The organism is Arthrobacter sp. TJ-266, from assembly GCF_058269115.1.
The window spans coordinates 1-461,373 of sequence record NZ_JBZCNC010000004.1 but is presented as its reverse complement, the minus strand read 5'-3'; the positions used below and the strand labels follow the sequence as shown (position 1 = coordinate 461,373).

At 68.4% G+C, this 461,373-nt stretch carries 386 protein-coding genes, 2 tRNA genes, 3 pseudogenes and 2 riboswitches (1 of these 393 only partly in view); of the genes and pseudogenes, 208 read left to right on the top strand and 183 right to left on the bottom strand.

Features of this window, described 5'->3' with window-relative positions:
• Both ftsW and AC4D12_RS13775 read right to left on the bottom strand, forming a co-directional pair.
• A protein-coding gene (gene ftsW, locus AC4D12_RS13780) for a putative lipid II flippase FtsW (RefSeq protein ID WP_490950502.1) crosses the window boundary here: on the bottom strand, nt 1–655 show its 5' portion. Its footprint begins 608 nt before the window's first position; 655 of the gene's 1,263 nt are visible here — the first part of the coding sequence; the start codon lies at nt 653–655; its stop codon lies off the left edge, out of view.
• Between the two features lie 176 nt (nt 656–831).
• The gene (locus AC4D12_RS13775; protein ID WP_490950501.1) at nt 832–1,293 is read right to left on the bottom strand and encodes a hypothetical protein; all 462 of its coding nucleotides are present in this window, start codon (nt 1,291–1,293) and stop codon (nt 832–834) included.
• A 480-nt stretch (nt 1,294–1,773) separates the two neighbouring features.
• On the opposite strand from AC4D12_RS13775, the gene AC4D12_RS13770 reads away from it, so the two are divergent.
• Complete coding sequence (locus AC4D12_RS13770; protein ID WP_490950500.1) at nt 1,774–2,712, top strand: GAF domain-containing protein; 939 nt, start codon at nt 1,774–1,776, stop codon at nt 2,710–2,712.
• Between the two features lie 36 nt (nt 2,713–2,748).
• Here AC4D12_RS13770 and AC4D12_RS13765 read toward each other — a convergent pair whose 3' ends face one another.
• Both AC4D12_RS13765 and AC4D12_RS13760 read right to left on the bottom strand, forming a co-directional pair.
• The gene (locus tag AC4D12_RS13765) at nt 2,749–3,462 is read right to left on the bottom strand and encodes a GAF and ANTAR domain-containing protein (protein WP_490950499.1); all 714 of its coding nucleotides are present in this window, start codon (nt 3,460–3,462) and stop codon (nt 2,749–2,751) included.
• A gap of 176 nt (nt 3,463–3,638) precedes the next feature.
• Entirely contained in the window at nt 3,639–5,540 is a 1,902-nt protein-coding gene (locus tag AC4D12_RS13760) for a pectate lyase-like domain-containing protein (RefSeq protein WP_490950498.1), read from the bottom strand.
• Between the two features lie 119 nt (nt 5,541–5,659).
• On the opposite strand from AC4D12_RS13760, the gene cds1 reads away from it, so the two are divergent.
• Together cds1 and AC4D12_RS13750 are read left to right on the top strand one after the other, a co-directional pair.
• On the top strand, nt 5,660–6,775 hold the full coding sequence (gene cds1 / locus AC4D12_RS13755) for an L-cysteine desulfhydrase Cds1 (RefSeq protein WP_490950497.1): 1,116 nt from the start codon (nt 5,660–5,662) through the stop codon (nt 6,773–6,775).
• Between the two features lie 121 nt (nt 6,776–6,896).
• Nucleotides 6,897–7,211, top strand: a complete 315-nt coding sequence (locus tag AC4D12_RS13750) for a DUF6457 domain-containing protein (protein ID WP_490950496.1) — start codon at nt 6,897–6,899, stop codon at nt 7,209–7,211.
• Between the two features lie 50 nt (nt 7,212–7,261).
• Here the strand turns inward: AC4D12_RS13750 and AC4D12_RS13745 are convergent, their stop codons facing one another.
• Together AC4D12_RS13745 and AC4D12_RS13740 are read right to left on the bottom strand one after the other, a co-directional pair.
• A complete protein-coding gene (locus tag AC4D12_RS13745; protein WP_490950495.1) occupies nt 7,262–8,542 on the bottom strand; it encodes an MFS transporter in 1,281 nt (426 codons plus the stop codon).
• A gap of 146 nt (nt 8,543–8,688) precedes the next feature.
• Nucleotides 8,689–11,109 carry an FdhF/YdeP family oxidoreductase gene (locus AC4D12_RS13740; RefSeq protein ID WP_490950494.1) on the bottom strand — a complete coding sequence of 807 codons (2,421 nt, stop codon included), beginning with the start codon at nt 11,107–11,109 and terminating at the stop codon, nt 8,689–8,691.
• 235 nt (nt 11,110–11,344) lie between these two features.
• Here AC4D12_RS13740 and AC4D12_RS13735 point away from each other — a divergent pair, with 235 nt between their 5' ends.
• The 9 genes from AC4D12_RS13735 (at nt 11,345) to AC4D12_RS13695 (ending at nt 23,027) form a co-directional block, all read left to right on the top strand.
• On the top strand, nt 11,345–11,893 hold the full coding sequence (locus tag AC4D12_RS13735) for a MarR family winged helix-turn-helix transcriptional regulator (protein WP_490950493.1): 549 nt from the start codon (nt 11,345–11,347) through the stop codon (nt 11,891–11,893).
• A 122-nt stretch (nt 11,894–12,015) separates the two neighbouring features.
• Nucleotides 12,016–13,884 (top strand): MFS transporter, encoded by a 1,869-nt coding sequence (locus AC4D12_RS13730; RefSeq protein WP_490950658.1) that lies wholly within the window; start codon nt 12,016–12,018, stop codon nt 13,882–13,884.
• A gap of 201 nt (nt 13,885–14,085) precedes the next feature.
• Nucleotides 14,086–15,102: a LacI family DNA-binding transcriptional regulator gene (locus tag AC4D12_RS13725; protein WP_490950492.1), complete on the top strand. Its 1,017-nt coding sequence runs from the start codon at nt 14,086–14,088 to the stop codon at nt 15,100–15,102.
• 113 nt (nt 15,103–15,215) lie between these two features.
• Entirely contained in the window at nt 15,216–16,523 is a 1,308-nt protein-coding gene (locus tag AC4D12_RS13720) for an ABC transporter substrate-binding protein (protein ID WP_490950491.1), read from the top strand.
• A 94-nt stretch (nt 16,524–16,617) separates the two neighbouring features.
• A complete protein-coding gene (locus AC4D12_RS13715) occupies nt 16,618–17,577 on the top strand; it encodes a carbohydrate ABC transporter permease (protein ID WP_490950490.1) in 960 nt (319 codons plus the stop codon).
• Nucleotides 17,577–18,494: a carbohydrate ABC transporter permease gene (locus tag AC4D12_RS13710; protein ID WP_490950489.1), complete on the top strand. Its 918-nt coding sequence runs from the start codon at nt 17,577–17,579 to the stop codon at nt 18,492–18,494. Before AC4D12_RS13715 ends, AC4D12_RS13710 begins: the two co-directional genes overlap by 1 nt.
• A gap of 2 nt (nt 18,495–18,496) precedes the next feature.
• Entirely contained in the window at nt 18,497–20,848 is a 2,352-nt protein-coding gene (gene yicI, locus AC4D12_RS13705) for an alpha-xylosidase (RefSeq protein WP_490950488.1), read from the top strand.
• Entirely contained in the window at nt 20,845–21,579 is a 735-nt protein-coding gene (locus AC4D12_RS13700) for a glutamine amidotransferase (protein ID WP_490950487.1), read from the top strand. Before yicI ends, AC4D12_RS13700 begins: the two co-directional genes overlap by 4 nt.
• Nucleotides 21,580–21,812: 233 nt before the next feature.
• Nucleotides 21,813–23,027 carry an NAD(P)/FAD-dependent oxidoreductase gene (locus AC4D12_RS13695; RefSeq protein WP_490950486.1) on the top strand — a complete coding sequence of 405 codons (1,215 nt, stop codon included), beginning with the start codon at nt 21,813–21,815 and terminating at the stop codon, nt 23,025–23,027.
• 16 nt (nt 23,028–23,043) lie between these two features.
• Here the strand turns inward: AC4D12_RS13695 and AC4D12_RS13690 are convergent, their stop codons facing one another.
• A complete protein-coding gene (locus AC4D12_RS13690) occupies nt 23,044–23,700 on the bottom strand; it encodes an effector binding domain-containing protein (protein ID WP_490950657.1) in 657 nt (218 codons plus the stop codon).
• Between the two features lie 402 nt (nt 23,701–24,102).
• Here AC4D12_RS13690 and AC4D12_RS13685 point away from each other — a divergent pair, with 402 nt between their 5' ends.
• From AC4D12_RS13685 to AC4D12_RS13675, 3 genes are read left to right on the top strand one after another with little or no spacing between them, the layout of a single operon-like run.
• Nucleotides 24,103–25,341, top strand: a complete 1,239-nt coding sequence (locus AC4D12_RS13685; protein WP_490950485.1) for a glycerophosphodiester phosphodiesterase family protein — start codon at nt 24,103–24,105, stop codon at nt 25,339–25,341.
• Nucleotides 25,342–25,388: 47 nt separating this feature from the next.
• Nucleotides 25,389–26,390, top strand: coding sequence for an acetamidase/formamidase family protein (locus tag AC4D12_RS13680; RefSeq protein ID WP_490950484.1), 1,002 nt, complete (start codon nt 25,389–25,391; stop codon nt 26,388–26,390).
• A gap of 57 nt (nt 26,391–26,447) precedes the next feature.
• The gene (locus AC4D12_RS13675; protein ID WP_490950483.1) at nt 26,448–27,209 is read left to right on the top strand and encodes an SDR family NAD(P)-dependent oxidoreductase; all 762 of its coding nucleotides are present in this window, start codon (nt 26,448–26,450) and stop codon (nt 27,207–27,209) included.
• 81 nt (nt 27,210–27,290) lie between these two features.
• On the opposite strand, the gene AC4D12_RS13670 is transcribed toward AC4D12_RS13675, so the two are convergent.
• Nucleotides 27,291–28,124, bottom strand: coding sequence for an alpha/beta fold hydrolase (locus tag AC4D12_RS13670; RefSeq protein ID WP_490950482.1), 834 nt, complete (start codon nt 28,122–28,124; stop codon nt 27,291–27,293).
• Between the two features lie 96 nt (nt 28,125–28,220).
• Here AC4D12_RS13670 and AC4D12_RS13665 point away from each other — a divergent pair, with 96 nt between their 5' ends.
• A complete protein-coding gene (locus AC4D12_RS13665; RefSeq protein WP_490950481.1) occupies nt 28,221–28,799 on the top strand; it encodes a TetR/AcrR family transcriptional regulator in 579 nt (192 codons plus the stop codon).
• Nucleotides 28,800–28,910: 111 nt separating this feature from the next.
• On the opposite strand, the gene AC4D12_RS13660 is transcribed toward AC4D12_RS13665, so the two are convergent.
• Complete coding sequence (locus AC4D12_RS13660; protein ID WP_490950480.1) at nt 28,911–29,216, bottom strand: GNAT family N-acetyltransferase; 306 nt, start codon at nt 29,214–29,216, stop codon at nt 28,911–28,913.
• 33 nt (nt 29,217–29,249) lie between these two features.
• The gene (locus tag AC4D12_RS13655; protein WP_490950479.1) at nt 29,250–29,648 is read right to left on the bottom strand and encodes a SpoIIAA family protein; all 399 of its coding nucleotides are present in this window, start codon (nt 29,646–29,648) and stop codon (nt 29,250–29,252) included.
• 128 nt (nt 29,649–29,776) lie between these two features.
• On the opposite strand from AC4D12_RS13655, the gene AC4D12_RS13650 reads away from it, so the two are divergent.
• The 6 genes from AC4D12_RS13650 to AC4D12_RS13625 all read left to right on the top strand — a co-directional run bounded on the left by AC4D12_RS13650 (nt 29,777) and on the right by AC4D12_RS13625 (nt 35,835).
• Complete coding sequence (locus AC4D12_RS13650; protein ID WP_490950478.1) at nt 29,777–30,535, top strand: SDR family NAD(P)-dependent oxidoreductase; 759 nt, start codon at nt 29,777–29,779, stop codon at nt 30,533–30,535.
• 96 nt (nt 30,536–30,631) lie between these two features.
• Nucleotides 30,632–30,743: riboswitch (SAM riboswitch) on the top strand.
• Nucleotides 30,744–30,779: 36 nt separating this feature from the next.
• Nucleotides 30,780–32,168, top strand: a complete 1,389-nt coding sequence (locus AC4D12_RS13645; RefSeq protein WP_490950477.1) for an LLM class flavin-dependent oxidoreductase — start codon at nt 30,780–30,782, stop codon at nt 32,166–32,168.
• Nucleotides 32,169–32,306: 138 nt separating this feature from the next.
• Nucleotides 32,307–33,347, top strand: a complete 1,041-nt coding sequence (locus AC4D12_RS13640; protein WP_490950476.1) for a methionine ABC transporter ATP-binding protein — start codon at nt 32,307–32,309, stop codon at nt 33,345–33,347.
• Nucleotides 33,344–34,048 carry a methionine ABC transporter permease gene (locus AC4D12_RS13635; RefSeq protein ID WP_490950475.1) on the top strand — a complete coding sequence of 235 codons (705 nt, stop codon included), beginning with the start codon at nt 33,344–33,346 and terminating at the stop codon, nt 34,046–34,048. Before AC4D12_RS13640 ends, AC4D12_RS13635 begins: the two co-directional genes overlap by 4 nt.
• Before the next feature lie 80 nt (nt 34,049–34,128).
• The gene (locus AC4D12_RS13630; protein WP_490950474.1) at nt 34,129–35,079 is read left to right on the top strand and encodes a MetQ/NlpA family ABC transporter substrate-binding protein; all 951 of its coding nucleotides are present in this window, start codon (nt 34,129–34,131) and stop codon (nt 35,077–35,079) included.
• Between the two features lie 102 nt (nt 35,080–35,181).
• Nucleotides 35,182–35,835, top strand: a complete 654-nt coding sequence (locus AC4D12_RS13625) for an SDR family oxidoreductase (RefSeq protein WP_490950473.1) — start codon at nt 35,182–35,184, stop codon at nt 35,833–35,835.
• 52 nt (nt 35,836–35,887) lie between these two features.
• On the opposite strand, the gene AC4D12_RS13620 is transcribed toward AC4D12_RS13625, so the two are convergent.
• Together AC4D12_RS13620 and AC4D12_RS13615 are read right to left on the bottom strand one after the other, a co-directional pair.
• Nucleotides 35,888–36,430, bottom strand: coding sequence for a heme-degrading domain-containing protein (locus AC4D12_RS13620; RefSeq protein ID WP_490950472.1), 543 nt, complete (start codon nt 36,428–36,430; stop codon nt 35,888–35,890).
• A 79-nt stretch (nt 36,431–36,509) separates the two neighbouring features.
• Entirely contained in the window at nt 36,510–37,499 is a 990-nt protein-coding gene (locus AC4D12_RS13615; RefSeq protein ID WP_490950471.1) for a matrixin family metalloprotease, read from the bottom strand.
• A 198-nt stretch (nt 37,500–37,697) separates the two neighbouring features.
• Here AC4D12_RS13615 and AC4D12_RS13610 point away from each other — a divergent pair, with 198 nt between their 5' ends.
• Nucleotides 37,698–39,218, top strand: coding sequence for a GntP family permease (locus AC4D12_RS13610; protein WP_490950470.1), 1,521 nt, complete (start codon nt 37,698–37,700; stop codon nt 39,216–39,218).
• Nucleotides 39,219–39,342: 124 nt separating this feature from the next.
• Here AC4D12_RS13610 and AC4D12_RS13605 read toward each other — a convergent pair whose 3' ends face one another.
• Nucleotides 39,343–40,248 carry a pullulanase X25 domain-containing protein gene (locus AC4D12_RS13605; RefSeq protein WP_490950469.1) on the bottom strand — a complete coding sequence of 302 codons (906 nt, stop codon included), beginning with the start codon at nt 40,246–40,248 and terminating at the stop codon, nt 39,343–39,345.
• 170 nt (nt 40,249–40,418) lie between these two features.
• Here AC4D12_RS13605 and AC4D12_RS13600 point away from each other — a divergent pair, with 170 nt between their 5' ends.
• The 3 genes from AC4D12_RS13600 (at nt 40,419) to yiaA (ending at nt 45,152) form a co-directional block, all read left to right on the top strand.
• Entirely contained in the window at nt 40,419–40,838 is a 420-nt protein-coding gene (locus tag AC4D12_RS13600) for a DoxX family protein (protein WP_490950468.1), read from the top strand.
• Nucleotides 40,839–40,937: 99 nt separating this feature from the next.
• The gene (locus AC4D12_RS13595; protein ID WP_490950467.1) at nt 40,938–44,510 is read left to right on the top strand and encodes a choice-of-anchor I family protein; all 3,573 of its coding nucleotides are present in this window, start codon (nt 40,938–40,940) and stop codon (nt 44,508–44,510) included.
• 114 nt (nt 44,511–44,624) lie between these two features.
• On the top strand, nt 44,625–45,152 hold the full coding sequence (gene yiaA, locus AC4D12_RS13590) for an inner membrane protein YiaA (protein ID WP_490950466.1): 528 nt from the start codon (nt 44,625–44,627) through the stop codon (nt 45,150–45,152).
• Nucleotides 45,153–45,450: 298 nt separating this feature from the next.
• Here the strand turns inward: yiaA and AC4D12_RS13585 are convergent, their stop codons facing one another.
• The 3 genes from AC4D12_RS13585 to AC4D12_RS13575 form a co-directional block, all read right to left on the bottom strand.
• Nucleotides 45,451–46,473, bottom strand: coding sequence for a restriction endonuclease (locus AC4D12_RS13585; protein WP_490950465.1), 1,023 nt, complete (start codon nt 46,471–46,473; stop codon nt 45,451–45,453).
• A gap of 128 nt (nt 46,474–46,601) precedes the next feature.
• On the bottom strand, nt 46,602–46,925 hold the full coding sequence (locus AC4D12_RS13580; protein WP_490950464.1) for an NIPSNAP family protein: 324 nt from the start codon (nt 46,923–46,925) through the stop codon (nt 46,602–46,604).
• A 61-nt stretch (nt 46,926–46,986) separates the two neighbouring features.
• Nucleotides 46,987–48,543, bottom strand: coding sequence for a sulfatase-like hydrolase/transferase (locus AC4D12_RS13575; RefSeq protein WP_490950463.1), 1,557 nt, complete (start codon nt 48,541–48,543; stop codon nt 46,987–46,989).
• Between the two features lie 288 nt (nt 48,544–48,831).
• Here AC4D12_RS13575 and AC4D12_RS13570 point away from each other — a divergent pair, with 288 nt between their 5' ends.
• Nucleotides 48,832–50,466 carry an alkaline phosphatase D family protein gene (locus AC4D12_RS13570; RefSeq protein WP_490950462.1) on the top strand — a complete coding sequence of 545 codons (1,635 nt, stop codon included), beginning with the start codon at nt 48,832–48,834 and terminating at the stop codon, nt 50,464–50,466.
• Nucleotides 50,467–50,650: 184 nt separating this feature from the next.
• Nucleotides 50,651–51,535, top strand: coding sequence for an NAD-dependent epimerase/dehydratase family protein (locus AC4D12_RS13565; protein ID WP_490950461.1), 885 nt, complete (start codon nt 50,651–50,653; stop codon nt 51,533–51,535).
• A 45-nt stretch (nt 51,536–51,580) separates the two neighbouring features.
• Here the strand turns inward: AC4D12_RS13565 and AC4D12_RS13560 are convergent, their stop codons facing one another.
• The gene (locus AC4D12_RS13560; protein WP_490950460.1) at nt 51,581–51,715 is read right to left on the bottom strand and encodes a hypothetical protein; all 135 of its coding nucleotides are present in this window, start codon (nt 51,713–51,715) and stop codon (nt 51,581–51,583) included.
• A 146-nt stretch (nt 51,716–51,861) separates the two neighbouring features.
• Here AC4D12_RS13560 and AC4D12_RS13555 point away from each other — a divergent pair, with 146 nt between their 5' ends.
• The 3 genes from AC4D12_RS13555 to AC4D12_RS13545 are packed head-to-tail and all read left to right on the top strand — an operon-like array spanning nt 51,862 to nt 53,845.
• Nucleotides 51,862–52,002 (top strand): hypothetical protein, encoded by a 141-nt coding sequence (locus AC4D12_RS13555; RefSeq protein WP_490950459.1) that lies wholly within the window; start codon nt 51,862–51,864, stop codon nt 52,000–52,002.
• The gene (locus AC4D12_RS13550; RefSeq protein WP_490950458.1) at nt 51,999–52,811 is read left to right on the top strand and encodes a glycosyltransferase; all 813 of its coding nucleotides are present in this window, start codon (nt 51,999–52,001) and stop codon (nt 52,809–52,811) included. The genes AC4D12_RS13555 and AC4D12_RS13550 overlap by 4 nt, the downstream gene beginning before the upstream one ends.
• On the top strand, nt 52,808–53,845 hold the full coding sequence (locus tag AC4D12_RS13545) for a glycosyltransferase (RefSeq protein ID WP_490950457.1): 1,038 nt from the start codon (nt 52,808–52,810) through the stop codon (nt 53,843–53,845). The genes AC4D12_RS13550 and AC4D12_RS13545 overlap by 4 nt, the downstream gene beginning before the upstream one ends.
• A 32-nt stretch (nt 53,846–53,877) precedes the next feature.
• Here AC4D12_RS13545 and AC4D12_RS13540 read toward each other — a convergent pair whose 3' ends face one another.
• The gene (locus tag AC4D12_RS13540) at nt 53,878–54,792 is read right to left on the bottom strand and encodes a 2-hydroxyacid dehydrogenase (protein ID WP_490950456.1); all 915 of its coding nucleotides are present in this window, start codon (nt 54,790–54,792) and stop codon (nt 53,878–53,880) included.
• Between the two features lie 168 nt (nt 54,793–54,960).
• On the opposite strand from AC4D12_RS13540, the gene AC4D12_RS13535 reads away from it, so the two are divergent.
• The 4 genes from AC4D12_RS13535 to AC4D12_RS13520 all read left to right on the top strand — a co-directional run bounded on the left by AC4D12_RS13535 (nt 54,961) and on the right by AC4D12_RS13520 (nt 57,992).
• Nucleotides 54,961–56,343, top strand: a complete 1,383-nt coding sequence (locus AC4D12_RS13535; RefSeq protein ID WP_490950455.1) for a D-arabinono-1,4-lactone oxidase — start codon at nt 54,961–54,963, stop codon at nt 56,341–56,343.
• Between the two features lie 48 nt (nt 56,344–56,391).
• Nucleotides 56,392–57,234: a glycosyltransferase family 8 protein gene (locus AC4D12_RS13530; protein ID WP_490950454.1), complete on the top strand. Its 843-nt coding sequence runs from the start codon at nt 56,392–56,394 to the stop codon at nt 57,232–57,234.
• A gap of 130 nt (nt 57,235–57,364) precedes the next feature.
• Nucleotides 57,365–57,595 (top strand): FitA-like ribbon-helix-helix domain-containing protein, encoded by a 231-nt coding sequence (locus tag AC4D12_RS13525; protein WP_490950453.1) that lies wholly within the window; start codon nt 57,365–57,367, stop codon nt 57,593–57,595.
• A complete protein-coding gene (locus AC4D12_RS13520; protein WP_490950452.1) occupies nt 57,582–57,992 on the top strand; it encodes a type II toxin-antitoxin system VapC family toxin in 411 nt (136 codons plus the stop codon). Before AC4D12_RS13525 ends, AC4D12_RS13520 begins: the two co-directional genes overlap by 14 nt.
• Before the next feature lie 195 nt (nt 57,993–58,187).
• Here the strand turns inward: AC4D12_RS13520 and AC4D12_RS13515 are convergent, their stop codons facing one another.
• From AC4D12_RS13515 to AC4D12_RS13505, 3 genes are read right to left on the bottom strand one after another with little or no spacing between them, the layout of a single operon-like run.
• Nucleotides 58,188–58,850, bottom strand: coding sequence for a GntR family transcriptional regulator (locus AC4D12_RS13515; protein WP_490950451.1), 663 nt, complete (start codon nt 58,848–58,850; stop codon nt 58,188–58,190).
• On the bottom strand, nt 58,847–59,797 hold the full coding sequence (locus tag AC4D12_RS13510; RefSeq protein ID WP_490950450.1) for a hydroxymethylglutaryl-CoA lyase: 951 nt from the start codon (nt 59,795–59,797) through the stop codon (nt 58,847–58,849). Before AC4D12_RS13510 ends, AC4D12_RS13515 begins: the two co-directional genes overlap by 4 nt.
• Complete coding sequence (locus AC4D12_RS13505) at nt 59,794–61,071, bottom strand: CaiB/BaiF CoA transferase family protein (RefSeq protein ID WP_490950449.1); 1,278 nt, start codon at nt 61,069–61,071, stop codon at nt 59,794–59,796. Before AC4D12_RS13505 ends, AC4D12_RS13510 begins: the two co-directional genes overlap by 4 nt.
• Nucleotides 61,072–61,381: 310 nt before the next feature.
• On the opposite strand from AC4D12_RS13505, the gene AC4D12_RS13500 reads away from it, so the two are divergent.
• The 9 genes from AC4D12_RS13500 to AC4D12_RS13460 all read left to right on the top strand — a co-directional run bounded on the left by AC4D12_RS13500 (nt 61,382) and on the right by AC4D12_RS13460 (nt 78,813).
• Nucleotides 61,382–63,487, top strand: coding sequence for a hydantoinase/oxoprolinase family protein (locus AC4D12_RS13500; protein ID WP_490950448.1), 2,106 nt, complete (start codon nt 61,382–61,384; stop codon nt 63,485–63,487).
• 3 nt (nt 63,488–63,490) lie between these two features.
• Nucleotides 63,491–65,365 (top strand): hydantoinase B/oxoprolinase family protein, encoded by a 1,875-nt coding sequence (locus AC4D12_RS13495; RefSeq protein ID WP_490950447.1) that lies wholly within the window; start codon nt 63,491–63,493, stop codon nt 65,363–65,365.
• Entirely contained in the window at nt 65,362–66,000 is a 639-nt protein-coding gene (locus AC4D12_RS13490; RefSeq protein ID WP_490950446.1) for an isochorismatase family protein, read from the top strand. Before AC4D12_RS13495 ends, AC4D12_RS13490 begins: the two co-directional genes overlap by 4 nt.
• A 104-nt stretch (nt 66,001–66,104) precedes the next feature.
• Entirely contained in the window at nt 66,105–67,022 is a 918-nt protein-coding gene (locus tag AC4D12_RS13485; protein ID WP_490950445.1) for a nuclease-related domain-containing protein, read from the top strand.
• 720 nt (nt 67,023–67,742) lie between these two features.
• Nucleotides 67,743–71,015, top strand: a complete 3,273-nt coding sequence (locus AC4D12_RS13480) for a helicase-related protein (protein WP_490950444.1) — start codon at nt 67,743–67,745, stop codon at nt 71,013–71,015.
• A complete protein-coding gene (locus AC4D12_RS13475; RefSeq protein ID WP_490950443.1) occupies nt 71,008–71,688 on the top strand; it encodes a DUF4391 domain-containing protein in 681 nt (226 codons plus the stop codon). Before AC4D12_RS13480 ends, AC4D12_RS13475 begins: the two co-directional genes overlap by 8 nt.
• Nucleotides 71,689–71,690: 2 nt before the next feature.
• On the top strand, nt 71,691–73,664 hold the full coding sequence (locus tag AC4D12_RS13470) for a site-specific DNA-methyltransferase (protein WP_490950442.1): 1,974 nt from the start codon (nt 71,691–71,693) through the stop codon (nt 73,662–73,664).
• A 4-nt stretch (nt 73,665–73,668) separates the two neighbouring features.
• Nucleotides 73,669–76,752: a type III restriction-modification system endonuclease gene (locus AC4D12_RS13465; protein WP_490950441.1), complete on the top strand. Its 3,084-nt coding sequence runs from the start codon at nt 73,669–73,671 to the stop codon at nt 76,750–76,752.
• A gap of 84 nt (nt 76,753–76,836) precedes the next feature.
• On the top strand, nt 76,837–78,813 hold the full coding sequence (locus AC4D12_RS13460) for a DUF262 domain-containing protein (protein ID WP_490950440.1): 1,977 nt from the start codon (nt 76,837–76,839) through the stop codon (nt 78,811–78,813).
• Between the two features lie 42 nt (nt 78,814–78,855).
• Here the strand turns inward: AC4D12_RS13460 and AC4D12_RS13455 are convergent, their stop codons facing one another.
• Nucleotides 78,856–80,874, bottom strand: coding sequence for an ATP-binding protein (locus AC4D12_RS13455; RefSeq protein ID WP_490950439.1), 2,019 nt, complete (start codon nt 80,872–80,874; stop codon nt 78,856–78,858).
• 986 nt (nt 80,875–81,860) lie between these two features.
• Here AC4D12_RS13455 and AC4D12_RS13450 point away from each other — a divergent pair.
• On the top strand, nt 81,861–82,028 hold the full coding sequence (locus AC4D12_RS13450; protein ID WP_490950438.1) for a LuxR C-terminal-related transcriptional regulator: 168 nt from the start codon (nt 81,861–81,863) through the stop codon (nt 82,026–82,028).
• Between the two features lie 266 nt (nt 82,029–82,294).
• Here AC4D12_RS13450 and AC4D12_RS13445 read toward each other — a convergent pair whose 3' ends face one another.
• Nucleotides 82,295–82,927, bottom strand: coding sequence for a helicase associated domain-containing protein (locus tag AC4D12_RS13445; RefSeq protein ID WP_490950437.1), 633 nt, complete (start codon nt 82,925–82,927; stop codon nt 82,295–82,297).
• A gap of 6 nt (nt 82,928–82,933) precedes the next feature.
• Entirely contained in the window at nt 82,934–83,167 is a 234-nt protein-coding gene (locus tag AC4D12_RS13440) for a helix-turn-helix domain-containing protein (protein ID WP_490950436.1), read from the bottom strand.
• A 583-nt stretch (nt 83,168–83,750) separates the two neighbouring features.
• On the opposite strand from AC4D12_RS13440, the gene AC4D12_RS13435 reads away from it, so the two are divergent.
• A complete protein-coding gene (locus AC4D12_RS13435) occupies nt 83,751–86,900 on the top strand; it encodes a DEAD/DEAH box helicase (RefSeq protein ID WP_490950435.1) in 3,150 nt (1,049 codons plus the stop codon).
• 80 nt (nt 86,901–86,980) lie between these two features.
• Here AC4D12_RS13435 and AC4D12_RS13430 read toward each other — a convergent pair whose 3' ends face one another.
• A complete protein-coding gene (locus tag AC4D12_RS13430; RefSeq protein WP_490950434.1) occupies nt 86,981–88,210 on the bottom strand; it encodes a ScoMcrA-related endonuclease in 1,230 nt (409 codons plus the stop codon).
• A gap of 473 nt (nt 88,211–88,683) precedes the next feature.
• Here AC4D12_RS13430 and AC4D12_RS13425 point away from each other — a divergent pair, with 473 nt between their 5' ends.
• The 3 genes from AC4D12_RS13425 to AC4D12_RS13415 all read left to right on the top strand — a co-directional run bounded on the left by AC4D12_RS13425 (nt 88,684) and on the right by AC4D12_RS13415 (nt 91,496).
• Nucleotides 88,684–89,073, top strand: a complete 390-nt coding sequence (locus tag AC4D12_RS13425) for a DUF8548 family protein (RefSeq protein WP_490950433.1) — start codon at nt 88,684–88,686, stop codon at nt 89,071–89,073.
• A gap of 73 nt (nt 89,074–89,146) precedes the next feature.
• A complete protein-coding gene (locus AC4D12_RS13420) occupies nt 89,147–90,979 on the top strand; it encodes a hybrid sensor histidine kinase/response regulator (RefSeq protein ID WP_490950432.1) in 1,833 nt (610 codons plus the stop codon).
• A 37-nt stretch (nt 90,980–91,016) separates the two neighbouring features.
• A complete protein-coding gene (locus AC4D12_RS13415; protein WP_490950431.1) occupies nt 91,017–91,496 on the top strand; it encodes an SRPBCC family protein in 480 nt (159 codons plus the stop codon).
• Nucleotides 91,497–91,539: 43 nt separating this feature from the next.
• Here the strand turns inward: AC4D12_RS13415 and AC4D12_RS13410 are convergent, their stop codons facing one another.
• Complete coding sequence (locus AC4D12_RS13410) at nt 91,540–91,959, bottom strand: GlcG/HbpS family heme-binding protein (protein WP_148600577.1); 420 nt, start codon at nt 91,957–91,959, stop codon at nt 91,540–91,542.
• Nucleotides 91,960–92,152: 193 nt separating this feature from the next.
• On the opposite strand from AC4D12_RS13410, the gene AC4D12_RS13405 reads away from it, so the two are divergent.
• From AC4D12_RS13405 to dhaK, 4 genes are read left to right on the top strand one after another with little or no spacing between them, the layout of a single operon-like run.
• Complete coding sequence (locus AC4D12_RS13405; RefSeq protein WP_490950430.1) at nt 92,153–93,016, top strand: class II fructose-bisphosphate aldolase; 864 nt, start codon at nt 92,153–92,155, stop codon at nt 93,014–93,016.
• Nucleotides 93,017–93,018: 2 nt separating this feature from the next.
• Complete coding sequence (locus tag AC4D12_RS13400; protein WP_490950429.1) at nt 93,019–93,831, top strand: HAD-IA family hydrolase; 813 nt, start codon at nt 93,019–93,021, stop codon at nt 93,829–93,831.
• Nucleotides 93,828–94,460 carry a dihydroxyacetone kinase subunit DhaL gene (dhaL, locus tag AC4D12_RS13395; protein WP_490950428.1) on the top strand — a complete coding sequence of 211 codons (633 nt, stop codon included), beginning with the start codon at nt 93,828–93,830 and terminating at the stop codon, nt 94,458–94,460. The genes AC4D12_RS13400 and dhaL overlap by 4 nt, the downstream gene beginning before the upstream one ends.
• A gap of 43 nt (nt 94,461–94,503) precedes the next feature.
• Nucleotides 94,504–95,499, top strand: coding sequence for a dihydroxyacetone kinase subunit DhaK (gene dhaK, locus AC4D12_RS13390; protein WP_490950427.1), 996 nt, complete (start codon nt 94,504–94,506; stop codon nt 95,497–95,499).
• Nucleotides 95,500–95,583: 84 nt separating this feature from the next.
• On the opposite strand, the gene AC4D12_RS13385 is transcribed toward dhaK, so the two are convergent.
• Both AC4D12_RS13385 and AC4D12_RS13380 read right to left on the bottom strand, forming a co-directional pair.
• Entirely contained in the window at nt 95,584–96,219 is a 636-nt protein-coding gene (locus tag AC4D12_RS13385) for a nuclease-related domain-containing protein (protein WP_490950426.1), read from the bottom strand.
• Nucleotides 96,220–96,261: 42 nt separating this feature from the next.
• The gene (locus AC4D12_RS13380) at nt 96,262–97,053 is read right to left on the bottom strand and encodes an alpha/beta fold hydrolase (protein WP_490950425.1); all 792 of its coding nucleotides are present in this window, start codon (nt 97,051–97,053) and stop codon (nt 96,262–96,264) included.
• Nucleotides 97,054–97,558: 505 nt separating this feature from the next.
• Here AC4D12_RS13380 and AC4D12_RS13375 point away from each other — a divergent pair.
• Complete coding sequence (locus tag AC4D12_RS13375; protein ID WP_490950424.1) at nt 97,559–98,203, top strand: hypothetical protein; 645 nt, start codon at nt 97,559–97,561, stop codon at nt 98,201–98,203.
• A gap of 76 nt (nt 98,204–98,279) precedes the next feature.
• Here the strand turns inward: AC4D12_RS13375 and AC4D12_RS13370 are convergent, their stop codons facing one another.
• Nucleotides 98,280–98,855: a DUF4230 domain-containing protein gene (locus AC4D12_RS13370; protein ID WP_490950423.1), complete on the bottom strand. Its 576-nt coding sequence runs from the start codon at nt 98,853–98,855 to the stop codon at nt 98,280–98,282.
• 313 nt (nt 98,856–99,168) lie between these two features.
• Here AC4D12_RS13370 and AC4D12_RS13365 point away from each other — a divergent pair, with 313 nt between their 5' ends.
• Nucleotides 99,169–100,269 carry a type I restriction endonuclease gene (locus AC4D12_RS13365; protein ID WP_490950422.1) on the top strand — a complete coding sequence of 367 codons (1,101 nt, stop codon included), beginning with the start codon at nt 99,169–99,171 and terminating at the stop codon, nt 100,267–100,269.
• Here the strand turns inward: AC4D12_RS13365 and AC4D12_RS13360 are convergent.
• From AC4D12_RS13360 to AC4D12_RS13340, 5 genes are all read right to left on the bottom strand, one after another.
• Nucleotides 100,244–101,527 (bottom strand): hypothetical protein, encoded by a 1,284-nt coding sequence (locus AC4D12_RS13360; RefSeq protein WP_490950421.1) that lies wholly within the window; start codon nt 101,525–101,527, stop codon nt 100,244–100,246. The two genes, AC4D12_RS13365 and AC4D12_RS13360, sit on opposite strands and share 26 nt — an antisense overlap.
• A 349-nt stretch (nt 101,528–101,876) precedes the next feature.
• Entirely contained in the window at nt 101,877–102,644 is a 768-nt protein-coding gene (locus tag AC4D12_RS13355) for a VldE C-terminal domain-containing protein (RefSeq protein WP_490950420.1), read from the bottom strand.
• A gap of 133 nt (nt 102,645–102,777) precedes the next feature.
• A complete protein-coding gene (locus AC4D12_RS13350) occupies nt 102,778–103,506 on the bottom strand; it encodes an ion transporter (RefSeq protein WP_490950419.1) in 729 nt (242 codons plus the stop codon).
• A gap of 6 nt (nt 103,507–103,512) precedes the next feature.
• Nucleotides 103,513–104,037 carry a DUF421 domain-containing protein gene (locus tag AC4D12_RS13345; protein WP_490950418.1) on the bottom strand — a complete coding sequence of 175 codons (525 nt, stop codon included), beginning with the start codon at nt 104,035–104,037 and terminating at the stop codon, nt 103,513–103,515.
• 271 nt (nt 104,038–104,308) lie between these two features.
• Nucleotides 104,309–104,833: a hypothetical protein gene (locus AC4D12_RS13340; protein ID WP_490950417.1), complete on the bottom strand. Its 525-nt coding sequence runs from the start codon at nt 104,831–104,833 to the stop codon at nt 104,309–104,311.
• Here AC4D12_RS13340 and AC4D12_RS13335 point away from each other — a divergent pair.
• Entirely contained in the window at nt 104,820–105,797 is a 978-nt protein-coding gene (locus AC4D12_RS13335; RefSeq protein WP_490950416.1) for an excalibur calcium-binding domain-containing protein, read from the top strand. The two genes, AC4D12_RS13340 and AC4D12_RS13335, sit on opposite strands and share 14 nt — an antisense overlap.
• A 754-nt stretch (nt 105,798–106,551) precedes the next feature.
• Here AC4D12_RS13335 and AC4D12_RS13330 read toward each other — a convergent pair.
• The 3 genes from AC4D12_RS13330 to AC4D12_RS13320 all read right to left on the bottom strand — a co-directional run bounded on the left by AC4D12_RS13330 (nt 106,552) and on the right by AC4D12_RS13320 (nt 109,944).
• Nucleotides 106,552–107,454 carry an aldo/keto reductase gene (locus AC4D12_RS13330; protein WP_490950415.1) on the bottom strand — a complete coding sequence of 301 codons (903 nt, stop codon included), beginning with the start codon at nt 107,452–107,454 and terminating at the stop codon, nt 106,552–106,554.
• A gap of 106 nt (nt 107,455–107,560) precedes the next feature.
• Nucleotides 107,561–108,451, bottom strand: a complete 891-nt coding sequence (tolA, locus tag AC4D12_RS13325) for a cell envelope integrity protein TolA (protein ID WP_490950414.1) — start codon at nt 108,449–108,451, stop codon at nt 107,561–107,563.
• Between the two features lie 365 nt (nt 108,452–108,816).
• Nucleotides 108,817–109,944: a hypothetical protein gene (locus AC4D12_RS13320; protein WP_490950413.1), complete on the bottom strand. Its 1,128-nt coding sequence runs from the start codon at nt 109,942–109,944 to the stop codon at nt 108,817–108,819.
• A gap of 150 nt (nt 109,945–110,094) precedes the next feature.
• Here AC4D12_RS13320 and AC4D12_RS13315 point away from each other — a divergent pair, with 150 nt between their 5' ends.
• The 3 genes from AC4D12_RS13315 (at nt 110,095) to AC4D12_RS13305 (ending at nt 113,530) form a co-directional block, all read left to right on the top strand.
• Entirely contained in the window at nt 110,095–111,330 is a 1,236-nt protein-coding gene (locus AC4D12_RS13315) for an amidohydrolase (protein ID WP_490950656.1), read from the top strand.
• Nucleotides 111,327–112,736, top strand: a complete 1,410-nt coding sequence (locus AC4D12_RS13310) for an amidase (protein WP_490950412.1) — start codon at nt 111,327–111,329, stop codon at nt 112,734–112,736. Before AC4D12_RS13315 ends, AC4D12_RS13310 begins: the two co-directional genes overlap by 4 nt.
• Nucleotides 112,737–112,822: 86 nt before the next feature.
• A complete protein-coding gene (locus tag AC4D12_RS13305; RefSeq protein ID WP_490950411.1) occupies nt 112,823–113,530 on the top strand; it encodes an 8-oxoguanine DNA glycosylase OGG fold protein in 708 nt (235 codons plus the stop codon).
• A gap of 61 nt (nt 113,531–113,591) precedes the next feature.
• Here AC4D12_RS13305 and AC4D12_RS13300 read toward each other — a convergent pair whose 3' ends face one another.
• The 8 genes from AC4D12_RS13300 to AC4D12_RS13265 all read right to left on the bottom strand — a co-directional run bounded on the left by AC4D12_RS13300 (nt 113,592) and on the right by AC4D12_RS13265 (nt 120,360).
• Nucleotides 113,592–113,960, bottom strand: a complete 369-nt coding sequence (locus tag AC4D12_RS13300) for a PH domain-containing protein (protein WP_490950410.1) — start codon at nt 113,958–113,960, stop codon at nt 113,592–113,594.
• Nucleotides 113,957–115,135, bottom strand: coding sequence for a nuclease-related domain-containing protein (locus AC4D12_RS13295; RefSeq protein WP_490950409.1), 1,179 nt, complete (start codon nt 115,133–115,135; stop codon nt 113,957–113,959). The genes AC4D12_RS13300 and AC4D12_RS13295 overlap by 4 nt, the downstream gene beginning before the upstream one ends.
• Before the next feature lie 24 nt (nt 115,136–115,159).
• Nucleotides 115,160–116,020, bottom strand: coding sequence for a nuclease-related domain-containing protein (locus AC4D12_RS13290; RefSeq protein WP_490950408.1), 861 nt, complete (start codon nt 116,018–116,020; stop codon nt 115,160–115,162).
• 171 nt (nt 116,021–116,191) lie between these two features.
• A complete protein-coding gene (locus AC4D12_RS13285; RefSeq protein ID WP_490950407.1) occupies nt 116,192–116,773 on the bottom strand; it encodes a TetR family transcriptional regulator in 582 nt (193 codons plus the stop codon).
• 98 nt (nt 116,774–116,871) lie between these two features.
• Nucleotides 116,872–117,735 carry an ABC transporter permease gene (locus tag AC4D12_RS13280; protein WP_490950406.1) on the bottom strand — a complete coding sequence of 288 codons (864 nt, stop codon included), beginning with the start codon at nt 117,733–117,735 and terminating at the stop codon, nt 116,872–116,874.
• A complete protein-coding gene (locus AC4D12_RS13275; RefSeq protein ID WP_490950405.1) occupies nt 117,722–118,669 on the bottom strand; it encodes an ABC transporter ATP-binding protein in 948 nt (315 codons plus the stop codon). Before AC4D12_RS13275 ends, AC4D12_RS13280 begins: the two co-directional genes overlap by 14 nt.
• Before the next feature lie 46 nt (nt 118,670–118,715).
• Nucleotides 118,716–119,924 (bottom strand): LolA family protein, encoded by a 1,209-nt coding sequence (locus AC4D12_RS13270; protein WP_490950404.1) that lies wholly within the window; start codon nt 119,922–119,924, stop codon nt 118,716–118,718.
• A gap of 175 nt (nt 119,925–120,099) precedes the next feature.
• Nucleotides 120,100–120,360: a GlsB/YeaQ/YmgE family stress response membrane protein gene (locus AC4D12_RS13265; RefSeq protein ID WP_490950403.1), complete on the bottom strand. Its 261-nt coding sequence runs from the start codon at nt 120,358–120,360 to the stop codon at nt 120,100–120,102.
• Nucleotides 120,361–120,584: 224 nt separating this feature from the next.
• Here AC4D12_RS13265 and AC4D12_RS13260 point away from each other — a divergent pair, with 224 nt between their 5' ends.
• The gene (locus AC4D12_RS13260; protein WP_490950402.1) at nt 120,585–120,992 is read left to right on the top strand and encodes a PGPGW domain-containing protein; all 408 of its coding nucleotides are present in this window, start codon (nt 120,585–120,587) and stop codon (nt 120,990–120,992) included.
• A 34-nt stretch (nt 120,993–121,026) separates the two neighbouring features.
• Here AC4D12_RS13260 and AC4D12_RS13255 read toward each other — a convergent pair whose 3' ends face one another.
• The 14 genes from AC4D12_RS13255 to AC4D12_RS13190 form a co-directional block, all read right to left on the bottom strand.
• On the bottom strand, nt 121,027–122,253 hold the full coding sequence (locus tag AC4D12_RS13255; protein ID WP_490950401.1) for a helix-turn-helix domain-containing protein: 1,227 nt from the start codon (nt 122,251–122,253) through the stop codon (nt 121,027–121,029).
• A 164-nt stretch (nt 122,254–122,417) separates the two neighbouring features.
• Nucleotides 122,418–123,116, bottom strand: a complete 699-nt coding sequence (locus AC4D12_RS13250) for a glycosyltransferase family 2 protein (RefSeq protein ID WP_490950400.1) — start codon at nt 123,114–123,116, stop codon at nt 122,418–122,420.
• Complete coding sequence (locus tag AC4D12_RS13245; RefSeq protein ID WP_490950399.1) at nt 123,116–124,483, bottom strand: PIG-L family deacetylase; 1,368 nt, start codon at nt 124,481–124,483, stop codon at nt 123,116–123,118. The genes AC4D12_RS13250 and AC4D12_RS13245 overlap by 1 nt, the downstream gene beginning before the upstream one ends.
• The gene (locus tag AC4D12_RS13240; protein WP_490950398.1) at nt 124,480–125,442 is read right to left on the bottom strand and encodes an acyl-CoA dehydrogenase family protein; all 963 of its coding nucleotides are present in this window, start codon (nt 125,440–125,442) and stop codon (nt 124,480–124,482) included. The genes AC4D12_RS13245 and AC4D12_RS13240 overlap by 4 nt, the downstream gene beginning before the upstream one ends.
• A gap of 189 nt (nt 125,443–125,631) precedes the next feature.
• Nucleotides 125,632–126,081: a hypothetical protein gene (locus tag AC4D12_RS13235; RefSeq protein WP_490950397.1), complete on the bottom strand. Its 450-nt coding sequence runs from the start codon at nt 126,079–126,081 to the stop codon at nt 125,632–125,634.
• A gap of 123 nt (nt 126,082–126,204) precedes the next feature.
• Nucleotides 126,205–127,050 (bottom strand): NAD(P)-dependent oxidoreductase, encoded by an 846-nt coding sequence (locus AC4D12_RS13230; protein ID WP_490950396.1) that lies wholly within the window; start codon nt 127,048–127,050, stop codon nt 126,205–126,207.
• Between the two features lie 34 nt (nt 127,051–127,084).
• Nucleotides 127,085–127,750 (bottom strand): SDR family NAD(P)-dependent oxidoreductase, encoded by a 666-nt coding sequence (locus tag AC4D12_RS13225; protein ID WP_490950395.1) that lies wholly within the window; start codon nt 127,748–127,750, stop codon nt 127,085–127,087.
• A 97-nt stretch (nt 127,751–127,847) separates the two neighbouring features.
• A complete protein-coding gene (locus AC4D12_RS13220) occupies nt 127,848–128,759 on the bottom strand; it encodes a 2-hydroxy-3-oxopropionate reductase (protein ID WP_490950394.1) in 912 nt (303 codons plus the stop codon).
• Nucleotides 128,756–129,430, bottom strand: a complete 675-nt coding sequence (locus AC4D12_RS13215; RefSeq protein WP_490950393.1) for a bifunctional 4-hydroxy-2-oxoglutarate aldolase/2-dehydro-3-deoxy-phosphogluconate aldolase — start codon at nt 129,428–129,430, stop codon at nt 128,756–128,758. The genes AC4D12_RS13220 and AC4D12_RS13215 overlap by 4 nt, the downstream gene beginning before the upstream one ends.
• Complete coding sequence (locus AC4D12_RS13210; protein WP_490950392.1) at nt 129,427–130,701, bottom strand: hypothetical protein; 1,275 nt, start codon at nt 130,699–130,701, stop codon at nt 129,427–129,429. The genes AC4D12_RS13215 and AC4D12_RS13210 overlap by 4 nt, the downstream gene beginning before the upstream one ends.
• Nucleotides 130,701–131,981, bottom strand: a complete 1,281-nt coding sequence (locus tag AC4D12_RS13205) for an enolase C-terminal domain-like protein (RefSeq protein WP_490950391.1) — start codon at nt 131,979–131,981, stop codon at nt 130,701–130,703. The genes AC4D12_RS13210 and AC4D12_RS13205 overlap by 1 nt, the downstream gene beginning before the upstream one ends.
• Nucleotides 131,982–131,983: 2 nt before the next feature.
• Nucleotides 131,984–132,868 carry a carbohydrate ABC transporter permease gene (locus AC4D12_RS13200; RefSeq protein WP_490950390.1) on the bottom strand — a complete coding sequence of 295 codons (885 nt, stop codon included), beginning with the start codon at nt 132,866–132,868 and terminating at the stop codon, nt 131,984–131,986.
• The gene (locus AC4D12_RS13195; protein ID WP_490950389.1) at nt 132,865–133,836 is read right to left on the bottom strand and encodes a carbohydrate ABC transporter permease; all 972 of its coding nucleotides are present in this window, start codon (nt 133,834–133,836) and stop codon (nt 132,865–132,867) included. Before AC4D12_RS13195 ends, AC4D12_RS13200 begins: the two co-directional genes overlap by 4 nt.
• A complete protein-coding gene (locus AC4D12_RS13190; protein ID WP_490950388.1) occupies nt 133,833–135,188 on the bottom strand; it encodes an ABC transporter substrate-binding protein in 1,356 nt (451 codons plus the stop codon). Before AC4D12_RS13190 ends, AC4D12_RS13195 begins: the two co-directional genes overlap by 4 nt.
• A gap of 121 nt (nt 135,189–135,309) precedes the next feature.
• Between AC4D12_RS13190 and AC4D12_RS13185 the strand changes: the two genes are divergently transcribed.
• The 5 genes from AC4D12_RS13185 to AC4D12_RS13165 all read left to right on the top strand — a co-directional run bounded on the left by AC4D12_RS13185 (nt 135,310) and on the right by AC4D12_RS13165 (nt 141,229).
• Nucleotides 135,310–136,098, top strand: a complete 789-nt coding sequence (locus AC4D12_RS13185; RefSeq protein ID WP_490950387.1) for an NAD-dependent epimerase/dehydratase family protein — start codon at nt 135,310–135,312, stop codon at nt 136,096–136,098.
• A 5-nt stretch (nt 136,099–136,103) separates the two neighbouring features.
• Nucleotides 136,104–136,901, top strand: coding sequence for an IclR family transcriptional regulator (locus AC4D12_RS13180; protein WP_490950386.1), 798 nt, complete (start codon nt 136,104–136,106; stop codon nt 136,899–136,901).
• Entirely contained in the window at nt 136,898–138,490 is a 1,593-nt protein-coding gene (locus AC4D12_RS13175) for a GH39 family glycosyl hydrolase (RefSeq protein WP_490950385.1), read from the top strand. The genes AC4D12_RS13180 and AC4D12_RS13175 overlap by 4 nt, the downstream gene beginning before the upstream one ends.
• 268 nt (nt 138,491–138,758) lie before the next feature.
• Nucleotides 138,759–140,396, top strand: a complete 1,638-nt coding sequence (locus AC4D12_RS13170) for a glycoside hydrolase family 13 protein (RefSeq protein WP_490950655.1) — start codon at nt 138,759–138,761, stop codon at nt 140,394–140,396.
• 209 nt (nt 140,397–140,605) lie between these two features.
• Nucleotides 140,606–141,229 (top strand): DnaJ family domain-containing protein, encoded by a 624-nt coding sequence (locus AC4D12_RS13165; RefSeq protein WP_490950654.1) that lies wholly within the window; start codon nt 140,606–140,608, stop codon nt 141,227–141,229.
• Here AC4D12_RS13165 and opgC read toward each other — a convergent pair.
• Together opgC and AC4D12_RS13155 are read right to left on the bottom strand one after the other, a co-directional pair.
• The gene (gene opgC, locus AC4D12_RS13160; RefSeq protein WP_490950384.1) at nt 141,226–143,775 is read right to left on the bottom strand and encodes an OpgC domain-containing protein; all 2,550 of its coding nucleotides are present in this window, start codon (nt 143,773–143,775) and stop codon (nt 141,226–141,228) included. The two genes, AC4D12_RS13165 and opgC, sit on opposite strands and share 4 nt — an antisense overlap.
• Nucleotides 143,776–143,825: 50 nt before the next feature.
• Complete coding sequence (locus AC4D12_RS13155) at nt 143,826–145,853, bottom strand: glycosyltransferase (protein WP_490950653.1); 2,028 nt, start codon at nt 145,851–145,853, stop codon at nt 143,826–143,828.
• Between the two features lie 325 nt (nt 145,854–146,178).
• A riboswitch (cyclic di-GMP riboswitch) is annotated at nt 146,179–146,253 on the top strand.
• Nucleotides 146,254–146,269: 16 nt separating this feature from the next.
• Between AC4D12_RS13155 and AC4D12_RS13150 the strand changes: the two genes are divergently transcribed.
• Nucleotides 146,270–147,562 carry a LamG domain-containing protein gene (locus AC4D12_RS13150; RefSeq protein WP_490950383.1) on the top strand — a complete coding sequence of 431 codons (1,293 nt, stop codon included), beginning with the start codon at nt 146,270–146,272 and terminating at the stop codon, nt 147,560–147,562.
• A 103-nt stretch (nt 147,563–147,665) separates the two neighbouring features.
• Here AC4D12_RS13150 and AC4D12_RS13145 read toward each other — a convergent pair whose 3' ends face one another.
• The 4 genes from AC4D12_RS13145 to AC4D12_RS13130 all read right to left on the bottom strand — a co-directional run bounded on the left by AC4D12_RS13145 (nt 147,666) and on the right by AC4D12_RS13130 (nt 151,422).
• Nucleotides 147,666–148,154, bottom strand: coding sequence for a DUF1643 domain-containing protein (locus AC4D12_RS13145; protein WP_490950382.1), 489 nt, complete (start codon nt 148,152–148,154; stop codon nt 147,666–147,668).
• Nucleotides 148,155–148,271: 117 nt separating this feature from the next.
• Nucleotides 148,272–149,021, bottom strand: a complete 750-nt coding sequence (locus AC4D12_RS13140; RefSeq protein ID WP_490950381.1) for an NADPH-dependent F420 reductase — start codon at nt 149,019–149,021, stop codon at nt 148,272–148,274.
• A 47-nt stretch (nt 149,022–149,068) separates the two neighbouring features.
• Entirely contained in the window at nt 149,069–149,836 is a 768-nt protein-coding gene (locus AC4D12_RS13135) for a response regulator (protein ID WP_490950380.1), read from the bottom strand.
• The gene (locus AC4D12_RS13130) at nt 149,833–151,422 is read right to left on the bottom strand and encodes an ATP-binding protein (protein WP_490950379.1); all 1,590 of its coding nucleotides are present in this window, start codon (nt 151,420–151,422) and stop codon (nt 149,833–149,835) included. The genes AC4D12_RS13135 and AC4D12_RS13130 overlap by 4 nt, the downstream gene beginning before the upstream one ends.
• A 192-nt stretch (nt 151,423–151,614) precedes the next feature.
• Between AC4D12_RS13130 and AC4D12_RS13125 the strand changes: the two genes are divergently transcribed.
• Genes AC4D12_RS13125 through AC4D12_RS13110 form a run of 4 tightly spaced genes read left to right on the top strand, consistent with a single transcriptional unit; the run spans nt 151,615 to nt 155,166 of the window.
• A complete protein-coding gene (locus AC4D12_RS13125) occupies nt 151,615–152,622 on the top strand; it encodes a Bug family tripartite tricarboxylate transporter substrate binding protein (protein WP_490950378.1) in 1,008 nt (335 codons plus the stop codon).
• A 3-nt stretch (nt 152,623–152,625) separates the two neighbouring features.
• A complete protein-coding gene (locus AC4D12_RS13120; RefSeq protein WP_490950377.1) occupies nt 152,626–153,168 on the top strand; it encodes a tripartite tricarboxylate transporter TctB family protein in 543 nt (180 codons plus the stop codon).
• A complete protein-coding gene (locus AC4D12_RS13115; RefSeq protein WP_490950376.1) occupies nt 153,161–154,774 on the top strand; it encodes a tripartite tricarboxylate transporter permease in 1,614 nt (537 codons plus the stop codon). Before AC4D12_RS13120 ends, AC4D12_RS13115 begins: the two co-directional genes overlap by 8 nt.
• Complete coding sequence (locus tag AC4D12_RS13110; RefSeq protein WP_490950375.1) at nt 154,771–155,166, top strand: universal stress protein; 396 nt, start codon at nt 154,771–154,773, stop codon at nt 155,164–155,166. Before AC4D12_RS13115 ends, AC4D12_RS13110 begins: the two co-directional genes overlap by 4 nt.
• A 187-nt stretch (nt 155,167–155,353) precedes the next feature.
• On the opposite strand, the gene AC4D12_RS13105 is transcribed toward AC4D12_RS13110, so the two are convergent.
• The 9 genes from AC4D12_RS13105 to AC4D12_RS13065 all read right to left on the bottom strand — a co-directional run bounded on the left by AC4D12_RS13105 (nt 155,354) and on the right by AC4D12_RS13065 (nt 163,163).
• The gene (locus AC4D12_RS13105; RefSeq protein WP_490950374.1) at nt 155,354–156,571 is read right to left on the bottom strand and encodes a glycerate kinase; all 1,218 of its coding nucleotides are present in this window, start codon (nt 156,569–156,571) and stop codon (nt 155,354–155,356) included.
• Between the two features lie 74 nt (nt 156,572–156,645).
• Entirely contained in the window at nt 156,646–158,172 is a 1,527-nt protein-coding gene (locus AC4D12_RS13100; protein WP_490950373.1) for an SLC13 family permease, read from the bottom strand.
• Nucleotides 158,169–158,513, bottom strand: a complete 345-nt coding sequence (locus tag AC4D12_RS13095) for a response regulator transcription factor (protein ID WP_490950372.1) — start codon at nt 158,511–158,513, stop codon at nt 158,169–158,171. Before AC4D12_RS13095 ends, AC4D12_RS13100 begins: the two co-directional genes overlap by 4 nt.
• Nucleotides 158,510–160,276 carry a sensor histidine kinase gene (locus AC4D12_RS13090; protein ID WP_490950371.1) on the bottom strand — a complete coding sequence of 589 codons (1,767 nt, stop codon included), beginning with the start codon at nt 160,274–160,276 and terminating at the stop codon, nt 158,510–158,512. The genes AC4D12_RS13095 and AC4D12_RS13090 overlap by 4 nt, the downstream gene beginning before the upstream one ends.
• A gap of 216 nt (nt 160,277–160,492) precedes the next feature.
• On the bottom strand, nt 160,493–160,750 hold the full coding sequence (locus tag AC4D12_RS13085; RefSeq protein ID WP_490950370.1) for a hypothetical protein: 258 nt from the start codon (nt 160,748–160,750) through the stop codon (nt 160,493–160,495).
• Between the two features lie 136 nt (nt 160,751–160,886).
• A complete protein-coding gene (locus tag AC4D12_RS13080; protein WP_490950369.1) occupies nt 160,887–161,522 on the bottom strand; it encodes a DUF3060 domain-containing protein in 636 nt (211 codons plus the stop codon).
• Between the two features lie 111 nt (nt 161,523–161,633).
• Entirely contained in the window at nt 161,634–162,050 is a 417-nt protein-coding gene (locus AC4D12_RS13075; protein WP_490950368.1) for a VOC family protein, read from the bottom strand.
• 58 nt (nt 162,051–162,108) lie between these two features.
• Nucleotides 162,109–162,885, bottom strand: coding sequence for a sigma factor-like helix-turn-helix DNA-binding protein (locus AC4D12_RS13070; protein WP_490950367.1), 777 nt, complete (start codon nt 162,883–162,885; stop codon nt 162,109–162,111).
• Complete coding sequence (locus tag AC4D12_RS13065; protein ID WP_490950366.1) at nt 162,882–163,163, bottom strand: hypothetical protein; 282 nt, start codon at nt 163,161–163,163, stop codon at nt 162,882–162,884. Before AC4D12_RS13065 ends, AC4D12_RS13070 begins: the two co-directional genes overlap by 4 nt.
• Before the next feature lie 394 nt (nt 163,164–163,557).
• Here AC4D12_RS13065 and AC4D12_RS13060 point away from each other — a divergent pair, with 394 nt between their 5' ends.
• Complete coding sequence (locus tag AC4D12_RS13060) at nt 163,558–164,472, top strand: alpha/beta hydrolase family protein (RefSeq protein ID WP_490950365.1); 915 nt, start codon at nt 163,558–163,560, stop codon at nt 164,470–164,472.
• A gap of 143 nt (nt 164,473–164,615) precedes the next feature.
• Here AC4D12_RS13060 and AC4D12_RS13055 read toward each other — a convergent pair whose 3' ends face one another.
• Nucleotides 164,616–165,632 carry a hypothetical protein gene (locus AC4D12_RS13055; protein WP_490950364.1) on the bottom strand — a complete coding sequence of 339 codons (1,017 nt, stop codon included), beginning with the start codon at nt 165,630–165,632 and terminating at the stop codon, nt 164,616–164,618.
• Nucleotides 165,629–166,372, bottom strand: coding sequence for a DUF429 domain-containing protein (locus AC4D12_RS13050; RefSeq protein ID WP_490950363.1), 744 nt, complete (start codon nt 166,370–166,372; stop codon nt 165,629–165,631). Before AC4D12_RS13050 ends, AC4D12_RS13055 begins: the two co-directional genes overlap by 4 nt.
• Before the next feature lie 112 nt (nt 166,373–166,484).
• On the opposite strand from AC4D12_RS13050, the gene AC4D12_RS13045 reads away from it, so the two are divergent.
• Complete coding sequence (locus tag AC4D12_RS13045) at nt 166,485–167,231, top strand: hemerythrin domain-containing protein (RefSeq protein ID WP_490950362.1); 747 nt, start codon at nt 166,485–166,487, stop codon at nt 167,229–167,231.
• 120 nt (nt 167,232–167,351) lie between these two features.
• Nucleotides 167,352–167,507 (top strand): hypothetical protein, encoded by a 156-nt coding sequence (locus AC4D12_RS13040; protein WP_490950361.1) that lies wholly within the window; start codon nt 167,352–167,354, stop codon nt 167,505–167,507.
• Between the two features lie 110 nt (nt 167,508–167,617).
• On the opposite strand, the gene AC4D12_RS13035 is transcribed toward AC4D12_RS13040, so the two are convergent.
• Together AC4D12_RS13035 and AC4D12_RS13030 are read right to left on the bottom strand one after the other, a co-directional pair.
• Nucleotides 167,618–167,749, bottom strand: coding sequence for a hypothetical protein (locus AC4D12_RS13035; protein WP_490950360.1), 132 nt, complete (start codon nt 167,747–167,749; stop codon nt 167,618–167,620).
• Nucleotides 167,750–167,794: 45 nt separating this feature from the next.
• Complete coding sequence (locus tag AC4D12_RS13030; RefSeq protein ID WP_490950359.1) at nt 167,795–168,253, bottom strand: hypothetical protein; 459 nt, start codon at nt 168,251–168,253, stop codon at nt 167,795–167,797.
• Nucleotides 168,254–168,321: 68 nt separating this feature from the next.
• Between AC4D12_RS13030 and AC4D12_RS13025 the strand changes: the two genes are divergently transcribed.
• Nucleotides 168,322–169,134, top strand: a complete 813-nt coding sequence (locus AC4D12_RS13025; RefSeq protein ID WP_490950358.1) for an SDR family oxidoreductase — start codon at nt 168,322–168,324, stop codon at nt 169,132–169,134.
• Between the two features lie 21 nt (nt 169,135–169,155).
• Here the strand turns inward: AC4D12_RS13025 and AC4D12_RS13020 are convergent, their stop codons facing one another.
• The 6 genes from AC4D12_RS13020 to AC4D12_RS12995 form a co-directional block, all read right to left on the bottom strand.
• Complete coding sequence (locus tag AC4D12_RS13020; protein WP_490950357.1) at nt 169,156–170,010, bottom strand: carbohydrate ABC transporter permease; 855 nt, start codon at nt 170,008–170,010, stop codon at nt 169,156–169,158.
• On the bottom strand, nt 170,011–171,003 hold the full coding sequence (locus AC4D12_RS13015) for a carbohydrate ABC transporter permease (RefSeq protein WP_490950356.1): 993 nt from the start codon (nt 171,001–171,003) through the stop codon (nt 170,011–170,013).
• Entirely contained in the window at nt 171,003–172,316 is a 1,314-nt protein-coding gene (locus tag AC4D12_RS13010) for an ABC transporter substrate-binding protein (RefSeq protein ID WP_490950355.1), read from the bottom strand. The genes AC4D12_RS13015 and AC4D12_RS13010 overlap by 1 nt, the downstream gene beginning before the upstream one ends.
• Nucleotides 172,317–172,378: 62 nt before the next feature.
• Nucleotides 172,379–174,088 carry an amidohydrolase gene (locus AC4D12_RS13005; RefSeq protein WP_490950354.1) on the bottom strand — a complete coding sequence of 570 codons (1,710 nt, stop codon included), beginning with the start codon at nt 174,086–174,088 and terminating at the stop codon, nt 172,379–172,381.
• Nucleotides 174,078–174,638 (bottom strand): GNAT family N-acetyltransferase, encoded by a 561-nt coding sequence (locus tag AC4D12_RS13000; RefSeq protein ID WP_490950353.1) that lies wholly within the window; start codon nt 174,636–174,638, stop codon nt 174,078–174,080. Before AC4D12_RS13000 ends, AC4D12_RS13005 begins: the two co-directional genes overlap by 11 nt.
• An 8-nt stretch (nt 174,639–174,646) precedes the next feature.
• Entirely contained in the window at nt 174,647–175,621 is a 975-nt protein-coding gene (locus tag AC4D12_RS12995; RefSeq protein WP_490950352.1) for an aldo/keto reductase, read from the bottom strand.
• Between the two features lie 78 nt (nt 175,622–175,699).
• Between AC4D12_RS12995 and AC4D12_RS12990 the strand changes: the two genes are divergently transcribed.
• Both AC4D12_RS12990 and AC4D12_RS12985 read left to right on the top strand, forming a co-directional pair.
• The gene (locus AC4D12_RS12990) at nt 175,700–177,004 is read left to right on the top strand and encodes an AI-2E family transporter (RefSeq protein WP_490950351.1); all 1,305 of its coding nucleotides are present in this window, start codon (nt 175,700–175,702) and stop codon (nt 177,002–177,004) included.
• Nucleotides 176,997–177,968 (top strand): D-2-hydroxyacid dehydrogenase, encoded by a 972-nt coding sequence (locus AC4D12_RS12985; protein WP_490950350.1) that lies wholly within the window; start codon nt 176,997–176,999, stop codon nt 177,966–177,968. Before AC4D12_RS12990 ends, AC4D12_RS12985 begins: the two co-directional genes overlap by 8 nt.
• A 56-nt stretch (nt 177,969–178,024) precedes the next feature.
• Here AC4D12_RS12985 and AC4D12_RS12980 read toward each other — a convergent pair whose 3' ends face one another.
• Nucleotides 178,025–178,975, bottom strand: coding sequence for an NAD-dependent epimerase/dehydratase family protein (locus tag AC4D12_RS12980; protein WP_490950349.1), 951 nt, complete (start codon nt 178,973–178,975; stop codon nt 178,025–178,027).
• 142 nt (nt 178,976–179,117) lie between these two features.
• Here AC4D12_RS12980 and AC4D12_RS12975 point away from each other — a divergent pair, with 142 nt between their 5' ends.
• Both AC4D12_RS12975 and AC4D12_RS12970 read left to right on the top strand, forming a co-directional pair.
• Entirely contained in the window at nt 179,118–179,810 is a 693-nt protein-coding gene (locus AC4D12_RS12975) for a TetR/AcrR family transcriptional regulator (protein WP_490950348.1), read from the top strand.
• A gap of 75 nt (nt 179,811–179,885) precedes the next feature.
• The gene (locus tag AC4D12_RS12970) at nt 179,886–181,139 is read left to right on the top strand and encodes a glycosyltransferase 87 family protein (RefSeq protein WP_490950347.1); all 1,254 of its coding nucleotides are present in this window, start codon (nt 179,886–179,888) and stop codon (nt 181,137–181,139) included.
• Here AC4D12_RS12970 and AC4D12_RS12965 read toward each other — a convergent pair.
• Together AC4D12_RS12965 and glsA are read right to left on the bottom strand one after the other, a co-directional pair.
• A complete protein-coding gene (locus tag AC4D12_RS12965; protein WP_490950346.1) occupies nt 181,126–181,971 on the bottom strand; it encodes an SDR family oxidoreductase in 846 nt (281 codons plus the stop codon). The genes AC4D12_RS12970 and AC4D12_RS12965 overlap by 14 nt on opposite strands.
• Before the next feature lie 136 nt (nt 181,972–182,107).
• A complete protein-coding gene (glsA, locus tag AC4D12_RS12960) occupies nt 182,108–183,922 on the bottom strand; it encodes a glutaminase A (protein WP_490950345.1) in 1,815 nt (604 codons plus the stop codon).
• Nucleotides 183,923–184,629: 707 nt separating this feature from the next.
• On the opposite strand from glsA, the gene AC4D12_RS12955 reads away from it, so the two are divergent.
• Together AC4D12_RS12955 and AC4D12_RS12950 are read left to right on the top strand one after the other, a co-directional pair.
• Nucleotides 184,630–184,809, top strand: coding sequence for a hypothetical protein (locus AC4D12_RS12955; RefSeq protein ID WP_490950344.1), 180 nt, complete (start codon nt 184,630–184,632; stop codon nt 184,807–184,809).
• Between the two features lie 30 nt (nt 184,810–184,839).
• Entirely contained in the window at nt 184,840–185,028 is a 189-nt protein-coding gene (locus AC4D12_RS12950; RefSeq protein ID WP_490950343.1) for a hypothetical protein, read from the top strand.
• A 46-nt stretch (nt 185,029–185,074) separates the two neighbouring features.
• Here the strand turns inward: AC4D12_RS12950 and AC4D12_RS12945 are convergent, their stop codons facing one another.
• Both AC4D12_RS12945 and AC4D12_RS12940 read right to left on the bottom strand, forming a co-directional pair.
• Entirely contained in the window at nt 185,075–185,668 is a 594-nt protein-coding gene (locus AC4D12_RS12945) for a hypothetical protein (protein WP_490950342.1), read from the bottom strand.
• 67 nt (nt 185,669–185,735) lie between these two features.
• Nucleotides 185,736–187,187, bottom strand: a complete 1,452-nt coding sequence (locus AC4D12_RS12940) for an APC family permease (protein ID WP_490950341.1) — start codon at nt 187,185–187,187, stop codon at nt 185,736–185,738.
• A 103-nt stretch (nt 187,188–187,290) separates the two neighbouring features.
• Between AC4D12_RS12940 and AC4D12_RS12935 the strand changes: the two genes are divergently transcribed.
• On the top strand, nt 187,291–188,016 hold the full coding sequence (locus AC4D12_RS12935) for a pentapeptide repeat-containing protein (RefSeq protein ID WP_490950340.1): 726 nt from the start codon (nt 187,291–187,293) through the stop codon (nt 188,014–188,016).
• Nucleotides 188,017–188,038: 22 nt separating this feature from the next.
• Here AC4D12_RS12935 and AC4D12_RS12930 read toward each other — a convergent pair whose 3' ends face one another.
• The 4 genes from AC4D12_RS12930 to AC4D12_RS12915 all read right to left on the bottom strand — a co-directional run bounded on the left by AC4D12_RS12930 (nt 188,039) and on the right by AC4D12_RS12915 (nt 191,936).
• On the bottom strand, nt 188,039–188,773 hold the full coding sequence (locus AC4D12_RS12930) for an EAL domain-containing protein (protein WP_490950339.1): 735 nt from the start codon (nt 188,771–188,773) through the stop codon (nt 188,039–188,041).
• A gap of 136 nt (nt 188,774–188,909) precedes the next feature.
• Complete coding sequence (locus AC4D12_RS12925; protein WP_490950338.1) at nt 188,910–189,599, bottom strand: LmeA family phospholipid-binding protein; 690 nt, start codon at nt 189,597–189,599, stop codon at nt 188,910–188,912.
• A gap of 8 nt (nt 189,600–189,607) precedes the next feature.
• On the bottom strand, nt 189,608–191,200 hold the full coding sequence (locus AC4D12_RS12920; RefSeq protein WP_490950337.1) for a CPBP family intramembrane glutamic endopeptidase: 1,593 nt from the start codon (nt 191,198–191,200) through the stop codon (nt 189,608–189,610).
• Between the two features lie 4 nt (nt 191,201–191,204).
• Nucleotides 191,205–191,936, bottom strand: a complete 732-nt coding sequence (locus AC4D12_RS12915) for a YoaK family protein (protein WP_490950336.1) — start codon at nt 191,934–191,936, stop codon at nt 191,205–191,207.
• A gap of 127 nt (nt 191,937–192,063) precedes the next feature.
• Here AC4D12_RS12915 and AC4D12_RS12910 point away from each other — a divergent pair, with 127 nt between their 5' ends.
• Genes AC4D12_RS12910 through AC4D12_RS12885 form a run of 6 tightly spaced genes read left to right on the top strand, consistent with a single transcriptional unit; the run spans nt 192,064 to nt 199,788 of the window.
• Nucleotides 192,064–193,755, top strand: a complete 1,692-nt coding sequence (locus AC4D12_RS12910) for an ABC transporter substrate-binding protein (RefSeq protein WP_490950335.1) — start codon at nt 192,064–192,066, stop codon at nt 193,753–193,755.
• Nucleotide 193,756: 1 nt separating this feature from the next.
• Entirely contained in the window at nt 193,757–194,710 is a 954-nt protein-coding gene (locus tag AC4D12_RS12905) for an ABC transporter permease (RefSeq protein ID WP_490950334.1), read from the top strand.
• A complete protein-coding gene (locus AC4D12_RS12900) occupies nt 194,710–195,615 on the top strand; it encodes an ABC transporter permease (protein ID WP_490950333.1) in 906 nt (301 codons plus the stop codon). The genes AC4D12_RS12905 and AC4D12_RS12900 overlap by 1 nt, the downstream gene beginning before the upstream one ends.
• 7 nt (nt 195,616–195,622) lie before the next feature.
• On the top strand, nt 195,623–197,443 hold the full coding sequence (locus tag AC4D12_RS12895) for a gamma-glutamyltransferase family protein (protein ID WP_490950332.1): 1,821 nt from the start codon (nt 195,623–195,625) through the stop codon (nt 197,441–197,443).
• Nucleotides 197,427–199,085 (top strand): dipeptide ABC transporter ATP-binding protein, encoded by a 1,659-nt coding sequence (locus AC4D12_RS12890; RefSeq protein ID WP_490950331.1) that lies wholly within the window; start codon nt 197,427–197,429, stop codon nt 199,083–199,085. The genes AC4D12_RS12895 and AC4D12_RS12890 overlap by 17 nt, the downstream gene beginning before the upstream one ends.
• Nucleotides 199,075–199,788, top strand: coding sequence for a GntR family transcriptional regulator (locus AC4D12_RS12885; protein ID WP_490950330.1), 714 nt, complete (start codon nt 199,075–199,077; stop codon nt 199,786–199,788). The genes AC4D12_RS12890 and AC4D12_RS12885 overlap by 11 nt, the downstream gene beginning before the upstream one ends.
• Before the next feature lie 26 nt (nt 199,789–199,814).
• Here AC4D12_RS12885 and AC4D12_RS12880 read toward each other — a convergent pair whose 3' ends face one another.
• From AC4D12_RS12880 to AC4D12_RS12850, 7 genes are all read right to left on the bottom strand, one after another.
• Complete coding sequence (locus tag AC4D12_RS12880; protein ID WP_490950329.1) at nt 199,815–201,071, bottom strand: phospholipase D-like domain-containing protein; 1,257 nt, start codon at nt 201,069–201,071, stop codon at nt 199,815–199,817.
• An 80-nt stretch (nt 201,072–201,151) separates the two neighbouring features.
• A complete protein-coding gene (locus AC4D12_RS12875) occupies nt 201,152–201,895 on the bottom strand; it encodes an MBL fold metallo-hydrolase (protein WP_490950328.1) in 744 nt (247 codons plus the stop codon).
• Between the two features lie 198 nt (nt 201,896–202,093).
• Nucleotides 202,094–202,849, bottom strand: coding sequence for an SOS response-associated peptidase (locus tag AC4D12_RS12870; RefSeq protein ID WP_490950327.1), 756 nt, complete (start codon nt 202,847–202,849; stop codon nt 202,094–202,096).
• Nucleotides 202,850–202,883: 34 nt separating this feature from the next.
• Entirely contained in the window at nt 202,884–203,294 is a 411-nt protein-coding gene (locus AC4D12_RS12865) for a hypothetical protein (RefSeq protein ID WP_490950326.1), read from the bottom strand.
• A gap of 66 nt (nt 203,295–203,360) precedes the next feature.
• A complete protein-coding gene (locus tag AC4D12_RS12860) occupies nt 203,361–203,729 on the bottom strand; it encodes a hypothetical protein (protein WP_490950325.1) in 369 nt (122 codons plus the stop codon).
• On the bottom strand, nt 203,726–204,391 hold the full coding sequence (locus AC4D12_RS12855) for an Asp23/Gls24 family envelope stress response protein (protein ID WP_490950324.1): 666 nt from the start codon (nt 204,389–204,391) through the stop codon (nt 203,726–203,728). The genes AC4D12_RS12860 and AC4D12_RS12855 overlap by 4 nt, the downstream gene beginning before the upstream one ends.
• The gene (locus AC4D12_RS12850; RefSeq protein WP_490950323.1) at nt 204,388–204,963 is read right to left on the bottom strand and encodes an RNA polymerase sigma factor; all 576 of its coding nucleotides are present in this window, start codon (nt 204,961–204,963) and stop codon (nt 204,388–204,390) included. The genes AC4D12_RS12855 and AC4D12_RS12850 overlap by 4 nt, the downstream gene beginning before the upstream one ends.
• Nucleotides 204,964–205,208: 245 nt before the next feature.
• On the opposite strand from AC4D12_RS12850, the gene AC4D12_RS12845 reads away from it, so the two are divergent.
• Entirely contained in the window at nt 205,209–206,072 is an 864-nt protein-coding gene (locus AC4D12_RS12845) for a phosphodiesterase (protein ID WP_490950322.1), read from the top strand.
• A gap of 102 nt (nt 206,073–206,174) precedes the next feature.
• Here the strand turns inward: AC4D12_RS12845 and AC4D12_RS12840 are convergent, their stop codons facing one another.
• Nucleotides 206,175–206,975, bottom strand: coding sequence for an MSMEG_6728 family protein (locus AC4D12_RS12840; RefSeq protein WP_490950321.1), 801 nt, complete (start codon nt 206,973–206,975; stop codon nt 206,175–206,177).
• Nucleotides 206,976–207,154: 179 nt separating this feature from the next.
• Between AC4D12_RS12840 and AC4D12_RS12835 the strand changes: the two genes are divergently transcribed.
• Nucleotides 207,155–207,322, top strand: a complete 168-nt coding sequence (locus tag AC4D12_RS12835; RefSeq protein WP_490950320.1) for a hypothetical protein — start codon at nt 207,155–207,157, stop codon at nt 207,320–207,322.
• Between the two features lie 22 nt (nt 207,323–207,344).
• Here AC4D12_RS12835 and AC4D12_RS12830 read toward each other — a convergent pair whose 3' ends face one another.
• The 4 genes from AC4D12_RS12830 to AC4D12_RS12815 form a co-directional block, all read right to left on the bottom strand.
• Entirely contained in the window at nt 207,345–208,760 is a 1,416-nt protein-coding gene (locus tag AC4D12_RS12830) for a stealth family protein (protein ID WP_490950652.1), read from the bottom strand.
• 308 nt (nt 208,761–209,068) lie between these two features.
• Nucleotides 209,069–210,232 (bottom strand): glycosyltransferase family 4 protein, encoded by a 1,164-nt coding sequence (locus tag AC4D12_RS12825; protein WP_490950319.1) that lies wholly within the window; start codon nt 210,230–210,232, stop codon nt 209,069–209,071.
• A gap of 92 nt (nt 210,233–210,324) precedes the next feature.
• Complete coding sequence (locus AC4D12_RS12820) at nt 210,325–211,230, bottom strand: potassium channel family protein (RefSeq protein WP_490950318.1); 906 nt, start codon at nt 211,228–211,230, stop codon at nt 210,325–210,327.
• Between the two features lie 96 nt (nt 211,231–211,326).
• The gene (locus tag AC4D12_RS12815; RefSeq protein WP_490950317.1) at nt 211,327–211,962 is read right to left on the bottom strand and encodes a DUF1684 domain-containing protein; all 636 of its coding nucleotides are present in this window, start codon (nt 211,960–211,962) and stop codon (nt 211,327–211,329) included.
• 89 nt (nt 211,963–212,051) lie between these two features.
• Between AC4D12_RS12815 and AC4D12_RS12810 the strand changes: the two genes are divergently transcribed.
• Entirely contained in the window at nt 212,052–212,804 is a 753-nt protein-coding gene (locus tag AC4D12_RS12810; RefSeq protein WP_490950316.1) for a TSUP family transporter, read from the top strand.
• Nucleotides 212,805–212,889: 85 nt separating this feature from the next.
• On the top strand, nt 212,890–214,149 hold the full coding sequence (locus tag AC4D12_RS12805) for a cell division protein PerM (protein WP_490950315.1): 1,260 nt from the start codon (nt 212,890–212,892) through the stop codon (nt 214,147–214,149).
• A gap of 81 nt (nt 214,150–214,230) precedes the next feature.
• Here AC4D12_RS12805 and AC4D12_RS12800 read toward each other — a convergent pair whose 3' ends face one another.
• The gene (locus AC4D12_RS12800) at nt 214,231–214,659 is read right to left on the bottom strand and encodes a hypothetical protein (RefSeq protein WP_490950314.1); all 429 of its coding nucleotides are present in this window, start codon (nt 214,657–214,659) and stop codon (nt 214,231–214,233) included.
• Between the two features lie 93 nt (nt 214,660–214,752).
• On the opposite strand from AC4D12_RS12800, the gene purN reads away from it, so the two are divergent.
• Nucleotides 214,753–215,337, top strand: coding sequence for a phosphoribosylglycinamide formyltransferase (gene purN, locus AC4D12_RS12795; protein WP_490950313.1), 585 nt, complete (start codon nt 214,753–214,755; stop codon nt 215,335–215,337).
• Complete coding sequence (corA, locus tag AC4D12_RS12790) at nt 215,334–216,350, top strand: magnesium/cobalt transporter CorA (RefSeq protein ID WP_490950312.1); 1,017 nt, start codon at nt 215,334–215,336, stop codon at nt 216,348–216,350. The genes purN and corA overlap by 4 nt, the downstream gene beginning before the upstream one ends.
• A 70-nt stretch (nt 216,351–216,420) precedes the next feature.
• Here the strand turns inward: corA and AC4D12_RS12785 are convergent, their stop codons facing one another.
• A complete protein-coding gene (locus AC4D12_RS12785) occupies nt 216,421–216,585 on the bottom strand; it encodes a hypothetical protein (RefSeq protein WP_490950311.1) in 165 nt (54 codons plus the stop codon).
• A gap of 150 nt (nt 216,586–216,735) precedes the next feature.
• Between AC4D12_RS12785 and AC4D12_RS12780 the strand changes: the two genes are divergently transcribed.
• Nucleotides 216,736–217,338 (top strand): DUF6318 family protein, encoded by a 603-nt coding sequence (locus AC4D12_RS12780; RefSeq protein ID WP_490950310.1) that lies wholly within the window; start codon nt 216,736–216,738, stop codon nt 217,336–217,338.
• Nucleotides 217,339–217,462: 124 nt separating this feature from the next.
• Here the strand turns inward: AC4D12_RS12780 and AC4D12_RS12775 are convergent, their stop codons facing one another.
• Nucleotides 217,463–218,815, bottom strand: a complete 1,353-nt coding sequence (locus AC4D12_RS12775; protein ID WP_490950309.1) for an MFS transporter — start codon at nt 218,813–218,815, stop codon at nt 217,463–217,465.
• Between the two features lie 134 nt (nt 218,816–218,949).
• Nucleotides 218,950–219,555, bottom strand: a complete 606-nt coding sequence (locus AC4D12_RS12770) for a DUF6434 domain-containing protein (RefSeq protein WP_490950308.1) — start codon at nt 219,553–219,555, stop codon at nt 218,950–218,952.
• Nucleotides 219,556–219,669: 114 nt separating this feature from the next.
• Here AC4D12_RS12770 and purH point away from each other — a divergent pair, with 114 nt between their 5' ends.
• The 4 genes from purH to AC4D12_RS12750 all read left to right on the top strand — a co-directional run bounded on the left by purH (nt 219,670) and on the right by AC4D12_RS12750 (nt 226,986).
• Nucleotides 219,670–221,274, top strand: coding sequence for a bifunctional phosphoribosylaminoimidazolecarboxamide formyltransferase/IMP cyclohydrolase (gene purH, locus AC4D12_RS12765; protein WP_490950307.1), 1,605 nt, complete (start codon nt 219,670–219,672; stop codon nt 221,272–221,274).
• Between the two features lie 136 nt (nt 221,275–221,410).
• Nucleotides 221,411–223,633 carry an NADP-dependent isocitrate dehydrogenase gene (locus tag AC4D12_RS12760; RefSeq protein ID WP_490950306.1) on the top strand — a complete coding sequence of 741 codons (2,223 nt, stop codon included), beginning with the start codon at nt 221,411–221,413 and terminating at the stop codon, nt 223,631–223,633.
• A gap of 131 nt (nt 223,634–223,764) precedes the next feature.
• On the top strand, nt 223,765–224,835 hold the full coding sequence (locus AC4D12_RS12755) for a hypothetical protein (protein WP_490950305.1): 1,071 nt from the start codon (nt 223,765–223,767) through the stop codon (nt 224,833–224,835).
• Between the two features lie 84 nt (nt 224,836–224,919).
• On the top strand, nt 224,920–226,986 hold the full coding sequence (locus AC4D12_RS12750; RefSeq protein WP_490950304.1) for a hypothetical protein: 2,067 nt from the start codon (nt 224,920–224,922) through the stop codon (nt 226,984–226,986).
• A 115-nt stretch (nt 226,987–227,101) separates the two neighbouring features.
• Here the strand turns inward: AC4D12_RS12750 and AC4D12_RS12745 are convergent, their stop codons facing one another.
• From AC4D12_RS12745 to AC4D12_RS12700, 10 genes are all read right to left on the bottom strand, one after another.
• On the bottom strand, nt 227,102–228,181 hold the full coding sequence (locus AC4D12_RS12745) for a Gfo/Idh/MocA family protein (RefSeq protein ID WP_490950303.1): 1,080 nt from the start codon (nt 228,179–228,181) through the stop codon (nt 227,102–227,104).
• Between the two features lie 4 nt (nt 228,182–228,185).
• Entirely contained in the window at nt 228,186–229,436 is a 1,251-nt protein-coding gene (locus tag AC4D12_RS12740; RefSeq protein WP_490950302.1) for an MFS transporter, read from the bottom strand.
• On the bottom strand, nt 229,433–230,026 hold the full coding sequence (locus AC4D12_RS12735) for a helix-turn-helix domain-containing protein (protein ID WP_490950301.1): 594 nt from the start codon (nt 230,024–230,026) through the stop codon (nt 229,433–229,435). Before AC4D12_RS12735 ends, AC4D12_RS12740 begins: the two co-directional genes overlap by 4 nt.
• Before the next feature lie 110 nt (nt 230,027–230,136).
• Nucleotides 230,137–231,240: a substrate-binding domain-containing protein gene (locus AC4D12_RS12730; RefSeq protein ID WP_490950300.1), complete on the bottom strand. Its 1,104-nt coding sequence runs from the start codon at nt 231,238–231,240 to the stop codon at nt 230,137–230,139.
• 76 nt (nt 231,241–231,316) lie between these two features.
• Nucleotides 231,317–232,621, bottom strand: coding sequence for a multiple monosaccharide ABC transporter permease (gene mmsB / locus AC4D12_RS12725; protein WP_490950299.1), 1,305 nt, complete (start codon nt 232,619–232,621; stop codon nt 231,317–231,319).
• 24 nt (nt 232,622–232,645) lie between these two features.
• Nucleotides 232,646–234,160 carry a multiple monosaccharide ABC transporter ATP-binding protein gene (gene mmsA / locus AC4D12_RS12720; protein ID WP_490950651.1) on the bottom strand — a complete coding sequence of 505 codons (1,515 nt, stop codon included), beginning with the start codon at nt 234,158–234,160 and terminating at the stop codon, nt 232,646–232,648.
• A 149-nt stretch (nt 234,161–234,309) separates the two neighbouring features.
• Nucleotides 234,310–235,494: an ROK family transcriptional regulator gene (locus AC4D12_RS12715; protein ID WP_490950298.1), complete on the bottom strand. Its 1,185-nt coding sequence runs from the start codon at nt 235,492–235,494 to the stop codon at nt 234,310–234,312.
• Between the two features lie 67 nt (nt 235,495–235,561).
• Complete coding sequence (locus AC4D12_RS12710) at nt 235,562–236,080, bottom strand: gamma carbonic anhydrase family protein (protein ID WP_490950297.1); 519 nt, start codon at nt 236,078–236,080, stop codon at nt 235,562–235,564.
• A gap of 57 nt (nt 236,081–236,137) precedes the next feature.
• Complete coding sequence (gene purU, locus AC4D12_RS12705; protein WP_490950296.1) at nt 236,138–237,004, bottom strand: formyltetrahydrofolate deformylase; 867 nt, start codon at nt 237,002–237,004, stop codon at nt 236,138–236,140.
• Nucleotides 237,005–238,147 (bottom strand): FAD-dependent oxidoreductase, encoded by a 1,143-nt coding sequence (locus AC4D12_RS12700; protein WP_490950295.1) that lies wholly within the window; start codon nt 238,145–238,147, stop codon nt 237,005–237,007.
• 358 nt (nt 238,148–238,505) lie between these two features.
• Here AC4D12_RS12700 and glyA point away from each other — a divergent pair, with 358 nt between their 5' ends.
• Genes glyA through AC4D12_RS12670 form a run of 6 tightly spaced genes read left to right on the top strand, consistent with a single transcriptional unit; the run spans nt 238,506 to nt 243,577 of the window.
• A complete protein-coding gene (glyA, locus tag AC4D12_RS12695) occupies nt 238,506–239,828 on the top strand; it encodes a serine hydroxymethyltransferase (protein WP_490950294.1) in 1,323 nt (440 codons plus the stop codon).
• Nucleotides 239,822–240,004 carry a hypothetical protein gene (locus AC4D12_RS12690; RefSeq protein WP_490950293.1) on the top strand — a complete coding sequence of 61 codons (183 nt, stop codon included), beginning with the start codon at nt 239,822–239,824 and terminating at the stop codon, nt 240,002–240,004. Before glyA ends, AC4D12_RS12690 begins: the two co-directional genes overlap by 7 nt.
• Nucleotides 239,979–240,869, top strand: coding sequence for a bifunctional methylenetetrahydrofolate dehydrogenase/methenyltetrahydrofolate cyclohydrolase (locus AC4D12_RS12685; RefSeq protein WP_490950292.1), 891 nt, complete (start codon nt 239,979–239,981; stop codon nt 240,867–240,869). The genes AC4D12_RS12690 and AC4D12_RS12685 overlap by 26 nt, the downstream gene beginning before the upstream one ends.
• Nucleotides 240,870–240,916: 47 nt before the next feature.
• Entirely contained in the window at nt 240,917–241,858 is a 942-nt protein-coding gene (locus tag AC4D12_RS12680) for an ABC transporter ATP-binding protein (protein WP_490950291.1), read from the top strand.
• Nucleotides 241,851–242,747 carry an ABC transporter permease gene (locus AC4D12_RS12675; protein WP_490950290.1) on the top strand — a complete coding sequence of 299 codons (897 nt, stop codon included), beginning with the start codon at nt 241,851–241,853 and terminating at the stop codon, nt 242,745–242,747. The genes AC4D12_RS12680 and AC4D12_RS12675 overlap by 8 nt, the downstream gene beginning before the upstream one ends.
• The gene (locus tag AC4D12_RS12670) at nt 242,744–243,577 is read left to right on the top strand and encodes an ABC transporter permease (protein WP_490950289.1); all 834 of its coding nucleotides are present in this window, start codon (nt 242,744–242,746) and stop codon (nt 243,575–243,577) included. The genes AC4D12_RS12675 and AC4D12_RS12670 overlap by 4 nt, the downstream gene beginning before the upstream one ends.
• Nucleotides 243,578–243,843: 266 nt before the next feature.
• Here the strand turns inward: AC4D12_RS12670 and AC4D12_RS12665 are convergent, their stop codons facing one another.
• Together AC4D12_RS12665 and AC4D12_RS12660 are read right to left on the bottom strand one after the other, a co-directional pair.
• Complete coding sequence (locus AC4D12_RS12665) at nt 243,844–244,533, bottom strand: class F sortase (RefSeq protein WP_490950288.1); 690 nt, start codon at nt 244,531–244,533, stop codon at nt 243,844–243,846.
• A 15-nt stretch (nt 244,534–244,548) separates the two neighbouring features.
• A complete protein-coding gene (locus AC4D12_RS12660) occupies nt 244,549–245,337 on the bottom strand; it encodes a GVDTG sorting domain-containing protein (protein ID WP_490950287.1) in 789 nt (262 codons plus the stop codon).
• 172 nt (nt 245,338–245,509) lie between these two features.
• On the opposite strand from AC4D12_RS12660, the gene AC4D12_RS12655 reads away from it, so the two are divergent.
• The 5 genes from AC4D12_RS12655 (at nt 245,510) to AC4D12_RS12635 (ending at nt 249,607) form a co-directional block, all read left to right on the top strand.
• Entirely contained in the window at nt 245,510–245,992 is a 483-nt protein-coding gene (locus AC4D12_RS12655; protein ID WP_490950286.1) for a hypothetical protein, read from the top strand.
• Between the two features lie 48 nt (nt 245,993–246,040).
• A complete protein-coding gene (locus tag AC4D12_RS12650; protein ID WP_490950285.1) occupies nt 246,041–246,898 on the top strand; it encodes an exodeoxyribonuclease III in 858 nt (285 codons plus the stop codon).
• Complete coding sequence (trpS, locus tag AC4D12_RS12645; RefSeq protein WP_490950284.1) at nt 246,895–247,962, top strand: tryptophan--tRNA ligase; 1,068 nt, start codon at nt 246,895–246,897, stop codon at nt 247,960–247,962. Before AC4D12_RS12650 ends, trpS begins: the two co-directional genes overlap by 4 nt.
• Nucleotides 247,963–248,031: 69 nt before the next feature.
• Nucleotides 248,032–248,556, top strand: a complete 525-nt coding sequence (locus AC4D12_RS12640) for a 2'-5' RNA ligase family protein (protein WP_490950283.1) — start codon at nt 248,032–248,034, stop codon at nt 248,554–248,556.
• On the top strand, nt 248,519–249,607 hold the full coding sequence (locus tag AC4D12_RS12635; RefSeq protein WP_490950282.1) for a YihY/virulence factor BrkB family protein: 1,089 nt from the start codon (nt 248,519–248,521) through the stop codon (nt 249,605–249,607). Before AC4D12_RS12640 ends, AC4D12_RS12635 begins: the two co-directional genes overlap by 38 nt.
• A gap of 135 nt (nt 249,608–249,742) precedes the next feature.
• Here AC4D12_RS12635 and AC4D12_RS12630 read toward each other — a convergent pair whose 3' ends face one another.
• The 4 genes from AC4D12_RS12630 to sdhC all read right to left on the bottom strand — a co-directional run bounded on the left by AC4D12_RS12630 (nt 249,743) and on the right by sdhC (nt 253,279).
• On the bottom strand, nt 249,743–250,531 hold the full coding sequence (locus tag AC4D12_RS12630) for a succinate dehydrogenase iron-sulfur subunit (RefSeq protein ID WP_490950281.1): 789 nt from the start codon (nt 250,529–250,531) through the stop codon (nt 249,743–249,745).
• Nucleotides 250,531–252,309, bottom strand: coding sequence for a succinate dehydrogenase flavoprotein subunit (sdhA, locus tag AC4D12_RS12625; RefSeq protein ID WP_490950280.1), 1,779 nt, complete (start codon nt 252,307–252,309; stop codon nt 250,531–250,533). Before sdhA ends, AC4D12_RS12630 begins: the two co-directional genes overlap by 1 nt.
• Before the next feature lie 100 nt (nt 252,310–252,409).
• Complete coding sequence (locus tag AC4D12_RS12620) at nt 252,410–252,877, bottom strand: succinate dehydrogenase hydrophobic membrane anchor subunit (RefSeq protein ID WP_490950279.1); 468 nt, start codon at nt 252,875–252,877, stop codon at nt 252,410–252,412.
• Between the two features lie 6 nt (nt 252,878–252,883).
• Entirely contained in the window at nt 252,884–253,279 is a 396-nt protein-coding gene (gene sdhC / locus AC4D12_RS12615; RefSeq protein ID WP_490950278.1) for a succinate dehydrogenase, cytochrome b556 subunit, read from the bottom strand.
• Between the two features lie 387 nt (nt 253,280–253,666).
• Here sdhC and AC4D12_RS12610 point away from each other — a divergent pair, with 387 nt between their 5' ends.
• The 19 genes and pseudogenes from AC4D12_RS12610 (at nt 253,667) to AC4D12_RS12520 (ending at nt 275,853) form a co-directional block, all read left to right on the top strand.
• Nucleotides 253,667–254,764: a mannose-1-phosphate guanylyltransferase gene (locus AC4D12_RS12610; RefSeq protein WP_490950650.1), complete on the top strand. Its 1,098-nt coding sequence runs from the start codon at nt 253,667–253,669 to the stop codon at nt 254,762–254,764.
• Nucleotides 254,765–254,804: 40 nt separating this feature from the next.
• Complete coding sequence (locus tag AC4D12_RS12605; RefSeq protein ID WP_490950277.1) at nt 254,805–256,010, top strand: amidohydrolase; 1,206 nt, start codon at nt 254,805–254,807, stop codon at nt 256,008–256,010.
• A gap of 249 nt (nt 256,011–256,259) precedes the next feature.
• Nucleotides 256,260–257,375 carry a BMP family lipoprotein gene (locus AC4D12_RS12600; protein WP_490950276.1) on the top strand — a complete coding sequence of 372 codons (1,116 nt, stop codon included), beginning with the start codon at nt 256,260–256,262 and terminating at the stop codon, nt 257,373–257,375.
• A 172-nt stretch (nt 257,376–257,547) separates the two neighbouring features.
• Nucleotides 257,548–259,092 (top strand): ABC transporter ATP-binding protein, encoded by a 1,545-nt coding sequence (locus tag AC4D12_RS12595; RefSeq protein WP_490950275.1) that lies wholly within the window; start codon nt 257,548–257,550, stop codon nt 259,090–259,092.
• Nucleotides 259,089–260,492 carry an ABC transporter permease gene (locus AC4D12_RS12590; protein WP_490950274.1) on the top strand — a complete coding sequence of 468 codons (1,404 nt, stop codon included), beginning with the start codon at nt 259,089–259,091 and terminating at the stop codon, nt 260,490–260,492. The genes AC4D12_RS12595 and AC4D12_RS12590 overlap by 4 nt, the downstream gene beginning before the upstream one ends.
• Nucleotides 260,489–261,790, top strand: a complete 1,302-nt coding sequence (locus tag AC4D12_RS12585; RefSeq protein ID WP_490950273.1) for an ABC transporter permease — start codon at nt 260,489–260,491, stop codon at nt 261,788–261,790. The genes AC4D12_RS12590 and AC4D12_RS12585 overlap by 4 nt, the downstream gene beginning before the upstream one ends.
• Before the next feature lie 9 nt (nt 261,791–261,799).
• Nucleotides 261,800–262,195, top strand: a complete 396-nt coding sequence (locus AC4D12_RS12580; protein ID WP_490950272.1) for a cytidine deaminase — start codon at nt 261,800–261,802, stop codon at nt 262,193–262,195.
• A 97-nt stretch (nt 262,196–262,292) separates the two neighbouring features.
• Nucleotides 262,293–263,579 (top strand): thymidine phosphorylase, encoded by a 1,287-nt coding sequence (locus AC4D12_RS12575; RefSeq protein ID WP_490950271.1) that lies wholly within the window; start codon nt 262,293–262,295, stop codon nt 263,577–263,579.
• Nucleotides 263,580–263,893: 314 nt separating this feature from the next.
• Nucleotides 263,894–264,643, top strand: coding sequence for a DedA family protein (locus tag AC4D12_RS12570; protein WP_490950270.1), 750 nt, complete (start codon nt 263,894–263,896; stop codon nt 264,641–264,643).
• 38 nt (nt 264,644–264,681) lie between these two features.
• Nucleotides 264,682–265,827: an adenosine deaminase gene (locus AC4D12_RS12565; RefSeq protein WP_490950269.1), complete on the top strand. Its 1,146-nt coding sequence runs from the start codon at nt 264,682–264,684 to the stop codon at nt 265,825–265,827.
• A gap of 17 nt (nt 265,828–265,844) precedes the next feature.
• Nucleotides 265,845–266,651 (top strand): MazG nucleotide pyrophosphohydrolase domain-containing protein, encoded by an 807-nt coding sequence (locus AC4D12_RS12560; RefSeq protein WP_490950268.1) that lies wholly within the window; start codon nt 265,845–265,847, stop codon nt 266,649–266,651.
• 205 nt (nt 266,652–266,856) lie between these two features.
• The gene (gene eno, locus AC4D12_RS12555) at nt 266,857–268,137 is read left to right on the top strand and encodes a phosphopyruvate hydratase (protein ID WP_490950267.1); all 1,281 of its coding nucleotides are present in this window, start codon (nt 266,857–266,859) and stop codon (nt 268,135–268,137) included.
• A gap of 120 nt (nt 268,138–268,257) precedes the next feature.
• On the top strand, nt 268,258–269,211 hold the full coding sequence (locus AC4D12_RS12550) for an FtsB family cell division protein (RefSeq protein WP_490950266.1): 954 nt from the start codon (nt 268,258–268,260) through the stop codon (nt 269,209–269,211).
• Nucleotides 269,171–269,791 (top strand): annotated as a pseudogene (locus AC4D12_RS12545) (DUF501 domain-containing protein); the annotation flags it as partial. The gene AC4D12_RS12550 and the pseudogene AC4D12_RS12545, both read left to right, overlap by 41 nt.
• Nucleotides 269,792–270,115: 324 nt before the next feature.
• Entirely contained in the window at nt 270,116–271,063 is a 948-nt protein-coding gene (locus AC4D12_RS12540) for a Ppx/GppA phosphatase family protein (protein ID WP_490950649.1), read from the top strand.
• 16 nt (nt 271,064–271,079) lie between these two features.
• Nucleotides 271,080–272,552, top strand: a complete 1,473-nt coding sequence (locus AC4D12_RS12535) for a S8 family serine peptidase (RefSeq protein WP_490950265.1) — start codon at nt 271,080–271,082, stop codon at nt 272,550–272,552.
• Between the two features lie 66 nt (nt 272,553–272,618).
• A complete protein-coding gene (locus AC4D12_RS12530; RefSeq protein WP_490950264.1) occupies nt 272,619–274,058 on the top strand; it encodes an NAD(P)/FAD-dependent oxidoreductase in 1,440 nt (479 codons plus the stop codon).
• Between the two features lie 97 nt (nt 274,059–274,155).
• A tRNA-Leu gene (locus tag AC4D12_RS12525) sits at nt 274,156–274,228 on the top strand.
• 227 nt (nt 274,229–274,455) lie between these two features.
• A complete protein-coding gene (locus AC4D12_RS12520) occupies nt 274,456–275,853 on the top strand; it encodes an ABC transporter substrate-binding protein (RefSeq protein WP_490950263.1) in 1,398 nt (465 codons plus the stop codon).
• A gap of 244 nt (nt 275,854–276,097) precedes the next feature.
• On the opposite strand, the gene AC4D12_RS12515 is transcribed toward AC4D12_RS12520, so the two are convergent.
• From AC4D12_RS12515 to AC4D12_RS12495, 5 genes are all read right to left on the bottom strand, one after another.
• Nucleotides 276,098–276,808, bottom strand: a complete 711-nt coding sequence (locus AC4D12_RS12515; RefSeq protein WP_490950262.1) for a hypothetical protein — start codon at nt 276,806–276,808, stop codon at nt 276,098–276,100.
• A gap of 148 nt (nt 276,809–276,956) precedes the next feature.
• Nucleotides 276,957–277,697 (bottom strand): ABC transporter ATP-binding protein, encoded by a 741-nt coding sequence (locus AC4D12_RS12510; RefSeq protein ID WP_490950261.1) that lies wholly within the window; start codon nt 277,695–277,697, stop codon nt 276,957–276,959.
• Nucleotides 277,697–278,842, bottom strand: a complete 1,146-nt coding sequence (locus AC4D12_RS12505) for an ABC transporter ATP-binding protein (RefSeq protein WP_490950260.1) — start codon at nt 278,840–278,842, stop codon at nt 277,697–277,699. Before AC4D12_RS12505 ends, AC4D12_RS12510 begins: the two co-directional genes overlap by 1 nt.
• Nucleotides 278,839–279,819 (bottom strand): branched-chain amino acid ABC transporter permease, encoded by a 981-nt coding sequence (locus AC4D12_RS12500; RefSeq protein WP_490950259.1) that lies wholly within the window; start codon nt 279,817–279,819, stop codon nt 278,839–278,841. Before AC4D12_RS12500 ends, AC4D12_RS12505 begins: the two co-directional genes overlap by 4 nt.
• A 9-nt stretch (nt 279,820–279,828) precedes the next feature.
• Nucleotides 279,829–281,232 carry a branched-chain amino acid ABC transporter permease gene (locus AC4D12_RS12495; protein WP_490950258.1) on the bottom strand — a complete coding sequence of 468 codons (1,404 nt, stop codon included), beginning with the start codon at nt 281,230–281,232 and terminating at the stop codon, nt 279,829–279,831.
• 314 nt (nt 281,233–281,546) lie between these two features.
• Between AC4D12_RS12495 and AC4D12_RS12490 the strand changes: the two genes are divergently transcribed.
• Complete coding sequence (locus tag AC4D12_RS12490) at nt 281,547–282,428, top strand: Bax inhibitor-1/YccA family protein (RefSeq protein ID WP_490950257.1); 882 nt, start codon at nt 281,547–281,549, stop codon at nt 282,426–282,428.
• 164 nt (nt 282,429–282,592) lie between these two features.
• On the opposite strand, the gene galK is transcribed toward AC4D12_RS12490, so the two are convergent.
• Genes galK through AC4D12_RS12475 form a run of 3 tightly spaced genes read right to left on the bottom strand, consistent with a single transcriptional unit; the run spans nt 282,593 to nt 285,668 of the window.
• Complete coding sequence (gene galK / locus AC4D12_RS12485) at nt 282,593–283,750, bottom strand: galactokinase (RefSeq protein ID WP_490950256.1); 1,158 nt, start codon at nt 283,748–283,750, stop codon at nt 282,593–282,595.
• On the bottom strand, nt 283,747–284,871 hold the full coding sequence (galT, locus tag AC4D12_RS12480; RefSeq protein ID WP_490950255.1) for a galactose-1-phosphate uridylyltransferase: 1,125 nt from the start codon (nt 284,869–284,871) through the stop codon (nt 283,747–283,749). Before galT ends, galK begins: the two co-directional genes overlap by 4 nt.
• A complete protein-coding gene (locus AC4D12_RS12475; RefSeq protein WP_490950254.1) occupies nt 284,868–285,668 on the bottom strand; it encodes a DeoR/GlpR family DNA-binding transcription regulator in 801 nt (266 codons plus the stop codon). The genes galT and AC4D12_RS12475 overlap by 4 nt, the downstream gene beginning before the upstream one ends.
• A 93-nt stretch (nt 285,669–285,761) precedes the next feature.
• Here AC4D12_RS12475 and AC4D12_RS12470 point away from each other — a divergent pair, with 93 nt between their 5' ends.
• The 4 genes from AC4D12_RS12470 to AC4D12_RS12455 are packed head-to-tail and all read left to right on the top strand — an operon-like array spanning nt 285,762 to nt 289,961.
• Nucleotides 285,762–286,679, top strand: a complete 918-nt coding sequence (locus AC4D12_RS12470; RefSeq protein WP_490950253.1) for an aldose 1-epimerase family protein — start codon at nt 285,762–285,764, stop codon at nt 286,677–286,679.
• 34 nt (nt 286,680–286,713) lie between these two features.
• Nucleotides 286,714–288,048, top strand: coding sequence for an AI-2E family transporter (locus AC4D12_RS12465; protein WP_490950252.1), 1,335 nt, complete (start codon nt 286,714–286,716; stop codon nt 288,046–288,048).
• Between the two features lie 11 nt (nt 288,049–288,059).
• The gene (ilvA, locus tag AC4D12_RS12460; protein WP_490950648.1) at nt 288,060–289,352 is read left to right on the top strand and encodes a threonine ammonia-lyase; all 1,293 of its coding nucleotides are present in this window, start codon (nt 288,060–288,062) and stop codon (nt 289,350–289,352) included.
• 3 nt (nt 289,353–289,355) lie between these two features.
• A complete protein-coding gene (locus AC4D12_RS12455; protein WP_490950251.1) occupies nt 289,356–289,961 on the top strand; it encodes a rhomboid family intramembrane serine protease in 606 nt (201 codons plus the stop codon).
• Nucleotides 289,962–289,967: 6 nt separating this feature from the next.
• Here AC4D12_RS12455 and greA read toward each other — a convergent pair whose 3' ends face one another.
• Complete coding sequence (gene greA, locus AC4D12_RS12450) at nt 289,968–290,462, bottom strand: transcription elongation factor GreA (RefSeq protein WP_490950250.1); 495 nt, start codon at nt 290,460–290,462, stop codon at nt 289,968–289,970.
• A gap of 198 nt (nt 290,463–290,660) precedes the next feature.
• Nucleotides 290,661–291,026, bottom strand: coding sequence for a DUF4307 domain-containing protein (locus tag AC4D12_RS12445; protein ID WP_490950249.1), 366 nt, complete (start codon nt 291,024–291,026; stop codon nt 290,661–290,663).
• Nucleotides 291,027–291,175: 149 nt separating this feature from the next.
• Between AC4D12_RS12445 and mca the strand changes: the two genes are divergently transcribed.
• Both mca and AC4D12_RS12435 read left to right on the top strand, forming a co-directional pair.
• Nucleotides 291,176–292,096, top strand: a complete 921-nt coding sequence (mca, locus tag AC4D12_RS12440) for a mycothiol conjugate amidase Mca (RefSeq protein WP_490950248.1) — start codon at nt 291,176–291,178, stop codon at nt 292,094–292,096.
• A gap of 188 nt (nt 292,097–292,284) precedes the next feature.
• Complete coding sequence (locus AC4D12_RS12435; RefSeq protein WP_490950247.1) at nt 292,285–292,677, top strand: hypothetical protein; 393 nt, start codon at nt 292,285–292,287, stop codon at nt 292,675–292,677.
• 99 nt (nt 292,678–292,776) lie between these two features.
• Here the strand turns inward: AC4D12_RS12435 and trhA are convergent, their stop codons facing one another.
• A complete protein-coding gene (gene trhA / locus AC4D12_RS12430; protein ID WP_490950246.1) occupies nt 292,777–293,529 on the bottom strand; it encodes a PAQR family membrane homeostasis protein TrhA in 753 nt (250 codons plus the stop codon).
• Nucleotides 293,530–293,718: 189 nt separating this feature from the next.
• Between trhA and AC4D12_RS12425 the strand changes: the two genes are divergently transcribed.
• From AC4D12_RS12425 to AC4D12_RS12410, 4 genes are all read left to right on the top strand, one after another.
• On the top strand, nt 293,719–294,486 hold the full coding sequence (locus tag AC4D12_RS12425) for an isoprenyl transferase (RefSeq protein WP_490950245.1): 768 nt from the start codon (nt 293,719–293,721) through the stop codon (nt 294,484–294,486).
• 335 nt (nt 294,487–294,821) lie between these two features.
• Nucleotides 294,822–296,093: an RNA 5'-3' helicase PhoH2 gene (gene phoH2 / locus AC4D12_RS12420; protein ID WP_490950647.1), complete on the top strand. Its 1,272-nt coding sequence runs from the start codon at nt 294,822–294,824 to the stop codon at nt 296,091–296,093.
• 132 nt (nt 296,094–296,225) lie between these two features.
• Nucleotides 296,226–296,732 (top strand): prepilin peptidase, encoded by a 507-nt coding sequence (locus AC4D12_RS12415; RefSeq protein ID WP_490950244.1) that lies wholly within the window; start codon nt 296,226–296,228, stop codon nt 296,730–296,732.
• 5 nt (nt 296,733–296,737) lie between these two features.
• The gene (locus AC4D12_RS12410) at nt 296,738–297,208 is read left to right on the top strand and encodes an NUDIX hydrolase (RefSeq protein WP_490950243.1); all 471 of its coding nucleotides are present in this window, start codon (nt 296,738–296,740) and stop codon (nt 297,206–297,208) included.
• Between the two features lie 14 nt (nt 297,209–297,222).
• Here AC4D12_RS12410 and AC4D12_RS12405 read toward each other — a convergent pair whose 3' ends face one another.
• The 5 genes from AC4D12_RS12405 to AC4D12_RS12385 form a co-directional block, all read right to left on the bottom strand.
• Complete coding sequence (locus AC4D12_RS12405; RefSeq protein ID WP_490950242.1) at nt 297,223–298,914, bottom strand: MDR family MFS transporter; 1,692 nt, start codon at nt 298,912–298,914, stop codon at nt 297,223–297,225.
• Nucleotides 298,911–299,567, bottom strand: a complete 657-nt coding sequence (locus AC4D12_RS12400) for a TetR/AcrR family transcriptional regulator (protein WP_490950241.1) — start codon at nt 299,565–299,567, stop codon at nt 298,911–298,913. Before AC4D12_RS12400 ends, AC4D12_RS12405 begins: the two co-directional genes overlap by 4 nt.
• Before the next feature lie 93 nt (nt 299,568–299,660).
• Nucleotides 299,661–301,142, bottom strand: coding sequence for a class II fumarate hydratase (locus AC4D12_RS12395; RefSeq protein ID WP_490950240.1), 1,482 nt, complete (start codon nt 301,140–301,142; stop codon nt 299,661–299,663).
• Between the two features lie 81 nt (nt 301,143–301,223).
• A complete protein-coding gene (locus tag AC4D12_RS12390; RefSeq protein WP_490950239.1) occupies nt 301,224–301,838 on the bottom strand; it encodes a carbonic anhydrase in 615 nt (204 codons plus the stop codon).
• A 37-nt stretch (nt 301,839–301,875) separates the two neighbouring features.
• Complete coding sequence (locus AC4D12_RS12385) at nt 301,876–302,553, bottom strand: DUF4245 domain-containing protein (RefSeq protein WP_490950238.1); 678 nt, start codon at nt 302,551–302,553, stop codon at nt 301,876–301,878.
• Nucleotides 302,554–302,796: 243 nt separating this feature from the next.
• Here AC4D12_RS12385 and glpX point away from each other — a divergent pair, with 243 nt between their 5' ends.
• Both glpX and AC4D12_RS12375 read left to right on the top strand, forming a co-directional pair.
• A complete protein-coding gene (glpX, locus tag AC4D12_RS12380) occupies nt 302,797–303,822 on the top strand; it encodes a class II fructose-bisphosphatase (protein ID WP_490950646.1) in 1,026 nt (341 codons plus the stop codon).
• A gap of 38 nt (nt 303,823–303,860) precedes the next feature.
• A complete protein-coding gene (locus AC4D12_RS12375; protein WP_490950237.1) occupies nt 303,861–304,895 on the top strand; it encodes a lipid II:glycine glycyltransferase FemX in 1,035 nt (344 codons plus the stop codon).
• Between the two features lie 63 nt (nt 304,896–304,958).
• Here AC4D12_RS12375 and manA read toward each other — a convergent pair whose 3' ends face one another.
• From manA to AC4D12_RS12355, 4 genes are all read right to left on the bottom strand, one after another.
• On the bottom strand, nt 304,959–306,323 hold the full coding sequence (gene manA / locus AC4D12_RS12370; protein ID WP_490950236.1) for a mannose-6-phosphate isomerase, class I: 1,365 nt from the start codon (nt 306,321–306,323) through the stop codon (nt 304,959–304,961).
• An 88-nt stretch (nt 306,324–306,411) separates the two neighbouring features.
• A complete protein-coding gene (locus AC4D12_RS12365; protein WP_490950645.1) occupies nt 306,412–308,010 on the bottom strand; it encodes an LCP family protein in 1,599 nt (532 codons plus the stop codon).
• Nucleotides 308,010–308,513, bottom strand: coding sequence for a 5-(carboxyamino)imidazole ribonucleotide mutase (purE, locus tag AC4D12_RS12360; RefSeq protein WP_490950235.1), 504 nt, complete (start codon nt 308,511–308,513; stop codon nt 308,010–308,012). Before purE ends, AC4D12_RS12365 begins: the two co-directional genes overlap by 1 nt.
• 49 nt (nt 308,514–308,562) lie before the next feature.
• The gene (locus tag AC4D12_RS12355; RefSeq protein WP_490950234.1) at nt 308,563–309,738 is read right to left on the bottom strand and encodes a 5-(carboxyamino)imidazole ribonucleotide synthase; all 1,176 of its coding nucleotides are present in this window, start codon (nt 309,736–309,738) and stop codon (nt 308,563–308,565) included.
• A gap of 269 nt (nt 309,739–310,007) precedes the next feature.
• Here AC4D12_RS12355 and AC4D12_RS12350 point away from each other — a divergent pair, with 269 nt between their 5' ends.
• Nucleotides 310,008–310,607 carry a GtrA family protein gene (locus AC4D12_RS12350; protein WP_490950644.1) on the top strand — a complete coding sequence of 200 codons (600 nt, stop codon included), beginning with the start codon at nt 310,008–310,010 and terminating at the stop codon, nt 310,605–310,607.
• Here the strand turns inward: AC4D12_RS12350 and AC4D12_RS12345 are convergent.
• On the bottom strand, nt 310,582–311,406 hold the full coding sequence (locus AC4D12_RS12345) for a TIGR03089 family protein (RefSeq protein ID WP_490950233.1): 825 nt from the start codon (nt 311,404–311,406) through the stop codon (nt 310,582–310,584). The genes AC4D12_RS12350 and AC4D12_RS12345 overlap by 26 nt on opposite strands.
• 276 nt (nt 311,407–311,682) lie before the next feature.
• On the opposite strand from AC4D12_RS12345, the gene AC4D12_RS12340 reads away from it, so the two are divergent.
• From AC4D12_RS12340 to AC4D12_RS12330, 3 genes are read left to right on the top strand one after another with little or no spacing between them, the layout of a single operon-like run.
• Nucleotides 311,683–312,273 (top strand): WhiB family transcriptional regulator, encoded by a 591-nt coding sequence (locus tag AC4D12_RS12340; protein ID WP_490950232.1) that lies wholly within the window; start codon nt 311,683–311,685, stop codon nt 312,271–312,273.
• Nucleotides 312,270–315,755 (top strand): glycosyltransferase, encoded by a 3,486-nt coding sequence (locus AC4D12_RS12335; protein ID WP_490950643.1) that lies wholly within the window; start codon nt 312,270–312,272, stop codon nt 315,753–315,755. The genes AC4D12_RS12340 and AC4D12_RS12335 overlap by 4 nt, the downstream gene beginning before the upstream one ends.
• The gene (locus tag AC4D12_RS12330) at nt 315,755–317,689 is read left to right on the top strand and encodes a DUF5719 family protein (RefSeq protein ID WP_490950231.1); all 1,935 of its coding nucleotides are present in this window, start codon (nt 315,755–315,757) and stop codon (nt 317,687–317,689) included. Before AC4D12_RS12335 ends, AC4D12_RS12330 begins: the two co-directional genes overlap by 1 nt.
• Before the next feature lie 104 nt (nt 317,690–317,793).
• Here AC4D12_RS12330 and AC4D12_RS12325 read toward each other — a convergent pair whose 3' ends face one another.
• A complete protein-coding gene (locus AC4D12_RS12325; protein ID WP_490950230.1) occupies nt 317,794–318,288 on the bottom strand; it encodes a metallopeptidase family protein in 495 nt (164 codons plus the stop codon).
• A 122-nt stretch (nt 318,289–318,410) separates the two neighbouring features.
• On the opposite strand from AC4D12_RS12325, the gene AC4D12_RS12320 reads away from it, so the two are divergent.
• The 4 genes from AC4D12_RS12320 (at nt 318,411) to AC4D12_RS12305 (ending at nt 322,136) form a co-directional block, all read left to right on the top strand.
• Entirely contained in the window at nt 318,411–318,797 is a 387-nt protein-coding gene (locus AC4D12_RS12320; protein WP_490950229.1) for a DUF3499 domain-containing protein, read from the top strand.
• Nucleotides 318,798–318,910: 113 nt separating this feature from the next.
• Nucleotides 318,911–319,105 carry a Trm112 family protein gene (locus AC4D12_RS12315; RefSeq protein ID WP_490950228.1) on the top strand — a complete coding sequence of 65 codons (195 nt, stop codon included), beginning with the start codon at nt 318,911–318,913 and terminating at the stop codon, nt 319,103–319,105.
• Between the two features lie 64 nt (nt 319,106–319,169).
• Nucleotides 319,170–320,669, top strand: a complete 1,500-nt coding sequence (gene ahcY / locus AC4D12_RS12310; RefSeq protein WP_490950227.1) for an adenosylhomocysteinase — start codon at nt 319,170–319,172, stop codon at nt 320,667–320,669.
• A 171-nt stretch (nt 320,670–320,840) separates the two neighbouring features.
• Complete coding sequence (locus AC4D12_RS12305) at nt 320,841–322,136, top strand: L,D-transpeptidase (protein ID WP_490950226.1); 1,296 nt, start codon at nt 320,841–320,843, stop codon at nt 322,134–322,136.
• 13 nt (nt 322,137–322,149) lie between these two features.
• Here AC4D12_RS12305 and AC4D12_RS12300 read toward each other — a convergent pair whose 3' ends face one another.
• Complete coding sequence (locus AC4D12_RS12300) at nt 322,150–322,950, bottom strand: RDD family protein (protein ID WP_490950225.1); 801 nt, start codon at nt 322,948–322,950, stop codon at nt 322,150–322,152.
• A gap of 160 nt (nt 322,951–323,110) precedes the next feature.
• Between AC4D12_RS12300 and AC4D12_RS12295 the strand changes: the two genes are divergently transcribed.
• Nucleotides 323,111–324,103: a stage II sporulation protein M gene (locus AC4D12_RS12295; RefSeq protein ID WP_490950224.1), complete on the top strand. Its 993-nt coding sequence runs from the start codon at nt 323,111–323,113 to the stop codon at nt 324,101–324,103.
• A gap of 102 nt (nt 324,104–324,205) precedes the next feature.
• Nucleotides 324,206–325,609 (top strand): TIGR01906 family membrane protein, encoded by a 1,404-nt coding sequence (locus AC4D12_RS12290; RefSeq protein ID WP_490950223.1) that lies wholly within the window; start codon nt 324,206–324,208, stop codon nt 325,607–325,609.
• A 78-nt stretch (nt 325,610–325,687) separates the two neighbouring features.
• Here the strand turns inward: AC4D12_RS12290 and AC4D12_RS12285 are convergent, their stop codons facing one another.
• Together AC4D12_RS12285 and AC4D12_RS12280 are read right to left on the bottom strand one after the other, a co-directional pair.
• Nucleotides 325,688–327,586 (bottom strand): AMP-dependent synthetase/ligase, encoded by a 1,899-nt coding sequence (locus AC4D12_RS12285; protein WP_490950222.1) that lies wholly within the window; start codon nt 327,584–327,586, stop codon nt 325,688–325,690.
• Between the two features lie 85 nt (nt 327,587–327,671).
• Nucleotides 327,672–329,303, bottom strand: a complete 1,632-nt coding sequence (locus AC4D12_RS12280) for a dolichyl-phosphate-mannose--protein mannosyltransferase (protein ID WP_490950221.1) — start codon at nt 329,301–329,303, stop codon at nt 327,672–327,674.
• A 301-nt stretch (nt 329,304–329,604) separates the two neighbouring features.
• Between AC4D12_RS12280 and rsmI the strand changes: the two genes are divergently transcribed.
• Nucleotides 329,605–330,474, top strand: coding sequence for a 16S rRNA (cytidine(1402)-2'-O)-methyltransferase (gene rsmI, locus AC4D12_RS12275; RefSeq protein WP_490950642.1), 870 nt, complete (start codon nt 329,605–329,607; stop codon nt 330,472–330,474).
• Between the two features lie 208 nt (nt 330,475–330,682).
• Nucleotides 330,683–332,164 (top strand): NAD-dependent succinate-semialdehyde dehydrogenase, encoded by a 1,482-nt coding sequence (locus tag AC4D12_RS12270; protein ID WP_490950220.1) that lies wholly within the window; start codon nt 330,683–330,685, stop codon nt 332,162–332,164.
• 130 nt (nt 332,165–332,294) lie between these two features.
• Here the strand turns inward: AC4D12_RS12270 and AC4D12_RS12265 are convergent, their stop codons facing one another.
• From AC4D12_RS12265 to AC4D12_RS12255, 3 genes are read right to left on the bottom strand one after another with little or no spacing between them, the layout of a single operon-like run.
• Nucleotides 332,295–334,814: a transglutaminase TgpA family protein gene (locus AC4D12_RS12265; RefSeq protein WP_490950219.1), complete on the bottom strand. Its 2,520-nt coding sequence runs from the start codon at nt 334,812–334,814 to the stop codon at nt 332,295–332,297.
• Nucleotides 334,811–336,361: a DUF58 domain-containing protein gene (locus tag AC4D12_RS12260; protein WP_490950218.1), complete on the bottom strand. Its 1,551-nt coding sequence runs from the start codon at nt 336,359–336,361 to the stop codon at nt 334,811–334,813. Before AC4D12_RS12260 ends, AC4D12_RS12265 begins: the two co-directional genes overlap by 4 nt.
• 51 nt (nt 336,362–336,412) lie before the next feature.
• Nucleotides 336,413–337,453: an AAA family ATPase gene (locus AC4D12_RS12255; protein ID WP_490950217.1), complete on the bottom strand. Its 1,041-nt coding sequence runs from the start codon at nt 337,451–337,453 to the stop codon at nt 336,413–336,415.
• Nucleotides 337,454–337,627: 174 nt separating this feature from the next.
• Between AC4D12_RS12255 and AC4D12_RS12250 the strand changes: the two genes are divergently transcribed.
• From AC4D12_RS12250 to AC4D12_RS12215, 8 genes are all read left to right on the top strand, one after another.
• The gene (locus tag AC4D12_RS12250; protein WP_490950216.1) at nt 337,628–338,593 is read left to right on the top strand and encodes a TatD family hydrolase; all 966 of its coding nucleotides are present in this window, start codon (nt 337,628–337,630) and stop codon (nt 338,591–338,593) included.
• 453 nt (nt 338,594–339,046) lie between these two features.
• Entirely contained in the window at nt 339,047–339,973 is a 927-nt protein-coding gene (gene rsmA / locus AC4D12_RS12245; RefSeq protein WP_490950215.1) for a 16S rRNA (adenine(1518)-N(6)/adenine(1519)-N(6))-dimethyltransferase RsmA, read from the top strand.
• Between the two features lie 46 nt (nt 339,974–340,019).
• Nucleotides 340,020–340,976: a 4-(cytidine 5'-diphospho)-2-C-methyl-D-erythritol kinase gene (locus AC4D12_RS12240; RefSeq protein WP_490950214.1), complete on the top strand. Its 957-nt coding sequence runs from the start codon at nt 340,020–340,022 to the stop codon at nt 340,974–340,976.
• Between the two features lie 68 nt (nt 340,977–341,044).
• A complete protein-coding gene (locus AC4D12_RS12235) occupies nt 341,045–342,871 on the top strand; it encodes an ATP-binding cassette domain-containing protein (protein ID WP_490950213.1) in 1,827 nt (608 codons plus the stop codon).
• 597 nt (nt 342,872–343,468) lie between these two features.
• On the top strand, nt 343,469–344,848 hold the full coding sequence (locus tag AC4D12_RS12230; protein ID WP_490950212.1) for a glycosyltransferase: 1,380 nt from the start codon (nt 343,469–343,471) through the stop codon (nt 344,846–344,848).
• Nucleotides 344,845–346,689: a right-handed parallel beta-helix repeat-containing protein gene (locus AC4D12_RS12225; protein WP_490950211.1), complete on the top strand. Its 1,845-nt coding sequence runs from the start codon at nt 344,845–344,847 to the stop codon at nt 346,687–346,689. Before AC4D12_RS12230 ends, AC4D12_RS12225 begins: the two co-directional genes overlap by 4 nt.
• Nucleotides 346,686–347,765 carry a right-handed parallel beta-helix repeat-containing protein gene (locus AC4D12_RS12220; protein ID WP_490950210.1) on the top strand — a complete coding sequence of 360 codons (1,080 nt, stop codon included), beginning with the start codon at nt 346,686–346,688 and terminating at the stop codon, nt 347,763–347,765. Before AC4D12_RS12225 ends, AC4D12_RS12220 begins: the two co-directional genes overlap by 4 nt.
• Nucleotides 347,766–347,886: 121 nt before the next feature.
• Nucleotides 347,887–349,308, top strand: coding sequence for a UDP-glucose dehydrogenase family protein (locus AC4D12_RS12215; protein WP_490950209.1), 1,422 nt, complete (start codon nt 347,887–347,889; stop codon nt 349,306–349,308).
• A gap of 134 nt (nt 349,309–349,442) precedes the next feature.
• On the opposite strand, the gene AC4D12_RS12210 is transcribed toward AC4D12_RS12215, so the two are convergent.
• The gene (locus AC4D12_RS12210) at nt 349,443–350,771 is read right to left on the bottom strand and encodes a right-handed parallel beta-helix repeat-containing protein (RefSeq protein ID WP_490950208.1); all 1,329 of its coding nucleotides are present in this window, start codon (nt 350,769–350,771) and stop codon (nt 349,443–349,445) included.
• A gap of 262 nt (nt 350,772–351,033) precedes the next feature.
• Here AC4D12_RS12210 and AC4D12_RS12205 point away from each other — a divergent pair.
• From AC4D12_RS12205 to AC4D12_RS12185, 5 genes are all read left to right on the top strand, one after another.
• Nucleotides 351,034–351,105 (top strand) — tRNA-Gln (locus tag AC4D12_RS12205).
• A gap of 75 nt (nt 351,106–351,180) precedes the next feature.
• A complete protein-coding gene (glmU, locus tag AC4D12_RS12200; RefSeq protein WP_490950641.1) occupies nt 351,181–352,695 on the top strand; it encodes a bifunctional UDP-N-acetylglucosamine diphosphorylase/glucosamine-1-phosphate N-acetyltransferase GlmU in 1,515 nt (504 codons plus the stop codon).
• Complete coding sequence (locus tag AC4D12_RS12195; protein ID WP_490950207.1) at nt 352,692–353,672, top strand: ribose-phosphate diphosphokinase; 981 nt, start codon at nt 352,692–352,694, stop codon at nt 353,670–353,672. Before glmU ends, AC4D12_RS12195 begins: the two co-directional genes overlap by 4 nt.
• A gap of 284 nt (nt 353,673–353,956) precedes the next feature.
• Entirely contained in the window at nt 353,957–356,611 is a 2,655-nt protein-coding gene (locus tag AC4D12_RS12190) for a helix-turn-helix transcriptional regulator (RefSeq protein WP_490950206.1), read from the top strand.
• Nucleotides 356,611–359,274 carry a LuxR C-terminal-related transcriptional regulator gene (locus tag AC4D12_RS12185; protein WP_490950205.1) on the top strand — a complete coding sequence of 888 codons (2,664 nt, stop codon included), beginning with the start codon at nt 356,611–356,613 and terminating at the stop codon, nt 359,272–359,274. Before AC4D12_RS12190 ends, AC4D12_RS12185 begins: the two co-directional genes overlap by 1 nt.
• A gap of 492 nt (nt 359,275–359,766) precedes the next feature.
• Here AC4D12_RS12185 and AC4D12_RS12180 read toward each other — a convergent pair whose 3' ends face one another.
• The 7 genes from AC4D12_RS12180 to gmd all read right to left on the bottom strand — a co-directional run bounded on the left by AC4D12_RS12180 (nt 359,767) and on the right by gmd (nt 368,604).
• Nucleotides 359,767–360,291, bottom strand: coding sequence for an LPXTG cell wall anchor domain-containing protein (locus AC4D12_RS12180; protein WP_490950204.1), 525 nt, complete (start codon nt 360,289–360,291; stop codon nt 359,767–359,769).
• Between the two features lie 362 nt (nt 360,292–360,653).
• Nucleotides 360,654–361,283 carry an LPXTG cell wall anchor domain-containing protein gene (locus tag AC4D12_RS12175; protein WP_490950203.1) on the bottom strand — a complete coding sequence of 210 codons (630 nt, stop codon included), beginning with the start codon at nt 361,281–361,283 and terminating at the stop codon, nt 360,654–360,656.
• A gap of 261 nt (nt 361,284–361,544) precedes the next feature.
• On the bottom strand, nt 361,545–363,449 hold the full coding sequence (locus AC4D12_RS12170; RefSeq protein ID WP_490950202.1) for a DUF4012 domain-containing protein: 1,905 nt from the start codon (nt 363,447–363,449) through the stop codon (nt 361,545–361,547).
• A gap of 47 nt (nt 363,450–363,496) precedes the next feature.
• On the bottom strand, nt 363,497–364,978 hold the full coding sequence (locus AC4D12_RS12165; protein WP_490950201.1) for a sugar transferase: 1,482 nt from the start codon (nt 364,976–364,978) through the stop codon (nt 363,497–363,499).
• A 14-nt stretch (nt 364,979–364,992) separates the two neighbouring features.
• Nucleotides 364,993–366,507, bottom strand: a complete 1,515-nt coding sequence (locus tag AC4D12_RS12160; RefSeq protein ID WP_490950200.1) for a tyrosine-protein kinase domain-containing protein — start codon at nt 366,505–366,507, stop codon at nt 364,993–364,995.
• A gap of 101 nt (nt 366,508–366,608) precedes the next feature.
• Nucleotides 366,609–367,574, bottom strand: a complete 966-nt coding sequence (locus tag AC4D12_RS12155; protein WP_490950199.1) for a GDP-L-fucose synthase family protein — start codon at nt 367,572–367,574, stop codon at nt 366,609–366,611.
• A 1-nt stretch (nt 367,575) separates the two neighbouring features.
• Nucleotides 367,576–368,604 carry a GDP-mannose 4,6-dehydratase gene (gene gmd / locus AC4D12_RS12150; protein ID WP_490950198.1) on the bottom strand — a complete coding sequence of 343 codons (1,029 nt, stop codon included), beginning with the start codon at nt 368,602–368,604 and terminating at the stop codon, nt 367,576–367,578.
• A 224-nt stretch (nt 368,605–368,828) separates the two neighbouring features.
• Between gmd and AC4D12_RS12145 the strand changes: the two genes are divergently transcribed.
• The 8 genes from AC4D12_RS12145 (at nt 368,829) to AC4D12_RS12110 (ending at nt 377,736) form a co-directional block, all read left to right on the top strand.
• On the top strand, nt 368,829–369,944 hold the full coding sequence (locus AC4D12_RS12145) for a glycosyltransferase (RefSeq protein WP_490950197.1): 1,116 nt from the start codon (nt 368,829–368,831) through the stop codon (nt 369,942–369,944).
• A 103-nt stretch (nt 369,945–370,047) separates the two neighbouring features.
• Nucleotides 370,048–371,067, top strand: coding sequence for a glycosyltransferase family protein (locus AC4D12_RS12140; protein WP_490950196.1), 1,020 nt, complete (start codon nt 370,048–370,050; stop codon nt 371,065–371,067).
• On the top strand, nt 371,064–371,894 hold the full coding sequence (locus AC4D12_RS12135; RefSeq protein WP_490950195.1) for a glycosyltransferase: 831 nt from the start codon (nt 371,064–371,066) through the stop codon (nt 371,892–371,894). Before AC4D12_RS12140 ends, AC4D12_RS12135 begins: the two co-directional genes overlap by 4 nt.
• Nucleotides 371,891–373,012: a glycosyltransferase gene (locus AC4D12_RS12130; RefSeq protein WP_490950194.1), complete on the top strand. Its 1,122-nt coding sequence runs from the start codon at nt 371,891–371,893 to the stop codon at nt 373,010–373,012. Before AC4D12_RS12135 ends, AC4D12_RS12130 begins: the two co-directional genes overlap by 4 nt.
• A complete protein-coding gene (locus AC4D12_RS12125; RefSeq protein ID WP_490950193.1) occupies nt 373,009–374,202 on the top strand; it encodes an MATE family efflux transporter in 1,194 nt (397 codons plus the stop codon). Before AC4D12_RS12130 ends, AC4D12_RS12125 begins: the two co-directional genes overlap by 4 nt.
• Nucleotides 374,203–374,395: 193 nt before the next feature.
• Nucleotides 374,396–375,418 carry an acyltransferase family protein gene (locus AC4D12_RS12120; RefSeq protein WP_490950192.1) on the top strand — a complete coding sequence of 341 codons (1,023 nt, stop codon included), beginning with the start codon at nt 374,396–374,398 and terminating at the stop codon, nt 375,416–375,418.
• A 264-nt stretch (nt 375,419–375,682) separates the two neighbouring features.
• Nucleotides 375,683–377,029 carry a hypothetical protein gene (locus AC4D12_RS12115; RefSeq protein WP_490950191.1) on the top strand — a complete coding sequence of 449 codons (1,347 nt, stop codon included), beginning with the start codon at nt 375,683–375,685 and terminating at the stop codon, nt 377,027–377,029.
• Nucleotides 377,029–377,736, top strand: a complete 708-nt coding sequence (locus AC4D12_RS12110; RefSeq protein WP_490950190.1) for a hypothetical protein — start codon at nt 377,029–377,031, stop codon at nt 377,734–377,736. Before AC4D12_RS12115 ends, AC4D12_RS12110 begins: the two co-directional genes overlap by 1 nt.
• Nucleotides 377,737–377,773: 37 nt before the next feature.
• Here AC4D12_RS12110 and AC4D12_RS12105 read toward each other — a convergent pair whose 3' ends face one another.
• The 5 genes and pseudogenes from AC4D12_RS12105 to AC4D12_RS12085 form a co-directional block, all read right to left on the bottom strand.
• A complete protein-coding gene (locus AC4D12_RS12105) occupies nt 377,774–378,349 on the bottom strand; it encodes an arsenate reductase/protein-tyrosine-phosphatase family protein (protein WP_490950189.1) in 576 nt (191 codons plus the stop codon).
• A 3-nt stretch (nt 378,350–378,352) separates the two neighbouring features.
• Nucleotides 378,353–379,666: a UDP-glucose dehydrogenase family protein gene (locus tag AC4D12_RS12100; protein WP_490950188.1), complete on the bottom strand. Its 1,314-nt coding sequence runs from the start codon at nt 379,664–379,666 to the stop codon at nt 378,353–378,355.
• 106 nt (nt 379,667–379,772) lie between these two features.
• A complete protein-coding gene (locus AC4D12_RS12095; RefSeq protein WP_490950640.1) occupies nt 379,773–380,162 on the bottom strand; it encodes a VanZ family protein in 390 nt (129 codons plus the stop codon).
• Nucleotides 380,163–380,337: 175 nt separating this feature from the next.
• Nucleotides 380,338–382,170: an acyltransferase family protein gene (locus AC4D12_RS12090; RefSeq protein ID WP_490950187.1), complete on the bottom strand. Its 1,833-nt coding sequence runs from the start codon at nt 382,168–382,170 to the stop codon at nt 380,338–380,340.
• Nucleotides 382,151–382,492 (bottom strand): annotated as a pseudogene (locus AC4D12_RS12085) (acyltransferase family protein); the annotation flags it as partial. The pseudogene AC4D12_RS12085 and the gene AC4D12_RS12090, both read right to left, overlap by 20 nt.
• Nucleotides 382,493–382,766: 274 nt before the next feature.
• Here AC4D12_RS12085 and AC4D12_RS12080 point away from each other — a divergent pair.
• From AC4D12_RS12080 to AC4D12_RS12020, 13 genes are all read left to right on the top strand, one after another.
• Nucleotides 382,767–383,417: a 50S ribosomal protein L25/general stress protein Ctc gene (locus AC4D12_RS12080; protein WP_490950186.1), complete on the top strand. Its 651-nt coding sequence runs from the start codon at nt 382,767–382,769 to the stop codon at nt 383,415–383,417.
• Between the two features lie 12 nt (nt 383,418–383,429).
• A complete protein-coding gene (gene pth / locus AC4D12_RS12075; protein WP_490950185.1) occupies nt 383,430–384,014 on the top strand; it encodes an aminoacyl-tRNA hydrolase in 585 nt (194 codons plus the stop codon).
• Nucleotides 384,015–384,199: 185 nt separating this feature from the next.
• Nucleotides 384,200–386,836, top strand: a complete 2,637-nt coding sequence (locus AC4D12_RS12070) for a helix-turn-helix transcriptional regulator (protein WP_490950184.1) — start codon at nt 384,200–384,202, stop codon at nt 386,834–386,836.
• Entirely contained in the window at nt 386,833–389,526 is a 2,694-nt protein-coding gene (locus tag AC4D12_RS12065; protein ID WP_490950183.1) for a helix-turn-helix transcriptional regulator, read from the top strand. The genes AC4D12_RS12070 and AC4D12_RS12065 overlap by 4 nt, the downstream gene beginning before the upstream one ends.
• Nucleotides 389,527–389,989: 463 nt before the next feature.
• Nucleotides 389,990–391,480, top strand: a complete 1,491-nt coding sequence (locus AC4D12_RS12060; protein ID WP_490950182.1) for a sugar transferase — start codon at nt 389,990–389,992, stop codon at nt 391,478–391,480.
• Between the two features lie 61 nt (nt 391,481–391,541).
• Nucleotides 391,542–392,012 (top strand): FAD synthase family protein, encoded by a 471-nt coding sequence (locus AC4D12_RS12055; RefSeq protein ID WP_490950181.1) that lies wholly within the window; start codon nt 391,542–391,544, stop codon nt 392,010–392,012.
• Nucleotides 392,009–392,779: a WecB/TagA/CpsF family glycosyltransferase gene (locus tag AC4D12_RS12050; protein ID WP_490950180.1), complete on the top strand. Its 771-nt coding sequence runs from the start codon at nt 392,009–392,011 to the stop codon at nt 392,777–392,779. Before AC4D12_RS12055 ends, AC4D12_RS12050 begins: the two co-directional genes overlap by 4 nt.
• On the top strand, nt 392,698–394,101 hold the full coding sequence (locus AC4D12_RS12045) for a hypothetical protein (protein WP_490950179.1): 1,404 nt from the start codon (nt 392,698–392,700) through the stop codon (nt 394,099–394,101). Before AC4D12_RS12050 ends, AC4D12_RS12045 begins: the two co-directional genes overlap by 82 nt.
• A 14-nt stretch (nt 394,102–394,115) precedes the next feature.
• Nucleotides 394,116–395,681, top strand: a complete 1,566-nt coding sequence (locus AC4D12_RS12040) for a Wzz/FepE/Etk N-terminal domain-containing protein (protein WP_490950178.1) — start codon at nt 394,116–394,118, stop codon at nt 395,679–395,681.
• Nucleotides 395,678–396,991, top strand: a complete 1,314-nt coding sequence (locus AC4D12_RS12035; protein WP_490950177.1) for an O-antigen ligase family protein — start codon at nt 395,678–395,680, stop codon at nt 396,989–396,991. Before AC4D12_RS12040 ends, AC4D12_RS12035 begins: the two co-directional genes overlap by 4 nt.
• Nucleotides 396,992–397,101: 110 nt before the next feature.
• Complete coding sequence (locus AC4D12_RS12030) at nt 397,102–400,587, top strand: PKD domain-containing protein (protein ID WP_490950176.1); 3,486 nt, start codon at nt 397,102–397,104, stop codon at nt 400,585–400,587.
• Nucleotides 400,587–401,876 carry a glycosyltransferase gene (locus tag AC4D12_RS12025; protein ID WP_490950175.1) on the top strand — a complete coding sequence of 430 codons (1,290 nt, stop codon included), beginning with the start codon at nt 400,587–400,589 and terminating at the stop codon, nt 401,874–401,876. The genes AC4D12_RS12030 and AC4D12_RS12025 overlap by 1 nt, the downstream gene beginning before the upstream one ends.
• Entirely contained in the window at nt 401,873–403,360 is a 1,488-nt protein-coding gene (locus tag AC4D12_RS12020) for a glycerophosphodiester phosphodiesterase (protein ID WP_490950174.1), read from the top strand. Before AC4D12_RS12025 ends, AC4D12_RS12020 begins: the two co-directional genes overlap by 4 nt.
• On the opposite strand, the gene AC4D12_RS12015 is transcribed toward AC4D12_RS12020, so the two are convergent.
• Nucleotides 403,357–404,505 carry a glycosyltransferase family 4 protein gene (locus tag AC4D12_RS12015; RefSeq protein WP_490950639.1) on the bottom strand — a complete coding sequence of 383 codons (1,149 nt, stop codon included), beginning with the start codon at nt 404,503–404,505 and terminating at the stop codon, nt 403,357–403,359. The two genes, AC4D12_RS12020 and AC4D12_RS12015, sit on opposite strands and share 4 nt — an antisense overlap.
• Before the next feature lie 354 nt (nt 404,506–404,859).
• Here AC4D12_RS12015 and AC4D12_RS12010 point away from each other — a divergent pair, with 354 nt between their 5' ends.
• The 4 genes from AC4D12_RS12010 (at nt 404,860) to sufU (ending at nt 409,539) form a co-directional block, all read left to right on the top strand.
• Nucleotides 404,860–406,866: a right-handed parallel beta-helix repeat-containing protein gene (locus AC4D12_RS12010; protein ID WP_490950173.1), complete on the top strand. Its 2,007-nt coding sequence runs from the start codon at nt 404,860–404,862 to the stop codon at nt 406,864–406,866.
• A 34-nt stretch (nt 406,867–406,900) separates the two neighbouring features.
• Nucleotides 406,901–407,644 carry a CDP-alcohol phosphatidyltransferase family protein gene (locus AC4D12_RS12005; protein ID WP_490950172.1) on the top strand — a complete coding sequence of 248 codons (744 nt, stop codon included), beginning with the start codon at nt 406,901–406,903 and terminating at the stop codon, nt 407,642–407,644.
• Nucleotides 407,645–407,757: 113 nt separating this feature from the next.
• Nucleotides 407,758–409,086: an aminotransferase class V-fold PLP-dependent enzyme gene (locus AC4D12_RS12000; RefSeq protein ID WP_490950171.1), complete on the top strand. Its 1,329-nt coding sequence runs from the start codon at nt 407,758–407,760 to the stop codon at nt 409,084–409,086.
• Entirely contained in the window at nt 409,087–409,539 is a 453-nt protein-coding gene (sufU, locus tag AC4D12_RS11995; RefSeq protein ID WP_490950170.1) for a Fe-S cluster assembly sulfur transfer protein SufU, read from the top strand.
• A 114-nt stretch (nt 409,540–409,653) separates the two neighbouring features.
• On the opposite strand, the gene AC4D12_RS11990 is transcribed toward sufU, so the two are convergent.
• From AC4D12_RS11990 to AC4D12_RS11980, 3 genes are all read right to left on the bottom strand, one after another.
• The gene (locus AC4D12_RS11990; RefSeq protein WP_490950169.1) at nt 409,654–411,246 is read right to left on the bottom strand and encodes a sensor histidine kinase; all 1,593 of its coding nucleotides are present in this window, start codon (nt 411,244–411,246) and stop codon (nt 409,654–409,656) included.
• A 97-nt stretch (nt 411,247–411,343) separates the two neighbouring features.
• Entirely contained in the window at nt 411,344–411,565 is a 222-nt protein-coding gene (locus AC4D12_RS11985; RefSeq protein ID WP_490950168.1) for an SCO4848 family membrane protein, read from the bottom strand.
• A gap of 79 nt (nt 411,566–411,644) precedes the next feature.
• Nucleotides 411,645–412,142 (bottom strand): DUF2505 domain-containing protein, encoded by a 498-nt coding sequence (locus AC4D12_RS11980; RefSeq protein ID WP_490950167.1) that lies wholly within the window; start codon nt 412,140–412,142, stop codon nt 411,645–411,647.
• Nucleotides 412,143–412,460: 318 nt separating this feature from the next.
• On the opposite strand from AC4D12_RS11980, the gene mfd reads away from it, so the two are divergent.
• The gene (gene mfd / locus AC4D12_RS11975) at nt 412,461–416,063 is read left to right on the top strand and encodes a transcription-repair coupling factor (RefSeq protein WP_490950166.1); all 3,603 of its coding nucleotides are present in this window, start codon (nt 412,461–412,463) and stop codon (nt 416,061–416,063) included.
• 103 nt (nt 416,064–416,166) lie between these two features.
• Here mfd and AC4D12_RS11970 read toward each other — a convergent pair whose 3' ends face one another.
• From AC4D12_RS11970 to AC4D12_RS11955, 4 genes are all read right to left on the bottom strand, one after another.
• Nucleotides 416,167–416,496, bottom strand: a complete 330-nt coding sequence (locus AC4D12_RS11970; RefSeq protein ID WP_490950165.1) for a hypothetical protein — start codon at nt 416,494–416,496, stop codon at nt 416,167–416,169.
• Nucleotides 416,497–416,553: 57 nt separating this feature from the next.
• The gene (deoC, locus tag AC4D12_RS11965; RefSeq protein ID WP_490950164.1) at nt 416,554–417,234 is read right to left on the bottom strand and encodes a deoxyribose-phosphate aldolase; all 681 of its coding nucleotides are present in this window, start codon (nt 417,232–417,234) and stop codon (nt 416,554–416,556) included.
• Between the two features lie 98 nt (nt 417,235–417,332).
• Nucleotides 417,333–419,096 (bottom strand): phospho-sugar mutase, encoded by a 1,764-nt coding sequence (locus AC4D12_RS11960; RefSeq protein WP_490950163.1) that lies wholly within the window; start codon nt 419,094–419,096, stop codon nt 417,333–417,335.
• 97 nt (nt 419,097–419,193) lie between these two features.
• Nucleotides 419,194–419,994, bottom strand: a complete 801-nt coding sequence (locus AC4D12_RS11955) for a purine-nucleoside phosphorylase (protein WP_490950162.1) — start codon at nt 419,992–419,994, stop codon at nt 419,194–419,196.
• Nucleotides 419,995–420,093: 99 nt separating this feature from the next.
• On the opposite strand from AC4D12_RS11955, the gene AC4D12_RS11950 reads away from it, so the two are divergent.
• Nucleotides 420,094–421,494, top strand: coding sequence for an NAD(P)H-quinone dehydrogenase (locus AC4D12_RS11950; protein ID WP_490950161.1), 1,401 nt, complete (start codon nt 420,094–420,096; stop codon nt 421,492–421,494).
• Nucleotides 421,495–421,738: 244 nt separating this feature from the next.
• Nucleotides 421,739–423,151: an MFS transporter gene (locus AC4D12_RS11945; protein WP_490950160.1), complete on the top strand. Its 1,413-nt coding sequence runs from the start codon at nt 421,739–421,741 to the stop codon at nt 423,149–423,151.
• 150 nt (nt 423,152–423,301) lie between these two features.
• Here AC4D12_RS11945 and AC4D12_RS11940 read toward each other — a convergent pair whose 3' ends face one another.
• From AC4D12_RS11940 to AC4D12_RS11920, 5 genes are all read right to left on the bottom strand, one after another.
• On the bottom strand, nt 423,302–425,161 hold the full coding sequence (locus AC4D12_RS11940; RefSeq protein ID WP_490950159.1) for an acetyl/propionyl/methylcrotonyl-CoA carboxylase subunit alpha: 1,860 nt from the start codon (nt 425,159–425,161) through the stop codon (nt 423,302–423,304).
• A 108-nt stretch (nt 425,162–425,269) separates the two neighbouring features.
• Nucleotides 425,270–425,902, bottom strand: a complete 633-nt coding sequence (locus AC4D12_RS11935) for a Maf family protein (RefSeq protein WP_490950158.1) — start codon at nt 425,900–425,902, stop codon at nt 425,270–425,272.
• Between the two features lie 94 nt (nt 425,903–425,996).
• Nucleotides 425,997–426,557: an AMIN-like domain-containing (lipo)protein gene (locus tag AC4D12_RS11930; protein WP_490950157.1), complete on the bottom strand. Its 561-nt coding sequence runs from the start codon at nt 426,555–426,557 to the stop codon at nt 425,997–425,999.
• A 203-nt stretch (nt 426,558–426,760) separates the two neighbouring features.
• A complete protein-coding gene (locus AC4D12_RS11925) occupies nt 426,761–428,185 on the bottom strand; it encodes a dicarboxylate/amino acid:cation symporter (protein WP_490950156.1) in 1,425 nt (474 codons plus the stop codon).
• A 176-nt stretch (nt 428,186–428,361) separates the two neighbouring features.
• Nucleotides 428,362–430,071: a DUF885 domain-containing protein gene (locus tag AC4D12_RS11920; protein WP_490950155.1), complete on the bottom strand. Its 1,710-nt coding sequence runs from the start codon at nt 430,069–430,071 to the stop codon at nt 428,362–428,364.
• Nucleotides 430,072–430,412: 341 nt separating this feature from the next.
• On the opposite strand from AC4D12_RS11920, the gene AC4D12_RS11915 reads away from it, so the two are divergent.
• Both AC4D12_RS11915 and AC4D12_RS11910 read left to right on the top strand, forming a co-directional pair.
• Nucleotides 430,413–431,087, top strand: a complete 675-nt coding sequence (locus tag AC4D12_RS11915; protein WP_490950154.1) for a DUF6318 family protein — start codon at nt 430,413–430,415, stop codon at nt 431,085–431,087.
• A complete protein-coding gene (locus AC4D12_RS11910; RefSeq protein ID WP_490950153.1) occupies nt 431,084–432,079 on the top strand; it encodes a hypothetical protein in 996 nt (331 codons plus the stop codon). Before AC4D12_RS11915 ends, AC4D12_RS11910 begins: the two co-directional genes overlap by 4 nt.
• A 253-nt stretch (nt 432,080–432,332) precedes the next feature.
• Here the strand turns inward: AC4D12_RS11910 and AC4D12_RS11905 are convergent, their stop codons facing one another.
• The 3 genes from AC4D12_RS11905 to AC4D12_RS11895 all read right to left on the bottom strand — a co-directional run bounded on the left by AC4D12_RS11905 (nt 432,333) and on the right by AC4D12_RS11895 (nt 436,251).
• Nucleotides 432,333–433,631, bottom strand: coding sequence for an HNH endonuclease (locus tag AC4D12_RS11905; RefSeq protein ID WP_490950152.1), 1,299 nt, complete (start codon nt 433,629–433,631; stop codon nt 432,333–432,335).
• Between the two features lie 479 nt (nt 433,632–434,110).
• Nucleotides 434,111–434,479, bottom strand: coding sequence for an acyl-CoA carboxylase subunit epsilon (locus AC4D12_RS11900; RefSeq protein WP_490950151.1), 369 nt, complete (start codon nt 434,477–434,479; stop codon nt 434,111–434,113).
• A gap of 188 nt (nt 434,480–434,667) precedes the next feature.
• A complete protein-coding gene (locus tag AC4D12_RS11895) occupies nt 434,668–436,251 on the bottom strand; it encodes an acyl-CoA carboxylase subunit beta (protein ID WP_490950638.1) in 1,584 nt (527 codons plus the stop codon).
• Between the two features lie 247 nt (nt 436,252–436,498).
• Between AC4D12_RS11895 and AC4D12_RS11890 the strand changes: the two genes are divergently transcribed.
• Nucleotides 436,499–437,356: an SDR family oxidoreductase gene (locus tag AC4D12_RS11890; RefSeq protein ID WP_490950150.1), complete on the top strand. Its 858-nt coding sequence runs from the start codon at nt 436,499–436,501 to the stop codon at nt 437,354–437,356.
• On the opposite strand, the gene AC4D12_RS11885 is transcribed toward AC4D12_RS11890, so the two are convergent.
• On the bottom strand, nt 437,305–437,520 hold the full coding sequence (locus AC4D12_RS11885; RefSeq protein ID WP_490950149.1) for a hypothetical protein: 216 nt from the start codon (nt 437,518–437,520) through the stop codon (nt 437,305–437,307). The two genes, AC4D12_RS11890 and AC4D12_RS11885, sit on opposite strands and share 52 nt — an antisense overlap.
• 48 nt (nt 437,521–437,568) lie before the next feature.
• Here AC4D12_RS11885 and AC4D12_RS11880 point away from each other — a divergent pair, with 48 nt between their 5' ends.
• From AC4D12_RS11880 to AC4D12_RS11830, 11 genes and pseudogenes are all read left to right on the top strand, one after another.
• On the top strand, nt 437,569–438,450 hold the full coding sequence (locus AC4D12_RS11880) for a biotin--[acetyl-CoA-carboxylase] ligase (protein WP_490950148.1): 882 nt from the start codon (nt 437,569–437,571) through the stop codon (nt 438,448–438,450).
• A 2-nt stretch (nt 438,451–438,452) separates the two neighbouring features.
• On the top strand, nt 438,453–439,064 hold the full coding sequence (locus AC4D12_RS11875; protein WP_490950147.1) for a PH domain-containing protein: 612 nt from the start codon (nt 438,453–438,455) through the stop codon (nt 439,062–439,064).
• Complete coding sequence (locus AC4D12_RS11870; RefSeq protein WP_490950146.1) at nt 439,061–440,431, top strand: adenylate/guanylate cyclase domain-containing protein; 1,371 nt, start codon at nt 439,061–439,063, stop codon at nt 440,429–440,431. The genes AC4D12_RS11875 and AC4D12_RS11870 overlap by 4 nt, the downstream gene beginning before the upstream one ends.
• Nucleotides 440,432–440,631: 200 nt before the next feature.
• Complete coding sequence (locus tag AC4D12_RS11865; RefSeq protein WP_490950145.1) at nt 440,632–446,748, top strand: Ig-like domain-containing protein; 6,117 nt, start codon at nt 440,632–440,634, stop codon at nt 446,746–446,748.
• Nucleotides 446,749–446,934: 186 nt separating this feature from the next.
• The gene (locus AC4D12_RS11860) at nt 446,935–452,970 is read left to right on the top strand and encodes an Ig-like domain-containing protein (RefSeq protein ID WP_490950144.1); all 6,036 of its coding nucleotides are present in this window, start codon (nt 446,935–446,937) and stop codon (nt 452,968–452,970) included.
• Nucleotides 452,971–453,040: 70 nt separating this feature from the next.
• Nucleotides 453,041–454,012 carry an AAA family ATPase gene (locus AC4D12_RS11855; RefSeq protein ID WP_490950143.1) on the top strand — a complete coding sequence of 324 codons (972 nt, stop codon included), beginning with the start codon at nt 453,041–453,043 and terminating at the stop codon, nt 454,010–454,012.
• Between the two features lie 89 nt (nt 454,013–454,101).
• A complete protein-coding gene (locus tag AC4D12_RS11850) occupies nt 454,102–455,502 on the top strand; it encodes a DUF58 domain-containing protein (RefSeq protein ID WP_490950142.1) in 1,401 nt (466 codons plus the stop codon).
• Nucleotides 455,499–457,928: a transglutaminaseTgpA domain-containing protein gene (locus tag AC4D12_RS11845; protein ID WP_490950141.1), complete on the top strand. Its 2,430-nt coding sequence runs from the start codon at nt 455,499–455,501 to the stop codon at nt 457,926–457,928. Before AC4D12_RS11850 ends, AC4D12_RS11845 begins: the two co-directional genes overlap by 4 nt.
• Nucleotides 457,925–459,469 carry an RDD family protein gene (locus tag AC4D12_RS11840; RefSeq protein WP_490950140.1) on the top strand — a complete coding sequence of 515 codons (1,545 nt, stop codon included), beginning with the start codon at nt 457,925–457,927 and terminating at the stop codon, nt 459,467–459,469. The genes AC4D12_RS11845 and AC4D12_RS11840 overlap by 4 nt, the downstream gene beginning before the upstream one ends.
• Before the next feature lie 14 nt (nt 459,470–459,483).
• Nucleotides 459,484–460,491, top strand: coding sequence for a PP2C family protein-serine/threonine phosphatase (locus tag AC4D12_RS11835; RefSeq protein ID WP_490950637.1), 1,008 nt, complete (start codon nt 459,484–459,486; stop codon nt 460,489–460,491).
• Nucleotides 460,488–461,373 (top strand): annotated as a pseudogene (locus tag AC4D12_RS11830) (hypothetical protein); the annotation flags it as partial. The gene AC4D12_RS11835 and the pseudogene AC4D12_RS11830, both read left to right, overlap by 4 nt.

Below are 461,373 nucleotides of genomic sequence, written 5' to 3'. Positions count from 1 at the left end.
GCTTGATGCTGGCGCCGGCGAAGAAGAACAGTCCGGCGATGATGAGCCCCAGGATCATGGCGGTGCCGAGATCCTTGCCCGCGATGACGAGGCAGACGGCGACGGCGGCGACGGGCACCACCGGGACGAACATGTGGCTCGCCTGGTCGAGGAGCCTGGCTTTCCTCGCGAGGATCGCGCCGCCCCAGATGATGATGCTGAGTTTCAGGAATTCCGAGGGCTGCGCAGTGAACGAGCCGATCTTGATCCAGTTGAGGTTGCCCTGCACCTCGTGCCCGATGGGGCTGAATACGAGCAGTGCGAGTGCGAACGAGCCGAGAAGGATGAGCCAGGACAGCTTCCGGTAGGCCCTGAACGGGATGACGGCGCAGATGGCGAGCGCGATGCTGCCCAGACCCACCCACATCAGCTGCTTGATGAAGTAGTCGTACGGGGACTTCCCGGAGGCGACGAGTTCGACGGAGGACGCCGAGAGCACCATCATCAGGCCGATCGCGACCAGGGCGTAGGTCGTGGTGATGAGCAGGTTCCGGGCGTTGCGGTTCGAGTTCGGACCCTCGGCGGTTACGCGCTTCCAGGACGGGTGCGGACCGCGTGGCGTGGAGCCCGCGACGGCAGGAGTTCTCGGGCGTGACGTGCCGATGATGGATGTCATGGGGTCCTCAGTGCTGCTTCCGCAGGATGCGGGCGGTGCGGGTGCGGGTGCGGGTGGAAGGGAAGGACTGCAAGTGTCACCCGGTGGTGCGCGAAGTTGCGGTCACCCGATTCGGCGGCGAGTCGTGGGCGGGCGGTGTGCCGCGCGCGACACGCCGCGTCAGCCGCGCCGCTCCGCTAGCGTGCGGGGACGTGGATGCACTCGACGGTCTGCTCGTCGGGGTCCGCGGGGTCCGCGGAGTACTCGGTCACGGTTCCGTCCTCCGCGCGTGTACCGGCGAGCGTGAGCGACATGCCGTTCTTCGTCCTACCCGACGTGTAGACGTAGCTCGTGCCCGCAGGGAGGGGACACAATTCGTCCGCGCGCGGGCTGAACATGACCCCGTGGGCGGCGAGCTGGTTCTGGTCCTCGCAGGACTCGATGAAGCCGTCGGGTCTCAGTAATCCGATCTCGATGAACTCAGTGGGCGACGTCGTGAGGCCGTAGCGGTTGTAGCCCGGCGGGATCTTGACCGCTTCATCATCGGTGGCCGCAGCGGCGGCGACGCACGCTCGACCCGGATCGGCGGTCACCTGATCCGCCCCTCGCACCGGTTCCGCTGCTGCGGGGAGCGAGGCCTGGACCAGCAGAAGTGCCACGGCCGCGCCCACGCAGACCACCACGTGCGGACGCCGAGATGGCGTGACCGGAGTCCTGGATGCGGTCAGCGTCAACGGTGACCCGGGCTCACAGTGGTCCGCGTGTTCCTCGTCAGTACTGATTGGCCGACGATGTTCGTTTCGTTGGGTTCTTGCGACAGGACTCTCCGTCCCGCCCTTCCCCGCGCTGCAGGCGGGCGGATGGCGCCACGTCACTCACCCACATGCTGTCGCCGAAGCCGTCGTCGCCTCAGTCAGCGACGCGGAGCCCACGACGCACTTCGAGCACCAGCGGTTACTACGTCGAGGTCGCTCCCCGGCTCGCGGCGGCACGAATCCCACCCGAGGGGTTGGCTCAGTTCGGCTGGTGCTCCCTTCTGGCAAGTCACCCTCTCCCGTCCCCTGAGCGGCCGAGAAGTACAGGCTGGGGGTCGAGGACCGGTGTTGGCACGTCGGAGCAGCTGAAGTTGGTAGCCTCGAATGATAAGCCAGCTGAGTTATGGGGGCAGGAGTCGGTCGGTGGCCTCACAATGCCAGTCGAACGGCTCGGGCAGGATCGTCGAAATGAAGGTTCACGTCATGAGTTCACAACCGCAGGTCCAGCAGTTCAGGGAGGCCCTCTCGGACAGTGGATTGTCGTTACAACGTGTCTGGGTCACGTACTACGCCCTGGGTGGTGCTGTGTCACAGTTCGAGCTCGAGGCGTACCTGGGTGGATTGCTGGCGCTCGAGGACAGGGAATGCGACATCCTCGCGGAGGCGACGAACGAGCTCCTCGGCGACAGCGGGGAGAAGATTCCGGTGAGTGCGTCGTCGGATGGCTCGTTGCCGGACGCGCCGGGCTCCCGACACGAGCTCGGCGCCGCCGGTGCGTTCCTGCTCACCGCCAGGGAACAGGAACTGGAACGCCTGCACGCGGTGACCCGCTCCGGTCTGCTGGACACCGAGCATGAGGAGCGATTCGATGCGATCACGCAGGAAGCCAAGGACTATTTCGACGTGAGCTCCTCGATCGTCGCCCTGATCGATGACCGGCGGCAGTTCCTGAAGTCCGTCATCGGACCGGTGCAGCAGAACATGCCGCGAGAGATTTCATTCTGCAACGCGACGATCCGCAACGCCGGCCCGCTGATCGTGCTCGACGCCCTCGAGGATGAACGGTTCAAGGACAACCCTCTGGTGGTGGGGGAGCCCTACATACGCTTCTACGCCGGTTACCCGCTCCGCGGACCCGGCGGGTGGACGATCGGCACGCTCTGCGTGATCGACCAGCAGCCACGGGAGTATTCGACGAGCGACGACGCGAAACTGCGTGTCCTCGCCCGTCGCGCCGAGGATCAGTTCGTCGGCCCTCGTCTCCTCGCCGATGCAGACGACGACGCACACGCCGGTCAGAGTGGGCCGCTCGACCAGCGGTAGGAAGCCGTCGGGGACAACTGGTCTCCTGGAAAGCGGTCAGGACGTGAAGTGGGTGGTCGAGGTGGCGCCACTCGCCCGCACGACGATGTCCTGTGCAAGGTGCCGAAGCTTGACGTTGCGGGCATTCGAGGCGCGCTTGAGGATGACGGAGGCTTCTTCCTGGGTGCACCTGTTCTGGGCGACGATGATCCCGATCGCCATGTCGATGCTGGTCCGTGATTCCATGGCCGAGCGCATGTGGTGCGCCAGGTCCTGGCTCTGCGTGAGCCGTAACCGCAACTCGATCGAGGTGCTCGCCTGTTCCGCGAACACCGCCGCGACGTGTTGCCGGTCCGGGGAGAAGAACGCCACCGGCCGGGCATAGAAGTTCAGTGCGGCGGAGCCCCCCGCGCCGATCATCAGGGGAACGCTGAGGATGGAGGCGAATCCCCGGGACGCCGGCACGCCGAAGAACGGTGGATGCCGCGGATCCCCGGTGTCGTCGGCGACCTGCGGCTCGGACGCGCTGAGGGCATGGGGAGCGGGACCTTCACCCAGGGCATGCAGGGCAGCGAGGACCCCGTACATCTCCGTGACGACCGGCGATGCGCTGCAGAACAGGGCTTGCCCGTCCGTGTGACGGAGCATCAGCCCACAGGCGACGCGCTCCTCATCGCTGAGGAGCTCCGCGCCGACACGGGTGAGGTGTTCGAGGAAGACGACGATGTTGTCCTCAGGGGGCGTTGCGTCCCGGACGTCGATCACCTGCACTGCGTCATGGTCTGCATACGTTGAAGAGTACGCACACGTGGCCTCGCTACCACAGCGGCGTGCAGGGCTGATCATGGCGATGGGTGGGACGAGGCGCCGGGAAGCCGATGTTCGCCCCACCCATCACGCGTGCATCAGCGGCCGAGACGCCATCCCACCCGCCGCCGGCACCCGCGCTAGGGGTAGCGCACCAGGTAGCTCGGAATGCCCGTGTTCGCGTTGCTGACGGGCGCCCCGGTGTCGTTCACCACGTGATCGATGGTCCCCGCGCCGAGATTGACGGTCAGCACATGGTTCAGCACGACTCCCGGGGTGTCCGGTACCTCGAAACCGCGGGTGGCGCGGATGGTCGGGTCCACGTTCGTGAAGATGTACGAGCCGCCGCCCCACAGGGTGTGCTGCTCGACATCGTCCGCCACCTTGTAGCCGGCCCATCCCAGCACGCCGTCGTGCTGCCACGCCGCCTGGTTCGGCGGGTCGTAGGGGAGCTCGTTCTGGTAGAGGACGGTGCGGCCGCGCTCGCCGTTCCAGATGGTGTTGTACTCCTGGTAGTGCTCCACGAAGAGGCCTGTCGCGGTGACGTCGTCGCCGTTGATGATCACGCCGTTGCGCCCCGTGCTGACGTCCCAGCCGAACGCACCTTCGTTGCCGTGATCCGCGCGCCACACCCAGATGTGGTCGATCAGTACGTTGTCGCTGTTGACCTCGAGGCTGGTGTCGGCCTTGCCGACGTGCGGGCCCCCGATACGGAAGTAGACGTCGCTGAGGGTGGTGGGGTTGGCGGCGTCGTTCTTCTTCGCCCCGTTGGTGCCGTTCTTCGTGCCGATCTGCAGGAGGACCGGCGAGTTGACCGTGCCGCCGTCGATCGTGACGCCGGCGATCACCACGCCCGGTACGTCCGCGACGCGCATCGGGACGGCGCCGTTCACGGCGGTCAGCGTCGCGTGGCCGATCCCGAGCACCACGGTGTCGGCGCGCTTCACCCTGATGGTGTCCGCGATGTCGTAGACGCCCGGTGTCAGCAGGAGGTTCTTGCCGCGCGCCAGGGCGTTGTTGATGGCCTGGACGGAATCGCCGGGACGGGCTACGAAGAACTCGGACAGCGGGATGGTGCGCCCTGCGGTGAGGCCCTCGACCCAGGAGATGCCGCGCGAGTTCGTCTCGGCCGCGGGCACGCGCACGCTGTACGCGCCGTTGGTGTCCGCGAAGAGGTAGGGCTTCTCGCGGCTGACCGGGGTCTCGTCCAGTGTGGTGTACGGGGGAACGGGGAAGCCCTCGTCCGTCGGCGCTCCCACGGTGCCCGAGAACACCTGGTTCCAGACGCCGTTGGACCAGCTGCCGATCTCACTGTTGCGGGTGAGCCACTGCTGCTGGGACCCGTTGACGACGTCGCCCGCCTTCGAGTCCGCGAGGTACCCGCCGCTGGCGAACTGCGGGCCGGCGGTGCAGTAGTCCATGAGGGAGAGCGTGCCGCCCGTGACGTTCACGCGGCGGAGCGAGACGGCCTGCGAGACGGCCCAGAAGTTCGCCGTGGCCCGGCAGCCGTCCTGGCCCGCGCCGTTGACCTCGAGCGTTAGGTTGGAGAGCGTGCGCCAGAAGTTGTTGAGGGCGATGCAGTTGGCCGTGCCGTTGTCCTCGAGGCACCGGTTGTAGACCTCGATCTTGCCGTTGATCACCACGTCCGAGGGTGAGGCGCCGAGCCCTGCCACCTCCGTGTAGTAGCCCACCTTGAACTGCAGCGGCTCGGCATCCGTGCCGTACGTTCCCGGGAGGAACAAGAGAGCGTCGCGCCGGGTACCCATCTCGTCGTCGATCTGCCGGGCATTGACCGCGTCCACCGTCGCCTGGATCTCGGCCACGGGCATGCTCGGGTCGAAGACGGTGACGTTCGGGCCGAAATCCGGCGAGGACGACGGCGGTGCCTTCTTCGCGGGTGCGGCCACCGCCGTCTGGGTGACGATCGGTGCGGAGGGTGCTGCAGTGGCCGCTGCTCCGGAGCCCGTTGCGAGGAGCATCGATGCTCCGAGCAGGGCCGCCAGCCGCGTGCCGCGTGTCCGGATGAAAGGGGAGTTGGTCATGCTGGGTGGTTCCTCTCCGTCGAGGTGCCCTGGAGACAGGACGAGGAAATCGTGTCACCCCGGTGTGGCGTAGTACACCCCCGACGGCGACCTCCACCGCCCGCTTGTAGTCTGACGCGGTGACGAGGTTCATCCCTACAGACAGATCGTGGTCCGACGACGCCGTGCGGCGCATCGAGGCGGACGGCAACCGGTCGGCCGACACCCACCTGTTCGCCGTCCCCCTTCCGAAGCACTGGGGGGTCCAGGTGTACCTCAAGGACGAGTCGACGCACCGCACCGGGAGCCTCAAGCACCGCCTGGCGCGGTCGCTGTTCCTCTTCGGGCTGGTCAACGGCTGGATCACGGAGGGAACCACGATCGTCGAGGCGTCCAGCGGCTCCACGGCCGTCTCCGAGGCCTACTTCGCCCAGCTGCTCGGGCTGCCGTTCATCGCCGTCATGACCGCGACCACCAGTCGCGAGAAGATCGCGCTGATCGAGCAGTACGGTGGCACCTGCAGGTTCGTGGAGCACGCGTCGGACGTCTACGCCGCCGCGGAGGAGGTCGCCCGGCAGACAGGCGGCCACTACATGGATCAGTTCACCTTCGCCGAACGCGCCACGGACTGGCGTGGCAACAACAACATCGCCGAGTCGATCTTCGAGCAGCTCGCCCTCGAGCCGCATCCGGTCCCGGCGTGGATCGTCGTCGGTGCCGGCACGGGCGGCACCAGTGCGACCATCGGCCGGTACCTCCGCTATCACCGGCACCCGACGCGCCTCGCCGTCGTCGACCCGGAAGGGTCCGCCTTCTTCCCGGCCTGGGCCGAGCCCGGCTCGAGCCCGACGGGGCGCCCCTCGCGCATCGAGGGCATCGGCAGGCCGCGGCTGGAGCCGAGCTTCGTGCCGTCCGTCATCGACGCCATGATCCGGGTGCCGGACTCCGCGTCCGTCGCCGCGAGCCGGCATCTGCGCACGCTGACAGGTTTGCACGCGGGGCCGTCGACGGGCACGAATCTCTGGGGCGTCTGGCAACTCGTGGCCGATCTCGTGGCCGACGGCCGCACGGGGAGCATCGTCTCGCTCATGTGTGATTCCGGGGACAGGTACGGGGCCACGTACGGGGACGACGCCTGGCTCGCACGGCAGGGACTCGACCCTCAGGCGCCCACGGCCGTGCTGGAGGAGTTCTTCGCCACGGGAACCTGGCCGGTCCAGGACGAACGGTCCGCCGAGGTCGCTCGGGGCCACTGATCGGTCGCCGGCCCAGGAGTCAAGGGCGTGGCCGCCGGTCGATGGCCCTTGAGAGCCGTCGCAGCGCGGTGCTATTGCTGGGGAAGCACCACGCATACCGGCCCACCCACGAGGAGACACCATGGCAACGCCCGACGACGAAGAGCGCACCCTCAGTGAATGGAGCCGCACCCTGGCGCAGGCCCTGCAGATCCTGGATCTCGAGGTGGACCATCCGCGGCTCGTGGAGGTCGCCGAGCGCTCCTCGCATCATCTCTCCCCGCACGCCGGCGTGATCAGCGCCTTCATGGTGGGCTACGCGGCCGGCACGGTCACCACGGACGGACGCGAGGAGACGAGCGCCGCCGTGGAGAAGGCCGCGAAGACCGTGCTCACCATCATCGCGAAGGACGAGCAGACGCAGGAGGAGAAGGGCTGGACAGGTTCGGCCCAGTAGCGGCGGCCGACTAGCGGCGGCCTATTAGCGACGGCCGACGACAGGCACGCTCAGACGCCGACCGGCGTCCGTTCCCGCAACCGCGCCACAGTCCACACGAGCACCGCGGCGACGGGCACTGCCACGAGCAGTCCGAGCCCCGAGTAGCCGAGGAGCACCAGCGCGGGCCCGGCGAGCGCGCCGCCCGAGGCGCCCGCCAGGTTCATCACGAGGTCCGAGGAGCCCTGCGCGGCAGCGCGCTCGTGCACGGCGACGACGCCCGCGAGCAGCGCCGACGCCGAGACGATGCACGCCGACCATCCGAGCCCGAGCAGGATCAGGCTCACGGTGACCCACGTCTGCGACTCGGCTCCGCGCCACGCGACGAGCAGGGCGGTGAGCAGCAGCACCTGACCGCAGAGGATGCCGCGCACGGCGCCCGCGCGGTCGGCGAGCCAGCCGAAGAGGGGGGAGAGCGCGTACATCCCGGCGATGTGCAGGCTGATGGTGAGCCCGACGATCGAGAGGGTGGCCCCGTGATCGTGCAGGTGGACGGGCGTCATCGACATGAGGGACACCATGGCCGCATGGCTGACCGCGATGGTGACGACGGCGAAGCACGCTCCCGGTGTGCGGGCGAGGACCGCGAGACCGTGGCGTCGGGCCGGGCGGGAACCGGCGCCGTCGGACGGGGAGGCAGGGGAGGCCGGCGCGGCGTCGTCCTGGGCGCGGAGGGCGGTCAGCAGGGGGTCGGGGCGCAGTGCCAGCCGGTAGACGAGTGCTGCGGCGGTCTGCGCGGCCGCCGTGAACACGAAACCACCGCTCAGGGGCGGGATGCCGAGCACGACGGCGACCGCCTGGCCCGGCTCGAAGAGGTTGGGTCCCAGCACGGCCCCGATGGTCGTGGACCAGACGACGACGGACAGGCTGCGTCCGCGGGTGGATTCCGTCGCGAGGTCGGTCGCGGCGAAGCGCGCCTGCAGGCCGGTGGCAGCGCCTGCGCCCAGGAGGACGAGCGCCACGAGCAGCAGGGGGAACAGGGACAGCGTTGCCGCGGTGATCGCCAGCAGGGCACCGAGGCAGGCGATGGCCGAGCCGGTGGCCAGCGCGACCCCACGGCCTCGGAGTTGTGCGAGCTGCGCGAGCGGCACGGCCGCGGCGGCGGCACCGAGCGTGGCCATGGTCGCAGCCATCCCCGACCACGCGCTCGATCCCGAGGTCTCCGCTGCGAGCAGCGCCCCGAGGCTGAGGGTGGCGCCCGCGCCGATACCGCCGAGGATCTGCGCGACGACCAGCACCCGAACCACGCGGCGCTGATGGAGAGCCCGCTCGTCCTGCTGCTGCCCGATCATGCCCTGCTCCCGTCCGTCGAACGTGAGCAGTCTATCGACGACGCATCCGTGACCAGTGGCGCGGTATGGGCGGCCGCGCGTATCAACGCGACGCAGCCTGGTGCCGGAGGCGTCCGCTACCCGCGGTCACCTCCGGCGTCGGCGGATCAGGCGTTCGCTGCCTCCGCGACCTTTGCCGGCGTCGTCCCGCTTCCCGGGAAGCCGTCCGGCTCCGTGTCCGGCACGGGCGCGGGAGCCACGGCCGAGGAGTCATGACTGGCCGGCGCCGTGTGGAGACTCGGCTCGAACCGGACGATGACCTGCTTCGACGTGGGGGTGTTGCTTCCCTGCGCCACGTGGGTGAGGGGGATCAGCACGTTGGCCTCGGGATAGTACGACGCCGCGCAGCCACGGGCCGTGGGGTACGTGACCACGCGGTAGGCACGGAGCACTCGCTGCACCCCGTCGTCGTGCACTCCGTGGATGTCCACGTTCTGGCCGTCCTCCAGGCCCAGCTCGGCGATGTCCTCGGGGTTGATGAACACCACGTGGCGGCCCTTCTTGATCCCGCGGTAGCGGTCGTTGTTGCCGTAGATGGTGGTGTTCCACTGGTCGTGCGAACGGAGGGTCTGCAGGATCAGCGTCCCCTCCGGCCGCTCGAGGTACTCGAGGTCGTTGACCGTGAGCACCGCTTTACCCGTGGGGGTGTTGAACGTACGGGAGTCGCGCGGGCCGTTGGGGAGGATGAACCCGCCCTTGCGGCGGATCTTCACGTTGTAGTCCTCGCAGCCCTCGACCACGCGGGAGATGTGGTCGCGCACGAGGTCGTAGTCCTTCTCGAACCCTGCCCAGTCGGCGTTGATCCTGCCGTCGATGGTCGCCATGGCAAGCCGCGAGATGATGGCCGGCTCCGAGAGGAGGTTGTCCGACACCGGCTCCACGGTGCCCGATGACGCGTGGACGGCACACACGGTGTCCTCGACCGAGACGAACTGCTCGCCCGTGGCCTGGCGGTCGATCTCCGTGCGGCCCTTGCAGGGCAGGATCAACGCCTCCTCGCCCGTGATGAGGTGCGAGCGGTTGAGCTTGATGGAGATCTGGACCGTCATGTCGGTGTTCTGGAAGGCCTTCTCGGCGATCTGGGTGTCCGAGACGGCGGAGACGAGGTTACCGCCGAGCGCCACGAGCACCTTCACCTTGCCGTCGCGCATGCGGCGGACCGACTCGACGACGTCGGCCCCGTGCTCCCGCGGCGGCTCGAAGTTGAATTCGCGGCCGAGGGCGTCCATGAAGGTGGGCGGCATCTGCTCCCAGATGCCCATCGTGCGGTCACCCTGCACGTTGCTGTGCCCACGGATGGGGGAGGCGCCGGCGCCCTTCTTGCCGATGTTGCCGCGCAGCAGCAGGAGGTTGATCATCTCCTTGATGGTGGCCACGCCCTTCTTCTGCTGCGTGATGCCCATGGCCCAGGTGATGATGACCTTGTCGGCGGCGATGTAACGGGCGGCGAGCTCGTCGATCTCCACGGAGGTCAGACCCGTGGCCTCGAGGACCGTGGCTTCGTCCAGCTTCAGCAGGTAGTTCCGGAGTTCGTCCAGGCCCTCGCAGTGCTCCTCGAGGAACGCGTGGTCCAGCACCTTGCCCGGGTTCTCCTCCTCGGCCTCGAACACGCGCTTGGACACAGCCTGCAGCAGTGCCATGTCGCCGCCGGAACGCACCTGCAGGTACTGGTCCGAGATCTCGGTGCCCTTACCGGCCACGCCCTTGACCTTCTGCGGGTTCTTGTAGCGCTTGAGGCCGGCTTCCGGCAGCGGGTTGACGGCGACGATCTGTCCGCCGTTCTCCTTGCACGCCTCCAGCTCGGTCAGCATGCGCGGGTGGTTGGTGCCGGGGTTCTGGCCCATCACGATGATGAGGTCGGCGTCCGCGAAGTCGTCGAACGTGACGGTCGCCTTACCGATACCGATGGTTTGTCCCATGCCCCAGCCCGATGACTCGTGGCACATGTTGGAGCAGTCGGGCAGGTTGTTGGTGCCGTAGCCGCGGGCGAACAGCTGGTACATGAACGCAGCCTCGTTGGACGTGCGGCCGCTCGTGTAGAAGGCGGCTTCGTCGGGGGAGTCGAGGCTCTTCAGCTTGTTGCCGATCATGGTGAATGCTTCGTCCCAGCTCACCGGCCGGTAGTGATCCTCCCCCGCAGGCTTGTGCAGCGGTTCCGTAAGGCGGCCCTGCATGCCCAACCAGAACTCGGAGCGCTCGCGGAGCTCGGTGAGGGAGTTCTCGGCCCAGAAGTCGGTGGGGATGATGACCGGCGCGGCCTCCCACGTCACGGCCTTCGCCCCGTTCTCGCAGAACTCGAACGCCTTTCGCTTGCTCGGGTCCGGCCAGGCGCAGCTCGGGCAGTCGAACCCGTCCTTCTGGTTCATCTTCAGGACGGTCTTCAGCGTCCGCTCGAGTCCCATGTGCTCGATCGCGGGCTTCATGGAGTGGTACACGCCGGGTAGGCCTGCCGCCCACTCCTTCGGGCCCTTGCCGACCTCGAGATCGGACTCGGTGACTTCCTCCACCTTCGGTTCCTTGCGTGCCATGGCGACAGTCCTCCTCCGCGGCCCGCGAGCGGGCGCATTCCGTGCGGGTAGGGAACCCGCGCTCTGTATCAGGCGTAACAGTCCGCGCGCGACGACGGCAAGGGGTGCCGCCGTCGGCTTACCTCCTTGACGTGGACGGAGGACCGTTTGTTTAGTTGACCTAACGAAATGTCAGGAGTATCGTTACTTAGAGCAACGAACTGGTAGGACGTTCGTGACGGTCAGGGGAGTCGGGATGTCGGTAGCGCAGCACACAGCGGCGGAACTGGTGCACAGCATCTTCGATCTGCAGCGCGCACTGCGCGGGGTCACCGCAGCCGGCATGAAGAACGCCGACCTGGGGCCCGCCCACACGGGCGTGCTCTTCTTCATCGGCGAGGGGAGCCCCATGAGGGCCTCCGCGCTCGCCGCCCGGCTCGGTATCGGCGCGTCCGCACTCAGCCGCCAGCTCGCCGACCTCGAGCAGGCCGGCTTCGTGGACCGGGCAACCGATCCGCTGGACGGCCGGGCGAGCCTGCTCTCCCTCTCACCGAGGGGGGAGCGCTACCTCGCCGAGACCTACGAGCGACGCGCGGCGACCCTGCGCGAGATCCTCTCCGATTGGACGGAGAACGAGGCCTACGTGGCGTCGTCGTCCGTGCAGCACCTGGCCGCGGCGCTCCGCTCGGCCGCGCACGACGCCGGCGCCCCCGGCGCGAGCAGCACCCGCACCACCCAGGACACGGGCAACGACGGCCGTCACCACCAGGACATCCCGTCCCAGACCACGAAGGAAGACCGCTGATGGCCACGCACTCGACGGACGTAGCGGCGTCCGCACGCCCCTCCACCCAAGCCTCCGCACCCTCCGCACCCTCCGCACCCTCCGCAGCGCATCACGCGGGACCGAAGGGCAACGACGAGCCGATGAACCACCGGCAGATCCTGCAGGCCCTCACGGGACTGCTCGCGGGGCTCTTCACCGCGATCCTCAGCAGCACCATCGTGGCGAACGCGCTGCCCACCATCATGAGCGATCTCAACGGGTCCCAGACGGACTTCGCGTGGGTCATCACCGCCGCGCTGCTCGCCAACGCCGCCACCACCCCCATCTGGGGCAAGTTCGCCGACCTGTTCGACAAGAAGGTGCTGGTGCAGGTCAGCATCGTCATCTTCGTCGCGGGCTCCGTGCTCGCGGGGTTCGCGCAGAACATCCCGCTGCTGCTCACCGCCCGCGTCATCCAGGGTGTCGCCATGGGCGGGCTGACCGCCCTCGCGATGGCGATCATCGGGACCATCATCGCCCCGCGTGAGCGCGGCCGGTACTCGGGCTACCTCGGTGGCGTCATGGCCGTCGCGACCGCGGGCGGCCCGTTACTCGGCGGCTTCATCGTCGACTCGCCGCTCGGCTGGCGCTGGACGTTCTTCGTCTGCGTGCCGCTCGCCGTCGTCGCGCTGGTGCTGCTGCAGCTCACCCTGAAGCTCCCCGACACCCGCCGCAAGGCCCGCATCGACTGGCTGGGCGCGCTCCTGCTCACCGCGGGCGTGAGTCTGCTGCTCATCTGGGTCTCCTTCGCGGGCAAGGAGGGCTACTACGCGTGGTTCTCCCGCGAGAGCGCCCTCATGGTGGGCGGCAGCGTGATCCTCCTCGCGCTCCTCCTCGTGGTCGAGGCCAAGGCGCCGGAGCCCATGATTCCGCTGACCCTCATCACCGAGCGCACCACCGCCCTCGCGATCGTCGCCTCGATCGGCGTCGGGATCGCGCTCTTCGCCTCCTCCAGCTACCTCGGCCAGTACTACCAGGTGGCCCGCGGGGCCACGCCCACGGAGGCAGGTCTGCTGACCCTGCCGATGATCGCGGGCAATCTGCTCGGCTCCATCGGCGCCGGTCAGCTCGTGACCCGCTTCGGCAAGTGGAAGCGGTACCTCATCGCCGGTGCGCTGTTCCTCATCGCGGGCCTCGGCCTGGCCGGGACCATCGACCACCTCACGGACCTCCGGCTCGTCGGCGTGTACACCTTCCTGTTCGGCATGGGCCTCGGCCTCCTGCTGCAGAACCTCGTGCTCGCCGTGCAGAACACCGTGGCGGTCAAGGACATCGGCTCGGCCAGTGCGTCCGTGGCCTTCTTCCGCTCGCTCGGCGGTGCCGCCGGCGTCGCCGTCCTGGGTGCCCTGCTCGGCTCGCAGGTGGCCACCAAGACCACCGAGGGCCTCACCGCCGCGGGCATCCCGTCCTCGGGAGGCGCCGCAGGAGGGTCCCTGGATCTCGTTGACCTCCCCGCACCGATCGCGGACATCGTCCGGGCCGCCTACGGCGACAGCACGGCGCTGATCTTCCTCGTCTGCGCCGCCATCGCACTGGTCAGCCTCGTCTGCATCCTCTTCATCAAGGAGACCCCGCTGCGGACCACGGTGGACATGGCCCCGGCTGCTCCCGCGGGACCTGCCGCGTCGATGTCCCCGGCGGCGACGTCCGCCCCTGTCGGTCTTCTCGCCGGCGGGAAGACCGGCGAGAAGACCGGCGGGACGACGTCCGCGTCCGGCGACGAGAAGGTGCACACGGGCGCACGACGTGCTGCGCGCGACGCCGAGCAGGCCGCCCGGCTCGAGGCGAAGGCCCTCGTCACCGACGACGGCGACCGCCGCGCGCGTGACGCGTCCGACGTCGTCGTCCGGCAGCCCTCGCACGGCCGCCACAGTGCCGGGCCCGTCGAGATCCTGCAGGGCGATCTCGAGCGTGCGGCCGAGGAGCTGGCCGACCTCGACCTGCTGGACCGCGCGGGCTCGCGCGGGTAACCCGGATCGAACGGAAAGGGAGGGACGCCATGGCGTCCCTCCCTTTTCGTGTCCGGGTCGTCGGTAGGGGGTCGCGACGACGCTTCAGGAATTGCCTCTTGTCCGCCGCGAGAATGTGACGTAGCGTACAGGCAGCCGGTCGTCGAAACGTTTAGACGATTAGATCCGGTCCCCGTCCTTCCCGCAGACATCGGAGTCAGCATGGCCAACATCCACGACGTGGCGCGCGTCGCAGGAGTGTCCATCAGCACCGTCTCCTATGCCCTCAGTGGCAAGCGGCCCATCGGCGAGCAGACACGCCTGCGGATCGACCAGGCCGTACGGGAACTCGACTACATGCCGAATGCGGCGGGCCGCATGCTCGCCGGCACCCGGACCCGGATCTTCGCGCTCACCGCTCCCCTGAGGAGTGACACCTACGCACCGGCCCACATGGCTTTCGTCCTCGCGGTCGCCACCGCTGCCCGCGCGCACGACTACGACGTCCTCCTGCTGACCGAGAACGAGGCCACCGAGGGTCTCCGCCGGGTCTCCTCGAGTCGCCTCGTCGACGGCATCATCGTCCTGGACGTCTCGGTCGACGACGAGCGTGCCGATCTCGTGCGGTCGCTCGGCGTGCCCGCGGTCCTGATCGGTGTGCCCGGCGACGCCGAGGGCCTCGTCTGCGTGGACCTCGACTTCGAGGCTGCCGCAGCGATGGCCGTGGACCGCCTCGTCGACGCGGGGCACACGTCGCTCGCGCTCCTCGGACACCCCCAGGCGGTCTACGAGCGTGGCTCGAACTTCCCCATGCGGTTCCGCGACGGCTTCCTGGCCCGGGCCTCGGAGCGCGGCGTCCGCGCGCTGTTCACCGTGGTCGAGAAGGACGCCTCCCAGGTCCGTGGGGCGCTCTTCGGGGTGCTCGATGCCGACCAGGCTCCCACGGGACTGGTGATCCACGCCGAGGAGGGCGTGCACAAGGGCGTCCTCGAGGCGATCGCCGGGCGCGCCCTCTCGATCCCGGGCGATCTCTCGGTCGTCGCCGGAGTGCCCACGTTCGACACCTCGGTGTTCACCCCGCCCCTCGACGTGATTCCGCTGATCCCGGCGGATTCCTGTGTCCGAGCCGTCGATCTCGCTGTGCAGCAGCTCGACGGCACCGTTGAACCGCGCGTCGAACTCGTCGCGCCGAGATACCGCGACCACGGCTCGGTCGCGGCACCCAGCCCGGGCAGCTAGCGCCGGGACCCTGTCCACCCACCAGTTCCACCTCGACGAGGGCCGGCATCGCCCGCCGTCGAAACGTTTCGATCAGAGTCGGCGATCAGCCGACCACTACAAGGGAGTAGGCCATGAAGAGAAGCAGAATGATCATCGGCGCAGCACTGACGGCAGCAGCGCTCGCCCTGTCCGGTTGCTCCGGCTCGGGCTCCGGTTCGGAGGGCTCCGCGGAAGGCGACGGGCAGACCCTCAAGCTGTGGCACTTCGAGAGCGAGACGAGCGCCATGGGGATCGCCTGGGAGGAGGCCATCAGGATCTTCGAGGAGGAGACGGGCGCCACCGTCGAGTTCGAGGAGCGCAGCTTCGAGCAGATCCGGTCCACGGCGAGCCAGGTGCTGAACTCGGACGAGGCCCCGGACCTCCTCGAGTACAACAAGGGCAATGCGACGGCCGGGCTGCTCTCCAGCCAGGGCCTGCTCAGCAACCTCGACGAGGCCGTGGAGGAGTACGGCTGGGACGAGAAGCTGGCGCCGTCGCTGCAGACCACCGCGAAGTACGACGAGCGCGGCATCATGGGCTCCGGCAGCTGGTTCGGCATACCGAACTACGGCGAGTTCGTGGAGGTCTACTACAACCAGGACATGTTCACCGCGGCAGGGCTCGAGGTCCCGACCACCCTCGACGAGTTCGAGGACGTGATGCAGGCGTTCACGGACCAGGGCATCACGCCCATGGCCCAATCCGCAGCGGAGTACCCGCTGGGGCAGCTCTGGTACCAGCTCGCGCTGACCCAGGCGGACCGCGAATGGGTCGAGGACTACCAGCTGTACACGAACCCGGTGGACTGGCAGGGCGAGGAGGTCTCCTACGCCACCGAGACCGTCAAGGAGTGGACGGACAAGGGCTTCATCTCCACCAACGCCACGGGCTCGACGGCGGAGGACGCCGGCACCGCCTTCATCAACGGGACGAACCCGATCTTCTTCTCGGGTAGCTGGTGGCACAACCGCTTCACCACCGAGGCCACCGGCTTCGAGTGGGGCACGTTCCTCTTCCCCGAGGCCGAACTGGCACCGGGATCCGCGGGCAACATGTGGGCCGTACCGGAGAACGCGGCCAACAAGGAGCTCGCCTACGAGTTCATCGACATCACCATGCGCCCGGATATCCAGAACCTGATCGGCAACAACGGCGGCGTCCCCGTCGCGGCGGACCCGGCGGACATCACGGACGAGAAGAGCTCCGAGCTGATCGCCAACTTCAACGCCCTCACCGAGAAGGACGGCATCGCCTTCTACCCGGACTGGCCCACCCCCACGTTCTACGACGAGCTGAACGCCGGTCTCCAGGAGCTCCTGAACGGGACCACGTCCCCCGAGGAGTTCCAGGAGCAGGTCGGCGAGCAGTACCAGAGCGGCGTCGACGACATCGTCGGCTGACGGCCGAACCCCCACCCCTGATCGTGCCGCCAGGCCAGTCCCGGCCCGGCGGCACGACCGACCCCCGACCACCACGTCTGGAAGGTGCACGCCCATGGCGATCGCAACCCGGTCGAAGGAGCGCGTCCGGCGCTCCGCCCCCACCAGCCTCATCCCCGGCTCGAGCAGCACGTCCTTCTGGTTCTACCTGCTGCCCGGGCTCGCACTGCTCACGCTCATCATCGTGGTCCCCCTCCTGTGGAACGTCTACCTGACGTTCACCTCCTACCGCGGCATCCGGCCGCCGGAGTTCATCGGCCTCGAGAACTGGGTGGAGCTGGCCGGCGACACCACGTTCTGGACCTCGTTCCGCAACTCCGTCGCCATGATCATCGCGATGGTGGTGGTCCCCACCGTGCTGGGCCTCGTCCTCGCCGCGATGCTCTTCGACCTCATCGGCCGGAAGTTCGGCGGCCGTGTGGCCAGCTTCCTCCGCGCCACCTACTACCTGCCGCAGATCCTGCCGGGCGTCATCGCGGCGATCGTGATCGGCTGGATCCTCCGGCCCGAGAACGGTGCGCTCAACCAAGTGCTCGCCGGCGTGGGGCTCGGCGGCCTGCAGGGCAACTGGCTCGGCAGCCCGGAGACCGCCCTGCCGAGCATCATGGTGATCATGGTCTGGGTGCAGCTCGGCTACCCCGTGGTCATCTTCATGGCGGCCCTGCAGCGCGTGGACCCCGAGCTCTACGAGGCCGCCGAGCTCGACGGCGCCAACTGGTTCCAGCGCTTCCGCGCCATCACCGTGAGCATCATCCGGCCCGAGATCTTCGTGGTCACGCTCACCTGCGCCATCGCGGCGCTGAAGGTCTTCGGACCCATCTACGCGCTGACCGGCGGTGGCCCGGGGACTTCGACGATCGTCCCCGCCTACTACGCCTACAGCGAGTTCTTCCAGTCCCAGCAGGTGGGCTACGGCGCCACGATCGCCACCGCGCTGACGGTGGTCATCGCCGTCGTCAGCATCATCTTCGTCCTCGTGCAGACGAGGCTCGAACGCAGTGAGGAGGCACGCTGATGGCCATCACCGACAGCCCTGCCGGCACCCCCGCCGGTACGATCACCCGGGACGCACTACAGGCCCCGCGGCCACGACGTGGCGGAGGCCGCGCGCGGAAGACGCCGGGGGACTGGGTGATCCTCGCGATCGCCGCCCTGATCGGGCTGCTCATCGCCGTCCCCTTCCTGCTGATCCTCGCCAACTCGTTCAAGTCACCCGCGGACTACGCCACCGGCGGGCCGCTCTCGCTGCCGTCCTCGCTGTACTTCGACGGCATCACGGCCTTCTGGGAGCGCGTCGACTTCCCGCGGAAGCTCTGGAACAGCTTCTTCATCAGTACCGTGGTGGCCGTCCTGGCGGTCGGTATCTCGATGTTCAACGCCTTCGCGCTCGGCATCGGGCGCGTCCGCGGCCGGACCTGGCTGGTGCTGCTGATCCTGCTCGCGAACATGCTGCCGCAGGAGGTGCTCCTCTACCCGCTCTACTTCATGTTCCGCGAGGTGGGCCTCTACGACAGCCAGTGGGCCGTGATCATCATCTTCACGGTCATCCAGAGTGCGTTCGGCACCTATCTGCTCGCCTCGGTGTACGGCACGTTCCCCAGGGAACTGCTGGAGGCGGCGTCGCTCGACGGCGCGAGCCGCTGGCAGATCCTCTGGCGCGTGATCTTCCCGATCTCCCGGCCCACGCTGAGCGTGCTGCTCATCTTCTTCTTCATCTGGACCTGGAACGAGTTCCTGATCCCGCTGACGTTCCTCGTGGGCAATGACAACCAGACCGTACCCGTGGCCATCACCGTCCTGCAGGGCGACCGCCTCATGGACGTCACCACCACGAGCGCCTCCGCCCTCCTCGGGCTCCTTCCCACGCTCATCTTCTTCCTCATCTTCCAGCGCACCCTCACCCGGGGCATCACAGCAGGAGCAGTCAAGTAACCATGAAATTCACCGACGGATTCTGGCATGTCCGCCCCGGCGTCGATGCGCAGTACGCGCAGGAGGCCTACGACGTCGAGGCGGTGGGCGGCCGGCTCACGGTCTCCGCGCCGACGAAGGTCATCGAGCGGCGCGGCGACACCTTGAACCGGGCCCTGCTGACCGTCACCCTGAGCAGCCCGCTCGACGGCGTGATCGGCGTCCGCATCGAGAACCACCGCGGGGACACCCCGCACCGCGGCTTCGACCTGGTGGGCGCGGAGGAGGGCAGCGGCACCGCCTCGGCGGACGACGACGGCGGCATCCTCACGGCCGGTCCGCTCACCGCGCGCATCACCCGGGGAGCGCCGTGGAACCTCACCTTCGAGACCGACGGACGGGTGCTCACCTCGAGCGGCCACAAGTCGATCGGCCGGATGGACCTCGCGCCGGACGCACCGGTCACCACTGAACCCGCCGGGGTGGCGGGCGTGACGGCCAGCGGGCGCGCGCCGTCGTCGTCGTACCTGCACGCGCAGCTCTCGCTGGGTGTCGGCGAACTCGTGTACGGGCTGGGCGAGCGCTTCGGCCCGTTCGTGAAGAACGGCCAGACCGTGGACATCTGGAACGCCGACGGCGGCACGTCGAGCGAGCAGTCCTACAAGAACATCCCGTTCTACCTGACCAACCGCGGCTACGGAGTCTTCGTGAACCACCCGGAGCACGTCTCCTTCGAGGTGGGATCCGAGGCCGTGGAGCGCGTCCAGTTCTCGGTGCCCGGGCAGATCCTCGAGTACTTCGTGATCCAGGGCGCCACCCCGGCAGAGATCCTGGAGCGCTACACGCGCCTCACAGGCCGGCCCGCCCGGGTACCGGCGTGGTCCTACGGCCTGTGGCTCTCCACGAGCTTCACCACCGACTACGACGAGCAGACCGTCACGCACTTCGTGGACGGCATGGCCGAGCGGGAGCTGCCCCTGAGCGTCTTCCACTTCGACTGCTTCTGGATGCGCGAGTTCAACTGGACGGACTTCGAGTGGGACGCCCGGGTGTTCCCCGATCCCGAGGGCATGCTCGCACGGCTGCACGACCGCGGGCTGCGCGTGAGCGCCTGGCTCAACCCGTACATCGGGCAGCGCTCCAGCCTCTTCGACGAGGCCGCCCGGGCGGGCTACCTGGTGCGCCGCGAGGACGGGACGGTGTGGCAGTGGGACCTGTGGCAGGCGGGCATGGGGCTCGTGGACTTCACCAACCCGGACGCCACCGCCTGGTTCCAGGGCAAGGTCCGCACGCTGCTCCACCAGGGCGTCGACGCCATCAAGACGGACTTCGGCGAGCGCATCCCGCTGGGCGTTCAGTGGCACGACGGCACCCCGCCCGAGACGATGCACAACCTCTACCCCCAGCTCTACAACCGGGCGGTGTTCGACGTACTCGAGGAGGTCCGCGGCCCGGGTGAGGCGGTGCTGTTCGCCCGGTCGGCGACCGCAGGCGGGCAGCAGATGCCCGTGCACTGGGGCGGGGACAACTCCTCCTCCTTCGAGTCCATGGCGGAGACCCTGCGCGGCGGGCTCTCGCTCGCGCTGAGCGGCTTCGGGTACTGGAGCCACGACATCGGCGGCTTCGAGGGCTCACCCGACCCCGCCGTGTTCAAGCGCTGGCTGGCCTTCGGGCTGCTCTCGAGCCACTCGCGCCTGCACGGCTCCACCAACTACCGCGTCCCATGGGCCTTCGACACCGGCGACGAGCCCGCGGGCCAGAGTGCCGTGGACGTCACGCGGACCTTCACGCGGCTCAAACTGTCCCTCATGCCGTACCTGTACTCCGTGGGCCTGGAGGCGCACACGAGGGGTACACCGTTCATGCGGCCCATGCAGCTCGCGTTCCCGGGTGATCCCGCCGTCGCGCACCTGGACCGCCAGTACATGCTGGGCCCGGATCTCCTGGTGGCCCCCGTGTTCTCGGCCGGCGGCGAGGTGGAGTACTACCTGCCCGCCGGTACGTGGACGCAGCTGCTCACGGGAGAGGTGGTCACCGGGGGAGCGTGGCGGCGTGAGGTGCACGGCTTCGACTCCCTGCCGGTGTGGGTGCGGGAAGGTGCGGTGCTGGTGACCGGCAACCGCTCCGACCGCCCCGACTACGACTACCTCGAGGACCCCCTCGTCACCGTCTACCCGGGCACGGCCGACGGCGCTGTGGTGACCGTGACCGCGCCCGACGGGTCCTCGGGGGAGTTCCGGGTATCCGGAGCGGGCGGAGACTACCGGGTCACCGGCCCGGACGGCGCGAGGTTCCGGGCCCGCGCGGCCGGCGGCACCGAGGTGGCGGCCGACGGCGGGGCGGCGGTCCTGGAGGCCAGTAGCATCGAGGGGTGAAACCCTTCCTGCTGCTGGCCACGCGAGCCGAGGACGCCGCGGCCGACGCCGAGTACAGGAGCTTCCTCCGCTTCGGCGGTCTGGCCGAGTCGGAACTGCGGCGGGTCCGGCTCGAGGCCGGGCCGCTCCCGGAGATCGATCTCGCGGACTACTCGGGGATCTTCCTCGGCGGGAGCCCCTTCAACGCCTCCGATCCCGAGGAGTCCAAGAGCGCCGTGCAGCTCCGCGTCGAGGGCGAACTCGGGGCGCTGCTGGACCGCGTGGTACCCGAGGACGTCCCGTTCCTCGGCGCCTGCTACGGTGTCGGCACCCTCGGCCGGCACCAGGGTGCCGTGGTGGACAGCACGTACGCGGAGTCCATCGGCGCCGTCGAGGTGACCGTGACCGACGACGGCGCGGCGGACCCGCTGCTGGCGGGGCTGCCGTCGTCGTTCCCCGCGTTCGTGGGACACAAGGAGGCGTGCGCGGCGCTCCCGCCGGGTGCCGTGCTCCTCGCCTCCTCCGCCACGTGCCCGGTGCAGATGTTCCGGGTCGGCGAGAACGTCTACGCCACGCAGTTCCACCCGGAGCTCGACGTCGAGGCGCTCGTGGGGCGCATCGACACCTACCGGCACGCCGGCTACTTCCCGCCGGAGCAGGCCGAGGAGTACATGGCGAGGGCGCGGGCCCTGGCGGTGGACCAGCCGGCGCGGATCCTCGGCGCGTTCGTCCGGCGCTACGCCCGCTCCTGAACCGTCGGCGTGCGCACGAAGACGCCCGCGCCTTCTGAGGCTGACCCGCTGCACACTGTCCTGCCCGTCCGCCTCCCCCGCGGAGCAGCGCCCACTGTCGGCACCGAGCGGTACTGTCGAGGAATCGGCAGGGCATCGCACGTAGCGCAGGGCAACGCACAGCGGAAGAGGTAGCGGTCATCGAATCGAGCGCCAGCACGAGCACCAGATCGGCGGGCCGCACCGTCCCGGTGGTGCCCGCACCGGGCGAGAAACGGCACCACCGCATCCTCATCATCGGCGGGGGCAACGCGGGCGTCTCGCTCGCCGGGCGCCTGAAGCGGTACCGGATGAAGGACGTCGCGGTCATCGAGCCACGCGAACGCCACTACTACCAGCCGCTCTTCTCGCATATCGCCGGCGGAACCGCCGATGCGCTGGAGGCGGTCCGCCTGCAGTCCGAGGTGATGCCGAAGGGGGTCACCTGGATCAGGGACAAGGCCACGGACGTCAGCACCGAGACCAGGACGGTGCTGCTCGCCTCCGGCTCGGCCGTCACCTACGACCACCTGGTCATCTGCCCGGGCATCCAGAACGACTGGAATGCGATCCCGGGCCTCAAGGACGCCATGGAGGGCCCGTTCGGTGCCTCAAACTACGAGTTCGAACTCGCGCCGAAGGCGTGGAAACTCCTGCGGGCGGTCACCGGCGGCACCGTGGTCTTCACCCAGCCCCCCGGGCCGGCATCGTGCGACGGCGCTGCCCAGAAGCCCATGTACCTGGCATGCGACTACTGGCGGCGCCAGGGCGTCCTCGAGGACATCCGGGTGGTGCTCGTGGTGGCCACACCCACCATCTTCGGGATGGAGATCGTCGACGAGGAACTGGGACGGAAGATCGACGAGTACGGCATCGAGGTCCGCTACAGCACCGAACTCGCCTCCGTGGATCCCACGGGCCGTTCGGTGCGCCTGACCAACACCGTCACCGGGGCTTCCGAGACCCTCGGGTACGACGTGCTGCACGTGGTCCCGCCGCAGTCCGCGCCCGAATGGCTGAAGACCACCGACCTGCCCGCTCCCGGGAACATCGGCGGGTTCGTGGAGGTGGATCCCGTGATCCTGCGCCACCCGCGTTTCCCGGAGATCTGGTCGCTCGGTGACGCCGCCTCCACGCTCAACTCGAAGTCGGGCGCTGCGCTGCGGATGCAGACGAAGGTGCTCGCGAAGAACATCCGGGCCGTGCTCAAAGGCAAGAAGCCCACGGCCGAGTACAACCACTACTCGGCGTGCCCCTTCGTGGTCACCCGGAACACCGTGGTGTTCTCCGAGTTCGACGACAAGTACTCGCCCATGCCCACTGTGCCCGGCTGGAACAACCTCGCCCGCGAGCGCCGCCTGACCTTCGTGGCCGAGCGGATCCTGCTGCCCAAGGTCTACTGGAACCTGATCCTCAAGGGCAGGGCCTGAGCCCGGCCCCTTCATCTCAGGCCGGTTCGATCGGGATCCACAGTTGCCCGCGGCCGCTCGACCCGCCGAGGTCGGGCTGCACGCTCAGCAGCTGCGGGCCGGGCGCCCAGCGGTAGGGGTTCGCCGGGAACCACTCCGCCGCGGCGTCCGCCCACATCTGCTGGAGCGCCTGCGGGAAAGCGCCCTCGGTCTCGAACACCACCCACGTCCCGGCGGGTACGGGCAACCGCTCGAAACCCTCCCGAGCAGGTTGCGTCGTGGCGACGGCGTGCCAGTAGTCCAGGGCGGTGCCCTCCGTGGAGGGGTCCTCGAGATTGTCCGTGACGGCGAGCAGGCCGGCGGGCTCGGTGTCGACGAGTTCCGCGAGGACGGCGTCGACGCCCTCGTCCAGGCTGCGTTCGAACTCCTCGATCGCGGGGTTGTGGCCCTCGTGGACGAGTGCCACGCGTGTTCGGAGGCCCACCAGCGCGAACTCCTCCTTCGTGACGATCCGGTGCTTCATGGTCGATCTCCCTTCGATGCGTAGATGGAACCTCAGGTGCGGTTGTGAGTGGAGTGCGGCGCCGGGAAGGCGCGCGTCGGAGGGCGTCAGCCCGTGCATGGCCTTGAACGCTCGGGTGAACGCCTCGGCCGATCCGTATCCGTAGCGGACGGCCACCTCGAGGACGGGCATCCCGTCCACGATCTCCGCGGTGGCGACCGTCAGGCGCCGCCGGCGGATGTACTCGCCAGAGGGGCAGGCCCGCGAGGGACGCGAACATGCGGCGGAAGTGGTACTCGGACGTGAGCGCCGTCCGGGCGAGCGCGCCGACGTCCACCGGCGCCGTGAGGTCTTCCTCGATGAGTTCGATCGCGCGGTTCCAGAGTTCCACGGGCACCGCCTCCTTTCCCTCCCCACGCTACGAGGCCGCTGGCGTCCGCGCCCGATGATCGGTGCCCGGAAGTGTCAGGTGGGCGGTTCTCCTTCACCGGGCGTTCACGCACCGTTGCTCAGCGCGTCGGGTTCGGGCTGTTGCATGAGGGGTGCGCCGCGTTGCACCGGATCCGGCGTGAGGCCACCGACCGAAGGAACTCCATGCCGCACCGCATCGTCCGTCCCGTCGCCCGCGCAGCCGCGATCGCCGTCGGGCTCTCGTTCCTCGCCGTCCCGGCGCAGGCCGCCCGCGTGGCCGACGTGCCGACGGCGCACCCGGCGAAGCGCCAGGTCGGGGCACCCCTCCTCGTGGGCCACCGCGGCGCCGGCGGCACTGCTCCGGAGAACACCGTCGCCGCGTTCCGGGACGGCCGGGCGTCCGGAGCGGAGTTCATCGAGATCGACGTGCAGCTCAGCGCGGATGGCGTGCCGTTCCTCTTCCACGACGACACCCCGGCCCGCACCACCGACGTGGAGGAGGTCTTCCCCGAGCGCGCGAACGATCCCATCACCTCCTTCACCTGGGCCGAGCTCCAGCAGCTCGACGCCGGCTCCTCCTTCGACGCGCGCTTCGTCGGCGAGCGCATCCCGCACCTCGACGACGCCGTGAAGGCCGCCACCCGCACCACCGGCGTGTACATCGAGATCAAGAGCCCGCGGAACTCACCCGGGATCGAGCAGCTCGTCGCGGACGAACTCACCGGAAACCCGGCCTGGCAGAAGCTCGTGGCGGTGGACAAGGTGCAGGTCATCGGGTTCGATGCCGCCTCCAACCGCCGCTTCGCCGAGCTCGCACCCGAGGTGCCCCTCCAGCAGCTCATCGGCGCCGTCCCCTCGGCCGCGGTCCTCGCCGAGTTGGCCACCTACGTCGACTCCATCGGGGCGAACTACCGCGGCCTCACCGCCGCCGACGTCGCGCGCGTCCAGGCGGCCGGGCTCGTCATGAGCGTGTACACCGTCAATTCCCCGGAGGCCGTGCAGGCCGTCGTCGACCTCGGGGTGGACGCCGTGACCACGGACTTCCCGATCCAGATCGGCCGCTTCCTCCGCGGACTGCCCGTGTTCCCCGGCGCCGCCGTGGAGATCAGCGAGGCCATCAATAACCCGGCGGGCGACGACGTCCTGCCGGACGGCGGAGAGTACGTCACGCTGCGCAACACGTCGGCGTCGGCCGTGGACGTGAGTGGCTGGTTCCTCCGCGACGCCGCCAACAACGTGCTGAGCGTCGGCGAGGGGTACGTGCTGCAGCCGGGAGCCGAGCTGAAGGTCCACACCGGCCCGGGCACCAACACCGCAACCTCGTACTTCAATGGGTACACGGCGTCGATCCTCAACAACACCGGCGATTCCGTGGGGCTGTGGACGGCCGAGCTGCGTCTCGTGGACGTCCTCGCCAACTGACGCGGACGGCCCTTGTCGGGTCCGGAGGCTGCCCGTAGCATCCGGTCATGGAGATCATCGAGTACCACCCGCGGCCCGATCAGCTCGTCTACACCTTCGGCGGGAGCGCACCCGTCATGACGGTGCGCCCCGGTACGGCGCTGAAGCTGTGGTCCGAGGACGCCTTCAACAACGCGCTGACCTCGGTGGACGACGTCTCGGGCGAGAAGGTGGACCTCAACTTCGTGAACCCGCAGACCGGGCCGTTCTACGTGGAGGGCGCGGAGCCGGGGGACACCCTCGCCCTGCACGTCGTCGATCTCACGCCCGCGCGGTCCTACGGGGCGTCGGCGACCATCCCCTTCTTCGGCGGGCTCACGAGCACCGACCGCACGGCCACGCTGCAGGACCCGCTGCCGGACATCACCTGGATCTACCACGTGGACACCGAGCGCCGCACCGTGGGGTTCCAGTCACGCCACGGCGATTTCGAGGTGGCGCTGCCGCTCGAGCCGATGCTCGGGACCGTGGGTGTGGCCCCGCCCGGGGGAGAGGTGCGCTCGAGCCTCGTGCCCGAGCGGTTCGGCGGCAACATGGACGCGCCGGACGTCAAGGCGGGCACCACGGTGTACCTCGGTGTGAACGTGGAGGGCGCGCTGTTCTCGATCGGCGACGGCCACTACCGGCAGGGTGAGGGCGAGGCGTGCGGCACGGCGGTCGAAGGGGCCATGCACTCGACCATCATCGTGGACCTCATCAAGGGCGGAGCCCCGGCATGGCCGCGGCTGGAGACCGACTACCACTGGATGGCCGTGGGCTCGTCCCGGCCCATGGAGGACTCCTGGCGGATCGGCCAGGTGGAGATGGTGCGCTGGTTCGGCGACCTCTTCGGACTGCACCACCTCGACGCCTACCAGCTGCTCACGCAGACGGCACTGGCGCCGATCGCCAACGCCGTGGACGCCAACTACAGCGTGGTGGTCAAGGCGCCCAAGGCGCTGTTCCCGGCGGCCGACGCCTACGGCGGGCTCCACGCGCACCTGCGCCGCGAGGCCGCGGCCCTCCGCTGACCCGACCCCTGATCCGCCTGCTCACCCGCCCGGCCACCCCCTTCCGAAAGGCACACCATGGACCTGCACCTGGACGGCATCACCGCCGTCGTCACCGGCGGTACGAAGGGTATCGGCCGCGCCATCGTCGAGTCCTTCGCGGCGGAGGGCGCGCATGTCGCGTTCTGCGCGCGCAACGCAGCGGAGGTCGCGGCGACGGAGCAGGCGTTCGCGTCGTCGTCGGGCCGGGTCTCCGGGTACGTGCTCGACGTCGGTGACGGCGCGGCGGTCGCTGCCTGGGTGGAGGCCGTGGCGGCGGACTTCGGCCGGATCGACGCCGTGGTGAGCAACGTGAGCGCGCTCGCCATCGAGGACACCGAGGAGAACTGGGAGGCGAGCCTGCGCGTGGACCTCCTCGGTACGGTGCGCCTGGTGAAGGCGTCGCTGCCGCACCTGGCGAACAGTCCGACGCCGTCGATCACCGCGATCTCGAGCGTCTCCGGACGCGAGGTGGACTTCGCGTCCGGTCCCTACGGCACCGTGAAGTCCGCGCTGATCGGGTACATGGCCGGGCTCGCGTTCCAGCTCGCGGGCCAGGGCATCCGCGCGAACACCGTGTCGCCGGGCAACACGTACCACGAGGGCGGGGTGTGGCAGGGCATCGAGAGCGGCAACCCGGACCTGTTCGCCACGGCCCTCGGGCTCAACCCCACAGGCCGCCTGGGTACCCCGCAGGAGGTGGCGGACGCCGTCGTGTTCCTCGCCAGCCCGCGCTCCAGCCGGACCACCGGTGCCAACCTGCTGATCGACGGCGCACTCACGCGCGGCATCCAGTTCTGACGTCCACGCACGGCACACGCGTGTGACGTGACCACGACGCGAGGGGCGCCGGACGAACCGGCGCCCCTCCCGCTCGTGCGGCTACTTCGCGAGGAAGGGGAGCAGGATCTCGTTGATCTCGGCGCCGTGCGTCCACAGCATGCCGTGCGGTGCGCCCTCGATCTCGACGTACTCCGCGGCAGGCAGGTGCTTGGTGAACTCGCGGCCCGTGGAGTCGATGGGCAGGATGCGGTCCTCGGTGCCGTGGGCGATCAGGGTGGGCACGGTGATCTTGGCGATGTCGGCGCGGAAGTCGGTCAGCCAGGAATCGACGACGGCGAAGGAGGCGTACCAGGACGAGCCCGCTGCCACGTTCCAGGCCCCCCGGAGTGCTTCCTCGCTGAGGCGGTTGCCGAGGTAGACGTCGGTGTTGAAGAAGTCCTTGTAGAAGTTCGTGAACCAGGCGTAGCGGTCCTCCATGGCGGCCGAACGGATGCCGTCGAACACCGTCGAGGGCACGCCGGCGGCGTTGTCATCGGTCTGCAGGAGGAACGGTTCGAGCGAGGCGAGGAAGACGGCCTTGGCGACGCGGGCCTCTCCGTAGGTGCCGATGTAGCGGCCCACCTCACCCGTGCCCATGGAGAATCCGACGAGGACGGCGTCCGTGAGGTCGAGGGTCTCGAGGACCGTGTTGAGGTCAGCGGCGAAGGTGTCGTAGTCGTAGCCGGTGGTCGGCTTGCTGGATTGCCCGAAGCCGCGGCGGTCGTAGGTGATGACACGGTAGCCGGCGGTGAGGAGGGCTGCGGTCTGCTTCTCCCAGGAGCCGCCGTCGAGCGGGTAGCCGTGGATGAGGACGACCGGCTGACCGGTGCCGTGGTCCTCGTAGTAGAGGTGGAGATCCGTGCTGTTCTCGGTGCCGACCTTGATGAAACCCATGACGTGCGTCCTTTCCTCGAGCGGTGAGAACGGTCGTTCTCTCCTGCTGATCACAGAGTATAGAACGATCCTTCTCAAAACAAGTAGAATGGCTGGATGATTTCCGACGACGTGCGATCACGCATCATCGCGAGCGCCGATGAGCTCTACAACGCCCGAGGCATCCAGTCCGTGGGCATGGACGAGCTGCGCACGGCGGCCGGTGTCTCGCTCAAGCGGCTGTACCAGGAGTTCCCCTCGAAGAGCAGCATCGTGATGGCCGTCCTCGAGCGGTGGCACGCGTCCTGGACGGACGGGCTGGACGCCAGGGTCCGCCGCGCGTCCACCCCACGGGACCGGCTCCTGGCGATCTTCGACTACCTGGCCGAGTGGTTCGGCCAGGACTCGTTCCGTGGGTGCGGCTTCATCAACAGCTTCGCGGAACTGGGCGCCGTGAGCCCGGACGTCGCCGAGTACGCGCGGAAGCACAAGGAGTCCTTCCAGCGGTACGTCGGTGAGCTCGCGCAGGAGGCAGGGGCGCCGTCGCACCTGGCTCCGCAGCTGTCCATCCTCGCGGAGGGAGCGCAGACGACGGCGGCGATCGCCGGCACCGCGAGCGCGGCGGACCACGCGCGTCAGGCGGCCGAGGTGCTGATCGATGCGGCCCTGCCGGCGGGCGGACGCAGCTCGGCCTGATCCCGAGCGCGCGCGGTGTTGTCGGATCGACGCGGCTCGGCCTGATCAGTAACGCGGGCGGCGCCGACGGACAGGTTCCGCTCCGTAGGGGGCCGCGGAGGTTCGTCCGGCTCAGGCGGAGCGGTCGGTGAGGTCCTGGTATTCGGGATGGTCGTCGATGAACGCGGCCACGAACTCGCAGCGGGGCACCACCGTGAGGTTCTGCGATCGGGCGTCGTCGAGCGCGTGCCGGATCAGGACGCTGCCGATGCCTCTGCCCTCGAGGTCCTCGTCGACGACCGTGTGCGTGAAGACGATCGTGTCACCCGAGCGCTCGTAGGCGGCGATGCCCGCGGGGTTGCCGTCGAGCATAGCGACGTAGCGGGTCTTCGCGCCGTCGTCGCTGACGGAGATGTCGTCCTTCGTGTGCTCACTCATGGTCCCGACTCTGGCATCGACGAGCGCCGGTGGTCAACGCGCCGATTCCTGACCGGCAGGGGACTCGTGGTGGGTGGCGACGGCATCCCGACCGGGGGCATCGACGAGCCAGCTCAGGGCATCGGCCTCGGAGGAGAAGTACCGGGATGTCGTGGGGGAGCGGTGCGCGAAGCCGGACATCACCTCGTCCACGGCATCCTCGCCGACGATGGCCACGCGGCTGAAGCCGGTGTACGAACTCATGCCCACCCGTGCCTCCGGGGTGATGCCCGTGATCCCGTGCATGTGGACGAGGAGGGGCAGCGCCGTGGGGCCGTGGTGCTCGGCGAGGGCGCGGGCGGCAGCGACGGCGACGGGGTGGGTGACCTCCACTCCGCGTCGCCACCGCAGACGGAGGAAGCCCCTCTCGAGGTGGGTTGTGAACGGTTCCATGACATCCTTCGGCACGCGGAGGGGCAAGTGGTGAGCCAGCCTAGCAAGGGTGACTCCCACAATGGCGGGAGTATCCACAGGTGCACAGGGCCGACGTCTGGAGCCGTGCAGGTTGTAGCGTCAGGAGCATGACGCTGAGCATCCTGGTCACCGGCGCGAGTCGCGGCATCGGCGCCGGCATCGCCGTCGAACTCGCAGGCCGCGGGCACCGCCTGGGCGTGCACGCGGGCCGGGACGTCGACGCCGCGGAGTCGGTTCGCGCAGGTCTTCCCGGGGAGGGCCACGCCGTCGTCGTCGGTGATGTGGCCGATCCGGAGGCATGCGCGCGCATCGTGACGGACGCCGTCGGGGCACTTGGCGGGGTCGACGTGCTCGTCAACAACGCAGGGGTCTTCACCGCCCATCCGCTCGATTCCACCTCCTACGAGGAGTGGCAGCGTGCTTGGCAGCGCACGCTCGCCGTCAACCTGACCGGCCCGGCGAACCTCGCGTGGCTCGTCGCGCGCCATCTGATCGAACGCCCGCAGGGGCCCGACGGCGGCCGACTCGTCGCCGTCGGTTCGCGCGGCGCCTACCGGGGCGAGCCGACCACGCCCGCGTACGGCGCGAGCAAGGCGGCACTGCACTCCATGACGCAGTCGCTCGCGGTGGCACTGGCGCCGCACGGCATCCTCTCGGCCGCCGTGGCGCCCGGCTTCGTGGAGACCGCCATGGGCCGCACCGTGCTCGACGGCCCCGCGGGCGACGCCGTGCGCGCCCAGAGCGCCTTCAACCGGGTCGCGACGGCGGAGGAGGTGGCGCAGGCGGTGGCCTGGCTCGCCACCGATGCGCCGGTCTGGGTCAGCGGCACCGTGATCGACGTGAACGGCGCCTCCTACCTGCGGTGACCGCTGGTGACCCCGTCGCCGGAGCGGAGGTTCGTGACGCACTGTGACCCGGGAGGGTGGACGTCCGCGGAACACCCGGCCTAGGCTCGGACCCAGAATCACGAGTTCCAACGCAAAACCCTGGTTCGTTGGACGGCAACCCTCTCGCTGTAGCGGGGTGCCCCAGGTGAGGATTCGGTCCGGCTGAGCTGCCGGGCAAGTACGGCGCTCCCTCCACGGCAGTGCCTCGACACGAGGATTCTTCATGCCCGCTCCCGCACGGCACATCCGTTTCAACGCCTTCGACATGAACTGCGTGGGCCACCAGTCGCCCGGGCTGTGGCGGCACCCCGAGGACCAGTCCTGGCGCTACAAGGACCTGCGGTACTGGGCCGATCTCGCGCAGACGCTCGAGAAGGGTCTGTTCGACGGCATCTTCATCGCGGACGTCCTCGGCACGTACGACGTCTACGGCGGCTCCAACGAGGCGACGCTCCGGCAGGGCACGCAGACGCCCGTCAACGATCCGTTCCTGCTCGTCTCCGCCATGGCGCTCGTGACCGACCACCTCGGCTTCGGTGTCACGGCCGGCACGGCCTACGAGCACCCGTACCCCTTCGCCCGTCGCCTCTCCACCCTGGACCACCTCACCAACGGGCGGGTGGGCTGGAACGTCGTCACGGGCTACCTGCCCTCGGCCGCCCGCAACATGGGCAACGAGGACCAGCTCGAGCACGACGAGCGTTACGACCACGCCGACGAGTACCTCGAGGTCCTCTACAAGCTCCTCGAAGGTTCCTGGGAGGACGACGCCGTGGTCCGCGACCGCGCCACCGGCGTCTTCACCGACCCCGCCAAGGTCCACGACATCGGGCACGACGGCACCTACTTCACCGTTCCCGGCATCCATCTGAGTGAGCCCTCCCCGCAGCGGACCCCGGTGATCTACCAGGCCGGAGCCTCGCCCCGCGGTGTCCGTTTCGCGGCCGGAAACGCAGAAGCCGTGTTCGTCGGCGCGCCGACGAAGGCCATCCTCAAGGACTCCGTGTCCCGTATCCGGGACGCGGTGGAGGCCGCCGGGCGGGATCGCTATGCGGTGCGGATCTACACGATGCTCACGATCATCACCGACGAGACCGAGGAGAAGGCCCGGGCGAAGCACGCCGACTACCAGCAGTACGTCAGCTACGAGGGCGCCCTCGTCCTGCTGTCCGGCTGGCTCGGGATCGATCTCAGCATCTACGACCCCGACGAGCCACTCGGCAACGTCGAGTCGAACGCCATCCAGTCCGCCGTTGCGAACTTCCAGAAGGTGAACGACGACGGCGCCCCGTGGACGGTCCGCGACATCGCGGAATGGGCGGGGATCGGAGGGCTCGGACCGCGGATCGTCGGCTCCGGCGCCCAGGTGGCCAATGAGCTCCAGGCGTGGGTCGACGAGACCGACGTCGATGGATTCAACCTCGCCTACGCCATCACACCCGGCTCCTTCGAGGACGTCATCACGCACGTGATCCCCGAGCTGCAAAGGCGCGGCGCCTATCCCACGGGGTACGCCGAGGGGACACTGCGTCAAAAGCTGTTCGGTAAGGGCGACCGCCTGCCCGAGGACCACCGCGGAGCGCGGTACCGCCTCCAGACCGTCCGCCCCTGACGCATCCCTGACGCGTCCCTGACGCGCTCATGAACCGACGTCCGGCGCCGTCGTCCTGCGTCAACCTCCGGCACTGATTCCCGGTTCCGCCGTCCAGCGCCGTTCTATCGATCCACTCCGCCCTTTCCGAGGAACCCCATGATCTCTCTACGACACCTGACCAAGACCTATGGCCACGGCGGCACCGCCGTCACCGTTCTCGACCGACTCGATTTCGAGGTGCCCACCGGGCGCATCGCGGCCGTCGTCGGGCCGAGCGGTGCGGGCAAGAGCACCCTCGCCCAGTGCATCAACCTGCTGGAGCGTCCCACCTCGGGGTCCGTGGTGGTGAACGGCGAGGACCTGTCCGGCCTGCCCGAGAAACACCTCCGCGAGGCACGGCGCCGCATCGGCACCGTCTTCCAGTCCTCGAGTCTGCTGAGCCGGCGCACGGCCGCCGAGAACGTCGCCCTGCCCCTCGATTTCCTCGGCGTGACACCGCAGGAGACGGCGGCCCGTGTGCACGAGTTGCTGGACCGCGTGGGGCTCGCCGACAAAGCCGGGTACTACCCGTTCCAGCTCTCGGGCGGCCAGGCGCAGCGGGTCGGGATCGCACGCGCGCTCGCCCTGCGACCCAGCATCCTGCTCGCCGACGAAGCCACGTCGGGGTTGGACCCGGACACCACACGCTCCGTCGTCGGGCTCCTCCGAGAACTCCGGGACGATCTCGAGCTGACGGTCGTCCTCATCACCCACGAGATGGACACGGTGCGTCAGGTCGCGGACACCGTGGCGCGGCTCGATCACGGGCGGATCGTGGAGCAGGGCTGCCTGGTGGACCTGCTGACCTCGCACGAATCCCGGCTCGGGAGGTCGTTGCAGCCCCGCCGCGGACACGCCGGTGCCGAGAGCGGAACCCGCGCATGGTTCGTCACCTACGACTCCACCTCCGTACCCGGCGACTGGATCCAGCGCGTCACGGCAGAGCTCGGGGTCGCCGTCCACCTGCTCGGTGCAGCCGTCGAGACGGTGCACGGGGTCAACACCGGCAGCGCCACCCTGGGCATCGGGACGGACGACGACGCCCGCGTGGCAGCAGCGCTCGCCCGGTGCGGCCTGAGCGGCACGCCGGATCTCCGGAGGGTGCCCGCCGGCGCCACCGAGCGAGTCCTCACCGGGGCCGTCGGGAGCGTGGCATGAGCGCCCTCGTGCTGCCCCGCGCGGACGTGGCCATCGGGGACCTCCCCGCGCTGCTGGCCCCCGCTTACGGGGAGACCGTCGCGATGGTCGGCATCGTCATGGCCGTCGTCGTCGTCCTCGGCACCCCACTGGGGGTACTGCTCCACAACTTCGCGCCGGGCGGACTCCACGAACGTCCGGCGGTGCATACCGCGCTCAGCTGGATCATCAGCATCGGCCGGTCACTGCCCTTCCTCATCCTGATGGCGGCGATCGTGCCGTTCACACGCTTCGTCACGGGGACCAACATCGGTATCGCCGCTGCCGTGGTGCCGATGTCACTGGCGGGTATCGCCTTCTTCTCGCGGATCGTCGAGAACGCCCTGCGGTCCGTCCCGCCGTCCGTCATCCAGGTGGCCCGCGCCTCGGGAGGCTCGACCTTCCAGGTCATGCGGACCGCGCAGTTCAGCGAGGCCGTGCCCGCGGTGATCGGCGGTCTCACCATCCAGGTGATCGCGATGATCGAGTACTCGGCCATCGCCGGCACGATCGGCGCCGGGGGCATCGGGTACGTCGCCGTGACCTACGGCTACCAGCGCTTCGACAACACGGTGATGCTCGCGACGATCGTCATCCTCGTCGTCACGGTGGCACTCGTCCAGGTGACCGGCGATCGGCTCGTCCGCCACACCACCCCTCAGCAACGCCTGCAGCGGGCCTGACACCGGTCCCGTCCCTCGCACACCTCTTTCCCCTCCCTCCCGACACCGCGTCCTTCGGCGTGCCCAGAAAGGCCTTCATCATGACCGAGAACACTTCGTCCAACACTCCCGCCACGACCCCTTCCGACACCCCCGTCGCACCGGTTCCCGCGGCCGGTCACGGCTTCACGCTCCGACGGCGGCGCCGGGCGCCGTGGATCGCGGGAGGAGCCGTTGCCGTGCTCGCCGCGGGCGCCTTCATCGCCGTCCCGCTCCTGAATCCTGCGGAATCCGCGGCCGAGACGGAGGGCGCCACCCTCCTCGTGGCCACGGCCGAGGGCAACCATGCGGAGCAGGCGCTCATCGAGTTCATCGACCGAGAGGTGGCACCGGAGTACGGCATCGACATCGAGTTCCGAGGACTCAGCGACAGCAACACGATCAACCGCGCCGTGAGTGAGGGAGAGGTCGCAGCCACGATCTACCAGCACGAACTGTGGCTCGGGCAGGTCCTCGAAGCGAACCCGGACTTCCGCGAGACCGCCGTGGCACCGGTGTTCCGTTGGGGTTTCGGCATCTGGTCGGACAAGTACACGAGCGTGGACCAGATCCCCGACGGCGGCACCATCTCGCTGTACTCGGATCCCGCCAACGAGGCCCAGGGGCTCTGGCTGCTTGAGCGTGCCGGCCTCATCACCCTGAAGGACGGTGTGGACAAATGGACGGCCACGCAGGAGGATATCGAGTCCAACCCGAAGAACCTCTCCTTCACGCTGCTCGACTTCGGGGCGCAGTCGCGTGCTCTGCCGGACCTCGACGCAGCCGTCGGATACACCGAGTACTACACCGCGGCCAAGGTTCCGCTCGAACAGCAGATCTTCGCTCCCGCGGCGCCGGACGAGTTCGCCTCGCAGTTGACCGTCGGCACCGACTACCTCGACACGGACAACATCAGGAAGCTCACCGAGGCCTTCGCCGACCCGGCAGTGCAGGAGTTCCTCCGCACCGATCCGGCGGTCAAGGACCTGCTGCTGCCCATCGACGCGTCGTAGCAGGCCTCCGCCAGCGGCTGAACCCACTGCGGGCGGTGGCGCTCCGTCGGTGACGAGGTCTAGCGTCGAAGGGGAACCGACCACCGATTCGAAGGAGATCCCATGTCACGCGTAGCCATCATCGGCGGGCACGGCAGAGTAGCGCTGCACCTCACCGAGCTCCTGACCGGCCAGGGCCACCACGTGAGTTCCGTGTTCCGGAACCCCGACCACGCGGGCGACGTCGAGAAGATCGGCGGCACGGCCGTGGTGGCGGACGTGTCCTCGCTGTCGGTCGACGAGATGGCGGACCTCTTCCGCGGGCACGACGCCGTGGTCTGGTCCGCCGGCGCGGGCGGCGGCAGTCCCGAGGCCACCTACGCGATCGACCGCGACGCCGCGATCCACTCGATGGACGCCGCGGAGCTCGCCTCGGTGGGCCGCTACGTCATGGTGTCCTACATCGGCTCGCGGACGGATCACGGGGTGCTCGAGGACAACGCGTTCTTCCACTACGCGGAGGCCAAGGCCGCAGCGGACGAGCACCTGCGCGCCTCGAAGCTCGCCTGGACCATCCTCGGACCCGGAGGGCTGACCACCGAGCCCGGCACCGGGCGGATCGAGGTCGGTGACGAACCGCAGCAGGATTCCGTGCCGCGCGAGGACGTGGCGCACGTCGCCGCGGTGGTCCTCGCCGATCTCGGCACCGTGGACAAGACGATCCGGTTCAACAGCGGCCCCACGCCCATCGCGGAGGCCATCGACGCGGCGCTGTGACCGAAGGACGACGGCGCTGCCGCACCTGACGGACCGCCGTCGTCCGCTCGGCCTAGAGGCCGTCCGCGGCGTGGAAGGTGCGAAGGGCCTCGACCACCAGCCGGTGGTCGTCGAGTTGCGGCAGCCCCGACACCGTCACCGTGCCCACCGCGCCGACACCCCTGATGAAGAGCGGAAAGGACCCGCCGTGGGCTGCGTGCGTGGTCAGGTCGATCAGCGGGTTGTCCTCGAACCGGCCACCGCCGCGCCGCGCCCGGAGTCCCACGAGCAGGGACGGCGCACGGTAGCGCAGCGCGGTGCGGCTCTTCGCCGCGAGCCAGTGGTCGTTGTCCGGGGTGGCGCCGTTGAGCGCTGCGCGGAACAGCAGGTGATCCGGTGTGCTGATGCCGATCGCGATCGGCAGGTTGCGCCCCACCCCGAGCTGCACGAGGAGCTGCCCGAGCGCCACGGCGTCGTTGTTCCGGAAGCGGTCGAACTGGAGCTCTGCGACTTCCGCCTCGATCTGGGCGATCATCGCCTCGAGCGCCTCGGCGGGCTGATCATCACCGCCGTCCGGGTTGAACGGGCGGAGGATCGGGGCGGCGTCATTGCTCATCGGATAAATCTACCGGCGTGCGAGGGAGCTTCGGTACGCCGGATCGAGGGTCTGTTCCCGAACTCTTGACACGGCGAGTTCACAGCCCCGGTGCGCAGGGACCGGCGCCGAGTTGAGCGAGGCCCGCACGGTCACCGTCGTTGAAGGACACGACTCCGGTGTTCTCGGCGTGCATGAGCTGCGCCGGGTCGTCGACGTGGTCGAGTCCGACGACGTGGGCGAGTTCGTGCATGATCGTCGCCCGGACGTGGTCCCGGCCCTCGGGGAACGCCAGGACGTCCGTGGCGTCCGCGGCGTCGAGGTGGACCTGCCCGCCCACGTACACGAGCGGCTGGCCAGGCGCCTGGGCGTAGTCACTCCCTCCGAGCCCGATGACGTCGCCCGCGAGTTCGGGTACTTCGGACGGGCTCGACCATGTCACCAGGACCGGTACCCACCTCCTCCCGTACACGTCCGGCTGGTACAGATCGCGCTCCACGCTCGGGCCCTCCGCCGTTGCTCCGTCCGCGATGAAGTGGAGGCCCGTGGCAGCCGAGACCTCTGCGACAGCCTGCTCGATGAGTCCCTCGGAGCCCATCGGCGCGCCGTCGGGCCGCACCACGTAGTGAACGGGTCGGCAGGGGTCGTAGGCGATCTTGTCCTGGTCCCCGACGGGTGACGCGTGGAACCTGTAGGCGTCCGACGCAGGCGCAACCGGCGGGAGCCCGAGGGGAGCGTCGGCTGCCTCGACGCCGCGCGGGGGGACATCTGCTCCCGGGAGGTACGGTGCCGCGGCGGGCACCACGACGTGCGAGAAGAGCGAGGGCGACGAGTAGAGGAACGCGACGAGGGCGAGCACGCCGACGGTACCCACACGGAGGCGCCGTCGGTCACGCCTGCTACGGCGACTGGCCGCCGTCGGGGGGCGCCACGCGGTGGGGACGACCTGCTTGCCCAGGGCCTCGTCGATGGCCCACCGCGGCACTCGTCCGGAGGGTGATCGCCGCACGCCGTCGGCCGCGTGCCGGTTCTCCCGAACCCACTCCCTGTCGATCGATCCCACGTCCCGTGCCTCTTCCGTCGCCTGCATGTCATCCTGTCCGCACGATCGGGCGCGACCCGCATTCCACAGGCAGACCTTGGACAACGCTGAGCGAAGGTTGCCCTCCAGGCGCGGATGCCGCGGTGCTACTGTGACCCACAGCACACTGACGGTCGAGGCGGCCGCCGGTCCTGACACATCGAGCCCGGGCAACGAGGCCCGGCCGTCATCGAGGAGTACGTCACCGTGGACATACAACTGTTGCTCGCACTGGTCCTGGGTATCGCCACCATCGTGGTGCTGGTCCTGAAGACCCGGCTGGATGCGTTCGTCGCACTCCTGATCGCCGCGCTCGTGACGGGACTCGTCGCGGGTCAGGCGCCGCTGGACATCGTCTCCTCGATCACCACGGGCTTCGGGAACACGCTCGCGTCCATCGGGATCGTGATCGGGCTCGGCGTGGGGATCGGCAAGATCCTCGAGGTCTCGGGCGCCGCCAACGCCCTCGCGCTCGCGTTCCTGAAGCTCTTCGGCAAGGGGCGCGAGCCGTGGGCGCTCGGCAGCGTCGGGGCGCTCGTCTCCATCCCGGTGTTCTGCGACTCGGGCTACGTGATCATGAACCCGCTCGCCCGCTCCATCGCCCGGGTCAAGCGCGCCGGGTACATTACCCTCGCCCTCGCGCTCGGCTGCGGCATGACGCTCACCCACCACCTCGTGCCTCCCACGCCGGGGCCTCTCGCGGTCGCGGGGATCCTCGGTGCGGACCTCGGCGCGCTCATCCTCGCGGGCCTCGTGTTCACGGTGATCCTCCTGCCCGTCGTGGTGGTCTACGCCAAGTGGATGGGGCCGAAGCTGGAATCGTCGATGTCCCAGGAGGTGCGCGAGGCCGTGTACGGCGGCGTCGCCGCCCGGGGCCGCAGCGGAAGCGCCGTGGCGGATCGCCCCCTGGACGGAGCGCACGCGCAGGCGGGACCCGACGGGTCGGTGCACGACGACGACGCCGTCGACCTCCCCGCCGATCCCTCCGTGGACCTCGGCACGCCACCTCCGGGCGCGAAGCCCCACAAGGTCGGCGCGTTCGTCGCGTCGCTGCCCCTCCTCGTGCCGCTGGTGCTGATCATCCTCAACACGGTCAGTGGCGCGATCGACCAGAGCAATCAGGGTGTGGTCGGCGCAGCGGCAGGGGAGTACGAGCCGTCCGCGTGGGCAGCGCCCCTCGCGTTCGTCGGAAACCCCGTGGTGGCCCTGGTCATCGGCGTGATCCTCGCCGTCTACACGCTCCTGCCGCGCTGGACCCCGCGCACCAAGGTGCAGGGCTGGTTCGCGGACGCAGCGGCGTCGGCCGGGCTGATCCTCCTCATCACGGGGGCGGGCGGAGCGCTCGGGCAGGTGCTGCGCAGCTCGGGTGTGGGAGACGCTCTCGCGGAGGCCATCGCTGCGACGCCCCTGCCCGCGTTCCTGGTCCCGTTCCTCATCGCCACACTGGTGCGGATCGCCCAGGGCTCCGGCACCGTCGCGATGATCACGGCGGCTTCGGTCACGGCGCCGCTTGTCGGGTCACTCGGCATCGACCCGATCGTCGCCGCCATGGCCTGCACCGCCGGATCCATGGTGTTCAGCTACTTCAACGATTCCTACTTCTGGGTGGTCACGCGATTCGCGGGTCTCGAGGGCACGGCGGCCCTGAGGGGTTGGTCGGGTATCACCACGGCGGTGTGGGCGGGGTCCATCCCGTTGCTGTTCATCGCCAACGCCGTCCTCGGGTAGAGGCCAGGCGTGTCGGTTCACCTGGTTGTCGGCCGACGCAACACCGGCGAGCGGACAGGAAGGACGACGGCCCCGCCCGCCGCGCGTGCAGCAGACGGGGCCGTCGGGCGGTCGGACATCCCGGCTAGGAGGTGGCGACGTCCTTCGTGCCGTAGTCGAACCGGAAGGTCACCGCGGTGTCGGAGAGCAGGTGCAGCTCGTGGTTGGCGCCGTCGCGCTCGCCGTACCGGCCGTAGTTCTCCTCCCACGAGCTGTTGACCACGATCTTGTACTGGTACGTACCGGCAGGCAGCTGCAGGGTCCGGGCCCAGGTGTTGGCAGCGGAGTCGTAGTCGAGCTGCAGTTCCCGCCGGTCGAGACTCCAGTGGCCCGCCTCGCCGAACAGGGGGTCGAAATCGCCGGAGAGCGCCACGGACTGGGGCTGGTCATGCCATGCGTCCGAGCTCCCCGATCCGGAGCCGGACGCGGCGTCCTCGAGTTCGGGAGCCTCGATGGTCGGGGTGACGTCCGGCGGCGTCGGGTCCTCGGGAGCGGAGGAGTCGGAGGAGTCCGAGAGCACCGATGCAGCAGGCGCGGTAGACGCCGGTGCGTCGGAGGACTGCGCCTCGGCCGAGTCCGTCGACTCCTCACCGAGCTGCTCGGGGGATGGCGGGGCGTGCACGGGTGCCTCGGCGTGGTCCGGGATCGGAGCACCGCTGAGCATGGCATTGACGAACTGGTCGGCGTCGTCGAATGCGCGCACCGCTCGGACGCCCTCCTCGGTGGCCGTCCACCCAGCACGGCCCTTGACGAGCCAGCCGGCCTTCACGAGCTTCGAGGTGGCCGTGGTCAGGGCCTTGTAGCCGCGGGGGATCCCGCCGGAGAGCAGCTCCGCCTCGGTGGCGTCGAAGGGCACCTCGGCCACGGCCTGCGCCATCAGTTCGCTGGGGGTGACGGCGGTGCCTGCTGCCTGGTGGTCGGCCAGCAGGGCGAGGGTGGTGCGGAGGCGGACGTTGGTGCGGTTCCGGGCGGTGATGACGATCTCCTTCATGGTTCACAGCGGGGTGCTCTGCCGTCCGTGGTCGCCCTGATCGCCGCGCGGGCGCACCCCTCTGACGAGGGCGGCGTCCTCCCCGGAAGGGATCTCGTGGTGATAGGGCTGGGAACGGCAGCACCCTGACTTTACCGCCGTCGGCCGGGCTGCGGTGTTAGGTTCACCGGATGAGACGCCCGGGAAACAGTCTGGTACGCACGGTGGGACGGGTGATCCTCGGAGCGTTCCTCGTGTTCGCGGGAACCGCTCACCTGACCGTCGCACGGCAGGAGTTCGTGGCGCAGGTGCCGGCCTGGCTGCCGCTGGACCCGGACCTCGTGGTGGTGGCGTCCGGCGTCGTCGAACTGCTCCTCGGAGCCGCGCTGCTGGTTCTCGGCAGGTACCGGCTGGTGGTGGGCTGGACGGTCGCCGCGTTCTTCGTGGCCATCTTCCCCGGCAACATCGCGCAGTACGTCGACGGCGTCAGCGCCTTCGGGCTCGATACCGACGCCGCGCGCCTGACCCGCCTCTTCTTCCAGCCGCTGCTGGTGCTGTGGGCGCTGTGGTGCACCGGGGCGTGGAGGGATCGGCGCGTACGGCGCCCCTGACAGTTCCATGAGCGTCACCTGGGCGGCGCCGTCCGTTCACCCGTAGGCCGCGTCGGGTTTGTACACAGGGAGGAACCCGTACCCCGATCTGGGAGAACCATGGCTCCGTCCCGCCCCTTCCGCAGCCTCACGAGCGCCCTCGCGGCGGTGGCCGTCACCGGCACCTGCCTCCTGGCACTCCCAGCAAGCGCCGCCGTCGTGCCCGCGCCCAGCACCTACTCGAGCGAGGACGCCGCGCTGACGCTCGCGCCGGTCGGCTCCTTCGAGACGGGTGTGTTCGACGAGTCGGCCGCGGAGATCGTGGCGTACCACGCCGCGTCGAAGCGCATGTTCGTGGTCAACGCGCAGCTCGGGCTGGTGGACGTGCTCGACGTCGCCGACCCCACTGCGCCCGCGCGACTCTTCGGCATCCAGGGACAGGGCGTCGCGAACTCCGTGGACATCCGCGCGGACGGCCTCGGCGTCGTGGCGCTCGAAGCGCCCGTGAAGACCGATCCTGGGACGCTCCTTTTCTTCGACGCCGCGGGTGACGGCGCCGTCCTCGGCTCCGTGACGGTCGGCGCGCTGCCGGACATGGTCAGCATCTCCGCGGACGGCACCACGGCCGTGGTCGCCAACGAGGGCGAGCCGAGCGAGAACTACACCGTGGACCCCGAGGGGTCCGTGAGCGTCGTCGCACTCCCCGCGACCGTCGCGGCGCCCGCTCAGACCGCCGTCCGCACCGCCGGGTTCGGTGCCTTCGAGGCCCCGGAGAACGGCGGCACGCTGCCCCTGCCCGACGGCGTCCGCGTGTTCGCGGGCATCGCCGGGTCCGCGCACCCGGTCTCCGAGAACCTCGAGCCCGAGTACATCGCGATCGACGGCGGCACAGCCTACGCCGCGCTGCAGGAGGCGAATGCCGTCGCCGTCGTCGACCTCGCCTCCGCCACGGTGACGGACATCCTGCCGCTCGGCGCGAAGGACCACGGGTTCGCCGGCAACGGCCTGGACCCCTCGGACCGCGACCCCGAGGACGCCCCGACCTTCGACATCCGCACCTACCCGGGCCTCAAGGGCCTGTACATGCCGGACGGGCTGAACGCCTACACCGCCGGCGACGGCGAGACGTACCTCGTCACCGCCAACGAGGGCGACGCCCGCGAGTGGGGAGAGTACGTCGAGCCGGCGCGCGTCAAGGACCTCGGCGAGGACGGCCTCGCGCCGCTCTGCGCGACGAGCTCGCTCGCAGGACTGACCGGCGATGCCGACCTCGGCCGCCTGAACATCAGCACCGCCAGCGGCCTCACCGCGGAGGGCTGCTACGACGAGCTGTTCGCGTTCGGCAGCCGCTCCTTCTCCGTGTGGACCACCGGCGGCACCCAGGTGTTCGATTCGGGTGACGACCTCGAGGAGATCACCCACGCCGCCAACCCCGGCTTCTTCAACTCCAACCACTCCGAGTCCAACCTCGAGGGCCGCAGCGACGACAAGGGCCCCGAGCCGGAGAACCTCGCCATCGGCGAGGTGGAGGGCCGGACGTACGCCTTCATCGGACTCGAGCGCGTGGGCGGCATCGCCGTCTACGACATCACGGACCCCGCCGCCAGCACCTTCGTCACCTATGTGAACAACCGCGACTTCTCCCAGTCCGTGGAGGACGGCGGGGACCTCGCGGCCGCGGGCGACCTCGGGCCCGAGGGCCTCACCTTCATTCCCGCGGCGGGCTCACCCACGGGCAAGCCGATGATCGCCGTCGGCAACGAGGTCTCCGGCACCACCACGCTCTTCGACATCACCGCGGACACCACCACGGTGCAGGTGCTCGGCATCAACGACTTCCACGGGCGGCTCGAGCCCAACCGGGCCGAAGCCGGCGCTGCGGTGATCGCCGGCGCGGTGGACACCCTCACGGCCGAGAATCCGAACACGCTCTTCGTCTCCGCGGGAGACAGCATCGGCGCCTCGACCTTCACGTCCTTCTCGCAGCAGGACAACCCCACGATCGACGCGCTCGTCGCCGCCGGTCTCGACGTCTCCGCGGTGGGCAACCACGAGTTCGACCGCGGCTTCGCGGATCTCACGGACCGCGTGCTGCCGCGCTACGGCGGAACGCAGTTCGGCCTCGGGGCGAACGTGTATAGCGCGGCCACGGGTGAGCCCGTGCTCGACGAGTACTCCGTCCAGGAGGTCGACGGCGTCCGTGTGGGCTTCATCGGCACCGTCACCGAGGCCACACCGACGCTCGTCTCCCCGGCCGGTATCCAGGGGCTCCGGTTCGGCAACCAGCTCCAGGCCGCCAATCGCGTGGCCGGCCAGCTGCGCGACGGCTTCGAGGGCAACGGCGAGGCCGACGTCGTGGTGCTCCTCGCGCACGACGGCTCGGGCAGCACCGACTGCGCCACGATCGCCGCGGAGGACTCGCCGTACGGTGAGCTCGTGCGGGGTGCCTCCGCGGGGATCGACGCCATCTTCTCCGGGCACACCCACCAGGCGTACAACTGCTCGTTCCCCGTCGAGGGGCTCGGGAACCGCGAGCGTCCGGTGCTGCAGGCCGGCCAGTACGGCACCCTCCTGGACCAGTTGCAGGTGCGCGTGGACCGGGAGACCGGCGACGTCGTCGCCGTCGAGTCCGCCCTCCTGCCCCTGACCGGTGAGGGCAACGTGGCCCTGTACCCGGCGGATCCGGAGGTCGCGGCGATCGTCGCCGAGGCGAAGGCCAAGGCCGACGTCGAGGGCGCCGTCCAGGTCGGCAGCATCACGGCGGACATCACCCGCGGTCCGAATCGCGCCACGGAGTCCTCGCTCTCGAACCTGATCGCGGACATCCAGCTGGAGGCGACGTCGAACGCGGAGTTCGGCGGCGAGCCCGCGCAGATCGCGTTCATGAACCCGGGCGGTGTCCGCGCGGACCTCCTCTTCGGGGACGACGGCGGAGCGATCACCTACGCCGAGGTGGCGGCGGTGCAGCCGTTCGGCAACACGCTCTTCACGCTCGACCTCACCGGTGCCCAGCTGAAGCAGCTCCTGGAGCAGCAGTGGCGCTCAGCGGACCCCGCGGACAAGCTGCACCTCGGCGTCTCGGAGGGCTTCGGCTACACGTACCTCACGGATGCGCCGCTGGGGGAGCGCGTCACGTCGATGAGCTTCGAGGGCGTGCGCATCACGGACGACCAGGTGTTCCGCGTGACCACGAACTCGTTCCTCGCGGGCGGGGGCGACGGCTTCACGGTCTTCACCGAGGGAGCGAACCCGGCGGACTCGGGGCAGATCGACCTGATCGCCGCCGTCGAGTACTTCGAGCAGTTCAGCCCGGTGGCACCGGCGTCGGTGGGCCGTGCGGCCGTCGGCGACGGAGCCGTCGTCGACCCGACCCCGACGCCGACGCCGACGCCGACGCCTACCCCTACCCCCACCCCCTCGCCTTCCCCCTCGCCCTCGCCCTCCCCGGGTGACCCTGGGGATGACGGTGCTGGTGACGGTACCGGCGGCGGCTCCGACGACGGCGCCGGTAACGGTGGCTCCGGTAACGGCGGCGGGTACGACGACGACGGCTTCTTCGCCTCGGACGGCGACCTCGCCTACACCGGCACGAACGTGCTGATGATCGCCGGGCTCGGCATCCTGCTGGCGCTGATCGGCGGGCTCCTCCTGCTGGCCAGGCGGCGTCGGAGCGGAGACGTGACGACCGGCTGAGCCCTCTCGGCATACGCCACGATGCCCGGTACCTCTCGAGGTGCCGGGCATCGCCTATAGAGTGCACATCCAGGACACATCGAGCACCTGCTCGACCTTTCAAGGGGGAAACACATGGCCGAGTCGAAGCTCGTACCGCAGAAACCGACGGGCGCCTTCATCGGCGCGAGCTGGGTCGCGCTGCTCGTGGGGGTGTCGTCCTACCTGATCGGCCTGTGGAACGCGTCGATGGAGTTCAACGAGAAGGGCTACTACTTCACGCTGCTCCTCTTCGGGCTGTTCGCGGTGATCTCCATCCAGAAGACCATCCGTGACCGCGCGGAGGACATCCCGGTCACGAACATCTACTACGGCGTGGCGTGGTTCTCCGTCGTCGCGGCCCTGTCACTCCTGGTCATCGGCCTCTGGAACGCGGACATGCTGCTGTCCGAGAAGGGCTTCTACGGGCTGGCGATGCTGATGTCCCTCTTCGGCGCCATCACCGTGCAGAAGAACGTGCGCGACATGGCGGTCTTCGCCGAGGTCGAGAAGAGCGAGAACCCGAAGCGGAGGCTCTTCTCGGGTCAGGACGCCCCTCCCGCGGTCCCTGCGTTCGGCGATCGCCCGACGACGACCCCTCCGCCCCTCGCGCGTCCGGAGTAATCCGCACGCCGCTTCAGCGGACCGGCGTACGGCGGCCTGTCTGCGGCGGGGCGTTCGTGATTTCTTGCCCTTCGCGTCGCTTGCCCCGGCCTCACGTCGCGAGGGACCGGTTCATCCCACTTTGCTGGTCCTCTACGTGGGAATGTGCGCGCATTCCCACCTAGTGGACCCGTGAAGTGGGACGGTTCACGCCCGCCGTCGTCACGACGAACGATGCCCGGCACCTTCAAGGGTGCCGGGCATCCTTCACCAAGCGAAGTGATGACGTGGATCGGGCGGTTCAGGAGCGTGTACTCCTTCAGCGGCCTTCCGTCGTGCGGTCAACGACGTAGATCTGCCGAAGCGGCATGCGTGAGCGCCACTTCGTGTCGAGTCGTTCGTAGTGGTTGAGAGTAAGCGACACCACTTCGGAGCCGGTGAGCAAGCGCAGATTCTGCCTCTCACGCTCATAGCCAAGCGCCTCTCGGCTGAAGCCGCCCAGACAAACGAACAAGGCCAGCTCACCCGGTGCAAGGGTCCCCGCAAGTCGTTGGATATCCGGCCTCGATTGCTGCACGCCTGTGTGTTTGCACTGGACTTTGATGACCGGCGGCTCGAGGCCCAACGGATCTTTGTGAGCAATGACGTCGATGCCTCCATCGGCGGAGTACGGAGTCACGCGCGCCTGATAGCCCATCGCCCGCAGCAGATCAGCGGTGAAGTACTCGAACTCCTCGTGTGACAGGTCGGTCAGTAGAGTCTTCAAAACGAAATCGTGGGTGAACTGGTCAAGCCGCGTCGCGCTAGGTTCTTCCTCGGCCCAGTCCTCCACCGCCTCCGCCGGCATTCGGTCGGCGGCGGCAACGAAGGATTCTTGTGTTGGTGCGGACAGGAACTGTTCAAAAACGGTTGCGTTGCTCTTCACCCGGAACAGCGTCATTGCTGATCCGATCTCATAGAGCGCCTTTTGCGGGAATAGGCTTCGGGAGACGCCTGTGCGGGTCCAGCGCACGGTTCGACGGTGAGCATGAGGCGTAACGTCGGGGTCGTACGAGTACTCGCCCGTAATGACTCCGAAGTTGAGAGTGCTGTCGGCCTTCTGCGGAGCTATGACGATGTCGCCGAGCTTCATCTCGAAGGCAAAGCGCAACAGAATGCCCGCCCAAACCGGGATCGCGCCAGCCTTCGCCTCCGGATAGGCGGTTTGAAGCGCCAATTTCAGGGCGTCCCGGTCCGCGCCCACGCCGCGGATGTCGCGTATCGCGTCCCAACCGATACTGATGAACCCCTTTTCGACGAGTTCGGTCGCCAGAGCATCGTTGTGAATTCCCCAGATTGTCACGGTGGAACAACCTCTCAGTTCATGTCGCGGTAGCGGTCAAGGGTGGCACATGGAGCATCAGGAGGCCGTTCCTCCTTGAGCTGGCCCCACATCGAAGCAGGCACATCGACCAACAGGGATGCAGGTGACTAACGGGGCTCTGCCACCGGGTATAGGTCCGTGGCCTCGAGCATCACGGACTCGATCGACGTCGAGAGAGGTCCGTCCACCTCGGAGGCGGCCTTCCCGTCGATCCACCGCTGGTCGCTGCCGAACGCCGTCCAGTTGGCCTTCGGATCGCCGTCGTGCTGCACGAGGTAGACCAGGGTGTCGTTCGAGCCCACGGGCGTCCAGTAGCCGAGGCTCCTGATCCCGTGCTCGGCGAACAGGTCGAGCGTGAGGGAGCGGAACCGCTCGAGCAGGGCGTCGAGCTTGCCGGGGGCGGCGATGTAGGTGCGCAGTTCGTAGGTCATGGCTCTCCTCGTGGCGGGGTACGGCTTCGCAGCAAGCCTAGGCGCAACGCGGAGGCACCCGTCAGTCGGCGGTGGTGGTGCCCCAGGCGCCCTCGTAGAACTCCGACGAGTGCGAGTCGAGGAGCTCGCCGTAGACGTCCGGCTCCAACGTCTGCGCCGACCGCGCCGGCAGGGTCGAGGCAAACGCGGAGACGCCGAGCCCCGCCTCCCGGTCGGCCAGGGTGAAGCCCGCGGCCTCCAGCAGCGTCGGGTACATGCTCAGCTGGTCGGCCCCGGAGCGGAGCGGACCTTGAGTCCCCGGGACCCACAGCCGGTTGAAGATCGTCCGGTTCGGGTGGTCCGCCAGCTGCTCCTGGAAGGCGTCGCCGGCGTTCATGTGCTTGAGGTGGTCTCCCATGATCGCCACCGCCGTGTCCTCGAGGTAGCCCTGATCCTCGAGGTGCTGGACGAAGTCCGCCACGAGGTCCATGGAGCAGGAGAACACCGAGGTGACCTCGTTGCTGGTGTCCACGCCGCAGTAGTCGTACACGTGCACGGGCTCGTGGGTGTCGAGGGTCAGCACCGAGAGGTTGAACGGCGTGCCCGTCCGCTCGGCCTCGGCGTGCAGCGCATCCACCTCGGTCTTCGCGTTGGCCAGCAGGCGTTCGTCGCTCAGGCCCCAGTCGCTGCGGAAGCTCGTGGGCGCTTCGCCGGCCAGCCGCCAGTCCGTGAGGTCCTTCGTCGTCGAGTAGCCGTGCGTCGCGAGGAAGGTGTCCTTCGCGGCGAAGGAGCCGTTCGCCCCGCCCAGGAACACGTTCGTGTAGCCGTGGTCGGCCAGCACGTCACCGAGGCAGGTCACCCCGCCGAGGTAGGTCTCGACGTCGTCGCCCGATTCCGAGGGAGCGGTGCTGTCCGCCACCGGGCCGGAGCCCTTCAGCGGGATGCCGCACTGGGTGCTCACGAGGCCGGACATGGTCCAGCCGCCGCCGCGGTACTGCTCGAAACCGTCGATGCTCTGCCAGCCGTCGGCTTCCTGGGTGACGTCCTTGAGGGCGGCGAAGGCATCCTTCTCGAAGAACTCGTCATTGGCGAGGGTCTCCTCGCCCGATTCCAGGTAGACGACCACGAGGTTGCGCTTGTTCTCTGCGCTCGTGACGGTCGGGGCGGCGTAGTAGTCACCGATCGCGTACTCGGAATCCGCGGCGGCCACGTAGTCGCGGACGCCCACGGTGCTCACGAACGCGGTGGATCCCGCGATCACCAGTGTGCCCACCAGGGCGGTGGAGACGGTGCGCATGATCCACGGCGAGCGGCGCCTCCGCGGAGCTGACTCGGGCTTCACAGCGTGGCGACCCGCACGACGCCGGTGCAGCTGCCAGAGTGCGATGCCCCCGGTCAGGAGAAGGGGCGCGACGCCCACGCCGAGGATGCCCAGCCAGACGAGGGTGCCGCCGCCGCCGTCGGTCTCGACGGACACGAGGTTCAGGCGCATCTGGGTCACCGAGATCTCGCCCCAGAAGTAGCGGATACCGAGACCGGCCGTGAGCATCGCGAGCCCGGCCCAGATCAGGGTGTAGACGGCGAGGTGTCCGAGTACGACGACGGCGCGTCCGGCCACGCGGACTGGCACTCCGGACATGGCTGCTCCTCACGATCGCGACCCCGGGATCCGCCGGGCACCCCTTCGGGCTCTGAAGACTGTTGCCCCACCCTACCGTTCACCCATCATTCACTTGACATTCACCAGCGCTGGGCTCAATTCGTCCGCAAGCCTCCGTCGGTGATCAGGTGGGCAGCACGGACGACGGCGGTGCGCGCCCGCCGTCGTACGCGCCCCTCGGAGCCCTGGTGAACGTCCGTTGAACAGTGGGCCACGAACCGCCCGAAACGGCGTGCGGGGCCCGTGCTGCACGGTGTAATCAGGAGCATGAGTGACTTCTCCCGCCGTTCCGTCCTGAAGGCCGCCAGCACGCTCGCGGTCGCCGGCAGCGCCACCGCTGCTGCCGCCACCGCCGTCGCCGTCCCGGCCGTCGCCGCCTCGGGTACCTTCCGCCACGGCATCGCCTCGGGCGATCCCCTGCCCGACGGCGTGCTCCTCTGGACGCGCGTCACGCCCACGAAGGACGCCAAGCCCGGCCACGGGAAGGGCCCGGCCGTGCCGGTGCGTTGGGAACTGTCGACGACGCCGGACTTCCGCCGCGTCGTCGCGCGCGGCACGGTGAGGACCGGGCCGGAGCGTGACCACACCGTCAAGGCCGACGTCCGCGGGCTGAGCCCGGCGACCACCTACTTCTACCGCTTCCTCAGCGGGAAGGACGAGTCACCGGTCGGCCGGACGCGCACCGCGCCGGCGCCGGGTGCGGCCGTGGACCTCCTGCGCGTGGGCGTCGTCTCCTGCGCAAACCTCCAGGCCGGCTGGTTCTCCTCCTACCGCCTGCTCGCCGCCCGCGGTGACCTCGACCTCGTCCTCCACCTCGGCGACTACCTCTACGAGTACGCGCCGGGCGAGTACCAGGCGCGCGACGTCGTCGTCCGCCCGCACGATCCCGCCGTCGAGATGACCACGCTGGAGCACTACCGCCGGCGCCACGCGCAGTACAAGGAGGACGCCGACCTGCAGGCACTGCACGCGGCCGTGCCGTTCGTGGTGACGTGGGACGACCACGAGTCCACCAACGACGCCTGGGAGGGTGGCGCGGAGAACCACACCGAGGGTGCCGAGGGCCTCTGGGTGGAGCGGCGCGCGGCCGCGATGCAGGCGTACGCCGAGTGGATGCCGGTACGGTACGAGGCCGGTGGGCAGCTGTACCGCCGCCTGGAGTTCGGCGCGCTCGCGAGCATCTCGATGCTGGACCTGCGCTCCTACCGGGACCAGCAGGCGCCGTCCACCACGGACCCGGCCGTCAAGGACCCCGCACGCAGCATCACGGGCGAGGCGCAGATGGAGTGGCTGCTGGACGGCCTCTCCACCCAGCAGGCGCAGTGGAAGCTCGTTGGCAACCCGGTGATGATCACGCCCGTGCTGTTCCCGCCGGCCATGGGCACCGCCTCCACCGACGCCATGGAGAAGCTGATGGGCACCACGACGGTGGACGGCGTCCCCTACAACATCGACCAGTGGGACGGCTACACGGCCGACCAGTCGCGCGTGCTGCGCCACCTCGGCGACAACGGCATCACCGACACCGTGTTCCTCACGGGTGACATCCACTCGGGCTGGGCCTGCGACCTCCCAGCGGACCGCAGCACCTACCCGACGACGGGCGCCTCCGTGGGTACGGAGCTCGTGTGCACCTCGGTGACCAGCGACAACCTCGACGACATCCTCGGGGTGCCTCCGCGCACGGCGTCACTCGGCGTCGAGGCCCGCTTCCGGACGAACAACCCCCACGTGAAGTACCTCGACTTCGACTCCCACGGATACTCCGTGCTCGAGGTCAGGCCCCAGGGCGTGCGGATGGACTGGTACGTGCTGTCCGAGCGCACAGACCGCGCCGCGACGTCGAGCCTCTCCACGTCCTTCCAGGTGCTCGCCGGGACGCAGAAGGTGACGCCGGCCTAGTACTGCTTCCGAGTACCTCCCGCCACTGCACAGATCGTGGCTGCAGTACGCGCGCTGGTGCGAGGCCGACTCCGTCGGGCGGGTGCGCGGGACGTCGTGTATAGGTGAGGACAAGCGTTCGGAGGCACACGTGGCCTCATGATCGTCACAGCCGTCGCCCACTCGCCCCCTTCAAGGAGAGCCCATGAAAGTCCTGATCACCGGAGCGCACGGCAAGGTGGGCCGTGCCACCACCCAGGCGATGATCGACGCCGGGCACGAGGTCATGACCACCGATCTGACCCGCCCTGGCTTCGACCGCAAGCCCGATGGTGCCCCGAAGTACACGATGGCCGACCTCACGGACGCGGGCGAGGCCTACGCCGTCGTGCGCGGCGCGGACGCCGTCGTCCACATCGCGGCCATCCCGGAGCCGACGGGCAACCCGCCCCACGTGGTCTTCCAGACCAACCTGATGGCGACGTTCAACGTCCTCGAGGCCGCCATCAGCTTCGGGGTCAAGCGATTCGTGTACATCTCGAGCGAGACCGTGCCCGGCTTCTTCTTCCCCGAGCGGGATTTCCTCCCCGACTACGCTCCCGTGGACGAGGAGCACCCCATCCGTCCCCAGGATCCGTACGCGCTGTCCAAGCATTTCGGTGAGCAGCTGATGGATGCGGCCGTGCGGCGGTCGGACCTCCGGTGCATCTCGATCCGCCCGTGCTGGGTGCAGTTCGAGGGCAACTACGAGCTGAACCTCGGCCCGCAGATCCGCGACAGCTCCGTGTTGAGCCCCAATCTGTGGAGCTACATCGACGCCTACGACCTGGCCGACGCCATCGTGCTGGCCACGGAGTCGGATCTGCCGGGTCATGAGGTGTTCTACATCGCGTCACCCGACAACGTAGGGGGCTACGACTTCGCCGAGGTCCTCGAGCAGTACTACGGCGATCAGATCGAGCTCCGTCAGTTGAGCCGGCCGGACGCCTCCGGCATCTCGAGCGCCAAGGCGCAGCGGATGCTGGGCTGGACCCCCACGCGTTCGTGGCGCGACTACCTCGATGCGGACGGCAAGGCCCTCCAGCGGTAGGGCGTGGAGGATGAGCTGCTCCGGTTCACGATGCAGGTCGGAGACCTACGTGTCGGCGCCGTCAGGCGGTGATGATGCGTCGTCGTGGTCCTCGATGATCTTCCCGTCGTGGACCCGCCTGAGCTCGATGCCCTCGAGGTAGCTGGGCACGGGTGGGTCGAGGTCTTCGTCGCCGGTCATGATTCCGATCCTAGGCGTCCGGGCTCTGCTTCTGCTGGGCAATCCGTCGGACGTGGTCCCAGCCGGTGCGAGCGCGGTGTGGGATTCGGACCGGCGATGTCGATTGGCTCGTCCGGGTTGCGGAAGGCTTCCGTGAAGGAGCTGGCGTGCTCGATGGCAAGGGTTCGGTCGAACACCCGGTAGTCTTCGCTGCCGTGGCACACGTCCACCTGACCCGAGGGGAACCGATGTCTTCCATCACCGTGAACGGCTACTGCGGGGGCCATGCCGCCCGCGCCGAGCAGTGACGCCCTCCACGCCCACGGCGTCGGCCCTGGTCGTCATTCCCGCGTTCGGTTCGCCCGAGCTGACCGACGCGGTCGTCGCCGACCTCTGCCGTGACGGCAGTGACCTCGACCCGACCCTGCGCATCGTGGTGGTCGACAACGCCGGGGACTACGCCCTTCCGCAAGGCAACATCTCGGTGTACCGCCCGGGGGAGAACCTGCGCTGGATCGGTGCGTCGAACTGGGCGCTGCGGACGGCGTCGGAGGACGGGCACGCGGTGTGCGTGGTGCTGAACAACGACATCCGGCTCTCGCCCGGATTCCTCGACGGATTGCTCGCGCCGTTCGCAACCGCGGGCGACATCGCGCTCGCGGCGGCCTGCTACGACGATTTCTGGCTCCATCAGCGGGCCCACACCATCCCGCCCACCGCCGCCGAGTACGTCCCCCGTGATGTGCTCCGCGACGTCGACTTCTGCGACGGCACGGCGATCGCGTTCGCGGTACCGTCCGTCGTCGGGCTGGGCGGGCTCGACGAGGTGGCGTTCCCACGCCACGGCTATGGCGCGGACCTGGATCTGGCCATCCGCGTACGGGCTGCCGGCCTGCGGTGCGTGATCACCGAGGGAGCGTACGTCTCGCACCTCCGCCGGCAGACGATGAACGCGACCGGTCAGTCCTCCGAGGGCAACCGGGCGGAGATCCTGCAGGGCCTCGACGCCAAGTGGGGCGAGGGGTGGCGCGCCGACGTCGGGCTCGGACCGGGCTCGTTCCCCGCCCACAACACCGGCAGCGGCGCGTCCTGGTACCTGACCCCTCCCGCCTGGTGAGCGCGCCCGGGGGCGCGGGGCGGATCGTCTACGCGGCGTTCGCCACACGCCACCACAGCGGCGGTGTGCACGTGATGACGCAGCACGTCCGGCTGCTGCGCGAGGCCGGGTACGAGGCCTGGCTGTGGCTGCCCGATCGGGACGACCGCACGGACTGGATCGGCGACGACGTACCGATGCTGTTCGGCGCCACCACCCCGATCCGCGCGAACGACCTCCTGGTCCTGCCGGAGACACCGACCGTGCAGGGCCGCGACCCGGCACCCGGCGCCCGCAAGGTCATCTTCAACCAGAACCACTTCTACACCTTCGCCGCCGGCGACCCCTCCGATTCCGACGGCTCCGACGCCGACTTCCCCGGCTGGTCCCCGGCTCCCGCCGTCTGGGTGGTGTCCGGTGAGAGCCGCGACGTGCTGTCCGCCGCGCTGCCCGGCCTGCCGGTGAGCCTTGTCCCCAACCCCGTGGACGGCGAGCTGTTCACCCCCGGCGCCCGCAACCAGCTCCGCGTGAGCTGGTTCCCCAAGAAGCGGCCGCGTGAGGCCTCGCTGCTGAAGCGGGTGCTGGCCGAGGATCCCCGGCTCGCCGGCGTCGAGCTCGTGGAACTGGTCCAGGCCCCGCGCGCGGACGTGGCCGCCACCCTGGGGAGCACCGCGGTCTTCATCGCCCTCGGGCACACCGAGAGCTTCGGTCTGCCGGTCGCCGAAGCGCTCGCGTCAGGCTGCCTCGTCGTCGGGTACGACGGCGGCGGGGGCCACGAGCTGTTCGAGGCGCCCGGCGCCTGGCGGATCGCCGACCAGCGACCGCTGCTCATCCGCGACCGCGTGGCCGAGCTGATCCAGGACATCGACGCCCTGGCGCCCGTCCGCGCCGCGAACCGCCGCTGGGTGCTGGATCAGTACCCGTTCGAGCGGACCGGCGCGGCGCTGGTGGAGGCGGTCGCCGCCGCGCGGGCCCGGCCCGGGGCCGACGCCGTGGCCGAGCATCCCGTCGCCTGGCTCGACACCCTCGGGCCGCACTTCACAGCGTTCGCCTGACGTCCGGCCCCTTAACCGCGCAGGGCGAAGGCTCAGTCGGCGCCCTTGACGACATTGACGAGGTCCTCGCCGGCCACGTAGCGGCGCACCTGCGCGTTGACCAGGGCGAAGGCGCGCGGGCCGGACTGCACGACGGACCCGGCGGCGTGCGGGGTGATGATCAGGTTCGGGGCCGTCCACAGCGGGTGCCCGTCGGGCAGCGGCTCGGGCTCCATCACGTCCAGGGCGGCGCGCAGCCGCCCGGTGGTCAGTTCCGCGAGCAGTGCCGAGGTGTCCACCACCTTGCCGCGCGCCACGTTGACCAGCAGGGCGCCGTCGGGCATCCGCGCCAGGAACTCCGCGTCCACGAGCCCCTCGGTGTCCGCGGTGAGCGGGAGTGTCAGCACCACCACGTCGGCCTTGGGCAGCAGGTCCGGCAGTTCCGACGTGGCATGGATGCCATCCCGTGCCGTGTGGGCTACGAACACAGGTTCGGCGTCGAAACTCCGTAACCGCTTGGCGGTCTGCTCACCGAGGTCACCGGCTCCGATGATCAGCACGCGCTTGTCACGCAGGTCGTCGGCCTCCAGCGGATCCCACGTGCCCTTCCGCTGGGCGTCGGTGAAGTGGGGGAGCTGACGCAGGGTGGCCAGCACGAGGGTGAGGACCAGTTCGGCAACCGCAGGACCGTGCACTCCCCGCGCGGTGCAGAGGGTCACGCCGTCCGGGACCTCGTCGAGGATGTCCTCGACGCCGGCACTGAGCAGTTGCACCACGTCGAGGTTCGGCATTGCTGCGAACTTCCCGGGGAGGTCAGTGGAGTCCTCGACCTGCGGCACCCAGAACACGGTCTCCGCGAGGCGGTCGGGTTTCTCGTCCTCGCCGTTCCAGGCGATCACCTCGACGCCGTCGGGGAGGTCGCCGAGGAGGTCACGGGCGTGGGCGTCGGGGATGCATACAACAGTCATTTTGTCAGTGTAATCATCTGGTTGACCGAGGCTGGGCTATGGTGTTAGCAGGACTTCTACAGACGTGAGAAGTTCGTTCCCAGCAGTGGAATACGCCTGCGGGGTGGATCATCTCCACCGGTCAGTGCGGCTTCGAAGGCAGAACCGAACTTCTACAGGAGACGCGTCATGTCCACCACACAGCTTGCCTACCCCGCCCAGGAACCTGACCTCGACGGAGAGGACACCAGGCTCCGCAACTGGGCGCGGAACTCCCGTCTGGGCCCTCCCGGCTCGCTCGTCGTCCCGTCCACCGAGGCGGAGTTGTGCGAGTTCCTCGCCACGAGCGACGGCCCGGTCCGCATGATCGGGAGCCGCATGTCACCCGGCAGGATGATCAAGGTCGCGGACGGCAAGGGAACGCTCCTGGACCTGAGCATGCTGAGTGGTCTGATCTCCAGCACCGAGGACACCGCGACCTTCGGCGGTTCCACGCCCCTGGCCGAGGTGTACGCGTTCCTGTCCGCGCGCGGGCAGATGCTCGACGCCTCACCCGGAGTGATCGCCGAGCAGACCGTGGCCGGTGCCCTGTCCACCGGCACCCACGGTCAGGGCCTGCAGCAGAGTTCGATCGCCGGTGCCGCGCTGGCCATCCGCATGGTGCTGGCCGACGGCACGGTCGCCGAGTACGCGCACGACCACCCTGATTTCCCCGCCGTGCAGCTCAGCCTCGGTTCTCTGGGCGTGATCACGGCCGTGACCCTGCGTGCCCGGGACACCGTGATCTACACCTGCGTGAAGAAGGCCGTCGACGCCGGCACGCTGGAGACGGACCTGGAGACCTGGAACCGCGAGAACATCCTGGTCAAGGCCTGGTGGTTCCCGCAGGAGAACCAGGTCCAGGTCTGGACCGCCAACGAGGCGTCCGACGACGAGCTCTCCGGCTACCGGGCCGGCGGCAGCAAGCTCGTGGAGTACGCGACGACCGACACGTCCATGAACAGCACGATCGAGGCAACCCTGCAGCACCTCCGCGACGACAGCAAGGGTGTCGCCGACAACGGGAAGTCGCTCCGCACGGTGTCGCGCTTCCGGGACTTCACCGACGTCACGGGTGACATCTACCAGGTGTTCTGCAAGGGGATCGCGACCCCCCAGATCAACGTCGAGATCGGCATCCCGCTCGCGCAGGCCGGAGCGGTCATCAGGAAGCTCAAGGAGTGGCACGCGGCGACCAAGCCCCGGATGCACTACCCGGTGATCCTGCGCTGCACCGGCGCGTCCGAGGGATGGCTGAGCCCGTCCAACGGCCAGGACACCTGCTACTTCGGCTTCGTGGTCTACTACGCGGCGGACGGTTCGCTGTCCGAGGAGGGCGACAGTTTCCTCCGGGCCGTGGAGCGCGCCCTCGCCGAGGAGGGTGGCCGCCCGCACTGGGGCAAGTACTTCGACGAGTCGCTGTACAACTGGCCGGCGCTCTACCCGCAGTGGGAGGCCTTCCGCCGCGTCCGCGAGACCCTCGACCCGCAGCACCGCTTCGCCAACACGTTCACCGCCGCCCTGCTCGACTGACCCGGCTGCTTCCAGCCACCCGTGACTGCCAGAACAGGAACACCACCGATGAACGCCTGGGTGACCTTGCTGACCCAACCCGACTACCTGATCGGGGTCCGGACGCTCCGGGCCTCGCTCGAGGCCTCGGGAAGCACCGCGCCGTTCGTCGTCATGGTGACGGACGGGATCGACGACGAGGCCCGCCGGCTCCTGCAGGACGACGGGTGCCTCCTGCGCGACGTCGCACCGTTGCGCCCGGCCGGTGGCTCGGCTGACAGCTACGCCAACGCCCGGTTCGCGGAGGTGTGGACCAAGCTGGCCGTGTGGGGCCTCACGGAGTTCGAGCGCGTCGTCTTCCTGGACGCCGACATGCTCGTGACCCGGACCATGGACGAGCTGTTCACCCTTGATCTGCCCGACGGCGGCATCGCTGCGTGCCATGCCTGCCGGTGCAACCCCAACCGGATCGCGAGCTACCCGCCGAGCTGGCGGCCCGAGACCTGCTTCTACACGCACTGTCGGGGCGGGGACCACGTCACCGAACCGGACGCGACGGACAACTACCTCAACGGTGGCTTCCTGGTGCTGTCACCGGACGAGGCCGTCCTCGCCGACATGGTGGCCCGGCTGGCGGCCGTCGAGAATCTCTCGGCCTACCCGTTCGCCGAGCAGGACTTCCTCAACGAGTACTACCGCGACCGCTGGCAGCCGCTGCCCTACGTCTACAACGCGCTGAAGACCCTGCCGCACCAGCACCCGTCGGTCTGGGACGCGGCGTCGGTGAAGAACATCCACTACATCATCGACAAGCCGTGGGCGAAGCCGTTCGATCCCATGGACCGCTACGCCGAGGTCAACCTGCTCTGGTGGAAGACGGCTGACACCCTGAGCGCGCCCGTCGGCTCCTGAGCCCAACGGCTTAGGGACTGGCGGACCGCTGCTGATCGTCCTCGTCGTCACCACGAGAGCGGTGCTCAGTAGAACAACTGCTGTGGTGGGTACCCTTGCGATGATGGACATGTGGCGCCATAATGGCGCCATGCCGAGTATCCAGATCAAGGACGTGCCCGCTGAAACACACGCCGTGCTTCGTCGGCGGGCAGATGAGGCGCACCAATCGCTGCAGGAGTACCTCCGGAGTCGGCTGATCGTGGAGGCAGCCAATCCATCGGTGGAGGAGGTCATGCGCCGGGTCGCGACTCTGCGAGGCGGTTCCGCGTCGATTCGGGCGGTCAACGAACTGATCCGGGAAGACCGTGCTGGTCATTGACGCCGGCGTGCTTGTCGTGGCGCTCGCCGATGATGGGGTGGACGGCGAACGAGCCCGCGAGGCGTTGCGGCGGGACACTCTTGCAGCGCCGGAGCTCATCGACCTCGAGGTGGTTTCGGTGCTCAGGCGTCTGGTGCGACATGGAGGGCTCACCACCGCACGAGCTGGACAGGCCGTTTCTGACCTTGTCGACCTGCCGCTTCAACGGGCTATCCATCGCCCGCTGCTGGGGCGCTGCTGGGCACTACGCGAGAATCTCACGAGCTATGACGCGTGCTACGTGGCGCTGGCCGAGGCTCTCGAGTGTCCACTGGTGACCACTGATGCTCGCCTTGCGCGCGCTCCCGGCTTGCTCTGCGCTGTGGAGGTCCTGACACCAGGTCCTTCGGCTGTCTAGTAGTGCGTCAACTACCTGTCGTGATCGTGCGGATGAATCTGCACATGCCGAGGAGTGCTGCGATCAGGAGGCACGCGCCCGAGCCGATGCAGGCGTAGAGGGTACGGTTTCACGCGCGTCAACGGGAGATCAAGAAGTGATCATCCAGGTCTTGGCGCATCAGCCACGGCCGCTTGAGGCCCACCACCGGCCGACCTACCGCGTCGAGGGGTTCGCCCCCGCCGCGTTCCGCGCCGCCAGGATGTGCGTCCGCATGACGGCTTCAGCCCACTCGCCGTCCCGGGCCGACGCGGCCGCTACGAGTTCGGCGTGGTGCTGCATGGACCGGCGGAGGGCTTCGGCACTGTACTTCCGGAACGTGTGCGAGACGACGGCGGGCCGCATGACGGCCTGCAGTGCCGTTGCCACGTGCCGGTTCCCGCAGCGCTCGATGAAGATCCCGTGAAACGCGGCGTTCAGCGCGCTCAGCCCGGACATGTCACCGCCGGCAGCCACGACAGCCTCCATACGGGCGGAGAGCGACGCGAGTTCGTCGACGTCGTCGTCCGTGAGGTTGGGGACGGAGAGCAGCACGGCGTGCGGCTCGAAGCCGGCCCGCACGTCGTAGAGGCCGGCGATGTCCTCGGGGGAGAAGCTGACCACCTGCGCGCCCTTGTTGCGGCTGAGCTCCACGAGTCCCTCCGCGGCAAGCCGGTTGAGCGCCTCGCGGATGGGGGTTCGGCTGACGCCGATGCGCGCGGCGAGCGTCGTCTCGCGCAGCCACGATCCCGCGGCCAGTTCGCCCGAGGCGATCAGGGCGCGTACCTGGCCGTAGGCGGAATCGTCGGCGGTGTCCGCGGACGCGGCGGGAAGAGTCACTGCGCGTCCGGCCACGACGCCGCGGCCAGCCCGGCACGCGTACCCCCGCGGGACACGAACGACGACGACGCCCGCCCGGTCAACTCCACGATCTTGTCGGACGCGAGCATGTACGTCGACAGGTCGATCCCGGTCGAGACGCCGAGCCCATCGCACAGGTGCACGAGGTCCTCGAGCGCCGCGTTGCCCAGCACGGACGGATCGCCCGGGAACCACAAGTCCCCGCCGAGCCCGGCGAAGGAGCCTTCCAGCCACGTGGCCCCGGCCATCATGCACGCCAGCGCGTTCGCGGGCGCGAAGCCGTTGCGGTTGTGGAGGTGCACGCCGACGTCAAGCCCCGGGTACAGCGCGCGGACCTCCGCGACGCCGTCGTACATCTCGCCCGGCTCCTCCTCACCCGAGGTGGCCGCGAGGTACACGCCGTCGGCGCCGGCATCGACGGCCGCCTGCACCACGCGCAGCCGCTCCTCGCGCGGGACGGGTCCGCGTGCCGGGGCGAAGAACGCACAGGCGACGGCGACGACGAGCCGGACGCCCGACGACGCCGCGAGCGCGCCGATGCGCGACACGTCGGCCAGGATCTCGTCCACGGTGAGCCGCTGGTTCCTGAGACTGACCTCCTCGTCGGCGGACACGACGACCACGAGCTCGTCGAGCCCGCAGTCCACCGCCCGCTCGGCACCCCGGAAGTTCGGGGCCAGCCCGCGGTAGCGCACGCCCTCAACCCGGGGCACAGCGGCCATCACCTCGGCGGCATCGGCGAGCTGGGGGAGGACCTTCGGATGCGCGAAGCTCACGGCCTCGATCTCCCGCACACCGGCGTCGATCAGCAGCTCCACGAGCGCGACCTTCTCCGCGGTCGGCACCATCGACGGCACGGACTGCAGCCCGTCCCGCAGACCCACCTCCACGAGCCGGATGGAGGACGGCAGGCCCGGCAGGCTCATGCCAGCCCTCGCTCGCGCAGGGACGCAAGGGCGCCGTCGTCGACCCCCACCTCCGCGAGGACCTCCGCGGTGTGCGCGCCGAGCGGCGGGCCGGGCCAGCGGACGGTGCCGGTGGTGCGGCTCAGCCGCGGGAACACGTTCTGCTGCGCCACGGATCCGAGGACCGGGTGCTGCACCTCGGTGATCGACTCGCGCGCAAGGTACTGCGCGTCGCTGAGCATGTCCACGGGCCGGAAGATCTTGCCCGCGGGAACCCCGTGCGCCTCGAGCGAGGCCTCCAGCGAGGCAGCGTCCTGCGTGGAGGTGTACTCGCCGATCAGGGCGTCGAGCTCCTCCTGCCGCTCCCCGCGTGCGCCGTGGGTGGCGTAGCGCGGATCGGTCGCCAATGAAGGCTGCCCGATCGCCTCCGCGAGCCGACCGAACACCGTGTCCTGGTTCGCGGCGATCAGCAACCACGAGCCGTCCCGCGTGGGGTAGACGTTGCTGGGTGCCACGTTCGGGAGGATCGCGCCGGTCCGCTCGCGCTGGTACCCCGTCACCTGCCACTCCGGCACTAGCGACTCCATGACGCCGAGCACCGCCTCGTAGATCGCCGAATCCACCACCTGCCCGCGCCCGCTGACCTCGCGCTCGCGGACGGCGGCGAGCGCGCCGATGGTCGCGAAGAGGGCGGCGAGCGTGTCGCCGATGGAGATCCCGACGCGTGACGGCGGCGTGGACGGATCGCCCACCACGTACCGGAGCCCGCCCATCGCCTCGCCGATGGCCCCGTAGCCGGCGCGCTGCGAGTAGGGACCGTCCTGCCCGAACCCGGACACGCGCACCATGATCAGACCGGGATTCATCGAAGCGAGGTCGGCGTAGCCGAGCCCCCAGCGCTCGAGCGTGCCGGGGCGGAAGTTCTCGATCACGATGTCCGCGGTGCCGATGAGCTTCCGGGCGAGGTCCTGGCTCTCGGGGTCGCGCAGGTTCAGGGTCACCGAGCGCTTGTTGCGCCCGACGACGGACCACCAGAGTGATTCCCCCTGCGGCAGCTGCCGGCCCCACTGACGGAGCGGATCGCCTTTGGCCGGGTCCTCGATCTTCACGACGTCGGCCCCGAGGTCCCCGAGCAGCTGTCCGCAGAACGGACCGGCGAGGAGCTGCCCCATCTCGACCACGCGGAGGCCCGCGAGCGGCCCGGTGGCGGGCGCCGCGGAGTCAGTAGTGGAAGCAGCAGCAGTATCAGCAGCCGGATCGGCGGCGGGTGCGGCGGGAGTGTCGCTGGCAGTCATCGGCAGGCCTCCGGGCGTTCGGATGGGGGCGGGCGGGGAGCCCGAACGTATACAACTTGGCAGCAAGAGGACCGCGAAGCAAGAGAACTGTCGTCACGAAGGAGAAGTTGTATGCAATTCATTGACGCGCAGCACCCCCGCCCCTACGCTGACACGCAGTGGAGGTGTGACGCCCGCCACCCCCCTGCCGGACCCGTCCCCTTCCGGGCCCGGACGGCGGGCGTCACACTCCACACCCCATCCGATGCGCGCCGGTCCGATGCAAGCGAGACCGGAGCGGCACGAGGCAGCACCACCCAGAGGAGACCTGATGGCGTTTCGGCTCGGCGTAGACGTGGGCGGCACGTTCACGGACATCCTCCTGATCGACGAGGCCTCCGGCGAGACCCACCGGTACAAGACGGCGTCCACCCCGGAGGACCAGTCCATCGGCGTCCTCCACGGCATCGAGCAGGCCTGTAAGGCCGCCGGGATCCCGACGTCGTCCGTCACCGAGGTGCTGCACGGCACCACCGTGGCCACCAACGCGATTCTCGAGCACAAGGGCGCCCGCGTAGGCCTCGTGACCACCAAGGGGTTCCGCCAGGTGCTGCAGATCGCCCGCTCGTTCGTGCCCGGCGGCCTGGCCGGCTGGATCATCTGGCCGAAGCCCGAGCCGCTCGCCGACCTCGAGGACACCGTGGAGGTGGCCGAGCGCGTCACCACCACCGGCAGCGTGCGCATCGCCCTGGACGACGACGACGTCCGCACCCAGCTGCGGAAGCTGAAAAAGCGCGGCATCGAGGCGCTCAGCATCAGCCTCATCAACTCATACGCCAACGGCAGCCACGAGGCGCGCATCGCCGAGCTCGCCGCCGAGGAACTGCCGGGCATCCCCGTCTCCCGCTCCTCGATCGTGCTTCCGGAACTCCGCGAGTACGAGCGCACCATCACCACCGTGGCCAACGCCTACGTGCAGGGGCAGGTCTCCCGCTACGTCGGCAACCTCGAGGACAAGCTGGCCGCCGCGGGCATCGAGGGCCAGCTCTCCATCCTCCGGAGCGACGGCGGTCTGGTGTCCGGCAAGGTGGCCGCCAGCAACCCCGTGTCCCTGCTGCTCTCCGGCCCGGCCGGCGGTGTGACGGGTGCGGTGTGGGCCGCCGAGCAGGCCGGCTTCAAGAACCTCCTCACCTTCGACATGGGCGGCACCTCCACGGACGTCGCGCTCGTGCAGGACCTCACCCCGCGCATCGGCCGGGAGACGACGGTCGGCGACCTCACCGTCCGCGCCACCTCGGTGGACGTCCGCACCGTCGGCGCCGGCGGTGGCTCGATCGCGCACGTCCCGCAGCTCACCGGCGCGCTCCGCGTGGGTCCGCAGTCCGCGGGTGCGGTGCCAGGTCCGGCGTCGTACGGGAAGGGCGGCAGCGAGCCGACCGTGACGGACGCCAACGTGGTGCTCGGCTTCCTGCCGTCGCAGCTGGCGGGCGGGGAGATCGGGCTCGACGTCGAGGCAGCCGCCACCGCGGTGAAGACCATCGCCGAGGCGATCGGGCTGGACGGCGTGGAGAGCGCGGCCGAGGGCATCATCGACATCGTCAACGAGAACATCTACGGCGCCCTGAAGCTCGTCTCCACGCAGCAGGGCTTCGACCCGCGGGACTTCGCGCTCGTGGCGTTCGGCGGCGCCGGCCCGCTGCACGCCAACGCGCTCGGCAAGCTGACGGGCGCATGGCCGGTGATCATCCCGCCGTCGCCCGGTGTGCTCTGCGCCTACGGCGACGCGACCACGAGCCTCCGCGACGAGGCCGCGCGCACCCTGGTGCGGCGCTTCAGCGAGCTCGATGACGCCCAGGTGCGCACCGTTCTCGAGGAGCTCGCCGGTACCGCGAAGGAGTCGCTGCTCGCCGCGGGCCTGGCCGAGGAGGACCTCACGGTCACCTACTCCGCGGACCTCCGGTACCACGGGCAGGGCTTCGAGATCCCGATCACCGTCAATCTGCGGACCTTCAGTGGAAACGGGGACGACGGCGGCCTCACCGCCCTCCGGGCCTCGTTCGACGCCGAGCACGAGCGCCTCTTCGCCTTCCTCCTCGACAACGAGCACGAGCTCGTCACCGCCCGCGCCACCGTGAGCGGCCCGCGTCCGCAGGTCGCGAGCGTCACGCTCGACGCCGGCCCCGCCGACCCGCTCCCGGCGCTGCGGAGCACGCACTCCATCTTCGTGGGCGGCAAGCACCTCGAGGCGTCCATCTACGACCGGCATCTGCTCAAGGCCGGCAACGTGATCACCGGTCCCGCCGTCGTCGCCGAGATGGACTCCACCACGCTGGTGCTGCCGGGCCACGCGGCCACGGTGCACCACCACGGGAGCCTCCTGATCCGGCCCATCGAGCACGAGACCGCACCTGACACGACCACGACGAGTGAGGACTGACCCATGGCACAGCTGATCGAGACCGCCACCTCGCCGTTGAACCCGGTGGACGTGGACGTGGTGACGCTCGACCTCATCGAGAACGCCCTCCGCAGTGCCCGCTACGAGATGGACGAGACCCTGTTCCGCACGGCGCTCTCCCCGGGCATCCGCGAGCAGCACGACGAGTTCCCGCTCATCGCCGACCCCGAGGGCAAGATGATCGTGGGCCAGTTCGGGCTCTCCATCCCCGACTTCCTGGCGAACTTCAGCGGCACCATCGAGGAGGGCGACGTCCTCATGACGTCGGACCCGTACTCCTGCGGCGCGGCGATCAGCCACGCCAACGACTGGCTCGTGGTCATGCCCATCTTCTTCGAGGGGCGCATCGTGGGGTGGGCGTCGCAGTTCGGGCACATGACCGACGTCGGCGGGAAGACCCCGGCGTCCATGCCCACCGATGCGCGGACCATCTTCGAGGAGGGCGTGATCATCCCGCCCTTCAAGCTGTACCGGAAGGGCGAGCGCGATGACACGTCGCTGGGCATCATCCTCAATCAGGTGCGGAAGCCGGACTGGAACCGCGCGGACCTGAACGGGATCGTCGCGGCGTGCCGGACGGCGTCGCGCCGGGTCCAGGAGATGTGCGCGCGGTTCGGCGTGGACACCTACACGTCCGCGCTGAACGCGCTGCTGGACCGCAACTACCGCGCCATGAAGGTGCTGCTGGCGCTGGTGTTCGAGGAGGGCAAGCCGCTCTCCTTCACGGACTACATCGACGACGACGGCCGCGGCTACGGCCCGTACGAGCTGACGATGACCATCACCCGCACCGGCGACAAGGTGCTGATCGACCTCACGGGCAGCGCCCCGCAGGCGCAGGGGCCCATCAACTACTACATTAACGAGAACCTGATCCGGATGTTCTTCGGCATCTACATGATCACCGTCGCGGACCCGCAGATCCTCTGGAATGACGGCTTTTACCCGCTGGTGGACGTGGAGATCCCGGAGAACTCGTTCTGGAAGCCGGCCTACCCGGCGGCGCTCAACGGCCGGAACCACGGCATCGGCCGCCTGTTCGATCTCTTCGGCGGGCTCCTCGGCCAGGCCAACCCGGACCTGCTGAACGCCGCCGGTTTCTCCTCCTCACCCCACTTCATGTACTCGGGGAACTACAGCGAGGGCGAGCGGAAGGGCGAGTGGTTCCAGCTGTACTCCATCGGCTTCGGCGGCATCCCCGGGCGCCCCGTGGGCGACGGCCCGGACGGTCATTCGCTCTGGCCGTCCTTCGTCAACATCCCGTGCGAGTACCTGGAGAGCTACTACCCGCTGATCATCGACCGCTGGGAGACCATCCCGGACACCGGCGGCGCGGGCCTGCACCGCGGCGGCAACGGCGTGGACGTGGCGTATCGCTTCCTGGAGGCCGGCACCATCGCCATCCACGACGACCGCTGGCTCACCTACCCGTGGGGTGTGAAGGGCGGCGAACCCGGGGCGCGCGGCACCAAGTGGATCGATCGCGCGGACGGCACCCGGGAGGTCTTGCCGTCCAAGGTGCACGACGTCGCCGTCGGTAAGGACGACGTCCTCCACTTCGTGACGTGGGGCGGAGGCGGCTGGGGCGACCCGCTGGCCCGCGATCCTGAGCTGGTGTGCAAGGAGGTGCGGCGCGGCTTGGTCACGCAGGCGGGTGCCCGTACGTACGGGGTGGTGTGCGACGACAACGGCGACCTCGATCTTGGAGCAACTGAAACGTTGCGCGCCTCGATGCGCGAGGGCCGTGAGGAGCCGCTGCCGCTGTTCAACCGGGGCGACTCCATGGAGAACCTGCTGGCCAACAGCCTCACCGAGACCGGGCTGCCTGCCCCGACGCCCCCGCTGGCGGTGCTGTGACGGATGCTGGGTCTGCGTCCTCGCAGGAGTCATCGCCTGGCTTCTCGTCGGGCTTCGACGGGCATCTGACGCCCGGTCCGCGCCGGGCGGTCATCGCGGTGGACCTCATGCGGGCGTACTTCGACCCGTCGAGTCCACTGTGCCTGCCGTCAGACGACTGCCTGGACGGTGCTGCTGCTGTCCTCGCTCAAGCCCGGGCTGCCGGGTATCCGGTGTTCCACACGGTGGTGCGATTCGAGAGCGAGGAGCAGGGCGGGGTCTTCATGCGGAAGGTCCCGGCGCTGCGGCTGCTCATCAGCGAGCAGCCCGGAGCCGTGCCGCCGCTGGGGGAGCTGATGCCGGAGGTCGCTCCACTCGAGGATGAACCGGTGCTGGTGAAGCAGGGAGCGAGTGCGTTCTTCGGCACCGACCTCGCCGAGCGGCTGCGCGAGGCCGACGTGGACACGGTCATCATCGTCGGCGTCAGCACCAGTGGCTGCGTCCGGGCGACGGCGGTCGACGCGGTCCAGCACAACTTCGTGCCGATCGTGGTCCGCGACGCGGTGGGGGACCGCGACGACGTTGTGCAGCGAGCGGCGCTCTACGACCTCCAGGCGAAGTATGCGGAGGTCGCGGACACGGCGTCCCTCTTCTGATCCGCTCGCGAAGGATGCGGAAGGTTGCCGTACTCCTGCGCTAATGCTTCGTCTACCCGGGGTCATCTCTGCCTACGGTTGGGAGGGCAGGTAGGGGGATAACGGTGGAAGCAGGACAGGGCGCAGCCGAGCAGGCGCGTCGCGTCGGGGAACGAGTGTCGCGTCTGGAGGCCGAGCTCGACCAGGCGCGAAGGACGCAGCAGGCGTGGCTCGCGGGAGCTGAGGGCGAGCGACGAGTGGGCGAGCAATTGCGGCGGCTGGAGACAAGCGGCTGGTTGGTCTTGAACGACGTGCACTGGCCGGGCCGGCCGAAGGCGAACCTCGACCACCTCCTTGTAGGCCCCGGCGGTGTGCTGGTGATCGACGCGAAGAACTGGTCGGGCACTGTTCAACTACGAGACGGCGACCTCCGCCAGAACGGCTTCTCGCGACGGCGGGAGATGGAGAAGGCCCTCGATCAGGGCGCAGCAGTGGCCGTGCTCCTCGAACCGAGACATCGTGCTTTGGTGCGGGCGTGGATTTGCCTCGTCGGACAGCCCGTTCTTCCGCTCAGCACGAGTGCAGGCGTGACCATCGTAGGGATCGATCATCTGGTCGCGACCGTGCAAGCTCTCCCTCTGGTGATCGATGAGCCGCTGGTCCGGAAGATCCATGACTACCTGGCGGGTTATCTCTCCAAACCGACGAGTCCTGTCATGGCCACCACCGCGCTGCTCGAGCGGTCCGACGCAGCGTCATCGGTTCTCGCGAGCCGTCGGGCAGCCGCGGCACGTCCTCAGCCTCACAGCACTGCGGTGCGCATGTCGCGGCTTCGGCCTCCGGTACGTGCACGACGACGGAACCAGCCGAGCTGTCTTGGCGTATTCGGACGACTCGTGCTGTTGGCACTGGCGCTCCTGGTAGGCACGAATGTGCTGCACAGCTTTTCGGAGACGATCTCGACGCCTCCTCCGATCATGCCGTCGATCGAGCAGTCGGTCCCTGCGGGTAACGGCCCTTCGCTCGCACCCATCGGCTCCTGACCCCGGCGACGAAAGTGCTTGGTCCTCGACCGTCGGACGGGTGGAAGGGACCGCGCCCGCTGCGTTCTGCCGCGCGAATATTTGCGTCAGCACGGCGGAACCCGGTCCTGTCGTCGCCGATAACAGCGCATATGACACTGTGAGGTGACCCCGGGGGATCGATGCGCAGCTCTGCCACCTACGGGATGTAGGAGCAGATGGTGTTCCTACTGAGGCGTAAGAATAATGGCATGTGCGAACACGTACCTTCCACCGCTTATGAGGCTGCTGTATGGGGTGCGTTTAGTGTCGACGAGGCGTTTCAAGACGAGCTGAAACCGTCATGGAACGTGGCTCTAACGCAGGGGATCCTATTCGTGTCCGAGTAGTCGTGCGAGGTCGAATTGGTGCGCCGCCTGTAGGTTGCCGATAGCGAAAGGCTCTGAACCGGACCGTGCTGCGCGTGAGCCCCTTGACCTCGGTTTGCCCTGAGCCCACAACACGACGCGGCATGGCACGCGAGTAGAGATGATTATCAAGTCCGACGAGGTAGATTCGTTCATACCCGCAACAATTTGGTCCACCCGGTATGGGAGCGTGCATGTCCGAGCCTTGGCTGTTTGTTGACGACGTCGCCAAGCAATTGAGCGTGACGAAGGACGTCGTTTATACGTGGGGTGTCGACAAAGTAACGCCAGCGCACAAGGTGCGCAGCAATGCTGCTGTAGGTTGTCTCTGACTGTGCGCATCATCGACAATCTCAATGATTTTCTGGGCGATGATCTGAAGGCGTCGATCACGCCCGGTTCGAAGCTACGCATCGCGGCGAGCACGTTCTCGATCTTCGCGTTCGAGGCGTTGAAGCACGAGCTTCAATCGATCAAGGAGCTCGAGTTCATCTTCACCGCACCGTCCTTCACGACGGCGCAGGCGACGGACAAGCCCGCCCCGGAAAAGCGGCAATTCTTCATCCCGAGCGACAAGAACCGGGATGCCGCGCTGTACGGTACCGAGTTCGAGATCCGCCTACGCAACAAGCTGACGCAGCGGGCGATCGCGCGCGAGTGCGCCGAATGGGTGCGGCAAAAGGTTACATTCCGCTCGAACCACACGGGCGCGCCGATGCAGTCGTTCGCCGTAGTCGACGACACCGCGGCCTACGCCCCACTCCAAGGCTTCACCACCGCGGATCTCGGGTACGAGCGCGGCCCAGCCGTCTCGAACACGGTGCACAAAATGGATGATCCATCGTTCACGCAGCACTACCTCCGACTCTTCGACCAAATCTGGCACAACAAAGACCAGCTCGACGACGTGACCGAGGCGGTGCGCGAGCACATCGCCAGTGTCTACGCAGAAAACTCGCCGCAGAGGGTGTACTTTCTGATCCTCTACAACCTGTTCAGCGAATTCCTCGACGACATCAGCGAGGACGTCCTTCCGAATGATTTGAGCGGCTACCAGGACACCGAGGTCTGGAAGTCGCTGTACAACTTCCAGAAAGACGCCGCGACCGGCTTGATCAACAAGCTGGAGACCTACAACGGTTGCATTCTTGCCGACAGCGTAGGCCTCGGAAAGACGTTTACCGCGTTGGCCGTCGTCAAGTACTACGAACTGCGCAACAAGACCGTGCTCGTGCTGGCGCCGAAGAAGCTTGCCGATAACTGGACGAACTACAACTCGAACTACACGACAAACATCTTCGCGAAGGACCGCTTCAACTACGACGTGCTCGCACACACCGACCTGTCCCGTGACGGTGGCGAGTCGCTGGGTAAAAGGCTGGATCTGATCAACTGGGGCAACTACGACCTTGTGGTGATCGACGAGTCGCATAACTTCCGCAACGCTGACCTGGTGCACGAGCGTGAGACCCGCTATCAGCGGCTGATGCGCAAAGTCTTCCGCGAGGGGGTGAAGACCAAGGTGCTGATGCTCTCGGCGACCCCGGTGAACAACCGCTTCAACGATCTGCGTAACCAGCTTGCTCTGGCCTACGAGGGTGATTCGGCGCAGCTCGCAGCGAAGCTGAACATCCAGACCTCGGTCGAGGAGGTATTCCGGCAGGCACAGCGGGTGTTCAACGAGTGGTCCGACCTGCCACTCGAGGACCGCACCGCTCAGGCAATCCTGGCTCGGCTGGACTTCGACTTCTTCGAACTGCTCGACGCCGTCACCATCGCCCGGTCCCGCAAACACATCCAGGCGTTCTACGACACCAGTGAAATCGGTGCGTTCCCCGAGCGGCTGAAGCCCGAGTCACTACGCCCGCCGCTAACGGATCTGACCGACGCACCAACGTTCAATGAGATCTTCGAGCAGCTCCAGCTTCTGACTCTGGCGGTCTACACGCCCCTGGCCTATGTACTTCCGAGTCGGCGAGACAAGTACGAGGAGCTCTACGGCGTGGGCTCGGGGCAGAACTCCATGGGTGGGCAGACGGCTAACCTCGGCGCGGCCAGCCGCGAGCAAGGCATCCGCAGACTTATGACGGTGAACCTGCTCAAACGGCTGGAGTCCAGCATCGAGGCGTTTCGGCTCACACTCAATCGGTTGGGGTCCACGGTCGCCGAGGCGATGGATGCCGTCGACAGCCACGCGGCGAACATCGCCGACATCGTTTCGGCGTTCTCCGACATCGATACCGACGACGACGACTTCGAATTCCCCACGAGCAGTACGGTCGGTAGAAAGGTGCAGATCGACCTTGCGGACATGGATGTCGAGTCCTGGAGCCGTGACCTTGACAGTGATGAAAAGGTCATTCAGCAGTTGCTCGCTTCTATCAGCGGGATCACCCCCGAACACGACTCCAAGCTGCGGATGCTGCGCGATGTAATCGCAGGGAAGTTCGAGCAGCCCCTGAACCCCGGTAACCGGAAAGTGCTGATTTTCTCAGCTTTTGCCGACACCGCCGAGTACCTCTATAAGAACCTCGCTCCGACACTGAAGCAGCATGGCTATGACAGTGCCCTCGTGACAGGCAAGGGCAACCCCTCGACGACAGTCGGCCGAGGCTACAACTTTCAGCAGACGCTGACGCTGTTCTCACCAAGATCAAAACAGCGACACCTCGTCATGCCGCAGGAGACCTCAGAAATCGATGTACTGATCGGCACCGACTGCATTAGCGAAGGCCAGAACCTCCAGGACTGCGACTTCCTGATCAACTATGACATCCACTGGAACCCCGTACGGATCATCCAGCGGTTCGGCCGGATCGACCGGATCGGCTCAATCAATGAACGCATCCAGCTCGTGAACTTCTGGCCCGACATTTCACTCGACGAATACATCAACCTCAAAGAGCGAGTCGAGAACCGCATGGTCGCCGCCAATCTCGGCGGCACGGGCGACGACAACATCCTCGACCCAGATGCCAGCGACGCCGCGTTCCGTAAGGAGCAGCTCCGCAAGCTCCAGGACGAGGTCATCGAACTCGAAGATGTCCGCACCGGGGTATCGATCACTGACCTCGGCCTCAACGACTTTCGCATGGATCTGCTCGGCTACATCAAGGAATACGGCGACCCCAGTGGCACCCCGAAGGGCCTGCACGCCGTCGTTCCCGCGGACCGTAGCAAGGGACTGAAACCTGGCGTGCTGTTCGTGCTGCGCAACGTCAAAGCCGACGAGCACCTCAACCGCGGCAACCGTCTACACCCGCACTACCTCGTCTACCTCGATGAACAAGGCCAAGTGATTGCCGACCACACGGAGGTCAAGCACCTGCTCGACCTCATCCGTGCGGGATGCCGCAACCGCGAGGAACCTGCCTGGGAGGTGTGCCGTGTCTTCAACGCCGCCACTCGCGACGGTTCTGACATGGGCCAATACAGCCACCTGCTCACCGAAGCCATCCGTTCGATGATCGACGTCACCGAGGAACGCGACGTCGATAGCCTCTTCACTCCTGGCTACACCACCGCCCTCGTACAGAGCATCGCGGGGCTCGAAGACTTCGAACTGATCGCCTTCCTCGCCATCGTCGAGGAATCAACGGATGGCTGAACCCGTGCTCTACCGCTGGCCCGCAAACGCTGCGTTCGGCCGCACCGTGCCGAAAACGAAGTTCTACGAGCACGGCAACGTACCCACCGCCCTCCGTGAGAAATTTGTCGACGAGGTCCAGCGAATCACGTGGGCTTACAAGCTCGCTGAGGACACCACCCTCCTGCATGGCACCGCAGCGACGCCGGAAATCCAGGTCTTCACTATCGAGACCAAGGGTGAGTACGTCGCCGACGACGTGCTCACTGCCATCGACAAGTCCATCTACTTCCCGATCATTTTCGAGGTCACCAGCGGGCAGCGGGTCCGTACAGTTGCAGCGCACAAAACACTTCAGACCAGATCCCCGACCGTGGGTACGTACTTCACGACCGATTGGCTCCCGGTCGACTCCCTACGCCGGCAGCTGCCCACAGCGCTCGACTTACCGAGCCTCTACGAAGCGATCCTCGCAGCCCTGTTACCTATGGAAACACGCGCGGGCGAGACTGCTTTAGAGGCTACCGAAAGACTAGGCCGTTGCCGAAAGCTCCAGCGAGAAATCGCCGCGCTGGAGAAAAAGCTTCGCGCCGAACCTCAACTCAACCGCAAAATCGAACTCCGCAAGCAGGTCATGGAACGCGCCTTAGTGCTCGCCAAGCTGACCGACACCGCACCGAGCAACAAGGAATGACCATGGACAAACTCAAGATGCACTCACCTAACCTCACCCAGAGCAACATCGACTCTATCGCTGAGTTGTTTCCCACGGTCGTCACCGAGACTGCCGACGCCGACGGCAACCCGGTGCGTGCGCTCGATTTCGATGCACTTCGCCAGGAACTCTCAGACCACATCATTGAGGGCCCGCAGGAGCGGTACCAGCTCGACTGGCCCGGCAAGCGTGCTGCAGCCTTTGCCGCTAACGCACCGATCGCAAAGACGCTCCGTCCGATACGGGAGGAGTCGGTTGACTTCGACACGACCCGAAACCTCTTCATCGAAGGCGACAACCTGGAAGCACTCAAGCTGCTCCAAGAGTCATATCTTGGCAAGGTCAAGGTAATCTACATCGACCCGCCATATAACACGGGCAACGACTTCGTATACGACGATGACTTCGCGGAATCGAACGCCGACTACCTCCAGCGGTCAGGTCAGAAGTCAGCGACTGGTGACCGCCTCGTTACGAACACCGAAGCTAATGGCCGGTTTCATTCCGACTGGCTGAGCATGATGTATTCGCGACTTAAGCTCGCACGCGGTTTATTGACCGAAGATGGCGTCATCATTGCGGCAATTGACGACCACGAGCACGCGAACTTAAGGTCGCTGCTCGATCTTGTGTTCGGCGCAGAGAACTTTCTCGCGAACGTCGTGTGGCAGGGTGTCGGAAAGAACGACGCCCGGTTCACGGCTGGCGGTTTGGACTACATGCTCATCTACGCACGCAACCGTACCCTTCTTGTCGCCAATGACGTCCGCTGGTCTGAGCCAAAGCGCGGCTATGACCTCGTGATGGAGGCGGCCGATGCAGCATGGGACAAATCGGGCCACGACCCCGCACACGCAACGAGTCTTTTTCGAGAATGGTGGCGGACGAAGCCAGACACCGAAAAGGGACTTTCGATGTACTCAGAGATCGACGAGACTGGTCAACCATTTCGGCGTAGCCCGGTTAGTAGCCCGAACCCTCGGGAGAACCTTATGTTTGAGGTGCTGCATCCTCTCACAAACCGACCAGTCGCCATGCCGCCTAATGGGTGGCGTTATTCCCGGGAATCAATGGCCGAAAAGATCAAGCAGAACAGAATTGTGTTCGGTAAGGATGAAACGGCGACGATCAGCTCTAAGACCTACCTGAATGACGTCGAACAGCAGGCCATTCGCCCCGCGTTTTTCCAGGTACGTGCTAATGCGAGCGATGCTCTAGACAAGTTGCTTGGAGCGTCGCTATTTGACTACCCCAAAGATGTCGGGGTCCTAGCCAAGTGGATAGAGGCCGTTACTAAATCTGATAGGGAGGCCGTGGTCCTCGACTTCTTCGCCGGGTCGGGTTCGACCGCGCACGCAGTCATGGAACTCAACGCCGCTGATCAAGGCGCTCGACGATTTATTGTCGTGCAGCTTGATGAGGCACTCGAAGCTGGGTCATTTGCCGCGAGGCGCGGCTTCGCAACCATCGCCGACATTGCCCGCGAACGGCTGCGACGTGCCGGCATGAAGGTACGGCAAGCAACCGGACTGTTTGGGGAAGATTTAGATGTCGGCTTTCGCTCGCTGCATATAGACACCACCAATATGACGGACACGGCGGCGACTGCAGATGATTTGGTACAGCTTTCACTTTCGGATGCCGTTGATAGCGTCAAAGCCGACCGAAATGACGAAGACCTGCTCTTCCAGGTACTTGTTGATTGGGGCCTTGACCTATCCGAGCCCATCAAGGTTGAGCAGATGATAGGTCATCGAGTGCTGACTATTGCCGACGACGCGCTTATCGCATGCTTTGGTCACGAAGTGACCAACGACGTTCTGCAAGCGATCGCCGAAAGGCATCCTTTGCGCGCGGTATTTAGAGATTCGGGATTTACTAGTGACGCCGCACGTATCAACGCCGAGCAGGTATTTCGTGTAATATCGCCTGAGACAGAAATAAGGGCGATCTGATCTGATGAAGCTCCAGTTCAAAGTTCAGCAGTACCAAACCGAGGCTGTCGACGCGGTGGTCGATACATTCGCAGGTCAACCCTATGCCGACGGGGTGACGTACCGTATCGACCCCGGTAAAGAGGTAGCGCTCACGCTGCTGGAGAACGCGGCTTTGCGCAACGCTGAGATTGTACTTACTTCGCCGCAACTCCTCGGTAACATCCACAATGTGCAGCAGGCGAGGGGGCTTACGCCGTCGGAAGATATGAAGGACCCGGTGAAGGAACCGGCCGCGCCGCTAAATCTCGACGTCGAGATGGAGACCGGCACCGGCAAGACCTACGTATACATCAAAACGATCATGGAGTTGCACAAGCGGTACGGGTGGTCAAAGTACATCGTGGTCGTTCCGTCGATTGCGATCCGTGAAGGTGTGAAGAAGTCGTTCGATATCACCGCCGAGCATTTCCAGCAGTTCTACGGCACTAAGCCGCGCACGTTCGTCTACAACTCGTCACGGCTGCACGAAGTGGAGCGCTTCTCTTCGGACGCAGGCGTGCAGGTGATGATCATCAACAGCCAGGCATTCAACGCCACCGGTAAGGATGCCCGCCGCATCTACGAGGTACTCGACGACTTCCAGTCCCGCCGACCGATCGACATGATCGCCGCGAACCGGCCAATCCTCATCATGGACGAGCCGCAGAAGATCGAGGGCGACGCGAAGAAACCATCGAAGTCTCTCGCCGCACTCGCGCGGTTCAACGCCCTGTTTGCACTGCGATACTCGGCCACCCACAAAATTGAGCGCACCAAGGTGCACCGACTCGACGCTGTCAATGCTTATAATCAGAAGCTGGTCAAGAAGATCGCGGTGCGTGGCATCTCGGTGAAGCACCTAGCCGGCAGCACCGCTTACCTCTACGTCGACGGGCTGGAGATTGGCAAGGGGCCAGATTTCCCCAAGGCACGCGTCGAGCTGGAGGTACAGACCGCCCAGGGAATCCGGCGGCAGGTAAAGCGACTATCTCAGGGCATGAACCTGCACGACATCTCTGGCGGTATCGAGGCCTACAAGGGGCTATTCATTCGCGATGTCGACGCCAACCGCGACATCATCGAACTGAGCGACGGGTCCATCCTCGGTGCCGGTGAAATCACTCAGGACGTGACTGACGACGCGAAGCGGCGTATTCAAATCCGAGAAGTCATTCGGACCCACCTCGATAAGGAGCGCGAGCTCTTCCCTCAGGGAATCAAGACGCTGTCACTGTTCTTCATCGATGGAGTCGCGAAATACCGCGACTACGACCGAGATGACACGCTCGGCGAGTACGCGCGCGTGTTCGAGGAGGAATACGATGCGCTGCTGGCTGACCACTTGGGCCAGCTTGACTTCGACGACGCTGCCGAACGGTACAGGAAGCACGTCGAGGCGATTGATGTGCGGAAGACACACGAGGGCTACTTCTCGATCGATAAGAAGACCGGCCGCCCGGTCGACGGCTCGGTCAAAAGGACGGGTGAAACCGCCGGGCAGTCTGACGACGTCGATGCTTACGACCTGATCCTGAAGGACAAGGAGCGGTTGCTGTCGTTTGATGAACCGGTGCGGTTCATCTGGTCGCACTCGGCACTGCGTGAGGGCTGGGATAACCCGAATGTATTCGTGATGGGCATGCTCAAAAAGAGCGACAACACCACGACCCGTCGGCAGGAGATCGGTCGCGGTCTGCGGCTGGCGGTTAACCAGCAGGGTGAACGGATGGACAACCCAGTCACCGTGCACGACATCAACGAGTTGACCGTCGTCACCGACGAGTCGTACACCGAGTTCGTCACTGCGCTACAGAAAGAGATCGTCGAGTCGTTGTCGGCTCGCCCACGCAAGGTAACAGCGGAGTTTTTCGCTGGACGCACCGTCGAGAACCCGGTTACTGGTAAGAAGGTCGCCATCACGCCCGACCAGGCCAAACAGCTGCAGCACTGGCTCACCGTCAACGGGTTCATCGACTACGAGCAGCGCCTTACCGAAAAGTGGGAAGCGCGTGCGGAGATCGATCTCCCGCCGATGCCTGCCGGGCTGGAGGAGTACCACGCCCAGGTCGCGGAATTTATCGACTCGCTGCTGGTCGATGTGCCGCAGCCGACAGACGGACGCAAACCGAAGAGGATCCCGCTCAACGAGGCCAACTTCAAGAGGCGGGAGTTTCAGGAGTTGTGGGGGCGCATCAACCACAAGGCTGTCTACCAGGTTGAGTTCGATTCGACTGAGCTGATTTCCAACTGCATTCAGGTGCTCAACACCTCTCTGCAGGTCACCGTCATGCAGTACCTCGTGGAAAGCGGTAAGCAGGTCGTCGGACTTGAAGTCGAGCAGCTCGAGGCCGGCACAGGCTTCAAGGTCTCGGAGACGAAGGTCGAGCATTCGGCGGTTTCTGCGGGCTCGACCGTCAAGTACGACCTACTCGGCGAGGTGGCGGAGAAAACGCAACTCACCCGGCGCACTTGCGCTGCAATCCTCACGGGCATCAGCCCAGGCACCTTCGGCAAGTTCAAACAAAATCCTGAACAGTTCATCACCGAAGCCGCCCGCATCATCAACGAGCAAAAGGCGACTGTTATCGTCGAGCACCTTACTTACGACCCGCTCGGCGACCACTACGATTCATCGATCTTTACAGAAAACCAGACTGCGCAAGATCTGTCGAAAGCAGGCGACAAGCTTAAGAAAAGCGTCTATGACTATGTTGTTACCGACTCGAAGGTTGAAAGGACGTTTGTCGAGAACCTCGACGTCAGCGACGAGGTCGTCGTCTACTCGAAGCTTCCCCGCGGATTTTTCATTCCAACGCCTGTAGGCACCTACAACCCCGACTGGGCCATAGCTTTCCGCGATGACACCACGAGAATCAAGCACGTCTACTTCGTCGCCGAGACCAAAGGCTCGATGTCCACCCTTCAACTCAAGGGCATCGAGAACGCCAAGATTGAGTGTGCCCGCAAGTTTTTTACCTCCGTTAACGGTAAGACTGAGCACGGGAACGTGAGATACGAAGTGGTTGACAGCTACGACTCACTGCTTCAATTAGTGGGGCAGGAATGAGCAATCCGACACAGGGAGTTTTCATGGTTGATCTGACCGACTCAATTGAGGTCTTGCCGGACGTAACTTCGGAGTGGTCCAACGATGGCTGATCTTTCGCCTCTAGAGCGCGTACTCAATGATAAAATCTTTGTTGTCGCCGACTATCAGCGTCCTTACGCATGGCAAGAAAAACAGCTCCTCGACCTATGGGAGGACCTGGATCTCCTAGGGCGTGAGCAGCACCATTACGCGGGGACACTGGTACTTCGCCAAACCTCGGAACACCCGCAACGTACGCAGGCCGGCCAGGAGGTTCTTGCGTTCGAGGTTGTCGATGGTCAGCAGCGGTTGACGACATGCTTAATTCTGCTCGAGCAGATCCGCAGACGCGTCGACGTACTGGTAGCTAAAAATCTTGATGAAGGTCTTTCGGAAGATCTCGCTGAGACCGCGCGAGATCTTCGCAGATTGATAACCGTCTCTATTGGAGGCGTGACAAAACCACGGCTCGCGCTTGGTGCCGAACTTGACTCATTCTTTCGCGACTCCGTTCTGGGGGAAGAAGTACCTTACGACAATGTGATGCTTGAGGGGCAGCGTCGACTTCTGGCTGCGTCTCGATTTTTTGCAGAGAAGATCGAGTCGACGGTCGCTGATGTATCTGACCAGACCGCTGCGCGGCGACTCATCGATCTGAGGGCGCGTGCATGCTTTCAACTCGGCTTCCTCGTCTATTCGGTTACGAGCGTCGCAGAAGTAGGCGTTCTCTTTGAGACTTTGAACGAGCGTGGCCAGTCCCTTTCTGAACTGGAAAAAGTTAAAAACTACCTGCTTTACATGGCGCGTCAGCTGCCCGATGCAAGGCAGGCTGATCTCGTCCACTATATAAATACGTCGTGGTCGGCGATCTTTATTAACCTCGCAAACATCCGAGTGACCGACGACGCACTCCTGCGATCGCATTGGCTAGCAACTCGGAATCCGAACTCTCGAGCCTGGCGAGGGACGTCGTCCGTCAAAAAGGCTTTCCCACGTTCGAAATATGTATCCGGCAGCATCCGCCTTATCCCCGAAGGGGACGTGGGGCCCGAGGCAACAGAGGAGGCATGGCAGTCGCTGTACGAACACGTATCGGACTATGTGCGCACGCTAGCGAAGTCCTCAGCGTTCATGCTTGATCTCTACACGCCGGATGCCAACTACAGCTCGTTTAGTCATGAAGATGCCGCGCGGGCGAGAAGGTACTCGGCTGCACTCGTGCGAAGCGGAAACGTGGCCAATTTCACCCCTTTGTTACTTGCGGCTCGGCTTTCTCATCCAAAGGATGGGCATCTCTATGCCAATCTCGTTCAACTAAGCGAGAGGTTTTCGGCGAGGGCCTACGCGATCTGCGCATTGCGTTCGAACGCTGGACAGCCGGCTCTGGCGTCTGCAGCATTCGACCTTTTCCATGGAACCGATCCCAGGGCGATTGTGGATCGTGTCGCCGCTAAGTTGTGGTGGCTTGCGCCTGACGACGCCGTATTGGCAAATTTCGGCCCTCAGATCAACTGGTACGACCGACGGAGTCACAAATACGTCCTGTACGAGTACGAGCTCGCTCTCTCGAAGAACACTAGCGATCTTCGACCGTTCACAGATTTCCGGGACACTGGCGCGCGGAAGACGACCGAGCACATTCTGCCCCAAAATCCGGCTGAGGACAGCGACTGGTGGGACTACTTCGACCGGGAGCAACACCGACGGCTACTCAATGGGGTTGGTAACCTCGTGCTTACCTATGACAACTCGTACTACTCGAATCACGAGTTCGCAGTGAAGCGCGGTAAGCCTGGGCAAGAAAAGCCGCGGTGCTATTTCAGCCTACCGGCGCTTGCACGTGAGCATGAAATCGCGCAGAAATTCGATGCATGGACACCAAAAGCTATCGAGGGACGCCGCGTTGCAATCGCAGAGTGGGCACTTCAGCGCTGGGGTGTTGTTCCGCCGGTGAATGACGCAGTCCCCGAGGATGATGATGCCAATGAGAGCTTAGATGATACGCCTTTTTCCGGTGATGAAGTTTATGAAGCGTTGTGATGAGCGTGCGCCGTGACAATGATCGTAATTGAAAAGTCGGGCCTATGTCTGAGCGGTGGCGGTCGACAGTTCTCGCGACTCTTCTACTGTGACTTCATCGGGTGGGGCATCAATACGTAGTTGCTCGGGAAGCAAGCTATTATATTCGTCGCGTACGTACTGAAGCCCTTCGGTTATGGATGGATCGTGCTCCAGTGCGCTCGTCATGAAGTCTAGCCGCCGCCTATTTTCGTCGATCACGTCCCGCCATCGGCGAATGTAGGCACGGACCAGCGGGCGTCCTCGCTCTTTCTGCGGCTCAAAAAAGAGGCCGCTCTCCAAGTCATCATTTGTTACACGTCGACGTACCAAGTCGGCATAGTCAGTGACAACTAAGACGATGTCCCATGTCGTACGTTCTCCGGTAAAGGCGGGATTCGACAGGATGGCGTTTGCATAGTCCTCGACTTGGTCGAGTTCCTTACGGGACGCTGTGATGTCCGGTGCTTTGAGCTCTACGATCAAATGTCTGATGCGATCGTGTTCCTTGTTCCTAGCGGCTAGGTGAAGGTCTGTGCGGCCGGTCTTACCGTCCCATCTTCTGACGGTATCGACGTTTTTTGTAGAAAGTCCCTGAAGTTTGAGGTGATTGCGAAGCAGATCGGTCAAGCTTCGTTCAGTACTCATGAGGTGGTAAGACTCTCCGAAAACCCACAACTCGTGTTCCAGAATTTTGTGTAGATGGTCTCTTTCACCAACCTCACCCGAGTCTTTCGGGTCGAAGAGAATATGCTCGAGTGCGATAAGAAACTTGTGTCGACTCGCGACTACATTCGCTGATCTAATAATGGCAGATAAGGTTGTTTCGCTCAAAAGCTTATTTAGCATGTCACGGTCTGTATCGTTCAGAGCGACAACTTCGTGCAAGATGGTTGTCAGCTTCTCGGGATCGTGGCGAACAGCATCCCGCAGTAGACCGAGAGTCAATCGCGCCTGTTTATTCGTGCTAGAAATATGCTGGACAAGAGAACCCGATACGACATCGAAAACGGCTCGCTCGGCGCGCTCTGTCTCGTTCTTTGGTTCAGTGAGATATGGGTAAATTCCAGATTTTTTCCACTGTTCTATCTGTTCCCGTCGCCGCTCGCGTCGGCGTCCGTTGAAGTGGTCATGAAGCGTCTGTCTGACCACGGCCCAGAGGTCCCCAGTAGATCCCGGGGCCATATCTCCAAGGCCGAGGGATGCCAGTTCATCGCCGCCGAGGCCATCCCAGGTTACGTAAACGGAGAAGCTGAATTGGCTTTCGAAGGTGCTGCCTGACGTTTCAAATGGGAAGTGGTCAGTATCGGGCCCGAAAGAGATTGCGCGGTGCTTGCCCGTACGCCACTCAATGATTCGCATCGTGGCCTTATGGGAGAGGTAATCACCAAAAGTAAAAGATATCTGGGTGTCTCGAATTATTTCTTTTGAGGGATTAAGACTTGAACCATCATAGGTGATTTTGAGCGACTTATCATTCAGTAGTAGCGGCGCAAAATGAGAGCGTAGCGTTGGTGCGACGTCCTCTGCCTCTAGTACATTGAGCGGTCGCTGTGCGTCGTTGTAGGCGATGACGACAGTGCCGGTTCGTTCAACCGTCGAGGGAGTAGCAGTCCAGGAGAACTGGTCGCGGCTGGTTGTGCTGCCAGAGATCGTAATCTGCTCCCGCGCGCCCGCAGTGTTGTCACTGATGCTTTCCCAACTCACCCGGGAGCCCAGAGCGAACACCCGCAGCCGACCCTGACCCAACCTGCCGTGTAGAGGACGTTTGTTGTTCTTTGATGTTTCGCTGCGTGACTTCCAGGAGCCACCAATACGCCCGAAAGTTGAAGCAACTTCATCGGAGCTAATGCCGTGCCCATCATCTTCGACGCGCACTTCGCTAATTGATCCCATTGTGTTGCGCTGTAATACAACGTCGACCGAATCCGCTTCGGCGTCAATGGCGTTCCACACCAACTCCACAATAGCTCGCACAGGGTCGCTTTCATGGGCTATACGCGCAATGTGCTCGTCGCTGGCGACGAGCGTAAGATCTTCCATGCCCTAAGCATACGAACCACCGCAAAAGTCTGACTAGGCCTTGAGTAGCAAACGACTGACCAAAGCTGTCATGGATGTAGCTTCAATAAGCAGGATCCGGTGCTCCGCCGGAGGGACTCGATCACAGTCTCGGCAAAGGATCCTCTGATGGGACGGATGGCGGTGTAGAGCGATGAGAATTCTACTCCGGTATCGGCTCGGATGCCGGTGCACAAGGTGCGTCGCAACTATGTGTCTCACTTCGTCGATTCTCAGCAGGGAGAAAGCGTACGTTTGATGAGTCGCCATCCTGAAGGCCCGTGTGCAGTGTCGCCCAGGGCTGCCGGAGACAGGTGCCGAACATGCCGCAGCTCGCCATGCTGAACCAGACCGGCAACTGCGAGAACCATGCTCAGCGCTCAGACCCCGACCGCAGCGCCGAACTGGCCGGCATCCTTGCGGCCAGTTTGACCTGGTGCCACTGCTGGAACGTGTCATCGGGCACGTCGTCGCATCGTTGGACCGCTAGGGCGGCTCCACCTCGATCGTCCACCAGGTCGAGGCCTACTACCGCAAGGAGGTGAATCAGAGTGTCGGCCGCCACCAGCGCTAGACCTTTGCGCGGACTGTAAGTCGCACCGGGGAGATCGTCGCCACCCGCGGCACCTTTATCCTCACCGCAACGCCTCCACGGCCTTCGAGCAGATCAATCCCGTGGACTCGCGTCGGGGGAGCACTGTCATCCGAGTGCCCATCGCGTGAGATGGGGCGATCATCGATACCTCCGCCATCTTCAGCAACGGACCAGGCCGCGTCTTCAGGGCAAGGGGCGCTTCGCTCGTGGAGCTACTCGCCAACCGCGCCACGATCGCTATCGTGACATCCCGGCTTCACCATGCCGCCGATATGAAGGAGTGAGGGGTGGCCATCGCCTGTGAACGGGAACGAGCCCTGCAGGACGTGGACGAGACGCGGGGCCTGCCGAATAGGAGCCAAGCGCGGCCCGCTTGGCGGAGCGCGGACTCGAGGCGCGCGACCTGCTCGCCGAAGGGTTGGCGTACAGGCAGATTGCCATGTGTCTCGGGCTCTCCGTGAAGACCGTAGAGAAACTCGTGGGGTCGATGCTCCAGAAGACCGGCGCCCGGAACCGCACTATGCTCCCGACTCTGCAGTAGGACGCGGTCCAGTGACAGGTGAAGAATCGACTCGTTCTCGAAAGGGAGACGGCAGATTCAACCTATTCCGAGACGCACTCGATATCGAACGAGTTTGGGAAAGTAGGCATGAGGGCGACGAGACGCCCACGAAGTTTGCGTCGAGATGCATTTGCTTCGGCGACAGGCTGAGCCGTCTTGAGTTGCGCTACAGGAGGTCGAGAATCACTGTTACCTGTTACCGGCTTGGTGAGGAAGAAGCTCGGCACCCGAATCGTTCCTGCGGGCTAAGATCGTCCGCGCCATGCCGGCACGCTCTCATCGAGCATTTTAGCCCTTTCAGGCAGCATCGCTCCGCGCTTCAGCAGCCTCCGCTGCGACCAAATCCAGACCTTCAGCGATCGTTCTTCGCTACCTTTTGGTGATTCCACCCGCGGGCGCCGACCATGTTCGCGTATAAAGCGCAGGTAGTCTTCATACCGCTGCTGCCAGTGGTCTGGGTGTCGCGGCGGCGAATACCAACCGTCTAGCTGATCGAGGCTCTGGAGCTGCTCGCTGCTCAGGACGCCTTCGTGGTGTTGGTGGCGCACCTTATAGAGGAAGCCGTGGCACATCCGCTCCCACTTCGAGCCGTGCTGCCGAGGTAGCCTGCCGGTCGTCTCCACGAACCAGAGCAGGTTCGCGCAACATTCAGACCACGTCAGGTGATGCTGGATGCGCGGCAGCGCCGGCTGATCGTGGACGACGGGACGGCGGTGAAAAAAGTCGGGGTCTTTTCGGTCGGCGGCTTCTGTGACCCTCCGAACGCTACGCCGGTCGACTCTGCAAAGGTCCGCTATTCGCTCAGGGGACAGGCCGCGCGCATACATGAAGAGCCACTCCTCACGCGAGTTGCAGGCACCCCAGTCCTCTTCCTCCATGTCGACCTACTCGGCCGGAAGGTCGCCTGGGCTCAGCTTGTTCCGCTGCCGCTCAGCCTGCTCGTACATGCGGGCGATGTATTCCTCGAGCCTCACCCGCTCGATCCGCCACTGACCGCGGCCACCCACTTGAATCGCTGGTAGCTCCCCGGACTTAAGGATCGCGTACATCTGCGACTGGCTCACCGCCAGCTCCTCGGCGACGTCGGTAGGAGTTAGGAAGCGAGGCTCTGCGGTCATAGGCCGATCATATGATCAGCGGCGCCTCTTACCCTGCAACGCATGGTCACAGCAAGCGGTAGGCCGAGCACTTCGGCCAATAAGTGAACGAGCGGATCGGGGAGTGGGTCATGCGCGAAGAACCCGAGCTGGCCACTGCCGCGAGGCTGCAGCTGCGCCACGATCCATCTGGTGACTTCGACTAATCGCGGCGGGTGTTCGCCTGGCTGCGATACCCCACAACTTCTTCTACACGACCCGCTCGGCAGAATGCCCCTTATCGAAATCAGGTTCCAATGGTATCGATCGCATAACTCCCCAACGTCTTGCAGCTCCCTATCGTGCTTACAGCCAACTGATATGGACGGGGTACTCATCGCTCGAGCATCGAGCCTGCCAGCCTGCCAGCCTGCCAGCCTGCCAGCCTGCCANTATCGATCGCATAACTCCCCAACGTCTTGCAGCTCCCTATCGTGCTTACAGCCAACTGATATGGACGGGGTACTCATCGCTCGAGCATCGAGCCTGCCAGCCTGCCAGCCTGCCAGCCTGCCAGCCTGCCAGCCTGCACGATTTTGTCACTCCGCAGACTTAGCCTGAGCCTGTGGACGAATTTGGTGGGGGACAAGCGCGCGTGAAATTTGCTGAGGGTCTCTACGAGAGCCTCATCACCCAATCACTATCGGAGCGTCTCGCGGAAGCGCCTGAACTAGAAGCCCGAGTGGAGCAGCTGGGGGAGGCTGACGCGCTTACCGCCCTCTCTGGGCATGTTGCTGATGTAGTTCGTGAACTGTTACTGAGGGCGCCTTCAGGCCACCGCGTCGCTTTATCAAACCAATTCCTTTCGACGCTGTCAGCCGGCGGGGTGATTCACGAGGGGCCGTCACAGCTCCGGTCGCTTTATAGTCCCGCTTCGATAAAGCGGCGGGATTTACGTCGCCCCGTCACTGCACTCTCAGGATCTGCTCTCCTGACAAATGGTAGAGACGAACCAAACTTGGCGGCTGAGCTGCGCGCTGAGATGGAATCTGCCAACACCGTCGATCTTCTCTGCGCCTTCGTCCGTTGGACCGGGCTCAGGCTGCTCCACCCAGCTCTGGAGCGCTTGGTTGAACGCGGCGTGAAGCTACGCGTCATTACAACCACCTACATGGGTGCCACGGAACGGCGAGCTATCGATGAATTGGTCAGTCGCTATGGTGCCGAGGTCAAGATTAGCTATGAGTCACAATCAACCCGATTACACGCGAAGGCGTGGCTGTTTCGCCGGCACACTGGCTTCGACACGGCCTACGTAGGCAGCTCCAACTTGAGCAAGGCTGCCCTCGTCGACGGGTTGGAGTGGAATGTGCGCCTCAGCTCGGTCGCGACCCCAGAGCTCCTCAAGAAGTTCGAGGTGACTTTCGCTAGCTACTGGGAGCAGCGCGCGTTTCAGAGCTATGACCCGGCGCGGGACGGAGAGAAGCTCGACGCTGCGCTCGAGCGCAATGGAGGGAGACGCACGGGTCGACCTGCCACGACAACGGGGCTGGAGCTCGAGCCATACCTGCACCAGGTCGAGATGCTCGAAGATCTCGAGTCGGAACGGCTCAAAGGCCACACAAAGAATCTCATGGTGGCCGCTACGGGTACGGGCAAGACTGTCATCGCCGCGCTTGACTACCAGCGACTCTGCAACGCGGCGGGCCGACGCCTCAGGTTGCTCTTTGTCGCGCATCGGCAGGAAATTTTGAGGCAAGCGCTCAGCACATACCGAACTGTCATGCAGGATGGCGCGTTCGGTGAGCTTCACGTGGGAGATGACAAGCCATCGCAGTGGGACCACGTCTTCGCGTCGGTCCAATCGCTCGCTGCACGGGGAGTACGAACGTTCGAAGCGGACGCCTTCGATGTCGTCGTGATTGACGAGTTTCACCACGCGATGGCCCCAAGCTATCGCCGCATCATCGACCACCTCCGTCCTCAACAGCTACTCGGCCTAACAGCCACCCCTGAACGCGGCGACGGGCGGGACGTCGCCCAACAGTTTTTCGGTGGTCGGACCGCGAGTGAGCTGCGGCTCTGGGATGCATTGGATGCTGACCTTCTAGTGCCATTTCACTACTTCGGGGTATCGGACGATGTCGACCTCAGACAGCTGGGCTGGAAGCGAGGCACTTACGACATCGCGGAACTTGATCGTCTCTACACCGGTAACGACGCGCGCGCGGCCAAGGTGATTCGCGAGGTGCGCGACAAGGTCACCAATACCGACGACATGCGCGCACTCGGATTTTGCGTATCGGTTCAACACGCGCGCTACATGGCAGAGGTCTTCAATTGCGCCGGTATCCGATCGCTTGCCATCGATGGTGGCACCGATGATGCTGCGCGCGCTCACGCCCTGGCACAGCTGCGAGACGCATCTGTCAACTGTCTCTTCACTGTCGATCTGTTCAACGAAGGGCTCGACCTACCGCAGGTCGATACGGTGCTTCTTCTCCGTCCTACTCAGAGCTCGACGGTTTTCCTTCAACAGCTCGGCCGCGGACTGAGGCGAGCTGAAGGAAAGTCCGTGCTCACCGTGCTCGACTTCATCGGCCAGCAACGCCGTGAGTTCCGATTCGACCTTAGGTACCGAGCCCTCACTGGGTATGGACGAAAGCAACTCGAGCAAGCAGTGGAGAGCGAGTTCCCCTATCTCCCATCGGGCTCGCAGATCATTCTCGATCGCGTTGCTCAGAGGATCGTCCTCGACAGCATCAAAGCGCAGCTTCGCTTCACTCGCAGGCAGCTCGTAGAAGACATCGCGTCCCATGGCGAGACGGACCTAGGCCTGTATCTCGAGAAGTCGGGCAATGACCTCAAACAGCTGTACCGCACGAGTAAGGACTCTTGGACCAGCTACCTCCGCCAGGCAAAGTTGATTGGTTCTCCCGGTGAGGAGGGCGCCACTCGGCAACTCCTCGCGCTGGCCAGTCCTGAGGAGCAGAAGCTACTCGATCGAATGGTGCGCTTCCTTCATATCGATGATACTGAGCGTGCGGAGGCATACTCGAAGCTGCTTGAACCGTCTTGTGCGCCCTATGCCGATCTCGGTCCACGCGAGCAGACGTTCGCGCGGATGCTTTTTCATACGCTGTGGAACGACGGCGGCCGATTCAGTACCTACGAAGACGGACTTCGTGCCCTCCGTCAGTACCGCTTCGTCTGTAGTGAGATTCAGCAGCTAATCGCGCTCGGGGTGTCATCGTCCCGTCATGCAGGCAAGAGCCTCGGACTCGGGTTGCAGCACGTTCCACTCCTGTCGCACGCGACCTATCGCCGGGAAGAGATTTTGGCAGCGCTCAGCTACGGATCGCTGGAGTCAGGGAGGACGGTCCAGCACCGGGAAGGCGTCGCCTGGTGCCCACAAACTTCGACAGATGCCTTCTTCGTCACGCTGAAGAAGGACGAGAAAAATCACTCCGCGTCAACAATGTACAAGGACTTTGCGATTAGCCCAGAGCTGTTTCACTGGGAATCGCAGAACGCGACGTCGCCGACGAGCGCAGTAGGACAGAGATACCTCGACAGAAAGAGTCATGACTCGCATGTTCTGATTTTTACGAGGTCAACCGCTGAGGACGAAACTGGCCTTGCGGTGCCGTACACCTGTCTAGGCGCAGTGGACTATGTTCAGCACTCGGGTGAAAAGCCCATCGCCATCACCTGGAAGTTGCACCGGCCGATGCCTGCGGATGTTTTCGTGCAGGCAGCTGCCATGGCGCAATAGGCAGGTTAGCAAGCGTATGGGAGCGACGGCGGCCAGGATGCCGCCAGCGCTGGACTTCGGCCCGATCAGGTCGACTCGAACTAGATGCGAAAGTTCGTGTCCCACCGATGCTGGAAGTGCGGAACATTCTCGGCCTTGAACGCCAAGCAGTAACGACCCTGCAGGCGCAGGATTGCGTCGTCTTGCGAGAGCTGTAGTTCGGGGGATAAATGCACTTCACCTGAGCCGTCAACACCGATGAACCCCTGCTCGAACAACGCATCACACCCAAGCGAACACGCGAGCATGGCGATTGAATGAAAGTTGAGTCGTTCCTCCTCGGAGCACCACTTGCGAGCCTTGATGTGCGCCGCGACGAGCAGTTCTGCCGGGAGTGTGCGACCACAGATTGCACATTGCGGTCCGTAGTGGGCCAGAAGGTTCGCTCGAAGGTAGGTCTGCTCCGCCCTTCTAGTGGTAGTCGCGGGGAGGTCGGTTACTACGATCCCGGGAGGCAGTCGGCTGTCGACGGACGATGAGCCGTTGGCAGGCGACAGATGAAGCGTTCCTGAGCGACCGGCGAGGTACTGGATCATAGCCAGGCCCAGTGAAGGAGGTAAAGGAGATAAGTAGTTGCGTCCAGGCGTACCTGTAACGTTCATCGGGCCGGTTCGTGGGCCGATAAGTGGCTGCACTTCAGCTAACGACAACTCGACATCGACTAGCACCTGCTCGACCAGCACGAGCATCCCATCGTTGTACGGCGACGGGGGCCCGTAGTGCGTGGGGCGTTCACTTGGAACGGCGGTAACAACTACCCTGCTGACGCCGCGGGCCATCCCCGCCGAGTAATGGATAACCAAGTCTCCAAGTTTCATCCGTTCAAGGGACGGCACCCAGTCAAGGTGCCCCAGCCGGCCATCTGATCGGCGGAAGGCTGCCCACAGCGACCCTTCGCTGAATGCGGATCCGAAGTTGTCCCCTTGATTGACCCACCACACGCCCTGCTTCGTCGCGCCTTCGTCGGCACCAGACGAGACAGATAAAATCGAGGCCAAACGGCTTTGATCTATCCATAGGACGCCGAAGTCATCAAGTATGCGGGTTGTTGCTAGACCTCCCGAGAAGTCAGAGCTTTCTCGCGGCGTGAGGCAGCCGGAGTGGGCCGCAGCTGCGGAGATAAGCGCTTTGCTGTCGATGTGCTGCCCTTGATGGACTGCAACAAACTTCTTTGAGCGGTCAAACCCGTACTTTCTCCTGAATCTGACGCGCCCCAGCTTGTGCGCTTCTGCGACTGCCGCGTCGAACCCTTGTTGTGTAAATTCCCGCATGAGTCACCCTATTACTTTGGTTAAAAGAAATGCTGCCGATTTATTTTGCCGGCGTCGTCCAGTCGGGGTCGGCGAGGTGCCGTCGCAAAATAGATTCGAATGAGCATACTGGTTGGAGAGTGCCGCAATGAAGCGTAGCGTGCCCGGCCCTGATAGACGCTCGTCCCATTGGTAGGACGTGGTGCAAGAGTAGTTGTAGGAATTGGAGTTGAGCACGTGACCGATGTACAACGATTGCTGACGATGATCGAGGCCGAGCTTCCCCGGGACGAGTAGGCCGTCTGGCCCGGAGGACGGGCGGGCGCCATAGAGGCTGCTCTTATCGACGCTGTGCTTTCGATTCAGGCCAACTACGGATCCGAACACAACGGCGTGCGCGGTGCCGTGAATAGGTATGCCGCCGCTCTAGACCCCGAATCCGTGCCAAATGACCTCCAGCGACTTACGGGTTCAACGCGGAAACTCTGCAGGAGTTGCTTAACGACCAGATGATCAGTGGGCGCACCAAGGCGTCGGCTATTCAGGAAGCTGCGCGAAATCTGGTCGATGCCGGCGTCGTGCAGGCGGATGACCTCGAGGGGACAAACTCGGAGCATAAGAAGGCTTACACGAAAGTTCACGGTCTTGGTTCTGTGACGTGGGAGTACTTCTGCATGCTCCTTGGGACGCCCGGCGTGAAGGCCGATACCTGGATAGTTGCTGCAGTCAGCCGAGCTGTGAATCGTAAGGTCAGCCCGCAAGAGGCACGTGAAATCGTGGTCGAGGCGGCAGCGGCTCTCAACGAGAACCCGACACATCTTGATCACGCCCTCTGGGCTTATGAGCGGTCGCGGGTAGTAGAAGTGGAACCGGCGGACCTTTGATCGGGAGATAGGCCCGCTACTCTGAAGGCCCGTGCGCAGTGTCGCGCCGGGTTGCAGGAGACAGGTGCCGTACATGCCGCAGCTTCCCACGCCGAACGAGAGCCAGATCCATCTCAATGAGACTCCGCGCTCGGAGCTCGACCGCATCACCGAACTTGCTAGCGACCTGGCCGGACAGTTCGAGTTGGTGCCACTGCTTGAGCGCGTACTCGGGCACGCCGTCGCACTGTTGGATTGCGAGAGCGGTTCCATCTCGATCGTCCACGAGACCGAGGGCTACTACCGCAAGGAAGTGGACCAGGGGGTCGGCTGCCACCAGGGCCAGACCTTCCCTCTGACAGAGGGGCTCACCGGGCAGATTGTCGCCACCCGCGGGACGGTGATCCTCGACCGCTACGCCTCCGTTGCCATCGGGCACATCGACCCCGCTGACCCACGCTGGGGGAGTGCCGTCATTGGAGTGCCCATCGCGTGGGACGGTGCCATCATCGGCACATTCGCTATTTTTAGCAACGGGCCCGGCCGCGTCTTCACCGCAGCTGACGCGTCGCTCGTGGAGCTCTTCGCCAACCACGCTGCGATCGCGATCATGAACTCCCGGCTGCACCAGGCAGCTGCCGCGAAGGAACGCGAAATCGCCGTCGCCGGTGAACGCGAGCGGGCGCTGCAGGGCGTACACGAAACCATCGGCCGGTCGCTCGGATCGCTCCTGCTACACCTCGACCGGGCGGACAAGGCGACCCCAGGCGGATCACCTTCCATCCAGCACATCGACTCCGCTCGCGTGCTCGCCCACGAAGCGCTCTTCGAGACCCGACGAACTGTGCTCGGTCTGGCGCCCGCGCGTCTCACCGGCACTTCCCTCGAGGACGCGGTCCGGCAGGAAATCGACCGCGTGGGTGCTGACTATCCCATCGACTTCACATTCCTCGTTAGCGGTGAGCAGCATGAGCTCGCACCCGTCGTCGCGCATCAGCTGTTCATGCTGATCCAGGAGGCGGTCGCGAACGTCGTCGCGCACGCCCGTGCCACCACCTGCCGGGTCGGCATCTTCTACGACGCCACGTCCATGTCAGCGGTAGTCGAGGACAACGGTCGCGGCTTCGACCGCGATGCAACGTTGAGTGACACCGGCAGCGGCAAAACCCGGCTCGGCCTGCACGGCATGGCCGCTCGCGCCCACTATCTCCGCGGCGAATTCCACGTCGACTCGACACCGGGCTGGGGGACCAGCATCCGCGCGGAAGTGCCCTTCTCCTCTAACGGCGACGGGTCGCGGGAGCGCTGGAAAGTGTTGGTCGCCTGCACGCAGCCGCTGATCCGCGCCGGGCTCGTTCGCCTGCTCGAGACCTCCGAGCCGTCCGTTCAGGTGCTGGGCGAGCTTGCCACACTCGAGGACCTAACCGAAGCGGTGTCCCTGCTGCAGCCGGACATGATTGTCCTCGACGAGCATCTGCTGAGCCAGTATGCGGAGGTGAGAGGCCGAAACGGTGAATCGGTCGAACGGCCGATCGTCGCCGTCGTCGACCGCCCCACGCACGAGCAGCTGGCGGCAGCAGCGTCGTCGGGCGTGCGGGGTTTCATCTCGCTGTCCTCGACGCCGTCGGAGGTGGCGCGCGTCGTCGTCGCAGCCGCCCGAGGAGACGCCCTGCTGGACGGGGCCGTCTTCAGCCGGCTGGCCGAGACGCGGCAGCCTCCCGAGGAGGAGCCGAGCGCCGTCCACCTGACAGCGCGAGAACTTGAGGTGCGCGACCTGCTCGCCGAAGGGCTGGCGGACAAGCAGATCGCCACGCGGCTCGGGATCTCCGTGAAGACCGTGGAGAAGCACGTGGGGTCGATGCTCCGGAAGACCGGCGCCCGCAACCGCACCATGCTCGTGACCCTGCAACAGGACGCGACACAGTAGGTAAAGAACGTACGAGGTGCTCTGTGAGAATGGGCGCATGAGTCAGCCCGCAGCCCTGCACCACGAGCAATCCATCACCATCGCGGCGTCGCCGGAGAGCGTCTACGACCTCGTCTCGGATATCACTCGCACCGGCGAGTGGAGCCCTGTCTGCACGCAGTGCTGGTGGGAGGACGACGCAGAGGCTGGTCAGGTCGGCGCCTGGTTCACGGGACGTAACGAGCTCCCCGACCGTACCTGGGAGACCCGATCGCAGATTGTCGCCGCGGAGCGCGGGCGGGAGTTCGCGTGGGTGGTCGGCGGCGACAGGGTGCGCTGGGGCTACACGCTGACCCCGGACGGAACCGGGACCATCCTGACAGAGTCGTGGGACTTCCTGCCGGGTGGTGTCGCCTTCTTCGAGGAGAAGTTCGGGGCCGATGCGCCCGCGCAGATTGTTGACCGGACCCGGCTCGCACACGAGGGCATCCCGACGACCCTCGCCGCGATCAAGCGGATCGCTGAGTCCGGGACGTAAGCGCCGCCGTCGTCACTTTTGAGGACGTAAGCCATTAGCCGTCTCAGTAGGCGGCGACACCTGCCTCGGCGACTTCCTGGTCCTGCTCGATGGTGCCGGTGGAGACGCCGATTGCGCCCATGATGCTGCCGTTCCGCACCAGCGGGATGCCGCCGGGGAACACCGCGAGCCGTCCGCCGTGCGCGTCACTCAAACCGTAGATGGGGCCGTCCTGCCGGGTGACGCCCTGCAGGTCGCCGGTCTCGCACTGGAACGCGATGGACGTGTAGGCCTTGTTGATCGAGATGGTGATGCTGCCGATGTTCGCGCCGTCCATCCGCACGTGCGCCTTCAGGTTGCCACCGGCGTCCACCACGGCGATGTCCATCGGCTGGCCGATCTCCGTGGCCTTCGCAGCCGCGGCGTCGATGACTCGGCGGGCTTCCTCGGAGGTGATGGTCTCGAGCACTGATCCCTGGGGCATGGGGTGTCCTTCGTCGTCGAAGTTCGTTCAGGAGGATGAATCACGGCCGGGCCGGCCGCGCCCCACTCAACCATTCGCCGTCGTGCCCTGGCGAGGTGGTGATTACCCCCAGAGGGGAGGGAGGGGTACCACCCATTCCGGCGCGGGCGGCGTGCCCCTAGCGTGGGGAGCAGCCTACCCAGGAGGAATCGCCATGGGCGTCGTACCGCTGAAGGACATCGTGGAGCCGGCCTTCCAGGCCCGCTACGGGGTGCCCGCCATCAACATCTTCAACGACCTCACCATGGAGGGCGTGCTCGCCGGAGCCGTGGAGGCCAACTCCCCGGTGATCCTGCAGACCTCCGTGAAGACCGTGCGCTCCATCGGCTCGCGGGTGCTGTTCGACATGTGGCAGTCCATGACCCGCGGCATCGAGGTGCCCGTCACGCTGCACCTGGACCACTGCCCCGACCGCGCGGTGGTCACCGAATGCCTGAAGGCCGGCTGGAACTCGGTGCTGTTCGACGCCTCCGAGCTGCCGGTCGAGGAGAACCAGCGCCAGACCATCGATGTCGTCGCCGAGGCCCGCAGCTACGGCGCCCAGGTGGAGGGCGAGATCGAGGCCATCACCGGCGTCGAGGACGATCACGGCTCCGACGAGGTGTCCAAGCAGCAGAGCCTCGAGGTGGCGCTCGCGTTCATCGACGCCACCGGGATCGACGTCTTCGCCCCCTCGATCGGCAACGCCCACGGCAGCTACAAGGCAGCACCCGTGCTCGACGTCGACCGCGTCACGCAGATTGTCGAGGCTCGGAACGTGCCCATCGCCCTGCACGGCGGCAGCGGACTGAGCCCAAAGCAGTTCGCCGACCTCATTGCCCGCGGCTGCGCGAAGGTCAACATCTCCACGGCCCTCAAGGAGCAGTACATGCAGTCCAGCCTGGCGTTCCTGAAGCAGGCGGAGCAGAACAACAAATGGGATCCGCCGTCGCTGTTCAAGCACACGCGGGCCGACGTCGTCGCGATGGTCACCGACCTCTGCGGCCAGTTCGGCAGCGCGGGCAAGGGCGGCCGCTGACCATGCCGGCCCTGATCTTCGACTGCGACGGCGTGCTCGCCGACACCGAGCAGTACGGCCACCTCCCCGCCTTCAACCGGACCTTCACGGACTTTGACGTCCCCGTGCAGTGGAGCGTCGAGGAGTACGCGGAGAAGGTGAAGATCGGCGGCGGGAAGGAGCGAATGCGGAGCATCCTCACGCCCTCGCTGACTGCCTCGTTGGGGCTGGACGACGACGCCGCGGTGGACGCCGCGATCCTCTCCTGGCACAAGCGGAAGACCGAGGTCTACAAGGGACTCGTGGAGAGCGGCGTCATGCCCGCACGTCCCGGCATCGCGCGGATCGTGCAGGAAGCGCACGACGCCGGGTGGACGCTCGCCGTCGCCTCCACCTCTGCCGAACCCGCGGTCCGCGCGGTGCTTACGCACGCCGTCGGGGACTCTCTGGCGGCGCAGTTCTCGGTGTTCGCCGGGGACGTGGTGCCCGCGAAGAAACCCGCACCGGACATCTACCTGCTGGCGCTCTCCGAGCTGGGGGTGTCCGCGGACGACGCGATCGTCGTCGAGGACAGCAGCAACGGGCTCCGCGCCGCCGTCGGAGCCGGGCTCCGCACCGTGGTGACGGTCAGCGGCTTCACGCGCGAGGAGGACTTCGCGGGTGCCTCGCTCGTGGTCAGCTCACTCGGGGATCCCGACGGCGAGCAGGCCGAGATTCTCGCCGACCCGCGCGGCGCCGAGCCATCCGGCGTCGTCACCCTCGCCACCCTGCAGACACTGCTGTCCGCACCCGGCCCTGCTTCTGAGGCCGCGAACACCGAAACGGAGACCTCATGAGCGCCACCGACCTCGCCGACGTCGAATTCGTTGTCCACTCGCTGGCGAAGACCGCCGTCGAGAAGGAGAAGGAGTTCGGCGACCTCGACGCCGTGGTGGGCGACGGCGACCTCGGCTACTCCCTGGCCCGCGGCTTCGAGAAGGTCCTCGCGGACTGGGATTCGTTCAAGCGCGACGACGTCGCCACGTTCCTCCAGCAGATCGCCATCGCGATCTCCAGCAGGATCGGCGGAACGTCCGGACCGCTGTGGGGCACCGCGTTCCTCCGGGCGTCCGCCGCCGCGAAGACGGTGGACACGATCGATGGGACCGCCGTCGTCGCCATGTTGCGCGGAGCAACCGACGGCATCAAGGCCCGCGGCAACGCCGACCTCGGCGACAAGACCCTGCTCGACGCCCTCATCCCCGCGACCGACGAACTCGAACGGCAGCTCGCGGCAGGCGCCTCGCCGTCGGAGTGCCGTGCGGCGTTCGGCGCGAAGATGCGCGAGTGCGCGGATGCGACGTCCACCCTCGAAGCCCGTCGCGGCCGCGCCAGCTACAGCGGGGAGCGCAGTATCGGCTCGCCCGACGCCGGCGCGGTGGCCGTGGCGATCATCGCCGAGCGCATCGTGGCTGACTGGCCCTGACTCTTTCTCTCGTCCGTCCGACTCACAACGAAGTGGAGAACCCATGAAGAAGTTCGTCAATGATCCGCAGCAGTTCGTCCCCGAGATGCTCGAGGGCCTCGCGCTCGCCAACCCGGACACCCTGAAGTACGTGCCCGAGTACAACCTGATCATGCGCGCCGACGGCCCGGACCAGAACAAGGTGTCGATCGTGCAGGGCTCCGGGTCGGGGCATGAGCCCGCGCACGTGATGATCGTGGGCAAGGGCATGCTCGACGCCGCCTGCCCGGGTGACGTCTTCGCGGCGCCGCCGTTCGACTACGTGTACGAGACGACCAAGCTCATGGCCTCGCCGAAGGGCGTGCTGCTGCTGGTGAACAACTACACGGGCGACAAGATGGTGTTCGAGATGGCGCAGGAGATGTCCTCCGCCGAAGGCATCGAGGTGAAGACGCTCTTCATCAACGACGACGTCTCCGTCGAGGACTCGACCTACACGATCGGCCGCCGCGGGGTCGCGGGCAACTTCTTCGTGATCAAGGCCGTGGCCGCTGCCGCCGAGCGCGGGGCGGACCTCGACGAGGTCATCCGGATCGGCGAGAAGGTCAACTCCGTGACCCGTACCATGGGCGTCGCGCTGACCGCGTGCACGCCGCCGGCGAAGGGCAGCCCGCTGTTCGAGCTCGGCGAGGACGAGATCGAGATGGGCGTCGGCATCCACGGTGAGCCGGGGCGTCGTCGGGCGAAGATGATGTCGGCCAACGAGATCGTCGAGGAGCTCCTGGCGCCGGTGGTCAAGGATCTGCCGTTCGAGAGCGGTGACCGCGTGGCCCTGATGGTTAACGGCCTCGGCGGCACTCCGATCAGCGAGCTGTACCTGCTGTACGGGCAGGCGCACAAGCGTCTGGCGGAGCAGGGCATCACCGTGGGCCGCAACTACGTGGGGGAGTACTGCACCTCCCTCGACATGGCTGGCGCGTCGATCACGCTGGTCAAGCTCGACGACGAGATCGAGTCGCTCCTCGCGGACCCGGCGGAGATCCCGATCCGTACCTTCTGACCCTGGTCACTGCACGACGGCGGGCCGGTCACCTTCGGGTGTCCGGCCCGTCTCTTTGTGCTGCTCGAGTTCGAGGGGCTTCGGTCAGGGGCGCGAGTTCTCGGTCTTCGGGCCGGTCCGCATGGCGTCGACCTCGCGACACAGGTGCGTGAAGACCGCCGAGAGGTCCTCCATCGGACCCACGTCCAGGCGTCGGGGGTGGTCGGGGTCTTCTGGTAAGGGGCTGGCCACTCGGGCCAATTCGTCCAGAGCGTGCTCCAACCCGGCCGGGGTCATCCGTTCCGACCCGATGTGCTGTTGCGGATCCCACTCCGAATCCGCAGCTTGAGGCTGGTCAGGAGTTAAGACGGCAAACGCGAACGGCCAGCCGGCGTCGTCCGACAGGCGGGTGAGAATCTCCATGAGCGCGAAGGTGGCGTCTCCGGCTTGATCCCACGGGCTGCGCCGCATCGCATGGTCATGGCCTCCCCGGTCCGTCGAGTACCAGACACCGTCACCGGCCTGCCCAATCTGTCCTCCCTTGACCTCCAGGACCAGGACCGCACCCTTCCACAGGACCACGAAGTCCACCTCACCCATCACCTTCTTACGGTGTCGAGGAAGGGGGACCGAATGGAAGGCCACGCCGTCAACGGAACGGATGTCCCGGAGCGATCCGGCGACCCTACGTTCGGCGTGACTCCGGGCGTCGATGTTCTCGCTCGACGCGATCAACCTCATGGCAACTCCACCTTGCAGTAGTGAGTGCGCCTCAGACGGCGGTCACTCAGACCCAGCGGCAGTGGCGTCGACGATGAACCGGGTTGTCTCCTGCGGTTGGTCCCAGTGCGGGAAGTGTCCGCAGTCCTCGAAGACGTGCAGGGTGGCGTCCGGGTAGAGCGACATGGCGACGGCGGCCTGGCTGAGCGGGGTGACCCTGTCCGCACGACCCCAGCCGAACGCCAGCGTGCCTTTGATCGTGCCCTTGGGTGCGCCTGCTTGGCGTGGTCCGTGCGCGAGCGACCTGCGTGCTTCGTCAAGACTGGGCGAGGTGGCGAATCCGCGGAGCTCCGTCAGGACGAGGTCCGGGTCGAGCTTCCATGGGGCCGCTGAGAATTGGGCGAGCAGCGCCGTCCGGCCGGCAGTCTGCTGGACGAGTGACGGCAGGACGGGCTGAAGGCGCCGGACCAGCGCGATGGACGCGGTGATGCTGCCGTTGAAGATTCGTACCTGGGTGTCGCTCCAGAATCCTCCGGGATCGAGGGCGACGACGTTGCCTGCGTGACCCCGCCGCGCCAGCTCGACGACGATCCGCGCCCCCATCGAGCTTCCGGCGATGTCTGCGCCGCGCAGGTTCTCCTGATCGAGGAATTGCTCGACGGCGTCCGTGAGGGTCGCGATGGTCACCTCACCCGCGAGCGGCTCGCTGCTGCCGAACCCGGGTAGGTCGATAGCAATGACCTCGCGTTGTTCCTGCAGCATAGGAACGATGGGATCCCAGGTGCGGACGCTCGAGCCGAGCCCGTGCACGAGTACGAGTGGCTTTCCAGTGCCGGTCCGTTCGCTGTTCAACATGAGGGAGCCCTTCGTAGCCGGCGTGTGGTGCCAGTCTACGAGGGCACAGAACGCTGTAGACGACTCCCGCAATGGTGAGGAACTGGGGCGAGTGAAGCTGCCCTTGCCGGGCCGGCAGGTGCGCTTGGGTGAGCAGTAGTCGTAGCTGGAGGCCTCCGATGAGTTGGGTTCGTGTCTCAACGGACTACTAAGTCTCGTGGCCGTCCGTTCCGGACCCTTGCCATGCCAAACGACTTGTTCCATCGCGACGTCGACCGCAGCCACTGCACGACCGCGGGCAGGTCACCTTCGGGTAACCGGTCCGCCACTTTGTGCAGTGTCTGCGGCTCCTCAACATTGGTTAGCGCTAACCAATGGTACGGACGCCGGTTCGCGTCACAGCGGCTACCCCATGGGAGATGATGCGTCCATGGAATCCGAGGCTGTGTCGCCGTCAATGATCGCCCGCCTACTCGAGGAGATTTCGTGGGAGAAGGCCACGAAGTATCGGCGTGGAGGGCGTGGCATGGAGAACGTCCTCACGGCTGAGGTTCTAATCGCATTAGACCTGCTGCCGCGTCAGCATTTTCTGGGCGTAGTGATGAGCGCCTGTTCTGGAGCGTGTTCCACGAGAGCGCGATTGGTCGAAGGGGCGGAACAAGCCGACATCTCTCTTTTGTCCGGCGACATGTCGGTCAACCCGTCAGCAGAAGCTGGCTCCACGTTCATTGTGCAACCGGATGCCCTCTTCATCTCGCCGGGCGTCTTCACCTTAGTAGAGGCGAAACGCATTAAGGCCAGCGCCTTCCAACCTGAACAACTCGCACGCGAGTACGTGGCAGTCTTGAGCAATGCAGGCGAGCTGAAGCCGTTGCTGTTCCTTCTCGGAGTCGAACCTCCCGTGGCACTTAAAGGACTCGGCAAGATGCCACTGCATGAGGCGATCCGGCGACATCTTCCGGCGATACTGGCGCGTGCAGGCGACGTATCGGCCTCCGAAGAGGAATTGATCGCGGGAATCGACGATGTAGTGTGCTGGATCTCGTGGACCGCCCTGGAGAAATCGGTGGAAGCCCAGCTGGCGTCATTTTCGTGCGAGGACTTAAGTACGGCGGCTGCGGTCCAACGGATTGGGCGACAGCTTCTCAACGCGATCGCCTGGCACTCTTAGGACCTCATGTAGGGTCTCCGCGGGGTGCACTGCTGGATTTTCGACTCGTCAAGGTACTCAGTAGCGCGCAGGACTCTCATGAGTCACGGAAGGCCACCTGCATATCGAGCGCTCCGAACATCCCGGTCAACATTGCCCGCGTATTCTCGGACGCCTGCGTGCGAAGCTCTGACTCGTCGGCGGCTGCGGCCATGCGCGTTTCGGCTTCCAGGTAGTACTCGGACTGCTCAGGCAACTCGAAGGCGTCGGATACTCGCTCTAAGGCTCCCCGATCCTGCGAAAACAGGTAAGACCGTTCCTGGTCGAGGTTGGGCTTGTCCAACTCTGGTTCGGGCAAGCGCATTGTTACCGTGGTTCCGTCAGGCGAGAGTGTCAGGTCGCCGTCGCTCAACCCGGACATGTCCACGTAGGCGTTGACGGTTCCGGCAGCGACGAAAAGCGTCCGACGGCCGGAGAGAAAGTCTGGCAACCAGGGAACGTCGTCTTCGACGTCGAGCACTACTTCGAAATTACCGACAGCCGCGTTGTACTGACTGAGTTCTTGAACTGAGGTCAGCAGCACGGGCTGGCTTCGATCGATCCGGTTCGCCTGCAGCGGATTGATGCCGTTCAGGGTCAACGCGCCGATACCGACGACGATGACCAGCAACATCCCAGTCACCACGAGTGCAATGTTCGTTAGAGCTCTCTTCATTACCGGTCCCTTGTCGGTAGAAGGGCCTTGACGACCGATCTGATGTGATTCCAACTCGGTCCTGGCGCCGGCTGGTATACGCGGTTGAAGTGTAGCGTGCCACTTCGCCAGGAACCCCCTGATGCGATCTCCTTCTACGCGATCGGATGATGAGTAGATCTGCCCGGTCGGTGAGAGTCGGGCCACCCTTCGTGTGTCGCAACCTCAACTGAACGATTCAAGGCCAAGGCGGAATAGTGTTGCTGAAAACCGACTCGACACAGGGGGATTAATGGAGTTTGCAGAGCGATTGACCGCGCTTGCCGCGAAGGTGCGGCAGCAGAGGGCTCAGATCGAGACGGAGGAGGCGACGAAGAATGCGTTCATCATGCCGTTCATCTCGACCATCCTCGGTTACGACGTATTCAACCCCTTGGAGGTTGTCCCCGAGTTCACAGCGGATGTCGGTGTGAAGAAGGGCGAGAAAATTGATTACGCCATCATGCATGGCGGGACCGTGCAGATTCTGATCGAGTGCAAGAAGTCCAAGGAACCGCTCAAGATCGAGCACGCATCGCAGCTGTATCGCTACTTCGCCGTTACGAACGCGCGGATCGCGATCCTGACGAACGGCGAAGTCTATGAGTTCTTCACCGATCTTGATGCCCCGAATCGGATGGACTCGAAGCCCTTCCTAGTACTCGATCTCAACGACATTGACGAGACGCTGATCCCCGAGCTGATGAAGCTGACGAAGGATATCTTCGATCTGGACTCCATCATCAGCGCGGCGGGTGAGCTGAAGTACATTGGTCAGATCAAGCGGACTCTGGCGGCTCAATTCAAAGAGCCGGACCCCGAATGGATCAAGTCATTGACCATGAGGGTCTACGACAGCGGCGCCTACACGCAGAAGGTTCGAGAGCAGTTCACGCCGCTGGTGACGAAGGCGACGAAGCAGTTCCTCAACGAGCAGGTGAACGAACGGCTGAAGGCTGCCCTTGGCGCGCCGAACTTCCCCATGGCTAACGATTCGGTGATCGCTGCCACTGTCACCAGCGAGGCATCAGTGGAAACCGATCTCGCCGAGACGGGCGTCGAGACTACGCTCGAGGAGATGGAAGGCTTCCAGATTGTCCGTGCGATCGTTTGCAATGAGGTGAAGCCGCTCCGGGTTGTGCACCGCGACGCAAAGTCCTACTTCGCCGTGTTGCTCGACGACAACAACCGGAAACCAATTGCACGGCTTCACTTCAATCGTGTGCAGAAGTACCTCGGGATCTTCGACGAGCAGAAGGTGGAGCAGCGCATTGCCATCACGTCGCTCGACGAGATCTACGACCATGCAGACGCTCTTCGGTCCAGCGTCAGGGCGTATCTTGCGACGGGTTGATGGGTTGCTGGTCCGGTGATTCCTCGAGTTGCTTCAGGTCGTTGGATTTAGTCCGCTTCGGCCACTTCGGACGAGAGAACTCGATCTCACGAAGCTTTGCTACCCGGGGCCGAGCGCCAGCTACGGCCCCGGGTAAAGCGTTCGCTGCGGATCCAACCGCCTGGCGCGTCTGTGTTGCGAGGTCGCCTACGGATTTTCTCCAGGATTCGCGCTCGACAGCTCCGTAGATAAGATCTTCTAGGCCGTAGATCTTTGCGAAGGTGGCTACTGTCTTTTGGATCGCTTCTGCGGAGTCAAGAGTCGATTTGCTCCGGAGCGGGCTGACGACGCGTGAAAGATCGGTAATCGTCGCGCTCTTACTGACGGCGTCGTTGACTTTGTGAAGTCGCTGGCCGGTGAGCTCCCGTCGACGGGCGTTCGCACGATTGATCGCGCGTGCGTGGTGCTCCACCTCCAGTGGTTCGGTCGTCGCGACGTGAACGACTTCGAGAGCATCAAAACGTTCCTGATTGGCTTGGCAGGCGGCCAGCAGGACCAGCCAACTCTGCAGTTCAGTGCGACTCGTAAGCCGTATCGCGTCTGCCCGCTCCGACGAAGAACCGGCGAGGAGGGATTCAGCGAGCGCGTCCACTTGGTTCAGCGCGTACGAACTTGATTGCGCGAGCGCGGTGCTGTGGCTGCTGATCTGTGCCCATGTCGTCTCGCTCACTCGACCCGTGTCTTCGTACATCGCGTAGGCCTTCTCCAGTACGAGGGTGACTCCCTGTACGTTGCCCAACGCCTCCGCACGATTGTCGTTCAAGAGCCGATCGAGCTTAATATCCATCGCCTCAACAAGCTGTTCGAGGTCGGCCAGTGCCGCCTTCAAGGCAGCTGCTGCGCTCAGTGCAGCGACATTGGAAACTGCCATTGGATTGAGCTGTGCGGGCTCGAATTTGGCGGTGGAGGCGATTCTGCCTTTCGCACCGCGAATGATGCCGCCGACCGGTCCGTCGGGATTGAACTGGCGCAGCTTGTCCAGCAGATGAGCAGACTCGGCGGTCATCGAGAAAGTTGCACCGACCGTTGACGGACCTGCAACAGACCCCATCCCGGCTACGGCGGCAACAGCATTGATCGTTGCGCGTTTGGCCGTCGTGACCAATTCTGGTCGCACTGCCAACTCCTGCATGAAGTGCTGTACAAGGTCAGTACTGCCCACCACTGCAACATCGTTGCCGCTGATGAAAAGCCCAAGTTCCTGAGTCTGTTGCTCCATAGCCTCATCTAAGCAGCTACGTTGCGCATCGTGATGCAGGAGTACTGACTGCGGAAAGCAACAGTATGCACTGCCGTCAGTCGTCGTGTTGGTGTACCGACCAAGTTCCGCCGCGGAGGTCGTCAAGCATGCTCGCTGTGTTTTCGGATGCGCTGATTCGGGTAGGGGCCAGGAAGTCCATTCGCCTCGATCGCGCGGCTCGGACGGCGCCGGTACGCGTCAAACGATCGAAAGTAGTGAGCGACGGCGGAACGAGAATCGCGACGACCTCGCGGTCAAGGGTGACGTTGATGGTCTCGCCGTTCTTGATGCGATCGATCAGTCCATCGATCAGGCGGAAGCAGGAGCTTTAGACGTCGCCGCCCCGCAACACGTCCACGTGCACGTGGTCGAGGTGACGCAGGATCTCGTTCGCAGGCTGAGGCGCCTCGTAGTTCTGCCATGTTCCGCGGGAGTTGCGGGAGCTCCAGAAGTGGTCGTCGAAGATCACGTACTGGATATCCAGCTCGTCGGCATGGGCGACGAGCCAGTGAGCGACCATCCAGCCCGAACGCCGGTTGTCCTCGCTGACCGGCCGGAAGAACACGTCCACCGCGCGGCCGTCGTAGTGCGTCGACTCGCCGCCGTGGCCCTGCCCCACCCCGCCGGGCTCGAACCCACCCAGGCTCTGCTCGCCGAAGACCTCGGTCATCGCCGTACGCACGCCTTCCGCGCGAGGCGTGAGACCCGTCGCGGTCAACTCCTCCTGCGGCAGCCCGTCGGCAGCGGTTCCCTCGCACCGCAGCACAGGTCCGGCGTCGTCCGCCGGTCCGGTGGTGAGCGCCTGCAGGACGGCGTCGTCGATCCCCGCCGTGTCGGGTGAGGCCAGGCCGCGCGCCTGCAGCGCGACCGCCGTCGTCGCCAGCTGGGCCTCCTCGCGGTCGAGCCCGATTGTCCCGTCCGCCGTCTCGACGGTGCAGTCGGAGGTGCCGAGCAACGGGCCGGCGCCGGAGCGCACACCGCTGATGAGGCCGGGGCCGACGAACGCGAGCACCGCGCAGAGGGCGCCGACCACCACGAGCCCGAGGAGGACGCCGGCCGAACGTCGTCGGCGGCGGACAGCGGTGCTACTGGGCACGGGCGGCGCCTGCCATGACACGCGCCGTCGGACGCCTGCTCGCTCGTGCTGTGCGCACCGTGCTCATGTCGGCCGAACCTTCCGTCGTCGTCGGGCGCTGGCTCACGATCGGAACAGGACAGCACCCAGAAGGTTAATCGACGGGACGCGGAGGTAGTTCCATGGCGGGATCGTCGGACGACGGGGAAGGCGAGGCTGCGCCGCGCAGGAAGAAAGCGCCGAGTGACCCTGCGAGGGTGGCGAAGACGGCGACCGAGTAGACGGCGAGCAGTACCTGGAGGACGCGCGCGAAGGGGGTGGTCGGGGTGATCCCTGTGCCGGTGATGGTGGCCATCGCCGATTCGAAGAGGGCGTCCGCGTAGGAGGTGTGCGTGCCCGTCGCGTACAGCAGTTGGCTGGAGGCCAGGATGACGACGGCGGTCACGGCCGCCAGCCATCCGATGCGGCTTGAGAGAAGCCGTCCGGCCGAGCGCGATCCGCGCACACCCGCGGAGATGATGCCGCCGAAGCGGGCGAACCGGGCCAGGCGGACGACCCGCAGCGCCTGCAACGCCCGGAAGAAGCGCAGGAAGGGCACCAAGAGGAAGACGACCTGCCACCAGCTCTTCCTCCAGAACGCCCGGCTGAAGCCCGCGATGTACGCGCGCAGCAGGAACTCGGCGACGAACACCGCCCAGAAGACCCAGCCCAGGATGGTGAAGAACAGGATCATCCCGGGGCTGGTGGCAAGTAGCTGGCCGAGCACCACGAAGAGGAAGATGACGCCGAGGATGCCCATCGGCTTGTCCAACCGGGCGGCCACGGCCTCGGCCCGGCGCAGCGCGGTCTCCGGCGGTAGCTCCGCGCCTTCAATGTCGGTCATCGCTGGTCAGTCGTCCTCGCGGGGGTAGCCGATGATGCCACTCATGGCGGAGCCGCTGCCCAATGCCTCCGTGGGGATGACGCTGAGGGTGCCGTTGGTCTCCAGGACGACGGCGGCGACCGAGGACAGATCGCCCGTGCCGGTACTGCGGACGGCCTGCAGCACCTCGGACTCGGTGAGCCGGTTGCGGCGGAGCTCGCCGTGCTGCAGGCGGCCGTCGACGACGAGGGCTGTGGGCTTCGCGGTGATCGCGTTGCGTGCTCCCGGCCGGCGGCCGGACACCCAGGCGACGAGGAATTGCTGCCCTGCGAGGAGAACCAGGGCAGCGACCCCTTCGGCGTAGGCGACGTCGGAACTGAGGAGGATGGTCGCGAGGGTGGAGCCCAGAGCGACGGTGATGATGAAGTCGAAGGCATTGAGTTGGCTCAGCGTCCTCTTCCCCGAAATTCGCAGGAGGCCGATCAGGGTGGCGTAGGACACCGCGCCCACGATCAGGACCCTGAGGATGTCCGTCCAGGAGTCAAACCACATGGTCGCCTCTGTTCGTACCCACGTCAGGCGTGGCGTCAGGGCCCGGGAAGTAAGTGCCGGACATCGTGCAAGAGCTCATCATCGTGGTCTCCTTCACTGCGGCTCGCGTCCACCTTACTGATCCTCCACCGCCGGCATCCGGTCCCACGTGCCGGTTGACGGCGGGCCAGGTCTGAGCGGCTGCCGCGCCTACACACCGATAGGCTGCGCTCGGCACGTCATCGCGTCAACGATCTCTGGGGGATCCCATCACCGCATCACCGGGCCCGTTTCAGCCCTCAAGACGTACGACTTTCCGGCCGAAGGTCCGCCTCCTCACGGCCATTACCGCCGGCCTTGCCCTCTTCCTCGTGGTCATCGGGCTCATCAGCAACGGGTTGAGCGGCGCACTGGTCATGGCCGCGATCTTCGCGTTCTTCACCGGCGTGTACACACTCCTCACCAGTAGGCCATCATGGGCGCAGCTCCGGGGACGACGGGCCGGGGCGATGACGGCAGGCGCTGCCGTCGTCGTCATGATGCTGGGAAGCGCCATCGCTCCGGCGTCGGACTCGGCGCCCACGGCCGTTGCGGAGCAGACCACTGCACCGACCACCGGGCGTGCAGGGACGAGCGCCCCCAGCACTAGCGCTCCCACGTCCTCGCCGTCGCGGTCCGCAACACCGTCACCGTCAGTCACGGCAACTCCTACACCCAGCCCGACGACGTCGGACGTCGCCCCGCTCGACGCCGACGCCGTCGTCGAGGCCACCGGAACGCCGGCAGCGCCGTCGGACCAGCCGGTGGCCAACACCACCGCGCTCGCGCTACTGGAGACGCTGCCCATCAAGGGCAGGGCGCCGAAGACCGGCTACGACCGCCAGCAGTTCGGGCAGGCGTGGCTCGACGTCGACCGCAACGGCTGCGACACCCGCAACGACATGCTCAACCGTGACCTGACGGACATCGTCCACGCGAACTCGGTGCCGTGCAAGGTGCAGTCGGGCACGCTGGCCGACCCCTACACGGGAACCACGATCGCGTTCCAGCGCGGGCAGACCACGAGCGACGACGTGCAGATCGACCACGTCGTCGCCCTGTCCGACGCCTGGCAGAAGGGTGCGCAACAGCTGACCGTCGATCAGCGGGTCGCCTTCGCGAACGATCCGCTGAACCTCCAGGCGACCGACGGGCCCACGAACCAGCAGAAGGGCGCGGGCGACGCCGCCACCTGGCTGCCGCCGAACACGGGGTACCGCTGCGAGTACGTGGCGCGGCAGGTCTCGGTGAAGGCGACCTACGCGCTGTGGGTCACGCAGGCCGAGCGCGATGCGATGGTGCGCGTGCTGTCCGACTGCAACGGCATCCTCGCGCCGACTAACCAGGTGGCGCCGTTCGTGACGCCGCCGGCCGAGCCCGCCCCGTCTCCCGAGCCGGCGCCCGTCGTCGTGCCCGTTGCCCCCGCGCGCGGAGCCTTCGCGAACTGCAGTGATGCCGCGGCAGCCGGGCTGTCGAACATCCCCGTGGGCTCGCCCGCGTACTCGGCGGATCAGGACGGCGACGGCGACGGCGTCGCCTGCGAGGGTGGAGCGTCAGCTCCGGTTGCGCCTGCGCCGGTCGCCCCTGTGCCGGTGGCACCTGCTGCCGTTGCGCCGGCACCTGCGCCGGTCTACGCCAACTGTTCAGAGGTCCGTGCTGCCGGGGCTGCTCCGATCTACCCGGGTGACCCCGGCTTCCAGCCCAAGTTCGACGGGAACAACGACGGCGTCGGTTGCGAGTGAGCGACCGGAGCGAGCAGGTCGATGAGCTGACTGATGTGATCGACGAGGAATCGCAGGAGGGATGCCCTATTGAACGGTATCCCGACGACAAAGGGGGAAAACAGTGGATTGGGTGGACGCAGCTCAGGTTGTGGGAGCTTTCGCAACGGCCGGCGCGCTTGTATTCGTCGGTTTCCAGACGAAGTACTCGCGTGAAGCCGCGAGTGCAGCGCAGCGGATGCATGAGCTCGAGAGTGCACGTGATCGGACCAGCGCAGAGGGCGAGTTGCGTCGTCAGGCAAGCCACTTGTCAGTGTGGCCGGTAGGGCTTCCCGTGGAAGGGGGCAGGGAGGATTGGGGCGTCATCATCAGCAACCAGTCGGCGTCACCGGTGTTCGACGTCGTCCTCGTACGGAGTGAGGGGCGCACTCGGAAGGGGAAGATGATCGTTGCCATGAGAGGGCGGGCGGAGGTTCTTCCGACAGGGCGCTACTTCCTGAGCAGTGGGGAGAACCGTTGGATCGAGCAGCTTCCCGCCGACATCGATCCGCGACCCATCATCGGGAATGCCGGCTACATGCCGGAGCCTCGTTTCCGGGACATCGATGGAAATGCTTGGGTTCGAAACCAGGAGGGCGTACTCGCCCGAGCTGCAGGGACGGAACACCAGACAAGCGCTTAGTCGCGGGCATATTGTCCGGTTTCGCATAGCGACGTGACGGCGGGGCAGTCACCCCCGGTGACCGCCCCGCCGTCGTTCCTTTGCGTTGTGGCCCTACATGCTCCAGGGCTCCGCGTGGATGTCCGTCTCGTCCGACCAGCGGCGCTGCAGGGCGAAGAGCTCATTCACGACGTCCTGTGGGAGCGGCTGGATGTCACGACTGACCTCGAGCAGCTCGCGCAGGTTCTCCTCGCGGCTCGCGGACCCGACCGTCGAGACCATCTGAGGTGTGCTGTGCGCGAAGCGCATGCAGAACTCCGGCCAGCTCACGACGCCGGACCGCTCGAAGACGGGAGCGACCTCGACGGCGCGCTCCTGCAGGTACGGCTGCCACGCTGCACCGGGGACGTCGCGGAGGGTGTGGACGGGAGCGCCTGCAACGGTGCGCATCGAGATGATGGGCTTGTCCTGCGCCAGCAGTTCGTCCCAGAGTTCGTTCGAGGCGAAGCGCTGCAGCGGGTTGAGGTAGAAGATGTAGCCGTCGATCAGCCCATCGAGGTGCCCGGCCCTGAGCGCCGCGAGGGGAGCCTCGGACGTCCACGGGAAGATCTCGAGGACGAAGCGGCCCACGAGCCCCTCGTCCCTGATGCGCTGCAGATCGGCGAGCACCGGTCCGCCCGTCCGCATGTCCTCGGCGAACGCCCCGGCACCGGTGAGCTGGCCGATATCGATCGAGCTGATGCCCAGCGGTTCGATGTTCTCCGCGATGGTCGCCCGGACGTCGTCGGCCGTGCCGCCGCCCAACTTCACCATGACCGGCGGGACCTTCGATCGGTCCTCGTCGAAGGCGGCGCCGAGGACCTCGAGCGCGTGGTCGTACTGACGTGAGGTGTGGAGCCACAGCCCGGCGTCGATGGCGGTCCGGGCCATGTGGGCCTGCTGGTCGCGGGGAACGTCGTCGTGCCCGAGGCGCGTGGTGCCGTAGATGTACGGAGGGAGGTCTGACAGTGGCTTCATTGCCTCAGGCTACCGGGGAGGACCGGATGAGCCCTGAAACATCGGAAGGCCGCCCGCTCCAAGAGGAGCGAGCGGCCTTCCAGGGAGGGCAGGAGATCGATCAGGCCTAGAGGCCCGTGGTGCTGACCCCGTAGTCGGCCTGCTCAGGGGTGTAGCCCTCGTAGATCAGCTGGTCGTAGAGGCCGGCACGCGAGAATGCGGTGAAGTCGAGGTAGTCCGCGGCCTTCTTTGCAGCTTGCTCGTTCCAGTCGACCGTGATGCGGTCGACTGCCCACGTGGCATCCTCCACGGAATACTCCTCGTAGATCAACTGGTCAATGAGGCCCGTCCTGGAGAACGCTGTGAAGTCCAGGTAATCGTTGGCTTTGCGCCTAGCATTCTGCTGGCTGATGGTGCCCGCCGCGGCCTTCTCAGCTGCGTCAGCCTCCGCCTTCGCTTTCGCGTCGGCTTCGGCTTTGGCCTGTGCCTCGGCTGCTGCAACGGCGTCCGCTTCCGCCTTCGCTTTTGCGTCGGCGTCCGCCTTCGCTTTCTCCTCGGCCTCCCGCGCGGCGTCCGCTGCGGCCTGCGCCTCGGCCTCGGCCTTTTTCTTCGCGTCCTCCTCGGCCTTCACCGCCGCTTCGGCTTCAGCACTCGCCTCGGCTTCGGCCTCCTTCGTCGCCTCGGCTGCAGCGCTCGCGCTGGCTTCGGCGGCCGACGGCGTCTCCGTGGCGTCGCTCGACTCCGTCGCCGACGGCACGGATTCGGTATCAACTGCTGCCGTCTCCAACGGCGCCGACGGTGTCGGTGACACGATCCCGCCGATGAGGAGCAGCACGACGGCCGCGCCCAATGTGGCACCGCCCCACTTCCTCGCGGGGAGCCGGAGCCAGGAGGGCCGGCCGAAGATCAGCGTGTACAGGCCGGTGAAGAACAGGAAGACGGCGAGCGTGGAGATGACCCCGCCGAACCCGCTGGTGATCCCGCCGATGATCATGAACAGCACCACGATGGCGGCCACGACGTAGGTCGAGACGGTCGCCCGCGGACGCGGTGGTGTGGGCGGTCGGGACGGGTTGTATGCAGGAAAGTGGTCGGATGACGATGACATGGATCCCCCGGGAAAAAGTGAGTTCGTGATGGAAAGAAGTGCGGCGTCGACGCCTCGCGCTGTGCGCCGGCGCGTCCTCATTGCAACTATTCATCACCGCCGCCGCGCATGGGCAGGAACCGGCAAACCTTGAGCCGAACCTCGGAACAGGTGAGGAAGGCCTTCGGCTTTCATGCGGAAAACGCCGCATCGACACGTCTCCGTGCTCGCCCGAAGACTGAGGAGTAGGCCTCTCCCTCGAGGGCATGTCACCGCTCGAGAATGCTCGGCGGCGACTAGCGCGTGACCCGCTCGAAGGGCGACGGCGCCGCACCCGTCCACCGGTAGAGGTCCAGCACGGCGGTCTGCTGGGTGACGCCGTCCTCGACGAGGCGGCCCTGCCGGGCGATGTAGAAATAGCCGTTCCCGAGTGACTCCATGCCGACGTCGGCCGTGAAGTTCCAGCCGCGGATGCCGGTGGGCCCGTGGCGCAGGCCCTGCTCGGCGAGGGGGAGGAGCAGGCCTTCCTCGTAGGCCGGTTGGCCGACGATCTCGCCACGCAGGGGCCGCGACGAGCCGTCGATCGCGTAGAGCGAGTAGCTGGGGAACTCTGGCTTCGCGCCCTTGTAGACGCCGAGGAGCCAGGTGTGGCTGGCGGCGTCGTAGTTCAGGTTCTGCACGCCGAACCGGGTGTTGCCGGTGTGGACGAAGTACTTGCCGTCCGTCGTCGCCGGCCCCGAGGTGTGCGGGGCGGCCTGGGAGAGGGGCTGCTCGTACTTCTTCCAGCGCGTGACGTCGTACTGCAGCAGCACCTGGTGGTCGTTGTCCGTGCGGCCGAGATTCGAGTACACGCCGTACGCGACGGTGAGCAGCTGCTTGCCGTTCTTGCGTCCGAAGGCCGAGCCGAAGGTGACGCCGTCGATCCCACTGCTGCCGTACCGGTGGTCCGAGGTGTCCGCGATGTTGCCGTCGAACACGCCGTTGCCGTCCATGTCCGCTGTGAAGTCCTGCACCACCTCGTCGAGGTACACGGCGGTGACGATGCCGTCCGTCTCGGCGTCCATGCCCATCCTGGTGATGCGGCTCGCGTCGAAGATGACGATGTAGAAGGACTCCGCCTCCTTGTACTCCAGCGACCCGTAAACGCGGCCGTCCTTCTTGTTGAAGTCGAGATCGCCCAGGTGCCCGGTGAAGCCCGTGACGGTGCCGAGCACGGTGCCCTCGAGGTCGGTCTTCACGAGCATGGTGGTGAAGGAGTAGTAGATCACCTCGTTCTCGGTGTCCACGGCGATGCCCTGCAGGTGGCCGGCGGGCCAGGCACCGCCGTCGACCGGGGTGGGGAAGTCCTGAACCGCCGGCTTGGCTGCTCCGGTGACGAGGACGGCGGACAGGAGGACGGCGAGGAAGCGGAACGCGGCTCTCATGACGCCAACGCTGCCGAGCGTAGTCACCATCGGGTGACCCCGGCACGACGGCGAGGTGAACGTGCCGGGAAGGGTTCCCCTCGCGCTCGCCGTCGCAGTCCTGATGTACTCGAGGTGACCGCCCGCACTTCCGACTCCATGAAGGACACCATGGCCATCGACACCGCTGTCTTCGAGCTCACCGACGCCCACACCTCGGCGATGCACGAGCTGTACCGCCACCTCCACGCCCACCCCGAGCTGTCCATGCAGGAGACGCACACCGCCGCGTTCATCCTCGAGAAGCTCACGCACCTCGGGCTGGACGCGTTCATGTGCGGCGGGACCGGCGTCGTCGGCGTCCTCCGGAATGGCGACGGACCGGTGATCGGCTACCGCGCGGATACAGACGGTCTGCCCATGCTGGAGGACACGGGCCTCGACTACGCGAGTACGACGACGGGCGCGCTCGCCGACGGGACCGCGGTCCCGGTGATGCACGGCTGCGGGCACGACACCCACATCACGGTCGGCCTGACCGCCGCCCAGCTGCTGACCGAGAACCTCGACGCCTGGTCCGGCACCGTCGTCTTCATCTTCCAGCCCGGTGAGGAGATCGGCGAAGGGGCGGAGGCCATGGTCGAGGACGGGCTGTGGGACACAGCGCCGAAGCCTTCCATCATCTACGGGCAGCACGTGTGGCCCGGACTCACAGGAACCGTCAACATCAGCAAGGGCACGGCCATGGCGATGGCCGACTCCTGGCGCGTCACCGTGCAGGGCAAGCAGGCGCACGGCTCGCAGCCCGAGCAGTCGATCGACCCGATAGTCCTCGGCGCCCACATGGTGGTCCGGTTGCAGACCGTCGTCTCGCGGGAGGTGCACCCGATGAAGTCGGCCGTGGTCACCATCGGCACGTTCCATGCGGGGCTGAAGGAGAACATCATTCCGGCGACGGCGGAGTTCACCCTCAACGTGCGCACGTTCGATCCCGAGGTGCGCGAGCGCGTGCTCGTCTCCCTCCGCCGGATCATCAGCGCGGAGGCCATGGCGTCGGGTGCGCCGGAGCCGACCATCGAGGAGATCACCAGCTTCCCCCAGTGCTACAACGATCCCGACTCGACAACGGACCTGATGGCCGTGCTCGGTGAGGTATTGGGCGAGGACGCCGTGATCGAGTCCCCGCCGGTCATGGGTAGCGAGGACTTCGGACTGCTGGCCGAGGCCATCGGCGTGCCGAGCGTCTACTGGTTCTTCGGCGGGCACCCGCAGGCACTGCTCGACGGCGACACCCCGCCGCCCGGTAACCACTCGCCCTTCTTCGCGCCCGCCCTCGAGCCGACCCTGACCACGGGTGTGCGCGCTGCCATGACGGCGCTGCTCTCGCAGGTCGGGACGCCCGCGTGACCGCTGAGCTGCACGAGCTCTCCGCCGTCGAGCTGACCGGCGCCATCCGGCGTGGCGAGGTGTCTGCGCGGGAAGCGCTCGAAGCGCACTTCGCGCGGATCGACGCCGTCAACGGCGCGATCAACGCCGTCGTCACCCAGGACCGCGAGGGAGCGGCGGCGCTCGCGGCCGCCGCGGACCGGCTGACGACGTCGGGCGCCGACCTCCCGCCGCTCCACGGGCTGCCGATGACGCATAAGGACACCCACAACACGCGGGGCATGCGCACCACGCAGGGGTCGGCGATCTTCAAGGACTTCGTTCCCACGTTCGACGACCTCGTCATCGGGCGCCTCCGCGCCGCGGGAGTGGTGACGACCGGCAAGACCAACGTGCCCGAGTTCGCCGCCGGGTCGCACACCTTCAACGAGGTGTTCGGCACCACCGTGAATCCCTACGACATCACCCGGAGTGCGGGTGGCAGCAGCGGGGGAGTGGCGGCGTCCATCGCGGCGCGGATCCAGCCACTGGGCGACGGCAGCGACATGGGCGGATCGCTGCGGATCCCGGCGTCCTTCTGCAACATCGTCGGGTATCGGCCGTCCATCGGTGTGGTGCCCTCCGTGCCCACGCGTAACGCCTGGGCCTGGCTGAGCCGCACCGGGCTGATGGCGCGTAGCGTCGAGGACATCGCGCTCGGCATGACGGCGATCGCGGGTGCCGATGCGGCCGTCCCCTACGCCTACCCGGTGCGGGGGTCCTTCGGCGACCCGCTGGAGCGCGACCTCACGGGCCTGCGCATCGGGTGGTCCGCCCACGCGGGGCTCGGCGTCCCCGTGGACCGCGAGGTGCTGCGCGTGCTCGAGGGGCAGCTGCAGGTGTTCACCGATCTCGGTGCCACCGTCGAGGACGCGGCACCGGACCTGCGCGACGCCGACCGCGTCTTCACGACCACGCGGGCCTTCGACTTCGTGCTCGGCCTCGGCGAGCTGGTGCGGAAGCACGGCGACGTGATCAAGCAGGAGATCCGGTGGAACGTGGAGCAGGGGCTGGCCCTGACCGCTCAGGACCTCGTGGACGCCGCACTCGCCCGGACCAGGCTCGACACGAGCGTGCGCCGGTGGTTCGGCCAGTACGACGTCCTCGCCACTCCGGCCGCGCAGGTCCTCCCGTTCGATGCGGCCCAGCGCTACCCGACGTCGGTGAACGGCGTGGAGTTCGGGACGTACCTCGACTGGATGCGCTCGGCCACCCTGATTTCCGCGACGGGTCTACCGGCCGTCTCGGTACCGTCGGGCTTCAGCGACGGCGGTCTGCCGGTCGGTCTGCAGCTCGCCATGCCGCACGGCGGCGACGTCGACCTGCTGCGGGTGGTCCACGCCTTCGAGCAGGCGACGGGCTGGGCGAAGCGCACGCCGGACCTGTAGAGAAGGAATAACGTGGCCGCGCAACCGTTTTACTGACTCACTGTCGAAATACGTCGGGGCTTACTCAATTCACATACTGTGACCTCATGACCTTCAACGCCCCGCACACCCCGGTTCCCGACAAGCTTCGCGAATGGGTGGATGAACATTCGCGCGTACTGGCCATAACCGAACATGGCTTCGATCTGGATGTCGGCTGGTGGAACGAGCGACTATCCGGTGTTCCGGGTGGACCAGTCATGGGGATCGGAGGAGAAACCGTCCAAGGGCGAATTAGTCGCGGATCCCTCTTCGACATGGCAGATTCCGCACGAAAGGATGAGTCTGGCGACTCGGCGCTGAGATTGCTCTGGCACGCTCTGGCTTGGGGATCGGGCTCGAATCACCGTAATAGCCCGCGCCGCATCGCGGCCATCGCAGCATTGCCAGCTCCTGGCAAGCTCCTGAAGCAGGTGGCTGAACTGTCTTCCACCGACCCCAAAGCCGCATTTCTTCTGATGCAACCGCGCGGGAATGCCATAAAGTACCTGGGGCCCAACTTCTTCACCAAGTTCATGTACTTCGCGGGCGGGGGAGTAATCGATCATGCGTGTCTCATTGTCGACAATCGCGTGCTCAGGACTCTCGGCCGGGTCACCGGGCAGAAGGAGTTTGATCCTGGCACGACTAACTACGGTTGGAAGACATATGTGGCAGCGCTCGAACAAATGAAGTCGTGGTCGGAGGAGCTGTCTACAGGCAGTAGGACAGTCGGACCTGATGAGGTTGAACGCTGGGCTTTTGCTGCGCGATAGGCAGATAACCACCAGGCAAGAGATTTGATATCGCGTCATCACTTGCCCGGTCCTGCGGCTCTCAACGGTTGATGATGTGCCAGAGGATGACGTCGTGGGCGTGCTTGGCCTTCTCGTCTCCCCGGAAGTCCGCTTCGAAGGCTTTGGAGCCGGCCGAGACCGCGATCGACGAACTGGACGCGAACTTCCCCAGCATCGACTTGTTGGTCAGCATCGATACCGCCTGGATGTTGCGGTACGGCAGTGACGTGAGCGCCACCTTATTGCCCACGAAGCTCTTGTCCTGGAGGATCACCCGCTGATTGGTCAGGCCGATGAAGCCCGTCCCCACGCCGATGCAGTCGTAGACGGCGATGGGCTGTTCGCCCTGAAGAAGGCCGGCGACGATCATGTGCAGCTGCTCGGGCCGATCGTGCGCTACCTGGTTCATCCGACATCTTTCTGTTGGCGGGTCGAGGCGGCGCGTCGCAGGATCGACGGATCCGCTGTGTCCGGTTCGACCAGCATCCCCGATCCGGCGGCCTGGGCGATGCACCACGCCCTGAGCCCGCCGGGCACGAGTGCCTTCAACCCGATCCCTCCGGTGATGTGCGTGCCGACGAGCGAGCCGAACAGCCCCACGTGGAGGCCGCTCGACCTCAATCGCTCGTCCCTGAGGCTCGCGAGCAGAGCGTTCCTCACGTCTTCAGGTGACGCCGAGGCTGCCGGTACGAGCCGTTCGACGTGAGCCTTGACGATCGGACCAACCATCGCGTGCGGCCCTTTCGATGGCGCCTTCGTCACCACTGCTCGGGTAGCTGTAGAGGGCGGGGAGGCATCACGGCCGGGTGGGACGATTTCCGTCCGGTCGGCACCGGCATTGCTGTCCGTTCCGCCGCCCGCACCGGTGTGGGCGCTGGCTCCGGTGTCGAGGAGGGCAGCCAGTTCGAGGTGCAGGGCTGCCAGTTCGCGGTGGATCGCTGCAACGCGATGTGCCGTCGGCACGGGAGCGGGCGGCGGGGGCGCGATTTTCCGCCGGACTCCGTTCGAGATGGAGCATCGGAACAGCTCCGCCAGTGCCTCTGCCAACTCGATGCGGCACGCAGAGCCCTCGACGACGAGCGCAGCGGGGCCGGTGATCCGTTCGATCGTCACGGCAAGGTCGTCGAGCGTGGTGTGCACGCGACCAAAGCGCAATCGTTCGAGCTGCGTTGCACCGGTCACCTGCGGTGAGTAAACCGCCTGGTACGGATTGACGGCCAATTCCTCGACAGCAGGAAAATGCTGATCCCGGATGCCGCGCAAGGCTTTCCGGACTGCCTTGGCCTGTTTGCTCACCTGCTCCACAGGGTTCGAGACGGTGGTCCCATCGGCGAGGACCCACGGCTTTCCCTCGTCCGTGGCCTCCAGGACGGGCGACGGGAAATGCTTCCACTCGCTGACCAGGAATGTGCCCTTGACGGCGTTGTAGAACAGCCAATCGACCTCGGCCACCGGCTGCCCCGGCACGTCCACGCGGCAGTTGCTGAAGGCCCAGACGTGATCGTCGAGGAGCCGGTGGAGGCGGGCTACGTTGGCTGCGCGCGCAGTGTCCGCTGCAGTGCTGGTCGAGGGGAAATGAAGCATCGTGATCCTTGCGGCGTGGGGTGGTCAGAGCGGCGGGAAGATGCCTGCCGCCGACACGAGGAACGCGGCCGGTGCGGCCAGCAGCCAGCCGATCCGCCGTCGTCGTGCCTGCTTCACGGCGCGCACCAGCGCGTCGAAGTGCCCGACGACGTCGGCCGGGTTCCGGAGGGTCGGTGCGCTGCGTGTCCACGTATCAGGCTGGGCCGCGGCCGCGGACAGGAGTGCCACCTGATCGGGCGAGAACACCCCGGGGCGGCGTCCGAGCCATGCGCGGACCTCATGGGGCGTGAGGACGGAGACCGACTCGTGCTTCTCGCGCCGGGTGAGCTGACGGCTACCGACGACGACGATCAGGGCTTCGGCGGTCACGTCGTCACGAACCGCCGCGGAGAGCAACTTCGCGGCGCGGGCGCCCTCGTGTGCCGAGTTCCGGAGGTAGGGCACCCGGGTGCCGTTCACCATGAACGTTCCCTTGGCCGTCCAGATCCTGGCCCCCTCGTGGTGCTTCGTGTTGATCGTGAAGACGCCGGCCGGTCCGATCACCACGTGGTCGATGTCCGAGGACCGGGTGCCGACCGGGACGGCGTGCAGCACCGTCCATTTGGGACCGAGGGTGGCGAGGACACGGCCCACCAGGCGCTCGCCGAGCGCCCCTGCGTACCAGGACTGCGCGGACGCAGGCAGCAGCGGTACGCCGAACATCCTCCCCAGGAAACCGCGGGGTGGGGCCGCGGCCTGCAGCGTCAGTACCTGCTCCATGACGGCCTGCCCGGCAGCACGCCGGCGGAGCGGGCCGATGGTCGCGGGTGGAGCCGGAACCCCGCCCTTCGGACCGGCGTCCGGCGCAAGGCCTGCAGTCGATTCTGCTCTCAGGTCAGCAGTCATCGGGCGGTCCTCGACGTCATGGGTGTCCCCCGTGGGGTTCGCGTGACCGGACGGGATGCCCGGTCCCTTCGAACCTATGCCCGCTACCTCGTATGGCCGCGCCTGCTCGGCTCTGTTTGTCGGCAGGTTTGCATCAGGATGAACGCACCCGGACCGCGTCCGTCGCAGGCCTCAGCGGGCTTTCAGCAGCGCGATCGCCTGGCGCAGCCCTTCCTCCATGCTGACGCTCCTGTCATACAGCCATTGCAGCTGAAGACCGTCGAACGTACCGAGGAGCAGGCGTGCGGCCCATTCGGCGTCGATGTCCGCCCGGTACTCTCCCGAGCGCTGCCGCTCACGGACGTCCTGGGCGACGTTGTGTACCAGGCCCACGTAGCGGTCGTGGAAGTACCGGTGCGAGGCGTGAGAGGGCTGATGCGCTGTCGCCGAGGCCACCGCGTGCAGGGCGGTGAGTCCTGGCTGGTCCTCGTTGTGCGCGGCGATCGTGGGGAGGTCGTCGATGGTGATGCCCTTCTCCCCGGCGAGTTCCCGGGCGCGTTCGTCCCGCTCGGCGAGCACGGCCTGCTGCAGTTCCTGCTTGCTGCTGAAGTAGTGGAAGAGGGTGGCCTCCTGCACGCCCACGAGTTCGGCGACACGCTTGAGCGCCGCCCCCTCGAACCCTGCGGTCGCGAAGACGTCCGTCGCCGTCTCGACGATCATGCGCCGCCTCTGCTCGCCCTTCGCGTACGGCCCGCGCACTACTCTCCCTGTCATGGCCCCAGTGTAGGAGTGACCAGCAGCCCGGTGCGTCTCGGCTCCGGGTGACCCTTCTCGATGACGGACACCTCAGGGAAGCAGCGGCGCCGGACGTTTCAGCTCAGGATGTCCTTGGTGCTGAAGCGCCCGTACGCCAGCGCTCCGAAGACCGCGATGTACCCGGCCTGGAGCAGGGCGTTGTCGAGGAACGAGGTCCACACGATGGGCTGCCGCAGGAAGTCGGCGAACCCGAGCCAGTAGTTGGTGAACAACCACGGGTGCAGCCACTCGAGCTGCGGCAGGGCGCCGAGGATCTGCGCGACGGCGGCGAGCGCGGCCGTCGCGGCCATCGCTCCGACAGGAATGGTGGTGAGGGTCGAGATGAACAGGCCGATCGCGCTGAGACCCAGCAGGGACACCGTCACGTACAACGCCAGGAGGAGCAGCCGCCCGAAGTAGCCGCCGATCCCGACGGTGTCACCCGAGAGCAGCGTGACCGGTCCTATGGGGAAGAGGATGGCGCCGATGATCGCACCGGTGACGACGACCGTGAGCGTGGCGACGAAACAGAACACGGCAGCGCCGGCGTACTTGACCAGGAGCAGCCGGATGCGCCCCGCCGGTGCGACCAGCAGATAGCGCAGGGTGCCGAGGTTGGCCTCACCGGCGATGGTGTCGCCGGCGACGACACCGATGGTCAGGGGCAGGAACAGCGGGATGGCGACGGTGAGGGCGGTCAGGGAGACGAACAATCCATTCTCCGTGATGCTGTTGAGGAAGGCGGGACCGCGCCCACTGGCGGAGCCGTCCGAGGACACCCGGACGACGACGGCGATGAGGATGGGGATCAGCGCCAGGGCACCGATCATTGCCCAGGTACGGAGCCGCCGGAACAGCACAGTGATCTCCGACAGGACGAGCGTGAGCCCGAGCGAGCCCTTCGGCCTGGCCTCGACTGCGGTTCCGTCAGCCTGCGACATCGAATCCCTCTCCTGTGAGCGCGACGAACCGGTCCTCGAGCGAGGCGCCGCTGGCTTCGAATCCGCGCACCCTGACATCGGCGTGCACCAGCGCCGCGTTGACCGTCTCCGGCTGCAGGCCGTCGACGGACAGCTCCGCGGTGATGACGTCGTCGCGCCCGTGCAGTTGCGGCGTGAGGCCGAGTCCGGTGAGCACGCGGTGTGCGTCCGCGTAGTCCGGAGTCTCGATCCGGACCCGGGCGGTACCGACGGCTCGGAGCTCATCGAGCGTGCCCTGCGCCACGAGCCGACCGGCGCTCATCACCGCGATCATGGAGCACATCTGCTCCACCTCCGCGAGCAGGTGGCTCGAGACGAAGATCGTGGTGCCGTCGTCGGACAGGGATTTGATGAGGTTGCGGACCTCCCGCGTGCCCTGCGGGTCGAGGCCGTTGGTGGGCTCGTCGAGGATGAGCAGATCCCGGGGAGCGAGCAGGGCATTGGCGATGCCGAGGCGCTGCTTCATCCCCAGCGAATAGGCGTGGGCCCGTTTCTTGGCAGCATGGCCGAGGCCGACGCGCTCGAGGGCGGCATCGACGCGAGCGTTGCGTGTGGAGGGGGACGTGTGGCGATCTGCTGCGTCGAACCGCTGCAGATTGGCACGGCCGGAGAGGAACGGGTAGATGGCCGGCCCCTCGACGAGGGCTCCCACCCTGGGTAGGACGCCCCGCGCGTCGCGCGGCATCACGCCGTCGAGCAGTCGGATCTCGCCGCTCGAGGCGGCGCTCAACCCCAGCAGCATCCGGATGGTGGTGGTCTTGCCGGACCCGTTGGGCCCGAGGAAGCCGAAGACGGTGCCGCGCGGGACGGCGAGGTCCACGCCGTCGACGGCCTTCTGCTGGCCGAAGGTCTTACTGAGGCCATGCGTCTCGATGGCGAAGCGCGCGCCCGTCACCGCGCAGTCCGAACCGTGGGTCCGGACTGCGCGGGTGCTGCTGCGGTCACTGCTGGGCGGCAGCGACGAGCTGGTCGACGCCTACAGCGCCTGCGAGGATACGGCCGTCATCGGTGATGAGAACGGAGACGAGCGAGGTCTGCAGGGCGCGCCCGCCGTCGACCTGCATGAGAGCCTGCTCGAGCAGGGCCTGCGCTCCGGCGACCTCCTCGGGGTCCATGCCCGGCTTGATCTCCATGATGTCGCCCATGCCGGCGCTCTCGCCCGTGCCGGGGTTCAGCCCGAGCTTGGCCGCGCTGCCGGCAGGCAGCTCGACGATGGTGCTCCAGTCCTCGCCGATGATCGTGGGCCGCTCGGGGTCCACGGCCTCGGGATCGAGCGAGCCGCGCTTGGCTTCGAGCTCGGCGCGAGCCTCCTCGGCTGTTGGCAGTTCGGTGACGGTGGCGCCGGCCGGGGCGGCGAACTGGAAGATGCTCGCATCCGGTGCGGTGAAGTCGACCGAGCTGAAGCCGGCCTGGAAAGCGGCTTCCTCCTGGCCCTTGGCCTGGACGGTGACGCTGAGCGGAACGCCGGTCTCGGAATCGACGGCCACCGAGATGGAGCCGATCAGGGTCGCGGGATCCTCGGGTGTCAGGAGGAGCTCGTAGGCGCTCCGGCCGGCGACGCGGCTGGTGCCGTCCACGGTCACCTCGGTGCTGGGATCCACCTCGGCGAGGAAGACCTGAGCGAGTTCGGCCGGCGTGCGGGGGAGGTTCTGCACCTCGGGGTATTCGGCTGCCTTCTGCTGCAGGGTGGCCTCGAGCTCGGCCTTGACCTGCTCCTTGTCCGGCAGGCCGGCGTGGACGGCCTCGTTGGTCTGGGAGTTGTAGCTCCAGACCTCGTCCTCGTTCACGATGACGTCACGCTGCGCGAGCTGATCCAAGACCTGCACACGGGCCTTCTCCGGGCCGTCGACGTACACCTGGGCGGTGTGCTCACCGGTCAGCAGTTCGAGCGCGGTGGAGGTGGGGTCAGAACTCGAGGTGGCGCCCGGCGGGGTGGCCATGGCGAGGTCCGGCAGTCCGAGGTCCGACGACTGCTCGACGGTGCCCGAGTAGGCGTCGTCGGAGCTGGTGGCCACGAACTCGAGCAACTCCTGAGCGGTCTTCGCGGGCAGCTGTGGTTGTGCCTCGGCCACTGCGGAGCCGCTCACGGCGGCACCTACGATGACGACCGGGACGATGCCGGCGGGGAGCCAGCGCCAGTTCTTGTTCATGAGAGAGCCTTCCGAACGATTACGTACCCCACTTGAGCCACACGCTACACCTCGGGGCCGACATGTTCTACAACGTGTAGTAGTGGAACGAATGGGAGGTGGAGTGCGTGCCGTGATTCCGTCGTCGAGCGGGAACGGGCGCGCCTACCGACCTCCCCCGGGTGGCCCCGCAGGGCTAGCGGCCCACGCGCCGGCGGCCGGCGACGCTCTCCGCGACGCCGATCAGGAGCACTGCCGCGATCACCGACACGATGAAGCCGAGGACGTTCAACTCGAAGATGTTGCCGGTGTGGAGCAGGCTCGCGATCGAGCCGCCGATCACCGACCCGACGAGGCCCAGCAGGAGGGTGGCGATGAAGCCCAGGTTCTGCCTGCCGGGCTTGATGAGGCGTGCGAGCGCACCGATGATGAGCCCCGCAACGATGAATCCGATCATGATCTGCTCCTTGTCGATGAGCGCGAGAGGGAACCAGGCCTGCAACCCGTCGGCTGAAGGGTGCGACGCCTTGCCGCGGGTGGCCTGACCATCAACGATAGAGGAATGCAAAGCATGCTGAGGAATTTTCGATGACCGGGAGGACGACCGGGAAGAGGGAGTGTGGCGAATCGCACGGCGCAGTCTCCGCCGGCCGGTCCAGACCCCACGGAGCGAGCAGAATCATGGGGCTCGCGGTCGGGTGGGTGCTCGTGCTGGTCGGCGTCGCCGCCCTGGTGCTGCCGGGACCGGGATTGCTCGCCTTGGTTGCCGGGCTGGCCGTCCTGGCGCAGCAGTACGACTGGGCGCGGCGGGCGCTGCAGCCCGTCAAGAGCAGGGCCTTCGCGGCGGCAGCGCAGGGGGTGCGGACCACCGGCGCCATCGTGCTGAGCTTCACCGGCGCACTCCTGCTGATCATCGTCGGCGTGGTGTGGGGTCTGCAGCCGCCGGTGCCCGGCTGGTGGCCGCTCGAGGAGCGCTGGTGGTTGCCCGGCGGCTGGAACGTGGGATCGGGGCTGATCATCTCCGGCGTGCTCGCGGCCGTCTTCATCGTCTACAGCATCAGGAGGTTCAGGCCGGGCGCGTCACGGTGACGGCGTGGAACGCGTCAGTTGCACGAGCCCTGCATCAGGCGCCGAGTGCGCGCACCTGCTCCAGAAGCTCGAAGGCCTTCTCGTCAGCGCCTGCCTCCGAGTACAGGCGTGCCGCCGCGGAGAGGTGGTGCTCGGCCTGCTTCCGTGAACCCCGCGCCAGGTAGTACTGGCCGAGGCAGTACTCGAGTTCGGCGTCGGCCTCGAAGTCGAGGAGATCCCGACCCTGAGTGAGCTGCTTCAGGAGGGACTCTGCCTCGGCGAGGTCCTCCATGACCAGTGCAACCCTCACCCGGGTCAGCTTCAACTGAAGTATCTGAGCCTCGGTGCCGACGAGCGACAGGCCGATCCCCGCCTTCCTGATCGATTCGCGAACCGAGTCGTCGAAGACACCGGCCTGCAGCTTCAACCAGGCGCTGGCGCTGTGGAAGTCGGACCACAAGTGGAGATCGGCCTCGGGCAGGAGCAATCGGGCGGCAAGTTCGTGCTGGTGCCTGCCCTCGGCCACGTCACCCCGCCGGAAAGCGACGTTGCCGATGGCCCAGGCCCCCTGCGCGATGGTGACGGAGGGGACGGACGGCGTGGCGCCCGTGATATCGAGTCCGAGGGCCACTTCCCAGGCCTCGTCGAGATCACCCATCACTGCGAGGGCTGCGATCAACGTGAATGCGGTCTCCATGCGTGCCGGCGCAGCTTTGCTCAGTACCTCCGCAACGGTCATGGACTCCCGTGCCAGCTCGAGCGCCCTAGTGAGGCGTCCGGTGCTCCGTGCGATGACCGACAGGCGACCCAGGACGATCGCGTGGAGTTCGGGTACCGGTGGCATCAGCGTCGAAGCCTCCATGCGCAGAAGTACGGCCTCGGCCTCACGAAGTCGACGCAGTGCGATGAGTGATTGCGCCTGCAGCATCGACATGAGCCACCACGCCGACCCGTTCCGTTGCTCCTGGGCGATGTTGGCGGCGTGTTCGGCCTCAGCGGCCGCGAGTTCGTCATCCCGCATATTCCGGGCGCTGTTGGCCGCGAAGACCGCGAGAGTGAGAGCTGATTCGTCCCCGGCCGTCGGCGTCTCGACCCACCAGGTGAGGGTGCGCGCGTCCATGCCGAGACGCTCCGCGAAGTGCTGCACCATGCCGGGCGTCGGCTGGCGCTGGTCATGCTCGAGGAGCGAGATGAACCGGCTGGAGTACGCGCCGTCGCCCAGTTCCACCTGCGTCATGCCTTTGGCGGTGCGCGCCTGGCGCAGCATCTCGCCGAACCTCATGGAATCACCGTTGTCATCGAACCTGTCGAACCCCCCTCGAGCACGGCCACGAGGCCCGGACCACGCCGGCATCGACTCGTGACTCCCCATGTCTAGCAGACCCCTTGGACATTCACTACAACGTCGTAAACGCCGTCCCCGGGTACCGAGGCCCCATAGCCCGGTCAGCGCGTGATCGGGGTGCCGAGTTCGCGCAGGTAGGAGGAGAACCCCCCGGGCGCGCGGCCCACCGTGCGCGAGGACGTGGCGACCTGCAGCGCGGCGGTCGCCGTCCATCGTGCGCCGGAGGCCTTCGCCCGGGCCGCGAGATCGACGTCCTCGTCATGTGCCAGTGGCCGGAAACCGCCGACCCCCTCGTAGGTGCTGCCCCTGATCCCCAGATTCGCGCCGTGAACGTGACCATGCCCTTCGACCGCGGAGTACGAGTCCGCCCAGAGCTGCAGCCGCTCGGTGTTGTCGGCGGTGAGGACGGGCCGGACGGTGCCCAGCACGAGGTCGTGGTCCGCCGCGAGCCGGTGGAAACGAACCAGCCAGTCCCGCGGCACCGTCGTGTCCGCGTCGGTGGCCGCGATCCACGTATGGCTCGGCAAGCTGCGTGATCGCGCCAGCGCGAAGCGGACGCCTGCGTGCCGGGCCGCTCCCACCGAACCGAAGGAACCGGCGATGACAGAGACGCCCGGCGTCCTGCGGGCAATGCGTTCCGATCCGTCCGTGCACCGATCGAGGACCACCGTGACCGAGACCAGGACCCGCGGGATGGTGCGCAGCAACTGCCTGCGCGCGGTGTCGAGCGATGCCAGGCAGTCGGGCAGCGAGTCCTCCTCGTTGCGGGCGGGGACGACGACGGCCACCTGACCGGGCATCACAGCAGGCCCTCGCGCCGAGCCACCGACGTTGCAGGAGCGGGAACGAGCACTTCCAGCAGGAAGTCCTCCTCGGTGTGGAGGGCCAGGGTCGACAGGCCGGAGAGGCGGCGCACGCGCTCGTGCACGGCGTCGCCGTCGAGCTCCCAGCCCTCGATCGGGTAGCGCCAATGGCAGAGCACGAGGACGCCGTCGTCCGTGAGTGAGGTGCGGATGAGGCGTATGACGTCGTCGAGCTGGTCCGAGGAGAGGAAGTAGCCGGTCTCGGAGAGAACGATCAGGTCGAAGGGACCATCATCCTCCGGCCAGTCGCGGGGAACGGTGGCGAGCCGGGCCGTCGCGGCCTCGTCGAGGATGAGCGCCTCGTTCGTCCGGCGGACCGCGGTCTCGCTGGTGTCGAGCGCCAGGAGCATGTCGGAACGCGCGGCCAGATCCTGGGTCAGGGCGCCGACCGAGCAACCGATCTCGAGGGTCCGTTCGAAGCGCTGCCGTGGCAGGCTCCCCATGGTCAGGGCTCGTTTGCGCTGCTCGTAGAAGCGGTCCGTCACGTCCCACGGATCGGCCTTGTCCTGGTGCAGCCGTTCGAAGGTCGAGGAGCCACCACTGACGAAGAAGGCTTCGACGTCGCGCTCGAAGTGCTCGATCACGGCGGGAGTGAGCAGGACCTCGTCACCGGGCGCGTCGGAGAGGGGCGCCGTCTGCGATACGTGGAGAGCGAGGGCCGAGCGCTTCCGCTCGTGGTCGTCGGGGTCGAGCCTGTGCAGGGTGAGGTCAGCGAGGTCCTGCGCCTGGTCCGTCGCCGTACCCCAGTGCCACAGCCAGATGGGGTATTCGAGCAGCGCGATGTCCCGCGCGGAACACACCTCGGCGGCAGCGTGTCCGACGACGTCGTGGTCTGTGTGTCCGTCGCGTCGCCAAGGCGCTGCGACGAGCGTGCGCGGATCGTCGCCGTCGCCCAGATGGCGGAGGAGGGCGGCTTCGACCGCGGGGCGGGTGAGGCCTCCGTCGGGCAGTCCCTCGAAGGTGAGCTGCGCGGAGGGCGCCAGCACCTGCAGGGCGCCGCTCACCTCCGCACGCCGTACCTCGGCGAGCTGCTCGGGGGCGTGGGTGGGGGAGGAGGGGTGGGAGCCCTCGCCGTCGGTCAGGACGACGACGTCGCAGCGGACGCCCTCACGCGCGAGACGGGCGAGCAGGCCGCCGGCGCCGAGGGTCTCGTCATCGGGATGTGCGGCGAGGAGGACGAAGCGCGCGGGGAGCCGACCGTCGAACAATTCGTCCACCCGCAGCTCGTCGGTGGCCTCCCGGTCCTGCTGCCAAATGCGCCAGTGACTCTCCGGTGTTCCTTCGGCGTCGTGCGTGAAGGTCACCACGGTGATACGCCCCCGTGCGCGAGATCCAGGACGCGCTGCCCCAGCGAGGCGTCGTCGCGTTCCGCGTGGTGCTGGCGGAGGTAGAGGTTCAGGTCGGCGACCCGTGCGGCATGCTGCTCGTCGAAGGCCAGCGGCTGCGGACCCAGTGCGTGGGACGCGGCTTCGAGGACCAGCTCGGCGGACCGGAAGGCGGAGGCGCGGACCCGTGCCGCGATCAGGGCGCCTTGCTGGCCCGCCGCGCGTCCGGTGTCGACGGCGTCCGCCGCATCGGCGAGAAGGGTCCGGGTCTCGTGAAGGGCGGTGTCGACCCGGCCGAGGTGCATGAGCATCACCTGGTCAGGGGAGCGCCGCCCTGCGGCACTCAGGAGCGTTCTGGCGACGCCGAGCGCGCCGCCGTACCAGCAGGCAGCCACACCCATCCCGCCCCAGGCGAAGCCGTCGCGCCGGAGATACCAGTCGGTGGCACCCAGCGGTGTCGCGGCCACCGTATCGAAGGTCACCGAGCAACTGGTCACGAGCGGTAGGCCGTGGCTCACCCAGGTGTCCGCCGGCTCGAACGTCACGCCGTCACGTCGGAGGTCGACGGCGAAGGCGCGGCGCCCGCCGTCGACCCGCGCCGTCACGACGGCATGATCGAGGTGCTCGGCGAGGGAGCACCAGGGCTTCGTGCCCGTGAGCGTCCAGGCCCCGTCCGGTTCCTCCGAGGCCTGGAGCGCGAGCCCGGGGCTCTCGGCGGCGAAGACTCCCCAGACGCCTGATGGGGGGAGCGCCGTCGGCGCTCCTCGATTCGCCTGATCGATGATGGCCAGCGCATCGAGGTGTGGTTCGACGACGCGGGCGACCGACAGGTCGATGGCGGCGAGGGTGGTGAGGGCGTCCCACGTCTCGGCGGTCCGTCCCGACCCGGGAGAGGGAACGCCGTCGCCGAGCGCGTGGGCGAGGGCGAGCGATCTCACGAGCGACCCTCGTGCCGCATTCGCCTGGAGTGTCAGTGAATCCAGGGGTGACGCGACCCCGGTGGTCGTCACGCGCGGCCGACTCTCGAACGGTGGATCCGGGGGCGGGTCATCTTCGCAGTGTACTGACCAGTCCGCAATCGGCATTCGGTCTTGACTTCCGAGCGCCCGGCGGGAACCTACCCCTGCTCACGCCTCCGGAGGGAGCGCCTCGTGGTGTTCGAGGCCCTTGGTGCGGCGGTCCTCTTTCATCTCGGCCTCGAACAGGTGCCGCTTGCCCTCGACGAGGGAGTCGCGGGCCTCCTTCTCGAAGGCCTTGAACTCGGCGTAGTAGTGGTCGTCGTAGTCCTCCATGATCTGGAAGGTCCAGCGACCCTTGATCACGTTGCGCCCGATGATCTCCGTGGCCAGTTTGTCTGCGATCTCCGTGTGGCCGGCCTTGCGGAACAGCTCCTCGGCGTCGGACAGGTTGAGATCGGCCTTGCCCGTCAGGCGGTGGAAGCCGTAGAGGTAGCCGCGGGCGTGCTCCACGACCTCGAGTGCCTCGGAGAGTTTGCCGAGGGCCTCGACGGTGATGTCGGAGACGCCCTCAGGGCGCTGATGGGTTGCGTCGGGACCGGGGGTGTCGATGGTTGCCATGCTCGTACCGTACCCACTTCCGCCGACGGTCAGACAGTGCAGACGCGCCCCTCTCCCGCGGTGGCCGGGGCGACCGGGCCACGCGTAGGTGCGCAATCCCGGATCAGGCGCCGGGGTGCGTGACTAGCCGAGCTCCGGCTTCGCGATCACCGCGATGTCGTCGTCGCCCCGGCCGGCCCGCTGCGCTTCCGTGAGGGACTGCAACAGCGCTGTGACGGCGGGCAGCGGATCGGGTGTGGAGCGGAGGATCAGCCTCGCGTCCTTCGCCAGCAGGTCGGCGGAGAACTGGGTGTCGCCGAAGGTGCCGCCGGTGATCACAGGCCCCTTCATGCCGGCGATGACGCCGAGGCCCGTGCCTGTGAGGAGGTCCATGACCGCGGCGGCGTCGAGGCCGTTGGCGGCGCCGAGGCGCAGTGCCTCCACGAGTCCCTGCAGCGAGACGCCCAGCGCGAGGTTGGCGAGGAGCTTGCCGGTCGCGGCGTCCGACGGCGTGGCGACACGGCGCAGGCGCTCCGGGTCGGCCCACAGCGCGGCGAGGGGCTCGACGACGTCGACGTCCACCTCAGCACCTCCGAGGAGCACGCCCAACTGCCCGGCACGCGCGGGCGCGAGGCTGCCGATCACGGGCCCGTGCACGTAGCGGACGCCCGCGGCCGACGCGTACTCGGCGAACTCCCGGGCGTCCTCGGGGGAGACCGTCGTGACGTCGAGCCACACGGCGTCCGCGGGCACCTCGAGACCGGACAGCACCACATCCCGGACGGTGTCCGGGCCGAAGAGGACGGTCATGACGACGTCGGCGCCGCGCACGGCGTCCTCCGCCGTTCCTCCCACCGTTGCCCCGGCGTCGCGGAGGCGGTCGACGGCGCCCGGGGTGCGGTTCCAGGCGGTGACGTGGTGACCCGCGGCGACGAGGTGCACGCCGAGTTCGTGGCCCATGCGGCCGACGCCGAGCAGTGCGATCTTCATGCTGTCCTCCAGGAGTTGCGGGGTGGTCGGGTGATCAGTCTTCGCTGACCTGATAGCGGAAGGTGTCCCGCTTCACGTGCAGGTCCCAGAGGTGACCGGCGAGGACGTCGGGATCCTTCTCGGGATCACCCTCGACGATCGCGCCGCCGATGATGAGCTGCGACACGTGGATACCCTCCTCCCCGAGTACCTCGTGCAGGAGCTGGGCGTAGGCGGCCTGGCCTGCGAAGGCCACCGAGGTACCGGTGAAGGACCGGCCGGGCTTCACGGCGGAGCCGCCGTTGACGAAGAGGATGGTGCCGCGGTTCTCACCGAGGAACCGCATGCCGGGAACCACCTGGTGCACGGCGGCGACGGGTCCGTAGATGGAGAACTCGACCGGCCCCCGGAGGTCCTCCGGGGTGGTCTCGAGGACGGGACGCATGAAGTCCTTCTGCGGCAGCGGGCTGTACTGGAGCACCTCGATGGGACCGAGGGTCTCCGTCGCAGCCTCGAGCGCGGCGGCGATGGACGCGGGGTCGCGGACGTCGGCGACGAACCCGCGGGCGTGCACGCCGACCTTCCCGAGGTCCTCCGCCAGAGCGTCGAGCTTGCCCTGGTTGCGGGAGATGAGAGCCACGGAGAATCCCTCGGCGCCGAAACGCCGAGCTACGGCGGCCCCGAGGCCGCGTCCTGCACCGATGATCGCGAGAGTAGTCATGACAGGTGTAAGCCGGGAGGCCCCGTGATCATTCCGTCATCATTTCGTGATCGTCCCGTTGTCATCACTCACGCAGGGAGGGGCCTGCCACAGACGCTCAGTCCGGAGCCCGGCCGGACAGCCGCTCGACACCGACCAGCAGGGCAGAATGGTCGAGTGCGCCGTCGCCGGTCGCGACGAGCGAGGCCATGAGTTGCCCGAGCAGTCCGCTCATCGGCAGCACCACGGAGGCGTCGCGAGCCGTCGCGAGTGCTATTCCGAGATCCTTGTGATGAAGCTCCGCGCGGAAACCGGGAGTGAACGAGTGCTCCAGCATCCCCGCGGCCTTCCGCTGCAGCACCGTGCTTCCCGCCAGCCCCCCTCCGAGCACCTCGACGGCCGCCGCCAGGTCCACGGCCTGGGCATCGAGCAGTGTCAGGGCCTCGGCGAGGATCTGGATGTTGCCGGCAACGATCAACTGGTTCGCGGCCTTCACCGTCTGCCCTGAACCCGCGGGTCCCACGTGGACGATCGTGCTGCCCAGCACCTCGAGGACCGGCCGCGCACTGTCGAGGTCCGACGACGAACCGCCCACCATGACGGACAGCGTTCCGTCGATCGCAGCCTGCTCCCCGCCGCTCACCGGTGCATCGAGAACGCGGATGCCGCACGCGGCACCCTCGTCGGCGATTCGTCGGGAGGTCCCCGGGGCGATCGAACTCATGTCGATCAGGAGCGTCCCGGGTGCCGCGGCTCCGAATACGCCGCCGTCGCCGAGCACCACGGCCTCGACGTCCGGCGAGTCGGGGAGCATGGTCACCACGATGTCCGCACCGGCCACCGCGTCGGCGATGCTGGCCGCTGCCCTCCCGCCGTGTTCCTCGAGGGCTGCCGCTCGGGCCGGTGAGCGGTTGAACCCCGCGACCGCGTGGCCTGCGTCGACGAGATTGCGGGCCATGGGCAGGCCCATGATGCCGAGGCCGAGGAAGGCAACGGTGGCCGCGCTGGTCGTGGTGGTCGATGGGGTCATGAGACGGTCTCCTCCTGGTGCATGGCCGGCAGGTTCCAGCGGTTGTCGATCAAGCCGATGGCGCGGCGCGCGCGCGCGGCGAGGGCATCGAGGTCGCCGTCGTCGTCGAAGGCGTCCCGCACGAGGTCGCGGCTGAGCCCGATCAGCGCGGCACCGGCCGTGAGGTAGCCGGGTGCCTCGTCGATCAGCACACCGCCGGTCGGGAACAGCGGGATCTCCGGGAGCGGCCCGGCGAGTTCCTCGATGTAGGCGATCCCCCCCACCGGACCCACGGGAGACACCTTGACGGCCTCGACGCCGTAGCCCCACGCCGTCACGATCTCCGTGGGGGTCAGCGCCCCCGGGATGAAGGACACCCCGCGCGAACGTGCCGCGGCGATGACCCGCGGGTCGGCGATCTGACTCACCAGGAACTGCGCGCCGGCGTCGATCGCGGCCAGCGCCTGCTCCTCGGTGCGGACGGTTCCCGCACCCACGACGACGTGGGACGGGAGCTCGCGCCGGGCGGCGGCGATGGCTTCGAGCGCGCCCGCCGTGGTCAGGGTGATCTCGACGGCAGGGATCCCGTTGTCGGCCAGGACGCGGCAGACGTCGTGGAAACGCTCGGCGTGCTGTGCGCGGAGCACGGCGACCACCGGGCGTTCGGCGAGCCGTGCGGTGAGTGCGGTCATGAGGCTGGCTCCTGAGCTGGTTCTCGTGCTGGTTCTCGTGCTGGGTCAGGTGACGGGTGAGGTGGCGGGGCAGGTGGCTCGCGCACCTCCGTCCGCAGGTCGGCGAGTGCCTCGGCTGCACAGTCGAGTCGGGCAGCGGAGGCGAGGCCGCCGTGATAGATGTGCAGCTCGTCGGCTCCGGCTGCGACCAGCGAGCGCCAGTGGGAGCGCAGGGACTGCGGGTCGGCCGGCGACGGCGGTAGGACGGTCGTGTACGCGCCCGTCCGCAGCCCCCGGTGCCGCGCCGTCACCTCCTTCGTCCGTCGCACCCGCTCGCGGCTCGCGGCCCCGTGCTCCCAGGCGTCGACGACGACGGCATCCGGTCCCTGACGGTCGCTGCGGTCACCCTCCTTCCGTGGGGTGACAAGGGCCTCGAGAGAGGTGTTCGGACCTGTTGCCCACGGGTCGGGCGCCGCGAAGAACGCGAGGTCCCTGACACCACCGGCTCTCGCGGCCTCGCAGGAGGCGTCACGGACCGCCGCCGTGGCCCTGCGGCGGACCGCGAGGACAGCGTCGGCGGCGTCGTCGAGCACGTCCGCGACGCAGGGCGCCCCCGTCCCGATGCCGTGGCGCACGAGGATACGTAGGCGCTGCACGTCCACGCCCGCGTCCCCGTACGCCACGGTGCAGGGCGGGCAGAAGCACAGGGAGAGGAGGCCCTCGTCGGTGGTGCTCCAGTCCGCACCCGCGGACTTCTCGTGGGTCGACTGGTGCGCGACTCCCAGCGGTCCGCACGCCTCGATGATCATCGCGTCCGCGGCGGTACTGCGCGCCGCCTCCGCGACCAGCGTGCCCGCGTACCGGACGACGTCGGGTTGGGACGGGCACAGCGCGTAGGCGTAGGTCTCGTCGAAGGCGTTCATGACGCACAGGTCCGGCGTGTCTGCGCCCGCCCCGTCGGCGTGCGTGATCACCACCCAGGCGCGGGTGCGGATGCCGGAACCCGCGAGGAGATCGCGCGCGCCGGTGAACGAGTGCGAGCCCGTGGGCTCCGCCGCGTTCCGCGGGCGCAGCCGGGACTCGCCCCAGATGTGGTCGCGGACCGGGAAGTACACGCCCGACGGCGCGTCGACGACCCGGCGGTCCGGCCGCCTCGGTGTCGCCGCGCGCACCGCATGGTAGGCGGCGGCGAGGGTGACGTCGTCGAATCCCAGACCCGCGAGTTCGGCGGCGGACGCTCGGGTGGGCACGTCCCAGGGGTAGGCGTAGAGCGTTGCCGCGAGGGGTTCCATCAGAAGCGGGGGAGCGTCGGCGAGTAGGCGGGCTGGATGCCCTGCATGTACCCGGTGTCGTCCCGCGTCGTCCGTCCCGATGCGACGTACACGGCATGGAGGCGGGCGAGCTGGTCGAGGTCCAGCTCGACTCCGAGGCCGGGCGTCGTCGGGACCGCCACCGTGCCGTCGTGGATCTCGAGCACGCCCGACTTCACCACCTCGTCCGCGCTGTTCCACGGGTAGTGGGTGTCGCACGCGTAGGCGAGCTGCGGGGTGGCGGCGGCGACGTGCGTCATGGCTGCGAGGGAGATGCCGAGATGTGAGTTGGAGTGCATCGACATCCCGATGCCGAGGGCGTCGCACAGGGCGCCGAGTTCTCGGGTGTGCCGGAGCCCGCCCCAGTAGTGATGGTCCGACAGGATGATCTGCACCGAGTCCTTGAGCACGGCTTCCCTCACCTGCTCGGGCGTGACGACACACATGTTCGTCGCCAGCGGGATCCCGGCCTCGCGGGCCACGGCGGACATCGCGTCCAGTCCGAGCACGGGATCCTCGAAGTACTCGAGCGTCCCACGGAGTTCGCGGGCCACCATCAGCGCCGTCTCCACCGTCCAGGCGCCGTTCGGATCGATCCGCAGGGGGTGGCCCGGGAAGGCCGCGGCGAGCGCGCGGATGGCGGCGATCTCCTCCTCCGGCGGGAAGACCCCTGCCTTGAGCTTGATCGACCCGAACCCGAATGCATCGATCAGGACGCGTGCCTGCCTGACGATCCCCTCGGGGTCGAGGGCGGGCCCCCAGGCGTCCTCGGTGACCTCCCCGTGCGTCCCGCCGGTGTCGCTGCCGGCGGTCGGCGGATGCTCGCCCCACTTGTAGAAGAGGTACGCACTGTAGGGGACGTGCGTGCGGACGGCGCCGCCGAGCAGCTCCGACACCGGCAGGCCGGTCAGGTGCCCCTGGGCGTCGTGGCACGCGACGTCGATGATCGAGTACACGACGCGTCGCTGCAGCCGCGACAGCGGCCCGGCGTCGCCCCCGAGCACCTCGTTGACCGTCCGCTCGATCCCGTTGAGATCGAAGACGCCGGCACCGACGAGGGCCGGGCGTACCTGCTCGAGGCGGTCGAGCACCTCGCGTTCGCCGGAACCTTCGCCCAGTCCGATGACCTGGCGACCCGCGCCGTCCTCGACCACGAGCTGCAGGATGGTGCGGAGCGCGAGGGGTTCGTGGACGCCGTTGGAGTTCAGCAGCGGGGGGTCGCGGAAGGCGATGGGGGTGATGATGAGGTCCTTGATCTGCACGATCAGCCTTTCGTGGCGCCGGAGGTTATGCCGCGGATCAGCGACTTCTGCATGAGCAGGTAGATGACGAGGCTCGGAAGCAGCGCCAGGAGGGCGCCGGCGAGCAGCACGCCGGGGCCCACCTGGGCGTCGTTGCGGAGCACGGACAGGGCCACGGTGAGCGTGTAGTCCGAGGGATCATCGGCGGCGATCAGCGGGAGCAGGTACTGGTCCCAGATCATCATGAAACCGAAGATCGTCGCGACACCGAGCACGGGCTTGCAGAGCGGGAGGATGATGAGCCACAGCATCTTCAGCTCACCCACGCCGTCGAGCCGTGCGGCTTCCTCGATCTCGTCCGGGATGTCCTTCATGAACTCGGTCATGACGAGGATCGAGAACCCCCAGACCGCGACAGGCAGGATCACTCCGAAGGGGGTGCCCCGCAGGCTGACACCGATCAGGGGCAGATCGCCGATGACCTGCGAGAGGGGGATGGCGATCACCTCCTCCGGCAGCATCATCGTCAGCAGGAACAGGAGCAGCACGAGGCCCGCGCCCCGGAAGCGGTGACGGGCCAGCGCGTAGGCCGTGAGGATCGAGACGGCGATCTGCAGGGCCAGCCCGCCGCCCACGATCACGAGTGAGTTCGCGAAGTAGCCGAACACGCCCTTGTCCGCGGCGACCTCGAAGGGCCTGAGCGAGGGATCGTTCGGGAAGAGGCTCACGCGCGTGGAGTCGGTACTCGCGTCGAAGGCGCCGGACACGATCACCACGAACGGTGCGGCGAAGATGCAGAGGATGACGACGGCGAGGACCACTCGGAGCACGTTGGGTGCGGTGACTCCGGGGCGCCAGCCGAGCGCGGTGTCGAACTGCTGGTTCGGACGGCGGGTGGGAGTGCTCATCTGTCCTGCCTCCGTGAGGTGATCAGCCTGACGCCGATGGTCAGCGCAAGGGTGACGAGGAGCAGCAGGACCGACGCCGCCGACGCCACGCCGATGTCGTTCTGCTGGAAGCCCAGCGAGTAGATGCGTGTCATCCACACCTCCGTGGATCCTGCGGGTCCGCCGCCGGTCAGGACGTACACCTCCGTGAAGGTCCTGAGGCTGCGGATGGCGGCGAGTGTCAGGACCACCGAGATGGATGCTCGCAGCCCGGGGAGCACGATGTAGCGCAGCCGCTGCCCGAGGGACACGCCGTCCACGGCGGCGGCCTCGTAGTAGGTGCGATCGATACCCGCGAGGCCGGCGAGGATGATGACCATGGTGTAGGGCGCGCTCGTCCAGATGCCGACGAGCATGACGTACCACAGGGCCGTGGCCGGATCGGAGAGGAACTGCTGCGGGGGGATGCCGAGGGCTCCGAGGATGCTGTTGAGGAACCCGGTCTCCGTGGGGAAGAAGAGGATGCGCCAGATCTCACCGATCACGGCGATCGCGGTGACGACCGGCAGGAACACGGCCGTCCGGACGACGAAGAGTGTCCGTGATTGTCCCTCGAGCAGCAGGGCCAGCACGAGGCCGATGACGAGAGCGCCCACGGTCTGCCCGATGCCGAGGACCACCGTGTTGCCCAGGGCGTCCTGGAACCGTGGGTCCCCGATGACCTGCGCATAGTTGTCGAACCCCACGAGGATGTCGCCGAGGAAGGGTTGCACCTTGAAGGCGCTGAGCCGGAAGCCCTCGAGCATGGGGATGAACTTGAAGACCAGCGCGAACAGCAGCCCGGGGAGCAGGAAGAGCCACGGGACGAGCGCGCGCCGGAGGGGCTTGCGGCGGGCGCCGCTGCCCGCGGGCAAGGCATCGGTGGTTCCCGCGCCCCGACCCGCCCCGGCGCGGACCTCCGCGGCGGGGCGGGTTGCGGGAAGCGTCATCGGGCCAGGTCCTGTGCTTCGAGCTCCGCGGTGAAGCCCTCGTCGATCGCCTGAAGGCCCGCGCCGATGTCGCTCGAGCAGTCGGCCATCATGGCGTTCATGCCGTCGGCGAGGATCTGGCGGAAGGGTAGGAAGTCGATGGCCCAGGGAAAGGCCTTGGAGTCCTCGGCGTAGTCGTCCGCGATGATCTGCCAGCGCTCGTCGCCGTACACCTCGGAGATGTCGACGGTCGAGTTGACCGGCAGTCGGACCACCGGCTGGCTGACCACGCCGTCGTCCTGCAGGGCGCTGTCCATGCCCAGCTCCTGGGCTTCCGGCGAGATGAGGAACTCGGCGAGGGCTTTCTGCTCCTCGACCATGTCGGAACTTGCGCCGTAGTAGATGTTTTCGCCCTCCGCGAAGGTCGTGGAGCCCGCGGGACCACTCGGCATGGGGATGACTTCGACGTTCTCCTTGCCGACGGCGGCGTCGAACACGCTGAGGTTGTACGGCCCCGTGAGGTAGATGCCCGCCGTGCCCTCCGCGAAGAACGGCGTCTCCGCGGTGGTGAGGTTGAGCGACCCGGGTACCACGTTCCCGGGCGTGCAGAACTGGGTGCGCATGAACTCCATGGCTTCGGCCGTCCCGGGGGAGTCGACCACGGAGGTGTAGGTCCCGTCGCCGTTGTCCTCGAGGAGATCGCCGCCGGCCTGCCAGATGTAGGAGTTGCCCCATCGGGCGATGTACCCGCTCTTCGCGCTGCCGGGGACCACCATGCCGTAGGTGTCGTCCTGGCCGTTGCCGTCCGGGTCCTGGGTCGCGAACGCCGTCGCAAGGGCCTGCAGCTCGTCCCAGGTGGTGGGGACCTCGAGCCCGAGCTTCTCACGCCAATCCTTGCGGATCATCGTGGCGTTGGCCTGGCGCGACCAGGGGACGCCGTAGTAGGTGCCGTCGGTGCCCTTGTTCTGCTCCCAGGTCGCCTCGGCGATGTCCGCCTGACCTGCGAGCGATTCCCGGTCGATCGGCAGGAGCAGGCCCTGGCTCACGTAGTTCCCGAGTGAACTGGCGTCATTGATCATGACGTCGGGGAGGTCCCGCTGTGAGGCGCGTGCCTGCAGCTGGGTGTCGAATTCGAGGACCGCCTGGAAGTCCACCTCCACGCCGGTCTTCTCGGTGAAGGCGTCGAAGATCCTCTGGTAGGTGGCCGCGGGTTCCGGGCCGCTGCGGGTCCAGACCTCGATGGTGCCGCCGAGCTCCCCGTCTCCTTCGGGGGCGGCGGTGGAGGATCCGCTCGAGCAGGCGCTGATGGACCCCACCATCAGTGCTGCGGTGACTAACGCCGTCGTTCTTCGTGCCGCAGGGTGATTCTTCACAATGTGCTCCATTTACATATGCGAATGCGTTCCATCATTGTGAACGCATGCGCTACGCTAACGTTGACGATCAGGAGTGTCAAGGGAATCGGCGGGCAGGAGCCCGCAGGGGAGGCAGACCATGAGCGAACGGATACTGATCACAGGGGGCAGTGGCAAGGTCGCCGCGCTGCTCCGTCCCGCCCTCGTCGCACCCGGGCGGACCGTGACGCTGCTCGATCTCGCCGCCCCGCCGGAACTGCTCGACGGGGAGCAGGCCGTGGTGGCGTCCATCACGGATGGAGCGGCCGTCCGGACGGCCTGCACGGACACCGACCTCCTCGTCCACCTTGCCGGTCATCCCGGCGAGCGCCCGTGGCGCGAGATCCTGGAGACCAACATCCACGGCACCTACACGGTGCTCGAGGCAGCCCGTTCAGCAGGTGTGCGCCGGGTCCTGCTCGCGAGTTCGATCCACGCGGTCGGTTATGCGACGGCGGAGGAAGCCCTCGTGTCGGATGAATTGCACCCGCGGCCCGACACCTTCTACGGCGTGAGCAAGGTGGCCGTCGAAGCCCTCGGGCAGCTGTACGCGGACCGGTTCGGCATGACCATCGTCTCCGCCCGCATCGGCACCGCGGAGGAGCGACCGTCGAGCGCGCGGTCGCTGTCCACCTGGGCCTCGCCCGATGACCTCGCGCGCCTTGTCGAGGCAGTCCTGCGCAATGACGACGGCGGCGCCCACGTGGTGTGGGCGGTCTCCGCCAACACGCGTCGCTGGGTGAACCACGAGGCCGGTGCCCGCGTCGGGTTCCGGCCCGAGGACGACGCCGAGCAGTACGCCGCCGCACTCGGCCACCCCGACGAGCTCCCACTGACCACGCTCCTCGGTGACTCCTTCACGAGCGGCCCCCTGGGGACGACGTGGTGAAGCAGGTGGCCACGAACGACATCGAGCCCTCCGTGCCCGCGCAGCGGACCGTCAAATCGGCGGAACGGGCGCTGGAGATCCTGCAGGTCCTCGGCGAGGCGCGGGATCCCATGTCCGTCACCGCGCTGCACCGGGCAACGGGATACCCGCGGTCGAGCCTGCACCAGCTCCTCCACACCATGGCGGCCATGCGCTGGATCGAGTTCACCGGGGACGGCTCCATGGTGGGCGTCGGATCGCGGGCGCTGATCGTCGGTACGTCCTACCTCGACCGCGACGGCGCCCTGCTCTTCGCGACCCGGCGGCTCGAGGAGATCCGTGACGAGGCGGGCTACACGACGCACTACGCCCGACTCGAGCAGTCGAACGTCATCTACCTCGCCACGCGCGAGACGAGCGAGAGCCACCGGGCCGTCTCGCGGGTGGGCCGGCAGCTCCCGGCCCACGCCACCGCCCTCGGCAAGGCCCTCCTGGCCGAACTCAGTCCCGCCGAGGTGTCCGCCGTCCTGCCCGAGGGCCGGTTGAGCCGGTTGACCCCGAACACCATCACCGACGTCGACGCCCTCGACACAGCCCTCCTCGGTATCCGCGCCGCGGGATTCGCCTCCGAGCGCGAGGAGAACACGACGGGTGTGTCCTGCGTCGCCGCCGTCGTTCCCTACCGCATCCCGGCCACGGATGCGATCAGTTGCTCCATACCGCTGCACCAGGCGACGGAGGCCGAGGTGCGGCGGGTGTCCACCATCATCCGCCGACACGCCTCGGCGCTCGCAGTGACCCTTCGCGCGGAGGGCATCAGGTGATCCCGGCGCCGCTGGTCGCGGACGCGACGGACGAAGGGCTCCCACTACGGCATCACTGGAACGTCGTCGTCGGAGCAGGTCGCGCCGCCGAGGGGCTACGGGCCGACTGGCAGGACCATCTGGCCCTGGCCCAGCGTGAGATCGGCTACGGGTACGTCAGGTTCCACGGACTGTTCCACGACGACATGTTCGTGTACGTGGAACGCGACGGGCGGGTCCAGCCCACCTTCCGGTACGTCGACGAGCTGTTCGACCGCCTGCTCGAGACCGGGATCCGTCCCTTCGTCGAGTTCGGCTTCAGCCCTGGCGAGTTGGCACGCGAGAAGGCGACCGTCTTCTGGTGGGGGGCACACGGCTCGCCTCCCACGGACAACGCCAGATGGTCGGAGCTCGTGCGGCTGACGGTCGAGCACTGGCGTGACCGCTACGGGCTCGAGGAGATCCGGCGGTGGTACTTCGAGGTCTGGAACGAGCCCAACCTCAGCCCGTTCTTCCGCGGGACGCGCTCCGAGTACTTCGAGCTGTACCGCGTCACGGCGGCCGCGGTGAAAGGCGTGGATGCGTCGCTGCGCGTGGGTGGTCCGTCCACGAGCAATTTCGTGCCGGATGCCCGCTTCGACGGCGAGACGGAGAACCTGGCGGAACATGCGGTGGTGGTCGGGGCCGCGGATCTCGATGCCCTCGACTGGCAGCCCGTGTGGCTGCGGGTCTTCCTCGCGTACTGCGCGGAGCACGGACTCCCGGTCGACTTCGTTTCGTGTCACCCCTACCCGACCGATTGGGCGTTGGACGAACACGATCAAGGTCTCAAACTCACGCGCGGAGTGGACGCGACGCCCACCGACCTCCGCACGCTCAGGCAGATCGTCGACACGAGCCCCTACCCGGATGCCGAGATCCATCTGACGGAGTGGAACTCCAGCTCGAGCCCCCGCGACCATACCCACGACCACCTCCAGGCCGCGACGTTCGTCGTCCGCTCGAACCTCCGCACCCTCGGGCTCGTCGACTCGCTCGCCTACTGGGTCTTCACGGACATCTTCGAGGAGAACGGCGCCGGCCTCGAGCCGTTCCACGGCGGCTTCGGGATGCTCACCCACCACGGCATCCGGAAGCCCACCTGGCACGCGTACCGCATGCTGTCGCGGCTCGGCGACCGCCTTCTCGCAGAGGGTCCGTCCGGAGTGCTCTCGACCTCGTCCGTCACGGGCCGCATGAGCGGGCTGCTGCACCATTACCCGGACGAGGTCGGCCTGAGCGTCCCGGCGTCCTTCGACACCCGCGACGTCGCGGACGCGACGGCGGCGACGGGAACGGTCAGGACGCAGACGGTGCGGATCACGGGGCTCGCCCCGCGGGCCCGCGTCCGGCTCGAGTCGCTCGACGCGGCCCACGGGAACGTCATTGCGGCGTGGCACGCGCTCGGGGATCCGCTCAACCTCACGCGGGACCACGAAGCCGCCCTCCACGCGGCGTCCACAGCGCTCCACATCAGCGAGGTGCGAGCGGGTGACGACGGCGTGCTGCAGGTCGAGCTGCGGCTGGAGCCCTGGGCCGTCGTGCTGCTCGAGGAGCAACCCGACGCGTGAGGACCTTCCCCGCGTGCTGGAGGGAAGGCGATTGCGTTCGCGTCGGACGGCCCCGTCGTGGCACCGTAGTAGGTCGTGCACGTCACTGCGCAGTACGAGTGGGCGCACGGCACGCACTACGGCATCCAGCACTCAGGTCTCCACGCGGGACCACCACCGAAAGGCAACCCGCCCCGTGACAGCACCCGTCAGCTCCACCGTCGACCCCGCAGTGGATTCCGCCGTCGACGCGACCGCCGACCTCTCCGCCGAGGCACTCGCCGAGCGCATGCAGGACCCGAACTGGTGGCGCCAGGCGTCCGTCTACCAGATCTACCCCCGCAGCTTCGCCGATTCGAACGGTGACGGCATCGGGGACCTGAAGGGCATCACGTCCCGCATCCCCTACCTCGCCTCATTGGGGATCGACGCCGTCTGGCTGAGCCCCTTCTACCCCTCGGCGCTCGCCGACGGCGGGTACGACGTCGACGACTACCGCGACGTGGACCCCAAGCTCGGCACGCTCGCGGACTTCGACGAGATGATCTCCGCGCTGCACGCCGCCGGTATCAAGCTCATCGCGGACATCGTGCCCAACCACACCTCCAACCGGCACGTCTGGTTCCAGGAGGCCTCGGCCTCGCCCAAGGGATCGCCCGCGCGGGACCGGTACATCTTCCGCGACGGCTCGGGCCCGGACGGCTCGGTGCCGCCCTCGGACTGGGACTCCGTGTTCGGCGGCCCCGCGTGGGAGCGCACGGCCGACGGCCAGTGGTACATGCACATCTTCGCCAAGGAGCAGCCGGACCTGAACTGGGACAACCGGGAGGTCCGCGACGACTTCCTGACGACCCTGCGTTTCTGGTCCGATCGCGGCGTGGACGGCTTCCGCGTGGACGTGGCGCACGCCCTGACCAAGGACATGTCCGAACCGCTGCCCATGAAAGCCGCCCTCGGTTCCGAGAACGAGAACAACAACGGCCTCCACCCGTTCTGGGACCGCGACGAGGTCCACGAGGTCTTCGCCGAGTGGCGCCAGGTGTTCAACGAGTACACGCCGCCGCGCACCGCCGTGGCCGAGGCCTGGGTCCACGCCGAGCGTCGCTCGCGGTATGCGAGCCCCGAGGGCCTCGGACAGGCCTTCAACTTCGACCTGCTGCAGGCCGGCTGGGACCCCCGCGAGTTCCGCGACATCATCACGAAGAACCTCACGGAGGCCACGGCCTCGGGCGCATCCTCCACCTGGGTGTTCTCCAACCACGACGTCGTCCGGCACGCCACCCGCTACGGGCTGTCCCCGTCGCCGTCCGAGGGCGGGGCGATGAGCACGCACGGCCGGGACTGGCTGCTCGCCGGTGGCGCGGAGTCCGAGCTGGACCGTGAGCTCGGTGAGCGCCGGGCCCGCGCGGTCACGCAGCTCATGCTCGCGCTGCCCGGTTCGGCCTACCTGTACCAGGGGGAGGAGCTCGGCCTGCACGAGGTGGCGGACATCGCCGACGCGGACCGCCAGGACCCCACGTTCTTCCGCAACACGGGCGTGGACGTGGGCCGGGACGGCTGCCGCGTGCCGCTGCCCTGGACGCGTGACGGCGAGTCCTTCGGCTTCGGGTTCGGCCCCGCCCACCTCCCGCAGCCGGCGTGGTTCGGCGAGTACGCCGTGGAGGTGCAGGAAGCCGACTCCTCCTCGCACCTCAGCTTCTACCGCCGGGCGCTCGCGCTGCGACGCGAACTGCAGGGCGAGGAGCAGTTCGAATGGGTGGACGGCGGCTCCGACGAGGTGCTCCACTTCACGCGGCCGAGCGGGTGGCATTCGGTCACGAACTTCGGCTCGACGCCGGTGGACCTGCCCGCGGGCAGGCTGCTGTTGAGCAGCGCCCCGCTCGAGGACGGCCGTCTGCCGGGCGACACGACCGCCTGGCTGGTCTGACCCGGCCCGGTAGACCGCTCGATGACCGACGGCGGGTTGCCCTCACGGGGTGGCCCGCCGTCGTCGTCCCGGGGTGTCCGGGCCGGGTGACGAACGTCGCGCGGTGAAGGCTGCTGAGGCCCCGGCGCGCCGTGTCGAGGGGCCGCTGCGGGTTGCACTCCGCCGCAGGCCCTCGAAATACTGGAGGGGACGCGGAGGAGGGCAGCGGCATCGGCAGGTCGAACGAGCACGAGGAGCGGTTGCGCAAGGCCTCCCAGTACCGTGCCGCGCGGGGCGCCGGGGACGCGAGCGATGCGCTCGCCGAACTCGAACGGCAGAACGACGACGGCGGCGACGAGGCGACCGGCGAGATGGCCCCGCTGCGACAGGGCGAGGACGAGGTCAAGCGGGCCCGGCTGATCGTGGACCGCGCGATCGCCCGCGGCGAGTTCGACAACCTGGCGCTGGCCGGAAAGCCGATCCCGGGGCTCGGCGAGGCGCACGACCCCGACTGGTGGGTCAAGGGCCTGATCCAGCGGGAGAACATCACCGGCCTCGGACCGCGCGCCATCCTGCTGCGCACCGAGGACGCCGAGCTCGACGACCGCCTGGACCGCCAGTACACCGAGAAGCAGGTGCGGGACATCCTCGAGGACTTCAACTACCGCGTGATCGACGCACGGCGGCAGTTGCAGGGCGGGCCGCCGGTCATCACGAAGCTCCGCGACGTGGAGGCCGAGGTGGAGCGGTGGCGTGAGCGCCGGGCCACCGCGAGGCGCGCAGCCGAGGAGGCCGCGCCGCCCGCGCCGGAGAAGCGGTCCCTCTGGCGTCGGATCTGGCGCGGCGCCGACTAGTTCGGGATCACCGAGTAGAGGAACTTCCTCTTCACCATGACCCAGATGATCATCGTCACCACCGCGTGGATCACGAGGCCCTGCCACCAGCTGGTGCGGTCGAGGCCCGGCAGGTTTCCCACGGCGAGCACGAAGAACACGTGGACGATGAACACGTACAGGCTGGACTGCCCGAGCGGGATGTACAGCCAGCCGAACGCCCTGTTGAGCGGCTTCCAGAAGCAGGTGAGGACGATGTGCGCCGCGACGACGAAGAACGCGAGGTCGATCAGGCGCCCGGGCTGCATGAACACCCGGACGTACCCGGCGTCGTACAGGCTCTCGTAGAAGCCCTCGGGGACGAACGGCAACTCCAGGCGGAACGTCGAGTTCAGCCACAGGACGCCGAGGCCGAGTGCGTAGACACCGAGCAGGGCGCCGAAGAGGAGCTTCCCGGCGTTGCGGCTGAGCGCGTCGATGATCTGCCGGCGGTAGTAGCCCACCACGATCCCGTGCACGAAGATGACCTGCCACGTCAGCAGCGGGAACACGTCCTGGAACTGCGAGTCGACCACGCGTACGTGGTAGATGCTGTCGATGACGTAGAGGGACCAGCTCACCAGCAGGAGCAGCCACCACAGCTTCTTCCGCAGCAGTTCCACGAGCAGCGGCACGGTGAGGGTTAGCACCACGAACAGACCCATGATGTTGAACGTCCACGGCCCCATGTTCAGGAGCAGCAGGTCGCGGATGGCGTACCCGGGCGGTGGGTAGTCGAACAGCCTGGCGGCATTCGGGTAGAGGTCGTAGACACGCCCCGCCGCACCTCCGCCGTCGTCGCCCGTGCCGCGGTCGGTGAACGTGGTGATCACATCGGCGTCGATGAAGGGCACGAGAGCGAGCAGGTACACCGCGAGGATCACGCCGAGGGACGTCAGGTAGAGACGTAGCGCGCGCTTGAGGGTGCCCTTCAGCGCGGCCTTCGAGCCGAGCCGGCGGATCGCCACCGGGTAGACCATGCCCATCACCACGCCGGAGAGCATGACGAACAGTTCAGCACCCGTGATGGCCCCGACGATGTTCAGGGCCAGGAAGGACCACGGACCTGCCACTTCGATGTGGGTGACGACGACGGCGGTGATGATCCACCCGCGCAGCAGATCCAGGCGCATATCGCGCGGGTTCCGCTCGTCCGGGTAGCGCCACTGCGGCACGAATCTCCGGGCGAGCCCGGCGAGGAGCACCAGGACGAACAGTCCGACGACGGATCCGACGAGCCAGTTCATCGCCGTGCTGGTGGGGGAGCCTGATTCCCATACCTGGGACGTCGCCTCGTTGGCGTCCTCCTGGGCGACCACCTCGGTGATGGGCCCGAGCCGGAGGCCCGGGTCCGTAGCGAGCGTGTCGGCGAGCGCCGCCGTCGCGCCGTCGTCCGTCAGGAGCCCCCAGTCCACCGTGTGGCCTTCGGCCTCGGGCTCCGGCCGCGAGGATTCGAGCCAGGTGACGGCCCCGATTTCGGGATACTCCTCCGCGATGCCGGGTGCCAGCACCTGCTCCAGCCAGGCCCGTTTGATCTCGGTCTCCGGCGCGCTGTCTGCGTCCTCGGGATCGAACAGGGCGGCGGTCTGCACGATCATCCGCTGGTCCCTGCCGGAGGCGTACTCCTTCGCGAAGTCGATCTGCGGGGCGCCGGGAGCCGCGCCGTACACGCCGGCGAGCTGGTCTGCGAACTTGTCCGGCTCCGGCAGCACGGACGTCCGGATGGCACCCGAGTAGGTGCGGGCGCCGTCGGTGACGGCGACCTGCCCGCTCTCGTAACTCCCGAAGTGGTAGAGGGACAGCCCCACCCAGTCCACGGCGTCGTCGCCCGGGTAGTAGGGCGCGTAGGGGTCGTCACCGCCGTCGATCAGGCCGTTCCCGTTGCTGTCGAGTGCCGGGACGCTGCCCGATTCCAGCCCCTCGACGGCGCCGTAGGCCTCCGTGAACGGGTACCCGGCCGCGTACGACGGCGCCCACACCATCGCCGCGGACGGCACCTCGGCGTGCACGACGTCCGCGACGGTGCGGAAGGCGGCCACGTACGCGTCCGGCTGCTGGCCCCAGCCGAACCAGGTGCCGTTCATCTCGGGTGCGAAGCGGAGGAAGAACGCGGTGCGCACTCCCTCGCTGATCCGCCCCAGGGTCTCCGCCAGGTGGGCGGCGTCCTCTGCCGTGAGCTCCTCGAGCGGAACGGTCGGTTCGAGCGAGACGACGGCCAGCGCGCCGAGCGGTGCGTTCTGCCGAGCGAGGTCCGCGAGGTCGCGTTCGGCATCGGCGTCGAGCGGGTAGGCGACGGGACGGCTGTAGAACGACGGCGTCACGCCGGACCGGTCCGCGTAGGCGCGGGCGCCGGAGGCGGACCAGTCGAGTTCCGGGCCGAAGTAGCGCCCCTCGGTGAGCGACGTCGGGTCCTCGATGGGCTGCTGGTCCTGCGTCGTCATGGTCACCGCTGGGGCGGCGATGGCGCCGGGAACCGCGGTGAGGGCGGGTGTGCCGAGCGCGATGAGCGCTGTCAACCACACTGCCATCAGAATCCGGACGGGTCCCCTCCGGCGATTCCGCCCCCGGGTGAGACCGGTCATTCCCTGGCGTCCTGCCTTTCTTTCGCACGAGCGATGTCCGCCTGATAGTGCTCGTAGCCGCGGTAGCGGACTGCTTCGATGATGACGCTGAAGATCACGAGGTCGAAGATGACCCAGACGATGTTCACGGTGGTGCCGAGGACGTCCGCCTGGCCCACTGCGAGGCGGATGATCCCGATGATCGCGGCCCCCAGCAGCAGGCCCATGGCCCAGAGCTGCGGCTTCACGAGGTCCCAGCGGAGCTGCGCATCCTGCTGCAGTGTCTTCGGGGTGACGGCGAAGTCCAGGCTGCGTCCCAGGTACACGTTGCCGAACGCCGAGGTGACCGAGCGGATCCACACGGGGAACAGGGCCAGCGAGTACTGCTGGCCACGCCAGGTCTTGGTGCCCTTGCCCACGATCGCGAAGAGCAGCTGGTTCACCACGAGGAAGGGGATGAGCCGCGAGAAGAACTCGATGCTGATGGAGTTGACCGGGAGGATGCCGAAGATCAGGTAGATGATGGGCGCCGCGATGTAGATCAGGGCCGTGAAGCCGGAGAAGTAGCTCCACATGGTGGCCCCGTACATCAGCTTCTGGGCGATCGTCAGGCCCTTCTGGGCGAAGGGGTTCTCGCGGAACATGACCTGGATGGTGCCCTGCGCCCACCGGAGCCGCTGCGTCAGCATGGAGTTGAGGTCCTCGGGCGCGAGGCCGTCGGCGAGCTTCTCGTGGTGGTAGGCGGATTCCCACCCGAGCGAGTGGAGCCGCATGCAGGTGGCCATGTCCTCGGTGACGGAGATGGTGGCCATCGGCATCACGGCCTGCGCCTCCCCGCTGCGGTCCGCGTTGACGGAATCGATGAGGACGCGGACGGCGTCGATCGCTGCGAGTGGCGACCAGGCGCGCTGGGCGAGCTGGTCGAGGGCGGCGTCGTCGACCACGGCGAGAGCGGGGGTCGACGCCGAGGCGTCCTGCAGACCGGCGTCGAGCCCGGCGATGTCGAGGTCCTCGAGCGACGCGAGATCCGCGTGGAACGCAGCGATGTCCGCGCTGACGAGCAGGCGCGTGATGGAGACCATCCGCTGCTGGAACTCGTAGGTGACCTCCGAGATGCCGTGCCCCTTCTGCAGGCGGCGGCGCACCCTCCTCAGGTCCTTCGCCACGAGGTCCAGGGCGTCGACCATGCGGTCGTTGCCCGGATCCAGCCCCTTCTTCGCCTTCGCGATGACCTTGTCCGAGGTCTTCAGGGCCTTGTGCAGGGCCAGTTCGATCTCCGTGACGTAGCGCGTGACGCCGAGCTGCATGAGGGCCTCGCGGCGGATGATGGCGTTGGAACCGCAGAAGAAGGCCGCGTTCCAGCCGTCCTTGCCCTGCTGGATGGGACCGTAGAACAGGGGCGCCTGGCTGCCGAGCGGGTCCGAGTCCGGCACGTTCACGAAGACCTGCGGGGTCTGCACGAGGGACATCTTCTCGTTCGTGAAGTACCCGAGCGTCCTGTGCAGGATCTCCGGATCGGGGATCTGGTCGGCATCGAGGATCACGAGGAACTCGCCGTCCGTGGACATCAGGGCATTGTTCAGGTTGCCCGCCTTCGCGTGCCGCGGCATGTCCTTCCAGTCCGCCGAACGCGTGATCCAGCCGATCCCCTCGGCGTCCGCCGCTTCTCGGACCTCCGCCCGGTTGCCGTCGTCGAGGATCCAGGTGCGGTGCGGGTAGCGGATGGCCTTCGCCGCACGCGCCGTGGTCAGGACGAGGTCCAGGGGCTCGTTGTACGTGGTGATGAAAACGTCCACCGTGAGGCCCTCCGGCGCCTCGGGCGGCGTGCGCTTCTTCAGCTTCCAGACCGTGAAGCCGAACAGCAGCGAGTCGATGAGCGAGTAGGTCTCCGCGAGGACCAGGGGTATGGCGATCCACCATGCATCCCAGTTGATCGAGTAGAGCCAGCGCCACACGATGTAGTTCAGCCCGAGGACGGTGGTCACGAGCACCACGGCGCGGATCAGCAGCCTGCGTCCGCCGGAGTCCTCCTGGTGCGGGTTCATCTCTGCGGCCGTGGACCCCGATGATTCGGTACTCATGATGCGGGACTCCCGTTCCTACCTGTGCGCCTGGCACTGCTTCGGTGCCGGCCGGACGCCGGACCGGTAGCGCTGGGCCGCCCATCCGGTGTCAGGGGCCGCGAATACTGGAACAAAGGTACCTGAGTGTCCGGACGGGTCCCATACGGGATAGGCCGGGTTGACCCACTGCGTCAATCCTGAGGCATTGCTGAGCGAATCCGCCGGGTGGGGGCGGCGGATCGGCGGGAGGATGGAAGGGCCGGAGGCCCTGTGGTCGAGGACCGACGGCGGCGCTCGGGCAACCGCTCAGCGAGAAGGGCAAAGCCGGTGCGAACCGGTGACGCAAAGCCACGGAACCCTCGAGGTCCGCCGGGCTACCGAACGAGAAGGTCTCCGCCATGCTTCCTTTTCCCGTACGTCGTCGTGCCCGCCAGGCAGTCACCGTCGAGACCCGCCCACAGCACCGGCGTCGGAACGCGGCGTCCTTCATCGGGGCCGTGACCGCAGCGCTGATGCTGGCGGTCGCCGTCCCGGCACCCGCGACCGCCGCCGACACCACCCCGATGGCGGCCAACCCCGGCCCGGTGGGCGACTTCGCCTGGAAGGGCTTCAACTGGGAGAAGCGGTGGTGGAGTGGCGCACCGAACTACAACAAGCTCTTCGACCCGGCCAACGTCAGCAGCCCCGACGCGAACGGCCATGTGACCATGACCCTCTCCAACCCCACGGGCAAGGCGGCGATCGGGGCGGAGTTCAACACCACGCGGCACGGCTTCGGGTACGGCACCTACAGCACCACCATCGAGAAGGACCTCACCACGCTGCAGAAGGAAGTGGTGTGGGGGTGCCTCTTCACCTACGACCCCGCCGTGGCCCCCGGCTACAACGAGATGGACCTCTGCGAGGCCAGTTCCTGGGGCGGAGGGAGCAACTACAACCAGGTGTGGCCGGTGACGCAGGGCCACGGCTTCTGGTTCGACGCCACCAAGCCCCCCGGAGTGGGCAACAACACCGCAATCTTCGGTGTCACCAACCACCCAATCCTCACCCACCGCCTGGTGTGGGAGCCGAACAAGCTCACCTTCGAGACCTTCGCGGGGGAGGGCTACGCCGGGCCGCTGCTCAAGCGCACGGTGTTGGAGGGCGAGAACGTCCCCGAGCCCGCTCGCGAGACCATCCACTTCAACCTCTGGGTGACCGACGGCGGCGGAGGCACTCCTGCGGCGGTCATGCCGGAGAAGGTGGTGGTGAGGGACTTCTCCTTCGTGCCGGCACCGGCGCCTGCCCCTGCTCCGGTTCCGGCGCCTGCCCCTGCTCCGATTCCGGCACCTGCCCCTGCTCCGGCACCTGCCCCTGCTCCGGTTCCCGCTCCGGTTCCCGCTCCGGTTCCCGCTCCGGTTCCCGCACCCGCTCCCGCTCCCGCACCCGCTCCCGCTCCCGCACCCGCTCCGGCGCCTGCCCCGGTACCCTCCATCAAGCTCGCTGTGGCGAGCGCCAAGGTGCGCGGCGGGATCATCACGGCGCTGGCATGGTCGGGGACGAAGGCGACGACGGTGACCCTCGTGACGAACGGTGTCAGGACCACCATCCCCAATACGGGCCGCTACTCGACGACGACGACGAGGGCGTCCGTCAGCTACCAGATCTGCGAGGGGACACGCTGCTCGCCGATCGTCCTCGGCGGGAAGTAGACCCCGCGGCGGGAGGCCCGTCCGACGGGGGACTCAGCCCGGCGGCTCGGACCGGCTCACCAAGGGTAGGAAGACCGAACCTGTCGACGGACAGCCGGTACCATCACGGCGTCCACGTGGTCAGTACGGCATCTCGTCGAAGATAGAGCGGATGCCCAGGGTGACCGTCCTTCGTTCTCCCCCAGCACTTCAGCGCGATGCCGTGGGACGCGACACGTGCATGGACGACTGTGGCTCGGTCCCGGGCGAAGGTGTCGGCTCCCCATGCTGCGACCATGAAGTCGTCCGCGACCTCGCGCATGCACTGATCGAGGATCTGGTCATTGCGCGGGCCGACGGGGTCTACATGAGTGCGTAAGCCTCGAGGGTCGGTGGAGCGGAGCGCGAAGAGGTTGACCACGCGGAGCCCGTCGAGTCCGAGCGATCGGGCGTAACTGATGCAGCGCCGGATGGTGGGGTCGTCACCGAGCCCGTCAGCGACGGAGGGGTTCAACATGACGAGGTGCAGGATGTTCCGTGATGCCTCGTCGTCGCCCCAGTGACGGTCGAGGGTGTATCGATACTCGCCGTCGATGTGGGCTCCACGTCTCATGGTGCTACCTCGTCTTCTGATCACTGGGCCTCGCCGGCAACGATAGTGCCGTCCGCCGTCCGCCGTCCGCCGAGCGCGGAGAGTGAGCCGCACGGATCCGGCCGATGCACTGGCTGCCTACATGTCCGCGTAGCGGGCAGCCCGCCCGAGCGCCTCGCGCAGGCCGTCGGCGTCGAGCTGCGGCCCGTAGGCGGGGGTGTCGCGCTGGAAGCGCCACCCCTCCGCGAGGGCACCGGCGTCGACGGTGTCGAAGCCGAACTCGTCGAGGAGCTCGGTCACGGCCTGCTTGGCGTCTGAGTCGTCACCGGCGATGGGCAGGGCGCGACGGCCCGGTGTCCCGGTAGGTGTGCCGTCCGTGGTCAGCTGCGCGAAGTGGATGCCGTTGAACACCTTCACCACAAAGGACCCGGGGAGGTGGCGCTGCAGCAGTTCGCTCGTGGTGGTCGTCTCGTCGTCGAGTTCGGCGATGTGCCCGTCGCGCTCCGGGTAGTAGTTGCACGTGTCGATGACGAGCTTGCCCGCCAGCGGCTCGGCGGGGACGGCATCGATGCTCCTGAGCGGGATGGTGACCACGACGACGTCGCCCCCGGTGGCCGCCTCCTCCACCGTGCCGGCGCGTGCACTGTCACCGAGTTCGGCCACGAGCTCCTGCAGCGACTCCGGGCGGCGGGAGTTGCTCATGATCACGCGGTAGCCGCGGGCGACGGCGAGGCGCGCGAGCTGCCCGCCGATGTTGCCCGAGCCGATGAACCCGATGGTGCTGCGGACGCCACGTGGCTGCACGGACGTGTCCGCCGCCGTCCGCGTGTGCCCTGTCGGTGTGGGCGTCGTGTCCGGGGCTGTGTTCGGGGCTGTGTTCTCGGTCATGCAGGGACAACAGCGTGTGCGCGGTGTTATTCCTCAGGAGTCAGGTCTCAGCGGGCGCCCGCGTCCGTCCACACGTAGAACTTCTCCGGCCGCCCCGCGGACCCGTACTGCGGGACGATCCGCGCCTGGCCCCGCGCTACGAGGAACTCCAGGTACCGGCGGGCACTGACGCGCGCCATACCGAGGCGCTCGGCCACCTCGGAGGCGGAGGTCCCGCCGCCGTGCGCACGGACGTCCAGCATCACGGCGTCGAGCGTGGGGGCGGAGAGGCCCTTGGGCGGCAGGAGCGCGGCGGTGCCCGTCGCAGTCCCCGACGCGCTTCCCGGCCCGGCGCCCGGAGTCGCGCCCGTGCGGAGCAGCTGGTCGATCCGCCCCTGGTCGAGGGCGGAGGCTCCGGCGGCCGCGTGGTCGTCGAGATCGCGGCGGTAGGCGACGTAGTGGTCCAGCCGCTCGTTGAGCACGGCCGCGTTGAACGGCTTCACGAGGTAGTGCAGCACGCCGCCGGCCACGGCGGCACGGACGGTGTCGAGTTCGCGGGCGGCCGTGATCGCGATGACGTCGACGGGGTCACCGGGGCGGTTGCGGAGGGCCCGCAGCACGTCGATGCCCGTCATGTCCGGCAGGTGGATGTCCAGCAGCACCAGCCGGGGCCTCAGGGTCTCGGCCAGCTCCAGGGCACGGGCGCCGGTGTGCGCGGCCCCGACGACGTCGAACGCGCCGTGCGCGAGCAGGAAGCCGGTGTGGATCCCCGCCACCTCGTGGTCGTCGTCGACCACGAGCGTGGGGATCAGCGGAACGGTGGCGGGGAGGGTCATGGCACCTGCAGCCCGGCGCGCGCCTCGACGTGGGACGGTGAGAGCCAGACGGTGAACTCGGCCCCGCCGAGGTCGGCGTCGTCCACCACCACGTGCCCCGAGCGGCGCCGGGCGATGCGGTCCACCAGCGCCAGGCCGAAGCCGCGCGTCCCGGTCCGGCCGCCGTCCTTCGTGGAGTACCCGGAGGAGAAGATGCCGTCGAGGTCCGCCGGGGCGACGCCGGGGCCGTTGTCGGCAACGGTGATGCGGACGGAGCCAGGCTCGGTGGCCACGTGCACCGAGACCTGGCCGTCGCCGCGCCCGCTCGCCGTCACGGCTTCCAGCGCGTTGTCGATCAGGATGCCGAGGACGGTCACGACGTCGGTGGTGCCGTCCGGTGCGAGGGTCGAGGAGTCGTCGATGGTGAGGTCGATGCCCTTCTCCGCCGCGATGGTGCTCTTCGTCATGAGGAGACTCGCGGCGTCCGGGTCCTGGATGCCGGGAGCGATGCTCCCGGCGACGAGTGACCCGCCGTGGCCGGAGCGCGAGATGAAGTCGACCGCCTGCCCGGTCCTGCCGAGCTCGAGCAGCCCGGAGATGGTGTGCATGCGGTTCGCGAACTCGTGCGCCTGGGCGCGGAGCGCCTGGGTGACGTCGCGTTCGCCGTCGAGGTCAATGAGCAGCTGGTAGAGCTCGGTGCGGTCACGGAGGATCATCACGCGGCCCACCCGCGTGCCGTCCACCAGGGCGTCCGAGGTGCGTGCGAGGAGCACGCGCTCGCCGGAGAGCACGGTCTCGTCGGTGTCCGCCGGATCGGTGAGCAGCCGCGCGAGGGCGGGCTCCATGACGTCCTCGGCCGGGCGGCCGGTGGCGGCGTCGTCGAGGCCCAGCAGCCGCTTCGCCTCGTCGTTGAGCAGTGCTATCCGGTGGTGCGCATCGACGGCCACCACCCCTTCGCTGATGCCGTGGATCATGGCATCGCGTGTCTCGAGGAGGGTGGCGATCTGCTCGGGTTCGAGGCGGTAGATCCGCAGCCAGACCAGGCGCGAGATCCAGCTGGCACCCGCCGAGCCCACCAGCGCGGCGACGATCAGCCAGATGAGCAGGCGGGGGAGGTCCTCGTAGAGGTCGGCGGCGAGTTCGGATTCGAGGACACCCACGGACGCCGTGCCGATGACGCCGCCGTCGCTGTTGCGGATGGGGACCTTCGCGCGCCACGACTTGCCCAGCGTCCCGGTCTGGGTGCCCACGAAGGTGTCACCGGAGAGCGGCACGGACGGATCCGTGGACACGAGCTCCCCGATCAGGTCCGGGTTCGGGTGCGAGTAGCGGATGCCCTCGTCATCGGTGACGACGACGTACGTCACGCCGGTGGACTGCCGGATGAGGTCCGCGATGGGCTGGATGGTGGCGCTCGGGTCGGTCTCGTCGAAGGCCTCGACCACCGAGGGCAGCTGGGCGACGGACTGCGCGACGCCCAGCATCCGGTCCTGGTACTGCTCGCGGATCTGCAGGCGCTGCATGGTGACGGCGGTGCCGCCTGCCACCGCGACGATGACGAGGACGATGGCGAGCTGCAGGAAGAACAGCTGCGATCGAAGCGACATCGTCCTGATCATCCGTCCAGTGTGACATGGGGCACTGCCGGGGCGGGCGGTGACCACAAAGACCACTACGAGCACTACGACCGCATGCTTTACCCCCGCTCAGCCACCTTCCTACCCTGGGCACAGCAGTGGTGATCCGCATCACACACGTTCCCGCTCCCACCGAGCGCCCAATCTCAAGGAAGAGATCCCATGACCACCTCCCGCATCACGACGCGCCGTTCGGCGATCACGTCCCTCGCCCTCGTCTCCGCCCTCGCGCTCTCGGCCTGCAGCTCCATGACCCAGAGCACCACCGCCGGCGGCGACGACGGCGCCATCGAGCGCCTCAACATCGTGGTCCCCGCCGATCCCGGCGGAGGGTGGGACCAGACCGGCCGTGCCATGGAGACGGACCTCACCGAGAACGACCTCGTGGGCAACGCGCAGGTGGTCAATGTCGGTGGTGCCGGGGGTACCAACGGCCTCGCGCAGCTCGCCACGGAGACGGACCCCAACACGCTCATGGTCATGGGCTACGTCATGGTGGGTGCGGTCGAGACCAACAACGCCGCCAACCGCATCGAGGACACCACGCCGATCGCCCGCCTCACCGAGGAGCCCCTCGTGATCGTGGTGCCGGCCGAGTCGCCCTACCAGACGCTGCAGGACCTCCTCGACGACGTCGAGGCCAAGGGCCAGGGCGTCTCCATCACGGGCGGATCGGCAGGAGGCGCGGACCACATCCTCGCGGGGTCCGTGCTCAAGGAAGCCGGCATCTCCTCCGACAAGCTGAACTACATCCCCTACTCCGGCGGCGGCGAGTCCCTCGCGGCACTGCTCGGCAACAAGGTCAACGCGGGCATCTCCGGTGTCGGCGAGTACGCCGAGCAGGTCGAGGCAGGCACGCTGCGCGCGCTCGCGGTGTCCGGTGAGGAAGCCGCACCGCAGCTGCCCGAAACCCCCACCCTCACCGAGGAGGGCGTGGATCTCGTGCTCACCAACTGGCGCGGTGTGGTGGCTCCCGGGAACATCGACGACGCCCAGGCGGAGAAGCTCACGCAGCTCGTCACGGACCTGCACGGCACCGACACCTGGAAGGCCACGCTCGAGGAGAACAACTGGAGCGACGCCTTCCTGACCGGCGAGGAGTTCGAGACCTTCCTCAACGAGGACATCACCGAGGTCAAGGCCACGCTCACCGACATCGGTCTGCTCTAGCCCATGAGCACCTCCGTCCAGAACGCGCCCGGGAGCAGCACGGCTGCTGCTCCCGGCCCTGCGGTGGGTGAGCTCGTCTTCGCGCTCATCATCGTGAGCATCGGCGTCGTCGGGTTCGTCGCCGGCGCCGGGATCCAGACCCCGCCCTCCGCGAGCGACATCGGCCCTCGTGCCTGGCCGTTCGCCGTCTCGGCCCTGCTGGTCGTCGTCGGCGCCGGGCTGGTCCTCCAGGTGCTGCGCGGCAAGCGCGGCGCCCCCGACGAGGGGGAGGACGTGGACCTCGAGGCCGGCACCGACTGGCTCACGGTCGGCAAGCTCGCCGGCTTCGTGCTGCTCCACGCCTTCCTGATCGTGCCGCTCGGCTGGCCCGTCGCGGCAGCCATCCTGTTCTTCGGCGCCGCGTGGTCGCTCGGGGCCCGCCCCTGGTGGCGGAACCTCGTGACCGCCGTCGTGCTCGCGCTCGTGCTGCAGTTCGTGTTCGCCGGACTGCTCGGCGTCTCCCTGCCCGCCGGCCTGCTCTCCGGGATCGAGGTGTTCGGTGGATAACTTCATGCTCCTCATGGACGGCTTCGCCACGGCGATGCAGCCCATGTACCTGCTTTTCGCGCTCGGCGGCGTGCTCGTCGGCACCGCCGTGGGCGTGCTGCCCGGCATCGGCCCCGCCATGACCGTGGCCCTGCTCATGCCCATCACCTACAGCCTCGAGCCGACGGCGGCGATCATCGTCTTCGCGGGCATCTACTACGGCGGTATGTACGGCGGATCGACGACGTCCATCCTCCTCAACACCCCCGGGGAGTCCTCCTCGATCGTCACGGCGCTCGAGGGCAACAAGATGGCGAAGGCCGGCAGGGGAGCGGCGGCCCTGGCGACGGCGGCGGTCGGTTCCTTCGTGGCCGGCACCATCGCCACCGTGCTGCTGAGCTTCGTGGCCCCGTACGTCGCCGCCTTCGCGGTGCAGATCGGCCCGGTCGAGTACGTGGCCCTGATGGTGGTGGCCTTCCTGACGGTCGGCGCGCTGCTCGGCTCGTCGGTGCTCCGGGGCCTCGCCTCGCTGGGCCTCGGCCTGTTCATCGCGCTCGTCGGCTTCGACGCCCTGACCGCGCAGCAGCGCTACACCTTCGGCAGCCCGTTCCTGGCGGACGGGATCGACGTCGTCCTCGTGGCAGTGGCGCTCTTCGCCGTCGGCGAGGCCCTGTACGTCGCGTCGCGCCTGCGGCACGGCCCGATCAAGATCATCCCCGTGACGGGCGGCTGGACGAGCTGGCTCCGCAAGGACGATCTCCGCCGCTCGTGGCGGCCCTGGCTCCGCGGCACCCTGATCGGCTTCCCGGTCGGGACCATCCCCGCCGGCGGCGCCGACGTCGCGACGTTCCTCTCCTACGCCTCCGAGCGCAAGCTCGCCAAGGGCGAGAACAAGAAGGAGTTCGGCAAGGGCGCCATTGAGGGCGTGGCCGGTCCGGAGGCCGCGAACAACGCGGCCGCCGCGGGCGTGCTCGTGCCGCTGCTGACGCTCGGCATCCCGACGACGGCGACCGCCGCGATGATGCTCGTCGCGTTCCAGCGCTACCAGATCCCGGTGGGGCCTCAGCTGTTCGAGTCCAACAGCACGCTCGTGTGGGCGCTCATCGCGAGCCTGTACGTGGGCAACCTGATGCTGCTGGTGCTCAACCTCCCGCTGGTGGGCATCTGGGTCAAGATCCTCCAGATCCCGAGGCCCTATCTCTACTCGGGCATCCTGGTGTTCGCCGTCCTCGGCGCGTTCTCGGTGAACTTCACGCCGATCGACGTGATCATCCTCCTGATCGTGGGGATCCTCGGCTTCTTCATGCGGCGCTACGGCTACCCGATCGCCCCCATGGTGGTGGGCCTGATCCTCGGGCCGATCTTCGAGAGCCAGCTGCGGCGATCGCTCGCCATCTCGCAGGGTGACCCGGTGGCGCTCATCCAGTCGCCGGTGGCCGCGGTCATCTACGTGGCGCTGATCGTCATCTTCGCGCTCTCGTTCCTGCTCAAGCGGCGCCAGCGCCAGTTCGAGGCCATGGTGGCGGCGAACACCGATGCCGCCGACGTCGTTCGCGGGTCGGACGTGCCCGCTGTGGCGACCGACACCACCGCCACCGACACCACCTGGAAGGACACCGACCGATGAGCACCATCGTGGTGGGATTCGTCCCCAATCCGCTCGGCGAGGCGACCGTCGCGGCGGCCATCGAGGAGGCTCGCCTCCGGCAGGCCGATCTCGTGGTCATCAACACCGCCCGTGCCGACCGGCTGGTCAACCCGGCCTACGCCGACGACGCCGATGTGGCTCGCCTCGACGCCATGCTGGGCGGTGCAGGCGTGCCCTACGCCATCCGCCACAGCCTCTCGGAGGCGACGGCGGCGGAGGAGCTGGTCGACGTCGCCGCCGAGGTGGGGGCCGAGCTGATCGTGATCGGCCTGCGGCACCGCACGCCCGTGGGGAAGCTGATCATGGGCTCGACGGCGCAGACAATCCTGCTGACCGCCCGCTGCAACGTCCTGGCGGTCAAGCTGCCCTGACGCTCGTCCGCCGTCGGACCCTGCAGAACCAGACCACCGAGCCGCACGTGTGCCACGCATCACAAGAGACAGTGCGTGCGGTTCGGTGGCCGGGCAACGACCTACAGATGGCAGGACGGGTTCCATCCGCCCCCTCGGAGCCCGTCCTGCCGCCTGCACGCCCTTCGACGCCTCTGGGTGTGACAGCTCAGAGCACCGGCGCCTCACGACGCTTCGCATCCACGGAGGACGACACCGCGGCGCCGAGCAGCAGCAGCCGCATGGTGCGCTCCGTCGCCTCGATCAGCAGCTGCTCGCCGTTCGCCACCGCGTCCTCGAGGTTCATCGGGATGGTCATGATCGAGGCGATCGCGTCGATCCCGATGTCATGCACGTCCGGGGCACCCTTGCCGAGCGATCCCGCGAGCGCCAGCACCGGTACCCCGGCCAGCTGCGCCCGGTGCGCGACGACGGCGGGCACCTTGCCGTTCGGCGTCTGGAAGTCGATGGCTCCCTCGGCGGTGATCACGAGATCGGCCTTCTGCATGAGGGCATCGAGGTCCATCCCCGCGAGTCCGCTGTCGATCAGCGCCTCGAACCGGGGGACGAGGCTCGCGCCGACGGCGGCGAGACCCGCGCCGAGACCACCGGAGGCGCCGGTCCCCGGCCCGGTCCGGTAGTCGACGCCGGCGCCCACGCCGTCGCGCTCCAGCACCCGCGCCCACTGGCGCATGGCCTTCGCGAGTTCCTCGACCTGCTTCGGTGAGGCGCCCTTCTGGGGCCCGAAGACGCGCGCCACCCCCTTCTTCCCGCAGAGCACGTTGTGCTGGTTGCACGCGAGCACGATCGTCGCCTCCCGCACGCCGGGGTGGAGGCCGGAGAGGTCCAGCTGTTCGGCCCGGATGAGTGCGGACCCACCGAAGGGCAGCTCGCGTCCCTTGCCGTCGAGCACCTTCGCGCCGAGCGCCTGGAGCGCGCCCGCACCGCCGTCGCTCGTGCCCGAATCGCCGCATCCCACCACGATGGTGCGGATGCCCTCGTCGAGTGCCGCCCGGATGAGTTCGCCCACGCCGTAGGTGGTGGTGGCGCCCGGGTCGCGGAGCGTGCGCGGTACGAGCCGGAGGCCCGCGGCGGCGGCCATCTCCACGACCGCGGTACCGGTCGCGGCACCGCCGAGGCGCGCGAAGTGGGACTCGACGGGGGTACCCACCGGCCCGGTCACGTTGACGGGGACGAGCACGCCTCCCGTCGCGGCAGCGAGCGTGGCGGCGGTGCCCTCACCGCCGTCGGCGATCGGGACGGCCGTGATCTGCACCCCCGGCAGCACGCGGCGGACCCCCGCGGCGATGGATCGGGCCACGGTCTCCGCGTCGAGGGACTCCTTGAAACCGCTGGGTGCGATCAGGATGCGCTGGGGGACTGCCATGGTGGTTCTCCTCGGTCGGTGTCGGTCGGTGTTCGGCGATGTTGATGGGGGTCGGGTGGTCGTCAGGACGGCGGTCAGGGGAAGAGCGGGAGGCCGAGCAGCGGCCACACCAGGAAGCTGAAGGCGAGCACGAGGATCAGGTTGACGGGCGCGAGGACGGTCGAGAGCCGCAGCAGGTCCTTCGGCGAGTACGTCTCCACACCGTCCACGGCGGCGAACATCGCGACCGGCTTGGCCGAGCTGGGCAGCGTATGGCAGAAGCCGGCGGCGGCGGTCGAGGAGAACGCCGCGGCCATGGGGTCCACACCCACGGCGGGGGCGAGGGCGATCACGAGGGGGATGAGCACCGCGGACCTCGCCGACCTGCTCTGGATGACGAGGTGGGCGAGGGTGGACAGCACCACCACGAGCACCACGAACAGCGGCGCGGCAGCGGCACCGAGCGCCCGGATGGGTTCGAGAACCCCGCCTGCGAGCCACGTGGCGGCGCCGGTGGAGACGAGGGCGTTGCCGAGGGCCAGCGTGGCCGCCATGAACAGCAGCAGCGACCACGGGACCGACTTCAGCCCCTTCGCGAGGTCGACGGAGCCGTAGGCCGGTGATGCGGCGATGAGCGCCCCGATCAGCGCCACGAGCGCGGGGTGCAGCCCGTGGAGGGGTTCGGTGCACCACAGCACGACGACGGCCCCGAGCAGGAGCGCGGCCCGCGACTCGGCGACGGTGAGCGGCCCCGTGACGGGTGTGGCGGAGTGCTCCTCGAGATCGGCCGTGCTGATGCTCAGGCGCTCCCGGCGTTCCGCGCCCGTCGTGAACAGGTGCAGCACCAGTTCGGCGCAGCTGTGCGACGCCACGAGGGCGAGGGGCAGGCCGAGGAGCAGCCAGGTGGCGAAGTCGAAGCCGCTGCCGGTGGCCGTCTCGAGGATCTGGCTCGTGATGAGGTGCGCCCCGGCTCCGAGGAACGAGCCCACGGCCGAGAGGAGGATCACCGACGGGAAGAGGATGGCCAGCGCCCGCACCAGGGCGGTGCGGCCGGGCAGCGCCTGCCGGAGGGCGAGGAACACCGGGAGGGCGAGGGCCGCGCGGCCCGACGTCGAGGGCACCGCGAACGCGGTGACCACGAGCGCCAGGGTGGTGAGGTGCGCGAGCTGCCGGGGGGTGGAGGCGCCCGTGATGATGAACGCGGCACCACGGGTGGCGAGTCCGGACGCTCGCACTCCTGCGGCGATCACGAAGGCCGCCAGCAGGAGCCAGACCGTCTCCTCGCCGAGCGTGGAGAACAGCGCACCGGCGTCCATGGTCCCGGTGAGCACCAGGACCGTGGCCGCGCCGAGGGCCACGTAGGTGTCGTCGATCGAGGTGAAGATCCACAGCCAGACGGCCAGGACGAAGACCATCAGGGTGACGGCACCCTGTGGCGTCAGTCCCGAGTCGGGCTGCTGCGCGGCCAGGATGATGCCCACCGCGAGGGCGAGCCCGGCGGCGGCCCCGACCGCCCGCACGACAGCCGGTCGGCCGGCTCCCGGCAGCTTCGCCTCCGGGCGGCGGTCCGGTGTGCCGCCGGTGCGCAGCGGGGGAGTGGTGGAGTGCTCGACGACGCTCATGGCAGCCGCACCAGGGCCAGCAGGTCGGTGATGAGGAACGGCGTGGTGAGGTGCCGGATGGAGCCGGCTCCGTGCTCGTTCCCGCCCTCAGCGTCACCACGCGTCAGCACGATCGCGGGAGTCGTCACGCCCTCGCTGCGGATCTGCGCGAGGACCTCGGGGCCGGCGAGGAGCGGCAGGTCGGCTCCGAGGATGAGGCGGTCGAACCCGGAGGCCCGTGCCAGGAACAGCGCCGTCTCGCCGTCGTCGGCCTGCTCGGTCCTGTACCCGGCATCCTCGAGGGCCGCGGAGAGCCGGGAGGCGAGGGCGGCGTTCCCCTCGGCAATCAGGATGCGGCTCATGGTGTCTCCTTCAGGGTGTCCCGCAGGGGCTGGTCGGACGGGTGGTAATCGGGGCGGGGCTGCTGGATCGGGAGCTGGGCCGTCACCGGGCGGCTGCCCGACGCAGCGTCCGTACCGGTCCGCGCGGCGACGAGCAGCGGTGGATGCGCGGGTGGCGCCGGCGGTGCGGCCGGACCGCCAGGAGCGGGTGGGGCCGACCACGGCGACGGCGCACCGGTCGCGTCCCCGGAGCGATGCGTCACCGTGTGCGGTGCCGGCAGCAGGAGGCCGAAGGTGGAGCCGTGTCCGGTCTCGCTGCGGACCCAGGCCGAACCGCCGTGGGCGTCGGCGATGGCGCGCACGATCGAGAGTCCGAGGCCCGCGCCGCCGCGCTGACCGCCCTGGGCCAACCGGTCGGCAGGCAGCGCGCCCGCGGTGCCGAGCTGGAATCGTTCGAAGATCACGCCCGCTTCCTCCTCGGTGACGCCGGGGCCCGTGTCCTCGATCCACAGCCGCAGCTGACGTGCCGCACCGCGGCCCTCGAAGGCCGAACCGAGCCGCACCGCCGAACCCTGGGGTGAGTACTGCACCGCGTTCGCGCCGAGCTGCAGCATCGCCTGGGTGACCCGCTGCCGGTCGAGGGGCGCAACGCCCTCGGCAACCTCCATCAGTAGCCACCGGCGGTCCCCGAGCGCCTGCATCTTCGCGTCGAGATCGAGCATGAGGTGCGCCACGTCCACGGGTTCCTGCCGCACGAAGTCGGCGCGCTCCGCCTTCACGAGCAGCAGGAGGTCCGAGACGATCCGGGCCATCCGCGACAGTTCGTCGTCCACGAGGGCGAGGGTCGCCCTCCGGCTCGCGGGCTCGTCGTCGATGAGTTCGAGGTGCCCGCGGATGACCGTGATGGGCGTCCGCAGCTCGTGGCTGGCGTCGTCGATGAACCGTCGCTGGGTCACGTAGGCCTGCTCGAGGCGGTCGAGCATGTCGTTGAAGGTGGTGGCGAGCGCTGCGACGTCGTCGCGCCCCTGGACGGGGACGCGCAGCGTGAGGTCGGACTCGGTGATCTCGGCCGCGACCCGCCGGACGTCCCGGATGGGGCGGAGGATCTGCCCGGCCACCAGCCAGGCGATGCCGGCCGTGAAGAGCAGGCCGCCGAGGGCCACGAAGAAGATCACGGTGACGGTCTCCTGCACCTCGGCGTAGCCCACCCGGGTGAAGTTGGCGATGACGAGCGACCCGTCCTCCGAGCCGGCCTGCACATCCACCTTCCCCCAGCGCATCATGCCCGCCGGGGTCTCGAGTACGCCGGACGCCGCCGGGTCCTGCCGCAGCTCCTGCAGGAGGGCGGCATCGTCCGTGAGCCGGTAGCCGCCGTCGTCCACCGTTCCCGCGTAGGAGCCGAGGTAGAGCACCTCGTCACCGGTGAGTCCGAGGATCACTTCCGAGGACGAGGAGTTCTGGCGCGACAGATAGCGCTCCAGCAGGGCGCCCACCGACGTGTACTCCTGGGCGGTCTGCGGATCCACGGCCTCGGAGGCGAAGGTCGTGAACTCCTGGACCTCCTGCACCACGTCGTCGTTGGCCTCGCGGTCCACGCCCGCGATCAGCAGTGAACGCACCGTCACCACGAGAGCGAGCAGGGCGAGGGCGGTGGTCAGGATGATCCAGCCGACGATCCGCCAGCGTGCCGAGACGGCGGAGCCGCCGAGCGGCTTCCTGGGGAGGGGCGACGCCGGCATTCCCGTGCCCGGAGCCCGGAGTGCGTCACGTGCATCGGCGGCCATCAGTCGTCACCGTCCGAGCCGTCGTCATCCCCGGTATCGTCCCCGGCGTCATACTCCAGTCCGTCGTCGAGCACCTCACGCTCCACGAGCCCGGGGGCCGGGACGGGAGCGGGAGCGGGTGCGGGGGCAGGAGCGGGAGCTGGTGCCGGAGCAGGTGCGGGTGCGGGTGCGGGTGCGGGTGCCGGTTCGGCGTCCGTCGGCGCTGGGCTCGGAGTGCTAGGAGCGGGCGACGCTGCGGGCGGCGTGCCCGGTCCGGTTCCCTGCAGTGTCGTCGCCTGCGGCGCCGTTCCCGGTGCTGCGTTCGGCGGTGCCGCCGTCGTCCGCGGCGCCGGCGGGCGCGAGGTCGACGACGACCGTCTGCGGTTCCACCGGCGGGACGTCGGCCGGCGTCGCCAGGGACTGGCTCGCCACCGCGAGGAGTGCGGGGACAGCGAGCAGACCGGTGGCTGCGAGGATGCGGGGCATGAGGGCCATGACGGACTCCTGGGGCACGAGGGAGGAAGCGGTGGGGGTGTGGCGGGGACGCGCGAGCACGCGCGCCGTGGTGCAGCGAGCACCTGGATCGCGGCGCGCAGTGAGCTGGTGCGGGGGAGGAGCGGGCGGACCGGGATCAGCCGCGGGTCACCGTGTTCGAGCCGTCGCCGTCGTCCTGGATCCGCGGCTCACCCTCGGCGTAGGTCACGGTGTTGGTGGATCCGTCGATGTCCACCTCGTCGGTGGACCGCACGGTGACGGTGGTGGCATCCCCATCAAGGTCCACCGCGCGGACGGCCGCACCGGTGAGGGTGTTGGAATCGCCGTCCACGGAGAACTCGTCGGCGTCGCCGGCCGTGACGGTGTTCGCGTCGCCGTCCACCTCGATGTCCTCGCAGGGGCCGGTGACGGTCAGGGTCACGTTGTCGGCGTCGATGCTCACGTCACCACCGCCGTCACAGGTGAGGGTCACGGAGGAGCCCGACGCGTCGATCGAGTAGTCGTCACCGGCGCCGATGACGACGGCGCCGCCTGCGTTCCCGGCGGCCTGTCCGGGCGCGCCGGGGGTGGAGCCGGGCGTCGCGGATGATGCGGCGGTCGGAGCGGCCGACGACGGCGCGGCGGAGGGTGAAGCCGGGGCCGGCGAGGAGGACGGCGTGGCTCCCGAGGTCTGGAGGTCGACATCCTGCGCGGGCGCACTACAGCCCACCACGAGTCCGAGCGTAGCGACGGAGGCGGTCAGGGTGACGAGGGAGCGGGCGGGCAGGCGCATGGGTGCAAGTCCTTCACGATTGATCCAGCAGGGTGTGGATCAACAGTGACGGGCCCATGTGAGCCGAACATGAGGTGCCGATGAAGGCTCTCTCATAATCGGCCGCGGTGGTCAGCCGTTCGGGGCGAAGAGTTCCAGCGCGATGTTGTCGGGATCCCGGAATTCGAGGATGTGCCCGGCGCCGATGTCCTTGACTCCGGCGTGGGTGATCCCGCGGCTCTCGAGCAGGCTCGCGGCGTCGTCGAGCACGGACCTGCTCGCGACCGTGAAGGCGACGTGGTCGAGACCCACGCGGTCCTCGTCGAAGCTGTCCGACGCCACCGGTCGCAGGCCCAGGAGGGTGCCGCCGAGCTGATAAATGACACCGCCGTAGAGGAAACCCAGCTGCTCACGCGTCTGCTCGTCAGCGCCCTCGGGTACCTCGAAAGCCACGGGCAGGCCGAAGAGGGCGTCGTAGAACGCCCGTGAGACGTCGATGTCGGTGACCGTCAAGCGGACGTGGGCGTAGGCCTCGATGGGGATCGTCATGTTCGCAGTGTGACACGCCCCACGGACGTCCTGCGCGCGGAGGGGGAGTGCTCCGCCCTTAGCGAGGATCCTGACGGAGGTGGGTTCCGGAGCCCCGCAGGTTCCCGGCGTCCGCCTCCATGCCCTGACGCAGCCGCGAGAGCGCCGTGCCGACGCGCAGCCGGAACGTGGCCTGATCGACGCCGAGTTCACGCGCCGATTCCGCGTGCGTGCGGCCGCCGAGGTAGCTCAGTTCCAGCGCTTCCGCCTGCTCGGGGGTGAGAAGGGAGATGGCATGCATCGCGGACGCACCGGCGAGCGAGGGGAGCAGCGAGGCCTCGGGCGCCACCGCGGGAGCCGGCCCGGCCGTGCGGATCCTCTCGACCGCGCACCGGTGCGTCAGGTTCAGGAGCCAGTGCTCGGCGCTGTGCCGCGTGCGCTCGTAGGCGTGGGCGCCGGCCCACACGCGGACGTAGACCTCCTCCGTCACGGCCGCGCTCGCGGCCTCGTCGGGGAGCAGCCGGCGCACCAGGGCGTAGACGCTGGCCGCCGTACGGCGGTACAGCTTCTCGAACGCGGCGCGGTCACCGGCCGCCACGCGCTCCAGGAGCCGTGCGAGCGTCGCGGCCTTGCCCATGGCCGCCTTGCCCTTGTTCGAGGACATCTTCGAGGACGCCTTCGAGGTGCCCTTCGAAGGGCTCTTCGTGGCACTCTTCGTCTCACTCTCCGTCGAGCCGTTCACCGCACTCTTCGCCGAGCTCGTGGAGGTGCCCTTCGACGTGCCCTTCTGCTTGCCCGTCGGTGTGCCGTCGGTCGCGCTCGTGTTCTCGGCCGATCCCGTGGTGCCGGCAGTCATCCGAACCAGCCTTCCGGCGCAGCGGGTGCGGCGAGGGAATCCCGCGCCTGCTCACGCAGGAGGTGTAATTCGTCGTCGCATCTGCGGATCTGCCCGACCACCTGCGCGAGCTCGAGGGCGGCGACGTCGCGCTCGGACGCGGTGCGCCGCGGGTCGGAGAAGACATCCGCGCAGTCGCAGCGCAGCACCAGCATGGTGTCCAGCAGGCGGAGCCGCGCCGCCTCGAGGGCATGCAGCCGGTCGTCATGGGGCGCAGGCGTGTTCTTCTCGACGTACATGTGAGACCTCACCGGCCCGAGGAGGCCGGCCCTTCCAGCACAGGACGTGCATCGATGCGTGAGCGGCACGCCGATCAGGGCGCTTCGCCTCAGCGTAGGCATGCACCGCCCCGAAAAGTAGCCCGCCACCCCATCAACCCGCCGTGACCGCACGAAAGTTACGCACCCGACACCTCGGCGGCGAACTTTCTCATGCACGCGAGGGAAAAACCAGACCGGCGAGATTGCTGTTGCCGATGTCGGAGGCGGGTCCTACTCTCACGATGGGATCAGGTTCCACCGGTGTCGCGCCGCCGGCGGACCCACCCGGTCCCACCCACGTTCGGCCCTTGTCCGGGTACCACCCGCGATCCGTCGCGCCCCCGTTCGAACCATCCCCAGAGGAGCCCTCCCCGTGCCATCTTTCCGCCTCACCCGCGCGGCTGCCGTCTCGGCCGCCGTCACCTCGCTCCTGCTCGGCACCGCGCTCAGCGGTTCCGCAGCTCCCGTCTCTGCACCGTCCGCCGTCGCGCCGGCCACGATGGTGGTGGCGAACGTCAACGAGCGTGGGCCCGCGCCCACCCGTGCCAGCATCGAAGCCACCCGCGGCAGCTTCGCCACCGCCACCACCACGGTGTCCTCCTTCGCCGCCCGCACCTTCGGCGGCGGCACCATCTACTACCCCACGACGACGACGGCGGGGAAGTTCGGCGCCGTGGCGATCGCCCCCGGGTACACGGCGTCCCAGTCGAGCATCTCGTGGCTCGGCCCGCGCCTCGCGTCGCAGGGCTTCGTGGTGTTCACCATCGACACCCGCTCGCGCTACGACCAGCCCTCCGAGCGCGGGGACCAGCTCAACGCGGCGCTGACCTACCTGACGCAGTCCAGCACCGTCCGCGACCGGATCGACCCCACCCGCCTGGCCGTCATGGGCCACTCCATGGGCGGCGGCGGCACGCTCGAAGCGGCGAAGGACAACCCGGCGCTGCAGGCCACCATCGGTATGACGCCGTACAACGTGGACAAGAGCTGGCCCGAGGTGACCACCCCGAGCCTGATCATCGGCGCGCAGAACGACAACGTCGCATCCACCAGTCGCCACGCGATCCCGCTCTACAACGGGCTGACGAACCTGTCGCAGAAGGCGTACCTGGAGCTCCGCGGTGCATCGCACTACGCGCCGACCTCGAGCAACACCACCATCGCGTCCTACAGCATCTCGTGGCTGAAGCGCTTCGTGGACGACGACCTGCGGTACTCCCAGTTCCTCTGCCCCGCCCCCGCCACCAGCACCGCGATCTCGGCGTACCAGAGCCCCTGCGGGTTCTGAGCCCCGCCCGGCCGGATCGGACGCCGATGTGGGAGCCTCCGCTCCCGGCCGGACGGGCGCCGGCCCGGCCATCGAGGACGGCGCCCGGCAACCTGTTCCATCCCGAACGCCCCGCAGCCACCGGTCGCGGGGCGTTCGGCCTCTCACCCGGTGAGCTGGTCGAGATCGTCGGACGCCGCGTCCTCCTCGTCCTGGGCCTCCGCCAGTTCGGCGTCCGCCTCGTCCGCCCGCTGAGTGAGGTCGGGCGAGGAGCTCTCGAGATCCGAGAGCGACTTCCGGAGGGCGTCCAGCTGCCGTTCGAGATCCTCGATGGAGGCCTTCACCTCCGTGCGCCGTGCGGCCGCCCGCTCGACCTCCTGGTGCGCTTCGGCCGCCGCGGATTCGGCGGCTTCCCGTGATGCGCGGGCCGCCGCGAGAGCCGCCTCGGCCTGCTTCCGGCGCCGCGCGGCCCTCGCCGCGGACCGGGCGTCGGGCGCGCCGTCGTCCTGTGGGCCGCGGGCCCCGGAGTCGGCCCCGTTACCGGCACCGTCGGCGCCGCCGCTGCTCCCGTCCGCGCTGCTGTCCCCGTCCGAGTCGTCCGACTCGTCCGAGCCGTTCCCCTCGTCCCCCTCGGCTCCGGGCGGAGTGAAGGGACCCCCGACTGCTCCGTCGAGGTCGACGGCGTCCCAGCCACTGGCCTCCAGCGTCCGCACCAGCCGTCCGGTGAGCACCGCCGCAGCGGCACCGGGGTCCGCGAGAGCCGCGCGGAGGGTCTGCTCCACGCCGGGAAGCGCGGCCGGCCCCACCTCGTGCCCGGCTTCCGACGCCGCCGCGAGGGACTCCTGCGCCACGGCGGCGAGGAGCCTCTGACGCTGCTGGCCGAGGGCGTTGAGCTGCGCGCGGTCGAGCCCCTCCTGCGCCTCCCGGAGCGACGCCCCGAGCTCGAGCACCTGTTCCACCTCCGCGCGACGCCGGTCCACGAGCACGTTGACGAGCCACGCCGCGGACGCCGGCTTGGGCAGTCCGCGGAGCGCCGCGGCGAGATCCTTGTCCCCGGAGCGCTTCGCGTCCGCGGCGGCCGCGTTCCGGCCACTGATGAACTGATCGAGGGCCAGCGCGTACAGATCCCTCGCCCTCGCGGTGAGATCGGCGTCGAACGTGGTGTCGTCGGGGCCGCTCACGGCGCGAGGTCCTCGAAGGCGCCCGACGGGAGGGCGATCCAGCCCTCGCGGCGCGCCTGCTCGAGGTGCTCGTCAGGCACCCCGTGCGTCCGGCCGAGAGCGTGCGCGCGGGCGGCGAGGGCTGCGATGACGGCGTCGAAGGCGTCGTCCGAGGCGATCATGAGCTGCTCGTCCGCCTTGGTGAGGACCAACCAGGGCGCGCGGGCGAGGAGGTGGGACAGCAGTGCACGCCGCACCCCGGCGTCGTTCTTGTAGCCGCGCGTGTCGAAATCCCAGCCGCGCAGCGCTGCCGACGGGTACACCTCGACGGCGGTGCCCCCGCCCGAGCGGTCCACCGGCGCCCCGAGGGCGTCGCCCACGAGGTCGAGCAGCACCGCGCAGTGCATCGCGGTCAGGCCCAGCCGGTCCGTGGCGACGCTGAGCGGCCACCTGCCGGTGATCTCGCGGGTGGCGCGATCGGTGACGCGGTAGGAGAGGCGGCGGCGCCAGTCCATCCCCGCATCCTCGGCGGGAGCAACGCGGTCACCCGCGGCGTGGCGGACGAGGAAGGCCACGAAGTCGTCGGGCCACCCGAAGGCGCAGTCGATGCCGAGGCTGCGCACCGACGGCGCAGTCGCGGCGATGCGGGCGTCGGAGGCACCGAGTTCGAGCTCCACCGTGACGGTCGGCTGCGACCAGTCGAGCACCGCGAGGGCCGTGCCCTTCGTCTCGGCTGCGAGGTCCACTCCGGCTGTGAGCACCCCCAATTATAGGCATCGGAGTGTGGCGGGGACAGGGCGGAAAAGGGGTGCCGCGCAGGTGGGCAGCGGGTAGGGATGGAGGCTGCAGCTCGGCGGGCGGCTCAGCGTGCTCGTGCGGCAGAAGCGGGACCACGAGAAGCTCGACGCCCTCGTGCAGCGCCTCCGCGGAAGCTCCCGTGAGGAGCAGGCGGCCACGCTGCTCGCGATCTACCGCCTCGTGTTCCCGCACGCCTTCGCTGAGGAGTCCGTTCTCTGGCCCGTGATGCGCCGCGTCCTCAGCGACGGCGGTGAGCTGACCCTCGCCGTGGAACGCGAACACCAGGAGATCAACGAACTGGTGACGACCCTCGAAGGGCTCGACGACGGCTCGCCGGAACGGGCACAGCTGCTGGGACGGCTCACGGAGGTGCTCGACGACGACGTCCGTGACGAGGAGTACGCCCTGTTCCCCCGCCTGCAGGAGCAGCTGTCACGGTTCGAGCTGCAGGTCCTCGGCGTGCTCTGGGAGCTCGTGCGCCGCATCGCACCCACGCGCGTCCACCCCGTGGTGGCGCGCAGGCCGCCCGGGAACGTCGTCACCGCCCTCCCGCTGTCCGTCCTCGACCGCGCCCGCGACGTCGTCGACACCCTGGTGCTGCGAGCACTGGCGTCGCTCACGCCCTCGCTCCACCGCGGCAGCTCGGCACTGGCCCGTGCAGCGCACGCCGTCGAGCTCCTGCCGATCATGCGCTCCGGCGACGATCCCTCCACACGATCCCTGGCGGGGAAGCCCTCGCTTCCCTGGGGTGCCCTCCTTGTGGGGGCCGCTGCCCTGGGGGTGGCGGCCGTCGCGGTGCTCGGACGGCGGCGCACCGCATGAGACGGGGTGCCCGGCTCCCAAGCCGCGCCGCTGGTGCCGGAGCGGCGTCCGGTGTGTACTGAACAGGTGGGGAGGCAGGAGACCGGAGGCGGCTCCGCCCCGAGAGGACAGGACGTACGCATGGAAGCCCGATGCCCCAGTTGCGGTTCGGCCCTGATCGAGCTGAGTGAGGACCAGTGGCCCGCGGAGGGCCCGGTGCCCCCCGGAACCATCGCCGTCTTCCAGTGCGACCTGAACCACCGCATCGTCGTGGGGGAGACCCAGGTCCAGGCCTAGCGCCGGCCGTGCTCCTCGTGTTCTGCGAGGTCGCCGAGGATCCGCGTGAGTTCGTCCCTCAGCGCCGTGGCCTCCCGGACGGTGAGCTCCAGGCGCTCGCCCTGCTCCACCTAGCCGATGCTCACGTGCGAGGCGCCGTCGCCCCCGGCGGGCGCCGAGACCCCGACGGCGAGTGCCCGGCCACCGCTGTGGGTGACGTCCCCGACGATCATCTCCCCACCGTCGTCCTCTGCGATGGCCATGGTTCCTCCTCCGGTCGGCGGTGTGCGTGCTGCCATGCCAGGCGGTCAGCCCGCCTCCGCGGGGCGAACCGCGAGATTGGGATGCAGGAGCTCGAAGCCCTCGTCGACGAGCGCGTTGCGGTCGATCTCGTCCGGCAGCAGCACCGCCGTGACGCGGCTGTCCCGGATGGTGGCGCCGGTGGCTCCGGCCTCCAGCGCGGCGCACTCCAGGCCCACGCCGATGCCCTCTTCCACGAGCAGGCAGACACCCTCGCTCTCGCCGGCGTCCGCCTCCGTGACCGCGCTGTCCGTGGGGCGCGCCGCGAAGTACTCCACGCCGTCGCGCTCAGCCAGCAGTCGTGTGCTGCCGAGATCGATGCCGTCGAGGTCCGACTGAATGGTGAGGACGTCGCTCTCGGTCTGCTCCTCGTCGAGCAGACCAATTACGGACCCACCCGAGCACCCCGCCAGGCCCAGCACTGCGGCGGCCAGGAGCGCCGCGGATCGGATGGGCAGGCGGTGCATGCGACTCCTCGGCTCGTCGTGGACGTTGCTCCCACCCTACCGAGCAGCACCGACCTAGGCTGGGAGCCATGTACCCACACCAGGCCCTGACGGGGCGCACCTTCGTGGTCACCGGCGTGAGCCGCCGCAAGGGCATCGGCTACGGCGTCGCCTCGCGCCTGGCCCGCATGGGCGCCTCACTCGTCCTCCACCACTACGCACCGCACGACGCCGAGCAGCCCTGGGGGGCCGAGAGCCTCGAGGACGTGCTCGGCGGCATCAGGGAACAGCTCGGCGACGGAGCGCAGCTCGCGAACCTGAGCCTCGACCTGTCACGGCACGACGGCGGGGAGCAGCTCATCTCCGGTGCACGGGACGCGCTGGGACACCTGGACGGACTGATCTGCAACCACGCGAGGAGCGGCGGCGACGGGCCGCTCGACGAGATCGACTGGGAGCACCTCGATGCCCACTGGCAGGTCAACACCCGCTCCACGATCCTCGCCACCAAGCACTTCGCCGAGCAGCACGACGGCCGGGAGGGCGGCCGCGTGATCTGGATGACGTCCGGTCAGCATTCCGGGCCGATGCCCCACGAGATCGCCTACGCGGCGTCGAAGGCCGCGCTCGCGGGCCTCACGGCGTCCGTGGCCGACCACCTGGTGGATCGGCGCATCCTCCTGAACACGGTGAATCCCGGGCCCGTCAACACCGGGTACCTCGACGAGGACACGCGCGACCGCCCGTCCGAGGTGTTGAAGGCCGTGCTCGAGCACTTCCCGGGCGGGCGCTTCGGCGAGCCGGACGATCCCGCGCGCCTGATCGCCTGGTTGGTGAGCGACGAGGGCCGATGGATGGTGGGTCAGGTGCTCAGCACGGAGGGCGGATTCCGCCGGTGGTGACCGGCTCGTCGTGGTTCCGGCTCAGCGGATACCGCTGCGCGCTAGCCCCTGCACGAAGTACTTCTGGAACGCCAGGAACATGATGACGATCGGCGTGATCGAGATGAGCGCCAGGGCCATGATGGCGCCGTAGTCCGCGCCGTACTGGCCCTGCAGGTACAGCAGCCCGATGGGCAGCGTGAAGAGCTGGGCGTCCTTGAGCGCGATCAGGGGCCAGGCGAAGTCGTTCCACTGGTACATGACGGTGAGCAGAACCAGCACGGCGATGAGCGGCTTGCAGAGCGGCAGGACGATCTGGAGGAAGATGCGAATGGTGCCGGCGCCGTCCATCTTCGCCGCCTCCATCAGCTCGTTCGGGATGGCGATGATGAACTGGCGGGCCAGGAAGATCCCGAACGCCGAGGCCGCCGAGGGGAAGATCACCGCCCAGAACGTCCCGTAGATGCCGAGCTCGGTCACGAGCCGGAACTGCGCCACCATGAGCACCTGCACGGGCACCATCATGGTGCTGAGCACCAGCAGGAAGACGAAGCCCTTGCCCCGGAAGTCGAGCTTGGCGAAGGCGTAGCCCGCCAGCAGGTTCACCGTCACGGTGAGGGCCGTGACGATCGCCGTGATGACCACGGAGTTCCCGAACCAGGTCAGGGTGGGGAAGGTGTCTAAAATGGTGCGGAAGTTGTCGAGCGTCCACTGCGACGGCCAGATGCGCAGCTCCCGACTCACCACGTCGGAGCTCGGCGAGAACGCGATGGTGATCATCCAGTAGAGCGGGAACATCATGACCAGCCCCACGACGACGGCGATCACCACGCGGAGGATCGACGAGGTGCGCTGGGCGGGGGAGACCTTCTTCACGCGCGGCACGAAAGTTGTCACCTAACCCACCTCGTCCCTCGAGCGATTGCCCTTCCACTGAACGGCCGTGAAGACCAGCGTGATCAGGAAGATCACGATGCCGATGGCTGCCGCGTAGCTCTGGTCGCGCGTCACGAAGCCGTTCTCGTAGGCGTAGGTGACAAGCACGGATGTGGACCTTCCGGGACCGCCGCCGGTCATCACGAAGATGGTGTCGAACACCTGGAACGAGTAGATGACGTCCATGATCAGCAGGAAGAAGGTGGACGGTCCCACGAGCGGCACCGTGAGATACCGGAACTGCTGCCACGAACTCGCCCCCTCCAGCCGTGCGGCCTCGTACAGCTCGGGCGAGATGCTCTGGAGCCCGGCCAGGTAGATGACCATGTTGAAGCCCACGCGGATCCAGAGGGTCACGAGGATGATCGACGCGAAGGCCGCCGAGCCCTGTGACTGCCAGGGGATGGTGGCGAGGCCGCCCTCCCTCAGGAGCTTGTTGATGATGCCCGTCGCCTCGTCGAAGAGCAACACGCCCATGAGGGCGGTCGCGATGCCGGAGATGACCATGGGCAGGTAGATCAGCGTCCGGAACAGCCGGCGGCCGGGCAGCACGGAGTTCATCAGCACGGCGAGCCCGAGCCCGAGGGCCAGGCTCAGCGGCACGGTGATGAGGGTGAAGACGGCCGTGTTGAGGGCGGACTGCCAGAACGTGGGGTCCGTGAGCAGGCGCTGGTAGTTCTCCAAGCCCACCCAGCCGCTGGCGCCGAAGCCGTTGGACTCCTGGAAACTGATGAGGAACGCCCACCCCAGCGGCAGGAAGAGGAAGATCCCGAGCAGGATCAGGTTGGGACCGAGGAAGCCCGCGGCAGCGCCGGTGGAGCGGTGCTGCCGCGAGGGGCGGCCGGTCGCCGCCAGGTAGGTGGTCGCCGGGACGGCCGGCGGTAGCGTGCCGGTCGCCGTGCCACCGGCGCCGCCGTCGGTCGACTCCTCGCGGGCCGAGGTGTCGGCGGACATCAGCCGGCTGCCTCGTTGACGGCCGCGGCGATGTTGGCGAGCGTCTGCTCGACCGGCTGGCCCTGCGTGAAGGCGAGCTCGAGCTCGTCACGCAGGGTCGGGTTGATGGTGGCCATGGCCGGCGAGGTGAGCTGCTGCACGTCGCTCGGCTCCAGCGTGGTGGCCTGCTCCACGAAGATGCCCGCGATGTCCGGGCGCGTCTGGTAGTCCAGCTCGGTGCCCACAAGGCTGTTCAGCGTGGGCAGCTCCATGGCCCGGGCACAGAAGTCGGACATCTGCTCCGGCTGTGTCATGAACTTCAGGAATTGCGCCGCCAGCTCCGGGTTCCGGGCGTTCTTGGTGGCCACGAGCGCGTTGCCGCCGAGGTCGCAGGCGCCGCGCTCGTCCCGGGGGAGGTAGGTGGCGCCCCACTCGAAGTCGGTGATGTTCTCGTCGAGCGCCGGGAGTACGAAGTTCCCTACGAAGGCCATCGCCGTGGTGCCGGCCGAGAAGGCGTCGTCCGCGTAGGTCGAGGACTTCACCGAACTGCTCGGGGGCACGAGGTTGTCGGTGAAGAACCCCTGTGTGAACTCGAGGGCCTTGATCCCGGCGTCGGACTCGATGGCCGAGCCGGTGAGGGCGTCGTCGAACAGGCGGCCACCGGCCTGGAACAGCCAGCTCAGCCAGCGCGTGGAGCCGCCGAGCTGCCAGTTGTAGACGAAGGGGAAGAGATCATCGGGGAGCTCTCCGCGGAGCTGCTCGGCGACCTGGCGGAACTCGTCCCAGGTCCACGCGGAGTCGAGGCTCGTCGGGACACTCGTGATGCCGGCCTGCTCGAAGAGATCGGTGCGGTAGACGAGGGCGGAGGTGTCGGTCTGGTGGGGGACACCGAAGGGCTTGCCGTCGAACTGCACGGCCTGCCACATGGCGGGGAGGAAGGCCTCCGCCTCCGCGGTGTCGAAGTAGCTGGTGAGGTCGAGCAGCTGGTCCTGGCTGCTGTAGGCGCCGATGGTGCCGTAGTCCACGCGGAACAGGTCCGGGGCCGTGCCCGCCTGCAGCTGGGCGTCGATGTTCGTGAAGATCTGCTCGTACGGCACGAGATTCAGCTCCACGGTGACGCCGGAGTTGGCGGCCTGGAAGGCCTCGATGCCGCGGCGGAAGCCCTCCTCCTCGGCAGGACTGCCCCAGGTGGTGAACGTGAGGGTGTTCTCCCCGCCCTCCTCGCCGCCGCCGCTGGTCCCTCCGCCACCGGAGAAACCTGCGCAGCCGTTGAGCGCCGCTGCTGCCGCGAGGAAACCTGCTCCGCCGAGGATCTGCCGTCTGGAAATGGTCATCGTCGTACCTTCCGGGTCAGTTTTCTACACAACGTACAACACGAGTCCCACAATGTGGGAGGCTACCGCTCGTGCACCACGCGCCCCTCGACGACCGTCAGATCAGCGGCCAACGAATGGAGTCCGGCCGGTGCCACGTCGTACGGATCGGCCGAGAGAACCGTGAGGTCCGCCGTCGCCCCCTCCCGCACCGCACCTCCCCGCGTGCGCGTGACGCGCGCCGAGCCCGAGGTCGCGGCGGCGAGCGCCGCCGTGAGCGTCAGCGCCTCCGAGGCCACGAGTGGCGGCACCCCCGCGTGGTCCGGGTGCATCCGGTGGACGGCGACGTGGATGGCCTGCCACGGGTCGGCGTCGGAGACCGGCCAGTCCGACCCGAGGGCGAGAGGTGCTCCGCCGGCGACCATCGACGCGAAGGGGTACTGCCACCGCGCCCGCTCGGGACCGATGAGCGGCAGGGTGAGGGAGCGCATCTGCTCGTCGCTGCAGGCCCAGAGCGCCTGCGCGTTGACGGTCACGCCGAGCTCGCCGAACCGCGGGACGTCCGCCGGATGGACCAGTTGCACGTGCGCCATGGTGTGGCGGTGCTGCCAGCCGCGAGCCCCAGCGCTTCGGGTGGAGGCCCCGGCGCCTTGGGTGGAGGACCCGGCGCGGACGGCGCCTGCCACGGCGTCGAGGCCCGTCCGCACGGCGCGGTCACCGATGGCGTGGAGGTGGAGGTCGAACCGGGCGGCGTGCAGCGCGGCGACGACGGCGTGGAGCACCTCGGTCGGCAGGTAGGTGGGCCCGCGGTCGGCGGACGCCGAGGGTGTGCCGGGCACGCACCCGCATCCGGCGGGCTCGTAAGGGTCCAGCATCGCGGCCGTACGGTTCTCGGGGACGCCGTCGATCATGATCTTGGCGCTCGAGGTCGGGAAGCCCGCCTCCGCGTTCAGCCGGCGGCGCTCGTGGAAGTCCTCGAGCAGCGCCGGGATGCCCTCCAGGGTCAGGTCGCGCGGCACCCAGAGCGCCCCTGTGGCCCTGCCCGTCAGCAGGCCGGACCGCGCGAGGGCCCGGTAGGCCGGCGCGGCATCCGGGTAGCCCGCGTAGTCGCCGATGATGGCCTCCTGCCAGCCCGTGATCCCGAGCGCGTGCAGGTGCCGCTGGCCGTGCAGGATCCCCGCCTCGACGGCCTCCCGGGTGATCGGTGGCAGCAGCCGGGTCACGAGAGCCATCGCACCCTCGTGCAGGATCCCGCTCGCCGAGCCGTCGGCGCGGCGTCCCACGCTGCCGTCGTGCGGGTCCGGCGTCGTGCCGTCGATGCCCGCGCGCGCGAGGGCGGCACTGTTGACCCACGCGCTGTGGTGGTCTCGGTTGATGAGGTACACCGGGCGGTCCGGCACCGCGGCGTCGAGCAGCGCGGCGTCCGGGAAGCCGCCGTCGTAGTGGCCCTTGTACCAGCCCGCTCCCGTGATCCACTCGGGGGCGGGGTGCGCGCGGGCGTACCGGGCAACGGCGTCCTGCACCTCGGCCGGGGTGTCACAGGACATGACGTCGCACGCGAGGGCCTCGAGCCCGCCCATGAACGTGTGGGCGTGTGCGTCGATGAACCCCGGCGTCACCATGCGGCCGTCGAGGTCCACCACGCGCGTGGCGGGGCCCGCGTGCCGCAGGGCGTCGGCATCGGACCCGACCCGAGCGATGACGCCGCCCTCGACAACGACCGCCGTCGCGGTGGGGTGCACGTCCCGGCCGTCGAACACGCAGCCGCCGCGCAGCACGAGGTCAGCCGGCATGCGGTTCCGGTCCACGGTGCGGCTCGTCCGCGGGCAGGGGCGTCACGATGCCTCGGGACCAGTCGTCGCGCAGCAGCGCATACCCGACGGACGCGACGGATCCGCTGCCGTCCGCGGACCAGCCCTGCCGGTAGTAGGCCTCCTGGACGTACCCCGCGCTCACGAAGGTGCGCCGCATCGCCACGTTGTCCTCCCGGGTCTGGCCCTCGAGGCGGCGCGGGGGCAGCGTGCCGAACACGAGGTCCGCGAGGGCGCGCAGCGTCACGGCGCCGAGGCCCCGCCCGCGCGAGGCCTCGGCCAGCCGGAGGTCCATCATGGCGGTGTCGTCCTCGGGGTCCTCGAGGACCACCACGCCGTGCCGCCCGGCGTCGTCGTCGTCGATCCAGAAGCCGCGGGAGTCCTCGCGGTGGAAGCGGCCGCTCGCCACGAAGATGCGCGCGGACTCGCGCGTGTGCTGCGTGACCACGTGGAACGGGAAGGCGTTGGAGGCGAGGAAGTCGACGAGGTGAGCGGCGTCGTCGGGCACCACGGGCGTGAGGCCGAGGGTCACCGCGGGTCTCAGAACCCGACGAGCGGGTGCGGCACGTAGTGCTCCTCGAGGGCCTGCACCTCGTCGGCGGTGAGCTCGAGGTCCAGCGACGCGAGTGCGTCCTCGAGGTGGTGCGGCTTCCCGACGCCGACGATCGGCGCGGACACCACCGGGTTCCGCGACACCCAGGCGAGGGCCACCTGCGCGCGCGTCACACCGCGCTCCGCGGCCACGCGCCCCACGGCGTCCGCCACCAGGCGGTCGGACTCGAGCGTGCCGTAGAGGGTCTTCCCGAACTGGTCCGTCTCCGAGCGCGACGTCGTCTCGTCCCACGCGCGGGCGAGCTTGCCGCGCGCGAGGGGGCTCCACGGCAGCACGCCGATGCCCTGGTCCGCGCAGAGTCCGTACATCTCGCGCTCCTCCTCGCGGTTGATGAGGTTGTAGTGGTCCTGCATCGTCACGAAGCGGGCCCACCCGTGCTGCTGCTGGAGGTACAGGGCCTTCGAGAACTGCCACGCGTACATCGAGGACGCCCCGAGGTAGCGCACCTTCCCGGCCTTCACGACGTCGTGCAGCGCCTCGAGGGTCTCCTCCAGCGGGGTCAGGGGATCGAAGCGGTGGATCTGGTAGAGGTCCACGTAGTCGGTGCCGAGGCGGCGCAGGCTGGCGTCGAGCTCCGTCATGATCGCCTTTCGGGAGAGCCCCGCGCCGTTGGGCCCCTCGTGCATGCGGCCGTGTACCTTGGTGGCGATCACGATCTCCTCGCGGCGCGTGGACTCGGCGAGCACCCGGCCCACGATCTCCTCGCTCGAGCCGTCCGAGTAGACGTTGGCGGTGTCGAAGAAGGTGATGCCGGCGTCGATCGCCGCCCTGATCAGCGGCCGGCTCTCCTCCTCGGGGAGGGTCCACGCGTGGTTGCCGCGGTCCGGCGTGCCGTAGCTCATGCAGCCGAGGGCGATGGGCGAGATGTCGAGGCCTGTGGAGCCGAGTTTCACGTAGCGCATGAGGTCACCTTTGCTGATGTCGGGACGGTGCTCCAACCCTAGTCCCGGCGGCTTCCCCGACTAGGGCAGGATGAACTCGTGACAGCTGACGAGACCGGTGCGCCCGAGCACCAACACCCTCCCGAACCCGCGCGGAAGCGCCGGCGCCTGCGCCCGAGGCCCGTTCCCGTCCCGGCGTCGCACGGCTCCTCGGTGGCGCGGCGCTTCCGCCCCGGAGCCTTCGCGGACGGACTGAGGGTCAGCGCAGCCTGGACCGGCCGCGGCATCATCGTCATCGCGGGGCTCGTGATCCTCTGGTACGTGACGAAGACGCTCTGGTCCATCGTGCTGCCCACCCTGTTCGCGCTCCTGCTCGCCTCGGTGCTGTGGCCGCTCAACCGGATCCTCCGGCGCGTCCTGCCGAAGGTCCTCGCGGCCCTCGTGACCCTGATCGGCTTCATCGGCGTGGTGGTGGGGATCGGTGCGCTGACCATCCCCGCGATCGCGAGCGGCATCACGGAGCTCTCCGGTCTGGCCCGGGACAACATCGCCGACCTCGCCGACTTCGCGGCCGGCCCGCCGCTGAACCTCCAGCTCTCGGACCTCGACACCGTGGTGGACACCGCGCTCACGCAGCTCCAGGCCAACGCCGGCAACGTGGTCACGGGCATCACCACCGGGCTGGGGGAGCTCACCTCGGGCACCGTAGTGGTGCTCCTCGCGCTCGTGTTCACGTTCTTCTGCCTGAAGGACGGCGACCGCTTCATGCCGTGGGCCTCCCGCTGGACCAACTCGACGGCGTTCGCGCACGCCTCGACGATCGCGGGCGGCACGTGGAAGGCGCTCTCCTCCTACATTCTGGCGCAGGCCACGGTGGCGCTCGTGGACGCCGTGTTCATCGGGCTGGGCCTGGTGCTGCTGGACATCCCGCTGGCCATCCCGCTGGCGGTCCTCGTGTTCTTCGCCGCGTTCATCCCGGTGGTCGGGGCGATCGTCTCCGGTCTCGTCGCAACGCTCGTGGCCTTCCTCGCCTACGGCTGGGTGAGCGCCCTGACCGTCCTCGGCCTGGTGGTGCTGGTGCAGCAGCTCGAGAGCAACCTGATCCAGCCGCTGCTCGTGGGGCGCACGCTGGAGATCCACCCGGCCGTGGTGCTCGCCTCGGTGACGGCCGGCGGCACGCTGTTCGGGATCATCGGCGCCTTCCTCGCCGTGCCCACCACGGCCGTGGGCATCGTGGTGCTCCGCTACCTGCGGGACCAGTCGATCGAGAACCGGCCCGAGACCGGCGTCGCCTCGGGGGACCCGAACGCGGTCCCGCCCGATCCCGGGCCCGACGCCGGCGAGCGCCAGGACCTCACGGACTCCGGACCGGTGGGGCACCGCGCGGAGCCGCAGGGTGCCTGAGCGGCCGGTCGTCGCCGTCCTGCAGGGGGCGCGCCCCGTGCGCGGCCTCGAGCGCGTCGCCGAGCGGGCGGAGGTCAGGGTCACGACGGCGGACGGCCTCGCCGCGGCCCTCGACGGTGCCGACGTCCTCTACCTCTGGGACTACTTCTCCGGAGCGCTGCCCGCAGCCTGGCATGCCGCGGGGTCGCTCCGGTGGCTGCACGTGGCCGCCGCGGGCGTGGACAAGCTCCTCTTCCCCGAGCTCGTGGAGTCCGACGTCGTGGTCACCAACGCGCACGGCGTGTTCGACCAGCCCATGGCCGAGTACGTGCTCGGCGCCATGCTGCACGCCGCGAAGGGCTTCGGTCCGCTGCGCGACGCCCAGCGCGAAGCACGCTGGGCCTGGCAGGAGGGCCGCACCCTGGCAGGGACCACGGCGCTGGTGGTGGGCACCGGGAGCATCGGGCGCCGCACCGCGCAGCTGCTCCGCGCCGTCGGCGTCCACGTGGAGGGTGTGGGCCGCACGGCGAGGGAGCACGACGACGACTTCGGCCGGATCCACGCGTCCGCGGACCTGCGGCACGTGGCGGGCGGGGCCGACTGGCTCGTGCTCCTCGCACCCCTGACCCCGGCGACGGAGAACCTCGTGGACGCCGCGGTGCTCGCCGCGCTCAAGCCCTCGTGCGTGGTGATCAACGCCGGCCGGGGGAAGCTCCTGGACGAGGACGCCCTCGTGGAACGGCTGCGCTCCGGCGCGCTCGCCGGGGCGGTCCTGGACACGTTCGCCGTCGAACCCCTGCCCCCGGCGCACCCGCTGTGGTCCCTGCCCACGGTCCTGGTGACACCACACCTGGCCAGCAACGCCGGGTCCTGGCTGGACCAGCTCGCCGCGCAGTTCGAACGCAACCTGCTGCTCTGGCGCGACGGCAAGCCCCTGACCGGCGTGGTCGACAAGCGCCTGGGCTTCGTCCCGTCTTCGCGCTGAGCGTCCGGCACCGACGGGCTGACCGCCTCAACCGCCTGGCCGTCTGAACGGCCCGTTCAGCGGCTCGCGTGCGACGACGTCGCGCGCTCCTCCTGCCACCACCGCACGGTCCTCGTGGCGGCCTCGTCGATCGCTGTCGGGGCCAGAGCGAGCGTCCGCTCCGACGCGGTGGAGTCCATCACGAACGGGCGGTCGAACTGGTACACCATCTCCGCGAGCTCCCGCATGGAGGGCATGACGGTCCCGAGGACGTGTACCAGCCACGCGGGCACGGCGGAGACCTTCGGCGGGTTGATCTCCGCTGCCCGGGCGAAGGCCGCGGACATCGACCGTTGCGACAGCGCGGGGAGGGTCGGTGCGTGCAGCACGCGGTCCCGTTCACGCGGAAGGGATGCCGCGGCGATCATCGCGGCGGCGAGATCGGCGACGTAGGTGAACGAGTGGGGGGCGTCCTGGTCACCGATGACCTGGATGCGCTTGCCGTCGAGGAGGGGCAGGATCATGCGTTCCCCGGCGTGCGCCGTGCGGACCCGCGGACCGAAGAAGTCCGCGGCGACCACCGAGACGGTGTCCGTCGTGGATGCGGCGCGCGCCGCGAGCAGGGCCGTCCTGACGCCGCGCTTGCCGCCGGTCGCGGCTCGCTCGGACGTCTCGGTCATGACCTGATCGGGGCGGCTGTATGAGTAGAGACCCTCCGGGAAGACGACCACGGCGCCCTGCCGCCCTGCCGCCTCGAGCACCGCGGCCTCCGCGGCGGGCAGCTCCCGTTCCCACGCCGCCGCCGAGTAGGCGCTGCCATGGATGCAGTGGAACACGGCAGTGGCCCCGGCGACGACGGCTCCGAGGGCCACGGGATCCGAAGCGTCCACGCGCAGTTTCTCGATGAGCGGGTGGTCCGGCCCGGTCCCGGATCGGGTGAGGATCCGGACCGTGTGTCCGCGCTCCGCCAGCTGCTCGGCGACGGTCCAGCCGACGGGTCCTGCTCCGGTGACGACGTACTGGGTCATGGCATGTCCTTCTGTAGGGCGAAGCTGAGGGGAAAGCGAGAGCGGTGCTCTCACAATCAAGAGTGAGCGCCTCCTCACCCGAAGTCAAGAGCACTGCTCTCATTTGTTGACACTGCTCTGATGCCGCTGCCACAGTGGGGTCATGCCAGGAACACCACGCGAACGCGCCCGGGAGCGGACGCTCGAGGACATCACCAGGATCGGCCGTCAGCAGCTGGCGGAGGTCGGTGCCGCCGCGCTGTCCCTGCGCGCCGTGGCCCGCGAACTCGGGGTGGTCTCCTCCGCGGTGTACCGGTACGTCGCCAACCGCGACGAACTCCTCACGGTGCTCGTCGTCGACGCCTACACGGAGCTCGGCGACGAGGTGGACGCCGCCGTCGCGGCGGCAGGTGGAGCCGGCGTCGACCGCTTCAGCGCGCTCGCGCACGCCGTGCGCACCTGGGCGCTGCGCGAGCCCTCCCGCTGGGCGCTGCTGTTCGGCAGCCCGGTCCCCGGGTACCGAGCGCCGGAGCGCACCGTGGAACAGGGGACCCGCGTGATCACGCTGCTCGCCCGGACCATGGACGAGGCCTGGACGGCGGGGGAGGTCCTGCCGATCGACGGCGTCGCGCCCCCCACCCTCGCCGGGGACTTCCAGGCCATCCGCGACCAGCTGTCCCTCGGCGCACCCGATTCCGCCATCGCGGCGACGGTCCAGGCGTGGTCCGCCCTCTTCGGCGCGGTGTCCTTCGAGGTGTTCGGGCAGTACGGGGCGGACACCTTCGCAGACCGGGACGCGCTGTACGCCTACACGGTGGACCGGCTCGCCGCCCAGCTCGGACTCCGCGCGCCGTAGCAGCCGGGATTCGCACGGCCGGCGCGCCGGGTGAGACACTTGCCGCTGCCGCCGCCCGCCGACCAGGAGCCATCAGTGCGCATCCGACTGCCCCGACCGGAGACCCGCAACAGCGCCCGCACGGTCTGGCTCTTCTTCGCGATCATCCACGTCGGGTTCCTCGCCCGCCTCATCCCCTTCGTCGTCAGCGGGGGAGTGCTGAGCGACGTCCGGTTCTACCGGCAGTGGGCCTTCGCCGCGCTGGGCGACGGCGTCTGGGAGGGCGTCGACACCGCGTGGGTCTACCCGGTCGGGGCACTCGTCCCCATGGTGCTCGCGGCCGTGTTCGGGCCCTACCTCTACCAGCTCACCTGGTTCCTGCTCTTCGCCGGGCTCAACGCCGTCGGTACTTCGGCCCTCCTGCGGCGCGGCACGCCGTCGTCGTACACCGCCGCCTACTGGTGGCTCACCGCCACGGCGCTGCTCGGGCCCGTGGCCGTGGGCCGCATCGACGGCCTCACCGCCCCGCTCGTGATCCTGGGGCTGCTGATCGTCGCCGCGCGCCCGTTCGCCGCGTCCCTCCTGCTCAGCGCGGCCACCTGGATCAAGGTGTGGCCGGCCGCCGTCGTGCTGGCCGCCCTCGTGGTGGTGCGGCGCGGACGGCTGCGGATCCTCGCGGCGGGCGTCGCGCTCACCGCGGGGATCGCGGTGGTCGTCGCGATCTTCGGGGACGTCGGCAACCTCACCGGATTCCTCACCGCTCAGGGCGCACGTGGAATGCAGCTCGAGGCCCCGCTCAGCACTCCGGGTGTGTGGCAGGCGATCACGGGGAGTTCGGGCGCCTACTTCTTCGAGGACGAGGTCATCAACACCATGGAGGTGCGCGGCGCGCTGAGCGGTCTCGTCGGGGATCTGATGACGCCGCTGCTCGCCCTGACGGTGGTGCTGGTGGCCGCGTTCCTCGCCGTCGCCCTGCACCGCGGCGCGCCGGCCGGAGCCCTGCTGGCCACCGGGTCACTGGCGCTCGTGAGCACCCTCGTGGTCTTCAACAAGGTGGGATCGCCCCAGTTCATGCTGTGGATCACCGCGGTGATCGCCGCGGGACTGGTGCTCGACCGGGCGGCCGAGTGGCGGTACCCGGCCTTCGCCATGCTCGCGACGGCCGGCCTGACCACCCTGGTGTACCCGGTGTTCTACGACGCGCTGCGGTACGAGCTGAACCCCGCCGTCGCGGTGCTGCTCACGCTCCGCAACGTGCTCGTGGTGACCATCTTCGTGTGGTCGCTCGTGCGGCTCGGGCGCCTCACCGCGCAGGCACGGACGCCCGCCGCGGCCGTCACGGGTGCCTGACGCCCTCGCCCGCGAGCACCGACCGGTAGCCCTCGCGGTACGTCGGGTAGGTGAAGGAGAAACCGGTGGAGCGCAGCAGGCTGCTGTCCACGCGGCGCGCACCACCCCGGGTGGACGACGCCTCGCCCGGCGCCGGTGCGGGCAGGCCGAGTTCGGCGGCGAGGAACCGGAGCACCTCGCCGAGGTCCACGGGTAGCTCGTCGCTCCCGAGGTAGATCCGGGCCGGTGCGGGTATGCCCGTGACGAGGTGCACGATCGCCGCGGCGGCGTCGTCCCGGTGGATCCGGTTGGTCCACTGCGGCTCCACGGGCAGGCGGGCCGAGCCGCCGGTCACCTGGTCGATCAGGCGGGTGCGCCCGGGGCCGTAGATCCCCGAGAGCCGAAGCACTGTCCCGGCGTCGCTGCGCGCGAGGAGCACCTGCTCGGCCTCGCGGACCAGCCGGGCCGTCGGCGCCGTGCTCTCGGCGGGCGAGTCCTCGGTGACCCAGCCGCCGTCGAAGTCCCCGTAGACCGCCGTCGAGCTCACGAAGAGCACGCGCCGCGGCTGTACGCCGTCGCGCTCCAGGGCGTCCAGCACGTTACCGGTCGCGTCCACGTAGGCGCTGCGGTAGGCCTCCTCCGTGCGCCCGCCCGCCGCGGTGGCGATCACCACCACGTCCGTGTCCCCGGGGATGCGCGGCAGGGTTCCGGTGAGGTCAACGCTCGCGCCCTCGATCGCCTGCGGTAGTACATGGGCGGAGCGCCGCCAGCCGATCACACGTTCGCCCCGCGCGGCCAGCCGCAGGCCGACCTCCGTGCCGAGGTCCCCGCACCCCGCGATCAGTACCGTCATCGGATGCGTCCCGTTCCTCGTGCTCGTGCTGGTGGTTGCCAATGGTCCAGAGTGGTCCCCGTCGGTCCGGGGCCAGTCTAGGTGGCGGGCCCGACGCCGAGCCCGCTACCCGCTCAGGCAACTGATGTCCGGACCGCTAGTCGCGGATCCTGACCGCGGTCTCGCGCAGGTACAGGTCCACGCGCGTGTAGGCATCCCGCGTCAGGGCTTTCCACAGTTCGACGGCGAGGCGCGGGTCCTCGCGTTCGAGCGTCCTGATGGCCTGCGCCGTGAGCACCTTCACCCGGACGTCCTCGAGGGCCTTGACCGTGGTCTCCTGGCGGTCGTCGCTGCCGAGGGCCAGCTCGCCGAAGGTCATGCCGGCACTGAGGGTGGTCAGCTTCAGACGCTCGCCGCTCGGCCCGGGTACGGACGTGACGATCTTCCCCGAGAGGATGAAGAACACACCGCCGAAGGACTGCCCCACGCGGCGCACCACATGGCCTTTCTCGTAGCTGCGGTCCTCCATCCGGGCGGCGAGCGCACGGACGTCGTCCTCCTCGAGCGGGCTGAGCGCGGGGCACTGGGCCACCTCCACCTCGGCCGGCAGGATCAGATCGCTGCCGTACCGGCGGATCAGCTCGTTCTCGCACCACTCCACCGCGGCGGTCCGGGTGTCGAACGTGGGTACGGGGCGGTCCACGTGCTTGAAGGTCTCCGCCAGCGTGCCCTCGCCGTCGATCAGCACGAGGTCGCAGTCCACCTTGGCGAGGTTCTTGCGGACCTCGCCGAGCAGCCTGAGCGAGACGTCCGCCACCTCGTCCACCCGGCGGAGGTCCAGCACCACGAAGTCCACGTCGTCGTCGAGCCCGCTGAGCTCACGCACCATCGATTCCGTGCCCGCGAAGAGGAGGTCGCCGTTGAGTTCGATCACCATGGCGCGATGGCCCTCGTCGCGCAGGAGGTCCATGGCGTCGTCGTTCCGGCGGATGCCCGAGGGAGCCGCCGTGATGTCGTAGGTGGCGCGGATGGCGGATTTCCCGGCCCGTGCCGCGCGCACGAAGTGCAGTTCCATGTCACGTGAGAGCCGCTGGCTCGTGGCCATGCCGCGCACGCTGCTGCCGTGCTCGTCCAGCGGCGGGGAGTAGACGGCGAGCCCCACCTGGCCGGGTAGGACGGCGATGGTGCCGCCGCCCACACCGCTCTTCGCCGGCATGCCGACGGTGCTGATCCAGGAGCCGGCGTCGTCGTACATGCCGCACGTGGTCATGACGGAGAGCACGCGTTCGACGGCGAGGAGGTCCATCGCCTCGACGCCGGTGATCGGGTTCCGCCCCGAGTTGGCGAGCGTCGCGGCCATCACCGAGAGGTCCATGCAGTTGACCATCACCGAGCATTGGCGGAAGTAGTCGGCGATGACCGGCTCGGGATCGGCCTCGATGATGCCGAAGGAGCGCAGCAGGTAGCCGAGCGCACGGTTCCGGTGGCCGTGCTCCAGCTCGGAGTTGAACACCTCCTCGTTGACGCCGAGCTGGCGGCCCGCGAAGTCCGAGTAGGTCCGCAGGATGCGCTTGAAGCGGCGGTTCCCGCCACGCGACTGCACCAGCGAGGTTGCGGTCAGCGCTCCCGCGTTGATCATGGCGTTCGACGGGCGGCCCGTGCCGGGTGCGAGCGAGATCTCGTTGAACGAGTCGCCCGAGGGCTCCACGTCCACCTTCTCGTCCACCGCGTCCATGCCGAGATCGGCCAGGGCGAGGCCGTACGTGAAGGGCTTGGAGATGGACTGGATGGTGAACTCCTCGCGCGTGTCACCCACCTCGTACATGTAGCCGTCCACCGTGGTCAGGCAAATGCCGAAGTTGTCCGGATCCACGTTCGCCATCGCCGGGATGGTGCTGTAGGGCTTGCCGTCCTTGAGATCCGAGATCTCCCGGTGGATGGTCCGCAGGTAGGTCTCGATCGGGGATTCCATGCCCTCCACCCTACGGCCGAGCGGTTCCGGAGCAGCGCTCTCGTCGCTTCCGGCGGCAGCGGACCGACCAAAGAATCTGCTGGGAATTATCTGTACATGCACTCTGAGAGATTGGCCGAACGATCACTCGGAATGCTTTCGTGACGAGCGTTGGTCGGGAGGATTTGCTGAGTCAATGGACATTCCGAATCGGAATATTCTTCCTGAGTTACCGATGACACCCGCATGGTGGTGCGTTGTTTGCCCGTGTCTGAGCGAGCGCGCGCCGCTGAACAACGCGGAGGAGAAGGACCTGATGAAGAACCTTGTGGCCAAAGCTGTTATCGCCGGATCCGTGATGGGATCCTCCATGATCGGCACTGCTGCGTTCGCGGCGCCCCGGACGAGACGCCCGCCGACGGGGTTGCGTCCACCGACGCCGCGCCCACCATGACGTACTACGAGCTCAATGACAGTCAACTCGGATTTGGGTCGAGCGACTACACCTTCGACGTCTCGGCTGCGGGGGTGGCAACCGCTACGGACGTTTCGACCGGGCTGACGGAGACCCTCCCCACTCAGACCTCCGACGCGCGGGGGACAACCGTGACCCTGGCCCACGAGGAGACCGCAGCCGGACAGCTGATCATTTCCGTCGTCGACCCGGCACAGTCGACGGCGCCGACGTCCTCGCTTGCCGCTTCCACGGCCGACGTCAATCCGGCTCAGTGCGCACTCGGTACGGTGCGGGCGCCGGTGCGGGCGCCGTCGCCGGTGGACTCGGAGGCGCGGCCGCGGGTACGGTGACCCTGCCGATCGTCGGTACGGTCGGTGCAGGCGCCGTCGGCCTGATCGGCGGCGGTATTTTCGGTGGGATGACGGGCGCCGCTGCGTCGTGCTTCGGCTGACTCGCACGAGCACTCGCGAGGAGATGTGACATGGAACGAACCGGGTTCAGGAAGTTCTCGAACGCGCCTCTGGCCGGTGCCGTGTGGGCGGTGCTGCTGCTGGCGGTCCTGCTGTTCCTGGCTCTCGGCTGGTCGATGCTCCAGATGGGGATCATCGTCGTGCCGCTGCTTGCCGTCGCGATCGCAGTGACCGTGGCTGCGCAGCGCAACCACGGGTAGACGCTGCGCCGACGGGCGTTCGGGCCCTTGCCGCTTCGGGCGCCGGTCAGCGGGTCGCGGAGGCGCGGGCGGTGTGGCGGAGCGACAGCACGAACAGCTGCACGACGGCGGTGCCCACGCCCAGGAGGATGAGCGTCGGGGCGACGTTGATCGTGTAGTTGTACCAGGGGTTGATCAACGCAGTGGTGCCCGATTGCGCCATCATCGCCTCCGCATACTCCTCGGCTGAGGCGATCGGCGCCGAGATGAAGTAGATGCCGAGCGCGGTCAGGACCGCGGCCACGGCCCACACCCAGACGTCGAACGGGTTCCGGAGCCGCGACTCGGTCACGGCGGATGCGGCACCGACCTCACGGATCATCGACGGCGAGGAGGCGGTGCCGTCCCGACGTCCGAGCGGGGCAGGCGAGGAGTACGACGACGGCGCGACGGGCGGTGCCTCCCGCGCCGCCTCCCGCGGGGCCGCGGGCAGATCCTCGTCCGCCGGGGGAGTCGACGACCACGCTGCAGTCCGTGCAGGCTGCGGTGCGGATGGCGCGTGGTCCGGCTGCGGCGTTGCCTGCGTCGACGAGGTGCCGCCGCGCTGGTAGATGCCGTCGTAGCGCGGATCGTACGAAGCCGGTTGCTGGTCCGTGCTCATCGATCGTCCTCCCCCGAAGCTGATGAATGACCCCAGTAAAGCACGGTGGTCCCGGTGCACCGAGGGGTCACGGGCGGTCGGCGAGCCGGGCGAGCAACCGCTCCTCGGCGTCGTGCCCCGGTACGATCCCGCGGGGGATCCGGAGCAGGAACACGATGCCGAGCACCCACCACAGGCCGAAAAGGATCCACGGCGGGGGCGTCAGTGCCGCGGGCATCCCGGGCAGGTACAGGCTGAGCAGGGCCACGCAGAGGACGACGGCGATCCAGCCGATCACCGTGCCGCCGTTCCCGGCGCCGCCCACGCGGAGCGGGCGGTCCATGCCGGGCTCGCGACGCCGCAGGATCACGAAGACGAGCGACACGAGGATGTAGGCGAGCACGATGCTCGGGGCGCCCGAGTCCACGAGCCAGCCGAGCATCTGCGTACCGAAGAAGGGCGCCAGGAAGGACAACGCGCCGATGAAGATCAGCGCGTTGACCGGCGTGCGGTAGGTCGGGTGGAGCACGCCGAACCAGCGGGGGAGCATGCCGGAGCGCGACATCGAGTACATGAGGCGCGACGCCCCGAGCAGGAGGGAGTTCCAGGACGTCAGGATGCCCGCGATACCCCCGGCGATCAGGATGTTCGCCGCGATCCCCGAGCCGAACATGGTGCCCATCGCATCCGCCGTCGCGATGTCAGCGGTCGCGAGCTCGCTCGCGGGCATGGCCGACGCCGTCGTCAGGATGGTCATCACGTACCAGATGGTGGCCAGCACCACCGCGACGACGACGAGGCGGCCGATCTGCCGGGCGGGGATGTTCACCTCCTCCGCCGACTGCGGGATGACGTCGAAGCCGACGAAGAGGAACGGCACCACCACGAGGACGGCGAAGAACCCGGCGGAACCGCCCGTGAAGAAGGGCTGCATGGTCGCCGTCGAGCCGCCCGTGAAACTCCCGACCACGAGGACGAGCCCGATGACGAGGAGGAAGATGACCACGAACGTCTGCGCGGCACCGGCGATCTTCACGCCGCGGATGTTGATCAGGGTGATCACCACGGCGGCGACGGCACCCACGAGCGCCCACGTGAGGTGCACCTCGTCACCGGCGACCGTCCACAGCGGGATCCGGCTCAGGCCGGGGAAGATGTACTCGGCCGTCCGGGGGAGAGCCACGGCCTCGAACGCCACGATCGTGACGTACCCGCCCGTGATGGCCCATGACCCCACGAAGGACCATCGTGGCCCCATCCCGCGCAGCAGGAAGTTGTGTTCACCGCCGGCCTTCGGCATCGCGGCCGTCAGTTCCGCGTAGGTGAGGCCGACGACGCCCATGATGATCCCGCCCGTCACCATCGCCAGGACCGCGCCGCCCGTACCGGCCGAGGCGATCCAGCCGCCGGTCAAGACCACCCAGCCGAAGCCGATCATCGCGCCGAAGCCCAGGGCGAGCGCGTCCCAGTTGCCGAGGACCTTCAGGAGCGAGGCGTCCTGCCCGTCCGTGGCGCTCGCTGTGCTGTTCGTCCGTGACATGAGCGGCTCCGTTCTCGGTGGCGGTCCGCCGCGTGGGCGGATTCGGGGTGCGACCACTGTAGGGCGTCACCGGCCCCTGCGGGGAGTGTTTCGACCGTGGCAGGTGCTTGGATGGAGCTCACCCGCAGAACCGCTGCACGTCCGATCGGAGATCCCCCTGCCACCGCGATCCGCGCGCGGCGCCACCGCGCCTCCGCGCCTGTCCCTGCGTGAACCGCGCAACCTGACGGCGGTCGACGCACCCCGGCTGCTCGACGGCGACCGTCGTGAGGGGGAGTCCTACGACCGCCTGGTGCTCGACGGCGAGGACCTCGCGGGCATCACGTTCCAGGAGTGCCTGTTCCGCGGACTGTCCCTCGACGACACCGAGCTCCGGGGCGCGCGGTTCGTCGAGTGCTCCATCGAGGACCTCTTCGCGCCCGTGTTCCGTGCTGCGCGCAGCAGCTGGCGTGAGACGTCCCTCCGAGGGACGCGCTGGGGTTCGGCGGAGCTGTACGACGGGCGGCTGGACGCGGTGCACCTCGACGGCGGGAAGCTCGACTACGTGAATTTGAGGGCCGCCACGCTCACCGACGTGCTCCTGAGCGGGTGCATCATCGGCGAGCTCGATCTCACCGGCGCGCGGGCAACGCGGCTCGCCCTGCAGGACTGCACGGTCGGGACGCTGACGCTCGACGGCGCCACCCTCAAGGACGCCGATCTCCGCACGAGCAGCTTCCGCAGCATCAACGGCCTCGACGGACTGCGCGGTGCCACGATCGACGAGTACCAGCTGCAGCTCCTCGCGCCCTTCCTGGCCGAGAGCATGGGCCTCCGGGTCGAGGGCTGAGGCTCCGCGCGACCGCCCGGCGTCAGGCCACGGCGCTGATCTCGGGTGCCGGCCGCAGCTGCACAGCCGGGAGGGCCTCGAACTCGGGCCGGGCGAACAGGTAGCCCTGGAAGAGGCGGATGTCCTGGGACTTCAGGAACAGGAACTCCGCTTCCGTCTCGACGCCCTCGGCGAGCACCGTGATCCCCAGCTGCCGGGCGATGCCCACGATCCCCGCCACGACGGCCTGACGCGGGCGGCTGGCGTCGATGCCACGCACGAGCTTCATGTCGATCTTGATGACGTCCGGCTGGAATTCGACCAGGAGGCCGAGGCCCGCGTGACCCGCCCCGAAGTCGTCGATCGCGGTCGTGAAGCCCTGCTTCCGGTACTCGGTGATGATGTTGATGAGGTGGTCGGTATCCGTGACCTCCTCGTCCTCCGTGAACTCGAACATGATCGACGTCGTCGGGAAGTTGCACCGCGTGGCCGCCAGCAGGGTGGCGCGCAGGCAGGCCGCCGGCTCGTACACCGCGTTCGGCATGAAGTTGATGGAGAGCTTCAGGTCCTGATCGGCGGGGAACAGGCGCGACGCCAGTTCGATCGCCTTGACCCGGCAGTCCTGGTCGAAACGGTACTTCTGCTCGGGGAGCACCCGCGAGAGCACGTCGAAGGCGCCCTCGCCCTGAAGCCCCCGCACCAGCGCCTCATAGCCCCAGACGCGGTCGTCGATCACGTCGTAGATGGGCTGGAACGCCATACTGAAGTCGAAGTCCATCCTGCTGGACGTCGAGCAACCCTCACATGCCATGCACTGTGCCCCTCGCTGATTCCCGACCGGTTCCTTTTGACCCTAGAACATGTGCCGGAGCGGCGGTGCGCAGGTTTTCCGCAGGTTCGCCCCACACGGCGCCTCACTGGCCCAGGGTCACGTCCTGGCCGGTCAGGGTGGCACGGAAGCCGTCTTCCTGCACCGTGACGTCCTGCAGCTCGAGTCCCTCCGGCAGGCCCTCGATGCGGTGCTCGATGGTCACGAACCTGCGGACGACGGCGGCGATCCCGTCCGAGAGGAACCCCGGCCCGCCGACGTCGATCGACGTGGGTTCCACCACGAGCGTGCCGCCCTGCACCTCGACGGTGCCGGTGGCGGTGACAGGCAGGTCCCGCCCGAGTGCCTCGACGCTGCGCTCCACCGTCGCCTGCCCGTCCTCCGCGGCGCGGATCCGGGCGCCGCCGCCGAGCTCGTCCGCGACGACGTCGAACGGCACCGTGGCGTCCACCGTCAGCTGCTGCGCGACGAGCCCGCGGGGACCGGAGACGACGTCACGGCCTACCGCCCGGACATCGCGGAGGTCGGAGCCGGCGGCGACGGCCGACGCCGAGTCGAGGACGAGGTCACCGAACCACACCTCGTCCTCCGAAAGATCAGCGGGGGCTCCAGCCGCAGGGCCGTCGGGCGAATCGGTCGGAACGGTCCGCTCGCCGGCTTCGCTCCCGGTCGGCGTGCTCACCATGAACCAGAGCACGGCGACCCCGATCAGGAGCAGGAGTAGCATCCCGAGCGCACCGATCGCCCAGTCCCACGCCCGCGCGCGCCCCGTCACCTCCATGGTCAGGACGCCGGCCCGTTCCCGTCGCCGTGCTCATCCCGCTGGTTGGTCGTCTGCGCGTCGTCGTCCGTGTCCCGGGCGCCGGAGGGGCTCGCCGCGCCTGACGTGGGGCCCGCGGCAGGGAATCCGGGGCCCGCGGGGAAGGGTGTGCCTGCGGGGTGGCCGGGGCCGGGAGGGAAGACCGGGCCGGAGGGGTGCCTCCGGTCGCCGAAACCGCTCCCGGTCTCCACCTGGGCGGGCGCCCCGGACTCGACCGTGCCATCGGGCCGCGCGAACGGTGAACGGGCAGGGGACGCGGACGCATCGCGCGCCGCATGGGGACTCGAGCCGGGCGCCGCTTCGCGCATCACGTCGGGCGCTGGGCGAAGCAGGTCGCGGGGCATGGCGTGTGAGCCGGCGTGCGTGTTCGTGCCGCCGGCGTCGTTCCGCACCTGCTCCTGCCGGGCAGGAGCCTCCCGAACCGACCCGTAGCGCGCGGGGTCGTACTGGGAGGGGTCGTACTGCGAGGCGTCGTACTGGAAGCGATCGGTGTGGGAGGGGTCGTACCGCGGGCTACCTGTGTCGGCCCCCGGAACCGGCTGCCGGCCCGCGCCCTGGTGGAGCTGGGGAGCGCTCTGGTGCCAGACGCCGTCGCCCGCGGGGAAGGGGATCATGCCCGGTGCACCGCCGAACGGCTGCTGGACCGGCGGAGGGGTCACGGTCCGCGTCCGCTCGATGCCGCGCCGGTTCGCGAGGCGCACGATCACGAAGGCCGTGATACCCATCGTCAGGACGGACACCACAAGGCCGCCGATCGACCCTTCCGAGGCATTGACGTCCACGAGGCCCAGGGCCCCCAGGGCGAAGATGGTCATGTTGTTGATGGCGTGGACGGCGATGGCCGCCTCGAGGCCGCCCGTCCGCCAGGTGATCCAGCCGGCGAAGATCGCGAAGATGGCGATGTCCACCTGCCCGAGCGGGTCGTAGAGGTGACCGAGCACGAAGAGGGGTACCGGGAGCAGGATCGCGAAGACGGGGTGCTTCAGCCAGCTGCCCACGAGCTGCATGAGGTAGCCGCGGAACACGTACTCCTCGGCCGCCGCCTGGAACGGGACCGCCAGGAGCGTGAGCGCGAGGAGGATCACCATGGTCGAGGTGTCGGGCTGCGGGATCGGCGCGGCCTCCGTGGGGAACAGGGCTCCGATGGCGGTCGAGACGAGAAGGCTGACCGCGTAGATCCCGAGTGCCACCAGCGTGCACAGCCCGAGCCAGCGCCAGCGGAGGCGCCCGGTCACGGAGGAGAGCAGGCCGATGGGCTTCGGGCCGATGATCAGGGTGGCAAGGACGAGCGCCGGGATCATGAGGATCAGCGACGCCAGGGTGAACGCGAAGATCACGGGGTCGCTGAGGTCGATCGCCGCCGCCGCGTCGAGGTACTGCTCGGCGTCGGCGGAGGTGGCGAGCGCCAACACCGCGGAGACCAGGATGAGGATCACGGTGAAGGCCACGTAGATCGCAATGCCGAGCAGGCCCGTCACCAGCGGTTTCCACCAGCGGTAGGCGGGCCACGAGCGGGCCAGGCGGTGGAATGCGAACTGCTGGTCTACCTGTTCCATGGTTCTACCGTAGTGCGGTTTCCGCGACGTTCCCTGCCCCTTCGGCCTGCTGGTCACGGCGGTCGCGCCGGTGCCGGAGGTGGCCCAGGAGGGTGACGACGGCGGAGACCGCGGCGGAGACCGCCACGCCCAGCCAGAGGTCCACCCTCAACGTCAGGGCCCCGACGACGGCGCCCACGAGGATCAGCGCGATGGCGAGGAACCGCCGGGCCCAGAACGGGCTCTTCCCGCCCGCGAGGCGGGAATCGGAGGCCAGGCCCGTGATGGTGGAGGTGACCACAACGGTGGTGATCTCCGCGACCTTGAGACGCTTGGCCGTCGCGGCCTGGACGCCCATCATGGCGGCCAGCACCGAGGTGGTGATGCTGCCCAGGATCTCCTCGGCGTGCACGTCGACGAGCGCCACGTAGACGGCGAGGGCGGCGAGGCCCACGGTGACCGACAGCAGGGCCAGCGAGGTGCGGCCGCTCCAGCCCTCCGGGGCCTTGCGCAGCAGGCGGCCCGCGAGGGCCGCGCCGACCATGAAGAACACGAGGGCCAGGGCCGGTCGCAGGATGGGCAGGTCGGCCCCTCCACCGAACGCCATGCCGAGCAGCACCACGTTGCCGGTCATGTTGCCCGTGAAGACGCGGTCGAGGCCCAGGTAGCCGACGGCGTCGATCACGCCGGTCGAGAACGTCAGGGCCAGCATGAGCCAGAGATGAAGGCGATCCGTCGCCACCCGGTTCTTCTTCACGTATCCCCTCGGAAACAGTCTTGAAACGAATGTATACGAAGCTTATCGTCGTACGAGTGATTGTATTCAATGTGGAATCGGTCACGGTGCAGAAGCAGTTCCATCCCGCCCGTCCGTGAGGAACCCCATGCAGCACAGCAGACAGCACGCACCGCGCGTCCGCCGTCGAGGCACGCCTGCCGGCGGTGTGACGCGCCTCGTGGCCGCCGCCGCCGTCGCCCTGACCACCCTGACCGCGTGCCAGCCCATCCAGCCGCTGCCGGCCGCGCCGGTGCGCGACGACGTCACGAGCGTCCCCCTCGGGGACGCCACCATCCGCGAGGGCGGGGACCTCGTGATGGCGCTCTCGGCGGAGCCCGACAGGCTGGACCCGACGACGTCGTCCTCCCTCTACACGCGCTACGTCATGCAGACCATGTGCCAGAAGCTCTACGACATCGACGCCGAGGGTGAGATCGTCCCGCAGCTCGCCACCGCTCTGCCGGACGTCTCCGCCGACGGCCTGACGGTCACCATCCCGGTGCGGACCGACGCCGTCTTCGCCGACGGTGTGCCCTTCGACGCCGAGGCCGTCCGCGCGACGATCGAGCGCCACCTGACGCTCGATGGGTCCACCCGCAAGAGCGAGCTGGGACCCATCACGGACATCCGCGCCGTGGCGCCGGACCGTGTGCAGATCACCTACGAGACGCCGTTCGCCCCGTTGACCGCGGCGCTCGCGGACCGCGCCGGCATGATGCTCTCGCCGCAGGCCATCGAGGCGCAGGGCGCCGATTTCGGGCTCAGCCCGGTGTGCGTCGGCCCGTTCAAGTTCGTGGACCGCGTGCCGCAGACCTCCATCACCGTGGAGCGCGACCCTCTCTACTACGACGCCGAGAACGTGCACCTCGACACCATCACCTACCGGATCATCACGGACGCCAACATCAGGGCGGCGAATCTCAGGTCAGGGGACGTCCAGGTTGCGGACACCATCTCGCCGCAGGACGTCGACGCGCTGCTGCGGGAGGACGGCGTGGGGGTGCTGCAGGTCGGATCCCTCGGGTATCAGGCGCTCACGGTCAACGTCGGCAACACGGAGGGTACGGGGGAGCCGCCGGGAGTCATCGAGACGCCCCTCGCGCAGGAGGGCGCCATCCGGATGGCGCTCTCGATGTCGATCGACCGCGAAGCCCTCGTCAACACGGTGTTCAACAGCTGGTTCGAGCCGGCATGCTCGCCGATCTCACCGGACAGCCCGTACGCCTCGGACCTCAGCGAGGCCTGCCCGCCGTACGATCCCGAGGGGGCGAAGCAGCTCCTCGAGGACGCCGGCGTCGAGACCCCGTACCCGATCGAGATGCAGGTCACGAACACCCCGGACACGCTCCGCTACGGCCAGGCCCTGCAGGCGGCGGTGGCCGACGGCGGCTTCGATCTCACCGTGGTGCCCGTCGAGTACTCCACGCTCCTCGACGTGCAGTCGCGCGGCGACTTCGAAGCGCTGCAGCTCGGCTGGTCCGGGCGGATCGATCCCCACGGCAACATGTTCAACTTCCTGTCCACCGGAGGTGGAAACAACTACTCCGGCTACAGCAACCCGGCGGTGGATGACCTCCTGACCAGTGCCGCGCAGGTGAACGACGTCGACGAACGTGCGGAGATCTACGGGCAGGCGGTCGAGCTGGTGCAGCAGGACAACCCGATCCTCTACCTGTACCGGCAGCGGAACCTCACCGCCTACAGCACCGACATCGCCGGCGTCGAGACCTTCGCCGACGGCGTGGTGCACCTGAGCGGTGCCGCCTTCATCGAGCCGACCACCGAGAGCGAGAACTGACATGGGCCGCTACCTCCTCACCCGGCTGTGGCAGTCGGTGGTCACGCTCGTCCTGGCCGCGATCGTCGTCTTCATCGGCGTGCGCCAGCTCCCCGGGGACCCGGCGCTCGCCATGGCGGGGGAGGAGGCGACGCCGGAGCAGCTCGCCGCCGTCCGTGCGGACATGGGTCTGGACCAGCCGCTGATCACCCAGTTCGTCACCTTCGTGGGCAACATGTTCCGGGGCGACTTCGGCGAGTCGACCCGCACGGGCACGCCCGTCACCGAGCTGATCGCCACGACACTGCCCGTCACACTGTGGCTCTCGGCCTACGCGATCGTGGTGGCCGTGGTCATCGGCATCGTCTTCGGCGTCATCGCCGAGCGGTTCCGCGGCCGGTGGCCCGAGTGGGTGGCGAACGCCTTCGCGCTGGTGGGCCTGTCCGTCCCGAACTTCTGGCTCGGTATCCTCGCCATCCTGTACCTCGCGGTGATCCTCGGCTGGTTCCCGGCCTCGGGGTACGTGGACGTGATGTCCGAACCCCTGCGCGGGCTCTACTACCTCACGCTGCCGGCGCTGATCCTCGGCACCGGTCTCGCCGCCGTCATCATGCGCCAGACCCGGGCCTCGATGATCGAGACCATGACCACCGACTACGTGCGGACGGCCCGCGCGAAAGGGCTCGGCCGCGGCCGCGTGCTCGTGCGGTACGGGCTCCGCAACTCGCTGATCGTGGTCGTCACCATCGTGGGTCTCCAGCTCGGCGGGCTCATCTCGGGCGCCGTGGTCACGGAGCGCATCTTCGCGCTCCCGGGCTTCGGGAAGCTCACGCTCGACGCCGTCTTCACCCGCGACTACCCCGTGATCCAGGCCGTGGTGCTCATCATCACCGTCAGCTACATCCTCATCAACCTCGCCGTGGACATCCTGTACTCGGTGGTCAATCCCAAGATCCGCGTCGGAGGAGCCAACTGATGGCCGTAGAGACACTGCCCCCGGGCACAGCAGCGGGCGCCGGCGGAGGTCAGGGCCTCGGCTCGGGCCGCGGCCGTATCCTGACCTCGCTCCGCCACAACCCGCTCGGCATCACGGGCGGCATCATGCTCGTCGCGGTGGTGCTCGCCGCCGTCCTCGCGCCGGTCCTCGCGCCCTACTCGCCCACGCAGGTGCACTTCGACACCCCGTTCCAGCAGCCCCTCACCGTCGGCTACCCGCTCGGTACCGACGATCTCGGGCGCGACGTCCTCTCGCGGCTCCTCTTCGGCATCCAGACCTCACTGCAGGTCGGCGTGCTGTCCGTGCTGCTCGCGGTGGTCGTCGGGACGCCCCTCGGGCTCCTCGCCGGCTACTCGCGCGGGTTCGACGCCGTCATCTCGCGCCTCACCGACGTGACCCTCGCGTTCCCGTTCCTCATCATCGCCGTCGGGCTCGCCGCCATCAGCGGACCGAGCCTCACGAACGCCGCGATCGCGCTCGGGATCGCGCAGATCCCCACGATGATCCGCGTGGTCCGCGGCGAGACGCTCCGCATCAAGGAGAGCGACTTCGTGCTCGGCGCCCGCACCATGGACGCCTCGCCCACGTGGATCATGCTGCGGCACGTGCTGCCGAACGCCACCTCGGCGATCATCGTGCAGGCCACGGTCATCATGCCCGTCGCCGTGATCGGCGAGGCGCTGCTCTCCTTCCTCGGTCTCGGCATCCAGCCGCCCACACCGAGCCTCGGCATCATGCTCTCCGACGCACAGCAGTACATCTTCCGCGCCCCGAGCGCGGCGATCTTCCCGGGCATCGCGATCGCCGTGATCTGCTTGGCCTTCAACCTGTTCGGCGACGCGCTGCGCGATGCCTTCGACCCCACGAACACCACACGGAAGTAACCCCCACATGACAGAGAAGACGACGTACACGCCCCCTCCCTACTTCACCACGCGCCCCACCCTGCAGGGGACCTTCGGCATGAGCGCGTCCACGCACTGGCTGGCCACCGCCTCCGCGCAGGCCGTCCTGGAGCGCGGCGGCAACGCGTTCGACGCCGCCGTGGCCGGCGCCTTCGTCCTCCACGTGGTGGAGCCCCACCTCAACGGCCCCGGTGGCGACATGACCGGAGTCTTCGCCACGGCCGAGGAGCCGGGGCGCCCGGTGGTCCTCATGGGGCAGGGCCCGGCTCCTGCCGCGGCAACGCGTGAGCACTACGTCGCGGAGGGTCTCGAGCTGGTTCCGGGCGCCGGCGCCCTGGCCGCGGCGGTCCCCGCCGCCGTCGACGCCTGGCTCCTGCTCCTGCGCGACCACGGCACGTGGGAGCTCGAGGACGTCCTCGCTTTCGCCGTCGGGTACGCCCGCGACGGCCACCCGGTCGTCGGCCGGGTGGGCGCCACCATCGCCGCCGTCGCGGACCTCTTCACCGAGCACTGGCCCACCTCGGCCGCGCTCTGGATGCCCGAGGGCAGGGCGCCGCGGGAGGGCGAGATGATCCGGAACGAGGCGTACGCCCGTGTGCTCGGCTCGCTCGTGGGCGCGGGGGCCGACGGCGGTACGCGCGAGGAACGCATCGACGCCGCCCGGCTCGAGTGGCGGACGGGACTCGTGGCGCAGGCCGCCGCCGAGTTCGTGCGGACCCCGCACCGGCACTCCTCGGGGCTCGACCACGCGGGCGTCATCACCGTCGAGGACTTCGCGGGTTTCGAGGCGGGCTACGAGGAGGCGACCACGCTGGAGTTCCGTGGCCACACCATCGCGAAGACGGGACCATGGGGCCAGGGCCCGGCCCTGCTGCAGACCCTCGCGATCCTCGACGGGTTCGACGACGACCGCCTCGACCCGTCCACGGCACTCGGCGCGCACACCATCCTCGAGGCGCAGAAGCTCGCCATCGCCGACCGCGAGGCCTACTACGGCGACGCCGACGTGCCCCTGGAGTACCTGCTCTCGGCCGAGTACGTGGCAGAGCGGCGCGCGCTCATCACCGAGGAGGCGTCGCTCGAGTTCCGTCCGGGCACCGTACCCGGCCGGACCCCCTTCACCCCGCCGCTGCGGACCGAGTACACGCCGCCCGCCCTCGTCGGCGGCGCGGGTTTCGCCGGGGTCGGCGAGCCGACGGTCTCGCGCAGCGGTGAGACGCGCGGCGACACCTGCCATATCGACGTCGTCGACTCCCACGGCAACATGGTCTCCGCGACGCCCAGCGGCGGGTGGCTGCAGTCCTCGCCCACCATCCCCGAGCTCGGGTTCTGCCTCGGCTCGCGCCTGCAGATGACCTGGCTCGAGGAGGGCGCCCCGTCCACGCTCGAGGCCGGCAAGCGCCCGCGCACCACGCTCACCCCCACCCTGATCCTGAAGGACGGCCGGCCCGTCGTCGCCCTCGGGTCCCCGGGAGGTGACCAGCAGGACCAGTGGCAGCTGCTCTACATCCTCCGCACGATCGTCGGCGGGTACACGCCCCAGCAGGCCATCGACGCGCCGTCGCTCCACACGACGTCGATCCCCGGCTCCTTCTGGCCCCGGACGTGGGAGCCGGGTGGCGCCGTCGTCGAGGACCGCCTCGGCGAGGACGTCATCAGCGACCTCGAACGCCGCGGTCACGTCATCACGCGAGCGGGGGACTGGTCGCTCGGGCGGCTCTCCTCCGTGTCCAGGGACCATGCCACCGGTGTGTTGTCCGCCGCCGCCAACCCGCGAGGAGTCCAGGGCTATGCTGCAGGACGCTGAGAACATTCTCGAGGTCACGGACCTCGAGGTCGCCTTCACCGGCGCGCCCGTGCTCCACCGCATCGGCTTCTCCGTGCGGCGGGGTGAGCGGGTGGCGATCGTGGGCCAGTCGGGCTCCGGCAAGTCGACCGCCATCGGTGCGATCCTGCGGCTCCTGCCCGGCAGCGGGCGCATCACCCACGGGTCCATCGTGCTCGGAGCCGGCCGCACCAGGGGCGACGTCGAGGACCTCGCCACCGCCTCCGAGCCGGTGCTGCGGACCATCCGCGGCCAGCGCGTGGGCCTCGTCCCGCAGGATCCGATGTCCAACCTGAACCCGGCCATGAAGATCGGGCCGCAGGTGGCCGACGCCCTCGTCGCCTCCCGGCGGGACCTCGGGGCCGAGGGCAAGCTGGACCGCGCCGAGGTGAAGCGACGCTCGGTGGCGCTGCTCACCGAGGCCGGGATCCCGGATGCCGAACGGCGGTACGGCCAGTACCCGCACGAGTTCTCGGGCGGCATGCGGCAACGCGTGCTGATCGCCATCGCCCTCGCGGGAGAGCCGGAGCTGCTCATCGCCGACGAACCGACGTCCGCCCTCGACGTCACGGTGCAGCGGCAGATCCTCAACCACCTGCAGTCCCTCGTGGACGCCCGCGGCACGTCGCTGCTGTTCATCACCCACGACCTCGGGCTGGCGGCGGACCGCACCGACCGCATCATCGTGATGTCCGAGGGGCGGATCGTCGAGGTCGGGACACCCCGCCAGATCCTGCTGGACCCGCAGGAGGACTACACGAAGCAGCTCGTCGCAGCAGCGCCGTCCGTCGCGGCGGCCCTCGACGCCGAGCCCCTCGCGGACGCACCGGCGCAGGCGTCGGAGTCCATCCTCGTGGTGCGGAACCTCGTCAAGGAGTTCGCGCTCCGCGGGCAGCGCGGCAGCACGGTCCGCGCCGTGAACGACGTCTCGTTCGACGTCGAGCGCGGGACCACCACGGCGGTGGTCGGGGAATCGGGATCGGGCAAGACCACGGTGGCGCGCATCATCCTGGGGCTGGAGACGGCGTCCTCGGGTGAGGCACTGATCGACGGCGCATCACCGACCACCACGCGCGGCGGGGAGCGCCGGGCCCTGCGCCGCAAGGTGCAGCCCGTCTTCCAGGACCCCTACGGCTCGCTCGATCCCACCTACAGCATCGAGCGCCTGATCGACGAGCCCCTGCGGATCTTCGGGGTGGGGGACAGGGCGAGCCGGCAGCGGCGGGTCGGCGAACTTTTGGACCAGGTTGCCCTGCCGCGTGCCGTCGCGCAGCGGCGCCCCAACGAGCTCTCCGGGGGGCAGCGGCAGCGCGTGGCCATCGCGCGCGCGCTGGCGCTGGAGCCGGAACTGCTCATCTGCGACGAAGCCGTGTCGGCGCTCGACGTCCTCGTCCAGGACCAGATCCTCACGCTGCTCGCCGACCTGCAGGAGAGGCTGGGGCTCACCTACCTGTTCATCACCCACGACCTCTCCGTGGTGCGGCAGATCGCGCACCGCGTCGTCGTCATGCGATCGGGGGACGTGATGGAGGCCGGCACGGTGGAGGACGTCTTCTCACGGCCGCAGCAGGAGTACACGCGCGAACTCCTCGGCGCCATCCCGGGAGCGGCATTTGCGGCCTGACCAGGAGGCGGCACCGCAGCGTGTCCTCGAGGCCATCCGGCGGGACATCATCTTCGGTGCCCTGCTCCCGGGGGTGCGCGTCACCGAGGCGGCGCTCGCCGCGAAGTACGGGGTCTCGCGCGTGCCCGTCCGGGAGGCGCTGCGCGCCCTCGAGGCGGAGGGGTTCGTCGACTCACGGCCCTACGCGGGCTCCACCGTCGCGGAGGTGCCGCTCGACGACGCCGAGGACCTCTTCGCCGTCCGCGGGATCATCGAGGCGACCATCGCACGCCGCGCGGCCCGCAGAGCCGCCGCGCAGTTCGCGCCCGGTGCGCGGAGCGGCCCGGACGCCGAGTGGTGGACGGCCCGTCGGATCATCTCGGAGGTGCTCGACGACGGCGACCGCGCCGTGCAGGCGGGAGCCCTCCGCGACCTGCCGGAGCTCAACAACCGCTTCCACCTCGGTGTCGCCGAACTGAGCGGCAGCACGTCCCTCGCGGCGCTCCTGCGGCAGATCTCGGGGAAGATCGAGTGGCTCTACGCGGCGGACGTGGACAACCGCGGCAAGCAGTCGTGGGGCGAGCACCGCCTGATCATGGCCGCGGTCGATTCCGGGAACGCCGTCGACGCCGAGCGCCTCATGGCGGGCCACGTCTCGTCCTCGCACGAGGGCTACATGGAGCGTTTCTCGTCGTCGCGCCCGGATGCGGGCGAGGCGGACTGACCGGTCCGCGCGGCGGCTGGAGGTGGCTAGAGGAACGGGCGCAGCGGCGCGAGGATGAGTTCACTGGCGCGCGCAACGACGTGCCGGCTCTCCCATTCCTCCCGCGTCAGGATGCGGCTGTTCGAGGAATCGACGTCGAAGATCCGCTCCATCGTGGCGGCGAGGTTCCGGTCGAAGATCTCGAGGTTGATCTCGTAGTTGCCGGTGAGGCTCAGGCGGTCGATGTTCGCGGTGCCTACCGTGCTCCATTCGCCGTCCACGGTGGCCGTCTTCGCGTGGATCATGGAGTTCTGGTAGAGCAGGATCTGCACGCCGGCACCGATCAGCGAGGAGTAGAAGCCGCGGGACAACCAGTCGGAGATCACGTGGTTGGAGTCCTCGGGCAGGATCACCCGGACGTCCACGCCCCGCCGGCTCGCCCGCAGCAGTGCGTCGAGGATCTGCCGGTCCGGGATGAAGTAGGCCGTGGTGATGAAGATGTGCCGCTGGGCCCGGTTGATCGCGTCGAGGTACACGCCGCGGATCGGGAAGACGAGGTGAGCCGGGATGTTGTTGACGGCGCGGATTCGCGGTTCCCAGAAGGAGGCGCTCATGTCCGGCAGCGGCTCGCGCCGGGGGAAGCCGCGCAGGTTCCAGAGACTGACGAAGGCCTCGCGCAGCTCCCACACGGACGGTCCGCGGACCTCCAGGTGCGTGTCGCGCCATTTGGTGGCGTAGAGCGAGCCGATGTTGTAGCCGCCCACGAAGCCCACGATGTCATCCACCACGAGGACCTTGCGGTGGTCGAAGCCCGTTCCGCGGATGTTCGTGAAGACGATCGAGGGGCGGAGGACGGGGAAGCGGTAGGCGTTGACGCCCGGGTGGAAGCGGTAGAACAGCGGGTTCACCACCAGGTTCGCGAAGCCGTCGTAGATCACGAAGACCTTCACGCCGCGCTCGGCGGCACGGTTCACGGCGTCGCGGAAGCGCGCGCCCACGGCGTCGCCCTTCCAGATGTAGGTCTCGAGCAACACCTGGTGCTCGGCGGCGTCGATGGCCGCGATCATCGCGTCGAAGAGATCCTCACCGTACGTGTAGACGGTGGTGTCGGTGTCCGCGATCCTCGTGTGGAACGTGCCCGGCTGGGGGAATCCCTCGCGCCTGGTGCGCCGCCGTTTCTGATACGCGTCGACGCCCACGAGCCCGGCGATCACCACGCCCTGCGCCGTCAGCAGACCGAGCGCCGCCCTCTTCACCGTGTCGCGCGCGAATCCCATGACCGTTGTGCGCTTGAACCAGCCCATGCGCCCAGCGTATCGTCCCGGCTCGGTCCCCCGGATGCGACGGCGGCCGCGCGGCGCGTGTGCGGTGGACGGGGGAGGGCTCAGTGGCCGCCCACCTCGCGTGCCTGTGCGACGGCGGAGCCGACGCCGGCGCGCCAGGGGAAGCCGTGCCCCGGCAGCACCGTCCGTGCTCCCGTCGATTCGAGGGCGGCGAGGGAGCGGATGGCGGTCGCGGTGTCGGCGGTCGCAGCGCGCGCCACCACCTGCGGCCCCGGCGCGCCGGTGTAGGGGTCGAGGGTGACCAGCGCATCACCGCTGACGACGGCGTCGCGGTCGGGGAAGTGCAGCCCGCAGTGACCCTTGGTGTGCCCCGGCGTGGGCACGAGCAGTGGCGACCCGGGGAGCGCGGCCGCGGACTCCGGGGTCAGCGGCAGGGTGTCGTGGATGCCCTTGACCTCGAGCGCGCCAGCCGCCGTCATCGCGAGGAGCCCGGGGACGGCTCGCGGGTGCAGGAACGGGTACACGAAGGGCGTGCGTTCGCGCTCGTACCGGTAGGGATGCGCGGCGATCGCGGTGTCATCGGGGTGGCAGTACACGGGGATGCCGTGCACTGTCTGCAGATGCCGTGCCGTCCCGACGTGGTCGAAGTGACCGTGCGTCAGGACGACGGCACGGACGTCCTCGATGCCGCGCCCGATCCTCGAGAGCGCCTCCAGGATCACCGTGCGTGAGCGCGGCAGACCCGTGTCGACCAGCAGCACGCCGTCGTCGTCCTCGACGAGGTACACGTTGGTCCGCGCGTGCTCCACGTAGTGCACACCCGGCGCGATGTCCGTCCTGATCATGCGTCTCCTCGGATCCGTCCCGTTGCGTCCAGGTCACGAATCTAGGGCGGCAGCGCCCGGAGCGACAAGCAGGGATCAGCGGGAGGCCGGCCTTCCCAGGAGCGGCCCGGACGGCTACGCGCGCGGATCGGCGGCCGAGGGAACGTCGGGGAAGCCCGGCGAGCCCCGGAAGGTGTCGTCGGTAGGACCAGGAAGGTGTCAGAGCAGGGTCTGCTGCTCGGCGTCGGCGGTCGGGTCCTCGGGCAACGGCTCGATCAGGTCCGGGCCGTTGTTCCGCACCGATCCGACCCGCGGGCCCACGAGTCGGGGGATGAGGTGCGGATCGGGGAGGGCGTCGAGCAGTTCCTGTACGGCAGGCCGGGAGTCGTGCCGCGGGTCCAGCCAGTCGGCCCGCAGTTCGGGCGGCACGATCACGGGCGTGCGGTCGTGGATCTGCCCGAGCGCGTCGCTCGCGGGGCGCGTGATGATGGTGCAGCTCACCACCCAGCGGCCCTTCGGCTCGACCTCCGACGCCGTCGCCGGGTCGCGCCAGAACTCGTACAGGCCCGCGAAGCCGAGGTGCGCGCCCTCCGGCCCGTGCAGGTACACGGGGGTCTTCGAGCCGTCCGCGTTCTTCCGCCACTCGTAGTAGCCATCCGCGGGTACGAGTCCGCGCCGCTTGAGCGCGGCAGCGCGGAAGGACGGCTTCTCGAGCACCGTCTCGCTGCGTGCGTTGATCATGCGTGACCCGACGGACGCGCTCTTCGACCACGAGGGGATCAGGCCCCAGGTGGCCGTCTCGAGGCGGCGGGTGAGCTCACCGGTATCCGGGTCGAGGCGGTCGACCACGAGCTGCACGGTGTCGGTCGGCGCGACGTTCCAGGAGGGCTCGATCTCGTCCTCGACCGACTCGTCCACCTCGAAGGCGTCGATGAGGTCGGCCTTGTTCCCCGCGATGACGAAGCGTCCGCACATCAGCAGGCCTCCGGGTCCCTGCGCGCCGCCCGGGCTACTTCTTCGAGCGGTCGAGGATCAGCGCGAGGGCGATCCCGACCATCCAGATGTCCTTCGCGACCGACGTCCCGTCCTGGGTGGGACGTACGCCGTCCTCCTGGGTGAGCTCCGGCGTGCGGAAGTACATGGTCATCATGCCTGCCGAGAATGCGAGCAGTCCCAGGCCGGCGAGCTTGCTGGAGACGAACGGGGCGAGGAGGGCGGATCCCACGGCGATCTCGGAGGCCGCGAGGACCTTCCCGAACTGCTGCGGCTCGAGCTGGCTGAACTGCGGGAACGCCTTGGACGCCATGGACTGCAGGTAGCCCGCGGTGCCCTCGTCCAGGCTGGTCTTGCCCAGGCCGGAGTTGAGGATGAAGGCGCCGGTGGTGAGGCGGAGGGGGATGTGGCTCGGGCGGAAACCCATGGTGGTGCCTTTCGCTGGAGTGGGTGGTGCGCTTGAAGAAGCCTACGGGGCGCGGGCGGCGCGGTGCTAGGTGTCCTGGAGGGCGTCGACGACGCGCGGCAGATCGGTCCCGGCGACGATCGCGCAGAGCTGCACCCGCACTTCCGCGCCCGTGGACTGAGGACCGAGAGCGTTTCGTACGGAGGCTGCCACGCTGCGGACCAGCGCCGGCGCCGCGTGCGTCGCGAGTCCTGCGAAGCGGATGTGGACCACGAGGACACCACCCTCCTCGCGCAGTCCCACCTGTCCCTCGCCGTCGGTGGACACCGCACGGGCGCGGCCCGCGGTGAGGATGGTCTTCAGGGCGGAATGGGGTGGGTAGAGGCCCGCGACGCCGTCGGTCGCGAGGACCGTCTGCTCGATCCTGTCGGCGAGCCTCTCCAGCTCCGTGCTCATGGCTGGTCCTTCCGGGCGTCGTCCGTGCCGTCCGTGTCGGGGACGTCGTCGTCCTCGGGGGCCTCCTCGAGTTCGAGGAGGTCGGAGACCGTGATGTCCACCGCGGTGAGCACGAGTTCGGTGTGCACCGCGAACGCCTCGGTCACGGCCTCCCTGAGCGTCTCGACGAGGGTGGGCAGGCGGTAGCCGTGCAGAGCCGTGACGCTCAGTTCCACACGGGTCTCGGCGCCGGGTTCGGTGATCTCCCCGTGCAGCCGGCACTTGCCGATCGTGACGCCGTCGATCGCGTCACCCGTGCTCCTGATGAGTGCCACCACGGCGCCCTCGGTCGCCGAGAGCCCGTCGTCGGGGTCCTCGGACGCGACGGGGATCGAGCGCCCGGCCCGGGTCTCGAGGCGCAGGTTGGCGAGGATGTCCTGGAGCCAGCCGTCCGACTCCGAGGCCTGCCGGGTGTCCTCCTCGGCGAGCCGTCGCGTCAGCTCGCTCAGGGAGCGGAGACTCGCGAGGCCGGCCTGGCACTGCGGGCACTGGCGGTAGTGCCCCTCGTACGGTGAGGCGCCGGTGGTGAGGAAATCGTCGAGCTCGTCGAGGGAGTGGCCGCAGTCGTCCGCGACGGAGGGATCGTCCTCGCGGCGCGCGTCGTCCGCAGGTGCTTCGCTCATCGCCAGCCCTCCATGTCCTTCATCAGCGTAGCGCGGGCCCGTGCGAGGCGTCCCCGGACGCTCTCGCTGCTGAGCCCGAGCTGAGCCGCGATCTCGTCGTAGGACAGACCCCCGATCTCCTTCAGCACCCAGCACTGGCGCTGCTCGGGAGGGAGCGCTCCGAGTGCCGCGGCCAGGGAGTTCAGCCCCGAGCCGGCGATGGTGGCGCTCTCGGGACTCGGCGCGTGGTCAGGCACCTCGGCGAGGGTCTCAGAGTCCGCGTGGTCCCGCCGCCGACGCACGATGTCGATGCTCCTCCGCCCGCAGATGCGCATGAGCCAGGACTTCACCACGCTGCCGTCACGCAGTTCGTCGAGGTGGTCCCAGGCGTGGATGAGGGTCTCCTGCACGGCGTCGTCGGCGTCCGCCGTCGAGCCCGTGAGCCGCAGCGCGTAACCGCGCATCATGGGGCCGTAGCGGCGGGCGAGGACCTCGAATGCCGCGGTGTCGCCGTCGGTGGCGCGTTCACAGAGCACGGCGTCGGGCAGTGCGCCCAGTTGGATGTTTCGTTGAGGAGGTGTCACCCTCGGCATCTCCCTTGACCTGATCACTGAGCCCCTTAGGCCTCAGTGAACAGCACGGGCGCCGAAGCTCCAACCCCGATGGCCCACCGGCTCGAAGTTTCCGCAATGTTTCTCGACCTGCCGCAGAAAGTTCACGGGGCACCGATCGTGGTCTGTTTTGATGGGAACAAGCGAAGCTCGCCCCAGCCATCGGAAAAGGTCTCATGGTCCCCCGGACAGCGGAACATCCCCGGCCCCAGCACTTCCTCCTGCACATGAGCGACACCCACCTGCTCGGCGGGGACGATCCCCTCTACGGCGCGGTGGACAGCGAGCAGCGGCTCCGCGAGGTGTTCGACGACCTCGAGGCATCCGGCGTCCGGCCCCACGCGATCGTGTTCACCGGTGATCTCGCGGACAAGGGGGAGCCCGGCGCCTACGTGAAACTGCGGGCCATCGTGGAGCCCGCGGCCGCCCGGCTCGGGGCCCAGGTCATCTGGGCCATGGGTAATCACGACGACCGCGCCGCCTTCCGAGCGGGCCTGCTCCACGGACCGGCCGCCCACGGCACCGACGCCCCGGTGGATCAGGTGCAGTTCATCGACGGGTTGCGAATCATCACCATGGATTCCACCGTGCCGGGTCATCACCACGGCGAGTTCACGGGCGCGCAGCTCCGGTGGCTCGCGGACCAGCTCGAGGTCCCGGCACCCCACGGCACCATCCTCGCCCTCCACCACCCGCCCGTTCCCAGCGTGCAGGATCTCGCCGTGCTGGTGGAGCTCCGGGGCCAGCGCTCGCTCGCGGACGTGGTGCGCGGCTCGGACGTCCGCAGCATCCTCGCCGGGCACCTGCATTATTCGACGACGGCGATGTTCGCCGGCGTGCCCGTCTCGGTGGCCAGCGCCACCTGCTACACGCAGGACCTCCTGTTCGACGGCGGTGGCACCCGCGGCCGTGACGGCGCCCAGTCCTACAACCTCGTGCACGTGTACGAGGAGACGATCGTGCACTCGGTGGTGCCCGCCGGCCGTCACTCGTCCGTCGGTGAGGTGGTTCCGCGGGAGGAGACGCGCCGACGGCTCGAGGCGCACGGTGTCACCTTCCCGGAGGGCGCGCGCCAGCTCACCTCCGCCTGAGGCGGTCCGCGCCGAGCGTTCCGCCGCTTCGTCAGCGTGCTCCGATCAGCCGACGAAGATGCAGAATGGGTGTCCGGCCCCCGGGACGAGGCCGGGGCCCTCTCAGACGGTGACGCCGGCGGGCAGCCCGACGCTGAACAGCGTCCGCGGGTCCTGCAGCAGGGCGGGCGGATCGAAGTCGGAGCGCCGCAGCCATCCGTGCAGGTGCGCCGGACGCAGAAGACCGTCCTCGTGCATCAGGACGTCCCCCACGTGCCCCGTCCGGAAGTGCTCGCCGTCAGGATCGGCGATGGCGACGGCGTCGCCGGCGGCCACCGCCTCCTCGAAGGTGTGCAGTTGCCGCTCCCACTTCGGAGCAGCCCGGCCGCCGGGTGGTTCGGGCGGCATGAGGAGTGTGGCGTCGCCCTCAGGAGGGTGCTGGGCCGCACGCCACACCCAGAGCCGGTTCGCGGTCGGCTCGGCGGGAATGAGTTCCTGCTCGGGCGCCGGCCAGCTGTAGGGCAGGTCCTCCGGGACGCCGGGGAAGCGGCTGCGGTAGAACTCGGGTGCTTTCTGCACGAGGTTCGACTGGTGGCTGGCATGCACCGCCGGGTCGCCGAGCCAGGGCGGCATCGGTACGTCGGGGTCGTCGAGCACGTGGGGGGCGAACTCGAGGATCAGCCGCTGGGTGGAATCCGCGTGACCGCGGGACACCCACTCGGACACCATCGCCAGCCCGTAGACCGTCAGGGCGGGGACGTACCCCATCCACATCCGGATGGCCGGGTGCTGGCGCCAGCCGTAGTCGGGGATCACGAGCGCGCGCAGCGCCTGCAGGGTCTCGACGCGCTGCTTGCCGAGCCGGGCCTGGTCCAGCACACGGGCGCTGGCCTCGAAGTCGGGGTAGGGCAGGAAGGTCTGCATGGCGGCAGTCTGGCACGCGACCCAGACCCTCCGACGGGTGCCGGCGCGTGCTCCTGAGGTCTGGTGTTTCGCGCCCGGACGTGGCAATGCGGCGTCGTCCGGTGGTTTCCGCGCCGCCCTGCACCCGGTCGCCGGCGAGGCGGGACAACGACGATCCGGGCCGGTACCATCCTGTGTCCATGCAGACCCGACGGCTCGCGACGCTCGTTCCGCTGCTGATCGCCCTCGTGTGCGCCGTGGTCTCGGCGGCACTCTACCTGACGCTGATCGCCACCAACTGCGACAGCGCCGGGATCGGCGGTCTCGTCGACGACGCCAGGGCCTTCCACAGCGACTCCGGCTGCTGACCGAGCCCCTCCGACGGGTCGGTCAGACCTCCCAGGGAGCCTTGACCGGGAAGTACTTCTCGAGGAAGTCCGTGACGAGATGGGCCCGCTCCTCCGCTGCGACCTCGGGGAAGCTGCCGTCGTTCAGACAGAAGAAGTCGTGGTTCCGCTTGTCGAGCATCTTGTTGAGGCTCTTCAGCCCGGAGCGGAGCGTGGTGTCCACGTACTGCACCCGCGCCATCTCCTGCGTGACCGCGCGCCCGGTCAGGAGCGCGTAGTAGTGGTACAGCGAGTTGGTGACCGAGATGTTGTCCTTGGCGCGGAAGCGGGAGGCTGCCGTCGCCGTGAACTCGTCCGCGAACTCGCGCTCCATCTCGAGCAGCACGCTCTTCCGCAGAGGGGCGGCCGTGTGCTCGAGGTGCCGCGTGGTGATGCGGCCGAAGCGCTTGTGGAGCAGACGCCGGTTCACGCGGGCCGCGTTCTCGAAGCCGCTGCGCTCGGCGTCGTTCTCACCGAGGCCTATGCGGGTGGCGGCCTCGATGAACTTCGTGACACCGCCGGGGGAGAAGAACATGTCGGGGGCCACGGGCCGGCCGAAGAACATGTCGTCGTTGGAGTAGAGGAAGTACTCGGACAGTCCCGGGATGTGCTGGAGCTGGGCCTCGACGGCCTGGGAGTTGTGGGTCGGGAGCACCGAGGGGTCCGTGAAGTGCTCCTCCGAGCGCACCAGGGTCACCGACGGGTGATCGGCGAGCCATGCGGGCCGGTCCGAGTCCGTGGCGATGAAGATGCGGCGCACCCAGGGCGCGAACATGTACACCGAGCGCAGGGCGTACTTCAGTTCGTCGATCTGCCGGAAGCGCGCCTCGTGGTCGTCGCCCTCGCCGACCACCACGCCCTTCTGGCGCGCGGCTCGGGCGGCCTGGTACTCGGGGCTGCTGCCGTCCACCCAGGAGAAGACGAGGTCGATGTCGAAATCGATGTCCGTGGCGTGGTCGGCGAACATGTTGTCGATGGTGGGCCAGGTGAGCCCGTGACGCACCACCTCACCGCGCACCACCTCGGCGGCCGGCAGGGTGCGTCGCGTGAGCGAGTTCTCCATCGGCAGTTCGATCGAGGTGGCGCCGAGCGTCCACAGTTCGATCTGCACGCCGGCCGACGGGCCGTACGCGAGGCCGCCCAGCGGCTCGATCCGTGGCCGGAAGAGCCGGAAGATCCGGGCCTTGCCGCTCGAGGAGAGCTGGCCGTCGCTCACCAGGAGCGTGGTGCGGCGCTTGGTGTCCACGGAGCGGGAGTAGAAGGGCTCGTCACGGCAGGCCTCGACCAGGGCGGCACGGAGCCGTTCGCGGTCGTCGAGGTTGACGGCGATGACGGGACGCTGGTCGTTGCCGCGCACCAGCAGGAAGCCGATGCCCGCGGCATCGAGCGCTGCCCGGATGAACAGGAGGTCCTCCACCATGGCCTGGTGGGGGGTGCGGTCGCGGTTCACCAGGGTGAACCGTCGCTTGACCGTCGTGATGTCCGAGCGGCCCTCGAGGCGCGCCACCGCCGCGCGCGACGCCGATTCAAGGATCTCGGCTTCGTTCTCCGGCTCGGGTGCGCCGAAGTAGATGTCGTGTTGGGCAGCGGTATCGGTAATCGGAACCTCCAGGGATGGGCGTGTGACTTCCCCATGATAGGTCCTGCTACCCGTCCGTTCTGTCGGCGGGCACCCTACCCCCACAGTGGGTGCAGGGTCCAGAGGAGGGGAACCGGAGGTGCGTGTTGCTACGGGGCGCGCCGAACCCTGTCCGCCACTTCGGCGCGGCGCGCCTGCACAGCGATGGCCTTCTCGTAGAAACCGACGAGCTGTTCGCAGAGGACCGGCCAGGTGCGTCCCTGCACGGAGGCGTGCGCTGCCCGGCCGAAGGCCCGGCGCTTGGCGTCATCACCCGTCAGGTCCGCGACGGCGTCCCGCAGGCCGGCGAGATCCCCCGGCCGGTAGAGCCACCCGGTCCGGGAGGGGTCCACGAGGTCCAGTGGCCCGCCGCGGCCGACGGCCACCACCGGCACCCCCGACGCCATGGCCTCCTGGATGGTCTGGCAGAAGGTCTCCGACTCGCCGGGATGCACGAAGAGGTCGAGGGACGCGACCATCCTTGCGAGGTCGAGTCCGCTCTGGAACCCGGCGAAGTACGCGCGGGGGAGCTTCGCCCGGAGGCTCTCCTTCAGTGGCCCGGAACCGATGATCACCAGGCGCGTGCCCGGCATGGCGTCGAGCACCGCGAGGTCCTCCACCTGCTTCTCTGCCGCGAGCCTGCCCACGTACCCGATGAGGCGCTCCTCCGGGCCGGCCACGGAGGCCCGCCACTCGGCGTCGTACCGGGTGGGGCTGAAGCGCTCCGTGTCCACGCCGCGCCGCCACAGGTTCAGGCGCTGTACGCCGTGGGAGCGCAGCTGGTCGAGCGCGAAGGAGGAAGGCACGAGGGTGAGGGTGGAGGCGTCGTGGATGTTCTCGACGCGCTGCCAGAGGAAGGACTCCAGCCAGGGGAAGCCGTAGCGCGCCGCGTAGGCGGGCACCTCGGTCTGGTAGATGGACACGGAGGGGATGCCGAGCTGCTCGCTGGCCTGGACGGCACGCCAGCCGAGCACGAAGGGCGAGGCGATGTGGACGACGTCGGGCCCGAACTCGGCGAGGATGCGGCGCACCCGCGCCACCGTCCCGGCGGCGAGCCGTACGTTGGCGTACCCGGACAGGGGCACGGACGGCAGGGTGTTCACCGGGTACCCCTCGACCGTGGCGGGCGCCTCGTCGTCGAGCCAGGACGACGACGGCGCGATGACCAGGACGTCGTCACCGCGGCTCCTCAGGTGCGCGAGCACCTTGAGCAGCGAATGGGTGACCCCGTTCATGTGGGGCAGGAATGATTCAGCGACGACAGCGATCCTCACCCTTCAAGCGTCCCGCTCCCCGACGCTCGGGGGGCCACCACCGGGTGGAGGTCGGGTGAACAGTCGGCAAAATGGGGCGCGGACGCGCCCTGTCAGGTCGCGCTGCGATCCGGGCTGTTCCCCGTGCGTTGCTCCGGGTGGTCGCGGCCCGCGTGGTCGTTGGCAGCGTGGTCGGTACCCGCGTGTTCGCGGCCGGCGTGGGCGCCGTGCGCCAGCTGCCGCGTCAGGGTGTCGAGCTGCAGGCTCACGCTGTCGAGCCGCTGCTGGACGCGCTGGTCGGACCCCGGGTCCTGGGCCTCGGCGGCGCGCGCCGACGCCACGTTCTCCACGAGCCACGAGGCGAACGCCGCCGTGACCGCACTGAGGACGCCGATCCCGCCGATCATGAGCCCGGCCGCGACGAGGCGTCCGGCTCCCGTCACCGGATAGTAGTCGCCGTAGCCCACGGAGGTCACGGTGGTCAGCGCCCACCACAGGGCGTCGGGCAGGGTGGTGATCGTCGCTCCGGGCGCCTCCTGCTCCACGTCGAGCACGGCCAGTGCCCCGGCGTAGCCGAGCACCACCATCGCGGAGACGACGTACAGGACGATGTGCCCGCGCAGCACGTCCCCGCCCGAGCGGTTGAGCACCCGCAGCAGCGGCACCAGACGGAGCAGTCGCAGTGGCCGGAGGACGGGCAGGAGCAGGATGACCAGCTCGTGCAGGTGCCGCACGAACCACCGGCCGCGCTCGGGAGCCTGGAGCAGCGTGGCCACGTAGTCGAGCAGGAAGAGGGCCCATACGCCCCAGATCACCGCTTCGAGCACGACGGCGAGGGCGGGCTCCGGATCCAGGGTCACCTGCACCGAGTACGCCGCGAGATACGCGAGCGCGGCGAGGATCAGGGGGATCTCGGTGCGCCGCCGCCACGCGGACTGCCGGGAGAGCGCCTGATCCGCTGCCGGGTCCGTCGGTGGGTCCATCGCCTGGTTGATCGCCTTGTTCACCGGATGCTTCACCGACGGTCGCTCCTCGGACGTCCTGAGGCGGAACGATTCCGCCGGAAGTGATCAGCCTACGTACTGTTCCGGCGCGGTGGTGCGGCGGATCCGCCGTCAGTACTCGCGGTACAGCTCCCCGACCGGGACGTCGTCGCGCAGCCTGTTGTCGGGCCCGGGGAGCGGGCAGGCCCACGCCTCGTCGTAGGCGCAGGACGGGTTGTACGCGAAGTTGAGGTCCACCACGAGGCTGCCGGCGCCCCTGCCCTCGCCGAGGTGCGCCCCCTTGATGGTGTCGAGGACGTACCGGCCGCCGCCGTAGGTGCCGCCCGGTACACCCGCGGTGCCGTCGCGCAGCGGCAGGAACAGCCCGCCACCGTAGGACGCGAGCTTCCAGAGGGCGAGCTTCCCGAGACCGGCCAGGGTGAGCGACCCGAGGCGGCGGAACGGCACCACGCCGTCGGTGCCCGTCTCGACGTCCATCACCTGGCCTGCGCCGTCGTCCTCCAGCACCGCTTCGAAGCGGAACGCGGGGTCGTAGGGCGCCACCGCCAGTCCGGCGAAGGAGGCCCTCGCGTCCGCGGAGAGGGCCGACGCCGGGTGGGAACGGAACAGCTCGTTGCGCCCCAGCACCCAGAGGCCGTGGGCCGCCTCCGGCGACTCGGTCGCCGCGCACACGCGGACCTCCTCGTACAGTCCGAAGACGCGGCGGCGCCAGTCGGCGGTGGCCAGGGCCGTGGTGAGGGCGGTCATGGCATCAGGCTACCGCCGGTCACGTCACAGAGGAGGGGTGGTGCGGTGCGGTCGGGAGTGGTTCGTTGCCCCGGCGTACTGTAGCTCGGGTGACCTTCGGCATCTTCTGCATCGTGCTGGTTTCCATCCTCGTGGGGGCCGTCGCCCAGCGCATCGCGGGCCTCGGGTTCGCCCTGCTCATCGCCCCCTTCCTCGTGATCATCCTCGGACCCCACGCGGGCGTGCTGCTGGTGAACATCTGCGGTGTGGTGTCCTCGGCGATCATCCTCGGGCGCGTGTGGCGGGACATCGACTGGAGCATGTTCCGGTGGCTCGTGGTCCCGTCCCTCTTCGGCTCCATCCCGGGTTCCATCCTCGCCGTCGCGGTCCCCTCGGCGCCCCTGTCCGTCACCGTGGGCGCCGTGGTCCTCGTGGCTCTCACCATCTCCCTCGTGCTCCAGCGGTCCGACGTCGTGGTCCGCGGCAACCCGCCGAAGGTCGTCGCCGGATTCACCGCCGGCGTGACCAACTCGATGGCGGGGGTCGGCGGCCCCGCCGTCAGTGCCTACGCCCTGCTCTCACGCTGGCCGCAGCGGTCCTTCGCGGCGACGCTCCAGCCGTTCTTCATGACCATCGGGCTGGTGACGCTGGTGACCAAGCTGCTGATCGACCCCACTCAGGCGCCCGTCCTCGCGGTGTGGATGTGGATCGCCATCCTCGTGGCCATCATCACGGGGATCTTCGTGGGCGAGAAGCTGGCGCGGTTCGTGCGCGACGACCAGGCGCGCCTGTTCGTCGTCGTGATCGCGTTCGTCGGAGCAGGCCTCGCCGTGGTCAAGGGACTCGTCGACATCGCGGGCTGACCACACCTGCACGTCCTCACCCGCACACCGCGAGGAGCCGCGTCGGTCGGCGCTCATGAGGACGCCCGGTGGCACCATGGAGGGGATGAAACTCCCCGTGAAACCCCGTGCCCTTCCCATGCCCCTGTGGCTGCAGGGAGTGTTCGAGCTCGGCCAGGCAGCCGTGATCTCCGCGCTGCTCGTGGTGATTCCCGTGGCTGCCGTGTGGCTCACGGGCGGCTTCGCCGACGGGTCGGCCGAGACCGCCGCGCGCCTCGCCGGCCAGGCGTGGCTCGTGATGCACGGTGTGCCGCTCGTCCTGCAGGGCTCGCCGGAGGCCGGGGTCCTGCACGTGATCCCCTTCGGGCTCGTGCTGATCCCGCTCGCCCTCGCCTGGCGCGCGGGCCGACGGCTCGCCCGTGCCTCCTACACGGACCAGCTGTGGCAGGCGCTGCTCGGCGCCCTCGTGACCTACGCCGGCGTGGGAGCCCTCGTGGCCTCCTTCTCGAGCACGTCCGCGGCAACGGCGCCGGTCCTCGCGGGGGCCCTGGTGCCGCCGGTCTCCGCCGCCGTCGGCCTGCTCTGCGGTGCCTACCGCGAGGCGGGGGCGTGGAGCCGACTCGTGGGGGTCGACGCCGCGGCCTGGGTGGCGCGCACCAGCCAGCACTCCCGCTGGGCGGGCTCCTACGCGTGGTCCGTGATCCGCGCCGGTCTCCTCGCGGTGCTCGTGTCGCTGGCGCTCGCGTCCGTGCTGCTGGCCGTCGCCGTCGGCTGGAACTGGGCGGAGATCGCGGCCGTGTACGAGCGTATCGACGGCGGGATCGCCGGGGCCTCGGTGGTCACCCTCGTGCAGCTCGGCCTGCTGCCCAACTTTGCCGCGTGGACCATGGCGTGGTCCACGGGTGCCGGTTTCGCTCTCGGCAGCGGCAGCGCGATCACGCCGCTGGCGAGCACCGTGGGTCCGTTGCCGGCACTCCCCGTGCTCGGTGCCCTGCCCGCCGGGGTGCTGGAGTACGGCTATGCGGCGCTCGCCATCCCCGTCCTCGCCGGGCTGCTGGCCGGCTGGTGGTTCTTTCGGGAAGGGGAGAATCACCTCGACGAATGGCTCGTGCTCCACAGCGACCTCCGCTGGCTGACGTCCACCGCCTCGACGCTCGCGCTCGCGCTCCTCATCGGTGTCACCGCGGGCCTGGCGGGCGCCGGCGTCGCGCTGCTCTCGCGGGCATCGCTCGGACTCGGCCGGTTGACGGACCTCGGGCCGGATCCCCTGTTGGTGGGGCTGTGGCTCGCGCTGGAGGTCTTCGTCGGAGCGGTGCTCGGACACGCCGTCGGGCCGCTCCTCGAACGGGAGCCGCGCCGCCGCTGACGAACCGCCGCTGACCGAACCGCCGCCGGGGAGGACCGGGCCGCTCGCGCTCGCGTGGGCTTCTACGGCTGTCTGGAGGCGTCAGCCGCTCACGCCGTCGAGCCGGCGCAGCCCCTCCTCGCACTCACTCGTGGCCTGGAGGGTGAGGGCACGGGACATGCAGTCCTCGTACCGCTCGGTCACGGGCCAGAGGAGAACCGAGGCGCCCACGCCGGCCGCCAGGAAGAGCGAGGCGGCGAGCCCGAGGCAGGTCGCGACGAGCACCATGCGGTGGAGTTTCGCGCCGAGCACCTTCACGAGGGCGACGACGCCGAGGGCCAGTGCGGTGAGCGCCAGGACGAGCCCGGCCACCTTCCACGGAAGCGCCAGGCTGCTGGTCAGGACGGCGCCGAAGAGGGCCAGGAGGAAGAGCCTCAACCACAGCTGCGCGGAGGCCTTCGCGGGGTCGTCGGGCCGCTCGCGTTCGCTCCCGGTCGTACGTGCGCCCTTCGGCGTGCCCTGCCCCGCCATGATTCCTCCGTGTTCCGACTCCGCCTGCGGATCGTTCCGCGACCGTGGTCCGCCGGTTCAACCCTAGGTGAGGGGAGACCCTATGGTTGGTCCATGCGCATCGTAGTCCTCGTCTCCGGGAGCGGATCCAACCTCCAGGCAGTGATCGACGCCGTCGGCGAGGGCACGCTGCCGGTCACGATCGCCGCCGTCGGAGCGGACCGGACCGGCACCGGGGGAGTGCAGCGCGCCGCTGACGCAGGGATCCCCACCTTCGAGGTCGAGTTCCGTCGGTTCGACGACCGCGCCGCGTGGAACCGGGCACTCACGGAGGCCGTCGCCGCGCACGAACCCGACTACGTGGTGTCCTCCGGCTTCATGCGAATCGTCGACCAGCAGTTCCTCGACCGCTTCCCGGACCGGTACCTGAACACGCACCCCGCCCTCCTCCCGAGCTTCCCCGGTGCCCACGGGGTCCGCGACGCCCTCGCCTACGGCGTGAAGATCACGGGCTGCACGGTGATGATCGCCGACGCCGGCGTGGACACCGGGCCCATCCTCGCGCAGGCGCCGGTGGCCGTGCTGCCCGGGGACACCGAGGCCTCACTGCACGAGCGCATCAAGGTCGAGGAACGCAGGCTGCTCATCGAGACCCTCGCCGCGCTCGCGGCCGGGGCACCCGAGGCGCCGCGCCGATGACCCTCGTGGCCAACGCCGTCTACGTGGATGGCCGCAAACGCATCAACCCCGAGACGCTGGACCAGACCTTCGAGTTGATGAGGGACAGCGGCGGCATGGGGTGGATAGGGCTGTACCGGCCCGAGCGCGAGGAGCTGCGCGCCGTCGAGGCGGAGTTCAACCTGCACCCGCTCGCCGTCGAGGACGCCCACAACGGGCATCAGCGCGCCAAGCTGGAGCGCTACGAGGACACGCTGTTCGTGGTGCTCCGCCCGGCCCGCTACCTCGACGCCGAGGAGAAGGTGGAGTTCGGGGAGCTCCACATCTTCGTGGGACACGACTTCGTGGTCACCGTGCGCCATGCCGAGTCACCGGACCTCGCGGTGGTGCGCCGCCGGCTCGAGGCGGACCCGACGCTGCTGTGCCTCGGTCCGCAGGCCGTGCTCTACGCGCTGCTGGACCAGGTGGTGGACGAGTACCAACCCGTGGTCCAGGGCCTCGAGAACGACATCGACGAGATCGAGGACGAACTGTTCGGCGGATCACCGGACGTCTCGCGGCGCATCTACGAACTGCACCGGGAGGTGATCGAGTTCCAGCGGGCAACGCAGCCACTCGAGAACATGATGGAGGCGCTTCTGAGGGGCTCGGAGAAATACCAGCTGGACGCCGAGCTCAGCCGGAACTACCGCGATGTACAGGACCACGTGATCCGCGTCGTCGAGCGCGTGAACACCTTCAGGGCACTGCTGCAGAACGCGCTGACGGTGCACTCGACGCTCGTCGCGCAGCGCCAGAACGAGGAGATGACGCGCCTCAGCGAGACGTCGCTCCACCAGGGCGAGGACGTCAAGCGCATCTCCTCCTGGGCGGCCATCCTCTTCGCTCCCACCCTGATCGCCTCGATCTACGGCATGAACTTCGACGTCATGCCGGAACTGCACTGGACGCTCGGCTACCCGTTCGCCCTCGTCCTCATGCTGGCCATGGGCGGCGGCCTCTACTGGGCCTTCAAGCGCAACAACTGGCTCTGATGCAGGAACCGGCTCCCGGACAGGAGCCCGGCCGTCGGCGGATCGACGGCCGGTCCGGCCGACCTGCGAACTATCGCTGCACCCGCGAACGGACGCGCTGGAGCACGAGGAGGACGGCCGACGCGACCAGCACGACGAGACCGATGTAGAGCAGGAACTTCAGGGTCTCGACTGCAATTCCGAGAACCAGGAGCACGAGGGCGATCAGGGCGAGGGCGATGAGAAGGGATTTCATCCATTCAGTATGGGCACGTCCGACGTTCCGGGCCGAATGTGCGCACCTCGGGCATGCGGTGGCGGTCGGCGTCGGGAAGTTGCCTTGGGCATCGGTAAAGTGGAGAAGGCTTTCGCGCCACTTCCGTTCTCGAACTCCGTTGGGACCACTATGAACTTCGCACGTACGGCGGCCACCGCCGCCATCACCCTCCTGGCACTCACGGCCTGTGCCGGCACCCCCGAGTCCACGCCCGCGACGACGGCGGACACCCGCCCCTCGCCTGCGAGCTCGACGGCGGCCGCAGCCAACATCTCGCGCCCCGCGAGCAACGACCTCGTGGCCGAGGCGACCCCCGCGGGAGCGAAGGCCTTCCTCTACTACTACTTCGACCTCAAGTCCTATGTGCTGCAGACCGGCGACTCCGCTGCGGTCACCGAGGTCCTCGACGGCGCTGCGTCCGAGCAGGAGGACGCCGAGCGCCTGCAGGGTGTGTACGACGACGGCGGCTGGGTGCTGGGCGGTCAGCCGAAGGTCGAGAACGTGCTGCTGACCACGGCGGAGGAGGACGTCACGGAGGGCGCCGACGTCACCGCGCTGATCCCGGTGAACCCCGATGCCTACACGGAGTTCGCCGAGGACGGCTCGGTCACCGAGCAGCGCCCGTACTCGTCCGAAGGAACCATCTACACCGCGACGGTCCGCTACGCGGACGGCGCCTGGGCCCTCGTCTCGCTCGAGGAGACCCCGGACGCGGAGCTGCCGGAGGCGTAGTCGGCCACGGTTCCACCCGCCCCACTGCTCCACACGCACCACGGCATCACCACGAACGGAAGGAGTGCCACCCTCGCGGGTGGCACTCCTTCCGTGGTCGGGACGCGGGTCGGGGGACCCGCGGTCACCTCAGGGTTTCGGCCTTGGTCTCCGGCGCGTTGAACGCCATGAAGACCACCGCGAGGACAACCAGGCCGCCGATCAGCGCGAAGGTGAGCGGGAGGCCGAGGTAGGGCCACAGCAGGGTGCCGAAGATCAGCGGTACGAGGCCGGCGCCGATGCGCGAGATGGTGGACGCCCATCCGAAGCCGCTGCCGCGCAGCTCCGTGGGGTACAGCTCGGAGACGTAGGTGTAGAGCACCGGGATGGCCACCTGCACCACGAAGCCGAAGCCGAGCAGCCAGGCCGTCGCGACGGCGGGGAGGTCGAGCGTCAGGGCGAAGATCACGAGGAGCAGCGCCGACCCCGGGCCGGTGATGGCGAGGAGCCACTTGCGGCCCACGCGCTCCACGAGCAGCGCGGCGGCCACGACCCCGAGGAACCCGACGCCGGTCATGAAGGTCGTCGTGATGAAGGCCACCGACTGCCCGTAGCCGGACTGGATCAGGATGCGCGGCATCCAGGTCAGGGCGCCGTAGTACACCAGCAGGATGGTGAGGAACAGGCTCCAGGCCGTGAGCGTGATGCGCCAGTTGAAGCGCCAGAGGCCCGTCAGCTGCCCGGACACACTGCCGATCGAGAGCTTCGGGGTCGCCTCGGGCTCGGGCAGGCGCCACGCGCGCCGCTCCGCGCCCGTGCGGTCCACGAGGTCGTCGATGACGGCACGGGCCTCCTCGCTCCGACCGCGCTGCACGAGGTAGAGGGGTGACTCCGGCACGCCGCGCCGTACCCAGAAGACGAGGAGCGCGGGAAACACCAGGACCAGCATGGCGTGGCGCCAGTCCCCGCCGTTCGCGATGACCGCCGTCGTCACCACGCCGCAGAGGAACGCACCGATGGGCCACCAGGCGTCCATCGCGGTGAGGACCCTGCCCCGCTGGCGTCGCGGTGTGAACTCGCCCACCAGGGCGTAGTCCACGGGGATGCACCCGCCGAGGCCCACGCCCGCGAAGAAGCGGAAGACGCAGAACCAGACGATGTCGGGGGAGAAGGCGCCGAGCACGGTGAAGATCGAGAACACCAGCAGCGTGAGCGCGAAGGCCTTCTTGCGGCCGATGATGTCCGCGATCGAGCCCCAGGCGAAGGCGCCGATCGCCATGCCGAGCAGATTGGACGTGGCGACCCACGCGGCCTGTCCCGGTTCGATGCCCCAGTCGGCGATGAGCAGCGGGATCAGATAGGCGTTGAGGGTCACGTCCCAGGCGTCGAACATGAAGCCGAGGCCGCCGATGAGGAAGATCTTCCCCTGGACCTTCCAGCGCCAGGGAAGCTCCTGGACCACCTGGTCGCCTGTGGGGAGCTGGGTGTCGATGCTCATGAAGCCTCCGGGGAAGGGGCGGGTGTCTGGGAGAACTGTACCGCCGTGCTGCTGCCCCGCTTCACGGGTGACGGCGTGCGACGTCGGGCTCCTGGACGGGCGTCGGTGCGGCGCGACCGGCCTGCCGGAGGCGCTCAGGTGGTCTGCCCGCGTGCCTCGACGGGGAGGGATCGGTGCACCGCCCAGGCATCGAGCCCGGCCGAGCGCGGTTCACCCGGGTGGCCCCGGTGCCACTCACGCATGAAGCGGTTGAGCTCGAACTGCGCACCGATCTCCCTGCCCGGCGTCGATCGGGTGGCGTACCAGTGCTCCACCGCGTCGCCCAGCGTGCGGCCGCCGGAGGTCGCGATGAACTCGCGCATGGCCTCGTCGAAGCGGAAGGCGGGCCCGATCACCTCGGTGCAGTACCGGCGGAGCTGCTGGGAGCAGCGTTGGCCCGCGGGGAGCACCGTCCCGGGAGTCAGGGGCTCCACGAGGGCCGCGGCCGCCGCGGGCCGCCGGGGCTTCACGGGCACCGCCCGCCCTACGGCCGGCGTCGACCCCGCGTCCGGCGTCGACCCGGAGGAGGACGCATCGCGATCGAGGTACGCGACGAGCGTCGCCGTCAGATCCTGTTTGCCGCCCGCAGTGCTGACCCCGACGGACCGGGCGAAGGCCGCGAGTTCGGTCCGGAGCCAGTACCAGCGCAGCAGTTCGTTGCCCGAGAGGTCCTCGGTGAGGGCAGGACGCGCGTCCGTCATGGCTCCCAGCGTGCCATCCACCACCGACATCGTCGAGCACCGGCCCCGGGCCCCGCCGTCCGCCCCGATAGACTCGTGGGCGACCCCGGCGACCCACCACGAACGGACACCTGCGTGAGCCTGACCCACCTCGACCGCGTCCCCCTCCGACGAGCACTCATCTCGGTGTTCGACAAGACCGGTCTGGAGGAGTTGGCCCAGGGACTGCATCGCGCCGGCGTCTCGATCGTCTCCACCGGTTCGACGGCGCAGCGCATCGCGGCTGCAGGCGTCCCCGTGACCGAGGTGTCCGAGGTGACCGGGTTCCAGGAGACCCTCGACGGGCGCGTGAAGACCCTCCACCCCAAGGTGCACGCCGGGATCCTCGCGGACCGCCGTCGCCAGGAGCACGTGGACCAGCTGGCGGAGCTCGATATCGAGGCCTTCGACCTCGTGGTCGTGAACCTCTACCCCTTCGTGGAGACGGTCCGCTCGGGTGCGGACTCCGACGCCGTCGTCGAGCAGATCGACATCGGCGGCCCGGCCATGGTGCGGTCCGCCGCCAAGAACCACCCGTCGGTCGCCGTCGTCGTCGACCCGGCGCGCTATGCCGACGTCGTCACCGCCGCCGCCGAGGGCGGCTTCGATCTGAGGGCGCGACGCCGGCTGGCCGCGCTCGCCTTCGCGCACACCGCCGCGTACGACACCGCCGTCGCCTCCTGGACGGCCGAGCAGTTCGACACGGACGACGACGCCTTCACCTTCCCCGGCTACGCGGGCCTCGCGCTCGAGCGTTCCGAGGTGCTCCGCTACGGCGAGAACCCGCACCAGGAGGCCGCGCTGTACGTGGAGAGGGGCGCGACGCCGGGCATCGCCCAGGCGGACCAGCTCCACGGCAAGGCCATGAGCTACAACAACTTCGTGGACGCCGACGCCGCCCTCCGCGCAGCCTTCGACTTCGACGAGCCCGCCGTCGCGATCATCAAGCACGCCAACCCCTGCGGCGTGGCCGTCGGTTCCGCGGACGCCGCGGACCCGATCGCGGACGCCCACGCGAAGGCGCACGCCTGCGACCCGGTCTCGGCGTTCGGCGGCGTGATCGCCGCGAACCGCGAGGTCACGGCGGGCATGGCGGCGAGTGTGAAGGACATCTTCACGGAGGTGGTCATCGCGCCGTCGTTCTCGGCCGAGGCCGTCGAGATCCTCTCCCAGAAGAAGAACATCCGGCTGCTCACCCTGCCGGAGGGGTACGGCCGGAACCCCCTGGAGATGCGCCAGGTCTCCGGGGGAGTGCTGATGCAGGTCGCGGACAGGCTCGACGCCGACGGCGACGACCCCTCGGGCTGGACCCTCGCCGCCGGTGAGCCTGCCGACGACGCCACGCTGGCCGACCTCGCCTTCGCCTGGAAGGCGTGCCGCGCCGCGAAGTCCAACGCGATCCTCCTCGCCTCCAACGGCGCCTCCGTGGGTGTGGGCATGGGTCAGGTCAACCGCGTGGACTCCTGCCGCCTCGCCGTCGAGCGGGCCAACACCCTCGCCGACACCGAGCGCGCCCGCGGCTCCGTCGCGGCGTCGGACGCCTTCTTCCCCTTCGCCGACGGCCTGCAGATCCTGCTCGACGCCGGTGTCCGCGCCGTGGTCCAGCCGGGCGGGTCCGTGCGCGATCAGGAGGTCGTCGACGCCGCGAACGCCGCCGGCGTGACGCTCTACCTCACGGGCGCCCGCCACTTCTTCCACTGACGCATGGTCGGCCTGTCGAGGCCGTCGTCGGGCGTTCCCAGTTGTTAGGCGAAGCCCGCGCCACCTCGGTAAGTTAGAGCCGATGCCCGACCCCCACCCGACCGCAGTACGCAGACCACCAGGGAGACGCCACCGCATGGCCAAGATCATCTACACCCACACCGACGAAGCGCCGATGCTGGCCACCTACTCGTTCCTGCCGATCGTCGAGGCGTTCGCGTCCACGGCCGGCGTCGAGGTGGAGATCCGCGACATCTCACTGTCCGGACGCATCATCGGACTCTTCGGTGACCGCCTCACGCCGGAACAGCAGATGCCCGATGCGCTCGCGGAGCTGGGGGCCCTGGCGAAGACGCCGGAGGCCAACATCATCAAGCTGCCGAACATCAGTGCCTCCATCCCGCAGCTCAAGGCGGCCATCGCCGAGCTGCAGTCGCAGGGCTACGCGCTGCCGGACTACCCCGACCACCCGTCCACCGACGAGGAGAAGGACGTCCGGTCGCGGTACGACAAGGTCAAGGGCAGCGCCGTGAACCCGGTGCTGCGGGAGGGCAACTCCGACCGCCGCGCGCCGCTCTCCGTCAAGAACTACGCACGCCAGAACCCGCACAGCATGGGGGCGTGGACGTCGGAGTCGAAGACGAACGTGGCTCACATGACGCGCGACGACTTCCGTTCGAACGAGCAGTCCGTCGTCATCGACGCGGACACCACCATCACCATCCAGCAGGTCGGGGCGAACGGCGCCGTGACCGTGCTCAAGGAAGCCATCCCGGTCCTCGAAGGTGAGGTCGTCGACGGCACGGTCATGCGCGCTGCCGCCCTCAACGAGTTCCTGACCGCCCAGGTGGCCCGCGCGAAGGAGGAGGGCGTGCTCTTCTCCGCCCACCTCAAGGCCACCATGATGAAGGTCTCGGACCCCATCATCTTCGGTCACGTGGTGCGTGCGTTCCTCCCCGAGCTCTTCGCGACCTACGGCGAGCAGCTCACTGCAGCAGGCCTGAGCCCCAACAACGGCCTCGCGTCGATCCTCGGGGGCCTCGACAAGCTGCCCGCGGACGTCCGCGAGGGTGTCGAAGCGGCGATCGCGAAGGGGATGGAGGACGGCCCGGCGATCGCCATGGTCGATTCCGACAACGGCATCACCAACCTGCACGTCCCGAGCGACGTCATCGTGGACGCCTCGATGCCCGCGATGATCCGCACCTCGGGCCACATGTGGGGCCCCGACGGCTCGGAGGCGGACACGCTCGCCGTGCTGCCGGACAGCAGCTACGCAGGGATCTACCAGGTGGTCATCGACGATTGCCGCGCGAACGGCGCGTTCGATCCCACCACCATGGGCACCGTGCCGAACGTCGGCCTGATGGCGCAGGCCGCCGAGGAGTACGGCAGCCACGACAAGACGTTCGAGATCCAGTCCGAGGGCAAGGTGCAGGTGGTTGACGCCGCCGGGACCGTCCTCATCGAGCATGACGTCGCCCCCAGGGACATCTGGCGCGCGTGCCAGACCAAGGATGCCGCCATCACCGACTGGGTGAAGCTGGCCGTGACCCGCGCCCGTGCCTCCGCTACCCCCGCCGTCTTCTGGCTGGATGAGACCAGGGCCCACGACGCCAACGTCATCGGCAAGGTCAAGGCCTACCTGGCCGAGCACCCGGCGGACGACGCCCAGCTCGAGATCATGACGCCGGTCGACGCCACGGCCTTCACCCTCGAGCGCATCCGCAAAGGCGAGGACACCATCTCGGTCACCGGCAATGTGCTGCGTGACTACCTGACGGACCTGTTCCCGATCCTCGAGCTCGGCACCAGCGCGAAGATGCTGTCGGTCGTTCCGCTCATGAACGGTGGCGGACTCTTCGAGACCGGAGCCGGCGGGTCGGCGCCGAAGCACGTGCAGCAGCTCGTCAAGGAGAACCACCTCCGCTGGGACAGCCTGGGTGAGTTCCTTGCTCTCGCCGTCAGCTTCGAGCACCTGGCGACGACGACGGACAACCCGCGCGCGCAGGTCCTCGCGGACACGCTCGACCGCGCCACCGGAACATTCCTGCTCGAGAACAAATCCCCGAGCCGCAGGGCGGGGGAGATCGACAACCGGGGGAGCCACTACTTCCTCGCCCGCTACTGGGCGGAGGAGCTGGCGAAGCAGGACGACGACGCCGAGCTCGCCGAGAGCTTCGCCCGCGTGGCCGAGGCGCTGACGGGCAACGAGGACACCATCGTGGCCGAGCTGCTCGCCGTGCAGGGCTCCCCGGTGGACATCGGCGGGTACTACCACCCGGACGTCACGAAGGTCACGGAGGTCATGCGACCCTCTGCGAAGCTCTCCGAGGTCCTCGAGCACCTCGCCTCGTAGCAGTCCCTCCTCCATCAGCCGGTGGTCCCTTCGGGGCCCACCGGCTGATCTCGTTCCGGCCGGGTGTTTACAGGCGCTCGGCAGTGGGCTTATGGTTGCTCAACGGTCTCAGCCTGGGTGGTGTAAGTGCGATGAAGATGCAAAAGCGTCGGTCTCTCGCTACCACCCTGCGCCTTTCCCTCCTCACCGGAGCCGGCGCCCTCGGCTGGATGGCCCTCGGAGCCGGCGGAGCGTCCGCAGCCGAACTTCCCGCCTCGTCAGGTCTTCTCGGTTCCGTGTCCGACGTCGTCCAGACCGCTGCCGCACCCGTCACGGCCCTCACGGACCCCCTCGCGTCAGCGGCCCGGAGCGCTCAGGCGCCCGCCCCCGTGGCGCCGCAGGTCACTCAGCTCCTCACGGAGCCCGTGGGCTCCGTCCTCCCTCCCGTGACAGCTACCGTCGACAACGTCATCGCTCAGGTACCGATCGTCCGGTCCGTCGTCCCGCAGAACACCGTGACCGAAGTGACGAGCCCCGTCGTGGGGACGGTCGACGCCGTCGTCGGTGGAGTGACGCAGCCCGTGCTCGACGTCGTGGAGCCGGTCGTCCTGGCACCCGTTGCCGAGGTCATCGACCCCGTGGTCGAGCTCCTGCCGGTTCCCGCCATCGGGGCCGTTCCGGTCGTCGTTCCCGCTCCCGTCGTCGTTCCCGCTCCCGCCGCCCAGCCGGAGACCGTCCTGCCAGATGCCGCTCCGGCCCCGGCTCCCGTGCTGACCACCGATGCTGCACCCGAGGCGCCCGCGGCGCTTTCTGCGCCCGAGGTCGCCACACCCGTGGCAGCGCAGCGTGCGGCTGTGGACGCACCGGTCCAGCTCACTGCCCCTGCCACCATCGAGGCTCGGACGGCTCTCGCCGAGCTCACCACGGCCGCCGTCCGCGTCGCAGCCACGCCGGGCGCCGCGAGCGTCATGGACATCGCCGTCCTGCCGGTCCTCGCAGCGGCCGGCTCGGTGACGCTGGACTCCTCACCGCTCTCCTTCGCCCCGGCTGGTGCCTTCGGCGGGTCCGCATCCATCACCGGAGCCGGTTCTGCCGCCCCCGTGGCGGCCCTCGGGGGCGCGCTGTTCCTCCTCGTCCTGCTCGTCGGCGGGCGTGCCCGTCGCGACGCCACGGCTCATCTCCCTGCCGCTCCGACGTTCGATCCCGGCTCATCTCCTGATTAGTGGTGGCCTCGCCGCGCCCTCGCGCGGCTGACGGCTCTCGGCGTTCCGGCGCCTCCAACCCACTTTCATACCAGGAGAAATACCATGCGCACATGCGTGCAGCGAGGGCTCTACGGAGTCATCCTCGCAGGGGGCTTCGCAGTCCTCGCGGCAGGGTCGGCCACAGCTGCCGACCTGTCGACAACGTCCACCTCCCAGTCCACATCGGGCCTCGGGAGCATCATCTCCACCCCGCTTCAGGGCGGCACCACCAGCTCCTCGATCCTCGACGAGGCCGTCGTGGCGCTCGACGCGTCGCTCGATCTGGGCGTGGACCTCGGCATCGGAGCGGGCACTGCGCCGGCTCCTGCGCCCGCTCCCGCACCTGCACCTGCTCCTGCTCCTGCGGGCGCGGGTCTCATCGAGGGCGGGTTGCTGGACGGCGGTCTGCTCAACGGCAACGTCGTCTCGCCGGTGGTCGTCGCTCCGATCAACGTGTCCGGCAACTCTGTGTCAGTAATAGGGGACTCGTCGTCCACCGGGGAGTCCGGTTCCACCGGTACCACCGGCACGACGACGAGCGACACCGGGGCTGTGCCGGCACCTGCTCCTGCGGGCGACGGTCTGCTCGACGGCGGACTGCTCAACGAGAACGTGGTCTCGCCGGTGGTCGTCGCTCCGATCAACGTGTCCGGTAACTCGGTCTCGGTGATCGGCGACTCCACTTCGGGCGGCACCTCCGGGTCGACGGGTTCCACGGGCGGCACCACGACCGCCCCGGCTCCTGCCCCCGTTCCTGCTGACGGAGGCCTGCTGGATGGCGGGCTCCTCAACGAGAACGTGCTGACTCCCGTCATCACGGTCCCCGTGAACGTCGGCTGCAACTCGGTCACCGTGATCGGGAACAGCGGCTCGGACTGCACCACGGGCTCGACCGGTGGCACTGGTGGCACTGACGGTTCGGCTGGCGGAGGGCTCCTCGATGGCGGCGTCCTTGACGGCGGGATCCTCGACGGAAACGTCATCTCGCCCATCGTCACGGTCCCGGTGAACGTCGGCTGCAACACGGTCTCGATCATCGGAGACACCTCCTCGGATTGCACCACGGGTTCGACGGGTGGCAGCACCGGCGGCAGCACCGGTGGCACCGGTGGCGGTACTGATGGGGGCACTGACGGTTCGACCGGTGGCGGGCTCCTCGACGGCGGCATTCTTGACGGCGGGATCGTCGACGGAAACGTCATCTCGCCCATCGGTACGGTTCCGGTGAACGTCGGCTGCAACACGGTCACCGTGATCGGCGACAGCGGCTCGGACTGCACCACGGGCTCGACCGGTGGAAGCACCGGCGGTACCGATGGCAGCACAGGCGGCACTGACGGCGGCACCGGCGGTTCGACCGGCGGAGGGCTCCTCGATGGCGGCATTCTTGACGGCGGGATCGTCGACGGAAACGTCATCTCGCCCATCGTCACCATCCCGGTGAACGTCGGCTGCAACACGGTCACCGTGATCGGCGACAGCGGCTCGGACTGCACCACGGGCTCGACCGGAGGCGGTACTGATGGCGGCACCGGTGGCGGAATCATCGGTGGTGGGATCCTCGACGGAAACGTCATCTCGCCCATCGTCACAATCCCGGTGAACGTCGGCTGCAACACGGTCACCGTGATCGGTAACAGCAACCCCGCCTGCAGTGGCGGAGCAACCACGCCCACTGGCCCGATCGTTCCCACGACGCCGACCGATCCCGGTACGGATGGACCGGGCGACGGCGGAACCACGCCGGGTACGGATGGACCGGGCGACGGCGCAACCACGCCGGGTACTGATGGACCCGGTGACGGCGGAACCACGCCGGGTACTGATGGTCCGGGCGACGGCGGAACCACGCCGGGTACGGTCGACGGGACCCCAGGAACGACGCCCGCAGCACCGGTCACGACCGGCATCGCCACTGCTCCCGGAACGGTCTCGGTGGCGAGCGCCGGCGTGACCATGACGAACGCTGCGCCGACAGCCAAGGTCTCGGCCCCCGCTGGGTCGAACTCCTCGAAGACGCTCGCATCCACGGGCTTCGACGCTCAGCAGATCATGCTGTTCGGAACACTCCTCCTGCTGAGCGGCATCGGTGGCCTCGCGGCCGCCCGCCGCTCGAAGGCCGCCCTCTGACCGAGGCGCTCCATGAGGAACGGCTCCCGCGGCCTACGCCGCGGGAGCCGTTCTCGTGCGTTCAGGGCACCTCGAGCACACACTGAGGTGCGCTCCTCGATCTCCGGGGAGAGCGTCAGGCGTCGTCGTTCGCGTAGCGCAGACCGATCTGCGAGCGCACGTCGTCGAGCAGGTGCATGGTCTTCAGCGTGTCTGCCACGGGCATCGTCGGGCTCTCCGTGAGCCCCTGCTGGATGCAGCGGGTCACCTCACGCAGCTCGTAGGTGTAACCCGCTCCGACCTGCTCGAACTGCTCCACCCGTACCTCGCCGTGCCCGGCCTTCACGCTGAGTTCGGTCGGGTTGTGCAGGTTGCCTCCGCCGGTCTTGAGCCAGCCCTGCGAACCGCAGACCGTCGCCTGGCCGGGGCACGAGGCGATGAACGACGACGACAGCTGGGCGTACGCGCCGCTCGAGTACCCGAGGGTGACCGCGGTCTGCAGGTCCACGCCGTCGTCGTTGAGCGTTCCGATGGCGGTGACGGAGTCCGGGAATCCGACCGAACCGAGGGCCCAGGTCAGCGGGTACACGGTCAGGTCCATGAGGGCACCACCGCCCGCTTTCGGGTCCCAGAGCCGGCTGGTCGGATCATCGGGAGCCGCGAAGCCGAGGTCCGCCTGGATCCATCGGACGTCGCCCAGCTCGCCGGAGTGGATGATGTCCCAGGCGCGGTTCACCGTGGGCAGGAAACGCGTCCAGACGGCTTCCATGAGGAACAGACCCCGCTCGGCGGCCAGGCCGGCGAGGTCCTCGGCTTCCGCGGCGTTCATGGTGAAGGGCTTCTCGCACAGCACGTGCTTGCCGCCCGTCAGGGCGGCCTTGGCGACGTCGTAGTGCTGACCGTGCGGAGTCGTGATGTACACGACGTCGACCTCGGGGTCGTCGATGAGGCGCTGGTAACCGGGGGTGTCGCCGTCGTTCCCGTAGCTGACGGCGAAACCGAAACGCTCAGCGAACGCCGCTGCGCTGTCCGCGCTCCGCGAGCTGACGGCGTGGAGCACGGCGTCCTCGAGGAGCGCGATGTCCTCGGTGACCTTCGTGGCGATGCCGCCCGTCGCGATGACCCCCCACTTCAGGGGCTTTCCTGTGGCGACGATCGGGCTGGGAGCGCCGACCTCGGCGCAGGGGGGAACGGCGATGCGTATCTGTGGGTTCATGACCCTATCCTTGCTGCTGGCCACTCGGGCGTCCATCTGTCAGGAGCGCTCTGGGTGTCAACAGGAGTGGGACGGTGCTGGTCGCGCAGAGCACCGCCGTGCCGATGATGAGCACGCGGTAGTCGACCAGCCCGATCAGGGTGGACGTGACGAGCGCCGTGAGGACCTGCGGCACGTTCATGAGCATGTTGGCAGCGGCGGACGTCCGTCCCTGCATGCCGGGTGGCGTGAGCTGCTGACGCGTGGTGACGAAGGCGACGAGGGCCAACACCACGCCTGCCCCGGTCATCGCGACGGCTCCCAGCGCAACGGGCACCAGGGTGGTCGCCTGGCCCGCGACGGCCACGGACAGCATCAGCAGCCCCGCGATCATCGTGCCCCTGATGCCGAGTCTCCGGATCACCGTGCCGACCATCAGCCCCGCGAGGACGGCGAACACCCCCTGCACGGCGATGCCGATGTTGAGGGTCTGCAGCGGGAGCTGGAGGCCCTGTTCGACCGTGGCGAAGATCGTGATGTTGATGACGCCGGTCGCTCCGACGGCGATGATCATCGCGAGGGCTCCCCTCCGGAGGAAGGGGTGGCCTGCGAGGAAGCGCACCCCCGCCGTGGTGCTCTGCCAGAACGACTCCCCGGCCTCGCGGTGCGGACGGGGCTCCGTGAGCTTCAGCGTGGTCAGGACCACGGCGGCGACAACGAAGCTCGACGCCGTCAGCAGCGTGACGGCGTCCATGCCGCCCACCGTGAACAGGGCAGCGCCGACGAGGGGGGAGATGATCCGCAGACTCTGGTCGATGCTGCTGAGCAGCCCGTTCGCGGGTGCGAGGAACCGGTCCTCGAGCATGGTCCTGAGGATGCCGGACTGCGCCGCCGCCGTCAGGTAGGAGGCGGTGCCGTAGAGGAACATGACGAGGTAGACCATCCACACGTCGTCGACCGTGTCGACGGTCAGCAGGAGCAGCACGACGGCGGCCGCGGCCAGGTTGTTGACGATCAGGAGCGGCTTCCGGCGGAAGCGGTCGGCGAGCTGCCCCACGATCGGAGCGAGCAGCGCCGGCAGGCCGAGCGCTGCGAAGACGAGCCCTGCGGCGGCGTCGCTGCCCGTCAGGTTCTTCACCCAGATGGCGGCGGTGATGTAGAGGGCGGAGTCGCCGAGGTTCGTGAAGAACCAGGTCAGCGTGAGACGGCGGAAGGCCGGGACGGCGAGGACCTCGCGGTTGGTCGCGACGTCGTCGGTCGCGGTGGCGTGCGTCACGAGGTGGCCGTCGTGGGGCGGGCTGAGGGGTCGGTCGGCGACTCGACGTTCAGGACGGCGAAGAAGCGGGCCGGCACCGTACCCTCCGGCCGCTGATCGGCGTGCTGCCGACGGTCCTCGAAGGGGGCGGTGAGCGCGATCAGCTGTGCCCGGAGCTCCTCGAGTTCGGCCGGGGTGGCGTGGATGAGGCTCGTGGTGATGCAGGACAACTGCACCTCGTCGAAGGGTCGTGAGGGCGCACGCTCCAGCCAGGCGGCGATCCTCTCGTACTGCCGCCGGACCTCGGTGCCGGCGAGTGCGGCCACGGCATGCACCGACCCGGGGACGTCGCGGTCGATCGACTGCGTGCGGCTCGTCGACACGGCACGCCACGGCCGGTCCCGCCCCGAACCCTCGGCCCGTTCGATGAAGCCGTGACGCGCGAGGATTCGGAGATGGTACGAGCAGCTCGCCACCGATTCCCCGGTCGCCTCGGCGCACTGCGTGGCGGTGGCCGGACCGACGTCGTCGAGGACGTCGAGCAGGGTCAGCCGCAGGGGATGGGCGAGAGCGCGGATGCGCACGGGGTCCTTCGTCACCAGATCGGTCATGGGACGACCCTCGCTGGTAAAGACCCCTTGCGCAAGGACTCTTTAGCATCGGGACGAAAAGAACGCCCCGGCGACAGCCGGGGCGTTCCTGTCGAGAGGAGCCGGAAGCTCTACTCGTTCGTGATGGCGGAGAGGGTCGGGTCGTCGGCGTAGGCCTCTGCCGCGTTCTCCCGGGTGACGATCTGCGGCTCGAGCAGGTACGCGGGAACCGTCTTCACGCCGTTGTCGTAGGAGTCGGGATCGTTGATCTCCGGCTCCTCGCCCGCCTGGAGGGCGCCGACCATGGTGATGGCCTGCTCCACGAGGGCTCGGGTGTCCTTGTTGATGGTGGAGTACTGCTTGCCCTCCATGATCGAACGAACCGACTCGACCTCGGAGTCCTGGCCCGTCACGACGGGAACGGGCTTGCCGGCACTCTCGACCGACGTGATGATCGCGCGGCCGAGCGTGTCATTGGGGGACAGGACGCCGTCGAGCTCGGTGGAGCCGTAGTTGCCGGAGAGCAGGGTGTCCATGCGCTCCTGGGCGTTCTCAGCCGTCCAGCCCTGCGTCGTCACAGCACTGAAGTCCGTCTGACCGGACACCACGACGACATTGCCGTTGTCGATCTCGGGCTGAAGGATGCTCATCGCACCGTCGAAGAAGACCTGGGCGTTGGCGTCGTCGGGGGATCCTGCGAACAGTTCGATGTTGTAGGGGCCCTCCGGCTTCTTCGCCTTCATGCCGTCCAGCAGGGCCTGACCCTGCAGCTCGCCGACCTGGAAGTTGTCGTAGGCCACGTAGTAGTCCACGTTCTCGGTGTTGGTGAGGAGCCGGTCGTAGGCGATGACCGTGATGCCGGCCTCCTTGGCCTGAGCCAGCTGGGTGCCGAGCTGAGCGCCGTCGATCGCGCCGACGACGAGGACCTTCACGCCGTTGGTGATCATGGAGCTGATCTGGTTCTGCTGCTCCGAGACACCGCCGTTGGCGAACTGGACGTTGGGCTCGTAGCCGGCCTCGGTGAGGCCGTCGTTGAACAGCTGCTCGGCGAGGACCCAGTTCTCGGAGGTCTTCTGCGGCAGCGCGACGCCGATGGCGGATCCTTCTTCGAATCCGGCGGCGGCGGCGGACTCGCCGCCCTCCGCGGCAGGGGCTGCTTCTTCGCGGCCGCAACCGGTCAGCGCCAGTGCTGAAATTGCAGCGATCGCTGCAAAGGATTGTGCGAACTTACGCATTGCTTTCTCTTTCTGTTGCTCTTGCTCGAGTGGAATGGATGGAGCGGACAGGGAGGTTCCGGGGGAGCAGCTCGCCCTAGACGTCGTGGGAGATGACTTCCTTGGTCCCGACGGGCTGCTGGTTGGGAGCCGTCGTCGCGGGGGTGGCGGAGGCCGCCGTGCCCTTGCCCGACCCGCCTCCGAAGTTGCGGGTGAGCAGGCCGATGATGGACGGCTTGCCCTGGCTCTTGTTGTAGACGTCGAAGGCGACTGCTGCGAGCAGCACGAGGCCCTTGATGATCTGCGTGGTGTCGGTGCCGATGCCCAGCAGCTGCAGGCCGTTGTTGAGGACGGCCATGACGAGTCCGCCGATGATCGACCCCACCACGGTGCCGACGCCGCCGGAGACCGCGGCGCCGCCGATGAACACGGCCGCGATGGCGTCGAGCTCCCACCCGACACCGTCCGACGGTCCGGACGCGGTGGAGCGTCCGACGAAGATCATGCCGGCGAGGGCTGCCAGCACCGACATGTTCATCATGACCGCGAAGTTCACGCGCTTGCTCTGCACACCCGACAGCTCGGCGGCGTGGCGGTTGCCGCCGACGGCGTAGACGTGGCGCCCGAGGATGGTCTTGTTCGAGACGAAGGCGTAGATGATGACGAGGACGCCGAGGATGATCCCGGGCACGGGGAACGAGGTTCCCGGGCGACCCGTGGCGAACATGTAGGTGGCATAGAGGATGACGGCGGAGAGCAGCCCGACCTTCACGACGGGTACCCACACCGGTGGCACGGCGGCCCCGATCGTCTCGAGCTTCCGCCTGGCGCGTATCGCGTGGTAGTTGACGAAGGCCACGAGCGCGAATCCGATGAGCAGCGTGAGGTTGTTGTACCCGAGGTCGGGCCCGACCTCCGGCAGATAACCGGCTCCCAGGTACCGGAAGCCCTCGGGCACCGGAACGGTGAGCGAGTTGCCGACCGCCTGGTTCGCGCCCCGGAACAGGAGCATGCCGGCGAGCGTCACGATGAACGCGGGGATGCCGACGTAGGCCACCCAGAAGCCCTGCCAGATCCCGATCAGGGCTCCGAGGGCGAGGCCGAGCAACACTCCGAGGTACCAGGGGATGCCCCAGTCACGCATGGCGATGGCCACCACGATCCCGACGAAGGCGGCGATCGAGCCGACCGAGAGATCGATGTGCCCGGCGATGATGACGAGCACCATACCGATCGCGAGGATCAGGATGTACGAGTTGCCGTTGAACAGGTTCATCAAGTTGCCGGGCGTCAGGACGTTGCCGCCGGTGGCCCACTGGAAATACAGGACGAGCGCGACCAGCGCGAAGATCATCCCGAACTGGCGGACGTTGCCGCCGAAGAGTTGTTTGAGGGAGTTCATGTGGCTTTCCTTGGGGGTCTTCGGTCAGGCAGCGGTTCGGCTGGCGGTCATGAGCTTCATCAGGGATTCCTGGTTGGCGTCCTCACGGGTGAGTTCGCCCGTGATGGCCCCTTCGAAGATCGTGTAGATGCGGTCGGAGAGTCCGAGCAGTTCGGGGAGTTCGGACGAGATCACGATCACGCCCTTGCCCTGGTCCGCGAGCCGCTGGATGATCCCGTAGATCTCGTACTTGGCGCCGACGTCGATGCCGCGTGTGGGTTCGTCGAGGATCAGGAGTTCGGGGTCGGTGAACATCCACTTCGCGAGGACCACCTTCTGCTGGTTCCCCCCGGAGAGCTTGGCGACCCCCTCGTTGACGCTCGGGGTCTTGGTGCGCAGGGACGTCCGGTACTCCTCGGCGACGCGGAACTCCTCGTCGCGGTCCACCACCAGACCGTGTGTGATCTTCTTGAGGTCGGCGGACACCGTGGTGGTCTTGATGTCGTCGAGCAGGTTGAGTCCGAGCGACTTCCTGTCCTCGGTGACGTAGGCGAGCCCGGCCTTGATGGCCTGCGGCACGGACTTCAGCGTCACCTCCTTGCCGTCGATCAGGATCTGACCCGACTGGAACGTGCCGTAGGACCGTCCGAAGACGGAGCGGGCGAGTTCGGTGCGTCCCGCCCCCATGAGCCCCGCGATACCGACGATCTCCCCGCGCCGCACGTGGAAGCTGGAGTTCTTGACGACCAGCCGGTCCGGGACCGTGGGGTGCCCCACGGTCCAGTTGCGTACCTCGAAGAAGGTCTCGCCGATCGACGGCGTGTGGTCGGGGAAGCGGGACTCGAGGGAGCGCCCCACCATGCCGCGGATGATGCGGTCCTCGTCCACGCCGTCGTCCTTGACGTGCAGGGTCTCGATGGACCGGCCGTCGCGGATGATCGTGATGGAGTCGGCGATCCGCTCGATCTCGTTCAGCTTGTGGGAGATCATGATGCACGCGATCCCCTTGGACCTCAGACCGGCCATGAGGTCGAGGAGGTGCTGCGAATCCGCTTCGTTGAGCGCGGCCGTGGGCTCGTCGAGGATGAGGAGCTTGACGGACTTGTTCAGCGCCTTCGCGATCTCCACGAGCTGCTGCTTGCCCACCCCGATGTCCTTGATCTTCGTGAGCGGGTCCTCGTTGAGGCCCACGCGGGCCATGAGCTCGAGGGTGGTCCGGTTCACGTAGTCCCAGTCGATCACGCCGAAGCGCGTGGGCTCGTTGCCGAGGAAGATGTTCTCGGCGATGGAGAGTTCGGGGATGAGCGCCAGCTCCTGGTGGATGATCACGATCCCGGCGGCTTCGCTCGAGCGGATGTCCTTGAAGCGGACCTCCTCGCCCTGGAAGACGATCTCGCCGCTGTAGTCGCCGTAGGGGTAGAGCCCCGAGAGCACCTTCATGAGCGTGGACTTGCCGGCACCGTTCTCGCCGCAGATGGCGTGGATTTCGCCGGCCCGTACCTCGAGCGACACCTCGGAAAGAGCCCGTACTCCTGGGAACTCCTTCGTGATGGATCGCATCTCGAGGATGGTGTGGTTGTTCAAGGGCCCTCCCGCGGCGACGGCGTTGTCATGATGCTGGCCGGAGTGCGGCCCACAAGGATTGAACACGTACCAGCGGGCTGCCGTCAACTAGTGAACGCAAACATCAGGAAAAGAACGCCGAATCTTTATGCGGGGATGGCCAGCGCGGGCTTCCCGCCGAGGTGCGCGAGAACGACGGCGGCCCCGCCCAGTGCCTCCGCGCGATCCCCGAGCGAGGACATGCACACGCTCGTCGTCTCCCCGATGATCGGGACCGCGTGGCGCGCGAGTCCGCGACGTACCGGCGCGAGCAGGATCTCGCCGAGCTCCGTCAGCGGCCCACCGATCACGATGGTCTCCGGGTTGATGAGGTTGGCGACGTGCGCCATCGCCCGCCCGATGGCCACGCCGGCGTCGTCGATCACGCGCAGCGCCGCGGTGTCTCCCCGCAGTGCCCAGTCGATGATGCGCTGGGTGTCCACCACCTCCGTGCTCCCGCGGCCGAGCAGCTCGATCATGGTCGCGGTCGATGCCACGGTCTCGAGGCACCCGCGGTTACCGCACCGGCACACGAGGCCCTGCTCGTTGATGGTGGTGTGGCCGATCTCGCCCGTCACCCCGACATTGCCGTAGAAGAGCGCGCCGTTCAGAACCAGACCGGACCCGATGCCCGTGCCCACTTTCATGAACATCAGGTTCTCCACGGCGCTGTGGGGCCCCCAGGTCACCTGTGCGAGAGCGCCGAGGTTCGCGTCGTTGTCGATGAGGACGGGTAGTTGCAATCGCTCGCCGAAGCTCTGTCGGATGTTGATGCCCACCCATTCGGGGAGGATCGCACCCTGCACCACGGTCCCCGTCCGCCGGTCGATGGGCCCCGGGATGCCGATCCCGGCTCCGAGCACGGCGCGTCGGTCCACGCGGCTGTTCTCGAGGAGGGTCTCCATGAGGTCGGCTGCCGCGGACAGCCCGTCGGCTGCCGAGTGCCCGAGGGGGAGTGCCACCGATGCTTCCTGCAGCACGCGGTAATCCGGGGTGGCGAGGGCCACCCGGAGGTGCCGCCGCCCGATGTCGATACCGACCGCCACCTGGCCGTTGTCGGTGAGCATCACCGAGAGCGCGCGGCGACCGGAGCTCGTGGTCGGAGCCGTGCGCACGATCCCCGAGGTCGCCATCACCTTGACGATGTTCGAGATGGTGGCCGTGGAGAGGCCGGTCTGTCGCGAGAGTTCGGCCTGCGTCTGTGGTCCGCCCGAGCGGAGGGCCCCGATGACGCGCTGCTGGTTCTGCTCGCGCAGGGCGGATTGCGAACCGGGTTTGCGGGCGGCACTCACGGTGTCCTCGCCGTCGAGGGTGTTTCAGCGGGCATGGAACCAAGGGTGCAGGACCGACCCGTTGCCGTCAAGAAGTGAACGCAGTGAGGTACTCCTGCGCGAGCTTCCGGTAACTCGTCGCGTTCTCCTTCACGCCGTCCACCTCGCCGTCGGCGAGCGTCCGCCGCACTTTCGCCGGTACTCCTGCGACCAGCGAGCGCGGAGGCACCACGGTGCCCTCGAGCACCACGGCGCCGGCGGCCACCAGTGAGCCGGTACCGATCACCGCGCCGTTCATGACGGTGGCGCTCATGCCGATGAGGCAGTCGTCCTCGATGGTGCAGCCGTGCACCACGGCAGCGTGGCCCACGCTGACGCGCGCGCCGATCCGCGCGGGGAAGCCGGGGTCGGCGTGCACCACTACGTTGTCCTGCAGGTTGGACCCCGCGCCGATGCTGATCGTCGCGGCGTCGGCGCGGACGGCAGCGCCGAAGAAGACGCTCGCGTGGTCCCCGACGGTGACGTCGCCGATCAGGGTCGCGGTGGGGGCGATGAAGGCGGAGGGGGCGACGACGGGCGTCCTCCCGCGGAAGGTGTGCCGGGACATCCCGTCAGCCTAGGCGACGTGTCGTCGGCGCGCGGCCGCTCCTACCGGGTGCACGCGTCAGTTGAAGACGATGGTCCGGCGCCCGTCGAGCAGCACGCGCTGTTCGGCGTGCCATTGGACCGCCTGGACGAGGGCGCGCCCCTCGAGCTCGCGACCGATCGTGGCGAGCTGCTCCGCGGTGCGCACGTGGTCCACGCGGGTGACTTCCTGCTCGATGATCGGCCCCTCGTCGAGCGCCGCCGTGACGTAGTGCGCCGTCGCCCCGATGAGCTTCACGCCGCGGGCGTGCGCCTGGTGGTAGGGCCGCGCGCCCTTGAAGGAGGGCAGGAACGAGTGGTGGATGTTGATGGCGCGCCCCAGCAGGTCCCGGCAGAGGTCGTCGCTGAGGATCTGCATGTAGCGGGCGAGCACCACCAGCTCGATCTCGTACCGCCGCATGACGGCGCGAAGGGCGTTCTCGGCGTCCTCCTTGGTGTCCGGTGTCACGGGGATGTGGTGGAACTCGACGCCGTAGAATGCCGCGAGGTCGGCGAGGTCGGGGTGGTTCGAGACGATCACGGGGATGTCGATGGGCAGTGTGCCCGAGCGGTGCTGGAAGAGGAGGTCGTTGAGGCAGTGCGCAGCCTTCGACACCATGATCAGCGTGCGGGTGCGGCGTTGCGCCTCCACGAGTGACCACGTCATGCCGAAGGACTCCGCCACCGGCTGCAGCGCCGCGTGGAGGGCCTGCTCGTCGGTGGGCGTGGTGAGTGCCACCCGCATGAAGAAGGTCCCGGTGTCGGGGCTGCCGTACTGCTGGGACTCGGTGATGTTCGCCTCGGCGTCCACGAGTGCCCCCGAGACGCCGTGGACGATTCCCGGGCGGTCCGGACAGGAGAGGGTCAGCGAGTAGGAGGAGGGGGAGCGCGGCGCGGAGGAGGTCACCTAGGCGAGGCTACCGGTCGATGTCCCGAGGGGTGGACGTTCCTTCACCTTCGTGACGGCGGCCACCGCAGCGGCGCGGCCCGCCCGCGTGGCCCCCAACGTGGACGCCGAGGCGCCGTAGCCCACGAGCAGCAGGCGCGGTTCGCGCACCACCCGCACACCGTCCATCAGGATCCCGCCGCCCGGCTCGCGGAGGCGCAGCGGAGCCAGGTGGTCCAGGGATGCACGGAACCCCGTGGCCCACAGGACGACGTCGATCTCCGCCACCGTGCCGTCCGTGAACACCGCGGAGTGCTCGCGCAGCTCTGCCAGTGGCCCGCGGGAGACCAGCACTCCCGCCTCGATACCGCGCTGGTACTCCTGGGTCAGGGCGAGCCCCGTCACGGACACCACGCTGGCGGGCGGGAGCCCGGCCCGCGTCCGCGCATCGACGTCGGACTCCACCTGCCGCCCCCACTCGGGATCGAACGTGCGGCGCGTGAACGACGGCGGCCGCCGCGTCGACCAGACCGGCAGGGCCCCGGCTGCCTGGAGTTGCAGCATGAACTGCACGGCGGACGTCCCGCCGCCCACCACCAGGACCCGGCGCCCCGCGAACGCGGCGGCGGACCGGAAGTCGTGGGTGTGAAACTGCTGACCGGCGAAGACGTCGCGCCCACGGTAGTAGGGCCAGTACGGGCGGTCCCATGTCCCGGTGGCGCTGATGACGACGTCGGCCACCCACGTGCCGCTGCTCGTCACCACGCGGAGGGGGCCGTCCGCGCCGTCCGCCTCCACCCGGGTCACGCCGACCGGGCGGAGCACCGGCAGGTCGAAGGTCCGCTCGTACTCCCCGTAGTACCGGTTGACCACAGCCGACGCCGGCTCTGCCGGATCCGGCGTTCCGAGCGGCAGGCCGGGGAGGTCGTGGAGTGCGTGGGCGGTCCCGAAGGTGAGGGAGGGCCAGCGGTGCAGCCAGGCGCCGCCGGGGGCGGCGTTCGCATCCAGGACGACGACGTCCTTGTGCCGTGCGAGGCCGCGGCGCAGGAGGTGGTGAGCGCTGCTCAAGCCGGCCTGACCCGCGCCGATCACCACCACACGGACCCGCCGTTCCTCGCCCACGCCGGGGAGTCCTGCTGCCCCTGCCCTCGGTGCCTCGTCCATCACGATCAACCTCTCCTCACCCGACCGGACGATGTGCCGGCTCCGGCATACGCTCCCGAGGGTGCTCTGCCTCCCGGAACCGCACCGGCGTCGCAGCTATTCCAGCCTGCCGTGACCTGCGGCCCGGTGGCGGCTGCATCGACGCTGCGGCTAGCATGGGAGCGTCGCGACTGGCGTAGGGTGGGCAACCACCAGGAAGCGGCATGGAGTTGGTCCCAGCAGCACCGCAGGGACGAGCGCCGGTGCAGACCACGGATCGCACGCCTGGGCCGCGGGTCACGTTTCTCGAGCGGCCGGGGTACCCGTGCCGCCCGCGAGTCAGACTGACCTCCCGCGAGACCCAGAGAAGGATCAACCGATGACCACCTCATCCATGGCTCCGTCCCACTCCGCTCCCACCCCGGTGCACGCGAACTCGGTGACGAACGCGCCGCTCGCCGAAGTTGATCCGGAGATCGCCGCCGTGCTCCGCGACGAGCTCGCCCGGCAGCGCGACACCCTCGAGATGATCGCCTCCGAGAACTTCGCGCCGCGTGCCGTCCTCGAGGCCCAGGGGAGCGTCCTCACCAACAAGTACGCCGAGGGGTATCCCGGACGCCGGTACTACGGCGGCTGCGAGCACGTGGACGTCGCCGAGAACCTCGCGATCGAGCGGGTCAAGGCTCTGTTCGGTGCCGAGTTCGCGAACGTCCAGCCGCACTCGGGTGCGCAGGCGAACGCCGCTGCCCTGGCCGCGATGATCACGCCCGGTGACAAGATCATGGGCCTCTCGCTCGCCCACGGCGGTCACCTCACGCACGGCATGAAGCTCAACTTCTCCGGGAAGCTCTACGAGGTGGCGGCCTACGGCGTCGAGGAGGACACCCACCGCCTCGACATGGACCGCGTGCGCGCGCAGGCGATCGCGGAGAAGCCGCAGGTCCTCATCGCAGGCTGGTCCGCCTACCCGCGGCAGCTCGATTTCGCCGCCTTCCGGTCCATCGCCGACGAGATCGGAGCCCTCCTCTGGACGGACATGGCGCACTTCGCGGGTCTCGTGGCAGCCGGCGTCCACCCGAGCCCCGTGCCGCACTCCGACGTCGTCACCTCCACGGTGCACAAGACCCTCGCGGGTCCGCGTTCCGGCGTGATCCTCGCGAAGAAGGAGTGGGCCAAGAAGCTCAACTCCGCGGTGTTCCCCGGTCAGCAGGGCGGGCCGCTCATGCACGTGATCGCCGGTAAGGCGACGGCCTTCAAGATCGCCGGGTCCACGGAGTTCCGCGAGCGGCAGGAGCGCGTCCTCGAAGGTGCGCGCATCATCGCCGAGCGCCTCACGGCATCCGACGTCACCGAGCACGGCGTCTCGGTGCTCACCGGTGGCACCGACGTCCACCTCGTGCTGGTGGACCTGCGGAACTCCGTGCTCGACGGCCAGCAGGCGGAGGACGTGCTCCACTCGGTCGGCATCACCGTCAACCGCAACGCCGTGCCGTTCGACCCCCGCCCGCCCATGGTCACCTCGGGGCTCCGCATCGGTACGCCGGCACTGGCCACCCGGGGCTTCGGCGCGCGGGAGTTCAGTGAGGTGGGCGAGATCATCGCCGCAGCGCTGAAGCCGTCTCCCGACGTCGCCGCCCTGCGCGCGCGCGTCTCCGCGCTCGCCGCGGACTTCCCGCTCTACCCGGGCCAGGAGGAGTGGTAGACCCGCTGCCGCCCGCCGCACTCTCCTCGAGGGCGGCCGCGTCGTCGGACTACGACATCCCCACCAGCGAATGCTGCTTCACCGGGTGCTGCGACCGGGGCAAGGCGTTCCTCCTCGAGCAGCTCGACGAGTACCAGAAGGACGGTTCCCATGACCACGACCGCACGCATCCTTGACGGCAAGGCCACAGCAGCCCGCATCAAGGAGGAACTCGCCGAGCGTGTGAGCGCCCTCCGCGAGCGTGGCATCACCCCCGGTCTCGGCACCCTGCTCGTCGGTGATGATCCGGGCAGCCACTCGTACGTCGCCGGCAAGCACCGCGACTGTGCACAGGTGGGGATCACGTCGGTGCGGCGCGACCTCCCGGCCACGGTCACGCAGGACGAGCTCGAAGCAGTCATCGACGAACTGAACGACGACGATGCGACCACGGGGTACATCGTCCAGCTGCCGTTGCCCGCGCATATCGACACGAACGCGATCCTCGAGCGGATCACACCGGCCAAGGACGCGGACGGCCTGCATCCGACGAACCTCGGCAAGCTGGTGCTCAACGTCAACGCGCCGATGGACTCGCCCCTGCCGTGCACGCCGCACGGCATCGTGGAGCTCCTGCGGCGTCACGACATCGAGCTCAAGGGGCTCGACGTACTCGTGGTCGGGCGGGGCGTCACCGTCGGCCGGCCGCTCGGGCTGCTCCTGACCCGCAAGCAGATCAATGCGACCGTCACACTCGCGCACACCGGCACGGTGGACCTCGCAGGCCACCTCGGCCGTGCGGACGTGGTCGTGGCCGCAGCAGGCATCCCCCACATGATCACGGCGGACCAGCTGAAGCCGGGAGCGATCGTGCTCGACGTCGGCGTCAGCCGGGTCGAGGACGCGCAGACGGGCAAGGCGAAGCTGACGGGCGACGTCGACCCGGCAGCCACGGGTGTGGCCAGTTGGCTCTCCCCGAACCCGGGCGGAGTGGGTCCCATGACCCGCGCGATGCTGCTCACGAACGTGGTCGAGGCAGCGGAGCGCCTGGCCGGCCTCTGAGGGGCACTTGGCTTCTGCCAATCGCTCCACTCGCCTAGGCTGGACGGGTGCCCATCACCCCCGCCGGTCCGCCGGTCATCTCAGCTGTCGACCTCCACAAGCACTACGGCGACTTCAGGGCGGTGGACGGCATCTCGTTCGAGGTGCCCGCGGGGGAGTCGTTCGGGCTGCTCGGACCCAACGGCGCAGGCAAGTCCACGACCATGCGCATGATCGGCGGGGTGTCGCAGCGCACCTCCGGCGACCTCACCATCATGGGCCTGGACCCGGAGGAGCACGGCCCCGAGGTCAGGGCGCACCTCGGCGTGGTGCCGCAGCAGGACAACCTCGACGAGGGACTGAAGGTACGCGACAACCTGCTCGTCTACGGGCGCTACTTCGGGCTCCCCATGAGCTACCTCAAGCCGAAGGCGGACGAGCTCCTCGAATTCGCCCAGCTCACGGACAAGGCCTCCGCGAAGGTGGATGCGCTGTCCGGGGGCATGAAGCGGCGCCTGACCATCGCACGCTCGCTCATCAACGAGCCGAAGATCCTCCTCCTCGACGAGCCGACCACGGGGCTGGACCCCCAGGCCCGCCACATCCTGTGGGACCGCCTGTTCCGGCTCAAGGAATCCGGCGTGACCCTGATCCTCACCACGCACTACATGGACGAGGCCGAACAGCTCTGCGATCGGCTGGTCGTCGTGGACAAGGGCCGGATCATGGCCGAGGGATCACCCGCGCAGCTCATCCGCGAGCACTCCACCCGGGAGGTCCTCGAGCTGCGCTTCGGTTCCGAACGCAACACCACCGTCGCCGCCGAACTCTTGGACATCGGTGACCGGCTCGAGCCGCTGCCCGACCGCGTGCTCATCTACGCGCACGACGGCGAGGCGGCCCTCGAGCAGGTGATCTCGCGGGGGCTCCGGCCCGTGACCTCGCTCGTCCGGAGATCCTCCCTCGAGGACGTCTTCCTCCGCCTGACGGGACGGAGCCTCGTTGACTGATCCACGCCCCACAGCCGCCGCTCCTGTGACACCCGCGACGCCCGACGCCCCTCCCGGCACGCCGTTCCGCCTGCACGCCCACCCTCCGCAGGTCTCGGCCCGCCGCGCCAGGACCTTCGGGTCGCTGTACTACGCGGAGCACGTCCTGCGCGCCATGAACAGCTACAAGTGGACGCTGCTCGCGACGAGCGTCGGCACGCCCGTCATGTACCTCTTCGCGATGGGCGTCGGGCTCGCGACACTCGTCGACCAGACCTCCGGCAGCGTCTTCGGGGGCGTGAGCTACCTCGCCTTCATTGCACCAGCCCTGCTCGCCTCGGCGACGATCATGACCGCGGCCACCGAGTTCACCTACCCGGTGATGGACGGCTTCAAGTGGCGGCGCGTCTACTACGGGCCGCACGCCTCCCCGCTCAGTACCGACCAGATCGTCCACGGCCACGTCCTCGCGATCGCCACGCGGTTGACGGTGACCACGGTGATCTACTTCCTCATCGTGGCAGCCTTCGGCGCCTCACCCGAGGCGACGGGTGTCCTCGCCGTCCCCGTCGCCGTCCTCACGGGCCTTGCCTTCGGTCTGCCACTCATGGCCTACGCCGCGAGCGTGGAGAACGACAAGGGCCAGTTCGCCCTCGTCATGCGCTTCATCGTGATGCCGCTGTTCCTCTTCTCCGGCACCTTCTACCCGCTGACCACACTTCCCGTCTTCCTCCAGTGGATCGGGTGGATCTCCCCGCTCTGGCACGGCACGGAGCTGGGCCGGGCGCTCACCTACGGCCAGGACCTGCCGGCGTGGCTCGCCGTCGTGCACGTCGCCTTCCTGGTGGTCCTGGCGATCGTGGGCCTGCGGCTCGCGCGTCGCGTCTATGCACGGAGGTTGGGGAAATGACCACGCAGCTGACGGCCGCCGACTACGCGCTCGAGGGGTCGCGCAGACCGCTCGCGGCCCTGTACTCGCGCAACGCGAAGGCGGTGATCGCCCGGGGCCTGCTGGCCACGCGCAGCAACAACTGGTTGGTGATGTTCTCTGGCTTCTTCGAGCCCGTGCTGTACCTGCTGTCGATGGGCGTCGGACTCGGAGCCCTCGTCGGAACCGTCGAGGGACCCGACGGGCAGCCGATCAGCTACGCCGCGTACATCGCCCCGGCACTCCTCGCGGTCTCGGCGATGAACGGTGCCGTGTACGACAGCACCTGGAACGTCTTCTTCCGGATGAATTTCGCGAAGCTCTACCAGGGCATGCTGTCCACCTCGCTCGGTCCGCTCGACGTCGCGATCGGGGAGATCGTCCTGGCCCTGCTCCGCGGTGCCATGTATGCGACGGGCTTCACGGCGGTGATGGCTCTCATGGGTCTGATCACCAGCCCGGTGGCGCTGCTCGTCATCCCTGCGGCCGTGCTCATCGCCTTCGGGTTCGCCTCCTTCGGCATGGGCATCACGAGCTTCATGAAGACCTTCCAGCAGATGGAGTGGATCAACTTCGTCATGCTGCCGATGTTCCTGTTCTCGGCCACCTTCTACCCCCTGAGCGTGTACCCGCAGGGGATCCAGTGGTTCATCCAGGCCCTGCCGCTGTGGCACGGTGTCGAGCTCCTCCGGCAGATCAGCATCGCGTCCTTCACGCCGGCGACGGTCATCCACGTGAGCTACTTCCTCGTGATGATCGCCGTGGGACTGTTCCTGACGACCCTCCGGCTGCGGACGCTCTTCCAGAAGTAGAGCGGCGGAGTGGGTTCCGACGACTGTCGGGACGGCGGCGGTGAGCGACGTCGTCCGCCGTGCGCAGGCGCACAGCCGACGACTGTCCGGTCTGGTCCTGGTGGACAGGGCGGTACGCGCAACGACGAAGCGACGGTCGGGGCTGGGGCCCGGCCGTCGCTTCGTGTGCTGTGACCCGTCACGGCGGTGCGGGTCCTACCGGTGCCCGACCATGCCATCGTCAGGATCGAGTGTCGTCAGGACCGCTCGGCCGTGGGACGTGTCGTTCAGATGACGAGTGTCGCGTACACCACGTAGTTGTCGTCGAACTCGCCCGTGTCCGGGTTGTAGCCGTCGCACGTGATGAGCCGCAGTTCCGAGCCCGGGGTGTTGCCGTAGACCGTGAAGGTCGGGAAGTTGTCCTTCTCGTACTGCTCGCCGCGCTGGAACTCGAACTCCGCCGTCGAGCCGTCCTGGCGGATGACGTTGATGCGGTCTCCCGCCTTCAGGGCGCGGAGATCGGCGAACACGCCCTTGCCGCCGTCGGTAGCGTTCACGTGCCCGAGCATCACTGCCGGCCCGCGGTCACCCGGGGTGGGGGACTGGTTGTACCAGCTCGCCGGCGAGCCCGGTCCGTCCGGCGGTACCTCGAGGCTCCGGTTCTCGCGGAGACCGAGACTGAGGAGGTCCGTCCGCACGCCGATCGTCGGGATCTCCAGGGTGACGGGTTCCGATGCCGGGAGGACCGCCGGCTGGGCGGGTTCCGCAGGGGCGGGGGCCGCGGCGGGCGGGGACGACGGCGCGGCAGGAGCCTGCGTAGGAGCCTGCGACGTCGGCGCCACGGTGGGCGCCGCGCTGACGGAGGTCTCGGTTGTGGTGGCGGGGGCGTCCCCGGAGCCACAGCCGGTCAGGAGAAAAAGGGCGGCCACCGCCGGGGCCGTGAAGCCCCAGCGGTGGCCGATTGCTTTACCGATCACAGTGAAGGATAGGTATTACGCGTTGGCGCGGCGACGAACGGCGTAGGTGCCACCGGCTGCTGCTGCGAGGACGAGCCCGCCACCGAGGGCGATCATGCCTGCGGTGTTGGAGGACTCGGTGGCAACACCGGTGTCGGCTCCGCCGTACGGCATTTCGCCCATCTGGGTCTTCACGAGCGTGCCGCACAGTGCGGGCGAGGTGGCGCCGAGGGGCAGCGCCTCCTGGGGCTCGGGGGTCAGGTCGCTACGGCTGTTGAAGACCTCAGCCGTTGCGGGGGTGGTTGCGGGATCCAGACCGTGGACGACGACGACGGCGGTGCCGGCGGCGAGGGCGTCCTGAGTGGCCTGGTCGAGCTCGATGGTGCGCTCGACCGAGTAGGTTCCACCCTGGCCACCGAGAGCGAGGTTCAGGCCCTCGGCAGGCGTGGTTGCACCGGAGGTGGTGATCGTGGTGAGGATTCCTCCGTAGCCGGCTGCACCCTCTGAAACGCTGACGATGCCATTGGCATCGGCGTCGTTGGCGGGGGTGGGGCAGACGCCTGCAGCGCCGCCGTGGATGTGCTGGACGTGGGGGTACGGCATGTCCATGAAGGTCTCGGCGAGGCCGGAAACCTGCAGGTTGATCTTGGCGCTGGCGCCCTTCACGTCGACCGTGATGGTTCCGGTGCCCGTGGTGCCGTTCAGCTGGCCCAGCGTGGACGAGTAGGTGCCTGTGGCGTGGTCGGCCATCGCGGGGGCACCTGCCATGGCGACAGCGCCGAGGGCGAGGGCCGGTACGGCGATGAGACGCATCTTCTTGTTCATGGGGTATTCCTCCATAGTGCGAGTGAAGCGCACCGAGAGGGCGCGCGTAACTCTGATTCGGGGTGACCCCCATCACGGATGGGGGAAGATGTGAAAAATCTTTGAAGGGGCTGGCAGTTCGCCAGCGGTGGAAGCTCGGCGGCTCGTGGCGCGCATGCGGAACAATGACCGTATGCAGAGCATCGGGAACAACGGACGGCCCGCGGGCCGGGGCGTGAGTATGCGCATGGGTACCGCCGGCATGGCCGTGATGGTGATCGTCTTCCTGGTGGCCGTGGTGTTCGCGGCCAACCAGAACGACGTCATCGGGTGGCTCGTGGCCCTCATCTCGCTCGGCTGGCTGCTTATCTTCAGCTATGTGGTGGTCAGCCTGCGGTCCGCTGCTCGCAAGGCTGCGGCCCGCCTTCAGACGCACGGGGGATTCGATGCGCGCGGGAGTGTGCCACCAGCCGCGGTCGACCGCTCGCGGGATCTGAAGCTGGATCACAGCTTCAAGATCGTGCAGGTGCAGGTGGGTGTCGTCAGGGAGTACCTGGGTAAGGACGAGGGGATGGTGGAGCGTGCGCTCGAGACCATCGAGATCACCTCGCACAATGCCCGGTCCATGATGAAGGGCTCGTCGGAGGGGCCTGTCGAAGGCACCGTGGTCGACTGAGTGGAGGCCATTCCGGCGGACGTGATGCGCGCAAAACTGCGGGGTAAGGTGGATCGAGTGAGTCCGGCATCCACCCCAGAGCTGAAGCCCCTGCGCATCGCCTCCGTGAACGTCAACGGCATCCGCGCCGCCTACAAGCGCGGCATGCAGCAGTGGCTGGACGGGCGCGACGTCGACATCCTGTGTCTGCAAGAGGTCCGTGCGCCCGATGCCGTGGTCCGCTCCCTGCTCGGTGATGGCTGGCACATCCTCCACACCGAGGCCGAGGCGAAGGGCCGCGCGGGGGTAGCCATCGCATCCCGCCAGGAGCCCGTCGCCACGAGGACCAGCATCGGTGACTCCTACTTCGACACCGCCGGACGCTGGGTCGAGGCCGACTTCGAGATCCACGGCACGGCGCTCTCGGTCGTCAGCGCCTACGTGCACTCCGGCGAGGTGGGCACGCAGAAACAGGACGACAAGTACCGGTTCCTCGACGCCATGGCCGCCCGCCTGCCGCACCTGCGGGACCACGCGGACCACGCCGTCGTGATGGGTGACCTGAACGTGGGGCACACGGAGCTGGACATCCGGAACTGGAAGGGCAACGTGAAGAACGCCGGCTTCCTGCCCGAGGAACGCGCGTACTTCGACAGGTTCTTCTCCGACGAGTGCGGCTTCATCGACGTCGCGCGATCCCTCGCCGGGCCGATCGACGGGCCGTACACCTGGTGGTCCTGGCGTGGGAAGGCCTTCGACAACGACACCGGGTGGCGCATCGACTACCAGCTGGCCACGCAGGCCCTCGCGGAGAGCGCCGTGAGCGCCGACGTCGACCGGGCGCCGAGCTGGGACACGCGGTTCTCGGACCACGCGCCGCTCGTCGTCGACTACCGGATACAACCCGAGGACGCAGACGCACCATGACCATCCCTACCGCAGCTCCCACCACCTCTTCCGCGGCGCCTGCCGCACAGGGTGCCCGCCAGCGCGTCCTGTCCGGCATGCAGCCCTCGGCCGGCTCGCTCCACCTCGGCAACTACCTCGGCGCGCTCGTCAACTGGGTCCGTCTGCAGGAGACCTTCGACGCCGTCTACTTCATCCCCGATCTGCACGCGATCACGGTGCCGCAGGACCCGCAGGAACTGGCGCACCGCTCCCGCCTCACTGCAGCGCAGTACATCGCAGGCGGTGTGGATCCGGACACCGCAACACTGTTCGTGCAGTCGCATGTCCCGGAGCACGCCCAGCTCGCCTGGGTCCTCAACTGCCTCACCGGCTTCGGTGAGGCCTCGCGCATGACGCAGTTCAAGGACAAGGCGTCCAAGCAGGGCACCGACGCGGCGAGCGTGGGGCTCTTCACCTACCCGATCCTGCAGGCCGCGGACATCCTGCTGTACCGGCCCGACGGCGTTCCGGTCGGTGAGGACCAGCGACAGCACGTGGAGCTGAGCCGGGACCTCGCACAGCGTTTCAACGCCCGGTTCGGGGAGACCTTCGTGGTGCCGGAGCCCTTCATCCAGAAGGAGTCGGCGAAGATCTACGACCTCCAGAACCCGACGGCGAAGATGTCCAAGTCCGCACCGTCCGTCGCAGGCCTGATCAACCTGCTCGACGACCCGAAGGTCACGGCCAAGCGCATCAAGTCGGCCGTCACGGACGCGGGTACCGAGATCCGCTTCGATCGGGCCGAGAAGCCCGGCGTCTCGAACCTGCTCGGTATCTTCTCCCTGCTGTCGGGTCGGAGCGTGGCAGAGCTCGAGGCCGAGTACGCCGGCCGCATGTACGGCCATCTGAAGGTCGACCTAGCCGACGTGGTGGTCGAGGCGCTCGCGCCGATCCGCTCGCGGACCGAGGAACTGCTCGCCGATCCGGCGGAGCTCGACCGGCTGCTGGCCCAGGGAGCCGCGAAGGCACGGGCGCTGGCAGCACCCACACTCGCCGACGTGTACGCGCGCGTGGGCTTCCTGCCCGCCGCCGGAGCTCGCTGACCCATGTGTGCCCTCCCCGGTCGTGCGTCCTCTGCAGACGCTGCGGACGCACTGCGGGCGGAGAGCTGCGTGGGGATCACCATCCCGATACCGGAGCCGCTCGCCGGCAGGCTCGTGACCTGGCGCGCCTCCTTCGGTGATCCGATGGCGTCCGTGGTGCCGCCCCACGTCACCCTGATCACCACCACCCAGGCCACGGACTGGACTGCGACGATCGACCACGTGCGGGAGGTCGCGCAAGGTCAACAGTCCTTCGGTGTGACCCTGAGGGGAACCGGTTCCTTCCGTCCGGTGTCACCGGTGGTGTTCCTGAACCTCGTCGAGGGCTACGAGGAGTGCGTGGATCTGCACACGCGGCTCCAGACGGGCCCCCTGGAGCGCGACCTCGAATTCCCGTTCCACCCGCACGTGACCGTGGCCCACGACGTCTCGGACGCCGGGATGGATGCTGCGCTCGAGCAGCTGGGGGACTTCGAGGCGTCCTTCGAGGTGGGAGCCATGGGGCTCTACGAACACCTGCCCTCGGGCCTGTGGAGGTTGCGGGAGGAGCTGCACTTTGGCATCGCTGACCGCTCCCAAACCCCCTGTTCCTGAGCAGCCGTCACCCGCCAGCCTGCCCGAGCTCCACCGCAAGGTGATCGACGCACAGGTGCGGCTCGGTCGGTTGAGACGATCCGGCAGCGGGGGAGCGGAGCTGTTCCTCGCGCGGACCGATCTCGCCCTGTCGCGGTTCAACACCCTCCGTCCGGTCCGGGTGTTCCAGCTCTACCTCGTGCGGAGCGGCCCCCTGATGGCCGCCGGGCTCGCCTACCGGCTCTTCTTCACCATCGCCGCACTCCTGTTCGTGGGCTTCGCGATCTTCGGGCTCGTGCTCGCCGGCAACGAGACGCTCCAGCGCATCGTCATCGGCGCCCTTGACGCGGCCGTGCCCGGGCTGATCGCCGAGGGCGATCAGGAGGGGCTCGTGCGACCGGAGGTCCTGTTCGACGGCGACACCGGGTTCGGTCTGGCCCTCCTCGTGTCGGCCGTGGTGACCCTCGCCACGGCCCTCGGCTGGGTGGCGGGGATCAGGGAGGCCATGCGGCGGATCTTCGACCTGCCGCCGCTCGTGGGGCTCCCTGTGGTGATCAAGCTCAAGGACCTCGGGACGCTCGCCCTGCTCGCGGTGGTGATGCTCGTGACCACGGTGGTCGGTGTACTCGCCAACACCACGCTCGGCGCCGTGCTCACCTTCCTCCACCTGACCGACGCGAGCCGCTGGCTCACCCAGGTGGCGGGGTTCGCCGTCATGGTGGTCCTCGACACGCTCGTCGCCGTCGTCCTGCTGCGCTCGGCGTCCGCCATAGACATGCCGCGGCCCGTGCTCCTGCAGGGAGCTGTGATCGCCGGTATCGGAAGCACCCTCCTGCGGTCCTTCTCGACGCTCCTCCTCGCGGGCCTGGGCCGGAACGTCATCCTGCTGCAGTTCGCCGTGATCCTCGGGCTCTTCATCTGGTTCTTCTTCCTGAACCAGGTGTACCTGCTGGCGACGGCGTGGTGCGCCATCGGGACGGCCGATCGCGAGGTCAGGGAGGATCGACGGCGCGGGGCCAGGACGGGCAGCCTGCAGCAGCGCAGCCGGCGGAAGCAGGATTCCGTAGGATGATCGTTCCGGCCGGTCGCCTGCCCCTGATGTGACGAAGCATCCGACCCGGACATGACGAAGGGCGGCCCGTCGGTGACGGACCGCCCTTCATCGTGCCGGCCGGCGTTACCGGCCGGATCTGACCCTGCGTGCGAATCAGACCCTGCGGGTCAGGATGGCCTGCTTGACCTCGGAGATGGCCTTGGTGACCTGGATACCGCGAGGGCAGGCCTCGGAGCAGTTGAAGGTGGTGCGGCAGCGCCACACGCCTTCCTTGTCATTCAGGATCTCGAGGCGCATGTCACCGGCGTCATCACGTGAATCGAAGATGAAGCGGTGTGCGTTGACGATCGCTGCGGGACCGAAGTACTGACCGTCGGTCCAGAAGACGGGGCAGGACGACGTGCACGCCGCGCAGAGAATGCACTTGGTGGTGTCGTCGTAGCGCTCGCGCTCCTCGGCGGACTGCAGCCGTTCCTTCGTGGGCTCGTGGCCCTTCGTGACGAGGAACGGCATGATCTCGCGGTACGACTGGAAGAACGGCTCCATGTCGACGATGAGGTCCTTCTCCACGGGCAGGCCCTTGATGGGCTCGACGAGGATGGGCTTCGACGTGTCGAGGTCCTTCAGAAGCGTCTTGCACGCCAGGCGGTTGCGGCCGTTGATGCGCATGGCATCGGACCCGCAGACGCCGTGGGCGCAGGACCGTCGGAACGACACCGAACCGTCGTGCTCCCACTTAACCTTGTGCAGGGCGTCCAGCACGCGGTCCGTGCCGTACATGGTCAGCTGCCACTCGTCCCACCGCGCCTCGTCGGAGATCTCGGGGTCGTAGCGGCGGACCTTCAGGGTGATGTCGAACGTGGGGATCTCTCCGCCACCGCCGACACCGGGTGCGAGCTCGACCTTGGAGGCCGGCTCCTTCTCCATCGTTTCGGTGCTCATCAGTACTTTCGCTCCATGGGCTGGTATCGGGTGAAGATCACCGGTTTGGTCTCAAGGCGCACACCGCTCGTCTCGACGGCGCTGGGGTCCTTGTAGGCCATGGAATGGGTCATGAAGTTCTCGTCGTCGCGCTCCGGGTAGTCCTCCCGGAAGTGACCGCCACGGGACTCCTTGCGGTGCAGTGCAGCTGCCGTCATGACCTTCGCCATGTCCAGCAGGAAGCCCAGTTCCACGGCCTCGAGGAGGTCGAGGTTGAACCGCTTGCCCTTGTCCTGCACGGTGATGCGTGTGTAGCGCTCCTCGAGCGAGTCGATCACGCGCAGCGCCTCGAGGAGGGTCTCCTCCGTGCGGAACACCTGCACGTTGGCGTCCATGATGTCCTGGAGTTCCTTGCGGATGAGGGCCACGCGCTCGCCGCCCTCCGAGCTGCGGGCCCGGTTGAGGAGCTCGTCGGTCTCGGTGGTCGGGTTCTCGGGGATCTCCACGAAGTCGGCCGTCAGGGCGTACTCCGCGGCAGCCAGGCCGGCGCGCTTGCCGAACACATTGATGTCCAGCAGTGAGTTGGTGCCGAGTCGGTTCGATCCGTGCACCGAGACGCAGGCGACCTCGCCGGCGGCGTACAGCCCCGGCACCACGGTGTCGTTGTCCGCGAGGACCTCGGCCTTGATGTTGGTGGGGATGCCGCCCATCGCGTAGTGCGCCGTCGGGAAGACGGGGACCGGTTCGGTGTAGGGCTCCACGCCGAGGTACGTCCGGGCGAACTCGGTGATGTCCGGGAGCTTCGCGTCGATGTGGGCGGGCTCGAGGTGGGTGAGGTCGAGGAGTACGTAGTCCTTGTTCGGCCCCGCACCGCGGCCCTCGCGGACCTCGTTCGCCATGGACCGCGCCACGATGTCACGGGGAGCGAGATCCTTGATGGTCGGTGCATAGCGCTCCATGAAGCGCTCGCCCTCCGAGTTGCGGAGGATGGCACCCTCACCGCGGGCGGCCTCCGAGAGGAGGATGCCGAGACCGGCGAGTCCGGTCGGGTGGAACTGGAAGAACTCCATGTCCTCGAGGGGGATGCCCCGACGGAACGCGATGCCCATGCCGTCACCGGTGAGGGTGTGCGCGTTGGAGGTCGTCTTGTAGACCTTGCCGACGCCGCCCGAGGCGAAGACGATCGACTTCGCCTGGAAGACGTGCAGCTCGCCCGATGCGAGGTCGTAGGAGACGACCCCGGCGACGCGCTTCTGGACCCGCGTCTCGCCGTCGACGACTACTTCCTCGTCGACCATGAGGAGGTCGAGGACGTAGTACTCGTTGTAGAACTCGACGTTGTGCTTGACGCAGTTCTGGTACAGCGTCTGGAGGATCATGTGGCCCGTGCGGTCGGCCGCGTAGCAGGACCTGCGGACGGGAGCCTTGCCGTGGTCACGTGTGTGACCACCGAAGCGACGCTGGTCGATCCGGCCCTCGGGTGTCCGGTTGAAGGGCAGCCCCATCTTCTCGAGGTCGAGGACGGCCTCGATCGCCTCCCGCGCCATGACCTCTGCGGCGTCCTGGTCGACGAGGTAGTCGCCACCCTTGACGGTGTCGAAGGTGTGCCACTCCCAGTTGTCCTCTTCGACATTGGCGAGGGCGGCGCACATGCCGCCCTGGGCCGCACCCGTGTGCGACCGCGTGGGGTAGAGCTTCGTCAGGACGGCGGTGCGGGCGCGCTGGCCGGACTCGATGGCTGCGCGCATCCCTGCGCCGCCCGCTCCGACGATGACGACGTCGTACTTGTGGACCTGCATGCTGGTCGCTCTTTCTGTTGAAACCGGTGTGAGTGCATGAGGGCGCCCCGTCGGGCCTGTCATGCGGGAACTGCCGACCTGCGGCAGGCGACGATCCTGCTTACGGAGCGGGGCAGTACTCCGCGACGTGTGCCACGCCGTCGATGACCGGGCAGGGATCGAAGGTGAAGATCACGAGGGTGCCGAGCACCACGATGACCACCGTGGAGGTGTACAGGACTCCCTTGAGCCACATGCGCGTGCTGTTCTTCTCGGCGTAGTCGTTGATGATCACGCGGATGCCGTTTGTGCCGTGCAGCATGGCCAGCCACAGCATGGTGAGGTCCCAGATCTGCCACACCGGGTCCGCCCACTTACCCGCGACGAAACCGAAGTCGATCCCACTGATGCCGTCGCCGGCCACCAGGTTCACGTAGAGGTGCACGAAGATCAGGACCACGAGGATGGCGCCGGAGAGCCGCATGAACAGCCAGGCGATCATCTCGAAGTTGCCACGCGATCCGGTGGAGCGTGAGTAGCCCGGGGTCACTCGACCCGAGCGCGGGCTCTCGATGGTTGGGGTAGCCATGGCGTTCTAACCTCCGAAGACGTGCGAGAGATGGCGGATCGAGAAGGCGATCATGACGACAGCCCAGAGACCGACGACGCTCCACAGCATCTGACGGTGGTACCTGGGCCCCTTCTTCCAGAAGTCGACGAGGATGACGCGGATCCCGTTGAAGGCGTGGAACACGATGGCTGCCACGAGACCGAGTTCACCCAGGCCCATGATGGGGTTCTTGTAGGACGCGATGACGGCGTCGTAGGCCTCGGGGGACACGCGGACCAACGAGGTGTCCAGGACATGTACGAGGAGGAAGAAGAAAATCACGACCCCGGTGATGCGATGCGCAACCCAGGACCATTGACCTTCGCGGCCGCGGTAGAGGGTGCCCGCTGGAACCAGCGATTTAGTCAGTGTCTTCGGCATTGAAATTACCTCCCTGCATCGCGAGGGCGTTCGCGCGTGATGCGCAGGGGTGACGCCGGTGCGACAGCACTCTTCTAGTAAGAATAATGTAGGGCGGTGACACTCCCCGTTCAATTTAGGGGTCCCTCACCTGTGACCTTGTTAACACGTGCGCGCGGCAGAAGGTTCCGTCGCCGCCCTCGTGCTCGCCGCCTGGGTGCGGGACCGGGAGCGCGGTGATCCTCCGAGGCGGCGGAGGGCGATACCGTGACGTCGTCCGTTACCGTGGAACGGATGAGTACCGAGCGGGCGGCTGCCCACACCCCTGACCCTCTGCCCGACGCACCGGCGGACACCGAGACGGATCCCACGGCGGACGCCACCGCGCACGCCGCGAGCGACCCGGTGATGGCCCGCTTCCACGGCGTGATCCCCGCCGGAGGCACCGGGACACGGCTCTGGCCCCTCTCGCGGGCGGCCGCTCCGAAGTTCCTCCACGACCTCACCGGTTCCGGCAGCACCCTGATCCGGGCGACCTACGACCGGCTCCGCCCCCTGTGCGACGGCCGCACCATGGTGGTCACGGGGATCGTGCACCGTCGGGCGGTCCTCGCGCAGCTGCCCGAGATCGAGGACATGAACCTGGTCCTCGAATCGGAGCCGAAGGATTCCGGCGCCGCGATCGGCCTGGCCGCCGCCATCCTGCACCAGCGGGACCCGAGCATCATCATGGGCTCCTTCGCCGCGGACCAGGTCATCGCACCCGTGGAGGTCTTCCAGGCCGCCGTCCGCGAGGCCATCCACACCGCCGCCCGGGGATACATCGTCACGATCGGCATCAAGCCGACCCACGCCTCCACCGGCTTCGGGTACATCCGCGCCGGCGAGTCCCTCGCGTCCGAGGGTGCGCCCAGCGCCCGCGCCGTCATCGAGTTCGTGGAGAAGCCGTCGCAGGAGGTGGCCGACGGGTACATCGAGAGCGGCAACTACTCCTGGAACGCCGGCATGTTCGTGGCGCCCGTGGATCTCATGCTCAAGCACCTGTCCGCCAACGAGCCCGAGCTCTACGCGGGCCTCATGGAGATCGCCGGCGCCTGGGACACCCCCCGGCGGGTCGAGGTGGCCCGCCGCGTCTGGCCGCACCTCCCGAAGATCGCCATCGACTACGCCGTCGCCGAGCCCGCGGCCGCCGCGGGCGACGTCGCGATGATCCCGGGCGAGTTCAACTGGGACGACGTCGGTGACTTCGCGGCCATCGGCCGCCTGAACCCGGCCGAGGAGAACAGCGAGCTGACGGTCATGGGGGAGGGGGCCCGGGTCTTCTCCGAGAACGCCTCGGGCATCGTCGTCTCGGACACCAAGCGGGTCATCGCGCTCATCGGGATCGAGAACGTCGTCATCGTGGACACGCCGGACGCCCTGCTCGTGACCACGAAGGAGCACGCGCAGGAGGTCAAGACCGCGGTCGAGCGCCTGCGGGCGAGTGGGGACACGGACGTCCTCTGAGGCGGACGGGCAGCGCTGCTGCGATCGGTAGGCTTGAGAAGTGGACACGCCCAGCCAACAGACACCCCTGCCGACACGCGTGGGCGCCGAGCTCGATCCTCTCCTCGACGAGCTGACGGAGGTCCGACGCGACATCCATTGCCATCCGGAGCTGTCCTACAAGGAGCACCGCACCACGGCGCTGATCGTGGAGCGGCTCCGCCGTGCGGGGCTCGAGCCGCAGGTGCTCGAGGGCACGGGTGCCTTCGTGGACATCGGGGACGGGCCCTTGCGCATCGGCCTGCGCGCGGACATCGACGCCCTGCCGATCGTCGAGGAGACGGGTCTGCCGTTCTCCTCCTCGACCGCCGGCGTGACGCACGCCTGCGGTCATGACATCCACGCCACCGTGATGCTCGGCGTGGCACTCGTCATCGCCCGACTCCACGCGGCGGACCCCCTGCCCGGCACCGTGCGCATCATCTTCCAGCCCGCCGAGGAGATGATGCCCGGCGGGGCGATCGACGTCATCGCCCAGGGCGTGCTCGAGGGCGTGCCGCGCATCCTCGCGCTGCACTGCGATCCCCGCATCGACGTCGGTCTGGTGGGCACGCGCATCGGGGCGATCACCTCCGCCTCCGACACCATCCGCGTGGAGCTGACCGGCCGGGGAGGGCACACCTCGCGGCCGCATCTCACCGAGGACCTCGTGTTCGCGCTCGCGTCGATCGCCGTGAACGTCCCGGCCGTCCTCTCCCGCCGTATCGACGTCCGGAGCGCGGTCTCCGTGGTCTGGGGTCAGATCCACGCAGGGTCGGCGCCGAATGCGATCCCCGCTCACGGCTTCATGTCCGGGACGCTGCGCTGCCTCGACGGGGAGGCCTGGGAGTCCGCGGGCGAACTCCTCGACAGCGTGGTCCGGCAGGTCGCGGCGCCGTTCGGCGTCGACGTCAAGCTCGAGCACATCCGCGGTGTGCCTCCGGTGGTCAACCAGGAGGCGGAGACGGGGCTGCTGGAAGCCGCCGCACGCGCCGAGCTCGGCCGCGGCGCCGTCGTCCTGACCCCGCAGTCCATGGGCGGGGAGGACTTCGCCTGGATGACGCAGGAGGTGCCCGGAGCCATGATGCGGCTCGGCACACGCACGCCGGGCGGGGAGACCTTCGATCTCCACCGCGGCGACTACCTGCCGGACGAGCGCGCCATCGGGTGTGGCATCAGGGTCATGGCGGCGGCCGCCCTGCAGGCCGTGTACGACGGCGGCGCCTGAGCAGTGCGCGAGTCGCGGCACCGCTGGGCGGGGCGGCGTGAACGCCCGGATAACGAAACCTGAACGATTCCCCCGCGCCTGCGGAACCTCGTAGTGTCGTCCGTCACGTGAGCCCTTAGGATGTTCGCATACGCGCTGCACCGATGGTGCGGCGGCGCCGCGGTCACTCAGCGAAAACACGGCTTCCCTGTCCCTGTTCTCGGTCGACGGGTGGTCGTCCCCGTGGCGCATCTTTCTCCTGGAGGCATTTTGAAGAACTCACTGCGCAAGATCACGCGCGGCACAGGCCTGTCCGCCGCCGTGCTCGGCGTCTCCGCCCTCGTGCTGTCCGGCTGCGGCGCCCCGCCCCCTGCGGACGCCCCGGCTGCCGACGGCGCTAGTGGCGCCGCAACCACCGACTACCTCGGCTGCATCGTGTCCGACGCCGGAGGCTTCGACGACCGCTCGTTCAACCAGTCGAGCTACGAGGGCCTGCAAGCTGCGCAGACCGACCTCGGCATCGAGATCAACCAGGCCGAGTCCCAGAGCGAGACCGACTTCGGCCCGAACGTCGACAGCATGGTCCAGGGCGGCTGCAACCTCGTGGTCACCGTGGGCTTCCTGCTCGCGGACACCACGAAGGCGGCCGCGGAGGCGAACGCCGAGACGAACTTCGCGATCGTCGACGACAACTCGATCGATCTGCCCAACGTCAAGCCGATCATCTACGACACGGCGCAGGCAGCGTTCCTCGCCGGCTACGCCGCCGCGGCGACGACCGAGACAGGCAAGGTGGCCACGTACGGCGGCATCAACATCCCCACGGTCACCATCTTCATGGACGGTTTCGCCGACGGCGTCGCGTACTACAACGAGGAGACGGGCGAGAACGTCGAACTGCTCGGCTGGGACAAGGAGAGCCAGAACGGTACGTTCATCGGTAACTTCGACGACCAGGCGGCCGGAGCCACCAACACGCAGAACTTCCTCAATGAGGGTGCCGACATCATCATGCCGGTCGCCGGACCCGTGGGACTCGGCACACTCGATGCGATCATCGAGGCCAACGGTGCCGGCGCCAACGCGAAGGCGGTGTGGGTCGACTCGGACGGCTACGAGACGGCTGGGAAGGGCGAGGAGTTCATCCTGACCTCGGTCATGAAGCTCATGGGCGACGCCGTCGAGGACGTCATCACCACGGACGTCGAGGGTGAGTTCGACAACACCCCGTACGTGGGCACTCTGGAGAACGGCGGGGTGGCCCTCGCGCCGTTCCACGACCAGGAGGCCAACGTACCGGCGGACCTGCAGACCACGCTCGACGAACTCACGGAGCAGATCATCGCGGGCGACATCACCGTCGAGTCGGCGGCAAGCCCCCAGTAGTTCCACGCAGTGCACGCCGCTCTCCTCCCGCGGAGCAACGCCGGGGGGAGGGCGGTTTGCGTTTGTACCGGGTGAGCGCATCGTCACGGCAACCGGTATCCTTCACGGGGCCTCCTCGCAGGTTCCCACCGGACGTCCCAGCGGACGTCAACGACACAGAACAGGCTGTTGAGTGAAACTCGAACTGGTCGGCATCACGAAGCGCTTCGGCTCGCTCGTCGCCAACGATCACATCGACCTCGTGGTCGAACCCGGTCAGGTCCACAGCCTGCTCGGCGAGAACGGAGCCGGCAAGTCCACGCTGATGAACGTGCTCTACGGGTTGTACGACCCCACCGAGGGCGAGATCCGCGTGAACGACCGGCCGGTGACCTTCAAGGGGCCCGGCGACGCGATGGCCGCGGGCATCGGCATGGTGCACCAGCACTTCATGCTCGTCCCGGTCTTCACCGTGGCCGAGAACGTGGCGCTCGGCAACGAGGCCACGTCCGCCGGCGGAATGCTCAATCTCCAGGAGACGCGCACGCGCATCCGGCAGATCTCCGACCAGTACGGGTTCGACGTCGACCCCGACGCGGTCGTCGAGGACCTCCCCGTGGGCGTGCAGCAGCGCGTGGAGATCATCAAGGCACTCGTCCGCGACGCCGAGGTACTGATCCTCGACGAGCCGACCGCCGTGCTCACGCCGAAGGAGACCGACGAGCTGCTCGGCATCATGGCGCAGCTGAAGGCCGACGGCACCTCGATCGTCTTCATCTCGCACAAGCTGCGCGAGGTGAAGGCCGTCTCGGACGTCATCACCGTGATCCGTCGCGGGAAGGTGGTCGGCACGGCGGACCCGAGCGCGTCGACCACGGAGCTCGCCTCCCTCATGGTCGGCCGGTCGGTGAGCCTCACGCTCGACAAGAAGCCGGCGACCCCCGGCGAGGCCACGTTCAGGGTCCGCGACCTCACGGTGCAGGCCCCGAACGGCCAGCGGGTGGTGGACGGCCTGAGCTTCGACGTCGCCGAGGGCGAGATCCTCGCGATCGCCGGTGTCCAGGGCAACGGCCAGACCGAGCTCACCGAAGCCATCATGGGGCTGCAGGACCATGTCACAGGGTCCATCACCCTGGGTGGCGAGGAGCTCGTGGGGCGCCGGGTGAAGGACATCATCCGTGCCGGCGTCGGGTTCGTGCCCGAGGACCGCAGCGTGGAGGGTCTCGTGGGCACGTTCACGGTCGCCGAGAACCTCATCCTCAACCGCTACGACACCGCGCCCTTCGCGCGCGGACTCTCGATGTCGCCGTCGGCCATCGGGAAGAACGCCGATGAGAAGATCGCGGAGTACGACGTACGGACGCATTCGTCGTCCGCTGCCGCGGGTACGCTCTCGGGCGGCAACCAGCAGAAGGTCGTCATGGCCCGCGAGTTCTCGCGGCCCCTCAAGCTGTTCATCGCGTCCCAGCCCACCCGCGGCGTGGACGTGGGATCCATCGAATTCCTGCACCGCCGCATCGTCGCCGAACGCGACGGCGGCACGCCCGTGATCATCGTGTCCACCGAGCTCGACGAGGTGCTCGAACTCGCCGACCGAATCGCGGTGCTCTACCGCGGACGCCTCATGGGCATCGTGCCCGGGACGGTGTCCCGCGATGTGCTCGGCCTCATGATGGCCGGGATGCACGCCGACGAGGCGTTGCCGCAGGCCCACGACGTTCAAGGAGGAGACCTGTGAGTGCGCAGGACGGAAAGCCGGGCGTTCCCGGGTCGGACGGCGACGCCGGAGCGTCGCTGACGCGACGTGAGGCGAAGGAGGCCGCGCGGCAGGACGAGGTACGCCTCGACATCGCCGTCGAGACCGCCGGGGGAGACGTGCCCCCGCCCGCCGTGCCGGCCACGTCGGCCGCTCTCGGAGCCGGCGCCCCGAGCGCCGCCGGGATCCTCCAGCGCATCATGACGGGGAACGCGCTCGTCGCGTTCCTCTCCGTGGTGCTCGCCCTGATCCTCGGCGGCCTGCTCATCGCGGTGACCGACGAGAACGTGGCGGCAGCGTCGTCGTACTTCTTCAGCCGCCCCCAGGACACCCTCCTGGCGGCGTGGACCGCTGCGTCGAGCGCCTACCTCGCCCTGTTCCAGGGATCGGTGTTCAACGCCGAGGGCGAGACCTTCAGCCGCATGATCTACCCGCTCACGCAGACCCTCACCGTGGCGACCCCGCTCATCTGCGCGGGCCTCGGCGTGGCTCTGGCCTTCCGGGCGGGCCTCTTCAACATCGGCGCCCAGGGTCAGATCCTCATCGGTGCCACCTTCGCCGGCTGGATCGGCTTCACGCTGGACCTCCCCGTCGGCGTCCACCTCCTGCTCGTGATCATCGCCGGCATGGTGGGCGGGGCCGTCTGGGCCGGTCTCGTGGGTCTCCTCAAGGCACGCACCGGCGCCAACGAGGTCATCCTCACCATCATGTTCAACTACATCGCCACGAACCTGGTGCTGTACTTCCTCAGCACCCCCTCGTTCCAGCGCCCCGGTTCGACCAACCCCATCAGCCCCCAGCTCGAGGGGTCCGCGGTCTACCCGCTGCTGCTCGGTCCGGACTTCCGCCTGCACTGGGGCTTCGTGGTCGCCGTGCTCGCGACGGTCTTCGTCTGGTGGCTCCTCAACCGCTCGACGGTCGGCTTCGAACTGCGCGCGGTCGGCGCCAATGCCAGCGCGGCCCGCACGGCGGGCGTGAGCGTCAGCAAGGGCTACATCCTCGCGATGTCCATCGCCGGTGCCCTCGCAGGCCTCGCAGGAGTGGCGCAGGTCGCGGGCACCGAGAAGGTGCTGACCTCCGGCGTCGCGGCGAGCTTCGGATTCGATGCCATCACCGTCGCCCTGCTCGGGCGCTCGTCGCCCTGGGGAACGTTCGCGGCGGGGGTGCTCTTCGGGGCGTTCCGTGCCGGCGGCGTGACCATGCAGGCGCAGACCGGGACGAGCATCGACATCGTCCTCGTGGTGCAGTCGCTGATCGTCCTCTTCATCGCCGCACCGCCGCTGGTGCGCGCGCTGTTCCGCCTGCCGACGCCCGGTGCGCTGAGCTCCGGCAAGGGCAGCACCCCCGCACGCACGCCAGCCTCGACCGGAGCAGCAGCATGAGCACCAGTACAGCAACCGCCCGGACCACGGACGCACCCGAGCCCACGCCCGCGACCGCGACGGTGCGGAACTGGAAGAACCCGGTGATCCTCTCCGTGGTGGCCCTCGTCTCGCTCCTGGTCTTCGCCCTCGGGGCTCCGGACAACGACGTCACCTTCCGGTTGTCGGAGGAAGCCGACCGCTTCGTCCTGCCGTCGATCGTCGTCTCCGCGCCCATCATCGGCTGGGTCATGTCACTCGCCATGGTCGCGCTGGCCGTCGTCGCCGTCCTCCGGACCCGCGCGGCCCGGGTGGTGCCCGTGTGGGTGCCGGCGGTGTTCGCCTTCCTGTTCGTCGTGGCCTTCCTGACCTGGGTGGTCGGGAGCGCGGGCACGCCGAACATCGCCCTCTACGGGTTGCTCGCCGGATCGGTCAGCCTCGCCGTCCCCCTGATCTTCGGGTCACTGTCGGGTGTCCTCTGTGAGCGGTCCGGTGTCGTCAACATCGCGATCGAGGGGCAGCTGCTCTTCGGGGCCTTCGCGGCGGCCGTCGCGGCCTCGCTCTCGGGCAGCGCGTTCGTCGGGCTCCTCGCGGCGGCCCTCGCCGGAACCCTCGTCTCCCTGGTCCTCGCGGTGTTCAGCATCCGCTACGTCGTCAACCAGGTGATCGTCGGCGTCGTGCTCAACGTCCTCGTCTCGGGCCTCACCGGTTTCCTCTTCTCGACGGTGCTCACCGCCGATCCCGAGCGCTGGAACACCCCTCCGCGGTTGCCCGTGGTCGAGATCCCGCTCCTCGCTGACATCCCCGTGATCGGGCCCATCCTCTTCGCGCAGACCATCGTCGGCTACCTCATGTACGTGGCCGTCGCCGTGATCTACGTGGCTCTCTACCACTCGCGGTGGGGCCTGCGCACGCGAGCCGTGGGGGAGCACCCGAAGGCAGCGGACACGCTCGGCGTCAACGTCAACCGGATGCGCTTCACGAACGTCCTGCTCGCCGGAGTGGTCGCAGGCATCGGCGGTTCCTTCTTCACCCTCGTGGCCGTCTCCGGTTTCGGCCGGGACATGACCGCCGGTCAGGGCTACATCGCGTTGGCGGCCCTGATCTTCGGTCGCTGGAACCCCATCGGCGCCTTCTTCGCGGCCCTGCTGTTCGGCTTCGCCACGAACCTGTCCAACGTCCTGAGCGTGGCCGGTACTGCGGTGCCGGACCAGTTCCTGCGCATGCTCCCCTACGTGGTCACCGTGTTCGCCGTCGCCGGCCTCGTCGGCCGCTCGCGCGCGCCCGGAGCCAGCGGCATCCCGTACATCAAGGGCTAGGAGACCCGCATGACCGAGACCGATCTGCCCTGGGACGAGCTCGCCGCCACCGCGCGCGAGGCCATGACCAGGGCGTACGTTCCCTATTCGAAGTACCCGGTCGGGGCCGCGGCACTGCTCGACGACGGCCGCATCATCTCGGGCTGCAACGTCGAGAACGCCTCCTACGGGCTGACGCTGTGCGCCGAGTGCGCCCTGGTCAGCGCCCTCGCGATGAGCGGGGGCGGACGCATCCGCGCCTTCAGCTGTGTGGACGGCGAGGGCAACACACTGATGCCCTGCGGCCGCTGCCGCCAGCTCCTGTACGAGTTCCGGGCGCCCGACATGGTGCTCATGACCGTCAGCGGCATCCGCACCATGGACGAGGTCCTGCCGGACGCCTTCGGGCCCCAGCACCTTGCCTGAAGCGCCCTGCATCGCCCGCGCGTCCGTCCGCAGGACGCGCCGTGCCCCTGAGCGTCTCCGCCGAGCCGCCCTCCACACCACTTCCCGAGGACACACAATGACCGAAGCCTTCGACGCCGTCGACATCATCCGCATCAAGCGCGACCGCGGCACCCTCACGCCCGAGCAGATCGACTGGACGATCGACGCCTACACGCGCGGGGCCATCGCGGACGAGCAGATGGCCGCCCTCAACATGGCGATCCTGCTCAACGGCATGGACCGCGCCGAGATCTCCCGGTGGACGGCCGCCATGATCGCCTCGGGCGAGCGCATGGACTTCTCCTCGCTCGGCCGCCCCACCAGCGACAAGCACTCCACGGGCGGCGTGGGTGACAAGATCACCCTGCCCCTGGCCCCGCTCGTCGCCGTGTTCGGCGTCGCCGTGCCCCAGCTCTCCGGCCGCGGCCTCGGCCACACCGGTGGCACGCTGGACAAGCTCGAGTCCATCCCCGGTTGGCGGGCGCACCTCAGCAACGAGGACATGCTGCGGCAGCTCGCCGAGGTGGGCGCCGTCATCTGTGCGGCCGGCACCGGCCTCGCGCCCGCCGACAAGAAGCTCTACGCCCTGCGTGACGTCACCGGGACCGTCGAGGCCATCCCGCTCATCGCGTCCTCGATCATGAGCAAGAAGATCGCCGAGGGTACCGGCTCGCTGGTGCTCGACGTGAAGGTGGGCAGCGGCGCGTTCATGAAGGACGTCGACCAGGCCCGTGAGCTCGCCGAGACCATGGTGGCCCTGGGGAAGGACGCCGGCGTCACCACCGTCGCGCTCCTCACCGACATGGGTACCCCGCTCGGCCTGACGGCCGGCAACGCCATCGAGGTCGAGGAGTCGGTCGAGGTCCTCGCCGGCGGAGGGCCGTCCGACGTCGTCGAGCTCACCGTCCGCCTTGCGGAGGAGATGCTCGCCTGTGCGGGCGTGCACGACGCCGACCCCGCGGCCGCGCTGAGGGACGGCCGGGCCATGGACGTCTGGAACCGGATGATCGAGGCCCAGGGTGGCGACCCGCGGGCCACCCTCCCCGTCGCGAAGGAGTCCGAGGTGATTCTCGCCCCGGCCGACGGCGTGCTCGTGGGCCTCGACGCGCTCGCCGTCGGCGTTGCCGCGTGGCGGCTCGGTGCGGGCCGTGCGCGCAAGGAGGACCAGGTGCAGGCGGGCGCCGGCGTCCGCCTGCACGCCAAGCCCGGAGCGTACGTGCGGGCCGGGGAGCCGCTGATGACGCTGCTCACCGACACCCCGGACAGGTTCGACCGCGCCCGGGAGGCTCTCGCCGACGCCGTCGTGATCGCCCCGGAGGGTTCACGGCCTGCCCGGCAGCTCATCATCGACCGCATCGCCTGACACCGCGGGGGCGGTCCTGGTCCCACGGCGCGACCCCGCGGTCACCGCCACTGAAGGCTCCGACCATGGGGGATCCCCCTAGGGGTTGGGGCGGCCCGTCTCATTCCCAGGGGTGACACCGGCCGCCTCGGATGTCGGCCGGAAGGGCGACGACGTGGCCGGGGGCCCGCCGGTAGCGTCGAAGGCAGGCGCACGGCAGCGCGGCGCGGCTCGACCCGAGTGGCGCCGCCCGGCGCCGGTTCCCGTCCCCAAGCTCCTGCGGCTCCAGCAGCCGGAGAGCGGTCGGCGGGGCGGACGAGCGGCAGGAGCCCCCGATGGACACCATCACCAGTGCACTCGACGGCATCAGCGCCTTCGTCCTCGCGGCGGCCGAACAGCCCTGGGTGTACCTGCTGGTCCTCATCTGCTGCGTGGTGGACGGATTCTTCCCGCCCTTCCCCAGCGAGTCGGTCGTCGTCGGCCTCGCGTCCCTGATCATCACGCAGGGCGTACCCAACCCCTGGTTGCTGATCGTCGTCGCCGCCCTCGGTGCCTTCCTCGGCGACAACATCGCCTACGTGATCGGCCGGAGCATCGGGACCACGCGCTTCCGGTGGATGCGGCGGCCACGCATGCAGCGGTCGGTCCGCTGGGCGGGCCAGGAGCTCTCGAAGCGCGCCGCCTCTCTGATCCTCGTGGCCCGGTTCGTCCCGATCGGGCGCGTGGCCGTCAATCTGACCGCGGGGGCCACCGGCTACTCACAGCGTCGGTTCGTGGCCCTGACGGCGCTCTCCGGAGTCGTGTGGGCGGCCTACTCCGTGGGGATCGGAGCCCTCGCGGGTACCTGGTTCGAGAACAACCACCTCCTCGGGGTCGTTGTGGCCGTCGTCATCGCCGTCTCCCTCGGGGTCGTGGTGGACCGCGTGATCGCGTGGCTCCGGGGGCCCACGCCGACGCCGGGGGCGGATCACCGCGACGTCGCAAAGGATGACCCAGCCACTGAGCCGGTCCTCGTTCCCGGCTCCTCGCAGTCGGCAGCGACCCGGCTCGGCGCTCCGCAAGGCGCCCCTGCCGACGGTGCATGACCGGCCCGGCCCCACAGGCATCGCGTAGTCTTTCCTGCGTGAACCAGACACCCTCAGACTCAGCGATCGACATCCGGACCCTGCCGAAGATCTCCCTCCACGACCACCTGGACGGCGGGCTGCGGCCGGCCACGATCCTCGAGCTGGCGGCGGAGATCGGCCACTCCCTGCCCGCCACGGACGCCGAGTCCCTCGGTGCCTGGTTCCGGGAGTCCGCCGACTCGGGATCGCTCGAGCGGTACCTTCAGACCTTCGACCAGACGATCGCCGTCATGCAGACGCGCGAGGGCCTCATCAGGGTGGCCCGCGAGTTCGTCGAGGACCTCGCGGCCGACGGCGTCATCTACGCCGAGGTGCGGTGGGCGCCGGAACAGCATCTCCAGAACGGCCTGACACTCGACGAGGCCGTCGAGGCCGTGCAGGAGGGGCTCGAGGCGGGCGCGGCGGCGGCGATCGCGGCCGGGTCCGTCATCCAGGTGGGTCAGCTGATCACCGCGATGCGCCACGCGGACCGTGGCCAGGAGATCGCGGAGCTCGCCGTGCGGCATCGCGAGCGCGGCGCCGTGGGCTTCGACATCGCCGGTGCGGAGAACGGCTTCCTGCCCTCCCGCTTCGCGGATGCGTTCACCTACCTCGCCTCCGAGCAGTTCCCGGTCACGATCCACGCGGGTGAGGCCGCGGGCCTCGACAGCATCGCGGACGCGCTCGTCGCCGGACGCGCACTGCGCCTCGGTCACGGCGTCAGGATCGCCGAGGACATCGAGATCGAGGAGTCCTCCGACGAGGAGCCGGCGGACGGACAGGAGGTCGGGATCGCGAACCTGGGCCGCATCGCCTCGTGGGTGCGCGACCGCGGGATCCCGCTGGAGCTGTGCCCGTCGTCGAACCTGCAGACCGGTGCCATCGCGGCCTTCGGCACCACGATCGACGCGCACCCCTTCGACCTGCTGTACCAGCTGGGGTTCAAGGTCACGGTCAACACCGACAACCGATTGATGAGCGGCGTGACCCTCACGGGTGAGTTCGAGCTGCTCGTCGAGACGTTCGGGTACGATCTCGGCGACCTGCTGGAGCTGACGCTCAACGCGGTGGACGCCTCGTTCCTGCCCCTCGAGGATCGCGAGGCGCTCGCGGAGCACATCGCGCAGAGCTTCGACGCCGCAGCCGCGCACGCCTCGGCCTGACCGACCCGGTGGATCCCGTGAGGACCACCGGTGGTCCCGTCGGCGCCCCCGCCGGACCACCGGTGGACCGCCTCGTCGAGGTGGTCGACCTCCTGAGGCGCCATTGCCCCTGGACCGCGGCACTGGACCACGCCTCCCTGCTCCACTATCTCGTGGAGGAGACGTACGAGCTGTACGAGGCCGTGGACGACGTCTCGCGGTCCGCGGCACCGGATGCGGCACTGCTCGGTGACCTGCGGGACGAGCTCGGCGACCTCCTGTTCCAGGTGGTGCTCCATGCGCAGCTGCAGTCCGAGCAGGGCACCTTCGCGCTCGCCGATGTCGCCGAGGCCCTCACGGCGAAGCTCGTGCGGCGCAACCCGCACGTCTTCTCATCGGACGGCGCACTGCGGCAGGACCTCGCGGCAGGAGGGTCGTCGTCGACCACCGAGGAGATCGTCGACGCGTGGCGCGCCGTCAAGCAGCGGGAGAAGCCCTCGCGGACGTCCCCCTTCGACGGCATACCGCCGCACCTGCCCGCGCTGGCCTTCGCCGCCAAGACCCTGGACCGTGTAGCCGAGCAGCCGCGCGGTACCGCTCCGGGCGGTAGCCCCGCCGACGGCTCGACGCACGGAGCCGCCGGTGTGGCGGCCGGCGAGCCCCTCGACGAGACGTCGGCCCGGCCTGCCGGCGAGCCCGTCCCCGAGCCGGTCGACGAGGAGGCGCAGGTCGGCGCAGAGCTGCTCTCGCTGACCCGGAGGGCCGTCTCAGCGGGAATCGATCCGGAGCGCGCGCTGCGCAGGGCCGTTCTCGACCTGCAGAGACGCGTCTCCGCAGGCGGGTAGCGCCAGCCCAATGACGGCGTCGGAAGAGTGGTTGGAACAGTGGTCGGAAGCGTGGCGGAAGAGTGGTGGAAGCGCTCCGGCGTCTCGATCCACCGGACGCTCGCCCGCCCCGTGAACTAGGCTGGAACCACCACCTCCGTTGCTCTCGACAAAGACGTCCCAACACGATGTGAACACCCGCACTCCAACGAAGAGGAGCAAATCCATGGCCATCATCGATGCCATCCACGCGAGGGAAATCCTCGATTCCCGCGGCAACCCCACCGTCGAGGTCGAGGTCCTGCTCGACGACGACACCTTCGGCCGGGCGGCCGTTCCCTCCGGCGCGTCCACCGGCGCGTTCGAGGCGAACGAGCGGCGGGACGGCGAGAAGGGACGCTACCTCGGCAAGGGCGTGCTGCAGGCCGTCGAAGCCGTCATCGAGCAGATCCAGCCCGCGCTCCTCGGCTTCGACGCCGCCGACCAGCGCGCCATCGACCAGGCGATGATCGACCTCGACGGATCCGAGAACAAGTCGAACCTCGGTGCGAACGCCATGCTCGGCGTCTCCCTGGCCATAGCCCGCGCCGCCGCCGAGTCCTCGGCGCTGCCGCTCTACCGCTACCTCGGCGGACCGAACGCGCACGTGCTCCCCGTCCCGCTGATGAACATCCTCAACGGTGGCTCCCACGCCGACTCCGACGTCGACATCCAGGAGTTCATGATCGTGCCGCTCGGCGCGCAGACCTACTCCGAGGGCCTCCGCTGGGGCGTCGAGGTGTACCACGAGCTCAAGTCCGTGCTGAAGGAGAAGGGCCTCGCGACGGGCCTCGGCGACGAGGGCGGCTTCGCCCCGAACCTGCCGTCCAACCGCGACGCACTCGACCTCATCCTCGTCGCCATCGAGCGCGCCGGTTACACGGCGGGCCAGGACATCGCGCTGGCGCTCGACGTCGCCGCCTCCGAGTTCTTCGAGAACGGCACCTACCAGTTCGAGGGCAAGTCCCTCAGCACCGAGGAGATGAGTGCCTACTACGTGGAGCTCGTCCGGGACTACCCTCTCGTCTCGATCGAGGATCCCCTCGACGAGGAGGACTGGGACGGGTGGAAGCAGCTCACCGCGGCGATCGGCGACAAGGTGCAGATCGTCGGTGACGACCTCTTCGTCACCAACCCCACGCGCCTGTCCCGCGGCATCGAGAGCAGCACCGCCAACTCCCTGCTCGTGAAGGTCAACCAGATCGGCACGCTGACGGAGACGCTCGACGCCATCTCGATGGCTCAGCGGGCCGGATACACGACGATCACCTCGCACCGCTCCGGCGAGACCGAGGACACCACCATCGCGGACATCTGCGTGGCCACCAACGCCGGTCAGATCAAGACCGGAGCGCCCGCGCGCAGCGAGCGCGTGGCGAAGTACAACCAGCTGCTGCGCATCGAGGAGGAGCTCGACGACGCCGCCCGGTACGCCGGTAGGAGCGCCTTCCCGCGTTTCACGGCCTAGTTCACCGGCGGGGGATCGGGTGGGCGGCTACCCTCGATAGGACGGGTCCGCGAACGTTCGACCGCGGACCAGCGCATTTCCCCTCCACCGGGGTGCGCGACAGTACTGACGAGGAGCTCCATGACTGCCCGCCGCCCGAATGTGCCGCGAGCCGGCCGTCCTGCGCCTCCCGCGGAGGACAGGCCGGCCGTCGGCGCCCGGGCGGGCGCCGACGGCGCGCACGCACCGCGGATCACCGCCTCGAAGAGCACGGGCTCGACGCCGGCTCCTTCCGCGGCGGGCCGGCGCAAGCCGGCCGTACCCCGCGGGGTCGGCCCGTCGGCCACGAAGGATCCGCGCTCCGCAGACACAGGCGCGGGTCCGTCGCCCCGCTCGGCGGCTGGGCGAGCGGCCATCGCGGCGACGACACCGGCGACCACGGCGTCGAAGCGCTCCACGACGAAGCCGTCCGCCGGCGGGTCGACCGCCTCGGTCCGACCGCCCGCCTCACAGGCCCCCATGTCGTCGGCGAAGGCCTCCGGCACGGAGAAAGCACCGACGTCTTCCGTGAAGGCCTCGCGCAAGACGTCGGCACCGGCCTCACCGTCGCAGGCGCGTGCTGCCGAGCGATCCCAGCTGGCCGCGAACATCCGTCGTGGGCGGCTCGGCTCGCGGCGGGCGGAATCGCCGATCCAGCCCGCCGAGGAGGCGACGCCGATCCCCGCGAAGTCGTTCTCCGGCAGGCTCCTCGCGCTCGCCGTCGTTCTGGTGGTCGTGATCGTCCTGCTGGCGCCGTCGGTGAGCCGCTACATCCAGCAGCAGGCGGAGCTGGACGCCCTCCGGGCCGACATCGCCTATCAGCAGCAGGTGCAGGAGGACTACCGCGCGGAGCTCGCCCGCTGGGATGATCCGGCCTTCGTGCGCCAGCAGGCCCGTGAGCGGATCTTCCTGGTGATGCCGGGGGAGACGCGCTATCTCGTCAAGGGTGGCAGCGGCCTCGAGGAGGGCACGGGCGAGGGCTCGGCCACGCAACCCGAGGATCTTCCGTGGGCCGATGCCCTGTGGCAGTCCGTGGAGCGTGCAGCCACCGATTGAGGTGGGCGGCCCACACGCGGGTACCATTCACCCCGCGGATCACACGACCGCGGGATCGGAACGGGCGGCACGGGGAACACCCGATCGCCACCTCGGAAGGAACAGCGTGACGCAGCAGGACCGCCAGGACCCGAGGACCCCGAGCGCACGGGATCTCGAGGTTCTCAGCCGACAGCTCGGACGTCCGGTCCGGGACGTGGTGGAGATCGGCGCGCGCTGCGTGTGCGGTAACCCGCTGGTCGCGGTCACGGCCCCGAGGCTGTCCAACGGCATACCGTTCCCCACCACCTTCTACCTCTCCCACCCCGTCGTGACCGCCGCGGTGTCCCGGCTGGAGGCCGAGGGCGTCATGGCCGAGATGACGGTGCGGCTCGTCGAGGACCCTGTGCTCGCGGCGCGGCACGCCGAGGCCCACACCGCTTACCTCGACGCACGGCACGACGTCGGACAGCGGGCCGGCACCGGGGAGGTCCCCGAGATCGACGGCGTCTCCGCGGGAGGCATGCCCACCCGCGTGAAGTGCCTGCACGTGCTCGTCGGTCACGCACTGGCGGCCGGTCCCGGCGTCAATGTGCTGGGCGACGAGGCCATCGAACGGATCAGCCCGTGGTGGTCGCGCGACCGCTGCTCGTGCGAGGGCGCCTGGGACACGCGCGGAGAGGCCCCGGACGCCGACCTCAGCCGCCACACACGGACGCAGGGACTCGGTGCGGCCGAGCTCGAGGCGAAACGCGCCGCGCGTCGCGCCGGGTCCGGTGTTGATCACGGCTCGGCTGCGATCCCCGGCGGCGGATCGGGATCCGACTCCGGACCCCGCTCAAGCGCCGATTCAGCGCCCCGCGACGTCACCGCCCCGATCTCCGCCGCTTCCCAGGTTTCACCCACCACTTCCCGAGGAGCCCACGTGCGTACGGCAGCCATCGACTGCGGGACCAACTCCATCCGCCTCCTCATCGCCGACGTCGGCCCGGACGGTTCACTCACGGACGTCGAGAGGCTCATGCGGGTGGTGCGGCTCGGTGAGGGCGTCGATGCGACGGGTCGGCTGTCCGACGCCGCGCTCGAGCGGACGTTCGCCGCCGCAGAGGAGTATGCAGCGCTGATCCGCCGGCACGGCAGCCCCGAGGTCCGCTTCGTGGCCACCTCCGCCTCACGGGACGCCGAGAACCGCCAGGTGTTCGTGGACGGCATCCGCGCACGGCTGGGGGTGGAGCCCGAGGTCATCACGGGCGACGAGGAGGCGCGGTTGTCCTTCGCCGGTGCGGTCAGTGTCCTCGGGACCGCGACGGACGAGACGGTGCTGGTGGTGGACCTCGGCGGGGGCAGCACCGAGTTCGTGGCGGGGACGTCCGCCGGGTTGCTGGCCGCCCGGAGCACCGACATGGGGTGCGTGCGCTTCACCGAGCGCTTCCTGCAGGACGACCCACCCACCGCGGATCAGATCGCCCGGATGGAGGCGGAGGTGGCCGCGCTCATCGACCAGGCGGCAGCGGAGGTGCCCCTCGCGGACGTCACCCGGATCATCGGAGTGGCCGGCAGCGTCACCACGGTGACCGCGCACGCCCTCGGGCTCCCGGCCTACGAGCCGGCGAGCATCCACGGCGCCGAGCTGCCCGTCGACGCGGTCGTCTCCGCGGCGTCGGATCTGCTGCACATGACCCGCGAGCAGCGCGCCGCTCTGCCGTTCATGCACCCGGGCCGCGTCGACGTCATCGGCGCCGGTGCGCTGATCTGGGCCTGCGTCGTCCGCCGCATCGCGGGCGTCACCGGGGGGCGCGTGTCCACGGTGGTCACCAGCGAGCACGACATCCTGGATGGCATCGCGCTCAGCGTGGCCGAGCGCCATGCCTGACCACCCACGTACACGGATGCGGACACGGGTCGGTATACGCCCGACTCTCCCCGCGTTCGCAGCCGTCCTGATCGCGGGGCTGGTCGTCGTGCCCGCCACAGTGCTGCCCGCAGGCCCCGCGGCGGCTGACGAGGTGAGGAGCCGCGAGTACTGGCTCGAGGAGTACGGCATCGCCGAGGCGTGGAAGACCACGCTCGGCGAGGGCGTCACGGTGGCGGTCATCGACAGCGGCGTCGATCCGACCCACCCCGATCTCATGGGCGCGGTGGTCGGGGGCACGGATGCCTCCGGCGCCGGCGATCCGGCGGGCCAGCGCGGCATCGGTGAGGTCCCGGGCCACGGCACGCTCGTGGCCACGCTCCTGGCCGGACGGGGACACGGGGCGCAACCCGCACCGTCGTCGACCTCGGGGCCCAGCGCGACGGCGACGCCGGGCGCGGAAGCGGGCGAGAAGGAGACGCCGCCGCCGAGTCCTGCGCCGACCGTCCCTCCGCTCGAGCGCTACGGCGCGGGTCCGGACGGGGTGGTGGGTGTCGCTCCCGAGGCGGACCTCCTGGCCGTCTCGGTCTGGATCGACGGGCAGACCAGCGGACCCAATCCAGCGGGGGTGACCGTCGACGAGCAGATCCCCGTCGCCGTGCGCTGGGCCGTGGACAACGGTGCCGACGTGATCAACATGTCGCTCGGCAGCACGAGCACGGCCTGGCCGGAGAGCTGGGACGAGGCATTCCTCTACGCGGAGCAGAACGACGTCGTCGTGGTCGCCGCGGCGGGCAACCGCGCGGGCGGGCTCACCCAGGTGGGCGCACCCGCCACCATTCCCGGTGTCCTCGCCGTCGCGGGCCTCGACAAGTCGGGCGTCGCGAGCGCGGAGGCCTCCTCGGAGGGCATCAGCATCGCAGTGGCGGCACCTTCGGAGGGCCTCGTCGGAGGGCTGCCCGGTGGCCAGTACGCGGAGTGGTCCGGGACCTCGGGCGCGGCCCCGCTCGTCGCGGGAGTCGCCGCCCTGATCCGATCAAAGTATCCCGAGCTGACCGCGGCACAGGTGGTCAACAGGATCGTGGGAACCGCGCGCGACGCCGGAGCGCCGGGTTTCGACACCCTGTACGGCTACGGCATCCTCGACGTCGCAGCCGCCGTCGGAGCGGATGTCCCGGTGCCCGAGGACAACCGGCTGGGGAGCATGGCGGAGTGGATCGGGCTCTACCGCCGCAGTGGGGACGGTCCGGTGGCGCCGACGCCCGCACCGACCAGCGTGGCCCCGGCGCAGGTGGTGCCGGCGAAGCCGGCTCCCGTGGCCGTCGATCCGGGAGCCGCGGAGGATCCGCTTCCCGCCGTCGTCGTGCTCGGGTTCGGAGGGCTGATGCTCGCGATGCTGGTCGGCGGAGCGCTGCACGTGGCGCGGGTCCGACGGCGCCCGGCACCGGCCTCGGAGGACGACACGGGCTTGATCGAACGGGTCCCGGCGGGCCCTCAACGACCGGAGTGACGGCGGCGTTCCCGGACGGCCCGCCTGCTAGTGAACGTTTTCACAAACTCCGGTAGCATCGAGCCCATGGCAACCAAGACTCATTTCTCCGACCGCCCGCGCATCCTCGTCGTCGGCGGCGGATACGTCGGCCTGTACGTCGCTCACAGGCTGCAGAAGAAGGTCAGGGACCACGGCGGGATCGTCACGCTGGTGGATCCGCTGCCCTACATGACCTACCAGCCGTTCCTCCCCGAGGTCGCTGCCGGGAGCATCGAGCCGCGGCACGCCGTCGTCTCCCACCGCAAGCACCTGAAGAAGACCGAGCTGATCACGGGCAAGGTCACCTCGATCGACCACGCGGCCCGTACGGCCACCATCGCGCCCACCGGCGGCGGGGACTCCTTCGAGCTCGGCTACACCGACGTCGTCGTCTCGGCCGGTTCGATCACGCGCACGTTCCCGATCGACGGCCTCAAGGACGAGGGCATCGGTCTCAAGACCATCGAGGAGGCTGTCGCGCTCCGCGACCGCATGTTCGAGCGCATCGAGACGGCGTCCGTGCTCCCCGAGGGGCCCGAGCGAGACCGCGCCCTCACCTTCGTGGTGGTGGGCGGCGGGTTCGCCGGTATCGAGACCATCACCGAGATGGAGGACGCCGCGCGCGACGCCGTGAAGGCCAACGCCCGCCTGGACCGCTCCGATCTCCGCTTCGTCCTCGTCGAGGCCATGGGGCGCATCATGCCCGAGGTCACCGCCGAGCAGGCCGAGTGGGTCGTGGGGCACCTCCGCTCGCGCCAGATCGAGGTGCTCCTCAACACCTCGCTCTCCAGTGCGGTGGGAGGCCACCTCAAGCTCATCAACATGCCGGACAAGACGCCGGCGGACGAGTTCGGGACGGACACCCTGATCTGGACCGCCGGCGTCCAGGCCAACCCCGTGGCCCGCTCCACCGACTTCCCGGTGGACGAGCGCGGACGCATCCGCGCGACCCCCGACCTGCGGATCACGGGCGACGACGGCCCGATCGACCACGCGTGGACCGCCGGTGACGTCGCGGCCGTTCCCGACCTCACGGGAGGCGGCGTGGGCGGGTTCTGCGTCCCCAACGCCCAGCACGCCGTGCGCCAGGCCAAGCTCCTCGCAGCCAACGTCCTCGCCGCGAACTACGGGCTGGGTGAGGTCAAGGAGTACCGCCACACGAACCTCGGAGCCGTTGCCGGCTTCGGCCAGTTCAAGGGCGTCGCGAACATCATGGGCTTCGGCATGAAGGGCCTGCCCGCGTGGCTCGCGCACCGTTTCTACCACGGCTTCGCGATGCCGATGTACGAGCGCAAGGCGCGTGTCATCACCAACTGGAGCATGAGCTTCCTGTTCGGGCGTGACCTCGCGCCGCTGCCCGACCTGCAGGAACCCCGCCGCCAGTTCACCGAGGCGGCCACCCCGCCGCCGAAGAAGGACACGGCTCTCCAGAGCCAGCCCCCCACGCCCGCGGGCCAGGCTGCGGCCGCGAAGGCGTCCGCCTGACCCCACCGGTCGGTGGAACGAACCCCGGAACGACGACGGCCCTTTGCGGTCCGTCGTCGTTCCTCGTTGCGAGCGCGATAGGCTGAGGCGGCTCGCGGCCCCAGTAGCCCAATGGCAGAGGCAGCAGACTTAAAATCTGTTCAGTCAGGGTTCGAGTCCCTGCTGGGGCACCTGAACTTTCTCGCGGCGCGCAGAGCGGTACCGCGTCCCCGAGGGACACCTGCCCCTTCGTCGTCCCCTGTCAAGAGTGCGTCGGGCCCGCTGTGATGAGCGTTACAAGGATGTAACCCGATTCCCTTATCTCGGACACAAAATTGCATTAGCTTTTCCCCTAAGCCAGGAACACCTGGCAGCGCATCAAAGGCAGCAAGAGCCTTTCGGTCGAGGAGACTAATCAATGACTGCAACACGCAACTCGGCGTGGTTCGGCATCGGGGACAATGCCCCACGCACGGCCAAGATCGCGGCCCTCAGCCTGGGCATCGCGCTCTTCGCCTCCGGCTGCGGTGGAAGCTCGGGCACCGAGGGTGGCGGCGACGACGCGGCCACCGAGACAACTGATGCCGCTGCTGCCTCGGCACTGACCTGCGCCGAGAGCGAGGGTGGCGCCGGCGAGGAGCAGGGTGAGAAGGGCGATCCCGCTGCAGTCCCGGCGAGTGCCACGACGAGCCCGGTGCCGTTGAAGCTCGGCTCCATCCTGCCGACCACCGGAACGCTCGCGTTCCTCGGCCCCCCGGAGATCGCGGGTGTCGATCTCGCCGTGAACGAGGTCAACGCCGCCGGCGGCGTGCTGGGCCAGGACATCACCATCACGCACCGCGACTCGGGCGACACCACCACGGACATCGCGACGCAGTCCGTCACGGACCTGCTCTCGCAGGACGTCAGCGCCATCATCGGCGCCGCGTCCTCGGGCGTCTCGAAGACCGTCATCAACCAGATCACCGGAGCCGGCGTGGTGCAGTTCTCGCCCGCCAACACATCACCCGAGTTCACCGACTGGGACGACAAGGGCCTCTACTGGCGCACCGCCCCCTCAGACGTTCTCCAGGGCCGCACGCTCGGCAACTACATCATGGACTGCGGCGCCCAGACCGTCGGCATGATCACGCTGAACGACTCCTACGGCACGGGTCTCCAGACCAACATCGAGGAGACCGTCACGGCCGCAGGCGGACAGGTCGTCGCGAACGAGATGTTCAACACCGGTGACTCGCAGTTCTCGAGCCAGGTCGACGCCATCGCTGCGGCGGCTCCGGACGCGATCGTCCTGATCAGCTTCGACGAGGCCAAGAGCATCGTGCCGCTGCTGATCGCCAAGGGCATCGATCCCACCTCGCTGTTCATGGTGGACGGCAACACCTCGGACTACAGCGCGGACCTCGAGCCCGGCACCCTGGAAGGAGCGCAGGGCACCATCCCCGGCCCCTTCACCGGAACCGGATTCCAGGAAGCCCTGGCCACCGTGGATCCTGCGCTGACCAGCTACGCCTACGCGGGTGAGAGCTACGACTCCGTGAACCTCATCGCCCTTGCAGCAGAGGCTGCAGGCAGCGTCGAGGGTGCGGCGATCGCCGGAGAGCTCGAGGGAGTCTCGAAGGACGGCACCAAGTGCTTCGACTTCGCCGGGTGCGTCACGCTCCTGCGCGGTGGCGAGGACATCGACTACGACGGCATCTCCGGTCCGGTCTCGTTCGATGCGAACGGTGATCCCACGGAGGCCGCCATCGGCATCTACAAGTACGACGCCGACAATGTGCCGCAGCCGAGCCGCTCCGAGGTGGGCAAGCTCTAGCTCGATGCACCACTGACGGTACGGACGGGAACGTCGGGGCTCAGGCCCTGGCTCCCGGACGGCGAAGCCCCGGCAGCCCTATCGGGCGGCCGGGGCTTCGTCGTTGCCGAACTCTGTCCTAGCCGAACTCCATCGTCGTTGCCGGGCTTCATCGGCAGGAACAGGTGCAGGTGCCGGTGCCCGTGCCGGACACCGACGGCGTGCAGGTGCTACCGGATCGAGCCGGACCACCCCGCGCTTCCTGTCAGCCCTCTCCCGGCTCGCGGCGTGAGAGGGCGTAGGACGGCTCCCTGACCCTGCGTGCCCACTCGTAGGTCTGGGCGCCCGCGAGGGGATGCAGCACGGCGTCGAAGCGCAGGTGCTTCTCCTCGGCCCCGGGGTCGAGGCGGAGAGTGAGGGTACCGAACCGCTGCCAGCGCTCGCGTGGGTGCGCGAAGAACAGGCCGACGTCCCACGATGCTGCTCCCAGGACCCTCGTGAAGCCCCGCAGCGACGCCGGCAGGCCGGAGGGTGAGAGCGTCCTCGCGCCGATGAGCACGGGCCCCTCCTCGCCCTTGTAGGGCATCATCGTGGTCAGCGGTGCGCGGGAGACACTCAGGCGCGGTACGAGGACGAAGCGGCTCGGGTAGGACCACCCGGTCGAGGAGAGCAGGATGTCCGAGAACGTCGACGGTATGCTCCCGGACTCCTGGTGATGGACTCGCACCGCCAGCCCGACGACGTCCGGCAGGCCGTCCGGTGTACCGGCGGAGCGGGAGACGCGGGCGGTCACGGCGTTCTCGCCCGGCTGGTCCACCCAGGAGATGCCGCTGACGAGTCCGTGCGCGTGGACCACGACGGTGCCGTCGAGGCGGAGACCGCGGGAGTGGATGGGCCGGTGACGCCGTACGTGTTTGATGCCTCGGAAGAGCACCTCGAAACCCGTGCCGATCACACTGCTGACGGTTCCCGCCATGTAGGGGCGTCCTTCCTCCGATGTGCCGCTCGTCCGGCTCCTCCAACGTAGCCGGACACACGAAAGGCGGGCGGCACCGTTGCCGGTACCACCCGCCCCTTGCGCTCCGGCGGTCTGCTTGCCTACCGGACCGCCGCGGCGCGGAGTGTCAGGCCGTGTCCGCGAGCGTCCCGAGGTAGAGCTGGATGACCTTCGGGTCCTTCATGAGCTCGCGACCGGTGCCGGTGTACGCGTCCTTGCCCTGGTCGAGCACGTACGCGCGGTCGCAGATCTGCAGGCAACGGCGCGCGTTCTGCTCCACCATGATCACCGAGACGCCGGCGCGGTTGATCTCGTGCACCCGCAGGAACGTCTCGTCCTGCTTCACCGGGGAGAGGCCGGCGGAGGGCTCGTCCAGCAGCAGCACGGCGGGGTCCATCATGAGCGCGCGGCCCATGGCGACCATCTGCCGCTCGCCGCCGGAGAGCGAGCCGGCGCGCTGCGCCTTCCGCTTGCCGAGCTCGGGGAACAGCCCGGTGACGAACTCGAACCGCTCCTTGAAGTCCTTCGGGCGCTGGTACATGCCCATCTGGAGGTTCTCCTCGATGGTGAGGGTCCCGAAGACGTTGTTGTTCTGCGGGACGAACCCCACGCCGCGGCTCACGAGCCGGTTGGCCTTCAGCCCGGTGAGGTCCTGACCGCGGACCACCACCGTGCCCGAATGCACCTTCACGAGACCGAACATCGCCTTGAGCAGCGTCGACTTCCCGGCCCCGTTCGGGCCGATGATCCCGATGAGCTCACCACGGCGGGCCTCGATGCTGCAGCCGTTCAGGATGTTCACGCCGGGGAGGTATCCCGCGACGAGATCGGTGACCTTGACGACGGAGTCGCCCTCGAATTCGTCCATCACTTCGTCTCCTCGTTCCTGTGCCCCGATGTGTCGGGGGAGTGCGTCCCGCCGAGTTCGGTGACGCCGTGGCCGAGGATGCCCTCGTCCGCCGTCCCGACCACGGATCCCTCGTCGTTCGCGAGCTCCTCCTCGAGGCGTTCGATGCCGGTGGAGTCACCGAGGTCGACGTCGTGGTGAGCGCCCAGGTACGCGTCGATGACGGCCTGGTCCTTCATGACGACGTCCGGCGGGCCCTCGGCCACCACCTTGCCCTCGGCCATGACCACCACCCAGTCGGCGATGTGGCGGACCATGTGCATGTCGTGCTCCACGAAGAGCACGGTCATGCCCTCGGACTTCAGGTCCTTGATGTGGTCGAGCAGCGACTGCGTGAGCGCGGGGTTCACGCCCGCCATCGGCTCGTCGAGCATCACGAGCCGTGGCCGGACCATGAGGGCCCGTGCCATCTCGAGGAGCTTGCGCTGCCCGCCCGAGAGGGAGGCGGCGTAGTCGTCGCGCTTCGTGTCGAGCTTGAATTTGGCGAGGAGTACCTCGGCCTGCTCGGTGATCTCCCGTTCGCGACCACCCCAGATGCCCTTGAACAGCGCCCGGGCGAGGCTCTCGCCCGGCTGGTCCGTGGCTCCGAGGCGCATGTTCTCCATGACCGTGAGCTTGCCCATGACCTTGGTGAGCTGGAAGGTACGCACCATGCCCATACGGGCCACCTTGTGCGAGGCGACCTTCGCGAGGGGCTTGCCGTCGAACTCCCAGTCACCGCTGTTCGGGGTGTCGAAACCGGTCAGCAGGTTGAACAGCGTGGTCTTGCCCGCGCCGTTCGGGCCGATGAGGGCGGTGATCTTGTGGCGGGGGATCTCGAGGTGCTCGACGTCGACGGCGTTGATGCCGCCGAAGCTCCGCGTCACGTTCTTCGCGATCACGATCGGATCGCTCTTCCGGCACCCGGGTCCGGCGACGTCCGAGGCGATCGGATCGTCGGAGACCGCGGTCGCCGCGTGAGACCCGGACGCACCGGGCGAGGGCGCGACGCCGGCCGGCGCGTCCAGCGGTGCGTCCGCCGCGTGGGCGCCGGAGGCGGAGGTGCCGTCGTCGTGCGCGGGGAAGCCGCCGTTGGCGTGGTTGCTGTCGTTGCTGTTGGTGGTCATGCGAACGCCAACTCCTTCTTGTTACCGAGGACTCCCTGCGGCCTGAAGACCATGAGCAGCATCAGGGCCACACCCACGAGGATGAAGCGCAGCTGGCCGACCTGCGCGTTAGAGAGGAAGGTGATCAGGCCCACCTCGATCGCGCCGTAGAGCAGCCCCTGCGTGAGGGACAGCACCACCCAGAAGATCATGGCGCCGATCACCGGTCCGAGGACCGTGGCCATGCCGCCCAGCAGGAGGCAGGTGTAGAGGAAGAACGTCAGTTCCGTCGCGTAGTTGGCGGGCTGCACGGCGCCGCGGGGCAGCGTGAAGATGATCCCGGCCAGCGAGCCGAGCACGCCGCCGATCACGAGGGCCTGCATCTTGTAGGCGTACACGTTCTTGCCGAGCGAGCGCACGGCGTTCTCGTCCTCGCGGATACCCTTCAGCACGCGGCCCCAAGGGCTGCGCATGAGGAGCCAGACGACGAGGCACGCGATGATGACGACGCTCCAGCCGACGATGCGGATCCAGAGGTCGCGCTCGTTCATGGCCAGCGGACCCACGTTGTACGTTCCCGGCGGGAACGGGTTGAGACCGAAGAAGCCGCCTTCGAACGCTGCGAGGCCGTTGGCAGAACCGGTGACGTCGGTGAGGCCGTTGGTGGTCACGATGTACCGGATGATCTCGGCGGCCGCGATGGTCACGATCGCCAGGTAGTCGGCCCGGAGGCGCAATGTGGGGATGCCGAGCACGATCGCGAAGACGACCGACGCCAGCAGTGCCACGAGGACCGCGACGGGCAGGGGGGCGTTGAACGAGAGTGTCGCGATGGCGTAGCCGTAGGCGCCGACCGCCATGAAGCCGGCCTGCCCGAAGTTCAGCAGCCCGGAGTAGCCGAAGTGCACCGCGAGGCCGAGCGCCGCCAGGGCGTAGGCCGCCGTGGTGGGGCTGATCAGTTCGCCGAAGGCGTTGATGAGGATGTTTCCGAAGTCCATGACGAGCCCCTAACCTATGCGCTCTCGGCGGCCGAGGATGCCCTGTGGCCGGAAGAGGAGCACGAGAATCATGATCAGCAGCGCTCCCACGTACTTGAGGTCTGCTTCGAGCCAGATGGTGGAGATCTCCACGAACAGTCCGACGATGATGGAGCCGACGAGCGCCCCGAAGACGGTGCCGAGACCGCCGAGGGTCACGCCGGCGAAGATGAGCAGCAGGATCTGCTGCCCCATGTTGTAGGAGACGCCGGGCCGGTAGTAGGCCCAGAGGATGCCGCCGAGAGCCGCGAGCATGCCGCCGATGACCCAGACGATCCGGATCACGCGGTCCACGTCGATGCCCGATGCCGCCGCGAGCGCGGGGTTGTCGGCCACCGCGCGGGTGGCCTTGCCGATCCGGGTGCGGAGCAGCAGGAACGCGACGATCAGGATGATCACCAGGCTCACGATCAGCGAGGTCAGGTTGTTCGTCGAGATGGAGACCGAACCGATGTCGATGATCTCGCTCTGCGAACCGGGCAGCTGCTGCGTGGCGCCGCCGAAGAAGAACTGGATGATGTAGCGCAGCGCGAGGGCGAAGCCGATGCTCACGATCATCATGGGGACGAGACCGGTCCCGCGTCGGCGGAGCGGCTTCCAGAGCCCGGCGTCCTGCGCGTACCCGAGTGCTCCACCGGCGACGACCGCGAGGACGATGGCGACCGCGATCGGCAGTCCGGTGGCGGCGAAGGCGAACGCGAGGACCGCGCCGACCGTCACCATCTCGCCGTGGGCGAAGTTCGTCAGACCCGTGGTGCCGAAGATCAGGGAGAGGCCGACGGCGCTGAGCGCGAGGAGGAGCCCGAAGCTGAACCCGGCCAGTGCGCGCTCGGCCAGCGTGTCCGCGAAGGAGGCCTGCTGCGAGACGATCCCCTCGCCGAACAGGAAGAGCGTGCTGACACTGGAGGTGTTCGCGAAGGTGACCTGACGGGGGTTCTCCTGGCCCTCGGCCAGTGCGATGCCCTCCGGCAGCGTGTCCTCGTCCAGGGACACCTCGTACGTGCCCTGCTCGGGGACGCCGATGGTCCAGCGACCGTCGGCCCCCGAGATGGCCTCCTCCTCGAAGCCGTTGCCCGTGGCCGTGATGGTCACGCCCTCGATGGGCCCGTCGACGCCGCGGAGCACTCCACCGATGCGGTTCTCGAACTGCTGGGCGGGGACGTTGGCGGCGACGTTCGCGATGGCGTGGGCCGGGGTCCGCGCGAGCGTCTCCGTCGACACATCGGCTGCGGCATGGACCGCTGGATGGGCGGCCGGTACGGGGGCTGGGGGAGACGCATGCGCCGCTGGAGCGCCGAGCAGCACCGCGGCCAGGAGGCCGAGCACCAGCAGCAGGGATCTCAGGATCCGCGCAGGCGTCGATAGGGTGATCAAGATGGGAACCTCCACGGTGGGGGCAGGCCCGATGGCAGACCATCGGGATCAACAGGTGTGACGACTGTCACGGACGTGCGCATCATGTTACTAGGGGCATGTTTCGACACTTCGCAAAAGCCCGCGCGCAAGGTAGCGATTGGGTAACGAAAAGGCTTCGAGGGTGCTCCGCCCTTGTGGTAAGGAGTCTTTCCATTCCGCGGTGAGCGAAGGGTGTGGTGTCCGGGGCGTCAGCGGGAACATTCCGGCGGCCGGACCGTTGCACTTGGTAAGGTCGCAAGACCACCCAGCACTTCGATGGAGGAACAACAGACATGGCACTTGGCGGCAATCCGGTCTTCAACGGGAAGAACTTCCGTTCTGCTGCCCGCGGCAACGAGACCGCCGGCTTCGGCACCGCGACATACGGCGGAACAGCGGTAGCGAACCAGCAGCAGCTGGAGCACATGTACAACCAGCCGTCCGCCGGCCCCTCGCAGACCGGGCGCATGACCTTCGACGACGTGATCGTCAAGACGCTGCTCTGCCTCGGCGTCGTCCTCGTCGGCGCGGCGATCCCTGCTTTCCTGCTGCCTGGCCTCGCCCTGCCGCTCATGATCGTCGGCGCTCTCGGCGGATTCGTGCTCGGGCTGGTCAACACCTTCAAGCGTGAACCCTCGCCGGCCCTGATCCTCGCCTACGCCGGGCTCGAGGGCCTGTTCGTCGGCGGTATCACGATGTTCCTCGAGAGCATGTTCCCCGGTATCGCGATGCAGGCCGTCCTCGGCACGCTCGTGGTCTTTGGTGTGACGCTGGCGCTGTTCAAGAGCGGCAAGGTACGCGCCACTCCGAAGGCGATGAAGTTCTTCATGATCGCGATGATCAGCTACGCGGTCTTCTCGCTGGTGAATCTCGGACTGATGATCTTCGGCGGAACGAGTGGCATGTTCGGTCTGCGGAGCCAGGGCATCCCGGGAACCGCCGGCATGTTCGGCTTCGAGCAGGGCATCCCCTTCGGACTCGTGATCGGCCTGCTCGCGATCGGCCTCGCAGCCTTCTCGCTGATCGTCGACTTCACGTCCATCAGCGAGGGCGTCCGTCAGGGTGCCGCTCAGAAGTACTCGTGGACGGCGGCGTTCGGCCTCACCGTCACCTTGATCTGGCTCTACGTGGAGATCCTCCGCATCATCGCCATCGTTCGCGGCAGCAGCGAGTAACTGCGCCTCGACTAGTCATCACGATGAAGGACCCGCAGCCTCCAGGCTGCGGGTCCTTCTTCGTCGACGCGACGCTCATCTTTCGGCGTCGAAGGTACCGACGCTCCGACCCTGCCGACGTCATCCCGTCCCTATGACGCGGTCGTAGGGGCGCGGGATCGGCCTCAGGCGATGCGCGCGGCTCCCGCTCCGGGGAGCACGCTGAAGACGCCAGGGGCGCGGAAGCCCGCTACTGCGAAGGCATGCTCCACGGCCGCGCGGATGCCGGGGACGTCGCCCACCTTCGCGAGCGCTATGGCGGATCCACCGAAACCGCCGCCCGTCATGCGCGCACCGATCGCCCCGGCGTCCAGGGCGGCGTCGACGGCGGTGTCGAGCTCCGGACAGGAGATCTCGAAGTCGTCGCGCATCGAGGCATGACTCGCCACGAGCAGCGAGCCGAGATCGGCCGGACCCTTGGTGCTCAGCACCTTCACGGCGTCCTCGACCCGGGCGTTCTCCGTGACGATGTGCCGCACGCGTCGGAAGGTCTCCTCGTCCAGCACGCCCGTGGCCTCCGCGAGGTCCTTGACCGACAGGTCGCGGAGTGCGGGGACCTGCATCAGTTCGGCGCCGAGTTCGCACGAGCGTCGCCGCGCCGCGTACCCGCCGGTGGCGTGGGAGTGGCTGACGCGGGTGTCGATGACCATGAGTTCGAGCCCTGCCCCCTCGAGGTCCAGCGGCACGAGGCGTGACTCCCCGGACCGGCAGTCGAGGAACACGGCGTGACCGGCTTCGCCGAGGAGGGACGCCGACTGGTCCATGATCCCGGTAGGCGCGCCGACCATGCGGTTCTCAGCGACCTGGCCGATGACGGCGAGGTCCCGGCGTGAGACGTCCGCGCCGGAGAGCTCGCTCGCCGCGACCGCGACGGAGCACTCGAGGGCCGCCGACGAGGAGAGCCCGGCGCCGACGGGGACGGTGGAGTCCACGAGGATATCCAGGCCGGGGCAGCGGTGCCCCGATTCCTCCATGGCCCAGAGGACGCCCAGGGGATACGCGGCCCATCCGTCCACGGACCCCTCTGTGAGCTCGTCGAGGTCCGCCGTCACGGGGGCGTCGTCGGGCGTGACCATCGAGGCCACCCGGACGATCCGGTCCGGGCGGCGCGCGACGGCGACGGTGGTGGAGTGCTGAATGGCGAACGGCAGGACGAAGCCGTCGTTGTAGTCGGTGTGCTCGCCGATCAGGTTGACGCGGCCGGGAGCTGCCCAGAGCCCGTCCGGTTCCCTGTCGAAGCGCTCGGTGAAGGCCGACGCGAGGTCGAGGGGCGTGGTGTTCATGGCTGGTCCTTCCGGGTGGCGGGGGAAGCCGCGCGGAGGGCGTCCGCGACCTTCTCCGGGGTGGTGTCGTTGACGAAGGCGCCCATGGCGGCCTCGGAGCCGGCGAGGAACTTCAGCTTGTCGGCGGCCCGGCGGGGCGACGTGAGCTGGAGGTGCAGGTAGCTGGCGGGACGCAGGACGTCGTCGACGGGCGCCTGCTGCCACGCCGCGATGTACGGGGTGGGGGTGGGGTAGAGCGCGTCGAGCCTGCCGAGCACGTCGAGGTAGACGGTGGTCAGTTCGTCACGCTCCTCGCCGGTCAGGCCCGCGAGGTCCGCCACCTGGCGGTGGGGGACGAGGTGCACCTCGAGCGGCCAGCGCGCGGCGAAAGGGACGAATGCGCTGAAGTGTTCGCCTTCGAGGATCATGCGGTCGCCGGATCCCCGCTCGGCGGCCAAGGCGTCACCCATGAGGGTCCGCGTGCCGTCGGACGCCTGGTGGAACTCGAGGGCGCGTGCGGCGAGCGTCGCGGCGCGCGGCGGGATGAACGGGTAGGCGTAGATCTGCCCGTGGGGGTGGAGCAGGGTGACGCCGATGTCCGCACCGCGGTTCTCGAAGCAGAACACCTGCTTGATCCCGGGCAGGGCCGAGAGCGCTTCGGTCCGCTGCGCCCAGGCGTCGACGACGGTCCGTGCGCGCTCGGGACTCAATGATCCGAAGGAGCCCTCGTGCGCGGGGTCGAAGGCCACGACCTCGCAGCGGCCGTACGCCGTCGTCGTCGTGCCCCACGGCGGGGTGTCCGGCAGGACGCCGAGATCGGGGCCGAAGGAGGAGAACCTGTTCTCGAACACCACCACCTCGTAGTCCGCGGCAGGTACCTCCGAGAGGTTGCCGGGCGTGGTGGGGCAGAGCGGGCACTGATCGGCCGGCGGGAGGTGCGTGCGGCTCTGCCGGTGGGCCGCGACGGCGATCCACTCACCCGACAGGGCGTCGTAGCGCGCGGTGCCGGCGGGCCCGCGTGGCGGGAGGCCGCGAAGGTCCACGAGGTCCGCGGACGCGTGGCGCGCGGCGTTCTCGGCGGACGCGTCGAAGTAGATCAGCTCCCGTCCGTCGGAGAGCCTGGTGGGCGTGATGTGGGTCATGACGGGTCCTCGGGGGTCGGGGCGGGCACGGGTTCACGGATGATGCGGGTGAGGGCGGTGTAGCTGTCCGGCGGTCTGCGGTCGGTGACGAGGGCGGAGCTCGCGGAGAGGTCCTCGACCCGCGCCAGGCTGACGACGCCGAGTTTGCTGGCGTCGGCGAGGACCACCAGCTGCGCGCAGGTCCGCGCGAAGGCGCGGTTCGTCTCGGCCTCGGCGAGGTTCGGCGTCGTGATCCCGGCGTCGGGGTCAACGCCATGGGCGCCCATGAAGCAGAGGTCGGCCCGCAGCGAGGAGATGGTTGCGGTGGCCAGCGGGCCCACCAGGGCCTTCGACGGCGTGAGTTCACCGCCCGAGACCAGCACGTGCGGGGCATTCCCTGGCCGGGCCTCGGTGCGGAGCCGGTGGAGTTCGTCCGCGAGCGGCAGCGAGTTCGTGATCACGGTGAGTCCGTCGATGCGCGCCAGGAGCGGGGCGAGGGCGTACGTGGTGGTGCCGCCGGTGATGGAGACCGTCATGCCCGGCGCCAGCAGCGACACCGCGGCCTCGGCGATGAGCCGCTTCGCCTCGCTCCCGCGGTGCCGGTTGACGTCGAACCCCGCCTCGACGGAACTGAGGGAGCCCGGTCTCACGGCACCCCCGTGGACACGGAGGAGTGCTCCGCGACCCTCGAGGACGTCGATGTCGCGGCGGATGGTCATCTCCGACACCCCGAGGGAGGTCGCGAGGCCGCTGACCCGGACGGCGGGCTCCTGGGCGAGCAGATCGAGGATCGCCGCATGGCGCTGCGCGGCAAGCATGCTTCGGCCTCTCGTCGATTCGAACACTTCCTACCTCAAACGAACAAAAAATACCACAGGCGCGGAGGCGGGTGGCAGCAGTAACATCGGCCCATGACCTCGCCCTCTGCGCTACCGGCAAGCGGACACAACCACACCCTCACGGCGGGCCCGGCCCGCGCCGTCATCGCGAGCCTCGCGGCCGCTCTGCGTTCCTACGAGCACGGGGGAGTGGCCCTCACCGAGACCTGGGGCGACGACGACATCCCCGTGGGCGGCAGCGGGATCCTGCTGGCTCCCTGGGCCAACCGCGTGGCGGGTGGACGCTGGGTGCTCGACGGCGTGGACCAGCAGCTCGACATCACCGAGCCCTCGAAGGGGAACGCCACCCACGGGCTCCTCCGCAACACCGGGTACCACGCGGCGGACGTCGGGACCTCGCACGTGGTCCTCGAGGCGGAGATCTTCCCCCAGCACGGCTACCCGTTCCACCTCCTGCACCGCGCCACGTACCGGCTCACCGAGGAGCAGCTGACCGTCACGCAGGAGCTCACCAACCTGTCGGCGGCCGCCGCACCGTTCGCCCTCGGAGCCCACCCGTACCTGAAGATCTCCGACGTCCCCACCGAGGACCTCACCCTGACCGTGCAGGCGGCCACGGTGTTCCGGACCGACGAGCGCTCCATCCCCACCGGATCCGAGGCGGTGTCCGGCGATCTCGACCTCCGGGACGGCCGGCGCATCGGTGACATCGAGTTCGACGCCGCCTTCACCGACATCACACCGGCCGACGGGCGGTACCGCCACGTGCTGTCCGCACCGGACGGCCGCAGTGTGACGCTCTGGGCCGAGGAGGCGTTCGCCTTTATCCACGTCTACGTGAGCACCATCTACCCCGGGGTCGAGAAGGCCGTCGCCGTCGAACCGATGACGGCGCCCGCCGACGCCCTGAACTCCGGCCGGGGGCTGAGATGGCTGGAACCCGGCGCGTCCTTCTCGGCGACGTGGGGGATACTGCCAGCTCTGGGGTAGCGGAGCGGGGGCTCCTCTGTGGAAGGATTGCCCCATGCAGCGTCTCCCCGGAGCGAAGTCCCGACGCGCCCTCCAGCGTGTGGTGCGTCGTGGTGCCGACGCACTGGTGGCTCCGCTCCCGGAGCAGCCGCCCGGCATCCGCCAGACGCAGCGACACGACGCCGTGGTCGATGTCCAGGACCCCGACGTCCCGTTCGCCCTGAGGGTCGCGGCGTCCTGGTCCTGGCGCGTCGGTCTCGTGATCGCCGTGGGCGGGGTCCTCATCTACCTCCTCAGCCAGATCTCCCTGCTGGTCATCCCGCTCATGGTCGCGGGCCTCCTGGCCGCCCTCCTCATGCCGATCAGGAACCTGCTGCATCGTCGCCGGATGCCGAACGGTGCCGCCGTCGCCATCACGCTCATCGCGTTCTTCGGCGTCATCGCCGCAGCCCTCACGCTCGTCGGCAGCCAGCTGGCCATGGGCTTCGCCAGCCTGTGGGGCCAGGCGCGGGCCGGCGTGCAGCAGCTCCTCGACTGGCTCTCGCAGGGTCCGCTCCAGCTCACCGGCGCGGAGGTGGACCAGTACCTCCAGGATCTCGGTGACGCCGCGCAGAGCAACAGCGCGTCGATCCTGAACGGGGCGCTCTCCTTCGGCACGACGGCGGGGCACGTGGCCGCGGGCGCCCTCCTCACCGTCTTCGCCCTGATCTTCTTCCTCCTCGACGGCGGCAGGATCTGGCGTTTCGCGGTGGGGCTCGCCCCCGCTCGCGCGCGGGCGGCCGTCGACGGCGCCGGCCGTCGCGGCTGGATGTCGATGGCCAGCTACGTCCGCGTCCAGATGCTCGTGGCGGCCGTCGACGCGATCGGCATCGGTCTCGGTGCCTTCGTGATCGGGGTCCCGCTCGCCCTACCGCTCGGCGTCCTCGTATTCCTCGGCTCCTTTGTCCCGATCGTCGGCGCCCTCGCCACGGGCTCCGTCGCGGTCCTGCTGGCACTCGTCGCGAACGGCTGGGTCAATGCCGTCGTCATGCTCGTGATCGTGCTCCTCGTGCAGCAGCTCGAGGGCCACATCCTCCAGCCGCTCATCATGGGCCCCGCCGTCGCGCTGCACCCCCTCGCAGTCGTGCTCGCGGTGGCCGGCGGGACGTTGCTCGCTGGCGTGCCGGGGGCCCTGTTCTCCGTGCCGCTGCTGGCGGTGCTCAACACGTCGATCCGGTACATCGCGCACCGGGCGTGGGAGTACGACCCGGTGGTGGCCGCGGCAGGCTGGCCCGGTACGGCGTCCGGTTCCGGGATTAGCGGGCCGGCGACGGCGGAGGGTTCCACCTCCCCGTCGTCGGCCGGCCCCCAGGAACCTCACGACACCCTCACCAGAGAGATCACCCAGTGACCGAGCAGACCATCGCCCCGCCCCTCGAGCCCGCAGCGCTCGACCCCTCCGCCACGCGCCCCCCCGAGCTTCCCGTCACGCTCGCCGACGTCGAGGCCGCCCACCGCACGCTCGAGGGTGTCATCGCCCGCACGCCCATCGAGCAGTCACGCGCCCTCGGCCGGCTCACCGGCTCGACCGTCTCCCTGAAGTGCGAGAACCTCCAGCGCGCGGGCTCCTTCAAGGTCCGCGGTGCCTACAACCGGATGGCGAAGCTCGACGCCGCCGAACGCGCGCTCGGTGTGGTCGCCGCCTCCGCCGGCAACCATGCGCAGGGTGTGGCGGTCGCCGCCGCGCGCCTCGGCATCTCCGCGCGCATCTACATGCCGCTCGGCGTCGCGCTCCCGAAGCTCGCCGCGACCCGCGGCCACGGTGCCGAGGTGGTGCTGCACGGGCACACGGTGGACGAGGCGCTCGCCGAGGCGAAGCGCTACGCCGACGAGACCGGCGCCGTGTTCGTGCACCCGTTCGACGACGTCGACGTGGTGGCGGGACAGGGCACCATGGGCCTCGAGATCCTCGAGCAGGTCCCCGACGTCGACACCATCCTCATCGGCGTCGGCGGTGGCGGGCTCCTCGCGGGGGTCGCGGTGGCCGTCAAGGCGCGCGCCCGCGAGCTCGGGCGCACCATCCGCGTCATCGGGGTGCAGGCCGAGAACGCGGCCGCCTACCCGCCGTCCCTCGCGGCCGATGCACTGGTGCCCCTCACGAAGGTCTCGACCATCGCGGACGGCATCGCCGTGGGCAGGCCCGGGCAGCTGCCTTTCTCGATCATCCGTGAACTGGTCGACGACGTCGTCACGGTGAGCGAGGACTCGCTCGCGCGGGCGCTCATCTTCCTCCTCGAGCGCTCCAAGATGGTGGTGGAGCCCGCGGGTGCCGTGGGCGTCGCCGCGCTCCTCGACGGGAAGCTCACCGAGAACGGTGCCGACCCCGGCAACACCGTGGTGGTGCTCTCCGGCGGCAACATCGATCCCATGCTGATGCTCAAGGTCATCCAGCGCGGTCTGGCCGCGGCGGGCCGCTTCCTCGTGGTCCGCATGCTGCTCGACGACCGCCCCGGATCCCTCGCGACCATCTCCAGGATCATCGCGGAATCGGACGCCAACGTCACCGGCGTGGACCACACGCGGGTGGGCGGCTCGATCAGCATGGGAGACGTCGCGATCACCATCAACATGGAGACGAAGGGCGACGCGCACTGCGAGGAGGTCCTCAGTGCCCTCCGCGCGGAGGGCTTCCAGCCGGTCGTCATCCGGGGCTGACCCGTGGCGGAGACGTCGCTGGCGCGCCGGGCCCAGGGCGGCCTGGTCGCCGTCGTGGGACTGGTGGCCCTCATGTGGGGCGTCTTCGTGCTTGACCTCGTGCTCGGCGGACTACTTGTCAGGACGGTCGGAATCGTCCCGCGGAGATCGGACGGGCTCGACGGCGTGCTCTTCGCGCCGCTGCTGCACGGGGGAGTGGAGCACCTGGCGAGCAATTCGCTGCCCCTGCTCGTCCTGGGTTTCCTGGCGTTCCTCGAGGGCGTGAAGCGGTTCGTGCTGGCGCTCGGCATCAGCTGGCTGGCCTCGGGCCTCGGTACCTGGGCGTTCGGCGGAGGGCTGACCATCGGGGCGTCGGGCGTGGTGTTCGGCCTGTTCACCTACCTGATCACACGCGGCTTCTACAACCGGGACTGGCGTCAGATCCTCCTCGCCGTCGTCCTGTTCGCGGCCTACGGATCGATCCTGTGGGGCATCCTGCCCACCGTCGGCTCGAACATCTCGTGGCAGGCGCACCTCTTCGGGGCGCTCGGGGGTGTGCTCGCGGCCTTCCTCCTCAGACGACGACGGCCCGCCCCCGGAGGGACGGGCCGTGCAGCTGCGGACCTCTAGCGGCTTTCAGCCGACGTACGGGGTTGCCGAGATGATCTCGACGGTGATCTGCTTGCCGTTGGGGGCCGTGTAGGTCACCGTGTCGCCCGCTTTCCGGCCCTGGATGGCCGCGCCGAGCGGGGACTTCTCGCTGTAGACGTCCACGGTGGTGTCGCCGGCCACCTCGCGGCTGCCCAGCAGGAAGTTCTCGACGTCGCCGGCGATCTTCGCGGACACCATCATGCCCGGCTCCACCACGCCGTTGTCCGCGGGGGCTTCGCCGACGTGGGCGTTGTTGAGCAGGTGGGTGAGCTGGCGGATCCGGGCCTCGGACTTGCCCTGCTCCTCCTTGGCGGCGTGGTAGCCGCCGTTCTCCTTGAGGTCACCCTCGGAGCGTGCCTGCTCGATCCTCGCGACGATCTCCGTGCGTCCTGGGCCCGAGAGGTGCTCGAGCTCGCTCTTCAGGCGGTCGTAGGATTCCTGCGTGAGCCAGGCGGCGGCGGGTGCGCTGTTCGTGGACACGGCGTTACTCCTTCGGTTCGGCTCCCACCACCGGGGTGGGGGCTCTCGGTCACTCCGCCGGTGGTGCGGGACGCCCCGTCCTCCGGCAAGCAAACACCCCGCCTCATGGGACCGGCGAACCGGTGCTCGCGCGAAGCGGGGCGATACGTATCCCCTCATTCTAGGGGCGCAGTGGCGAGAACCCAAGAAGGGCCGCGGTCAGTCCTCCACGATCCAGCAGGCGTTCACGCCCCCGGAGACGGCGGGGGCGTCGGTGCGCAGGTCCGTCCGGTGTGCGGTGGTGCCTCCAGCGTCCTGGCCGTCCTCGGACGTGCTCGGTCCGATGGTGACGACCTTCCAGCCCACCACCGCGTAGTTCTCGCTGAGCGCCTGCACCGCGCACTGCGCCGTGGCCGCCGGGTCCTTCGTCACCTCGAAGTCGACGCTCGCACGGCCGTTCTCCGCGAGGGAGAAGCCGACGTCCTTGGAGGACACGTCGGGGCTCCCGGTGGTGAGCGCCACGGCAGCGACGGCGGCGACGGCGGCAAGCATGACCGCGATGACGAGGAGGCGCACGCGCCCCATCGGCTTCCTCGGCTTGGGGGTGCCGTAGCGAGTGGCTATTCTTGGGGGTGGCGTACCGACGGAACTCACGTCCCCATTTTAGCGCCCTATCCTCGACAGCCCGTCCGGCCGCCGAACCCGCCCGATCTTCTCCCCAGAGCCAGGAGCACGTGTTGCCGAACCAGGATTCCTCCCGCACGTCCCACGAGGGCTTCCGCCTCCTCGCGGTGCATGCCCACCCGGACGACGAGTCGAGCAAGGGTGCCGCCACCATGGCCGGGTACGTCGCCTCCGGCGCCGAGGTCATGGTCGCCACCTGCACGGGTGGCGAGCGCGGTGACATCCTCAACGCCGCCATGAACGACGATCCTCACGGCAAGCGCGATCTCTCGGGACTCCGCCGCATCGAGATGGCACGGGCCGTGCAGGAACTCGGGATCCAGCACCGGTGGCTCGGCTTCACCGATTCGGGTCTGCCGGAGGGCGACCCTCTGCCGGACCTGCCCTTCGGATGCTTCGCGCTGCAGCCCCTCGAACGCGCCGCGGCCCCCCTCGTCAAGCTCGTCCGCGAGTTCCGTCCGCACGTGATCATCAGCTATGACGAGAACGGTGGCTACCCGCACCCGGACCACATCATGGCGCACCGCGTCACGGTGGAGGCGTTCGAGGCGGCGTCCGACCCCGCGCGGTACCCCGGCACGGGAGACGCCTGGAGCGCGTCCAAGCTGTACTACGACCGCGCCTTCAACCCGGAGCGCTTTCAGGCCCTGCACTTCGCGCTCGAGGAATCCGGCCTGCAGTCGCCGTACGCCGAGAGGCTCGCGCAGTGGCTGGAGGCCGACGCCGAGGGGCATCAGCCGCCCGTCCCCACGCACCCCACCACCACGCAGATCGACGCGGGCGAGTTCTTCGGGCACCGCGAGCGCGCCCTGCTCGCCCACCGTACGCAGGTGGATCCCGAGGGCTTCTTCTTCGCCGTCTCCGTGGAGATGCAGCGGAAGGTCTGGCCGTGGGAGGACTACTCGCTCATCACGTCCCGGGTGGAGTCACCCCTCCCCGAGAGCGATTTCTTCACGGGGATCACCCCCTGATCCGCGATACGGCCTGACCAGGGCCCGCACGGGCGCCGGAGGTTTCTCCGTGCGGTTCTTCTATGCCGCGTAGAATTACGACGGAGTGCCGCCCCGTGCGGGCGGCGTCCCTCTTGATCCACACGGGCTGAGCAGTCTGAATGGTCGGACCGACGGTTCCTGGAAAACAACGGTAGAAAGTGGTGCGCGTGTTCGCTTCCCTCAGTCTCGCCGCGGCGGTGACGCCGTCCGGTGATCCGACGCTGAAGCCGGGCCTCGACCCGGCGTCCGTGACTCCCGGCACCCTGGGGTTCCTCGCGACCCTCTTCATCGTTGTGATGGTGATCTTCCTGATCCGCGACATGGTGAAGCGTGTACGTCGCGTGCGTTACGCGGCGGAGGTGGAGCAGGCGAGGGACCTGCGGAACCGGGGCGGTACCGGCGAGGTGCCGGTGTCCTCGGACAGCCCCGCGGAGGATCGCACCGTCCTCCGGACCGACGCAGGCGCGGACGCCGGCCCGCAGACGAACGGCGATCGGCTGGACGTTCCGCGCCCCGGCGGCTCCCACGGACCGGACAACCGCTGGCCTGACCACCGCTGACCGGACAACCGCTGACCGGACAACTGGGGACCGGATGAGTGCCGACCGGATGCCTGCCGACCGGATCTCATCCGGACCGGTTGCGGAGGTCGGGGTGCCTCAGGTGCCGGCGGGGTGCAGCACGGCGATCATGATCGCGATGAAGTGAGCGGCGAACGCCGCGACGGTGAAGGCGTGGAAGAGCTCGTGGAAGCCGAACACGCGCAGGGAGAAGTTGGGCCGCTTGATGCCGTAGAAGACGGCGCCGGTGATGTAGAGGACGCCGCCCACGCAGATGAGGACGGCTGCGGGGACGTTCGCGGCGAAGAAGTCCGGCATGTAGAACACGGACCCGAGGCCGAGCGCCACGTAGATGGGGACGTAGAGCCACCGCGGCGCCTCGACCCACAGGTTGCGGAAGAGGACTCCCGCCACCGCGCCGCCCCAGATGATCCAGAGCAGGGTCTCCGCCTTGTCGCGGTCGAGCAGGGCCCACGCGAGCGGGGTGTAGGAGCCCGCGATGACGAGCATGATGTTCGTGTGGTCGAGGCGCTTCAGCACCACCCGGACGCCCTCGCTCCACGTACCGCGGTGATAGACGGCGCTCACGCCGAACAGCAGCACCCCCGTCAGCGCGTAGATCGCCGATGCCACCTTCAGGCCCGGCGTGGGTGCGAGGGCGACGAGGACGATCCCGGCCGCGACGGCCAGCGGTGCGGCGACGGCGTGGATCCACCCGCGCCAGAGCGGTTTGGTGGCGAGCGCTTCGGCGAGCGGACCGGCAACCGCGTCCACGGGCCCGCCCAGATCGCTCCGACCCGTCCCGTCGCCGTCGGTCGGACCCGGGACGGCGGCTGGGCGGCGCGAGCTCATGCCCGGAATTCTAATCCACCAGGAGCACGGGAACTGCTTCCGGGCTCCGCTGGTCACAGTGGAGCGGACCGTCTCTTCAGCCCTTCATCACAGGTGCTGCCGGTACGGTATGAGGAGTCAGACGGGACGAACGTCCCGCACCATGGAGTCCCGGGTTCTCGCGGGGCGGAGCAGGGAGGGCGGCCGGGCGTGACGTGGAACTTCCCAGAGGTCGGCTACAGCTTCTACGAGCGCAGGCTGCAGCGAAACCTCGCGCCCGAGCGCATCCCGCACCACATCGGCGTGATGGTGGACGGCAACCGGCGATGGGCCAGGCTCGCGGGAGCACCGACGAGCCACGGACACCAGGCGGGAGCGGACAAGATCCACGAGTTCCTGGGCTGGTGCGAGGAACTCGGGGTGGACGTCGTTACGCTCTACATGCTCTCGACGGACAACATGGGGCGGCCCCAGGAGGAGATCGACCAGCTGCTCGGCATCATCGCCGACACCCTCGACCGCCTCGGCGAGAGTAACCGCGTGAGAGTACAACCCGTGGGTGCCCTGGACCTCCTGCCCGACGACCTCAGCACGAAGCTCGTGGACCTCGCCGCGCACACCGAGAAGATCGACGGCCTCCACGTGAACGTGGCGGTCGGCTACGGGGGTCGCCGCGAGATCGTCGACGCCGTGAAGGAGCTGATGCGCGATTCCGCCTCGAAGGGGATGTCGCTCGAGACCCTCGCCGAGGAGCTCACGGACCAGCACATCTCGTCTTTCCTCTACACCCGCGGGCAGCAGGACCCCGACCTCGTGATCAGGACGTCGGGGGAGCAGCGGCTCTCCGGGTTCCTCATGTGGCAGAGCGCCTACAGCGAGTTCTACTTCTGCGAGGCCCTCTGGCCCGATTTCCGCCGCGTGGACTTCCTCCGGGCGCTCCGTGACTTCGGGCGCCGGCAGCGGCGCTTCGGCTCCTGAGAGTTCATCAGGCCTTAACATCCGACACGCGGAAAACCCCTGCGCCGCCGCGGACGACGGCGTAGGGTCGAGCCATCGACGGCCGTCCAGAGCCGTCGACGGAAGGCCGCTGATGACGCCGACGGTGCTGACAGGCATCTCGTACGAGTCGGGGAGGCCGCGCCCGGCCTCCAGGCCGGAACGTCCCACCCCAACCCTACGAATTCGGGGTGGGTTCACCCCGGAGCGGAGTCCACGTGGCAACACTCAGCAGCACCCGCCAGCAGGCCGCCCGTCCCGCCGCCCTCGGCGCCGATGACCCGTCCGCAGCACCTTCGGGCCGTCGCAGCTACGTCATCGACACCTCCGTCCTGTTGTCGGACCCGCGGGCGATCCTGAGGTTCGCCGAACACGAGGTGATCCTCCCGGTGGTCGTCATCACCGAGCTCGAGGGCAAGCGACACGATCCCGAGCTGGGCTACTTCGCCCGGAAGGCGCTGCGGCTGCTCGACGACCTGCGCGTGGCCAACGACGGCCTCGACAGTGACGTCCCCCTCGGTGACGAGGGCGGGACGCTGCGGGTGGAGCTCAACCACGTCTCCGCCGAGGTGCTGCCGGTGGGCTTCAGGAGCGGGGACAACGACTCCCGGATCCTCGCCGTCGCCAAGAACCTGGCCGTCGAGGGTCACGACGTCACGGTGGTCTCCAAGGACCTCCCGATGCGCGTCAAGGCCTCCGCGATGGGGCTCCGCGCCGACGAGTACCGCAACGAGTTCGTGAAGGATTCGGGCTGGACCGGCGTGGCCGAGATCGACGCCACCGTGGAGGAGGTCGACGCCCTCTACGACCACGAGGCCGTCTTCACCCCGGCGGGCGCCGAGCAGCCCGTGAACACCGGCGTCATCATGCTCTCGCCACGCGGTTCGGCCCTGGGGCGCGTCGGCGCGGACAAGCACATCCGGTTGGTGCGCGGCGACCGCGACGTGTTCGGGCTGCACGGCAGGTCCGCGGAGCAGCGGCTGGCGATCGATCTCCTCATGGACCCTGAGGTCGGCATCGTGTCCCTCGGTGGCCGTGCCGGCACGGGCAAGTCCGCGCTGGCCCTGTGCGCGGGCCTCGAGGCCGTGCTCGAGCGCCGGGAACACCGCAAGGTGGTGGTCTTCCGGCCGCTCTACGCCGTCGGCGGCCAGGAGCTCGGATACCTGCCCGGCAGCGAGAGCGAGAAGATGAACCCGTGGGCGCAGGCCGTCTTCGACACGCTCGGCGCCCTCGTCTCCCAGGAGGTCGTGGAGGAGGTCATGGATCGCGGCATGCTCGAGGTGCTCCCTCTGACCCACATCCGCGGCCGCAGCCTCCATGATTCCTTCGTGATCGTCGACGAGGCGCAGTCGCTGGAGAAGAACGTGCTGCTGACAGTGATGAGCCGCATCGGGCAGAACTCGAGGATCGTCCTCACGCACGACGTCGCGCAGCGCGACAACCTGCGGGTGGGGCGGCACGACGGCGTGGCCGCCGTCGTCGAGACCCTCAAGGGGCACCCGCTCTTCGGTCACGTGACCCTGACGAGGTCGGAGCGCTCGCCGATCGCGGCTCTCGTCACCGATCTGCTGGAGGGTGCGGAGATCTGACCGGCGGGAGCGCACCCGCGTCGGCCGACCGGGTGCGCGCCGGGCGCCGCCGTCCTCGCGGCGGCGTCGTCATCGTCCACAGGACCATGACGGCGGTGAGTGCTGCCGGACGACCTGGGCTAGCGTGAACTCGTGACCGCCGTCCTCGCCCGCTACCTGCAGGACGCACCCGCGGCGGCGGCGCTGCTGGTCCTCGCGCTCACCGGGTTCCTACTCGTCGGGGCGCGCTTGGCCGTCATCGATGCCCGTACGCACCGACTGCCGGACCGGATCGTGCTGCCCTCCTATCCGGCGGCCGCCCTGCTCCTCGGAGCAGCAGCCGGCGCCGCAGGGGAGTGGGAACGCCTCGCAATCATGCTCGGCGGGGCAGCGGCGCTCCTCGCGGGTTTCGCCGCCCTGCATCTGGTGAACCGGCGCGGGCTCGGTCGCGGGGACGTCAAGCTCGCGGGGGTCCTCGGCCTCTACCTGGGCTTCGTCGGGTGGCCCGCCGTCTGGTGGGGACCGTTCCTCGCGGTGGTGCTGGGCGGGCTGTGGAGCCTGGCCCTCGTCCTGGCGCGGCGCGCCTCGCTCACCTCGCGCATCGCGTTCGGGCCGTTCCTCCTCCTGGGCACAGCGCTCGCGCTCGCCGTACTACGCTGATCCGCATGCCCACGCCCGACTTCGTCCTCGCGCTCCGCCGGAAGATCGGCCATGACCCGCTCTGGCTTCCCGGTGTCGGCGGTGTGGTGTTCGACGACGACGGCCGGGTGCTCCTCGGTCAGCGTGCCGACAACGGTGCCTGGACCATCATCACCGGGATGGTGGAGCCAGGAGAGGAACCCGCCGTCGCCCTGCGCCGGGAGGTCGAGGAGGAGACCGGTGTCGTCGTCGAGGTGGAGCATCTGCTGGACACCGGCGTCGTCGGCCCGATCACGTTCCCGAACGGGGACGTGTGCACGTTCCTGACCCTCGACTTCCGGTGCCGCGCGATCAGCGGGACGGCGCGCGTCAACGACGACGAATCACTCGACGTGCGCTGGTTCACCCTCGACGACCTGCCGGAGCTCAACCCCCGACACCTGGCGCTCGTGCGCGGCGCCCGGGAGTTCGACGGCAGGACCCGCTTCGTCTCCTGACGACGCGGCCGTCCTCAGGTGCCGGAGCCGCCGCTGTCCGCGGACCCACCGCGCGAGGCCTCCGCTGCTGCGGGCACCTTCGAGGTTTCGGAGGCGGACGTCGTCGTGCCCGCCATGCGCTCGCGCTCGAGACGGACGGCCTCCTCGCCGCCGATGGCCTCGCCCCGGGCCACCATGCCGGAGGTCTCGGACAGGGGGATCTCGCGCAGCAGCAGCGCCAGCACGAGGGCGATCACCAGGAACGGGACGAGGTAGAGGAACACCGGGGCCAGTGACTCCGCGTAGTCGCTCACCACGGCATCCCGCACCTGGTCCGGCAGGGCGTTCAGCGCGGCAGGGTCGAGGGTCGACGTCGCCTCGCCGGCAGCCTCCGGGCTCGCGCCGAAGGTGGAGAACGTCCCGTTGAGGCGCTCCGAGAGGCGGCTCGTGAAGATGGCCCCGAACACGGCGACGCCGAGGGAGGCGCCCACCTCGCGGAAGTAGTTGTTGGTGCTGGTCGCGACGCCCACCATGGTCGGCGCGACCGAGTTCTGCACCACGAGGACGATCACCTGCATGATGAGGCCGAGACCGGCGCCGAAGAAGAACAGCATGGTGCAGATGACCCAGATGGGTGTGCTCGCGGTCAGCGTGGACATCCAGAGCAGCGTAGCGATCGTCAGGGAGACGCCGACGATGGGGTACCTGCGGTACCTGCCGGACCGCGAGATGGCGATGCCGGAGTAGATCGACGTGCCCATGAGCCCCACGATCATCGGGACGAGGAGCAGGCCCGAGACGGCTGCCGACGTGCCGGAGGCCATCTGCAGGAAGGTGGGCATGAAGGCGAGGGCGGCGAACATGCCGAGGCCGAGCGTGAGGCCGATGCCCGTGCTGGTCACGAAGGTGCGGTTCCGGAAGAGCTCCAGCGGGATGATGGGATCCTCCGCGCGGCGCTCCACCATGACGAAGGCCACGACCGCGAGGACCATGCCTGCGCCGAAGGCCCAGGTGAGCGGGGACGTCCAGCCCTCGGCGGCATCACCGCCGAAATCGGTGAAGAAGATGAGGCAGGTCGTGGCGAGGGAGAGCAGGACCACACCGGCGATGTCGATGCGCTTCGTGGCCTTCTTCGAGGGCAGCCGCAGCGTGAACCAGGCGATCGCGAAGGCCGCGATGCCCACGGGGATGTTGATGTAGAACGCCCAGTTCCAGGTGAGGTGGTCCACGAAGTAGCCGCCGAGCAGCGGGCCCGCCACGGCACTGAGGCCGAAGATGCCGCCGAGGGGGCCCATGTACTTGCCGCGCTCGTTGGCCGGCACGATGTCCGCGATGATGGCCTGCGAGAGGATCATCAGCCCGCCGCCACCCAGACCCTGGATGGCGCGGAAGATCACGAAGGCCCAGAAGTCGGTGGCGAAGGCGCAGGCGATCGACGCGACGGTGAAGAGCGCGATGGCGAACAGGAACAGGTTCCGCCGGCCGAGGACGTCGCCGAACTTGCCGTAGATCGGCATGACGATGGTGGTCGCGAGGAGGTACGCCGTCGTGATCCACACCTGGTGCTCCACGCCGCCGAGCTGACCCACGATGGTCGGCATGGCCGTGGAGACGATCGTCTGGTCGAGGCTCGAGAGCAGCATCCCGGCGATCAGGGCAGAGAAGATGATCCAGATGCGTCGCTGGGTCAGGAGGAGGGGGCCGTCCGGCGCCGTCGTGGAACTCATGCTGGGTCCTGGTTCTCGTTCTGGGAGGTGGGGAAGAGGTAGCGCAGCGCCTCGATGTTCCGTCGGAACACCTCGGCGTAGGTGAGGGTGTTGCCCTCGGCGAAGAACTCGTCGAAGGACCTGCGCGCGAGTCCGCCGAACACGAAGGTGGCGACTCGGGGCACGGGGTGGTCCGCGGGCAGCGCCTCGCGATCGACGATGGCGTCGATCAGGAGCTGGGATCTCGCCTCGGCTCGGGCGAAGAGCTTCGCGAGCAGCTGCGGTTCGCGCTGCAGGACGGCGGACAGGGTCAGGTACTCCTCGCGGGAGATCGCCATCCGATCGCCGAAGTCGGCGATGAGGGCTGTGAGGACCTCCAGCAGCGGGACGGGCTGCTCGGCCCTGCCGGACTCGACGAAGGCATTGAGGAGTTCCTCGGCCCCGGTGTCGTCGGAGTGGCCGAGGACGGCGTCCTCCTTGGTGGGGAAGTAGTTGAAGAACGTCCGGCGTGAGATGCCCACCTGCTCGCACAGGTGGTCCACGGTGAAGCCGCTCAGGCCGCCCTCGAGCGTGAGCCTCCTGGCCTCGGAGACGACGGACGCGCGCGTGCGAAGACGCTTGCGTTCACGTAGTCCCGTGTCCTGGTTCGTTGCACTCGAAGTCACGGAGTACATATTTACACTCTGAGGTCTAGAGTGCAAATTGTTGTTCGGTACAACAGAAAGGGGTGCACCGCGATCGCGGTGCACCCCTTCCGACGACCCTGCTCAGCCCTGCGGGGGCCTCGTCATCGACAGGACGTCGAGGGCGGAATCGAGCTGCTCCTCGGTGAGTTCGCCGCGCTCCACGAACCCGAGGGCGATCACGGCCTCGCGCACGGTGAGCCCCTCGGCGACGGCCTTCTTCGCGATCTTCGCCGCGTTCTCGTAGCCGATGTACTTGTTCAGGGGCGTCACGATCGAGGGGGAGGCCTCGGCGAGGAAGCGCGCGCGCTCCACGTTCGCCGTGATGCCGTCGATCATCCGGTCCGCGGAGACCCGTGTCGAGGTGCTCAGGAGGCGGATCGACTCGAGGACGTTGCGGGCGATCACCGGGATGCCGACGTTCAGCTCGAACGCACCGTTGGTACCGGACCATGCCACCGTCGCGTCGTTGCCGACCACCTGCGCGCAGACCATGATGACGGCCTCCGCGATGACGGGGTTGACCTTGCCGGGCATGATCGAGGAGCCGGGCTGGAGGTCGGGCAGGGCAATCTCGCCGAGGCCGGTGTTGGGGCCGGAGCCCAGCCACCGGAGGTCGTTGTGGATCTTGGTGAGCGAGACGGCGATGGTTCGCAACATGCCGGAGATCTCGACCAGGGAGTCGCGGTTGGCCTGCGCCTCGAAGTGGTCGCGCGCCTCGGTGAGGGGCAGGCCGGTGTCCGTGGCCAGCAGCTCGATCACACGGGCGGAGAAACCGGCGGGCGTGTTGATGCCGGTGCCCACGGCCGTGCCGCCGAGGGGCACCTCGGCCACGCGTGCGAGCGAGGCGTGGATGCGCTCGATCCCGTAGCGGACCTGCGCGGCGTAGCCGCCGAACTCCTGGCCGAGGGTCACCGGTGTGGCGTCCATGAGATGGGTACGGCCCGACTTCACGACGCTGCTGAACTCCGCGGCCTTCCGCTCGAGTGCCTCGGCGAGGTGGGTCAAAGCGGGGACGAGGTCCTTGACGAGCGCGGAGGTCGCCGCCACGTGGACGGAGGTCGGGAAGACGTCGTTCGAGGACTGCGAGGCGTTGACGTGGTCGTTCGGGTGGACCGTCGTCGTGCTGCCCGCCGCTTCGAGCGCGCGGCTGGCGAGGGTCGCGATGACCTCGTTGGCGTTCATGTTGGAGGAGGTGCCGGAGCCGGTCTGGTAGATGTCCACCGGGAAGTCGTCGTCGTACCGGCCGGAGGCGACGTCGTCGGCGGCAGCCTCGATGGCACGTGCACGTTCCTCGTCCAGTACGCCGAGCTCGGCGTTGGCGGTGGCCGCGGCCTTCTTGATGCGTGCGAGGGCCTCGATGTGCGCGCGCTCCAGGCGCGTCCCCGAGATGGGGAAGTTCTCGACGGCGCGCTGGGTCTGGGCGCGGTAGAGCGCGTTGATCGGCACCCTCACCTCACCCATGGTGTCGTGCTCGATGCGGTACTCGCCGGCACCCGCATCCTCACCGCCGGGCGCAGCGCCCGTCGTCGTCGGATCAGGGCTGGCTGCAGGCGATGGAGTCATGCCGCCAATTCTCGCCTTCCGCGCGACACCGCGCCAAATCGGAAGTGCCCTCTCGCACGGGGCCAGTGCCGGACGGACGTGTCAGACGGCGTCGGCGCCCGAGACGAGCACGGCCTTGCCCTCGTCGAGGCTGTAGGAGACACCGATCACCGCGACCGATCCTGACCGCACGGCCTCGGAGATCACCCGCGAACTGTCGGAGAGGCGCTGCGCCGTCTGCCTCGTGTGCTCCACCACGGTGGCATTGACGTCGGTGACGCCTGCGCGCCGGGCCGTGAGGACGGACGGCGTGATGCGCTCCACGAGGTCGCGGATGAAGCCCGCGGGCATCTCACCGGTCTCGACGGCGTTCATGGTGGCGGTGACCGCACCGCAGCTGTCATGACCCAGCACGACGATCAGGGGTACACCGAGCACGCCGACGCTGTACTCGAGCGAGCCGAGCACGGCGTCGTCGATGACCTGCCCTGCCGTCCGGACCACGAAGACGTCACCGAGGCCGAGGTCGAAGATGATCTCGGCGGCGAGACGCGAGTCGGAGCAGCCGAAGACCACCGCGAACGGGTTCTGGTTGCTCACGAGTGAGGCACGGCGCGAGGCGTCCTGGTTGGGGTGCGAGGCGTCCGAGGCGACGAACCGCGCATTGCCCTCCTGCAGGCGCTGCCACGCGGCGGCGGGGGTCAGGCGTTGGGTCACGCGGTCACTGTAGCGTCCCTGGCCGCACGGCCGGTCCTCATGAGCCGTCCGTGTCGGCGGATGACAGGCGCTCGGCCTCCTCGACGGCGTTCTGCCGCACGTCCTCGATGACGGTCTCGCCCATGGTGTCGAACTCCGTGAGCGAGGCCTCGCCGTTGAGGATCACGGTATTGCCGTCCACCTCGGCGGTCAGCACGGTGTCGCCGTTGGGCGCATCGAGCAGCTCCCAGTCGAGCCCGCCGATGGTGCGGGTCCCCGAGACCTGCGCGTCGCCGATCCGCTGCGCCGTCCAGGTGGGGTTGGCGTCGTCGGTCTGGGTCAACTGGATGAACCCGGTGTCCGAGGTCAAGTACCCGACCTCCCAGAAGTCGACGCCGTCGCTGCGGCCCGTGACCCAGCGGGCGTAGTTGGAGGACCAGCCCTCGGGGAGGGCGGGTGCGGCGGGGAGGTACCCGGCGTCGCCGGCCGCCTGGCGCGCGATGGTCTCGACGTCGATGGAGCGCTGGTACGTCTCCGCGGTGTACGTGGGGTTCAGGAAGTAGACGGGCAGCACGACGGCGATGGTGGCGCCGGTGGCGAGCAGCATGCCACGTGCCGTGGAGCTGGCACGCTTCGCCTGGTTCGGCGTCAGCGTGATGGGCGGTGCGTCGTCGTTCAGTTCGGCCTCGAGGCGCGCCGCATCGGCCGCCCGCCGGTCCTCGCCTTGATCAGTCACCCCTCCATTTTCGCCGACGCGGGCCTCTGCGCCTAACCGGCTGCGGAGGTCACCCGACGTCGGCCGGGCATCGGCCGGGCGAAGGGACGCGGAGCGACGCGGCACGACCGCGGCCGGTGTGGAGGACGAAGGTCACAGGGCGCACGCGCGGAGGTCGCGCCTATGATGACATCACGGACTGCCAGGCGCCCGTGCACTGCCCGATGACCTTCGACGATGAGGATAGACGTGCCCAAGAACGCCATGAATGCCCAGTACTCGACGCTCTCACCGGCCCTCGCCGTCGGGGACGACGAGCCGGACCGGAACCTCGCGCTGGAGCTCGTCCGCGTCACGGAGGCCGCGGCGATCGCGGGTGGCCACTGGGTGGGCTTCGGGGACAAGAACCTCGCCGACGGCGCAGCAGTGGACGCCATGCGCTCGCTCCTCCAGACCGTCCACTTCAACGGTGTGGTGGTCATCGGCGAGGGCGAGAAGGACGAGGCGCCCATGCTGTTCAACGGTGAGCGCGTCGGTGACGGCAGCGGCCCGGAGTGCGACGTCGCCGTCGACCCGATCGACGGCACGCGCCTCACCGCACTCGGTATCAACAACGCGCTCGCGGTGCTCGCGGTCGCCGAGCGCGGCTCCATGTTCGATCCCTCCGCCGTGTTCTACATGGAGAAGCTCGTCACCGGTCCCGAGGCCGCGGACATGGTGGACCTGCGCCTGCCGGTCAAGCAGAACCTGCACCTCATCGCCAAGGCCAACGGCAAGAAGGTCAGCCAGCTCAACGTGATGATCCTCGACCGCGACCGCCACAAGCCGCTCATCGAGGAGATCCGCGCAGCCGGTGCGCGCACGAAGTTTATCATGGACGGCGACGTGGCCGGTGCCATCGCCGCCGCCCGGGAGGGCACCGACGTCGACGCCCTCATGGGCATCGGAGGAACGCCCGAGGGGATCGTGGCGGCCTGCGCCATCAAGTCCCTCGGCGGCGTCATCCAGGGCCGCCTGTGGCCCACGAGCGACGACGAGAAGCAGAAGGCGCTCGACGCGGGCCACGACCTCGATCGCGTGCTCTCCACCAACGACCTCGTCACGAGCGACAACTGCTACTTCGCTGCCACCGGCATCACCGACGGCGACCTGCTGCGCGGCGTGCGGTACAGCAAGGACAAGGTGCTCACGCAGTCCATGGTGATGCGCTCGAAGTCCGGCACCATCCGCGTTGTGGACGGCGAGCACCAGGCGCACAAGTGGCAGACGTACGCCCGCGTGCAGGAGTGACCGACGGGCAGGGCCCGGGGCGGCTATAGGCTGGTCGGATGAGTCTTTCCGTGTCCCCCTGCTCCGATTCCGCCCTGTGGGACGCCACCGTCGAAGGCCTGGGCGGCCACCCGCAGCAGCTGTGGGGGTGGGGTCAGACGAAGGCGAAGCACGGCTGGAGCGCCGACCGCGTGCTCGTTCAGGAGGACGGCGTGGTGGTCGGCGCCGCGCAGCTGGTGCTGAAGGCCCTGCCCACTCCGCTGCGCAGCCTCGCCTACGTGCCGCGCGGGCCGCAGACGCTTGCGGGGCGTGAGGTCGACGTCCTGCAGGCCGTGGCCGGGTACGTGCGCGCGGCCCACCGGTCCGTTGCGCTGTCCATCGAGCCCGACTGGGACGCGGACAGCGAGGCGGTGCGGGCCCTGCCCGCTGCCGGCTGGAGGCAGAGCACCAGCACCATCCTGATCGGCCGCACCCTCATCCTGGACCTGCGGCGCTCCGAGGACGAGCTCCTGGCCGACATGACCAAGAAGCACCGGCAGTACATCCGGAAGTCCGGGCGCGAGGGGCTCGTCATCCGCCGCGTACTGCGGAGCGAGCTCGACGCATGCCTCGAGGTGTACCGGCAGACGGCCGAGCGGGCTGAGTTCGGGATCCACGAGGCCTCCTACTACCGCGACATCTTCGACCTCCTCGGCGACGCGTCGCCCGTGTACGCGGCCTTCGAGGGGGAGGACGTCGTCGCGTTCCTCTGGTTGTCGACCACCGGGACCACCTCCTTCGAGCTGTACGGCGGGATGACGGCGGCCGGCGAGCGCCTCCGGGCCAACTACGCGCTCAAGTGGTTCGCCATCCAGGAGATGAAGGCCCGGGGGGTCTCGCGGTACGACTTCAACGGGCTGCTCAACGACGGCGTCTCGAAGTTCAAGATGGGCTGGGCCACGCACGAGAACCAGCTCGCGGGCACCTGGGACCTGCCGCTCTCGCGGTTCTACCCCCTGTTCAGCCGCGCCCTCCCGCTCGCGAAGCGCTCGCTGCAGGTGGCACGCAGCCAAGCAGGCAAGGCTGTTGCCCGCGTGCGTGGAGGGCGGGCCTGACGGCTTTGTCCGGATTGCCGTCAGGGAAGCGCGGGAGCGCTGTCGGGGTGCCTGCGGGCGGCCCTAGAGCGAGGGTGCGCCACCGACCGTGACCGCGAAGGCCAGCACCGGCCCGTCCGTGGCGCCGTGGGTGTCCGCAGCCGGCCTGACCACGAGCGGTGCCTCCCCGGCCCCCACGAACGCGCTGCCCCCACGGGGAACCGTGAGGGTGGCATTGGGAGTGTCCAGGAGGATCGCGCCACTGACTGCGAGGACGACGACGGGGCCGTTCTGCACCACGGCCACATGGGCCGGGGTGACGCTCTCTCCGGGAGGTAGCGGTTGGTCCGCGTCGCCGGCCCCGCGGCCCTGCTCCGCGGCGGCACGGTCGCGGCCCGCGGCAGGGTCCTGGAGAACGATCCGCTGCAGCTGGAACTCGTCGAACGGCGGCCGGTACAGCTCCTGGTCGAGGAGCGTGTACTCCGGGGCGAGGGCCGGTGGCGTCACGGGCTCGAAGACCACGGTGCCGAGCAGCTCGGACGTGTCCACGTGCTTGGGGGTCAGGCCGCCGCGGAGCACGTTGTCGGAGGAGGCCATGACCTCGATGCCGAGACCGCGCAGGTAGGCATGGATGTTCCCGGCGGGCAGGTGGAGGGCCTCGCCGGGACGCAGTGACACCCTGTTGAGGAGCAGTGCAATCAGCACTCCGGGATCGCCCGGGTACTGGTCGTGCAGCTCGGTGATCGTCGCGAGGTCGCGCTGCACGCCGTGCGCGGACGGCGATCCTGCCCCGACGGGCTCCGGGCGGCGCCGGACGGCGGCGGCGACCTCCTCGACCGCTTCCCGTGGCGCCGCGAGGAGTTCCTCGAACGCCGCGCGGAGTGCGTCCTCCCCGCCGACCGTGAGGCGCGCGGCGATGCCGTCCACCAGGGTGTGCGCGGCGGTGCCCGGGGCGACGGCGTCGGTGAGCTCCGCGAACACGGTGGCCGCCTCGGCAGGCGGTCTGAAACCACAGAGCGCGTCGAACGGGGTCAGCGCGTAGATCATCTCGGGCTTGTGGTTGCGGTCGCGGTAGTTGCGGTGCGGGGCGTCCTGCGGCACGCCGGCGGCCTCCTCGGCGTCGTACCCCGCCCCCGCCTGCTCGAGGCTGGGGTGCACCTGCAGTGAGAGCGCCGCGTCGGCGGCGAGCACCTTCAGGAGGTAGGGCAGGCGTCCGTGGTACCGGTGAGCGGCCTCCGATCCGAGGAGCCCCTCGGGGTCCTCGCCGATCACCTCGTCGAGGCGCCTACGTGTCCCGTCGGTGTGCACGACGACGGACGGCGAGTCGGGGTGGGCACCCACCCAGAGTTCGGCCTCCGGCCCGCCCGAGGGTTCACGGCCGAGCAGATCGGCGATGGCGCGCTCGGAGCCCCACGCGTAGGGCCGCAGGGTGTTCTCGAGGAGGTACATCGTGGGGTCCTTCGCGGTCGCGGTCGGGTAGTGCGGTGTACGTGCGGTGCGGTGTACGGGTGGCGGAGCCGGCCTGACGCGGGTCGGCTCAGCCCGGTGAGCACTGTCCGTTGTTCCCGAGCAGGTCGCCGAGTGTCGCGTCGTCGCCGATCGTCGCGAGCTCCTGCAGGTATTCCTCGGTGATGCCGTCGCCGGTGACCTGCGCCGGGAGCTGCACGGTGGACCGGACGGCCGAGGGCGTGGTCACGCCGGCCCGCTCGACCTGCAGGGGAGCGGCCGCCGCAGGTTCGGCGAACATGTCCTGCACACGGGTGTGGATCAGATCGATGTCGGGGTAGGTCACGAAGTTCTCGGCCGGCGTCCCGAAGTCGGGTGGGCCGATCGTGAGCCGCCGCGTCTCCTGCCCCTGCGCCTTGAGCGCGAGGTCCACGAAGCTTGCCAGCTGGTCCTGCGGGATGTCCGTCTCCACGATCTGCGTCCCCGCGGCGGCGATGGACTGGAAGCGGGTGAGCACGGTGGCCGGGTCGAGCTGCGCGATCATGGCCTGCTGCACGCACTGCTGCCGCGCGATGCGCTCGTAGTCGGTCACGAACTCGCGGGACCTGGCGTACCAGAGGGCGTGATACCCGTCGAGCGTCTGGACGCCGGGGGCGATCCAGCCGTCGGGCGGGTAGTGACGTATGGGGTCGGTGCCCGGGATCTCGGCGGCCGTGATGGGAACCCAGCCGCCGGCGTCGATCCTGATACCGCCCATGGCGTCCACGAGCTGCTCGAAGCCGTTCATGTCCACGAGCAGGTACGCCTGCACCTCGATGCCGAGCACGCCGCTCGCCGCGTCCATCATCGCCTCGGCGCCGGGGTCCGAGGCCCCCGGGTAGAGGTCGGGGTAGTTCTGTGCCACGTCCGTGTACAGGCTGTTGATGATGCAGGGGTCACCGCAGTTGTAGCCGTCGGGGTAGACGTCCCACAGCGGCGACCCGTCCGCGAACGGCGCGTTCTGGAAGTTCCGCGGGATGCTGAAGGTGACCGTGGAGCCGGTGGAGGCATCCACGCTGATCACCGAGATGCTGTCCGGCCGGCGGCCCGTGCGGTCCTCGCCGGCGTCGCCGCCCATCAGCAGGAAGTTGTACCGGCCGTCCGCGGGGTCGAAGGCCGGGCCGGACTGGAAGATGGACCCCACCGTGGACCGGCCCACGCCGAGGACGTAGGCACCGTAGGCGAGCGAGCCACTGGACAGGAGCATGAGGAGCGCGAGGAATGCCGCCACGAGAGGACGCGCGCCCCGTTCGAGAAGGGGCATCCGGACCAGCCGGAGCGTGTTGACGAACAGCAGGGCCCACGCGACCGCGAGGCCGAGCAGCGCCACGATCAGCAGCAACGACCACCAGCGGTGCGTCACCACGCCCACCACGAGCGTCCGGTTGGTCAGCGCGAGTACCACGCCGAGCACCACGAGGCCCCAGCACGCGAAGGTGGTCCGCAGTGCGCGTCGGCCCAGCCGGCGATCGCCGGCGACCACCTGCGCCGAGCCCGGGAGGAGAAGTGTCATGGCGATCAGCACGAAGGCCCGTTTCGTCCGCACGGCCGGCGAGGCCGACTGCGGGAAGCGCACGGGATCGGTGAGGCCGGCCGGGCCCGAGCCATCGGGTCCCGGGCCGCAGGCGCCGCGCACCTCCGTGCCGGTGATCACGACCGGTCCGCCGTCGACGCCGCGACACGGTGCCGCAGTGCGGCGCCCTTGCCCTCCGCGGTGACGCGGAGCGCGTCGGCGAACTCGGCGAGGCGCAGGCGGAGGGTGGCCGCGGCGTCGTCGGTGCCCGACGCGAGGATGCGCACGGCCAGGAGGCCCGCGTTGCGTGCGCCGCCGATCGAGACCGTCGCCACCGGGATGCCCGCCGGCATCTGGACGATCGAGAGCAGGGAGTCCATCCCGTCGAGGTGGGCCAGCGGCACGGGGACGCCGATCACGGGAAGAGGGGTCACGGATGCGAGCATGCCGGGCAGGTGCGCGGCGCCGCCCGCTCCCGCGATGATGACGCGCAGACCGCGCTCCGACGCGGTCGTGCCGTACTCGAGCATCGCGGCAGGCATCCGGTGGGCGGAGACGACGTCGACCTCGAAGGGGACGGAGAACTCGTCCAGGACGGCCGCCGCGGCCTCCATGACGGGCCAGTCCGAGTCGGAGCCCATCACAAGGCCTACCTGGGCGTGGGTCACAGTGCTCCCTTGAAGTCGTCGGTCAATCCTGCGCTGCCGGGAGCGCGTGGTCACCGTCGCGGAGGAGGGCGGCAACCGTCGTGGCACGGGCGCGGACGTCGGCGAGCGGTTCCCCCGGGCCTGCCAGCACGTTCACGTGGCCGATCTTGCGGCCCGGACGGACGTCCTTGCCATAGACGTGAACTTTAGCCGATGGACCTGAGGACATCGCTGATTGGTAGGCCGCATAGAGGTCCGGGTTCGCTCCTCCCAGCACGTTCTTCATCACGGTGTGCGGGGCGAGGGCGTCGGTGGCGCCGAGCGGGAGATCGAGCACGGCGCGGAGGTGCTGCTCGAACTGGCCCGTCACGGCGCCGTCCATGGTCCAGTGCCCCGAGTTGTGGGGACGCATGGCGAGCTCGTTCACGAGGTACCCGGCGCCGCTGCCCGGTGTCTCGAACAGTTCCACCGCCATCACCCCGGTGACTCCGAGTTCCTCGGCGAGTCGCAGGGCCGCTGCGGTCACCTCCCGGGCGATCCCGGGTGGGAGGTCGGGCGCCGGAGCGATCACCTCGTCGCACACACTGTCCACCTGGATGGACTCGACCACGGGCCAGGCAGCCGCGTCGCCGGAAGGTCTCCGGGCCACGAGGACGGACAGCTCCCGGCTGAAGGGGACGAACTGCTCCACGAGCAGGTCCGCACCCGTGAACCAGGTAGCGGCGTCGTCGAGCTGCTCGGGGCCGCGGAGGACGAGAACGCCCTTGCCGTCGTACCCGCCACGGGGTGTCTTGAGCACCACGGGCCACCCGGTCGTGACGGCGAAGTCGAGGACGTCGGACGCCGAGCGGACCTTCGCCCAGCGCGGATTCGGCAGCCCCAGGCGTTCGACGGCGCTCCGCATCACGAGCTTGTCCTGTGCGTGGATCAGCGCATCCGGTGACGGGTGCACGGCCACGCCGGCGCACTGCAGGTCGGCGAGGAGCTCGCCGGGCACGTGCTCGTGGTCGAACGTCAGGACGTCCACCCCGTCGGCGAAGGCGCGGAGGGTCCCGGCGTCCCGGTAGTCACCTACCTCCGCGTGCGCCACGGCCGCGACGGCGGACACCGCGGGCCCTTCCGCGAGGACGTGCAATCGGATACCGAGTTCGACGGCGGGGCCGGCCATCATGCGTGCGAGCTGGCCGCCGCCGACGACGCCTACTACGGGGAAAGTCACCCTTACAGCCTACTCACGGGGGAGCGGGGGACCGGCCGGGAGCTCCATTCACGGGAACCTGCCAGCCCACGTCCCGAGATTTCCGCGCGGAAGGGGCGGGCGTCGTCGTAAAATAACAGGAACACGCCACGCAATGGGCCGCATGGGTGGCTCGCTCTGCCGGCCCCGATCGCGGTTGGCCCCTGCTGTTCCACGTCCGGCCGGACTCCGAACAGTGCGCTGCGCACGGTGTTCGTCTTCAACAGCGGAGGTAGTCAGTGGCAGCACTCATGGATCGGATCAGGGGCCTCGCCTCGCTGTTCTGGCGCGAGCTCGCGAAGTTCGGCGCCGTCGGCGGTGTGGCTTTCGTCATCGACAACGGTCTGTACTGGTACCTGATCCACGGGCCCATGAGCGGCAGCGAGGTCAAGGCGCGCTTCGTGTCCGCCGGCGTCGCGACGATCTTCGCGTGGGTGGCCAACCGGTACTGGACCTTCCGCCGTCGTCGCCAGCCCAACGCCGTCCGCGAGCTGCTGATGTTCATCTTCATCAACGTGATCGGCATGGGGATCGCCGCCGGCTGCGTGGCGGTCGCCAAGTACGGCTTCGGCGTCGTCGAGCCGAGCACCATCTTCCTCGTCGGCATCTTCGGGACCGTGCTCGCCACGGCCGTCCGCTTCCTGGCCTACCGCTTCTGGGTGTTCAACGTGGAGCTGGACCAGGAGCCCGAGTTCAGCCACGACCAGGAGATCCTGCACCCGCACGCTGCCCAGCCCTCCGGTGGGAAGACCTCCGCAACACCGGCCGATCCCGCCTCGCCGGCCGCGGCGGACGCGCACGCCGAGACCGCCGCGCCCCAGCCCGTCAGGCGGGCCTCAGCATCCCAGTGATCCGCTCGCCGCGGAGCATGCTGTCGGAGACCTCGACGCCCTCCTCGACGAGCACGAGTGTCCCGTCCTGCTCCCAGGTGGCGACGGCTGCTGCGAGCGCGTGCAGGAGTGACGTTCCCGGCTCAGCCAGGAGCGTCGTCGGAGCATCCGGAGCATCCGGAGCATCCGGAGCATCCGGAGTGGCCCCGGCTGCTCCGAGGGATGACGGCGGTGCGAGCAGCGCTCCGAGGGCGTCGGCCGTCAGTTGCTCGGCGCCGCCGGATGCCGATGCGTGGATCCTGATGTCGGGTCCGGTTCCACTGTCGGGTCCGAGGTCGCCGTCGCCGAGGAACACGTCGCCCTGCGCGCGGACCTCTGCGGCGTAGTCCACGGCACCGCGTGGCAGGGTTCCGTCCCACCTGAAGGCGAGGGAACCCAGGGCGACACAGAGGAGGAGTCGCGGGGGATCCACCGGCGGGACCTCCCGAGACGTGACGAGGATGTCAGGCAGGTCCGTGAGGTTCGGCTGCGTCGTCGTCGCTCCGCCGTCTGCACCGGGCAGGACGACGGTGCAGCCCACCTGCCAGCAGGCGAACGCCAGGGCGACGGACTTCCAGTGCGGTGGCAGGTCGAGCTCGACGGCGGTGCCCGATACGGCATCGAGCTCGTCGACGAGGAGGTTGGAGGTCTTCGCCACCCAGTTGTCGAACACGCGGCCCGAGAGCTCGATCCGCCCGTCTGCTCCGTGCCAGACCAGACGGGGGGAGGCGGGATGCGCCGACCGCATGCGGGCCAGCAGGTCGGAGGGGGTGCGGGGCATCAGGACTCCTGGGAGGTCGCCGTCGGTGGAGGGGATGTGCGGGGTCTCTGTGCGGGGAACGGCGCACTCAGCGCACCGGCTCCGACGCGCCGAGCAGAACAGGTAGTGCCTCCGGCGTGGCGCCCGGAGTCGCGCGATTCCGACTCTATAAGATTCCGGCCGCGGCTTGACGCTTCGTACTTACACCCGTGTAATTAGTCATCGGATTCGTTCCAGCAGCGGGGCGCGAGGGTCGCCCACGCTGATGTTGGAACGGTAGGACCGGGAAGGCACACCATGGGGCACGCAGAGCGCCACGAAGAACGACCAGAAATTGCAGCGCAGGCCTCTGCTCGCTACGGATCCAGGGGCGTTCCCGCCGACTGGTTCCTCGACCCCGCCGACCCCCTCGCCGGTGAGCGGTACCGCGAGGGCGGACCGTCGTCGCTCGACGACCAGGCCACGGCGTTCCTCACCGCCCACGAAGCACTCGCCGGCCTCCCCGAGGTCACGGAGGCTCCGAGCAGTCTCCTCGTCCTTCCGTTCGCGGACCCCGGCATCACGCTGGTCCCGGATGCCCCGCTCGCTCTCCGTCCTCAGCCGGCGCCCGCTGTGCAGCCCTCCTGGATCAGCGAACCCCTCGTCCCGGGCACCATCGACGACGACGGAGAACTCTCCTGGCAGGCCGACGCCCTGTGCGCCCAGACTGACCCCGAGGCCTTCTTCCCCGAGAAGGGCGGGTCCACGCGGGATGCCAAGAAGGTCTGCGGGTCCTGCATGGTGAAATCCGAGTGCCTCGAGTACGCGCTGGAGAACGACGAGCGCTTCGGCATCTGGGGAGGACTGTCCGAACGTGAGCGGCGCAGGTTGCGGAAGCGAGCGGTCTGATTCAGGTCCACCCCCGCGTCACCGCCGTTGTCGTAGCCCACAATGGCGCGGAGTTCCTCCCGGACACCCTGGAGGCGCTCGATCGCCAGACCCGGCCGGCTGATGTCGTCGTCGGCGTCGACACCGGCTCCACCGACGCATCCGCGTCGATCCTGCAGCTCCACCTGCCCACCGGCAGCCCCGTGGTCGGTGCGCCCGCCCGCTCCGGGTTCGGCGCCGCCGTCCGCACGGCCGTCGCCGAGATCCCCGCCCGCCGTGACGGGGCGGACAACCGTGCGCATGAGTGGCTGTGGCTCCTGCACGACGATTCCGCCCCCGAGCCCGAGGCCCTCGCCGAGCTCCTCCTCGCCGTCGAACGCGCCCCCTCGGTGACCATCGCCGGAGCGAAGCAGGTGGCGTGGGACAACCCGCGTGAACTCGTGGATGTGGGGTTGTCCATCAGCCGCTGGGCGGAGCGCCTCACACTCATCGACGTCGACGAGCACGACCAGGGCCAGTACGACGCCCGGAGCGATGTCTTCGCCGTGAACTCCGCCGGCATGCTGGTCCGGCGGGACGCGTGGGACGAGCTCGGCGGGTTCGACCCCGCCTTCCCGGGCGTGGGCGACGACGTCGACCTCTGCTGGCGCAACCGGCTCGCGGGTCACCGCGTGGTGGTGGTGCCCGGAGCAATTCTGCGGCACGCCTCCGCCAGGCCCCATCCCCTCGCCTCCGCCCGCTCCGCACGAACCGCCGAGGTCCGTCTCCGGCTCACGCACGCACCGGCCGTCGCCGTGCCCTTCCTCGCCGTCGGCGCCGTGCTCGGCGGAGTCGCGCGTCTCCTGCTCGGTCTCCTCGCGAAGGATCCGGCCCACGGCACCGGACAACTGCTCGGCAGCCTGGCCGGGGTATTGCGACCCTTCCGGCTGTGGCGGTCCCGCCGGTCCGCGGCGCGCAGCCGCAGGCGGCCGCGATCCATCGTGCGGCCTCTCGTCACCTCACGCCGCGAGGTCTGGTCGCACCGCCGCTCCGTCGTCGACGCCTTCACCTCCCGAGGATCGGTCCGGGACCCGGCCGATCGGACCACCGGGAGCACCGAGGAATACATCCCCGCGGGTGACAGCAACGACGACTTCGCGGCCCTGACCGGGCCTGCGCGTCTCTGGGTCGGGGGCGGCGCGGTGGTCGCCGTCGTGGTGCTCCTCGCCGCGGCCCTGACCGCGCTGCACGGACTCGTCGGCGCCTCTGCGCTGGCCGGGGGCGCACTGCTGCCGGTGGCCGAGACCCCTCGGGCCGTCTGGGAGAGCGCGACGGCCTGGTGGACGACCCTCGGTACCGGGTTCGCCGCCCACGGGTCCCCGTTCGCCTTCGTGCTCTGGGTCCTCTCCGTCCTCGGGCTCGGCTCGGCGAACACCGCCGTCGTCGCGCTGGTGGTCTGTGCCCTGCCGCTCGCCGGACTCAGCGCCTGGTTCGCAGCGGGAGCCCTGACGGACTCACGCGGGCTGCGGCTCTGGGCGGCACTCGCCTGGGGCGCCGCTCCGGTGCTGCAGGTGGCGCTCGGCAGCGGCCGGCTCGGCGCCCTCGTGGCGCACGTCCTCCTGCCGCTCGCCCTCCTGGCGGTGGTGCGCGCCGTGGGCGGAGCCCGCCCTACCCGACCGCTCCCCGACGGTGTGGCGGCCCCCGGGGTTGCCGGCACGCGCAGCTGGACCGCTGCCGCCGCCGGCGGGCTGGTCCTCGCACTCGTGACGGCGTCGGTGCCCGCACTCCTCCCGTTCGTGGTCGTGGTCCTGGTGGTCGCCGTGCTGATCGGCGGTCGCCGGGCGAGGCCGCTGTGGTGGGCCCTCCTGCCCATCGTCGCCCTGCACCTGCCCTTCGTCCTGTCCGCGCTCGACGCGCCGCGCGGCCTGCTGGGCGAGAACGGACTGCCCGTCGCCTTCGCCACCGCCGCTCCGTGGCAGCAGCTCCTCGGGTTCCCGGTGGCGTTCGAACCCTTCCTTCCTCCTGCAGCGCTCGCCTTCCTGGGTGCCGGGCCGTGGTCCCTCGCGGCGGCCCTGCTGATCGGCGGTCCGGTGGTGGTGCTCGCCGCCGCGGCCCTGTTCCGCCGGGGAGCGGCATCGGTGGCTGTCCGCGCCTTCTGGCTGCTGACCGTCGCGGCGCTGGCCCTCGCCGTCGTGGTGCCGCTCGTGCCGGTGTCGGTGGGTTCCACCCAGCTCCTTGGCGTGTTCCCGGGGCCCTTCGTCTCCGTGGCCACCCTCGGGCTCCTCGCCGCCGCGCTGTCGGGCATGCCGGTGGTGCGCCCTCCAGCCACGCGGGTGCGTCGCGGCCTGACCGTGGCCGGCGGCGCTGCCCTGCTGGCCGGTCCCGTGCTCAGCCTCGGGCTGTGGGTCGTTCCGCAGGTCACCGAGTCGACCTCCGTGATCGCGGAGCCCGTGCTGCTGCCCGGCGCGACCGCCACCGATGCACCGCCGACGGCCGCGCCGTCCACCACGGACCTGGGGACGGACGTCGCGCTGCGGCCCGTCGCCGAGCGGCCGCTGCCCGCGACGGCGTCGGACCGCGGGACCGGACCGGAGCAGACGCGGACCCTCGTCATCACGGTCGACGACGAGGACGACGTCGAAGCTTCACTCATGCGCGGTTCCGGCACCACGCTCGACGCCCTGAACCCGCTCTATGCAGCGCGCCAGGTCGACGCCTCGAGCCCGGCAGGTGTCCGCGCGGACGACGAGGCGTCGCGGATCCTGCGGAGCACCGTCGCCGTGATCGTCGGTGCCACCGGAGCGGACCCGCGCACCGAACTGCGCGATCTCGGCGTCGGATTCGTGGTCCTCCGCCAGTCGGAGGCCGCGGGTGAACTCCTCAGTGGGCGCATCGACTCCGTCCCCGGCCTCACCTCGGTGGGCGACACCGATTCCGGTCGCCTCTGGCGCGTGGTCCCTGCCACGCTCGACGACGGCACGGAGGACGCCGGGGCGCGGACGGCGAGGGTCCGCGTGACCGACGCCGACGGCGCCACCGTGTCTGTGATCCCCTCGCAGGAACTCTCGGCCGAGGGGACGGTTCCGGCAGGTGCGGAGGGCCGGATGCTCGTGCTCGCCGAGACGGCGGACGAGGGTTGGCAGGCGACGCTCGACGGCGAGCGGCTCGAGCCGGTGCCCGACGGCTGGCAGCAGGCGTTCGTGCTCCCTCCCGACGCGGGTACCGTGCGCGTGAGCTACCTCAGCCCGTACCAGCCCTGGGTCGAAGCCGTGCAGATCGCCGTTCTCGCGTTGACCGCCCTGCTCGCCATCCCCATCCCCGCGCGTCGACCGGTGGTGCGCACGCGAACAGCGCGTGCTGGAGCAGCACACGGGGGCGCGCCGGGACCAGCCGGCGCAACCGCGCAGCGTAGGCATCAGCGCGCGCAGCCCGCGCGTCGGTCGGAGCCTGACGTGCCCATCGACGGCGACGGCGCATCGGGGCCTCACCGCGAGCAACCGGTTGGGAGCGGAGGACACCCCTGATGAGGTGGAGACGGAAGAACAGACCGGACGAAGCGCAGGCCACGGCCGAGGTGAAGGAGCCCAGTGAGTCGACCGAGCGCGCAGAGGTGACCGGGTCGACCGAGTCGGCACAGCAGCACGAGCTCACAGGGCCGACCGACCCCGTTGAGCCGACGGCCTCGGAACAGGAGAACGAGCTTCACGAGCCGGCACAGGCCATTGAGCCGGTGCAGGTCTCCGAGTCACCGGAGGCTGCAACCCCTCCCGACGGCTCGGCCCATGCCCCGGCGCAGGATGCTGCCGTCGCAGCCCGTGCCGTCGCGCGCGACCGCGCCGGCGGAACGGGGGTCGGCGGTACGTCCCGGCTGCGCACCGTCGTCGGCGCTGCAACCGGTGTCCTGCTCCTCGGTGCCACGGCCGCCGTCGCCTCGGGAGCGGTCACCGACACCTGGGCGACCCCGGCGGACACCGAGGTCGCCGTGCCCGTCGCGGTGGTACCCGCGGGCGACTACACCGCCGTCTGCCCCGGGCCTCCGCGCCTGTTCGAGCCCGCCGTGGAGGGCGAGGACCCGGAGTTCAGCACGGCGTCACCGTCGGCGCGGACGAACGTCTCGGCGATGGTCCTCAGCGATCTCAGCGCGACGGTACCCGGCAGCGGTCTCCTGCCGCTCGGCGGCGGGGCCCCACTCGCACAACTCAGGGAGTTCAGCGAAGAGTCAGGGATCGGGCTGGACGCGCCGGCCAGCAGTACGGACACCGGATTGACCACGAGGATCGGGGCCGTGGCCCGCGCGGTGGCCGTCGATGCCCCCACGGTGTTCCGCGCGCAGCCTCTCGGGGGCCTGACGCCACCGGCTGCCGCCACCAGCACGTACACGGCCGGCGAGGGTGATCTGCGCGGCCTCGCCGCGACGAGCTGCCAGCTCCCGTCCAGCGACCTCTGGCTCGTCGGTGCGTCGACGACCGTCGGCCAGTCCGCCATCCTCACGCTGACCAATCCCACCGGCACACCCGCCACCGTGGCCCTCGAGCTCTACGGGCCGGGCGGGCCGATCGACGCGGCCGGCTCCCGCGGACTGCTCGTGGCACCGGGCGGCACACGGCAGCTCGTGCTCGCCGGGCTCACGGGTCCGCAGGAGCTCGTGGCCGTGCGGGTCCGCAGCGACGGCGGTCGGGTCTCGGCCGTGATCCAGCAGAGCGTGCTCCGCGGTCTCACGCCGGGCGGGGTGGACCTGCTCTCGCCGAGCGCTCCCGCAGGCACCACGCAGGTGGTGCCCGGCGTCGTCGTGCAGAGCGCGGCGGACGCGCGTCGCATCCGCGAGCAGGAGGGATATGCGGCCGTGACGCCTCAACTCCAGGTGCTCGTCCCGGGTTCCACGGACGCGGTGCTCGACATCAAGGTGTACGGCCGTGACGGCGAGATGGAGCTGCCGGGCGGGGGAGTGGTGTCCGCCGCCGCCGGTTCGGTCACCGCCGTCGCGCTGGACGCGCTGCCGGAGGGCAGCTACACGGTCGCGGTCACCTCCGACGTGTCCGTCGTCGCGTCGGCGAGGGTGACCCGCGGGATCGACGTCGGCCAGCCCGTGGATCTCGGCGGCGTGCCCTCCGCGAGCAGGCTCGGGAGCGATCACGCGGTGGCCCTGGCGGAGGGGGCGGACGCAGCCCTCGTCCTCGGGGTGCCGACGGGGAGGGCGGAAGTGACGCTGACCCCCGTCGCAGCAGACGGGACGCTCGGCGCGACCGTCGTGATCGGTATCGCCGGAGGCACGAGTGTCTCGGTGCCACGGCAGGCCCTCGGGGCCGAACCCGTGGGTGTCCTGATCGACGCCACGGGCGATCCGGCGTACGGCGCACAGGTCCTCACGCTCCCCGGGAACACGGCGGGGGTCTCTGTCACCACGGTGCCGCCGGCGGTCACGGGTCCCCAGAGCATCCCGATCGACCTCGGCTTCTGACCCCGGACTCTCGCAGGGCCCGAGCGCTCGTGCGCTGACACCCGCAGGCGTCAGGACTGGACCGCTCTGGATCCCGTCCGCTGCGCAGGATCAGGAGTGGTGAGTCACGCCTGCGAGCGACCGTAGGCGGGATCGACGGCCTCGGGTGCCAGCCCCATGAGTTCCGCGGTCTGCTCCACGACGACGTCGTGCACCAGTTCGTTGACGGGTACCGCGTTGCGCGCTGCCATGAGGACTGGGTGCCGGTACACGGTTATGGTCGCAGGGCGGCCCGGCGTGGCGGGGGAGCAGGAACCCAGGAGCCCGCGCAGCGTGTCCGCCGTCATGTCCTCGAGGCCGTCCGGGATCTCCTGCACCATGATCTGCACGTCCTGGATCCGTTCGCCCCACAGGCGTTCGAGCCGCTGGGCCGATTCCATCACCCAGTCGTCGAACTGCTCGGACCGCGAGCGGGAGCCGGGAAGGTGCTGTGGCAGCAGTTCTCCCCGCATGCCGCGCCCGCGCCGATTACGGCGTCGCTCGTAGAACGACCGCGTGGGGCGTGAGCCGTCCGACGCGGGGTCGTCGAGCTCGATCGAGAAGGTGCTGCCATCCTGCATGCATCGACTCTAAGCCTTGGACCTCTCGAGCCGCACGCCCGATGTCGCCACGATCACCGGTGACTCCTCGTCCGGTCCTGCCTGACGGAGGGTAGGAGGCCGGACCGGTAGGCTTTCTGCTCGTGGGATCCCTCCGTCAATGCTCCAGATCTGCCTGCCAGCGGCCGGCGGTGGCGACGCTCACCTATGTGTACGGGGACTCGACCGCCGTCCTCGGCCCGCTCGCCACGTACGCGGAGCCGCACACCTACGACCTCTGCACCATCCACGCGGAGCGCCTGACCGTACCGCGGGGGTGGGAGGTCCTCCGCCTCGCCCTTCCCGACGCGCCACCCGAGCACAACTCCGACGATCTCCTCGCCCTCGCCGACGCCGTCCGCGAAGCAGCAGCGGAGCCCGCCGTCGAGCAGCCGGCCCAGGGTCAGCGGGGCGTCCGGGCGCCCATGGAACCACCTGCGGGCGTCACCGGTCCGCGGCGCGGGCATCTGCGCATCCTGCGCGATACCTGACGCCCGCGTCACCTGACGCCCGCGTTACCTGACCCCCGGGGCCACGGGCCGCGTATCCTCCGCGATAGAATCGACCGCACCAACGCCGCCGCCACCCGACCGGAAGCTGACTCATGGCCCACCTCCCAGCACGTCTGCTCGACGTCCTCCGCTGCCCGGTCACGGGGTCGCCCCTGATCGAGAACGGTGACATTCTCACCTCCCGGGCCGACGGCCCCGACGGCACACCCTTGACCTACACCCTCGACGAGGGCATCCCCGTGCTCCTCCGCACCGAACTCCTCGAGGGTGCCCGTCCGACGTCCTGACCGGACCGGCACCACCCGAGGCACGAGCATCACCTCCCACCCCGACACCAAGGATCAGCTGACCATGACGTTCGACTACAAAGTTGCCGATCTCTCCCTCGCCGAGGCGGGCCGACACCAGATCCGGCTCGCGGAGCACGAGATGCCGGGCCTGATGTCCCTCCGCCGCGAGTACGCCGACGCGCAGCCGCTCGCCGGAGCGCGCATCGCCGGTTCGCTGCACATGACGGTGCAGACCGCCGTGCTCATCGAGACGCTGACGGCCCTCGGAGCCGAGGTGCGGTGGGCGTCCTGCAACATCTTCTCGACCCAGGACGAAGCCGCCGCGGCCGTGGTGGTCGGCACGGGCACGGTCGAGGAGCCCGCGGGCGTCCCCGTGTTCGCGTGGAAGAACGAGACGCTCGAGGACTACTGGTGGACCGCCACGCAGATCCTCACGTGGCCCGGCCAGGCCCAGGGTCTCGGCCCCAACATGATCCTCGACGACGGCGGGGACGCCACGATGCTCGTGCACAAGGGTGCCGAGTTCGAGGCACTCGGGGCGGTTCCGACGAACCCCCAGGAGGGTGACGCGGACTACTCGCACGAGTACACGGTCTTCCTCGACACCGTCCGCGCGACCCTCGAGTCCGAGCCCCAGAAGTGGACCACGATCGCCGCAGGGATCAAGGGCGTCACCGAGGAGACCACCACGGGCGTCCACCGCCTGTACCAGCTCGCGGCGCAGGGCAAGCTGCTCTTCCCCGCCATCAACGTGAACGACTCCGTCACGAAGTCCAAGTTCGACAACAAGTACGGCATCCGGCACTCGCTGCCCGACGGCCTCAACCGCGCCACGGATGTCCTGATCGGCGGCAAGGTCGCCGTCGTCTGCGGCTACGGCGACGTCGGCAAGGGGGCCGCCGAGGCGATGCGCGGGCAGGGCGCCCGCGTGATCGTCACGGAGATCGACCCGATCTGCGCCCTGCAGGCAGCCATGGACGGCTACCAGGTCACGACCCTCGAGAAGGTCCTCGCCCAGGGCGACATCTTCATCACGACAACCGGCAACAAGGACGTCATCATGGCGCACCACATGGCCGGCATGAAGCACCAGGCGATCGTCGGGAACATCGGCCACTTCGACAACGAGATCGACATCGCCGGGCTCGCGCGCATCCCCGGCGTCGAGAAGATCGAGATCAAGCCCCAGGTCCACGAGTGGGTCATCCCCGCGAACGAGGCCGACGGTGTGGAGCAGCACTCCATCATCATGCTGTCCGAGGGGCGCCTGCTGAACCTCGGCAACGCGACCGGCCACCCCTCCTTCGTCATGAGCAACTCGTTCGCGAACCAGACGATCGCGCAGATCGAGCTGTACACCAAGTTCGAGCAGGACGACGCCGAGGGCAACCGCGAGTACGAGAACGAGGTGTACGTGCTGCCGAAGATCCTCGACGAGAAGGTGGCGCGCCTGCACCTCGACGCGCTCGGCGTGGAGCTCACGGAGCTCACCAAGGGCCAGGCCGAGTACCTCGATCTCGACGTCGCCGGGCCGTACAAGCCCGAGCAGTACCGCTACTGATCCAGGTCGGAGAGGGAGCCCCCGCGTGACAGACCGCGCGCGGGGCTCCCGCCGTTCCACCCGCAGTTCTCGCAGTAGCCCAATCGTTGTGAACACACGGTGCCCCGCCGACGTTCCCGCACCCCTTCCTCGCGTAAAATCGCTGGGGACCAGCTGAACCTAGGGGCGAACATGCGCATGAAGCAGGAGTCGAGCGGAACCGCGGCACGCCGCAAGGGGTGGACTGTCGTGGCCATCGCGGCGGCCGCCGTCGTCGTGATCGGCGGCGGCGTGGGGATCGCGACGGCGTCACCCTGGGACGTCCTCTCGGCCGGGCCCACCTCGACGGAGAGCGCGCGGCCGACCGCGACGACGCCCGGAACGGCCCCCTCCGAGGAGCCGACGCCGGACGCACCGGAGGCGTCCGCCGAGCCGTTCACCGTGGGTCTCACACCCACCGACGAGGCCTTCGCGGTGAACCCGGCCACCCTGGCCTCGATCGCCGTCACCGGGGGCACCCTCGAGACCGTCGAACTGGCGCCGCGCGCGGGCGGCACGCCCGTGGCCGGCGCGCTCTCGGAGGACGGTGCGAGCTGGACGGCCTCGGAGCGCCTCGCCTTCGACACCGAGTACGAGTTCACCTACACAGTGCTCGACTCCCGCGGCGAGCGGCAGGAAGCCACCTCGCGCTTCAGCACCGTGGAACCCGCCAACGAGGCGGATGCGGCGATGTTCCCGCTCGACGGCGCCACCGTGGGCACGGGCCAGCCCCTCGAGTTCACCTTCAGCGAGCCCGTGGTCAACCGCGACGCCGTCGAGAAGGCCATCACGGTGACGAGCACCAGTGGCCAGCAGGGCGCCTTCTACTGGTTGTCGGACACGAAGGTCCGCTACCGACCGGAGGCCTTCTGGGCCCCCAACAGCACCATCACGGTCTCCACGGCCCTCTTCGGTGTGGACTTCGGCAACGGGATGATCGGCAACGCCGACCGCACCATGACCGTGAAGACGCACAACACGCGTCTCGCCGTCGTGGACAACACGACGAAGACCCTGAACGTGTACCTCGACGGGAAGCTGGACCGGACCTTCCCCGTGACGCTCGGTACCGAGGAGTGGCCCTCCACCGAGGGCTACATGGTGGTCATGGAGAAGTACGAGTCCACGCAGTTCACCGCGGAGTCGATCGGGCTGGAGCCGGGTGACCCCGCGTACTACCCGCCCACGGTGGTCAACCACGCCAGCAGGCTCAGCAACGGCGGGGCCTTCGTCCACGAGGCCCTGCCGGCGGCGCAGGTGGCACTCGGGAGCTTCAACGTCTCGCACGGCTGCATCGGCATGTCCCCGGAGGGCGCCAAGTACTTCTACGACACGTTCGGCGCGGGTGACGTGGTGCAGATCCTCAACACGGACTACGGGCCCATGTACGTGTGGGACGGCTTCGGCGACTGGAACGTGCCCTGGACCGAGTGGGTCAACCAGCCCTGACGCGCAGGGCTCCTCAGCTGAACGGGAGCGGGTGCAGTCTCCGGGCCGTCGTCTCCGAGCGTTCCCGCTGCCGCATCATGGCCGCGTAGTCGCGGTCCCTGCGGGATGCGACGACGGCGTGGAGGAACTCCTCGGGGTGCGTGGAACCGGGCGGGGGCGGTGACACGTGGTGACTCGCCTCGGCCGCGAGCTCCAGTGCAAGCGACTGCCGGGCCTGCGGCGTGAGACGCGGGGCCTGCGCCAGGAACTGGGACATCCTCCGGGCGAGAGCGTCCGGGAGCCGCCCGATGTCCGCCGTCTCGGACCACCCCTGCAGCCTCGGCGGCATGGTCGCGAGCGCCCTCGGCCTCGCCACCACGCGCTCGCGCATCGCATAGGTACCCGCGAGGAGGTCGCCGAGGCGCTTCGACCGCTCGTTGAAGAGCGAGACGAGGAACGCCAGTGAGCCGGCGAGCATGTAGATCTCGAGGATGGCGAGCATCCCGCGGATGAACGCATGCCGGAAGCGGATGGCGCCGCCGTCGTCGCGCACGATCCTCAGCCCCATCACCAGACGCCCCAGGGACTTGCCGCGCGTCACGGTCTCGACGGTCACCGGGATCACGAGGATCAGCATCACCACGACGACGAGCGACAGCGCGCCGGTCAGGGCGGTGTCCAGCACCCCGCCGAAGACGTTGCCGATGAGCAGCACGAGCAGGATGGCCACGATGACCTGCGCGATCAGATCGATGAGGATGCTGAGCCCGCGCGCGGCGAACCCCGCAGGCTTCAGTTCGAGGACGACGGCCTCGCCGGTGACGACCGTGCTCATGTTCTCCCCCTGATGCTGTCCGGTGGTGACCGGACGGTGTACGGATGGTTGGCGGTCGGGACGGGCCGAAGCGCCGTCGTCGTGCCGCTCCCGCCCAGCCTAGCGCCGCGCCCGGACCGGCCGGCGGTAGGCGGAACGGGCCGGACTATAGGGTGGGCGCATGGACGTGGACGCATTCATCGCGGTGCACCGCAGCGACTGGCAGCGGCTCGACGAACTCGTGGGCCGCCGTCGGCTCGACGGCGCCGAATCGGACGAACTGCTGGTCCTCTACCAGCGCGTCTCGACACACCTGTCCATCATCCGCTCGGTCGATCCCGAGAGCGCGCTGTCCGGCGCCCTCTCGACGCGCCTCTCCCGCGCCAGGACGCGCTTCACGGGGGCGCGGTCCAACGTCATGGAGGACATCGCCCTGTTCTTCGTGCACTCGCTCCCGGCGGCGTTCTACCGGATCCGGTGGCTGACGGTCGTCGTGGGAGTGCTCTTCCTCACCGTGACGGCGCTCTACGCCGTGTGGGTGGTCAACACTCCCGGCGTGATCTCCGCGCTGGGGACGGACGAGGACCTCCGACGCTACGTGGAGGAGGACTTCATCGACTACTACTCCGAGAACCCAGCGGCGTCCTTCGCGGGGCTGGTGTGGACCAACAACGCCTGGATCTCGCTGCAGGCCGTGGCGTTCGGGGTCACGGGCATCTGGCCGGTCTACATCCTCTACTCGAACGCGCAGGGCATCGGCATCGCAGCGGGGACCATGGCCTCCTACGACAGCCTCGACGTCTTCTTCGTCTACATCCTCCCGCACGGATTCATGGAGCTGACGGCGATCTTCATCGCCGCGGCGGCCGGTCTGAGGATCTTCTGGGCGTGGGTCTCGCCGGGGCGGCGGCCGCGGGTCGTGGCGCTCGCGGAGGAGGGGCGTGCGCTCATCACCGTGGCCCTCGGCCTCGTGCTGGTGCTCCTCGTCTCCGGGCTGGTGGAGGGGTTCGTGACACCGAGCGGCCTGCCCGCGTGGCTCCGGCTGACCATCGGGTTCCTCGTGTTCGCGGCCTACTGGGTCTACACGCTCGTGCTCGGGCGGCGGGCCGCCGCAGCCGGGCACCGCGGCGACCTCGGCGTCGTTGATCGGGGAGACGCCGTCATCACGGCCTGAGGTCACCGGCCCGGGGCGTCTCCACGCCTCACCCGTGCATGCCCAGTAGGGTCGTGACCAGGTGGGTAGAACGCCCGTGGCAAGGACTGAGGAGAACCCGACGTGGTAGACAGCGACAATCCCCGAGGGAGTACCTCGGGTTCGCGACAGCTCGACGCCGATGCGTCCGCCGAGCGCTCGGTACCCGAGGCGTCGACCGCGGCCCCGGACATCCCCCAGCGCCATCACCTGCCCATGCGGAAGGCCGGAACCCTGCCGGACGTCTCGCGCTACGACGACGGCGACGCTGACGATTCCGTGAGAGGCGCGCAGACCGCGCAGAGCGCGGGGAGTCACTCGGCGTCGGAGACAACTGCTCCGGAGGCCGGCGTGGGCGAGACCCCCGCTGCGGGCGGGTCCGACGACGACGCCACCGCCGACGGCCGCGTGCGTGAGCGCGCTGCTTCCGCCGACCACTCCTCGGACGACATGACGTCGGGGACACCGGGCAGTGAGGCGCCACTTGTCCCCACCACCACCGACTCCGACACGTCCCACAAGCCCTCGGTCGGGGCAGCCGGAGCGACGACCGCCGCAGCCGGAGTTGCCGCCGGCGCAACAACAGCCGCCGGCGCTTCCCACGCAGCCGGCGGGTCCGCCGATGACCGGCCCGACTCGTCGACGTCAGGGGCAGAGCGCGGGACCGCTGAGCCGTCCACCGACACCGCGGCTCTGTCCGTGCGTCCTCCGGACCACGAGGCAGCGCGGCGGGCCGCCGCGCGTGACCACGCCGCAACCGCCAAACCCGCCCTCGCCCGGTTCCTCCAGGTCGTGGTGGCCCTGTTCTTCCCCGTGATCGTGGTGGCGGCCGCCGTCCGCGCCGTCGCGACGGCGTCGTTCCTGTGGTTCGAGTACCACCGGCCGGGCTTCCCCGCGGACAGGTTCGGGTTCACCCTCGACGACCGCATGACGTACGGGTCCTACGCCCTGGACTACGTGGTCAACTTCGCCCCGGCGCGCTATCTCGGTGATCTGCGCACGCCGGAGGGGGAGCCGCTGTTCCTCGCATCCGAGGTGGGGCACATGGAGGATGTGAAGAGCGTCCTCGGGCTGTCCTTCTTCATCGCCCTGGTCCTCTTCGTCCTCGCCGTGCTCGCCTGCGTGTACCTCGCGCGGCGCTACAAGGGAGGCATCCGGCGGGCCCTGTTCGCCGGGGCGGTGCTGACCCTCGCGGGCATCATCACGCTGACGGTCCTCGCCGTGATCGCCTGGGAGACGTTCTTCACGCAGGTTCATGCGCTGTTCTTCGCGGACGGCACCTGGACCTTCCGGGTGGACGACACGCTCATCCGGCTCTTCCCCGAGCAGTTCTGGACCGACTCGGCCGTGACCATCGCCGTGCTCGTGCTGGGCGCGACCCTCCTGACGCTGATCACCACCTGGCCCACGAAGGCCCGGCGTGAGCGCTCGATGCTGGCTCAGGAAGCGATGCAGCAGCGCACCCGCGAGGCGCTCGCCGCCTCCTGAGCACCTCGGGGCGCCGCGCCGCGCGGGTCCGGCGTCGGCGCCTCACCGATTCGAGGCCTGCAGGGCGGGGCTGCTGTGCTACCTCGCCGTGCCGTACAGCAGTTCCAGGGCCTCTCCGTGATCGGCGACGACGGCGGCCCGCTTCAGCTTGAGGGTGGGCGTCAGGTGCCCCGACTCGACGGAGAACTCGGTGTCCAGCACGGTGAAGCGCCGGATCTGCTCCGCCTGCGAGACGGTCGCGTTGGCGGCGTCGACGGCCCGTTGCACCTCGGCGAGCACGTCGGGACGGGTCGCCGCGTCCGCCGAGCTGAGGGGTGCCTGTCCCCGCGACGCCGCCCACGCAGCCACTGCTTCGACGTCGAGGCTGATGAGCGCGGCGACGAACGGCCGGGCCTCACCCACCACCACGGCCTGGGCCACGAGCGGGCACTCCCGGAGGGTCTCCTCCAGCGGCCCCGGAGCCACGTTCTTGCCGCCCGCGGTCACGAGGATGTCCTTCTTCCGGCCCGTGATGGTCAGGAAACCGTCCTCGTCGAGGGACCCGACGTCGCCCGTGCGGAAGTACCCGTCGGCAGTGAAGGCCTCGGCCGTCGCGGCGTCGTTGCGGTAGTAGCCCGCGAAGATCCCACTGCCGCGGACCTGCACCTCGCCGTCGTCGTCGAGCCGGATGCTCGTTCCCGGCATGGGGATGCCGACCGATCCCACCCGGGTGAGTGCCACCGTGTTGACCGTGCAGGGCGCCGTGCTCTCCGTGAGCCCGTACCCCTCCTGGATCATGATGCCCGCACCCCGGAAGAAGTGTGCGAGGTGGGCGTTGAGCGGGCTGGCGCCGGAGACCGTGTACCGGACGTCGCCGCCGAAGACCGCGCGGAGCTTCGGGTAGACCAGGCGGTCGAACACGGCATGTGCCGCGCGCAGTGCGGGCGTGGGTCCGCGGCCGCCGCGTCCCCGGGCGTCCACGGCCCGGGAGTAGGCGACGGCGGTCCGCTCGGCCGCCCCGAACAGGCGTCCCTTGCCGGCCTCGGCCGCCTTCTGACCGGCCGAGGCGTGGATCTTCTCGAAGATGCGCGGGACGGCCAGGAGGAAGGTGGGGCGGAAGGTGGTGAGATCCTCGAGCAGCTGGGCGGTGGAGCTCGAGTGCGCGAGGGTGATGCCTCCTGTGAAGCACACCACCTGGACCGCCCGGGCCAGCACGTGCGCGAGCGGGAGGAACATCAGGGTGCGTGCGTTCTCCTGCTTGAGGAACTCGGGGAGGAACTCCAGCGTGTTGACCGCGAACAGGGCGAAGTTGCCGTGCGTGATGACGCAGCCCTTCGGCCGGCCCGTGGTGCCCGAGGTGTAGACGATCGAGGCGGCGTCGTCGAGCGCCCGTGAGGACCGCGCGGCCTCGAGCGCCTCGTCGGACACCGTGGTTCCACGGGCGGTCACCGACGCCAAGTCCGCCCGACCTGATCGGTCGGGCGGGGCGGGTGCTCCCGCATCCGCCGCGTTCGCGGCGCCTCCCGCGGGCGCCGCATCCTGCGGGTCGAACCGCACGAGCGTCGTCGTCGCTGACCGGCCGGCGCGCGCTGCCGCGTCGGCCACCACATCGGCGCACCGCTGGTCCTCGACGAACACGACGGCGGGTTCGGCGTCCTCGAGGATCCAGCTCACCTGGTGCGCCGAGGACGTCTCGTAGATGGGGACGGTGACGGCGCCCGCGAACCAGATGGCGACGTCCGCGACGGTCCACTCGTAGCGCGTCCTCGACATCACGGCCACGGCGTCGCCGGGCTCGACGCCCAGGGCGAGGAGACCCTTGGCGAGCTCCCGCACCTCCTGCAGGAACTGCGCTGCGGAGACGTCCTGCCAGTGACCGCCGGACCGGCGGGCGTACAACGGCCGCGCTGGGTCATCCGCGTGGGTGCGCAGGAGCAGGTCCGTGGTGTTGGACTCGGGTGGCAGGCTGACGAGGAGGTCCGTGATGGCTTCGCGCACAGGGGGAGATCGCTTTCGTGGTCGGCGGGCAGGCGGACGGGCGGCTGGGCGGGCGGGTGCATGACAGGTTCGAGGGGGAGCGGCCCTAGATCCAGCTGGGCAGCCACATGCGTGAGCGCCAGTCCCCGTAGGGGATGATCTCGGCCGTCCAGATGGGCAGGAAGTAGGCCGAGAGGGCGACGGCGAGCGCCAGGAAGGCTCCCACGAGCACGAGGCGCCACCGCGCAGGGGAGCGGGTGACGTCGCCGAGGATCAGACCGAGACAGTACACGAGGGCGAGGATCAGGTAGGGCTCGAAGGCCACGGCGTAGAAGTAGAAGGTGGTGCGCTCGGGGTAGAGGAACCAGGGCAGGTAGCCGGCGGCGACGCCCGTGAGGATGGCAGCGGCACGCCAGTCCCGCCTGCCGAGCCAGGCGAACAGCAGGACCAGAAGGGACACCGCGGCGCTCCACCAGATGAGCGGGTTACCGAGCACCGTCACGGCCTGGGAGCAGGAGTCGGTGCCGCATCCCTCGGGCGTCTCGTAGAAGAAGGACGTCGGGCGGCCCACCACGAGCCAGGACCACGCGCTCGCCTCGTAGGGGTGGTCGGATCCGAGCCCCTGGTGGAAGGTGTAGGCGCTCCGGTGGTACTCGGCGAGGGAGCGCAGGGCGTCGGGCACCCAGCCCCACTCGGCCGACGGGTTCCGCTCGGCCCACGTGCGGTCGTAGGCGTCGCTCGAGAGGAACCAGCCGGTCCACGTCCCGAGGTACGTCACCAGGGCGAGGGGAACGAGCGCGACGAACGCCGGCAGCCCGTCCTTGACGGCGCCGCCGAGGACCCAGTGGTGCACGCCCGCGATGCGGCGGGCGCTCATGTCCCAGGCGACGGTCATGAGACCGAACGCGGCGATGAACGGGAGTGCGGACCACTTCGTCCCGAGGGCGAGCCCGAGGCACACCCCGGCGACGAGCCGCCAGGGCCGCGTGCCGAGGAACGGTCCGTAGGCGAGGTGCCGGCGGTCCGGCACGCCGTCGTCGTTCCCCGCCAGCCGCGCGAGACGTGCGGCGAGCCGGCGGCGGCCGTCGTCGCGGTCGCGCAGCAGGGCCGCGAAGGCGGCGAGGAGCCAGAAGCTGAGGAAGATGTCGAGCAGGGACGTCCGCGACTCGACGAGGTGGTGCCCGTCCACCGCGAGCAGCAGGCCGGCTGCGGCCCCCAGGAGGGCGGAGCCGAACATGCGCTGCGCGACGACGGCGAGCAGGAGCACCGAGAGCGTCCCGACGGCGGCGGCGGAGAACCGCCAGCCGAAGGCGTTGTCCGAGCCGAAGAGCAGCATGCCGAAAGCGATCATCCACTTGCCGACCGGCGGGTGCACCACGTAGTTCGGCGCGTCGAGGAGAACATCGGGGGTGCCGGCGTTGAAGGAGTCGTTGGCGTTCTCGGGCCACTCGCGCTCGTAGCCCGACTGCAGCATCGAGTAGGCGTCCTTGACGTAGTACGTCTCGTCGAACACGAGCGAACCCGGTTCGCCGAGGCGCACGAAGCGCAGCACGCCCGCGAGGAGGGCGACGGCGAGAGGCAGCATCCAGTGCAGCGGACCGGTGGCCCGCGCCACGCCGAGGAGCCTCGTCATCAGGGCCTCGCGGGTGTAGGCCTCTCGCGCGGGGAGGACCCAGGACGCGCCGTCGGACGGACGGTCCCGACGGGGACGGACGGCGGTGTGGCTCACACGGGTCATGCTACCGGCGGGTCCCCGAGGTGCCGGGCGGACGCCCCGCTGGTCGTGCCTGGCACGCGGAGGGCTCCCTCCGGCGCCATGTTCCGAGGGCGCGTTACGTCAGGGTCGTCCGAAGGGGCGGGAGGAGGGGGGCAGCTAGGCTTGATCAGTGACTCACGCGCAGGACGACCTCCCGACCGACGGCACCGTCGTCGACGAATCAGACGAACCCACAGACGACGCCGCGGACGACGGCAAGGACGACACCGCTGACCCCGGCACCGGCGAGTTCGCTGATGACGGCGCGGAGGCCGTGCCGACCATCACCGCGTACCGGGGGACGGCCGGGGACGGCAGCGGGCGCGGGCGGATCATCCTCGCGGCCACACCGATCGGCAACATGGGCGACGCCACCGAACGGCTCATCGGTCTGCTGCACACGGCGGACGTCGTCGCGGCCGAGGACACCCGGCGCCTGCACCGGCTCGTCCAGGCCCTCGGCGTGACCGTGACGGGCAGGGTCATCAGCTACCACGAACACAACGAGGCCGAGCGCATCGGCGAACTCCTCGAACTCGTCAGGGCCGGCGCCACCCTGCTGATGGTGACCGACGCCGGCATGCCGTCCGTCTCCGATCCCGGGTACCGCCTGGTGGAGGCCGCCGTTGCCGAGGGGCTGGACCTCACCGCCGTGCCGGGGGCCTCCGCCGTGCTCGCGGCGCTGGCGCTCTCGGGCCTGCCGACCGACAGGTTCTGCTTCGAGGGATTCCTACCGCGGAAGGCGGGCGTCCGGGCCGGGCGGCTCGTGGATCTCTCCGCCGAGCGCCGCACCATGGTGTTCTTCGAGGCGCCACACCGCCTCGAGGCGATGCTGCGCTCCCTCCAGCAGGCTTTCGGCTCCGACCGCGGTGCCGCCGTGGCACGGGAACTGACCAAGGTGCACGAGCAGGTGGTCCGCGGCTCCCTTCTCGAGCTCCTGCAGTGGGCGCAGGCCGTGGACATCCGGGGCGAGATCGCCGTCGTCGTCGCCGGGGCTCCCGACTCCCTGCCGACCTCGCCGGAGGACCACGTCTCGGAGGTGACCGGTCTGATGGAGGGCGGGATGCGTCTGAAGGACGCGGTGGCCGCCGTGGCTGCGCACAGCCGGGTCAGCAAGCGCGAGCTCTACGCCGCGGTCATCGCCGCCCGCTGACACTCCCGTCCCGGACCGTCAGGGCCGTCTGCGCCGTCGCGCGTGGCGCATGAGGCCGACGTACGGGAACCAGGAAGCGCTGTGCAGGTGCCCAAGGGCAACGGCGCTCCGCGGTGCAGCGTCCACTGGACACCTTTTCGACGTGCGCACTAGCGTGAGCGGGACCGCTCGGGGAGCCCGCCCGGCATCTCACGCGAAGGAGTTCAGGATGGCTGTCACCGCCGACCAGGAAACGGCAGTACTGGGGAAAGTGCCTACGGGCCTGTTCATCGGCGGGACGTGGCGGGACTCCTCCTCGGGGGCCACCTTCGACGTCGAGGACCCGGCGACGGGCCGTACCCTCCTCACGTTGGCCGACGCGACGCCCGAGGACGGCATGGCCGCGCTCGATGCCGCTGTTGCCGCGCAGGCCGCGTGGGCGCGCACCGCGCCGCGTGACCGCGGGGAGATTCTCCGCCGGGCCTTCGACCTCGTGACCGCCCGTGCTGACGAGTTCGCGCTCCTGATGACGCTCGAGATGGGCAAACCGCTCGCGGAGGCCCGTGGGGAGGTCACCTACGGGGCCGAGTTCCTGCGCTGGTTCTCCGAGGAGTCGGTGCGCATGTCCGGCCGCTACTCGATGTCCCCGGACGGGAAGTCACGCCTCCTGGTGCAGAAGAAGCCGGTGGGGCCCTGCCTGCTCATCACTCCGTGGAACTTCCCTCTCGCGATGGCCACCCGGAAGATCGCCCCCGCGATCGCCGCGGGTTGCACCATGGTGCTCAAGCCCGCCAACCTGACGCCCCTGACGTCGTCGCTCTTCGCCACCGTGCTCGAGGAGGCGGGGTTGCCCGCGGGCGTTCTCAACATCGTCAACACCACCACCGCGGGGGACGTCACCGGCCCGCTCATCGAGGACTCCCGGCTCCGCAAACTCTCCTTCACGGGCTCCACGCCCGTGGGCCGCAATCTCCTCGCGGCGGCCTCGAAGAACGTGCTCCGGACGTCGATGGAGCTGGGCGGCAACGCGCCGTTCCTCGTGTTCGAGGACGCCGATCTCGACGCCGCCGTGAACGGGGCCATGCTCGCGAAGCTCCGCAACATGGGCGAGGCCTGCACGGCCGCCAACCGGTTCATCGTCCACGAGTCCGTGGCAGACCGCTTCGCCGCGGCGCTCGCGGAGCGCATGGGCGCGATGACGACGGCGCGCGGTACCGAGGAGCGCTCCACGCTCGGTCCGCTCATCGACGGCAGGAGCCGTGACAAGGTGCACGAGCTCGTGACCGCGGCGGTCGGCGACGGCGCGCAGACCGTGACGGGTGGTTCCCCCGTGCCGGGCGACGGCTATTTCTACGAAGCGACGGTGCTCAAGGACGTCCGGCGGTCCTCGCGGATCATGCGGGAGGAGATCTTCGGCCCGGTGGCGCCCATCATCACGTTCGCCACCGAGGACGAGGCCGTGGAGCTCGCCAACGACACCGAGTACGGGCTCGTGGCCTACGTCTTCACCCGCGACCTGAACCGGGGCCTGCGCATCAGCGAGCGGCTCGACACCGGCATGCTCGGGCTCAACGCCGGCGTGGTGTCGAACGCCGCCGCGCCGTTCGGCGGCGTGAAGCAGTCGGGCCTCGGGCGCGAGGGCGGCGCCGAGGGCATCGAGGAGTACCTCGTCACCCAGTACGTGGGTATCGCGGACCCCTACGCGTCCTAGCGCACGGTCCAGCACGCACGGTCCAGCACGCACGGTCCAGCACGCACAGTCCAGCACACACGGTCGAGCCGGCCCGGCGAGCGGACGCGGGCGAGCGCGCACGGTCCAGCGCGAACGGTCCGCGTGACGGTCAGCGCGGCGAGCGACCCCTGAAGCGGTTGAAGAGCGACTGCGGGAACAGCCTCGCCCTCAGGCGCGTCCCGAGACTGCTCCGGCTGCGCAGCGCCCGGGTGACGGCGTCGACGTCCTCCCAGCGCGGGGCTTCGACAGCCGTGCGGGTCGGGGCCGCCGTGACGGTCGCGGCCCCGCTCCGGCTGCCGTCCGTCACGGTCACCGGTACCGGAACCGTTGAAGATGCCGAGGCCGCCGCCGGGTGGTCCGCCAGCGCACCCGCTGCCGCATCGTGGTCCGCGTACTCCTCGTACTCGTAGGCGGAGCGCAGGCGGGACAGCGAGCCGGCGGGTGCGGACGCGAGCTGCGCGGTCCGCGCGAGCCGTCCGGCGAAGGTCCGCGGTGTGTCCGTCGGTTCGAGTGGGTACCCGTAGTCGCCCGCGAGCTCGGTGGTCTCGGCCCAGGCCGCCGTCGCCGCGCCGCGGTTCCCCTGGGAGCCATGAGTGCCAGGGATCCCGCCCGATACGTCCGCCGCGACGACCACATTCCGCCGGGACCGTGTCCGCGCGGACCGCAGGATCATGGGCAGCAGCGCCAGTAGCGCGAGACCTGCCACGCCGAGCACGCCCTGGAGGGGCCGCGGCTCGTCCTGCGGGCCGGTGCTGCCGCCGTCCTGCGCCTCGTCCGAGGGGACGGTGGCGGCACCGGTGGGTACACCTGCATTCGGTGCCGCGTTCGGGTTGAGAGCGTCGGTGTCGTCGGCGCGCGGACCCACGGGCGAGAACGCCTGCTGGGCGTACGTCGGTACGACGCCGCGTGACGGTGTGGGTTCGAACTGGACCCAGCCCACGCCCTCGAACCAGAGTTCGGGCCACGCGTGCGCGTTGCGCGAATCCACCACGAACTCGCGCAGCTCCGTTCCGTCGGGGCCCTCGTCGACGTCGCCCGTGGGGCTGCCGGGGGTATAGCCGACGGCGATCCGGCTCGGGATGCCGGCCTCGCGTGCCATGACGGCCATGGTGCCGGCGTAGTGCACGCAGTAGCCCTGCTTCGCCTCGAGGAAGCGGGCCATGACGTCCATGCCGCTGCCGTCGTAGCCGCCCTCCACGGGGGCCTCCACGGAGTAGGTGAACTCCGGGCCCCTGAGGTAGCTCTGGATGGCCAGTGCCTTGTCGTAGGGGTTCACGAACTCACCCGCGACCTCCTGCGTGGTGGTGCGGAGGATCTCCGGTGTGTCGTCGGGCAACTCCTTGAACACCGCCGGCACCTCCTCGGCGTCCGAGGGGCCGATCGATCCGAGGCCCTCGCGCGTGAGCTCGGCGGACCTGCTCTCCACCACGTACTCCTGGCGCGCCGTGGACCCGCCGTCGGTGGCGAGGATGGACAGGTTGTTCGGATCCCACGCCCAGTTCCCGGCGAGGTTCGCGATGCTCTGCGGTGCGTAGGGCGAGAGCAGCCACGGGCTCGCGTAGCTCTGCGTGGTGATCCGTGTGATGACGTCCTGGCCGGGTGGCTCCGTCTCCGGGGCGCCGGGTTCGGTGCCGAGATCGTCGATGTCGTCCACGCGGTCGTCGAGCCGCTGGTCCGGCTCCCACCGCCGGCCGGTGAAGTCCTCGAGCGTGACGGCCCGCAGATACAGCGGGGTGTCCGACGTGGTGGAGTAGGTGATGCGCCCGAAGCCCGTGGGGTTCCGGAGGTCGTTGCCGAGGGTGACGGCCGGGTTGAGCCCGGTGGCGTTGCCCCAGACGTTGAGCCGGGACCCCTGCGGGAATGCCCCCGAGGTGAAACCGGGGACCAGCAGGGGCAGGAGCACGGTCACCGCGAGGGCGCCCGCTCCGATGACCGCGCCCCGGGCTGCGAAGCCGGAGGACGCCCGTGCACCGCCGGACGCGCGGCGGTTCTCCCGCCACTGAGCGAGCGCGAGGACCAGGAGGAACGCGAGGACGGTCGCGACGAACGCCACCATCCCCACGCCGTTCGGCTTGACGATCGCGGGGGCGACCATCACCCCGAGCAGTCCGACGCCGGAGGCCGCGGGCATGCGCATGGTGGTGGCGAGCAGGTCCACCACGATGCTGATGAGCCCCAGCGCCGCGCAGATGATGAGGAAGATGCCGGCGCTCGGCAGCACGGGCGCCACCTGCGAGACGACCGTCTCCTCGGCCTGGGCGAGCAGGCCCTGCAGCTCGACGGACGTGCCCGGGCCGGGTACCACCCCGAGGATGCTCTGCAACGGGAAGAACTGCGCGGTGAGTGCGCCGATCAGCGCGAGGACGCCCACGAGGCCCGTGAGGACGCCACCGAGCCCGAGGGTGCGGGTGAGTGCCATGGCCAGCAGCACCGGCGCGACAGTCCGGAGGACGGGGACGAACCACGTACCGGGCTCCACCACACCGTTGAGACTCGTCGCCGCCGCGAGGATCGCGAGGAGGACGGCGCCGGTCACGGCCCAGTGCCAGGGATCGGCCGGGGGCACTCGCCGCTGGGCGGCGGGGGGCACGGGCGCGGGCGGCGCAGGGCGGGAGAGGGTCGCGGTCATGCCTGGCCTCCGGCTGGGGTGGTGCGGTAACGGGTGCTGACGGACGGGTCCGAGGACGTGGGCGACGCCGGAGCGGGTGCGGTGGTTCTCCTGCGCTCGGCGGTGCCGTGGGTCTCCGGTCCGACGGCGTGCTCCAGGCCTGCCCACACGGTGGGCAGGTGGGCCGCGGGGGAGGCGGCCGTCGCATGCCAGCCCCCGGCGCGGAGGAGCTCGAGCTGCCGGTGGCACTCGGCCGGGCGTTCGGCGACGATCAGGGCGTACGACGGCGAGCCGTACTCCGCCGCCGACGCGAGGGCACGCGCCTCCTCGACCGTGATGACACCGAGCACGGCGATCAACGGGCCGCGATGGCGTGTGGTGGCCAGCTTGTCCAGCAGATGGTCGCCGAACGCTGCGTGCGCCATGCCCGGCTGGGCCTCGGCGTCGGACCTGCGGCCGATGCGGCGCGCCGCCTGACGTGCCAGTTCGCCGGCACGGACCGCGGTACTGCCGCCCTGCTCCTCGCCGGCGGCCCGGCGGCCGGTGTCCGGTGCGAGCTCGAGCGCGGCCAGGCCTTCCGCGATCCCGGCCACGGAACCCTGGCCGTGGTGCTCCTCGTCCGCCGGGAACGGTGCCGACGGCGAGCGCAGGAGTCCCGGGGCGCCCTGGTGGTCGAGGAGGCGGAGTGCGTAGTTGCGTTCGAGGAGGTGCGCGCTGATGGACATGACGGCCGTGACGGCCCACTCGAACGTCGGCGACGTGGCGAGCCCGCCGGCGTCTCCCCCGAAAGCCGCGCTGAAGCCGGAGCCGTAGCTCTGGTGCCGCTGGTCCATCAGCAGGGCGGCCTGGGGCGTGGTGACGGATTCCTCCTGGCGCACCATGAGCTCCGAGTGGCGTGCCGTCGCGGCCCAGTGCACGCGCCGCATGGAATCGCCGTGGCGGTACTCGCGCGTCATGACGTCGTCGTCGCTCGGGTTGGCCTGGCGCCTCGTGGCGGCCATGCCGTCGCTTCCACGGGCGCCCGAGAGCGGCGAGGCGAGCAGTTCCAGTGGTGCAGGCGTGACCACGAGGGCGTCGGTCTCGCCGAGCACGTGCCGTGACTTGCCGAGCCCGAAGGGATCGGTGAACTCCGCGGTGACGGGCCCGACGTCGTACACGCCGCGGGAGGCGGAACGCAGCCGGTACTCGTAGAGGGACACGCCCTCCCGTGTGGGGTTGCGCGAGGGATAGGTGAAGCGTGGCGCCTGGCCGAACCGCGCGGGGAGCTGCTCCTCCATGGCGATGCTCGCGCCTCCGGCCACCGACGCGGTGAGGGAGAGGGTGACCGTGGTGGTGGAGCCGATCTCCATGGATTGCGGCTGGAAGCTCCTGCTGACGGTAAAACGCGGTTTGAGCACCTTGAGGACCAGGACGGACGCGAGGGGGAGGGCCAGCAGCAGGATGCCCACGTACAGGAGGTCGCGCCGCCCCAGGACCTGCGCGGTCAGGAGGGCGACCACGGCGGTGAGGACGAAGCCCCAGCCGCGCACCGTCAGGAAGCGCGAGGGGAGCCTGTCGAGAAGGGCCATCGGTGAACCGCCGGGTCTAGGAGGGGGAGTGGGGCGCGCGCGGGGCGCGGCTCAGCGCCGCTGGCTCTCGCGCGCCACGGGGACGCGTGACAGGACGTCCGCGATGATGGACGACGCCGTGTCCCCGGCGCTCGTGGCCTTGCGGTCCAGCAGCAGGCGGTGCGCGAGCACGGGGTGCGCCATGGCGGCGATGTCGTCCGGCAGCACGAAGTCGCGGCCCTCGAGGGCGGCACCGGCCTTCGCGGCGCGGAGCAGCTGCAGGAGCGACCGCGGGCTGGCGCCGAGGCGCAGTCGCGGGTGCTCGCGGGTGGCACGGCCGAGGCCCACCGTGTACTCCTTCACGGCGGGGGAGACGTACACGCCGCGTACCTGGCGCATCATGGCGGCGATGTCGGCCACGTCGGCCACCGGGCGGACCGCCGCCAGGGGCGACGTCGACTGGTGGGTCTCGAGCATGTCGAACTCCGCCTGGGCGTCGGGGTAGCCCATCGAGATGCGCGCCATGAAACGGTCACGCTGGGCCTCGGGGAGGGGGTAAGTGCCCTCCATCTCGATCGGGTTCTGCGTGGCCACCACCATGAACGGTTCGCCGAGCGTGTGGGTGTGACCGTCCACCGTGACCTGGTGCTCCTCCATGCACTCCAGCAGCGAGGACTGCGTCTTGGCCGACGCCCGGTTGATCTCGTCACCGATCACGATGTTCGCGAACACCGGGCCGGGACGGAACTCGAAACGGCGCGAGTCCTGGTTGAAGATCGAGACGCCCGTGACGTCGGAGGGCAGCAGGTCCGGCGTGAACTGGATGCGGTTGACGCTGCAGTCGATGGTCCTCGCGAGGGTCTTCGCGAGCATCGTCTTGCCGACGCCCGGTACGTCCTCGAGGAGGAGGTGGCCCTGGGCCAGCAGCACCGTCAGCGCGAGGCGAGCCGCCTCGGGTTTGCCGTCGATCACGGTGGTGATGGCGTCGAGGATGCGGGTGCTGATCTCGTGGAGGTCGGCGCGGGGCCGGTCCGTCCGTGGTCGGGCGGCGCGGGAGCCTTCGGCTGCTCCCAGACCGGCAGCATCGTCGGCGACATTGTGCTGGACGTCCATGGGTACCTTCCACGCGTGCGGCTGCCGTGACGCGCGCCCACCGGGCACCCGACACGCAGGGAACGGCCGCGGCCGGTTCCCGAGAGCAGGAAGGCCGGGCTGAGAGATTCAACAGATTACTAGGACAACTTGCTCCCGGGGAGATAAGTTCCGCCTCCTGACTAGGCTTGCGGCATGTGTGACAGCGCAGCGACCACGGGCCACCCCTACGCCCCGGGGCAGATCCCGGAGCCCTACCGGGAGCCCGAGGAGGTGCCGGGCGAGGGAGCGCCCTCGGACGGCGCCGGTGCGGCGGCACGACGACGGCGGAAGGGCGCCTACCCGCCGCTGCCCGAGCCGCTTCCGGTGCCGGTGATCGACAACCACACGCACATCGACTTCCGCGAGGGTCCCGTGTCCGTGACCGTCTCCGAGGCGCTGGACGCGGCGGAGGCCGCCGGTGTCCGTGGCGCCGTCCAGGTGGGCACCGATCTCGCCTCCTCGCGGTTCACCGCGGAGGTGGTGCAGCAGGATTCCCGGCTACTGGGCGCAGTGGCGCTGCACCCCAACGACGCACCCCTGCTCGCGGAGGCCGGCACCCTCGACGCGGCGCTCGCGGAGATCGAGCAGCTCGCCACCGGGCCGCGCATCCGCGCACTCGGCGAGACCGGACTGGACTACTTCCGGACCGGTGAGGACGGCCGCGGCGGGCAGCTCTTCTCGTTCCGCAGCCACATCGAGATCGCGAAACGGCTGGGGAAGGCGCTCCAGATCCACGACCGTGACGCCCACGCGGACGTGGTGGCCACCCTGCTCGACGCCGGCGCGCCGGACCGCGTGGTGCTGCACTGCTTCTCCGGCGACGCCGACCTGGCGCGCACGTGCAACGAGCACGGCTGGTACATGTCCTTCGCGGGAACGGTGACGTTCAAGAACGCCGGCGGGCTGCGCGAGGCTCTTCTCGTGGCGGACCCCGCGCTGGTCCTCACGGAGACCGACGCACCGTTCCTGACGCCGGAGCCGTACCGCGGCCGGCCCAACGCGTCCTACGTCGTCCCCCATACCGTCCGGGCCATGGCGAGGGTCCTCGAGGAGGACCTCGACCGGCTCTGCGCCCGGCTGACGGCCAACACCGAGGCGGTCTACGGCACCTGGGCCTGAGGTACCGGGGGTGATCGGGGCCCCGACGCGCGGTCGCGGCGGAGGTCCGTGGCCCTGCGCAGTACCGAGGACCACTGCTGAGGAGGCCTGAGCACCGCTCAGGGCCGGGTGGTACCGGGTAGTGCTCAGCAGTGACCGAGTACCGGAGAGGGGAAGGCACGTGGACAGCACTCGTGCCGACCAGCGACGGGCTTCGTAGCGTGGTGGGCATGGGTGTTCTCCGGCCCGCCCTCGTGGCCCGGCCGGAACCCCACTCGGCACCGTCCTTCCCGTGAGACCGGAGGAACGCGGTGCCCTGGCAGCCCCGTCCAGCCGGGGTCCTGCCGTACTGTGGGCCGGCGGCGCCGGGGACCCTCCTGAGACCAGGGTCCCCACCAGGCGTCGCCGGATCCACGGCCTCCTCCCACACCAGCCCGAGCCGACCCGAGCTGCCCGCGCGGCTACGATGACACGGTGACTTCGCCCCCTCCAGCCCCCCTCCTCGGCGCAGCGGACATCCGGCGCCTGGCGGCGGAGGCCGACCTCCGGCCCACCAAGACCCTCGGCCAGAACTTCGTGATCGACGGCAACACCATCCGCCGGATCGTCGCCGCCGCGCACCTCGGTCCGGACGAGACCGTCCTCGAGGTGGGCCCCGGCCTCGGCTCCCTCACACTCGGGCTCCTCGACGTCGCCCGGCGCGTGGTCGCCGTGGAGATCGATCCCGTGCTCGCCGCGAAGCTCCCGGACACGGTGGCCAGGTGGCGTCCGGAGCAGGCGGACGCGCTCGACGTCGTTCTCGAGGACGCTCTCCGCGTGACCGAGTTGCCGCACGCGCCCACGGCACTCGTGGCGAACCTCCCCTACAACGTGGCGGTCCCCGTGGTGCTCAACCTGCTCGAGCGCTTCCCCTCCCTGCGCCACGGCCTCGTGATGGTGCAGGACGAGGTGGCGGACCGCCTCGCGGCCCCGCCCGGCTCGAAGACCTACGGCGTCCCCTCCGTCAAGGCGGCCTGGTACTCCGGCATGGCGAAGGCCGGGGTGATCGGCATGAACGTGTTCTGGCCGGCCCCGAAGATCGCCTCCGGACTGGTGCGCTTCACCCGCCGGGAACCGCCGCACACCACCGCCTCGCGCGAGGAGGTGTTCGCCGTCGTCGACGCCGCGTTCGCCCAGCGCCGGAAGACCCTCCGGGCCGCGCTCGCCGGCTGGGCGGGGAGTCCCGTGCTCGCCGAGCAGGCTCTGCGCGCCGCGGGCGTGGACCCGACCGCGCGCGGGGAGGTGCTCGACGTCGTCGCCTTCGCGCGCATTGCCGAGGCCCGCACGGCGGTTCGGGCGGCGTTGCAGAGCGGTGCACCGGAGAGCCCGGACGCGGGCGGACACACCGCGGACGACATCTGACCCGTGGGCTAGGTTGGTGGGTATGGTCTCCGGCAGGACAGTCGACATGCGCACGGACTTCTCGCGTGCCCGCTCCGTGCGTGTCCGGGCGCCCGGGAAGATCAACGTCTCGCTCAGGGTCGGCCCTCCGCGTGAGGACGGGTACCACGGGATCGCGAGCGTGTTCCTCGCCGTGTCCCTCTACGAGGACGTCACCGCGACGCAGATGGCAGGGGATGCCATCACGGTCACCGTCAACGGCCAGGGCACGCTGAACCTGCCCGCTCGATCCATCCCGCTGGACGCCACCAATCTAGCGGTGCGCGCGGCGGAGCTCCTCGGCGAGGTGAGCCCCGGCCGCACCGGTGTGCACCTCGACATCACCAAGCGCGTCCCGATCGCCGGCGGCATGGGTGGCGGCTCGGCCGACGCCGCGGCGGCCCTGCTCGCGTGCGACGCCCTCTGGGGGAGCGGGTTCTCCCGCGACGAACTCGCGAAGATCGCCGTCGACCTCGGCGCGGATGTGCCCTTCGCGCTCGTGGGCGGCACCGCCGTGGGGCTCGGCGTGGGCGAGCAGCTCTCGCCGGCCATCTCCAAGACACCGCTGCACTGGGTCCTCGTGACCTCCGACTACGGCCTCTCCACACCCGAGGTGTACCGCACGCTCGACGAGATCCGGCTCCGCGACGGCGTCGAGCCGGACCCCCAGCCGGACATCGACCCCGCCATCCTCGGCGCCATGCGCGCGGGCGACGCCCTGGGACTCGCGCCGCTGCTCCACAACGATCTCCAGCAGGCGGCCCTGGAACTCGCGCCCGCGCTGGGCGATACCCTTGAGACGGGGAAGGCGGCAGGCGCGCTGGCCGGGATCGTGTCCGGTTCCGGTCCCACCGTCGCCTTCCTGACCCAGAGTTCCGGTCACGCCGCCGAACTGGAGACCCTGCTCACCGGAGAGGGCCTCCAGGCGACCTCCGTCCACGGCCCGGCGCACGGCGCCCGCATCGCCACCGACCTCGCCGGCTGACCGGGCGGGGACGACGGCGGGGGCCGCAGGTCACCGCACACACCGCTCCAACCGAAAGCAGCTCTTCCTTGGCACACCTCCTCGGCGCCGAAAGCCTCAGCGTCGCCTACGTCACCCGTACCATCCTCGACTCCGTGTCCCTCGGGCTGGAGGCCGGCGACCGCATCGGGGTGGTGGGCCGCAACGGCGACGGCAAGTCCACGCTCATGCGCCTGCTCGCCCAGCGCTCGGCGCCCGACGCCGGCCGGGTCACGAAGCGGCGCGACGTCTCGGTCGGCTACCTCGACCAGTCGGACGTCCTCGACGGCGACCTCGAGGTGGGCCGCGCCATCGTCGGAGACCAGGCGGACCACGAGTGGGCGTCCAACCCCAAGATCCGCGACGTCATGGGAGGCCTCGTCTCCGAGGTGGACTGGCACGCACGGGTGTCCTCGCTCTCCGGTGGGCAGAAGCGCCGGGTGGCGCTCGCGAAGCTCCTCATCGGGGACGACGACGTCATCATGCTCGACGAGCCCACCAACCACCTCGACGTCGAGGGGGTCGCGTGGCTCGCGCGTCACCTGCAGCAGCGCTGGCGGCCCACCGAGGGCGGCATGCTCGTGGTCACCCACGACCGCTGGTTCCTCGACGAGATCTGCAACCACACGTGGGAGGTCCACGACGCCGTCGTCGACGACTTCGACGGCGGGTACGCGGCCTACGTCCTCGCCCGCGCCGAGCGTGACCGCTCTGCCGCGGTGATGGAGTCGAAGCGGGCGCAACTCGTGAAGAAGGAGCTCGCGTGGCTCCGCCGTGGAGCACCCGCCCGGACGGCCAAGCCGAAGTTCCGCATCGAGGCCGCGAACGAGCTGATCGCGGACGTCCCGGAGCCCCGCGACTCGCTGGCGCTCAGCAAGATGGCAATGTCGCGCCTGGGCAAGGACGTGCTGGACCTCGAGGACGTCAGCCTCGCGATCACGGACGGCGAGGGCCGGGACCGGCAGCTGTTCGACAAGATCACCCTGCGTCTGGCACCGGGGCAGCGCCTCGGGCTCGTCGGTGTCAACGGGTCGGGCAAGACCACCCTGCTGCGTCTGCTCAACGGTGAGCTGACGCCGACGTCGGGCAAGGTCAAGAAGGGCAAGACCGTGCAGACGGCCGTGCTCTCGCAGGAGGTCCGCGAGCTGGACGACGTCGGGGACATGCGCGTCATCGAGGTCATCGAGTCGGAGAAGCGCGTCTTCGCGGTCGGCGGCAAGGAGGTCTCCGCGAGCCAGCTCGTGGAGCAGCTCGGCTTCACCAACGAGAAGCAGTGGACCCGCGTGAGCGAACTCTCGGGCGGCGAGCGCCGGAGGCTCCAGCTGCTGCGTCTGCTCGTGGGCGAGCCGAACGTCCTGATGCTCGACGAGCCCACCAACGACCTCGACACGGACACGCTCTCCGCCATCGAGGACGTCCTCGACGGCTGGCCCGGCACGCTCGTGGTCGTCTCGCACGACCGCTACCTGCTGGAGAGGGTCACGGACACGCAGATGGCCCTGCTCGGTGACGGCCGCCTGCGGGACCTGCCGGGAGGGGTGGACCAGTACTTGGACCTCCGCCGCGCCGCGGGCCCCATGACCGCGACGGGCAACGCGGCATCGCCCGCGATCAGTGGCGGATCGACGGGCTCGCCGACCTCCTCGGAGGCTGATCTCCGCCAGGCGCGGAAGGACCTCCAGCGGATCGAGCGGCAGATCTCGAAGGTGGATGCCCAGAAGGGCAAGCTCCAGAAGCAGATGGACGACGCCGGTGCGAAGCCCCACGCCGACTTCGGGCACATCAAGGACCTCGACGCGCGTCTGAAGGATCTCCAGGCGGAGATCGACGACCTCGAGGGCCAGTGGATGGAAGCGGCCGAGATCCTGGGCGAGTAACGCTCGCCGGGCGACCGGACGTTCGATCGGGGACTGGACAGGGTCGAAGACCGGTGCGCCGCTGCTCCGCGGTGTGTCTATCAGGTTTCCGTGCGGCGCGCACTGCGTTAACTCTTCGGGAGGTCGTCGCGCCGCGCGCGGGGGGCTACGGGTAGGGGCCTGGGTCACCGCGTCGCGCGAGCGAGCGGGCTCGCTGATGGGCCACCGCCGTCGTCCGGGAGACGATCGACATGCGGGCCGGTGGAAGAAAGCCGCAGGTCAGACGGGGGTGACGTCCGCAGGACGCCCCTCCCGAGGGGCCGCTCGGTCCGCCGCGGCAGCCCTCCCCGCCAACGGTGCGCCTCGGCCGTCGTCGGTCCGGGAAGGGCCCGCGGAGCGCGTTGTCGCGCGGCAGCAGGCAAGTAGGCCCGAGTAGATCAGCGGTTTTTTCACGTAGTGGCTCCCCTCGCGACGCCTTCTACTGTCGGTGCGAAGGGGCCTGATCATCTCTCAGGCCCACGGGCCGACGTCCGGTTCGCAGGTACTCCTGCTGGACACGTCGGTTCCGTCGCCCGCCGTCGTGCGCCCCGACAGCCGTCCCCTCGTTCAAGGACCCCGATGCACCCGAACGCGCTCATCACCGAACCCGCAACCGCCCTCGACGTGGCGTTCCAGCTCCTGAAGGACCACGTCATCGCCCGGTTCGCCGGGTTCGACCGCACCGACATCAGCGCCTTCTGGGCCGAGGTGACGCCCTACTTCCCGGTCGCTGTCGCCGGCGCGATCGTCTGGGCCCTGTGGCTCTACCGCTTCATCCTCTCCCACCGGGCGAAGCCGATCGTGACCAACCACCGGGCCAGCACGTCCGTGGTGGTGCCCTCCTTCCACGAGGACCCCGACATCCTGATGAGCGCGCTCGAGTCCTGGCGGGCGCAGCGCCCGGACGAGATCATCATCGTCCTCGACGTCGAGGACCTCGACGCCTATGGGCGCATCGAAGCGCTGCAGGACCCGACCATCCGCCCCGTCCTGTTCCACCACGTGGGCAAGCGGTCCGCCCTCGGGGCCGGGATCCGCCTCGCCCGGTACGAGATCCTGGTCCTCACCGATTCCGACACCTGGTGGCAGCCGGACCTGCTGCAGAACGTGCAGATGCCCTTCGCCGACCCGCTCGTGGGCGCCGTCGGTACCCACCAGAGCGTCTACAAGCGCGACACCAGCGTGTGGCGCCGCGTGGCCGACTGGCTCGTGAACCTGCGGTACCTCGACTACGTCCCCGCCATGGGCGCGGCCGGCGCCGTCCCGTGTGTTTCCGGCCGTACCGCGGTGTACCGGCGGGCCGCCGTCCTCCCCGTCCTCGAGCACCTGGAGAACGAGTACTTCCTGGGTAAGCGCTGCATCTCGGGGGACGACGGGCGGCTGACCTGGCTCGTGCTCGCCTCCGGCTACAAGACCGTCCACCAGTCCACGGCACGTGCGCTGTCGATGTTCCCCGCCAGCTTCCGGGCCTTCGTGAAGCAGCGGGTCCGCTGGAGCCGCAACTCCTACCGCTGCTATCTGACGGCGATCGGCACCGGGTGGCTGTGGCGCGTGCCGTTCATCACCAAGGTGACGGTGCTGCAGATCCTGCTGACGCCGGTGACCATGGGCCTGACCATGTTCTACCTGCTCTTCAACCGGCTGGACTTCACTGTGCTCGGCGTCGCTGCAGCGCTCAGCTGGCTGCTGCTGGGCCGCGGCATCCGCGGGATCTCACACCTCCGCCGCCACCCGAAGGACATCCTCATCCTCCCCGTCCTCGCCTTCGCCGTGATCCTGGTCGCCCTGCCGATCAAGCTGTACGCGTTCACCACCATGAACAAGCAGGGCTGGCTCACGCGGCATGCGAACCAGATCGGCGGGGACGGTCAGGACGCCGTCAGTCTCGAGACGACCTCCGAAACCGCCGACCACGTGCTCGAGGGCTCCGCACAGGACGCCCGGGAGGCCGTCGCATGACCGGTCGCAAGCCGCTCCTCCTCGGTCTCGTCGCCGTCCTCCTCATCGTGCTCGCGGGTGCGGCCTTCGTGACCGTCGGCAACCTCTGGCGGGATTCCGAGGTGGATGCCTTCGGGCGGAACGAGATCGCCGCCAACGGCAACGTCCAGGGCGAGCTCTACCCCGGTGACCCCCGCAGCGAGGCGCGCATCGTGCAGAGCGAGGAGGAGCGTCTCGTCTACGTCCGGACCATCGCCTCCGCGGCACGGTGGCGGGTGGACGGACTCGAGGGTCCGTACCGCCTGCGGACCGGCGCCACGACCACGCTCGTGCTGCCGGCCAGGACCGACCCCTACACGACGGCGGACCTGCTGGGCCTCGCGCCGGACACGTTCAAGCCCCTCGCATCCTCGACGTTCATGCTGACCGAGAACATCGTGGTGCTGCCAGGCGCCACCCTGTCCCTGGCGGGGGAGGAGGGCACCACGCTGCGGATGCAGAGCAACGAGGACGCCTTCGTGTCCATCGTGGCACTTGGCGGATCGCTCTCGACCGCCGGGACGCCCACCTCGGACCTCGAGATCACCAGCTGGGACGGTTCGGGCGCCGATACGGACACCTCCGACGGCAGGGCCTACGTCCGCGTGATCGGCGGGCACGCCTCCTTCGCGCACACCACCGTCTCCTCCCTGGGATTCTGGAGCGGCAACACCGGCGGCCTCGCCCTCACGGGGACCGACACCGCCGGGACGTTCCGGGACGCGGCGGACGCCTCGGCGGGCGCGGTGGCCCCCGCCGGCGCCCGGCTGCTGCCCGAGGAGGACCTCACATCACTCGCCGACCAGACCGACCTCGACTACAGCGTGGTCACCGCGGGCATCGACGGCCTGACGGTGAAGGACAACGCGTTCGGCCTGTTCGTCACGAACGCCCGCGACATCGCCATCCGCGACACCACGATCAGCGGGAGCCTCGTGGACGGACTGGTGCTTCACCGCTCGGTGACGAATGCGACGATCACGACGACGACGTCCTCCGACAACGCGGTGGACGGCATCACCGTGGGGCGATCGAGCACGCGCGTGGAACTCGACGACGTGACGGCCAGCGGCAACGGCCGCAACGGCATCTCCCTCGACGGGCAGCCGCTCGCCGACGGACCGAACGCGGTGGGAACGGCCGTCGTCACCTACGGCTCCAACCGCGTGGTGGGCAGCACGATGGCCGACAACGGCCGGTACGGCGTCGAGGTCAGCGGCGGGGAGAACCTCCGCATCACGGGCAACACGCTCTCGCGGAACGAGGTGGGTGTCGTGGTCAACTACGGCGCGGAGAAGGTGGGCATCATCGACAACGAGATCAGCGACCAGCGCCTCCAGGGGGTCGCGGTGCGCGAACCCGGGGCGCAGGCGGACATCAGGCGGAACACCATCTCCGGCAGTCACACCGGGATCTACGTCCGCGACGCCACCGCGAACGTCACGGGGAACAGCATGCACTCCATCTCCGGCCATGGGGTGTCGCTGCTCGGGAACGTGCCGGAGACCGAGGTCACGGGCAACGACGTCGGCGGGTACGGCACCGTGGCCATCTGGGACGAGACCTCGACGGGTGCACTCGTCGAGGAGAACGAACTCCTGGAGTGGCACCCCGCGCCCACCGTGCACAGCGTGATGAACTCCGTGTTCCAGCCGCTGACGTTCGTGTGGCTGGTGCTCGGGATGCTCCTGCTCGTCACGGCCGTGACCCGCAAACGCCACCTGCGCGTCCGCACCATCCGCAACCCCTACGAGGAGCGGGTACCACTCACCGCGCTGAGCCGCGGGATCATCAGGATCGACGACGTCAGGCAGGCACGATGAGCCGCCGCGGCAAGCTCCTCGCACTCGTTCTCGCCGTCGTCGCGCTCGCCGTGGCCGCCGTCGTCGTGGTGGTCGGACTCGACACCACCGGCGGCAGGGGATCCGCTGGCCAGGAGCGGGACGCGCAGCCCACGCCGACGGCGGACCCCGCGCCCGCACCGGCCCCCGCACCCGCGGCCACACCCGTCGAGTGCCCCGAGCCGACCGTGCGGGTCGACGACGCCACGGACCTCGAGAACGCGCTCGACGCGGCCGCGCCCGGGGACGTCATCGGACTCGCGGTAGGTACCTACACGGGCAATTTCACCGCCACCGCGGACGGCACGGCGGATCAGCCGATCACGCTGTGCGGTGACGCCGGGACCATCCTCGACGGCGGCACCACCGATGACGGCTACGTGTTCCATCTCGAGGACTCGTCCTACTGGGTGCTCCAGGGGTTCACCGTCCGCAACGGTCAGAAGGGCGTCATGGTGGACCGGACCACGAACACCGTGATCCAGGGTCTCACCGTCACCACCATCGGTGACGAGGCGATCCACCTGCGGACGTTCAGCACCGACAACCGCGTCATCGGGAACACCATCAGCGACACCGGGCTGCGGAGGGCGAAGTTCGGCGAGGGCATCTACATCGGCACGGCCGAGAGCAACTGGTGCGACATCAGCAACTGCGAGCCGGACCGCAGCGACCGCAACGAGATCGCCGGGAACACCATCTCCGGCACCACCTCGGAGAACGTCGACATCAAGGAAGGCACCTCCGACGGCATCCTCCGGGCCAACAGCTTCGACGGCTCCGGGCTCGTCGAGGCCGATTCCTGGGTGGACGTGAAGGGGCGCGGCTGGGTCATCACAGGGAACACCGGGGCCAACTCGCCGCTCGACGGCTTCCAGACCCACGAGATCGTGGACGGCTGGGGCACCGAGAACGTCTTCCGCGACAACGTGGCGGACGTCAACGGACCGGGGCTCGGCTACTCGCTGAAACCGGTGCGCGACAACGTCGTCGACTGCAGCAATACGGCCACCGCCGCCGGCGAGGGCCTGTCCAACGAACCCTGCACCTCCGGCTGACCCGCCCTCACACCCCCACCACCAGATCCCCGTCCGGACCACCCTCCGCGCTGTCCCGCACCCTTCTTCCACCACCCGCACCACATTCCAAGCTATTCCCTACCCGAAATGAGGACACACGATGAGCACTGCCGACCAGAACCAGAACCAGAACCAAGTCGCCCCGCCCCGCGTCACCGTCATCGGTACCGGCTACCTGGGTGCAACCCATGCGGTCTGCATGGCGATCATGGGCTTCGACGTCCTCGGCGTCGACGTGGACCAGCGCAAGATCGACCTCCTGTCCACGGGCCGCGTGCCCTTCTTCGAGCCGGGGCTGCCCGAGAAGCTCACCGAGGCCCTCGCCTCCGGGCGTCTGCGGTTCACCACCGACTTCGACGAGGCCGCCGCCTTCGGTGACGTGCACTTCGTGTGCGTCGGCACCCCGCAGGCTGCCGACTCCGCCGCGGCGGACCTGACGTACGTGGACGCCGCCTTCACGGCCCTCGCCACGCGCATCGACCGCAAGGCCCTGCTCGTCGGCAAATCCACCGTGCCCATCGGCACGGCGGCCCGTATCACCGAGCTCGTGCAGTCGCTCTCGCCACTCGGCGCGGAGCTCGAACTCGCGTGGAATCCCGAATTCCTCCGGGAGGGTTTCGCCGTCCAGGACACCCTCTTCCCCGACCGGCTCGTCTTCGGGGTCGGCTCGGCGTGGGCCGAGGAGCAGCTGCGCCGGGTCTTCGCGCCCATCCTCGACCTCGACACACCCGTGATCGTGGCGGACCTCGCCACCTCCGAGCTCGTCAAGGTGGCCGCGAACTCGTTCCTCGCCACGAAGATCTCCTTCATCAACGCCATGGCCGAGGTCTGCGAGGCCACAGGCGCGGACGTGAACCACCTCGCGAAGGCGCTGAGCCACGACGACCGGATCGGCGGACGCTTCCTGAAGCCCGGTCTCGGATTCGGCGGCGGGTGCCTGCCCAAGGACATCCGCGCGTTCAAGCACCGGGCCGAGGAACTCGGGGTGGGGCAGGCCGTCAGCTTCCTCGGCGAGGTGGACTCCATCAACAACCGGCGTCGCGTCCGGACCGTGGACCTGATCCGCGAATTGGCCGGCGGGAGCCTGGCGGGCGTGCGCGTGGCCGCCCTCGGTGCGGCGTTCAAACCCAATTCCGACGACATCCGCGATGCTCCGGCGCTCGACGTCGCCCGCCTCCTCTATCTCGAGGGGGCCATCGTCACGGTGTACGACCCCGAGGCCAACGCGAACGCCCACCGCCTCTACCCCGACCTCAACTACGTCGAGACCATGGCGGAGGCCGTGCACCACGCCGACGTCGTGGCGCTCCTCACCGAGTGGTCGGAGTTCAGGAACGCCGACCCCGATCTGCTCGGTGCGCTCGTCTCGCACCGCCGCATCCTGGACGGCCGGCACGCGCTCAACGCCGACGACTACGTCGCCAAGGGGTGGCAGTACCGCGCACTCGGGCGCCCGGCCCACGCCTCGACCGTGGCACTCGCGTCCGACGTCCGTGACGAGACGCCGACGCTCGTGGTGTAGCGGCGCGTTCGAGGACCTGCGCCAGGCGAAGGCCGTGGCGTTCGAAGGTCCACCGGAACACAACAGAACGGGCTGGACGGGGAGACCCGTCCAGCCCGTTCCTCGTGCTGCAGGGCCGTGGACCCCGGAGCTGTTCAGCGGCAGGCGATGTTGCTGAGGCCCTTCGTGGCCCCACTCGCCTTGCAGGCGATGACCGTACCGAGCGATGCCGACTGCACCCACACCTCGTACCCGGGAACACCGCCCTGCACCGTATTACCCGTGAAGACGTTGCCGGTACCCCAGCCCGTCAGCACCGAGTGCACCTGGAAGGCGTCGAGCTTCGTGCCGGAGCCCGAGTTGCCCTCGATGCGGTACCCGTTGCCCTTCACATCCACCCACGAGTCCGCGTAGTTGGCGCCCGAGGTGCCGGAGGCGGAGAACACGTTGCTCGTGACCGTGCCGCCCGTCGTCCCCTCCTTCATGTCGATGCCCTCGGCCGATGTGTTGACGATCCGGTTCCCCCGGACGGTGATGCGGTCCGAACGGTCCGGGAGGCCGCCCGCCCAGTTGCTCTTGGCGCTACCGAGGTAGATGCCTTCGCCGTACTCGGGCTGGGTGAGCCCGGTGTCGTGGATGAGGGAGTCGAGGATGGCGCCGTCGCTGCTGCCCGCGCGGAAGTGGACCGCTTCCGCGCCGATCATCCCCACGTCCACGGAGGAGATCACGGTGTTCCTCGAGCCGTCGAGCACGATCCCCTTGGCGGAGGACGCGACGGAGAAGCCCGTGATGCGCCAGTTCGAGCCGGTGATGTGGAGGCCGTAGCCCGACGACGTCGAGCCCGTCGAGAGCACGGCCTTCCGCGACCCCCGCAGGGTGATCGGCGCGGTCGGAGTGCCGGAGGCGGACGCCGAGAACGCTCCGACGTAGCGGCCGTCGGCGAGTTCGATCACCTGTCCCGGACGCGCGGCGGCGAGGGCGCTGCGGAGGCCCGCGGCCGTCGAGACCTTCACGACGCCGGAGGGGCCCGGCAGGGGAGCAGGAGCGGGAGCGGGAGCCGGTGCGGGAGCGGGAGCCGGTGCGGGAGCGGGAGCAGGCGCCGGCACGACGACGGGCTGGGTTCCGGTCCGGCCTACGGTGAACGTCACGGTGGCCTCCTGACGACCGGCCGGTGTCTCCCACCGAGCGTTCAGTGTATGGGAGCCGGCGCTCGTGGACACGGGCCAGGAGTACGGTGCGGATCCGTCCTGTCCGAGGTACTCGCCGTCGAGCTTGAACTTCACGGTGGAGCCGGCCGGTGCGGCGATCGAGGCCGTGAAGACGCCGTCGGGCTGGGCGCTGCCGGCCAGCGCCGCGCCGTCGGCCAGGACCGTCGGGACGTCCGCCAGAGCGGGTACGGCGAGGGTGGAGACCGCGATCACGGCGGTCACGGTGCCCGCTGCGGTGCGCGAAAGGGCGCTGCGCAACATGGAGGAGGGGTGCATGCGGGTTCTTCTCTCGTGAGACCAACCCGCGCTGCGCGGGTCAGTGCAGCGACGCTAACCCGTGCTCGGTCACCTGCCTGCCACGGGAGCGCCGTCCTTGCAAGAAACTCCGCAACCTGTGCGAATGCTTGCATTTCCTTTGGTCCTCGGAGTGCACCCGGCCCAGCCCGTGGCGGCCGCCCTGGCCGGTCGCCGATCCCCGGTGCTCATGGCAAACTTGTACACCGTGCGCGGGTGCTCCCGTCAGGGACGCCGCGCGTGGTCCGCCCTGGTGTAATGGCAGCACCCCAGCCTTTGGAGCTGTGGAGTATAGGTTCGAATCCTATGGGCGGAACGGTGTCCACGCCGCACCAGCCCCAATCCCAGGAGGAGTGCCCGTCTCGTGAGCCCGCAGACCGACGATCCAGCGATGACGAGCCCGCACGCAGCGCCGTCCCAGCACTCGGAGGTCGCGGCGGTCATCGTCCTCGCGGCCGGAGCCGGGACCCGCATGAAGTCACGCACGCCCAAGGTCCTCCACACGCTCGCCGGGCGGTCCATGCTCGGTCACGCCGTGCACGCGGCCCGGGGGCTGGCGCCGCGCGACCTCGCCGTCGTCGTCCGTCACGAGCGTGAGCTCGTGGCCGGCCATCTGACGGCCCTCGCACCCGACGTACTGCTCGTCGACCAGGACGAGATCCCGGGAACGGGCCGCGCCGTGCAGGTGGCCGTCGAGGCGCTCGACGCCGCGGCCCCCGCGGACGGCGTACTCGAGGGGACCGTCGTCGTCACGTACGGCGACGTCCCGCTGCTCACGACCGCGACGCTGCAGGGCCTCGTGGACGCACACCGCGCGGAGGGCAACGCGGTCACGGTGCTCACCGCGATCCTCGAGGACCCCACCGGTTACGGCCGCATCCTGCGCGCGGAGGACACCTCGGTGCTCGGCATCGTGGAGCACAAGGACGCCGACGAATCCCAGCGCGCCGTCCGTGAGGTCAACTCCGGGATCTACGCCTTCGACGCCGCGGTGCTGCGCAGTGCCCTCGGGCGTATCGACGCCGGCAACGCGCAGGGCGAGCTCTATCTCACGGACGTCCTCGGCATCGCACGGGCGGACGGCGGTCGCGTGGCCGGGCTCGCCGTGGCGGACCGCTGGCAGGTCGAGGGCGTCAACGATCGCGTACAGCTGGCGCAGCTCGGCGACGAACTGAACCGGCGCATCGTCGAGCGCTGGATGCGGGCCGGCGTCACGGTCGTCGACGCATCGTCCACGCGCATCGACGTGACCGTCGAACTCGCGGAGGACGTCACCCTCCTGCCGGGCACGCAGCTCCACGGCGATGTGCGTATCGAGCGCGACGCCGTGGTGGGCCCGGACACCACGCTCACCGACGTCGTCGTCGGCGAGGGCGCGCGCGTGGTCCGCACACACGGCAGCGGCTCCCGCATCGGGGCCGGTGCGAGCGTGGGCCCCTTCGCTTACCTCCGGCCCGGGACGGTCCTCGGCGAGGAGGGCAAGATCGGCGCGTTCTACGAGACCAAGAACGTGACGGTGGGGCGCGGCTCGAAGCTCTCCCACCTGGGGTACGCGGGTGACGCCGAGATCGGCGAGTACACGAACATCGGCTGCGGCAACATCACGGCCAACTACGACGGCGTCGCGAAGCACCGCACGGTGATCGGCTCCCACGTGCGGACCAGCTCCAACACCGTGTTCGTGGCTCCCGTCACCGTGGGCGACGGCGCCTACACCGGTGCCGGTGCCGTGATCCGCAAGGACCTGCCGGCCGGCGCACTCGGGATCAGCGTGGCACCGCAGCGGAACGTGGACGGCTGGACCGAGACCAAGCGTCCCGGGACGGCGTCGGCGGACGCGGCAGCAGCAGCGCGGCCCACCCCCTCAGCAGAAGAACAGCACTTCGACGAAAGCAGTCAGTCATGAGCGAGATCACGGCACGCGGCGAGAAGAAACTGGTCCTCGCCTCCGGGCGCGCCCATCCCGAACTGGCGGAGGAGATCGCGTCCTGGCTCGGGACCGAGCTCCTGCCGGTCTCGGCCTACGATTTCGCGAACGGGGAGATCTACGTCCGGTCGGGGGAGAGCGTCCGCGGCACGGACGTCTTCGTCATCCAGGCGCACCCCGCGCCGCTGAACAACTGGCTCATGGAGCAGCTGATCATGGTGGATTCCCTCAAGCGGGCGTCGGCCAAGCGCATCACCGTGGTCTCGCCGTTCTATCCGTACGCGCGCCAGGACAAGAAGGGCCGCGGCCGCGAGCCCATCTCCGCCCGTCTCGTCGCGGACCTCTACAAGACCGCCGGTGCCAATCGCCTCATGTCCGTGGACCTGCACACCTCGCAGATCCAGGGCTTCTTCGACGGCCCGGTGGATCACCTCATGGCCATCCCGCTGCTGGCGGACTACATCCGCACGAGGGTCGACGCCGACAACGTCACCGTCGTCTCCCCGGACACGGGGCGGGTGCGCGTGGCGGAGCAGTGGGCTGAGCGTCTCGGCGGTGCGCCCCTGGCGTTCGTGCACAAGAGCCGGGACCTCACGGTCCCCAACCAGGCCGTGTCCAAGCAGGTGGTGGGGCAGGTCCAGGGCCGTACCTGCGTACTCATCGACGACATGATCGACACCGGCGGAACGATCTCCGGAGCCGTGGCCGTGCTCAAGAACGCCGGAGCGAAGGACGTCATCATCGCCGCGACGCACGCTGTGTTCTCGGACCCGGCGTCCCGTCGGCTCGCTGAATCGGGAGCGCGGGAGGTCGTCGTGACCAACACGCTGCCCATCCCGTCCGAGAAGCGCTTCCCGCAGCTCACCGTGCTCTCGATCGCTCCCCTGATCGCCCGGGCCATCCGGGAGGTGTTCGACGACGGATCGGTGACCAGCCTGTTCGACGGCAACGCCTGACCGTGTCCTGTGCCCCCTACGCCTCGCTAGGTATTTTGCGGTGGTAAAACGAGTAGTGGCGCTTCTGCTTACGTGAAAGAAACACGTAAGAGTACTGACGATTCCGTAGCCGCCACTCGTGCTGCCGTCTCACACTCTTCCTAGGGTGGGATTCAGACACCTGTTTTCAGCTGGGAAGTAGTAGGTACTCGATGTGGTCTCGCAGCACCGTCCGACCCAAGGCACCGTCCGCTCCACCCCCGCCCGCCCCGAGCCTCACTCGGTCGGCGGCGCCGGGTACTCATGTGCCCTTCATCGGTCGGTCCGCTGAGACCGAGGCGATCCTGCGGGCGGTCCGTCACCCCATCGCCGCCGGGGCCGTGGTGGTCGGTGCACCCGGTTCCGGGAAGACCTCCCTCCTCCACCACGTCCAGCGATCCCTGGCGGACAGCTACATCGTCCGCGTGCGCGGATTGCCGTCCGCGGCATCGTTCCCCTACCGTGCGCTGAGCTTCCTGCTCTCGGAGGTGCCCTCGGCGAGCATGCACCCGGCCCTCGTGGTCAACGCCGTCGCCAAGTACCTCCGCGAGGAGGCCGGCGGCCGGCGGATCGTCCTCGCGGTGGACAACGCCGAGCACCTCGACGAGTCGTCCTCCACGCTCATCGGCCAGCTCGTCGCCGGGCGCACGGCGTCCGTCATCCTCACGGTGACGGACTTCGCGCAGGCCGACGCCGCCTTCATGGCGCTCTGGCGCACGTCCGCGCTGCGGCGCATCGAACTTCCCCCGCTGTCCTTCGAGGAGACACGCCTGTTCGTCGAGTCGCGCCTCGCCGGGCCGGCGAGCCGGGAGGTGGTCGACGCCGCCCGGGCCGTCGGCGGCGGGAATCCGCAGGCGGTGCGCGGTGCCATCCAGGCCTACACGCAGCGCGGCCTGATCGCGCGGCGAGGTGCCGCCCACGTGCTGCTCCCGGGCCGGCCCGGTACGAGCCAGGACGTCGTGGCCCATGCGACCGTGCTGCAGACCCTCACCGCAGGGCAGCGCTCCGTCGTGGACCTGCTCGCTCTCGCAGGGCCGCTCTCGTGGGCCGATCTGGCCGAGGGCACCCGGCCGGAGGACGTCGACGTCCTCCAGGACGCCGGCCTGCTCGTCATCGACTCCCTGTCCGAACCCCGCGCCTCCCTCGCGACGCCCGGCCTCGCCGCGGCGGTCGCGGAGGTGGTGGGATGCCGGGAGGCGGCGGACCTCCTGCGCCGCGTCGAGCGTGTCCCGGAGTCCAGCGAACGTCTCCACGCCGACCCCGCCCGGCACGTCGAGTGGCTCCTGCACGCCGGTGAGCCCGTGCCCGAGGAGCGCGCCGTGGCCGCGCTCGAGGCACTGAACCGGGACGGCGAGCACGAGCGTGCAGCCCACCTCCTCGAGAGCGTCGGCGTGGGCGCCTCGCCGCAGCTCGCCCATCAGGCGCTGGTCGCGGCCCTCGGGCTCGGTCGCATCAAGGAGGCCGCTGAGCACGCAGCGGTTCTCTCCCGCTCCGAGGATCAGCTGGATGCCGGCGCGTGGACGCTCTACAAGGTGCAGGAGTCCCGTTTGCGCCGTTCCGGCGGGGCACCCGGAGCCGATCCGGCGGAACCGCTCGCGGAGGCCGAGTGCCGCCTGGCCGTCTGGCGGCAGGAGGCGCTGGCCGCAGGTGACCTGTCGAGGGCGGCGGAGTTCGCCGCCCTCGATCGGCGCGTGGTCCTCGCCCGTGCCGAGACGGCCTCCTTCCAGGGCAGGTTCCACGACTGCCTGAAACTGCTCGACGAGGTCGGTGTGGACGGCGCCCTGCAGGATCCCGGCGCACCCGCACTGCGTGTTGCGGTGCAAGCCCTCGCGCTCGAGGCGAACATCGTCATGAACCGCCAGTCGGTGGCGGACACACTCGCCGCGTCGCTCGCCGGTGACCTCGCGCGGCCGGGCGTCGATCATCGCACCGCCGATGACGCCCTGGTCCGCGCCGGGATCGCCTACATCGCATCGGGGCGGATCAGCGAGGGAAGTCAGGCGATCGCGGACTTCGCGGGTTCCTCCTCCCTCTGGTCCTTCCAGCGCGGTTCCCTCGCGGCACTGGGGGACGCGCTGCTGCTGCTCATGCAGGATCACGTGCTCGAGGCGGTCGGTGTGCTGACCCCCGCGGTCGAACAGTTGAGGATCACCGATCCGCACCGCGTGCTGCCGATCGCGGCGTCGGTGCTCTCCTACTGCGCCGCGCTCACCGGGACGGCGGACCACCCGGCGGTCCAGGTGACACCGGCGGATGCCGATCACGGCCCCTGGCTGGTCCGTCGCGCCTCCGAGCACTACCGGCTGCTGGCAGTGGCCCGCACGGGAGACCGCGCGGGTGCGGCTCTCGCGCTGCAGGACCATGCCCGCCGCGACCTCGAGCAGGGCGCGGACGCCTGGGCACTGCTGAGCCTCGGTGCGGCAGTCCGCATGGGGCGCCAGGACGCCGTCCCCGCGCTGCGTGACCTGGCGGGAAGGCTCGAGGGTGCCATGGCACGAGCGCTCGAGCTGTACTCGGGGGCCCTCTTGGAGTCCGACGTCGAGAAGCTCGTGGCAGCGATGGACGCGGCTGCGGGCATGAACGACCTCAGGCTCGTCGCGGACATCGCGCAGTCCGGGATCAATGCCACCACGAGGGTCCAGGACAAGGCGAGCCTCCGGCTGATCCAGCGGCGGCTCCGTGAGCTGACGCCGGAGCCGGCGCCCGCCGAAGCCGCTGCGTCCCACCTGGACCTCCTGACCGCGCGGGAGCGTGAGGTGGCCGTCCTGGCCGCCGCAGGCAGGAGCAACCGGGCCATCGCCACGCAGATGTTCGTCTCCGTCCGCACGGTCGAGGGCCACCTCTACCAGGTCTACGCGAAGCTGAATGTGAGCAGCAGGGCCGAGTTGGCTGATCTCATCCCCGCGGAGAGCGCGCCCTGATGTTCTCCCCACTCTCCGGCGACATCCCTCTCGTCGGGCGCGGTGCACTGGTGTCGGATCTCTCCGACCTCGTGCACCACGGCGAGGCCTTCGGGGCGCTCGTGTACGGGGACACGGGAACCGGCAAGACGGCGCTGGCCCACCACCTGCTCGAGCACCGCCGCAGCAGCGTGGTCCCGTTCCTCGTGACCTCCGCCTCCGCGCTGAGCACCATCTCCTACGGAGCCCTCGGACCGTTCCTGGCCTCCGCCTCGGCCGCGGACATGGCCTCGCCGCTGTCCGTGCTGCGCGCAGTGCTCGCGTTCTTCCGCGCGCAGGCACCGGCCGGCCGCACCGTCCTCGTGATCGTCGACGACGCCCACCTCCTCGACGACGCCAGCAGCCACCTCCTGGCGCAGCTCGTCACGTCGAGGACCATCAGCGTGGTGGCGTTCTCGCGTCCTGTCACGCCCGTCTCGGACGAACTCGTCTCCCTCGGCCGTGACGGACTGCTGGAGAGGTACGACGTCGGCCCGCTCGGCCACGGGGAGGCCCTCGAGCTCTGCACGCTCATCCTCGGCGGAGCCGTGGTCCGGGGTGCGAGCGACCGCCTGTGCGACGAGGCCTCGGGCAATCCGTTGTTCCTGAAGGCGATCCTCGATGAGGCGCTCGCCAACGGCAGCCTGGCGCGGCCCGAGGGTGTCTGGGTGCTGGCGCCGCAGGAACTCAGCATCCCCGTGGCGCTCCGAGACCTCGTCCGCTCCATCCTGCTGGAGCTCGACGCGCAGGAGCAGACGGTGCTCGAACTTCTCGCGCTCGGTGGAGCGGTCGCCTTCGCCGACCTCGTCCGGATCGGGAGTGAGCGGGCCGTGTCGGCGCTGCTGGGCCGGGGGCTCGTCAGGATCTACCCGCAGGCGACGGCGTACGCCGTGCACGCGCACACCCTGTTCGGCCGGATCATCAGGGCCCAGGTGCCCGTGGGCCGCAGTATCACGCTGCGCGCGGAGCTGGGTGCGGCAAGCTCCACCTCACGGCCGCTTCCCGCCCGGGCACGCATCCGTCACGCGCTCTGGGCACTCGAGTGCGGCGAGGCGGTGCCGGACCAGGTGCTGCTGGAGCTCTCAGGCCTCGCGCTCACGCTCCTCGACGGCGTGGCGGCGCTTCGCCTCGCGGACGCCGTCACCGCACAGGACCACCTCGCGGCGCGGCTGCTGCACGCCGTCGCGCTCTTCGAGCTCGAACGCGTGGCGGAGTCCCGGTCCGCGTCCGCGGGTCTGCTGGAGCGTGTCGGGGAGACCGAACTGATCGGCCTCGCTGGGGTACTCGAGCTGAGGCTCGCGCTGGCGACCGGCGGGGGCACCGCGGCGATCGACTCCACCACCGAGCGGTGGGCGGCGGCGCTCGCGGCCCACGACGACGGCCCGGCTGCCCGCGCCGACCTGCTCCGGAGGAGCGTCCAAGCCCTCGGCTGGAACGTCGTCGGACGCTACGGTGAGGCGATCGTGGCGGCACGCGGCATCATCGCGGATGCTCCGTCCGATCCCCGCGTCGAGGTGCTGGCGCAGGCGGCGCTCGCCGAGGCGCTCGGAGCAGTGGGTCGGAGCGCCGAGGCCAGGATCCACGGCGTCCGTGCACTCGAGCTGATCGGGCACCACCCGCAGACCACCGCGGACCTGCATCGGCTCGTCATCTTCCGGCAGGTGGGCCTGCTCATCCACTCCGGCGATTTCCCCGCGGCCGAGGAGGCGCTCAGGACCTACGACCCCGGGGAGGGCCGCGACTACGCCTTCGTGGGCGGGAGCCTCGCCGTCCTGGCCGGAGCACTCGACGTCCGCCGCGGACGATTCCGCAGCGGTCTCGACTCACTGCTCCCCGCGCTCGCCTCCCTGCGGGTCTTCGATCCCGACGGCGTGCTCGCCTATGCGCTGGGCACCACCGGATGGGCCGCTGCCGCGCTCGGGGATGGTGAGCTGTCCGCCCGCTGTTCGGAGGAACTCGCACGGGTGGAGCATCGGGGCCCTCGTCAGTTCGCGCTCCTGGCCCGGGCGTTCGACACCGCCGGACGGGCACTGCTCGCCACGGGTGACGCCGGAGAGACGCTCCTGCTGTTCGCGGCGGAAGCGCGCGACCTCGGATGGTTCAGTTGTGAGAAGGACGTGCTGGAGCTGGCCACCTCGCTGGGCACGGAGCGTTCCGCCGCGTTGCTCGCCGAGGCCACCCGCTCGCTCGAGGGCGCGGAGGCGTCGGTGCTGCACCAGTACGCCACCGCGCTCGTGGAACAGGACGCCGCTGCCATGGCGATGGCGGGCGAGCGCGCTGAAGTGTTCCAGAAGTACCTCCTGGCTGCGGACGCCTGTGCCCGGGCCATGGAGGCCTACGCCGTCGCGGGGGACGCCCGGTCGCAGCGTGCGCTCGCGCCCGTGGTGAGGCGCCGCAGGGCGATGATCGACGGCGGCACCGTCGCGGAGCCGACGCATACAGGTGGAGCGACGCCGCTCACCGCCCGGGAACGGGAGATCGCCCTGCTCACGGTGCGAGGGCTCACGAACCGTGACATCGCGCGGGCCCTGACGGTGTCCACACGGACCGTGGAGGGTCACCTGTACCGCATCTACGTGAAGCTCGGCATCAGCCGGCGCGAGGAGTTGACGGCCGAGATGGAGCCGTTGCTCAGAGCTACGTAGGGCCCATTCGGTACGTAGGTACTTGAAGGAGCCCGCCCGAGTAGTCCCGCGCGCCAATAGGGTCGGGACTACTCGTGATCACCAGTGGCGGGGAGCCTAGAGTTGAAGCTGTCGGACAGGGTTGTGATCCGGGAGCTCGTCACCGCGTCAGTGCGGAATGCTCCGGAACGAACCATGGACGGCCCACGAACTGGGTCGGCGGCGTAGGAGTTCTCTTGAGACCAGGACTTCGTCCCCAGCCGCCGCCGACCCTCAGACTCACCTTATCGGTAGGGTTCCCTCAGCCCTATCACGTAACGGTAACGAAAAGCCCCTCACCACGAGATGAGGGGCTTTTCGTCGTGATTATTCCGTTTATGTCCTGATTATTCCGATTACTCTGCCGCTGACCGTAGGCCCTTGCGCTGAATCCGAACATCGCCGGGCGTCACCACACTGCATGCACAAGGCGCCGGGTGGTGTTCCCAGGGCCTTGTGCATGCCATGTGTGGATCAGGAGGTGGCGGAGCTGCTGCGTCGGCGGGCGACGAACACCGCGGCCGTGCCGAGCGTCAGGGCGCCCACGCCGGCGGCGCCCCACAGGGCGGTGGAGGAGTCGACGCCGGTGGTGGCGAGGCCCGCTCCGGAGCTCGAGACGGCCTGCGTGGTGACCTGACCGGTGACGCTCACCTGGGCGGGGGCAGCGGCGCCGGAACCGGCGCCCACGGCCGTCAGCGTGCACTGACCGGCCGTGGTCATGACGGCGGTGTAGGAGAAGGAACCGTCCGCGCCGGCCACGGTGGTGCCCGAGGTGGTGGACGCGGCCCCGTTCCCCGTGGTGCACGTGGTGGTGACCGTGACGGTTTCACCCGGCGTCATGCCCGAGCCGGTGAGGGTGACGGATCCGCCGGGCGTGGTGGTACCCGTGTCCACGCCGGTCTGGGCCGGGTTCGCGGGGTATTCGAAGGCGGACGCAGCGGTGGCGCCGCTCAGGGCGAGCATGCCCGCGAGGGCCGTAGTGGCCAGAATTCTCTTCATGAAGTTTTCCCAACGTGTAATGGTTCGCGAGAGACCGAAAGTCTTCTAGGCCATTCTTTCCGCGTTGGGAGCGGCTGTGCGGGGCTGAGCATCGAACGGGTATCGGCGCGGGTGAAGACGAGTACGGCGCACACGCTGGGACGTAACTCGGACGGAGTCTGCCGCGCGTACTACGCCCGGAGACACGTGGGGAGAGTTGTGTACTCGCTCGGCAGCGGTCCGGAGGATGCCGGCGTCAGGTACTCGCTCAAGGTCACCACCCTACCCACACGAAGGGGGTTCGAAAGACCGCGCACGGCCCTGAACGCGGAAGCGGACGGACCCGAGGGGCCCGTCCGCTTCCATGCGTGATCGAGGAAGTGCTACGCCTCGGCGCCGCTACGGCGACGGGCTACCACGATGCTGCCGGCACCCAGGCCGAGCGCGCCGATACCGGCTGCGCCCCAGAGGAACATCGCCGAGTCGATACCGGTGTTGGCCAGGCCACCACGGGTGCCAGTCGCGGTTCCGCCGGCGGTTCCGCCGGCGGTTCCGCCGGTGGTGCCGCCCGTTGTTCCGCCGGTCTGTGCTGCTTCGGCGACCGTGACCACCGAGACGACGGTGGTACCGGAGGTGACGCCGCGCGCGGTGAGGGTGTAGGTGCCCTCTTCCTCGAGTGTGACGGGGAAGGAGAAGCTGCCGTCGGCGGCGGCGGTGGTCTCGTAGGTGCCGATGATCTGGTTCAGGACGATCACACCGGTGCGGACGGCGCCGACGCGACCTGCGCCGGCTCCCGCTGCGGCGGGGTCACCAGCGGTGAAGTCCACCGTGATGAGGATTTGCTCACCAGGGGTGAACCCGGTGCCGCTGAACACGACGGTCTCGCCGGCGGTGACGGAGCTGTCGCTCACGGTGCCGGGAACGATCGGGGCGGGGTACTGAGCCTGAGCTGCACCGGCGCCCAGGAATGCGATGGACCCGGCGATGGCCAGGACTGAGACGGTTTTCTGCATAGCTATCTCCCGAAAAAGTGTGTGAGTGACGAAGAGGGAGATCGGCCCGCTTTTCCCCAGCTGAACGAACCCTCGTGGCAACCGGACCGGTGTTAACCAGTACGCCCGGAACGTCTGCGTTCGGCTACCGCTTATGAAAGTAGCAGGGGAATCCGGAAGTGGGTAGCGAGATGGGAGGAACTGCGTTGATGTAACCCATTGTTAACGCATTCGGAGCCGTCGGGCCGGGGGAACGCAGTTTCAGCGCAGGTTATGCGCCAGTTATTCGCACTCGGATTCTTCCGTCATGGGTAGTACCACGTCGGCAACGGGCTGGATGGTGGGCGTCACCGAGAGCACCGGGGTGTCGGCCTGCACCACCCGGGCGAATCGGTACTCGATGGTGGTGCTCTCACCGGGAGCGAGCTGCGTGGTGAGGACGCCGACGGGACGATTGCCGTGCAGGAAGGAGCCCACCGGAACCTCGGCACCGTCCACGGTGGCAGTACCCAGGGAGGATTGCGCCGGGCCGTACCCCACGATGTTGGTGCGGACCTCCCCGGGTGGGATGCCGAACGCGCCCGCTCCCGTGACGTAGGCCGGGAGGCTCTCGGCGGCGTCGGCCGGTGCCGTGTTCGTCAAGGTCACCCGCACGGTGTAGTCCTGGTACTCGCCGCTCGCGCACGGCTTCAGCACCTGCACGGTGCGGGTGACGTAGTAGTCCATCTTGGCGCCCGTGCCGTCGTTGAAGTAGACGTCGAACGCGGCCCCGCCCTTCGCGGCTCCCGTGACGGCGCCTCCGAGGCGCGTGCCGCGGATGATGTCCTGCTCGCGGGACTCGTTGGACCACAGGAACAGGCGGTTGTCCTCGCTGCTGCGCGTGAGCGCTTCCACGAGCGCCGTGCTCTCGCCCTGCCCGTCCGCGAGGGCGGAGAAGATCCGCGCGGCCACGCCTGCGAAGTAGGCGTCCTGCAGGCTGGGCTCCTCGATCTGCGCGTAGGTGTCGGAGAGGAGGGTGCGCACCACGTTCTCGGAGGTCAGGGAACTAAGCAGGCCGGCCTGGGCGATCAGCCCCTCGACGGCCGGGTCCTCGAAGGCGCCGAGCTCGATGGGGCCCGTGGCGCCGAGGATGTTCGCGAGGACCACCGGGTCGAGGGCCATCACGCCGTCGATCGCCGTGCCCGGGTTCCGCTCCTCGTACATGCGCTTGGTGGTCTGCGCCACCGTGGGGAAGTCCGGTGTGAGGTTGGCGCTCTGGAAGAACCCGCCCAGGCGGGTCGAGTAGATCTGCTCCTGCTGCGGGTCCACGTCCAGCGGCGGGTCGAAGCGCCCCAGATCGCCCGGGCTGCCCTGACCGATGAGCTCGATCGCGCCGGCGTCGGTCCTGATGAGCGCGAAGGCGCCGGAGATACCGCCGGTGGCCCTGATCTCCGCGCTGTTCTGGATGAGCACCAGGTAGGTCCGGGGGCCTTCGGCGCCCATCATCGGCGGCAGGATCTGCGCGGCCGAGGAGGCGCTGTTGAGAGCGGTCCGTGCCTCGTCCATGGTGACCAGCGCTTCCTCCAGGGGCGTGGCCACCTGCGGGAGGAGCCGGTCGCGGTCGATGTCCGCGAGGCGTTCGTAACTGAGTTGCACTGTGGAGGCGGCGGAGGTCAGCAGGGGCGAGACCTCCTGCAGCGGCGCCACGTCGATCCGGCCGTCAGTGGGCGTGAGGCTGTCCCAGTCGAGCGAGTCGAAGGTGTTGAGCATCGGGGCCACCGCGCGGTTGACGACGTCGTCCGCGGAGACCGTCACCTCGGTGATGGCCGAGAAGTTGGGGCCGATGACGGGGAGGATCGCCGCGGCCTTCCAGAGCGGATCGGTGCCGGCGGTCCGCGCCGTCGCGGTGTGGTTCTGCAGCGTGGCGAGGGTCTCCTGGGCGGCGTCACCGTCACCCGCCTGGAGTTCGGCCTGGAGCCGGGGCAGGACGTCGGCGGTTGCCTGCAGGTTGGTCCGCACCTGATCGGCGCGGTAGGCGAGCCACGCGGTGCACAGCACGCCCACGAGGGCGAGGACCCCCACGGCGAGCGCCAGCCGGGCGAACCGTCGCTTCGTACGGGACCCCGTGCGGCGTTCGCCGCCGTCGTTCCCGAAGTAGTAGGCGCTGCCCTCCGTGAACCGACGGCCCTTGCTGGTCCTGCGTGCCACCCACGTACCCCTGTTGTCTCGCTGATCACCGCGTGTTTCCCAGGCGGTCAGACAGCACCACGCGAGGCGAAGACGGCTCGGAAGGTCTTGAACAGGATGATGACGTCCTGCATGAGCGACCAGTTCTCAACATAGTAGAGGTCCAGCTGTATGGACTCCTCCCAGGAGAGGTTCGACCTGCCGCTGACCTGCCACAACCCGCTCATCCCGGGGCTCACGTAGAGGCGGCGGTGCGCGGCGTCGTCGTACAGTGCCACTTCGCCCGCACGCTGCGGGCGGGGGCCCACGAGGCTCATGCTGCCGCGGAGCACGTTGAACAGCTGCGGCAGTTCGTCGAGGGAGTACTTGCGGAGGTGGCGGCCCACGGGGGTGATGCGGGGGTCGTCAGTGACCTTGAACAGCGGAGTGTCGGAGCGGCCCTGGGCGTCGAGCAGGCCGGCGAGCTGCGCGTCGGCGTCCTGGTTCATGGAGCGGAACTTGAACATGCTGAAGGTGGCGCCGCCCACCCCGATCCGCTCCTGCGTGTAGAGCACGGAACCGGGGCCGGAGGCGCGCACCAGCAGCGCGACCACCAGCAGCACGGGGGAGAAGACCACGATCAGCGCGGCGCTGCCGACGATGTCGAACAGGCGCTTGAGCACCCGCGCGCCGCCGGTGAGGCGCGGCGTCGAGACGTGCACGAGCGGCAAGCCGGCGACCGGCTGGGTGTGGATGCGGGGGCCGGCGACGTCGGTGAGGGCCGGTGCGAGGATCAGGCGCACCTCACGCTCGGCGAGCGCCCAGCCGAGCCGACGGAGGACGTCGGGGTGCAGGTTGGAGCCGGCTGAGACTGCGATCGAATCGGCGAGGCAGTCCTCGAGCGCCTCGAGGATGGACTCGACGTCCGGCGTGGACCCGATGATCCGCAGATCCTGATTGGCACGGAGGGCACGGTCCTCGTCGTCGATCACGTAGGCGGCCACGGGAGAGTAGCCGGCCATCGGGTTCTTCCGCAGTGACGTGGCGAGGTGGTCCACGGCGTCCCGTCCGCCCACGAGGAGGATCCGCGAGGTGCTGAGGCCATGCTTGCGTTCGGTGCTGAGGAACTGGCGCGTCATCCAGCGGGCAAGGAGGAGGCCCACGACGCCGGAGGGCAGTGCCAGCCCCACGTACCCGCGCGCGGTGTCGTACTGGAGCGCGTAGGAGAGGATCGCGATGATGCCGAAGAGCCACAGCGAGGCCGAGAAGACCCGCTTGTACTCCTCGGGGCCGGAGCCGAGCACGCGTGGGTTGCGGGTGTCCCAGGCAGAGAGCATCACCCACCAGGTGATGCTGATGGCCGCGGTGATCCAGGCGTAGATGGTGATGGAATCGGCCCGGGTGTCGTCCTGCAACCCGAAGCGGATGAGCAGTGCGCCGGAGGTGGCCCACAGGATCACGAGGGCGTCGATGATCGCGAGCCGCCGCGGGTAGCGCACCATCCAGCTGGTGCCTGGCTGCTGATGGCCGGCCGGACGGTGCTGCACCTCGGCGCCACCCGTCGGTGACATGCGTCCGGGTCCTGTCAGCTCGTGCGGTCGCGGCGAGCCGGCTGTCCACGCCGGAGGCCGAGCACCGCCTCGTCGAAGGCGTCCACGGCCACGGCGCCGCTGCGGCGGGGCGGGGCGTCGTCCTCCGTGGTATGCAGGCGGTTGTCCCCGGAGCCGGCATGCAGCTCCGGCTCCTTCACGGAGTCGTAGGAGTTGTACGTGTAGGAGTAGGCGTCCGGGCCCTTGGACGGCAGCAGGTTGATCACCACGCCGAGGAGATCGGCGTCCACCATCTCGAGGTTGCCGAGGGACTTCTGGAGGTCCGGCAGCTTCACCTTGGAGGAGCCGATCACGAGCACCACTCCACCGACCTGCTGCGAGAGGACGGCGGCATCGGTGACCGGGAGGAGGGGAGGGGCGTCGATGATCACGGCGTCGAACTTGTTCTCGAGGCGCGTGATGAGCTGCTTCATGGCATCCGAACCGAGCAGCTCGCTCGGGTTCGGGGGAATCTGCCCGGCAGTGAGCACGTACAGCTCGTCCGTACCCCAGGGCTGGAGCAGGTCCTCGACGTCGGCACGGCCGATCAGCGCGGTGGTGAGGCCGGCGTTCCGCTCGAGGCCGAGGTACTCGTCCACGCGGGGGCGGCGGAGGTCGGCATCCACGAGCACCACGGACTGACCACCCTGGGCTATCGCGATGGCGAGGTTCGTGGCCGTGGTGCTCTTGCCCTCACCCGGGAGCGACGACGTGACGAGTACGGCTTTCGACTTGTGGCTCACGTGGGCGAACTGCAGGTTGGTGCGGATCTGCCGGAAGGACTCGGCGCGGGGGCTCTGCCCCGGCACCTGGGTGAGCAGTGGCTTCTTGGTGGCGTCGACGTCGAACGTGATGCCGCCGAGCACGGGCGCTTCGCTGATGCGGCGAAGATCAGACTCGCCACGCACGCGGGTGTCCAGGGTGGTGCGGAGCACGGCGGCGCCGACTCCGAGGGCGAGGCCCACGAGGAGCCCGAGTGCCAGGTTCAGCCTCGTGTTCGGAGCCGAGGGGTCCGAGGGTGCGGAGGCAGGGGTGATCACGGTGAGGTTGACGGGGGATCCGCCACCCTCCTCCGTGCTCTCCAGTCCGTCCACGGACTGCACGAGGCTGTCCGCCGTCGCCTGGGCTATCGCAGCGGCCTGGACCGGGGAGGTGTCATCGACGGCGATGGTGATGATCACGGTGTTGAGGTCTGCGGTGGCGGTCACCTGCGACGCCAGTTCGCGCGGCGTCAGATCGAGACCGAGGGCGTCCACCACAGGTTGCAGGACGATCGGCTCGGTGACCGTCTCCACGTAGGACTGCACGCGGGCCTGGGTGAAGGTGTTGCCCTGCTGGAGCTCCTGCACGCTGCCCGAATTCTGCGTGGCCACGAACAGTTTGGTCTGCGCGGTGTACGTGGGGCGCACAGCGAAGGATGCGACCGCTCCCACGAGCAGGCCCACGAGGGCACAGACGGTGATCAGCAGCCAGTTACGCCGCAGAATCCGAAGGTAGTCGCTGAGCTCCACAGGAGACCTCTCTGAATGCTTTGCTGGGCTGTGCCCATGAGACCGCTAGCAAGGGAGTCAGCTCCTGCCGCTCCTGGTGTACCCGAGGGTTCGAGCAGAGTCTAGCCGCGCAGTGCGGCGCGGTGTGTCCGGTACCACTCAACCGTGTGGCGGATGCCGTCCTCAAGGCTGATCGACGCCGTCCACCCCGCATCGGCGAGCTTGGACACGTCCAGCAGCTTCTGCGGTGTGCCGTCCGGCTTGGTGGTGTCCCATTCCATGACGCCCTGATACCCGACGGCGCCGGCCACGATGCCTGCGAGCTCCTTGATGGTCACATCACTGCCGGTGCCCACGTTGACCTGTTCGGGTCCGTCGTAGTGCTCCATCAGGTGGAGGCAGGCTTCCGCCATGTCGTCCACGTGCAGGAACTCGCGGCGCGGTGAGCCGGTGCCCCAGTTGGTCACGGTCCCCACGCCGTCACGCACCGCCTCGTCGTAGCGGCGGATCAGCGCCGGCAGCACATGGGAGCCCTCCGGAGAGAAGTTGTCCCCGGGCCCGTAGAGGTTGGTGGGCATCGCCGAGATCCAGGGGAGTCCGTACTGCCGGCGCACGGCCTGAATGTGCATGATGCCCGCGATCTTCGCGATCGCGTAGGCGTCGTTGGTCGGCTCCAGGTGCCCGGTGAGCAGGGAGTCCTCGCGGATGGGCTGCTCGGCGAGCTTCGGGTAGATGCAGGAGGAGCCAAGGAACAGCAGGCGCTCCACCCCGTACTCGCGCGCGGCGTCGAGCACGTTGACCTGGATCTGCAGGTTCTCCGTGAGGAAATTCACCGGGTAGGTGTTGTTCGCCATGATGCCGCCCACCTTCGCAGCGGCGAGTACCAGGTACCGGGGCCGCACGGCGCCGATGTAGGCGAACACGGCTTCGCGGTTCTTGAGGTCCAGCTCGGTGGAGGACTGACCGTGGAGGTTCGTGAAACCCTCGGCCTCGAGCGTGCGCCAGATCGCGGAGCCCACGAGGCCGCGGTGGCCCGCTACGTAGAACGCGGCGTCGCGGTCGAGGGGGCCGGGCGTGAAGTCGGTCATCTCAAGCCTTCCAGCAGTCGAGATCCACGGTGTCGATCCACTGGCGGCCCGCGTGCTTCAGGGCCTCGATGTCGGCGTCGACCATGAGGCGTGCGAGGTCCGGCGTGTGGATGGTGGCCTTCCAGCCGAGCTTGGCCGCCGCCTTCGAGGCGTCACCCACCAGAGCGTCCACCTCGGTGGGGCGGAGGTACCGCTCGTCGAACTTGACGTGCTCCTCCCAGTTGAGGCCGGCGTGCTCGAAGGAGATCTGCAGGAAGTCCCGCACCGTGTAGTTGCCACCGGTTGCCAGCACGAAGTCATCGGGCTCGTCGGCCTGCAGCATGCGCCACATGCCCTCCACGTACTCGGCCGCGTACCCCCAGTCACGCACGGCGTCCAGGTTGCCCATGTACAGGTGCTGCTGCTGGCCGGCCTTGATAGCGGCCACGGCGCGCGTGATCTTGCGGGTCACGAAGGTCTCGCCGCGGCGGGGTGATTCGTGGTTGAAGAGGATGCCGTTCACCGCGTACATGCCGTAGGCCTCGCGGTAGTTCTTCGTGATCCAGTAGCTGTAGACCTTGGCGGCGCCGTAGGGGGAACGCGGGTAGAACGGGGTGTCCTCGTTCTGCGGCGGGGGAGTGGCACCGAACATCTCGGAGGAGGATGCCTGATAGAACTTCGTCTCGATGCCGGCCAGCCGGACAGCCTCCAGGAGACGGACGGTGCCCATGCCCGTGGTGTCCGCGGTGTGCTCGGGCTCGTCGAAGGACACCCGTACATGGGACTGCGCGGCGAGGTTGTAGACCTCATCGGGGCGGATATCCGCGAGCAGCGTGACGAGGCGAGAGCCGTCGCTGAGGTCGCCGTAGTGAAGGAACAGTTTCGCGGTGGGGTCGTGCGGGTCCACGTACAGGTGGTCCACGCGCGAGGTGTTGAAGGTGGATGCACGGCGGATCAGACCGTGGACCTCGTAGCCCTTCCGCAGCAGCAGTTCGGCGAGGTAGGAGCCATCCTGGCCCGTGATGCCGGTGATGAGAGCGCGCTTAGGCATGATGTTCCCCAGAGTGATGGGCCGTGCGATCCGGGCGAGAACCGGCGGCGAGGTGCGTGAGGTACCGAGCATAGTGCGCGTGGTCATTCTCAACGTCATCGTTTCCTGCGTTACACCTTGAATTGGTATACATGACGTGAGTTCCTTGCGCGCTGGGCGCCGGTCTCATCAACATCTAGCCGGTATCTGCGACGAAAACGCGACGGCAGGAGAAGGAGCGGCACTTGCCGGGTCTCATCGCTCACGAATGGATCGCAAAGACAGGTGGCTCTGAACAGGTCGCGAAGGCGATGATCGCGGAATTCACCGACGCGGACGTTTTTTGCCTCTGGAACGATGATCCGGACTTCCTCACCGGAAGGAAGATCAATGAATCAATACTGTCCCGAACGCCGCTTCGGCGTTCGAAGGCCCTAGCATTGCCATTCATGCCCTCGGTTTGGGCCTCAAAGTCTCTAGCGGATTACGACTGGGTCCTTGCCAGCTCACACCTCTACGCCCATCAGATTGGCGGCAAACGGAATACCGCTGACACTCCGGTTTTCGCCTACGTGCATTCGCCCGCCCGATATCTTTGGGAACCCGAGCTGGATGACCGCGCGGGTTCGTTCATGGGCCGTTTGGTCTCTCCAGCTTTGCGATGGCAGGACCGCAGGAGTGCCAGTCGAGGCATCAACATTGCTGCCAACAGCGAGTTCGTTCAGCGGCGAGTGGAACGGGCGTGGTGCCAGCCCAGTCGAGTGATCTACCCGCCTGTCGATATTGACAGCATCCAGGACGTTGCATCATGGGTTGGGCGGCTCACTCCTGAGGAGCAAGCGACTCTCGAGGGGCTTCCGCGACCGTTCGTCCTCGGCGCCTCCCGATTCGTCCCGTACAAGCGACTAGACCGAGTGATTGACGTCGGAGAAGCGTGCGGCGTGCCAGTTGTCCTGGCAGGTTCAGGTCCTGAGAGGCAGAAGCTGCAATCGAAAGCAAACGATTCATCGATTCCCGTAAGGATCGTGGATTGCCCGTCGGATGCGATGCTATACGCGCTCTACCGAGCTGCACAGGCCTACGTTTTCCCACCGGTGGAAGATTTCGGCATCATGCCTGTTGAGGCCATGGCTCTTGGCACCCCAGTCTTGGTCAACGCGAGGGGTGGCGCTGCGGAGTCCGCGAGGGTGCTTGGTGGTGGGGTCACATTGCCTGCAGACCTGAGAGCCTTGAAGGAGGTCTTCGAGCAGGCGCTGATGATCGAAATGGAACCTGTGATTGAGAAAGTGAAATCGTTCTCCGTGCCAAATTTTCAGCAGAGGATCAGAAGTTGGATAGAGGAAGATTTTGGCCGCGGTTAGGAATTTGACCACGAGGGTGCTGGTCCTCGGAACTGCAGATTGGGACCAACCCATCGCGACGAACCAGCACTACGTCGTGCGTGAACTCTGTAAGGAGTTCGAGGTGACGTATGTGGAATCAATGGGATTACGCCGCCCAAGGCTTACGACGGCAGACATGCGTCGTGTCATGCGCCGTCTCTTGCCGAGACGAACACATGAAGCCACGGGACGTGAGAAGCCCGCTGGCCTCTCCATCATCAAGCCACGAGTCGTGCCTCTACATCGTTGGGCCTTCGCGCCACTCAACCGTGCACTGCTCCAAGCGCAACTGCGAACTTGGGTCACGGCGGCCGGCCCGAAGGTGCTGTGGACATATACGCCGGTCACCTACGACCTCGAGTCAGCCGTGGACGGAAGTGTGTATCACTGTGTCGACCTGCTTGGCGAAGTTCAGGGTATCGACGCGCGGCTGGTCCGGTCTCATGAAAAGCGTAGAGCCCTGACCGTGACCAAAGCCGTCGGAAGCAGTCAGAAAGTAGTCGACCATCTATACAGTATTGGATTCCGAGACGTCCGTCTCTGGCCAAACGTTGCCGACCTGACGGCATTCGAATTGAAATCTGACTCAGCTCGCTCGGGCCTATTGTTCGCGGGCAACTTCACCAAGCAAAAAGTCGACTTCGCTCTGCTGGACGATCTCGTGAAATCCGGCAAAGAACTGCACCTCGCGGGACCGATCAGTGACAACGAATCACAAGCCGCGATTCAACGCCTGCAAGCGGCGGGAGCGGTCTATCATGGCTTGCTTTCGATTCCCGAACTAGCACGCTTAGCGAGTTCGTGTGTGGTGGGACTAATCCCTTATCTGATCAATTCCTACACAGTTGGTGTGAGCCCATTGAAAACCTATGAGTACCTAGCATCTGGACTTGCGGTCTTGTCGACGGAAATTCCATCCGTAGGCAGTAGTGGTGCAAGCGTTCGGGTCGCGACCTCCCATGCTGACTTCTTGGCGGAGGCAGAGCGATTGTTGACCGAACCATGGTCACCCGACGGCCACAGACTAGAGGCGCAAGGGCACGGTTGGGACAGTCGGGGGTCGCAGGTAAGAGCACTTGTGAGAGAGGTTGCCAAACAATGATTACCTTCGAACATTTTGTAATCACAAGATTCAACGTCCGGTCGTCCGTGGCGCAAGGCCCAGCCTCGGATGCGTGGCTCCGTGACCGCGTCGACCTCTTCGAGAAATACTGTCTTCCAAGTATGCTTAGTCAGATAAATCAACAATTTACCTGGTTGCTTCTCTTCGACGAAAGCACCCCGGGATGGCTGCGTCAGCGGATACAACTACTCATCAGCGAGGCACCATTTTCGATCGAAGCGGTGTACCTCTCGGTGAGCTTCGATGCGGAAGCTCTGAAGGAGGTACTTCGACCAAGGCAGAAGGCCGAGCTTCTGGTTTCGACCAGACTAGACAATGATGACATGGTCTCGCGGGACTTCATCGAAAGAGTCCAACGCGAGATCTCGGACCAGAAACTCCTTCTCGTAAATTTCGTCAGCGGATCTCAGTACTCCAATGAAGTCGTCTACCGCCGACCCTACCCAGCTAATCCGTTCATTACAATCATTGAACGAGGCCGCGTGGCGGATCATCACACAATTTTTGCGTTGGATCACTATCTCATGCCCACCCTGGGCAGCGTGAAGAACATCAAAACTCCTCATCCGATGTGGATGCAAGTTATCCACGGTTCCAATCTGGAGAATGAAGTGATCGGCTTGCCCATGCGAACAGCCGGACTCGGACAATGGTTTCCTGCGGTGAATTTCAGCAAAATCGGTAGCGCTAAATTCCTGGCGCTAGCCACGCTCCAGGTGGTCAAAATACTAGTGAGGCTTGCTCTCGACCCCAAGAGGATCAGAGCACTTCTTGTGGTGGCGACCGCGAGACGGCCTGTAACGTGACCACTCAAATGCTTGGCGTTGTCATCTTCGAGCCTAATTACACTGGCCACCGCATGGACTATTGCTTACATCTCGTGACCTATGGAATTTCCCAGGAGATTCCTGTCGTTCTTGCGACGAGCACAGATACTCTGAACTCAGCCGAATATTCACAAAGGTTCGAGGGGGTGCCGGTGGTAGTCGAAAATTTGGGTGGGCTTCCAGACATCCGCCAGCGAGGCTACATCGCATGGGTCAGTCGAAAAATTCGCCAGTTGCGAAAGAAATATCACGACAAAACAATTCTAGTACTAGAAGGCGACAAGCTCCTTCCCGCTGCCCTTTTAGGGAGCGCGTCCATGATGAGAATGGATTGGTTGAAATTGCTGATCATGCGCGCGCCTGTTCAGATGGACGGAGGACGAAAATCAGCCAGCAACTATCTGAAGCTCCTACTCATGAAGGGGCTAAGGCAGCGCGGGGTTGATGTAATAGCCCTCGCCCCATCGTCACCCAAGGAGCCAGACTACAACTACATGGGTTTCAGAGCTGTTCCAGATCCTGTCGACGTACATATCGATCCCTCTGCGAGTGCTCTATTTCGTCGTGAGGTTCTTGATGAGAGGCGGACCTGGGTCGGAATTTTTGGAAACATCACGGCCAGGAAGAACCTCGACATAGTCGCGAGGGCGCTCAAAGAAGCAGAGAATCACGACCGCCTCGGTTTTCTCATCGCGGGAAGTTTGGCCTCAGATGAGGAACAGCGGTGTCTTCGAGCCCTAGAGGAGGCGGAAGAGGCAGGGGTGCGAGTGGTGCGTCGACTGGGTCTCCTTCCCGCAGCAGACCTCGACAACGCGATTGCGGCGGTTGACGTGGTAGTAGCGGCACACACCGGCGATGGGCCTAGTGGCATCATTGGCAAATCTATGGCCCTCGGCACATTCGCGCTAGCAGCTGGCTCGCCAACGCTCGCGCGAGAATTGAATGGAAAGCCTAATCATGGCATATTTGTGCAACTTAGCGAGAGAGCACTCGCCAGTGGTTTTGATGCCGTCGTAGAAGCCAATCGGCCTTCCGGTGAACTAGTTCGTTTTGCCGATCGCAATGAGTTTGCTCGATCGATGTTGAGGAGCGAGTGAGAGCCGCAAGAGGACTACCGCCAGAAGCAAGACCGCTGGCGCTACGATTTTCAGTCAGGATCCTCGCATCTCTTGCTCAGGCGGCTTTCCTGCTGCTTTCGGCGAGAGTGCTTGGGCCTGCTGACTTCGCACAATTCGCTGTTGCACTGTCAATCTTCATTATTTCTGGGGTCGTACTTGGTCTGGGAACCCCGACGCGTATGTTGCGCATCGCAGCAGAAACCTCTCCGCGTGAGGTGACTTATACGTCGGCAATTATTCGACTCGCGTCGTCACTTACAATTCTTATTGTTGGTGTTCTCGCGTGGGTGACTCTTTCCTACCCCCAAGTGATCCTTTTGGCTTTGTTTCTTGCGGTGAGCGACCAGTTGTTTGATTTCTTCGTCTCATACAGTTCTGGTTTGGAAAACCATGGGAGGGCCTCCGTCACGTTGCTCGTACAAAGGACTCTTCCTTTGATTATCTGGATAATGTCAGGAGATGAATTTGCCTCAGCGCCACCTTGGTTGCTTGTCCCTTGCGTAGTCCTATCGTTCAGTTTGTGCTTGCGGGTCGTCGTCACCACACGCACGAGTTGTATCAGTTGGAGCCAGATCCGTAATTTAGTTCAGTATTGGTTGGCCACTCTCGCCACAAATATGAATCAAATTGAGCCGATCACACTGGCTACATTCGCGTCCGCGAACGCGCTGGCCTCCTTTGCGGTAGGCAATAGGATCGCACAACCGTTGACCATTTTCGTCTCAGCCCTTCAGGTCATCTTTGTGCCACGCATGGCTGTGACTCGAGGAACCGCCAAGTTCATGCTGATTCTTAAACGACTACGCCTTGCGGCGGCGATCTACGCGTTCGTCCTGATTTTGTCTTCTCCTCTCATAGTTTATGCAACCACAAAAATATTAGGTGCGGACTACTCGAGTTCTACACCCGTTGTATTTGCTTTCATCTTCGGTGCTGCGCTTTCTTGTTTTTCCCAGACATTTCAAATGAAAGCTTTAGCAGAGGGAAAACCGCTAAGATCGACGGCGATCGTCGCGACGGGTACATTACTCGGACTTGCACTGACGGTCGCAACCATTGTGGTCATGGGCGAAAGCTTGATTTGGGTCGCTCCCGTCTACACGCAGGTTCTCATAATCGTCGCGTTCGCCTACACGTCGCGAGGAAAGAGCGCGGAGGGCCAACAGTGAGTAATGTATTACGATTTGAGGTTCGCGCTACTCAAGCGGGTAGTTATTCAATCTCGCGATTGGGTCGGGTCGAGTCTCGCTTCATGCCTACGGCTGGTGATCTGCGAACTGACGTCAAGGTTCTCGATTCACTCGACGGGACTCTTCGCTGTGTGCCAGTAAAGAGAATGTGCAAGCAGTCACTGGAGGCGTCATGACTGAACATGACCCCGGTAACGCGTCTACTGCTCCGACAATTCGGTACTTGCCACAACTGGACGGGCTTAGATCGGTTGCCATTTCTCTGGTCGTTATTCATCATGCTGTTTATCCGGCGCACTTCGGTGGTCAGATTGGCGTGGATATTTTTTTCGTCCTATCAGGGTACCTGATTACATCGGTGCTGTTGAAAGAGTGGAAAGAGCGCCACAGCATCAATTTCCGCTCTTTCTACTTACGCCGGCTTATGCGATTGTATCCGGCGTTGGTTGTTGCAGTATGCATCTTTTTTCTTCCGGGGCTTATTCTCGCACCGCAAGTAGGGAGATTTCTCATCGAGACGGTAAGCGCGCTGACGTACACGATGCCGTACTTGCTTCCAATCGCGAATATTGGCGAGGTTTGGCGCCATACCTGGAGTTTGGGAATTGAAGAATTATTCTATCTTGTTTGGCCCGCGGTATTGGTCACGTTGTTTAGAGTTCCAGTTAGATTTAGAAGCCTATTACTACTTTCAAGTGGCTTGGGTCTAGTTCTATTTTTGAGTTTCTCGAGTGGCGGAATTGGGATGTTCTTGAGAATGGGCGGGATGCTACTCGGCGGTGCGCTTTCCTTGATCCTTCAAGCGAATCCTCGATTCAAGCTCCCGGGTAGCGGTGCGATCGGTACTGTCCTCATCGTTTTGGCCGTGACCTTAGGTGGCCAGGCGCGTTTCGAGAGTCTTGCCGCTGCTCTTGGAGCGTGGGGCTCGTTAGCCGTGGTCACGAGTCTTACGACGAATCACGGGTCAATGGGCGTACGTGTCTTGTCCCTCGTGCCCATGGTCTACGTGGGACGGATTAGTTACGAGATCTACCTGTTTCACTTTCCGATGCTTGTACTTGGATCTTGGCTCGTCGGAGGTTCACAGGCGGACGTCGCTTGGGTTGCCGTGCCGGCGAGCATCATCATGAGTGCTGCAGTCCATAGGGGGCTGAGGCCGTTCACCGCTTGGGCCAAAGCAAGGGCGCTGCAGTGAAACGTGCAGGTGTCGGCCGCTCGATCAAGGATAGGAAGCTATCCCGTCGGGAGCACTTCCGCGTCTCAACCGAGGATGTGTCATTATCTATCAAAGCCTCAACCAAGGAGCTGGCAATGCGGAGAGAAGCGGGCTGGGGACCGCATAGGCCCCCGTACTGTGTGTTGCACGGCGCTGGCATAAGAGACCTCAATCTGGCAGGTAAGACGTGGCGGTTCGAGCCGATCGAGCCGATGAAGTTCCTTTGCGCTTCAGGACGATCTCTTGATTGATCACCCTGCATGGGTCCGTCGTGCTGCAGGTATCACGACGAACATTCCCTTGGCGGGCCTAGCCGTACCTGTGGGCATCGTTCTTGCGGGCGGCGTTGGGTTGTTGCCTAGGAAACGTCCATTACCTCGCGGCCTTCGTATGCTTGTTGTTGCGGCGGGTGTAGGCGTCCTGGGATTCGGCCTGGGCGCGCTGATCAACGGTGTCCCGGTTCCGCGATCTAATTCCGGGCAGTATCTATCTGCTGCAATCTTTATCTTCTGTCTCTCCAAAATTGTTGATAGCCTTGACGCTGCAGCCCAGTTGCTGTTCTGGTTCGCAGTCGGCAACTTTGGATACTACTTGATTTTCAGACCCGAAAACACGACCGGAAGCGTGGAGAACCTCTGGAAGTATGGAATTGCTTACCCGGTCGCAAACATTGCTATCTATTTGATTTGCTTGAGGTCTCGAGGGCGCTACGCGCCAATCATCGCCCTGATCGCACTCGGGGTGGCCAGTATGCTTCTGGAATATCGTTCGATGGCATTGATCAGCTTCGCCTCTGCTGTTTGGTGTATTTTCCAAAATCGACCAGGCGGAAGTATGTTTCAGGCTATTCTTCGGGCGTCTGCAGCATCCCTTGGCGTACTGGCGCTATCGTCGATACTTCTTCAAGGTATGACTGCTGGGCTGTTTGGCAGGAGCGTTCAACTGCGGACACTTGCTCAAACTTCTGGCGATACTCCGGTGATTCTGGGTGGCCGGACGGAGATGCCTCTGTCCATCGCGGCGATTCTTCAGAAGCCGCTGTTCGGCTGGGGTGATGCTCAAACATTGTCAGGAGACACGATCGCTGTGGGCGGGCACATCGCCAGTCAGCTTGGTATGTCAAATCCAGCGAGCTACCTTCCGTTTTGGATTCGTGCAGATGGACAGGTGAACCTTCACTCAATCTTGTTTAACGCTTGGGTCGAAGGTGGAGTGCTGGCCGTACTCTTCCCGTTAGCCCTCATCGCTCTGCTGCTGCACGCAGTGGTCGTAACTTCCGGAAGGCTAGCTCCCTTCGTCGTCTTCGTCGGCCTGCACGGATGTTGGGACTTGTTCTTCTCGCCTTGGGGCGGAAATCAGTCAATTGCGATGACCTCCTATGCTCTGCTCGCCGCCTACGCGATCTGTGAGCATCAGATCTCGCGGGCAACCGCACTGGGAGTGGGCAAAGTGCGGGCCTATCCGGGTCGCAGCAAGGTCGATGAGAAATTTTACTTTATCAAAAACGCCAAGCCGAAGACCGCCCTGTCTACACAAGGGTTGGCGCAAGGAACTTGGTCCCCGCGTATTCGAGGTCAGTATGTTGAATAATGATTGATGTAATTGTCCTTTCGGCGGCAGTCGAACCGAACCCCGCATATCGATCAGCGCTGTCGAGCGGGGACGAACGGCTCCGGCAGTACCTTCATGCAGTAAAGATTTGGCAGAGTGTTGCTGCCGAACGGGGTTTCGGTCTTGCCGTTGTTGAGACCTCTGGCTGCGCTGACCGGCTGTCCCGATTTGTGGACACAGTCGCTTTCGAACCCAGCGAAGATTGTGCTGCCCGCGGGAAAGGTGCTGTAGAAGCTGCAGCGCTGGACCACCTCATCGACCAGTTGCATCTTGAGGAGGCGTCTACCATCTATAAGGTGACCGGTCGTTTAACGCTTGCCAATGCCAGTCGTATCATTGCGCCGCTCGAGAGCGACGCCGCAGTGCGAAGGAGTCTTGACCGTAGCTACTGCGATTCGAGATTCTTTGGCGCGAGGTACGGGTTCTGGCTTGATTACCTAACACAGATGGATGCTGACGTTGCTGATGATGATGGAATTTATCTTGAGCATGTTCTTGCATACCGTCTGGTGGGGGCCGAGTTCAGTGGCGCGCGCGTCGAACGCTTTAGCGAGCGCCCGGACCTCGTCGGCACTTCAGGTACGGGCGGAGGGCGCTACGGCACTCGCGCACAACGACGCGCTGCGCCGTATAAACGGCGCTTCGAGTCACTACTGCAGAGCAGGTTCAGCCTTAAACAGATCTAGCTTTCTTGTCTAAAGCCGACGGTCACTCCCACGAACGTCACCAGAGCAAAGATGAGATTGCGGGCCGGAGTTGGTTCCGCATCTCCGAATAGACGTCGTCGCCTCTTTTGTAAGGATCCACGACGTCGTCGTCCCCGGGCGCACCAGTGTGAGCCGACCGTGCACGCAGAGCCTTTGGAATCGCAGCACGCCAATGGTCGGCGCCCTGCAGTGAAGAGTCGAGCGGTAGGCCCGGGAGCAGCCGAGCAAACTCCCGCAGCGTGAAGGTCCTCTTCAACATTGCCGGCGACAGCTCCACCACCCGGCTCCGGTGCTCCCTCGTCAGGGCCAGTACGAGGTCCTGGCCCTCGAGAGTGCGCGGGGTGAGCTGCCGCGCCGAGAAGTTCTCGGTGTTCCCGCCGAGGTCACGGATGTAGCCGGCCACTCGCGCGTCGATTGGGTTGCCGACGAGCGCCCCTGTGCCGGCGCTGCGCACCTCGAACTGCCCGGGGAAGCGTTCGTCGAGCCCTGCCTGCAGAAGGCGTTCGGCCATGGGGGACCGGCAGATGTTGCCGGTACATACGGTGAGAATCCGGAAAGGTGTTTGTGACGCCCCAGCGTCATGCACAGTCATGGTCTATGGTCTGCCGATCCCCTTGTAGGTCCAGCCGGCGGCACGCCAGGCTTTCGGATCCAGGACGTTACGGCCGTCGAGGATGTTCTTGGTCCGCACCGCACGGGCAGCGACCTCCGGAAGGAGTTCGCGATACTCCTTCCACTCGGTCAGGAGGAGTAGTGCGTCCGCCTTCTGCATGGCCTGCTCGAGGTCCGCCTCGTAGGCGAGTTCCGGGAAGCGGTGCCTGGCGCCGTCGATCGCTTCGGGGTCCGTCACCGTCACGTCGGCGCCCTGGAGCTGCAGCTGAGCGGCGATGCTGAGCGCGGGGGAGTCGCGGACGTCGTCGCTGTTGGGTTTGAATGCCGCACCGAGCACGGTGATGCGCTTGCCCAGCAGCGAGCCGCCCACCAGCGTGCGGGTCAGCTCGACCACCCTGATGCGGCGGCGGACGTTGATGTCGTCCACCTCGCGAAGGAAGGTCAGCGCCTGGTCCGCGCCGAGCTCGCCCGCGCGGGCCATGAACGCGCGGATGTCCTTGGGAAGGCAGCCGCCGCCGAAGCCCACACCGGCGTTGAGGAACTTCCGGCCGATCCGCTCGTCCATGCCGATGGCGTCCGCCAGCAGCGTGACGTCCGCGCCGGTCACCTCGCACACCTCCGCCATCGCGTTGATGAAGGAGATCTTCGTGGCGAGGAACGAGTTGGCCGCGGCCTTCACGAGCTCCGCGGTGGCGTAATCCGAGCAGAGGCGGTGCGTGCCCAGCGAGAGGGGGGTGGCGTAGACGGCGTCGAGCAGTTCGGTGGCGCGCGTGCCCGCATCGCCTGCGGGGATGCCGTACACGAAGCGGTCCGGCGCCAGGGTGTCCTTCACGGCGAAGCCCTCGCGGAGGAACTCCGGGTTCCAGGCCAGCATGGCATCGGGGTGGCGCTCGGCGAGGTCGTCGGCCAGGCGTGCGGCAGTACCCACCGGCACCGTGGATTTGCCCACCACGAGGTTGCCGGGCTCCAGGGAATCGAGCAGGGACATGAACGCGCCGTCCACGTACCGCATGTCCGCCGCGTACTCGCCCTTGCGCTGCGGCGTGCCCACACAGAGGAAGTGCACCTCGGCGCCCCGAGCATCCGCCATGTCCGAGCTGAAGGTCAGGCGTCCCGTTGCCAGGACCTCCTGCAGCAGCTCGGGCAGTCCGGGCTCGAAGAAGGGCGCGCGCCCCGCCTGCAGTTCAGTGATCTTCCGCGCATCGACGTCGATCCCCACCACGTCGTGTCCGAGCTTTGCCATGCACGCCGCGTGCACTGCTCCCAGATAGCCGCAACCGATCACGGAAATGCGCATATAGACGTGTCCTTGTACGAGGAATGAGACCACGCCGATTGTAGCGGCGCGCCCGGTCCCGTCAGCGTCAGGTGCCCTCGCGGGCGCGGCTGTGACGCGACGCCCGTCACCGACGGGGGCGCCGCCGTCGTGCCCGGAGTAGTGCCCAGGCCACGACGGTGCCCACCAGCGCGCCGAAACCGTTCGCCACGACGTCGTACGGTGTTGCCACCCGCTGCGGCAGGACCACGAGCTGCGTGAGCTCGATCGCGGCGGAGAGCGCCAGCCCCACGAGCGGACCGAGCCACCGCCACCCGCGCGGCGCGAGAATGAAGAAGAACAGGCCCAGCGGCACGAACATCACGATGTTCGCGGTGAACTCCACGAACGCGAAGTCGAACCAGGCGGGAACGCCCCGGCGGTGCAGCGCGGCCAGCGCCCGCACCACCAGCCCGTTGGCGCCGGAATCCACGGGGGACGGCGAGAGCACGATCAGCGCGACCGCGAGGAGCCACAGCGCGCAGAGCGCGAGCGTGACCCGGCGGTAGCGCGGGGACGGCAGGGGAGCGGTGATCAGGGAGTCCTCGAGAGTTCAGCGGCGGCGGAAGAGCCGCGGGGGTGTCCCAGAAGTATCCCCGATGCGGCTGTCCGGGCCCTGTGCGCCCACGTCGTTCCGCCGCGCCAGGGCGGCCTCAGAACTCGACGATGCCCCGGTCCTCGAGTTCACGGCGCAGCGCGGGCGCGATCTTGAGCTGGTACGGCGGCGTCATGTGGACCTGATCCCGCATCACCGGGGTGCTCCCCACGAAGCTCGGGCACCAGCCCTCCGCGCAGAACCAGAGTTCCGGGGAGATGAAGTAGCCGTTCAGTTCACCGGCGAGTTGCTGCTCCGCGGCGGCAACCGTACGCCATTGTTCGCTCACCTGCCCGGCACAGAAGGAGGGCTCGGCGATCTTCGAGTAACAGTCCGTGATGTCCGTGGAGAGCGGCGGGGGAGCGAGGAACACCACGGCGCCCGCCGCGTCCCTGAAGCGGGACACGATGGATCGCGTGCTCTCCTTCCACTCCTCGGGGGTCAGCGCCTGTTGCCGGCCCGTGGGGAACCGTGGCTCGTAGGAGTTGGCGATGATGACGACGTCGGGCTGCAGTTCGTTGATGGCGTCCACGGCCTGCGTCTTCCGGTCCTCGCAGGCCTGCACCAGCTCCGGCTCGGGATTCCGGATCAGGACCTCGGTGAAGGTGCAGCCGGAGGTCCCCAGGCCGGTGACCGACCAGCCGTCCGCGGACCCGAACGCCTTCCGCACGGACGAGACCCACGAGACGGCGATCGAGTCGCCGACCACCACCGCGTGCCGCGTGGCATCGACATCGCCCCAGGTGCACTCGTCGAGGTCCACTCGCTCCATGCCGTCGCAGGCGCTGACCTCACCCGGCGCCAGGGCACCGTTGATGGCTTCGTCGATGGTCGGGTCCAATGTCGGCCAGTCACTCTGACGGAGAGCCGTCCGGATCTGCTCCTGCAGGGCCGCGGTCTCCTCCGGGACATCGACGGCGGGGGAGTCCGACAGCTGGATGCTCCTCGAATGCGCCGGGATGAGGGGGATGCTCGCCGCGCACACGATCGCGGTGACTGCGGCCGTTGCTGCGGCCCGTCGGAAGCCGGCGCCGTGGACCGCCCTGCTTCCCGCCGTCGTCGCCCCCGCGGTCCTGGCTCTCCGGCCGGACAGCCAGGAGGACCTGCGGATCGGGTCCTCGACGAGGTGGTAGGAGAACACCGCGAGGAGGAGCATCGCGACAGCGCAGCCCAGGTGGAACAGGGGAGTCCGTCCGAGGAACACCGCGCCGCCGAGGATGATCACGGGGAAGTGCCACAGGTACAGGGAGTAGGAGATGGTGCCGAGGTACCCGCTCACGGGGTTGGTCAGGGGCAGCAGGAGCGCGTGATGGTCCGCACCGGTGCCGGCCAGGATCACGAGGACCGCACCCAGGACCGGGAGGAGCGCCCACGGCGCCGGGAAGGCCGAGGACGCGTCGACGAGGAACAGTGCGGACACGATCAGTCCGATGCCCAGCCACGCGAGCACGGGGCGTACACCTGCAGCAAGGCGGGTGGACAGCGGTGCGGCGCACGCCAGGGCAGCACCCGCGCCGAGTTCCCAGGCGCGTGAGAACGTGGAGAAGTACGCCACCGTGGGTGCGGTGTGCGTCTCCCAGAGCGCCCACCCGAAGGAGGTGGCCGAGATCGCACCGATCACCAGGCCGGCGCCCAGCCGGGCCCGCGCAGGCCCGGCGCCGCGCTTCGCCACCAGTGCCAACACCACGAGCATCACGGCGGGCCACACGAAGTAGAACTGCTCCTCGACCGACAGTGACCAGAAGTGCTGCAGGGGGGGAGACCGGGACGTTCGCCCGGAAGTAGTCGGTATCGAGGGCCGCGAAACGCCAGTTGGCGCCGAACAGTGCCGCTGCCGCGGCGTCCAGCGCCGTCTCGAGGAAGCGGGAGGGGCCGAAGATGGCGAAGGCACCGAGAAGGGTGGCCACGATCGCGGTGATCGACGCCGGGATGATGCGCTTGATCCGGCGGCGGTAGAACCCGCCGAACGAGATGCGCCCGGTCTTCTCGTACTCCCGCAGGAGGAGCCCCGTGATGAGGAACCCCGAGATGACGAAGAAGATGTCCACGCCGACGAAGCCGCCGCTCGGCCACCCGATCAGGTGATCCAGCACCACCGCGGACACGGCGAGGGCGCGCAGTCCCTGGATGTCCGGCCTCAGGGCTGGAGGATTCTGCTGGGATGCGGGCCGAGACGGGTCACCACCAGGGAGCACGGGGAACGCTGTGCGCATCGGGGCCTTCGGTAGCGTGCGGGCAGGCGATCGTTCCCCCATCCTGGATGCTAGCGCAGGTCCTCAGGGCGAGGTCCCGTGCGGTAGCATTGACGGCGATGCCTAGGCGAGGGAGCGGCCTGCAGATCCACGGATGACCGGGGATCAGCGGCGAACTCCGTGATCGACGGTGGCTGGCTACGGATCTCCGGCTCACAGAGCTGCGGAGGCGGTGCGCTGGACCAACGTGTTCCCCCGCCCGGGCGACACCCCGCCCACCACTTCAGGAGAAACCATGTCCGAGCAGAAGCTCGCAGCACACGTCCGCACCGAGTTCGGCAAGGGCTTCGCCCGCCAGGCCCGCCGCGCCAACATGATCCCCGCCGTGGTCTACGGTCACGGCGCCGATCCCATCCACATCCTCCTGCCCGCGAAGGCCACCACGCTCGCGGTGCGTACGCCCAACGCGCTGCTGACCCTGGACATCAACGGTGAGGACCACCTCGCCCTGGTCAAGGACATCCAGCGCAACCCGATCAAGCAGATCGTCCAGCACCTTGATCTCCTCACGGTCCGCCGTGGCGAGAAGGTCGAGGTCGACGTCGCCATCCACGTCGAGGGCGAGCCGCTGCCCGAGGTCGTCTCCAACCTCGAGACCAACACGGTTCTCGTCGAGGCCGAGGCCACGCACCTGCCCGAGACCCTCACCGTCAGCATCGAGGGCCGCGACATCGGCGAGCACCTCTACGCCTCGGACATCGTCCTCCCGGCGGGCGTCACGCTCATCACCGATCCCGAGACGCTGATCGTCAACCTCATGGCGCCGACCGTTCAGGACCTCGGCGAGACCGACGAGACCGACGCCGGAACCGAGGGCACCTCCGAGGGCGCCACCGCCGGCCAGGCCGACGCGGACGCCGTCGTCACTGACGCCGACGAGAAGTAAGTACCCCGCACGGTGTCCTCTGACACCTGGCTCGTAGCCGGGCTCGGTAACCCCGGGCCCGGCTATGCGGGCACCCGCCACAACGTCGGCCAGATGGTCCTGGACCTGCTGGCCGGCCGCGTGGGTGGCCGCTTCTCGTCGTCGAAGGCGCAGGCCGTCAGCCTCGAGGGCCGCCTCGGGATCGGCGGGCCCCGGCTGGTCCTCGCCAAACCCCTCACCTACATGAACCTGAGCGGCGGGCCCGTGGGCGCGCTCGCTCGCTTCCACGACGTGGCTCCCGACCACGTGATCGCCGTCCACGACGAACTCGACATCCCCTTCGCCACGGTGCGCCTGAAGCTCGGCGGTGGCGAGGGCGGGCACAACGGGCTCCGTGACATCACCCGGGCGCTCGGCACCAAGGACTACCACCGCGTCCGCGTGGGCGTGGGCCGCCCGCCCGGTCGGCAGGACGCCGCGGACTTCGTGCTGAAGGATTTCGGCACGGCCGAGAAGAAGGAGCTCGCGTTCCTGCTCGACGACGCCGCCGACGCCGTCGAACTCCTCATCACCGACGGCCTCGCCGCCGCGCAGCAGAAGTTCCACCCGCCGAAATAGGTCCGAAAGAACCGCCCCACGGCCCGCGCCGGTCACTCCCTGGAGGAACCCCCGGGCGGTAGTGTGAGCACCTTGGGGACAAGCGTGGTGAGGCGAAGCGTCATGGTGAGCTGGGAGCGAGGAAGCGGACCACATCAGGTCGCGTGGATGGCCCTTGCGCGCAGCGCTTCCCTCGGGTCCCTCCGGTGACGGTGGTCGACGGCCGCTGGCCCTTCGCAGCCCGCGACGCCGAGGTCGCCGCGATCCAGCAGGTCCTCACCGCGGACGCCGGACACGGCGTGGTGCTCGTGGGCCCGGCTGGTGTCGGAAAGACCATGATCGCGCAGCGTGTGCTCGCGTCGATGTCACGCCACGTGGACCACATGTACCTCCGCGGTTCCGCCGCACACGCCACCACTCCCTACGGAGCGCTGAACGTGCTCCTTGCCGAACTCGACGAGGACACCGCACGGAGCCCCCTGCTGGTCCTCAGCGCGCTGCAGCGCAGATTCGACGGCGACTCCGCCACGCGCCGCACCCTCATGCACATCGACGGCGTCGAGGACATCGACGAGCTGTCCGCGACCGTCATAGCGCACCTCGCCCGCGTGGGTGCAGTGCGTCTGGTGGTCACCTGCGAGGACATCCTCCGTGCCCCGGGTGAGTTCCTCGACCTCTGGAAGGACGGCGTCCTCGAACGCTTCGACATCCAGCCCCTCACACCCGACGGCGCCACCGCGATGCTCACGGCCGCACTCGGCGCGCCTGTCTCGCGCTCGGCCTCGCACGAACTGTGGTCCGCGAGCAGCGGCAACCCCCGGTATCTGCAGCTCGCCACGAAGGCCGATGTCGCCTCCGGCTACCTCTTCCAGCGCGACGGCGTGTGGGTCTCCCGGGACGCGCCGCGCCCGGAGTCCGGGCGCTCCATCACGGACTGGACGATGACGCGGCTCGCCGATCTCGACCCCGAGGACCGCGCCGTCATCGAGGTCCTCTCGGTCAGCGGCGCCGCGCCGCTCGCCCTCCTGCTGCAGGCCGCCCCCTCCACCGCCCTCGACACGTTGCAGGAGGAAGGGGTGCTGACCCTCGACGTGGCGTGCACCCCGCTGGTGCGGATCACCTACGACGTCCTCGCCGATGTGGTCCGCAGCCAGCTGATCTCCCAGGCCGGCCAGGCGGCGCTCACCGCCCTCGCCGCCCAGCGCGAGCACGCCGACATGCCTGCCCGCTCGCGGATCGCGCTGGCGCTCTGGCTGCTCGAGCAGGGGGAGCTCCTCGGCGCGAAGGAGCTCGTGGCGCTCGCGAGGAACGCCAACGACCACCGGGTCGACGGCGCCGCCGAGCGGTTCCTCGACGCCGTTCCGCCCGCCGAGTCCGGGGGAGCGGCGGTGATCGAAAGGACACGCCACCTGATCGGCGACGGCCGGCTCACCGACGCGATCGCCGCCGTCGACGGTCTGCTGGACGATCCCGGCGCAGAGCTCCCGCTCGATCTCTGGGTCGCCGCGCGGCTGCTCGCCGCCGGGTTGCTGACGCGCACGCACGCCCGCGTTCGTGAGGCACCGGCACTGCTCGACGACGTGGTCCGCCGCCTCGCCGAGCACGAGGCCACCGTCGAGGTGGCTGACCTCGCCGGCCGCGCCGAGGTGCTGCGCCTGGAATTGCACCTCTTCGAGGGCGAGCTGCACCGCATCGTCGAGCGCGTGCCGGCCGCACTGACAGGCCGCGCCGAGACCTCACGCTGGTCCACGAGGATCAGAAGCATCCTCGGTGTGGCGCAGTCGGCACTGGGTCAGCAGGACCAGGCCGTAGCGCTCGCGCGGAGTGTCGGCGCCCGCCTCGCAGATCCCGCCGCGAGCTCGATCGACCGTGAGCTCGCCTCCGCGCACCTGTTCGGTTCGCTGGTCCTGGCGGGCGAGTGGGCGGAGGCACTGGAACTGGCCGGCAGCCCCGCCGACCCGGGGGGCGCCCTGCTCTTCGCCGGCTCGCCGACCGAGAGCGCGGAGGGCGTGCTGCTCGCGTTCCTCGGACGGAGCAGCGCTGCGCTCGCGAAGCTCGTCCCCGCCATCAGCCAACTGCGCATCCGCGACCGGCACGGCATGCTGCCGCTCGCCGAGGCGGCGGCAGCCTACGCGCTTGTACTCGAGAGCGAACCGGACGCCGCCGAGGACCACCTCCGCGCGATCGACCTCACGACCCAGCGCCACGCCTGGCACGTCCGGGAAGCGGTGCACTACTTCCGCCTCCTCGCGGAAGCCTGGCTGGACGGCCCCGCCGTCGCCGTCGCCGGCCTCCTGGAGCGCGCGCGCGAGCTCAACGCTGCGGGGTACCACGGGATCGAACTGTTCTTCCTCGTGCAAGGCGTCCAGTTCGGCGGACGGGATGCCGCCGATTCCCTCGCGACGATCAGCTCCGCCACGGAAGGCCGGTTCGCCGCGCTCTGCGGTTCGTTCGCGACGGCGTTGGCGGCGAGGAACCCGCACGCACTCAAGGAGACGGCCCTCACGGTGCTCGAGACCGGCCACTACTGCCTCGCCGGGGACATCGCGGCGCTCAGCATCGAGCACCTCGACGAGACGGACGATCCCATGATCCGCGTGCACGCCGAGCAGATCCTGCGGCGTACCTCCACCCCGGCGCGTCGGCACGTGCGCCGAAAGCTCCTCAGCGAACGCGAGCGGGCCATAGCCCGGATGGTGGCGCGGGGCGTGCCGAACAAGGAGATCGCGCAGCAGGAACATATCTCCCATCGCACCGTGGAGGGCCACGTGCACCAGGTCATGACCAAGCTCGGACTCTCGAGCCGCAAGCAGCTCGGGCTGATCTTCGGGCCGCAACCATGAGTCGTGCAGTTGCCAGCTCCGAGCTCGTGGGGCGCGCCCGCCTGATCAAGGACATCAGCGCCGCACTGTCCGACCGCGCCGGCTTCGGCGCCCTCCTCATGGGAGAGCCCGGGGTGGGGAAGACCGCCGTCGCCCGTGCCGTCGTCAGCGGCCTGCGGTGGACCGCCCCCGTGGTCACCGTCACGGGCGGCTCCTCCCTCCGCGCCATCCCGTTCGGGGCGCTCGCGCCCTATCTCCACACGCTGTCCGTGAGCGACGCGGAATCGCCCGTCGCCATCCTCCGTGCCGTGATGGAGTACCTCGGGTCGGAGACCGCGCGAGCGGGCAGCACCGTGCGGCCCCAGCACCCGCCGCTCCTGGTCATCGACGACGCCCACGAACTCGACGAGAGTTCCACCGCCCTCCTCGCGCAGCTCGTGAGCGCCCGGCGCGCGAAGGTCCTCGTGATGAGCCGCGACCTTCCGTCCGCGCCCGCCGAGTTCACCACGTTGAGCGCGGACGGGCTCCTGGCCCGCTTCGACCTGGAACCGCTCGACGCCGAGGCGGTGGGCCTGCTGTGCCGGCAGGTGCTCGGCGGCCCCGTGCTCACCGGGACGTCGCAGGCGCTGACACGCGCAACCGGTGGCAACCCGATGTTCCTGCGCACGGTGCTCGAGCGGGGGGAGGTCGAGGGGTACCTCGAGAGCCGCAACGGGGTGTGGCGCCTCACCGGCGACCAGGGCATGATGCACCTGCAGCTCGGCGACCTCATCCGCGCGCGGCTGCGTTCGAGGACCGCAGAGGACATGGCCGTCCTCGAGGTGGTGGCGCTCGCGGAACCCATCGCCCTCGACACGCTCTCGCGCTGCGTGGACGTCGGCGTGCTCGCGCGGCTGCGCGAGGACCGGCTCGTCGCCGTCGGCCCCGGGCCGGAGGAATCCGTCTCCCTCGAGCATCCGCTCTACGGCGAGGTACTGCGCTCGCAGGTACCCGCCGCCCGCAGCATGGCCATCCGGCGCGCGGTACTGGCCGTCCTCGACCCGACGGTGCAATCGCTCGAGGGCTTCCTGCGGTTCGTCTCCTGGGGGCTCGACTGCGGTGTACAGGCCGACGACGCCACACTCCTCACGGCTGCAACGGTGGCCAACGGGCTGCGCGATCACGACTTCGCGCTACGGGCCGCCCGCGCGGTCACCGCACCGGCGCTCCGCGGCAGCGCGATGACGCAGATAGCCGAGGTGGAGGCCGGCCGGGGCAACTCCGTGTACGCGCGCGAGCTCGTCGACGAGGTGCTGGCCCGCTGCACCGATGCCCGTGTGGCGAAGGAGGCCACCCTGCTCTCCTTCGAGATGAGACTCAAGGAGGGAGCGCCCAGCGAGGACCTTCGGGCCGACGTCGAGCGCTGGCGAACTCTCGTGACCACCCTTCAGACCACGGACGGCGGCACCATGACGCCCGTCGACGTTGCGCGCTCCCGCCTCGGTCTCAAGATCCTGGAGAGCAGGATCCTCGTCCTCGACGGACACTACGACGGTGTGGAGGATGACCTTCGGGCCATGCTCGCCGACGCCGACGCCACCCCCGAGGCACGTGTTGGCTGCATGATCCTGCTCGCCGACCTGCTCGGCAGCACCGGACGCTCGCTGGAGGGCAGTACCTATTCCGGGCGGGCCGTGGAACTCGTCGAGGCGAACGGAGCCCTGCTGCTCAGGTACCGCGAGGCCGCCGTCGCGCGGCACGTCTTCCTGCTCACCAACGTGGGGCGCGCGGAGGAGGGGAAGGCGGTCCTCGAGACCTACCTCTCGGCCAACGCGTCCAGTTCGTCCTACTTCGCCGGCTGGGGCGACTTCGTGGAGGGTATCGGCGCACTCCGGGCTGCCCGCAACGGGCTGGCCCGCGAGCGGTTCCTCCTGGCACTCGAGGCCCTCCGCGAGACCGACTCCACGAAGGTCCTGACACTGCTGATGGGCATGACCGCCTACGCGTGCGCGCTGGCGGGGGACACCGCCGAGGCCGCCGAGCTGGTCCGGGAGTTCCACCGGACCCCCGAGCGGGGGTCCCGGAGCATGCGACTGGCCGGGCGGGTGTTCATCACGGCGACGGCCGCGCTGCTCGGCCAGACTCCCGGGGCGCGGACGGAGCTGATCTCGATCGCCGCCGAAGCCGAGAAGGCGGGGATGAAGGAGGTGGCCGGTACGTCCCTGCGGCTGTCCCTGCTCCTCGGCGATCGGCGCGCCATCGAGCCGCTGCTGCGCGTTCTGGACGGGTTCGAGGGCCAGGGGGCGGCGGACCTCCGCGATTTCGCCCGAGCGGCCCGGGCCGGCGACGCCGAGGCCATGATCGACGCCGCGACCCTCGCAGGTCAGCACGGCAACATCGCCTTCGAGTTCGCGGGGCTCTCGCTGGCCCTGCAGAGCATGGGGGAGCAGCGCTCCGAGCGCAAGACACGCGCGGTGCAGCGCCGTCTGGTGACCCTGGGCGAGCAGCGAGAGGGCCCTGTGCCCGTTCCGCTCGCCGCGGCCTCGCCCGCAGCCGCCACACCGAGCCTCACGCCGACCGAGAAGCGCATCGTCTCGCTGGTCCGGGAGGGCTACTCCAACCGCGAGATCGCAGAGGCGAAGAGTGTCTCCGTGCGAACAGTCGAGGGGCACCTGTACAGGATCTTCGCGAAGCTCGGAGTCAACCGACGCGAGGACCTCCGGGAGTCCTGACCTGCTCCGGTGCGTAGGTCCACGTACCGCTCACCAGTGTTTACGAGTAGCTCGCGCGTAATCCATGCGTAACCACCTGCGTTTGAACACGTAGGTCGTACTCGTGTGCGTGAAGTCCCGTTTACCTAGTGTTCTTCTCAAGAGCTTTGAAAAAGCTGGGGAAATACTGACGAATTGGGTCTCTCATGGGTTGTCCGTCCCGCGGCACTCGCGTTCCTAACCACACACGCACCTCACACCACTTCCTCCCGGGTACGGAGAGCGGCCGGTCATCGGCCCTGCCCCTCCTCACCGCCTGCGAGCAGCGGGCCGCAACGCCGTCCGCTGAGTCGCACCCAGAGACGGAGCCGGCGACGTCAGGACCTTCTGAGACCAAGGTCCGTCCCCAGTCGTCGTCGGCTCCCCTGATCCATCCCATGGCCGGCAACGATGCCGGCATCGGGCAGAAGGAAGCGGGCTCGCGATGACGCAGCTGCACAGCGCACTCGGCAGCCCCGCGAGCGTCCGGCCCCTCAGTGTCGACAGCCGCGCGCTCTCCCTCTCCGGCACCGCTTGGCGCAAGCGCTACCAGACCTCGCTCGCCGCAACGGACTCGGTGCTGATCCTCGGTGTGCTGCTGCTCACCGTGAACCTCCTGACGCTCGATGCCGGCGTCGCGCGGATGGCCGACGTCCTCGGGCTCGGCGCGGCCGTCGCTGCCGGCTGGATCGCCATGATGGCCGCCATGCGTACCCGCGATTCCCGTCTCGTCGGGACCGGCGCGGGAGAGTACAAGAAGGTCATACGAGCGAGCATCGCCACCTTCGCGGTTACGGCTGTGGTCGTGGTCCTCGCCGACCTCGAGCATTTCCGCGACCTCCTCCTCCTCGCGATGCCCGCCGGCACGCTGCTGCTGCTCGGTAGCCGCTGGCTGTGGCGTCAGTGGCTCATCCGGCAGAGCCGGGCCGGCCACTACCTCTCGAAGGTGGTCGTCGTCGGGCGTCCGTCCGATGTGCGGTACGTCGCCGGTCAGCTCGCGAAGAAGTCGGGTGCGGCCTATGCCGTGGTCGGCGCCGTGTACGAGGGCAAGTCCAATCCCGCGGCGCTACAGACCGGGGACCGCCTGGTCCCCGTGGTCAGCGGGCTCCGCAAGATCGAGGACTTCGTCGCGCACACCGGAGCGGACGCCGTGATCGTCGCGGGCCACCTCCGCAAGGGCAGCTCGTACATCCGTGAACTCGGCTGGCGCCTCGAGGCCACGTCCACGGAATTGGTGCTCGCCTCCACGCTCACCAACGTGGCCGGCCCCCGCATCACCATGCGGCCCGTCGAGGGCCTTCCTCTCATGCACGTCGAGTTGCCGCAGTTCACGGGCGGCCGCCACCTGTTGAAGCGGGCGCTCGACGTCGTCGTGTCCGCCGCAGCGCTCATCATCCTCTCGCCCCTGTTCCTGGCCCTCGCCGTGACCATCCGTCGCGATTCCCCGGGGCCCGTGTTCTTCGCCCAGGAACGCGCGGGCAAGGATTCCAGCGTCTTCACCATGTACAAGTTCCGGTCCATGGTCACGACGGCCGAGGACGAGCTCGAGCTGCTCAAGGAGCAGAACGAGGGCAACGGCATGCTCTTCAAGCTGCGCGACGACCCACGGGTCACGCGGATCGGGCGGGTCATCCGGAAGTACTCCCTCGACGAGCTGCCGCAGTTCTGGAACGTGCTGCGCGGCGACATGTCCCTCGTGGGGCCGCGGCCGCCGCTGTTCAGCGAGGTGTCGGGATACCAGGAGCACACCCACCGCAGGCTCCTCATCAAGCCGGGACTCACGGGCCTGTGGCAGGTCAGCGGGCGCTCGGACCTCGACTGGGACGAAAGCGTGCGGCTGGACCTCTACTACGTGGAGAACTGGTCCGTCACCGGCGACCTCATCATCGTCTGGCGCACCTTCAAGGTGATGTTCAAGCCAGTCGGCGCGTACTGAACAGCAGTTCACCGCTACAGCACTCATCAATTAGAGCCTTGGACTCAAAGAAGGATCATCAATGGGAATCCGAATCGGCTATGCCGCCGGCGCCTTCGACCTTTTTCACATCGGTCACTTGAATTTACTGGAAAATGCGAGGTCCCGATGTGATTACCTCATTGCGGGTGTCGTGGCTGACGAGGTACTCGAAATAACCAAAGGTAGAGCACCAGTGATCCCGCTTGCTGAGCGACTTCGGATCGTCGGTGGCATCAGAACTGTCGATCAGGTCTACGGCGATCATCATCTGGACAAGGTTGACAGCTGGAAGGCGCTCGGTTTCAACGTCTTCTTCAAAGGCGACGATTGGCGGAACACCAAAAAAGGCCTGGATCTGGAGAATCGCTTCGCGCCATACGGCGTGACAGTCGAGTACTTCCCGTACACGCTCCACACTTCGAGTTCGCTTCTTCGAGCTGCACTCGAACGATCGACAACATCCCTCGGTCAACCTGGAGCGGGCGAACCGTTGCTGGAGGTGCAGCGATGACTTCTCTCGCGATACAACGCGTGTCCGTCCTCGGCGTCGAAGTGAGCTGTGTCGACATGCCCACCGCTGTTCACCGGATTTCCAGCGCCATCGAAAGCGGCGAGCGCGGCTATGTGTGCGTCACTGATGTCAACGCGCTGCTCCATGCCAGCGTCGACGTGGAGCTGCGTGAGGTCTTCAACGGGTCGACGCTCACGTTGCCGGATGGCGTTCCCCTGGTGTGGGCGGGGCATTACGCAGGTGCCGCAGCGATGCAGAGGGTATGCGGACCCGACCTCCTACCGCGCCTTCTCCTCGAAGCGTCTGAGAAGGGTTGGTCTTCCTACTTCATGGGCGGTTCGCAAGACGTCAACGACGGTCTTGTGTCTCGATTGAGGCAGCAATTCCCTGCAATGAAGGTTGCTGGCCAGTACAGCCCGCCGTTTCGGCCGCTTTCCGACGTTGAGGATCGCGATCTGGTGGAGCGTATCAACGCAAGTGGTGCAGATATCGTGTGGGTTGGTTTGGGAGCCCCGAAGCAGGAGCGGTGGATGGCAAGCCATCGGCCGTTGCTGAACACTGCAATTTTGATCGGTGTCGGTGGTGCGTTCGATATGCACGCCGGGAAAATAGCCCGGGCCCCGCGCTGGATGCAGCGTAGCGGACTCGAGTGGTCGTTCCGCTTGGCAAAGGAACCTCGTCGAATGTGGCGGCGATACTGCCGCAATATCCCGATTTTCCTGGCCCGATCACTGACGAAACCGCCACGGTTGGTGGATCGGCTATGAGTCCTATCGCTCCGAGCGGCTTCGCTCGTCGAATGGGCTGGGGCTTGGCAGACCAAGCTGTTTCAAGCCTCACCAACTTCGGGGTTGGAATCCTGATTGCACGCTCGGTGTCCATCACGGACTTCGGGGCATACGCCCTCGTGTTCGCTACGTTCTGCACTCTCTTGGCGGCCTCCAGGGCTCTGGTGACAGAACCTTTCGCGGTGCGATTCAGCGGGACGGGCCGTTCCAAGAGCGATACTGAAGCTGCCCTCGGAACTGTGTTGGCCTTTGGTTTGGGTCTGGGCGTATGTCTTGCAGCGTTGTCCTCACTCTTCCCATCGTCGTTGTCCGGTCTCTTCCTTATCCTCGGGATCATTTTGCCGGGTCTGCTGTTGCAAGACGCTCTGAGGTTCATCTTCTTCGCGCAGGGTCGAGGGAAACACGCCTTCGTGAACGACGTGCTCTGGGGGTTGTTCCTCATTCCCTCTTTCGGCTGGGTGCTCCTCAGCCCCGCACCTTCAGCATCGGCCTTCCTTCTCGCCTGGGGTGTGTCGGCTACGTTGACCGGGCTGATCGTCTTGTGCCTCAGCCGATATCGCCCGCGAATCACTGATTGCACCACGTGGCTGCGTGATCACCGTGAGCTGTGGCCGCGATACCTGACAGAGGGTCTCTTCCTCAGCGGGTCGCTTCAGGCAACCACGACCATTATCGCCGTTGCTTTCGGGCTCAGTGCTGCGGGTGAGTTCAGATTGGTCCTCGTTGTGCTCGGTCCGGTGAACGTTCTGGTGCAGGGAGTCGGGGCGGTTGCGGTGCCCGAGGCTGCGAAAGCAATGGCGGTTGGCCGACGCGCGCTCAGCAGATTGGTCCTCATCTTCTCCATGATTGTTGGACTTGGAGCCCTAGGTTGGGGATCGACGATAGCGCTCGCACCGATTGATTCCGTCGCCGTCCTTGCAGGTGGTTCGTGGTCCGGAGCTGTCGGTCTTCTGATTCCGCTGTGTCTCACACAGGTACTCAACGGGTTCAACACAGGTCCGGTCGTCGCTCTACGGGCGATGCGCGTGGCCAGGCAAAGTATGTGGTTGAGAATAGCAACTTCTCTGGTTGTCGTTATAGCGGTGTTGATCTCGACTACGAGTCCGCTCGCCGTCACTGCGGCGTGGGCAATGAGTTGCGCCGCAGCGTTGAATCTTCTGATGTGGGTCGCCCTGTACACAAGAACGCCGATCCCGCGCCTTCCCAGCGAGCAGAAGAGGAACATCTCAACTTCCTCTTCAACCAAGTTCGCATCAAACAATAACTCGTCTGTCACTGAGAAATCAGAAGCAGCAATTTAGGAAATGGATTCATTGTGGACGACTGGTCAATCTGGGGTGGCATCACAAAACTACTGCGAACGCGTTGGAAGTCCATCGTGGTCATGGGAGTGCTGGGCGGTGCTCTCGGCGTCGGCTACGGGAGCGTGGATCCGGTGGTGTATACCGCCAGAGCAGAGGTCGTCACAGGCAACTACTCCCTACCAGCAGATATAGGAACCGATCCTGCAGTTGCGAAGGCCGGACCCTTGGGGCTGGAACTTCCCGCTGAGACGCAGGCGCGCATCATCTCCAGTCCTTCTATTGCTGCCGAGGCCGCAAATGCGCTCGGGCTCACGGGAGAAGAGTCGACCCTGCTTCAATCAAGCACTTCTGCAAGTCCGACAACGGACAACAGTTTTTCTGTAGGTGCCGAGGGGCGGACGGCCGAGCTTGCAGCGCGTAACGCGAATGCCGTAGCGACCGCGTTCTTGGACTATCGGGCCGGCGTTGGTCGGGACGAACTTCAGCGGTTGGCAGACCAAGCGCAGAAAGTAGCTACCCAAAACCTTGAAGCAGCAGTGGCACTTGACGCACCTATCAACGCTGCTCTCGAGGACGGGAACAATGCGTACGCGTCGGTCATGCTGACACGACGACAGGAACTCGAGCGTCTTGCCAGTACCAGTAGTGCCTCCGTCGCCGCTCTGGAATCCGCAGCGGCCTCTTTCGAAGGTGGGGGCGGATTGCTCCGACCGGCGACAGCGGGGAGCTCGTCATCGTCATTGTCGGGCGTCGAGTTGGGCGGAATCGGTACGCTTCTCGGGCTCGCTGCCGGCGCAGCACTTGCAGCGGTCAGGCGTCAGGTGAGTGATCGTGTCCTCGATGACAGTGACATCATCAGGAGCACCGGAGTTTCCGCGGTTGCCGAGGTCAGGGCAGGCCAGGAGTTGCAAGCAACAGGACAGCTGTTTGTCCGCTCCATCCTGAGGAACTCGGTGTTCGAGCACACTTCTCCGAGGCACCTCTTCCTCCGTCCGGTCGCATCCGACGCCGGGATCGCAGCGGCTTTGGCGCTCATCGCGAACGGATTGCGTGCCCAGGGGCGCTCTTTCCTGGTCGTAGCTCTGGACGCGTCGGCGGCCGATGAGATGAAGCACGTTCACCTTCAACTTCAGAACGCGAAGGAAGTCACGCTCGGCGCCTCAGTTCCGAGCAGCGATCAGATCTCATCGTTCTCGGGAGTCGAGCCTGAGTTGGTTCTGCAGTCCGTCGGATTGCGTGGCATCCCGGACTTCGTTGTCCTTGTCTCCGGTCACCCGGACGACGAGCGCTTTCATGAGAGCGTCCTGCCCCGCGACTTCAATGGAACGGCAGTGTTGGTCGTTCGGAAGAGTAAGGACAAGGTCTCTGCGCTCGCTCACACAGTGAGGCGACTCACCAGTGCCGGCGTGGCGGTCGATGGTGCAGTCCTCGTGGACATCGGAAGTCGACCGGGTGGACACCATTCCAAATCCCGCCGCCAGTCGCCTGAAACTGCGGCTAGTCTTGCACCTCAGTTTGGACCCAGCCCGCGGCAGTCTCCGCGCCCGGAGTCCGTGAATGTGCTAGCGACCAAATGACCACCATGGCGGATCCGCGAACTCGCAGCTTCCCTCCGGCCTCCAGACAGAGGTCATCATCGACGAAGCGCCGTCTGGTCCCAGTGCTGCTTGTTTGCGTCATCTGGGCGATTCTCTTCATCAACGTGCAGCCGTGGAGTTCCGCGGATGCGCTGGGAGGTAGGGACAGCAGCGCGGAGTTCAAGGGCATCATCGTCCTCGCGTGTCTCATTGCGCTGGCCGTTCTCGTTCCACCGCGCTCGCGGATACCGATGCCCGCAGCCGCTGCAGTCCTGGTCACGTATGGCATGTTCCTTCTTCTGGTCGGGTACACCCAGGTGGATGGGCTGAGTGCTGTGCTCCGCGGTGTGCGATACATCGCTGGCGTACTCACCGTTCTTTTGCTTTGGACTCTGGTCAAGGATCGGTTCGAACGACTGGTGTGGGCAGGGCTTTTCGCTTTCGCCATTCTCGCTTTGACTGTCCTTGCCGGCTTTATCAACGGATCCGGGCAGTGGCTCGATGGGAAGCAATTCTCGGCGGGCGGGAGACTGATAGGCGGCCTGCTTCCGATGATGCCGCCCCGTGTCGGCGAGATCGGGGCAGTTCTTGTCGGACTGACGGTCCTCCTTGCCCTGGCCGGGCGACTGCGATGGTGGCAGATGGCTCCCCTCGTGGCCACTGGGTTATCGCTTCTCCTGCTCAGTAGGACTCGGACTGCCGCGCTTGCGCTGGCCCTCGGTCTACTGATCGCCTTCCTTGTCACCGCCCGTCATCGCCTCGGGGTGAAAGGCCTGTTCGCCATGGTTGGCGCCGCAGTCGTAGCTCTCCCTTTCAGCGCGACCATCCTGGCGTGGCTCGTGCGAGGCCAAGACCCCGAACTTATCGGTCGACTGAGCGGCAGGACGGCGGTGTGGCAGCACATCATCGCCACCGATCTCGATGCGGGCGAGTTGTTCCTGGGTCACGGCCTCGGGGAGAAACGCGTGTCTCTTCGACGCGGTGAGGGAGACATTGCTTGGGTCCCGATCGACAATAGCTGGCTCAGCCTCTACTGGGAGGTGGGTCTGGTTGGGGTAATGCTCGTATTCATAGCATTGGTCATTGCTGTAGTTGCGGCCCTCCGTACCATTGACCCGCTCGCTCGCGCTGTCGCTGTCTTTCTCCTGATGTACGTTGTGGTCGCCTCGGTCAATGAAAGTGGCCTCAGCGACTTCTCGTCGCTCACTCTGCTCCTGCTGATGGCAATTTCCATCTGCTCGGCAAAATCCCATTCACGTGATGCAGCTGTTCACGCATTCACACCCTCGCAGAAACGGTTCCAGCCGTGAAATCATCCCTGAGGACAATCGTCCCGTTGTTGCTAGCACTCTTCCTCCTCGCGGGTCTCAGCGCACCTGCACAAGCGAGGCAGACGCCTCTGTCCGCTACCGAAACGGGGATGTGGCAGACGAACGGAACCGTTCGATCGCTCGCCTACGCGAATGGAAAAGTATTCGTCGGCGGTGAATTCACTTCAGTACGCCCGCCGAGTGTGCCCTCTGGCACCAACGAAGTAGCGAGAGCCTATCTCGCAGTGTTCGACGCGGCATCGGGAGCGCTGATCGCGTCGTTCGACGCGGCAGCGAACGGTCGCGTCTACGTACTCGAAGCCTCGCCCGATGGTTCTCGTGTGTACGTCGGCGGCGATTTCACGACCTTGGGTGGGAAGGCGCATCGTCGCCTTGCTGCGATCAACACAACCACGATGCTTGTCGACCACACGTTCAACCCGAATGTTGCCTACCGGGTAACCGCTATCGGAGCGACGGCCGAGAAGGTGTACTTCGGTGGGTCGTTCGGAGCAGTGAATGGCGAAACCCGGCTTCGAGCGGCCGCAGTGACCTACAACGGGGCTCTTCTGCCGTGGAATCCTTCCGTGGATGGTGACATCGGGGCTGTCGAGGTCTCACCCGATCGATCCTCGGTCTACATCGGCGGCGCATTCTCGAATGTAGGGGGCAAGCCACAGCGGGCGATCGCCCTCGTGGACGACATGCTCGGCGCCACACTGTCGTTCCCAGCAGCTTCAGCGATGCCGCCCTTGACCAGTGGTTGTGATGCCCGGGTCAGAGAGATCATCAGTGACGATCAATCGATCTATGTCGCTTCCGCTGGCGACGGTGGCGGTTGTTTTGACGGCACATTCTCGGCTGACGTCGCCACCGGTGCCTTGCGCTGGAAGAACAACTGTCTTGGCGCGACGGAGGCCCTTGCGCTCGTCGGGGGCACCCTTTTCAAGGGGTCGCATGCACATGACTGCTCGTCCGACGGTGCCTTCCCTGAGGGCCCGAACCGCATGTTGCTCGCGCAGGATACTCAGACCGGCAAGATCGGAGGCTGGTACCCAACGACGAACGGCGGGGGAACGACCCGGGTGGGCCCCTTTGCGATGGCCACTGACGGCACCAAACTCTGGGTCGGGGGCGACTTCACCACGGTGAATGGTAAGCAGCAGCAGGGAGTAGGTATCTTCGGCCCCGATCCTCAAACCAATCCGGACCGGCCTCTCACCCCTACGACAACCAGCGATCGAAGCGGTGTGGCAAAAACCACTTTCCGAACCACACTCGACGACGATGACGAACAGCTCACCTACAGGTTGTATCGCAATGGTATTGCGGAGCCGGTGATGGTCCGCGAGATCACGTCCCGCTTCTGGGACCGACCGTCGGTGACATTCCAGGAAGAGGGGCTGGCGCCGGGTTCGCAGGTTGCCTATCGAGTAGAGGCGAGCGACGGCACCGGATCCACCGTGTCGTACTGGACCCCCTATGTGACCGTTTCGGATGCAACTCCGAATTACGCCGACACAGTTCGGTTGGACGGAGCTGCGTTGCACTGGAAACTCGATGAGACGAGTGGCAGTGGAGCGGCCGATGCGGTGGGAACCAACGTAGGGACATTCAGCGGAATCGATCCCGCGCAGACTGGAATCTCACCGACGTCCGCAGCAGTCCGCCTGACCTCGAACTCCAGCAGGATTACGAGCAGCAACACCCAATCGAACCCGACCACATTTTCCACTGAAGCCTGGGTCAAGACGACGAGCACTCGAGGAGGACGCATCTTGGGTTTCGGGAACCAGCAGTCGGCCGCGAGTTCAAGTTACGACCGCCACCTCTACATGCGCGACGACGGCATCATCAATTTCGGTGTCTGGACAGGCTCTGCTCAGCTGCTGTCATCGAATGAGCCGCTCAACGACGGCGCGTGGCACCACGTGATGACCTCGGTACAGCCCGGAAGCATGAGCTTGTACGTCGATGGCGTCCTGCAGGGCTCGGCAAGCATCCCTGCCATCGAGAGCTACTCCGGGTTCTGGAGAGTAGGAGCTGACAATGTCGGCGGCTGGCCAGGGCAACCCTCAAGCGCAGCGCTTCAGGGCTTCATCGACGAGGTAGCGGTTTACCCGATTGCACTTTCGAAGTACGAAGCGGCGCTGCACTATCAGCTCGGATTGGGCAATACGGCTCCACAGGCGACCTTCAGCTCGACATGTAGCAATCTGGATTGCACTTTCGACGCGTCGTCGTCGACCGATACGGACGGCACCGTGACAAGCTACCGCTGGGAGTTCGGGGACGGTCAAACGTCGACCGGGAGCCGAGTCGCCCACTCGTTCACGGATAGTGGGACCTACAAAGTGCTACTCACCGTCACTGACGACAGAGGCGCGCAGTCCGTGAGTGTGAAGAGTGTTGAGGTGAGGAAGCCGAACGCAGCACCAACATCGCAGTTCACCACGAATTGCGAGGGTGTCGGCTGTGTCTTTGACGGAAGTACCTCGTCTGATCCCGACGGCGCCCTTGTCTCCTACCTCTGGTCCTTCGGCGATGGAGCGTCGGCTTCGGGATCGGTTGTCCGGCACACCTACGCAGCGGCTGGAGTCTACGACACGCGGCTGGAGGTGAAGGACAGCGAAGGTCGGACGCATGTCTCGTCCCAGCAGGTCACCATAACGGCGCCGCAGAACCAGGCACCGACAGCTGAATTCAGCTCCAACTGCTCGGGCGCCGTATGCTCCTTCGATGCGTCCGCCAGTACGGATCCAGACGGCGCAATCAGCCGATACGAATGGGTTCTCAGCGATGGTACGCAATACACCGGACCGATTATCAGACACACCTTTGCAACTGATGGGTCCTTCAATGTCGACCTTCGAGTCATCGATGCAGGAGGTCTCACCGCGTCACAGCGCAGGAGCGTGACCGTGACTACCGCACTGCCTGCAGGGACCCCTCTTGTGCAGGACTCGTTCAACCGCACTCAGACCTCAGGGCTCGGAACCGCGAATCTCGGTGGTACGTGGCGGGTAGCGGGATCAACAACTCGGTATGCCGTCGAGCCGACCTTCGGCATCCTGAAGATGCTGGCTCCGGGTAACGCGCCCAGCGCCTCGTTGCCCGAGGTTGTGATGAAGGAGTCGGAAACGAGCGTCGATCTGATGTTGGACAAAGCAGCCACCGGCGGCGGTGTCTACGTATCGCTGATTGGGCGGTCGGTCGACGGACAAGGTGAGTACCGGGCAAAGTTGCGGTACCTCTCCTCCAACCGTGTCTACATCGCGATCACGCGATCGGCGAGCGACGGATCGGAGGTGTATCTCACTCAGGAAACTCTCGTTCCCGGGGTGGCAGGGGCGCCTGGTGAACGCCTGACGCTGAAGATGCTCGCCAGCGGAGAGGGGCGGACAGATCTCAAGGCAAAGGTGTGGGCCGCAAGCGGGGCTGAGCCGGCCAACTGGCAAGTCGCTGCAACCGACACCACTCCGGTGCTTCAGGCCAAGGGGTTCGTCGGGGTGAGAGCGCAGCTTTCCGGCTCGGCGACCAATGCTCCAGTGTGGGTGAGGATGTCGAATCTCCTGGCCACGACTCCACGCCAGTGATGGACCGATACGCAGAAGAAGGGGCAAGGACCATGAGTGCTGACGTCGCCCATGACCGCGGGGCCAGACGCCGGGTCGTCATGTCAGCCTACGCATGTGGACCGGGCCAAGGTTCGGAACCTGGTGCAGGCTGGGCATTCGCCGAGGCAGCGGCCGAAACATGCGAAGTGTGGGTGCTCACCAGGGAGAGGTTCCGAGCGAGTATCTCGGCGAAACTCGCGGACGACGTTGATCTCAGGAAGTGGTTGCACCCGGTATACATCGATCTTCCTCAACCGTTGGTCCGACTGAAGAAGCATCATCGCGACGTGTACTGGTACTACCCGATGTGGCAGCGTCTCGCAGGGCGCGAAGCCAAGCGTCTGCATTCGCAGCATCCATTCGACGTTGCCCATCACGTCACGTTCGCAGCTGATTGGCTCCCTTGCGCTCTCACCGCTCTGCCCCGTTCGGTCCCGCTCGTGTGGGGACCGGTGGGCGGTGCCACCCACGCACCGGTGAGCATGTATCCAACACTCGGCCTTCGTGGAGCAGGGTCGGAACTGGCCCGGAGAGTCCTGGGGTCTGCGCTGCGGCGAATGTTCGGCGATCACGCGGCGAAGCGAGCAGACCTTATCGTCGGGCTCAACAGCGATGTGAAGCACCGTTTCGAGCGGTACGGGCGGATAGTCGTGGAGACCAATGCAGCCCTGGGGCAGCCGTCTACCGAGGCTTTGCGATCTACGCCTGAGAACGGCTTGCGTAGAGCAATCTTCGTTGGTCGTCTTGTTTCCTGGAAGGGGACGAGGCTAGCCCTCGAAGCTGTCGCGCACAGGTGCAACGGCGACTGGCAGCTCGATTATTTTGGTGAGGGCCCGGAGCGCGAATGGCTTGAGCGGCACATTGATCGGAGGGGATTACATGACAGGGTGCGCCTACACGGCGAGATGCCACGCGACGAAGTGCTCCATCAAATGCGTTCAGCCGATGTCCTCCTGTTCCCTTCCATGCACGACTCATCAGGCTGGGCTGTTGCTGAAGCCACCTCTTTGGGCCTTCCCGCTCTAGTCCTCGACCTGGGTGGGCCTCAGGAGGTGGCGTCGGCGGGTTCCCGTGTCGTCCGATCAGGTAGCGGAACTGCCGCTCGCCTCGCGGCGGAACTCCACAATTTCCCGATCAGCGAATACACCGAGCCGAGCGATCGATGGTCCGCTCGGCGACTCCCAGCCCTGGTGAGCGGATGGTACGAGTCAATCAGCCCGGAGCATGACGGAGCTGACAGTGCCTTGAGAGAAGGACAGCACCAATGAGCAACGAGCGCGAGCTTCGACGCCGAGAGGTTGTCGGCATGAGTATTCTCTCCCTCGTTCTTCTCGGATGCTCAGAGCAAAGCGGCCGGGAAAGATCCTCGGGTCAGAGCGCAGTAATGACGCCGACTACTGGTGCAACGAACACGCTTTCTGCGGCGGACTTCATCGGGCAGAGCAGGTTCCACATCGCTCATCGGGGTTCGGGAGACAATTGGCCGGAGCACACCGCTGAGGCGTACCTGCGCTCCTCGGAAGCAGGTGCACAGGCGATCGAAATCTCGGTGTGCGCGACGAAGGACGGCGTCTTGGTGTGTCATCACGACACGAACACCGAGCGCATGACCGGTGTCGCACTTGAGATCGCACAGCAGGACTTCGCTCGTCTGAGCATTCTTCGAAACGATTCCAGGAGTTGGACGGGGGGCGGGACGCAACCTCAGCCGATACCGAGATTGTCAGATGTCCTCGGGATGATCGATCCCAGCATCATCGTGCTTGTTGAGGACAAGCAAGGAGGAAACGCGGATCGTATACTCGACCTCCTCGACACCTTCCCGAATGCCAAGAATCGTTTCATCTGGAAACAAGCAGCCGGTGCTCCAGACGTTCTCAAGGCAGTCGACCGTGGGTACAAGACATGGGGCTATTTCGTCAGCAACGAGGACGGGGCCTTCGATAAGCACGCCGATAAATTCGATGTGTTGGGGATCTACCATGGAGCCACCGACGACGAGATCAGGGACTTGGTTGGTCGCGGCAAGCCAGTGATTTGCTGGGAGATCCATACCCGATGGATGCGCGACCGAGTCATAGGCCTTGGCGTACAAGGACTCATGTGCTCGAACTTCCCCTATGTATTTACCGACGCTCCTACGATCTCTGTTTTTCCCCCGTCGTCCGAAGTGCGACCTGCAGGCGATCTTCCATGGATTCTGTCTCCCAAATACCAGCCCACTCTGTTGCCGGATGAGGAGGCGGTGCGTTTCGCTATGGATGCGAATGCGGGTTACATGAAGGGTTCGCTCTGTCCCGTTGATGGAGCGAACCTCGATCTCGAGGTATCGATACGATGGCCATACGCCGTTCCGTCGCCTGAGCACTCCGCAGGTGTCGCCTTCGGGCTCGCATCTGATCTCCCGTACCGGGCTTCAATCCCCCGATCTGAAGGAGGTTATGACGTTCTCCTCAGTGCGGCCGGGCTGTTGACCTTGTCCCGGAAGGACCCGGTTCCAGCAGGCGCCGAGAAGGACAACACGATACGCCTGGCGTCAGTCCAGGTGCCTCCACCAGTCAAGGGGACATGGACTGAACTTAGAGTCAATGTTTCGCCCACCTCGTTGAGCGTGCAGCATGTTGGCAATGGGGAAACGATAGAGGTGCGGGATTCGACATACCGAGGTGGTTACCTTGGGCTATGCAAAAGCTACGGGGCGCCCATACCCGTGGACCTGAGAGTCGGTAGCGCAAGGATGCCTGCTGCCTAATGATCGGGCTCAGCCGATGGTCCGCTTCCCTTGACGGCGGATGCGTAAATTGCTTCCAGTTGGACGATGTTCTGCTCAGGTGTGTAGCGACGCAAGTACAATTCCTGCGCTTCGGCTCCCCACTTCCTGCACATGTCCGCGTCAGACATTTGTTGCATTGCTCGGGCTAGTGACGCTGCATCACGCGGAGTGAAAGTGAGTCCAGTTCGTTCTGGCTCCACGAGTTCACTGAATACACCGTGATCGGGAACGATGACTGGCACTCCATGAGCAAATGCTTCCACGACGGTGAGACCGAAGGTTTCGAAAGCGCTTGACGGATTCACCAGGTATTGAGCCCGCGAAAGTAGTTCCATGGCAGCCTCACGGGTCAGCGCGCCAACGAATTCCACCGAATCACCGAGCACTTCTGCATCTTGTCTGATTCGGTCCTCAAGTGGGCCGGACCCAGCGACGACGAGTTTGCCCATCGACGGTTTCCACGCGTTGATCAGAAGATCAGCACCCTTCTCCTCGGACAGACGACCAAGGAAGAGGGCGAATGGACCACCTGTAAGAGTGTGATTAGCACGCGCAACCGGTCGGGGGATGAAATGCGGCTTCACCGATATCTTCTCCCCCGGTATCCCGTACCGACCCATCAATGTGCGAGCGAAGTCGCTCATCACGATGAATCGCGTCACACCTTCCTTCCAAGATCCTCGGATCCTGTGGTAATCGATCGATACAGCGAGAGGGGCGCTTGCCACCCTGCTCCCGCGATAGCAACCGTGTATGACGGACGGTGCTGCCGATCGAGTGAGGCAATCGGTGCAGGGCTCGCCATGACGGAGAAGCGTTCCTGCGGCACAGAACAGGCGGTAATTGTGGAGAGTCATCACCACTGGTACGCCGAAGTCCCTTGCGGCTGCCAGAATCGAGGCACTGATCAAGGGAAAGGGATTGTGCAGGTGTATGACATGCACCTCGTGCTCGGCGAGCAGGTCCGCCACCGCACGTCGATCAGTGGGCGACCAGGTCAGCCGGAACGGCACCTCCACCTTCCTCCGCAGGGTCATACCCTCTATGTCGTCACTCCGCGCGAAGTGGGTCAGGACCTCGTGTCCGGCGTTCCGTAACAGCTCGACCTCTTGCGCTACCACCATGTCCTCACCACTTGGTTGTGAGCTTCTGTAGGAATTGTGGATCACTAGGATGCGCATTATGGTTGTCCTCATTGCGTCGCCCGCGGGTGGCTAAGGTTGCATCCTGCAACCCAGTGCACGGTTTCTGTTCAAGGTCTCATTACGTGAAGGTCATCAGTGACTCCAATGCGACCTCTTAAGCATCGTATCCTCCTCCTTGCAATCGCCTGCGCGCTCCTACCTACGACATTCGTCTCAGGTGTTGGGCAAGCTGATGCCGCCGATCCGTGCACAAGAAACGTGCCTCTGGGGGAGGATGTAGCCGCTGCGGTACAACGAGCACCAGACCATGCGGTTGTCTGTCTGGCTGCCGGCGTGCACCAGGTGACGACGACCATTGTGCCGAAGACGGGTCAGACCTTGCGCGGCGCCGGCGCAGTTTTGTCGGGCACGAGGCCGGTCTCCGGTCTGGTCCGAGCGAGTGGACGATTGCAAGTTTCTGGTGCTCTGCCGGCACGATACACGGCAAGCGGCCAGTGCGAGGTGCTCGGGAGCTCACTTTGCAACGAAGCGGAGATCCTCTTCCGAAACGGGATCGCCCTCTCTCCTGTCTCCAGTCTCGATTCACTGGGCTCGGACGAGTATTTCGCTGACTACTCGAGCAACATGCTCTATATCGGTGGAGGGACGGCCGGTGATTCCTACGCCTTGGCGAGGACGCGCACCGCGATCGAATCGAGGGCGGCGGGAGTAGTTCTGGACGGGCTGACGGTTAGGGGATTTGCCAACTTACCCCAGACCGGAGCGGTAGTCGTTAGTGGACCCGGCTGGTTAGTGCGTAATTGCGTCATCACGCAGAATCATGCTATCGGTCTAATGTTGGCTCGCGGAGAGCGAGCGACCATCGAGGGCAATCAGATCTCGCGCAATGGTCAGTTGGGTGTCGGGCAGTGGCAATCGAACGGCGCAAAGATCGTCGGTAACACTGTGACCGAGAACAACACGCGCGGCTTCTGGGTGGCTGACTGGGAGTCCGGCGGTATGAAAATTACATATTCTTCCTCGGTCATCGAGGGCAACACCTTCAGTGCAAATCGGGGTGTCGGTGTCTGGGCTGATGTTGCCGCGGACGACGTCATCATTCGTAACAACACGATCACTGCGAATCTTGCAGACGGCGTGCGCTTCGAGATCAGCCGAAACGGCCGAATCGAGGGGAATCACGTTACAGATAATGGACTTCATGAAGGGCGGGGTTCGGGAACTGGATTGATGTCGGGCGCGGGTATCAACATTAATACCAGTTCGGATGTCTCAGTTTCCAGCAATACTTTGAGCGGAAACCTGAACGGTATCGGTGTCCAACTTCGTCCGCGGGGGTCCGGGCCATTCGGTCTCTATCGCTTGTCGAATATTGACATCACCGACAACGTCGTCGATCTTCGTAGTCCGAATACGGCTGTTTCCGGTGTGGTGAGGGCATCGAACTATCCGACGTCGATCGCGGATGCGCAAGTTACTTTCGCCCGCAATAAGTATGTCCTCAATTCCCCGCAGGATCGGAAGCTATTTTTCAACCAAGGCGCCATGACGTTCACCCAGTGGCAAGCGCAGGGCCTGGACGTACTCGGGCAGATTGGGTCGGCTCCGGCTCCGGCGCCGCCCGTTGTGGCGCCAGATCCAGGGCCTCCCGCGCCGTCGCCGCTCCCGCCTGTAACGCCACCGACGAAGCCGAATCCCGAACTCGGACCCTTTGTTGCGCGCGACTCGTTCGACCGGGCACAAGAGGGCCTAGGGCGCGCGGATCTGGGCGGCGACTGGAGCGCGAACGGTGGCAATTACTATTACCGGACAGCGTCCGGTACGGGCAGGTGGTTGATGAAGAAGCCTGGGAGCGCGCCTGCGGCGTACCTTCCGGGAGTCCAAGTGGGAGGAAGTGAGACCACGGTCCAGTTCACTCCCTCAGCGGCGCCGAGTGGCGGAGGCGTGTATGTCTCCGTCGTTGGGCGGGCCGTTCCAGAGGTCGGGGAATACCGAGCTAAAGTACGAGTGGCGCCTGAAGGCACCTGGATCTCGGTAGTCACGTCGGACGCTTCGGGCTCTGAGCAGCCATTGAGTTCGGAATTCAAGCTGCCGCCCGGGGGTCAAGCCTTCGGAGTACGCGTTCGTGTGAATCCCTCGTTGCAGGGGGAGACCCTGATCCAGGCGCGCGCGTGGCACGTGGAAAGCGGTGAGGGAGCCACATGGCAGGTCGAGGCTCGTGATTCCACCTCTGGTTTGCAGACCGCCGGAAGCGTCGGTTTGATGTCCGTACTCTCCAGCCGGGCCACCACGCCACTGAATCTGCTGGTGGAAGACTGGGCAACGCGGAGCCTGACCTGACTGGTTGGCAAATAGGAAGAAGGATCGGTGCGGCATGTCGGACAATAGGAGGGCCGATCGCGACTACAGAAGTCTAATCGCCGAGCTTCGAGGCCATCAGAAGACCTCGAAAGGAGCGTCGGCATACGCACGGTTCATCAATCGTCCTTTAGGACGCAGGTTCGCCGCGGCGGCGTTCCTGCTTGGACTGTCTCCGAACGTGGTCACAGGCATTAGTGCGCTGTCCACTCTGGCTGGTTTCGTGTCCCTGCTCGTGGGCGGATGGAGCTTCTGGACCGGAGCAGCAGCGTCCTTCTTTCTGGTTCTGGGGTACGCGCTCGATTCCGCGGACGGGCAACTCGCCCGGTTGCGCGGAGGGGGGTCGCCCGCCGGTGAGTGGCTCGACCACGTCGTCGACGCCGTGAAGATGGGCGCGATTCATCTGGTAGTGCTCATCGGGTGGTGGTCGTCCGGGAATTTCGTGCCCGAGGTACTTTTTCTTCCGGTCGTGTATCAGGTGCTCGCGACGGTCTTCTTCTTCACCATCATGCTGACCGACCAGCTGCGTCGGCTCAATCGTGGCTCGGCAACCATGCGGCTGGCGGGTGATGGGCATTCATCGCTGATCTATTCCCTAGCAGTGCTGCCCACCGAGTTCGGCATCTTGGCACTGATCTTCGTTCTTTGGGGCTCCGCTCTGTTCGCTCCTGTCTACGCCCTGCTCCTGGTGGCCAATGGGCTGTTTCTCGCGATGGCGCTACCGAAGTGGTATCGGGAAGTTGCTGCCTTCCGCGCGTAGCAGGTCACTTAGGTTCCCCTGCGGTGCCGTGTCACCCACCGGGTGGGAGGATTAGCGCAGACAATCCTGACGTATTTGCCGTCAGGCGCACCGACCCACCCGAGGAGACCGACGTGCCCGTGGTCGAAACGCCCGTCACACTCACGCACTCCACCCCGGGGGCAGGGGCCGGGCTCACCGATGCCGAGGTGCGGCGCATCCGGAACGACTTCCCCATCCTCGGGACGGACATCAATGGCGCACCGCTCGTCTACCTCGACTCCGGCGCCACCTCCCAGAACCCGCTGAGCGTCATGGAGGCGGAGCAGGAGTTCTACGAGCAGCGGAACGCTGCCGTCCACCGCGGCGCACACTCGCTCGCCGTCGACGCGACCGACGCCTACGAGGACGCCCGTGCCGCGGTCGCCCGCTTCATCGGCGCGAGGACCGACGAGCTCGTCTGGACGTCCAACGCGACCGAGGGCATCAACCTGGTGGCCTACGCGATGTCCAACGCGGCAGCCGGACGCGGGGGAGAAGCAGCCCGCCGCTTCGCCGTGGGCCCGGGTGACAGCATCGTGGTCACGGAACTCGAGCATCACGCCAACCTCATCCCGTGGCAGGAGCTCGCCGCGCGGACCGGCGCCGAACTGCGCTTCATTCCGGTCGACGACGACGGCGCGCTGCGCATGGACGACGCCGCCCGCATCATCACCCCGGACACGAAGCTCGTGGCCTTCACGCATGCCTCGAACGTGCTCGGCTCGATCAGCCCGGTGGCGGAGCTCGTGCGGCTCGCGCAGGAAGTCGGCGCCCTCACGCTCCTCGACGCCTGCCAGTCCGTGCCGCACCTGCCGGTGGACGTCAAGGCTCTCGACGTCGACTTCCTGGTCTTCTCCGGCCACAAGATGCTCGGCCCCACGGGCATCGGCGCCCTGTACGGCCGCAGGGAGTTGCTGAACGCCATGCCCCCGTTCCTCACGGGCGGCTCGATGATCACCATGGTCACCATGGAGCGCGCGGAGTACCTGCCGTCGCCCAACCGATTCGAGGCGGGCACGCAGCGCATCTCGCAGGCCGTGGCGCTCGGCGCCGCAGCAAACTACCTCGCGGAGACGGGCATGGAGCGCATCGAGGCGTGGGAGTCCGAGCTCGGCGCGCGGCTCGCCACGGGTCTCGCCGCGATCGACGGCATCCGACTGCTCGGACCCGCCGCGGGCCACCCTCGCACCGGTCTCGCAGCCTTCGACGTCCTCGGCGTCCACGCGCACGACGTCGGCCAGTACCTCGACCACAAGGGCATCGCCGTCCGCGTCGGTCACCACTGCGCGCAACCCCTGCACCGCCGCCTCGGCCTCACCGCGAGCACCCGGGCGAGCACCTACCTGTATACGACGACGGACGAGGTGGACGCGTTCCTCGACGCGGTCGCCGAGGTCCGCCCCTACTTCGGAGCGCACTAGATGAGCACTGGCCTCGAGCAGTTGTACCAGCAGATCATCCTCGACCACGCGAAGGCCCGCCACGGCGCACCCCTGGCGGAGTACGACGGCGCGGGCCGGGTGGGGGAGTCCCACCAGTTGAATCCCGTGTGCGGCGACGAGATCACGCTGCGCTCGGCCGTCACCGACGGCGTCGTGGAATCCGTCAGCTGGCAGGGCGACGGGTGTGCCATCTCGATGGCCTCGGCCTCCGTGCTCACCGACCTGATGGCGGGCGTGCCCCGCGACGACGCCATCAACCTCGTGGACGCGTTCCGCGAGGTGATGCGCTCGCGCGGGCGCATCGAGGCGGACGAGGAGGTCCTCGGCGATGCCGCCGCGTTCTCCGGGGTGTCCCGCTTCCCGGCGCGGGTGAAGTGCGCCATGCTCGCCTGGGTCGCTCTCGAGGAGTCACTGCTCGCCGCGAACGCCTGACTGTTCGATACTCCCGTCCCGTCCCAGGGACCGGTCGGTCGGGCGCCGGACCGGTCGAGATGGTTCGCGCGTTCATGCGACGGAACGTCAGCGACGGGGGTCAGCCCGTGGACGTCACCGCTGAGGCTGCGGGATGGACAGGGTGAACCGGCTGCCGCGCGCCGGGTCGCTGACCACGGTGATGACTCCTCCGTGCTCGCTCACGATGCTGCGGGTGATGAGCAGACCGAGACCGACGCCCGGTACGGCGGTGGCCCGCAGGGACGGTGACCGGAAGAACCGGTCGAACACCTGGTGCAGCTCGTCGGCCTCGATGCCGATCCCCGTGTCGGCGACCTCGATGGTCAGCTCGGCCTCGTCGACCGAGGCGTGCAGGGTGATGCTGCCGCCCCTGCGGTTGTACTTGATCGCGTTGCTCAGCAGGTTGTCGACCGCCTGCGCGAGCCGTACCGGATCCGCCACGGCCTGGAGCGACGCCGGAGCCTCGTTGCGGAGAACGACACCGGCGCGGTCCGCTCGGACCTGGGCGGAGGAGGCGGCGTCGGTGAGGATCCTGCCGACGTCGGCGGGTACCGGGTTGACCTCGAAGGTGCCGGCGTTGATCGCGAGCAGGTCCTCCACGAGCTGTTCGAGCCTCAGGGCGTTCCGCCGTGCCACCTCGAGGTGGCCGGGTACGCCGTCCGGGAGCGCGTCGGCCCGTTCGAGGGTCAGGTCCAGGTAGCCGAGGATGGCCGTGAGCGGCGTCCTGAACTCGTGGGACACGTTGGACAGGAAGTCGTCCTTGGCCTGCAGCGCGAGGACCAGTTCGGTGACGTCGTTGAAGGAGACGATCGTGCCCGCGAACGCGCCGTCGTCGTCCGTCATCGCGTGCGAGGAGATGCTGAGGGCCCGCTGGGACCGGCCGGCGCCCACCCACACCTGCTCGGCCTCGAGCTGCTCCCCGCGGATTGCCCGCCGCACGGGCCGCTGCTCCACGGGCACGGGAGTCACGCGGTCGGGCCCGAAGATCAGCAGGTCGGCCTCCGTGGGATCGTCGTTCCCCGCGGGCGCGGCGGCTGCGTGGGCCTCCCGCTGCCGTGCGTTCATGAGGATGTCGTTGCCCTGGGCGTCGACGGCGAGCAACCCGACACCGAGGGCCTCGAGCACGGTCCCGAGCAGGCGTTCGCGGGACCGGCCGGCGTCCGCGCTCTCCTGCAGCGCCGCCTGGGACGCCCGGAGCGCCTCCTGCCGCCGCCGGTTCTCCTTCGTGAGCGCACTGACGAAGCCCGCGAGGCCCGTCAGCATGATCGGCAGCAGGATGGGATCCACGAGGGCGTCGATCGTCATCTCCTCGGTGCCGACGGCGAAGGGCAGCGCGATGATGGCGAGGGAGGCCAGGATGGTGATGATGATCGCGGTGCTCGTCCGGATCCTCGACGCCGCGATCCAGACCACGGGGAACGCGGCGAGCAGCCCGATCCCGCTGAGGCTCTCCCCGGCTGCTGCGCGCGAGATGCCGATCGCCACGAAGTCGACGAGGGGAACGAGCAGGACCCAGCGTGTCCCGATGGCCGACCACGGCAGGCAGAAGCACAGGACGAGCACCAGGACGTGGAGGGCCCAGCCCACGAGGAACAGCTCCACCGAGGCGAGGTCCCGCCTGTCGGCGAGGACGAGCGCCGTCGTCAGGGTGAAGGTGATGGTCAGCGCGAGTTCGCTGAGGAGCACGCGCCGCCGACCCCTCGTCCGCCGTGGCCTGGCCGCGGGATCGACGAGGGCGGACAGGGATGGCCCGTCGTGGAGCATCGGTGCGCCGTCCGCCCCGCTACGCGAGCAGCGTGCGGACGCCGATCACGGCGGTGGCCGCCCCGAGGATCATCGACGTGGAGATCAGCATGATGTGGACCGTGAGGAAGCGGGTGGCGGCGCCGTTCGCGTCACGGGCGCGAGGGTCCTTGAGGATGCGCTTCAGGAACGGCGGCCAGACGATCAGGGTCCAGACCCCGGCGAGGATCAGGATGAGGGCGAGGGGTGTGGGGAGCTGCATCGTGTCCCTTTCGGACGTCAGCGGGTCGGTGGAGTTCAGGGAGCGGCGGGCGGGTCTGCCGACACGACCGCCTGCGTTGTCAGCGGCTCTCGAGCCACTTCCGGGCCTCGACGGCCTGGACGTTCAGGGCCTTGCCGATCATCGGCTCGGCGGCCCCGGCGATCTTGCCGCCGAGGAACGGGATCGAGGACGAGACGGTGCCCTGCAGGTCGACGACGGTCTCCGTCCCCTGCGCGACGAGCCGCTGCACCGCGGTCACGGACAGCGGCACGTTGGCGACGGACATGCTGAGGTCGGCCTGCCGTGAGCCGTCCGCGTCCGGCGCGCTCCAGTGCTCGACCTGCGTGACGGAGAGGGTCTCGCCGACGAACTTCCGTGCCATGTCGGGCAGCCGATCGGTGGGCATGGTGCGCACGGCGGTGAGGGTGAACGCGCCGGCGGTGTCGCCGTCGACCGTCAGTGATTCCAGGGTGCCGCCCACGTACTCACTCATGTGGCGGACGAAACCCTCGTCCGTGAAGACGCCGAGCACGGTCGGTGCGTCGAAGGGGAGCGTGGTGGAAGCGTTCAGGGCCATGGTGTCTCCAGGTGCGTAGGGGCTGCCACGCCGTCGGGCGGGGGCTGGTTCTCCCGGCCATCCTACGGCGTGGTGGTGGCGCGGACCGGTGGGGTGCAGGCGGGTCGGACGGCCGTCGGGACGGGATGAGCGGGGCGGACCGTCACGCCCGATCATCGATGGCTCGGGCAAGCCCCACGACGGCGGCGAAAGCGTCAGGCCGCCTTGGTACTGTGGAATTCTCCCCGGAAGAGCTTCGCCCTTTCCGGGCTTTCGTGCTGTCTGCGCCGCCCCGGTGATCCCGGGCAGCGGCAATCCACGCCTGAGGAGTACCGCACCATGAGCCTGAACGGATTGCGCACCGCGCTGGCGGACGACGCCTCCTTCGCGCGCGTGCGCACCAACGCGTCGCGCCCGGTGGAGGACAGGAGTGCCGACCTGCAGATCGGCGCGCCGGCCGGTCTGCGTGCGCCGCTGATCGCCGAGATGGTGGACGGCCTCGCCCAGGGATCCTCCTCCGGGTCCGACGGCGGGGAAGCCACGCCGGTGGTGCTCGCGATCACGGCCACCGGACGTGAGGCCGAGGACCTCGCGACGGCGCTGCGGAGCTACCTCCCGGACAGCGCCATCGAGGAGTTCCCGAGCTGGGAGACGCTGCCCCACGAGCGCCTGTCGCCGCGCTCCGACACCGTGGGCCGCCGGCTCTCGGTGCTCCGCCGGCTCGCCCATCCCGAGGGCAACCCGGTCAAGGTCATCACGGCTCCCATCCGCGCCGTGGTGCAGCCACTGGTCGCGGGCCTCGGCGACCTCGAGCCGGTCACGCTCACGGTCGGCGACGAAGTCGCCTTCACTGACGTCGTCACCGCGCTCGCGGACGCCGCCTACGCCCGCGTCGACATGGTGACGCACCGCGGTGAGTTCGCCGTGCGCGGCGGGATCATCGACGTCTTCCCGCCCACGGAGGACCACCCAGTCCGCGTCGACTTCTTCGGCGACGAGGTGGACCAGATGCGCTGGTTCGCCGTCGCCGACCAGCGCTCGCTCACCACCGGTGAGCCGCCGGTGGCGCTGTACGCGCCTCCCTGCCGGGAGATCCTCATCACCCCGTCGGTGATGTCGCGGGCCGCGAAGCTGCGGGCGGACCTCCCTGCCGCGGCGTCCATGCTGGAGAAGATCGCTGGCGGGATCGCGGTCGAGGGCATGGAATCGCTCGCCCCCGTGCTCGTCGACGCCATGGTGCCGTTCGCCGGCGAGCTGCCACCGGGGTCGATCGCAGTCGTCATCGAGCCGGAGAAGGTCAGGGCGCGCGCCCACGACCTCGCGGCCACCAACGAGGAGTTCCTCGCGGCTGCGTGGTCGACGGCGTCCGAGGGCGGCGCGGCGCCGCTCGACCTCGGCGGCGCCCTGGGCACGGACTTGCAGGAGGCCAGCTTCCGCTCGCTCACCGACACCCGCTCCACGGCGCTCGCCAACTCGGTGGCGTGGTGGGGCATCACCAGTTTCGGTGCGGACGAGGAGCTCGCGGACGTCGACAGCTTCACCGTGCGCGCCCGTGAGCCGCGCGGCTACCAGGGCGACGTCGCGGAGATGATGGAGTTCATCGGCGGCCGCGTCCGGGACCAGTGGCGCGTCGTCGTCGCCACGGAGGGGCCCGGTCCGGCGCAGCGACTCGCGGAACTGTTCCACGACAACGACATCCCGACGAGCCGCGTGGACTCGCTCGAGCAGCCGCCGCAGCCCGGCATCATCGAGATCACCACGGCCTGCGCGGGGCGAGGTTTCGTGGTGGACGGCCTGAAGATCGGTCTGCTCACCGAAGCGGACCTGCTGGGACGCACGAGCGCCTCCGGCACCCGGGACATGCGGAAGATGCCGTCACGGCGCCGCAACGCCGTCGACCCCCTGCAGTTGAAGGAAGGCGACTTCGTCGTCCACGAGCAGCACGGCGTCGCGAAGTTCGTGGAACTCCTGCAGCGCTCCACCGGCGCGGGCCCCACGCGGACCACCCGCGAGTATCTCGTGCTCGAGTACGCGCCCTCGAAGCGCGGCGCCCCCGGCGACCGGCTCTTCGTGCCGACCGACCAGCTGGACCAGGTGACCCGCTACGTCGGCGGTGATGCCCCCGCGCTGAGCAAGATGGGCGGTTCCGACTGGAGCAAGACCAAGAACCAGGCGCGGAAGGCCGTCAAGGAGATCGCCGGTGAGCTGATCCGCCTGTACTCGGCGCGCATGGCCTCCCGCGGACACGCCTTCGCGCCGGACACCCCCTGGCAGCGCGAGCTCGAGGAGGCGTTCCCCTACGTGGAGACCCCCGACCAGCTGACCACCATCAACGAGGTCAAGGCGGACATGGAGCGCGAGGTCCCCATGGACCGGCTCGTCTCCGGCGACGTCGGCTACGGCAAGACCGAGATCGCGGTCCGTGCCGCCTTCAAGGCCGTGCAGGACGGCAAGCAGGTGGCCGTGCTCGTGCCCACCACTCTGCTGGTGCAGCAGCACTTCGAGACGTTCTCCGAGCGCTTCTCCGGCTTCCCCGTGCGCGTGAAGGCCCTGTCCCGCTTCCAGACAGCGAAGGAATCGCGCGAGACGGCGGACGGGCTCACCTCGGGCGCCGTCGACGTCGTGATCGGCACGCACCGGCTCCTGTCGAAGGAGATCTCCTTCAAGGACCTCGGGCTCGTGATCGTGGACGAGGAGCAGCGGTTCGGCGTGGAGCACAAGGAGGCGCTGAAGAAGATGCGCACCAACGTGGACGTCCTCGCGATGAGCGCCACGCCCATCCCGCGCACGCTAGAGATGTCCCTCACGGGTATCCGCGAGACCTCGACGCTGGCGACGCCGCCCGAGGAGCGCCACCCCGTGCTCACCTACGTGGGCCCGTACACGGACAAGCAGGCGTCCGCCGCCATCCGCCGTGAGCTCATGCGCGAGGGGCAGGTGTTCTTCGTGCACAACCGCGTGTCCTCGATCGACCGCACGGCCGCGCACCTCAAGGAGCTCGTGCCCGAGGCGCGGGTCGCGGTGGCGCATGGGCAGATGACGGAGTCACGGCTCGAGCAGATCATCGTGGATTTCTGGGAGAAGCGGTTCGACGTCCTCGTGTGCACCACGATCATCGAGACGGGCCTCGACATCTCCAACGCGAACACGCTGATCGTGGACCGCGCGGATTCCTACGGTCTCTCACAGCTGCACCAGCTCCGTGGCCGTGTGGGTCGCGGGCGTGAGCGGGCGTACGCCTACTTCCTGTACCCGTCGGAGAAGCCCCTCGGCGAGGTGGCTCTCGAACGTCTCAAGGCCGTCGCGTCCCACAACGAACTGGGCGCCGGTATGCAGCTCGCCCTGAAGGACCTCGAGATCCGCGGGGCGGGCAACATGCTGGGCGGGGAGCAGTCGGGCCACATCCAGGGTGTCGGGTTCGACCTCTACATCCGCCTCGTCGGCGAGGCCGTGGCGAACTTCCGTGGCGAGGCCGAGGAGAAGGCCGCCGAGATGAAGATCGAGCTCCCGATCAACGCGCACCTGCCGCACGAATACGTGCCGGGGGAGCGGCTGCGCCTCGAGGCGTACCGCAAGCTCGCCTCCTCCGTGACCGACGAGGCCATCGACGCCGTCGTCGCCGAGCTCAAGGACCGCTACGGCGAGCCGCCGGCAGCGGTGGTGAACCTCATCGCCGTGGCGCGCTTCCGGGTCGCTGCCCGCGCCCTCGGGCTCACCGATGTGGCCCTGCAGGGCAACTTCATCAAGTTCGCCCCGGCGGACCTGCCGGAGTCCAAGCAGATGCGGCTCACGCGCATGTACCCGGGATCGGCGATCAAACCGGCCTTGAACGCGGTGCTTGTCCCCAAACCGAAGACCGCGAAGATCGGCGGCCGGGACCTCGTGGACGCCGAGATGCTCACCTGGGCGAAGAACGTGCTGGACGCCGTCTTCACGCCCTGAGCCGGGCCGACCCACCGACGCGAAGAGGCCGCCCCCACCGGGGACGGCCTCTTCGATGCTGTGCGGACGATGCCCGGGCGCGGTGCGCGGCGGGCTGCCTCCGCTACGAGCTGACGGTCGTGGAGACTTCCTTCTCGTCCGTGCTGTTGCCCTCGGCCAGGTCGTAGCCGGTGTCGGCGCGGCCGAGGATGCCCTGCGGGATGTAGAAGACGAGGAAGGCGATGACCACGATCGCGCCCATGGGCCAGATGTTCTGGGGCGTGAACCAGGTCAGGAGGTAGATCCCGGCGCAGAAACCGCCGAAGATGATCGCGAACACGATGATGTTCTCGACGAGGTGGCCCTTGCCGGCGTGGGAGGGCTGCCGTTCGGGCGCGGAAGCCGGCTTCGAGTGCTTGTCGCGGTCGGGGGCGGCGCCGACTTCGTGTGACATCGGGGATCTCCTTCATGTTCCTGCGATCGGCGTGTCGGTGGTCCTACCGGTTGTGCATCAGTAGCCCGAGGCGCCCTGTTCACCTCTAACGATAGCGACTCCCGAGCTCGCCCCGATACGCGTGGCACCGGCGCCGATCATTGCGCGGGCGTCCTCGAGTGTGCGAACCCCGCCGGATGCCTTGACCCCGAGGTCCGGCCCCACCGTCCGGCGCATGAGCGCGATGTCCTCGACGGTGGCCCCGCCACCGTTGAAACCCGTGGAGGTCTTCACGAAATCGGCTCCCGCCTCGACGGCCGCCTCGCAGGCGAGCACCTTCTGCGCGTCGTCGAGCAGTGCGGTCTCGATGATCACCTTCAGCACGGCACCGTGGGCGTGCACCGCTTCGGCGACGGCGCGGATGTCCAGCACCAGCGCGTCCCTGTCATTCGCGCGTGCGGCGGCGATGTTGATCACCATGTCGATCTCGTCGGCGCCATCCGCCACGGCGCCCTGTGCCTCGATGACCTTGACCTCCGTGGTGGAGGCGCCCAGCGGGAAGCCGATGACCGAGCAGGTGAGGACGCCGGTGTCCTTGACGGCGGTGCGCACGGTGCTCACCCAGACGGGATTCACGCAGACGGACTTGAAGGAGTGCTCCACGGCCTCGCGGCACACCGTGAGGATCTGCTCACGGCTTGCCTCGGGCTTGAGGAGGGTGTGGTCGATGTAGGAGGCGAGGGATGCTTCGGTAGACATGCGGACCATCCTTCCATGAGCCCGGACACTGGTGGCCCGGCTCTCACCTGGTCCTGACACGGCGACCGGCCGGAACTGCGATTGCCCGGCCCGACGGGTCAGAGCCCGAGCGCCTCGCCGACGTCGCGCTTCACGGCATCGAGGCGGGCCCGGGTGGCGAGCTTGGCGGCGTCGAGCTCCGCGGCCGAACCGACGGTTTCCACCACCTCTAGGTAGCACTTGAGCTTCGGCTCGGTGCCGCTCGGGCGGATGATCACGCGGGTCTCGTCCTGCGTCAGGTACAGCAGCCCGTCGGTCGGCGGCAACTGCGCCGAACCCTGGGCGAGGTCCTCGGTGACCGTGACGGGGGAGTCGGCGAAGGACGTCGGCGGGTTCTCCCGCAGGCGGTTCATCATCGCGCCGAGCAGTCCGAGGCTCCCGACGCGGACGGAGACCTGGTCCGAGGCATGCAGGCCGTGCACCAGGAAGGCATCGTCGAGCAGGCCGAAGAGCGTACGGCCGGCGGCCTTCGTCGCGGCAGCGAGTTCGGCGAGCAGCAGGCCGGCGGAGATGCCGTCCTTGTCGCGCACGACCTCCGGGGCCACGCAGTAACCCAGTGCCTCCTCGTACCCGTAGGAGAGGTGCGGCACGCGGGCGATCCACTTGAATCCGGTCAACGTCTGGACGTGCTCGACGCCCGCGACTGCCGCGATGCGCCCGAGCATCCGCGAGGACACGATGGAGTTGGCGAAGACGGGGCGGAGGGCGGTGTCGCCAGCGGTGCCGCCACCGGCGTCGTCGTGGGGTGTGGCCGTGTGGCGGGCCGCGAGATGCAAGCCGAGGAGCGTGCCCACCTCGTCGCCGCGCAGCATGCGCCAAGCGCCCGTCGACGGTTCCCGTGCCGCGAGGGCCACGCGGTCGGCGTCGGGATCGTTGGCGATGACGAGATCCGCGTCCAGCTGCCCGGCGGTCTCCAGTGCGAGGTCGAGCGCGCCCGGTTCCTCCGGGTTGGGGAAGGCGACGGTGGGGAAGTCCGGGTCGGGCTCCGCCTGGCGCTCCACGAGGGTGACGTCGTCGAATCCTGCCGCAGCGAGGACCGCCGCGGCCGTCCGGCCGCCCACGCCGTGCAGCGGGGTGAGGACGATCCGCAGGTCGCGGTGCGTCATCGTCGGATCCGTCAGGGCGGACACCGAGGCGATGTAGTCGGTCTCGATGCTCTCGGGCAGCACCTGCCAGCCCGAGTCGGCCAGCTTCACAGTGGCGAGTGCGCCGACGGAAGCGATGTGTGCCGCGATCCGGGCGTCGTGCGGCGCGACGATCTGCACGCCCCGCGCCTCCTCCTCGACCGCGCGCCCTCCGAGGTACACCTTGTACCCGTTGTCCTGCGGCGGGTTGTGGCTCGCGGTGACCATGATGCCCGCCTCGCACTCGAGGGCGCGGAGGGCGTAGGCGAGCACCGGCGTCGGCAGTTCGCGCGGCAGGAGGAACGTCTCGATCCCGGCCGCCGTGAAGATGGCCGCGGTCTCCTCCGCGAAGATCCGCGAGTTGTGGCGGGCATCGAAGCCGACGACGGCGCGGGGTGCGTACGCGCCCGCGGCGAGCTCGAGGACGTGTGCGGCGACGCCGGCGGCGGCCCGCCGGACGACGACGCGGTTCATGCGCTGCGGGCCCGCGCCGAGTTCCGCGCGGAGGCCAGCGGTGCCGAAGGCGAGCTGCCCCGAGAAGCGGTCGCGGAGATCCTGCTCGGCGGCCGCGGACGCCGCGTCGCCGGAACGGACGCGGAGGATGAGGTCGCGCAGCTCCGCCTGCGTCCGAGGATCGGGGTCGGTGTCCGCCCATTCCCCGGCCGTGTCGAGGAGGGCACTGAGGTCCGTGGTGGTCATGGGAGTCCCATTCGTGGATCGGAGGCGGCCGTCGGTGGCTCGCCGTCGTGTGAGGTGCAGCGGGGTCCGGAGCGGAGCCCGGCGTAGGCGGGCGTGGTCAGATCGCGGCGACGATGTCCGCGAGCAGGCGGGAGATCCGCGGGCCGGCGGCCTGGCCCGCCTCGATGACCTCCGCGTGGCTGAGCGGCACCGGGCTGATGCCCGCCGCGAGGTTCGTGACCAGGGAGATCCCGAACACCTCCATGCCCGCATGGCGCGCGGCGATGGCTTCGAGCGCCGTGGACATCCCGACCAGGTCCGCACCGATGCGCCGGGCGTACCGCACCTCGGCGGGGGTCTCGTAGTGGGGGCCCGTGAACTGCGCGTACACGCCCTCCTCGAGCGTGGGGTCCACCTGGCGCGCGACGTCGCGCAGGCGGGAGGAGTACAGATCCGTCAGGTCCACGAAGGTGGCGCCCTCGAGTGGTGAGGTCGCCGTGAGGTTCAGGTGGTCGCTGATGAGTACGGGAGTGCCGGGCTGCCAGTGCTCCTGCAGCCCTCCGCAGCCGTTGGTGAGGATCATCGTCGTCGCGCCGGCCGCAGCGGCCGTCCGGACGCCGTGCACCACGGCGCGCACTCCCTTGCCCTCGTAGAAGTGCGTGCGGGCACCCAGGACGAGGGCGCGCTTCCCGTTCGGTGTGAGGACGGAGCGGATGGTCCCGGTGTGGCCGACGACGGCGGGGGCCGAGAAGCCGGGGATGTCCGCGGCATCGAGCGTGTGCGTGGTCTCGCCGATGAGTTCGGCCGCCTCGCCCCAGCCGGAGCCGAGGACGAGCGCGGTGTCGTGTCGGGCGATCCCGGTGGCACGGATGATGTGGTCGGCGGCGTCGCGGGCCAGGTCGAAAGGATCAGAAGTCACCGCATCAACCTACCTCCTGGCCCGAACGGGCGCGACGCCGCCGCTCGCCCTCGAGGGGCTTGTTTCCGCGGTGTCAGTGGCATGGGCGATGATTGACACGTGACCAATCAACTCGATCTCAGTTCACTGCGCCTTGCCATCCTGGGCGGCGGACCCGGCGGGTACGAAGCCGCGATGGTGGCGTCCTCCCTCGGGGCGAAGGTCACCATCGTGGAGCGGCAGGGCCTCGGCGGATCGGCCGTGCTCACGGACGTGGTGCCGTCCAAGACGTTGATCGCGACCGCGGACACCATGACGCGCTTCACCGACGCCAGCGGCCTCGGCGTGCACTTCTCCGCCGAAAGCGCGGTGTACGCGGACCTCGACAAGGTGAACCAGCGTCTGCTGAAGCTCGCGGTCGAGCAGTCCTCCGACATCCGGGCCACCCTGGAGCGCCTCGGGGTGCAGATCATCATCGGGGCCGGCAAGCTGCTCGACAACCACCGACTCGAAGTGGTCTCCGAGGGTGAGACGACCATCGTCGAGGCCGACGCCGTGCTGCTCGCCGTCGGCTCCACGCCCCGCGAACTGCCCAGTGCCATGCCCGACGGCGAACGCATCTTCAACTGGACCCAGCTCTACAACCTCCGCCGGATCCCCGAGCACCTCATCGTCGTCGGATCGGGCGTCACAGGGGCGGAGTTCGCGAGCGCCTACAACGGCCTCGGATCCAAGGTGACGCTCATCTCCAGCCGCGACCGCGTGCTGCCCGGCGAGGACGCCGACGCCGCAGAGGTGCTGGAAGGCGTCTTCACCGACCGCGGCATGACGGTGCTGTCGAGGTCCCGTGCCGAGGCCGTGGACCGCACGGAGGACGGCGTGATCGTCCGGCTGGCGGACGGGCGCACCGTCGAGGGCAGTCACTGCCTCGTCGCAGTGGGGGCCGTACCCAACACCACGGACATCGGCCTCGAGGAGGCCGGGGTCGCGGTCGGCGAATCCGGTCACATCCAGGTGGACGGCGTCTCCCGCACCACCGCGCCGAACGTCTACGCCGCGGGCGACTGCACAGGCGTCTTCGCCCTGGCATCGGTTGCCGCGATGCAGGGCCGCATCGCGATCGCGCACCTCATGGGCGATTCCGTGAGCCCGATCAAGCTCAAGCAGGTCGCCTCCAACATCTTCACCTCTCCCGAGATCGCGACGGTCGGCGTCACGGAGGAGGACATCGCGTCCGGCAACTACCAGGGCGACGTCGTCAAGCTCTCGCTGCACACCAACGCCCGGGCGAAGATGATGAACGTCAAGGACGGCTTCGTGAAGGTCATCTCCCGGAAGGGCTCGGGAACCGTGATCGGTGGGGTGGTGGTAGGCCCGCGCGCCTCCGAGCTGATCTTCCCGCTGGCGCTCGCGGTCACGAAGAAGCTTCACGTCGACGACGTCGCGAACACCTTCACGGTCTACCCCTCGCTCACGGGGTCCATCTCGGAAGCGGCCCGGCGCCTGCACGTCCACCTGTAGGTCACGGCCGGGCGGAACCACATCCACCAGGAGAGTCGGTGCTTCTGTAGGGCGTCCCTAGCGGCAGGCGGAGGGCCGGCGGCCTGATGTCGCGGAAGAGTTCCCAGTGTCCACACTGTGGACACTCTTATCCGTCTGGTGGACGCCGGTGGTCTGATATCAGGATCGATCAGAAGCACCGGTCCCGGGACGGGCTGCGCCGCGAGGTGCCACGGCCCGGCGCCCACCCGAGAAAGCCGACGCCATGACCTCCTCCACCTCCGCTGGCACCAGCGGAACCACTGCGCCACTGAACTCCAGGGGTCGGGTGATCTTCGCCAGCCTCATCGGCACGACCATCGAGTTCTACGACTTCTACATCTATGCGACGGCCGCGGTCCTCGTCTTCCCGGCTCTCTTCTTCCCCAACCAGACCGAGGCGAACCAGCTGCTCAGCTCGTTCGCCGTCTTCGGCGTCGCCTTTGTGGCGCGGCCGCTGGGCTCCATCGTCTTCGGTCACTTCGGCGACAAGATCGGACGGAAGGCCACCCTCGTCGCGTCACTGCTGACCATGGGTGTGGCCACGTTCCTGATCGGCCTGCTGCCCGCGGCCACCACACCCGGCTGGGTGTTCCTCGCCCCGCTGCTGCTCGTGGTGCTCCGCTTCCTGCAGGGCCTCGCACTCGGCGGTGAATGGAGCGGTGCCGCGCTGCTGGCCACGGAGAACGCCCCCGAGGGCAAGCGCGCCATCTTCGGTACCTTCCCGCAGCTCGGCGCCCCGATCGGCTTCATCCTCGCGAACCTGCTGTTCGTGCTGCTCAGCACCACCTTGACGCCGGAGCAGTTCCTCGCCTGGGGCTGGCGCGTGCCGTTCCTCCTGAGCGCCGTCATGGTCATCATCGGGCTGTACGTGCGCCTCAAGCTGATCGAGAGTGCGTCCTTCCAGAAGGTCCAGAGCGAGGGCAAGGTCGTGAAGATCCCGCTCGGCACGACGTTCGCGCGTCACTGGCGACGCCTCATCCTGGGCACCTTCATCATGTTCGCCACCTACGTGCTGTTCTACTTCATGACCGCCTTCACCCTGACCTACGGCACCGCGCCCTCGAGCGTGGAGCAGGCCCGCGCCAGGGCAGAGGCCGTGGGCGGCCAGTTCACCGCCGCCCAGGAGGCCGCGTTCGTCCCCGGGCTCGGCATGGCCCGCACGGACTTCCTATGGATGTTGATCATCGGCGTGGTGTTCTTCGGTATCTTCACCGTCATCTCCGGTCCGCTGGCCGAGCGCTTCGGCCGCCGCAAGATGCTTCTCGCCACCACCGTCGGCATCGCAGTCTTCGGCCTGCTGTGGGCGCCGTTGTTCGGGGCCGGGACGGTCGGCGCCATGGCGCTGCTGATCATCGGCTTCACCCTCATGGGGCTCACGTTCGGGCCGATGGCCGCCGTGCTGCCCGAGCTGTTCCCGGCGAACGTCCGCTACACGGGCTCTGCCGTCGCCTACAACGTCTCGAGCATGATCGGTGCCGCCCCGGCCTCGTTCATCGCCGTCGCCCTCTGGCAGCGCGCGGGTGGCAGCACCGTGCTCGTCGGCCTGTACCTGAGCGTCGCGGCCGTCGTGACGTTCATCGCGCTGTTCGTCTCCCGTGAGACGCGCGATCACGACTACGAGAACGACGTCGCCTGACGGCCTTCCCGGCCTGCTGACGACAGAACGACGACGGCGCCGCCTCCTCACCGGGGGCGGCGCCGTCGTCGTCGGTGACGCGTGCTCATGGGTGAGCCATGCGGAGTGCAGCGAGGGCCCGTGGGCAGGAGGCAGCGGTGCCTGCCCTTGTCAGTCCTTGATGCTGGCGATGACCGATCCCGCGGAGACGGTGTCCCCGGCCGCCGCGGCGAGTCCCGTCACGGTGCCGCTCCGGTGCGCCGTGAGGGGCTGCTCCATCTTCATGGCTTCGAGCACCACCACGAGATCGCCCTCGGACACCACGTCACCGTCGGTGACGGCCACCTTCACGATGGTCCCCTGCATGGGTGAGGTGAGCTCGTCCCCGCTGACGGCGGCCTTGCCGGCCCTCGCCCGCGACGACTTCTTGGACTTGACCGGTGCGCCGGACTTGCCGTTGGATGCCGCTCCGAGACCGGAGGGCAGCACCACTTCGAGGCGACGCCCGCCCACCTCGACGGTCACCCGCTGCCGGGAGTCCTCCTCCGCGCCCGCCTCGGCAGGTCCCGACCACGGCTCGATGGTGTTGGCGAACTCGGTCTCGATCCACCGGGTGTGGACGGAGAACGGGCCGTCCGTCGGGGCGAACGCCGGGTCGACGACGACGGCCGCGTGGAAGGGGAGCACGGTGGGCATGCCCTCGACGACCATCTCACCGATGGCACGGCGCGCCCGCTGCAGCGCCTGCTCGCGGGTGGCTCCGCTGACGATGAGCTTGGCGAGCATGGAGTCGAAGGTGCCGCCGATGACCTCGCCCGCCTCGATGCCGGAGTCCACGCGGACGCCGGGTCCGCTCGGCAGGGTGAGGGTCTGCACGGTGCCGGGTGCGGGCATGAAGCCTCGGCTGGCGTCCTCACCGTTGATCCGGAACTCGAAGGAGTGGCCGCGGACCACGGGGTCGCCGTACCCGAGGGCCTCGCCGCGGGCGATGCGGAACTGCTCGCGCACGAGGTCCAGGCCGGTGACCTCCTCGGAGACGGGGTGCTCCACCTGGAGGCGGGTGTTGACCTCGAGGAACGAGATGGTGCCGTCCTGGCCCACGAGGAACTCGCACGTGCCTGCACCCTGGTAGTCGGCTGCTGTGAGGATCGCCTTCGAGGACTCGTAGAGGCGCGTGTTCTGCTCGTCGGTGAGGAACGGCGCGGGAGCCTCCTCGACGAGCTTCTGGTTGCGGCGCTGCAGGGAGCAGTCGCGGGTGGAGACGACGACGACGTTGCCGTGCGCGTCGGCGAGGCACTGGGTCTCGACGTGGCGGGGGGCATCGAGGAAGCGCTCCACGAAGCATTCCCCGCGACCGAAGGCCGCCGTCGCCTCCCGGACCGCGGAGTCGAACAGCTCGGGGATCTCCTCGTGGTTGCGGACCACCTTGATGCCGCGCCCGCCACCACCGAAGGCCGCCTTGATCGCGAGGGGCAGCCCGAACTCGTCCGCGAAGTCGATGACCTCCTGGACGGAGGCCACGGGGTCCTTGGTGCCGGGGACCAGCGGGGCGCCGACCCGCTCGGCGATGTGGCGCGCCTGCACCTTGTCGCCCAGCTGCGAGATCGAGCTGGGTGACGGGCCGATCCAGGTGATGCCGGCGTCGATGACGCGCTGCGCGAACTCGGCGTTCTCGGACAGGAAGCCGTACCCGGGGTGGATCGCGTCCGCCCCGCTGCGGGCGGCCGCGTCGAGGATGCGCTCCATCACGAGGTAGGAGTCCGCGGCGGTCGAGCCACCGAGCGCGAACGCCTCGTCGGCCATGCGGACGTGGAGCGCCTCGCGGTCGGGCTCGGCGTAGACGGCCACCGATGCGATGCCTTCGTCGCGGGCCGCCCGGATGACGCGGACGGCGATCTCGCCGCGATTGGCCACGAGGACCTTCGTGATCGTCCTCCGCGTCCCGGCGGTGGTGGCCGTACCGGCGTCACCGGTGCCGTTCGCGCTGGGGTGGGCAGTGACCTCGGACGGGACGTGGGGGTGCTGACTCATGAGGCGTGTGGCTCCTTCTTCTCAGCTCGGAGCCTAGCCCGGTCTTGTGGCTTCCGCCCATGAATCGTGCTGAGAAGGAGTGTTGGCACCCCGTGTCTTGTAGGGAACCTACAAGGAGCCTCCATCCGGCCAGAACGCGGTCACGGACACCCCTGCCGCCTGTAGGAGGCCGCGGAGGGTGGCGATGCTCAGACCGACGACGGCGTGGGGGTCGCCGTCCACGCGGTCGATGAAGGCACCACCGAGCCCGTCGATGGTGAAGGATCCGGCGCACTGGAGAGGTTCGCCCGTGGCGACGTACGCGTGCACCTCGGCGTCGGTCATGTCCCCGAAGTGCACGGTCGCGGAGGACACCGCGCCGATCGTCGCGCCGGAACCGTCGTCGCGCGTGTCCACCAGCCAGTGCCCGGTGTGCAGGACGCCGGAGCGCCCGCGCATCCGGCTGATGCGTTCGATCGCGACGGCGGGTTCGTAGGGCTTGCCGTGCGCCTCGCCGTCGAACTCGAACACGGAATCGCAGCCGATCACGAGGGACTCCTCGGCGGCGTCGAGCGAGGCGACCGCCTCGGCCTTCGCGCGCGCGAGGAGCAGTGCGGTGTCGTACGGGTCGAGCGGTCCGTAGGAGGCGGCCACGGCCGGTTCGTCGACCTCGGACACCAGGACATCGTGCCGGATGCCCGCCTCGCGGAGGAGCTTCGTGCGGGCTGGGGACTTCGACGCGAGGATCAGGCGGAGGGTCATGCACCAAGCCTAGGGCTGGCGGGAGGGGCGGTGGTTGCAGGGAATTACCCGCTCGGTCCCGGGGCGACGCTGCGCCGGGACCGGGCGGGAACCTTCACCAGCGGTGAGCGACGTCGATCACCACCCTGGAACCGGTACCCGGTCCGGGAAGGACCGTGACACGGACCGGAAGGCGCGTCCGCACGCCGAGTCCGAGCGTCGTCTGGCCCTCGTAGCTGCCCGCGAGGGCCACCTGGCGGAAGGTCGAGTAGCCTGCGACGTCCACGAGCTCCGCACGGTTCGCGGGGGAGTACGTGGCCCGACCTGCGGCGTCGTACGCGGGAGCGAGAACCGTGACCGAGAGCCGTGCGCCTCCCCGGAGCGGCACGGAAGCACCGGAGCCCGGCTGGGGCACCTGGTCCACGTAGCCGACGCGGTAGCCAGACACGGGTCCGCGCGCGTCGATGACGAGTCGGTCGAAACAGGAGTGCCTGCCGGACCGGACGTCGGTGACGGGAGCGGAGGAGTGAATGGGGGAGGCCTTGGCGGTGGAGCCCCACGTGATGCCGCAGGAGACGGCGGATGCCGGCGGTGCCCCTGCGAGGCCGAGGCCTCCGGCGAGGGCGAGGGCGGCGAGTGTGGCGGGGACTCTCCCCGTCAGGTGCGGTCGATCCATGGTGCACCACCTTGTCGAGCTGGATTGGTGCGTCCATGATGCGCCCGCGTACCAGTGAAAGCGCGGGGTGGGCGAGGAACGCCGCCGAATCGTTAACCGACGACGGCGGCCCGCCCTGGGTGGGCGGGCCGCCGTGTCGATCAGCGGGGTCCGATCAGCGCTGTTCGGTCAGCGCTGTTCGATCAGCGAGTGACGGCGTCCGGTCAGCGGGTGACGGCGGTCGAGATGCCGTCGTTCGGGGCGTCGGCGACGGCGTCGGATGCGGCGGTCTCGGAGGCGCTGTCGTCGGCGAAGGGGTCACCCGTGCGCTCGGCGTCGTACAGGTCGCGGTCCAGGATGCCTTCGCGCTTGGCGACGATCGTGGGGATGAGCGCCTGGCCGGCGACGTTCACGGCCGTGCGGCCCATGTCGAGGATGGGATCGACGGCGAGCAGCAGGCCGACGCCCGCGAGGGGCAGCCCCAGCGTCGAGAGGGTGAGGGTCAGCATGACCACGGCGCCGGTGGTGCCGGCGGTCGCCGCCGAACCGAGCACGGACACCAGCGCGATCAGGAGGTACTGCGTGAGGGTCAGCTCGATACCGAAGAACTGGGCGACGAAGATCGCGGCGATCGCCGGGTAGATCGCGGCGCACCCGTCCATCTTCGTCGTCGCGCCCAGCGGCACGGCGAACGAGGCGTAGCCGCGGGGAACGCCGAGGTTCCGCTCGGTGACACGCTGCGTGAGGGGGAGCGTGCCCACTGAGGAGCGCGAGACGAAAGCGAGCTGGATGGCGGGCCATGCGCCGGAGAAGTACTGCCGGACGGACAGGCCGTGCGCCTTGATGAGCACCGGGTAGACGGCGAACAGCACGAGCGCGAGGCCCACGTAGATGGCCAGCGTGAACTTGCCCAGCGATCCGATGGTGTCCCACCCGTACACCGCGACGGCGTTGCCGATGAGGCCGATGGTGCCGATGGGCGCGATCCGGATGATCCACCACAGCACCTTCTGGATGACGGCCAGCGCCGAGGCGTTGAAGGTCAGGAACGGCTCGGCCTGCTTGCCGACCTTGAGCGCCGCGATGCCGACGGCGACGGCGACGACGAGGACCTGCAGCACGTTGAAGTTCAGGGCCGTCGTGACGGCGCCCGACTCGGCGACGTTCGAGGAGGCCTGGAGGCCGAGGAAGTTCGCGGGGATCAGCCCGGTGAGGAAGGCCCACCAGCTGCCCGTGCTTCCGGTGTACTCGGCGGGCTCGGTGGCTTCGGTGCCGGCGCCGGGCTGGAGGATGACACCGAGCGCGATACCGATCACCACGGAGATCAGGGCCGTGATCGCGAACCAGAGGAGCGTCTGGCCGGCGAGGCGTGCGGCGTTGTTGACCGCGCGGAGGTTGGCGATGGAGCTGACGACGGCCGTGAAGATGAGGGGCACGACGGCGGCGCGCAGCAGGGCGACGTAGCTCGAGCCGATGGTGGCGAGCGTCGTGCCGAGGGGCGTGGGTGTCTCGCTGGTGTGGCCGGTGTACTTGGCCAGCAATCCGAGGCCGAGCCCGACGACGAGGGCGGCGATGATCTGGGGGCCGAACGAGGTCGCCCAGCGGGGCAGCCTCCGGCGGGAGGTGGGGGAGGTCGTTTCAGTAGGCACGGCCGAAACACTAGGGGCCAGCCCTTACACGAGAGAAGCCCGAGTTGCGAAATGTTACGTCGGCACCGACCGCCGTTGTCGTCGCGGTCGACGTCCGTCCGCGCACTTCCGCGTCATTCCGGGCCGCGGCGGGCGGGTCGGGACGTATTCCCGCCCCGCCCGTGACGAATGTCTACTCAGCCGGTGTGGCCCGTGAGCGCACGCCGCAGCGTGTCGAGGCCCACCGAGCCCAGGTTGAGGGAGCGCGTGTGGAAGGCGCGGAGGTCGAAGGCGTCGCCCTCCGACGCACGAACCTCGTCGCGGATCTGCTCCCAGAGCCGCTGGCCGATCTTGTAGGACGGCGCCTGTCCGGGCCAGCCGAGGTAGCGCGTGAACTCGAAGTTCAGCTGCCCCTCGCTGATGGCGATGTTGCGCTTCAGGAACTCGTACCCCTTGTCTGGCGTCCAGGTCCCCTCGCCCCAACGCTCCGGGACGTCGAGCTCGAGGTGCACGCCGATGTCGAAGACCACGCGGGCGGCACGCATTCGCTGGGCGTCGAGCATGCCGAGGCGGTCGCCCGGATCCGCGAGGAAACCGAGCTCCTGCATGAGCCGCTCGGCGTACAGGGCCCAGCCCTCGCCCTGGCCCGAGACCCAGATGGCATTGCGACGCCAGGGGTTCAGGAGGGCGCGCTGGTAGGTGGCGGTCGCGATCTGCAGGTGGTGACCGGGAACGCCCTCGTGGTAGACCGTCGTCGTCTCCTTCCACGTGGTGAAGGAGTCCTCGCCCTCGGGCACGGACCACCACATGCGGCCCGGGCGGGAGAAGTCGTCGCTGGGGCCGGTGTAGTAGATGCCGCCCTCGTTGGTGGGGGCGATCTTGCATTCGAGCCGGCGCATGATGTCGGGGATGTCGAAGTGCACGCCGGCCATGGCGTCCACGGCCTTGTCCGAGAGTTCCTGCATCCACGCCTGCAATGCATCCGTGCCCTGGAGCTGGCGGGCGGGTTCCTCGTCGAGGAGGCGCATGGCCTCCTCGATGCTCGCGTCCTCGCGGATATCGTTCGCCACGGCCTCCTGTTCGGCGATCACGCGGTCGAGCTCCTCGACGCCCCACTGGTAGGTCTCCTCGAGATCAACGGCGGACCCGAGGAAGCGTCGCGACATCAGCGCGTAGTGCTCACGGCCGACGGCGTCCTTCTCCGGAGCGGTGGACATGAGGTCGTCCTGCAGGAAGGCGGCGAGGTGCCGGTAGGCGGTCCGCGCGGCGTCCGCACCCGCCCTGAGGTCGGCGCGTAGCGACTCCGACAGGTCTCCGTCGTCCGCGCTGGTGGTGGCGCCCAGGGTGTCGAAGAAGCCGCCGTCCTCCGCGTATTTCGTGGACTGTTCCACCACGATGGCGACCTGCCGGCGGGCGGCGACCAGACCGCGCTCGCGCCCGGCACGGAGGGAGGAGATGTACCCGTCGATGGCTGCGGGGATGTTCGCCATCCGGCCAGCGATGTGCGTCCAGTCGGTTGCGGTCGCAGTGGGCATGAGGTCGAAGATGGCGCGGATGCTCTGTGCAGGGCACGCGATGTTGTTGAGTTCGGAGTAGTCGAGCCCGGCGTCGTGGATCTCGAGTTCGAGGCCCAGGCGTTCGCGCATCGCGTCGAGGGTCACGGCGTCGACGTCGTCGGTCGGTTCGAGGTCCTCGAGCCGCTGCAGCGTCTCGCGGGTCGCTTCGGCGAGTGCCTCCAGTCCGGCAGGGGAGTAGTCCTGGTATTCCGTCTCGTGGCCGGGGATGCCCAGTTCGGTCGCGAAATTCGGCATCAACTCCAGCAGGGTCTCGTAGTAGGAGGTGGCGACGGCGTCGATCGCTGTGGATGCGCGGGTGGGCTGCTCGGTGTCATCAGTGGTGTAGGTCACGGGGGGAAGCCTATCGCCGGACCGTTGCCGCGAGCCATCATGTGGGTCGGTCGGGGTGTGAGCGCTCTCGACCGCTGGTCCTTATTGCCGGCTCCTCGGCGGCTGCTTCTCGTCTTCTCGTCGCTTCGTTCTCGTGTCCCGTCCGGGCCTGTTTTCCTCCTTTGATCCCACGTTTAGTTCGACGGCTAACGAGCTCTCAGGCTCTCGGCGGGCTCCCGACGGTCGCTCGACTGCGGCGAACTCCGCGTGCGCGATCACCTGTGGACAACCGGGACCGGATCAGGTGCTTCGGGCTATGCTGAGGGCGATTTCGGGTGGCCGGTCACGAGTGGGGGAGTTAGATGTCGTTCGCGTTCTCGATGGTGCGTCGCCGGTTGGGTCCGGTGGTGGCCGGTAGTGCTGTGGTGTTGATGGCGTTGACCGGCTGCCAGGGCTCTGACGATCCTTCCGCAACCGAGACGCCGGATGCTCCGTCGCAGGCTGCCTCAGCGTCTGCGTCCGCTTCCGCATCATCGACTGCCCCGTCGACGCCCGAGCCGTCTCCTGCTTCGTCCCTGGGCCCAGCCGCCAACATCCCTGTTCCCGTGAAGCCCGCGCTCGCGGACGAGAACACCGCGGAGGGCCTGGAGGCGTTCACCGAATACTGGTTCGAACTGCTCAGTTATGGCTACGCCACGAACAGCTGGGCGGAATTCGATCGATTGACGGACCCTGGGTGCAGGACTTGCGCGAGCATCAAGACTGCCGTTGTTGAGCTCTACGGGCAGGGTAGATGGGTCCGCGGAGCGGACGTTACCGTGGTGAGTTTCGATACAACTTTCGAGAAGACAACCTCTGGAGCTGTTCAGGCTTATGTGGAGAATCAGCAGAGCGAGATCATCTACTTCGAGACAGACGGCACGACACTTCGAACTGTCCCCGAACAGGATCCGCCTGCGTTCGACGTCGTGAATGCGCTTTACCAGGAAGGTAAATGGATTCTGCTGGATTACGGGGCGGTGGAGGGCACGAAATGACGGTCAATGCAGGAAGAATATGGATTTTGACCGTCGCTCTGGCCCTTGTTACTTCGGTTCAAGGGGCTGCCCTCTCCGCCATTGCAGCTGACGCCCCTCCCCTTCCCGAAATTGGAACCTCAGAAAAAAACTTTGTCGGGAGCAACTTATCAGTGCAGACGAAGCCGGGTAACCCTGGCAATCCTGGCCTTCCACCTCCCAACGAGCCTGCCTTAGACAAGGCCGATCCTGCGTTGCTTCCTCAGGACGATGGCATCAGTTATGTCTATGAACGTGCCTGTACGGCTGGTGCCGAGGACGCTCTGAACCCGGCGACGTGCCCCGTGATGAATGCGCGGTGTGATGCGGAGCCGGGTGGGGTGGTGGTGAATTGGATTGAGGTGAACAGCAATGTTCAGCCGGCGTCGGAGACGCCGACGGGTCGGTCGTCGTGTATGTATCCGAATCAGCCGCCGGAGCCGCCGGTGGAGGGTGAGGTGGCTGTGGAGGATCTGCCGGTTGTGTTGACTCTTGAGGAGTTCCAGAAGCAGCCGGTGCTGGCAGCGACGATCGTGTCTCAGCCGTCGAATTTCGGGTTGCGGAACGCGCATTCGAATGTGTTCGCGGAGGCTGTGGAACAGGAGTTCACGTTCGAGTTCCAGGACGCGACGATCGTGTTGAAGGCCCGCCCGGTGTCGTTCGTGTGGGGCTACGGGGACGGGTCGGGTGCGACGACGTCGACGCCGGGCGGCCCTGTCCCGGAGGGTGCGTTCGATACGCAGACGGCGACCAGTCATCAGTGGTCGGAGACCGGTGATTACGAGGTGACGTTGACGACGTTCTTCGCGGGGGATTACTCGGTGGACGGGGGTCCGTTCCAGCCGGTCGCGGGGGAAGCGGCGGTGGTCTCGGAGCCTCATCTGATGAGTATCTGGCGGACCGAGGGTCATAGCGTGAGTGAGAACTGCATCGAGAACCCGACCGGTATCGGCTGCCAACCACCCACCCGCTGATCGCCGGAATCCGCTGGGCGGGAAATCCGCTCACCGCGCTTGCCCGCTGACCACAGGAATCCGTTGACCGCGCTTGTCCGTTGACCGCGCCCGGTGGCTTACGGTCGGCCGCTTAGTCAGGATCGATCCCTGCGTTCCCATGCAACCGGGCGCATCCCTGCGCCGCCAGGCCTGACCTGTGCTCGATCTGTCTGTGCGTCAGCGTGTTTTGGTCGGACGTCATCTGACCGTCAGTGACGACCCGTGTAGAGAGTCAGTCGGTTCGTGGTTCCAGGGCGCTGGCGTAGGTTGCTCCGCCGGGTGAGGTGGCGGTGAGTGTGCCGTTGGGGTGGTGTTGGTAGTGCCATATGCCTTCGGTTTTGAGCATGTGGTGTTTGCGGCACAGGTGCGCGAGGTTGTCGTGGGATGTGTTGCCGTCGTGGGACCAGGGTGTGGTGTGGTCGAGTTCGCAGCGCGAGGCGGCGACGGAGCATCCGGGGTGTCGGCAGGTTCGGTCGCGGACGCGCAGCCATCGTTTGAGGTCGGCGGGGACGGCGTAGGTGGTGCGGCCGACGCTGAGGACGGTGCCTGTCTCGGGGTGGGTGAGGAGGCGTGTGAAGGACGGTGCGTGAGCGGCGAGCCGGCGGGCGATGTCCGCGGGGATGGGTCCGTAGCCCTCTAGATCGGCCGGTGCGTCATCGACGCCGAGCAGGGTGAGCACGGGAACGGTGACGTTCACATGCGCGCGGACGGAGGGCCGGTTGGAGGCCTGTCCAGCCGGATGTCCGACCTGTTGCCCGACCTGATGCTGCCCGAGCTCCTGGTCCGTGAGCTGGGCGTCTATGAGGTGGGTGTGTTGGGTGTCGGTGAGCAGGAGGTCGGTGAGGACGTCGGTGCGTAGCTGGGCGAGGTCCCGGTGCTCCTGTGGAGTCTGGAGGGCGCGGGCGGCGTGGGTGAGGCGGGCGTCGATGGCGGTGGCGTTGGTGGCGTCGAGGAGGATGTGGAGCCAGGCCATGGCGTCGTCGGCGGGTTCGAGGGTGACGTGTCGCTCGAGGGTTGCGGTGCGGGCTCGTTCTTCGAGGGCGACGGGATGCAGGTCGGCTCTGAGCTTCCGGGCGCGGTAGGCCATGCGAGGTGCGGTCGTGTCGGCGGCGATGGGCAGGAGTTGTTCTTCGAGCAGGTGGGAGGTGGCGTCGGGTAAGCCTGCGTATTCGTGCACGAGGGCTGTTGCGTGGGACCAGGAGATGACGCCTTGTCGGAGGGCGTCGAGGGTTCTGGGGTGATGGTTGACCAGGACCGCTGCGTGTTGCACGAAGCGGTGGGCTGAGCGTTCAGGGATGCGCAGCAGGCCCGCGATCTCTGTGGCGGTGACGGTGTCGGCGAAGTTCGTGCGTGCCCGTCCGGTGCGGGGTCGGGGTAGGTGACCGCGGCTGATCAGTCGGTTCTCGAACAATTCGCGTAGTTGCTCGGTGTTCGTCGCGATCTCGGACTCGATGCGGGCTTTCTCGGAATTCAGTGCCCTGATGCGGTCGGCGATGAGTTCATACTCATCGACTTCCGGGACGCTGTTCATAGGATGATTATCCCCGCCACCACCGACATTTTAGGGCGACAGACTTCATCATGCAGAATTCCGAGAAGCGCTCAGAAGATTCAAGCTGACGCGAACGATGCGAAATGACAGAAGCAAGCTCAGCCAGGGTTCTGTCCAGTGATTCCAGGCCGGCCCTGCGCGAATATTCGGCAGGACAATGCGCTACGCGATCAACGCACAGGTGCGGAGCACAGTGAGCGGTGTGATAGCCCCGTAGTTGCGGGAATATCCCCCCCCGCAACTACGCGTACAGGTCCATGATTCAGCGCATGCAGTGATATGCGCTCTGCGTCTTTCGCCGAACCGAGCGCGCTGCGCAGTGGAGCTGTAACGGCGGCATGACCGGCCTGACCGGCATGACCGGCATGACCGGCATGACCGGCATGACCGGCATAACGGGCGCGACGGGCGCAACGGGCGCGAGGGGTACAACGCGTCCTCGAAAGCCGGAGCGCTGGTCAGCGCGAGCTGCGACGCCAGGACCCCGGGCCGGGTGTCGGGCCGAGTCGGAGAAGGGCACGCCGCACCCAGGACCGCGCCTGACCGGCGGAATCGTCCTCGGCGCCTTCCGCCTGAAGCGCGACGACGACGGCGGTGAGTGCCGCCAGTTCCTCATCGGTCGGCCGACCGGACACCACGGTGAGGATCTGAGCGTCGGGTTCGCCGTCGGTCGATGCAGCTCGGTCGCCGGCGGCCGCATGATGATCGGACCCGGGAGCCGCCCCGGCGCCGCCGGATCTCCTGGCGCTCCCACCGTCGGCGGCGTCGGACAATCCCCCCGAGAGACCGGACACCGCGGCGTTCACGCCACCCAGAACTCCTGCCACACCACCTGCCACACCACCTGTCACGCCCCTCACTACTTCGGATACTCCGGCGCCTACGCCGCTGAACACCCCGGCTACCCCACCGGTCTTGCGGCCAGCACCCTCCGACACTCCGGTGTTCGAGTCATCCAGCCGGCCGGAAGCGCCGCCATCCTCGGACGTGGCAGCAACCTCACGAGGCACGTCACTCACAGCGGGATGTTCCCGTGCTTCTTGACCGGGTTCGTGGCCCGCTTGTCCCGCAGGGCGCGTAGCCCGCGGACGATCTGCAGACGCGTGTCCGACGGGGCGATGACGGCGTCCACGTACCCGAGCTCAGCCGCCTGGTAGGGGTTCAGCAGCTCCTCCTCGTACTGCTGCACCACCTCTGCGCGCGCCGCCTCGACGTCCCCGCCGGCGTCGGACACGGCCTTGAGCTGCCCGCGGTACAGGATGTTGACGGCGCCCTGGGCACCCATCACGCCGATCTGCGCAGTGGGCCACGCGAGGTTGAGGTCCGCACCGAGCTTCTTGGACCCCATCACGATGTACGCGCCGCCGTAGGCCTTGCGGGTGATGACGGTCAGCTTGGGCACCGTGGCCTCGGCGTAGGCGTACAGCAGCTTCGCGCCGCGGCGGATGATGCCCTGGAACTCCTGGTCCTTGCCCGGCAGGAAGCCGGGCACGTCCACAAGGGTGAGGATCGGGATGTTGAAGGCGTCGCAGTGCCGCACGAAGCGCGCGGCCTTCTCGGACGCACTGATGTCCAGCGTCCCGGCGAACTGCAGCGGCTGGTTGGCCACGATCCCGATGGTGTGGCCCTCCACGCGGGCGTACCCGGTGACGACGTTCGGCGCGTACAGCGCCTGCATCTCGAGGAAGTGGCTGTCGTCCACGATGGCGTCGATCACCGCGTGCATGTCGTACGGCTGGCTCGCGGCGTCGGGGATGAGGACGTCGAGCGCGAGGTCATCGTCGTTCAGCGACAGCTCCTCGACGAACTCGGTGAGGGGCGCCTCCGCGAGGTTGTTCGAGGGCAGGAAGTCGAGGAGTTCACGGACGAAACCGATGGCGTCGGCCTCGTCGGTGGCGAGATAGGCCGAGGTGCCGGTGGTCGTGTTGTGCTGGCGTGCGCCTCCCAGGGTCTCCATGTCGACGTCCTCGCCCGTGACGGTCTTGATGACGTCGGGGCCCGTGATGAACATGTGCGAGGTCTTGTCCACCATCACCACGAAGTCGGTCAGCGCGGGGGAGTAGGCGGCGCCGCCCGCGCAGGGGCCCATGATGAGGGAGATCTGCGGGATCACGCCCGAGGCGTGCACGTTGTTCCGGAAGATGTCCGCGAACATCGCGAGCGACGCGACGCCCTCCTGGATGCGCGCACCGCCGCCGTCGTTGATGCCCACCACGGGGCACCCGTTCCGCAACGCGAACTCCTGCACCTTGACGATCTTCTCGCCGTTGACCTGGCTCAGCGATCCGCCGTAGACGGTGAAGTCCTGGCTGTAGATGGCGATCAGCCGGCCGTCGACCGTCGCGTACCCGGAGACGACGCCGTCGCCCAGGGGTTTCTTCTTCTCCATGCCGAAGGCGGTGGAGCGGTGCACCGCGAGGGCGTCGAACTCGACGAACGAGTCCTCGTCCACGAGCATGTCGATGCGCTCGCGCGCCGTGTTCTTGCCGCGCGCGTGCTGCTTCTCGACGGCCTCAGGACCCGAGGGCTGCTCCGAGAGCGCCTGGCGCCTCCGGAAGTCGGCGAGCTTCCCGGCCGTCGTGGTGAGGCTGGTCTGCAGATCCTGGTGCATCGATACTCCGGTCGGCGGGGAACGGGGACGCACGCTCGGCCCGAAGGACCTGACTGGAGGTTTCCGACAACGAACGGCGCAATTCCCCCAGTCTAGTGAGCGCCCTCCGGCATGCGGTTGTAGAGGCCCTACAGTTTCCCCCGCAGCGACTTGGCCGACCACAGGATGTTACCGACCGGTAACCACCGGTGCGTCGCACGGCGCCACGCCGTCGACCGCTGTCTACGCTGAGGGCATGACTGAACGTACCGAAGACCACGCCGCAGCGTCCGGAACGCTTGCGGGCCGCACCATGATCATGTCCGGCGGCAGCCGGGGGATCGGTCTGGCGATAGCACTCAGGGCGGCGCGCGACGGCGCGAACGTCGCGCTGATGGCCAAGACGGGCGAGCCGCACCCCAAGCTCGAGGGCACGGTATTCACCGCGGCTGAGCAGATCGAGGCGGCAGGCGGCCGCGCCCTCCCGATCGTCGGCGACGTCCGGAACGACGACGACGTCCGCGGCGCGGTCGAGGCGACCGCCGCCGCGTTCGGGGGTATCGACATCGTGGTGAACAACGCCTCCGCGATCGACCTGTCGAAGACGCCGGACGTGGACATGAAGCGCTACGACCTCATGGCGGACATCAACGTGCGCGGCACCTTCATGCTGAGCAAGTTCGCGCTCGAGGCACTGCAGCGCTCCTCGAACCCGCACATTCTCACGCTCTCGCCGCCGCTCAACCTCGAGCCCCGGTGGGCCGGCGTGCACCTCGCCTACACCATGGCGAAGTACGGCATGAGCCTCACCACCCTGGGCCTCGCCGAGGAACTGAAGGAGGAGGGCGTAGCGGTGAACTCGCTCTGGCCCGCCACGTTGATCGACACCGCCGCCATCCGCAACATGCCGGGCGGCAGCCGCATGGTGCAGGCCGCGAGGAAGGCCGACATCGTGGCCGACGCCGCGCACGCCGTGCTCGTGCGGCCCTCGAGGAGCTGCACGGGCAACTTCTACACCGATGAGCAGGTGCTGAGGGAGGAGGGCATCACCGACCTCACGCCCTACAGCCTGGGCGCGCCCGAGGACCAGCTCGTCCCCGACATCTTCCTCTGAGCGATTAGACCGACGAGACCGACGAGACCGACGAGACCGGCGAGACCGGCGAGACCGGCGAGACCGGCGAGACCGACGAGACCGACGAGACCGACGGGACCGGCGAGATCGGCGAGACCGACGGGACCGGCCTCTCCTCCGGCCGCCGCGGCGGACGAGGTCAAGCGAACGCGGTCAGGAGTCAGGCGCGCGTGCCGGATAGGATCGGGAGCATGTCCTCCCGCTACTCCAATCTCGAGCGCCCCGGCCTCGATCTGGGTGCCCTGAGGACAGCGCTCTGCATGCCGTCCGGCCCGTTCCCACGACTCGACGTGCTGCCACGCACCGGCTCCACCAACACGGACCTCGCCGGGCACGCCGTCGAGGAACCCGCCGGATGGCCGGACCTCAGCGTGCTCGCCACCGAGGACCAGACCGCAGGCCGTGGGCGTCTGGAACGGGTGTGGGTAGCACCGGAACGGTCCTCCCTCTTCGTCAGCGTGCTGCTGCGGCCCTTCAACCGGCAGGGCAGGCCGCTGCCCACCACCTCCTACTCGTGGTTCACGCTTCTCGCAGCCCTTGCACTCGCGGAGAGCATCGAGGAGCGCACGGAGATAGCGCCCCAGCTGAAGTGGCCGAACGACATCACGGTGGACGGGCGGAAGCTCGCCGGTGTGCTCGGCCAGTTCGTGCCCGGACCGGGCGCCGAACCGCCCGCCGTCGTCGTCGGGGTGGGCCTGAACGTCAGCCTCACCGACGCCGAGCTCCCCGTGCGGACGGCCACGAGCCTGCTGCTCGAGTACGCCGGCACCACCGACCGCAACATCCTCCTGAAGTCCTTCCTGCGGACCTTCGCGGATCACTACCGCGCCTTCTGCGACGTCGACGGCGATGCCTCCGCTCCCTGGGCCGCGGGGCTCTCCCTCCACGAGCGCGTCGCCGCGCGGACGGCGACGCTCGGGCAGGACGTGCGGGCCGAGCTCCCGGGAGGCGCGGCGCTGAGCGGACGCGCCCTCGCCCTGGATCCCAGCGGCGCCCTGATCGTGCGCGACGACGACGGCGAGCGGCACACCGTCACCGCCGGGGACGTCGTGCACCTCCGCCCGCAGGCGTAGCCGTGCGCATCAGGCTCCTGCCGGGGGAGCGCGTGCTGGTGCGGACGCGGCCCAATCCGCTGCCGCTGGTCCTGCCGCTCGCCCTCGGGTTCGTGCTCCTCGCCGTCGGTGCCTTCGGCCTCGGCTACCTCGTGCACCGCGAACTGCCCGGCGACCTCACCGACTGGCAGCCGGTGTTCGTCGTCGCGGTGGCCGTCGCCGTCCTGCTCCTCCTGCTCCGCGTCCTCGTGGTCCCGCTCCTGCGCTGGGCGGGCAACCGCTACGTCCTCACGAGCATGCGGATCATCCACCGCCGCGGGGCCACGAAACGCACCGAACACCAGCTCAACCTCGCCGCGATCAACCAGCTGCAGACGGAGCAGAAGCTCGTGCAGCGCCTCGTCGGCAGCGGGACCCTCGTCGTGGACCTCGGCTACGACCGCGCCCACCGGTACCGTGACGTCCCGCAGATTGCAACGTTCAGGGAATTCGTGGTGCAGGCCATCGGTGAACTGCCGCTGACCCGCATGTTCGATGGTGTAGACATGGAAACAGACCCGCAGTACGCCCGGGGCGGGGCGTCCAGGACGCGGCAGGAGTGGATGCAGCAGGAATGGAGGGGCGAGCGACCGTGACAGTCGATGACCGCCACGACGCGGGCCGGCCCGCCACCGAGGACGACGCCCCACGTCAGGAGGATGCGGACACGGACACGCACGCCGGCGCCCACCCCAGCGGCGACACCGCTGCTGACACCCCCGCTGACAGTGACCCGGCCACCGATCCGACCGACGACGCACTCGCGGGAGCGTTGAGCGCCGCAGCCCACGACGACGCCCCCGACGCCGCCGCGTCCACGGCATCGAAGGCAGTCTGGCAGCTCCAGCCCGACATGGCGACGGGCGTGCCGTCGCACCAGCGCCACGGTTCCGCCGACGCGGACGACGCCGCGCGGCCCATCGAGATCGACCGGGAGACCATCCGGCGCCTGGAGCGTGAACTCCTCGGAGCCGAACGGACCCTGAAGCGCCGCGACATCGCGGCCGGCGCCGGGGTGTCCCTCCTCTCGGCGCGGAAGCTCTGGCGGGCCATGGGTTTCCCCAACATCGGCGACGACGACATCGCGTTCACCGAGAAGGATCTCGGCGCCCTCATCACGATCATCGACATGGTGCGCCGCGAGCAGCTCACCGAGGACGCCGCCATCTCGATCACGCGCGCCGTCGGCCAGATGACCGACCGCATGGTGGTGTGGCAGATCGAGGCGATCGTCGAGGAGATGGTGGCGCAGCGCGGGCTCGCGGACGCCGAGGCGCGGAAGACCCTCGTGTCCGAACTCCCCGATCTGATCGATCCGCTCGAGAAGACGCTCGTCTACGCATGGCGCCGCCAGATGAACGCCGCCGTGCAGCGCCTCGCCCTGCGCGCGGAATCGGGGCTCCGCTCCAGCGAGGCCGGGCGCGACGGCGACGAGCAGGACGCCCCGCTACCGCTCGCCCGCGCCGTCGGATTCGCGGACCTCGTCTCCTACACGAGCCTGTCCCGGCAGATGAACGAGCGCACCCTGGCACAGCTCGTCCAGCGGTTCGAGAACAAGAGCGCCGAGATCATCTCCGTCGGCGGTGGCCGCCTCGTCAAGACCATCGGCGACGAGGTGCTGTACATCGCGGAGTCACCCGAGGCCGGCGCGGAGATCTCCCTCGCGCTCGCGAAAGCCTTCACGGAGGACGAGTTCCTGCCTTCCGCGCGCTGCTCCCTGGTCTGGGGTCGCGTGCTCTCCCGGCTCGGCGACATCTACGGGCCCACCGTGAACCTCGCCGCACGCCTCACCGCTCTCGCCGATCCGGGGGAGGTCCTCGTGGACTCGATCACCGCGGCGACCCTCGGACAGAACGAGAAGTTCGTGCTCATTCCGCACGAACCGCGGCAGGTCCGCGGCTTCGGGGAGGTCCAGCCCGTCACGCTGGCCCGCGGGACCGGCAGCGGCCTCGTCCTCGACTGACACGTCCGTGCCTGCGCCCTGTCGACGGCGTGGCACCCGGCCGCGAGGCAGCCGCGGGATGGATCCGTCGAGGTGCATTGGCACATCGGGGGAGCCGTGCGACACTGCTAGCGACCATCCGTTCGCCGCTCGCCCTCGGTCCGGGGTGGATTCCGCGGTTCGGCGTGGGTCGGGCTGGGTCGAATCAACAGGTAGCAAGGGTGACGTTCGTGGGTCTCAACCGCATGACTTCGCGCCGCAGACGTGTGGCCTCGGGTGCCGTCGTCACGGCCGTGACGGGTGCCGTCGTCGCCGGCGCACTCCTGTACCCCGGCTTCGCCACCGCGGACGTGGACCTCAACGACGGCGGCGTGTGGGTCACCAACGAGAACCTCGGCATGGTGGGTCACCTCAACTACCCCTCCCGCCTGCTCGACGGCGGGTACGCCGCGAACAGCGACGCCTTCGACATCACGCAGGACGCCGCGACGGTGTTCAACATCAACTCCGACCAGTCCAAGGTCAGCCCGGTGGACATCGCCAACGTGATCCGCGGCACCGAGGTGCAACTGCCCGGCGCGGCCGTCCTCGCGATGGGCGGGTCGACCGCGACCGTCACCGACGCGACCACCGGCTCGGTGTGGATCACCACCACCTCCGCGCTCGCCGCCTTCAACGACCAGGAGGAGGACCCGGTATCCTCCGGGACCGGATCGGTGGCCGCCGTCTCCTCGGGCGGGCGCGTCGTCGTCGCGAATCCCGATGCCTCGACCATCACCACGTACGCCGTGCGCACGGACGGCACGTGGGACGAACCCGAGGTCCGCGAGGCACCCGAGCTGGCGAACACCGGCGACCTGCAGGTCGCGACGGTGGGTGAGGACGCCGTCGTCCTGGACCCGGCGTCGGGCCTCGTGATCCTGCCGGACGGCGGGACGGTCTCCTTCGAGGACACCGAGCGCGCGAAGCTGCAGCAGAGCGGGCCCTCGGCGGAGTACGTAGCCATCGCCACGGAGACCTCCCTCATCCAGCAGCCGCTCGACGGCGGGGACGCCGTGATCACGGACATCGGCAACGGTCTGCCCGCCGCACCCGTGATGCAGGGCTCCTGCCTGCACGCGGCGTGGGCCGGAGCCGAGACCTACATCCGGGACTGCCTCGACGACGGCCAGGACCGGCGCGAGGACATCCCGAACATCGGAGCGCAGTCGGAGCTGGTGTTCCGCGTGAACCGCGACGTGGTGGTCCTCAACGACGTCGCGGCCGGTGACGTCTGGCTCGTGCAGCAGAACCTGGAACTCGTGGACAACTGGGGCGACATCGTGCCGCCGAAGGACGAGTCGGACGAGGAGGACCAGGAGTCGGCGAGCGAGAACCCGGTGAACACGCTGCCGGACCGTTCGGGCGAGAACCGCCCGCCCGTCGCCACCGATGACAGTTTCGGTGCGCGCGCGGGTCGCACCACCATCCTCAACGTCCTCGACAACGACACCGACCCCGACGGCGACCTGCTGACGGCCACGCTCGCCGGTGAGCAGCCGCCGTCGGGCACGGTGCAGAGCATCTACGACGGCGCCGGCATGCAGATCGTGGTGCCCGACGACGCCCCCGTGGGCCGCAGCACCTTCCGCTACGAGATCGAGGACGGCCGGGGCGGCAAGGCCGGCGCCTCGGTGACCGTCGACGTACGGGGCCCCGAGAGCAACGAGGGGCCGCGGGCGAAGCGCCCCACGACCATTCTCGTGGAGCAGGGCCGCAGCGTCAGCCAGAACATCCTCAACACCTGGGAGGACCCGGACGGCGACGACCTCTTCCTCGTGAGCGCCACCCCCACGCCCGACGGCGACCAGGTCCGGACGCGCTCGGACGGCCTGCTCTCCTTCCGCGACGTCGGCAAGAGCCAGGGTGTCAAGGAGGTTCCCATCGTGGTCTCGGACGGGCTGGAGCAGGTCGAGGGCACCATCGTGTTCGACGTCCGCGCCAACGGGATCCTGCCGCCGGTGGCGAACTTCGACCACTTCACGGCCGTGGTGGGCCAGGAGGTGCAGCTCTCGCCCCTGCAGAACGATCTCGATCCGGCGGGCGGGCAGCTGAGCCTCGCGAAGGCCGAGGTGACGGGCAGCGAGGGCACGGTGACGCCGGACTACGACACCGGGACGGTCGCCTTCACGCCCACCGCGCCCGGCACCACCTACGTGGAGTACCTCGTCACCAACGGTCCGCAGACGGCGAGCGGGCTGATCCGCGTGGACGCGAAGACCAGCGGTATCGAGGGCGCACCGGTGGCCGTGCGCGACGTCGCCCTGCTCCCGCGCAACGGTGACGTGCTCGTGGACGTCCTCGCGAACGACACCGACCCCACCGGCGGCGTCATGGTGGTGCAGTCCGTGACCACCCCGGACGGCTCGCCCCTCGACGTCGCCCTGCTGGATCACAACATCCTGCGCATCCACGACGTACGGGGGCTCGACCAGCAGACAACCCTGCAGTACACGGTCTCGAACGGCACGGCGTCGGCCACGGGCGAGGTGAGCGTCCTGTCGGTCGCCGGGCCGGAGACGCTCCTGCCGCCGCAGGCGAGCGCGGACGAGGCGACGGTGCGCGTGGGGGACGTCGTCACCATCCCGGTGCTGGACAACGACACACACCCGAACGGGGACGCCCTGACGCTCGATCCGGTGCTCCCGCAGGGCGTGGACCCGGCGGACGGACGGATGTTCGCCTCCGAGAACGTGCTGCGCTTCGTGGCCGGGGAGACGGCGAAGACGGTCTACGCGATCTACAACGTGAAGGACACGACCGGGCAGATCGACTCGGCCGAGGTGCGCATCACCATCAAGGCGCGCGACGACGCCAAGAACACGCAGCCCGTGCCGAAGAACCTCGAGGGCCGTGTGATCGCGGGATCCACCGTCCGCATCCCGGTGCCGCTGGACAGCATCGACGCCGACGGCGACTCCGTGTTCCTCACCGGGATCGACAGCGCGCCGACACAGGGTGCGGCCGTGCCGGGCACCAACTACATCGACTTCACGGCATCGGCCGCCGGCGCCGGCACCGACTCCTTCACCTACCGGGTGCGCGACCGCTTCGGGCTGGAGAACACCGGCACGGTGCGGGTGGGCATCGCGCCCGCCGCGGAGGCCAACCAGAAGCCCATCGCGGTGAACGACGGCGCCATCCTCCGACCGGGCCGCGCGATCGCCGTCGAGGCCCTGCGCAACGACTCCGACCCGGACGGGGACATCGTGCGCCTCGATCCGGACGAACTGGCGGCAACGCCCCCCGAGATGAACCCCGAGGTGAAGGATGCCCGGGTGCTGTTCACGGCCCCGGAGGCGCAGGGCACGTTCAACGTGCGCTACCAGGTGGTGGACGGGCGCGGAGGAGCGGCGGACGGCAACATCACCGTCACCGTGGACCAGAACGCGGAACTCCTCCTGCCGATCGCCCGCGACGACCGCGTGGAGCCCGCGGAGACCCGCGGCGAGACGGCCGTCGACGTGCCGGTGCTGGACAACGACGAGGATCCCGACGGGGTCCGCGAGGACCTCGTGGTCACGGTGGACCCGGAGTTCACGGGGGCGAGCGTCGGGGACGACAACATCGTCAGGGTGGACCTCACCGAGGAGGACCAGCTGATCCCGTACCAGGTCGAGGACATCGACGGAGGCGTGGCCCGCGCCGTCATCTGGGTCCCGAGCCTGAGCGAGCAGTACCCCACGCTGGTGTCCGACGCCCCGATCGACGTGACGGCCGGCGAGGACCTCCCGCTGAACCTCGAGGAACTGGTGGAGGTCCGCGAGGGCCGTTCACCGCGCATCACGGTGGCAGAGAAGGTCACGGCCATCGGCGTCGACAACGCCGCCGAGCTGATCCGGGACCCGTCCACCCTCGTGTACGGGGCGGACATCGGGTACGCCGGACTCGGTACCATCACGTTCGAGGTCACCGACGGCACCGGGCCCGACGACCCCGAGGGCCTCACCAGTACCCTCACGGTGCTCGTCAACGTGATTCCCGCGCCGGAGACGAACCTCCCGCCCACGCTGACCTCGGCCTCCCTGGAACCTGCCACCGCGGAACCCGCCGTCTCGCTCGATCTCCGCCAGCTGGCATCCGACCCCAACCCCGAGGACGTGGACGGCCTGACCTTCGCGCTCGACGGGGAGATCCCGGAGGGCTTCGATGCCCGCCTGGACGGGTCGGTCCTGGAGGTCAGTGCGCTGGACTCCGCGAGGGTCGGCGCGGTGGGCCGGCTCGGCATCTCCGTCTCGGACGGCGAGGCGACGGCGCTGAACTCCGTGGCGCTGACCGTCCTCGCGTCGAGCCGTCCGCTCGCCGTCGCGAACACGGACATCGTGCCGAAGGCCATCCAGGGCGAGCCCGTCACCGTGCCCGTCCTCGCCAACGACGTCAACCCGTTCGAGGACGCACCCCTGACCATCGTCACCGTGATCGCCGACGGCAACGGCAGCGCATCCCAGCAGGGCGACTCCGTGGTGGTGACGCCTGCGGACACCTTCGTGGGCAGCATGACCGTGCAGTACACCGTCGGTGACAGGACGGAGGACGCGAACCGCTACGTGACGGGCCAGATCCAGCTCACCGTCGAGGGGAAGCCCGGCGTGCCGGGCACGCCCACCGTCGAGTCGACGCGGAGCCGCGAGGTGGTCATGTCCTGGGACCCGCCCGCCAGCAACGGCTCGCCGATCACGGGCTACACCGTCACGAGCGCCAACGGCGTGAGCCAGGAGTGCCCCACGACCACCTGCACCATCACCGGCCTCACGAACAACGTGGAGTACGTCTTCCAGGTGACGGCGACCAACGCGAACGGCACGTCAGATCCCTCGCCCGCCAGCGCCCCGGCGCGGCCGGACACGAAGCCGGACCAGCCGGCGCCGCCCACGCTCGTCTTCGGCGACCGCTCGCTCACCGTGAACTTCACCCCGCCGAACAACGAGGGCTCACCCATCGAGGGGTACGAGCTGCAGATCTCGCCCGCGCCGCCCAGCGGGGCTCCGCAGCGCTCCGCCGCCGGCAGTCCGGTGGTGTGGGAGGGGCTCGAGAACGGCACGGCGTACAAGGTGCGTGTCCAGGCGCGCAACGCGGCCCCCGACCCCTCCGACTTCAGCGACTACTCCGCGGCCGAGACGCCCGCGGACCTGCCGGGCGTTCCGCAGGCGCCCACCACCACGCGCGCGCAGTCGGTCGGCGCGCAGAGCCAGCTCTCCGTGGACTGGAACGACGCCGACCCCAACGGCGCCCCGGTGACCCAGTACCAGGTGCAGGAGTACCGCGGCGGGGCTCTCGTGCGGACACTGCCCGAAACCCCGGCGTCGCAGCAGACCATCACGGTTGACAACGCCGAGGCAGACTACTCCTACGCCGTGAGGGCGTTCAACAAGGCCGGCTGGTCGGAGTACGGTGCAGTCTCGGCGCCCCGCCGTGCCGTGGGCAATCCGTCACCTCCGGCCCCGCCGCAGCTCGTCGAGGCCGATACCGGGGGAGCCGGACGGTCGGTCACCCTCACGTTCTCGCCGCTCTCACCCGCGCAGCGCAACGGCGCCCGCGAGAACGAGGTCTCCTACCAGGCCAGCTTCAACGGCGGTGGCTGGCAGCCGATCAGCCAGAACCAGACGGTGGGCGGCTTCCAGAACGGCCAGGGCGTCACGGCGGCGGTCCGGGCGATCGTCAGCAGCGACGGTGCGAACTACACGAGCGACCCCAGCGGGGCGTCCAACACCGCGCAGCCCTTCGGCTCGCCGGGAGCGGCAACGGCCGGTGGCCGTGACGCGCCCGATGGTGATCGCACCGTCGATCTGAACTGGGGACCTCCCAACAAGGCGGCGCACGACGTCGCCTACATCGAGGTACGTATCGATGGGGGTAATTGGGAGAGGGCACGCGACGAAGGGTCTCGGGAGGTGGGTGGCAACTACGGCGAGAACCACACCATTCGAGTGAGATCAGTCAACTCTCGGGGCGAGAATGGCCCCGTTGCTGAAGCTACTGCCAGGGCAGGCGACGAGAAGCGACCGGATCAGGTACCGACGACTCTGCACGGCGCCATGGAGCGTAGCTGTACCGACACGGCAAACCGTCCGAGCTACAACCCGAAAGAGTTTACCTGTGACGGCATCAGCGCTGACAGGGAACCCTGGTTCTACGCGGGACAGAACTTCACGGTCGGCTGCCACATCACTCACACCGACGGGTACGGGGTAACCGGTAACTGGTATCGCATCGTCAGCCCCCGCAATAACGGCCGGTATGTCGACGCAGGCCACACGACCCTTGGCCAGCCAAGTCAGAACAGTCCTGGTCCTTGTTGACCGGTCTTGGGGTCCGGCGTCATTCCGGCGAGGAAACTGTGCGGACACCACTCCGGGGAGGGTTCGCCATGGGTAGTCCTGCCCATCGGGTGACGCCTGCCGTCGTGGCTACACTGATGCAGGCGCTGTTCGATCAGGCGCTCTAGGTCTCTCGGGGGAATCAAGGCACATATGCGTGGTCTCAGCATGCGCAGGCGCAGATCGATCAGCGCGGTGGCGTTGTCGGTCGTGGGCGCACTCGCCGTGACCGGTGCGGTGCTGTACCCGGGGGTACGGACCGCGGACGTGGACCTCAACGACGGCGGCGTGTGGGTCACGAACCTGGCGCAGGGCAAGATCGCGCACCTGAACTACCCCTCCCGTACCCTCGACGGCGGCTTCGCCGCCAACAGCAACTCCTTCGACGTGCTGCAGAACGCCGCGTCCGTCTTCACCGAGAACCGCGACGTCGGAGCACTGAACCGGGTGGACACCGCGAGTGTGACCACCGGGGAGGAGCAGCCGCTGCCCGCCTACGAGGACGTCCTGCTCGGTGCGCGCTACGCCCTCACGGTCAACGCGACGGACGGGACGGTCTGGCTGGCGGACACCGCCGGTCTCGCAGAGCTCACCACCGAGGACGCGACGCCGCTGGTCGAGGGAGCTCCCGGTACCGTCGGCGCCATCGGTCCGGACGACACCCTCGCCGTCGCGGACCCCGACGCGCACACGCTCACCACCTGGACGCCGGAGGACGGCGCCTACGGCGAACCCCGTACCATCACCGCCGCCGAGATCACGGGAGAACTCCAGGTGGCCGTGGTGGGTGCCCGCGCCGTCGTACTCTCGGACGCCGGTGACCTCGTCACGGACGACGGCGAGGTCCGTCGTCTGCCGGACGCCGGCGGTGCCCTCCTCCAGCAGAGCGGCGGGGAGGCCGACGGCGTGGCGATCGCCGCTCCCTCCGCACTCCTCGACGTACCGCTCGACGGCGGCGAGCCCCGGAGCACTCCCACGGTCACGGCGGGCCAGCCGATCGCCCCGGTGCAGCTGGATGGCTGCATCCATGCGGCGTGGACCGGATCCGCCGAGTACCTGCGCTCGTGTGACGACCCCGCGAACGACGACGCCGGCGCGATCCCCTCGCTCGGGGCCCGGTCCGAACTGGTGTTCCGCACCAACCGCGACATCGTCATCCTCAACGACCTCACCGGCGGCAACGTGTGGCTCGTCCAGCAGGACATGGTGCTCGTGGACAACTGGGACGAGATCATCCCGCCCCCGGAGGAGAGCGACGAGGAGGACCAGGAGTCGGCGGACGAGAACCCGCTCAACACCCTGCCGGACCGCACGGGGGAGAACCGGCCGCCGGTCGCCGAGGACGACGCCTTCGGTGTCAGGCCCGGCCGCACCACGTTGCTCCCGGTGCTCGACAACGACTCGGATCCCGACGGCGACATCCTCACGGTGACCGTGCAGGGCGAGAACCCGGGCATCGGTGCGGTGCAGCCCGTCTACGACTCCACGGGCCTGCAGGTCGTGGTGCCGGCGGACGCCGCTCCGGGGCGGCAGACCTTCGATTATCGGGTGGACGACGGCCGCGGCGGCAACGACACCGCCCAGGTGCAGCTCGAGGTCCGCTCGGTCACCGCCAATGGCGCTCCCTCGCCGAAGCGCGCCACACGCCTCACCGTGGAGCAGGGCGCCACCATCTCCGCGAACATGCTGTCCGACTGGGAGGATCCCGACGGGGACGACCTCTTCCTGCAGTCCGCGACGGTCGGCGTCGAGGGGGACCAGGCTCGCACGCGCGACGACGGCCAGCTCACCTACCGGGATGCGGGAGGGACGCTCGGCCAGAAGGAGATCACCGTCGTCGTCTCCGACGGCCAGAAGACCGCCGAGGGCACCGTGCTCCTGGACGTCCAGCCGAGCGGCAACGTCCCTCCGCAGGCGAACTCCGACCACATCACCGTCGTCGCGGGTCAGGAGGTGGTCGTCGCGCCGCTCAGGAACGATCTCGATCCCAGCGGCCGCGGACTCCGGCTCACCCAGGCCACCCCACCTGACACGGCAACGCTGACACCCGACTACGAACTCGGCACCTTCACGTTCTCCTCGGCCACGCCCGGCACGGTCTACATCCCCTACGTCGTCGCGAACGGACCGGCGACGGCGGAGGCGCTCGTGCGCGTCGACGTCACGCCGGAGGGCGGTGCGCCGGGTGATCCCATCGCCGTCCGCGACGTCGCCCTGCTGCCCGCGGGAGGGCAGACGCTCGTTGACGCCCTCGCGAACGACACCGACCCTGCCGGCGGAGTGCTCGTCCTGCAGTCCGTCACGCTGCCGCCCAACAGCGAACTCAACGTCGCCATCCTCGAACACGACGTCCTCCGGGTGACCGACGCGCGGGGACTGCGCGCCCCGACGACGTTCTCCTACACCGTCTCCAACGGCGTCACGAGTGCCACCGGCCAGGTGTCGGTCCTCCCGCTGCCTGCTCCCGAGACCCTCGAACCGCCGAGGGCGGCGGCCGACGACGTCACCGTGCGGGCGGGCGATGTCGCGACGGTGTACGTCCTCGACAACGACGTGCACCCCGACAACGCCGAGCTCACGCTGGCCCCGGACCTCGTGGAACTGCCGAGCGAGGGCAGCGGACTCATCGCGGTGTCGGGGAACGCCGTGCGCTTCAAGGCCGGCACCGCCGCCGGGACGTTCAACGCCGTGTACGCCGTGCTCGGCCCGGACGGCCAGACCGACTCCGCGCAGATCACCTTCCGGGTCACGCCCGCGACGGGGGAGAACAACGCGCGCCCCACGCCGACGTCGCTCGAGGCACGGGCCATCGCGGGGAACCCGACGAGGATCGTGATCCCGCTGGACGGCATCGACCCCGACGGCGACTCGGTGTCCCTCGTGGGGATCGACCAGGCGCCGACCCGCGGGACCGCCACCGTGGGTGCCACCTTCATCGAGTACACCTCGGCGAACGACGCGTCGGGCCAGGACGCCTTCAGCTATGTCGTCGAGGACCGCTACGGCGCCCGCTCGACGGCCACGGTACTCGTGGGGATCGCGCCGCCGTCCGCCGCCAACCAGCCGCCCGTCGCGGTCGACGACGCCATCGCGGTCCAGCCGGGCCGGCGCGTCAGCGTGGACGTCCTGAAGAACGACTCCGACCCCGACGGGGATCCGCTCTCGGTCACGCTGGAGGGCCTCCAACTGCCCGAGGGCCTCGGCGCCGAGGTCATCGAGGGCAAGCTCTTCTTCGACGCGCCTGCACAGCCGATCACCACGGCCGTCCCCTACCTCGTCTCCGACGGCCGGGGCGGCGACGTCATCGGCACCGTCCGCATCGACGTCTCACCGACCGCCCGCCGACTCGCGCCGGTGGCCTTCGACGACCGCGTCTCCTTCGCCGACACCCGCGGCCGCACCGCCGTGGACGTACCCGTGCTCGACAACGACGTGGATCCCGACGGCGCGTTCGACGAGCTCGACGTGACGTTCCCCGAGAACACGGAGGGCGTCACGGCCCTCGAGGACGGCCGCGTGACCGTCACCCTGCAGCAGGAGGCGCAGCTGATCCCGTACCAGGTCACGGACCTCGACGGTCTCAGCTCCGTGGCATTCATCCGCGTACCCGGACTGGCGGACCAGCGGCCCGCGCTGCGGGACACCGCGACGCTCGAGGTGCAGACCGGCGACGAACTCCTGCTGGACCTGACGGAGCTGGTGGTGGTGCGGGAGGGCCGCGTGCCGGTGATCACGGAGGACTCGCGGGTCACGGCCATCGCGTCCGACGGCGGTGCGCTCGTCCGCGACGTCTCCACCCTCGCCTTCACGTCGGCACTCGACTACGCGGGAGCGGCGTCGGTCACGTTCGAGGTCACCGACGGCGAGTCCGCGGACGACCCCGAGGGGTTGACGTCCGTCCTCACGGTCGGCATCCGGGTGCTTCCGGATCCGGACCGCAACACCCCGCCCACGCTCACCTCGGGCGGACTCCAGGTGGAGCAGCAGGGGTCGGGGCGGCTCGACCTCCAAGGTCTCGCCGCGGACGAGGACCCGCAGGACGTCGATGCCCTCACGTTCTCGGTGGTGGACGCCCCGGCAGGCCTGAGGGCTCGGCTGGACGGCTCCGTGCTGGACGTCTCCTCCGACGCCGCCCCCGGGACGCGTGCCGCCCTCAGGGTCGCCGTCGAGGATCCTCGCGGCGGGCGCGCGGAGGCGATCGTCGACGTCGTCGTGGTGTCCTCCCGCCAGCCCCTCGCGGTGGCGAACGACGACGTCCTCGCCGACGCCGCGCAGGGCGAGACGGTCACGGTCCCGGTCCTCGCGAACGACACCAACCCCTTCCCGGACGCGCCGCTGCAGCTGCTGAACGCGGAGGTCGAGACCGGCGTGGGATCGGCGTCCGTGGTCGGCTCGGAGGTCAGTGTGACCCCGGGCGACGACTTCGTGGGCACCATGGTGGTGCGCTACCGCGTCGGCGACCGCACGGAGGCCGCGGACCGCCAGGTGGACGGCCGCATCCGGCTCACCGTGCGCGGCCGGCCGGACACGCCTGCGGCCCCGTTCGTGGTCGAGGTCCGCAACCGGACGGTGGTGCTCGAGTGGGATCCGCCGGCGTCCAACGGAGCGCCGATCACGGCCTACACGGTGCAGGGCAACGGCTTCAGCCAGTCCTGCCCGTCCACCACGTGCACGCTCACGCCCCTCACCAACAACGTGGAGTACACCTTCACCGTGACCGCGACCAACGAGGTGGGGGAGTCGGACCCGTCCGCGGCCTCACCCGTCGCCCGGCCGGACGAGAAGCCGTCCACCCCGGGCGCGCCGACGCTCACCTTCGGCGACGGTTCGCTCGCGGTGCAGTGGGCGGTCCCGGCGACGGAGGGCTCGCCCGTGGAGACCTACGACCTCGAGATCTCGCCCGCGCCGCCGGGTGGGGCAGCGCTGCGGGCAGGCGTGCAGGGAACCTCGCTCGAATGGACGGGACTCACGAACGGGACGCCCTACCAGGTGCGCGTGCGCGCCTACAACCGCGCACCGGACCCGTCCGAGTACAGCGCGTACTCCGCGCCCGAGGTCCCCGCGGGGGCCCCCGCCGCTCCTGCAGCGCCGCTCTCCGCGCTCGGCTCGCGCGGCGGTGAGGCCAACTCCGTCATGAACGTGAGCTGGGCCGCGCCGAACAGCAACGGTGCCGAGATCCAGAGGTACACCCTCACCACCCTGCAGAACGGGCAGGCGGTCACCAGCACGGAGCTGGGCGGGTCGCAGACCTCCGCCCCGGTCACGGTGGCCAACTCGGAGGCGCCCTACAGCTTCACGGTGACCGCGACGAACAAGGCTGGGGTGTCCGCGGGGAGCCCGCCGTCGGCACCCCGACAGGCCTCGGGTGCGCCCGGCGCGGTGACCGGGTTGTCGGCGACCGAGGGCGACCGCTCCATCGGCATCGCGTTCGGCGATGCGGCCCGGAACGGCGCGGCGGCGGACCAGCTCGTCTACGAGTACAACACCGGCGCCGGGTGGCGCCAGGTGCCCGGGGACCGCGTGATCCGGGACGGGATCAGCAACGGCAGCACCTATCGCGTGAGCGTCAGGGCCGTGAACACCGCGGATGGGCAGTCGCTCCCGGGGCCGGAGTCGCAGTCGAACGCCGTGGTGCCCTATGGTGCGCCGAACGCGCCCGGCGTGCAGGCGCAGAAGAACGGCCTGTCCGTGCGCTTCACCGTCACCCCGCCCGCCGGCAACGGCCGCGACATCACCGGTTTCGACTACACGACGTCGGACGGTCAGAGCGGCAGCTTCGGCGCCGGCGGCGGCTCGATCGACAAGGGCTCCACCGCCGACACCGACTGGAGCATCCGCGTGACCACGCGCGACGCCGCGGGGCAGCGCTCCGGCGAGGCCACGGCGTCGGCGAGGACGGATCCGACCACCCTGCTGATCGGGCGCGGTGCGCAGCGCTCGACGCCCGACTCCTCCTACAACTGGGAGCAGTTCCGCGTGAACAACTTCCCGCCCGGGCGGTACAGGGTCAGTTGCTATGCGGACCAGACGAACGGCGGAGCCACCCCCTACGCGGTCGGGGAGGACACCTTCCCGGAGTCCGGCACCTTCCAGAGTTCGGTCTGCTACGGCAAGTTCGACGACAACACGTCCTCACCCGGATACCTCCGCGTGGTGATCGACGGCGTGGGCGAGTTCCGCGCCGACGGCGGATGGGACTTCTAGGCAGGACCCGCACCACCAGCACCCGCATCACCACCACCAGCACGAGCACCGATCAGAGGAAGAACGAACAATGGCAATGACAGTTGAGCAGGCGACGTGGTTCGCGGGCACTTTCGACAAGCTCGTCGGCAACGTGGGCCAGGCGGTGCTCGGGAAAACGCAGGTGGTGCGCCTCGTGCTCACGGCCATGCTGGCCGAGGGGCACGTGCTGCTCGAGGACGCGCCCGGCACCGGCAAGACGATGCTGGCCCGCTCCCTGGCCGCGACGGTGCAGGGGACCCACTCCCGTATCCAGTTCACACCCGATCTCCTGCCGTCCGACGTCACGGGCGTCACCATCTACGACCAGAAGACCCAGGCGTTCGAGTACCACAAGGGCCCCATCTTCGCGAACATCGTCCTGGCCGACGAGATCAACCGCGCCTCCCCGAAGACGCAGTCGGCGCTCCTCGAGGTGATGGAGGAATCCCGGGTGACGGTGGACGGCGTCAGCTACACCAATGAGCGCCCGTTCATGGTCATCGCGACGCAGAACCCGATCGAGCAGGCCGGCACCTACCGGCTGCCGGAGGCCCAGCTGGACCGCTTCCTCATCAAGACGGAAATCGGCTACCCGGACCACGCCTCCACCGTGCAGCTGCTGGCCGGCGCCGCGACGCGCGACCGCTCACTGGCCCTGAATCCGATCATCACCACCTCCGCGATCGTGGACATGGCCAACCTCGCGGCGGAGACGCACGTCGACACCGCTGTGCTCGAGTACATCTCCCGCCTGACCGAGGAGACCCGCACCGCCCCCGAGACGCGCCTGGGCGTCAGTGTCCGCGGGGCGCTCGCCATGGTCCGCGCCGCCAAGGTGTGGGCCGCGGGCCAGGGCCGCCACTACGTCCTGCCCGACGACGTCAAGGAGCTCGCGCCCTTCGTCTGGACGCACCGTTTCGTCATGGACCCGGAGGCCGAGTTCGCCGGGGCCACGCCCGAGGCGGTCCTGCGGCGGGTCCTCGCCGACGTCTCGGCACCCCAGCAGCGCGCAACGGCCTGACCGGGGCGCGCACCACCAGCAGTAGCACCAGCAGCAGCACCAGCAGAACCAGCAGGACATCACCGGAGCCAGAGAACAGCAGGCAGACCATGGCACAGACAACGACCCCGAAGCGGTCCCGCAGGGCGGCGGACAGGGCGGCGGGCAGGACGGCGGGCAGGGCGTCCGGCGGAGCGGCGGGCAGGGCGTCCGACCGGGCCACCGTCCGGGCGGGCAGGGCCGCTGATCCGACGTCGCTGCGGCCCGGATCCCTCGTCGCCGAGTCCGGACGCCTCCTCGGCGCCACCCTGGCGCCGGCAGGTCGGCGCGCTCGGGCGCTCGGAGCACGGGCCGCAGCTCCGGTCGTGTCGCTCGTCAGCCCGCTCGGCCGTCTCCTGATCGCGAGCGTCGTGGTGCTGGCTGTCCTCGGTGTGGTCCTGGACTGGAGCGAGGCGCTGGTGGCGGCGACCATGGGCACGCTGCTGGTCCTGCTGGCCGTCGGGTTCGTCCTGGGACGGTCCTCGTACGGGGTGGACCTCGACCTGACCCGCACCCGCGTGGCGGTGGGGGACCGTGCGGTGGGCAGCGTCTCGGTGTCCAACACCTCGGACAAGCCGCTGCTCCCGGCGTCCCTCGAGCTTCCGGTCGGCGCCGCGACGGCGATCTTCCACCTGCCGCGGCTTGCGCCCGACCAGGTGCACGAGGACCTCTTCAGCATCCCGACGCAGCGGCGCGCGGTGATCGTCGTCGGGCCCGTGCGCTCCGTGCGCTCCGATCCGCTGAGCATCCTGCGGCGCGAAGTGCTGTGGACGGAGCCCACGGACCTGTTCGTGCACCCCCGCACCACCCCGCTGATCGGTTCCGCCGCCGGGTTCATCAAGGACCTGGAGGGTCTGCCCACCAAGGAGCTCTCCAGCGCCGACGTCTCCTTCCACGCCCTCCGCGACTACGTGCCGGGCGACGACCGCCGGCACATCCACTGGAAGACCACCGCCCGCACCGGCAAGCTGATGGTGCGGCAGTTCGAGGAGACACGCCGCTCGCACCTCGCCGTGGCGTTGTCCGCCAATACGAGCGAGTACGCCAGCGAGGCCGAGTTCGAACTCGCCGTCTCCGTGGCGGGCTCGATCGGCCTGCAGGCCATCCGCGAGCAGCGGAACCTGAGCGTCCTCACCCAGAACGGGCCCCTGCGCACCGAGACCGGCCGCAACCTGCTGGACGACATGACCCGGCTCGAGGGGCGCCCCATGCGTCCCACGGCGGTCGACCTCGCGCGCACCACCGCGGACGCGGTGCCGAACGCCTCCGTGGTCTTCTTCGTCGTCGGGCCGGAGGTGACGCCCTCCCAGCTGCGCTCGGCCGCCGCGTCGATCCCGCCGGGCATCCGGTGCCTCGCCATCCGCTGTGTCACCGACGGCCAGCAGAGCCGGGCGACCATCGGCGACCTCACGGTCCTCACGCTCACCACCCTCGCCGACCTCGCACTCGTGCTCCGCAAGGCCGCGGCATGAGCCGCCGGTCCGGCCGGCCGGCCGTGGCGGCAATCCCGCGCACCCAGGCCGGGATCGACGCCGGCGTCCTCCTCCTGTTGCTCGGCCTCGGCGTCCTCGGGTTCGGCCCGACCTTCGGCGGCGACGTCCGCTACCTCGTGGCCGGCTTCGCGGGGATCCTGCTGGGGCTCGCCATGGCATGGTTCGGGCGCCTGCTGCGCTGGGGACTGTGGTCCATGACGGGTGTGTTCCTCGCGACCTACCTCGTGCTCGGCCACGCGCTCGCGGCACCGCAGGAGGCGTTCCTCGGGTTCCTGCCGACGCTGCGGTCGCTGCGCATCCTGATCGTGGGCGTGGTGTTCTCCTGGAAGGACATCCTGACCGTCGCGGATCCCGTGGGGACCGCGAGCGGCATGCTCGTGGTGCCCTTCCTCGCGGCGATGCTCTGCGCCGTGGTCGCCGGGACCCTCGCGTGGCGTCTGCGAACGCCCTACTGGTCCATGCTGCCCGTCCTCGTCCTGTTCGTCGTCGGCATCGCATTCGGGACCGACCGGGCGTCCCTGCCCGAGGTCCGCGGCATCCTGCTGGTGATCGGCATGACGGCGTGGCTCGCCTACCGCCGCGACATCGCGCGGACGGACATGCGGACCCGCGTGGCCATCAACCCGGCCGTGACGGACCCGGCGACCGCGCGGTCCGGCAGGAACCGGAGGCTCGCGCTCGGGGCGGGTGTCCTCGCGGCCGCGACCGTCCTGACGCTCGTGGTGAGCCCCGTCGTCGCGTCCGTCACGGACCGGAAGGTGCTGCGCGACGTCGTCGAGCCCCCCGTGGACCTGTTCGCCTACCCGAGCCCGCTCACCAGCTTCCGCACCTACGTGAAGGACAACGCGGACACCGTGCTGTTCACCGTGGACGGGCTGCCGGAGGGCGAGCGCGTGCGCCTGGCCGCGATGGACGCCTACGACGGCGTGGTCTACAACGTGAACCCGCAGGCGGCCGGCAACTTCTCCCGCGTGGGCGACGCCCAGCAGCTGGGGGACGTGGACCCGGACGATCTCGACGGCGGTACGAGCGCGCAGCTCACCTTCGACATCAAGGAGTACTCGGGCGTCTGGCTGCCCGCGGGCGGAGAGCTGGAGGGCGTACGGCTCGGCGGCCCCCGCGCCCAGGAGCTGGGACGCTCCCTCTACTACAACGACGACGCCAGGACGGCGCTCTCCACGGTGGGCGTGCAGACGGGGGACACCTACGAGGTCAACGCCGTGTTCCCCGAGACCTTCTCCGAGGAGCAGCTGGCGCAGTACGGGTTCGCGGACCTCACACTCCCGCGCGTGCAGAACGACCCCCCGGTCATCGCCTCGAAGGCCAGCGAGTACATCGGGGCCGTGTCCGAGCCGATCGAGCGGGCCCGGCGCCTGGAGCAGGTACTCAGCGCGCAGGGGTTCTTCAGCAACGGCAAGGAGGACGAGGCGAAGTCCCTCCCCGGTCACGGTGCGGCCCGCATGCTGAGCCTCCTCGACGCCGAGCAGATGGTCGGCGACGACGAGCAGTACGCCGCCGCCATGGCGCTCATGGCCCGGAAGGTGAACATCCCCGCCCGCGTGGTGATGGGGTTCTACCCGGACTGGGAGGAGGTCGGGGACGCCGAGGGGCCCATCGAGATCAAGGGCGAGGACGTCCACGCGTGGGTCGAGGTGGCCTTCGACGGCGTGGGCTGGGTGGCCTTCAACCCCACCCCGCCCGAGGACAACGAGCCCGTGCCGCCCCAGCAGCAGCCGAAGTCCTCACCCAAGCCGCAGGTGCTGCAGCCACCACCCCCGCCGCAGGAACCGGCCGAACTGCCGCCGGACTCCGCGCCGGAGCCACAGGACGCCGAGGAGCGCGAGAAGGACCTCCTCGACGAGCTCGCACCGTACTTCGGGCTGATCGCCCTCGTGCTGATCCCCGTCGTCCTCCTCCTGCTGCCGCTGCTCGTGATCACGCTGCTGAAGCGCAAGCGCCGGAAGCGGCGGGAGTACGAGGGCATGCCCGCGGACCGCGTGGGTGGAGGCTGGAGCGAACTCGTCAGTCTCGCGACCGACCTCGGCGCCGAGACGAACCCGCGCGCCACGCGCCGGGAGAGCGCGCGCCACCTCGGTGCCGCCTTCCCCACGAGCAGCGAGACGACCACCCTGCTCGCCACGCGCGCCGACGCCGGGATCTTCGCGGCCGGCGACCCGAGCGAGGACGAGGTGCGCGACTACTGGAGCGACGTACGGACCTCACTCCAGGGCATGGCCGGCTCGGTCGGCTTCTGGAAGCGCCAGCGCGCCCGGTTCTCGCCCCGCTCGCTGCTCCGCGACGCCGAGGCCCGGAAACGCGGCGGAACGAGCCGGGCGACCGGGCGCACCACGCGCGCGCCACGGCGTCGTCGGCGCGGAGCACCGGGCGACGGCGGGGCCTCGTGAGCACACGTACGCTCGCCTGCCCGCGCTGCGCCGCGGAGCTGGCACCGGGCACGCTCTACTGTGTTCTCTGTGGCACCCGGACCGGGTACCGGGCCACACTCGACCCGGCCCTCGCCGGAGGAAGCGACGGGACGTCGATGGCACAGCTGGAGGTCAGGGACGCCGCGGCGTTCAAGCGACTGCTCGCGAAGCTGGTGGACGTCCTGCCGGCGTCGGTCATCAGCGGTCTCGCCGCGGCCATCGGGGCCGCCACCATCGAGACGCAGCCCGTCTCAGCGGTCAGCCAGCAGATCACCCTCACGGGCTTCCTGGTCTCGATGGGCATCGGGTCCCTGCTCTCCCTCGCGTACTCGGTGTTCGTGTGGGGCTGGGAGGCGAAGACCGGCAAGACCCCGGGCAACCTGCTGATGGGTATCCGGACCACCGACGAAGCCGGTCATGCGCCGGGCTGGCTCGCCGTCTTCGTCCGCGGCCTCATCATCGCCGTCGGAGGGCTCGTCCCCGTGATCGGGACGGTGCTCGTGCTCGTCTCGAACGTGTTCGACGCCGACGGCAAGAAGCAGGGATGGCACGACAAAGCTGCGCACACCCGCGTGTTCGACGTACGCGCGGGGCGGAATCCGCTCGTCACGGGCGGCCTCGGCGGCCCTGCCTCCTTCGCGCCCCCCGAGCCGCCGCCGGGCCTCCAGCCGGTCGCCTCGCCGGTACCGGGTGCGCCCCGGAATGCCCCGGCCCCGAGGACCGCAACGGCTCCCTCCGTTCCCGCCGCCTTCACAGCCGGTGGTGTGCCCGCGGGATCCTCCGGTGGCCCGCGTCCGGACACCTCCGCCCGCGGCCCGTTCCCGTCCGACGGCGTCGAGGACGCCACGAGCCGACCCTCCCGCGAGCACGCGGCCTTCGGAGCGGCGAACCTCCCGGGCCATACGGGCGGTACGGGTAGCACGCCTCCCGATGCCGGTCTCCCGGGACCGGTCGCACCGCCGCTCCCGAGCACGGAGCGCCGGGATGCACCACCGGCTCCCGCGGTCATCTCGTTCGCGCCGTCGTCGGGCTCCGCACCGGTACCCGCACCGGCACCCGCACCGGCAGCCGCGGCGTCCACACCCGCGCCCACGGCGAGCGTGCCGGCGGCGCATCCCGCTGCCGCGCACGCGCACCCGGACGACGACGTCGAGCTGACGCGCGTGACGTCCGGGCGCGCCGCGGTGCCCTGCCGCATCCTGTTCGACAACGGACGCGAGGTGGAACTGCGCTCGCAGGCGCTGATCGGCCGGAACCCCGCAGGGCAGAATGGGGAGATGATCGACCAGCTCATCGACTTCTCCGACCAGGGGCGCTCCGTGTCCAAGACGCATCTGCACGTTCGCGTGGAGGCACAGAGCCAGGGCCTCTGGGTCACCGACCGCAACTCCACCAACGGCAGTGCCATCACCTCGCCGGACGGGCAGAGGACGCCCGTCCGCGGGGGCGAGACGCTGCTCGCGCAGCCCGGCTCCACCGTGCACTTCGGCGACCGCAGCTTCCTGGTGGTCCGCCCGTGACGGAACGCGGCACCATGCCGGCACCGCCGCCGAAGGATCTGCGCCTGAGCTACGGCTTCGCCACGGACCGCGGCCTCCGGCGTGAGCTCAACGAGGACTCGCTGATCGCCTCCGAGCCCATCTTCGCAGTGGCGGACGGCATGGGCGGGCACGAGGCGGGGGAGATCGCCAGCGGCATCTGCGTCCGCACGCTCGGGGACAGCGCGATCATCGGCCGTCACCTGCCCGTCTTCTCCGCGAGCGACCTCGAGGAGCTCATCGAGGACGCCGACCTCGAGATCCGCCGGCAGACCGGTGGCCAGGCGGGCACCACGGTCAGCGGTGTGGTGCTCGTCCAGGAAGCCGGCATGCCGTACTGGCTGTTCTTCAACGTGGGCGATTCGCGCACGTACCGCCTCAGCCAGGGCCAGTTCGGGCAGATCTCGGTGGACCACTCGGAGGTCCAGGAACTCGTGGACACGGGGACCATCTCCGCGCTGGAGGCCCGCACGCATCCACGCCGCCACGTCGTGACCCGCGCCCTCGGCACGGGTGATGACACCGAGGCGGACTTCTGGCTCATGCCCGTCGAGGAGGGCGACCGCATCCTCGTGTGCTCGGACGGCCTGAGCGGCGAGGTGGACGACGACGGCATCTACGCCGTGATGAGCACGGTGAGGGACCCGCAGCAGGCCTGCGAGGAGTTCGTCGAGGCGACGCTCCGCTCCGGTGCGCGGGACAACGTCACGGTGATCGTCGTGGACGCCACCGGCGTGGGTGACGAGTCGGAGATGCAGACCACCGCCCCGCGCGGCGGCACCTTCGCGGCCGACGTCGGGCACGCCGTCACGAACGGCAGCCAGCCGGTGCAGGATGCGATCGCCCGTCCTGCGGGTGCCCCTGCGCTGGTGACGGACGCCGATGTCCCGACACTCGCGGACTCGGATGCGGTCGGCTCGGCCTCCGACGCCCCGGGTGCCGGTCATGCTGACGGGCGCTCACACGAGGGCGCGCCCATCACGAGCGAGGAGGAGCCGCGGTGACGGATCCTGCAGCACCGACGCGCACGTACACGCCAGGCGTCTGGACCCTGATGGTGAGGGGACATCTCGTGGCGGCGCTCCCGGAAGGTACGCCGACGGACGTGGTGGAGGAGGTGTGGCGTGCACTGGAGGACGACGGCGGCGTCGCGACGCTGCTGCCGCTCGTGACCGGGGGCTTCGGAGCAGGGCTGGCAGCCATGCCGTCGTTCGCGCTCGTCTCGACCACTCACGGACTCCAAGCCATCCTGCGTGGGCCCGTGACCCTCACCACCAGGCAGCGGGGCGGCTCCGGCGCGGCGACCTCCACCGTCTCCGGGGCACGCGTCACCACCTGGACGGAACACGTGATGGAGCCGGGTGACGTCTCGGGATTCACGCTCGCCGTCGGAGCTGCCGGTGCTGCTGGAGCTGTCGGAGCTGCACGAGCCGACGGATCTGCGGTGCCGGCGTACCCGCTGGTCGCCGGCGTGGTCCTGGCCGGCTCGCTGACCGTGGCGCTGCAGGCTGACGACGCGGCAGCCTCGTCTGACCCCGTGCCATCAGCGAGTGCCCGGTCGGCCGTTGCGCCCGACACCGCGGCAGCCACCGCGACAACCGGATCCGCGGCAGCCACCGTGACAACCGGGTCCGCGGCACCCTCCGCGACACTCGGATCTGCGGCACCCTCCGCGCCTGCCACGGTCGCTCCCGACAGCGACCTCGACGGCGACGACTCCGCGACCATCAATCCCGGTCTGTTCCTCACGAGCGTGCCGTCCGACATCGTCGATCCCGGCGTGGTCTCCGACGCCGAGCCGCTCACCCCCCTCACCGGCACGGGTCTCGACACGGACCCGGGCAGCGCGTCGACGTCGACGTCGACGTCGACGTCGACGTCGACGT

Coding starts and splice junctions, on each gene's coding strand:
- AC4D12_RS13770 (WP_490950500.1), top strand. CDS start 1,774: ATGATAAGCCAGCTGAGTTATGGGGGCAGGAGTCGGTCGGTGGCCTCA.
- AC4D12_RS13760 (WP_490950498.1), bottom strand. CDS start 5,540: ATGACCAACTCCCCTTTCATCCGGACACGCGGCACGCGGCTGGCGGCC.
- AC4D12_RS13750 (WP_490950496.1), top strand. CDS start 6,897: ATGGCAACGCCCGACGACGAAGAGCGCACCCTCAGTGAATGGAGCCGC.
- AC4D12_RS13745 (WP_490950495.1), bottom strand. CDS start 8,542: ATGATCGGGCAGCAGCAGGACGAGCGGGCTCTCCATCAGCGCCGCGTG.
- AC4D12_RS13740 (WP_490950494.1), bottom strand. CDS start 11,109: ATGGCACGCAAGGAACCGAAGGTGGAGGAAGTCACCGAGTCCGATCTC.
- AC4D12_RS13735 (WP_490950493.1), top strand. CDS start 11,345: ATGTCGGTAGCGCAGCACACAGCGGCGGAACTGGTGCACAGCATCTTC.
- AC4D12_RS13730 (WP_490950658.1), top strand. CDS start 12,016: ATGAACCACCGGCAGATCCTGCAGGCCCTCACGGGACTGCTCGCGGGG.
- AC4D12_RS13725 (WP_490950492.1), top strand. CDS start 14,086: ATGGCCAACATCCACGACGTGGCGCGCGTCGCAGGAGTGTCCATCAGC.
- AC4D12_RS13720 (WP_490950491.1), top strand. CDS start 15,216: ATGAAGAGAAGCAGAATGATCATCGGCGCAGCACTGACGGCAGCAGCG.
- AC4D12_RS13715 (WP_490950490.1), top strand. CDS start 16,618: ATGGCGATCGCAACCCGGTCGAAGGAGCGCGTCCGGCGCTCCGCCCCC.
- AC4D12_RS13710 (WP_490950489.1), top strand. CDS start 17,577: ATGGCCATCACCGACAGCCCTGCCGGCACCCCCGCCGGTACGATCACC.
- yicI (WP_490950488.1), top strand. CDS start 18,497: ATGAAATTCACCGACGGATTCTGGCATGTCCGCCCCGGCGTCGATGCG.
- AC4D12_RS13690 (WP_490950657.1), bottom strand. CDS start 23,700: ATGCCCGTCCTCGAGGTGGCCGTCCGCTACGGATACGGATCGGCCGAG.
- AC4D12_RS13685 (WP_490950485.1), top strand. CDS start 24,103: ATGCCGCACCGCATCGTCCGTCCCGTCGCCCGCGCAGCCGCGATCGCC.
- AC4D12_RS13680 (WP_490950484.1), top strand. CDS start 25,389: ATGGAGATCATCGAGTACCACCCGCGGCCCGATCAGCTCGTCTACACC.
- AC4D12_RS13675 (WP_490950483.1), top strand. CDS start 26,448: ATGGACCTGCACCTGGACGGCATCACCGCCGTCGTCACCGGCGGTACG.
- AC4D12_RS13670 (WP_490950482.1), bottom strand. CDS start 28,124: ATGGGTTTCATCAAGGTCGGCACCGAGAACAGCACGGATCTCCACCTC.
- AC4D12_RS13665 (WP_490950481.1), top strand. CDS start 28,221: ATGATTTCCGACGACGTGCGATCACGCATCATCGCGAGCGCCGATGAG.
- AC4D12_RS13660 (WP_490950480.1), bottom strand. CDS start 29,216: ATGAGTGAGCACACGAAGGACGACATCTCCGTCAGCGACGACGGCGCG.
- AC4D12_RS13655 (WP_490950479.1), bottom strand. CDS start 29,648: ATGGAACCGTTCACAACCCACCTCGAGAGGGGCTTCCTCCGTCTGCGG.
- AC4D12_RS13650 (WP_490950478.1), top strand. CDS start 29,777: ATGACGCTGAGCATCCTGGTCACCGGCGCGAGTCGCGGCATCGGCGCC.
- AC4D12_RS13645 (WP_490950477.1), top strand. CDS start 30,780: ATGCCCGCTCCCGCACGGCACATCCGTTTCAACGCCTTCGACATGAAC.
- AC4D12_RS13640 (WP_490950476.1), top strand. CDS start 32,307: ATGATCTCTCTACGACACCTGACCAAGACCTATGGCCACGGCGGCACC.
- AC4D12_RS13635 (WP_490950475.1), top strand. CDS start 33,344: ATGAGCGCCCTCGTGCTGCCCCGCGCGGACGTGGCCATCGGGGACCTC.
- AC4D12_RS13630 (WP_490950474.1), top strand. CDS start 34,129: ATGACCGAGAACACTTCGTCCAACACTCCCGCCACGACCCCTTCCGAC.
- AC4D12_RS13625 (WP_490950473.1), top strand. CDS start 35,182: ATGTCACGCGTAGCCATCATCGGCGGGCACGGCAGAGTAGCGCTGCAC.
- AC4D12_RS13620 (WP_490950472.1), bottom strand. CDS start 36,430: ATGAGCAATGACGCCGCCCCGATCCTCCGCCCGTTCAACCCGGACGGC.
- AC4D12_RS13615 (WP_490950471.1), bottom strand. CDS start 37,499: ATGCAGGCGACGGAAGAGGCACGGGACGTGGGATCGATCGACAGGGAG.
- AC4D12_RS13605 (WP_490950469.1), bottom strand. CDS start 40,248: ATGAAGGAGATCGTCATCACCGCCCGGAACCGCACCAACGTCCGCCTC.
- AC4D12_RS13600 (WP_490950468.1), top strand. CDS start 40,419: ATGAGACGCCCGGGAAACAGTCTGGTACGCACGGTGGGACGGGTGATC.
- AC4D12_RS13595 (WP_490950467.1), top strand. CDS start 40,938: ATGGCTCCGTCCCGCCCCTTCCGCAGCCTCACGAGCGCCCTCGCGGCG.
- yiaA (WP_490950466.1), top strand. CDS start 44,625: ATGGCCGAGTCGAAGCTCGTACCGCAGAAACCGACGGGCGCCTTCATC.
- AC4D12_RS13580 (WP_490950464.1), bottom strand. CDS start 46,925: ATGACCTACGAACTGCGCACCTACATCGCCGCCCCCGGCAAGCTCGAC.
- AC4D12_RS13575 (WP_490950463.1), bottom strand. CDS start 48,543: ATGTCCGGAGTGCCAGTCCGCGTGGCCGGACGCGCCGTCGTCGTACTC.
- AC4D12_RS13570 (WP_490950462.1), top strand. CDS start 48,832: ATGAGTGACTTCTCCCGCCGTTCCGTCCTGAAGGCCGCCAGCACGCTC.
- AC4D12_RS13565 (WP_490950461.1), top strand. CDS start 50,651: ATGAAAGTCCTGATCACCGGAGCGCACGGCAAGGTGGGCCGTGCCACC.
- AC4D12_RS13560 (WP_490950460.1), bottom strand. CDS start 51,715: ATGACCGGCGACGAAGACCTCGACCCACCCGTGCCCAGCTACCTCGAG.
- AC4D12_RS13540 (WP_490950456.1), bottom strand. CDS start 54,792: ATGACTGTTGTATGCATCCCCGACGCCCACGCCCGTGACCTCCTCGGC.
- AC4D12_RS13535 (WP_490950455.1), top strand. CDS start 54,961: ATGTCCACCACACAGCTTGCCTACCCCGCCCAGGAACCTGACCTCGAC.
- AC4D12_RS13530 (WP_490950454.1), top strand. CDS start 56,392: ATGAACGCCTGGGTGACCTTGCTGACCCAACCCGACTACCTGATCGGG.
- AC4D12_RS13525 (WP_490950453.1), top strand. CDS start 57,365: ATGCCGAGTATCCAGATCAAGGACGTGCCCGCTGAAACACACGCCGTG.
- AC4D12_RS13510 (WP_490950450.1), bottom strand. CDS start 59,797: ATGAGCCTGCCGGGCCTGCCGTCCTCCATCCGGCTCGTGGAGGTGGGT.
- AC4D12_RS13505 (WP_490950449.1), bottom strand. CDS start 61,071: ATGACTGCCAGCGACACTCCCGCCGCACCCGCCGCCGATCCGGCTGCT.
- AC4D12_RS13500 (WP_490950448.1), top strand. CDS start 61,382: ATGGCGTTTCGGCTCGGCGTAGACGTGGGCGGCACGTTCACGGACATC.
- AC4D12_RS13495 (WP_490950447.1), top strand. CDS start 63,491: ATGGCACAGCTGATCGAGACCGCCACCTCGCCGTTGAACCCGGTGGAC.
- AC4D12_RS13475 (WP_490950443.1), top strand. CDS start 71,008: ATGGCTGAACCCGTGCTCTACCGCTGGCCCGCAAACGCTGCGTTCGGC.
- AC4D12_RS13470 (WP_490950442.1), top strand. CDS start 71,691: ATGGACAAACTCAAGATGCACTCACCTAACCTCACCCAGAGCAACATC.
- AC4D12_RS13465 (WP_490950441.1), top strand. CDS start 73,669: ATGAAGCTCCAGTTCAAAGTTCAGCAGTACCAAACCGAGGCTGTCGAC.
- AC4D12_RS13460 (WP_490950440.1), top strand. CDS start 76,837: ATGGCTGATCTTTCGCCTCTAGAGCGCGTACTCAATGATAAAATCTTT.
- AC4D12_RS13455 (WP_490950439.1), bottom strand. CDS start 80,874: ATGGAAGATCTTACGCTCGTCGCCAGCGACGAGCACATTGCGCGTATA.
- AC4D12_RS13445 (WP_490950437.1), bottom strand. CDS start 82,927: ATGGAGGAAGAGGACTGGGGTGCCTGCAACTCGCGTGAGGAGTGGCTC.
- AC4D12_RS13440 (WP_490950436.1), bottom strand. CDS start 83,167: ATGACCGCAGAGCCTCGCTTCCTAACTCCTACCGACGTCGCCGAGGAG.
- AC4D12_RS13430 (WP_490950434.1), bottom strand. CDS start 88,210: ATGCGGGAATTTACACAACAAGGGTTCGACGCGGCAGTCGCAGAAGCG.
- AC4D12_RS13420 (WP_490950432.1), top strand. CDS start 89,147: ATGCCGCAGCTTCCCACGCCGAACGAGAGCCAGATCCATCTCAATGAG.
- AC4D12_RS13415 (WP_490950431.1), top strand. CDS start 91,017: ATGAGTCAGCCCGCAGCCCTGCACCACGAGCAATCCATCACCATCGCG.
- AC4D12_RS13410 (WP_148600577.1), bottom strand. CDS start 91,959: ATGCCCCAGGGATCAGTGCTCGAGACCATCACCTCCGAGGAAGCCCGC.
- AC4D12_RS13405 (WP_490950430.1), top strand. CDS start 92,153: ATGGGCGTCGTACCGCTGAAGGACATCGTGGAGCCGGCCTTCCAGGCC.
- AC4D12_RS13400 (WP_490950429.1), top strand. CDS start 93,019: ATGCCGGCCCTGATCTTCGACTGCGACGGCGTGCTCGCCGACACCGAG.
- dhaL (WP_490950428.1), top strand. CDS start 93,828: ATGAGCGCCACCGACCTCGCCGACGTCGAATTCGTTGTCCACTCGCTG.
- dhaK (WP_490950427.1), top strand. CDS start 94,504: ATGAAGAAGTTCGTCAATGATCCGCAGCAGTTCGTCCCCGAGATGCTC.
- AC4D12_RS13385 (WP_490950426.1), bottom strand. CDS start 96,219: ATGAGGTTGATCGCGTCGAGCGAGAACATCGACGCCCGGAGTCACGCC.
- AC4D12_RS13380 (WP_490950425.1), bottom strand. CDS start 97,053: ATGTTGAACAGCGAACGGACCGGCACTGGAAAGCCACTCGTACTCGTG.
- AC4D12_RS13375 (WP_490950424.1), top strand. CDS start 97,559: ATGGAGAACGTCCTCACGGCTGAGGTTCTAATCGCATTAGACCTGCTG.
- AC4D12_RS13370 (WP_490950423.1), bottom strand. CDS start 98,855: ATGTTGCTGGTCATCGTCGTCGGTATCGGCGCGTTGACCCTGAACGGC.
- AC4D12_RS13365 (WP_490950422.1), top strand. CDS start 99,169: ATGGAGTTTGCAGAGCGATTGACCGCGCTTGCCGCGAAGGTGCGGCAG.
- AC4D12_RS13360 (WP_490950421.1), bottom strand. CDS start 101,527: ATGGAGCAACAGACTCAGGAACTTGGGCTTTTCATCAGCGGCAACGAT.
- AC4D12_RS13350 (WP_490950419.1), bottom strand. CDS start 103,506: ATGACCGACATTGAAGGCGCGGAGCTACCGCCGGAGACCGCGCTGCGC.
- AC4D12_RS13345 (WP_490950418.1), bottom strand. CDS start 104,037: ATGTGGTTTGACTCCTGGACGGACATCCTCAGGGTCCTGATCGTGGGC.
- AC4D12_RS13330 (WP_490950415.1), bottom strand. CDS start 107,454: ATGAAGCCACTGTCAGACCTCCCTCCGTACATCTACGGCACCACGCGC.
- AC4D12_RS13320 (WP_490950413.1), bottom strand. CDS start 109,944: ATGAGAGCCGCGTTCCGCTTCCTCGCCGTCCTCCTGTCCGCCGTCCTC.
- AC4D12_RS13315 (WP_490950656.1), top strand. CDS start 110,095: ATGGCCATCGACACCGCTGTCTTCGAGCTCACCGACGCCCACACCTCG.
- AC4D12_RS13305 (WP_490950411.1), top strand. CDS start 112,823: ATGACCTTCAACGCCCCGCACACCCCGGTTCCCGACAAGCTTCGCGAA.
- AC4D12_RS13300 (WP_490950410.1), bottom strand. CDS start 113,960: ATGAACCAGGTAGCGCACGATCGGCCCGAGCAGCTGCACATGATCGTC.
- AC4D12_RS13295 (WP_490950409.1), bottom strand. CDS start 115,135: ATGCTTCATTTCCCCTCGACCAGCACTGCAGCGGACACTGCGCGCGCA.
- AC4D12_RS13290 (WP_490950408.1), bottom strand. CDS start 116,020: ATGACTGCTGACCTGAGAGCAGAATCGACTGCAGGCCTTGCGCCGGAC.
- AC4D12_RS13285 (WP_490950407.1), bottom strand. CDS start 116,773: ATGACAGGGAGAGTAGTGCGCGGGCCGTACGCGAAGGGCGAGCAGAGG.
- AC4D12_RS13280 (WP_490950406.1), bottom strand. CDS start 117,735: ATGTCGCAGGCTGACGGAACCGCAGTCGAGGCCAGGCCGAAGGGCTCG.
- AC4D12_RS13270 (WP_490950404.1), bottom strand. CDS start 119,924: ATGAACAAGAACTGGCGCTGGCTCCCCGCCGGCATCGTCCCGGTCGTC.
- AC4D12_RS13265 (WP_490950403.1), bottom strand. CDS start 120,360: ATGATCGGATTCATCGTTGCGGGGCTCATCATCGGTGCGCTCGCACGC.
- AC4D12_RS13260 (WP_490950402.1), top strand. CDS start 120,585: ATGGGGCTCGCGGTCGGGTGGGTGCTCGTGCTGGTCGGCGTCGCCGCC.
- AC4D12_RS13255 (WP_490950401.1), bottom strand. CDS start 122,253: ATGAGGTTCGGCGAGATGCTGCGCCAGGCGCGCACCGCCAAAGGCATG.
- AC4D12_RS13250 (WP_490950400.1), bottom strand. CDS start 123,116: ATGCCCGGTCAGGTGGCCGTCGTCGTCCCCGCCCGCAACGAGGAGGAC.
- AC4D12_RS13235 (WP_490950397.1), bottom strand. CDS start 126,081: ATGGCAACCATCGACACCCCCGGTCCCGACGCAACCCATCAGCGCCCT.
- AC4D12_RS13230 (WP_490950396.1), bottom strand. CDS start 127,050: ATGAAGATCGCACTGCTCGGCGTCGGCCGCATGGGCCACGAACTCGGC.
- AC4D12_RS13225 (WP_490950395.1), bottom strand. CDS start 127,750: ATGACTACTCTCGCGATCATCGGTGCAGGACGCGGCCTCGGGGCCGCC.
- AC4D12_RS13220 (WP_490950394.1), bottom strand. CDS start 128,759: ATGACCCCATCGACCACCACGACCAGCGCGGCCACCGTTGCCTTCCTC.
- AC4D12_RS13215 (WP_490950393.1), bottom strand. CDS start 129,430: ATGACCGCACTCACCGCACGGCTCGCCGAACGCCCGGTGGTCGCCGTG.
- AC4D12_RS13210 (WP_490950392.1), bottom strand. CDS start 130,701: ATGGAACCCCTCGCGGCAACGCTCTACGCCTACCCCTGGGACGTGCCC.
- AC4D12_RS13200 (WP_490950390.1), bottom strand. CDS start 132,868: ATGAGCACTCCCACCCGCCGTCCGAACCAGCAGTTCGACACCGCGCTC.
- AC4D12_RS13195 (WP_490950389.1), bottom strand. CDS start 133,836: ATGACGCTTCCCGCAACCCGCCCCGCCGCGGAGGTCCGCGCCGGGGCG.
- AC4D12_RS13185 (WP_490950387.1), top strand. CDS start 135,310: ATGAGCGAACGGATACTGATCACAGGGGGCAGTGGCAAGGTCGCCGCG.
- AC4D12_RS13170 (WP_490950655.1), top strand. CDS start 138,759: ATGCAGGACCCGAACTGGTGGCGCCAGGCGTCCGTCTACCAGATCTAC.
- opgC (WP_490950384.1), bottom strand. CDS start 143,775: ATGGCAGTGTGGTTGACAGCGCTCATCGCGCTCGGCACACCCGCCCTC.
- AC4D12_RS13155 (WP_490950653.1), bottom strand. CDS start 145,853: ATGAACCCGCACCAGGAGGACTCCGGCGGACGCAGGCTGCTGATCCGC.
- AC4D12_RS13150 (WP_490950383.1), top strand. CDS start 146,270: ATGCTTCCTTTTCCCGTACGTCGTCGTGCCCGCCAGGCAGTCACCGTC.
- AC4D12_RS13145 (WP_490950382.1), bottom strand. CDS start 148,154: ATGAGACGTGGAGCCCACATCGACGGCGAGTATCGATACACCCTCGAC.
- AC4D12_RS13140 (WP_490950381.1), bottom strand. CDS start 149,021: ATGACCGAGAACACAGCCCCGAACACAGCCCCGGACACGACGCCCACA.
- AC4D12_RS13135 (WP_490950380.1), bottom strand. CDS start 149,836: ATGACCCTCCCCGCCACCGTTCCGCTGATCCCCACGCTCGTGGTCGAC.
- AC4D12_RS13130 (WP_490950379.1), bottom strand. CDS start 151,422: ATGTCGCTTCGATCGCAGCTGTTCTTCCTGCAGCTCGCCATCGTCCTC.
- AC4D12_RS13125 (WP_490950378.1), top strand. CDS start 151,615: ATGACCACCTCCCGCATCACGACGCGCCGTTCGGCGATCACGTCCCTC.
- AC4D12_RS13120 (WP_490950377.1), top strand. CDS start 152,626: ATGAGCACCTCCGTCCAGAACGCGCCCGGGAGCAGCACGGCTGCTGCT.
- AC4D12_RS13110 (WP_490950375.1), top strand. CDS start 154,771: ATGAGCACCATCGTGGTGGGATTCGTCCCCAATCCGCTCGGCGAGGCG.
- AC4D12_RS13105 (WP_490950374.1), bottom strand. CDS start 156,571: ATGGCAGTCCCCCAGCGCATCCTGATCGCACCCAGCGGTTTCAAGGAG.
- AC4D12_RS13100 (WP_490950373.1), bottom strand. CDS start 158,172: ATGAGCGTCGTCGAGCACTCCACCACTCCCCCGCTGCGCACCGGCGGC.
- AC4D12_RS13095 (WP_490950372.1), bottom strand. CDS start 158,513: ATGAGCCGCATCCTGATTGCCGAGGGGAACGCCGCCCTCGCCTCCCGG.
- AC4D12_RS13090 (WP_490950371.1), bottom strand. CDS start 160,276: ATGGCCGCCGATGCACGTGACGCACTCCGGGCTCCGGGCACGGGAATG.
- AC4D12_RS13085 (WP_490950370.1), bottom strand. CDS start 160,750: ATGGCCCTCATGCCCCGCATCCTCGCAGCCACCGGTCTGCTCGCTGTC.
- AC4D12_RS13080 (WP_490950369.1), bottom strand. CDS start 161,522: ATGCGCCTGCCCGCCCGCTCCCTCGTCACCCTGACCGCCTCCGTCGCT.
- AC4D12_RS13075 (WP_490950368.1), bottom strand. CDS start 162,050: ATGACGATCCCCATCGAGGCCTACGCCCACGTCCGCTTGACGGTCACC.
- AC4D12_RS13070 (WP_490950367.1), bottom strand. CDS start 162,885: ATGACTGCCGGCACCACGGGATCGGCCGAGAACACGAGCGCGACCGAC.
- AC4D12_RS13065 (WP_490950366.1), bottom strand. CDS start 163,163: ATGTACGTCGAGAAGAACACGCCTGCGCCCCATGACGACCGGCTGCAT.
- AC4D12_RS13040 (WP_490950361.1), top strand. CDS start 167,352: ATGGAAGCCCGATGCCCCAGTTGCGGTTCGGCCCTGATCGAGCTGAGT.
- AC4D12_RS13035 (WP_490950360.1), bottom strand. CDS start 167,749: ATGGCCATCGCAGAGGACGACGGTGGGGAGATGATCGTCGGGGACGTC.
- AC4D12_RS13030 (WP_490950359.1), bottom strand. CDS start 168,253: ATGCACCGCCTGCCCATCCGATCCGCGGCGCTCCTGGCCGCCGCAGTG.
- AC4D12_RS13025 (WP_490950358.1), top strand. CDS start 168,322: ATGTACCCACACCAGGCCCTGACGGGGCGCACCTTCGTGGTCACCGGC.
- AC4D12_RS13015 (WP_490950356.1), bottom strand. CDS start 171,003: ATGTCCGCCGACACCTCGGCCCGCGAGGAGTCGACCGACGGCGGCGCC.
- AC4D12_RS13010 (WP_490950355.1), bottom strand. CDS start 172,316: ATGACCATTTCCAGACGGCAGATCCTCGGCGGAGCAGGTTTCCTCGCG.
- AC4D12_RS13005 (WP_490950354.1), bottom strand. CDS start 174,088: ATGCCGGCTGACCTCGTGCTGCGCGGCGGCTGCGTGTTCGACGGCCGG.
- AC4D12_RS12995 (WP_490950352.1), bottom strand. CDS start 175,621: ATGCGCTACGTGAAACTCGGCTCCACAGGCCTCGACATCTCGCCCATC.
- AC4D12_RS12980 (WP_490950349.1), bottom strand. CDS start 178,975: ATGACCCAGTACGTCGTCACCGGAGCAGGACCCGTCGGCTGGACCGTC.
- AC4D12_RS12975 (WP_490950348.1), top strand. CDS start 179,118: ATGCCAGGAACACCACGCGAACGCGCCCGGGAGCGGACGCTCGAGGAC.
- AC4D12_RS12965 (WP_490950346.1), bottom strand. CDS start 181,971: ATGACGGTACTGATCGCGGGGTGCGGGGACCTCGGCACGGAGGTCGGC.
- glsA (WP_490950345.1), bottom strand. CDS start 183,922: ATGGAATCCCCGATCGAGACCTACCTGCGGACCATCCACCGGGAGATC.
- AC4D12_RS12950 (WP_490950343.1), top strand. CDS start 184,840: ATGGAACGAACCGGGTTCAGGAAGTTCTCGAACGCGCCTCTGGCCGGT.
- AC4D12_RS12945 (WP_490950342.1), bottom strand. CDS start 185,668: ATGAGCACGGACCAGCAACCGGCTTCGTACGATCCGCGCTACGACGGC.
- AC4D12_RS12940 (WP_490950341.1), bottom strand. CDS start 187,187: ATGTCACGGACGAACAGCACAGCGAGCGCCACGGACGGGCAGGACGCC.
- AC4D12_RS12930 (WP_490950339.1), bottom strand. CDS start 188,773: ATGGACTTCGACTTCAGTATGGCGTTCCAGCCCATCTACGACGTGATC.
- AC4D12_RS12920 (WP_490950337.1), bottom strand. CDS start 191,200: ATGGAACAGGTAGACCAGCAGTTCGCATTCCACCGCCTGGCCCGCTCG.
- AC4D12_RS12910 (WP_490950335.1), top strand. CDS start 192,064: ATGCAGCACAGCAGACAGCACGCACCGCGCGTCCGCCGTCGAGGCACG.
- AC4D12_RS12905 (WP_490950334.1), top strand. CDS start 193,757: ATGGGCCGCTACCTCCTCACCCGGCTGTGGCAGTCGGTGGTCACGCTC.
- AC4D12_RS12900 (WP_490950333.1), top strand. CDS start 194,710: ATGGCCGTAGAGACACTGCCCCCGGGCACAGCAGCGGGCGCCGGCGGA.
- AC4D12_RS12895 (WP_490950332.1), top strand. CDS start 195,623: ATGACAGAGAAGACGACGTACACGCCCCCTCCCTACTTCACCACGCGC.
- AC4D12_RS12890 (WP_490950331.1), top strand. CDS start 197,427: ATGCTGCAGGACGCTGAGAACATTCTCGAGGTCACGGACCTCGAGGTC.
- AC4D12_RS12880 (WP_490950329.1), bottom strand. CDS start 201,071: ATGGGCTGGTTCAAGCGCACAACGGTCATGGGATTCGCGCGCGACACG.
- AC4D12_RS12875 (WP_490950328.1), bottom strand. CDS start 201,895: ATGATCAGGACGGACATCGCGCCGGGTGTGCACTACGTGGAGCACGCG.
- AC4D12_RS12870 (WP_490950327.1), bottom strand. CDS start 202,849: ATGTGCGGACGCTTCGTCATCGCGGGGAACAAGGCCGACCTCATCGAC.
- AC4D12_RS12865 (WP_490950326.1), bottom strand. CDS start 203,294: ATGGGTTTCCGCCCGAGCCACATCCCCCTCCGCCTCACCACCGGCGCC.
- AC4D12_RS12860 (WP_490950325.1), bottom strand. CDS start 203,729: ATGAGCACGGAGCTGGAGAGGCTCGCCGACAGGATCGAGCAGACGGTC.
- AC4D12_RS12855 (WP_490950324.1), bottom strand. CDS start 204,391: ATGAGCGAAGCACCTGCGGACGACGCGCGCCGCGAGGACGATCCCTCC.
- AC4D12_RS12850 (WP_490950323.1), bottom strand. CDS start 204,963: ATGCCGAGGGTGACACCTCCTCAACGAAACATCCAACTGGGCGCACTG.
- AC4D12_RS12845 (WP_490950322.1), top strand. CDS start 205,209: ATGAGCGACACCCACCTGCTCGGCGGGGACGATCCCCTCTACGGCGCG.
- AC4D12_RS12840 (WP_490950321.1), bottom strand. CDS start 206,975: ATGCAGACCTTCCTGCCCTACCCCGACTTCGAGGCCAGCGCCCGTGTG.
- AC4D12_RS12835 (WP_490950320.1), top strand. CDS start 207,155: ATGCAGACCCGACGGCTCGCGACGCTCGTTCCGCTGCTGATCGCCCTC.
- AC4D12_RS12830 (WP_490950652.1), bottom strand. CDS start 208,760: ATGGTGGAGGACCTCCTGTTCATCCGGGCAGCGCTCGATGCCGCGGGC.
- AC4D12_RS12815 (WP_490950317.1), bottom strand. CDS start 211,962: ATGACCGCCCTCACCACGGCCCTGGCCACCGCCGACTGGCGCCGCCGC.
- AC4D12_RS12805 (WP_490950315.1), top strand. CDS start 212,890: ATGAAACTCCCCGTGAAACCCCGTGCCCTTCCCATGCCCCTGTGGCTG.
- AC4D12_RS12800 (WP_490950314.1), bottom strand. CDS start 214,659: ATGGCGGGGCAGGGCACGCCGAAGGGCGCACGTACGACCGGGAGCGAA.
- purN (WP_490950313.1), top strand. CDS start 214,753: ATGCGCATCGTAGTCCTCGTCTCCGGGAGCGGATCCAACCTCCAGGCA.
- corA (WP_490950312.1), top strand. CDS start 215,334: ATGACCCTCGTGGCCAACGCCGTCTACGTGGATGGCCGCAAACGCATC.
- AC4D12_RS12785 (WP_490950311.1), bottom strand. CDS start 216,585: ATGAAATCCCTTCTCATCGCCCTCGCCCTGATCGCCCTCGTGCTCCTG.
- AC4D12_RS12780 (WP_490950310.1), top strand. CDS start 216,736: ATGAACTTCGCACGTACGGCGGCCACCGCCGCCATCACCCTCCTGGCA.
- AC4D12_RS12775 (WP_490950309.1), bottom strand. CDS start 218,815: ATGAGCATCGACACCCAGCTCCCCACAGGCGACCAGGTGGTCCAGGAG.
- AC4D12_RS12770 (WP_490950308.1), bottom strand. CDS start 219,555: ATGACGGACGCGCGTCCTGCCCTCACCGAGGACCTCTCGGGCAACGAA.
- AC4D12_RS12760 (WP_490950306.1), top strand. CDS start 221,411: ATGGCCAAGATCATCTACACCCACACCGACGAAGCGCCGATGCTGGCC.
- AC4D12_RS12755 (WP_490950305.1), top strand. CDS start 223,765: ATGAAGATGCAAAAGCGTCGGTCTCTCGCTACCACCCTGCGCCTTTCC.
- AC4D12_RS12750 (WP_490950304.1), top strand. CDS start 224,920: ATGCGCACATGCGTGCAGCGAGGGCTCTACGGAGTCATCCTCGCAGGG.
- AC4D12_RS12745 (WP_490950303.1), bottom strand. CDS start 228,181: ATGAACCCACAGATACGCATCGCCGTTCCCCCCTGCGCCGAGGTCGGC.
- AC4D12_RS12735 (WP_490950301.1), bottom strand. CDS start 230,026: ATGACCGATCTGGTGACGAAGGACCCCGTGCGCATCCGCGCTCTCGCC.
- AC4D12_RS12730 (WP_490950300.1), bottom strand. CDS start 231,240: ATGCGTAAGTTCGCACAATCCTTTGCAGCGATCGCTGCAATTTCAGCA.
- mmsB (WP_490950299.1), bottom strand. CDS start 232,621: ATGAACTCCCTCAAACAACTCTTCGGCGGCAACGTCCGCCAGTTCGGG.
- mmsA (WP_490950651.1), bottom strand. CDS start 234,160: ATGCGATCCATCACGAAGGAGTTCCCAGGAGTACGGGCTCTTTCCGAG.
- AC4D12_RS12710 (WP_490950297.1), bottom strand. CDS start 236,080: ATGTCCCGGCACACCTTCCGCGGGAGGACGCCCGTCGTCGCCCCCTCC.
- AC4D12_RS12700 (WP_490950295.1), bottom strand. CDS start 238,147: ATGGACGAGGCACCGAGGGCAGGGGCAGCAGGACTCCCCGGCGTGGGC.
- glyA (WP_490950294.1), top strand. CDS start 238,506: ATGACCACCTCATCCATGGCTCCGTCCCACTCCGCTCCCACCCCGGTG.
- AC4D12_RS12685 (WP_490950292.1), top strand. CDS start 239,979: ATGACCACGACCGCACGCATCCTTGACGGCAAGGCCACAGCAGCCCGC.
- AC4D12_RS12670 (WP_490950289.1), top strand. CDS start 242,744: ATGACCACGCAGCTGACGGCCGCCGACTACGCGCTCGAGGGGTCGCGC.
- AC4D12_RS12660 (WP_490950287.1), bottom strand. CDS start 245,337: ATGAACAAGAAGATGCGTCTCATCGCCGTACCGGCCCTCGCCCTCGGC.
- AC4D12_RS12655 (WP_490950286.1), top strand. CDS start 245,510: ATGCAGAGCATCGGGAACAACGGACGGCCCGCGGGCCGGGGCGTGAGT.
- trpS (WP_490950284.1), top strand. CDS start 246,895: ATGACCATCCCTACCGCAGCTCCCACCACCTCTTCCGCGGCGCCTGCC.
- AC4D12_RS12630 (WP_490950281.1), bottom strand. CDS start 250,531: ATGAGCACCGAAACGATGGAGAAGGAGCCGGCCTCCAAGGTCGAGCTC.
- sdhA (WP_490950280.1), bottom strand. CDS start 252,309: ATGCAGGTCCACAAGTACGACGTCGTCATCGTCGGAGCGGGCGGCGCA.
- AC4D12_RS12620 (WP_490950279.1), bottom strand. CDS start 252,877: ATGGCTACCCCAACCATCGAGAGCCCGCGCTCGGGTCGAGTGACCCCG.
- sdhC (WP_490950278.1), bottom strand. CDS start 253,279: ATGCCGAAGACACTGACTAAATCGCTGGTTCCAGCGGGCACCCTCTAC.
- AC4D12_RS12610 (WP_490950650.1), top strand. CDS start 253,667: ATGGCCCGCTTCCACGGCGTGATCCCCGCCGGAGGCACCGGGACACGG.
- AC4D12_RS12585 (WP_490950273.1), top strand. CDS start 260,489: ATGAGCACCAGTACAGCAACCGCCCGGACCACGGACGCACCCGAGCCC.
- AC4D12_RS12580 (WP_490950272.1), top strand. CDS start 261,800: ATGACCGAGACCGATCTGCCCTGGGACGAGCTCGCCGCCACCGCGCGC.
- AC4D12_RS12575 (WP_490950271.1), top strand. CDS start 262,293: ATGACCGAAGCCTTCGACGCCGTCGACATCATCCGCATCAAGCGCGAC.
- AC4D12_RS12570 (WP_490950270.1), top strand. CDS start 263,894: ATGGACACCATCACCAGTGCACTCGACGGCATCAGCGCCTTCGTCCTC.
- eno (WP_490950267.1), top strand. CDS start 266,857: ATGGCCATCATCGATGCCATCCACGCGAGGGAAATCCTCGATTCCCGC.
- AC4D12_RS12550 (WP_490950266.1), top strand. CDS start 268,258: ATGACTGCCCGCCGCCCGAATGTGCCGCGAGCCGGCCGTCCTGCGCCT.
- AC4D12_RS12535 (WP_490950265.1), top strand. CDS start 271,080: ATGCGGACACGGGTCGGTATACGCCCGACTCTCCCCGCGTTCGCAGCC.
- AC4D12_RS12530 (WP_490950264.1), top strand. CDS start 272,619: ATGGCAACCAAGACTCATTTCTCCGACCGCCCGCGCATCCTCGTCGTC.
- AC4D12_RS12520 (WP_490950263.1), top strand. CDS start 274,456: ATGACTGCAACACGCAACTCGGCGTGGTTCGGCATCGGGGACAATGCC.
- AC4D12_RS12515 (WP_490950262.1), bottom strand. CDS start 276,808: ATGGCGGGAACCGTCAGCAGTGTGATCGGCACGGGTTTCGAGGTGCTC.
- AC4D12_RS12510 (WP_490950261.1), bottom strand. CDS start 277,697: ATGGACGAATTCGAGGGCGACTCCGTCGTCAAGGTCACCGATCTCGTC.
- AC4D12_RS12505 (WP_490950260.1), bottom strand. CDS start 278,842: ATGACCACCAACAGCAACGACAGCAACCACGCCAACGGCGGCTTCCCC.
- AC4D12_RS12500 (WP_490950259.1), bottom strand. CDS start 279,819: ATGGACTTCGGAAACATCCTCATCAACGCCTTCGGCGAACTGATCAGC.
- AC4D12_RS12490 (WP_490950257.1), top strand. CDS start 281,547: ATGGCACTTGGCGGCAATCCGGTCTTCAACGGGAAGAACTTCCGTTCT.
- galK (WP_490950256.1), bottom strand. CDS start 283,750: ATGAACACCACGCCCCTCGACCTCGCGTCGGCCTTCACCGAGCGCTTC.
- galT (WP_490950255.1), bottom strand. CDS start 284,871: ATGACCCACATCACGCCCACCAGGCTCTCCGACGGACGGGAGCTGATC.
- AC4D12_RS12475 (WP_490950254.1), bottom strand. CDS start 285,668: ATGCTTGCCGCGCAGCGCCATGCGGCGATCCTCGATCTGCTCGCCCAG.
- AC4D12_RS12470 (WP_490950253.1), top strand. CDS start 285,762: ATGACCTCGCCCTCTGCGCTACCGGCAAGCGGACACAACCACACCCTC.
- AC4D12_RS12465 (WP_490950252.1), top strand. CDS start 286,714: ATGCAGCGTCTCCCCGGAGCGAAGTCCCGACGCGCCCTCCAGCGTGTG.
- AC4D12_RS12445 (WP_490950249.1), bottom strand. CDS start 291,026: ATGGGGCGCGTGCGCCTCCTCGTCATCGCGGTCATGCTTGCCGCCGTC.
- trhA (WP_490950246.1), bottom strand. CDS start 293,529: ATGAGCTCGCGCCGCCCAGCCGCCGTCCCGGGTCCGACCGACGGCGAC.
- AC4D12_RS12410 (WP_490950243.1), top strand. CDS start 296,738: ATGCCCACGCCCGACTTCGTCCTCGCGCTCCGCCGGAAGATCGGCCAT.
- AC4D12_RS12405 (WP_490950242.1), bottom strand. CDS start 298,914: ATGAGTTCCACGACGGCGCCGGACGGCCCCCTCCTCCTGACCCAGCGA.
- AC4D12_RS12400 (WP_490950241.1), bottom strand. CDS start 299,567: ATGTACTCCGTGACTTCGAGTGCAACGAACCAGGACACGGGACTACGT.
- AC4D12_RS12395 (WP_490950240.1), bottom strand. CDS start 301,142: ATGACTCCATCGCCTGCAGCCAGCCCTGATCCGACGACGACGGGCGCT.
- glpX (WP_490950646.1), top strand. CDS start 302,797: ATGAATGCCCAGTACTCGACGCTCTCACCGGCCCTCGCCGTCGGGGAC.
- AC4D12_RS12375 (WP_490950237.1), top strand. CDS start 303,861: ATGAGTCTTTCCGTGTCCCCCTGCTCCGATTCCGCCCTGTGGGACGCC.
- manA (WP_490950236.1), bottom strand. CDS start 306,323: ATGTACCTCCTCGAGAACACCCTGCGGCCCTACGCGTGGGGCTCCGAG.
- purE (WP_490950235.1), bottom strand. CDS start 308,513: ATGGGCTCCGACTCGGACTGGCCCGTCATGGAGGCCGCGGCGGCCGTC.
- AC4D12_RS12350 (WP_490950644.1), top strand. CDS start 310,008: ATGGATCGGATCAGGGGCCTCGCCTCGCTGTTCTGGCGCGAGCTCGCG.
- AC4D12_RS12345 (WP_490950233.1), bottom strand. CDS start 311,406: ATGCCCCGCACCCCCTCCGACCTGCTGGCCCGCATGCGGTCGGCGCAT.
- AC4D12_RS12340 (WP_490950232.1), top strand. CDS start 311,683: ATGGGGCACGCAGAGCGCCACGAAGAACGACCAGAAATTGCAGCGCAG.
- AC4D12_RS12330 (WP_490950231.1), top strand. CDS start 315,755: ATGAGGTGGAGACGGAAGAACAGACCGGACGAAGCGCAGGCCACGGCC.
- AC4D12_RS12325 (WP_490950230.1), bottom strand. CDS start 318,288: ATGCAGGATGGCAGCACCTTCTCGATCGAGCTCGACGACCCCGCGTCG.
- AC4D12_RS12315 (WP_490950228.1), top strand. CDS start 318,911: ATGGCCCACCTCCCAGCACGTCTGCTCGACGTCCTCCGCTGCCCGGTC.
- ahcY (WP_490950227.1), top strand. CDS start 319,170: ATGACGTTCGACTACAAAGTTGCCGATCTCTCCCTCGCCGAGGCGGGC.
- AC4D12_RS12305 (WP_490950226.1), top strand. CDS start 320,841: ATGCGCATGAAGCAGGAGTCGAGCGGAACCGCGGCACGCCGCAAGGGG.
- AC4D12_RS12300 (WP_490950225.1), bottom strand. CDS start 322,950: ATGAGCACGGTCGTCACCGGCGAGGCCGTCGTCCTCGAACTGAAGCCT.
- AC4D12_RS12295 (WP_490950224.1), top strand. CDS start 323,111: ATGGACGTGGACGCATTCATCGCGGTGCACCGCAGCGACTGGCAGCGG.
- AC4D12_RS12280 (WP_490950221.1), bottom strand. CDS start 329,303: ATGACCCGTGTGAGCCACACCGCCGTCCGTCCCCGTCGGGACCGTCCG.
- AC4D12_RS12270 (WP_490950220.1), top strand. CDS start 330,683: ATGGCTGTCACCGCCGACCAGGAAACGGCAGTACTGGGGAAAGTGCCT.
- AC4D12_RS12265 (WP_490950219.1), bottom strand. CDS start 334,814: ATGACCGCGACCCTCTCCCGCCCTGCGCCGCCCGCGCCCGTGCCCCCC.
- AC4D12_RS12260 (WP_490950218.1), bottom strand. CDS start 336,361: ATGGCCCTTCTCGACAGGCTCCCCTCGCGCTTCCTGACGGTGCGCGGC.
- AC4D12_RS12255 (WP_490950217.1), bottom strand. CDS start 337,453: ATGGACGTCCAGCACAATGTCGCCGACGATGCTGCCGGTCTGGGAGCA.
- AC4D12_RS12250 (WP_490950216.1), top strand. CDS start 337,628: ATGTGTGACAGCGCAGCGACCACGGGCCACCCCTACGCCCCGGGGCAG.
- AC4D12_RS12240 (WP_490950214.1), top strand. CDS start 340,020: ATGCGCACGGACTTCTCGCGTGCCCGCTCCGTGCGTGTCCGGGCGCCC.
- AC4D12_RS12230 (WP_490950212.1), top strand. CDS start 343,469: ATGCACCCGAACGCGCTCATCACCGAACCCGCAACCGCCCTCGACGTG.
- AC4D12_RS12225 (WP_490950211.1), top strand. CDS start 344,845: ATGACCGGTCGCAAGCCGCTCCTCCTCGGTCTCGTCGCCGTCCTCCTC.
- AC4D12_RS12220 (WP_490950210.1), top strand. CDS start 346,686: ATGAGCCGCCGCGGCAAGCTCCTCGCACTCGTTCTCGCCGTCGTCGCG.
- AC4D12_RS12215 (WP_490950209.1), top strand. CDS start 347,887: ATGAGCACTGCCGACCAGAACCAGAACCAGAACCAAGTCGCCCCGCCC.
- AC4D12_RS12210 (WP_490950208.1), bottom strand. CDS start 350,771: ATGCACCCCTCCTCCATGTTGCGCAGCGCCCTTTCGCGCACCGCAGCG.
- glmU (WP_490950641.1), top strand. CDS start 351,181: ATGACGAGCCCGCACGCAGCGCCGTCCCAGCACTCGGAGGTCGCGGCG.
- AC4D12_RS12195 (WP_490950207.1), top strand. CDS start 352,692: ATGAGCGAGATCACGGCACGCGGCGAGAAGAAACTGGTCCTCGCCTCC.
- AC4D12_RS12185 (WP_490950205.1), top strand. CDS start 356,611: ATGTTCTCCCCACTCTCCGGCGACATCCCTCTCGTCGGGCGCGGTGCA.
- AC4D12_RS12180 (WP_490950204.1), bottom strand. CDS start 360,291: ATGAAGAGAATTCTGGCCACTACGGCCCTCGCGGGCATGCTCGCCCTG.
- AC4D12_RS12175 (WP_490950203.1), bottom strand. CDS start 361,283: ATGCAGAAAACCGTCTCAGTCCTGGCCATCGCCGGGTCCATCGCATTC.
- AC4D12_RS12165 (WP_490950201.1), bottom strand. CDS start 364,978: ATGTCACCGACGGGTGGCGCCGAGGTGCAGCACCGTCCGGCCGGCCAT.
- AC4D12_RS12155 (WP_490950199.1), bottom strand. CDS start 367,574: ATGACCGACTTCACGCCCGGCCCCCTCGACCGCGACGCCGCGTTCTAC.
- gmd (WP_490950198.1), bottom strand. CDS start 368,604: ATGCCTAAGCGCGCTCTCATCACCGGCATCACGGGCCAGGATGGCTCC.
- AC4D12_RS12135 (WP_490950195.1), top strand. CDS start 371,064: ATGATTACCTTCGAACATTTTGTAATCACAAGATTCAACGTCCGGTCG.
- AC4D12_RS12120 (WP_490950192.1), top strand. CDS start 374,396: ATGACTGAACATGACCCCGGTAACGCGTCTACTGCTCCGACAATTCGG.
- AC4D12_RS12110 (WP_490950190.1), top strand. CDS start 377,029: ATGATTGATGTAATTGTCCTTTCGGCGGCAGTCGAACCGAACCCCGCA.
- AC4D12_RS12105 (WP_490950189.1), bottom strand. CDS start 378,349: ATGACTGTGCATGACGCTGGGGCGTCACAAACACCTTTCCGGATTCTC.
- AC4D12_RS12100 (WP_490950188.1), bottom strand. CDS start 379,666: ATGCGCATTTCCGTGATCGGTTGCGGCTATCTGGGAGCAGTGCACGCG.
- AC4D12_RS12080 (WP_490950186.1), top strand. CDS start 382,767: ATGTCCGAGCAGAAGCTCGCAGCACACGTCCGCACCGAGTTCGGCAAG.
- AC4D12_RS12065 (WP_490950183.1), top strand. CDS start 386,833: ATGAGTCGTGCAGTTGCCAGCTCCGAGCTCGTGGGGCGCGCCCGCCTG.
- AC4D12_RS12060 (WP_490950182.1), top strand. CDS start 389,990: ATGACGCAGCTGCACAGCGCACTCGGCAGCCCCGCGAGCGTCCGGCCC.
- AC4D12_RS12055 (WP_490950181.1), top strand. CDS start 391,542: ATGGGAATCCGAATCGGCTATGCCGCCGGCGCCTTCGACCTTTTTCAC.
- AC4D12_RS12050 (WP_490950180.1), top strand. CDS start 392,009: ATGACTTCTCTCGCGATACAACGCGTGTCCGTCCTCGGCGTCGAAGTG.
- AC4D12_RS12035 (WP_490950177.1), top strand. CDS start 395,678: ATGACCACCATGGCGGATCCGCGAACTCGCAGCTTCCCTCCGGCCTCC.
- AC4D12_RS12030 (WP_490950176.1), top strand. CDS start 397,102: ATGTGGCAGACGAACGGAACCGTTCGATCGCTCGCCTACGCGAATGGA.
- AC4D12_RS12025 (WP_490950175.1), top strand. CDS start 400,587: ATGGACCGATACGCAGAAGAAGGGGCAAGGACCATGAGTGCTGACGTC.
- AC4D12_RS12020 (WP_490950174.1), top strand. CDS start 401,873: ATGAGCAACGAGCGCGAGCTTCGACGCCGAGAGGTTGTCGGCATGAGT.
- AC4D12_RS12015 (WP_490950639.1), bottom strand. CDS start 404,505: ATGGTGGTAGCGCAAGAGGTCGAGCTGTTACGGAACGCCGGACACGAG.
- AC4D12_RS12005 (WP_490950172.1), top strand. CDS start 406,901: ATGTCGGACAATAGGAGGGCCGATCGCGACTACAGAAGTCTAATCGCC.
- sufU (WP_490950170.1), top strand. CDS start 409,087: ATGAGCACTGGCCTCGAGCAGTTGTACCAGCAGATCATCCTCGACCAC.
- AC4D12_RS11985 (WP_490950168.1), bottom strand. CDS start 411,565: ATGCAGCTCCCCACACCCCTCGCCCTCATCCTGATCCTCGCCGGGGTC.
- AC4D12_RS11980 (WP_490950167.1), bottom strand. CDS start 412,142: ATGGCCCTGAACGCTTCCACCACGCTCCCCTTCGACGCACCGACCGTG.
- mfd (WP_490950166.1), top strand. CDS start 412,461: ATGAGCCTGAACGGATTGCGCACCGCGCTGGCGGACGACGCCTCCTTC.
- AC4D12_RS11970 (WP_490950165.1), bottom strand. CDS start 416,496: ATGTCACACGAAGTCGGCGCCGCCCCCGACCGCGACAAGCACTCGAAG.
- deoC (WP_490950164.1), bottom strand. CDS start 417,234: ATGTCTACCGAAGCATCCCTCGCCTCCTACATCGACCACACCCTCCTC.
- AC4D12_RS11960 (WP_490950163.1), bottom strand. CDS start 419,096: ATGACCACCACGGACCTCAGTGCCCTCCTCGACACGGCCGGGGAATGG.
- AC4D12_RS11945 (WP_490950160.1), top strand. CDS start 421,739: ATGACCTCCTCCACCTCCGCTGGCACCAGCGGAACCACTGCGCCACTG.
- AC4D12_RS11940 (WP_490950159.1), bottom strand. CDS start 425,161: ATGAGTCAGCACCCCCACGTCCCGTCCGAGGTCACTGCCCACCCCAGC.
- AC4D12_RS11935 (WP_490950158.1), bottom strand. CDS start 425,902: ATGACCCTCCGCCTGATCCTCGCGTCGAAGTCCCCAGCCCGCACGAAG.
- AC4D12_RS11930 (WP_490950157.1), bottom strand. CDS start 426,557: ATGGATCGACCGCACCTGACGGGGAGAGTCCCCGCCACACTCGCCGCC.
- AC4D12_RS11915 (WP_490950154.1), top strand. CDS start 430,413: ATGTCGTTCGCGTTCTCGATGGTGCGTCGCCGGTTGGGTCCGGTGGTG.
- AC4D12_RS11910 (WP_490950153.1), top strand. CDS start 431,084: ATGACGGTCAATGCAGGAAGAATATGGATTTTGACCGTCGCTCTGGCC.
- AC4D12_RS11905 (WP_490950152.1), bottom strand. CDS start 433,631: ATGAACAGCGTCCCGGAAGTCGATGAGTATGAACTCATCGCCGACCGC.
- AC4D12_RS11890 (WP_490950150.1), top strand. CDS start 436,499: ATGACTGAACGTACCGAAGACCACGCCGCAGCGTCCGGAACGCTTGCG.
- AC4D12_RS11880 (WP_490950148.1), top strand. CDS start 437,569: ATGTCCTCCCGCTACTCCAATCTCGAGCGCCCCGGCCTCGATCTGGGT.
- AC4D12_RS11860 (WP_490950144.1), top strand. CDS start 446,935: ATGCGCAGGCGCAGATCGATCAGCGCGGTGGCGTTGTCGGTCGTGGGC.
- AC4D12_RS11855 (WP_490950143.1), top strand. CDS start 453,041: ATGGCAATGACAGTTGAGCAGGCGACGTGGTTCGCGGGCACTTTCGAC.
- AC4D12_RS11850 (WP_490950142.1), top strand. CDS start 454,102: ATGGCACAGACAACGACCCCGAAGCGGTCCCGCAGGGCGGCGGACAGG.
- AC4D12_RS11845 (WP_490950141.1), top strand. CDS start 455,499: ATGAGCCGCCGGTCCGGCCGGCCGGCCGTGGCGGCAATCCCGCGCACC.
- AC4D12_RS11835 (WP_490950637.1), top strand. CDS start 459,484: ATGCCGGCACCGCCGCCGAAGGATCTGCGCCTGAGCTACGGCTTCGCC.